The following is a 453,228-nucleotide window of genomic DNA, read 5'->3' on the forward strand; positions in this document are numbered from 1 at the left end:
TCTCGACGCCGCCGCGTGCCGCGGGGTCGCGGAGCTTCGCCGCGGCGACGTCCTCGCGGACGGCGCGCACGGCGGCGACGAGGGTGCGGCGGAGGGAACGGGCGATTCCGGGCACAGCGGACCTTTCGAGACCGGACGGGATCAGTCGCGGAACTCCTCGAAGAGCGCCGTCGACAGGTACCGCTCGCCGAACGACGGGATGATCACGACGATGTTCTTGCCCTCCGCCTCGGGGCGCGCCGCGACCTGGAGGGCTGCCCAGATGGCCGCGCCCGAGGAGATGCCGACGAGGATGCCCTCGCTCGTGGCGACCTTCTTGGCCGTCGCGATCGCGTCGTCGAAGGTGACGTCCTGGACCTCGTCGATGACGCCCTGGTCGAGGATCGGCGGGATGAAGTTCGGGCCGATGCCCTGGATCTTGTGCGGCCCGGGCTTGCCCTCGGTCAGCAGCGGGGAGTCCTTCGGCTCGACCGCGACGACCTTGGCGGCGGGCACACGCTCCTTGAGGACCTGGCCGACGCCCGTGATCGTGCCGCCCGTGCCGATGCCGGCGACGAAGTAGTCGACGGCGCCGTCGGTGTCGCGCAGGATCTCCTCGGCGGTGGTCTTGCGGTGGATCTCGACGTTGGCCTGGTTGGCGAACTGCTTCGCGAGCACGGCGCCGGGGGTCTCGGCGGCGATGCGCTCGGCCTCGCCGACGGCGCCCTTCATGCCGAGCGAGGGATCGGTGAGAACGAGCTCGGCGCCGTAGGCGCGCAGCAGCATCCGACGCTCGATCGACATCGACGACGGCATCGTCAGGACGACCTTGTAGCCGCGGGCGGCGCCCACCATGGCGAGGGCGATGCCGGTGTTGCCGCTCGTGCCCTCGACGATCGTGCCGCCGGGCTTCAGCTCGCCGGACGCCTCCGCGGCGTCGACGATGGCGATGCCCAGACGGTCTTTGACCGAGGAGGCGGGGTTGTAGAACTCGAGCTTGGCGAGGATGGTCCCCGGCAGTCCCTCGGACACCCGGTTCAGCCGGACGAGGGGGGTGTTGCCGAACGCGCTCGTGATGTCGGAGTGGATGCCGGTCATGGGATGCCTTCCGTGCGGGTGGGGTCGTCAGGTGCGGCTCAGGTGACCGCGATGCGCCCCAGCCTACGGTCCCGGCGACCCGTGAAGCCCTCTGTGACGCTGCGGTGCGCGGTATCCTGTGACTTCCCATGTCGACTTCACGGACTTCCGACGCGCCCGCCGACAGCGTCCTCGCCCCCCTCGTGCGTCACGCCGCAGAGCGGCTCGCCTCGGCCGGCGTCCCTTCCGCTGCCGTCGACGCCGAGCTCCTGGCCTCCCACGTCCTCGGGGTGAGCCGGGGCGAGCTCGCTGCGGCGATGATGCGCGGCGATCGGATGCCGGAGGCCGCCGCGACCCGCTTCGCTGAACTCGTCGCGCGCCGCGCCGCACGCGAGCCCCTTCAGCACCTGACCGGAACGGCCCCGTTCCGGCACCTCGAACTCCGCGTCGGTCCCGGGGTCTTCGTGCCGCGTCCCGAGACCGAGATGGTCGCCCAGCTGGCGATCGACGCGCTGCGCGCGGCCCCGGGACCCGGACCGATCGCCGTCGACCTCGGTACCGGCAGCGGAGCGCTGGCGCTCTCGCTGGCCACCGAGGTGCCGCACGCGCAGGTGCACGCGGCCGAGAACTCCGTCGATGCGTTCATCTGGGCGAAGGAGAACTTCGCCGTGCATGCGCCGCACGCCCGGCTCGCCTTCATCGACCTCGCCGATGCGTTCCCCGAGCTGGACGGCACCGTCTCCGTCGTGGTCTCGAACCCGCCCTACGTGCCCGACGACGCCGTCCCGCGCGACCCCGAGGTGCGCTTCTGGGATCCCCCGGCGGCGCTGTACGGCGGTCCCGACGGGCTCGACGTCGTGCGCGTGCTCTCCGGGGTCGCGCTGCGGCTGCTGCATCCCGGCGGCACGCTGGTGATCGAACACGGCGAATGGCAGGGGCCCGGCATCCGCGACCTGTTGACGGCCGACGGATGGCGCGGCGCCGCCACGCACCGTGACCTCACCACCCGCGACCGCGCGACGACCGCCCTGCGGCCCTGAACCCGGGTGACGTCCTGCGCCGGTTCGCAGGCGGTCCCGAGCCCCCTCCTCGTAGAATGCTGCGGATATGTCTCCCGTCCTCGACTGCCGTGACGCCGGTCAGCTGCTTCCCGCTCTGCGCCAGGCGCGCCAGGCCATCGGCCGCGGCGAACTCATCGTGATGCCGACCGACACCGTCTACGGCGTGGCCGCCGACGCCTTCAACGCGTCGGCCGTCGCCCGCCTGCTCGCCGCCAAGGGGCGCGGTCGCCAGTCCCCGCCGCCGGTGCTCGTCTCCGGACCCGACACGATGCGCGCCCTCGTCGCCGAGGTGCCCGAACCCGTCGAGCGTCTCGTGGAGCGGTTCTGGCCGGGCGGACTCACGATCGTGCTGCCCGCGCAGCCCTCGCTGCAGTGGGATCTCGGCGAGACGCGCGGCACGGTCGCGGTGCGCATGCCGGACGACGCCTTCGCCCTCGAGCTGCTGCAGGAGACCGGTCCGCTGGCGGTGTCGAGCGCGAACCTCACGGGCAAGCCCGCCGCCCTCGAGATCGAGTCCGCGATCGAGATGCTCCGCGACAGCATCTCGGTCTACCTCGACGGGGGGCTCGTCGACACCGGCGTCGCCTCCACCATCATCGACGCGACGGGGCTCGTCGGGCGTGACCAGCGACCCGTGGCGGTGCTCCGCGACGGCGCCGTGTCGCGCGCCGACCTGCGCGAGGTGCTCGGCGACCTGCTCGAGCCGGACCCTGTCTCACCCGACGAATCCGACGCCGCGTGAGGGACTACCTGCTCGCGTTCGTGATCACCGGCGCTCTGACCTTCGCCTTCTCATGGGTCGTCTGGCGCCTGGCCATGAAGTTCGGGCTCCACCCGGCGATCCGCGAGCGGGACGTGCACAAGACCCCCACGCCGCGGCTCGGGGGAGTGGCGATGTTCATCGGCATGCTCGGGTTCTTCGTGCTGTCCTCGCAGCTCCCCGCCTTCGCCATCGTCTGGCAGGAGCCGTCCATGGTGTGGTCGCTCCTGGGCGCCGCAGCCCTCATGGTCCTGGTCGGCGTGGCCGACGACCTGTGGGACCTCGACTGGATGATCAAGCTCGGCGCCCAGTTCGTCGCCGCCTGGATCGTCGTGTCGCCCGGCGGCATCCAGATCTTCTATCTGCCCGTCGGGCAGCAGGTCGTCGTCTCCAGCTGGGTCAGCATCAGCCTGTCGATCCTGCTGATCGTGATTGTCATGAACGCCGTCAACTTCATCGACGGGCTCGACGGCCTGGTGGCGGGGGTGTGCCTCATCGCCAATGCGGTGTTCTTCGCCTACTCGGCGATGCTCGTGCGCGACTTCGACAACAGCGAGCAGAGCAACACCGGGGTGTTCATCGCCATCGTGCTGCTCGGGATGTGCGCCGGATTCCTGCCGTTCAACTGGAATCCGGCGCGCATGTTCATGGGGGATGCCGGTGCCCTCCTCCTCGGCCTGATGATGGCGTCCTCGGCGATCGTCGTCACCGGGAACCTGCCCCCGAACCTGCTCAGCGACAACGACCTCTTCGGCCGGTCGCAGCTGCTCGGTGCGTTCATCCCGGTGATCCTCCCCGTCGTCATCGTGCTGCTGCCGCTCGTCGACTTCGGACTCGCGGTCGTGCGCCGCATGGCGCAGGGGAAGTCGCCGTTCTCTCCTGACCGCAAGCACCTCCACCACCGGATGCTCGACATGGGGCACACCGACCGCAACGCGGTCTTCGTGTTCTACGCGTGGACCGCCGTCGTCTCGCTGTCGGTCCTCCTCATGTACATCGGCACCACGAAGGGCTGGCCGGGCCGCTACTGGCCGGGCGTCGCCTTCCTCGTCATCGGATGCATCGCCTGCGTCCTCGTCACCTTGCCCCCCGCGCGCCGCACCCGACCGGTGGCGCCTGAACAGAAGGCCCTCTCGTGAGCTCCCTGTCCTCCACCTCCATGCTGCGCACCGCCCTCGTGTGGTCCGGAATCGTCACCGCCGTCCTGCTCGTCGCCGGGGGAGCGGTCGGACTGCTCGTGGCCGGGACGTCCGGGCTGTGGAGCGCCCTCGTCGCCGTCCTCATGGCGGCGGTGTTCCTCGCCTTCACGATCGTGTCGATCCTCATCGCCAACCGGTTCTACGGCGATCCGCTCTTCGTGCCGATCTTCTTCGGGTCGGTCATGGGTGGGTGGATCCTCAAGTTCGTGGTGTTCCTCGTCGTGCTGTTCGTCCTGCGCGATCAGCCCTGGCTGACGCCCCTGGTCTTCCTCATCTCCCTCGTCGTCAGCATCGTCGCCTCGCTCGTCGTCGACGTCGTCGTGATGCTCCGGATGCGCACCTCCGCCGTCAGCGACACGACGCTGCCCACCGCGGCCGAGGTGGAGGCCGGTGAACGCCGGCCCGGGGACTCGGCGGCGCCTCGGGACTGATAGGCTGTTCTCCGAGCCCGCCTGATCCCGACGGGAACGTCTGCGGAGTCAGCTCACCGACCATCGTCGCCCGATCCTTAGATCGACGCCCCGAAGCTGGAGCCAGCGCTGTTTACTCAAGCTGCGACCCTGATCGCTACTGCCGCCCAAGATGCCCCTGAGTTCCACGGGCCGTCCATCTCGGAGTTCTTCCCCGACGCGGTGATCCAGATCGGCGGACTCGTCATCCACCGGATCCACCTGATCCAGATGCTCTCGACGGTCGCCATCGTCCTCATCTTCTGGCTCGGTACCCGTCGCATGACGGTCGTCCCCGGTCGCTTCCAGAGCGTCGTGGAGATGGGCCTGGACTTCGTCCGCGTCAACATCGCCGAGGACCTTCTGGGCAAGAAGGACGGCCGCCGCTTCCTGCCGATCCTCACCACGATCTTCTTCATGGTGCTGTTCATGAACATCACGGGTGTCATCCCGTTCCTGAACATCGCGGGCTCCTCGATCGTCGCCGTCCCGCTGCTGCTGGCCCTCGTCGCGTACGTGACCTTCATCTACGCCGGCATCAAGGCGAGCCCCGGCAACTTCTTCCGGAACTCGCTCATGCCTCCCGGGCTGCCGTGGTTCCTCTACATCCTGATCATCCCGCTCGAGTTCCTCTCGACCTTCATCATCCGACCCGTCACGCTGACGCTGCGTCTGCTGATGAACATGATCGTCGGGCACCTCATGCTGGTCCTGTTCTTCGCAGCGACCCAGTTCTTCCTCCTCGATATCGGCGGCTGGTTCTCCGCCCTCGCTGCAGGCACGCTCGCGTTCGGGTTCGCCTTCACGCTGTTCGAGATCTTCGTCGCCTTCCTCCAGGCCTACGTCTTCGCCATCCTCACCGCGGTCTACATCCAGCTCGCGGTGGCAGAAGAGCACTAAGCGGTCCGGCGCACGCCGAACCATCCAACCGAAAGGAAACACCTCCGTGGACGCAACTACGGTTCTCGCCGCCCTCGAGGGCAACGTCGCGACGATGGGCTACGGCCTCGCCGCCATCGGTCCCGCCATCGGCGTGGGCATCGTCGTGGGCAAGACGATCGAGGGCGTGGCCCGTCAGCCCGAGCTGGCCGGTCGTCTCCAGGTCCTGATGTTCATCGGTATCGCCTTCACCGAGGCGCTCGCCTTCATCGGCATCGCGACCTACTTCATCTTCGTCTGATCCCCGAACAGATTCCTAAGGAGACAGGATGCTGAACGCTCTTGTCGCGTACGCCGCAGAAGAGGGCGAGGCGCACAACCCGCTCATCCCCGCGTGGTACGACATCATCTGGTCGGGCGTCTGCTTCGTCGTGATCCTGTTCGTCTTCTGGCGGGTCGCCCTGCCGAAGATGCAGGCTCTGCTCGACCAGCGCGCTGCCGCCATCGAAGGCAACATCGCAAAGGCCGACGAGGCGCAGCGCAAGGCGGAAGCCGCCCTCGAGCAGTACACGGCGCAGCTCGCCGAGGCTCGCAAGGAGGCCGGTGAGATCCGTGAGGCCGCCCGCGAGGACGGCAAGAAGATCGTCACCGAGGCCAAGGACACCGCTGCCACCGAGGCCGCGCGTCTGACCGCCGCGGCGCACTCCCAGATCGAGGCCGAGCGCCAGAGCGCGCTCGTCTCGCTCCGCAGCGAGGTGGGCACACTCGCCCTCGACCTCGCCGGCGGTGTGATCGGCGAGACCCTGTCGGACGACGCCAGGGCCCAGGCCGTGGTCGACCGCTTCCTCGCCGACCTCGAGGCATCCGAGAAGGCGGCCAAGTAATGGGCAGCGCGACCACTCAGGCCCTCGCGGCGACGACGTCGGCCCTGCAGGCCGCGCCGGGCGTCGACCTCGACGTCGCCCGCGAGCTGTTCGCCGCGGTCCGCGTCCTGGCCGGCTCGTCGCAGCTGAGCGGCGCGCTCTCCGATGCGTCGGCGCCTGCGGAGGGGCGGCAGAAGGTCGTCGCGAGCGTGTTCGGCACGTTCGCGCCGGCCACGGTCGCCGTCCTCGACGCCGCCGTGCGCGAGCGGTGGTCTTCGGCCGCCGATCTGCTCACCGGCATCGAGGAGGCGGGCATCCGTGCCGCCGCCATCGCAGCGCCGCAGGCCGACATCGAGGCCGAGCTGTTCTCGGTGGCCCGGACGATCGCGGCCAACCCCGAGCTCGAACTCGCGCTCGGCAGCCGCCTGGGTGAGGCATCCGCCAAGGGCGCCCTCATCGAGAAGCTGCTCGCCGGTCGGGCCGCCGAGCCGACGGTCATCATCGTGGCCTCGCTCGCGCAGCTCCCGCGGGAGCGGCGCTTCCGCTCGATGCTCAGCTGGGCGCTCCGCGTCGTCGCCGACCAGCGCGGACGGGCGGTGGCGACGGTGTTCGCGGCCGCCGAGCTCACGCCGGCGCAGACCGAGCGGCTCCAGCGGACGCTCGCTGCGCGCTACGACACCGAGGTCTCGCTCAACGTCGTCATCGACCCGGACGTCGTCGGCGGCATCCGGATCGAGATCGGCGACGACGTGATCGACGCCACCGTCTCGTCCCGACTGGGCGACCTCCGCCAGCGTCTGGCGGGCTGACTCTTCCCGCTCCACCGAGGAGCGGACCCGGCAGGCCAGGTGCCCGCCACAAGACCTCACTAAGAAGGAAGACCATGGCAGAACTGTCCATCAGCCCCGACGTCATCCGTGACGCGCTGAAAGACTTCGTCGCCGCCTACGAGCCCACCGGGGCAGCGGCGACCGAGGTCGGCACCGTCGTCGACGCCGCGGACGGCATCGCCCACGTCGAGGGTCTGCCCGGCGTGATGGCGAACGAGCTCGTCCGCTTCGAGAACGGTGTCGAGGGCCTCGCGCAGAACCTCGACGAGCACGAGATCGGTGTCGTCGTCCTCGGCGACTTCGCCGGCATCGAAGCCGGTCAGAAGGTCACCCGCACGGGCGAGGTCCTCTCGGTCGGTGTGGGCGAGGGCTACCTCGGCCGTGTCGTCGACCCGCTCGGCAACCCGATCGACGGTCTCGGCGAGATCGCGACCACCGGCCGCCGCGCGCTCGAGCTCCAGGCTCCCGGCGTCATGCAGCGCAAGTCGGTGCACGAGCCGATGCAGACCGGCATCAAGGCCATCGACGCGATGATCCCCGTCGGCCGCGGTCAGCGTCAGCTGATCATCGGTGACCGCCAGACCGGCAAGACGGCCATCGCGATCGACACGATCATCAACCAGCGGGCCAACTGGGAGTCGGGCGACGTCACCAAGCAGGTCCGCTGCATCTACGTCGCGATCGGCCAGAAGGGCTCGACCATCGCTTCGGTGAAGGGCGCGCTCGAGGACGCCGGTGCCATGGAGTACACGACGATCGTCGCGGCCCCGGCATCCGACCCCGCCGGCTTCAAGTACCTCGCTCCGTACACGGGCTCGGCCATCGGCCAGCACTGGATGTACGAGGGCAAGCACGTCCTCATCATCTTCGACGACCTGTCGAAGCAGGCCGAGGCCTACCGTGCCGTGTCGCTGCTGCTGCGCCGCCCGCCGGGCCGCGAGGCGTACCCCGGCGACGTGTTCTACCTGCACTCGCGTCTGCTGGAGCGTTGCGCGAAGCTCTCCGACGACCTCGGCGCCGGCTCGATGACCGGCCTGCCGATCATCGAGACCAAGGCCAACGACGTCTCGGCGTACATCCCGACCAACGTGATCTCGATCACGGACGGCCAGATCTTCCTGCAGTCCGACCTGTTCAACGCCAACCAGCGTCCCGCGGTCGACGTGGGCATCTCGGTCTCGCGCGTCGGCGGTGACGCTCAGGTCAAGTCGATCAAGAAGGTCTCGGGAACGCTCAAGCTCGAGCTCGCCCAGTACCGCTCGCTCGAGGCGTTCGCGATGTTCGCCTCCGACCTCGACGCCGCCTCGCGTCGTCAGCTCGCCCGCGGTGCGCGTCTGACCGAGCTGCTGAAGCAGCCGCAGTACTCGCCGTACCCGGTCGAGGAGCAGGTCGTCTCGATCTGGGCCGGCACCAACGGCAAGCTCGACACCATCGAGGTGGAGGACGTCCTCCGCTTCGAGCGCGAGCTGCTCGACCACCTGAAGCGGAACACGTCGATCCTCGACACGCTGCGCGAGACGAACGTCCTCGGTGACGACACCGTCGCGGAGCTCGAGAAGGCGGTCGACGCCTTCGTCCTCGAGTTCCAGGGCGGCAAGGGTCAGGCACTCGGCGCGCCGGGTCACGAGGCGGTCGCCGCTGCGGAGGTCGACGACGTGAACCAGGAGAAGATCGTCAAGGGCCGCCGCGGCTGACGCCGACGGGAGACTCATAACCAATGGGCGCACAACTCAGGGTCTACAAGCAGAAGATCTCTTCTGCTCAGACGACCAAGAAGATCACGAAGGCGATGGAACTCATCGCGGCTTCGCGCATCCAGAAGGCGATGGCGCGCGTGCGCGCGTCCAACCCCTTCGCGCGGGCCGTGACGCGTGCCGTCTCCGCCGTGTCGACGCACTCGAACGTCCAGCACCCGCTGACCACCGAGCGGGAGCAGATCCGTCGGTCGGCCGTCGTCGTCTTCGGCTCCGACCGCGGACTCGCCGGCGCGTTCAACTCGCAGGTCATCCGGGAGGCGCTGCAGCTCGGTGAGCTGCTGCGCAGCCAGAACGTCGAGCCGGTCTACTACCTCGTGGGCCGCAAGCCGGTCGGGTTCTTCCAGTTCCGTCGCATCGCGACGGCGGGGGAGTGGATCGGCGACACCGACACCCCGGCCTTCTCGACGGCGGAGGATATCTCCGCCGCGCTGATCGCCGCGTACGAGCAAGGCGGCGAAGAGGGCGGCGTGGATGAGATCAACCTCGTCTACAACCGTTTCGTCAGCATGATGACGCAGACGCCGGAGACGGTCCGTCTGCTGCCGCTCGAGGTCGTCGAGGCGGATGATGCGGCGTCCAGCCAGGTCTACCCGCTCTACGAGTTCGAACCGGATGCCGAGACGGTCCTCGACGCGCTGCTGCCGGTGTACGTGCAGAGCCGCGTGTTCAACGCGCTCCTGCAGTCGTCCGCCGCCAAGCAGGCCGCCACGCAGAAGGCGATGAAGTCCGCCAGCGACAACGCCGACAAGCTCATCACCGACTACACCCGCCTGCGCAACAACGCGCGTCAGGCGGAGATCACGCAGCAGATCGCCGAGATCGTCGGCGGCGCCGACGCGCTGGCGTCGGGCAAATAGACCACACGAAAGAAGAGAAGCCATGAGCCTCACCGCTGAGAAGACGGAGACCCCCGTCGTCGGCCGCGTCGCGCGCGTCACCGGCCCGGTCGTCGACATCGAGTTCCCGCACGACTCGATCCCCGAGGTCTACAACGCCCTCAAGACCACCATCACCATCGGCGACGAGTCGACCGAGATCACGCTCGAGGTCGCGCAGCACCTCGGCGACGACCTCGTCCGCGCCATCTCGCTGAAGCCGACCGACGGCATGGTCCGCGGCCAGGAGGTGCGCGACACCGGCGGTCCCATCACGGTCCCCGTCGGCGACGTCACCAAGGGCAAGGTGTTCAACGTCACCGGTGATGTCCTCAACGCCGCTCCGGGCGAGACCATCGAGGTCACCGAGCGCTGGGGCATCCACCGTCAGGCGCCGAACTTCGACCAGCTCGAGTCCAAGACCGAGATGTTCGAGACCGGCATCAAGAGCATCGACCTCCTGACCCCCTACGTGCAGGGTGGGAAGATCGGCCTCTTCGGTGGTGCTGGTGTCGGAAAGACCGTCCTCATCCAGGAGATGATCCAGCGCGTGGCGCAGGACCACGGTGGTGTGTCGGTGTTCGCCGGTGTCGGTGAGCGCACCCGTGAGGGCAACGACCTCATCGGCGAGATGGAGGAGGCGGGCGTCTTCGACAAGACGGCCCTCGTCTTCGGCCAGATGGACGAGCCGCCGGGGACGCGCCTGCGCGTCGCGCTGTCGGCCCTGACGATGGCGGAGTACTTCCGCGACGTCCAGAAGCAGGACGTCCTCCTGTTCATCGACAACATCTTCCGCTTCACGCAGGCCGGTTCCGAGGTGTCCACGCTGCTGGGCCGCATGCCCTCCGCCGTGGGTTACCAGCCGAACCTCGCCGACGAGATGGGTGTGCTCCAGGAGCGCATCACGTCGACCCGCGGTCACTCGATCACCTCGCTGCAGGCGATCTACGTCCCCGCCGACGACTACACCGACCCGGCTCCGGCGACCACCTTCGCGCACCTCGACGCGACCACCGAGCTCTCGCGTGAGATCGCTTCGAAGGGTCTGTACCCCGCGATCGACCCGCTGACCTCGACGAGCCGCATCCTCGACCCGCGCTACATCGGCGAGGACCACTACCGTGTGGCCACCGCCGTGAAGCAGATCCTGCAGAAGAACAAGGAACTGCAGGAGATCATCGCGATCCTCGGTGTCGACGAGCTCTCCGAAGAGGACAAGATCGTCGTGTCGCGTGCACGCCGCATCCAGCAGTTCCTCTCGCAGAACACCTACATGGCGAAGAAGTTCACCGGTGTCGAAGGCTCCACGGTCCCGATCAAGGAGACCATCGAGTCGTTCGACGCGATCGTCAAGGGCGACTTCGACCACGTGGCCGAGCAGGCCTTCTTCAACGTCGGCGGCATCTCCGACGTCGAAGAGAAGTGGGCGCAGATCCAGAAGGAGAACGGCTGACATGGCGCTGACCGTCACCCTCGTCTCCGCTGAGGCGGAGGTCTGGCACGGCGAGGCGAGCCTCGTCGTGGCCAAGACGGTCGAGGGCGAGATCGGCTTCATGTCCGGTCACGAGCCCGTGCTCGCCATCCTCGCGGAGGGCGAAGTCCGGATCACGCAGTCGAACGGCGAGAAGATCGTCGCGACGGCGGAGGACGGCTTCCTCTCGATGGAGAACGACGAGCTCACCATCGTGGCCGGGAACGCAGCTCTGCAGTCCTGACACCCCTTTCACGCAGCGCCGCCCGGTTCGCCGGGCGGCGCTGCGCTTTTCCCGGAGGTCTCTCCATGCTGATCCTGCTCCCGCCGTCCGAGACGAAACGCGCCGGCGGTGACGGACCGTCGTGGCGCCCCGACGCGCTCGCCTACCCCCAGCTGTCCTCCGCGCGCGAGCAGGTGATGGACGCGCTCGTCGCGCTCAGTGGGGACGAAGACGCCGCGGCGCGCGTGCTCAAGCTGTCGACGCGTCAGCGGGGCGAGGTCGCGCTGAACGCAGCTCTTCGGGATTCGCCCACCATGCCGGCCCTCGACCGGTACACCGGCGTGCTCTTCGACGCACTCGACGCGGCCTCACTCGACGCTCCCGCGCGGGCGTGGGTGGGAGCGCACGTCGCGATCCACTCCGCCCCGTTCGGTCTGGTGGGGGCACTGGACCCGATCCCGGCGTATCGGCTGGGTGCCGGCATCCGTGTCCCGGGACTGCCGACGATGCGGGCCCTGTGGGCGGATGCCGTCGGTGCCGCGATCGCGGCATCGGCACCGTCGTTCGTCCTCGACCTGCGTTCGGAGGCGTACGAGGCGCTCGGCCCGGTCCCGAGCGGGATCCCGCAGGCGTACGTGCGTGTCGTGTCGGAGGGTCCGGACGGCGCCGTCCGCGCCCTCAACCACTTCAACAAGCACGCGAAGGGTGAGCTCGTCCGGCGGCTCTCGGCGTCCCGGCCGGAGGTCGCCGGGCAGGACGCCCTCGTGCGATGGGCGCAGGACGAAGGGATCGTCCTGCGCCCATCGGCGGCCGGCGAGCTCGAGCTCGTCGCCCTGCCCGCTACGAGATGAAGCGGAAGGTGACCGGGTAGCGGTAGCTGCCGCCGGCGTTCACCCGCACCGCGCCGAGGATCGAGAAGATGATGTTCGCGACCCACACGGCGAACGGGAGCAGGCCGCCGATGAAGCCGAGGAACGGGATGAAGGCCAGGATGCCGGCCACGATGTAGGCGACGATCATGGCGATCGTGAAGGTGATCTGCCAGTTCAGCGCCTCTTTGCCCTCGACATTCGTGCGGGGACCGCGGTCCTTGAACACGAGCCAGATGATGAGCGCCGGCAGGAAGCCGACGATGCCGCCGAGGTGGGCGAACATCGCCCACTGCTTGTCCTGGTCGGGGGTGAGCGGCGCGCCCGGCTGCGGCTGCCCGTAGCCCGGCTGCGGGTAGCCCGGCTGCCCGTACGGCTGCTGCTGCGCGTACGGCTGCTGCGGCGGCGGTGCATACCCACCGGGGTTCTGTCCCGGCGGCGGGGTCGGCGCGCCTGAGGGAGGCGGGGACGCGGGGCCGTCCTGCGGCGGCGTGTTCGGGTCTGTCATCGGTATGCCCTTCTGTCGGCGTCGCCGCGTGGCGCGGCTTCCAGCGCGCGTGCGCTGCCACACACGAAAGGTAGTGCTGCGAACTGGTCCGTGGCAACGCCCCGCACCGCGTGATGACGGGGAAGGTCGTCCACTAGAGTGTGAGGACGCTGCACCGATCAGGAAGAAGGGTGGGAGCGTGCCCGAAGCCGTCACCTCGTCCCGCGTCGTCCCCTCCGGCGCAGGCCCCATCGAGGTGCGCTGGGCCGGGGTCACCCATCAGGGCCGCCGTCGTGAGAACAATCAGGACGCCGTGCTGTCGGCCTTCCCGCTCTTCGTGGTCGCGGACGGCATGGGCGGCCACATCGGCGGCGAGATCGCCAGCTCCCGCACCGTCGAGCGCCTGTCCGCTGCGGTCGATCGTGGAACAGTCTCGCCGGAGGCCATCGAGGACGCGCTCGAGCGCGCGGTCGACGACATCGCGTCGCACGCGGAGACCACCGACGACGGCACCGGCACGACGGTGACGGGCGTCTACCTCGATCTGACCGGTGACGAGCCGACCTGGGTGACGCTCAACATCGGCGATTCCCGGGTGTACCTCCTCCGGGACGGGGCGCTCGCGCAGGTGACCACCGACCACTCCGTCGTCCAGGAGCTCATCGCCGCCGGCAGGCTCAGCCCCGAGGAGGCGGAGAACCACCCGTACGGCAATGTCATCACCCGCGCCGTGGGGCCGAGCGACGGCGTCGTCCCCGACTACGTCCGTCTCGAGGTGGTCGATCGAGACCGGTTCGTGGTGTGCAGCGACGGACTCACCAAGGAGCTCACCGACTACGGCATCCTCCATTTCCTCCTGCAGAACGAGGACCCGGCGGCCGCGGTCGACGCGATGCTCGAGGCGGCACTGGAGAACGGCGGGCGCGACAACGTCTCGATCATCGTCGTGAGCGCGCGCCACGTCCCCGCCGACGAGGACACTGCGACCGTCGAGATCTCCTCCCCGGTCACTCCCTGAGCCCCGTCGTCCCCAGGACGCCCCGGCACGCCCGAGCGCACCGGTGATGACGCGGATCCTGGATCCGTGTCCACCTTCGCCCCCGACGACCCGCTGTCCCTCCCTCGCCGCGCCGATCCCGCACCGCGGCCGCCACTGCCGCTGCTGACGGCGGTGGTCCCGGTCATCGGCGCCGGCGTGCTGTGGGCGGTGACCGGTTCCGCCTACGCCCTCCTGTTCGCTGCGCTCGGCCCTCTCATCGCGATCGCCTCGGTCGCCGACGCGGCCCGCACGTCGAAACGCGCCGCGAAGAGGGATGCCGCGACGCGCCGCCGTGAGCTGACCCTCGCCGACGCCGAGCTCGCGACACGCCACGATCACGAGCGCTCGCAGCGCTGGGCCACCCATCCCGACATCGCGCACTACCTCGAGCGCCCGGAGTCCATCTGGCGCATCGTGCCGGAGCGCGAGACCGCGCTGGTCGTCGGCTCCGGCACGGACTCCAGCACCGTCCGCACCACCGGCGGCGACGGGGATGACGCCGCCGAAGAACTCCGCCGACGCGCGTCGCGGGTCGACGGGGTGCCCGTCCTCGTCCCGCTCACCACCGGTGTGGCGGTCCTCGGTCCTCCCGCGGGGGCGGCGGCGGTGGCCCGCGCGCTCGCCCTGCAGGTGCTGCTGTGTCTCCCGCCCGGGCGCGTGCGCCTGGGCGACGACGCACCCGCGTGGGCGGATACCGCGCCTCACCGTGCCGCCGCCGTCGGACCGCTTCTGCAGGTGCTGGAGGAAGGTGGTCTCGTCGGCGGGGATGTCGACATCCCGATCGTCGTCGTTCCCGAGGGGGCGCCTCCGCCGCCGCGGTGCGGTGCGGTCCTGCGCCTCACAGATCCCACGCACGCCCGACTCGATCTCGATGGTCGGTCCCGCGACGTGACCGTGGACGTCCTCTCCGCCGCGCAGGCGCTGCACCTCACAGGAGTCCTGGCCCTGCGCGAGACGCTGCGGGATGCGCCGCCCGCCCGCGGTCGCGCGCTGCCCGCGGCATTCGGCAGCGCCGGAGGAGCGGCCGTTCCCGTCGACCTCGTCGCCGACGGTCCGCACGCCGTCGTCGTCGGGATGACGGGGGCGGGCAAGAGCGAGCTGCTCACGTCCTGGGTCGTGTCGCTCTGCGCCGCACACACACCGGCGCAGCTCGGACTGCTGCTGGTCGACTTCAAGGGCGGCCGCACCTTCGACCACCTGGAGCCGCTCCCGCACGTCACCGGCGTCTTGACGGACCTCGACGAGGCCACCGCCCTGCGCGCCATCGAGAGCCTCCGGGCGGAGGTCCGTTTCCGGGAGCGCACGCTCGCTTCCGTGGGCGCGCGCGACCTCGACGAGGCGGGGGAGAAGCTGGGGCGGCTCGTCATCGTCGTCGACGAATACGCGGCGCTCGTGGCGGCCCATCCGGTCCTGCATGACCTTTTCGGCGACCTCGCCGCGCGCGGCCGCGCCCTCGGCATCCATCTGGTGCTCGCCGCGCAGCGTGCGAACGGCGTCTTCCGCGACGCCGTGCTCGCGAACGCTCCGCTGCGGATCGCGCTGCGCGTCGCGGATGCGACGGACTCCCGCGCCGTCCTGGGCGTCGACGACGCCGCCCGGCTCTCCGGGCGGGCGGACGCCCGCGGCACGGCGCTCGTCCGGCGTTCCGGCGACACCGCGCCCCGACCCGTCCGCGTCGCTCTGTGCGATGCCACGGTGATCGCGGAGACGGCGGCGCGCCAGGGCGGTGCGCCTGCACGACGCCCGTGGGTGCCCGCGCTCGCGGAGCGGATCCCGCTCGACGCGGTGCGGCAGAGCGGCGTCATCGTGCTCGGGACGGCCGACGAGCCCGATCAGCAGCGTCAGCGCAGCATCGTCTGGACGGAGTCGGCGCTCGCCGTCGTGGGCGGCCCCGCGAGCGGACGGACGGGAGCGCTGCGTGTCATCGCCGCACAGACGTCTCCCGTGGTGGTTCCGGGGGACCCGGAGGGTGCCTGGGACGCACTGACCTCACTCGAACGGGTCCCCGCCGGCACGACGGTACTCATCGACGACCTGGACATGGTGCTCGCCGCCCTCCCCGGCGAATACGGCGCCGTCGCGGCGGAGGCGCTCGAACACTTCATTCGCGGGGTGCGCTCGCGCGACATCCGGATCGCCCTCACGACCCAGCGCGTCGGCGGCGGTGTCGGCAGGCTGCTCGAGCTCGTGCCGCGACGCCTCATCCTCGGCACGGGCTCCCGAGCCGAGCACGTGGCCGCGGGAGGCGAATCGAGCGACTTCCTCTCCGAACTCCCGCCCGGCCGCGGCCGCATCGGGCGCACTCTTGTGCAGCTCGCCGATGCCGGCGACATCGCGCTCGTGGGCGACGGTGACACGCCAGCGGCCTGGCAACCGGGGCGTCGTCCCGCCGCGGTCGTCGTCCCGGCCGGGGCGCGCATGCGCCGACTGACGGCGGAGTGGGAAGGGTGGGGGATCTCCGTCTGCCCGGTCGGTACGGACGCAATGCTGACCCGCGGCGGGGTGGTGATCGGACCGCCCGACGCCTGGCTCGCGCAGTGGCGGCTGCTCACCGCGGCGCGCGCCGACGCCGACCTGGTCATCGACGCGGCGTGCGCGGCCGAGTACCGCGCCCTCGTCGGCTCCCGAGACCTGCCGCCTTTCGCCGTCTCGGGCGTCGGTCGCGCGTGGCTCCACGTTCCCGACCGCCCGGTACGCCGCGTCCTGCTCCAAGGAGCATGACGAAGTGCAGTCCGCTCAGACGGTGGGGCGGATGACTCCGACGTCCCGGCCTCCGCCGGTCACCGTCAGCGGCAGATCGGCGAGCGTGCGGGCGACGTCCGCCGCCTGCAATGCGCCGGCGCGGACCAGAAGCGTGAGCGCGGTGACGGCGCCGGCGCGCGTGCTGCCGTCGAGCATCTTCAGCACGACGGTCGTGCCGTTCGGCGCGATCATCGCCATGACGCCCTCCGCGCCGTGCTTGGCGAACACGCCCAGCCGTTCGGTCACGACCGAGTCGGGCTGACCGGGGCCCTGGATCACCCACGGGTTCTCGCGGACCGCGCGGACGAGCGCGCCCGCGCTCCGGTGCAGCGCGAACGGCGACTTCTCGGACGACGCGCCGATGCGGTGGAGTGCCCGGGCCAGCGCAGCGAGCGTCATCGCGTGCACCGGCGCGCCGCAGCCGTCGATCGCCGTCGTCGTGATCTTCGTCCCGCTCAGGCGTTCGATCACTTCGCGCGTGTGTACCTGCAGCGGATGCTGCGGGTCGAGGTAGGTGGCGGTGTCCCAGCCGTTCGTCTGGCACGCCAGCAGCATCGCCGCGTGCTTGCCGGAACAGTTCATGCGCACTCGCTGCGGGCCGATGAGCTCCCGAGTCATCTCGTCGCGCGTCGCAGGATCGCCGGGCCACGACGGCGGGCACTGCAGTGCATCCTCGGCGAGGCCGGCGGCGCTGAGGATGTCGGTCACGAGGGCCACGTGACGATCGGTGCCGGAGTGGCTGGCCGTGGCGACGGCGAGGTGCGCTCCTTCGAGAGCCGCTCCCGCCGAGACGCTCGCGAGGGCCTGCATCGGCTTGAGCGTCGAGCGGGGGAGGATCGGCGCGTCGACGGCACCCAGCGATGAGACGACGCCGCCGTCCGGGTCGAGCACGATCGCCGACCCGGCGTGACGGGACTCGATGAAGCCGCTGCGTTCGACGACGGCGAGTTCGACAGCATCCGTCACAGCGAAGGTCTCAGGCACACTTCCAGCCTACCCAGCGCCCTCCCGCACCCGCGGCGGTGGCGCGTGCGAGACTGGCGACGTGCACGACGAACACCACTACCGTGTGACCACCCGTTGGACAGGCGATCGGGGCACCGGCACGAGCGGGTACCGCGACTACGACCGCGCCGTCACCGTCGAGGTCGAGGGCAAGCCCGACCTGCTCGCATCGGCTGACAAGCCGTTCCGCGGCGACCCCACCCGGTGGAACCCCGAAGATCTCCTGCTCGCGGCCCTGTCGGAATGCCACCTGTTGTCCTACCTGCACGCCTGCGTGACGTCGGGCGTCGTGGTCACCTCCTACGAGGACGACGCCACGGGCACGATGGTTCTCGACGGCAGGGGCGGTGGAGCGTTCCGCGAGGTCACGCTCCATCCCCGCGTGATGGTCGCGGACGCCGCCATGGTCGCCGCCGCCGAGGCGGCGCACCGCCAAGCCAACGAGTGGTGCTTCATCGCCAACTCGGTCAACTTCCCCGTGCACCACGAGGCGGTCGTGACCGTCAGCGACGCTCGTGCGGGAGGACCTGCTTGAGCCGCTCGACGGGATTCTGCGCGGGCACCTCGTTGTAGGCGCCCGCGAGCTCCTGGCCGGAGAGGGCGTGGATCGCGGCCATGATGTCGTCGGTCGCCTGACGGCGTGCGCGCCCGGATGACGCCGGGCCGTGGTGCGAGAGATCGATGGCTTCGCCGTAGCGGATCGTCACACGCGGCGTCATCCGCGGCCACTTGGCGCCCACCGGCATCGCGTCGTTGGTTCCCACGATCCCCACCGGAACCACTTTCGCGCCCGTCTCGAGGGCCAGGAAAGCGACACCCGTGCGGCCCTTGTAGAGGCGCCCGTCGAGCGAGCGGGTGCCCTCGGGATAGAGCGCGATCGCCTTGCCGGACTGGAGGATGCGGCGCTGCTGATCGAGCGCATCGAGGGCCGCCTGGCCCGCACCGCGCTGGACCGGGGTGGCGCCGAGGGCGCGGAAGAAGCGGTTGCTGAACCAGCCCTTGACCCCCGACCCGTCGAAGTAGCTCGACTTCGCGAGGAAGTAGACCGGGCGCGGCGCGAACAGCGGAAGGACGAACGAATCGATGAAGCTCAGGTGATTGCTCGCCAGGATGATGGGACCCGACCGCGGGATGTTGGCGACACCCTCGATGCGGGGTCGATAGATCAGCCGCGCCAGCGGCCCGAAGCCCCAGCGCACGAGGTAGTAGAGGGCCCCGGCGCGCGCGAGCTCGTCGTCGGATGACCCGGCGGAGTTCTCGGGGGGAATCGGCGCTTCGGTCACCAGATGAGGGTACTGCCAAACCCATGCGGGCCCGGACATGCCCGAGGGGGGCGCGGAGGCGAGCCGGATGGCCGACTCACACCCCGGACAAAAGAAGGTGAGGGAGGATGGAGGCAATCCCTGTTTCTCTGTGAGGTCTTCTCCGTGCGTCTTCGTCCCTTCGCCGCCCTGTCCGCCGTCGCCGTGGCCGCGCTCCTGCTGGCCGGGTGCGGGTCCGCCGACAACGCCGCCCCCTCCCCGTCCGGCTCGCCTGCCGCCGACCTCTGCAGCGCTGCGGCGCAGCCCGGCGAGGCATCCGATTCCGTCAAGGTCGACGGCGAGGCCGGTTCGCCCTCGACGGCGACGTTCTCCACGCCGCTGGAGCCCACGGAACTCCAGGTCACGGTGCTCGATGAGGGTGACGGTCCCGCGGTGAAGGCGGGGGAGTTCGTCTCCTACGCCATGACCGCCTACAACGCGAAGGACGGCAAGGAGCTCGCCACCATCGGCTACGAGCCCGGCCAGTTCCTGCCGTCGCAGCTGTCGCCCGACACCGTCCTCGGTCAGGTCTTCGGATGCGGACACGTCGGCAAGCGGGTCGTCGCCACCTTCCCGGCCAGCGACACCGCCCAGGCAGAGGTGTACGTGCTCGACCTCCTCGACACGGTCCCGACCGCGGCGTGGGGCGAGCCGCAGGCTGCACCCGCCGGCTTCCCGACGGTGACCCTCGCCGACGACGGCGCGCCGACGATCGCCATCCCGGAGGGTGAGGAGCCCCCCACCGAGACAGAGGTCGCCACCATCAAGAAGGGCGACGGGTACACGGTCCAGAAGGGCGACTACGCCCTCATCCAGTACACCGGCGTCCGTTGGTCCAATGGCGAGACCTTCGACTCCACGTGGGAGAACGGGTCGCCGATCGCCTACCCGACCACCAACTACGTCGAAGGCTTCCAGAAGGCCCTCGAGGGTCAGACCGTCGGGTCGCAGGTGCTGGTCGTGATCCCGCCCGCCGAGGGCTACGGCGAGGGGGAGATCAACGAGGCCGATCTGAAGGGCGAGACGATCGTGTTCGTCGTCGACATCCTCGGTGCTCAGGCCCCGGCCGCAGGAGCCCCCGCCGAGTGACGGCTCCCCGATCGGCCCTGCGCCCGCGGGTAGGGTGAAGCGCATGCGACGCATCCTGATCCTCGGTTCGACGGGCTCGATCGGGACGCAGGCGCTCGATGTCATCCGGGCGAACCGCGACCGCTTCGAGGTCGTCGGGCTCGCCGCCGGGCGGGATTCCGAGGGCCTGCGCGCTCAGGCGCGGGAGTTCGGGGTCGCCGACACCGCGCTCGGAGCGGACGACGCCGAGCAGCTTGTGCGGGGTGTGGACGCGGACGTCGTCCTCAACGGGATCACCGGGTCGGTCGGGCTCGGACCGACACTCGCGGCCTTGGAGTCGGGGCGGGTCCTCGCGCTCGCCAACAAGGAGTCCCTCATCGTCGGCGGGGAGCTCGTCACGCGCCTCGCGGCGCCGGGGCAGATCGTTCCCGTCGACTCGGAGCACTCCGCGATCGCGCAATGCCTCCGCTCGGGCGATGCCGGCGAGGTGCGACGTCTCGTTCTGACGGCGAGCGGTGGTCCGTTCCGCGGCCGCAGCCGCGAACAGCTGGAGGACGTCACGCCGCGCGAGGCGCTCGCTCACCCCACCTGGGACATGGGGCGGGTCGTCACCACGAACTCCGCGACCTTGGTCAACAAGGGGCTCGAGGTCATTGAGGCGCATCTGCTCTTCGACGTGCCCTACGACCGCATCGACGTCACCGTCCACCCGCAGTCGATCGTCCACTCCATGGTCGAGTTCGTCGACGGGTCGACCATCGCCCAGGCGTCTCCGCCCGACATGCGACTGCCGATCTCGCTCGCGCTCGACCATCCGCGACGTGTCGCCGGCGTCGGTACGCCACTGGATTGGACGACGGCGTCCACCTGGAGCTTCGAGCCGCTCGACGCCGACGCGTTCCCGAGCGTCTCGCTCGCGAAGCAGGTCGGGGTCGCCGGCTCCACCTACCCCGCCGTCTTCAACGCCGCGAACGAACAGGCGGTCGAGGCGTTCCACGACGGTGCACTGCCCTTCCTGGGCATCGTCGACACCGTCGCACGTGTCGTCGACGCGCACGAGCCTCCGTCCGAGCTGACGAGGCAGACCCTCGTCGAGGCGGAGCGCTGGGCGCGCGCGACCGCCGACCGCCTCATCGCCGCCGGCTGATCCGGCTCAGGCGGGGACGGGCCACCCCGCGCGTCGCAGCGCAGCCCTGGCGGCCGCGGCGGCGTCGAACGGCGTGCGGACACCGCGGATCTCGCGGTAGTGCTGATGGCCCGGTCCCGCCCACAGGATGGCATCCCCCTCGCCGACGAGCGAGACAGCCGTCGCGATCGCCTCCTCGGGCGGAGTGACGTCGTGTATGACCGCGTCCGGGCGCGCCGCGCGCGCTCCGTCGATGAGGGCTCGCCGGATGTCGGCCGGGTCCTCGGACCGGGGGTGCTGATCGGTCACGACGAGGATGTCGCTCCCGAGCGCGGCGACCGCGCCCATGTCGGCGCGTTTGGTGGTGTCCCGGTCGCCGTTGGCGCCGCACACCATGACGACCCGCCCCGGGGTCACGCGGCGGACGGCGTCGAGGGTCTTCGCGAAAGCATCGGGGGAGTGACCGAAGTCGAGATAGAGCGCCGGTCCGCCGTCGCCGGAGAGGCGCTGGATGCGTCCGGGGAGGTGCGCCTCGATCCGCCGGCCATCGATCAGCGCGGTGAGCCCCGCCCACTCCCAGCCGGCCTCGAGCAGCATGACGATCGCGAGGGCCGCGTTCGAGGCCATGTGGGGACCGATGACGGGCACCGTCGTGGTGAGTGAGCCCGCGGGACCCGACAGTGTGAAGGTCGTCCCGTCGGGTGCCTCGTCGACGAGGTCGACGCGCCAGTCGGCATCCACCGTCGGGTCCTCGGCGATGGCGGGGGTCAGGACCGTTGTCACCGGGATCTCGGCTCGCTCGGCGATCGCCACCCCGGCCGGCTGGTCCACGCACACGACCGCGCGCCGCGCACGTTCCGGCGCGAACAGCGCCGCCTTCGCCGCGAGGTACTCCGCCATGTCGGCGTAGTCGTCGAGGTGGTCGTGCGACAGATTCGTGAATCCCGCGACGTCGAACACGAGTCCGTCGACGCGGTGACGGGTGAGCGCCTGCGCGCTCACCTCGACGAGGATCGCATCGACGTCGCGCTCGCGCATGAGGGCGATCAGCGCGTGCATCTCGGAGGCTTCCGGGGTCGTCAGGCGCGACGGGATCACCTCGCCCGCGATATGACGTTCGGCCGTCGAGGACAGCCCCGTCGTGACACCGAGCCCGTGCAGCATGCCCTCCATGAGGTGGGTCACGCTCGTCTTGCCGTTCGTCCCGGTGACGGCCAGCAGCGGCGGGAGGTCGGCATCCGCTCCGGTCCCGTACACGAAGGCGGAGAGCCCGCCCAGGCGCGCCCGAGGGTCGTCCACCACCAGGACCGGCACGCCGAGCGCGGGGACCAGTGCGGCGCCGTCGGCATCCGTCACGATGGCGACGGCGCCCTTGGCGACCGCGTCCGGGGCGAACTCCGCGCCGTGGCGGTGCACGCCGCGGACGGCGACGAACAGCTCGCCCTCGCGCAGGTCCGCGGTCGCCAGGGTCGCACCGCGCACGGACACACCCGCGAGGTCGTCCGCCGTCGTCGCTCCGAGGTGATCGGCGACGGCCTGCAGCGGCACGGCGTGAGGGTGCGAGGGCCGGAGGACGGGGGGCGGTGCGGCGGGGTTCTGCATGGTCCCCCCATCATCGCATCCGGCCTCCGGCCGTCCGGGGTCAGACGCGTCTGCGGTTGAGCAGAGCGACGACGAGCGCCGCGGCGCCGAGGACCAAAGCGCCGCCGCCGAGCCACGTCGCGACCGGGGCGCTCTCCGCGGCGGCGACAGCGGGTGCGGCCTCGGCCTCGGCCGCGCCGTGGTCGTCGCCGTGCTCCGACGCGGCGGCGTCCGAGGCTGCGGCGACCGCGACGATCGGCGCTGGGGACTCCAGGTCGTCCGGGTCCTGACCGTCCTCGGCGATCTGGGTCCACGCCGTCTCACCCGTCTCGCAGACCTGGGTGACGGGGAAGGCGATGTCGGTGCCGCCGACGTCGGAGGAGAACAGGGCGTCGAAGGATGCCGACGCCGCCAGACCGTCCTCGACAGGCGTCACGGCGGTGTAGGTGACCTGCGTCGGGGTGCCGTCGTCGCCGAGGACGCGGTCGATGGTCCACACGCCGTCGACGACAGGGGTGACGTTCGCCACACCCTCGGGGACGTCGAAGACGAGTGCGGTCGTGGGGGAGCCGTCGCATCCGTGGCTGAAGGAGAAGTCCAGCCGCGAGGTGGCGCCGGCGGCGGCACCGTCGGCGTGGACGTGCACATGGGCGGATGCCGCCAGAGGCGCGGCGAGGACGAGCGCACCGCCGAGGGCGACACCGGCGATGGTCAGCGCCGAGCGGCGCGCGGAACGAGTGGTCATGAGTCGAGATCTTCCGAGAGGTGTGCGGAGCGCTCCCGTGGGCGCGGCCCCGCGAGGAATGGTGAGCAGCGTGCCGCCGCGAGGCGGCCGGCTCAGCGAGGAGGTCCTCGGCGGAAGAGGTCGGTGAGGGCCAGACGGGGGCGGACGCCCCGCGGCGCTCCGTCGGGGATCGCGACGGGGCGCCGCTCGATCGCCGGGAGCTGAGGAGCGCGGATCGCCCACAGAGAGCGGATGCCTCGGGCCAGGACGCGCAGCATCCGCTCGCCGTGGCAGACGGCCACGGCGGTGACGACGGCGGCGAGGGTGTGCCCGGCGATCATCGCGCCGTCGAGTGGCATCGCGGCACCGGAGCCGTCGGCGAGCGTGAACGCGCCGTGATGATGACCGGCGGCGAGGGTCGGATGGACGTCGCCGACGAGGGCGAAGGCGGCGTGCAGAAGAGCCTGCGCCGTCGCGACGGCGATCCCCGTGCGGGCCGCGGACGGACGCGAACCGACGATCGCCAGGGCGATGGGCCAGGCCAGGAGCGTCACGGTCGCCACGAGCCAGGGTGCGGGGGCGGTGCCACCGCCGAGGCTGTGTGCCGCTGCCGCCGTGAGCGTCGCGATCGCCGCCGCGCCGCCCGCGCGCACGACACGCACGCGTCGCGAGTCGGCGGGACGGGGCATCACCCTCCCAGCCTAGATCCGCGACACCATGACGACGACGGACGAGGTCATCGCCGCCTCATAGCGTCCGGGGGTAGCGTGTCCGCTCGTGACCGTACTCGCATTCATCATCGGTGTCGTGGTGCTCGTGGTCGGCCTCGCCGTGTCGATCGCGCTCCACGAGGTGGGACACCTCGCTCCCGCGAAGGCGTTCGGGGTCCGCGTCGGCCAGTACATGATCGGATTCGGGCCGACGGTGTTCTCGCGTCGGATCGGGGAGACCGAGTACGGGTTCAAGCTGCTGCCGCTCGGCGGCTACATCTCGATGGCGGGCATGTATCCGCCCTCGAAGGCGACGACCGGCGAGGGGGAGGGGGCGCGCCCGCGACGCCGGCGCCTGTTCGAGACGCTCATCCAGGATGCCCGCACCGCGAACGCGGAGACCCTGAAGGGCGATGGCGCGGGCCGCGCGTTCTATCAGCTGCCGGTCTACAAACGCGTCATCATCATGCTCGGTGGACCGGCGATGAACCTCGTGCTCGCCATCATCCTGTTCGCGGTCATGTTCTCGGGCATCGGCGTGCAGACGGCCACGACGACCGTCGCCGCCGTCAACGAGTGCGTCCTCCCGGCCGGAAGCGCACAGGCGACGTGCGCGGCGGACGATCCCGTGTCGCCGGCGGCGGCCGCCGGCATCCGTCCGGGCGATGTCCTCGTGTCCGTCGACGGCACACTCGTCGAGAGCTTCGCCGAGGCGTCGGCGATCATCCAGGAGTCCCCGGAGAAGACCATCCCCGTCGTCGTCGAGCGCGACGGCGCGCGGCAGACGCTCGAGGTCACGCCCGTGCTCGCGACACGCGAGATCGCGGCGGAGGACGGCACCACGAGGACCGCCGAGGTCGGTTTCGTCGGGATGTCGGCGACCGTCGCGTTCGTCCCGCAGCCGATCTGGGACGGTCCGCAGGCGGCCATGGAACAGACCGGCCAGGTCGTCGGCATCATCTGGCAGCTGCCCGCGCGGGTGTATCAGACGGCGGTGGACACGATCACCGGCGCCGGCCGCGATCCGAACGGGCCGCTCTCGGTGGTGGGCGCGGGTCGCCTGGCGGGCGAGGTCGCCGCCACCGAGACGCCCATCCTCAACCGGGTCTCGGGCATGCTCGCTCTGCTGGGTTCGCTCAACATCGCCCTGTTCGTGTTCAATCTCGTGCCGCTGCTGCCGCTGGACGGCGGCCACGTCGTGGTCGCGCTGTGGGACGGGCTGAAGCGCGTCTGGGCACGGATGACCGGGCGGAGGGCTCCCGGCCCGGTGGACGCCACGAAGCTCGTGCCCATCACCTACATCGTGGTGATCGGCCTCATCATCATGGGTGGGACCCTCATCCTCGCCGACATCGTCAACCCGGTGCAGCTGCTGGGCTGACGCTCCGGATCACGCCTGGACGGGGCTCAGTGCGTGCGTCACCAGTCGCTCGAGGGTCGTGAGACCGTCGCGCGAGAGGATGGACTCGAGGTGCCCCTGCACCGACGCGTACGCCGGCCCTCGCAGCGCGTAGACGTCGCCGGTCTCGGGGTCCGCGGACACCTCGGTCGCCCCCACGACGGTCGTGCCGGGAGCGACCCGCGCGGTGAAGGTGTTGTAGAAGCCGATGGATGCCGGCGCGCCGAACACGTCGACGGTCTTCTGCAGCCCCTGGTGCGGGCTCGCCAGCGGCGCGAGGTCCATGCCCAGGCGGTGGGCGAGGACCTGATGGCTGAGGCACACCGCGAGCAGCGGAGCCCGGGCATCGAGGCGGGCCGTCGCGATCTCGCGGACACGGGCGATGCGGGCGCTGTCGGCGTCCCGCGGGTCGCCCGGTCCCGGGCCCGACACGACGAGGTCGGCCGCGGCGACGGCCGCGTCCGAGGCATCCGACCAGTGCGCGATCGTCACGTCGAACCCGAGATGCCGCAGTTGGTGGGCGAGCATCGTCGTGAAACGGTCCTCGGCATCCACGACCAGGGCGCGGCGGCCGGCGAGCGGACCGTGCCCGGGCCCGCCCTGCGGGTTCAGCCAGAACGCCGCCAGGCGGGCGTTGCGTGAGGCGAGGAGCTCGGCGATCGCGGGGTCGTCGGCGAGCGGCCGCGCGACGGGCGCGGGAGCATCCTCGTCGATCGTGCGTGCCACGACGTCGCGGGGGATCGCGCCGATGGCGCCCAGCACGCCGGCCGCTTTGCCATGGGTCTCGCCCACCTCGCCGTACGGGTCGGAGTGGCGTACGAGGGTCGCACCGACCGGTACCCGCAGGCGTCCGTCGACGACGTAAGCCGTGCGGATGAGGATCGGGGCGTCGAGGTCGTGCCCGCCGTCGGTGCGCGGGGTGAAGAGCGCGGCCACGCCGGAGTAGTAGCCGCGCGGGCTCTGCTCGTGGCGCGCGATGACGGTGCAGGCGTTCTGCATGGGCGAGCCGGTGACGGTCGGAGCGAACATGGTCTCGCGAAGGATGTCGCGGGGATCCATCGTGCTCGTGCCGCGCAGCATGTACTCCGTGTGCGTCAGCCGCGACATCTCCTTGAGGTGCGGGCCCGTGATGCGGCCGCCGTCGCTGCAGACGGCCGACATCATCTTCAGCTCCTCGTCGACGACCATGAAGAGCTCCTCGGTCTCCTTCGTCGAGGAGAGGAACTCGGTCAGGGTCTCGGCCGTCGCCCCGCCTGCGGGGTGCCGGAACGTCCCCGAGATCGGGTTCATCGTCACGACGCCGCCCTGAGCGCTCACGTGGGCTTCGGGGCTCGCACCGACGGCGAGGTGCTCGGGGGTCGAGACGAGGAAGGTCCAGTAGGCGCCGCGCTCGTGCTCCAGCAGGGCGCGGAACCACGTGAGCCCCGCGGTGAGCGGGTCGCCGCCGACCTGCGCGACGTAATCCCGGCGGATGACGAAGTTCGCGCCCTCACCTCGTCCGATCTCGTCGGCGATGACCCGGCGCACGATGTCGGCGTACGCCTCGTCGTCGATGTCGAATCCCGCGTCCTCGAGGGTGACGGGGGCCGTCGGCAGCTGAGCGAGGGCGTCCGCGAGGGGAAGGGCGTGCCGTTCGCCGACGACGAGGCAGCGCAGCGGTGCGCCGTCGTCGTGGCACGCGAATCCGCGCTCGACGACCTGACGGAACGGGACGAGCGCCAGGACCTCGTGCGGAGAACCCGTCGCGTCGGTGAGAGGGATGTCGGCGAGCAGCTCGACGTCGACGACGTCGCCGGTGAGCACTTCGACGGTCTCGCCGTCGCGGGCGAGGAGTGCGAAGGGCGTGCCGCTCGCGGCGAGGTCGGCGAGGATGATCGGGGTGGTGCCGGTCATGGGGGATCTTCCGTTCGGGGCGGTCGCCGGAAACGAGAAACGACCGCCGGGCTGTCAGCTCAGGCGGTCGTCGGGATGCACGCGGCGTCCGCCTCAGGCGGAGCGCCACCACGTGCGGTTCGCGAACATGGGGCCGAACCTACCACAGGCGACCCTCGCGGCATCCTCTCGGCCAGGTGCCGTGCCCGACGCTTCCCCGCGGCTTAGGCTGGAGCCGTGCCAGCTGTCAACATCGGGATGCCCCGCGTGCCGGAGGTCCTCGCCCCTCGCCGCAAGAGCCGTCAGATCAAGGTCGGGAAGGTCCTCGTCGGTGGGGACGCTCCCGTCAGCGTCCAGTCGATGACGACCACCCCCACGACGAACATCAACGCGACGCTGCAGCAGATCGCGGAGCTCACCGCCTCGGGCTGCGAGATCGTCCGCGTCGCGGTGCCGTCGCAGGATGACGCCGACGTTCTGCACATCATCGCGGCGAAGAGCCAGATCCCGGTGATCGCCGACATCCACTTCCAGCCGAAGTACGTCTTCCAGGCGATCGACGCGGGCTGTGCGGCAGTGCGCGTGAACCCCGGCAACATCCGCAAGTTCGACGACCAGGTCGGGGCGATCGCGAAGGCCGCCCAGGCCGCCGGGGTGTCGCTGCGCATCGGTGTCAACGCAGGGTCGCTCGACAAGCGCCTGCTGGAGAAGTACGGGAAGGCCACACCCGAGGCGCTCGTCGAGAGCGCCGTCTGGGAGGCCTCGCTCTTCGAGGAGCACGACTTCCACGACTTCAAGATCTCGGTCAAGCACAACGACCCCGTCGTCATGGTGAAGGCCTACCGGCTGCTCGCCGAGCGCGGCGACTGGCCCCTTCACCTCGGCGTCACCGAGGCCGGACCCGCCTTCCAGGGGACGATCAAGAGCGCGACGGCCTTCGGCATCCTGCTGGGTGAAGGCATCGGCGACACGATCCGCGTCTCGCTCTCGGCGCCCCCGGCCGAAGAGGTCAAGGTCGGGCACCAGATCCTCCAGTCCCTGAACCTGCGCGAGCGCAAGCTCGAGATCGTCTCCTGCCCCTCGTGCGGGCGTGCGCAGGTCGACGTCTACACGCTCGCCGACAACGTCACCGAGGGTCTCAAGGACATGACGGTGCCGCTGCGCGTGGCCGTGATGGGCTGCGTCGTGAACGGTCCGGGCGAGGCTCGCGAGGCCGATCTCGGCGTCGCATCGGGCAACGGCAAGGGGCAGATCTTCGTCAAGGGCGAGGTCATCAAGACCGTTCCCGAAGAGGACATCGTGGCCACTCTCATCGAGGAGGCGAACCGCCTCGCTCATGAGATGGGACCCGACGCGCCCCTCGGGACGGCGCAGGTCGTCACCTCCTGACGACCCGGTCGCCCGAGCGTCACTGCAGGCAGAACTCGTTGCCCTCGGGGTCCTGCATCTGCACGTAGTGCTCAGGCCAGGGACCCCAGGTCTGCTCGACCTCCCGGACGACGGTCGCGCCCAGAGCGATGAGCCGGTCGCGTTCGGTCGCGATGTCCGGGGTCCCGTCGGTGCGCCGTGGGGCGGTGACGTCGAGGTGGATCCGGTTCCTGCCCTCCTTCGCTCGATCCGCATGATGGAAGAAGAGCCGCGGGCCGAGTCCGCCGGGATCCTCGGCGACGGCGCGCTTCGCGAGATCCGCGTCGGTCAGCCCCGACGCGAGCAGTTCGCTCCGCAGCGGCTCGTCCCATTCCGCATACGGGTAGCCGAGGACGTCCGACCAGAATCGCGCGAGTGCAGGCGGGTCATCCGCGTAGAAGGTGATGTTGCCGAGCGCCGCCACGGGACCTCCAGGTGTGCGATGGGGCGGGATGCCGGCCACGGTACTCCTGAACGCGGTGAGCGACGAGCGTCGTATGCCCACAGCGGGATGGGCGTCATCGAATCCACGGACGGCGTGAACGTCCTCCACGTCAGCCGAGCGGATCTCGGCTTCGATGTCGACGTCGCCGAGCGCGTGCTCGCGCTCGGCGGTTCCCGACCCCGGGATACGCTGCCGGTCAGCTCCAGAGGGAGTGGTAGGCGTTGATCGCCGGCTGCCCGCCGAGGTGCGCGTACAGAACGGTCGAGTCCTTCGGGATGTCGCCGCCCTTCACGAGATCGATGAGGCCGGCGAGCGACTTGCCCTCGTAGACGGGGTCGGTGATCATCGCCTCGAGCTGCGCGCCGAGCGCCATCGCCGGCATCGTCGAGTCGACGGGGATGCCGTAGAGGTCGCCGGCCCATCCTTCGAGCACCTGGATCTCGTCGTCGCGCAGGTCGCGTCCGAGCTCGATGAGCTCCGCCGTGTTGCGCGCGATGCGGGCCACCTGATCGCGCGTCTTCTGCAGGGTGGCGGAGGCGTCGATGCCGAGGACCCGACGCCTCACTCCGGTCAGCTCCTCGAGAGCGGCGAAACCAGCGATCATGCCCGCGTGGGTGGATCCCGTCACTGTGCAGACGATGATCGTGTCGAAGAACACGCCCAGCTGCTTCTCCTGCTCGGCCACCTCGAACGCCCAGTTCGCGAAGCCCAGGCCGCCGAGGCGGTGCTCGGAGGCTCCCGCAGGGATCGGATAGGGGGTGCCACCGGCATCCTCCACCTCCTGCAGCGCCTGCTTCCAGGAGTCGCGGATGCCGATGTCGAACCCCGCGTCGTCGAGCCGCGAGTCCGCGCCCATCATCCGGGACAGCAGGATGTTGCCGACCTTGTCGTTGACGGGCTCGTCCCAGGGCACCCACTTCTCCTGCACGAGGCGGGCCTTCAGGCCCAGGTGTGCGGCGACGGCGGCGACCTGACGGGTGTGGTTGGACTGGTACCCACCGATCGACACGAGCGTGTCCGCGCCGCTGGCGAGGACGTCCGGAACGATGTATTCGAGCTTGCGGGTCTTGTTGCCGCCGAAGGCGAGTCCGCTCGAGACATCCTCTCGCTTGGCCCAGATCTCGGCTCCGCCGAGGTGCTGGGTCAGGCGCTTCAAGTGCTGCAGCGGGCTCGGCCCGAAGGTCAGCGGATGCCGGGGGAACTGGTCGAGGATCACGGGGTCTCCTGGGGGGTGGTGTCGGTCAGCAGATCGAGCCAGAGGCCTTCGGCGACGGCCGCCGCGGCGTGGGCGTCACGCGCGGCGCAGTGGCGGATGAGCTCGGCGTGGCGGGCCGCGGAGGTCTCCGCATCGCTCGAGGCGAAGCGCAGGCGCTCGGCGCGCTCGAGCACCGGGCCGTAGAGCGCGAGGACCGTGCGGACGGCGTCGTTGTCGGCACGCTCCACGGCGACGGCGTGGAACTCGTGGTCGGCCTCGAGCGCCGCAGTGGTGTCGCCGGCATCATGTGCGGCGATGAAGGCGTCGTTCGCGAGCCGCATCCGTTCGATGTCCTCGTCGGTGAGGCGGTGGGTCGCTTCCACGACCGCGATGCGGTGCATCGATGCGACGACGGCCGCAGCGTCGCGGACCTTGCGGTCGTCGACGGGGGCGACGACCGTCGATCGCCCAGGGAGCGCGAGCACGAGCCCCGAGCGTGCCAGGTCGAGAAGCGCTTCCCGGACGGGTGTCCGCGAGACGCCGAGCCACGTCGCGAGTTCGGCGTCTCGGAGCTGCTCGCCGGGCGCGAGGGTCCCGTCGACGATCGCGTCGCACAGCCGAGCGCGGACCTCGTCGCGCAGCAGACCGCGCGGCGGGAGAGAGGTGGAGGGAACCGGCATGCAATATATTGCACACTCTCGCGTCGCCCGACGCAAATCGACGCACTCAGGCGACCGTGAACTCGACCCGTCCGCCGATGACATCGGCAGCGACCAGCCGCACCTTCAGGGCCTCTCCCGGCTCCGCGTCCACCTCGGCGAGCGTCGTTTCCAGCGGCGGCGACGAGAGCGCGACGCGAGCCCCGTTCTCCCGGCGGCGCAGGACCACCGCGTCGAAGACCTCGCCTTCCCGTCCCGAGAGGACGGCCGCGGCGACGTGGTCGATGGCGGCCGCGTCCACCTGCGCGGCGATGCGCGACGAACGCTCCATCACCTCCGGCAGCTCTGCGAGCGACTGCCGGACCTCGTCCGGGACCTCCAGGCCGTTCGCCAGCGCGTGGCACACCAGGAGCGACCAGCGGTCGACCAGGCGCCGCAACGGAGCCGTCGTATGCGCGTAAGGTGCGGCGATCGCCGCCTGCGTGGTCAGGTCGGGCAGCTCGCCGTCGAAGACGGTGTAACCCGCACCCCGGAAGAGTCCCGCCGCCTGTTCGCGGATGGCGCGCCCGACCGGCGTGCGGGGCAGGTCGCGCAGGTAATCTCCGTAAGCGACCTCGGCGGGCCACGGCACGCCGAGCGCCACCGTCTGCGCCCGGAACGCCTCGACGTCGTCATCGGATGCCGGTGGCATCGTCCGCAGGATGCCCACCCTTCCGCCGAGCATGAGTTCGGCGGCGGCCATGCCGGTGAGGAGGGAGACCTGTGCGTTCGCGTCCTCGAGCGGCACGCCGGGGTCCGCGTCGAGGTCGTAGCCGTTCGGCGTCGGGACGACGCGGATCTCCGGCAGGTTCAGACTGGCGCCGCCGCGTTCGCTCTCGCGGCGGGCGCGCTCGTCCCCGAACCACACGAGGTGCGCGATGGTCTCGGGGGCGTCGCCGCGATCGAGCGAGGCCTGTGCGTCGACGTACGACCACTGGGCGCGCGATCGGATCACCGCCCGGGTCAGCGTCGTCGTGACGGGGCGGGCACCGGCATCCAGCTCGAAGCGCCAGACGAACGCGCGACGATCACGGTCGGGCAGGAGAGAGGCGGCGTCCTCGCTGAGCACGGCGGGGTGCAGCGGGATGCGGCCGTCGGGCGCGTACACGGTCTGCCCGCGCCGCCGGGCTTCGGCATCGACCGCACCGCCGAACGGGACGAAGGCAGGCACGTCGGCGATCGCGTAGTGGAGGACGCCGCCGTCCGCGGTCCGCTCGAGGTGCACGGCCTGATCGAGGTCGGTCGATCCCTCGGGGTCGATCGTCAGGAACGGGATGTCGCGCAGGTCCACGAGCTCGGACGATGGGGCGACCATCACCTCGCGTGCCGACTGCTCCGCCTCCCCCTCCACGGTCGGGGGGAAGCCGGCGGGAAGATCGAACCGCTCGCGCAGTGCCGCCAGAGCCGCTCGCACGTCGGATTGAGGGGCGGAGATGAGACGAGCGCGGCGTGAGGGCACGCGGTCAGTGTAGGCCGGGCGGTCAGGCGGCTCCTCGGATCCCTCCAGCACTTCCATAGAGCAGACGCATACCGTCATCGGCATGGGCAAACTCTCGCGACTGATCGGCATGGCCGCCAAGGCTCTCGACTCGTCCTCCTCATCGCAGTCCTCCTCGGGACGAGCCGACGGTGCGGGGGACTGGCGGGGCATGGTCCGCTCCGCTGCCGACGCCCTGACGGGGGACCGGCGGGCTGCGCCGGATGCCCGGGGAGTCGCGCCGACCTCGTCGGGGTCACCGGTGGGTCTGACCCCGCCGGCCGCGGGATCCTCGACATCCGCGGAGAACGGGCGACTGTCGGCGGCAGACCGTCAGGCGGTCGCGCGGTACGACTACCTCCTGCAGACCGCCGATCCGCATCAGGTCGAGGAGATCCATCGCGAGGCGTTCGCCCGACTGACCCCTGACCAGCGCGCGCACGTGCAGTCGAGGATGACGTCCGAGCTGCCCGCCCACGAGCAGCCCCGCTCGTCGTCGCCCGCGGACCTCGCCCGCGCGGCGGCGCGCGGTGAGGCGGCGCGACCCGGCCTGCTCAAGGGGCTTCTGGCCCGTGCGGGATCCAGTCGCGGCGCGGGTCGCCTGGCCGGGGGCGCGGTGATCGGCGCCGGTACAGGCATCCTCGGAGCGGTGGCCGCCGGCGCCATCGTCACCTCGGTGGCAGGGCCGCTGCTGGCGCAGGCCGCCGGCATGGGGGTCGACTTCGACGCGCTCGCCGAGGGTGTCGACCTCGACGGCCTCGCGGGGGACGCGCTCTCGGGTGTGGGCGAGCAGGTCTCCGGATTCGGCGAGCAGGTGTCGGGCCTCGGCGACGGTCTGAGCGGCTTCGGGCTGCCGGGACTCGACGACTTCCTGGGTCGCTGAATGCTCGCGGGCGGGGGCGTCCTGCCCTAGCACCGACATCGTGCGTGCCTGCGACTGGTCGGAGCTGACCGACTTCCGCGAACTGCAGGTCGTCATCGTGCCGGGAGCGGCGGGGATGTGGGAAGAGGTGAACGACCGGCTCGGCGGCACCGTCTGGGCGATCGACGGTGCCGACGCCGCCGAGATCGAGGAGGACAACCGGTCGCGCCTCCTCGTCCGCGGGAACGACGGCCTCGTTCTGGTCGAGGGCCGTTTCAGCGATCCCGAGCGACCCGTCGACATGGATGACCTCCGCGCGGTGGCGCAGGAGCTCCTCGCCCTCAGCTGACCTCGCCGCCGGCCGCGCTGACGTCGCGCTCCGCATCGAGCGACACCCGGATGGCGACCTCGAGGGCGTCGATGAGGACACCGAGCGGCAGCGAGGGTGCGTCGGCGGGCCCGTGCCCTGCCGCCCAGGGCATGTGGATGAAACCCGTCCTGACCGGTGTGCCGTCGGTGGCGTGCAGGGCGGCGTACATCACCGCGTTGCAGACGAACGTGCCCGCCGTGTGCGAGACCGTCGACGGGATGCCGCGGTCCGTGAGGGCGGCACTGATCGCCTTGACGGGGAGGGTGCCGAAGTACGCGACCGGCCCGCCGTCGACGACGGGTGCGTCCTGCGGACGGTGACCCGCGTTGTCGGGGATGCGAGCATCGGCCAGGTTCACGGCGACGCGCTCGGGAGTGACCGCCGCCCGTCCACCGGCGAGCCCGGTGGCGATCACGACGTCGGGTCGGTGCTCCTGCAGGAGTGCGGCCAGCCGTGCCGTCGCGCCGTCAAAGGTGACGGGCAAGATGTCGGTGACGAGCCGTTCCGGGCCGGCCCACCGCGCGGCGACCCCCCGGACCGCCTCCCCGGAGGGATTCACCGCGTCACCGGCGAACGGGTCGAAGCCGGTCAGCAGGACGGTGCGCATCCGTCCAGGCTAAGCGCCTCACCGCCACGGCGGGAGAGCGCGCGCACCTAGACTTGACGCTCGTGGTCACCCGTCTCTCGACATACTTCCTCCGCACGCTCCGCGAAGACCCGGCCGACGCCGAGGTCACCAGCCACCGTCTGCTGGTGCGCGCCGGCTACATCCGCCGCGCCGCCCCGGGCATCTTCACCTGGCTGCCGCTGGGCCTTCGCGTCAAGGCGAAGCTCGAGCAGATCATCCGCGAGGAGATGGCGACCGCCGGGGCATTCGAGGTCCACTTCCCCGCCCTCCTTCCGCGCGACCCCTACGAGCAGTCCGGACGGTGGACGTCCTACGGAGACGGCATCTTCCGGCTGCAGGACCGCAAGGGCGCCGACTACCTCCTCGCCCCGACGCACGAGGAGATGTTCACGCTGCTCGTGAAGGATCTGTACTCGTCGTACAAGGACCTGCCGCTGACGATCTTCCAGATCCAGGACAAGTACCGGGATGAGGCGCGGCCCCGCGCGGGCCTGCTCCGCGGCCGTGAATTCACGATGAAGGACGCCTATTCGTTCGACTACACGGACGCAGGGCAGGATGCGTCGTATCAGTCGCAGCGGGATGCGTACGAGCGGATCTTCACCCGGCTCGGTCTCGAGTACGTGATCGTCGCCGCCGACAACGGGCTGATGGGGGGCGCGCGCAGCGAGGAGTTCCTCCACCCCATCGCGGTCGGCGAGGACACCTTCGTCCGTTCGGGCGGTGGGTACGCCGCCAACGTCGAAGCCTTCACGACCGTCGTGCCCGACGCCCTGCCGATCCCCGACGGGGCGCCGGTCGTCTTCGACTCGCCCAACACTCCGACGATCGAGACGCTCGTCGCTCACGCGAACGCCCACCTCGACGCGCCGGTCCCCGGTGTCGCCGGTCCCGCGACCGACGGCGCCCAGGCGTGGACGGCGGCCCACACCCTGAAGAACGTCGTCCTCGCGCTCACGCACCTCGACGGCACCCGCGAGCTGGTGGTCGTCGGCATCCCGGGAGACCGCGACGTCGAGGACAAGCGCGCCGAGGTCGCCTTCGCCCCCGCCGCCGTCGAGGCCGCGACCGAGGCCGATTTCGCGAAGCACCCCGGTCTCGTGAAGGGGTACATCGGCCCCTGGTCGGCGAGCGGGCCGGTCCTCGGCGAAGAGTCCGCCACCGGCATCCGCTACCTCGTGGACCCCCGCGTCGTCACGGGCACGGCATGGGTCACGGGTGCGAACGAGCACGAGAAGCACGCGCACTCTGTCGTCATGGGCCGTGACTTCGCGGCCGACGGTGTCATCGACGTCTCCGATGTGCGCGCCGGGGACCCCGCGCCCGACGGTTCGGGCCCGGTCGAGCTGGCACGCGGTATGGAGATCGGGCACGTGTTCCAGCTGGGGCGGTTCTTCGCCGAGACGCTCGGGCTCAAGGTGCTCGACGAGAACGGCAAGCTCGTCACGGTGACCATGGGCTCGTACGGCATCGGTGTCACCCGCATCCTCGCGATCCTGGCGGAGCTGAACAACGACGACCGCGGGCTCATCTGGCCGGAGTCGATCGCGCCGTTCGACGTGCACGTCGTCGCGACCGGTCGCGATGCGGCGGCGTTCGAGCTCGCCGAGACGCTCGCCGCCGACCTCGAGTCCGCGGGCCGCGACGTGCTCCTCGACGATCGGCCGAAGGTCTCCCCGGGCGTGAAGTTCGGCGACGCCGAGCTCGTCGGTGTCCCGTGGATCCTCATCGTGGGACGCGGTGCCGCCGAGGGGCAGGTCGAGCTGTGGGACCGCCGCTCGGGCGAGCGCACGACGCTGGCCGCCGCCGAGGCGGTCGCGGCGCTCACCGCCTGAGCTGCGGCATCCGTCGTCATCCGTTCACCCGACGGAAGCCGGATCGTGACAGCCTGGGGAGATGTCGCCGAGTTCCGCATCCTCCCTCGACGGTGACGTCACCGACGCCGTCCGCGCCCTCCTGACGGAAGCCGGTGTGACCGACGACGCCGATCTCGTCGCCCGCATCCTCGTCACGGGGCTGGGGATGGGGGTCGACGACACCGACAGACTCGACCTGAAGATCGCGTCGGCCGCGCTCGCGGAGATGCGCTCCGCGTTCGCGCTGTTCGCGCCCTACCGGGCGAACCCGAAGGTGACCATCTTCGGCTCCGCGCGAACGCGCCCGAACGATCCGCTGTACCGGGCCGCCGCCGACATCGCCGGTGCGCTGGCGCAGCGCGGGTGGATGGTGGTGACGGGCGCCGGTCCCGGCATCATGCAGGCCGCTGCGGAAGGGGCAGGACCGGACCACTCCCTGGGGGTCTCGATCCGGCTGCCGTTCGAGGAGAAGCCGAACGCGGTGATCGCCGAGGCGGACCGCGTCGTCGCCATGAAGTACTTCTTCACGCGCAAGCTCATGCTCGTGAAGGAGTCCCGCGGCTTCGTCTGCGTCCCGGGAGGCTTCGGCACGCTCGACGAGCTGTTCGAACTGCTCACGCTGCAGCAGACGGGCAAGGCCGAGCCGACGCCGATCGTGCTGCTGGACGCTCCCGGGGGGACGTTCTGGCAGGGATTGGAGAGGTTCGCGGCGGACCACCTGATCCCCTCGGGGGTGATCTCGCCGGATGATCTCGACCGGGTGCTCGTGACCGACTCCGTGGCGGAGGCCGAGGCCGAGATCACCGGCTTCTGGCGCAACTACGACTCGCTGCGCTGGATCGGTTCCCGTCTCGTGCTGCGACTGTGCGCGGAGCCGACGGATGCCGAGGTCGACGACCTGAGTCGGCGGTTCTCCCACCTGCTGACCGGCGGACGCATCCAACGCACCGCACCCCTGCGCCGGGAGCGACAGGACGGCGACCGGCTGGAGCTGCCGCGGCTGCTGCTCGACTTCGACCGTCACCGCATCGGCGAGTTGCACCACCTCATCCGCGCCGTCAACGAGCTGCCCTCGGCGCCGCCCGCGAGCCCACCGATCGAACCGCACGCCGTACCCTGAGGTCATGATCCGGCTGCAGCGTCGCGTCGCCCTCGCGGCGCTGCTCGCGGCGGGATTCGCGCTTCCGGCCGGCTGCGCATCGGCACCCGTTCCCACCTCGACGCCGAGCCCTGCCGTCCGGGTCTGGTTGCATCAGGAGCGCTCCGACGAGGCGGCCCGCAGAGCACAGATCCGGATCGCGAACGACTCGCCGGACGAGCTGGATGTGCGGAGCGTCCGTCTCGTCGACGACCGCCTCGGCGACGCGGTGGAGACGGAGGGGTGGGCGCTCGGTCCTGGCGAGTCGATCGACCTGCCCGTGATGCTCCCCGAGGTCGCGTGCGAGGACGAGTCGCCCGACCGGGCGTGGGAGGTCACCCTGGAAGACGGCCAGCTGCTGCGAGGCGCGCTCGAGGACGCTCTCGGGTTCCTCGACCGGCTCCGCGCCCGGGAGTGCCTGGCTGCCGAGGTCGCCCGAGCGGTGAGGGTGTCGTGGGGTGAGGTGCGGGTGTCGGCGTCCGATGATGCCGTGCTGCCGCTGCGGATCGAGACGATCGACGCCTCGGCCGACGTGGCCGTCGTCGCAGTCCGGTCCACGAACCTTCTCCAGTTCGGCCCTGGCGTGGCGATCTACCCGGTCGGGGGTCGCACAGGGACGTTCGAGGTCCCCCTCGTCCCGCAGCGATGCGATCCGCACGTCGTGCAGGAGGACAAGCGCGGGACCGTCTTCGGTGTCGACGTCGAGGTGCACGGAGAGGCGGGGCGGATCGAGGTGGCGGCGGGGGAGCGCAACAGGGCGCGGATCCTCAGCTGGGTCGGCGAGATCTGCCGGTTCGGCGGGAGGTGACCGTCAGAGCTTCGCGTAGCGGGTGCGCAGGAAGCTGAAGACGGCGTAGACGACGAGGCCGAGCCCGACGAGGAAGACGAGCGCGGGCCCGATCATCTGCTCCAGCAGGGCCTCGATGGCGGCGTCGAAGCCGCCGGCGGCCGCCGAGTCCTGCTTGACCGCCGCGACGATGAGGAGGATGCCGACGATGAGCACCGACATCCCCTTCCCGATGTAGCCGAGGACCCCCGACACGGTGACGGCGGTGCCCATCGGGCCGCTCGGAATGCGGACCTGCTTGTCGAAGGACCGGCGGACGCCGATCGAGGCGAAGACGAGCGCTCCGATCACGAGGCCGACTCCGGCCGCGGCCACGACGAAGACGCCTCCGGGCGTGTCCAGCAGGCCGCGCGTGATCTCCTGAGCGGTGCGGTCGCCGTCAGGGCGGGCGCCGAGCGCGACCGTGATCGCGATGGCGCCGAGGGCCAGATAGACGAGCGACTGGCCGGCTGCCGAGCCGCGCCGTCCCCAGGCCGAGGCATCCCTGCCCTTGGTGAGGAATGCCCGCAGAGCCTGGAACAGTCCCAGGGCGGTCAGGAGGAGACCGAGGATCCACACGAGCAGCAAGCCGAGAGGAGCCTCGAGCAGGGACTTGAAGACGCCCGCCTGATCGGACTCGCCGCGTCCACCGAAGGAGATGACGATGACGACGACCCCGAAGACGAGGTGGACGACGCCGTTGGCGGCGTAGCCCCCGCGGGCCAGCGCCCGGGCGACGGGGGAGCGGCGCACACTGCGTGCGGCCTCCTCCACGGCATCGGTCATCCGTCGATCTTCTCAGGTCGCACGCGGTCCCATCGGGTAACGTTGGTGGGATGCCGCGACGCACCGGGAGACCGGGCGTGATCGCGGCGCCGTGTTGAGCAACTGAAAAGGGAGGCACCTGTGGACATCGACCTGGGGCTGCTGCGGACTGTCGAGCGCGAGCGGGAGATCCCGTTCGACGAACTGGTCCGGATCATCGAGCAGGCCATCCTGACCGCTTACGCGAAGCACACCTCTCCCGACGGTGAACTCCCCGACGGCGCGCGCGCCCGCCTCGACCGCAAGACCGGTCACGTCGCGGTGTACATCCCGCTGCGCGACGAGGAGGGCGCGGTCATCGGCGAGGAGGAGTCCACGCCCGACGACTTCGGCCGGATCGCCGCCTTCGCCGCCAAGCAGGTCATCAGCCAGCGACTGCGCGACATCGCCGACGACGCCGTGCTCGGCGAGTTCAAGGGCAAGGAGGGCGACATCGTCGCCGGTGTGGTCCAGCAGGGTCCGAACCCCCGCATGGTGCACGTCGACCTCGGCACGATCGAGGCGATCCTTCCCCCCGAGGAGCAGGTCCCCGGCGAGGACTACGCACACGGCTCACGCCTGCGTGTCTACGTGACCTCGGTGTCGAAGGGTCTGAAGGGACCGCAGATCACCGTCTCGCGTACGCACCCCGGCCTCGTCCGCAAGCTCTTCGCCCTCGAGGTCCCCGAGATCGCCTCGGGCGTCGTCGAGATCGTCTCGCTCGCGCGGGAAGCCGGCCATCGCACCAAGATCGCGGTCAAGGCGAACGATCCGGCCGTCAACGCGAAGGGCGCCTGCATCGGCGAGCTCGGTCGCCGCGTGCGCGCGGTCACGGAGGAGCTGGGCGGCGAGAAGATCGACATCGTCGACTACGACGAGACGCTGCCCAAGTTCGTCGCCAACGCCCTCTCGCCGGCCAAGGTGACCTCGAGCTTCGTGCTCGATCAGGCCACGAAGGCCGTGCGCGCGCTCGTCCCCGACTATCAGCTGTCGCTGGCGATCGGGAAGGAAGGGCAGAACGCCCGGCTCGCGGCGAAATTGACCGGCGCGAAGATCGACATCCAGCCCGACAGCATTCTCGACGAGTCCTGACGCGGTAGGATGGAACCTGTTCGAACGTGCGTGGGATGCCGCGCGCGTGCCCCCCGGTCCTCGTTGCTTCGCATCGTGGCCCGGGACGGTGCCCTCGTCATCGACGAGAAGGCCGTCCTGCCGGGAAGGGGCGCGTGGGTGCATGACACGGACAGGTGCGTGAGCACCGCCCTCACACGACGCGCATTCGGACGCGCACTACGGGCATCCACTCCACTGGACACAGCGGAACTGGATGCGCGGACCACCAGAGAATCCCTCCAGCGAAACGGCTGAACGGCTATGGACACAAAGTGAACGGCTCGAAATGAGACCCGTCCGCGAATGACGGTCCGCCCTGTCCGGGGCGGGCCCCAGACAGGAGAATTGTGGCAAAACCACGCGTGCACGAGATCGCTTCCGAGCTCGGCGTCGACAGTAAAGTCGCCCTCGCGAAGCTGAAGGAGCTCGGCGAATTCGTCAAGAGCCCCTCATCCACCATCGAGCCCCCTGTGGCTCGCAAGCTCCGCGCCGCCCTCGAGGCGGAAGGCGTGAAGGCACCTGCCGCCGCGCCCGCGAAGCCCGCGGCGAAGGCCCCGACATCCGGCGTGACCCCCGGTCCCCGCCCGTCGGCGCCCAAGCCCGCCCCGGCCCCCGAGCCCGCCGCGCCGGCGGCGCCCGCTCCGTCGGCCGCCGAGAAGCCCGCACCGTCGGCCCCCGAGGGCGGCGCGCCGAAGCCCGGCGCCCCCGCTCCCGCCAAGCCCGCCCCGCAGGCGCCCCGTCCCGGTGGTGCCCCGCGCCCCGGTAACAACCCCTTCGCCAGCTCGCAGGGCATGGGTCAGCGTCCCGCCGGCCCCCGTCCCGGCAACAACCCCTTCGCGTCGTCGCAGGGCATGGGCCAGCGTCCGACCCCGGGCAACATCCCGCGTCCGCAGGCGCCGCGTCCCGGCGCCCCCCGTCCCGGCGCGCCGCGTCCCGGTGGCGCCGGTCGTCCCGGTGGCGGCGGTCGTCCCGGCGCGCCCTTCCAGCAGCGTCCGGGCGGTCCCGGTCGTCCCGGTGGCGGCGGCTTCGGCGCTCCGCGTCCGGGAGCCCCGGCTGGTGGTTTCGCCGGTCGTCCCGGTGGCGGCGGTGGCCGTGGCCGTGGGCCCGGTGGTGGTACCGCCGGTGCCTTCGGTAAGGGCGGCGGCAAGTCGAAGCAGCGCAAGTCGCGTCGGGCGAAGCGGCAGGAATTCGAGATGCGGTCGGCGCCGGTCGTCGGCGGCGTCAACGTCCAGAAGGGCAACGGCGAGGTCATCCGGCTCCGCCGCGGCGCATCCATCGCGGACTTCGCCGACAAGCTCGAGGCCCTGCGCGGGTACACCGTCCAGCCCGGCACCCTGGTGACGATCCTCTTCAACCTCGGCGAGATGGCCACGGCCACCGAGTCGCTGGACGAGGCGACGTTCGAGATCCTCGGCGAGGAGCTCGGCTACAAGATCCAGATGGTCTCGCCCGAGGACGAGGACAAGGAGCTCCTCGAGGGCTTCGGTCTCGACCTCGAGGCCGAGCTGGAGGCGGAGAACGAGGACGACCTCGAGATCCGTCCTCCCGTGGTCACCGTCATGGGCCACGTCGACCACGGTAAGACCCGACTGCTCGACGCCATCCGTCAGACCAACGTGGTCGCGGGCGAGGCCGGCGGCATCACGCAGCACATCGGTGCGTACCAGGTCTGGACCGAGCACGAGGGCATCGAGCGCGCCATCACCTTCATCGACACTCCCGGTCACGAGGCGTTCACCGCCATGCGTGCCCGTGGTGCGCAGGTGACCGACCTCGCGATCCTCGTGGTCGCGGCCGACGACGGCATCATGCCGCAGACGGTCGAGGCGCTGAACCACGCTCAGGCGGCGAACGTGCCGATCGTGGTCGCGGTCAACAAGGTCGACAAGCCCGACGCCAACCCGGCGAAGGTCCGTCAGCAGCTCACCGAGTACGGCCTGGTCGCCGAGGAGTACGGCGGCGACGTCATGTTCGTCGACGTCTCGGCGCGTCAGAACATCGGCATCCAGGATCTCCTCGACGCCGTGCTGCTCACCGCCGACGCGGGTCTGGACCTCACGGCCAACCCGAACAAGGCGGCGCGCGGTGTCGCGATCGAAGCGAAGCTCGACAAGGGCCGCGGTTCGGTCGCCACGGTGCTGATCCAGTCGGGAACGCTCCGTGTCGGTGACGCGATCGTCGCGGGCACTGCCTACGGACGCGTCCGCGCCATGATCGACGAGAACGGCGATGCGGTCGAGGAGGCCTACCCGTCGCGTCCGGTCCAGGTGCAGGGTCTGAACTCCGTGCCCCGCGCCGGTGACGTCTTCATCGTCACCGAAGAGGACCGCATGGCCCGCCAGATCGCCGAGAAGCGTGAAGCGGTCGAGCGCAACGCCCAGCTGGCCAAGGCCCGCAAGCGCATCTCGCTCGAGGACTTCACCCGCGCTCTCGAAGAGGGCAAGGTCGAGTCGCTCAACCTCATCATCAAGGGTGACGTCTCGGGTGCCGTCGAGGCCCTCGAGGAGTCGCTGCTCAAGATCGAGGTCGACGACAGCGTCCAGCTGCGCATCATCCACCGCGGTGTCGGTGCGATCACCGAGTCGGACATCAACCTGGCGACAATCGACAACGCGATCGTCATCGGCTTCAACGTCCGCCCCGACACGAAGGCCCGCGAGCGTGCCTCCCGCGAGGGCGTGGACGTCCGGTTCTACTCGGTCATCTACAACGCAATCGACGACGTCGAGCAGTCGCTCAAGGGCATGCTCAAGCCGGAGTTCGAAGAGGTGCAGTCGGGTGTCGCCGAGATCCGCGAGGTGTTCCGCTCCTCGAAGTTCGGCAACATCGCCGGTGTCATCGTCCGCTCGGGCACGATCACGCGCAACGCCAAGGCGCGGGTCATCCGCGACGGCGTCGTGATCGCCGACGGCCTGGCCATCGAGTCGCTGCGCCGCTTCAAGGATGACGTCACCGAGGTCCGCACGGACTTCGAAGCCGGTATTGGCCTCGGCAAGTACAACGACATCCAGATCGGCGACGAGATCGAGACGACCGAGATGGTGGAGAAGCCGCGCGGCTGATCCTCAGGTCGCTACGGACTCGGATGTCCGTCCTCGGCAAGAGCGGGGCCCCTACCCCGATTGCCTCGGACGGACATCCGAGTCCTCCGCAGTTTCCGGCCAGCCGTATCGCGGGCCGGGTAGAGAAGGAGAAGGATTATGGCCGGGGAACGGCAGGCACGGTTGGCGGACCGCATCCGCGTGCTCATCGCGGAGCGACTCGAGAAGGGGCTGCGCGACCCGCGGCTCGGATTCGTCACGATCACCGACGTGCGCGTCACGGGTGACCTGCAGCACGCGTCGGTGTTCTACACGGTCTACGGCGACGACGAGGCCCGCGAGGGCACGGCTGCGGCGCTGAAGGCCGCGACGGGGATGCTGCGCAGCGAGGTCGGGCGTCAGCTCGGCACGCGCCTGACCCCGTCGCTGGAGTTCATCCTCGACGGGCTGCCCGAGAACGCGGGCCACATCGAGGACCTGCTGCGCGAGGCGCGTGAGCGCGACGCAGCGGTGGCCGCCACCGCGGCCGGTGGCAGCTACGCCGGCGAGGCGGACCCGTACGTGAAGCCGCGCGAAAGCGACGACGAGGACTGACGGGGCCGATCAGCGGGGAAGGTGCAGCGCGCCGCCCGTGACCTCGACGAGTCCGTCGGCGATCAACGAGTCGATGGCACGGTCCCGCTGCACGGGATCGGGCCACTCCGGGGCCACCTCGTCCGCAGGGACGGGGTGGCCTTCGGCATCCCGCAGCACCTTCATGACCGCGCCGCGCGCCTGGCGGTCGCTGCCCTCGTACCGCGCCTGCTTGCGTCTGCCGTCCCCGGTGTCGGGGTATCCGGCCGCACGCCAGGCGCACAGGTCCGTGAGCGGGCATGCTTCGCACCGGGGCGACCGCGCCGTGCAGACCACCGCGCCGAGTTCCATCGCGGCGGCGTTGACGATCGCCGCCTGCGCGTCGTCCTCGGGCAGGATCGCCGTCATCGCGGCCAGATCGGCTCTCGCCGGCGGCCCCGGCTGCGACCGGCCGTCGACGGCGCGGGCCAGGACGCGACGCGTGTTGGTGTCGACGACGGGATGCCGGTCCGCGTACGCGAAGACCGCCACCGCGCGTGCGGTGTAGTCGCCGATCCCGGTGAGGGCCAGGAGCGCGTCGACGTCGCGGGGCACCACCCCGTCGTGGCGATCCCGGATCTCGGTCGCGGCGCGGTGCAGCCAGAGCGCACGGCGGGGGTAGCCGAGATTCGCCCACAGGCGCACCGCCTCCGCCGGGGGAGAGGCTGCGAGATCGGCGGGTGTCGGCCATCGTGCGAGCCACTCCTCGAGCCGCGGGATGACCCGCGCCACCGGCGTCTGCTGCAGCATGAACTCGCTGACGAGGGTGCCCCAGGCGCCGAATCCCTCTCGGCGCCACGGCAGATCACGCGCGTTCTCGCGGTACCACGCGATCAGCGGCGAGGCGAGGTCGGGCACCGCTCCAGCCTAGGCTGGAAGCCATGCAGCAGAGCCAGGGGAGCGGCGGGATCCTCCTTGTCGACAAGCCGGCCGGCGTCACGAGCCATGACGTCGTCGCCCGCGCCCGCCGCGCGCTGAACACCCGCAAGATCGGCCACGCCGGCACGCTCGACCCCATGGCGACCGGTCTGCTCGTCCTCGGCGTCGGCCACGCGACCCGGCTCCTCACGTACGTCGTCGGGCTCGACAAGACCTACGAGGCCACGATCCGCCTCGGGGTGAGCACGGACTCCGACGATGCCGACGGTGTCGAGACCGCACGGACGGATGCGGCAGGCGTGACCGACGAGGCGATCCACCGCGGCATCCGGTCGCTCACCGGGCCGATCTCGCAGGTGCCGAGCACCGTCTCCGCCATCAAGGTCGGAGGGCGGCGGGCCTACGATCTCGCTCGCGCGGGCGAGCAGGTCGAGCTGAAGGCGCGGGACGTCGTCATCAGCCGGTTCGACGTACTCGGCATCCGACGGGAGGAACGAATCGTCGACGTCGACGTCATCGTGGACTGCTCGAGCGGCACCTACATCCGTGCCCTCGCCCGTGACCTCGGCGCCGACCTCGGCGTGGGCGGGCACCTCACGGCGCTCCGCCGCACCCGGATCGGCCCGTTCGGCGTCGCCGATGCCGTCACCGAGCTGACCGTCGAGGCGCCGCTGCAGGATGCCGCGGGTGTCGCGGCATCCCTCCTCGGCTCGTTCCCGGTCACGGCGGACGAGGCGAGAGACCTCCGCCACGGCAAGCGCCTCCTCGGGGCATCCGATCGGTTGCAGACCGAGACGCCCGCTGCGATCGCCCCCGACGGCACGCTCATCGGGATCGTCGGTCGGCGCGGCGACGACGTGAAGAGCCTGATGAACATGCCCGAGGAGCAGCCGTGATCGCCTGGTTCACCGTCGTCCAGATCGTGGTCGCGTGCGCGGCGGGGCTGCTGTGCACGGTGCTGGGCCTCGCGGGGCGCCGTCCGAGCGACCTCTCGGTCGGCACGCAAGCCCTCGTGCTGCTGCTGCTGATCGTGCAGGTCGTCATCGCGATCATCGCCCCGCTCGCGGGAAACCCGCCGACGGGCGACCTGCTCGAGTTCTGGGTGTACCTCGTCTCGGCCGTCCTCATCCCGCCGGCCGCCGTTGCGTGGGCGCTCATCGAGCGCGGTCGCTGGAGCACGGTCGTCATGGGTGTGGCCGCGTTCGCGATCGCGATCATGATCTGGCGGATGAACGTCATCTGGACGGTGCAGGTCGCCTGACCCGGGCCGACCCGTCGCCGCGGCGGTCGTAGGATTGAGGTGCCATGCCTGAGACCGCGCCGACCTCGACCGCTCCGTCGGCTGCACCCCGACGCCGGATGACGGGTGTCGGACGCGTCCTCGTGGTCGTCTACGCCATCATGGCGCTCGGGGCGACGGGACGCTCGTTCGTCCAGATCGTGCGCGAGTTCGACGAAGCCCCCCTCGCGTATTCGCTGTCCGCGCTCGCGGCCCTCGTCTACATCCTCGCCACCCTCGCCCTGATCTTCAGCGCGTCGGAGCGCTGGTACCGCGTCGCCTGGGCGGCGATCGTCTTCGAGCTCGTCGGCGTCCTCGTCGTCGGAACGCTCTCGCTCACGCATCCCGAGCTGTTCGACCACCCGACGGTGTGGTCGGGATACGGCATCGGGTACGTCCTGATCCCTCTCGTGCTGCCGTTCCTGGGCCTGTGGTGGCTCATCGCGCACCGACGCGCCCGCCCTGCGGGGGACGCCGCGTGATCGTCTTCCGCGATCCCGCCGAGGTGCCCGCCGACTTCGGGCCGAGTGTCGTCGCCATCGGCAAGTTCGACGGCGTGCACTCCGGTCACCGCGCCGTGATCGACCGTGCGCGCGTCGCGGCGATGGATGCCGCCGCGCGGGTGGTCGCGGTCACGTTCGACCGCAACCCGCTCGCCCTGCTGCGACCGGATCGCTGCCCGGAGCCCCTCGTGAGCGTCGAGCAGAAGATCGCCCTCCTCGCCGACTCCGGCGTCGACGCGGTGCTGGTCCTCAGGTTCGACGAGGGACTCGCCGGTCTCGCGCCCGAGGAGTTCGCGCAGCGGATCCTCGTCGATGCGCTGCGCTCCGTGTGCGTCATGGTCGGCGTCGACTTCCGGTTCGGGCGAGGGGGAGCGGGCGATCCCGCCTTCCTGACGTCCTTCGGCGCGGCGCACGGGTTCACCGTCGACGTCGTCGGTGACGTCCAGGGCGGGGGTCGCCGGGTCTCGTCCACCTGGGTGCGCGAGATGCTCGCGGCAGGCCAGGTCGAGGATGCGGCGCGGCTGCTCGGGCGCCCGCACGCCGTCCGTGCCGAGGTCGTCCACGGACTGCAGCGCGGGCGGGAGCTCGGCTACCCGACGGCGAATCTCGCCCAGACGGCCGAGGGGTTCATCCCCGCGGACGGTGTCTACGCCGGCTGGCTGATCGACGAGGGGACGGATGCCGGGCGCGTCCGCCCCGCGACGCGGTACCCCGCGGCGATCTCGGTCGGGACGAACCCCACGTTCGACGACGTGCCGCAGCGCCAGGTCGAGGCCTACGTCCTCGACGAGACCGGCCTCGACCTCTACGGGCACACCGTGCAGGTGCAGTTCACCGCGCGCATCCGCGGGATGGTCCGCTTCGAGGGCATCGAGGCCCTCATCGAGCGGATGGATGCCGACGTGGCAGAGGTCCGGGCCGCGTTGCAGCCCGGTACCTGAGAGACGGGAACGGGGTCAGTACGACGAGGAGTCGACGGCCCCGGTGGCCTGGTCGCCCGCGTCGATGCGGCGGGCTTCGCCGAGGATGACGGCGCTGCCGCTCGTGCCCAGCCGCGTCGCGCCGGCTTCGAGCATCGCGATCGCGTCGGCGTAGCTGCGGACACCGCCCGACGCCTTCACCTCGACATCCGCACCCACGGTGCGACGCATGAGCTCGACGTGCGGCACGGTCGCGCCGCCGCCGGCGAAGCCGGTCGACGTCTTGACGAAGTGCGCGCCGCCGGCCTCGGTGAGGCGGCTGCCGCGCTCGATCTGCTCCTCGTCGAGGAGAGCGGTCTCGAGGATGACCTTGGTGACCCGGCCTCCGGACGCCTCGACGACCGCACGGATGTCGTCGACCACGACGTCGTCGAAGCCCGAACGCAGTGCGCCGATGTTCACGACCATGTCGACCTCGCTCGCGCCGTCGGCGATCGCCTGACGGGTCTCGGCCACCTTGGCCGTCGTCGAGGTCGTGCCGTGCGGGAAGCCGATGACCGTGCCGACGGCCACGCCGGTGCCGGCGAGGCGCGCCACGGCGTGGGGGATGTCGCTGGGGCGCACGCACACGCTGAAGACGCGCCATTCGGCGGCGATGTCGAGCTCGGCGTCCACGTCTGCGCGGGTGAGCTCCGGCTTCAGGATCGCGTGGTCGATGGTGGCGGCGAGTTCGCGTTCGGTGGGCATGTCACCAGCGTACGCGGCGACGTGCACGACACCGGCGAGCCCGGTCGACGGGCGACGGCGGTGACGCGCTAGAATGAGGGGGAAGGGCCCGTCCCGTCGCCGCCGCTCGCAGAAGCGAGTACCCGCAGCCGTGACGACCCGGGGACCACATTCGTGTCGCGACCGACCTCGCGGCCTCGCAGACCGTCGTCTCGTACGACGCTCGCCGGCATCTGCCGGTGTCACGCTCAGGAGGAGCATGCCGACCACGGCAGCCACCGCCCCCAAGACCGCCGCTCGGCGTCGTCGGGGATCATCGTCGCGCCGAGACGACGAGGCACCCCTCATCCCGATCCTCGCCCGGAAGGTGCGCGAGGTCGAGGCCAAGGCCCAGCGGGGCAAGCTCGGGCCGACCAACCGCGTCAAGTTCCAGGTGATCGCCTTCCTCGTGCGCGAGGAGCGCGCGCGGGTGAAGGCGGCGGCCGACATCGCCGACGGCGCTCGCGCCGAGCTTCTGAAGCGTCTGGACGGCGTGGCGACGATCCTCGCGAAGACCGCCGCCCGCGACACCTCGCTCATCCAGCTGCTCGAAGTCGACCAGGCGGCCTCGCCGGTCGCGCGTCGCATGCGTCGTGACTGGCTCCTCGAGTCCGGGGCGGAGCTGCCCGAGGACGAGCTCATCATCACCGACGCGAAGCCCGTTCAGGCTCCGGTCGTCCCCGAGGCGATCGCGGACCGTCAGGTCGTGCCGCCGCAGGTCCAGGCCCGCAAGGAGGCCAACCCGTTCCTCGCCCCGGACGTCGCACTGCGCGCGCCGGTCGCGACGCCGCGACGCCGGCTCGACGGGTGGGAGCTGATGGGACCCCTCTACAAGGCGTTCGAGACCGGCGCCGGCGGCGGGTCCGCCACGATGGAGCTGCCCGCCGTCCCCGAGTTCGACCGCATCTCGCCCAAGGGTCTCGACGTGATGCCGCATCAGTCGCGGTTCCTCGAAGCCGTCCGCACCGGCCACCGCAGCTTCCTGCTGGCCGATGAGCCGGGCCTCGGCAAGACGGCGCAGTCGGTGCTCGCGGCATCCGTCGCCGACGCGTACCCGCTGCTGGTCGTCGTCCCGAACGTCGTGAAGATGAACTGGGCGCGCGAGGTCGAGCGGTGGACGCCCCAGCGCCGCGCCACCGTCATCCAAGGCGACGGCGAGACGATGGACGCCTTCGCGGACATCTTCATCGTCAACTACGAGATCCTCGACCGCCATCTGTCGTGGCTCAGCTCGATCGGCCTGAAGGGCATGGTCGTCGATGAGGCGCACTTCATCAAGAACCTCACGTCGCAGCGTTCGCGGAACGTGCTCGCCCTCGCCTCGCGGATCCGCGAGCAGGTGAGCGACCCCCTGCTGCTCGCCCTGACGGGCACGCCGCTCATCAACGACGTCGAGGACTTCGACGCCATCTGGCGGTTCCTCGGCTGGACGAACGGCGAGAAGCCAGGCCCCGAGCTGATGGCTCGCCTCGACGAGACCGGTCTGACGCCCGCCGACAAGGCGTTCTACCCCGAGGCCCGCTCCGCGGTCATCTCGATGGGCATCGTGCGACGCAAGAAGAAGGACGTCGCCGCCGACCTCCCGGACAAGCTCGTGGCCGACCTCCCCGTCGAGCTGGACGACGAGTTCGGCCGCTCGATCCGCGCCGCCGAACGCGAGCTGGGCGAGCGCCTCGCCGCGAAGTACCGCCGCATCATCGAGGCTCGCGGCGACCGCGTCATCCGCGGTGACGTCGACGAGGACATCGTGCGCCTCGTCGCGCACGGGGAGCTCGAAGAGGCCAAGGCCGCCGGCTCGGGCTCTGAGAACGTCTTCACGATGGTGCGTCGCATCGGTCAGGCCAAGTCCCACCTGGCCGCCGATTACGCGGTGCAGCTGCAGCGCTCTGTCGGCAAGGTCGTCTTCTTCGCCAAGCACATCGATGTGATGGATGCCGCGGAGGCGCACTTCGCGTCGGCGGGGCTCCGCACGGTCTCGATCCGCGGCGACCAGACCACGCCGGTCCGTCAGCAGGCGATCGACGCGTTCAACGGCGACCCGGACGTCGCCATCGCGGTGTGCTCGCTCACGGCGGCCGGCGTCGGCCTGAACCTCCAGGCCGCATCCAACGTCGTGCTCGCCGAGCTCAGCTGGACGGCCGCCGAGCAGACGCAGGCGATCGACCGCGTGCACCGCATCGGGCAGGACGAGCCGGTGACGGCCTGGCGCATCATCGCGGCGCACACGATCGACACGAAGATCGCCGAGCTCATCGACAGCAAGCAGGGACTCGCACAGCGCGCCCTCGACGGCGACGCGGTCGACCCGACCTCGAGCGACTCCGTGCAGATGTCGGCGCTCATGCACCTGCTCCGGCAGGCGCTCGGCGCCGCCTGAGTCCGCTCGGCTGGCAGGTGATGCCGTCGCGGCGATAGTGTCGTCGAGGCAGCGTCGCCCCCAGCATCAACCCGAGATCACCTAAGGACCATCATGAAGATCGGTATCCTCACGAGCGGCGGCGACTGCCCAGGCCTGAACGCCGTCATCCGGGGCATCGTGCTGAAGGGCACGACGACCTACGACATCGAGTTCGTGGGCATCCGCGACGGCTGGCGCGGTGTGGTCGACGGTGACTTCTTCCCCCTCACCCGTCACGAGGTGAAGGGTCTGTCCAAGGTCGGCGGAACGATCCTCGGCACGAGCCGGACGAACCCCTACGAGGGTCCCCGCGGCGGCGCCGAGAACATCTCCAAGACGATGTACGGCCACCGCCTCGACGGCATCGTCGCGATCGGCGGCGAGGGCACCCTGGCTGCCGCCGACCGACTGCACAAGGACGGCATCAACGTCCTGGGTGTGCCCAAGACGATCGACAACGACCTGCACGCCACCGACTACTCGTTCGGTTTCGACACCGCCGTGAACATCGCGACCGAGGCGATGGACCGGCTGCGGACCACCGGCGACTCCCACCAGCGCTGCATGGTCGCCGAAGTGATGGGGCGCCACGTCGGCTGGATCGCGCTGCACTCGGGTATCGCGGCGGGTGCACACGTCATCTGCATCCCCGAGCACCCGATGTCCATCGACGAGATCGCCGAGCAGGTGCAGAAGGCGCACGACCGCGGGCGCGCGCCGCTCGTGGTCGTCTCCGAGGGCTTCACCCTCACGGGGATGGAGGAGGCCTACAGCGACAAGGGCCTCGACGCCTTCAACCGTCCCCGTCTCGGCGGCATCAGTGAGATCCTCGCCCCCGAGATCGAGCGGATCACGGGTATCGAGACGCGGGCGACCGTCCTCGGCCACATCCAGCGCGGCGGATCGCCCTCGGGCTTCGACCGCGTGCTCGCCACGCGGCTGGGCCTCCACGCCGCAGACGCGGTCGTCGACGGTGCCTGGGGTCAGATGGTCGCCATGCAGGGCACCGAGATCGTGCGGGTGCCCTTCGCGGAGGCGCTCGGATCGCTGCACACCGTGCCGGCGCACCGCTACGAAGAAGCCGCCGCGCTGTTCGGTTGAGTACGGCCGGCGTGACGAGCCCGCCGGCGCGGCTGGCGCCCGCTCTGCTGGGAGCGGTGTCGGTCGGCGTCCTCACGGCCGTCCAAGCGCGCATCAACGGCCAGCTCGGCGTGCGTCTTGAGCATGCGATGGCCGCCGCGGTCATCTCCTTCGGGAGCGGCCTGTTGCTGATCGCGCTCGTCTCCGTGCTGACCCCCGCGGGGCGCCGCGGTGCGGCCCTGCTGACCCGCGGCATCCGTGAGCGCAGCATTCCGTGGTGGATGCTGGTGGGCGGCGCCGCGGGAGCGCTGACGGTCGGCACGCAGGCCGTCGCCGTCGGGATCGTGGGGGTGTCCCTCTTCACCGTCGGCATCGTCGCGGGGCAGACGGTGGGTGGTCTGATCCTCGACCGCGTCGGCTACGGGCCCGGCGGGGTGGTCGCGGTCACCGTCCCACGCCTGGTCGGCGGTGCGCTCGCGCTGGCCGCGGTGGGAGTCGTCCTGATCTCGGGGGACGGCCTCGCCGGTGTCCCCGTGTGGATGGTCGTGCTCCCCGTGGTCGTCGGTGCCGGACTCGCGTGGCAGCAGGCGACCAACGGCCGCCTGCGCGCCCGCGTCGGGACCCCCGTCACGGCGACGCTGGTGAACTTCACTCTGGGCACGGCGATCCTGGCGGTCCTGGCCGTCATCGTGACGATCGTCGAGGGCCCGCCGGCGCCGTTGCCGACCGAGCCGTGGCTGTACCTCGGCGGCGCGCTGGGCGTCACCTACATCATGCTGTCGGCCGCGCTCGTGGCACGCACGGGCGTGCTCCTGTTCGGGCTGGCGGCGGTGTCCGGCCAGCTCCTCGCGTCGCTCGCCCTCGACGTCCTGTGGCCCGCTCCGGCCGGTCCCGGCGTGGTGATCGAGGCCGTCACCGTCGTCATCGGCTTGACGTCGGTGTTCGTCGCGGCGTTCTGGCGCGTGCGCCGCTGACGCGGGTCAGCCCGTCGGTGCGGGCGACGGCGCCTCCGGCGTCGGAGTGTCGGCCGGTTCGGGCTCGGTGACGGTGTCGTCGGTGGGCGCCGGACTCGGTTCCGCGGGGTCGGTACCGCCGCCGTCGTCGTCGGTGACCCCCTCGTCGGAGCCGTCTGTCGTGCCGGTGTCCTCGGCGGGGTCGGTGGTCGCGTCGTCGGGCGTCACCTCGTCGACGGGGGGCTCGCTGGTCTCCTCGGGTGTCGGCGTCGTGTCCTGCTCCTCGGTCGTGCCGCTGTCGCTGACCGTGTCGACCTCTTCGGCGGTGTCCTCCTCGTCGACCGGAGCGGTCGGGCTCACGCCCGGCGTCGGGTCGGTCACAGGAGGCGGATCCGCCGGAGTGTTCTCGTCGCCGCCGGCGGTGAGGGCCAGGATGCCGCCCGCCCCGGCGACGAGCGCCGCCGCGGCAGCCGCGGTGACCCAGATCGTCGCGCGGCGACGTGGGCGTCGGCGGTTCCGCCGTGCGGTCGGCTCCGCTTCCGCGGGTGCCGTCCGTGACGGCACGGAGTCCGCCTCCGGTGTCGGCACGTCTGCCGGCCGGGCGCCGGAAGAGGCCGCCAGCACGCTGGTGGGGGCCGTACCCGGCGCGGACGGAGGCGGCGCGGCATCGCCCGCCGCGGTTCCGGCGGGCAGGAGGGCCTCGGTCGCGGCATCCGCCGCCGTGCCGTCACGTGTGTCCGCCGAGTCGTCGCGGACGACGCCGTCGGCCATCGCCGCGCCGATGGCTCCGGCCGCGGCCACTCCGGCGGGAAGGGCCTCGGTGGGTGCATCGGACGTCGTCGTGGCGAGCGAACGCGCTCTGATCGCGACGTCGAGGGCGGTGGGCCGCTCGGCCGGGTCGACGCGCGTCATGGCGCGCAGGAGTTCCTGCCACGCCGGGTCGAGTCCCGCGGGGATCTCCGGCGGGGCTTCGAGGCGCGCGAGCGCGGTCGCGACGCCTGCCGCGTCCGGGAAGGCCCGTGACCCCGTGAGGGATTCGATGAGGACCAGGCCGAGTGCGTAGACGTCGGCGGGCGGTGCCGGATCCACGCCCCGCACCTGCTCGGGAGCGAGGTAGGCGGCGGTGCCGATCACTTCGCCGGGATTCGTCACCCGGGCCGTGTCGACGAGGTAGGCGATGCCGAAATCGGCGAGTTTGGCGCGGAACTCGTGATCGGGCAGATGAGAGGGTGCGAGGAGGACGTTCGACGGCTTCACGTCACGGTGCACGACACCGGCCCCGTGGGCGACGTGGAGGGCTTCGCCGAGGTCGGCCGCCATGATCGCCGCCGCGGGCGGTGTCAGCGGGGATCGGGCGATGCGCGTCGTGAGGGTCGGCCCCTCGACGAGCTCCATCACGAGGTAGGGCGGGTCGGCGTCGAGCTGAGCGTCGTAGAGGGTCACCAGCGACGGGTGGTTGAGCGCAGCCAGCACACTGACCTCGCCGCGCGCGCGACTGTCGGCGGCGACCCCGTCGGCGCCCGAGCGCACGATCTTGATCGCGACCTCGCGACCGAGGACGACGTCCTCGCCGCGGAAGACGTCCGCCATCCCGCCGCGTCCCAGGGTCTCGCCGAGGCGGTAGCGGCCACCCAGCAGGTCGTCGGTGGCGTCGGTGGTGTCGGGCATGTGCATCCTCCGACCGCGGCGACTCTCACCGCGCTCGTGGCCACGGTAGATGCGACAGGCCGCGGCGACACCAGGGTTGACGGTGTCGTCGCGGCCTGCAAGCGGGCGGTCGCCGCTGACGTCAGTCGTTCTTCGGTGTGAACGAGAGGGACAGCGAGTTCATGCAGTAGCGGTCGCCGGTGGGGGTGCCGAAACCGTCAGGGAAGACGTGCCCCAGGTGCGAGCCGCAGTTCGCGCAGCGCACCTCCGTGCGCACCATTCCGTGACTGCGATCCTCGATCAGCTCGACGGCCTCCGGGCGCACCGACTCGTAGAAGCTCGGCCAGCCGCAGTGCGAATCGAACTTGGTCCCGCTCTGGAACAGCTCGGCGCCGCACGCCGCACAGGTGTAGAGGCCGGCACGGTCCTCGTCGAGGAGTTCGCCCGTCCATGCGCGCTCCGTTCCCGCCTGCCGCAGCACGGTGTACTGCTCGGGGGTCAGCTCCTCCCGCCACTGCTCGTCGGTCTTCTCCACGCGATAGCTCATGTGTTGTTCCTTCCCTCGACATATTCAACCGGACGAACCGCCCCGATGTTCCGCGATGACCGATGATGCTCGTCGTAGCGTGGGGGAGTGCCCCTCTCCGATCGCGACCGCGCCGTCCTCGACTTCGAGGCGCGCTGGCCGGGGCACTCCGGGGCGAAGGAGGAGGCGCTGCGTGCGGGCCTCTCTCTGACCCCTGCGCGCTACTACCAGCTGCTCGGGCGGATCCTGGAGTCGGCGGACGCCGTCGCCTACGACCCGGTGCTCGTGCATCGGCTGCGGCGCCTTCAGGCCGCACAGGAGCGGGAGCGCCGCTCGCGCGCCAGGATCCTCCCGGCGTCGGCCCGATAGCATTCTCGGGTGCCGTCTCCGACCTCCCCTGCCGAGCCAGAGCAGCCCACCTCCGCGGAAGCACCCGCATCGGCGGTGCGGGCTGCCGCGAAGGATCGCTTCGACGACGTGCCGCATCACCCCGCTCGGGTCGGGGCGCATCGGGCGGAGAACCCCCGCCTGCGCGTGGGCGTCATCGTGCTGTGGTCGGTGGTCGCGACCGTCGCCATCGTCGCGGTGGGTGTGCTCAGCACGATGTTCGCGACCGGTCGTCTCGATTTCGCTCCCCGCTCGGAGTCCACCGCCACATCGCAGGTGGTCGCTCCGCAGGTCGACACGTCGTATCAGGTCCTGATCCTCAACGCGACGCCGGATGCCGCTCTGGGACAGGCCGTGCGCGACGATGTCATCGCCGCAGGCTGGGCCGAGGCGGATGTCGAGGAGAGCAACGCCAGCTCGGACGACTTCCCGACCACCACCGTGTACTACGGCACCGCGGCGGACGAGGCCGCCGCCCGTGGACTGGCCGACGCGATCGGCGGCGCGGAGGTGTCGCTCGACGACACCTACCAGGTGGTCGCACCGCCCGAGACGGCGAGCGCGGAGGGCGAGACGCGCTCTCAGCTCGTGGTGGTCGTCGGGCTCGACTTCGGCTCGGAGTGATCCCTTCCGCGGCGGCTCGACCGCCGCGTGTTTCGCCGTCGTAAACACTTCGGTTCGGGGGTGTCAACAAAGCCCGGAACCGCCGGATCCGCCGTCGAGGCGTGGCTAGCATTTCGATGTCCCACAGCTTCAGGAGATTCGCATGACCCAGGGAACCGTCAAGTGGTTCAACGCCGAGAAGGGCTTCGGCTTCATCACCCTCGGTGACGGACAGGACGTCTTCGTCCACTACTCGAACATCGAGATGTCGGGATTCCGTGTCCTCGAAGAGGGTCAGTCGGTCGAGTTCACCGTCGGGACCGGTCAGAAGGGCCCGCAGGCCGAGTCGGTCCGCGTCGTCGCCTGACTCCCCGCATCCCTCCATCTCGGGCGCCGCGATCCGAGGCGCCGACACGCGAAGAGACGTCCCGCAGTGGGCGTCTCTTCGCGGTTGTGGACGGTCGATGAGCGCTGATGTGGCGTCCCGTCGGGAACCTCGGACCCCCTTCCGGCGCAGACGTCGTCCCGCACGCCGCGACACATCCGGTGCGGCTTGCACTCCCTAGGGTCGAGTGCCAGAATGATTTAGCACTCACTCATCATGAGTGCCAGAACTATCCCGCTCCCAGTCCCTGGGGGCACGGTACTGAACCTCACGTCCGGGAGGGACGACACACTTATGGCAAAGATCATCGCTTTCGACGAGGAGGCCCGTCGCGGCCTCGAGCGCGGCCTCAACACCCTGGCCGACGCCGTCAAGGTGACGCTCGGCCCCCGCGGCCGCAACGTCGTGCTCGAGAAGAAGTGGGGCGCCCCCACGATCACGAACGACGGCGTGTCGATCGCCAAGGAGATCGAGCTCGACGACCCGTACGAGAAGATCGGCGCGGAGCTCGTCAAGGAGGTCGCGAAGAAGACCGACGACGTCGCCGGTGACGGTACGACGACGGCCACCGTCCTCGCCCAGGCGCTGGTGCGCGAGGGTCTGCGCAACGTCGCAGCCGGTGCCGACCCGATCTCGCTCAAGAAGGGCATCGAGAAGGCCGTCAAGGCTCTCTCCGACGAGCTGCTCGCCGGCGCGAAGGAGATCGAGACGAAGGACCAGATCGCGGCGACGGCGTCCATCTCTGCTGCCGACCCCGAGATCGGCGCCCTGATCGCCGAGGCCATCGACAAGGTGGGCAAGGAAGGCGTCGTCACGGTCGAGGAGTCCAACACCTTCGGCACCGAGCTCGAGCTCACCGAGGGCATGCGCTTCGACAAGGGCTACATCAACCCCTACTTCGTCACCGACGCCGAGCGTCAGGAAGCGGTCTTCGAGGACCCCTACATCCTGATCGCGAACCAGAAGATCTCGAACATCAAGGACCTTCTGCCCGTCGTCGACAAGGTGATCCAGGACGGCAAGGAGCTCCTGATCATCGCCGAGGACGTCGAGGGTGAGGCTCTCGCGACCCTCGTGCTCAACAAGATCCGCGGCATCTTCAAGTCGGCTGCCGTCAAGGCCCCCGGCTTCGGCGACCGTCGCAAGGCCCAGCTGCAGGACATCGCGATCCTCACCGGCGGCCAGGTCATCACCGAGGAGGTCGGTCTCAAGCTCGAGAACGCCACCCTCGACCTGCTCGGCCGTGCGCGCAAGGTCATCATCACCAAGGACGAGACCACCATCGTCGAGGGTGCCGGTGACGCGTCGCAGATCGAGGGTCGCGTGACCCAGATCCGTCGCGAGATCGAGAACACGGACAGCGACTACGACCGCGAGAAGCTGCAGGAGCGTCTCGCCAAGCTCGCCGGTGGCGTCGCCGTCATCAAGGCGGGCGCGGCCACCGAGGTCGAGCTCAAGGAGCGCAAGCACCGCATCGAGGACGCCGTTCGCAACGCGAAGGCGGCCGTCGAGGAGGGCATCGTCCCCGGTGGTGGCGTCGCGCTGATCCAGGCGGGCGAGAAGGCCTTCGCGAACCTCGAGCTGGTCGGTGACGAGGCGACCGGTGCGAACATCGTCAAGGTCGCGATCCAGGCTCCGCTGAAGCAGATCGCGCTGAACGCCGGTCTCGAGCCCGGTGTCGTCTCGAACAAGGTCGCCGAGCTCCCCGCCGGTCAGGGCCTCAACGCCGCCACGGGCGAGTACGTCGACATGTTCGCCGCGGGCATCATCGACCCGGCCAAGGTCACGCGCTCGGCGCTGCAGAACGCTGCATCGATCGCCGGTCTGTTCCTGACCACGGAGGCCGTCGTCGCCGACAAGCCCGAGAAGGTCGCGGCGCCGGCAGGCGACCCGACCGGTGGCATGGACTTCTGATCCACCGCTGAATCGCGAGCGAAGGGCCCCTCCTCCGGGAGGGGCCCTTCGTCGTTCCCGGCACGGTCAGCGGAACATCCCCGCGGCGGCCATCTCGGTCTGGGCATACTGCTGACCGACGGCGCCGAGAGCCGTGCTGATGTCGGCGAGGGCGGCGTCGAGTTCACGCTGCGCGGCCCGCCAGCGTTCGACCACGGACTGGAAGGCCACGGACGCACTGCCGGTCCACGATCCCTGCAGCTGGGTCAGATGCCCGAGCATCGCGGTGGTCTCGGACTGGACCCGGTCGCCGGTGGCCCGGATGGTGCTGGTGGCGGCGAGGACGGCGTCGCTGTCGACGGTGAAGGTGGACATCGCGGTTCCTTTCGATCGGATGCCGCAACGCTAGGAGCGCACCGACCGACACCCGTCTCTGTGCACGACACAGGGGAGGAGGCGGGCGGGACGGGGCCTGGGGAGGAGACCTCAGGCGTCGGGAAGCGAGGTGCGCGGCAGCGGCTGCGTGGACAGGTCGAGCGCGGCGCCGGCGGTGGCCCGATCGACCGCGAGAGGCAGCCACACGGTGAAGGTCGCGCCGCCACCGGGGGTGTCGGTGACCTCGATGGTGCCCTGCAGCGTCGCGACGATGGACGCGACGATCGACAGGCCGAGACCCGAGCCGCCCGTCTCGCGGGTCCGAGAGGAGTCGGCTCGCCAGAAGCGCTGGAAGATCTTGGCGCGGATCTGCTCCGGGATCCCCTCGCCGTGATCGGCCACCGAGATCCAGCCGCGCGACGACTCGAGGTCGGCGCCCACGGCGAGCTCGATCGGCGACCCCTCCGGGGTGTAGCGGCGTGCGTTGCCGAGCAGGTTCGCCACGACCTGACGGATGCGGTTCTCATCGCCGAGCACGATCGGGGCGGCGGTCTGCGGCGTGGGCACGACGATGGGCGAGGTCACCAGGGCGGGGGGCGGGGCATCCGCTCTGCCGCGACGGCGGAGCAGACGTCCGGCGCCGGCGATGGGCCCCGGGCGCCGCTTGGGTGCCTCGGGGTCCGGCTCGGCGAGCATCGCCAGGGGGATGACCGAGCTGGCTGTGTGCCCCGTGAAGGTCACCTCGCGGTCCGGGGCGGCGGCGCGCGCGTCCAGAGCGGCATCGCGGGCGATGGGACGGAGGTCGACCGGGACGACGGCGATGTCGCGCTGCTCGTCGAGGCGCGCGAGCGCAAGGAGGTCCTCGACCAGCGCGCCCATCCGGATCGCCTCCTTCTCGATGCGCTCCATCGCCTGCGTCGTCTGCTCGGGGTCCTGGATCGCCCCCATCCGATAGAGCTCCGCATAGCCGCGGACCGTCACGAGAGGGGTGCGGAGTTCATGGCTGGCATCGCCGATGAACCGCCGCATCCGTTCCACCGTCGAGTCGCGCTCGCCGAGGGCCTCGTCGATGCGGTCGAGCATGACGTTGATGGCGGTCTTCAGGCGCCCCACTTCGGTGCCGGGGGCGATGTCGCTCATTCGCTGACTGAAGTCGCCCTTCGCGATCGTCATGGCCGTGGACTCGACCTGGCCGAGCCCGCGGAACGCGAGGGTCACGAGGCCCCGGGTGAGAACGGCGCTGCACAGGATCGTGAAGAGGGCGAGCGCCGTGTAGATGCCGATGTAGTTGGCGACGGTGCGGTTGACGTCATTGAGAGGGAGGGCGACCAGCTGCGTGTAGTAGTCGCGCGAGCCCGGGATCGGGAGGGTGTCGACGCTCGCGCGGTAGCGCACGGTGCCGTCGGCCGAGGAGAGATCGAAGGGGGCCGTCCCGTTGAGCACGGTCTGGTCGAGGGAGAACGTCTCGGGGAACTGCGGCGGGGACAGCGAGGAATCCCCGCCGGCGACGGCGAGCAGCCGCCCGTCGCCCTTGCCGCTGTAGACCGCGACGGCGAAGTCCGTCGGTGCCGCAGCGATCGGGGTGAAGCTCGCCTCGCCGTCCTCGATCGTGACGTTCATGAGGTTGCTCGCGATGTCGGTCGTCACCGTCTGCGTGAGGGACTGGTCGACGGCGTTCAGCTGCGCGTTGCGCAGGAAGATCATGGTGCCGACACCCGCGCCGATCATGCCGAAGGCGAGCACGCTGACGGTGACACCCGTGACCTTCGCACGCAGGCTGAGGCCTCGCCACCAGCGGGTGACGCGGTCCTGCTTCTCGGTCGGGCCCAGGGGGCGCCTCCGTTCAGGCGGTGCGGTCGGCCTTCAGCATGTACCCGAAGCCGCGCTTGGTCTGGATGAGCGGCTCGGACGAGTGCGGGTCGATCTTGCGGCGCAGGTACGAGATGTAGCTCTCCACGATGCCGGCGTCGCCGTTGAAGTCGTACTCCCACACATGGTCGAGGATCTGCGCCTTGCTGAGCACCCGGTTGGGGTTGAGCATCAGGTAGCGCAGGAGCTTGAATTCGGTGGGGGACAGGTCGATGGAGACGTCGCCGACCTGGACGTCATGGGTGTCCTGGTCCATCGTGATCTCGCCGGCCTTGATGATGGAGTCCTCGTCGGCCTGCATCGTTCGGCGCAGGATGGCCTGGATGCGGGCGACGATCTCGTCGAGGCTGAAGGGCTTGGTGACGTAGTCGTCGCCGCCGGAGTTGAGGCCCTCGATCTTGTCCTCCGTCGCGTCCTTCGCGGTGAGGAAGAGGATGGGGGCGGTGTATCCCGCGCCGCGGAGGCGCTTGGTGACGCTGAACCCGTTCATGTCGGGCAGCATGACGTCGAGGATGATGAGGTCGGGTTCTTCCTCGAGGACGGCCGAGATGGTCTGGGCGCCGTTCGCGACGGCGCGGACCTGGTATCCGGCGAACCGAAGACTCGTGACCAGCAGGTCCCGGATGTTCGGCTCGTCGTCGACGACGAGGATTCGCGCAGCGGTCATGTGCCCATACTGGCACCGGAATCCATCGGTTTGCTGGACATTCCCGCGTCGGGTCGCCTCGGGGTACGATCCCCGTCCGGGGTGGGACAGGATGGGACGGTGACTGTTCCGCAGCCCCGACCTCCGCATCCCCTTCCCGCCGACGCGACCGGGAACGGTCTCGCGTTCCACCGTCTGGTCTTCGCGCGCGAGCGCCGCGGGTGGTGGGTGCCGCTCGTGACGGGCATCCTCGGTGTCGTCTTCTTCCTCGTCGGATCACTGCTGATCGGCCTGCTCTTCGGCATCCTGGTGTTCGCTGCGGATCCGACAGCCGGCGCCGACGCGATGCTGCGCCGGCTGACCGTCATGGACGTCACGGACCCGATCGGGCTCGCGGTGATCCTGCTCTCGCTCGCGATCCTCTGGCCGTCGTACCTGTTCGCGTCGTGGATCGTCGCGGGCAAACGCATCGGCCACATCTCGTCCGTCGCGGGACGGCTGCGGTGGCGGTGGATGCTGCTGTGCGCCGGGGCCGCGGTCGTCGTCTACATCGTCGTCTCGGCGCTCACCTTCCTCATCCCCGTCGAGGAGGGGTCGAGCGGCGACCTCGTCGCACCCCAGGACAACGCGTCGTTCGTCGCATCGCTGCTGGTCGTCCTCCTGCTCGTGCCCTTCCAGGCGACCGCGGAGGAATACGTCTTCCGCGGCTACCTCATGCAGACGGTCGGTCGCTGGCTGCGGCATCCGGCCTGGGCGATCCTGCTGCCCGTCCCGCTGTTCGTCCTCGGCCACGTGTACGACGTGCTGGGGCAGACGAGCGTGGCGGCGTTCGCGATCGCGGCGGGCTGGCTCACCTGGCGCACGGGCGGTCTGGAGGCCGCGATCGCGCTGCACGTCATCAACAACATCGTCGCGTTCGGGTTCTCGGTGTTCGGACTCAGCGACGCCAATGCCACCGACACGACGGTGATGGGGCTGGTCTCGTCCGTCGTGATGATCGCCATCTACGTCGGGGTCGTCGAGTGGCTGTGGCGGCGTGGCGACGGTCGACGCACGCTGCGTCTGACACCGGCGCCCGAGCCCGTCTCCGCGCCGCCCGTCTACGGCTATGCCCCCTACGGGCAGCCCGCGTACGGCTCTGCACCCTCCGGGCAGCCGGTCTACGGCCAGCCGCCCGTCTACGGCCAGCCGCCGGTGTACGGGCGGCCTCCCGTCTACGGGCAGCCGCCGGTCGCGCCGGCGCCCGATCCGGCCGCCGCCGAGCCGTACTCCGGGCCGCCTCTCCAGCCGCACCAGGCTCCGCGGTGGGGCGAGTACGCACCGGCACCCGACCACTCGCGGGCGCCGGAGACCCCGACCGCCGACCCGAGCCCGGCACCGGACGGCTCCGGCTCGTCGGGTGACGGCGGGGCGTCCGGGGCGTCGTCCTCGTCGGACTGAGGCTCCGGACCTGCGCGTCGCTCAGGCGGCGCGCAGGTCGTCGGCGTCGAGGATCGTGTAGCTGTAGCCCTGCTCGGCGAGGAACCGCTGGCGGTTCTGCGCAAAGTCCTGGTCGACGGTGTCGCGGGCGATGAGCGTATAGAAGCTCGCCTTGTGCCCGTTGGACTTCGGCCGCAGCAGACGGCCGAGGCGCTGCGCCTCCTCCTGGCGTGACCCGAAGGAGCCCGACACCTGGATCGCGACGGACGCGTCCGGCAGGTCGATCGAGAAGTTGGCGACCTTCGAGACGACGAGCACCGGGATGCGGGCATGCCGGAACGCGTCGAACAGCTCCTCGCGCTCGTCGACCGGGGTCGAACCCGTGATCTTCGGCGCACCGAGCTCCTCGGAGAGCACGTCGATCTGGTCGAGGTACTGCCCGATCACGAGGATCTGCTCGCCCTCGTGCTTGGCGACGAGGTCGCGGACGACGTCGATCTTGGCGTGCGCCGTCGCCGCGAGCCGGTAGCGCTCGTCGTCGGCGGAAGCGGCGTATTCGAGCCGGTCGGATGCCGGCAGGTCGATGCGCACCTCGTAGCAGACCGCGGGGGAGATGAAGCCCTGCGCCTCGATCTCCTTCCACGGTGCGTCGAACCGCTTGGGGCCGATGAGGCTGAACACGTCGCCCTCACGCCCGTCCTCGCGCACGAGCGTCGCGGTGAGGCCGAGCCGGCGCCGCGCCTGCAGATCGGCGGTGAGTTTGAAGATGGGCGCGGGGAGCAGATGCACCTCGTCGTAGACGATCAGCCCCCAGTCGAGCGCGTCGAGCAGCGCGAGGTGCGCGTACTCGCCTTTCCGCTTCGCCGTGAGGATCTGGTAGGTCGCGATAGTGACCGGCTTGACCTCCTTGGACTGACCGGAGTACTCGCCGATCTCCTCGGGGGTCAGGGACGTGCGCTTGAGCAGCTCGTCGCGCCACTGGCGTGCGCTGACGGTGTTGGTCACGAGGATGAGGGTCGTCGTCTTCGTGTCGGCCATCGCCGCCGCGCCGACGAGCGTCTTGCCCGCGCCGCAGGGGAGCACGACGACTCCCGATCCGCCCTCGCTGAAGATGTCGACGGCCTTGCGCTGGTAGGGGCGCAGCGTCCAGCCGTCCTCGTGGAGCTCGATCTCGTGCGGGGTGCCGGGCGTGAACCCGGCGTGGTCCTCGGCGGGCCAGCCGATCTTCAGCAGCTCCTGCTTGATCTGGCCGCGCGCCCACGCGTCGATGACGTAGGTGTCGGGGGTCGGGTGCGCGATGAGAAGCGGCTGGATGCGGCGGTTCCGCGCGATCTCGGCGAGCACCGCCTTGTCGGTCGAGCGCAGGATGAGTGTGCCTTCGTCGTCGCGCTCGATGACCAGTCGGCCGTAGCGGCCGACGGTCTCGCGGATGTCGATGGACACCGACGGCGGTACGGGGAACTTCGCCCAGCGCTCCAGGGTCGCCAGCATGTCCTCGGCGTCATGCCCGGCGGCACGCGCGTTCCACAACCCGAGCCGCGTCACGCGGTAGGTGTGGATGTGTTCGGGGGCGCGCTCGAGCTCGGCGAAGATCGCGAGCTCGTGGCGCGCGTTCTCCGCGTCGGGGTGCGCCACTTCGAGCAGCACAGTGCGGTCGCTCTGGACGATGAGGGGGCCGTCAGCCATAACCGGCAAGTCTACCGGCCGCGCCGATCAGACCGGGCGGACGCTGACGATGCTCGACAGCGGCAGGGTGCGTTCGACGTCAGCGGCGCGGTCGCGGCCGCGCAGACGGCCTCCGCCCAGCCCCGCCGCTTCGAGGGTGACGTCGCGCGAGGAGCCGTCGGGCATGCGCACGGTGATCTCGATCGTCGCCCGGGTGCGGACGGCCTGATCGAGCTCGCGTTCGAGCCAGGCGGCATCCGCGTCCTCCGACAGGCTCGCCCTCAGCTTCTCGATGAGGGTGCGGTAGCGCTCGGACGCTGGGGGTTCCGGCGCGGCACGGTCGCCGGTCTCGTGCCGATCGGGGGTGCGGGGCACGCCGTCGGCGTCCACCGCGAGCACGGAGTATCGGGCGTCGGCGAGCATCCGGAAGGTCGTCTCGGGGCTGATGCGGGTCACGAGGTCGTCGCCGTCGGATACGAGCCCGAGCGGGCGAAGGGCCTGGTCGACGCCTATCGCCTCGAGCAGGTCGGCGTCGCCGGACACGCGCGTCCATCCCTGCCAGTCCGGCCCGACGCGCAGCCGACCGTGCCGCGCAGCGGCCCGCTCGATCTCGTAGGCCAGCGGCTGCGGGACGCCGGTGAGCGACAGGGTGTTCAGGAACTCGGTGAGGGATGCCGCGGTCTCCCCGGCGGCGAAGGCGGCGCCGATCGTCTCTGCCGCGAACCGGTAGGTCGCCGCCTGCGCACGCGACTCCCGACGCGCGATGGTGCGCAGGCGCTGATCGAGCTGTGGCTCCAGCGGACCGGGGGCGATCGCGGTGAGGTCGTTCTGCAGATACACCTTGTCGACCTCGTGGGGCAGGAGCGAACGCAGGGTGCCGGTGTCGGCATCCGCCCCGCGTGCGAGCCCTGCGGCCCACCCGGGCGGTGTGCCGTCGGGGGCGGTCATCGCCCACTGCGTGATTAGAGCGGCCAGTCGTGTCACCCGATCGGGCCAGGCCGGATCGTACGGGTGGGCGCCGGGCCATTCGGCGGCTGGGCGCCAGCCGCCCTCGAGCGTGCGCAGCGCGCGGGGGAGCCGCTCCCGCAGGCGGTGAGCGACCTCGAGCCACCGCTCGAGGGTGCGCGTCCCGAGCCACCGCATCCCGGCGTCGGAGACCGCCCACGTCCGCTCCGATCCCGACAGCAGTCCCGCCTGCGCGGCGATCGCGACGAGCGTGTCGGCGTCCTCCGGGGTCTGTGCCGCGCCGGTCTCGACGAGGCGCCGACGGTCGCCCGCGCTGAGCGCACCGGAACCGATGCGCCCGAGCGGTGTCCGGGCGGTGGCGTGGAGGATGTCGGCGAGGGATGCGACGGCGTCGAATGCCCGCTCGGCGCTCGCGGCATCCGACTCGGCTCTGCCGGCGAACACCGCGGGTGCCGCCACCGGCGTCGCGGCGGCCAACCCGGTTGCGACCGCGTCATACGGGCGGCCGTCGGCGTCGGCGAGGGCGCGAGCGACGAGGCCGCCCCGGACGGAGGGCGTGACCGCGGTGCCCTCCGTGATTGCGGCGCGGAGAGCGGTGGCCTCGAGATCGGACAGATCCGCGAGGGCACGGTTCAGCTGTGCGGGGTCCAGCAGTGCGTCAGCGGCATCGAAGAAGTCGGTCCACGATATGCCGGGCGAGATGTGCCGGGCGTCGAAGAGAGCGCCGAGGGCATCCGGGTCGAGCGTCGCGAGGCGGGTCGCGAGGGCACGAGCGTCGGAGGCGGTCACGTCAGCGGCCCTTGTTCGCCCGTCCCCGTCGCACGAAGGTCATGATCAGCAGCGCCAGGAGGAGCGCGAAGGCCACCGGCGGGGCGACGTACACGATCAGCGTCACGACGGGCCACATCCCCGTTGCGAAGTCGGCCTGCTCCAGGCCGCCCGGACCGGACGCGATGATGATCGAGAAGAAGCAGATGACCGAGAGCACCAGCAGACCCAGGGACATGAACGCCAGGATGCGGTCGATGCGACGGACGGGAAGGTCGCCGGCCGAGGGCGGAGTGGTCATCCGATCAGAGTAGCGGCTCGCCGGGGTGCCGTAGTCTGGTGGCTGGGGCTGAGACGGTCCCACTTTTCCATGCCCGCGTGCGGGCTCGAGCAGCGAGGTTTCGACACATGCCCACCGGCAAGGTCAGGTTCTACGACGAGGCCAAGGGATTCGGCTTCATCACCGGCGACGACGGTCAGGACGTCTTCCTGCACGCGACGGCGCTCCCCGCGGGGACCACGACGATGAAGCCCGGCACGCGCCTGGAGTTCGGCGTCGCCGACGGCCGCCGCGGCCTGCAGGCGCTCGCCGTCCGCGTGCTCGACGCCCCCGTCAGCCTCAGCAAGCGCAACCGTCCGAAGGCCGACGACATGGCCGTGATCGTCGAGGACCTCGTGAAGCTCCTCGACGGCATCGGCGGGGATCTGCGCCACGGCCGTTACCCGAGCACGTCGCACGGCAAGAAGGTCGCGGCGATCCTGCGCAAGGTTGCCGATGACCTCGACGCCTGAGCACCCCGACCAGCCTGAGCAGCCGGAGGTCGCCGAGCAGTCGGAGGTCGCCGAGCAGCCCGAAGTCGCCGAGCAGCCGGACGTCGCCGAGCAGCCGGACGTCGCCGAGCAGCCGGAGATCGCCGAGCAGCCCGAGGCCGATCCGGCTCCGGAGGCCGAGGAGCCGGTGACGGGAGAGCCCGTCGTCGTCGACCCGCGCCTGTTCGACGCGCACGACCTGGCACGGGCGGCGCTGCTCGAGGTGACTCCGGAGTCGACGATCGGCGAGGCCGCCGGCTACGTCGTCGAGGACGGCGGTGTCGTCTCGTTGCGGTTCGCGAACCGCATGGACGGCTACCCCGGGTGGTTCTGGACGGTCAGCGTGGCTGTCGTCGAGGGCGCCGACCCGACGGTCCTCGAGGTGGAGCTCCTTCCCGGCGACGGCGCGCTGCTGGCGCCCGAGTGGCTGCCGTGGGCGGAACGTCTGGCCGAGTACCAGGCGGCTCAGGCTGCGGCCGGCGAGGACGACGACTCCGACGAGGACGACGCGTCCGACGAGGACGAGGATGATGTCGAGGACGGCGACGACATCGATGACGCGGCCGACTTCGACAGCGACGGATCCCCGATCCTGCACGCGGGAGACGTCGATGGTGTGGACATCGACGAACTCGACGACACCGCAGCTGCAGACGACGACGATGAGTCGGACGACGATGACGAACAGTCCGACGATGAGGATGACGAAGAGTCCGATGTTGAGGACGACGAGTCCGATGTTGAGGACGACGAGTCCGACGACGACGAGGATTCGCGGGAGTCGCTGCGCGAGTACTGACGCGCAGCATCCGCTCTCACACGGACGCGCCCCCGGGGATCTCTCCTCGGGGGCGCGTTCGTCTGCGGAGGTCAGTCGGCGAGGTGCTCGACGGTGTAGTCGATGGCCCCGATGAGCGTGCGGACGTCCGACGGCTCGATCGAGACGAAAGTCGCCACACGCAGCTGGTTGCGACCGAGCTTGCGATACGGCTCCGTGTCGACGATGCCGTTGGCGCGCAGGCTCTTCGCGATCGCAGCCGCGTCGATGGACTCGTCGAAGTCGATCGTGACGACGACGGGGGAGCGGTCCGCAGGGTTCTGGACGAACGGGGTCGCGAAGGATGCGGCATCCGCCCAGGCGTAGAGCGCACCGGACGACTCCGCCGTGCGGGCGCCCGCCCACGCGAGACCGCCGTTCCCGTTGATCCACTGCAGCTGCGTGTCCAGGAGCTGCAGGGTCGCGATCGCGGGGGTGTTGAGGGTCTGCTGCAGGCGCGAGTTGTCGAGCGCGTTCTTGAGGCTCAGGAACTCGGGGATGTAGCGACCGGATGCCGAGACCCGCTCGATCCGCTCGATGGCCGCCGGCGACACCGCGGCGTACCAGAGGCCGCCGTCGGAACCGAGGTTCTTCTGCGGGGCGAAGTAGTAGACGTCCGTCTCGGTCACGTCGAAGTCGATGCCGCCGGCAGCGCTCGTCGCGTCGACGACGGTCAGCGCACCGGCGTCGCCGTGGACGCGGGAGATCGCCGTCGCGACACCGGTCGAGGTCTCGTTGTGCGGCCAGGCGTAGACGTCGACACCCTCGACCGCCTCCGGTGCGACGCTCGTGCCGGGCTCCGCCTTGCGGACATCCGGTGCCTCGAGCCACGGCGCGCCGGCGGCGGCGGCGAACTTGCCGCCGAACTCGCCGAAGACGAGGTTCTGCGCGCGCTTCTCGATGAGCCCGAACGCCGCGGCGTCCCAGAACGCGGTCGAGCCGCCGTTGCCGAGGATGATCTCGTAGCCGTCGGGAAGGCGGAGGAGTTCGGCGAGACCGGAGCGCGTGCGGCCGACGAGATCCTTGACGGGAGCCTGGCGGTGGGAGGTGCCGAAGAGGGTCGCGCCCTGCGTGACGAGCGCCTCGAGCTGCTCGGCACGGACCTTGGACGGACCGCAGCCGAAGCGGCCGTCGACGGGCAGGAACTCGGGGGGCAGGGTCACAGTCGCCATGCCGAGAAGTCTAGGGCGCCCGCCTCGGCCGCCCCGGCCCCGTGACGCCGCGTGACCCGATGCCGGATAGGCTGGGAACGCACTGTCTCCCGCGCGAAAAGGCCTCTGATGACCGACCTCATCGACACCACCGAGATGTATCTGCGCACGATCCTCGAACTCGAGGAGGAGGGCATCACGCCCCTCCGCGCCCGCATCTCGGAGCGCCTCGGGCACTCGGGCCCGACGGTGTCGCAGACGATCGGCCGGATGGAGCGCGACGGTCTCGTCGTGGTCTCGGAGGACCGCAAACTCGAGCTCACCGACCCGGGCCGTCAGAAGGCCGTCGACGTGATGCGCAAGCACCGTCTCGCCGAGCGACTGCTCTCGGACGTCATCGGTCTCGACTGGGCGTACGTCCACGAGGAGGCCTGCCGCTGGGAGCACGTCATGAGCGAGCTCGTCGAGCGCCGACTGATCGAGCTGCTCGACCATCCGACCGAGTCGCCCTACGGCAACCCGATCCCGGGACTCGACCAGCTGGGCGACGTTCCCGCGAACACGTTCGACAGCGGGGTCGTGGGTCTGGTCCGCCGGCTGACGGATGCCGGTGGCCCCCTCACGGGCAGCGTCCGTCGTCTCGCCGAGCCGATCCAGGTCGACCCCGAGCTGCTCGCGCAGCTGCGCGACGCGGGCGTCGTGCCCGGCCGATCGGGCTCGTTCCGCTTCAACGAGGGCTACGTGCTCGTCGAGATGGACGGTGCCGACGACGCCCTCGAGCTGCCCGTCGAGGTCGCCTCGCACATCTTCCTCGTCGACGTCCGCGAGCTCTGAGCCGGTCCGCCGATTACCGGGTTCAGAGCCCGGAGCGTGACTTATTCGTTACCTTCGGGTAGCCTCGGAGGGTCCATCGGCGAGAAGCCCGCCACGGACCGCTTCGCGAGTTGCCTCTCCGGCTCGTCATTCGCGAAGTGCCCCGTACATCTGTGCCCGACACTGAGTGCCGACGAGCCAGCATCCTGCCAGCAGGGATGCGGAGGCGCCGGAGGACAGCTTGGCTGAAGAGTTCCACCCGTCGAACGAGATTTCTGAGGCGTCGACGGCCCCCCGTAAAGGTCGTCTGAGCCGCCGGGTCGCTGCGAAAGCGCCCGCGACCCGTTCGACCGCCGCTCGTCCGCATCCCGTCCGCAGCTTCGTCACCGTCGCCGCCGTCGCGGGAATGGTCGCGACGGTCGCCATCCCCGCCTTCGCAGCGGCCGACCGCGGCGATGTCGCCGAGGCGCGGACGCTGCAGCAGGTCTCCGCCGACGATGCGCAGTCGCTCGTCGTCGCCTCGGAGGGCAGCCCCGAGACCCTCGAGCGCGGCGGGTACTCCGCCACGACGCCCGAAGAGATCGCGGCGGCGAAGGCGAAGAAGGCGGCGGAGGAGGCGGCGAAGGCCGCGCTCGCCGCCCGCCTCGCCGCGGCTTCCAGCGCGTCGAGCTCGAGCTCGCGGTCGTCGAGCTTCTCGTCCGCCGTACCGCTCGTCGCGCCGGGCTCGGGCACCGTCCGTCGCCCGCTCGCGCACTTCAACAACTTCGGCCGTCCGTACGCGGGCCACAAGGGCACCGACTACATGGTCGGCCGCGGCGAGCCGATCTACGCAGTCGCCGACGGCACCGTGGTGGCCTCGTCCGAGTCCGGACCGGGCTGGGGTGTGTACGTGAAGATCGCCCACAACATCGGTGGGACGAGCGTCACGTCGCTCTACGCGCACATGGACTGGGGCACGCGACGCGTCTCGGTGGGCGACAGGGTCTCGGCCGGGCAGCTGATCGGTCAGGTCGGTGACACCGGCCGTGCCAACGGCACCCACCTGCACCTCGAGATCCGCGTCAACAACGGCTACACCAACGCCGAGTCGTGGCTGCAGGCCAACGCCGGCTGACGACACACGGCATCCGTTCGTCTGCTGTTCGCCCTCGGGCATCCCCGGGTGTATTACCCTGACCCCGACGCTCGTTCGAGCCGAGGGGAGCCGCATGGACATCCAACCCCGCATTCGCAACCGGAATGCGCTAGGTCGGCATGTGCTGCGGCATCGTGTGCACGATTGCCACGACGTCGGTCGTGCGATGAAGGCGCTGTCATCATGACAGCGCCTTTTTTCGTGCCCGCATCCCTCTCGACCCGTGCCGCGTCGACACAACGGAAGGCCGCTGAAGCCGTCACGGCAGTTCGAGAGGACACCCACATGCGCACTCTGGTGCTGAACGCAGGTTACGAACCCCTGGCCGTCGTCTCCTTCAAACGAGCACTCGTGCTCGTCATGACGGAGAAGGCCACCATCATCGAGCGCGTCGAGGAGGACCCCGTCTGGGGCACCCGTGACGTCTACGACCGTCCGGCCGTCATCGTGCTGACGCGGTACGTGCGCATCCCCGCCGGGCGACGCGTGCCCGTCACGCGCCGAGGTGTCCTTCGCCGCGACGGCAACCGGTGCGCGTACTGCGGGAAGAGCGCGACGACGATCGATCACGTTCTCCCCCGATCGCGCGGGGGAGCGGACTCGTGGGAGAACCTCGTCGCGGCATGCCTCCGGTGCAACAACGTGAAGGGCGACCGGACACCTCAGGAGATGCACTGGGAGCTGCGGTGGATCCCGTCCGCCCCACGCGGCGCCGGATGGCGCGTGCGGGGGACCGAGCGCACCGATCCGGCGTGGGAGCCGTACCTGGCGCTCGCCGCGTAGGCGGTTCGGTCGGAATACTCGTGGACGGCTCGCGTTGGGCCGTGTATACCCCTAGGGGGTATAAGCGAGGGGAGCGACATGCACGCGGAGCACGACATGCACGCCGGGCACGACATGCACGCGGGTCACGATGTCCATTCCGGGCATCAGGGCCATGACATGCACGGCGGACACGGTGACCACGTCGGGCAGTTCCGGCGGCTGTTCTGGATCAACCTCCTGATCGCGGTCCCGGTGGTGGCCGCATCCCCGATGTTCGCGATGATCCTCGGCTACGAGGTGACGGGGTGGATGAGGTGGGTCGCCCCGGTGCTCGGAACCGTCATGTTCGTGTGGGGCGGGCGTCCGTTCCTGACCGGCGCTGTCGCGGAGCTGCGACGCCGCTCGCCGGGGATGATGCTCCTCATCGCCCTCGCGATCACCGTCGCGTTCCTCGCATCGTGGGGGGCGAGCCTCGGCATCCTGCATCACGAGCTCGAGTTCTGGTGGGAGCTCGCGCTGCTCATCGTCATCATGCTGCTCGGACACTGGATCGAGATGCGCTCGATCGCGCAGACCAGCTCGGCCCTCGACTCGCTCGCCGCGCTCCTGCCCGACGAGGCGGAGCGCGTCGAGGGCGATGTGGTCGTCACCGTCGCCCCGAGTGAGCTGCGGGTCGGCGACGTCGTCGTCGTGCGCCCCGGCGGCAGCGTCCCCGCGGACGGCCGCGTCGTGGACGGACGCGCCGAGATGGACGAGTCGATGATCACGGGCGAGTCCCGCCCCGTCGCGCGCGGAGAGGGCGCCGCCGTCACCGCCGGCACCGTCGCGACCGACTCCGGACTGCGCGTCGAGGTCACGGCGACCGGGGACGACACGGCGCTCGCCGGCATCCGTCGCCTCGTCAGTGACGCGCAGAACTCGTCGTCGCGGGCGCAGCGCATCGCCGATCGCGCCGCGGCGCTGCTGTTCTGGTTCGCGCTCGGTGCGGCCGTCGTGACGGCGCTCGTCTGGAGTCTCATCGGGATGCCGGACGAGGCCGTCGTGCGGACGATCACCGTCCTCGTCATCGCCTGCCCGCACGCGCTGGGCCTGGCGATCCCGCTCGTCGTGTCGATCGCGACCGAGCGCGCGGCCCGGGGAGGCGTGCTCGTGACCGACCGGTTGGCCCTCGAGGCGATGCGGACGGTCGACACGGTGCTGTTCGACAAGACCGGGACCCTCACGAAGGGCGAGCCGGTCGTCGCGAAGGTCGCGGCATCCGCTCACCTCGGTGAGGCCGAGGTGCTCGCCCTCGCCGCGGCGGCGGAGGCGGACAGCGAGCACCCGCTGGCGCGCGCGATCGTGCGCGCCGCGGGGGAGCGTGGGCTGGGCGTGCCGGCGGCGACGGGCTTCTCGTCGTCGCCCGCGGTAGGGGTGACGGCATCCGTCGAGGGCGCGTCGGTGCGGGTCGGCGGTCCGCGCCTGCTCGAGGAGATCGGCGCGGGCGAGGTGGATGCCGCCGAGGCATGGCGGGCGGATGGGGCGATCATCCTGCACGTCGTGCGCGACGGCGAGGTCGTGGGCGGGTTGAAGCTCGCGGACGAGGTGCGGCCCGAGTCGCGTGCGGCCGTCGACGCGCTGCATCGCATGGGCGTGCAGGTGGTCATGATCACGGGCGACGCCGAGGCGGTCGCGCGGTCGGTGGGTGACGAGCTCGGGATCGATCGGGTGTTCGCGCAGGTGCGTCCCGAGGACAAGTCCGACGCGGTCGCCGCCCTCCAGGCGGAGGGGCGGAAGGTCGCGATGGTCGGCGACGGTGTCAACGACGCACCTGCGCTGGCGCGCGCCGACGTCGGGATCGCGATCGGCGCGGGGACCGATGTCGCGATCGCCTCGGCGGGTGTCGTGCTGGCGGGGTCGGATCCTCGCAGCGTGGTGTCGGTGATCGCGCTGTCGCGCCGGTCGTATCGCAAGATGCAGCAGAACCTGTGGTGGGCGGCGGGGTACAACCTGCTGTCGGTGCCCCTCGCGGCGGGTGTCCTCGCGCCGATCGGGTTCGTGCTGCCGATGTCGGTGGGCGCGATCCTCATGTCGCTGTCGACGGTGGTCGTCGCGCTCAACGCGCAGCTGCTGCGACGGATGGACCTGCGGCCGGAGGTCAGCGTCCGCGAGGTGTGAGGCGGGGGTGGTGTGAGCGGGAGGCGATGTCGGGGGTCGTGCGTATCTTCGAACTCGACCGCTTGAGTCACTCGAACAAAGCTTCTACCATGTCGAGGTGAGATCCATCGTGCGCACCACCGCCACTGCCCAAGAGGTGCAGCGGCTGCGTGCGCAGATGGCCCAGATCCAGGGGCGCAAGCTCGATGCGCCGCCTCTTCCCACCCATCCTGCCCTGGCCGAGCTGCTGCCGGGCGGCGGACTGCGCCCCGGTTCGTCGTATGCGATCGGCGGCTCGATGTCGCTGCTGTTCGGCCTGCTGGCGCAGCCGTCGCAGACCGGCAGCTGGTGCGGGGTGGTCGGGATGCCGGGGTTCGGCGCCGAGGCGGCGGAGAAGGCGGGGGTCGATCTGTCCCACCTCGTGCTGATCCCCGAGCCGGGGCCGCGCTGGCTCGCGGTGACCGCGACGATCGCCGACGTGCTGCCGGTCGTCGCGGTGCGACCCCCGGGCAGGGCGAAGGATGCCGAGATCTCGCGACTCGCGGCGCGCATGCGCGAGCGGGGGGTCGTGCTGCTCGTGCAGGGTCCGTGGCCGCAGACCGAGGCGATGATCGACGTGACGGATGCGCGGTGGTCGGGCCTCGGCGACGGGTACGGCGTGCTCGAGGGACGCGAGCTGACCGTGACGGTGACGAGCCGGCGCTTTCCGGTGCCGCGGTCGTCGCGGATGCTGCTGCCCGCTCCGGACGGTGCGATCGCGGTGCGTGAGCAGCCCGTCGCCCCCGTGGTCGACCTGCCGATGCGGGCGGTGAGCTGATGGATCCCGCGCTCGTCGACACCGGCACCGAGCCGGTCCGCAGTCTCGTCGTGTGGGTGCCGGATTGGCCGGTCGTCGCGCTCGCTCGCGAGGGGCTCGCGGACTCCGCGCAGCCGATCGCCGTCTTCGCGAAAGGGACCGTCGCGGCGACGTCCCCCGCCGCGCGCGGCGACGGGGTGCGGCGGGGGATGCGGCGCCGCGACGCGCAGGCGCGGTGCCCGCAGCTGCAGGTCGTCGACGCCGACGACGCACGCGATCACCGCACCTTCGCCCCCCTCATCGCCCGGCTCGAGGAGATCGCCCCGGGCGTGCAGTTGCGCGAGCCGGGGCTGTGCGCGCTGCGGGTGAAGGGCCCCGCCCGGTTCTACGGCGGCGAGGCGGGAGCGGCGACCGCACTGACCGGCGCGCTCGCCGAGCTCGGTGTGCTCGATGTGCGCGCGGGGGTGGGCGACGGCCCGTTCACGGCGGAGCAGGCGGCGCGGGCGACCGGCGCCGATGCTCCGCTGCGGATCGTGCCGCCGGGTGCGGCGGCTGCGTTCCTGTCGCCGCTGCCGGTGACGGCGCTCGAGGACGAGGCGGTCGCGAGCCTGTTCGCGCGTCTCGGCATCCACACCCTGGGGCAGCTCGCCGCGCTGCCGCCGCAGCGGCTCGTCGAGCGGCTCGGTCCCCGCGGGGCACGGCTGCACGCGCTCGCGTCGGGGCTCGATTCGCAGCCCGTGCAGCCGCGCACGCCGCCGCCCGAGCTCGAGCGCGAGGTCAGCTTCGAGCCGCCGCTCGAGATCGCCGACCAGGTCGCGTTCGGCATCCGGCTCGCGGCGGAGCAGTTCATCTCGGGACTCGGCGCCGTCGACCTCGTCTGCACCGAGCTGCGTGTCGCGCTGACGGGCGACCGCGGCGACCACAGCGAGCGGGTGTGGCTGCATCCGGGGGCGTTCGATGCGGCGGCCGTCGTCGACCGCGTGCGCTGGCAGCTCGCCGAGCGCGGGCTCAAGAGCGCCGTCGCCAAGGTGCGGATCGCGCCTGAGAAGGTGGACGCGGCATCCCATCACGTGAAGGGGCTGTTCGGATCGGGGCCTGAGGAGCGTGTGCACTCGGCGCTCTCGCGGGTGCAGGCGATGCTCGGGCACACCGGGGTGGTCACCCCGCAGGTCGGCGGCGGGCGCTGGCTCGCCGAGCGGCAGGTGCTCGTGCCGTGGGGCGACCGTGCTGTCATCGCCGAGCGGGCGCGGCCGTGGCCGGGGAGCCTTCCCGATCCGCTGCCGGCGACCGTGTTCCCCGAGCCCGTGCCCGTCGCCGTCATCGACCGCGACGACGACATGGTCGCCGTCGACGGTCGCGGCGAGCTGACGGCCGAGCCGGTCGCGCTGATCCTCCCCGGCGCGCCGGATGCGTCGGGGGCGCGCAAGCCTCGGCATCCGCGTCGCATCGCGTCGTGGGCGGGGCCGTGGCCCGTCATGGAGCGGGGGTGGGATGCCGCACGCGCCCGTCGCGCGCACCGGTTCCAGGTCGTCGACGAGGCGCAGACGGCCTGGCTGCTCGTGTGCGAAGAGGGTGTCTGGCACGCCGAGGGCAGGTACGACTGATGGGCTGGGGCAACAACCCGTCGGTCTCGTGGTCGGAGATGGAGCGGATCCTCAGCGATCGGCGCCGTCCCGAGGGTGCGCCGGCGGGCACCGACGGCGGCGACAGTCCGGCGTGGTCGCACAAGCGAGGCAAGTACCGCACGCCTGAGATCGAGCGACCGCGCGACGTCGTGCCGTACGCCGAGCTGCACGCGCACTCGTCGTTCTCGTTCCTCGACGGGGCGTCCTCACCCGAGGACCTCGTCGAGGAGGCGGAGCGCCTCGGCCTGCACGCCCTCGCGATCACCGACCACGACGGGTTCTACGGCATCGTCCGGTTCGCCGAGGCGGCCGAGCACCTGCAGCTGCAGACCGTCTTCGGCGCCGAGCTGTCGCTCGGGCTGCCCGGTCCGCAGAACGGCGAGCCCGACCCGCATGGCCGGCATCTGCTCGTGCTCGCGCGCGGCGAGGAGGGCTACCACCGGCTCGCCGCCGCCATCACGCACGCGCAGCTGTCGGGCGGTGAGAAGGGACGCCCGGTCTACGATCTGCGCGACCTCGCCGACCGGGCGGGCGGGCACTGGCAGGTGCTGACCGGATGCCGCAAGGGCGCCGTCCGGCAGGCGCTCGCCGCCGACGGGCCGGCCGCCGCGGCATACGAGCTCGACCGGCTCGTCGACCTGTTCGGGGCGGACCGGGTCGACGTCGAGCTCATCGACCAGGGGGCGCCGACCGACTCGCGCGACAACGACGTGCTCGCCGCGCTCGCCGCCGAGCGCGGGCTCCCGGTGGTCGCGACGAACAACGTGCACTACGCCGTGCCCGAGAAGGTGCACCTCGCCGCGGCGGTCGCGGCGGTGCGCGCGAACCGCGGGCTCGACGAGCTCGACGGCTGGCTGCCCTCGCACGCGAGCGCGCACCTGCGCTCGGGCGCTGAGATGGCACGGCGGTTCCGGCGGTATCCGGGGGCGGTCGAGCGGACGGTCGAGCTCGCCGACGAGCTCGCGTTCCCGCTGCGCCGCGCGAAGCCCGCGCTGCCGAAGATGCAGGTGCCCGAGGGGCACACGCCGATGACGTGGCTGCGGCACCTCGTGTGGGAGGCGGTGCCCCGCAAGTACCCGGATGCCACCGAGGCGAACCGTGCGCGCATCGAGAAAGAGCTGGGCGTCATCGAGCAGAAGGACTTCCCGGGGTACTTCCTCATCGTGCACGGCATCGTGCAGGAGGCACGGCGCCGCGGCATCCTCTGCCAGGGGCGGGGATCCGCCGCGAACAGTGCCGTCTGCTACCTGCTCGACATCACCGCGATCGACTCGATCTTCTACGACCTGCCGTTCGAGCGGTTCCTGTCGGCGCTGCGCGACGAGGAGCCCGACATCGACGTCGACTTCGACTCGGACCGGCGCGAGGAGATCATCCAGTGGGTCTACGAGACCTACGGACGCGAGCGGGCGGCGCAGGTCGCGAACGTCATCCAGTACCGGCCGAAGAACGCGGTCCGCGACATGGCGAAGGCGCTGGGGCACTCGCCGGGGCAGCAGGATGCCTGGTCGAAGCAGGTCGAGCGCTGGGGAGCGGTGCTCGACACCCCGCCCGATCACGACATCCCGGAGCGGGTGGTCGAATACGCGGGGGAGCTGTTGAAGGCGCCGCGGCACCTCGGCATCCACTCCGGCGGCATGGTGCTGACGGACCGCCCGGTCGGCGAGGTCGTGCCGATCGAGCACGCCCGGATGGAGAACCGCACCGTCATCCAGTGGGACAAGGACGACGCGGCGTGGATGGGGCTCGTGAAGTTCGACCTGCTGGGGCTCGGGATGCTCGCCGCCCTGCAGTACTGCTTCGACATGATCCAGGCGGCGACGGGGGAGACCTGGTCGCTCGACACGATGCCCAAGGAAGAGGCCGCGGTCTACGACATGCTGTGCCGTGCCGACTCGATCGGGGTGTTCCAGGTCGAGTCGCGTGCGCAGATGGGACTGCTGCCCCGCCTCCAGCCGCGGAAGTTCTACGACCTCGTGGTCGAGATCGCGCTCATCCGTCCAGGGCCGATCCAGGGCGGCGCGGTGCACCCGTTCGTGCGGCGCAAGCTCGGCGACGAGCCGATCACCTACGCGCACCCGAAGCTCAAGCCGGTGCTGGAGCGGACGCTCGGCATCCCGGTGTTCCAGGAGCAGCTCATGCAGATGGGCATGGCCGTCGGCGATCTGTCGGGGGAGGATGCCGACCTGCTGCGCCGCGCGATGGGCTCGAAGCGCGGGATCGAGCGGATCGACTCGCTGAAGAAGAAGCTGTACGAGGGGATGGCGCGCAACGGCCTGACCGGCAAGGCCGCCGACGACATCTACGTCAAGATCCAGGCGTTCGCGAACTTCGGCTTCGCCGAGAGCCACTCGCTGTCGTTCGGGCTGCTCGTGTACGCGTCGTCGTGGCTGAAGCTGCACTACCCGGCGGCGTTCCTCGCCGCGCTGCTGCGTGCGCAGCCGATGGGTTTCTACTCGCCCGCGACCCTGACCGCCGACGCGCGTCGGCACGGGGTGGAGGTGCGCCGCCCTGACCTGCACGCCTCGGGGGTGGATGCCGGGCTCGAGCCGGTGGGTGCGGGCGACACGCACTTCCGCGCCCCGACCGGCCGGGACGCGTGCACCGACCGCATCCAGCCGCCCGTGCCCGAGTTCGACCGGTCGCTGCCGGACGAGTCGGCGGCGCACCGACGGGACGGGAACGTCGCGGTGCGGCTGGGGCTCGCGTCGATCACGGGGATCGGCGTGCCGTTGGCGACGAGAATCGTGACGGAGCGCGAGGCATCCGGTCCGTACCGGGATCTGCGCGACCTCGTGCGGCGGACGGGCGCGACGGCGGCGCAGCTCGAAGCACTTGCGACGGCGGGCGCGTTCGAGAGCCTCGGGATCACGCGACGCGAGGGCATCTGGTTGGCGGGGGATGCCGCGCAGGACCGCCAGGAGTTCCTCGAGGGCTCGCTGGTGTCGGTGCAGCCGCCGCTGTTCCCCGATCAGTCGAGCTACGACGTGCTCGCCGCGGACCTGTGGGCGACGGGGGTGTCGGCCGACGACCACCCGCTGACGCACTACCGCTCGCAGCTCGACGCGCGCGGGGTGATCACCTCACGCGGGATGCGCGAGCACGAGGTCGGGCGGCGCATCGAGGTCGCGGGTCTGGTGACGCACCGGCAGCGGCCGGCGACGGCATCCGGGATCACGTTCCTGAACCTCGAGGACGAGCACGGCGTCATGAACGTCATCTGCTCGGTCGGGGTGTGGAACAGGTACCGCCGCATCCTGCGCGACAGTCCCGCCCTCATCGCGCGCGGCATGCTCGAGCGCTCGCCCGAGGGGGTGACGAACCTCGTCGCCGACGGGTTCGAGGACCTGCGGGTCGGGGTGCAGCACCGGTCGCGCGACTTCCGGTGAGCGGCGCAGCTAGCGGGACAGGAGCTCCGCGTGGATCCTCTGCGCCACCGCTTCGCGGAGGGGGCGCACCGCATCGACGTCCCACGCTTCGGGGTTCGGGAACGACCACTCCAGGACCTCGCCCCGCGGGGCGGAGGGCAGCGCCAGCCCGGGCTTCATGAGCACGACGATGTCGGCCTCGTCGAGGTCGGCGGACGCGACCGCCCGCGGCACGCGTGCCGAGATGTCCACGCCCAGCTCGGCGAGCGAGGCCGCGACCGCGTCGTTCACCTCGCTCGCGGGGGAGAGTCCTGCCGACGTCGCGGTGAACCGGTCGCCCGCGAGCTCCTCGAGAAGGGCGGCGCCCAGCTGCGAACGGCCGGCGTTGTGCTGGCAGATGAACAGGACGGTGGGGGCTGTGGTGCTCATGCTGTCTTTCGGGTCGGGTCAGCTCGCGGCGAGCCGGGGGGCGAGTTCGGTGATGCGACGTTCGAGCTCGTCGTAGGCGTGGTCGAACGCGTCGTCCGTCCCCACTCGCACCGGGTCGGGGATGGACCAGTGCAGGTCGCCCGCGACGTCGAGTTCCTCGTGGGCGTTGTCGCACACGGTGACGACGAAGTCCGTCTTGGCGAGAACCGCATCGAGGGATCGGGGCTCCGCGTCCTGCAGGGGGAGGGCGTGCCGCGCGGCGACCGCCGCGGCCCCGGGAGCGATCTGATCGGCCGGGTGTGTCCCGCCGGATGCGGCGGGGATGCTGCTGCGCTCGGCCCACAGCGCGGCGGCGAGCTGGGATCGCGCGGAGTTGGCGGTGCACACGAACACCACCCGACTCGCCCGCGCCGTGCGCCCCGGGGTCAGCCCGGTGAGCGCGGTCGGGGTGAGGCGGACGTAGTTGCGTCGGCGGTCGCCTTCGGAGCGGGATCGCGTCACCATGCCGAGGGATTCCAGCACCTGCAGGTGGTGGGCGACCAGATTGGAGGGCAGCCCGAGCGCGACGCCGATCTCGGTCGGGGAGAGGTCGCTCAGCGTGAGCAGGTCGACGATCCGCAGGCGCGACGCATCCCCGAGGGCGGCATGGCGTGCGGCTCGCTCGGTCAGCTCTCGATTTTGCTCAGCGGTCATTGACTCAATCTTGACTGAACTACCGTGATCGGGTCAAGATGAACTCGCCATGAACGTCACCTCAGCCGTCTCCTCCCGCCCGCACCTGCTTCGTCGGGTCCTCGCGGAGTTCGTCGGCACCGCACTCCTCGTGACCGTCGTCGTCGGTTCGGGGATCGCGGCGCAGCGCCTGTCGCCCGGCGACGTCGGCCTGCAACTCCTCGAGAACAGCCTGACCACCGCGCTCGGGTTGGCCGTGCTCATTCTGATGCTCGGCCCCGTGTCGGGAGCGCATTTCAACCCGGTCGTCACACTGGCGGACTGGTTCCTGGGCCGCCGCGCGGGCACCGGGCTGCCGCTCGGTGCGGCCGGCTCGTACATCGCTGCGCAGATCGTCGGCGGCATCAGCGGGACCCTCCTCGCCGGTGTCATGTTCGACGTGGCGCCCGCCTTCTCTCAGAACGACCGGGCGACGGATGGGCACCTCGTGGGCGAGGTGGTCGCCACGGCTGGGCTCGTGCTGCTCATTTTCGCGCTGGCGCGAAGCTCGACAGCTCCTGTGACCGCCGCGGCGGTCGGCGCCTACATCGGCGCGGCGTACTGGTTCACCAGCTCGACCTCGTTCGCCAACCCGGCCGTGACGATCGCCCGCATGTTCACCGACACCTTCGCCGGCATCGCGCCAGGCGCTGTGCCGCCCTTCGTCCTGGCGCAGGCGCTCGGCGCTGCTCTCGGCATCGCGCTGCTGCTGGCGCTGTACCCGACCGCGCGCCGCACAGCCGGCGACGCCGTCGTCCCCACCCAGCCCGACACCACCCCTTGAGAGGCAGCCATGCACCTTGTCGCCATCGGCGGAAGCGACGCCGGCATCTCCACCGCCCTTCGCGCGCGCGAGCTCGACCCGTCGGTCGAGGTGACCGTCGTCGTGGCCGACGCCTATCCGAACTTCTCGATCTGCGGCATCCCGTACTACTTCTCGCGCGAGGTGCAGCCGTGGCAGTCCCTTGCGCACCGCACCCACGCCGATCTCGAGGCGACCGGCATGAACCTGCGGCTCGACACCCGTGCCACCGCGATCGACGTCGACGGTCGCCGGCTCACGGTGCGCGACGCGTCGGGCGCGGAGTCGACGATTCCCTACGACGCCCTCATGGTGGGTACCGGCGCGTCCCCGTCGACGGCCGGCATTGCCGGAGCCGATGAGCTCGGTCCTGACGACGGGCTGCACCTGCTGCATTCCATGGGGGACACGTTCGCTCTCGAGCGCTACCTCGACGAGCACGAGCCCCAGTCGGCGATCATCGTCGGCGCGGGCTACGTCGGACTCGAGATGGCCGAGGCGCTCACCGTCCGCGGGCTCCGTGTCACTCAGCTGCAGCGCGGACCCGAGGTCCTGTCGACGCTCGACCCCGAGCTCGGCGCGCTCGTGCGCGACGAGCTCACGCGTCACGGCGTCGAGGTACACACCGACACCCGCGTCGAGGCCGTGCGCCGGGAGGACGGCCGCCTGGCGGTGAGTGGCTCCCGTCGGGGCGCGCCCGTGATGCACTCCGCGGACCTCGTCCTCGTGGTCGTGGGGGTCCGTCCCAACACCGACCTGCTGACGGATGCGGGCGCCGCCACCGGTGCGGGCGGCGCGGTCGTCGTCGACGAGCGGATGCGGACCGGTCTGCCGAACGTCTGGGCGGCCGGCGACGGAGTCGTGACGCACCACCGGCTCCTCGGCGTGACCTACCTTCCGCTCGGAACCACCTCGCACAAGCAGGGACGCGTCGCGGGCGAGAACGCGATCGGCGGCGATGCGCAGTTCGCGGGGAGCCTCGGGACCCAGGTCGTCAAGGTCTTCGATCTCGTGGCGGCACGGACGGGACTGCGGGACGTCGAGGCGTCCGCCGCCGGGTATCAGCCGCTCAGTCACACCGCCGTGGCGGACGATCACAAGCGCTACTACCCGGGGGCCACGCCCATCAGCATCCGCATCACCGGCGATGATCGGGACGGCCGCCTGCTGGGCGCGCAGCTGGTGGGGACGCGGGGCGCCGAGATCTCGAAGCGCGTCGACACCTACGCGACCGCGCTGCACCACGGCATGGGTATTGCGGCGATGAGTGAGCTGGATCTGTCCTACACGCCGCCGCTGGGGTCGCCGTGGGACGCCGTGCAGATGGCGACCCAGGCCTGGGAGAAGCAGGCCCGCGAGGCGCTCGCCGTCTGACGGGCGCCCCGCGGTGCTGCGTCAGTGCGTCGCCGCGCGCCGCCGCTGCGCCGCGTCGACCGCGACGTCGATCACGACGAACGCGGCGAGCGTCCAGCCGACGAGGGGCAGCGCGAGGCCGAGGAGCACCCCGCCGACGACGACGGCCGCGACACCCCACCAGGGCGCGCCGTCGAGGACACCGCGGCGGGGCGGCATCCCGACCCTCGCGGTCTTCGTCGGGCGGCGCCTCACCCACATCGCGTAGCCGAGCACGACCATGCCGGCGATGCCGACGGCGAGCAGCAGCATGACGATCTGGTTGGCGAGGCCGAACATCGTGCCCATGTGGATCGAGACGCCCCACGACGCCAGCTTCGCCGGCAGGGAGAAGTCGGCGAAGTCGACCCGGTCGACCGGCTGGAGCGTCGCACCGTCGATCGCCACGGCGTCGAGGTGCCCGGGGAAGCCGCGGTCGATCTCCTGCACCTTCCAGGCCTGGTCCGCCGCCGCCGGCGGCGTGATCTGCACGAGTCCGGTGTCGATGTTCACCTGCTGCGCCGCCGCGAGCACGTCGTCGAACAGCGCCGAGTCCACCGCAAGAGCAGCGGATGCCGCGCCGTGACCCGCGTGCTCGTCCTGCGCGGTCTCGGCACCGAGGCTGGTCGACACCGCGGGCGTCCCCCAGTCGAGTGCCGCGCGCAGGTCGGTCACGTTCTGCCCGCCGTAGGTCGACCAGGTGATGCCCGTCGCCGAGAGGAACACCGCACCGAGCGCGACCCAGATCCCGACTGAGGTGTGCCAGCTGAACAGGCGGCGGTACCCGGTGAGCTTCCGCGACGGCCGCACGAAGTCCTTCTTCGCCCGGGCCTTCCGGATGCGCATCACCCAGAGGATGACGCCCGCCACGACGACGATCCCGAGCCACGACGCCGCGAGCTCGCTGTACAGACGACCCGGCTCGCCGAGTCCGAGGTTGCGGTGGAACGTGCTGATCGCGGTGCGCAACGGGAGCGATCCGCTCGTGCCGTAGACGGTCTCGTCGCCGCGGATCTCGCCCGTGCCCGGGTCGACGAACACGGCGCGCGACTCGCTCGCGCCGAGCCCGTCCTGCGCGAACATCACCCGGGTCGTGTCGCCCGGTTCCGGGGCGGGACGGACGGCCGACAGCGTCGCCGCGTCGCCGACGTGCGCCTCGGCGATCTCGACCTGCTCGCCGAGCGTGAGCTGCGTGTCGGTCACCGGTGCGTGCAGCTGGCGCCCGTAGACGGCCTGCTCGATCGTCGGCGCGATCGCATAGAGCGCGCCGCTGAGGGCGGCGACGAGGATGAACGGACCGACGAGGATGCCGGCGTAGAAGTGCAGGCGTACGAGCAGCGCGCCGAACCAGCCGGGGCGGGACGCGGGTCGGGGAGGGGAGGGCGGAGGGGCGGGAAGGGTGGCGGTCATGATCGCTTTCAGGACGAAGAAGGATGCCGAGGCGGCAGGAGGGCGCGCCGAGGGACGGCGCGGCGCGCCGCAGCATCCGTCGTCGAGAGCGTGGAGGCGGCGCGTGTCAGATCGTCCGCGCGCGCGGGGGTCCGCGTCGGGCGGGGACCCGGAGCAGGACCGAGCGCAGCACCGGCGCGACGCGGGGCGCTGCGGGAACGGCGGGCCGGTCGACGGCGCCGAGGACGAGGACGGCCGCGAGGATGCGGCGGCGCGCCCAGCGGGCGATGTCAGCGGCGACGTCGAGCAGGCGCCGGGAGGCGTGCTCGCCGCGGTGCAGCACGGCGACGGTGACGAGGGCGGCGACGCCGTGCATGGCCCACATGAGCGGAGTGGCGGGCATGGTCGCGGTGCTGGCCGCGGCATCCGTCATCGGCAGCAGGTGATGCGCGTGCGCCGCGCCCGACGGGGTCACGGCGCCGAGGACGAACAGGGTGTGGAACAGCACCTGGCTCGCCGCGACCGCGAGGGCGAGTCGGATGAGCGACAGCCGGCGCCCGGCGAGGGCGGTGCAGACGGCGATCGAGAGGACGAGCGGAACCGTGATGCCGAGCCATCCCGGCATCTGCCCGCCGGCCGCGACGTGCGAGAGGAGCGCCGCCCAGGTGGCCACGGATGCCGCGACTCCGCCGCGCGCGACGCGGGAGAGACGGGACGGGCGCACGGGTCCATCATCGCAGGAGTGTTCCCGTCGGGATTGCAACCCCTGGGATCACCTCGGTCAGCGCACGTAGCGTGAGGGGACGCTCAACGGTCGGAGGCCACCATGTCGAACCAGGCACAACGGAACGCAGCGATGCAGCGCAAGCAGATGGGCTCGGGTGCGTTCATCGCGATCTTCATCAGCCTCGTGTTCCTCGTCGTGGCGGCGGGCTTCGCGATCCTCGGGGTGCTGTTCATCACCAACCCGATGCCGGTGATCGTGCTGGGCGTGCTGATGCTGATCGGAGCCGTCGTCCTGCTCGCCACGAGCGGTGCCTGCATCGTCGCAAGTGTGCAGGCGATCGCGCGTCCCGCGAAGGCGAAGGCGCGCGTCGACCGCATGGCGTGACGCCGCGCGCCCGAACGCACGAGAGCCCCGAACCGACCGGTCCGGGGCTCTCGGGAAATCTGGGGGTCAGACGGCCTGCGCGAGGGCGAAGCCGACCGAGCCGTCCTCTTCGAGACGGGCGTCGAGGATGCGGTCGTCGAGCGTAACGCTGGCGGCCTGGTCGACGAACACTCGCGCGCCGTCGCTCTCGACGATCGTGTCGCCCTCGACGGGCGCGGGTGCGAGGGTGAGGGCGTACCCGTTCTGCGGGTCTGCGGCCTCGGCGATACGGAGTCCCCCGGTCTCGGTGGGGATCTGCGAGGCGAGGCTCTTGACGGCGGTGCTGGCGTTCTCGGTGAGAGTGAGCATGATGCTCCCTTCCGTGGATTGCGTGCGTGAGCGGGCCACGATTCCGAGAATCGGGCAGTGACGCAACCGCTGACACACCTTGCCGCGGCACTCACACGGTTTACGGAGGTTCGCCGGGATCATCCGCTCGGCGTACGCGGATCATCACGCGGGCCGATTCCGCGCCGCGGCGCAGCGGCTTGGCTGGAGTCATGTCCCACAACACCGCATCCGCGTCGTCCCGTCGACTTCGTCTCGCCGCTGCCGCCGGCCTCGTCGCCCCCCTTCTCGCCCTCACCCTCGCCGCGTGCAACCCGATGGATGTGCTCGAGAAGGTGCACTCCGAGGAGTTCGGCAGTCGCGCCGACGCCGATAAGGGCTGGGTCGGTGTCGCCATGCCCGCGTGGATCCCGGCGGATGCCACCAAGATCAAGAACACCGCGACGAACAACGAGACCAACTCCGTCATCGCCGTCGAGGGCGGCAGCGCTCCGGAGGGATGCGAGAAGAAGGAGCGCCTGGCGCTGCCGTTTGATGACCGCTACGGCGAGCTCGGCGAGCCGCTTCCGACGACCGTGTTCGCGTGCGAGCCGTACGAGGTCGTGCAGACAGAGACCGGCTGGCTCGGCTGGTTCAACGCGCGCGAGGAGAACCAGACCCCCGACGACCTCCGGTGAGGGCGGATGCCGCTAGCTCGACCGGCGGCGCAGGTTGAACCACACGGCGCGGACGGTCTCGTCGCCCTCGTTGCTAATGAGGTGATTCCGCTGCGCGACGTAGTGCACGGCGTCGCCCGGGCCGACCTGATGCTTCTCGTCGTCGAGGGCCACGGTCAGCGTGCCGTCGACGACGAGGCCGAACTCGTACCCCCGGTGGTGGGAGGGCTGCCGGTTGTGGGTGTCGCCCGGCTCGTAGGTGTCGACGTACATCTCCACGCCGAGTTCGAGATTGTCGACCGCGAGCCGTCGCGTGGCGCCACCCGCCGTCTCCCACTCGGTCTGCTGGTCGAGGGGCACGACCGGGCTCTCGGTGGTCATACCGACGACGAACAGCGACGCCAGGGGTACCTCGAGCGCTTCGGCGAGCGCGTGCAGTGTCGTCAACGACGGCGCGGTCTGGCCGCGCTCGACCGTGCTGATCATCGACACGCTCAGCTCCGTCATCGCGGCGAGCTCGACGATCGTGAGCTGCCGCTCTCGTCGCAGGCTGCGTACCCGCGATCCGATCACCGCGAGGGTGGATTCGAGATCGCGCGTGGTGGGGGCGAGAGCGAGCTGATCCGTCATGCGACCACGGCGCTGCGCGCCGCCCACGCCGCGGTGAGCTCGGCGGCATCCATCACGACACCCAGGTGGAGCGAAATGATGTCCATCGCGGCCTTCTCCATCTCCTCGTCGAGCCCGGCGGACGCGTCGGGCAGCGCGATCACACGATAGTCGAGGTTCTGTGCGTCGAACGCGGTGTTCAGGACGCAGCAGTGCGAGAGCACGCCGTTGAGGACGATGGTCCGCACGCCCATCTGCCGCAGCAGGAAGTCGAGGTCGGTGGGGTAGAACGCCGAGAAGCGCTTCTTCGTCGTGACGAGCTCGTCGCCGGGCTCGATGCGCGTCGAGAAGCGGGCCCACCGGGAGCCTTCGATCGCGTGCTCGGCGACGTTCACGGGCGGGTTGTCGCGCTCGGCGACGATGGCGCGCCAGGCCGAGGGGATGCCCTCGTCCACACCGGAGGGCCGCATGCTCGATCGCACGTGGATGATCGGGATGCCGAGAGCGCGCGCCTCGTCGTGGAAGGCGTCGACGGCGTCGATGATCGCTCGGCCGCGCGGTGAGGGGGCGGGTGTCATCGGGTCGTCCGCCAGGTGCCCCTCGTGCATGTCGATCGAGACGACCGCCGTCCGGCGCGGATCCAGGTACTCCTGGAAGAACGGGTTCTCGGGGAAGTCCTTGCGCTGGCCGCGGACGTAGTAGGTCGTCATTGTGCTCCGATCTCGATGGGGCGGTCCTCCGATGATGCCACCGCGGGGCAGGCCAATTTCACTCCAGGTGGAATCCGTTACAACCGGATCCGCTGTTTGTTACACCGGCGACACATTGCGCTCCTACCTTGGCCGTCAATCCCACCCCTCCGACGATCGGATCGCCATGAGTCGCCCGTACTCCCCGCGTCGCACCACCCTCACCCTGCTCGCCGCCGGCTCCGCTCTGGCCTTGGCCGGCTGCTCCGCTCCCGAAGGCGCACCCGTCGCCGACGGCACGACCTCCGCGTCCAGCGGCGACGAGCTCGTCGTCTCGGTGTGGGGCGGTCTCTACGAAGAGACCATCACGACCGCCATCGCCGACGAGTTCACCGAGAAGACCGGTGCGAAGCTCGTCTTCGACACGGGCAGCTCGACCGACCGTGTCAACAAGGTGATCAGTCAGGGGTCCGGTTCGGGCGTCGACGTCATGATCAACAACGGCGAACTGACCTCGACCGCCGAGACGGCGGGAGTCCTCGCACCCCTCGCCGCCGACGCCGTGCCCGCCCTCGCCGACGTCGCCGACTGGGCGGTGCAGGGCGACTACGGCGTGGCCTTCGGGGCGTACGCCATGGGCATCGCCTACGTGAACGGCGCGGTCGACACTCCGCCGACGTCGTGGGCGGACCTCTGGTCGGACGAGTACGCCGGCAAGATCGCCGTCCCCGGCGCCGCGCACGGACACATGCCGCAGTTCGCGACGATCGCCGCCGAACTGAACGGCGGCGGCATGGATGACCTCGACCCCGGCATCGAGGCGCTCGCGCAGCTCGAGCCGGCGACGACCTCGATGTTCTACACGGATTGGGCACCGCTGGCCGCATCCGGAGAGGTCTCGGTCGCCGTCGAGTACTCGATGTACGCGAACCTCATGAATTCGACCGGCGACTACGACGTGACCTTCGTCTACCCGGAAGAGGGTGCCATCGGATCGCTCTCGGTCATGTCGATGGTCGACGGCGGTGACGCGGAGCTCGCCTCCGCGTTCATCGAGCTCATGCTCGAGCCCGAGAACCAGGCGGAGCTGTCGGAAGCGCTGTTCCACACCCCGGCGAACACCGCCGTCGAGGTGCCCGAGTCGGTCGCCGACACAGTCCCCGCCCAGGACGAACTCGGCGAAGAGGTCCGCTTCTTCGATGACGCCGCGCTCGCCGAGCTCCGCCCCGGACTCACGCAGCTGATCACCACCCGGGTGGTGCCGGAGTGGTGACCCTCGCTCCCGCGCCCGCACAGGACTCGCCGGCGGTCGTCGCCGCCGGCGAGCCGGTGCACCGCGGCCGGCGTCGCACCGGTGCCGGCCACCGGCGGATCGGCGCTTCCGGCGCGGGGATCCTCGTCTTCTGTGCGGCCGTGCTGGTGCTGCTGGGGGTCCCCGTCGGTTCGCTCGTCCTCAGCAGCCTCGAGGCCGAGCCGGCGATGGCGCTCTTCGGACACGACGGTGTCTTCGCGAACTACGCGTACCTGCTCGGCGAGCCGACGAACCAGGAGATGCTGTGGCGGACCGCCCGCGTGTCGCTGACGTCGACGCTCGTCTCCGTCGTCGCGGGCTACCTCATCGCCTTCGCGCTGCGGGGCATGGGTCGCCGTGCGCAGCAGTGGTGGACGGTCGTGCTCCTCGCGTCCATGCTCACCGGCCCACTCGTCACGGTGATCGGCTGGATGGGGCTCTTCGCCGCCGGCGGCATCGGGTACCAGATCGTCAACGCGATCCCCGCTCTGTTCGGCGGCGAGCCCCAGCGTCTCCTCCAGACCGAGTTCGCGATGACCGTCGGAACCATCCACTTCGTGCTGCCGTTCGTCGTCCTCACGATCGCGCCGGCGATGTCGCGGGTGTCCCGCTCCCTCGAGCAGGTGAGCCTGACGCTCGGTGCCGGCTGGTGGCGGGGCTTCCGCACCGTGACCTGGCCGATGACCCGCAATGCGACGTTCGGCGCATCCCTGCTCGCCTTCACCCTGAGCATCGGATCGTTCGTCGCGGCCCAGTTCCTCGGCGGTGACCGCGTGCTGGTGGCGGCAACCGCCATCCGTCAGATGATCGCGACGATGACGCACCACCTGGCGTCGGCACTCGGTGTGATCGTGGTGCTGGCGTGCGTCGTCGCGCTCATCGTCTACGTGCGCCTGACGGCCCGAGCGACGCGTACGAGCTCGTACCGCGAGTCGGGCACCGGCCCCGCGGTCCTCCTGCCGCGCGGCGTCTCGTGGGCCGTGCTCGCTGTCGCAGGCCTGTTCCTCAACGCTCCGCTGCTGCTGACGGCCGTCCAGTCGGTGAATGCGACGAGCGCGTTCCCGGCCCCGTTCCGCGGCTTCACCCTCTACTGGTATGCGCAGTTCTTCGCGTACGAGCCGTTCCGGCAAGGCATCGTCAACAGCCTGATCGTCGCGATCGCAGCCTGTGCGCTGGCCCTGGCGCTGAGCCTCGCTGCCGGTCTCGCGGTCACGCGCGGTCCCCGGTGGTGCCGCTCGGCGATCGCGGCGGGAATCATGTCGCTGCCGAACATGGTGCCGCACATCGTGATCGGACTCGCACTGCTCCAGTTCGTCTCGGCGCTCGACGTGCCGATGGGGATGCCGGTGCTCATCGTCGCGCACACGCTGGTCGTCGCGCCCTACATCCTCCGTACCCTGCAGCCCATCGTCGACACGGTCGATCCGCGCTTCGAAGAGGCAGCGGCCACGCTCGGCAGCCGGAGCACCCGCACGTTCGCACGGATCCTCGTGCCGCAGCTGCGTGCCGGTTTGGTCAGCGCGGGCCTCGTCGGACTGACGCTCTCGTTCATCAACCTGCCGGTGTCGCTGTTCCTCGGCACCGCCCACACCCGCACGCTTCCCCTCGTCGTGTCGGAGTACATGACGTCGCAGCTCGACCCGATCGTCGCCTGCTACGCCGTGCTGCAGACGATCGTGGCCGTGCTCCTCCTGTCCCTGGGTCAGCGCTACCTGTCGCTGCGCCTCCTCTCCTGATCGGACCCGTGCCATGACTGCCTTCTCCCTCGAAGACGCCTGCATCGCCTACAGCGGCAACCAGGTCGTCCACGACATCACCCTCAGCCTGGGCGAGGGTCGCCTGCTCGCCCTCCTCGGCCCGTCGGGCTGCGGCAAGAGCACGCTGCTGCGCGCGGTCGCGGGGCTCCTGCCGCTCAGTTCCGGTCGCATCGTGTTCGGCGACCGCGACGTCACGCGGACGGCGCCCCGTCACCGGAACGTTGGACTGGTGTTCCAGGACCACCTGCTGTTCCCGCACCTCACCCTGCTCGAGAACGTCGCCTACGGGCTCCGGTCGCGTCGAGCCCCGGGAGCCACGGCTCGTGCCCTCGAGATGCTCGACCTCGTCGGCCTCGCGCACCGCAAGGACGACCACCCGTCGGATCTGTCCGGCGGCCAGTCGCAGCGCGTCGCACTCGCGCGGGCGCTCGCCGTCGACCCGGCGGTCCTGCTGCTCGACGAGCCGTTCTCGGCGTTGGACGTCGACCTGCGCGCCGCGATGCGCGAGGAGGTCCGACGAATCGTGACCGAGGCGGGGGCGACGACCATCATGGTGACGCACGACCGTGAAGAGGCGATGGACATCGCCGACGAGGTCGCGCTGCTCTCCGACGGGCGGCTCGTCGAGCACGGCACCGTGCGCGACCTCTACGAGTCGCCCGCGAGTCCCTACACGGCGTCCTTCTTCTCCCGCTCGAACCTGCTGCCCGCGGTGGCGACGGCGACCGGCGAGGCGTCGATCCTGGGCTGGCGCACCCCCGTGCGGGGTTCGGCGGCAGGTGCGGGACCGGCGACAGTCGCCGTCCGGCCCGAGGCGTTCGCGGTGGGGGCGGTGGCCAGCGGCATCCCGGCCGTCCTGGAATCGGTGAAGTGGATGGGGGACCGCGTCGCTACGCGGTGGCGCGCCGTCGACGAGTCGGACCTGACGCTGCGGGTCAGCCTGACGTCGGAGCCGTCGGTCGAAGTGGGACAGGTGGCGGGGCTGTCGTTCGCCGAGAAGGATGCCGTCCGCGTCGCATGAGCGTCACGGCACCACGTCTCGTCCGCCCGCTCATCCTGGGGACCTACGTCCCGGCCCTCCTGTTCGATCTCGGCATCGGCGCCGTCCTGCCGGTGATCGTCACACGCTCGCTCGACCTCGGGACGACCCTGGTGGTCGCCGGACTCATCACGGCGCTGCTCGGCTTCGGCAAGCTCGTCGCCAACATCCCGGCCGGGTGGCTCGCCGCACGGATCGGTGACCGCCGCGCGATGCTCGTCGCGACGGTCATCGCGCTCGCCGCGCTCACTGTGGCGTGGCTTGTGGAATCGGTGGTGGTCTTCGCCGTCGCGATCGGTGTGACCGGTGCCGCGTGGGCGGTGTTCAACCTCGCCCGGCACTCCTTCCTCACCGACGTGGTCCCGTTCGAGCGGCGGGCGCGCGCGCTGTCGACACTGGCCGGCGTGCACCGGATCGGCCTCTTCCTCGGGCCTGTCGTCGGTGCGGTCGTCGTCGCGATATTCGACGCGAGCGCGAGCTTCGCGGTCGCGATCGCCGCGGCGGCTGCGGCCTACCTCTTCGTCCAATTCACCCCGGATCCCGATGTCGCGCCGACGCCGAGCTCGACGCCGGCGCCGCGGGTTGTGCCCGGTGGCCGCGCTCGAGTGTTCGCGACGCTCGGCACCTCGGTCCTTCTCATCGGCGCGGTGCGCGGCATCCGGACGACTGTCCTTCCGGTGTGGGCGGCTCAGCTGGGCTTCGACGCGACGACCACGAGCGTGATCTTCGCCGTGTCGAACCTGCTCGACATGCTCCTCTTCTATCCGTCCGGCATGATCATGGACCGGCTGGGTCGACTGTGGGTCGCCGTACCGTCGATGCTGGTCATGGCGGCGGCGTTCGGCCTGCTGCCGCTGACATCCGACTTCTTGTCCTTTGCAGCTGTCGCCGCGCTGCTGGGCGTCGGGAACGGGCTCGGCTCGGGCATCGTCATGACGCTCGGGTCGGATGTCGCGCCTCCCGGCCCGGCGCGGGCCCGGCACCTCGGGCTGTGGCGCGTGTTCCAGGACGTCGGCGACACCGGCGGCCCGGCGCTCATCTCCGCCGGTGTCGCGGTCGGGATGCTGTCGGCGAGCGTCTGGATCGGCGCCGGCATCAGCGTCATCGCCGCCACGATGCTCTGGCGCTGGGTGCCGGACTACGTGCCGGTCGCTGCCCGCCCGCACGATCACGGGTCGCGTCGCGGATCTCGCCGGCGCCGGAGTCGGCGAGCGGCCCGTCGTCCACCCGTGGCGTGACGGACCTCGTCGCCTCCCGGTGAGACACTGGAGCCTCGATCTCTCGGGAGGCAACCATGGCTCGAATGAGGATGCGGGCAGCCGGCGCGTGCACCGGCGCGCTCGCCGTCGCAGCGCTGCTGCTCGCGGGCTGCGCACCCGAGCCCGTGGCGTCGCCGACGGCATCCGTCTCGTCGCCGGCACCGACCGCGTCGGCTCCGTCCCCGACGGTCTCAGCTCCGGCCTCCCCGTCGCCGAGCGCGACCCCGACACCGACGCCGGACGGTCCGCCGGCGACGCGTCCCGTCGAGCCGCCGACCGGCACCGACCCGGATGCCGCGGGTATGTCCGGGGCGCAGGCCGGGCAGCTGTGCGCCGCCGAGCAGCGGAACGGGCTGGGCGCCGGTGACACGCAGGTCGGCCAGCCGACGGCGTACGAGCGGACCGTCGCACCGACCTGGTACGTGACGATCCTCGCCGAGAACGAGTTCGGCCAGTACTACCAGGAGTGCGTGCTGGGCGGCTCCGCCGACGCCCCGGACTGGTCGGTCGTGCAGCAGACGCCGAAGGACGAGCTGACGAAGGCGCATATAGAGCACATGCGCACCGAGAACGAGGGGTTCGACGAGGATCACTGATCCCCGGCTACGGTGAGGCATGGCCATCACCGTTTTTCCGCCGCGCGACTTCGCCCTCGAGGGGCAGCGCTGCCGCGTGCACGTGTACGACGTCGTCACGGGCACAGATCGCATCGTGTTCGAAACCGACGACATCCTGCTCGAGGCGCCGAACTGGGCGCCGGAGGGTCTGCTGCTGAACGGCGCAGGGAAGCTCTGGTCGCTGGAAGCGGATGCCGAGGCGGGTGACATCAGCGAAGTGCCGCTCACCGGCATCCCGCCCATCAACAACGACCACGTGCTGGTGCGGGGGACGGGCGACATCCTGCTGTCGGCGAACGACGGGCAGATCTACCGGGCGCCGCGGACCGGGGGAGAGGGTGTGCGGATCACGAATCCGGACGACCCGTTCATGCACTTCTTGCACGGGGTGAGCCCGGATGCCGCGTGGATCGCGTACACGGCGCTGTCGATCGACGACGGTCGGGTGCTGTCGGCCGACCTGCGCACGGCGCGGATCGACGGGTCGGAGGACGAGCCGCTGACCACGGACGAGGTCGCCGACGGCAGCGAGTGGGCGCCCGACGGGTCGTGGATCTACGTGAACACCGAGCGGTTCTCCGAGACGCCGGGGCACGCGCAGGTCGCGCGGATGCGCCGTGACCGTTCGCAGGTCGAGCAGCTGACGTTCGACGACCGCGTGAACTGGTTCCCGCATCCGTCGCCGACCGGGCGGGATGCCGTGTACATCAGCTTCCCGCCGGGGACGCAGGGCCACCCGGCTGATCTCGAGGTCGAGCTGCGGCTGGTGCGGAACGGGCACTGGGGTCATCCCGAGACCATCGCGACAGTGTTCGGTGGGCAGGGCACGATCAACGTGAACAGCTGGACCTCGGACGGTTCGCGGTTCGCGTACGTCGACTATCCCGTGGGGTGACGCGTCCGGCAACCGTGCTGTTTTCGTTACTCGCGACGGTTCGGCCGGATGAAAGGCTGACGGTGTCGAGAGTTTCGGGGGATGGAATGGCAGTGGTGAGTGCGCGCCTGCGTGCGGGGGTCGTCGGAGTGCTGGTGCTGGGCGGCCTGCTGACGGGATGTACCGCGACCGCCGCGCCGACGGCGTCGCCGTCCGCGACGACGGAGGTGTCGCCGGCGCCGACGGAGGTGTCGCCGGCGCCGAGCCCGGCAGTCTCACCCGAGTCGTCGCCGTCACCGACTCCGGATCCGACGGGGGATGCGGCGGCTATGAGCGAGTCCGAGGCGGCTGACGTGTGCAAGCAGTGGCACCTCTCCGAGCCCATCGGGGAGACGACCGTGCAGACGGGGGAGCCGATGGCGCTCGAGCGGTACGACCGACCCGAGTGGTACGTCTACATCCCGGCCGAGAACGAGTTCGGCCCGCTGTACCAGCAGTGCGTGGTCGGCGGGACGGCGGCGGAGCCGACGTTCCTGATGGTCAGCGAGACGTCGACCGATGACTTCGACCAGGTGATCGAGGATATGCGGTCGGCCGATCTCGAGGGCTACTGAATCGAGCGTTCTTGATAGGCAAGTGACTACTTGCCTATGCTTGTGGCATGGCCGACGTCTACAAGGCTCTCGCCGACGAGACGCGTCGGATGATCCTCGACGAGCTCGCTGAGCGTGACGAGCAGACGCTGTTCGAGCTGTGCGTGCGTCTGGCGGAGCGCGGTGTGACGCCGACCCGCCAGGCGGTGTCGCAGCACCTCGCCGTCCTCGAAGAGGCGGGGCTCGTGCACAGCGAGCGTCGCGGCAAGTTCAAGTTCCACACCATCGACACCCGGCCGCTCGCGCAGATCGCGGAACGCTGGCCCCGTCCGTCAGGAGAATCATGAAGATCCAGACCGTCAGCGTGTTCGTCGACGATCAGCAGCGCGCGCTCGAGTTCTACACCGAGAAGCTCGGCTTCACGGTCGCCGCCGACGTCCCGATGGGGGAGTTCCGTTGGCTGACCGTCGTCGACCCGGCCGCGCCCGACGGCACGCAGCTGTCGCTCGAGCCGAAGGGGCACCCCGCGGTCATGCCGTTCACCGACGCGCTGCTCGAGGACGGCATCCCGTTCTTCGTCCTCGGCGTCAACGACGTGCCGGCCGAGTACGACCGGCTGCGGGGGCTCGGTGTCGAGTTCACGCAGGCGCCGATCGATCACGGACCGGTGACGACCGCGGTGTTCAGCGACACGGTCGGGAACCTGCTGCAGCTCGCGGCGTTCAAGGGCTGAGGTCACTCGGCCGGCGGAGCGCCGGTGTCGATCTCGAGGTACTGCGGCTGCAGCGGGATGACGTCGCCCGGGTGGATGACCGGGGGCTCGGCGGCCCACTCGCCTATCAGTGAGGTCAGGTAGTACAGGTCGAAGCAGAAGCGGTCGCGGATGCTGCGCCAGTTGTCGTTCGCCGCGACGGTGTAGTCGATGAGGGTGCCGTCGGCGTCGGAGCGGCTCGTGCCCTTGGCGCCGTAGGCGACGCCGGTGTCGAGCGGCGCGCCCGTGACGTTCGCGCGGGAGACGGGGGAGTTGTACTCGATCGGCTCCCAATTGATGGATGCGACGATCGGATGACCACTTCCGTCGGCCGGGCAGGCCGGGAAGAGGTAGCCCGACGCGCGGCGGGCATCGGCGAGTGATCCCTTCTGCAGCGCGATGTGCTCGCCCGCGATGAGGGTTGTCGCGTTCGGGTCGTAGATCTCGTAGAGCTCCTCGAGGTCGAGGCAGAACCGGTTCGCGACGCCCTGCAGGGTGTCGTTCGCCGCGAGGACGTAGATCGTGGCGAGTCCGTCGTCGTCGCGCTCGTACACCGCGCCGTCGGCGCCAGTGCGGTGGCCGGTGTCGGCCCGTTCCGGTGAGGCGGCACAGGTCTCTCGGACCTTCTCCTGCTCGGCTCTCGCTTCGTTCGACACCCCGGCGACCGCCTCCGCGTCAGCCGGCGCGGCGGGCGATTCCTCGACTGGTTCCGACGTATCGACCGTGCAGCCCGCGAGAGCGGTGGCCAGGATCGCGAAGAGGGCGACGGTCGCCCGAGCGGATGCCGGGCGCCGACGTGTCGTGTTCTGCGCGGCGCTCATCCCCGCACGCTATCGGCCGGCGGGGCGATCCTCAAACGTTTCGAAGAACGCGATCCGCGAAGCGCTTGCCGATGAGGCGGTGAGCCTCGGGGCTCGGGTGCAGGCGGTCGGGGAGCGGGTGGGTGGCGGCATCCGCTTCGCCGTAGAGGGCGAGGCCGTCGACGAGGTGCAGGTGCGGGTCGTCGCGGTGCGCGTGGACGTCGGCGAGGGCGTCGCGGATGACGCGGAGCGTGAGGCGTCCGCCGGCGGTGTCGCCAGGGGTTCCGGCCGCGCCGAAGAGCAGGGTGCCGCTGGCGAACGACTCCGGCTCGATGGCGCCGGGGCCGGGGGTGTCTTCGTGGATGCCGCACCAGATCGGCGTGATGAGGTGCAGGGGCGTGTCGGGGTGGCCGTCGCGGATCGTGTCGAGGAAGCCGTGCACCGCCGGCACGAACGCGCGCAGCCGCATGGCGTCAGCGTTGACGACGTTGATGCCGAGCGCGACGCTGATGACGTCGGCGGAGGTGTCGCGGATGACGCGGGCCATGAACGGGTCGACCTGTGCGCTGCCGCCGACGCCGAGGTTGCGCAGGTCGAGTTCGGCGTGCCGGGCGGCGAGCGAGACCCAGGTGGAGCTCGGCTGCGTCGCGTTCGAGCCCTGGCTGATCGAGCTGCCGTGGTGCACCCAGCGCGGGCGCTCGGTCGTATCGGGGGAGGCTGGTGCGTTGGCGCGCAGCGCGAGGAGCTCGATCGTCTCGTTGTGCGGCAGCCAGAGCTCGACGAGCTTGTCGCGCGGCTCGAGTCCGTCGACGGTGATGCGCTGGGTGGGTCCTTCGACGAGCTGACGGATACCGGTGGCCGGGTCGGTGTCGAGGGTGTCGCCGCCGTCGAGTTCGACGCTGTCGTGCAGAGCGCCGTCGATGCGGACGTCGACGCGTCCGCGCGGGCGGGAGAGTCCGCGCAGGGTGGCGCGCGTCGCGTGAAGGTCGAGTTCGAGACGGGATGCCGCGGTGCGCACCGCGATGCGCGCGCCGGCGGGCTGCGCCTCGACGCCGAGGAGTTGCGGCTCGGGGTACTGGGTGCGGACCCAGGTGGGCAGACGGTGCAGGCGCAGGCCGCGGTCGGTGGGTTCGAGCTCGGCGAGTCCGCGGACGATCGTGGTGTCGAGGGTGATGTCGATCATGCGGGGTCTTTCGGAGTCCAGGTGCGGAGGGCGCGGTCGAGGGCGTCGAGGGCGCGGTTCCAGGAGGTGTCGGTGGTCTCGTCGCGGTGGACGAACGACGAGGCGGATTCGAGGGCGAGGTAGCCGGCGATGGTGGCGCTCGCGAAGCGGACCGCGTGGACGGTCTCGCCTTCGGGCAGGGTGTAGTCGCCGAGCGATCCGACGACGAGCGCCGAGATGCGGGATGCCGCCGGCTCGGTGATCTCGTTGCGGTCGACCGGCTGCGAGATCATCGCCCAGCGCGCCGGGTGGGCGAAGGCGTAGGCGCGCTGCGCGTCCGCGAGGTCGCGGAGGGTGGGGGCGCCGCCGATCGCGTCGGCGAGCTCGTGGAAGACCGCGGCCTGGACGGCGCTGCGGAGCGCGGCGAGGTCGCGGACGTGCGCGTAGAGACTGGCGGTCTGCACGCCGACGCGTCGGGCGAGCGCCGACATCGAGAGCGCGCCCGGTCCGTCGGCGTCGACGAGGTCGAGCGCCGCTCGGGTGAGGGCATCGGGGGAGAGGTTCGCGCGGGGCACGAGGAGTTAACCTACACCCTTTAGGTTGGGGGTCGTTTGTCGCCGGGGGTGGGTACTCGATCTATTGGGGCCTTGACGCTTGTCGCCTCACGGTCGCGCGTCAGGTGCGCTACGTTCAGCGCATGACTTCGACGGGCGATAAGGACGAACTCAAGCCCTTTCGAGCGCGAGAAGTCGGGGCTCATTGCGATAGGTATGGCGTTTGGCGTGATCTGCATGGTCGCGAGTGCAGTGGGCATCTACGGTGACGCGTCAGGAGACTGGGGCGTGATGACGGGCGGCGAGGGACGAGACATCCGTATGCCGATGTGGATGCGGTTCTCGATGTCGATAGGTGTCGCTCTCTTGTTCGCGGCCGGGTCCGTTTCGTACGCGATCCTCTTCGTGCGGGGGCCGGAGACGCCGCCGGTGGTTCAGAAGGACCAGGGTGGAACAGAACAGCCCGATCTCGCGGAGGGGTGATCGCGAGCGTGGACGCACCTTCTAAGTACCCGACTGCGATGGTCGATGGCTTCGAGCTTGGAATGTTCGTGTCCTACGACGACTGCGGGGACGCGTGGGTCGTAGCTCCGGACGGTCGTATCGCTGGCCTGGTGTGGGAGTCGGGTGACGCTACCTATTTCAGGACGATCCGTGAGCCAGACGAGGAGCGTTGGGGCACGTACGCGGTGTCACAGCCGCTGCCGATGACGACGGACGCGGAGGCCGCGGGGTACCTTCGGGCGATCCTGCCGCAGCTGCGCTCTCAGTGGGCGCACAGCTAACCGGACGTCACCTGGTTTCAGCTGCGAGTTACGCACAGGTGGAAAGCGACGGCCGATTCTTTGGCAGCGGGTGAGGCCGGCGACGGCGCGACGCCGTGAGGGGTGAGGCCGTCGAGGGTGACCTGCCATAGGTCGGCCCGTCCGCCGTGCGTCCAATTGGTGTCTTGGCGAACCGGGGTGTATGTGTTCATCCCCGTCGCGTTCGCCTAAATCGTGAACGGCTTCGTGCAGTTGCGACGCGAGGCCGGCTGGGGCAAGAGCGAGGGTGAGCAGCCTCCGACGGACTGACGCGTCAGGACTGTCCGGGCTTCCAGGGGAACGGGTTGAAGATCAAGTTCTCCTGCAGGGTGAAGTCGCCTTGGCGCATGCCGCTGTAGACGCCGTCGTACCAGTCCTCGGGCGACGTGCCCTCGTAGTTGTTCGGGAAGGCTTCTGACACGTAGGCGTCGTGGATGATGTCGAGGTAGCCGATCGCCGCATCCTCGTCACCGCGGTCGAACGCCGCCCGCGCAGCGTCGACGTTGGCGTACTCGAAATAGCTCCAGATGCGGTTGGCGGTCGTGACCTCGGCCCAGTTGGGCCCGTCCTCGGGGCGGTCGTAGTAGCCGGGGTCGACGGGGAAGGAGTACCCGGCGGGGAGCGGGAAGGGGAACGCCGTCGCCGCGTCGCGGTAGTACTCGAGGATGCCGTCGAGATCGCGGTGCAGCATGTGGTGCGGGTTGGCCTGCATGTAGGTCTCGGCGTATTCGGCGGGGGAGGCCGGAATGGAGGGGAGGCCCTCCCAGGCGGGGGCGTTGGGGCCGGCGACCCCGGCCGACTCAGCCGCTGTTGAGGTCGGGGCAGGCTTCTCGCTTGTGGCGACGATCTCCATCGCCGAGCATGCCGTGAGCGACCCGATCGCGAGGAGCGCTGTCGCGGCGAGGGCGAGGAACGTCGAGGCACGGCGCATGGGGGCAGTCTGGCAGACGGGGCGGTGGGGTGCATCGCCCGATGAGGTGAAGGCGGGCGGACCCCGTTTGGCAAGGCGACGGATGGCATCGGCGTCCTGAGAGAATGGCGCGCGAAGGACCGTCAGCTGGGCAGTGCGTCCAGCACCGTCCGGTGATCCCACGTCGCGTGCAGGACGTGCGCAAGTTCAGGGTCCGGGCTCGACGTGCATTCCGGTAGCGCATTCTCGTCTCGCGCCTCGACACGGACCGCCCGCCCTCCGAGCCCGAAGGGCGGGATATCGTTCGCGAGGATGCCGTCGATGGCGAGGCTGGCGTAGCCCGGCTCCCACCACGTGTCGTAGGCATGCCTTAGATCTTCTTGCCGCACCGCCACCCAGACGCCGAAGGTGACGGAGTACCCGTCGGTCAGCTGCACGGTGAGGAGCGCGCGCAGGAAGCATCCGACGTGTTGAACCATGAGGAACGTGGACCGCATCGGGTCGCCGTCAACCAATCCCCACGTGTCGTCGGCGTGCTCCGAGCCGGGGCGCGCGAGTACCGGGTCGGGAAGGCGGAAGCGGATGTTCCGGTCGTGCTCATCGAGTTCATGACCGCAGTGGGCGCACACGTGCTCGATCATCAGGCCTGCAACCGGAGGTTCATGGCAGGAGGCTAGCGCGACTCCAGGCTTCCGTCGCAGGTTTCGAACACGTACGCAGGGTCATCCGGCGTGACGAGATCCCGGTCCCGCAGAACGACGGATGCCGGTGTCTCAGGGTCGGCGCAAACCTCATCCCACGGTCGGGGGAGGTTGTCGGTGTACTCGATGACGAGGACCTGATCGCCGTAGACCTCGGTGTAGGCGAAGCATTCCTCGTAGGCCGCGCACTCCTCGACGACGGCGAAGTCGAAGCCGGCGCGCGAGCGGAGGAATGACGCATCCTCCGCGGCGTTCTTTTGTCCGGCTGCGAGTCCGACGTCGTGCGCGGTGTCGACGAGCAAGGTCGCGAGGTCGAGCGCGTGGTCGCGGCTGAGGACACCGTCGGTGCGGGTGTAGGTGTCGAGGTTGTCGAATTCGACGGCGTCGAACCCGTCGGACGCGCAGTCGCGGATCCACGGCCCGACGATCTTCGCGATCTCGTCCGCCTTGCGGGTGTCGAGGATGACCTCGTCCGGCCAGTCCGGATCGATCACGGGCTGACCGTCGTCATCGCGCAGGAGGAGGTCGTCTGGCCAGGTATCGAGCTCGCCCGGCTGTGTCTGGAAGCCGTTGACGTAACAGACGGAGTAAATGCTGTCGTCGGATGCCGCGGCCCGATCGCGGATCACGATGTCGACGCCATCGGGCGGGTCATAGGCGCCGCCGAGTTGGTAGTCGAATTGCGCTCCGGCGGGCGGAAGATGGGGCCCTGCGGGTGGGTCGTGAGGTGGCGGCGCCTGATCGGTGCAGCCGGTGAGCAGCAACGCGGCCGCGGCGAGCAGGGGGAGTGCGCGCCGGACGGTCATGTCGCGAACCTACCGGACGCCGGGGGATCGGTAGACTCGATGGGCCAGCCTCTGTAGCTCAATGGAAGAGCAGTTCCGTCCTAAGGAAACGGTTGGGGGTTCGAGTCCCTCCAGGGGCACAGTCTCTTTTTGCCTCTGACCAGGTTTTTCTTCTGAGGTCAGACCACACAAAAGTCGTTTTTGCCCGCTTTTTGCCCGCATTCTGAAACTTCGGGTCACCGAAAACGGCCGTCTGCAACGGCCTGCGCGGGGCGGCTGAGAACGCCAAAATCGAGCGTTGGGGGCGAAATCTGCCTCGTCGAAAAACTGAGCAATCTGATCTCGGCGGTCACTGAGGTCGCGCGTAGCGAGTCTGCGGTCCTGACGGCAGCGCCACCAACGGCATCTGGTCGTTAAGTCGCGTCGCGACGGCATCCAGATCGTCGTCGAAGAGGTCGGCGTAGGTGTCGAGTGTCATCGCTGCAGACGCGTGCCCGAGCATGCGCTGCACGGCCTTCGCGTTCGCGCCCGAGCTGATCGCCAGCGATGCGGCGGTGTGACGGAGGTCGTGAGGAGTGAGTCGAGGGATCGATGGATCGAACTCCTGCGCACGCCGGACCGCGTTCGCGAACCATCCCTTGCTGCCCGAGTTGCGCATGTGAGTGACCCCGTCGCCGAACAGCAGACCTTCGGGCCCCTTGCCGGCGCACGCCTGCTCGATCATCGGCGCAAGACGCTCGGGGTACGGAACGGAGCGCTTCTCGTGCGTCTTCGGCGTGCCTACATGGATCACGTACGCGATCATCACCGCGTTCTCCTCGATGAGGAAGCGCCGACGGAGACGGTTCACGCTGCGCACCCGGAGCCCCGTGGCTTCGCCCCAGCGGAGGCCCGTGTACGCCAGCGTCAGGACCAGCGTCGGATACGCCGAGCACGCCGCCAGCGTCGCCACCTGGTCGTGCGAGAGGTAGACGCGGCGCTTGCCCGGCCCGTGCCGGGGAAGATCGCGCACGTAGCGGGCGGGATTGCTCGCGAGGCGACGGTCGTCGCTGGCGACGTCGAGGATGCCGGCGAGGACTCCGAGTGCTCGAAGAACGACCGTGCGCGACTTCTGCGTCGCGAGGTCGGACACCCAGTCCTGAACTTCAGAGCGCCGGATCGAGGAGATCTCTCGGTCGGCCCAGACCGGAGCGACGTGGTTCTTCCACGCGCGCTCGAGCGTCATGTAGTACGAAGGCTTCGACATCGGCGGCTGCTTCGGTCGCAGCCAGCTGTCGGCGAACATCCGGACGGGAACCCGTGACGACGACGGGTCGATGTACTCGCCCTTCGACTTCGACACCGTGACCATCGAGAGGTACAGCTTCGCCTCACGCATCGTCGTGAAGCCGCGTTTCTCCGCCTCGGTGCGATCCGGCTTGCGATAGCGGACGCGGTAGCGGCGGCCCTTCGCCGATTCGTATGGGGTGATGCTGCCCATCTCGACCTCCGATCGATGCCGGGTTGAGGGTCAGTACCGGCCCAGTGTCGGACAATGGCGGGATACCGTCAACGCGGCCGATTACACATGTGGATAGTTGACGGAGAACGTCGTCAACTGGCGTTGGGGCCCGGGGGCGCCTCCCTCCGACGCCGAGAGTGTAGCGATCGTTCGCGCCTCCGTTCTCGCCGCTCACTCCTTGCAGACTCCTCGCTGGCGCGCTCCGCTTAGCAGCCGTTCGCCCTCGAGCACTTCGCCGCGCCCGATCGCTGGTGCGGCTTATGTCGGAGCGACGGCAGCCGTGCTCGACTTACTGGCGTGCGCCTGCGGCCTTTGTCCGCCTTCGACCACACCGCGTGCGTTCTTCCCGGCGTCGCGGCAGAGCCACGTCGGTGGGGTCCATTAGCTTGGGTCCTGTCCTCCTGGCCGGAGGCGACAGGAGGAACATGAGCATCACATTCGGCGTGGGAGCGGGGTCGGTTCTGCAGTCGACGCTGCTCGCTGATGATCGCGCCATCCGGGTTGGCGCGATCCACCGACTCGACTTCCACGAGGCCGTCGTGCTAACCCATGACAAGTGGAAGTTCGATGCGGGCGGGATTCCTCAGCACTCCTTCCTGCTCGCAACCGCGCGAGACGCAGACCGACCCGGTGACGACGACGAGGTCTTGCTCCTCAGGGTCGAGGGCACCGCACCGCTCTCGCTCGAGTCCGATCTGCTCGCGGTCCGTGAGGAGTCGCTCCGTGATGCGCTTAGCCGAGCTGAGGACCCGTCGCCCAGCGTAGTTCTTGACCGCCACATGGACCCATTCACGCTGAACCGCGCGTCGTTCACCGGTCTGAAGTGTCGTGTGCTCGGCACCTTCTACGAGGACATCGTCGGCGGAACGACGCAGCTCGTGTTCGGCGCCGACGTCGACAATTTCTACGCGACGAGCACGTACCGAGTGCTGAAACCGACTGGTGCCGGCTTATCAGCCATCGCGAGCTACCTGAAGCCCGATTCGGCGCCCGGCGACCATGTGCGCCTTGGTGTCGTTCGCTATTCCGCCACCCGCCGGCGCGCTGTCGCCGCGAACCAGGCCGACGCAGCGGTCAACGTGCGCATCCAAGACTTCATCGGGCACAAGACGGCCCTTCTCGGAATGACCCGCTCGGGCAAATCGAACACCGCGAAGATCATCATCGCCAAGACATTCGTCGCGTCGGAGCAGCGTCGCAGGGACGGGAGGTCTCCGATCGGTCAGTTGATCTTCGACCCGCAGGGCGAGTACGCGAACGCTAACGTGCAGGACGAGTCGGCAATCGCCGGACTTGGCGCAGAGCATGTGCGCATCTACAAGTTCGGCGCAGACGGTGGGCAGGCGCACGTCAAGCCGCTGGCGATCAACTTCTTCGACCCGAAGCAGATTGGCACCGCACAGGGTCTGATTGCGGCCACGCTTTCGCAGCAGAGCGCGTCGGGTTACGTGCAGGACTTCATCGCCACCGACTTCACCGGAGGCTCTGACTCGCAGGACTACGGCGCCAAGAACCACGCCAGTCGGGGGAGACTCGGGCTCTACGCGACGCTCCTGCGCGCTGGATTCAAGGCGCCGAACGGGTTCCAGGTCAACGTGAGCATGAAGCGCGAATTCGCCGATCAGGTGGCAAGCGCGATCAATACGATCCCGTTCCCCCCAGCGCAAAACGGATACGTGAGGATCCCCGGCGATCAGGTCGTGAACGCCGTCCTAAAGATCGCCGAACTTCGCGAGTCCGACGACGCGAACGCGAAGGACTTCGGCCGTGAGACTCCCTGGACGAGCACCGAAGGGATGGCGACCGGCAAGTCGTCGTCGGGTTCGGGAAAAGTCCGCGGCTATCTGAACCTCATCCCGATGCGCGTGTTCCACGATCCCGCGGTGACCGACGACGTCGCCGAGGGCATCTACCAGGAGCTTCTCGAGGGTCGCATCGTTATCGTCGACCTTCACATCGGCAGCGAGAAGGTAATTCAGACGATGTCCGAGACGATCACGGAGCATCTCCTCGAGCGGCATACCGGCGTCTTCACAAACGGCGAGGAGCCCGGGCACATCCAGGTGATGCTCGAAGAGGCACACAACCTCTTCGCGTCCGATCGCTACAAGAACGACGCCGACGTGTGGGTGCGTCTCGCGAAGGAGGCAGCGAAGCTGAAGATTGGCATGCTGTACGCGACCCAAGAGGTGACCGGCGTCGCCCATCAGGTTAAGGCGAACACTGCCAACTGGGTCGTCGCGCACCTCAACAACCGCCAGGAGCTCAACGAGCTGGGCAAGTTCTACGACTTCGGCTCCTACGCTGACGCGATCCTCGCGTCTGAAGACCGCGGATTCGTGCGACTGAAGACGCTGTCGTCGCCGTTCATCGTGCCCGTCCAGATCGAGCGCTACGCGAAGGCACTGATCGACGAGGCCAAGGCCGTGGCGGCGGGGAGCTAGGGGTGCCGTACGTCACCGCAGCAGGCGACAGCTTCGAGCGCGCCGGCCGTCTCAGTCACAGTGCAGCGGCCGTCCAAGCGATGGCGGATCATGCCGAGTTCTTCGTGCCGGCGGACGCGCTGGCCGACGCTACGTGGGTCCGCGACGTCGTGGTGCCGAAGTCGTCGCTATCTGGCGCGGATGCATCGTCATCGCTCGACTGGGCCATTGCAATCGATGGCTCACACCTAACGCAGCAGGTGCGCGACGGGATGCCGTCCGTCCTTTACGGGTTCGCGCAGGCTGCCGCCGCGCTCGTCGACCTGGCCGTAATGACCGAGCAGTCAGCAGCGCGCTTCGTGGACCCCATCGAAATGGAACGGGCCGTCTCCACGGCGCTCGTCACCCTCGACCTTCCCGTTGCCGGCGCCTATTCCCGCGAAGGCATCGACATCAAGACGTCGTGGCGCGAACTGACGAACCGGATCTTCCGCGAGAAGTATGTGGAAGTCGACGGCTTCAAGCACAGTCTACTTGAGCTGCTCTTCCGCCTGCACGGCGTCCCGGGCGGCGCAGCCGACTCGGTCCCGGTGAACTGCCCCGACTGCTCCATCAGAGACCTCGCCGTCGAGTACGACGGGATGAAATGCCCCGCTTGCACCCTGGACCTCTACCCGACCGACACCCTCCGCATCCACGAGGGGGTCCAGGAGGACAAGTCGAACGAGGAGTCGCTCGGGCGTCTGCGATCGGTGATCGAGCTCCTGGTGCTCGTCGGACTCACGACCCTCATGTGGGAACGGTCGCGTCGGTTCCTCCTCCCGCGGACGCTTTTCATTCAGGACGGCCCGCTCGCGATGTACGGCGAGCCGGCAAAGCTACGTGCGCAGGCCGAGCGGTACTTCCGGGCGATGGCGAACTCAACCCCCGGCGAGGCGCCGTACATCTGCGGCATCGAGAAGTCAGGTGCGTTTGTCGACTACGGGCGCGCGCTCGCACGTCACGACCTCGTCCAGCCCGGAGAAGTCGTCATCTGCGGGAGGCAGATCCTGGAGAAGCTGGTAAGCACCAACGATCCGATCGCCTACGGTAAGGAGACCTACTGGGGTCGGAAGTTCATCTACCGCAGCCTTGACAGCCGAGTCGTCGTGATCACCGTCCCGCCCCTCAGCGGCAGCGCGTACGATGCCCGCGGCGGACAGCCGGGCCCCGACGGGTACCCGACGCTCCCGGCGATCCTGGATGTCATAGATCGCACTGGCTCCTCGATGTACCAAGATGGCATCATCCCAGTCGCCGCCGCGCACGGACGGGCGGCCTTCCCGATCGGCGTCGGCACGGACGTGCTCCGGCTCGTCGCGCGCGAAAAGCTTGGGCTTGCCCGCTAAGTGAGAAGGAGGGGCATCGTGCTCCAGCCATCGCCGACGCGGACGCGCCAGCACGCAGCCTCCCGTACAGCGCCGACCCGCTATCTGTCGCCGTTGCGATACCCGGGCGCTAAGTCCAAGCTGACGCCACTCATCGGCGAGATGATCCGAGACGCGCGCGACCGCCGTGCTCTCCACGGGCACGTCACGCTTGTGGAGCCGTTCGCGGGTGGTGCGTCGACGACATTGAGATTGCTCACAGACGGCGTGGTCGATCGCGCGATCATCGGCGATGCGGACCCAATGCTCTCGGCATTCTGGCATGAGGCCGCGAGCGCGCCCGAGCGACTCGTCGAGCGCATGTCCGACGAGTTCGATCGCTACCTCGCGATCGGTGGCGATGTGGCCGTCGCGCGCTGGGATTACTGGCGCGCATGGCAACCGGAGCTGGGGGTTTCGCCCGACGAGACTCGCGCCACGCTCGCCGTGAAGTGCCTCTTCCTTAACCGCACCACCTTCTCGGGCATTCTCCATGGCAGCGCCGGCCCGATCGGCGGCCGCGCGCAAACGAGCGACTACACCATCGGCTGCCGCTACCCCGTCGATGGCCTAGCCGAGCGCATCCGCTGGATCGGGCATCTCGCCGACACTGGCCGCCTGATCCTCGTCCACTCCGGCACCTGGCGCGAGACACTCGACCTCGGCGTCGAGTTCGTAGACGATCCGCAGGAACTCGTCGCGTACCTCGACCCTCCCTACATCGAGAAGTCGGACCGCCTTTACGCGACCGGGTTCGAGGGCTCTGGGCGCGCCCCGGACGTCTGGCGCGGGATCGGGCCGCATCAAGCACTCGCCGGCTACCTCCTGACCACAGCCCCGTTTCGCTGGATTCTCTCCTACGACTTCCATCCGGAGCTTCTGGCCAACGGACTGCTATACGGACGGCGACGCACGATTCCGACTCTCGACGCACGTGCCGCGGGAGCAGGAGCGTGGCGGATCAAGAACTATACAGTGGCTTTGCAGCATTCGGCATCGACGCAATCGAGTCGGCGGGACGTCAAGGAACTCATCTTGACAACGCTGTAGCGATATCCCCAGTTATGGCGCGGCCGAATACTGCGGCGTCGATAGGTTGGATGACGGGCTGCCAAGTCGGAAGAGGAGCAATGGCGCGGATTCACGAGCTGCTAGGACAACTTCGCGCGTCGAACCCGTCACTCGCAGCTGAGATCGAGCGCGAGGTCGACGTACTGTCGGGGCGGCGCGCCTTCGGGCTCAACTTCGAGCGGCATACTCCAGAAGCCGTCGAACTGCCGGGCCGGAAGGTTCGCGTCGGCGACAAGGTTCGGGTCCAGCCGCCACGCGGGGAGCTTTCCAGGGCCGCGCACCGAGCGCTCTACCGAGTTGTGTCGATCGAGCGGCGCGGCGGTAGCCGAGAAGCCATGATCGCGCCGATCTCGGAGAATTCCGGGGACCCAGAGGCTGGCGACACCAGTAGATCCACTGATGTCGACGACCTCGTCGTGGTCGCTGAGTTCCGCGACCCGATCTACCCCGGTCTTGTGTCGACCGGCAAGGTTGAGCGCGGCGGAGACAAGCCCTTCCACACCGTCATCAACGCCGAGAACTTTCACGCGCTTCAGACCCTTCTGTTCACGCATCGCGGCAAAGTCGACGCCATCTACATCGACCCTCCATACAACACCGGCGCGCGCGACTGGAAGTACAACAACGACTACGTCGAAGGCGACGACCTCTATCGCCACTCAAAGTGGCTTGCATTCATGGAACGGCGTCTACTCATGGCGAAGGAACTCCTGAACCCGGACAATTCGGTCCTCATCGTCACCATCGACGAGAAGGAATACCTCCGACTCGGGCTGCTACTAGAGCAGACGTTCCCGGAGGGGAAGATGCAGATGGTTAGCTCCCTCATCAACCCGACTGGTGCAATCAGAACGAATGAGTTCACGCGCACCAACGAGTTCATCTACTTCGTCTCATTCGGTGCTGCCGAACTCGCGGCGGACACGACGGACATCGGTGAGGGCGAGGAAGTTCGCTGGAACCAGCTCCGCCGCTTCGAGCTGTCGTCGGCCCGCCGCGGGCCGCAGCCCCGACCTGACCAGTTTTACCCGATCTATGTGGATGTCCAGACGGGTCGGATTGCTGAGATCGGTGACTCGATCCCCGTGCATGTTGAGCGAGACTCGGTGCCTGACAGGCCCGGCTGTGTGACGCTGTGGCCGTTGAAGCCCGACGGCACGGAGATGATCTGGGGGCTGACGCCAACCTCGCTTCGATTGCGGCTGGCACAAGGGTTTGTCCGGGTCACCCGCGGGAAGGGTGCAGACGACCAATTCTCTGTCTCCTATCTCACCAGCGGAAAGGTTGGCTCTGTCGCCGACGGGAGCATCCGAATCGTCGGTCGTCGGCCGGACGGCTCGGCAATCGTCGAACGCGTCGATGGAGTCAAGAAGGTGATGCCGACGACCCAGTGGGTTCGTGAATCCCATAGCGCCCAGGCGTACGGGACCAAGCTGCTCTCCCAAGTCATTCCGAATCGCCGGTTCCCGTTCCCAAAATCGCTGTACGCGGTGGAGGACGTACTCAGATACTTCGTTGGCAGCAGACCAAGCGCGACGGTTGTCGACTTCTTCTCCGGATCAGGCACAACAGCTCACGCGGTTATGCGCCTCAACAAGCAGGACGGCGGTCGACGTCGATCCATCTCGGTCACTAACAACGAAGTCAGCGCCGATGAGCAGGCGAAGCTCCGCAAGCAGAACCTCCGCCCCGGCGACCCCGACTGGGAGCAGTGGGGCATCTGCGACTACATCACAAAGCCGCGCATTCGGGCCGCTATTACCGGCCAGACACCGGACGGCAAGCCGATCAAGGGCGACTACAAATTCACCGACGTGTTCCCCATGGCCGACGGCTTCGACGAGAACGTCGAGTTCTTCACCCTCACCTACGAAGCGCCGATGCGCGTGCAGTCAAACCGAGAGTTCGCGCGGATCGCACCATTCCTGTGGTTGCGCGCTGGCTCGCAAGGACGTCGGATCGAGTCTCTCGAGACTGGCTGGGACGTCGCCGACGCCTATGGTGTCCTCGCGGATCTCGACCAGACCGACGCTTTCCTGACTGCGCTTGCCAACACTCCGTCGGTAGCGATCGCGTACATCGTCACAGACGAGGACCGGCTGTTCGAGGCCATATCGCGCGAGCTCCCGTCCGGCGTTGAGCCGGTGCGGCTGTACCAGTCGTATCTCAGCAACTTCGAGATCGACGCGATGCGGAGTGTGCGATGAAGTTCACGCTCAAGGACTACCAGCGCGATGCCGTCATCCAGGTTCTCGACAACCTCGACCGTGCGCGCACCAAGTACCACGCGGATCATCCCAAAGAGACATCGTTCACGCTCACGGCGACGACCGGCGCCGGCAAGACCGTCATGGCGGCCGCGGCCATCGAGGCGCTGTTCTACGGGAATGACGAGTTCGAGTTCGCCCCCGACCCCGGTGCCGTGGTGATCTGGTTTTCGGACGACCCCAATCTCAACGACCAGACCCGCATCCGACTCATGCAGGCGTCGGAGAAGCTGACGCACGATCGCCTCGTCACCGTCGAGTACCCGTTCTCAGTGCAGCAGCTTGACCCCGGCAAGGTCTACTTCCTCAACACCCAGAAACTCACCGCGACGTCACGCCTTACGATGAAGGCCGCCCGCTTGCGGGCGACCGAACAGACTGGTGCCGAGACCCTGATCTCACCCGATGGCCTTGCGTGGACCATCTGGGAAACACTCGCCAACACGATCGACGACGACGGCCTCACTGTGTACCTCGTGATCGACGAGGCGCACCGCGGCTTCAACACGAAGGCGACGAAGGACAAGCCGACGATCGTCAAGGGTCTAGTCGACGGCACCGAGACCGGCGTGCCGATCCCGGTCGTCTGGGGCATTTCAGCCACGATCAAGCACTTTGCCGACGCGATGGGCGACGCGGCGCTCAGCGCCGACCGCGAGGCGCTACCCGCGGTGACGGTCGACCCCGCTCGAGTTCAGGCATCCGGCCTCATCAAGGACAAGATTGTCCTCGACATCCCGGCCGAGTCCGGCAACCTCGAGACGGCGTTGGCGACTCACGCTGCGCAGAAGCTCAAGGACTCGGCGCGACGCTGGGGCAAGTACCTCGAGGCGCAAGCGACGCTTCCCGGCGAGAAGCAGACCGAGTTCGTCGTGCCACTCCTCGTGATGCAGATTCCGAACGTCGAGGACGCCGACATGGTTGGCCTGTGGCTCGACACTATCGCTGGCGAGATCGGGGATCTTCGTTCCCTTCACGTTAGGCACGTGCTCGGCGATCACAGAACGCATTCTTTCGGCTCGTGGGAGATCGATTGGATCGAGCCGCAGCGAGTCCACGAGACGACCGAAGTGCGCGTGCTCGTGGCCAAGGACGCGATCTCGACTGGGTGGGACTGCCCCCGCGCCGAGGTCCTTCTGTCGTTCCGGCCCGCGACGGATCACACGCACATCACGCAGCTGCTCGGACGGATGGTACGCACTCCGCTCGCGCGCCGTATCCCCGGCGACGATCGGCTCAACGCTGTGAACTGCATCCTGCCGCACTTCGACCGGACCACAGCCGGGAACGTTGCGCGGTTCCTCACCGGTCTGATCGAGGAGATGCCGGGCGGGCCGGCGATCGAGATCCTCCTCGATGGGCGCGAACTGGGGAAGAACCCCAACGTGCCCGACTCGGTGTGGGAATGCTTCGACGACCTCCCTTCGCTCGTGGTTCCGCAGCGTGGCGCGCGGCCTGTCAAGCAGCTCATGAGTTTGGCGCAGGCGTTGTCGGCCGACGGGCTGAAGCCGCGTGCGATCAAGTCGGTCGAGCGCCAAATGCACTCTGCTCTTGAAGCCCTCGCAGACCGCTACGACGGGCAGCTCCGCACCGCAGAGATCGAGGTGCGGACGGTGCGTGGCATGTCGATCGCGGGCCAGTTCGGTGGCAACAAGCTGAGCTATGCCGACTTCGCGATCAGGGCCGACGACCGCGCGATCCGCGTCGCCTTCGAGGATGCGAAACGGGCGTTCGGGGCCGACATCGCCCAGTCCTACGTCGACCACTTGGCCGGCGATGACGACCCGGACGCAGACGACGACGGCCTGCGGGCTGCCTACGTGAAGGCTGCAGCCCTCGCTACGGTTCCGGCCGTGCGCGACAAGGTTGATATCGCCGCAAAGGATCTTGTCGACGAGTGGTTCGCCGACCATCGTGTCGCCCTGCTCGGGCTGTCCGACGAGCGCCGCGAAGCCTACGACGAGATCCGCGCCCAAGCTGTCGAGCCGCAACTCCAGCCACTTCATCGGCCGAGGAACCGGATGGCCGACTTCAAGGAACTCGAGGGCGAGCAGGTCAAGGTCGCGCAGCTGATCGACAAGCACCTCATGTCTGACCAGACGGGCTGGTACCCGCTCACCAAGCTGAACGACTGGGAGAAGATCGTGGTGCAGCGCGAGGTGTCACGCCTCGACTGCCGCGGCTGGTACCGGAACCCGTCCGTCTCCTCAGCCGACTCCCTCGGGATCACGTACCGCGATGCCGCCGGCAACTGGCGGGCGATGCATCCGGACTTCATCGTGTTCAACGAGATCGGTGGCGAGGTGCGGCCCTCGATCGTGGATCCGCACGGCACCCACCTGGATGACGCTCTCGTCAAACTCCGGGGGCTCGCGCTCTATGCCGCCGAGTACGCGGATGTCTACCACCGGATCGACTCGATCGCGAATCGGCCGGGGGGTGAACTGCGGGTTCTCGACATGAAGGACGACGTCGTTCGGAACGCCGTTCTCCACTCAGGCCAGACGCCGGCCGAGCTGTTCGCCGGTCCACTCGGGAAGAAGTACGCGTGACCACCACACTCATGTTTACGCCGGCGCAGCAGGACGCGATTAGTGAACTCGGCCAGCCACTTCAACTCATTGCGTGCGCAGGCTCGGGCAAAACCGAGGTGCTCGCTCAGCGCATCGCGAACATCCTGGCCCAACCCGAAGTCAGGCCGGCAAACGTCATCGCCTTCACCTTCACCGAGAAGGCCGCCGCCGAGCTGAAGGAGCGCATCCACCGGACGGTGACCGCAGCGATCCCCGACATCGTCGGCCTCGCCGAGATGTACGTCGGCACGATGCACGGGTATTGCCTCGACATGCTGCAGACATACATCCCCGAAACCTTCAAGTACTCGGTGCTCACCGACATCACGCAGCAGCTCTTCATCGACCGCGAGAGCAACCGGTCAGGGCTGACGAGCTGCACCAAGACGGTCGGCGGCAGCGTTCAAACCCTCCGCCGGTACACCGACACCCGCTACTACAAGGCTGCGCTGTCGGTCCTCCAGGAGGACGCGGTGAAATTCTCGCGCGTCCCAGAAGCCGTCACCGCCGCCCTCGGGATGTATCGCGATCTACTCCACCAGCGCAGTTACTTCGACTACACCTCGATGATGGTCGACGCCGTGGACTTCCTCGAGCGATCGCAGAGTGCTGGCACGCTAGGGACCGCCGAGCAGGCGCTACGCGACCACGTCGCGAACGACGTCAAGTACGTCATCGTCGACGAGTACCAGGACGTCAACCCGATCCAGGAGCGCCTGGTACAACATCTCGTGCACTTCGGCGCGAACTTGTGCGTGGTCGGCGACGACGACCAGACGATCTATCAGTGGCGCGGCTCCGAGGTAGCGAACATCATCACGTTCGCCGGACGCTACGCTGGCGTGCGCACGATCGAGCTCGCCGACAACTTCCGCTCGTCTGAGGGCATCGTCAAGCTCGGGCGCTCCGTCGCCGAGCGTCTCGATTCGGCCGAGCGACTAACCAAGAAGATGCTCTACGCATCTCATCAGAAGTGGGAGCGCGGCGACATGCTCGCACTCCAGTTCGAGGACTCGCGCGAGGAGGCCGAGTGGATCGCCGACCGCATCGCCGAACTCCAGGGGATGCCGTTCGTCGACCGTCCCGGCGGGGAACCGCGCGGCCTGTCCTGGTCCGACTGTGCGGTCTTGTTCCGTTCGGTCAGAGACGCCGACGAGCTCGTCGCCGAGCTCAAGCGCCGCGAGATCCCGTTTATCATCAAGGGGCTGGCGCGGCTGTTTGACGCACCCGAGATCGTGGCGTGCGCCGGGCTCTTTCGCTACATGATGGGCGAGATCTCCCGTCCCGAGCTGCGCCAGCTGTGGGACGCCGCACGCCTTGTACCAGCCTCCGAGAACTGGACTTCTGCCGTCCGCGTGCTCGACGTCGGCGCCGACTTCACGGCCAGCGAGCGCTGGGGTGTCTACAACATCCAGCGCCTCTTCCTCCGCTTCCTCGAAGCGCTCGACCTCCGCGAAGACACCATCCCCGGCGGCGCGCGCCGCCGCGAACTCGTCATGTTCCAGCTCGGGAAGTTCTCACAGGTCATCTCTGACTTCGAGACCATCCATTTCTCCTCGAGGCCGCAGTCCAAGTACCAGGCATTCGTCGGCTTCCTCACCTTCCAGGCGCCGGGGGTCTACGAGGAATCTGACGAGGACGCCGGCTACGTGGCTCCCGACGCGGTAGTGATCTCGACAGTTCACCGCTCAAAGGGGTTGCAGTGGCCCGCGGTCTTTGTGCCGTACATGCGCGCGAATCGGTTCCCGATGAAGGCGCCAGGAGGTACGCAGACGATTCCGCACATCGTGCCGCTTGAAGCCGTGCCCAACGGCGACCGCTATAAAACGAACCGCTCCGACGAGACCCGACTCTTCTACGTCGCCATCACGCGCGCCCAGAAGTACCTCTACGTGACCTACGCCCCGGACATGTCGAACAAGCTCTACAAGAAGCCCTCCGACTTCTACCTTCATTGCACGGCGTCGGTTTGGATGTCCACGACTGACGAAGGGCTCCCTGACGTCGCCCGGCTCGAGCCGACGCCCAAACACGAGACTCCGAACATCGCGATTTCGTTCTCCGAACTGAAATACCTGATCGAGTGTCCATACCAGTTCAAGCTCCGCTTCATGTACGGCTTCAACCCGCCGATCCATGAGGCGCTCGGCTACGGCAAGGGGCTTCATGACGTCCTGGCCGAGATGCACAAGCGAGCACTTGCCGGCGACGTGCCTACCAAGGCAGACATCGATTCCCTCGTCGACCGACACCTCCACACGCCTTACGCGTACCCCGCGCTACGCGACCAGCTTCGGGCATCGGCGGTGAAGGCCATTGACCGCTACTTCGACCGTCACGGCGACGATCTCACGCGGACCATTCACTCCGAGAAGGTGATTGAAGTTGAGATCTCACCGGGTGTCACCGTCAACGGCCGCATAGACCTCATCAAGTCGCTAGAGACCGGCGAAACGGCAATCGTCGACTTCAAGTCGACGGAGGACTCGCAGGCGCAGGCAGTGACCAAGGATCAGCTTTCGATCTACGCGCTGGGCTACCAGCAACTCACCGGAGACAACGCTGACCGCATCCAAATCCTCAACCTTGATGACCACGGTAAGAGCACCAACGACCCGGTCAATGCTGCGCTCGTGTCCGCGATCAAGGCAAAGGTGGATGCTGTCGCGGTCGACATTCGAGCGAACCAGTTTGGTTGCGGGCACGACCACTCGAGCGAGTCCGCGTACGACGACCTCGTCTGGTTGACGAAGGGCGGTTCGAGCTGACCCGAGCCATCGGCCTCGACCCGAAACGTCTGGCGTTTTGTCGACGCTGACCGGGTCGACTACCTCTAGACAGCCAAGCGCAAGGCGGACGTCCAACCATGCTGATTCCGCCGTCCTCCGAAGCAGCCCGAATGCCACCATCGCGCACCCGCGATGAGGTGATTATTGCGGCGATGGAGCGATCACGCCAAGACCCCAGGTCGACTCTCAAGTTCCGCTCCTCGAAAGCGGCAGTCCCAGCACGACGGATTGACTTGAACGAGCATTGCGACGGAGCAACCATTGGAGCGATGCACGCAGGCACCCACGGTGGACGGCGCCGTTTGAAGCCGCTTTGCTACAGCTACCTGCAACGCAGAAAAATCCCTGGATAACCGCGAAAACCTAGCCTACTCTGGCGCCATGCGCGGGGGCCTGGAGCGATGGAAGAGAGGCGTCGAGTCCCGCGGGGTCCGGCAAGCTATCTCCTACGCGCTCGAAGGCACGTGCGACGCCCACATGCCCTACCCGACGGGCGCCGAAGCGCTCGAGGCGTATGGCGCAGCATCCGATTCAACCGTCTCTCGGTTCGTCGTCGACAACGGCGTCATCACGACCGACCAACTCACGGCCGGCGGCCTTCGCGTCTGGCTCACCGGGCGCGACCCGGTCACGGGGGAGGAGCGCGGCCACCAGCGGCTGAGCCCCGACGCTGACCTGCTGCTCGACGGCACGCTCAACCACCCGAAGTCGTACAGCATCGCCGCACTGTTGCATCCCGAACTCGCAGCCGAGTTCGAGGCCCTCCAAGACCGGTTGCGGGACCGCATCCTGCTCATGTGGCAGACGGAGCTCAATGCACGCCGCGGGCACGGCGGACTCATTCGCGAGGCGATCACGCGCATCGAAGTCGTCGAGCTCCAACACCGTCGCTCACGAGCGCTCGACCCGCACATCCACCGTCACCTGTGGCTCAGCATCAAGGCGCTCGGTGCGGACGGCAAGTGGTCAAACCTCGATTCCCGTGTCGCGATGAAGATGCACACGGTGGTCAACGCCGAGGGCGAACTCGCCGCCCGCACAGATCCGGCCTGGATCGCCGCGCTCGCCCGGCATGGATACACGCTCGACCTCAATGGCGAGATCGCCGAACTCGCCATTGCCGTCCGACCCGTCTCGCGCCGGTCGGCGCAAATCGAAGCCAACCGCGCGCGCCTGATCGCGGAGTGGTCGGCGACGCATGGAGGATCTGCGCCGAGCGTGGAGGTGCTGCAGCAGATCGATCGGCGCGCGCGGGCGGTGTCGCGTCCGAACAAGCCGGCCGATCTCGATGAGGCGTCGTGGGAGGCGCGCGTCCGCGACGAGATCGCAGCGATCGATCCCAGTCTGATCACCCCCCGCGCACCCCTTTCGATTGCTGCGATAGACCTGAATGCTGTCGACCTGGATCTACTCGCTGCACAGGCAGTTGTCGACGCAAACGAACGGTCCACATCCTGCGGCGGGAGGTTCAGCATCTTCGACATCCGCGCGTGAGCAATACGCGCGCTCTCGCGAACGGGCGTCGTTGCGGAGCGCGATCGGCTCGACGGCGTGATCGCCGACATCACTGAGCGTGCCACGGGCGCCGTCTACGGGCTCGTTGCGGACGATCCGCCGGCGCACGTGAAGGCGTTCATGGCGACCGAGACTGTACGCGCCGAGGTGCGTCTCGCTGGCCGCTTGAACGTGCTCGCCCGACCGGGGCGCTCCCTGCTGCCGGGGGAGTTGCACCAGCTTGCACCGAACGAGGATCTGTCGGCACTGGATGCGTCGCAACGCGTTTCCGCGTGCGCCATCGCCGGCACGGACGGGCTCGTCACGGTGACCGGCCCCGCCGGCGCGGGTAAGACGACGATGCTGCGCGCTGCGTTCACGGCGCTCGCGTCGCAACAGCGGCGGATGCTTGTTGTTGCTCCCACACGGAAAGCGGCATCTGTGGCGTCTCGCGAGGTCGGGGCAGCGGCATCCAGTATTCATGCCTTGCTTTCGGACCATGGCTACCGATGGGGCACCGACAAGGCCGGCGCAGAGGTGTGGACCAGGCTTCGAGTGGGAGAAGTCGATCTCAGCACTGGCGCCGTATACGGCGGACCAACCCAGTACGTGTTGCGTTCTCGCGATCGGATCGTCGTCGACGAAGCCGGCATGGTCGACCTGCAGACGGCAAACGTCCTCGTGGAGCTCGCGATCGAGCAGGGTGTCGGGCTGGCGTTCGTGGGTGACACGCATCAGGCGTTGCCGGTCGGACACGCGGGTGCGATGGGTTCCGCCATCCGGCACGCGAACGCTGCGGTGGAGCTCGACACGGTGCACCGGTTCCGCGATCCCGACTACGCGGCGCTCACACTGCGGCTCCGGGATGCGGGTGATCGCGAGCGTGCGCTAGTGGGTTGCTGGCGAGCTTGCCGAACGCGGTCACGTCGATCGGGTCGATCATCACGACGCGGCGCGTGGGCGAATGATCGACGTGTACTTCGAGTTGCACGCGCGCGGCAAGCGGGTGACGTTGGTTTCCGGTACCAACGCTGAGGCGGATGCGATTAACGACGCGATCCAGCAGCGGCGAGTCGATCGGGGCGAGCTTGACGTTCGCGTCGTCGCGTGGGGGATCGGGCAGCAGCGCATCCTCGTCGGCGACACCGTCCAGACTCGTCGCAACGACCGGCTCACGGGAGTCGAGAATCGCGCGCAGTGGGTGGTGCGCGGCATCCGCGACGAGTACCTGTCTCTGGTTTCCGTGAGCGACAGCGGCCAGGTGGCGCGTGTGTCCACCGAGTACGCGCGCGAGCACCTGCAGCTCGCCTACGCGTCCACCGTGCACGGCGTGCAGGGCGACACCGCCGATGCATCAGTTGTCGGGCCGGATGTCGATGCCGCGGGACTCTACGTAGGCCTCACGCGCGGGCGGTTGTACAACGTCGGGATCGTCGTAGCGCGGACGGATGCCGCGGCGCGCGAGTGCCTCGCCGAGTCGATGCAGCGCGGGACCCCGGAGTTGACGATGCAGGATGCTGTGCGCGCGGCCCAGGCCGAGGTGCGGCGTGCGGCGAAGAACCGGGAGTCGGCGATGGCTACGGGGCCGGTGGTCGGGGCACCGAGTGCGGGGCGCGGGATCGGGGTTTGAGCCCGCCTATTGCGATGGCGGACCGGGTATCGCGCGCTTATCACCGTCGGTCTACGTGGCTGGAATCGACGGGGAGCCCGCTTCACCAATGATCAGCTTGGTGAATCCGTCCAACAGAGCCTCCTTCGCTTTGGGGCTGGTCGCGAACTCCTTTACGGCGGGAAACTGCCAGAGTGCGGCGCCCGCTGCGCCGAGTACGCCACAGACCAGTCCAGCCTGAGCGATGGGTTGCCAGCTGAATTGGGGAGTGAACTGAATATTGGACATCCTGTAGCTCTCATTCCTAGGTAGACACCGCCGACGATCGGCAGCTCCTGGTCGAAGCTACCACACTTATGCTCAGATGATTATAAGTGGAGCAATTTCGCTCGATCGTCAAGAATCAGGTTATGATCTACTCATGTCGGATCTTCGCGTGACGGTCGTTCCTGTGGCACTGAGGGCGGATGAGGACGAGCAAGCGAAGACGCCGCTTTCGCTTTCCTTCTTCAAGCTGGACTCTAGGTGGCTGACTGAAGCTGTCTCCGCTGCGCCGAACGTCATTGCCGCCGCAAGTCGACTTCTCAGGGAGGCAGTGCCGGACGAGCTCGTAGCCGGCGGGCGCCAAGCATCCGACACATTTCGTCTCGAGAATGCGGGCGTTGACTACTCCTCCGGATCTCCGAACTTGCTATTGACGGCGGCGTTGCCGATCGCGGCCACCGAGCTACGAAACCAGTGTTGGACGGAGCTGATTCCGTGGGGCGCGGCCGTCGGGGATGGCGGCCAGTTGCCGCCGCTCGACCCAGTGAGGAGCGCAGTTGCGATGTACTGGCGGGAGCAACTCACAAAGACGACGGCAGCTCTCGACTTCTTGCCCAAGTACTTTCCCGCGTCGCAGGTGCGCGCAGTGTATGAGTCCTTGTGGGGAGGTAGCCAATCGGAGAGCAACTTTCAGCGTTGGTTGACGACAGCGCGAGATGCGGGCGGCGCTGCCATCTGCGAGGAGATAGCTGACACATCGGTTCGGGAGGAAGCTCAGGCGGCTTTCGCGAGAAACCTGACTACCGCCGGCATGGCTACAGGTATGACGACGGCGAGCGCGGTCGCGGGCGCGTGGGATCCAAAGTTCGTTGGCACCAGTGGCAAAGTCTCGGCCCTGGCCGGACTGGCGGTCATTCCTGCTGCGGTTGTCGCGGGCGCACTCGTCGGATCTTTCGTCAGCTGGCAACGTTCCAGGGTCACGGGGAGGCCGCCAACCTGGTACCGCCGCACGGTCACAACTAGATCTGAACTAAAGGCTTTGTATGCCGTCCGTCCTGCGGTGCCCCTGCCGTCTAGCAACTTCGTAAGTTAAGCCCTGTCGCGACGCGCCCGCTCACGTGGTTCAGACGCCCAGAAGCCAGGTGGCGTTCAGTCGTTACCGGGGCCAATTCATGTCCATGTCGCGGTTCCGTGCCAATCGCCCTCCGGTTCTCTAAGAGCGCACGCTTCCAGGTGGCGTAGCAGATGCTACTCGATACGCTCGGGCTGGCGTTCGTGCGGGACGCGCATCAGACTATGCGTGGTGGGGATGCGGCTGCGATGCGTTCTGCGTCCCCAGGCGAACGCCGCGGTCGAGCTCGACACACGGCGCGCCGATATCGCGATCCCGACTTCGCCACGCACTAATCATGCCAAGAGTGCCCGTATGCGCTGCAGCGCCGCCGCCGCGACCTCGCTAGCTCGGGCAGCCCCCGGATCCTTGTGTTTCATCAGCCAGCAGGCTTGGCCGTAGTAGACGACCAACGCTTGGATTTCGCTCGACTCAGCAATGGCCCAGTCACGAAGCGCACGAATCTCGGTCGACCAAGGACCGTTGCGCGAGAAGGAATCGGCATCCGCCCACGCCGAGCAATCCACCTCTGCCCAACAGTGCTCTATCGGGCTCTTGGGATGAGCGATGAGTGAAAGTTCTAGTGCAGCAGCGTCGAGTGATGACGGCAGGACTCCGCAATCAGCGAAATCAATCACTACGACGCGACCATCGTCGTCCACCAGGACGTTCTCGCCATGGAAGTCACCGTGGCAAAGCTTCCGAGATATTTCTATCTGAACGTCATCGAGGGCGGTTAGCTCCGATCGGAAGGTCGGCAACTCGACGAAAACTTCGTCGTCTAACAGATCTCGACGATAATCGCCGATCGTCGTCGTAATCCGATCCACCTCGGCAGTCCACCCGCTGAGGGCCGAACGAACTGCTGCAATACTGACCGGCGGAGGCGAAGCTTCCATTCTCGAGAACAACGACGAGCTGGATGGCGACGCGAGTGACGAGGCAACTGCCGCCATGCCGCGTAGGCCGCTATCTAGGGTTCGGATCTGAGGAGCGAAGCAGCCTACGGTTAGACGATTGGCAACGTAGCGGTTATAGAGCGCAACCTCGTGCCTGATGCGTTCCTGCGAGTCCAGCTTTAGGACGACGACGGCATCCGGGTTGCTGTCCTGCATAAATCGCACCAATCCGACCCGCGCCTTCGACAGCCCACTCATAGGTGTGACCTCTGCGGAGGTGCTTCCTATCGAGCGTCCATACACTTGCACAGCCCGGACGAACATCTCGTCCAGGGAATCCCCAGCGTCGAACACCGTGCAGAGAGCGAGGTCTGCCAACCCTTCCCGAATTCGCCGGAAGTATGCCTCTATCTTGGCAGGGTCGCCCTTGACGACAACCTGTGTCAACGGAAACGCTGGCACACCCATCACATCCGCGACTCCGCCACTCGCCGTGCGACTGCTCGTGTTGTCGACACTCGCGTGCGCTGACAGGAAGACGACAGGTGTGCCTGGAGAATGCAGGTGCAGCGCCTCGTAGGCGGCAATGCCGTGTTGCTCGCTTGCATCCAGGGACGACTCATCGGACCTGATCTGGATATCGCAGATTGCAAGGTCGAAGAATTGCGTTTCGATCGCCCGAAGCGCTTCGGCGAGGCTGCCAACTACCGTCACGGCGACTTCCCCAAAGACATGTTGTAGCGACTCAATAGTCTGTCGAACGCTCCGATCCTCGTCCTCGATCAGCAGCACTCTCATGCTTGGGCAGCCTCCCGTTGCGGCCAACGAATCTCGCACGATGTGCCCCGGGGCTCCCGGGGCACCAATCGAATAGTGCCGCTAAGCGAATCCATTGCCTGCCCTGCGATCGCTAGCCCGAGACCGAAGTGCTCATCCTTCGATTTCGTCGTGGTTCCGGGGTCGAATGCATTAGGAAAGTCGGCAGGAAGCCCCGCACCCTCATCGAGGACCACTATCCAGGCATCCGCTTCGGATCCCCCGCAATTTACGATGATGGGGGCGAGACCAGCCTCGGACGCCTCAATCGCGTTTCTGATGGCGTTATCGATCGCCAGGCGCACAAGGACGGGGTCCCCCTTTACAACCACAGGATCTTGCCTCATCGCAACGACAGCCTTTGCTCGGTAGCCGCGCTCTTCAATGTGATCGGATAACATCGTCGAGAGGTCAAACTCGACTATCGTAGGCGACTTCGAGGCGTCGCTAAGTATAGCAATCGCATCGAGAAACTCATTTAAGCGATTGGCGGCTCTGAATGTGGCACTCGTCTCGTATAACTGCCCCATCTCCCTGCGAGCAGCCAGGATGACGTCCGTCACCAGTGGGCGTGCTTCGTGGATCAGAGTTCGGGTGATTTTCTGCGTCACTACTGCGCGGACATCATCAAGATCCGAACTCGCCGTCTCTGAAGTCCAAATGGCGGTCGCCGGTACTGGCATTCCCGATCGTCGAAGTTGATCTATCGAGTTGTCCAGCGCTCGTCGGACCCATGAATCCCGCTCCGTTGCTCGAAGCTGGACCATTCGACTCAGATTGCCCGGGTCCGACGTGAGACCGAGCTGTCGCGCCGCCTCGAGTCGTTCGGTGGACGTACCCGTTGCAAGCACGTGCCACAGCGCTTCCGATGTCATTCGGCTTCCTGGGACCCGTAGAACGCCGCACGTTTTTCAAACGCCTCGACGCCCCCCTCCATTATCCTTTCAATTGCCTCCACAATCGTTTGATCATCCAGCCCGCCGGCCTCTGCTACAAAGCCGTTCTCGCCGTCGGAGGCCATGACGATGACGTTGTCTGCGTTGCCGATCACCGGAATGTTCGCGTTGTGGGATGCGAAGATGTACTGGACCTCGGGTTGCCGTCGGAGGAGCGCGGCGACAAGCGTCTCGGCAATGAAGGCGTTATCAAGATGATCTTCCGGTTGATCGAGTAGTAGAGGATCTCCCGTATGCCCCAGCAGCAAGGGAAGTACCACGGTGCAGCGTTGCCCCAGCGACAGTCGGTCCGTTGACTTGTAATCCTTGCCATCCAGCAAAAGAAGATCTACTTCATCCGGCACGTTGACGGATATCAAGTCAGGGGTACTTGCCCTCAGCGCGCTGAGGACTACCGCCGCGCGCTCCGTCGCTAGATTAACGACTCGCGCAAGAGCAGCAGCATCTTGGTTCTCCACCCAACGGACTAGTTCGTGGGGTGCAACCGCGTCGGCAATAAGCGGTGCGAGCGCATTGTAATGAAGTCCACTTCCGCGGAGCGCGCCGATGATCGCAGCACTATATTCCTCCGTGCCGGCGGACTTCGATATCTCAACTCGAACGATCGGGCCGACTTGCTCGTTCAGCCTCGCAACGATCGCTTGCCGTTCATCGAAGATGGCTTGCTTGGCGTTCTCGAGCTGATTGAGCGCTTCGTCCCTCTGGGCGACAATGGTTGCGAGATGCTCCTGGCGCTTCGCTAGGCGGGAGTTTGTCGCTGCAAGTTGACCCAGTCTCTCCTCAAGATCTGCAACGGTCCTGGCTGCCTGACTCGCGCCAGCCTGCAGCAATTCGAGTGATTGACGAAGTTCCCGACTCTTCTGATCTACTCTCACCCGAAGGCGATCATTGGTGACCTTCTGATCTCGTATCGCGTGTTCCCAAGCTTGAGCTGCGGTCGATGCAGATGTTAGGGCCTCGGCGACCCGGCGCCGGTGAGCACGAACTGACTCGAACACATCCTTCCCTGCCCCGTCGGGCCATGATGCGTCCTCGCTCAGATCACTAAGAGCGCGCTGAATCTGCGACTTGGTGCCAGCGGCTTCCCGCTCTTGCTGAGCAATCAGCTCGCTCCGTACTCCAATCACTTGTGCGCTTGCTTGCAGCCTTGTTAGCTCTTGTTGGTCAGCGTCGGAGGCCTGAGAGTTCGCCAATAGCTCCAGTTGCTGCTCCCTTGCGGATTCGAGCTCGCTCCTCAAGGGGACAGCAGACGCCGTGGTGTCTTTCAGGCTCTCGATCTCGCGGAGAAGATCTACGATGGCTTGGGTGGAGCTCGCCACGGATGCCGTGAGCGACTCAACCAACGAAGTCGAACTTTGCCGGCCATCCCTGAACCGATCAATTAGATGAAGGCGCCCCGATTTCTGCGCGCCGACCGCCTCGATCTCGTTCTGCCCGAGAACTGTACAAGACACTCCCACCATTGCGAAGGAGGGAGAGTCCATCGAGCCGCTTCGATGAGCCTGGAATACGGAGTCGCCGTCGCGCACCGTCACGGTGACAGCCCCACCGCCGAGAATTGCCTGCGCTTGCTGCTTTCCGCGATCGGCAGCTGATTTTGTGAACGCGCTAGCGCCCAGCGCGTACCGGACCAGCTCGATGATCGAAGTCTTCCCTGTTCCACGGGCTCCGACGATCACGTTCAAGCCAGGAGTGAAATGTATGTCGATGCCGGCCAAGAAACCTTCGGCGTCCACCTGCAGTCGCTCGATATACGGCATGGTTGGTCGCTCATTTCCTTGTCGCCAGTACACCGCCATGCTAGCGTCGCAGCGCTCTCCTCCTGGCGCGCAGTCGCATACTAGCCTCGACACATCAACGTTCGCGGTGGCAACCCGGACTTTGTCTTATCGGCAACCTTCCCAAGCCGGGACTCCCCAAGGGTCCGAGACGCAAACCGCGCACACACCCGCGCGCAGATCGGGAGGGCCCTACGTTTGCCGCTTTTCCTCCTACTGCAACGTCATCGCCAAGGTCCTCGACGCGGGCGATGGCCATATCGCAGAGGTTGCGCGGCGCGCGAGCCTGCCCTATACGACCCCTTACTCTCCTTAACTGCCGGTCCCAACAGCGTGAGGGGCCTTCGCGACAAGGAGGATCGGAATGTTCAAAACGTGTTCGAGTCCCTCCAGGGGCACCACATCATCGAGGCGGCCGGACCGGGTCAAGCCGTCAGAGCCTGATCGGCGAGGACTGGTCACTCCGCGAACCGTCCCGTCAATAGTTTCGCTGACACTGGACTCGAGTGTGACACTCACCCCATGCGCACCATCGTCATCACCGGAGCCAGCGACGGGATCGGGGCCACGGCATCCCGTCAGCTCGTTGCTCGGGGGCACCGTGTCGTCCTCGTCGGCCGCTCGCCGAAGAAGACGCGGGCCGTCGCGGCTGAGCTCGGCACGCCGTACCACCTCGCGGACTTCTCCGACCTGGCGCAGGTGCGCCGGCTCGCGGAAGAGCTGCTGGAGGCGTACTCGCGGATCGACGTGCTCGCCAACAACGCGGGCGGCGTCTTCGGGAAGCGGCAGCTGACCGGTGACGGGTTCGAGCAGACATTCCAGGTGAATCACCTCGGCCCGTTCCTGCTCACGAACCTGCTGCGCGAGCGGCTGGTCGAGAGCGAGGCATCCGTCATTCAGACCGCCAGCGCGGCGGCCCGACTGTTCTCGCGCTTCGACGTCACCGACCTCAACGCCGCGCGCCGCTACTCGGGGTGGCGGGCGTACGGCAACGCGAAGCTCGCGAACATCCTGTTCACGCGCGAGCTGCAGCGGCGGTGGGGGAGCGACGGCGTCTCGGCGGTCGCGTTCCACCCCGGCGTGGTCGCGACGAACTTCGCGGGAAACACGGGCGGAGCGCTGCGCTGGATGTACCACAGCCCCCTCGCGCGCCGTCTGCTGACGACGACGGAGGAGGGCGGCAAGCGCCTCGTGTTCCTCGCCGACGGGACGCCGCGCGAGGACTGGCTGCCCGGCGCCTACTACGAGAACGACCGCGTCACGAAGACACACCGGCTCGCGACCGATCCGCGCCTCGCGCAGGAGTTGTGGGAGCGCAGCGCGGAGATGGTGGCCCTCGGCTGAGGTTGCGGGCGTCGAGAGCATCGCGCCGCGCGACCCGTTAGCCAAGCAGGCCGGAGTAGAGACCGGTCGCTGCCGGTCCGGCGACGCCGATGATGCCGAGGGCAACCGCGGCGCTCCACAGCATCCGCACGCGTTTCGCGGTCACGACCTCACGCTGTAGGGCTGCGAAGGCGGCTGAGTCGGTCGTGGCCGCCACTTCGCGGGTCCACGTCTCGCGGGCTCGCACCACGTCGTTCAGGGTCGATAGCTGACCAGCATCGACGCGCGGCTTCCGCAATTTCAGCCAACGGAGGAGGTCGCTCGCCTCGAGCACGGTCACGTCCTCCTGCTGTTCTCGGACGCTCACCTGCCTCGCGCCGACGATGACAACAACAGCCGCTACGGGAACGGGTGTTCCTGTCGCAGCGGTCAGGAGCTTCGCGGTCCGGCGAGCCTCGTACCGCGCGTTCCGAAGATGGTCCGTCGGCTGGCCATTCACGAACAGTCGGCGGCGTCCGACCCCGACTCGAGCGCCCTCGTGGTGCTTCGTGTTGATGGTGAAGGCGCCGGCGGCCCCGACGACGACATGGTCGATGTCACTGCCCTGCGTACCCACCGGGACGGAGTGAACGACCGTCCAACCGTCGCCCAATGACGCGAGCCGTCGCGCGACCTCCAACTCACCCAACGCACCGAGGTACCAGGAGCGGGATGCGTCGGACAACGGAGAGCGGCCGAGCAGTCGAGCAAGCCACGAGCGTGGTCGGGCGTCCGCTTGTGTGCGAAGGCACTCCGCGATCACCGCAGCGCCAGCAACGGTGCCGAACTCAGTCGGCGGAACGGGGGTGCCGCGAACGGCACCCATCGAGGAAGCTTCCGAGGTCATCGAGCTGAGTCTAGGGATCAGTCCAGCCGGCTACCCGGTCCTACTCCGACGCCCAGCCCGCGACGATGCGGGTGCACTCCGCTCGCGTCTCGCCGAGGTCGGCGAGGTCCCGTTCGAAATCGGCGACCTGTGGGTCGAGCTGGTCGTCCGGCGTCCGATGCCTGGCCAAGAGATCGAGATTGGCCCGCGCAGTGTGGTTCGTGCCCTCGAGCGCCGCCCTCAGAGCCTCCACCGCGACGCGGAGATCCGCCTCGACGTGCGGATTGCCGATGTCGGCCAGCAGTCGGACCTCCTCGAGAAGGGATGCCGCGATCCGGCCGACGTCGAGTGCCGACGCGACGGCTGCGACCGTCGCCTCTCGGACCGCCCGCTCCCGGTCGGGGCCCCGCTCCATCGCGAGAGCCGCACCGAAAGCCGCGGACAGGACGCCGTCCTCCTCGGCGGCCTCCATCGCCAGACCCCGCTTATCGCTGAGTCGCTGCTCAGCCTGTCGAGCCTCAAGATCGTCGGCGGTGTAGGCCGCCACCATTCCGAGCAACCCCGCGGCGATACCCGTCATTACGCCGCAGGCGGCCCCTCCGCCCGGCGCACCTTTTGCCTGGGCGAGACGGTCCACCCATTCGGCGAGCGGCGTCTCTGCAGGGTCGATGTCATCGCTGGCCATGCGACGACGCTACCCTCAGCGACTCCCGGTGATGAAGCGGGCGAGCCGACGGCTGGCGAGGATACGTCCGCGGTCGCCCGCTGCAACCCTTCGAGGAGAAGAGACACCGTGCTTTACCGTGACTCCATGACCCGCCCCCTGCCCTTCGACGTCGCGCCGTGGAGCATCGGTCTCAGCGGCGTCGACGTCGACCGTCTGTCGCACCGCGAGTCCGTCTTCGCCCTCTCGAACGGGCACATCGGCTGGCGCGGGCTGCTGGACGAGGGGGAGCCCCACGGCGTTCCGGGCAGCTACCTCAACGGCGTCTTCGAGGAGCACCCGATGCCTTACGCCGAGGACGGCTACGGCTACCCCGAGTCCGGGCAGAGCGTCATCAACGTGCCCAACGGCCAGGTCATCCGCCTCACCGTCGACGACGAACCCCTCGACATCCGCGAAGGCACCCTCCACGACCACGAGCATCACCTCGACTTCCGAGCCGGCACCCTGGAACGCACGCTCACCTGGACCTCGCCCGCCGGCAGCACCGTCCGCATCCACTCGACCCGCCTCGTCTCGCTCGCCCACCGCTCCGTCGCCGCCGTCCGGTACGAGGTCGAAGCCGTCGACGGCCCGGTCACGATCACCATCCAGTCCGAGCTCGTCGCGAACGAACCCCTGCCCGAGCCGCACCCCGACCCGCGCGTGCAGGACATCCTCGAGACCCCGCTGCGCAGCGCGGGCAGCTTCGTCTTCGGCAGCGCCGCGACCCTCGTCCACGAGACCCGCAACAGCGGGATCGGCGTCGCCGTCAGCACGGACCACCTCGTGTCGGGCGCGAACGCCGAGGTGCGCACCGCGGCATCCGACGATCTCGCCCGCACCACCATCCGCGCCCGCCTCGCATCCGGCGAACGGCTCGAGGTCGTCAAGATCGTCGGGCACGCGTGGGCGACCGGACTCTCGGCGCCCGCCCTGCGGGACCGCGCCGAAGCCGCCGTCGCCGACGCGATGCGGGACGGCTGGAGCGGCCTCGCCGCCGCGCAGCGCGAACGCCTCAACGACTTCTGGACCTGCGCCGACGTCCGCGTCGACGGGCAGCCCCGCCTGCAGCAGGCGGTGCGGTTCGCGCTGTTCTCGGTGTTCCAGGCGGCAGCGCGCGCTGAGCAGCGCTCCGTCCCCGGTAAGGGACTGACCGGCGCCGGCTACGCGGGCCACACGTTCTGGGACTTCGAGGCCTACGTCCTGCCCGTCCTCACCGCGACCGCACCGGATGCCGCGCGCGAAGCCCTCCGCTGGCGCCACGCCACCCTCGACCACGCCCGCGACCGCGCGCGCCAGCTGCACCTGCAGGGTGCGGCGTTCGCGTGGCGCACCATCGACGGACGCGAGTCGTCGGGATACTGGCCCGCCAGCACCGCCGCGTTCCACATCAACGCCGACATCGCCGCCGCCGTCGTCCACTACGTCCGCGCGACCGGCGACGTCGACTTCGAACGCGACGCCGGCCTCGAGATCCTCGTCGAGACCGCCCGCCTCTGGCAGTCCCTCGGCCGCACCGACGCCGACGGACGCTTCCACATCGACGGCGTCACCGGCCCCGACGAGTACACCGCCCTCTACGACGACAACGTCTTCACCAACCTGATGGCCCGGGCGAACCTCGAAGCCGCCGCGGATGCCGCGCGTCGGCATCCGGATCTCGCCCGTGATCTCGGGGTCGACGACGGCGAGATCGGCGGGTGGGTGCGCACCGCCCGCGCGATGCACGTGCCGTACGACGAGGAACGCGGCGTGCACCCGCAGGCCGCGCGGTTCACCGAGCTGGAGCGGTGGGACTTCGAGGCCGACACCCCCGGCGACGAGCTGCTGCAGGAGCGCTACCCGTACGTGCAGCTCTACCGCAAGCAGGTGCTCAAGCAGGCGGACCTCGTGCTCGCACTGTTCTTCTGCACCGACGCGTTCACGGCGGACGAGAAGGCGCGGGCGTTCCGCTACTACGAGGCGCTGACCGTGCGCGACTCGTCGCTGTCGGCGGCGATCCAGGCGGTGGTCGCCGCCGAGGTCGGGCACCTCGGGCTCGCGGCCGACTACCTCGCCGAAGCCGCGACGATCGACCTCGACGACCTGCACGGCAACGCCGAGGACGGCCTGCACATCGCGTCGCTCGGCGGCATCTGGACCGCGCTCGTCGCCGGCTTCGGCGGCATGCGCGACACGGCCGACGGACTGCGGTTCGCCCCTCGGCTGCCGGAGCAGCTGACGGGCCTCGCGTTCGGCATCCGCTGGCGCGGCCGAACCCTGCGTCTCGAGATCGCGGTGGATGCCACGACCTATCGCATCAATGCCGGCGCGCCGCTGACGATCCGGCACTTCGGCGAGCCGGTGGAACTGACGTCCCGCGCGGACGTGACGTTGCCGACACCGCCGCTGCCGGACCCGGGGGAGCGCCCCACCCAGCCGAAGGGCCGCGAGCCGCGGCCGTTCGCCGAGGCGCTCGCGGAGTAATGCGTGGCGCGGCGCGATCTCGCTCGGCCGCTGTCGCCCCGGCATCCGAAACCGATGTCGGAGGCCCTCACCACAATGGGAGTATGACCACCTGGCACGGCACGATCGGCACGCGGGAGCGACTCGCGCCCCTCGCCGACATCGCGCACGAGGCGGTCATGGCCGAGAAGCTCCTCACTCAGGCGCAGATCGTGCAGCTGCAGGTCCTCGCCCGCGCGGGCGAGCTCGCCGAGAAGCAGGCCGCCGATTCACCCGCGCGTGTGCAGGCGCACGACATGGCGCTGCGTGCGATCGCCGCCGAGCTCGGCGGGCTCATGCGGCTCACCGACCGCACCGTGCAGCGCCGCATCACCCAGGCGCGCACGATCGTCGAGGATTACGCCGCCTCTCTTGCGGCCTGGCGCGCCGGGATCATCACCCGCGGACACGTCGACCTCATCGTCGAGGCGGGCGCCGACCTGCCCGCCGACATCCGCCTGCCCTTCGAAGCCGTCGCGATCCAGCGCTGCCGCCGCGACACCCCCAACCGCGTCCGCGCCGAGATCGAGATGCTCGCGTTGCGCATGCACCCGCGCACCTTCACCGAACGCCACCAGGATGCCGCGGCCCGCCGCGCCGTCCGCCTGACCCCCGGCCGCGACGGCATGAGCGACCTCGTCGCGACTCTCCCCACTGTCATCGCCGAAGGCATCCACGACCGGCTCACCCGTCAGGCCCGCGCCATCATCGACACGCGGACCGAACGCTCGAGCGACGTCGTCGACACCGACGGCCGCACCACGGACCAGGTCCGCGCCGACGTCTTCGCCGACCTCCTGCTCGCCGGCACCCCGGCCCTCGATGACACCCGTGACACCACCGCCGGCCCGCTGGGTGCGATCCGTGCCCACGTGCAGGTGGTCATCCCCGCGCTCGCGCTCTCCGGCGCCGAGGTGCCCTGCGACCTCGTCGGTCGCACCCCGATCGACGCGGCCACCGCGCGGCGCCTCGCCGGTGAGACTCCCTCGTGGGAACGCCTCGTCACCGACCCCGTCACCCACACGGTGCTCGCCGTCGACACCTACCGGGTGCCGCATCCGCTGCGCCGGCACCTGCGCGCCCGCGACCAGCACTGCCGATTCCCCGGATGCCGCGTCCCCGCCATCCGCTCCGAGATCGACCACACGCACGACCACGCCCTCGGCGGGCGCACCGAGAGGTCGAACCTCGCCCACCTGTGCCAACGGCACCATTCGATGAAGCAGTTCACCGCCTGGAGGGTCCGACAACTCGGGGGTGGCGTCCTCGAATGGACCTCACCCCTCGGCAGGATTTACCGCGAAGACGCACCCACCCCGGCCGTCGCCTTCACCCCTGCCAAGCGGACCCCGCACACCCACGATCCGGCACCGTTCTGAGAGCCGCCGTTCCGACTCACGCGAAGGCGCGCCGCGCAACCGCGGGATCGAGCAGGACGGCAAGGCTCCGCGCGGCGTGAACCGTCCCCACACGTTCACGCCGCACGGCATCCGTCGATGTGTCGCGCGGGGCGATCCATCCCCCAGAAGTCACACCGCACGGCATCCATCGTCATTGTCGGGCGATGCCAGCGTAGGGATGCCGCGCAACCGGTCGCGATGGGGACTCCTCCCCATTGCGCGGGCGTGGTCGACCCGACTCAGGGCAGGATGCTGTCCACGTACCCGCCGTCGACGCGCAGCGCGCCACCCGTGGTCGCCGACGCCAGCGGCGACGCGAGGTACACGACCATGTTCGCGATCTCCTCGGGCTCGATCAGACGCCCGATCAGCGACTGCGGACGCGCCGTGCGCATGAACTCGCGCTGCGCCGCCTCCCAGTCGAGCGACCGGTCGACCATCTCGTACACGAAGTCCTCGACGCCCTCGGTGTGCGTCGGGCCGGCGATCACCGAGTTCACCGTCACGCCCGTCCCCGCCGCCGCCTTCGCGAAGCCGCGCGAGACCGCGAGGAGCGCGCTCTTCGACGCGCCGTAGTGGATCATCTCCTCCGGGATGACGACCGCCGAGTCGCTCGCGATGTTCAGCACGCGACCCCAGCCGCGATCCGTCATCCCGGGCAGCACCAGCCGGGTCAGCCGCGCCGCGCTCAGCACGTTCACCTCGAAGAACCGCCGCCACTCGTCATCGCTGATCTCGAGCGCCGGCGTCGAACCGAAGACACCGAGGTTGTTGACGAGGATGTCGACACCACCGGCGGCATCCACCAGCGCTTGCGCACCCTCGGCGGTCGTCACGTCCGCGGCGGCGCCCCGCACCGGAAGCCCGCTCAGCGACGCGACCGCCTTCGACACCCGCTCTTCGCTGCGCCCGTTGATCACGACGTCCGCGCCCGCTTCGGCGAGACGCCGCGCGATCGCGAGCCCGATGCCCTGCGTCGAGCCGGTCACCACCGCGGTCTTGCCGCTCAGGTCCAGCATCAGTCCGTCAGCCATGCGTCGTCCTCTCTCGTACCTCCTTCGATGCTCGCAGACCCACACGGCCCTGGCGCCGTTCGGCGATGGCACGCTGGAAGGGTGACGTCCGCACCGCCCTACCTGACCCGCATCCGCGGACGCGTGCTCACCGCCCTCGCGGGCGACCCGACCGGAATGGCGCCCTACGTCCGCGCCCTCGCCGACGGCGACGACGCCGGACACTTCGCCGAGAACGGCCCCGCCTGGACGGTTCACGCCGGCATGGGAACCCTCGTCGCCGGCATCCGTGCCCTGCTCCTGCAGGCCCTCCACCCGGGCGCCCTCGCCGGCGTCCACGACTGGTCGCGCTACCGCGACGACCCGATCGGCCGCCTCACCGGCACCGTCCGCTGGGTGATCACCCTCACCTACGGCTCGACGGAACAAGCGGATGCCGAGACGGCCCGCGTCGGCCGCTTCCACCGCCGCGTGCAGGGCGAGTACGTCGCCGGCGACGGTTCCGCCCGCACCTACACCGCCGAGCAGACCGACCTCGTGCGCTGGGTGCACCTCGCTTTCACCGATGCGTTCCTGCGCAGCCACCAGGCGTACGGCGGGCCGATCCCCGGCGGCGCCGACGCGTACGTCGCCGATTGGGCGACCGCCGGCCGGCTCATGCGCGTCACCGACCCGCCGCTCACCGACGCCGCACTCCGCGAAGAGATCGACGGGTTCCTCGACCGCGGCGAGCTCCGCCGCGACGAGCGCGTCGACGACGTCGTCCGGTTCCTCAAGAAGCCGCCCTTCACCGGGATGATGGGCGTCGCCTACCGCGTCCTGTTCGCCGCCGCGGTCGCGACCTTCCCGCCGCGCATCCGGCGGATGCTGGGCCTCCGCCGCTCGTGGCTCCCGGTGAAGACGGCGACCCGGATCGTCCTGCGCGTCACCGAGCGCGCGCTGGGGTCGGGACCCCGCGCGCAGGACATGGCGCGCCTGCGGTTGCATCGGCTGGGGCTCTGACGCCCCGACCCTGGAGGCCGCGCGCCCCGTCCGATAGCGTGCCGTCCATCGACGAAGGGGATGCCGCAATGCCGCAGTACGCCGTCCTGATCTACACCGACGACTCCGCGCACGCGCTCGACGCGACCGACGAGCAGCTCGCCGAACCCAACGGCCACGGCGACGAGCTCGCCGCGTCCGGAGCGATGCGAGCCGCCTTCGCCTTCACGCCGCGCGCGCTCGCCCGATCCGTCCGCGTCGGCGGAGTGAGCGACGGGCCGTTCGTCGACGCACCCCAGGTCGTCGCAGGCGTCTACGTCATCGAGGCGCCCGACGAGGACGCCGCCCTCGCGATCGCGTCGACGAACCCCGCCATCCGCGGCGACTCCGGCGTCGAGGTCAGACTCATCCACAGCGGCACCTGACGCCGACGCGGCGCGACCCTCCCCAGGGTCGCGCCGCGCGACATCCGTCAGCTCTGGATGAACGCCAGGATGTCGGGGTTCAGCACATCGGCGTGCGTCGTCAGCATGCCGTGCGGGTACCCCTCGTAGATCTTCAGCGTCGAGTTCTGCAGCATCTCGGCCTGCTGCAGCGCCGCCGCCTTGTACGGCACCACCTGGTCGTCGTCGCCCTGGATGACGAACACCGGCACCGTGATGGCAGCCAGATCCTCGCGCTGATCCGTCTCGCTGAACGCCTTGATGCCCTCGTAGTGGGCCAGCGCGCTGCCCGTCATGCCCTGACGCCACCAGTTGTCGATCACCGGCTGCGACGGCGTGACGCCCTCGCGGTTGAACCCGTAGAAGGGCCCGGATGCCACGGCCTCGAAGAACTCGGCCCGGTTCGCCGCGAGCGCCTCACGGAACCCGTCGAACACCGAGATGGGCGTGCCCTCGCTGTTCCAGTCGGTCTGCAGCATGAGCGGCGGCACCGCGGCGACCAGCACCGCCTTCGCGACGCGACCCTGCGGCTCGCCGTACTTCGCGACGTACCGCGCGACCTGGCCGCCTCCGGTCGAGTGACCGATGTGGATCGCATTGCGCAGATCGAGGTGCTCGACGACCGCGCTCACGTCGCTCGCGTAGTGGTCCATGTCGTGTCCCGTCCCGATCTGCGACGAGCGCCCGTGACCCCGGCGGTCGCTCGCGACGACGCGGAACCCCTTGCCGAGGAAGTACAGCATCTGCGCGTCCCAGTCGTCGGACGACAACGGCCATCCGTGGTGGAAGACGATGGGCTGGGCGTCCTTGTCGCCCCAGTCCTTGAAGTAGATCTCGGCGCCGTCGTCGGTGGTGATGAAGGGCATGGACTTTGTCTCCTCTATTTGTGGGTGGGTGGTCTCAGCCGAGGTCGGCGATCGCGTCGGTGATGACGGCCACGACCTCGTCGGGGTGGGAACGCATCACGAGGTGCGGGGCGTCGAGCTCGACCACCGACCGCAGACCGGCGCGTGAGTACCCGAAGCGCTCGACGTCGGGGTTGATCGTGCGGTCGGCCGACGACACGACACCCCAGGCCGGCTTCGTCTTCCACGCCGCCACAGGCGCGGGCTCGCCGAACGCGAGCGCCGCGAGCGGGCGCTGCGACACCGCGAGCACCTCGGCGACCTCGCGGTCGACGCCCGCGGCGAAGATCTCGGGGAACGCGTCGACGTTCACCGAGACGTCCGTGCCGGGCTCGCCGCCCTCGACGGGGAAGGGCGTGTAGATGAGGTTGGCTGCAAGGTCCGAATCGGGGAAGCCACCCTGCAGCTGGCCGAGGCTCTCACCCTCGTCGAGCGCGTAGCCCGAGAGGTAGACGAGGCCGACGACGTTCTCCGCGACACCGGCGACCGTGATGACCGCCCCGCCGTAACTGTGCCCGACGAGCAGGACCGGGCCGTCGATCTCCTCGACGACCGAGCGAATGTAGGCCGCGTCGCCGAGCAGGCTGCGGTTCGGGACGGCGGGCACGCGGACGGTGAAGCCGCGGTCGAGCAAGAGGCGAGTGACGGGGGCGAAGCTCGCGGAATCCGCGAACGCCCCGTGCACGAGGACGACGGTGGGAGAGGTCATGACGATGCATCCTTCCTGGGCTGGGGGTGGATGCCGCTCACGCTAGAACCGGGCGATGCGAGCTGTCGTGGCCCTCCGAGTACACGTCAGAGCGCCGACCCCCGGTGCTTCGCGAGCCGGCTCCCCGAGGTCGGCGTCGATACGCCCGGTGCCGGAAGGGTGATGGTGCCGTCGACGAGCTTCTGCCGCAGCTCGACGAGCGCGCGCTCGCCGAGGCTCCCCGGGATGCCGTAGCAGATCACGGTGTAGAGACCGGGGTGCGCCTCGAGGATCTGCCACTTCATGTCGACCCACCCGTGGTCGGGGAAGTAGTTCGGCGCCGTACCCGAGGTGAGGGGGAGCGCCTCGTGCTGCTCCCACATCGCCGCGAAGTCGGCATCCTCCAGGAGCAGTCCGATGATCTCCTGCCACCGCCGGTCGGAGGGGTTGCCGTAGTACCGCACCCGCGACACCGTCGTGCGGGCGCCGTCCTGCCAGGACGCGAGCTCGCGCAGCTCCGGCGGCGCCTCGAACTGCATGAGGGCCAGGTTGTTGCCGACCTCGACGTAGCCCGGCGCGACCGCGCGGATGAGGTCGTTGACGACCACGATGTCCTGATTGCGGTCGATGATGTACGCCGCCGTGTGCTCCCAGTGCGTGATCATCTCGACGAGGTCCGGCGGCGGTTCCTCTCCCTGGTGCACCTCGTACGGCGCCTCGGAATCGGGAAGGGCGAGCCGCAGCAGGTAGGCCGTGCCGGCACGGTCGAGGTGCAGCGCGCGGGCCAGCGAGTTGCACACCTGCAGCGACATCTGGTGTCCGCTGCCCTGCTCGAGCCGCCGGTAGTACTCGACGCTGATCCCGGCGAGCCGCGCGACCTCCTCGCGTCGCAGGCCACGCACACGGCGATGGGGCTCCGAGGGGATGCCGACGGCATCCGGCGTCAATGCGGCACGTCGCGCACGGAGGAAGCTCGCGAGCGCGCTCTTCTCCGAGCCCGGTCGATCAGTCGTCACACCCACATCCTGCATCAGACGTGTTTCCGGGAGGGGCGCGTCAGCGGTGCCGTGCGACACCTTTCAGAATGCGGTCGACGGCGTTCTTCGCGCCGTGCACGGCGACGCCGACGAGGTCGAGATCGACGCCGGCGGCCGCCGCGACGACCTCCCGATTGGCGGCGTCGTGTCCGGTCGCGAACATGCCCCGGTCGTAGACCGCGACCCGCATTCCCCGATCCACCGCCCGGGCACGCACGGCCTCGAGGGTCTCGCCGTCGCCCTCGTACACCATGACCGGTTGCGCCAGCAGAGGCAGGTATCGGGTGCCGTCGGCATCCTCGTACTCTTCGCCCTTCATCTCGTCTGCCGTGACGCCGCTCGCGAGGAACGCGGCGACATTGAGCGCCTGCCAGGGTGCGAGGTCGCTACGGAGTACGAGGGCGATACGGGTGGGGAAGCGAATCGGGTCGTCCATGGCTCCATCGTCGAATCCGCCGACCGTCCCGTCTTGTACGTTTCTCACATGGCTCCCGGCACCGCGCAGCGCGTCTGGAAGCCTGCCGTCCCCGGCGTCAACGAAGTCCTCCACGCGCGCATGACCACCCACGTCTACCCGGCGCACGTCCACGGCGACTGGGCGCTGATGGTCGTCGACCGCGGCGCCGTCTCGTACGACCTCGGCGGCCGTCACCGCATCGCGGACGGGACATCGGCGACCCTCCTCCCACCGGGCATCGCCCACGACGGACGTGCCGCGCCCGGCAGCGGCGGCTTCGTGAAACGCGTCGCCTACCTCGATCACACCTGGCTCCACGACGCACGGGCGGGCGGTGTCGTCGACCGACCCGCGCGTCCCGCATTGCGCCGGCTCGCGCTCGCCGCACATGACGCCCTGGCTCAGCCGGGGGAGGAGCTCGCCGCCGAAGGAGCAATCCTCGCGCTCGCCGGGGTCATGGCGGGGGAGCGAGTCGGCGTGCGCGACGCCGGCGTCGCCTCATCCCTGCGCGACCTGCTCGAGGCGCACCTGACCGAACCGCTCACACTCGCTGCCGCGGGACGCGAACTCGGCGCCCACCCGAACCACCTGTCGCGCGCATTCGCGGCGGAGTTCGGCATCCCACCGCACCGCTACCTGACGTCGCGACGAGTGGATGCCGCCCGCCGATACCTCGTCGCGGGTGCGCCGATCGCTTCGGCCGCCGTCGCCGCCGGCTTCCACGACCAGGCACACCTCACGCGGCACTTCCGACGCGTGCTCGGTCAGACGCCCGGTGCGTTCGTCCGATCGCGGCTGGGCTGAGCGCTCCGGTCAGACCAGCTTCTCGAACACCATCGTCGCCTGGATGCGGTCGCCGCCGCCGAAGCCCGTGCTTGTCGACGATGACGTCGAGATCGTGTGCAGACGATAGCCGAGCGCTGCCTGGTTGTTGATCGCGGCTTCGAGCTCGATGAGGTTGTTCGAGCCGCTGCCCCACATCTTCTCCTTGAGCACGACCTGCAGCACCACGTAGCTCATGCCCGCCGGCGCCTGACGCGGCTGCGCGCCGGCAGCGGCGTCGGTCTGCGCCTGCGCGATGAAGCCACCGAGACCACCCTGCGGGGGAGCGGCCGGCTGCGTCTGCTCGGTCCATGCCCTCCCGTCCCACCAGCGCATCGTGCCGGAACCGTCGTCGTACCACCCTGCTGCCGTGTCGCTCATGTCGTCACCGTAGTGGTGCGCAGAGCCCGCGGTGAAGAGTCAGGCGGAGCCAGGCGCGCCGATGAGCCACGCCATGAGGGCGATCGTCGTGATCAGCCCGGTGACAGCCGCGACCGCGCCGAGCGATCCGCCGGTCAGCGCGAGCGGCTTCGACTGGCCGCGCGTGAGGGCGAACACCCCGAGCGCGAACGCGGAGAGCCCAAGCAGCAGGCCGACCCACGGGACGAGCCCGGTGAGGAATGCGAGGATGCCCACGATCAGCGTCGTGATCGCGAGACCGTTCCTCGGTGTCGCCTGCGGCTGCGTCATTGTGTCTCCTTCTCGTCCAGTTCGACGGTGGTCAGCAGCTCGAGCTGTCGGCGCAGCGTCCCGACGATGTCGATCGCGTCGGGGTCGTGCATCCACTGCACCTGCAGGCCGTCCCACAGGGCCAGCGTAGACACCGCCGCGAACTCGGCGTCGACGCCCGGGCGCAGCAGTCCGGCATCCGCCATCTCGCGGAACGCCGACGCGAACTCCGCACGCACGCGCGCGTACCGCAGGAAGAAGTACTCGTTGCTCGGATGCTCGGGCGTCGTCGACTCGGCGGCCAGCAGGGTGTAGAGCTCGACGATGCCCGGGATCCTCTCGTTCGCGCGGGCGAGCCGAAGGAACGCGGCGGGGATGTCGGCGGGACCCGCCGCGGCATCGGGAGCGGCGTCGCCGAGGCTCCGGGTGTCGCGGTCCTCGAGAACCCGCTGCAGCAGCACGCTCTTGTTCGCGAAGTGATGCAGGATCGTCGACGCGTCGATCCCGACCCGGTCCGCGATCTCCTTCAGCGAACCCGCGCGGTAGCCGCGGGTCGCGAACACCTCGCCGGCCGCGTCGAGGATCTCGCGCTGCCGCGCCGCGGTCTTCGCATACGGGCCGCGCTTGCTGGACGTCATGGCCACAGCCTACCGATCAAAACCCAACGCCCATGGGAATTTGCGATACCGTGAGCGCACACGACTCACGGGAGAGCACATGACGACGTCGGCATCCGTCCGCTGGATCAGCACCACGCAAGACGAGCCCTGGCGGGAGCTCGCGGCGCGGTCCCTGGGAGACGTGCGCGGAATGCCCTCCGTGTTCCTGCAGATCGACAACCCGCAGCAGACGATGGAGGGCTTCGGCGCCTCGTTCAACGAGCTCGGCTGGACCTCCCTCGCCTATCTCACCGACGAGGACCGGGATGCCGTGATGCGTGAGCTGTTCGCGCCCGGCACCGGCCTCAATCTCACGCGCTGCCGCATGCCCGTCGGCGCGAACGACTTCTCCACCGACTGGTACAGCTACGACGAGACGCCGCGCGACCTCGCCCTCGAGCACTTCTCGATCGAGCACGACCACGCCACGCTCGTTCCGTTCATCCAGGCGGCGCAGGCTCATCAGCCGGACCTCGCGCTCTGGGCGTCGCCGTGGAGCCCGCCGACCTGGATGAAGGCGAACGGCCACTACGCCGGTGCGAAGGGCAGCCCGATCGCCGCGGGAGTGGACAACGGCATCCGCGACGATCAGCTCGGCGCCGAGGGCACCGACATGATGCGCCTCGACGACGAGCACCTGGCCGCCTACGCCGCCTACTTCGGGCGGTTCGTCGACGCGTACGCCGAGCTCGGCATCCCGATCACGATGGTCATGCCGCAGAACGAGTTCAACTCCGCGCAGATCTTCCCGAGCTGCACGTGGACCCCCGAGGGCCTCGCCGCGTTCGTCCGTCACCTCGGACCCGAGATGGCCCGCCGCGGCGTCGACGTCTTCCTCGGCACCCTCGAGCGCGCCGACGACGGACTCGTCGAGCGGGTGCTCGCCGACGCGGATGCCGCCCGCTGGATCACCGGCGTCGGCGCCCAGTGGGCAGGCAAGGGCGCGGTTCCCTACCTGCACCGCCACCACCCGGAGCTCACGATCTACCAGACCGAGCAGGAGTGCGGCGACGGCCGCAACGACTGGCGCCTCGCGCGGCATGCGTGGTTCCTCATGAAGCACTTCCTCCTCCACGGCGCGACGGCCTACATGTACTGGAACATGTCGCTCCTGCGCGGCGGTGTGAGCCGGTGGGGATGGGCGCAGAACTCGCTCGTCGTCGTCGATCCCGAGACGCGCTCGTACGAGTTCACGCACGAGCACCACGTGCTGAAGCACGTGTCGCATTTCGTCGCGCCCGGTGCGCGCCGCATCCCGACCCTCAGCTACACGGGCCACGAGAACCAGCTGGTGTTCCGGAACCCCGACGGCAGCCTCGTCATCGTCGTGCAGAACGACCTCGCCGAGGAGATGCCGATGTCTTTCCTGATCGACGGTCGGGCGCTCGAGGTGACCCTGCCCGCCGACTCCCTCAACACCCTCGTCGTCGACGCCTGATCTCGGGCGAGACGGACCGATGCCAGGATGGTCCGGTGGCCGAAGCCGTGAACGTCCTGCAGAACCATCCCGGTGACGTCGAGTACCCCGTCCAGTCCCGTCGCCGTTACGCGCGCATGCTCGAAGCGCGGCGCAAGGCCGACCCGGCCGAGATGCGCCGTCGCGCGCTGCCCGTGACGCTCATCGCCGCGCCGTTCGGCATCGCGGCGTTCGTCCTGTCGCTCGTCTGGGACGTCAGCGACATCGGGCTCAACTTCTTCGCGTTGTTCATCGGCGTGTGCCTCGGCCTTCTGATCGCGTCGATCGTCCTCGCCGTGAGGGATGCCGACGCACCCCGCCGTGCGCAGCTCGCCTACGTCGCGGCATCCGGTCGCCCCTCACTCACCGGACGCCAGCAGCAGATCCTCGCTCTCGACGTCGCGAGCGACTTCGCCGTCCGCGGCTGGAACGCCTCCCTCGCCTTCACGCCGACCTTCGCCGAGCTTCCGCAGGATCTGCGTGCCAGGCACCGGGACGGCGAGGACGGCACCCCGTGGTTCGCGCTGCCGATGACCCCGCTCAAGCAGCTGCGCGGCGCCCTCGACGAGCAGTTCAAGATCGTGACCAAGGCCGACGCCGAACTCCTCGTCGCCGACACCCTGGTCATGGGTCTCAACTCGCAGCGGTTCGTCGAGGTCGCCCACGGCGACAACGCCGAGCACATGATGTCGCGCGTCGCCGCGCTCACCGACCTGCCCGTCTTCGACATCCAGGACCTGCTGCGCGGTACCGAAGAGCGCCCGGCCCGGCTGCTGCTCGCCGCCGACATCGAACGGGGGATCGGCGGCATCCGATACGCCTACGTGGCCGGCTACCTCACCGCCGACGAGACGTGGGCGCTCCTCGAGCCGCTTGCGGAGAAGGCGTTCAGCACCTACCGCAGCTGGGACGAGTACTGGCGCGAGGTGAGCATCGCGACGGCGTTCCGCACCGACTCACTGCAGGCCGTGCAGAATCAGCGCGACGCGCTCGCCGAGCTGCGCACGTCGCGGTGGCCGGCGGCATCCGTCGCCTGGCCGGCCCCGTAAGCGAGGTCTTCGCGCTCAGCGCTCGACCGGGCGACCCTCCGCGATCCACGAGCCCGTGCCGCCCTCGACGTTCGTCGTCTCGAGACCGTGGTGCTCGAGGAAGGCCGCCGCCCGCGCGCTGCGCCCGCCCGCCTGGCAGATGAGGTGCAGGTCGTCGAGCTCGCGCAGTTCGTCGACGTGGTCGGGCACCGTGGCGAGCGGGATGTTGCGCGCCCCCGGCACGTGACCCGCCGCGAACTCGTCGGGTTCGCGCACGTCGATGATGTTCGCGGGGGAGGCCTCGGCCAGCTGCGCCGTCGTGATGGAGTGCATACCTCGATGCTCGCAGATCAGAGCGGATGCCGGGCCGATAGTCTTCGCTCATGATCCCGATCGAGAACCTCCTCGCCTTCGGCCTGGCGTCGATCGTGATCATCGTCATCCCGGGGCCCGGCGTCCTGTTCGTCGTCGGGCGATCGATCGCACTCGGCCGCCGCGCCGGCATCCTCAGCGTGCTCGGCAACTCCCTCGGGAACATCCCCGCGATCCTCCTCGTCGCCTTCGGCGTCGGGGCGATCGTCGCCTCGTCTGTCGTCGCCTTCACCGCGATCAAGATCGTCGGCGCGATCTACCTCGTCTACCTCGGCGTGCAGGCGATCCGCCATCGGCGTCACCGCGTAGAGCAGGGGCGGCCGACCGCGGCATCCACCGTCACACTGCTGCGCCAGGGGTTCGTCGTCGGCCTGACGAACCCGAAGACGATCGCGTTCTTCGTCGCCGTCCTGCCGCAGTTCGTCGCGCGCGACGCAGGCCCGGTCTGGCTGCAGCTGCTGCTCCTGGGCCTGATCTTCCAGGTGCTCGCCGTCGTCTGCGACAGCACCTGGGCGATCGCGGCCGGCACGGCGCGGACGTGGTTCGGTCGCTCGCCGCGGCGGCTCTCGGCGCTGTCGGGCACCGGCGGCATCCTCATGATCGGTCTCGGCGGCGCGCTCGCGTTCACGGGCGCGAAGAGCTGACGCGGGAATGTTCCGGCGCCCCGATGCGCTGAACCCCGCATGACGAACACCACGAAGCCTGCACAGTCGTCCGGCACGTTCCGCATCGGCGGAGACCTCGAGGTCAACCGCCTCGGCTACGGCACGATGCAGCTCACCGGTCCCGGCATCTGGGGGCCGCCGAAGGACCACGATGAGGCGATCCGCGTCCTCCGCCGCAGCGTCGAGCTCGGCGTCAACTTCTTCGACACCGCCGAGTCCTACGGCCCGTACGTCGCGGAGGAGCTCCTCAAGGAGGCGCTGCACCCGTACGCCGACGACGTCGTCATCGCGACGAAGTCCGGCCTCACCCGCACCGGCCCGAACGTGTGGCCGCCGCTCGGCCGCCCCGAGTTCCTGCGCCAGGGCGCCGAGATGAGCCTGCGCCGCCTCGGCCTCGAGCGCATCGACCTGTTCCAGCTGCACCGCATCGACCCGAAGGTCCCGCTCGAGGACCAGGTGGGCGAGCTGAAGGCGCTGCAGGACGAGGGCAAGATCCGCTACATCGGCCTGTCCGAGGTCTCCATCGACGAGGTGAAGGAAGCGCAGAAGATCGCTGAGATCGTCACGGTCCAGAACCTCTACAACCTGCAGCACCGCGACGCCGAGGCGCTCCTCGACTGGTCGGAGGAACAGGGCATCGGCTTCATCCCCTGGTTCCCGCTCGCGACCGGCGGACTCACCGGTCCCGACTCGCCGCTCACCGACATCGCCGAGCGCAAGAACGCGACGCCCGCGCAGGTCGCGCTGGCCTGGCTGTTGAAGCGCTCGCCGGTCATGCTGCCGATCCCCGGCACGTCGAGCGTCGCGCACCTCGAGGACAACCTGCAGGGTGCCGTCATCGAGCTCAGCGACGAGGAGTTCACGGAGCTGTCCAAGCTCGGCAGCTGACCCCCTCGCGTCACCCGCCCGCCTCTGCAAGGGTGGGCGGGTGACGCATACCAGTGGCCAGCCCATCGTCCGGATGTGGACGGGCGTCGTCCGTGCCGAGGACGAGGACCGATACGTCCAGTACGTCGAACGCACCGGCATGGACGCGTACCGCGCGACACCGGGGAACCTCGGCGCGTGGCTGTTGACGCGGGATCTCGGCGACGGCCGGACCGAGATCACCACCCTCTCGCGCTGGGAGAACCTCGCCGTCATCGCGGCGTTCGCCGGTGACGACATCGAGAAGGCCGTGTTCTATCCCGAGGACGACGAGTTCCTCCTCGAGCGCGACGAGCGGGTGCGGCACTACCGGCAGACGTGACCCTGGGCGGGCGGCATCCGTCTCAGTGGGGCAGGGTAGAGGCGTGGCCGTCGTCTCCGAGCTCTATCGCTATCCCGTCAAGGGGTTCACGCCCGAACCCCGCGCCGAACTCCACGTGCAGGCCGACGGCCGCATCGCCGGTGACCGTGTGCTCGCCTTCCGCTTCGCAGATGCGACCGAGCCCGAGGATGCCGGTGGCCTCGAGTCGTGGCCGAAGAGCAGAGGGCTGTCGCTCATGGACTTCCCCTCGATCGCCCGCGTGCGCGCGGACTTCGATGCGGAGACCGGCCGGCTGCGTCTGAGTGAGGACGGGCGGCTCCTGGCGGAGGCGGGGCTCGACGAGACGGGGCGACACGAACTCTCGGCGGCTGTCACGGGATACGTCGAACGGTCCCCGGACGGGCGGCTGCTGCAGCGCCCGGGCGTACTGCCCCTGCACCTCGTGGGCGACGGCCGCACCGCGCGGTTCCAGGATCGCGCTCGCGGTTACGTGTCGGTGCACGGCGCGGCCACCGTTGCGGACGTGGATGCGGCGACGCCCGCGCCCGTCGACAGTCGCCGCTTCCGTTCGAACATCGTCGTCTCGGGGATCGCGCCCTGGGCCGAGCTCGAATGGTCCGGTCGCGTCCGCATCGGCGAGGTCCGGTTCGACGTGCAGCGTCCCATCGGACGGTGCGCCGCGATCACCGCGAACCCCGACGACGGACGGCGGGATGCCCGTCTGCTGCGGATCCTGACGACCGAGTTCGGCCAGGACGAGGCGACCCTGGGGGTCCTCCTGCTACCCGCGGGCGGCGGCGGGGTCGTGCGTGTCGGCGACGAGGTTGTCGTCGAGGCGGGCTGACCGCTCGAACGAGACCGTGGCGGCCAGCGTGGCCACGGCGGCTGCACGGTCGTTCTCCCGCGCAGCGAGGTCGAGCGTCCGGGTCTCGACCGCGGCCTGTTGCGCGCGCAGATCCGTGCTGATGTCCGCGAGTCGATCGGCGAGGAAGGCCGCGAGGCCGTCGTGGAGCTCTTCGAGTGTCGTGTCGTGGATCTCGAGGCGACGGTCGGCCACCGTCAAGGTGACCGACCCGTAGCCGGCGTCCGCGAGCAGCCGCACGGTGTCGTCGCCCACGATCTCGTCGATCTCGGCCTTGTTCGGCCGCCGGTCGAACACCGCATGGACGGTGTACCGCTCGGGTGCGGCCGCTGTCAGCAGTCCGGCGGGAAGAGACCCGACGAGGACCGAGCTGAGGCCGAGGACGTCGGCGGTGCCGCGTCCCGATTGCGTGTGTGTGCTCATCTTCGGACGTTACGCCCCTCAGATGTGCGTCTCACAGGTTGGACCGGCGGGCGCGCGATAGAGCGACCGTGACGGTCAGCAGCACCCGCCCGCGTCGCCGCAGCCGCAGACGGCCGCGCCGGTGTGACATGCGCCGTGCGCCGGCGTCGGGGCCGGTACGTCGAGCGTGGGGTTCTGGTCGAAGAACCCGTGGGGCACGAGCGAGAAGCCGGTGCTGTCCACGGGCATGATCGGCCAGTCCTCGGTGCGCGGGAAGTGGGTGAGACCGAACGTGTGCCACACCACGATGTCCTGGCCGTCGATGTCGGCGTCGCGCTCGATCCACCGGTCGATCGTGCCGTGGCCGTCGTTCTGGTTCACGAGCTCACCTGAGGGGAACCGCTCGGTGGGGGAGTACCGCGTCACCCACAGGTCATGGGTCGTGAAGGCGGCCCGCCGTGCGATGGAGGACTCCGGGTCGGCGAGCAGGCTCGGCTGGCCCTCCGACCGCAACGTGTAGCCGACCGGCTTGCCGACGATGTTCGTGACCTCGGGGTTCACGATGTGCCACACCCGGCCACGCTTGCCGTCGGCATCCCTCACGCCCTCGCGCTCGGTCCGCAGGCGCGTAGTCGAAAGCGTGAAGCCGTTGCCGTAGGGGTTCTCGGCCGAGATCGGCACCCGCTTCGCCTCGAGCTCGTCGACCGCGTTGCGCACCCCGTCGAGGGTGACGTCGAGGCGAGCCGAGAACAGGTGCTGGTGGTACGGAGCACCGATGCCGGGGGCGATCTGCGACGCCCACGGATAGTCGCTCCCGTCGGGCTGCACGCCCGGGTATGCCGAGGCGAAGACCACGCCCGTCGCCTTGCATTCCAGCTCGATGCGCCCGTCGAGGTAGAAGTGCCAGTAGAAGCCGTAGTCGTAGTTGCCGACGGTGATGAAGAACGAGACCACGAGCCGTCGGTTCCGGCGCACGTCGGTCGAGTGGTAGTACTCGTCGGTGTGCTTCCAGAGGATCGAGGCGTCCTCCTCGTGCATGCAGATCGCGTTCCGGATCGTCTGCGGACGTCCGTCGGTCGCCGCGATCGTCGCGTCGAAGTAGCGGATCTCGCCGAGGCAGTCGCATCCGAGCGCGAGCGAGTTCGCCGACTTGCCGAGGGAGTACTCGCCCGCGTCGAAGTAGTTCTGCCAGAACCGCACCGGGCTCGGGTCGCCGTAGGGGACGACCATCTCGGCCACCGACGCGCGGTACAGGATCGATCGGTGACGGTCGCCGTCCGTGAACCCCACCTCGTGCAGGGTCAGCCCTTCCACCTGGTTGAAGCCGATGCGGAAACGCCACTTCTCCCACTCGACGACGTCCCCGTCGACCGTGAAGCTCGGACCCTCCGGTTGCGTGATGACGATCGGCTTCTGCGTCGTCCGCGCCGGCGGCAGCTCGTCGGCACGGTGGAAGTTGTACGGCTCGCGCGGAACGTCGAAGAGCCGGTCGTCGATGAGGCGGATCACCTCGCCCGTGATGAGATCGACATAGGCGACCACCCCGTCGACGGGGTGCGCCCAGGCGTTGTCGTCAGCGTCGAGCTGCAGGAAGGACAAGCAGCGGACGATGCGGCGACCGTCCTCGTCGGCCAGGCCGAACCGCCCGGCCGAGAGCGCCGAGATGCGCACGAGCGACACGTCGTCGATCCCGCGCTTCGCCATCGCCGCCGTCCACCCCTCGTGCGCGCGCAGCAGCTCCTCGATCCGATCGAACTCCTCGAGCACGATCGGCGGCTGCCCCTCTGTGACGACGTCGACGACGCGCTGCGAGACGAGCACCCGGGCATCCACGTCCGTCGTCACCTCGGTGACCGTCCCGTCTCGCCGGTCGAGGAGGACGTTGCCGACGAGCCGCCCACGTGCGGACCCGCCGAGCACGGCGGACTTCTCGGGCTCGATGAGGTTGACCAGCATGAACGCCGTCGCCTCCTCGTCGAAACCCGCTTCGAGGACGAGCGAACGGTTCGTCTCGATCTCGGCGCTCGAGAGTCGGGTGAGGGGATGCGTCATGGTCGTGCTCCTGCAGCGGTTCAGCGTCAGCGCCCGGCGAACCAGGTCGTCTTCAGTGCGGTGTAGTTGTCGAAAGCGTGGAGGGAGAGGTCGCGTCCGAAGCCGGACTGCTTCATCCCGCCGAAGGGAGTCGCGACGTCGAGGGCGTCGACGGTGTTCACCGACACCGTGCCGACCCGCAGCGCCCGGGAGACGCGCAGCGCTCGGTGGATGCTGTCGGTGAAGACGGATGCCGCGAGCCCGTACTCGCTGTCGTTCGCCAACCGGATCGCCTCGGCTTCGTCGTCGAATGGCGTGATGGCCAGGACCGGGCCGAAGACCTCCTCGCGCCACAGCGTCGCATCCGTCGGGACGTCGGCGAACACCGTCGGCTCGAGGAAGAATCCGCCGTTCTTCTCGACGGCCCCGCCGCCGGCGACCAGACGTGCCACCGGTCGGGCAGCGTCGACGTAGCCGCGGACGCGCTCGAGCTGCGCAGCGCTCACGAGCGGCCCCATGCCGGCATCCGGGTCGAGCGGATCTCCCACCGTCAGGGCACGCGCACGTGCGGCGACCCGCTCGGTCAGCTCGGCCGCGATCGAGCGTTCGACGAGCAGGCGCGAATTCGCCGAGCACACCTGGCCGCTGCAGGCGAAGATCCCCGCGACGGCGAAGTCGGCGACCGCGTCGAGGTCGGCGGCATCCGCGAAGACGATGTTCGCGCTCTTCCCGCCGCACTCCAGCCACACCGCCTTGCCGTTGGACCGGCTCGAGTACTCCAGGAACTTCTTGCCGATCGCCGTCGAGCCCGTGAACGCGATGACGTCCACGTCCTCGTGCAGGCCGAGCGCCTGACCCGCCTCGTGGCCGAACCCGGGGACGACGTTGAGCACCCCGTCCGGCAGGCCCGCCGCCGCGGCGAGCTCCGCGAGGCGCAGCGCGGACAGCGGCGTGTCCTCGGCAGGCTTCAGGACCACGCTGTTCCCGGCGGCCAGTGCCGGGGCGATCTTCCAGATCGCGGTCTCGAGGGGGTAGTTCCACGGCACGACCGCGCCCACCACTCCGACGGGCTCGCGTGTGACGACCGCGAGATCGCCCCCCGCCGTCGGCGCGACCTCGCCGTAGATCTTGTCGATCGCCTCGGCGTACCACTGCAGGATCGCGGCGCTGCCGGGGGCATCGATCGCCGAGGTGTCGGCGATGCGCTTGCCCCCGTCGAGGGTGTCGAGCAACGCCAGCTCGTCGGCGGCCTCGCGGATCGCAGTCGCGACCGCCAGCAGCACGCGCTTGCGCTCGCCGGGCGCGGCCTGCGACCAGACGCCGGACTCGAACGAGGCACGTGCGGCGGCGACGGCTCGGTCGATCTCCGGTCCGCGGCCACGGGCGACCTCAGCGAGCACCTCTCCCGTGGCCGGGTTCACCGTCTCGAACGTGGCGCCGTCGGCGGCGTCGGTGAACGCGCCGTCGATCCACGCCCGAGTCCGCGGAGTGATCGTCGCAGCCAGACGCGTCCAATCAGCGTGTGTGCGCATTAGTCTCCTGTTCGGGGTGGGTGAGCGCGTCGACGATCGTCTGCGCCATGAGTGTCGCACCGTCCAGGGCCGCGCGGTCGCCCGCCGGGGTGACGGTCGCGTCGGCGAAGGCCGCCTGATGGTTGACGGCGGGCGCCGAATCGATGCCGAGGTACGGGTGGATGGCTCGGATGCGCCGCGACACGTTTCCCATGTCGGTGGACGCGGTGTTCATGCCGCCCGGGCGCCGCTCGGCGGCATCCATGTCCCGTCCCAGCGTCGCCGCCCGCGCGGCGAACGCGTGTGCCAACGGCTCGTCGTTGCGGAACTCCGAGTAGCGCGGACTCGTCTCACGGATCTGCAGCGCGCACCCCGTCGCGAGCGCCCCGGCTTCGAAGCAGGCGCTCACGCGGCGGAACGCCTCCTCGAGTTCCTCGAGCGACGACGCACGGACGTACCAGTTGCCGAGCGCGGAGCCGGGGATGGCATTCGGTGCGGTCCCGGCCTCGCGCACGATGCCGTGGACCCGCACGCCGGGCGGAAGCTGCTGACGCAGCAGGCCGATCGCCACCTGCGCGACGGTGAACGCGTCGGCGGCGTTGATCCCGAGCGTCGGGTAGGCCGACGCGTGCGATTCGCGGCCGGTGTAGACGACGTCGAAGTGGGCGACGGCGAGCGGCCGTGCCCACAGCGCGTCGGCGGGGCCGGGGTGGATCATCATGGCGAGGTCGACGTCGTCGAAGACACCGGCATCCAGCAGATGGATCTTCCCGCCCCCGCCCTCTTCGGCGGGTGTCCCGATGACCTGGACGGTCGCGTCGAGCTCGTCGGCGAGCGGCGTGAGAGCGGCCGCCGCCCCGACCGCCGCCGCCGCGATGATGTTGTGCCCGCAGGCATGGCCGAGACCCGCGAGCGCGTCGTACTCCGCCACGAGGGCGACCGTCTGCGAGCCGGTTCCCGCGCGAGCGACGAACGCGGTGTCGAGTCCGCCCACCCCGGTCTCGACCTGCATGCCGAAGGAGGCGAGCGTCCTCGTCAGCAATCCCACGGATCGACGCTCGTGCCACGCGGTCTCAGGATCCGCGTGCAGGGCGTGGCTGACGCCGAGGATCACATCGTGGCGCGCAGCGACGGTCTCTGCGACGCGTGCCGCGAGAGCGTCATTCATCGCCGGGAACGCCGTACGACGGAGCGGATGCCGGGGCGACGGCCCGCGTCAGATAGTCGGCCTTCTGGGGCGACCACAGCTCCCACAGACGCCGGAGCTCGACGATCGGCTGGTCGTGGTCGTCGACGCGCAGGTCGGTCGTGCGCCACGACGCTCCCTCGACCACGGCGAGACCCGCTGACCGGAGCGGTCCCGCCTCGCCTCCGGCGGCCACCGCGGCCTCCAGCGCGGCGAGCAGGCGATCCTCCAGCGGACCGGATGCCGCGGCGAACCCCGCGACCATCGCGTCGAGCACGTCGGCGCCGGCGAGGAGGTTGCCGGCCCCGACGCATCCGTCGCCGACCGACGCGCCGTGGATGCCGAGGGCCTGCGCCCCCGAGTGGACCGACACCCGGCCGGCCGCGTCGACGGCGGTGACCTGCCGGTAGTCGGCGTAGGCGTCCGCGGCGAGGGCGGCCGCGATCGCGGCATCCGGCGCAGCGCCCGTGGCCAGTGCGTCGAGCGTCGCCGGTCCGAGCGCGGGATTCGTGACGTTCTGCGAGGCGACCGCACCCACGCCGGGGCGCAGATGTGCGCACCGGGAGGCGACGGCGGGGCTCGAGGAGGAGATGACGATACCGAACGCGCCATCGAGATGCGCGACGAGGGAGAGCGTCACAGCGTCACCTCCGTGTCGTCCGCGGGGTCGCTGATGACCGCGGTCGCGTCGATCTCGACGAGCCACTCCGGTCGGGCGAGAGCGTCGACGACGAGACCCGTCGACACCGGATGGACGCCCTTCAACCAGCGCCCCATCGTGCGGTACACCGGCTCGCGGTACCGGATGTCGGTGAGATAGACGACGACCTTCACGATGTCCTCGAGTCGGGATCCCGCCTCGCGCAGCAGCATGTCGATGTTCGCCATCGCCTTCTCGGCCTGAGCTTCGACGTCGCCGACGCCGACGCTCTCCCGAGTCTCGAGGTCCTGCCCGATCTGGCCGCGGAGGTAGACGACGCCGCCGGCGACGACCGCCTGGCACAGGTCGTTGTCGAGCGACTGCTCCGGATACGTGACCTTCGTGTTGAAGGGGCGGATGCGGGTGTGCGCGGTCATCGGACTGTCTCCTTCTCACGTGCGGAGGATGCCGACTCGGTGGTCGGGCGGTATGCGGCGTACATCCGTTGGATGCCGATGTGGTCGGCGACATGCTTCGCGTCGTGCCACACACCCCAGATGAAGCTCGAACCGCGACGCGACTGCCACGGCAGGCCGAGGAAGTAGATCCCGGCCTCCGCCGAGACACCGCGCCGGTGGGCGGGGCGGCCTGTGGCGTCGAGAGCGCCCGCCGGGAGCCAGCTGTAGTCCGATGTGAATCCGGTTGCCCAGATCACGCTGTTCACTCCGGCCGCGACGAGGTCGAGCTCACGGAGCGGCGCGGTCACGCAGGCCGGTTCCGGACCGAACTCGCGCGCTTCCGGCTCCTCGGGAAGGTCCAGGCCGTGGCGCTCGACGTACGCGTCCGCCTCGTCGAGCAGGTCGAGGTAGTTCGCATCGCCGGCCGCAATGTTGCGCGCCAGGTCGTCACCGAACTCCACCACCCCGTTCCGGTATCCGTTCGCCCGGCCGACGAGCGTGACCCCCTCCGCAGCGAGCCGACGGAAGTCCACCGTGTGACCCCCATCCGCGCCGCTCACGGCGATCGTGACGTGTTCGGCGCCGCGCGGGGGAGTCGCGGCATCCCACTTGTCGAGCACGCCCAGCCACCACACGAAGTCGCGACCGCGGTAGCTGCGCGGCGGCCGGTCGTGCGGACCGACCGCCAGGTGCACATCCCGGCCCGATCGCTGCAGCTCGGCGGCGATCTGCACGCCCGAGCTGCCGGCCCCGACGACGAGGACGCCGCCCGCAGGCAGCTGCGCGGGGTTGCGGTACTGCGACGAGTGCAGCTGGACGATGTCGTCTTCCGCGGGGATGAGCGAGGGGATGACGGGGGTCTGGAACGCTCCGGTGGCCGCCACCACGTAGTCGGCTCGGTAGACACCGTCCGTCGTGTCGACCTCGAAGCCCCGCGCGCCGTCGAGTCGGTGGACGCGCCGAACCTCGACGCCGCACCGCACCGGCGCGCCGAACCGCTCGGCGTAGTCGGTCATGTACCGCGCGACCTGCTCCTTCGTCGCGAAGCCGTCGGGGTCGACATCGTCGAAGGCCATGCCGGGGAACCGGTCGTGCCAGGCCGGACCGTTCGCGACCAGCGAGTCCCAGCGCTCAGACCGCCAGCGCTCCGCGATGCGTCCGCGCTCGAAGACGAGGTGACGGATGCCGGCGCGCGACAGGTGCTCGCTCATCGCGACGCCGGCCTGACCTGCGCCGACGACGATCACCTCCACGTCGCGCGGAACGGGGGCGGTGGTCGACTGGGGGGTTGACGCCATGGTGCGGATGCTTTCGATCGGGGGTGAAGTCCTCCCCGAGTCTCGGAAAGCCATCGGCGTGCGCGCAAATACCGGATCACGCGCTTTTGCATCTAAAATGCAGATGCAGACTCCATAGCAATATCTCTGAAACACATCGGAAATGTGAGCCCATGCGACCCACCTCCCGCCCGGACATCTCGCTCGCCCAGTTGCGCTACTTCGTCGCGGCGGCCGAGCACGGCAGCATGACCTGGGCCGCGGAAGAACTCTTCGTCGCTCAGTCGGCCATCTCGACGTCGATCGCCAACCTCGAGAAGGCTCTCGGAACCCAACTGCTCATCCGCCGCCGCGCGAAGGGCTTGCAGCTCACCGCGCAGGGGATCGACCTCCTGCAGCGCAGTCGCGGGATCCTCGCGGCGGTCGACGACGCCGTGCACGCCCTGCGTCCCGAGAACACCTCGGGTCGCGTGAGCGTCGGCTGCTTCCGTACCCTCGCGCCGTTCTACCTGCCCGACATCGTGAGTGCTCTCGAAGACAGCCATCCCGAGCTGCAGCTCGACGTCACCGAGCTGCTCGCCGACGGCGTCAACGACGCGCTGCACGACCAGTCGATCGAGGTGGCGCTGAGCTACGACCTCGGCCTCGACGGGGATATCGACCGGGAGGTCCTCGCCTCCGTCCCGCTCTACGCCGCCGTCGGCGCGGAGCACCCGCTCGCTTCGCGCGACCGAGTCCGGCTCGCCGACCTGGTCGACGAGCCGATGGTCCTGCTCGATCTCCCGGTCAGTCGCGACTACTTCTTGCAGGCATTCACCGACAACGGCCTGCGACCCTCGGTCCGTTACCGGTTCGCCAACTTCGAGGGGGTGCGTGCGATGGTCGCCAGCGGACACGGGTTCACCCTGCTGAATCAGCAGCCGAAGCTCGGCTACACGTACTCCGGCGGCGAGCTTCATCGGCTGGCGATCGTCGAACCGACCACGCCGCTGGACATCGTCCTGGCGCGGCGGGCGTCATCGACCCGGCTCACGCGCAAGGCCGAACTGTTCGCGGCGGAGGCCCGGAGCGCCGTCGCGCGCGTCCTGGGTGCGGAGACTCAATCCGCCTCGTAGACGACCTGCCCGCCGACGACCGTCCGGAGCACGCGCGCGGAGCCGAGTCCTGTCACGTCCCTCACATCTCGATCGATCCAGACGAGGTCTGCGAGCATCCCCTCGCGGAGCGCTCCCGTGGTCTGTTCGAGTCGGTTGATCCATGCCGCCTGCGACAGGTAGGCGTCGAGCGCGGTCGACGGGGGCAACGCCTGCTCAGCGAGCAGCGGGACGGTGAGCACGTCGGTGCCGATCGCATGCGGGTCCTCCGGGACGCCCGTCCGGGTCACCGCCGTGCGCACCGACCACAGCGGGTTCGGGTCCGTCACCGGCCAGTCGCTCCCGCCGACGATGCGGCCGCCGGCTGCCGCGATGGAGGCGAAGGGGAAGTGCCTGCGAGCGCGCTCGGGACCGAGCAGGGGGAGCTTCCGCGTCACGATCTCCTCATCGGTCCGCGCCCACAGCGCCGTCACGTTCGCCGACACGTCCAAGGCCGCGAACCTCGGGACGTCGGCGTCGTCCACGACGTCGAGGTGAGCGATGTGATGGCGGTTCGGTGTGGCGCCCCGGTGCGCGTGGATCGCCTCGACGGCGTCGAGACAGCTCCGGACGGCGCCGTCGCCCACCGCGTGATAGTGGATCTGAAAGCCCGCGGCATCGAGAGCCACGCTCAGGGCGTCGAGGTCCCCCTGCGCGATGAAGGTCACGCCTCGATCGTCGCCAAGGCCGTCGAAGGGCTCGAGCATGGCGGCCGTCCGGTTCTCGACCATCCCGTCCACCATCACCTTCACCGTGCCACCGTCGATGCGGCCCACCGCCGCCAGCCGGTCGCGGATCGCGAGGAGGTCGTCGATCTGGCCGAGGCCGCGCGCCCTGTCCCACCAGAGAGCGGCGACCACCCGCGCCGTCAGCCGCCCGTCTGCAGCCGTGCGCTCGTAGGCGGGCAGGGCGTCCGGTCCGATGTCGGATGCGCCGACCGCGGCGTCCTGCCAGGCGGTGACACCCATCGAATGCAGTCGACCCTGTGCCGCGAGGAGCGCGGCGACCAGGGTGTCCGCATCGGGTTCCGGCAGCAGGTCGACGATGAGTCCGACGGCGGCTTCGACGAGCATTCCGGTCGGATGTCCGGTCTCGTCACGGAAGATGCGCCCGCCCGCGGGATCCACGGTCGCGGCGTCGATGCCCGCGGCGCGGAGCGCCGCGCTGTTGACCCAGACGCCGTGCGCGTCGTGGCTGTAGAGGACGACGGGTCGATCCGCAACGACCTCATCGAGATCGGATGCCGAGGGGAAGCCGCCCGGGAAGACGTCGCCGAACCACCCTCCGCCGCGCAGCACCGCGGCATCCGGATGCGCGTCGGCGAACTCGGCCACGATCCGTAGGTATCCCTCCCGTGAATGCGCCGGCGTGAGATCGACGCCGATGAGTTGCAGCCCCGCGAGAACGGGATGCACGTGCGCGTCCTGAAAGCCGGGAAGCAGCGTGCCGCCCCGAAGATCGACGACCTGATCGGCGGCGGGCGCAGGTGCGGCAGCGGGGAGGACGGCGGCGATCCGGTCGTCGTCGACGAGGAGGTGGCCGGGCTCACTCCGACCGTCGCCGAGGTAGAGCAGGCCGTTGGTGTAGAGCGTCGTGGACATGCTGTCCTCTCGATCGGGGGAGGCCCTCACTGTCCGGGGTCCGCGTTTCGCATTTGTAACGCCGATATTGCCGGCTAGTTGCATCACATTTTTTGATGTACCGTCACGATCTCCGCTATTTGCAGACCTCCCGCCGCGGTGCCGATCCTGGACGAACCCGCCCGACACCTGTTCCTGGAAGGACACGCATGTTCCGCTCCACCCGCTTCCCCCGTACGGCCGCCGCGGTCGGGATCGCCGCCGCATCCGCCTTCGCATTCACCGCCTGCGCCTCCACCGGCGCGACCGCCGGCTCGGCCGCCGGCACCGACACCGTCGGCATGGGCATCCAGCCCTGGCTCGGTTACGGTCCCTGGTACATCGCCGACGAGAAGGGCTACTTCGCTGACGAGTCCGTCGACGTGACCATCACCAACTTCATGAACGACGCCGACATGAGCGCCGCCTTCGCGTCGGACCGGATCCAGGTCGCCAACGTGGCGAGCCACACCGCCCTGCAGCTCAAAGAGCAGGGGCTCGACATCTCGATCGTCCTGCTGCTGGACGCGTCGCTCACCGCCGACGCCATCCTGACCGACGGCAGCATCACCGATGTCGCCGACCTCAAGGGCAAGAACGTCGCCTTCGAGGAGGGCTCGGTCAGCAACCTCCTGCTCGGGTACGCGCTGGAGGAGGCGGGGCTCAGCCTCGACGACATCACGCCGGTCCCGATGGACCCCTCCGAAGCTGCGACCGCCCTCATCGGTGGCAGCGTCCCCGTCGCCGTCACGTATGAGCCCTACATCTCGGAGGCCAGCCAGGCCGGCGATTTCGAGAAGATCTTCACCGCCGCCGAGAAGACCGGACTGATCAGCGACGTGCTGATCGTCGACAACGGCTACCTGGAGGAGAACCCCGAGGCCGTCCAGAAGGTCGTGAACGCCTGGGGCCCGGCCGTCGACTTCTACAACTCCGACACCGATGAGGCTCGCTCCATCATCGCGGAGAACGTCGGCAGCGATGTCGACGCGCTCGCCACCGCGTTCGACGGTGTCGAGTTCTACTCGCTCGCCGACAACAAGGAGCGCTTCGGCGGCGACTACGCGGAGTCGGTCCTGCCCGCCGTCGAAGAGGTCGCCACGAAGATCGGCCTGCTCGAGGGCGGTGCGGACCTCGCCGCGCTCATCGACACGGAGTTCGTCGAGAACGCCCCGTGACCCTCACCTCGACCCCGGAGGTCACTCCTATGACCATCACCCCTCCGACGGCTCCCGTCGCGCGCCGGTCGCGCGCGGCGGGCTCCGCCCGGCCCGTGGTCGGCGCGCCGCTGACGCGTCGGCAGTACCTCATCACCGCGGTCACCGGCTTCGTGGCCCTGGTCGCCGTGTGGACCGCGATCACGGTGTCGGAACTGGTCAACCCGCTGTTCCTGCCCTCGCCGATCGCCGTCGTGCAGAAGCTCGGAGAGCAGGCGGCGAACGGCGAGCTCTGGTCCGACATCGGCGTGAGCACGTACCGGGTGATGGTGGGCTTCCTCGCCAGCACCGTCCTCGCGATCCCGCTCGGCCTTCTGTGCGGCGCGCTGGTGCGCGTCGAGGCAGCGGTCGAACCCATCGTCGACTTCATTCGCTACATGCCGGTGGTCGCCTTCGTGCCGCTCACGATCCTGTGGGTCGGAACCGATGACGCGCAGAAGTTCCTCATCATCTTCCTCGGCACGTTCTTCCAGCAGGTGCTGCTGTTCGCGGACGCCGTCCGCCGCGTCCCGGTGTCCTACCGCAACCTGGGGGCGACGCTCGGCCTCAGCCGCGGCCAGATCCTGCTGCGCATCGTGCTGCCGTCCGCTCTGCCGCGCATCTGGGATGCCCTGCGCATCAGCCTCGGGTGGGCGTGGACCTGGCTGGTGGTGGCCGAACTCGTCGCCGCCACATCCGGAATGGGCTACCGCATCACGCAGGCGCAGCGCTTCCTCGAGACCGACCTCATCATCGGCTACGTCATCGTGCTCGGCCTGCTCGGCCTCGTGTTCGACCAGATCATGCGCGCGCTCGGCCGCCGCTTCTTCCGCTACATGAAGGGACGCTCCTGATGTCCGCGACCGCCGTCCTCACACCCAAGGTCCGCATCGACGCCGTCGACAAGCGTTTCGGTGACGTCCACGCCCTCAGTGAGGTCTCGCTGACCCTCGGCGATCAGGAGTTCGTCTCAGTCGTGGGTGCCTCCGGCTGCGGCAAGAGCACGCTCCTGTCGATCATCGCCGGGCTCGAGTCGCCGACAGCCGGCGAGGCATCCATCCAGGGCACCCCCATCCAGGGGCCCGGGCGCGACCGCGGCGTCGTCTTCCAGTCCGCGACGCTCCTGCCCTGGCTGAGCGCCATCGACAACGTCGTCTTCGCCCTGCGCGGCGAGCCCGGCATGACGCGCCGTCAGCGCGTGGACCGTGCACGGGACGTTCTCGCTCAGGTCGGACTGTCGGGCTTCGAGGACTCCTATCCCGCACAGCTCTCGGGCGGCATGCAGCAGCGCGTCGCGCTGGCGCGCTCCCTCGCGTACGGTCCCGAGGTCCTCCTCATGGACGAGCCGTTCGGTGCCCTCGACGCGCTCACTCGTCGCACCATGCAGGAGCTGCTGACGACCGTCTGGGAACGCAACCGGATGACGGTCATGCTCATCACGCACGACATCGAGGAAGCCGTCTTCCTCTCCGACCGCGTCGTCGCGATGACCCCCCGGCCGGGCAAGGTCCGTGCCGAGTTCACGATCGACCTGCCGCGTCCGCGCGACCCCGAGATCATCGGCAGCCCCGAGTTCCACCGGTACTACAGCGACATCCTCGGCCTCATCCACCATGGCTGATGCCTTCGACTACGTCGTGGTCGGAGGCGGGACGGCGGGGTGCATCGTCGCCGCCCGGCTGAGCGAAGACCCCGACGTGTCGGTGTGCCTGATCGAAGCGGGTCCGAGCGACGAGTACGAGGAGCGCGCGGGTTCCATCCGCCGCTGGGCGGAGATGCTGGAGGGGGAGTACGACCGGGACTACCGCAGCGTTCCGCAGGAACGCGGCAACTCCGGCATCCGTCAGGCCAGACTCCGCATCCTCGGGGGATGCTCCACCGCGAACACGATGATCACCTGGCGACCCCTGCGCGGCGACCTCGAAGAGTGGGCGGCGCTCGGCGTCGAGGGGTGGGACTACGACACGGTCTCGCGCGCGTTCGACCGCGTCGTCGGACCGATCGGTCCTGTTGCCGTCCAGGATCGCAACCCGTACATCGCGGACGCGGTCGAGGCAGCGGCATCCGCTCTCGGGCTCACGCGGCGGGAATCGTGGAACGACACCGAGTTCACCGAGGGCGCCGGGTTCTTCGAGATCGGGTACGACCCGGCGACCAACCTGCGCTCATCCACCTCCCGCGCCTACCTGCACGGTGTCGAGCGCCCGAACCTCACGCTCATGCTCGAGACCACGGTCGACGCCGTCGTTCTCGACGACGGGCGCGCCGTCGGCGTCCGGGTGGAGGACGGGATCGTCTCGGCGAGGCGAGAGGTCATCGTCAGCTGCGGCGCGATCGATTCGCCCGCGCTCCTCATGCGCTCGGGGATCGGGCCCTCGCAGGTGCTCGCCGAGGCGGGCGTCGCCGTCGCGGTCGATCTCCCCGGTGTCGGTGAGAACCTGCAGGACCATGCGGAGGGTCTGATCGTGTGGGAGGCGACGGGGGAGCGCAGCGACGTGTGCGCAACGGGGTGGGACGCCGGCTACGTCTTCCGCGTCGATGCCGACAGCATTGTTCCGGATGTCTCGACACACATCCCGCTCGAATCGTGGACGGTCCACGCCGAGAATCACGGTGCGGTGATTCCGGAGAACAACGTGTCGTTCGCGCCGAACGTCGCGAAGCCGCGCAGTCGCGGCCGGGTGTGGATCACGTCCGCCGACGCCGACGCCGCTCCTCAGATCGACTACCGCGCGTTCACCGACCCTGAGGGGCGGGACGAACGGATGCTGGTCGCCGGCGTCCGTCGGGCACGCCAGGTCGCGCTGCAGGAACCGTTCGCCTCGCACGTGGTCCGCGAGGTGTTCCCCGGCCCGGGCGTCCAGACCGACGAGGATCTGTCAGCCGTCCTTCGCGCCACGCACCAGACGGTGTACCACGTCTCGTGCACCTGCCGGATGGGGGCCGACGACGACGCATTCGCCGTCGTGGACAGTGAGCTCAAGGTGCGGGGCGTGCAGGGTCTGCGCGTCGTGGATGCATCCGTGTTCCCGACCGTCACCGCCCTGAATCCGGTGGGGACGGTGATGGCCGTCGCGGAGCGCGCCGTCGACCTCGTCCGCGCCGATGCGGCGTCCTGACGTCGTGGGACCGATCCCATAGACTCATCGTCGGCTCCCTCCATGGACACCGACACCCCGAACCCCGCTGAACCGCGCCGCGACGTCCAGGGCCTGCGCGCCCTCGCCGTCCTCGCGGTCATCGGCGCACACGCCGCCGGGTGGCCGGCGGGCGGCGTCCTCGGCGTCGACGTGTTCTTCGTGATCTCCGGCTTCCTCATCACCGGGATGCTGCTGCGCGAGGCGGGGGAGACGGGCCGGATCTCGCTGCGCGGGTTCTACGCCCGTCGCGCTCGCCGGCTTCTGCCCGCGGCGCTCGTGGTGCTCATCACCGTCGCGACCGCCGCGTGGTTCCTGTTCAACCGCACGCGTGGCGAGCAGGCGCTGTGGGATGCCGCCTGGGCCGCCCTCCTCACATCCAACTGGCGTTTCGCTGCGCTGGGCACGGACTACTTCGCCGACACCGGCGCGGTCTCACCGCTGCAGCACTTCTGGTCGCTCTCCGTCGAGGAGCAGTTCTACCTCGTGTGGCCCGTCCTGCTGATCGGGCTGCTCGCCCTCCTGGGGCGAGGTCGACTCCGCGCCGTGGCGGCCACGCTTGCCGTCACCGTCGTCGCCGGATCCTTCGGGTGGGCTCTGATCCAGTCCGACACGCAGGCGACCGTCGCCTACTTCTCCACGCTGACGCGCGCGTGGGAGCTGGGAGTCGGTGCGGTCGTCGCCGCGTGCGCGCCGCTCCTGCGCAGGCTCCCGCGCGCCCTCGGCGGCGCGCTCCAGTGGGTCGGTCTCGGCACCGTCGTCGCCTCCCTGCTGCTCATCGACCCCGCGGGAGGCGGGTTCCCGGCGCCATGGGCGGCCGCACCCGTCGCCGCGACCGCGCTGGTGCTCGCCGGCGGCGTCGCGGGCGACCCCCGGCATCGCCACCTCCTGCCGCTGTCCAACCCGATCGCCGTCTTCCTCGGCGACGCCTCGTACTCGCTGTACCTCTGGCACTTCCCGGTCGTGGTCTTCGCCGAGGCGCTGCTCCCGACTTCCGAGATCCGCCTCTGGATCGTCCTCAGCGCCTCCCTCGTCCTCGGGCTCGCGTCCTACCTCATCGTCGAGCAGCCCCTCCGGTACGCGCCGTTCCTCGGTGGGATGCCGCGGGGCGCCGCGGTCCCCGGGCCGGCCCGCGCGCCGATCGAACCGCCGCGAGCGGCGACACCGGCGCCCGCGGCGACACCGGCACCCGCCGCGACGCACCGGCCGGCTGGATGGACACCCGGGACGCGGTACTACCCCGGGCAGACCCGACCGAGCGCGCCGGCGCCGGAGCCCTCCAGGGCGATCGCGGCGCCCGCGCCGTCGACGCCCACGGCTGCTGTTGTGCCCACGCCTTCAGTGTCGACGCCCCTGGCGGCGGCAGCAGCCCCGGCCGAATCCGCGGGGCTCGCAGCCTGGCGCGAGCGCTTCGGCGGCCAGGTCTTCCTCGCCACCGCCGGGCTCGTCATCATCGCCCTCGCCGGCGCCCTGTGGGTCACCGCGTCGGGTCACGGCCCGCGGATCACCCTGCCTGAGACGGCGCCCGCGCCGTCCGCTCCCACCGTCGTCGGCGACCCCGGTGTCGACCTGCAGGCCGAGCTCGCCGCCGCCGTCACCGCCGACGCCTGGCCGGCGCTCGACCCGTCGCTCGATCGGGTCATGAGCGCCTCGTCCGGCGCGAACCCCGCGCATGCGTGCTTCGATCCCGGCGCGACGCCCGACCCGGCCTCGTGTTCGTGGGGGAGCGGTGACGCGCCCCTGCACATCTGGGTCGTCGGCGACTCGACGGCCATGGCGTACGCGCCCGCCTTCCGAACGATGGCGGACGACAGCGCCGGCGGCATCCGCGTCACCGCGATGGGGATGTACGGATGCCGCTTCACCGACGTCCTGGTCGAGAACGACGACCCGCAGGTCATGGCGAGCTGTCAGGAGCGCAAGGCCGCCGTGCGGTCGATGATCCTGGTCGACCGCCCCGACCTGGTCGTCATGTCGAACGCGTTCACCCTCGGCCACACGGTCGCCGGTCAAGACCTGTCGGCTGACGCGCTGATCGCCGCGCAGAGACGCGAGGCCGCGACCTACGAGATGGGTGATCGGATGCTGTTCCTCGCCCCGCCGCCGCAGGGCGTCAGTCTGACCGCCTGCTACACGCCGTCCTCTTCGCCCCGGGCGTGCGACAGCGCCGTCGACGGCACCTGGCGCACGATGGAGGCGATCTCGGAGTCGTCGGCGAAGACGGACGGCGGCCACGCGCTGTCGTCCCTGCCGTTCACCTGTGCCGACGAGGTCTGCCCGCCCTTCGCGGGGACGATCCCCACGAAGTACGACCAGACGCACCTGACGGTCGAGTACGCACAGCACATCGCCCCCGCGCTGCGGCAGGCGCTCGATGGGATGGGGCTGCTCGAGGCGCCGCGATAGACTCGGGCGCATGGGAACGATATTCGCAGCGCCGACGACGGCGTTCGTCTTCTCGGTCCGCAACCGCCGCGCCTGACGGCGCGTCGCTGGTTCCGTGTGATCGCGCCGTCTTCCGGGATGTCCTCGCACCCCGGCAGCGCGTCCTTCCCCGTACCCGCTCACCGGGGTGCTCCGATCCTTCTTTTGGAGCGCTCATGCGTACCCGTTCCGTCCACGGCGGCCGCCACGAACTCGGCCAGAATTTCCTCATCCACCAACCCACGATCGACCGGGTCGCTGCGCTCGTCGCGGCGACCGACGGCGCGATTCTCGAGATCGGCGCGGGTGGCGGCGCACTGACCTCCGCGCTCGCCGGACTCGGTCGCGACCTCTGCGCGATCGACATCGACGAGCGCCGCATCGCCGAGCTCCGCCGGGCGCACCCGGGGGTGCGTGTCGCGCACGCCGACGCCCTGCGGCATCCGCTCGATGCGGCGGTGATCGCGGGCAATGTCCCGTTCCACCTCACGACGCCGATCCTGCGGCGACTGCTCCAGCGCCCCGTCTGGCGCGACGCCGTCCTGCTCACCCAGTGGGAGGTCGCGCGCAAACGCGCCGGCGTCGGCGGCGGCACCCTGCTCACCGCACAGGCGGCGCCGTGGTTCGAGTTCGCGCTGCACGGCCGGGTTCCCGCGCGCGCGTTCCGGCCGATGCCGAGCGTCGACGGCGGCATCCTCTCCATCACCCGGCGTGGTTCACCGCTCGTCCCGCTCGCGGAGCGCCGCGCCTATGAACGGTTCGTCGGCGACGTCTTCACCTCGCGCGGACGGGGGATGGCCGCGATCCTCTCGACGGCGAGGCGGATGCCGCGGCCCGCAGCGCGGCGCGTGCTCGACCGAGTCGGGATCGAGCACGACTCCCTTCCACGCGATCTCAGCGCTCGCCAGTGGTCGGGTCTGTGGCACGCGAAGGACTTCTGACAGGCTCCGTTGCATCCGCACGACGAGGTCATCTCCGTCCTCGCGACCGTCGACGAGGTCCGCCGACAGATCGCCGAGGAACGATCGCGCAGGGTTAGCCTTGGTCACCATGACCATTCAGCACACCGTCGTGTTCGCCCTCCACCACGCGGAGGACTCCTCGGAAGAGAAGACGTTCCTGACGGACGCCCAGCGGTCGCTCACGGCGATCCCCGGGGTGCAGCAATTCCGTGTCAACCGTCAGATCAGCGACAAGAGCGACCTGCGCTGGCAGTTCACCATGCTCTTCGACGACCAGGACGCGTACGACGCGTACACCGCGCATCCCGACCACGTCGCCTTCGTCGAGAGCCGCTGGCAGCACGAGGTGCGTGCCTTCCAGGAGTACGACTTCGTCGCCGGCGACTGATCCGGCTCAGCGCTCCGCGCGCACCTCGGCCAGCGACGGGTAGTCGGTGTAGCCGACGGCCCCGCCCGTGTAGAAGTACTCCGGCCGCGGCTCGTTGAGCTCGGCCCGCTGCTCCCACCGAAGGGCCAGGTCGGGGTTCGCGATCGCGGGACGGCCCACCGCCACGGCGTCGGCCCAGCCTTCGAGCACGAGCTCTTCGGCCTCCTCACGCGTCGTGATCGTGCCGAAGCCGGAGTTCACGATCGACGGTGCGGCCGCCTCGTGCCGGATCCGCTGGACGATCGTGCTCTTCGGGTCGGCGTGCAGGAGGTCGACGAACGCGAGACCGAGCGGGGCGAGACCCTGGGCGAGCGCGGTGTAGGTCGCGAGGGCGTCCGCGTCGTCCGATTCGAGCACACCCGGGATCTGGTGCTGCGGTGAGAGACGGATGCCGGTGCGCCCCGCCCCGACCGCGTCGGCGACCGCGCGGGTCACCTCGACGGCGAAACGTGCGCGGTTCTCCGGGGACCCGCCGTAGACGTCGTCGCGGACGTTCGACTCGGGGGAGAGGAACTGGTGCACGAGGTAGCTGTTCGCCCCGTGGACCTCGACGCCATCGAAGCCCGCGGCGATCGCGTTGCGCGCCGCCTGCACGAACTGCTCGACGACGCCGGAGACCTCCGCCGTGCTCAGCGCGTGGGGGACGGGCAGGGCGACCTTGCCGTCACGAGTGCGCCCCTCACCGGGAGAGGCGATCGCGCTCGGGCCGACGACGCGGTCGACCCCCGAGATCGCAGGGTGCGAGACGCGGCCGCCGTGCATGAGCTGCATGACGATCGTGCCGCCCTCGGCGTGCACCGCGTCGGCGACGCGGCGCCAGCCCTCGATCTGCTCGGGCGTCTCGATGCCGGGCTGCCCGAGGTACGACATCCCCTCGCGCACCGGCCAGGTGCCCTCCGAGACGATGAGACCCATGCCGGCGCGCTGCCGGTAGTACTCGACCATGTCGTTCGTCGGCACGCCGTCGTCGCCCGCCCGTGTGCGGGTCAGCGGCGCCATGACGACGCGATTGGAGAGGTCCAGATCACCGAAGACGGCGGATTCGTACAGGCTCATGCTGAGGGGGAACGACACCGGCCGACCGTCGTATTCCACGACGCCCGATACGATCGCCCCCATGCCGCCTTCCTTCCGTCCTGTCCGCGTGTGCCTCCTCGGTGGAGGACGTGACGACGACCACGTCGTCCCCCTGCTCACCGACGCCCTCGTGGGTGCGGGGCGCGTCCGAGTGCTCCTCGTCATCGAGGCGGATGACCACGAGTCGGTTCCGCGGTGGCGACGTCTCGCGCAGCTCGCCGGTGCCGACGCCGAGGTGGTCAGCCTCGTCGAGGGTGATCGGTTTGAGACCGAGGACGTGCAGGACATCGACGCACTCGTCGTCGGCGGCGGGTTGACCCCCGCCTACGCACGCGCCTTCGCCGATGTCGCACCGCTCGTGCGCGAGCGCGTGGCGGGCGGGATGCCGTACATCGGCTTCTCCGCAGGGTCGGCGATCGCGGCATCCTCCGCTCTGGTCGGCGGGTGGCGGCTCGACGGCGTGCCCGTGGCGAGCGAGGACGCCGCCGAGGAGGAGGACGAGCTCCTCGTCGTCCCCGGACTGGGTCTCGTGCCCTTCGCCGTCGACGTCCACGCCGCGCAGTGGGGCACCGTCACCCGGCTGACCGCCGCCGTGGCCGCCGGGCTCGTCCCGTCCGGTTACGGCGTCGACGAGCACACCGCGCTCGTCGTCACCGACCCTGGCAGCACGCCGACAGTCGCCGGACTCGGCGCCGCCTGGCACGTCGCACCCGGCGGGCGGTCGGCCCTCGTCACTCGGCTGACCGCCCGCGGGTGAGACGGGCTCACTCGGTCGGCGCGTTCTCCTCGACCGGCGCGTCGACGAGATCGTCGTGCGCCTGCTCGAACTGCGATCGGTACAGGCGGTAGTACGCGCCCTGCGCTGCGATGAGCTCCTCGTGCGTGCCCTTCTCGACGATGTCGCCGTGCTCCATCACGAGGATGAGGTCGGCGTCGCGGATCGTCGAGAGGCGGTGCGCGATGACGAACGAGGTGCGCCCCTCGCGGAGCGCGGCCATCGCGTGCTGCAGCAGCAGCTCGGTGCGGGTGTCCACCGATGAGGTCGCCTCATCGAGGATCAGCACGGCCGGCTGGGCGACGAACGCGCGGGCGATCGTGATCAGCTGCTTCTCGCCCGCCGAGACGTTCGAGGCGTCCTCGTCGAGCATGGTGTCGTAGCCGTCGGGAAGCGACCGGACGAACCTGTCGACGCGCGTCGCCACTGCGGCATCCACGATCTCGTCGTCCGTCGCCGACTCGCGGCCGTAGCGGATGTTCTCGCGGATCGATCCGGCGAACAGCCACGGATCCTGCAGCACCATGCCGGTGCGGGAGCGGACGTCGTCGCGGGAGAGCTGGGCGATGTCCTGCCCGTCGAGGAGGATCCGGCCGCCGTCGAGCTCGTAGAACCGCATGAGCAGGTTCACGAGCGTCGTCTTTCCTGCACCCGTCGGCCCCACGATCGCGACCGTCTGACCCGGCTCCACCCGGAAGGAGAGGTCCGTGATGAGCGGGTGCTCCGGGGTGTAGGAGAACTTCACGTGCTCGAACTCGATGACACCGCGGCCGTCGCCCCGGGCGGGGGCGTCGGCGGCATCCGGATCCTGCTCGTCGGCGTCGAGCAGCTCGAACACCCGCTCAGCCGAGGCGGTGCCCGACTGCACGACCGCCGCCATGCCACCGAGCTCCGACAGCGGCTGAGTGAACTGCTGCGAGTACTGGATGAACGCCTGCACGTCGCCGAGCCGCAGCTGGCCGCTCGCGACCTGCAGACCGCCGAGGACCGCGATGCCGACGTACGTGAGGCTGCCGATGAACGTCATGCCGGGCATGATCATGCCCGACAGGAACTGCGCCTTGAACGCGGCCTGGAACAGCTCCTCGTTCTCCTCCTGGAACTTGGCCTGCGCGTCGGCCTCGCGACCGAACACCCGCACGAGCGAGTGGCCGGAGAACGACTCCTCGACGCGGGCGTTGAGGCGACCGACCTTGCGCCACTGCACCCCGAACGCCTTCTGCGACTTCGGTCCGATGATGCCGAAGATGACCGCCATGAGGCGGAGCGCGACGAGCGCGACGATAGCGAGCTGCCACGAGATCGAGAACATCATCACGAGCACACCCACGACCGTGAGGATCGCGGTCAACGCGCCCGAGAGCGACTGCTGCATCGTCTGGGTGATGTTGTCGATGTCGTTCGTGACGCGGGAGATCAGTTCACCGCGCTGCACCCGGTCGAAGTGCGACAGCGGCAGCCGGTTGAGCTTCGCCTCGACCTGCTCGCGCAGCCGCCACATCGTGCGGACCATGATCACGTTGATGACGTAGCCCTGCATCCAGGTCAGGACCGCCGAGACGACGTAGATCACGAGAACCCACGTGATGACGACCTTCAGTGCGTCGAAGTCGACACCGGCGCCCGGGGCGTAGTTCTGCATCGCCCCCACGATGTTGGCGAAGTCGTCCTGGCCCTGAGAGCGCAGCGCGGCGACGGCCTCCTCCTGCGAGAGGCCCGCCAGCGCGGGGTTCTGCCCGAGGAAGTTCGACAGGAAGCCTTCGAAGACGATGTTGGTCGCCTCGCCCAGCACCTTCGGGGCGATCACCGCGAGCACGACGCCGATCGCGCCGGCGACCGTGACGAGTCCGAACCACCACTTGAACGGGGAGAGCAGACCGATCATGCGGAAGAAGCTCGGACCGAACTGCGACGCCTTGCCCGGGGCGACGGAGTCCCAGCTGCCGCTGTTGAGGCGTGCCTGTTCGGCGAGCTCCGCCTCGGCGCGCTCCTCCTCGGTCATCTCCTTCTCGGGCGCGCTCATGCGTCCACCCCCAGCTGCGATTCGACGATCTCGCGGTACGTCGCGTTCGAGGCGAGCAGTTCGTCATGCGTGCCGACGCCGACCATCCGACCGCCGTCGAGCACGACGATGCGGTCGGCATCCGTGATGGTCGACACGCGCTGCGCGACGACGATCTTGGTCACCTGCGGCAATTCGCGCCACAGCGCCTGCCTGAGCTTCGCGTCCGTCGACAGGTCGAGAGCCGAGAACGAGTCGTCGAAGACGAGGATGTCGGGCTGATGCACGATCGCGCGCGCGATCGACAGACGCTGACGCTGCCCGCCGGAGACATTCGTGCCGCCCTGCGCGATGCGAGCGCCGAGACGGTCATCCATCTCCTCGACGAAGTCACGCCCCTGCGCGATCTCGAGGGCGTGCCAGAGCTCGTCATCGGTCGCGTCCTCGCGCCCGAACCGCAGGTTCGAGGCGACGGTCCCCGTGAACAGGAAGGCCTTCTGCGGCACGAGACCGATGCCCTTCCACAGCTCGTCGAGGTCGGCGTCACGCACATCGACACCGGCGACCCGCACCGACCCGCTCGTGACGTCGAACAACCGCGGGAGGAGAGACACGAGCGTGGTCTTGCCGGCGCCGGTGGAACCGACGATCGCGACCGTCTCACCGCGTGCGGCGGAGAAGCTCACGCCCGCGAGGACCGGCTCATCGGCTCCGGGGTACGTGAAGGTGACGTCGTCGAACTCGACGGTGCCGGGCGTCGGGAACTGCGAGACCGGCTGCGCCGGCTTGACGAGGCCGCCCTCGACGGCGAGGACCTCGCCGATGCGGTCGGCCGACACCGCGGCGCGGGGGATCATGATCGTGATGAACGTCGCCATGAGCACGCCCATCAGGATCTGACCGATGTACTGCATGAAGGCGAACAGGGTGCCGATCTGCACGGACCCCTCGTTCACCTCGATGCCGCCGAACCAGATGACCCCCACGACGGTGACGTTCAGGATCAGCATGGCGAGCGGGAACATCAGGACGAACAGCGAGCCGACCTTGCGGCCGACGATCATGATGTCGGTGTTCGCGCCGCGGAAGCGCTCCTCCTCGATGCGCTCGCGCACGAAGGCCCGGACCACGCGCACACCGGTCAGCTGCTCGCGCATGATGCGGTTCACCGCGTCGAGCTTCTTCTGGTAGCTGCGGAACAGCGGCACCATACGGCTGATGATGAGCATGCCGACGACCAGCAGCGTCGGCACCGAGACGCCGATCAGCCAGCTGAGGCCGACGTCCTGCTGCAGCGCCATGATGATGCCGCCGATCGCCAGCAGCGGTGCGGTCACGAGCATCGTCGCGCCCATCATCGCGAGCATCTGCACCTGCTGCACGTCGTTGGTGTTGCGGGTGATGAGCGAGCCGGCCCCGAACTGCGTCACCTCGCGCTCCGAGAAGCCGCTCACCCGCTGGAAGACGTCGCGACGGAGGTCGCGCCCGACGGCCATCGCGGCCCGGGCGGCGAAGAAGGTGGCGATGATCGAGGCGACGATCTGCCCCAGAGCGATGGTCAGCATCAGGACACCGTGCGACCAGATGTAGCCGATGTCGCCGCGGGTGACGCCGTTGTCGATGATGTCGGCGTTCAGGCGGGGAAGGTACAGCGCGGCCATCGCGGACGCGAACTGGAAGACCAGCACGCCCACCACCAGCCAGCGATAAGTGCGCAGGTAGCGCACCAGAAGGGTTCCGAGCATACGAATCAGAGTGCCACCGGCCGCCGACATCCGCGTCCCCCTACGGGCGGATGTCCGCTGTCGGCGTAGCGGTCGTCAGCCCGCGTGCTCGAGCAGCTCGGTGACGTGCGCGACGATCTCACGCGGCCGGAACGGCTTGGCCACGACTTCGTCGACGCCCGCCCGCAGCGCCTCCTCGCGGTCCGAGGTGTGCACGCGTGCGGTGAGCATGATGATGTGCGGCTGCGGGATGTCGGCGGCGCGGATCTCCCGAGAGGCCTGGATGCCGTCGGTGCCGGGCATCATCCAGTCCATCAGGACGACCCGGGGGCGGTCGGCGACGACCCGCTCGACCGCTTCGCGGCCGTTGCCCGCGCGCCCGGCGACGATCCCGGCTCGCTCGAGACTGGAGACAAGGAGCATAGCGATGTCGTCGTCGTCGTCAACCACGAGCACGGATATGTCCACCCCCGTACTCTGACACGATCACGGGTCGTGGAAGAACCCGGGTCGCGGCGGGGGGATCGCCGGAGCTTTTCTGGTAAAAGGGGGCCGATGTGAGTAGGAAAACTCTGTGGACACCGATGCAGTCGGGGGATCTGTTCCTGCGGCTGCAATTGCCGTTCCTCGCGGGCACGCTCTTCGTCGTCGTGGCAGCGGGTCTCGCGGTGCCGAGCCTGTGGACGTCGCCGCTGCTGCTCGCCGGCGCGGGTGCGGCGGTCGCGGCATCCGTCGCCTTCGTCCCGTCGCGGCGGGGCTGGCTGCTGACGCCGTGGGGCATCGTCGTCCCGCTCGTCGACGTCGTTTCGGTGGCGCTGGTCCGCGCCGAACTGTTCGGCTACATCCCGACCGTCGGTGTGCTCTGCCTCATGCCGTTCGCGTGGATCGCACTGCGGTACCGCTGGCCGGCGCTGTCCTTCGTCCTCCTCGGCGGGATCCTCATCTCCGCCCTTCCGCTGGCCATGCGGCTCGAGTCGCTCTCGACGCCGCTGATGGTCCTCAACCTGGTGACGCTGCCCGTCCTCACGACGGGCATCTCGGTCGGCATCCATCTCGCGGCGGGCAGCTTCCGCCGGAGCCGGCGAGAAGTGCAGGACACCGCCGAGTCGCTCGCGTCGACGCTCGCGCAGTCGAGGGACGACGAACTCGTGCTGCGCACCGTGCTCGACACCGTCAACGGTGCCGTCGCCTTCTACAACGCCGACGGTCGTCTGGTGCTCGCCAACCGTGCTGCGCAGAAGCTCGCCGAATCGGTCGGGTTCCGTTTCGACGATCCGCCCTACGCGGGGCCGAACGTGTGTCGGGGCGACCGGACGACACCCGTCCCGTGGGAGCAGCAGCTCGTGCCGCGCGCCCTCCGTGGCGAGGTCATCCACAATCATCTCGAGTGGTGCGGTCCGGAAAGCAACCAGACGGCGATCCTCTCGTCGTCCCGCCAGGTGCACCGGCCCGACGGAGCGCTGCTCGGCACCGTGATCGCGGCCTACGACGTCACCGACCTCGCTGACGCCGTCGAGGCGCGCGAGGAGTTCCTGACGACCGTGTCGCACGAGCTGCGGACACCGCTGACTTCTGTCGTGGGGTACACCGAGCACGTCGTCGACACGCTCGGACCGGATGCCGAGAAGCTCGGCGTTGCGCAGGCGCTGAGCGCGATCGCACGCAACGGTGAGGTCCTGCTCGAGCGGGTCTCGCAGCTGCTCACCGCGGGCAACAAGCGGATGGTGCTCGCGCCCGCGCCGGTCGATGTCGTCGCGCTGGTCGAGGAGACCGTGGCCGTCGTGACGCCCTTCGCCAGTCAAGCGGGTGTGTCCCTGTCCGTCGAACGCGAGGGCGACGGCGTCGTCGCCGACGTGGACGCGCGCCGCATCGAGCAGGCGATCGAGAACATCCTGACCAACGCCGTCAAGTTCACTCCGCGCGGCGGCTCGGTCACGGTGCGTGTCGGCGGCGAGGGCGAGCGGGCGCTGATATCGATCTCCGACACCGGTATCGGGATGAGCGCGGAGGACAAGCAGCGCGTGTTCGACCGCTTCTACCGCGCGAGCTCGGTGCGCAAGAACGCCGTCCAGGGCATCGGGGTGGGGCTGTCCATCGTGAAGTCCATCGTCGACGCGCACGGCGGCGAGGTCACGATCGAGAGCGAACCGGGCGAGGGGACGACGATCGGCCTGTCGCTCCCGCGCACGAGGGAGACGACGCCGCCGGCGGAGGAGTTCGCCCTGTCGGCATGAGGAGAGTGGATGCCGGTGCGCGCGTCGCTAGGATGACGCCGTGACAGCCTCCGGAGACGAGCCGCGGGACAGCCGGTCCTCGCGGAACACCCGGTGGCTGCGCGAAGCGACCGACCGGGTGCCGACCGCCTGGATCCCCGGCGTCCTCACCGCGGTGTTCCTCGGTGCGGCGGCCGCGTTCGGCGGCCTCGAGGCCGTCGCCGCCCCGCCCCTCGCGACGCTGCAGCCGGGCGACGAGCACCGCAACGACATGCTGTCGATCACGGTGGAGCGGGCGGTGCTGATCGACACCCTGCCCGACGCGGGGGCCTACGCCGACCCGGAGAAGGGACAGCGTGTGGTCGCTGCCGTCGTCCGCGCGGAGAACGTGTGGGACACCGCCCTGCCCGGAGGGACGTCGACGTCGACGCCGACGGGGCTGGCGGGCTCGCTCATCGCCGCCAACCTGGACGGACGGGCGCCGGATGCGGTCGCGCGACTCGACGACGCGACGACGTCGGTCTGGCTTCAGCCCGTTGTTCCCGCCGAGCTCGTCGTCGCCTGGGTCATCGACGAGGACGAGCTGTCGGCGGACGACGCACTCGAACTCGAGATCCGGGACTTCACGCTCCGGGAGGGCGCCTTGATCCTGGAGGGGCGCTGGTGGGACACCCCCATCGTCGTCGCGACGATGGACGTTCCACTGACGGATGTCGGCGCCGGGGCCCACCAGCCGCCCGCGGAGGAGTCGGAGTGAAACGTGCGGGAGTCTGGGGCGTCGGCATCCTCCTGCTCGTCGCCGCGTGGTTCGTCACCCAGGTGACCCCGGGGCAAGAGCTCACCGAGTCCTCCTTCATCCAGACCGTGGCCGTCGGGGATCACGCCGTCGGTCGCGAGATGATCGTCACCGTCACCGACGTCGGGGCAGCGGACGCACTGTCGGATGCGAACGGGTGGTCTGCGGAAGGCAACTGGGTCTTCGTCGACGCGGACGTCGAGTCGCGATCGACCGAGATCTCCGTGCGTCTCGGGTTGGCCGTGCTGGTCATCGACGGCGTGACCTACCGCGCGAGTGAGCGACCGGAGGCGTCGTTGTTGGGCCGGCAGCTCGAAGTCGGTGTTCCGACGAGCGGCAGCCTGGCGTTCGAACTGCCGGCGGACCTCCGTCGCGGTGACGCCGTCATCCGGCTCACGGTCGACGATCAGGACTGGCGGCTGGACTCCGTCGTCGAGCTCCCCGTCGAGCTGGGGCAGCTGCCCCGGGACGACGACCACGAACTGGCGGCATTGTCGGGGGGTGGCGTGTGAGCGGCTGGTGGCGACGCAATCGGGGCGCACTTCTCGCTCTCGGCATCCTCGTCCCCGTCACGGTCGGAGTCTTCTGCGGCTGGGAGTGGTGGAAGACCGCGAGCGGGCAGCCGACGTTCGCCGTCACTGCGCAGCAGGGGGAGTCCGTCGACCTCGGCGGAGTCACCTTCGGGCCCGCGCGAGTGACGGAGACCACCATCGCTGACACGGAGATCCCGGCGGGCACGAAGATCCTCGCCGTCAGGGTCCCGGTCGACCGGCACGGGGGCGTGACGGGGTGCCAGGTCTACGCGCTCCGCGAGCTCGACGGGAGGGAGCGGGTCTTCGAAGCCGACACGGCACTCGTGCCGTGGGACTACAACCGGTACACGCTGTGTCCGATGGATCCCGAGGCCGAGCTATTCCCGGCGGGCCCGTTCAGCATCGACGTCCCGTTCATCGTCCCCGACGACGTCGACGGACCGCTCGGCGTCGAGCTCCTGATCGTGGACGAGCTGCCGCGCTACGCGCGACTCGTCGTCGTGCCCTGACGCGACGACGGGGGCCCCGATGAGAGCACCCACGGTGGCGTCGTACGTGCTCGCGATCAGCACCGTGCGGAACGGTTCGATGATGAGCGGCGCGACCAGGAGGAAGATCGCCCCCCATGATCGCCAGAACTCGACAGGGCTCTGCGGTCCGACCAGGCGCGTCACCGCGAAGTCGATGTAGTCCTGGCCGAGCAGCAGCAGGACGTACGCGAGGACGTACCCGCCGATCAGGATCGGCCCACCGCGCCACATCAGGACGAGTGCGCGCCAGACGGGCTGGAACCTCGCACCGACGCTCGCGCCGATGTCGCCCAGTCTGCGGCGCAGCCGCTGCGGGACGGTGCCGTAGCGCTGCCGCGCCCGTTCCACGAGGCGTCCGCGCCACTGCAGCCCTTGAGGAGCCACGGCCTGGCCGTAGATGACCCCCGCGACGGTCAGCCAGGCGAGGGGCACGCCGATGAGCCCCGCGGCGGCGGCGACGACGGTGGCCACGGCATCCCACGCCCATCCGAGCGGCGCGAACCAGGCGCCGACGGTCTCGCGGAGATCGCCGATCCAGGCGATCGCACGACGCGACTGCACCCAGGCCGAGACCTGCCCCAAGGCATCGCCGATGAAGTAGGCCGCCAGGAACACCCACAGGCCCTCGAGGTAGGTCGCCGCGAGGGAGCTCCAGCGAGGGAGGCGGTCACGCCAGCGGTTCCACGCCCAGCGGCCGGCGAACGCGAGGACGACCACGAGGATCGTCCACGGCTCCCACGAGAGCTTGTCCACGGCGCCGGAGGTGTCGATGTCGACGCCCGTGGCGGCGGCCGTCGCGTCGCGGCCGATCTTGACCTGCAGTGCGGTGTCCAGGTAGCTGGCGACATCCTCGATCAGGAACCCCAGGGCCGCGTAGACGGCGATGAACGGCAGGATCGACGACAGCATCGCGTCGCGGAAGGCCATGCGCCGCGCCCGCGGTTCCGTCGGCGGAGGGGCGATCGCCCCCAGCCGCACCATGCCGTCCCGAAGGACGAGGAACATGCCGACGTAGCCCAGGAGTTTCGCCAGGATGGCGATCGGGATCAGCAGGATGCCGCCGAGGGCCGTGTATCCGCCGACGAAGCCCGCGACCTCGAGGCCGATGTAGCGGCCCAGGGTTCCCGCGAGGTACCAGGCGAGCAGGGCCGGCCAGTGGCGCACGAGCAGCCGCCACGCCAGGCCGAGCATCGTTCGCACGGTCTCACCGTAGTGGCACCGGCACGACGACGCCCGCCCGACCGCGGGGATCGGGCGGGCGTCAGCGGATGCCGCGACTCAGCCGGCGCCGCCGTCCGAGTCGCCGGTTCCCCGCCGTCCCCGGCGCTCGCGCTTCGCGGCGGCCGCTGCGAGCTCGGCACGGATCGTGTCGGTGCGGACGTCGGTCGGGCGGTCACCGGCATCCCACATCCGGTCCACGGCCGCCTGCGGGTGGCCCTCCTCAGCGGCGAGCGACGCCTCGAGCGCGCGCTCGTAGCGGCTCTGGCGCCGCTTGAGCCACAGACCCGCGACGAGCAGCACGGCGAGCACCGAGTAGGCGACCGCGGCGAAGGGGTGCAGCACGAGGTCACCGAGGTCGCCCTGGCTCAGCTGCAGCGCCTTGCGCAGCTGCTGCTCGCCCATGGGGCCCAGGATGAGGCCCACGATCAGCGGCGCGATCGGGAAGCCGAACCGGCGCATGAAATACCCGAGCGCTCCCACGATCAGGAGGATCGCGATGTCGAGCGTCGAGAAGCTGACCGCGTACGCTCCGAGCACCGCGAAGGTGATGATGCCCGCGTACAGGTACGGTCGCGGGATCTGCAGCAGCTTCACCCAGATGCCCGCCAGCGGCAGGTTCAGGATGATGAGCAGCACGTTGCCGATGTAGAGGCTCGCGATGAGCGCCCACACCAGGTCGCCCTGGTTCTGGAACAGCTGCGGACCGGGCTGGATGCCGTACGACTGGAACGCCGTGATGATGATCGCGGCGGTCGCCGTCGTGGGCAGGCCCAGCGTCAGCAGCGGCACGAGCACGCCGGCCGCCGCCGCGTTGTTCGCGGCCTCGGGACCGGCGACGCCCTCGATCGCGCCGCGACCGAACTGGCTCTTGTTCTTCGAGAGGCTCTTCTCGCTCGCGTACGAGAGGAAGGTCGCGACGTCCGCGCCACCGGCGGGGATCGTCCCCACCGGGAAGCCGATGAACGTGCCGCGCAGCCACGGCTTCCACGAGCGCCTCCAGTCGTCACGTGTCATCCAGTTGCGCCAGCCGCGGGTCACCGGGATCACCGGGATCGGTCCGTGCCGCAGCCGCGCGGCGACGTAGAACGCTTCGCCGATCGCGAAGAGGCCGACGGCGACGAGCACCACGCTGATGCCGTCCGACAGGGCCAGGATGCCGAGGGTGTACCGCGCCTGCCCGGTCGTCACCTCGGTGCCGATGAGTCCGATGAGCAGGCCGATGCCGAGCGACGCGAGACCCCGCGCGGGGGAGGACCCGAGCAGGGCGCCGACGGTGATGAAGGCGACCACGATCAGGGCCACGAAGTCCGCCGGAGCGAGGTTGACCGCGAAGCGGGCGATGATCGGGGCGAACAGCGTCAGCAGGGCCGTCGCGATCGTTCCGGCGACGAACGAGCCGATCGCCGCGGTCGCGAGTGCCGCGGCGCCCCGGCCGAGCTTGGCCATCTTGTTGCCTTCGATGGCGGTGATGACCGACGCCGATTCGCCGGGGGTGTTGAGCAGGATGCTGGTCGTCGACCCGCCGTACATGCCGCCGTAGTAGATGCCGGCGAACGTGATGATCGCCGCCGTCGGAGAGAGGGAGTAGGTCAGCGGCAGCAGCAGCGCGACGGTCATCGCCGGGCCGATGCCCGGGAGCACACCGACGGCGGTGCCGACGATCACGCCGATGAAGGCGAAGAGGAGGTACTCGGGCTGCAGCGCTGTCGCGAAGCCCGCCATGAGGGAGTTCAGAGCGTCCATGATCTCTTCCGATCAGCCGAACAGGGGACCGGGGCCGTACCACCAGTCGAAGGCCATGCCGCGGGGCAGCGACAGGCCGAGGCCCTCGCCGAACAGCAGCTGGGTGCCGATACCCAGGACGAGCCCGGCGAGGAAGGCGACCCACGGCCGCTTGGCGCCGAGGGTCCAGGCGGCGCCGCCGAAGAGGAGCGCCGCGACCATCCACCAGCCCAGGATCTCGAGGAGGACGATGACGCCGACGACGAGCCCCACGAGCTTGAGGATCGTCCACCAGTCCGTCTTCGCATCCGGGTCGATGTCCTCGCCGTCCTCAGGGGTGGCGACCCTCCCGCGCATCGCGGCGACGACCAGGAACGCACCCGAGGCGAGGAGGATCGCCGAGACCAGGAACGGGAACACCTGGGGGCCGATCACCCCGCCGGCCGGCACACGGATGGAGAATGCGCCGACCAGGGCGAAGACCCCCAAGGCGACGATCACGGCGGCGAAGATCAGGTTGCCGATGCGGTCCGCCCCCCAGCCGGGGCGCGCGGTCTCCTGCGCGCCCCGGTCCAGAGTGCTCTCGCTCATGACACGAGACCGATGTTCTTCAGCGTCCCCGTGACTTCGGTGATGTTGTCGTCGACGAAGGTCGTGAACTCGTCGCCGGTGAGGAAGGCGTCTGTCCAGCCGTTGGTCTCGAGCGCCTCCTGCCAGGCGGCCGACTCGTGCATCTCGGTGACGAGGTTCACCAGGCCCTCGGCATCCGCGTCGCTGATCCCGCCCGGGGCGAGCAGGCCGCGCCAGTTCGTGTAGGTGATGTCGAAGCCCTCGTCGATCATCGTCGGCGTCTCCGGCAGCAGCTGCGCCGGCTCCTCGCTCGAGACGGCGAGGGCGCGGAGGTCGCCGGACTCGACGTACTCCGCGAACTCGCCGACACCCGAGATGCCGGCGGCGGCGTTGTTGCCGAGCAGGAGCGAGACCGCCTCGCCACCACCGGCGTTCGGGATGTAGTTGAGCTTCTCGGTGATGCCGGCGCCGTCGAGGCCTGCCTCTTCGAGCAGGAGCCCAGCGAGGATGTGGTCCGCGCCGCCCGCGGAGCCGCCCGTGATGGTGACGGACTGCCCGTCCGCGACCACGGCGTCGACGAGATCCTGCAGGGTCTGGTACTCGCTGTCGGCCGGGACGACCACCACGAGCGGCTCCTCGGTGAGGCGAGCGATCGGGGTCGTGTCCTCCATCCGGTTCTCCGCGGCGTTCGTCTCCACGGCGCCGACCATCACGAGGCCCGTCACCATGAGCGTGTAGGGATCCTTCTCGTTGGCGAGGCTCGCGAGACCGACCGTGCCGCCCGCGCCGCCGATGTTGGTGACGGCGGCCGTCCCGACGAGGTCCTCGTCGGTGAGCACGGCGGAGACGGCGCGACCGGTCTGGTCCCAGCCGCCGCCCGGGTCGGCGGGGACGATGATGCTGACGTCGTCGACCTGGGCCGCAGCCGCCTCGGATTCCGTGCCGCCGCCGCCCACGGCGGCGCCGCGGGGGTTGCAGCCCGAGAGGGCGAGGGCGGCGACACCGCCGAGGGCGACGATCGCGAGGGACTTGCGCATGGGGGACTCCTCTTCGAGTTCCGCCGAGGCATCCTCGCCTCGACGTCCGTTCGGACAGACGCTAGAGACCGCGCCGAGGGCTGTCGCGCTTGCGCAACTAAGAGCGAGTTCGGAAAGTATTGGTCCCGCTCGCGGTGGGCATGCCCGGGCGCCGCGGGGGAGAATGAGCGCGTGCCCCGAGCGATGTCGCTGAGATGGCAGCTGCTGCTGCTGCAAGCCTTCATCGTCTGCGTTGTCATCGTGATCGCCGGGGTCGTCGCGATCTCCCTGCAGGAGCGCTCCATCCGAGAGTCCTACCGGGAGCGGATGGTGGGGGTCGCCCTCTCCATCAGCCGGTTGCCCTCCATCGCCGAGGCGTTCGACGACCCCGACCCGAGCGCGACGATCCAACCGATCGCCGAGGTCATCCGCGAGGCATCCGATCTCACCTACGTCGTCGTGACGGATGCCGCCGGCATCCGCTATTCGCATCCCAACGAGGACCGCATCGGCGAGGCGGTCTCGACCGACCCGTCCGCTCCGCTGTCGGGTCAGGTGTGGTCGGGCACCGAGACCGGCACGCTCGGCGAGTCGTACCGGGTGAAGGTCCCGCTGTACGTGGGCGGAGGCGTCTCGGGCGAAATCATCGGATCGGTGTCGGTCGGGGTGCTCGAGTCCGAGCTCGCCGCCGACGTGCAGTCGCGCCTGCCCTGGCTGCTGCTCGCCCTCGGCGGCTCGGCCGTCGTCGGCGTGTTCGGGGCGGCCGGTGTGGCAGCCCTCATCCGTCGCCGCATCCTGGGGCTGGAGCCGGGGCAGATCGCCGAGCTCGTGGGCGAGCGCGAGACGATGCTCCACCGCCTGTCGGAGGGCGTCGTGCGGGTCGACCGCGACGGCGTCGTCGTGAGTGCCAACGACGCGGCGGTCCGGCTGCTGGGCGCGGGACCGCTCGTCGGCGAACGCGCCGCAATCGTGCTCGAAGGGCCGATCCACGAGGTCCTCGTCAACGGGGAGCGCGAGGGGCGCCTCGTGCTCGCGGGGGAGCGGCCGCTGATCGCGCGTGCGACCGGTCTCCACGACGACGACGGCAGGCCCGTCGGCGGCACGCTGCTGCTGCGCGATCACACCGAGCTGCACCAGGCGGTCCGCGAGATGGACGGTCAGCAGTCCCTCACCGACGGCCTGCGCGCGCAGGCGCACGAGTTCGCGAACTCGATGCACGTGGTGTCGGGGCTCCTCGAACTCGGCGCCTGGGACGACGCGCGCGACTTCATCGCGCGGATGCAGCCGGGCGGTTCGCTCGACATCGGTGCCGCCGGCGAGCAGCTCGGTTCCGAGCTCGCCGCACTTCTGTCGGCGAAACTCGCGCGATCGCGGGAGCTCGGCATCACGTTCTCGATCGATGCCGAGGGTGCCGTTCCCGCCGCCGTCGCGGGCGATCTCGTCACCGTCGTCGGCAACCTCGTCGACAACGCGTTCGACGCCTGCCGTGCGGGCGACACCCTGGCGCTCGCCGTCCGCGCCGATGCCGACGGAGTCGTCATCGTCGTCGAGGACAGCGGGCCCGGCGTCGACCCGGCTCTCGCCGACCGCGTGTTCGATGAGGGTGTCAGCACGAAGGATCCGAGCGCCCGCACCCGGGGTGTGGGGCTCGCACTCGTGCGTCGCATCGCCCGCCGACACTCGGGCGACGTCGTCCTCAGCCGCTCCGAACTCGGTGGCGCCTGCTTCCGCGTCGTGCTGCCCGTCGCCGCGAGGGTGTCGTGAGCCTCCGCGTGCTGGTCGTCGACGACGCTCCTGCCGTCGCGCACCTCCACAGTCGATTCGTCGCCGCCCACCCGGAGTGCGAGCTCATCGGCACCGCGGCATCCGGTCCCGATGCCGTCGCGGCGATCCGCTCGCTCCAACCCGACCTGGTGCTCCTCGACGTCCACCTGCCGGGCTTCTCGGGCATCGAGGTGCTGCGTGCCGTCCGAGCGGATGCCGCCGTCCGCCAGCCCGAGGTCGTCGCCGTGACCGCTGCCCGCGACGTCGAGACAGTCCGCGACGCGCGGCTCATGGGCGTGCGCCACTACATCGTGAAGCCGTTCACCGCGCACGACCTGCACCAGCGGATCGACGACGTCATCGCCGAACGGGGGGCCGCGGCATCCGGTGGCACCCTCGATCAGACGCGGATCGACGCGGTCATGCGTCCGTCCGCGCGCAGGTCGCTGCCGAAGGGACTCACCCGCGAGACGCTCGACCTGGTGCACGACGCGCTGCGGCGCCTCGGCGGGGGGACGGCGGCCGACCTCGCAGCCGAGCTCGGCCTGTCACGTGTGAGCTGCCGGCGTTACCTCGAGCACCTCGCCGATGAGGGGGCTGCCCGCCGCACGATGGACTACGCGACGGCGGGTCGGCCGAGCACGCGGTACGTCGTGTAGGCGATCAGCGCGCCGCCGCGTACTCCTCGATCACCACTCCGGAATCGAACGCGCGCGCACGGCCCAGGTCGAACGACCGTGGCGTGTAGGCCGATCCGCCGAAGAGCGGGAGGCCGGAGCCGAACGTCACGGGGTTGCGCTTGAGTATCAGGCGGTCGATCTCGGGGAGCAATGACCCCGCGAGCTGACCACCGCCGCACAGCCAGAGGTCCGCGCCCGGCTCGGTCTTCAGCTCGCGCACCGTGCGCAGCGGTTCATCGGTGACGTCGAGTTCGGCGGAGAGTCCGTGCGGCCGGTGAGTCGCGACGACCTGCCGCAGATGCGGGTAGGGGCTCGGCACCCCGATCTCCAGAGCCGGAGCCAGTGTGTTGCGCCCCATGATCACGGTATCGAATCGTCCCGCGGCGAGTGGGATGCCGAGGGTCTCGGCGACGTGCACGGGAAGGGTCTCCGGGAACTCATCGAGCAGGGTGCGCATGTGATCCCCCTCGACCGGGAATGCATCCGTCTCGCCGTCAGGTCCGGCGATGAAGCCGTCCAGGCTGACGGCGACGTAATAGACGAGTTCACGCATCACAGCTCCATTCACGACTTTTGTCGTGGTTAATGTACGACATGTGTCGTGATCGCGCTACAGTCGCCCCATGGCCCGCAACGACGAACGACGCGCCGCGCTCGCGGACGCCGGGATCCGCGTCCTCGCCGTCGAGGGGGCACGCGGGCTCACCCATCGCGCCGTCGATTCCGCCGCAGGCACCCCGCGCGGCACGGCGTCGAACTACTTCGCGACGCGAACCGATCTCATCGCGGCCCTCGTGGAGCGGATCGGACAGCGCCTCGCGCCCGACCTCACCGCCTTGGCGCCTCTGCGTGATCGGGAACCCAGCCGCGAGGTGTTCGGTGACTACATCCGTGACATCGTCCGCCGCCTGATGGCCGACCCGCACGTCGCCCTCGCCCTGTTCGAACTGCGTCTGGAGGCCGCGCGTCGTCCCGAGGTCGCGGGCGCACTCGCCGAGTGGCGTCGTCAGGGCTTCGAGAACGACGTCGCCTTCAATCGCGCAGCGCGCCTGCCCGGGGATGCCCTCGAGATCGCCCTGTTCCACTACGCGCTCGACGGTCTGGTCTTCGACCGGCTGACCCAGCCGCTGGACGACGGTCTCGGCGTGGACCACGCTGTCGACGTCCTCGTGTCGCGGTTGCTGCCGTGACCGGCAGCGGCGGGACCACCTTCACCGAGGTGACCCGCGTCGCGTGCGACCCCGCGACGCTGTTCGACCTCTCGCTGTCGATCGACGCGCACCTGGACTCGATGCGTCGATCGGGCGAGCGCGCCGTGGCCGGCGTCACCAGCGGCACGATCGGGCTGGGGGAGACGGTCACCTGGCGCGCGCGTCACTTCGGGGTGATGTGGACCATGACCTCGAAGATCACCGCCCTCGACCGCCCGCGGCGATTCGTCGACGAGCAGGTGCGAGGGCCGTTCCGCGCCTTCCGCCACGAGCATCGCTTCGAGAGGGACGGCGATCTCACCCTGATGACCGACACGGTGACGCTGCGCTCGCCCCTGCTCGGACGGATCGTCGAACCGCTCCTGCTGAAGCCCTACCTGCGGCGGCTCATTCGCTCCCGCAACGAGGTCCTGGTCGAGAAGGTCACCGCCAATCGGGGCGTCGACGGCCGGTGAGGCGGCGACTCTTCCCGTCCACCGGGGATTTCCGTGCGCGGCGCGATAGCGTGGGAGCGCGTCCGTCCCCCGCGAGAGGAACCCATGAGCACTGGCAGTGAACCGGCACGTGCGTTTGCGCACGTCAGCGGGGGGTCGGCACGGTTCACGACGCTCGACGGCGTCGATCAGGTGCTCGACGCCGTCGACGCGGACGGCGTCCGGCGGCTCATCGTCGATCGGGTGAGAGCGGATGCCGCGGCCACCGGCATCCCCGTCGAGCTGCACACCAGTGGCGACCGCGGTGAGCACCTCCTCATCATCGATCCGTCCGGCGACATCGACGTCGAGGTCGACGACCGCACGGTCACGCGCGCGGAGCTGAGACAGCAGGCGTGGTGGACCACCGACCCGGCCCCCGCCGACGAGGAGGATGCGGGAGCAGAGGACGAGCAGTACGACGCCGTCGTCGAGCCGGCCGGTGACCCCGACCTCGTCGACGAGGTCCCCGCGTTCTTCCCCGCGTCTCCGACGCCCGTAAGCCAGACCGACGAACGCGCGCCCGTCTTCGACAGCGGCGACGACGACGACCTCGACGACGATGAGGCTCCCGCCGAGTGGGCGCCCGCCCGGGTGACCGAGATCCCCGCGGCCGCCTCTGCGACGGGAACCGATCCCGTCGACGTCGCCCGCGAGTCCTTCGATGCCGAGGCTGACGCGGCACCCGAGCCGGAGCCGGCACCTGAGCCCGACGAGATACCCGAGCCCGGCGAGACGCCCGAGCCCGACGAGACGCCCGAGCCGGATTCCCAGCCCGAGCTCGAGTCCCCGGCGGAATCCGAGCCCGCCACCGCGGATGCGGCCCCGTCGCCGGAGACGCCGTTCGAGGCATCCGCCGCGGACGGCGCTCGCCCGTCGTTCATCGAGCCGCCCACGAACCACCCCGCACAGGTGACCGGCTGGCGGTCCTTCTTCGTGCGGCTCGGCATCAAGATCCCTCCCTCCAGAGCCGAGCTCGAGCGCGCGGAGCGCGAGAGGACGGTCTCCCGCCAGTGGGCCGGATGCCGCGCCATCGCCGTCGCCAACGGCAAGGGCGGCGTCGGCAAGACGATGACGACGGCCGTCCTGTCGGCGGTGTTCGCCCGCCACGGCGGAGGCAACGTCCTCGCCTGGGACAACAACGACACCCGTGGCACCCTCGGGTGGCGCACCGAGCAGGGCGACTACGACACGACGATCCGCGACCTGCTCCCCGAAGCAACGCGGCTGCTCGAGGCGACGGCATCCGTCTCCGACATCGCACGATTCGTCCACCACCAGTCCGTCGATCGCTACGACGTGCTGCGGTCGAACCCCGAGCTGCTGGCCGCCGACCAGCGCATCACGACCGCCGACTTCGATCTGCTCGCACAGGTCGCGGCGCGGTACTACCGCATGGTCATCTTCGACTCCGGCAATGACGAGTCCGCCGACCGCTGGCTGCGCATGATCGACTCCGCGCACCAGCTGGTCGTCCCGACGCTGGCTGCCCCTGAGTCGGCGGAGTCGGCGGCGCTCCTTCTCGACGCGCTGCGCAGGCGGGATGAGCACTCCCGACGTCTCGCCGACGGTGCCGTCGTCGTGGTCGGTCAATCCGAACGCGCCGGCATCGGTGCCGCGCAGCGCATCGCTGCCGGGTTCGAGGGGCACGTGCGCGCCGTCGAGATCATCCCCTTCGACGATGCCCTCAAGGCGGGGCGGATCCGCTACGACGCCCTGCAGTCCCGCACGAAGGACGCCTGGATGCGCGCCGCCGCCGCCGTCGCGGACGGGCTGTAAGTCAGCGAGCGGGCCCGCGGAAGCTCTCGATCGGACGCTCGTCCCACGTCGTGAACGGATCGTCGCCCACCTCGGCCATGAGCGCGGGACGCGCGGCAGCCGCGGACTCCGCGGATTCCCACAGCGCGATCCCGACGAGGCGGCCGCCCTCGTCGTCGACCACACCCGTCCACTCGAGCCCGGGCTGCTCACGGGCGACCCGGCTGTAACGGCGCATCGAGTCGATCACCGCGTCGCGGTGTTCCGGCTTGGGTGAATGGACGGAGATCACGGCGAACGTCATGCCCGGCAGTCAATCACCCGTCGGCGGGGCGGACCACCCGTGTCGGCCGCCGCTGCAGGTCGCCGCCGCAGTTCGGGCAGGCGTGTCCGGGGAATCCATCGCGGCATCCGGCGCACCACGTGCACTCGTACGAGCAGATGTACGCCTCACCCCTCGGCGGCAGATCGCACGCACAGGATTCGCAGGTCGGGCGCATCTCCAGCATCCTCCGACGATAGGACGGGCGACGAGCTCGTCGCGGGCCGGCACCTGCCGCCCAGCGGCGTAATCCTGCCGATTCCGTTGCGCCCGACGTGGGGGAGGATGGGCAGATGACCGGCGAGACGGACGACACGCGGCTGATCGAGATCGCCGCGCGGCTGAGCGTGGCTCCCGCCGGTGATTTCGTCGCGTTGCGCACCGCCGCCGCGGCGGAGGCTTCCGACAAGGTTCTCGCGGCGGCGATCAAGAAGCTCCGGAAGCCCGTCCTCGCCGCCTGGGTCGTCAACCTGCTCGCGTCCGATGACGCCGACGCGCTCACCCCGGCCGCCGACCTCGCCGACGAGTTCCGGGAGGCAGTGGATGCCGGTGACGCCCGCGCTCTCACCGATCTCACCCGCCGTCGTCGCAGCATCCTCCGCGACCTCGTCGACCGCGCCGTGAAGCGTGCGGGCGAGCGCGGTGTGGAGGTGGGCGGCGCCGTCCGCATCGCGGTCGAGCAGACTCTCGACGCCGCGCTGCGGGACCCGGATGCCGCGGCCGCCGTCTCGAGTGGGCGGCTGCTGCGCCCCATCGAGGCCACGGGAATGGACGCGCCCGACCTCACCGACGCGGTCTCGGGCCCGTTCGAGGTCGGAACAGCCCGGCCGGAGCCGAGCGATGAGCTCGCCGAGCGCCGCGCCGCTCGTGATGCCGCTCGCGCGGCAGCCGTGGCTCGTCGCCACGCCGAGAGCGCCGAGCGCGACCTCGCCCGTGTCGAGGAGGACTGGCGGAGGGCGCAGGAGCGCACAGCGTCGCTCGAGGATCGTCTCGCCGAACTCGATCGCGAGCGGGCTCGGCTCGAGGACGACATCGCGCGGGCCCGCGACGCTCACACCGACCTCACGGAGCAACGCCGACGCGCGCGCGAGGCGGCGAAGAAGGCGAGATCCGCTGCGGAGCGGGTGCGGGAGTGATCAGCCGCGGGCGCGGTGCTGATCGAGCGCGGTCGTCGCCGTGGACCAGACCAGGGTCTGAGCGACCTCCTCGGCACGGTCGTACCGCGGACCGCTGAGGACCACGAACACCGCTCCGACGACGTCGATGAAACCCGCCACCTCGCCCGCGATCCGGACCTCGTAGCGGTCTTCCGCGATCAGGTCCCATTGGATGCGCGATGCGCGCGGCGGGGCGTCGGCGGGCCGACGAGTCGGCGATGCACGCAGCGTCTCCGAATCCACGTACATGTTCCGCACCTCATCCCGCTCGCCCAGTCGACAAAGATCCCAGGTGACCACCATGGACCGGGGACAGGGGCGGGCAGAGGGGATTGACGACGCGCGACCCGCGCGCTACGCGATCGCCGGCGACCGCTCGGCCGCTTCTCGGACAGCGGATGTGACGGTGTCGAGCAACGGGGAGGCGAGGTTCCACCGCTGCCAGAACAGCGGAACCTCGATCGTGTCATCGGCGAGGACGACGAGGGTCCCATCAGCCACGCCGGCCTCGAACTGGCCCGGGAGCAGCATTCCCCACCCGAGCCCGATCGTGATCGCGTGCGCGAACTCGGCCGACGCACTGATGATGTGCCGGGGCGCGTCGCGTCGTGCGCCGTGCCGGCGCGCGAACGCGTCCTGCAGCGTGTCGTGGCGGTCGAAGTCCACTCTGGGCGCCGTCTCGAGCGCAGTGCGGCCGAGGCCGTCGGGGAACCAGCGATCGGCGAAGTCGCGCGTCGCCACGGCGGTGTAGCGCATCCGGCCGAGCGGTGAGGCGACGCATCCGGCGACGGGTTCGCGCTGCGAGGTGACCGCCGCCATCACCGTCCCCGCCGCGAGAAGCTGCGCCGTCCGTTCCTGGTCCTCGCGGTGGAGCTCGAATGTGACGGCGTGCTCCGCGGTGACCGCCGTCAGCGCCGGAAGGAACCACGTGATCAACGAATCGGCATTGACGGCGAGCGGCACGAGCGGCGTCCCGGTCTCGTCGCCGAGGGCAGCGCGGGCATCGTGCTCCAGGAGGTCCAGCTGGCGGGCGAGCCGCACCAGCGGTTCGCCCGCCTCGGTGGCCGTCACCGGCTTGGTCCGTCGTAGCACCACACGCCCGACGCGCTGCTCGATCACACGGATCCGCTGACTCACCGCGCTGGGGGTGATGCCGAGTCGAGCCGCCGCACGGTCGAGGGTGCCTGCGTCGACGGCGGCGGCCAGCGTGCGCAGGTGCTCGAGCGGGATGTCCATGCCCGCGAGCCTAATGAAGCTTTACTTCACATCGTGCAGAATCCTTCGCTGTACTGCATGCACCATCCACACCTACCGTGAGAGCTGTGACCCCCGAACTCGTCGCTCTGCTCTCCGGCCTCGGCCTCTGCCTCGGTCTCATCGTCTCCATCGGCGCCCAGAACGCGATCGTGCTGCGGCAGGGGCTGCGGCGCGAGCACGTGGGGATCGTCGTCCTGGTCTGCGTCGTCAGCGACGCGATCCTGCAGACCCTGGGCGTCGCCGGCGTCGCGACCCTCGTCACCGCGCACCCCTGGCTCGAGACCCTCGCCCGATGGGCGGGCGCGGCGTTCATCGTCGGATTCGCCATCGTGAGCGCGCGTCGCGCATGGCGCGGCGGCGGAAGCCTCGAAGCCGCGGAGCCGGAGGCCCCGACGGATGCCGCGGCTCCGGGTGCGGTCCTCGTGCGCCCTCGGGCGGCGACCCGCACGGCGACACTCCTCACGATCCTCGCCGTGACCTGGCTCAACCCTCACGCCATCGTCGAGACCACTGTCGTGCTCGGGTCCGTGGCGGCCACCCACGGCGATGCGCGGTGGTACTTCCTCGCAGGCGGCATCGCGGGGAGCACGCTCTGGTTCGTGCTCTTCGGCTATGGAGCGCGCTACCTCGCGCCGCTCCTGCGGACCGCACGTGCATGGCGGATCCTCGACGGCGGCATCGCCGTCGTCATGCTGGTGATCGCCGTGAGCCTCATCCTCGGCTGAGGGGGCTCGCCGCGGTCAGTGCGCGGCGTCGTACGCGTCGAGCACCTGGGCCGGGACGCGTCCGCGCTCGGACACCTGGTAGCCGTTCTTGGCCGCCCACTCGCGGATGGGCGCGTAGTCGCGCTGGCCGGCCCGCTTCTGCTGGCGACCGCCGCCATTCGACGAGGTCGTCGTGCGGGCGGTCGTCGCGCGCGACGAGACACGGCGCGCTGCGTCGATGTAGGGAGCGAGCACGTCGCGCAGGGCGGTGGCATTGTCGTGGGTGAGGTCGATCTCGTAGGCGGTGCCGTCGAGCGAGAAGAGGACGGTCTCCCCGTCGCCGACCTCGAGGACGGTGCCGTCCAGGTCGTCGACGAGCTGATGCACGATTTTGCGAGCCATGCGCTCACCCTAGTGGCGCGGGTGCCCGCTACGGCAGAAGGCCGGCACGGCGCGCCTTGGCGACCGCGGCGTGCCGGGTCGAGGCATCCAGCTTCGCCATCGCCGCCTGCAGGTACGACTTGACCGTCCCCTCGCGCAGCGACAGCGACGCGGCGATCTCGGCGTTCGTGGCGCCGAGGGCGCAGCAGGCCAGCACGTCGAGCTCGCGAGGGGAGAGCGTCACATCGAGTGCCGCCTCGGCGGGTGCGGGCCGCGACATCCCGGCCAGACGTCGCTCGACCGCCGCGATCCGCTGCCGGAGATCCGGATCGGTGACGGATGCCGCGATGCTCCGCAGCTCGGCGTAGCTCTCCCGCAGGTTCTCCTGGGCGGAGGCGGGGAGAGCGGGCTCGGCAGGCTGGAGGGCAGCGACGCGCCGGTCGACCTCTTCACGGACCCGCAGCTCGGTGGCGAGCATGTCGGCGGCGCGGAAGGCGGGTCGGCTGACGAGATCGCCGACGGGGCCGGGCGTCCACGATCCGCAGTAGACGATGCCGCGGGGACGCCCGGTGACGACCACCGGAACGGCCAGGAGGGTGGAGATGCCCTCTCCGAGGATGGCGCGGTCGTAATCGTGGGTGATCGTCCGCGCCGTCCGATAGTCGAGCGCGAGACGCGGACGCTTCTCGATCATGGCGGCCCCGCCCAGCCCTCGGCCCGCTTCGACGACGAGCCCTTCGATGCTGCGCGTGCGCGCCCCCGAGATCGCCGTCACGTGGACGGCGCCGCCGCGTTCGAGACCGCCGAAGACGACGGGGAAGCGCGTCTGACGGGCCAGATCGGACACGGCTCGGGAGACGAGCCGCGTGTCCGCGTCGCTCTCGACCGACGATCCCACGCGTACCTACTTCCGGGGGTGACGGCACCTCTGCCGCCTTCGTACGGTCGAACCTACCACGCGGCTGATTCTCAGGAACGGCCCGTGCGAGCACCGTCGCTCACCCCATGAGGCAAGGAGGCCACATGTCGTCCCAGTCACCCCACAGAGGCGTGGAGGGGAGTGCCATCGACTACGTCGCGGTCGAACGATCGCCGCGGTTCGTCGAGCTGAAGAAGAAGCACCGCAGCGTGGTCTTCCCGCTGGCCGTGCTGTTCCTCCTCTGGTACTTCGTCTACGTCCTGCTCTCGTCGTTCGCCCCGGACTTCATGGCGCAGGAGGTGTTCGGCCACATCACCATCGGCCTGCTCCTGGGTCTCGGTCAGTTCGTCACCACCTTCGCGATCACGATGGGCTACGTCGCGTTCGCGAACCGCCGGCTCGACCCGATCTCCTCCGAGATCCGCGCCGACCTCGAGAGGCAGGAAGCCCGATGAGCCCGATCCTCCTCGCCGCGGCACCCGCCGGAGCGGCCGAGAACAACCCCGTCCTCAACATCTCGATCTTCGGCGCGTTCGTCGCGGTGACCCTGTTCATCGTCATCCGCGCGAGCCGCAACAACAAGACGGCCGCCGACTACTACGCGGCCGGCCGCTCCTTCACCGGCCCCCAGAACGGATTCGCCATCGCCGGCGACTACCTGTCGGCGGCATCCTTCCTGGGCATCGTCGGCGCCATCGCCATCAACGGGTACGACGGATTCCTCTACTCGATCGGCTTCCTCGTCGCGTGGCTCGTCGCCCTGCTCCTGGTCGCCGAACTCATGCGCAACACCGGCAAGTTCACGATGGCCGACGTGCTGTCGTTCCGGCTGAAGCAGCGCCCGGTGCGGCTCGCCGCCGCCATCACGACGCTCGCCGTGTGCTTCTTCTACCTCCTCGCCCAGATGGCAGGCGCCGGCGGGCTCGTCTCGCTGCTGCTGGGGATCACCGAGCAGATCGGTCAGTCGATCGTCGTCGCCGTCGTCGGCGTGCTGATGATCGTCTACGTCCTCATCGGTGGCATGAAGGGCACGACGTGGGTGCAGATCGTCAAGGCGTTCCTCCTCATCGGCGGCGCCATCGTGATGACGATCTGGGTCCTCGCGATCAACGGGTTCAGCCTCGACACGCTCCTCGAGGCGGCCGTGCAGAAGTCGACGACCGATCCGCAGGACGCGATCCTCGGTCCCGGCCTGCAGTACGGGGCCAATCCGTGGGACTTCATCTCCCTCGCGATCGCGCTCGTGCTCGGCACTGCGGGTCTGCCTCACGTCCTGATGCGCTTCTACACCGTCCCGACGGCCAAGGAGGCGCGTCGTTCGGTGGTCTGGGCGATCTGGCTGATCGGACTCTTCTACCTGCTGACGCTGGTCCTCGGCTACGGGGCCGGCGCCATCGTCGGATCCGAGACGATCAAGGCGGCACCCGGTGGCGTCAACTCGGCGGCACCGCTGCTCGCGGCGGCGCTCGGCGGGCCGGTCCTGCTCGGCTTCATCTCGGCTGTCGCATTCGCCACGATCCTCGCCGTCGTCGCAGGACTCACGATCACCGCGGCCGCGTCCTTCGCGCACGACATCTACGCGAACGTCGTGAAGAAGGGGAACGTCCCGCCGGACGGCGAGGTGAAGGTGGCCCGTCGCACGGTGATCGTGATCGGCGTGCTGGCGATCCTCGGCGGGATCGGGGTGCAGGGACAGAACGTCGCGTTCCTCGTGGCGTTGGCCTTCGCCGTCGCGGCTTCGGCGAACCTGCCGACGATCCTGTACTCCCTGTTCTGGCGCAAGTTCACGACGCGCGGCGCCGTGTGGAGCATGTACGGCGGCCTCGCGACCGCCATCGTGCTCATCGTCCTGTCGCCGGTGTTCTGGGGCACCGAGACGAGTGTGTTCAAGAACGTCGGGACGGCGATCTGGCCGCTCAACAACCCGGGCATCATCTCGATCCCGGTGGGCTTCCTGCTCGGCTGGCTCGGGTCCGTCACTTCCCGCAAGGCGGAGGACGCGACGAAGGCGGCGGAGATGGAGGTCCGCTCGCTCACCGGCTACGGCGCCGAGAAGGCGGTCGACCACTAAGCGCGCACGCTGCGGCGAGGCGGGCAGGGACGGCCTACACGTCCCTGCCCGCCTCCGTCATGTGCGGCCCGTCGAACTGGCGACCCGCTCCTCGAGGTCGAGGAGGAACCGCTTGTGCTCGGGCCGGCCGCCGTATTCGCCGAGCGACCCGTCGCTGCGGATCACCCGGTGGGCAGGCAGCACGATCGACCAGGGCGTACGGGCGCACGCGGTCCCCACCGCGCGATGCGCCCGCGCCGACCCCGCGGCCACGGCGATCTCGGCGTACGAGGCCGTCTCGCCGTACGGGACCTCGACGATGGCCTCGAGGGCCCGTCGGGTGAACCCGCCGGTCAGGCGCCAATCGAGCGGCACCGTGAACGCCCGTCGAGTGCCGGCGAAGTACTCGTCGAGCTCTTCCGCCGCCCTCGAGGACGGACCGTCGTCGGGGGTCGGCACGGCGTGCAGCAGCATGCTGAGCCGAGAGACCTCCGCGTAGGCCGGGCCGTCGAGGACCGACAACGCGACCAGGCCCGCCTCGGTCGTCACCAGGAGGGCCTCGCCGATCGGTGTCCGGTGCACCGAGTAGGTTGCGATCGTCATGACCACATCATGGCTGTCGGGTCCGGGTGTCGAGAGCGGGGGAGGGTGCGGGCGGGGACAGGCGGCATCCCGACGCGGTTGTGGAGGAAAGTCCGCCCGCGCGGCGACCGATCCGCGAAACTCGGCCGTCGATCCCGCTTTCCCAGCCTGACGCGCCTAGTGTTTTCGGTGTGTGGCGAGCAGAGAGCGGTGCTGTGCGCGGCGAGAGTGCCGAGCAGATGCCCGCGGTGACCCCGGCGGACGTGACCCTGTCCGACCCCGAGGTGCTCGTCATGCACGCCGCGGTCCCGGAGCGCAAGCGACTGCGCGAGGAGGCCGCCCAGCTGGGTGGTCCCTCGACGCTGCTGCACTACCGTGACGACGGTGATGCCGGCATCGACATCACCAAGGCGCATCCCGGCAGCCTCCCGCAGTTCATCACGGGGCGCCCGACACTGCTGTCGAACATGTTCCGCGACGAGGTGGCCCTCCGGACGGCGCGTCTGGCCGCTGAGCGCATCACGTCCAAGGACGTCGAACTGCGCACCGCGCGCGGACTCGACACGGTGCACCTCGCGATCGGCATGGCCTCCTGGCGGATCGGCGGCGTGAGCTGCACCGCTCCCGTGCTGCTGCGTCCGCTGACGATCCGCCGGCACCACACCGATTTCGACCTGAGACTGCACGGCCCCTTCCATGTCAACCGCGAGCTGGTCACGGCCGCGCGCATCCACTTCGGCGTCGACCTGGACGGCGAGGCGCTCGCCGCGCTCGCCTACGACGGCGGGGTGTTCCAGCCCCAGCCCGTCATCGACCGACTGCGTGCCCTGACCGCGCACGTGCCCACCTTCACCGTGCAGCCGCGTCTGGTGGTCTCGACGTTCGCCGACGTCGCCTCCGACATGGAGCGGGATGCCGTCGACCTCGACCACCCCGTCCTCAACGCGCTCGCGGGCCACCCGGCAGATCGCGAGCGTCTCTCGTTCGTCCGTCCCCAGCCCGACGCGGTCAGCCCCGACGATCGCACGCCCGCCTCGGATCGGCTGATCCTCGACGCGGATGCGGAGCAGGAGGCGGTTCTCGCCCGCATCACCGAGGGACAGTCGCTCGCCGTCCACACCCTTCCCGGAACCGGCGGGACCCAGACCGTCATCAACGCGGTCGGCGAGCTGGTCCGCTCAGGCAAGCGCGTGCTGGTCGTCAGCGCCCGTCGGTCGACCCTCGACGGCGTGCGTCACCGTCTCGCCGGGATCGGCCTGCCCGGCCTCGCCGTCTCGCCCACCCGGTTGCACCGCGACCTCATCCGCGCGATCGCGCGCAACGAGAAGGCGGAGCAGCCCAAGGTCGCCGAAGTGGACGACGCGCTCGTGCGCCTGCGCACCGTGCTGCGCGACTATCGCGCCGCGCTCACGCAGCGCCACGCCTCGGTGGGTGTCTCGCCGCTCGAGGCACTGCGCGAGCTGACGCGCATCGCCGAGCACGACCCGCAGCCCACCGCGACCACGCGCTTCGACCTCGCGACCGTGCAGCGTCTCGCGACGCGACGCGTCGAGGCGGCAGAGGCCCTCGCGGCATCCGCTCGACTCGGAGAGTTCCGGATCGGGCCCGACGACTCGCCCTGGTACGGGGTGGCGTTCTCGACGACGGACGAGGCGCGGGCCGCGCACGCCCTCGCCGGTCGCCTGCACCGCGCCGAGGTCCCCGCCCTCCTCGAGCGCGGCTACGAACTCATCGGTCAGACGCGGATGCGGCCGTTCACGACGATCGCCGAGATGGGCTCGTACGTGCAGCTGCTGCAGGGCATCCGCGCGTCGCTCGACCGCTTCAGCCCCACCGTGTTCGAGCGCCCCCTCACGGATCTGATCGCCGCGCACTCGTCGCGTCGTGACTCCGCCCAGATGACGACGGCGAACCGCCGCCGCCTGCGTCGGCTGTCGAAGGAGTACGTGCGGCCCGGCATGCACGTCACCGACATGCACGAAGCGCTGCTGCGGGTGCAGAACCAGCGCACGCAGTGGCAGCAGCTCGTCGACGCGGGGGTCGTGCCCGAGATCCCGATCGGCCTCGACGACGTCGCGGCCGCCTGGCAGCGGGCGAACGCCGACCTCGCCGACCTCGACCGGGCACTCGGGCGCTCGGAAGGGTTGGCCGGCCTGCCGATCCCGGAGCTGCTCCGCACGCTCGCCGGGCTCGCCGCGGCATCCGACGTCTTCGACAACCTCGTCGAGCGGGCGGCACTGCGCAGCGAGCTCGCCCAGCTGGGTCTCGAGCCGCTCCTCATGGAGCTGTCGACGCGGCACGTGCCGGAGTCCGAGGTCGCCGCCGAGTTCGAGTACGCCTGGTGGCGCTCCGCGCTCGAAGCCATGCTGCGGTCGGACCGGGCTCTGCTCGGCGCGAACACGACCGTCCTCGATCGGCTCGAGCGCGACTTCCGCCTCGTCGACGAAGCACACGCCTCGTCATCCGGGCCGCTGCTGGCCTCCGAGCTGGCCAAGCGGTGGCGGATCGCCATCGTCGACGAGCCGCGCGAGGCCGCCTCGCTGAAGGCCGCGCTGCGCGGCGGGACGGCATCGGCATCGGAACTGGTCGCCTCCGCGCCCACCCTCATGCGCGTCCTGGCACCCGTGTGGCTCGCCTCTCCGTACGAGGTGCCGCACGTTCCGGACCACCCCGAGTTCGACGTCGTCATCATCGCCGACGCCGCAGCTCTGTGCCTCGCCGAAGCGACCCCCGCGCTGCGCCGTGCGCGCCAGGTCGTCGTTTTCGGTGACCCGGTGACGCAGCGGCCGACCCCCTTCCGGCTGTGGTCGGGACGCGGCGACGACCTCGACACCCCGGAGGTGCCGTTCGACGAGACGAGCGTGTTCGAGCGGCTCCGTGAGCTGATCCCGGTGGAGACCCTCACCCGCAGCTACCGCGCCGGCGGGGAGGACCTCGCCGAGCTCGTCAACGACGCGTTCTACGGCGGTGCGATCAGCTCACTGCCCTGGGCGGGTTCCTACCTCGGCCGCGGCAGCCTCAGCGTCGACTACGTCGAGGGCGGCACCGGAGCGCCGGACCCAGACACGGGCGCCGTCGAGAGTCCGGACGCCGAGGTCGCCCGCGTCGTGACCCTCGTCGTCGAGCACGCGATCAACCGTCCTGCCGAGTCGCTCATGGTGGTGACGGCCTCTGCGCGGCACGCGGAGCGCGTCCGCGCCGCCGTCGCCAGCGCCTTCGCGGGGCGGTCGGACGTCGCCGACTTCGTCGGGCGAGAGACCGCCGAGCCCTTCGCGGTGCTCGGCCTCGAGGAATCCGTCGCTGAGAGCCGTGACCGTGTCATCTTCTCGCTGGGGTTCGGCCTGACCAAGCACGGCCGTGTCCTCAGCGATTTCGGCGACCTGTCGACCCCCGACGGCGAACGACTGCTGACGGTCGGCATGACGCGCGCACGCCGTTCGATGGTGATCGTCTCGTCGATCCGTCCCTCGGCCTTCGACGAAGGACGTCTCACGTTCGGCGCCGCCACCCTCATGGCGATCCTCGGTCGGATCGCCGCCCGCGGGCGAGATGCACGACTCGAGGACCTGGCGGATCCGCTCACCCTGACGCTCGCCCAGCACCTGCGGAGCTTGGGCGTCTCGGTCGATGTGCACTATCGCGGCGGACAGTTGCCGCTCGTGGCGCAGTTCAAGGGCAAGGCCGTCGTCGCCGACATCGATCCTGAGACGACCCACGACAGCCTGCGCGAGACCCTCCGGCGGCGCCCTCAGCTGCTGCGCCGCCTGGGATGGCACTACGTGCGAGTCCACGCGTTCGACGTGTACAACGACCCGGCCGCTGTCGCCCTTCGCATCGCGGGGGTCATCGGGGTCCAGCCTGAGACGCCCTCGGCGCCCGGATCCACCCAGCCGATCGATGTCGACTGATCGCCAGCGCGTCGAACGGGTCCCGGGGTCGCGTCGCGCCAAGCTGACGCCTGCGCCGGGGACGGACCCGAGCCCCGAGACGAAGAACGGGCCGGACGCGGGTGAACCCCCGGCATCCGGCCCGAACGATGCGCGCATGCGGGACGATGTCCCGCCGCACTACTGACGCGTCAGATCGACGGCGACGGCGGTTCGCTCACCCGCGTGGGTGCTCCCGTTCCGCGCTGCTGCTCGAGCAGGTCGCGGATCTGGACGAGCAGCTCGGCCTCGGTCGGGAGCTTCGCCTCTTCCTCGACCACGCCGGCCTTGGCGGCCTGACGCTCCTTCCACTTGTTCATCGGGACGACGAACACCAGGTAGACGACGATCGCCACGGCGAAGAAGCTGATGATGGCGGTGAGCAGGCCACCGAGCGGGAAGACGACCGGATCGCCGTGAAGACCGGTGAAGCTGGGCCCCACCTTGTCGGAGTTCGGGTCCGGCTTGTAGAAGAGCTCGATCAGCGGGTTGATGATGCTGTTGACGATGGCCGTCACGAGAGCAGTGAACGCCGTGCCTATGACGACAGCGACCGCCAACTCGATGACGTTGCCGCGCATGATGAAGTCTTTGAAGCCCTGGATCATGGCTGTCCTCCCTCCGCCGGCACGGAGCCGGGCTACGAACCCGCGGGAGCGGGCGAAGCGGATGCTTCGGATTTCTTCGATGATGTCGAAGAACCCGAGCCCTCGCCAGAGGACGCGGGGGAGCTGGTGCTGCGCGAATCGGTGCGGTAGAAGCCCGAGCCGTTGAAGGTGACGCCGATCGAGCCGTACTGCTTGCGGACGAGCCCGCCGCACTCGGGGCATTCGGTGAGGGCGGCGTCGGAGAACGACTGGACGGCGTCGAAGCGGTGTCCGCACGCGGTGCAGGCATAGGCGTAGGTGGGCATGAGACCTCGGTGGTTCAGCGGAGGGGGAGACGGACGGTGCGGGTGGGGGTGACGACGCCCGAGACGGGCTGGTCGTGGAGCTCGCGGGGGACCTCGTCGACCAGCTCGGAGTCGAAGATGACGGCATAGACCGGCGGGCACTTCTCCATCGACCCGATGGTCTTGTCGAAGTAGCCGCGACCCCAGCCCAGCCGCATCCCGCTCCGGTCGACGGCGGCAGCGGGGATGACGAGCAGGTCGACGTCGTTGACGGCGACGGGGCTGAGCAGTTCGCCCACGGGTTCGGGCAGACCGAACATCCCCTCGGCGATGTCGCCCTCGCGCTCGGCGACGGCCCAGTCGAGCAGGCCGTCCGCCCGGGTCACGGGCAGGAGGACGCGGATGCCGCGGCCCACGGCAGCGGCGATGAACTCGCGCGTGCCGGGCTCCGTGGTGGTCGAGAGGAAGCAGGACATCGACCGGACGCCGTGTTCGGCGACCAGAGCGTCGAGCTGCGCCCGGATGCCTGCGGCGGCCTCATCGAGAGCGCCGGCCGAGCGCTGCTGTCGGCGTTCGCGGAGTTCGGCGCGCAGGGCACGCTTCTCGGTGTCCACGGGGCCGGTCATGGTCCGATTCTAAAGGGACACGCCCACCGTCCCGCCGTGTCGTAGACAGGACACGAGTGATCTGTATGGTGAGGGTCATGTCTTCCGAGCGCATCAAAGCCGTCATCCCTGCCGCGGGCCTGGGCACCCGCTTCCTGCCCGCCACGAAAGCCATGCCGAAGGAGATGCTGCCGGTCGTCGACAAGCCCGCGATCCAGTACGTGGTCGAAGAGGCCGTCTCCGCCGGGATCGACGATGTGCTCATCATCCTCGGGCGCAACAAGAACAACATCTCGAATCACTTCGACTCCGTCCCCGAGCTCGAGTCCAACCTCTCCAAGAAGGGCGACCACGAGAAGCTCAAGCGGGTGCAGGACTCGTCGGTCATGGCCGACATCCACTTCGTCCGTCAGGGCGAGCCGAAGGGCCTCGGTCACGCGGTGCTGCGTGCCCGCTCGCACGTCGGCGACAGCACCTTCGCCGTGCTGCTCGGCGACGACCTCATCGATGCGCGCGACGTGCTCCTCGAGAAGATGCTCGAGCAGAACAAGAAGACCGGCCTGACCGTCATCGCGCTCATGGAGGTCTCGCCCGACCAGATCCACATGTACGGCGCGGCCGCCGTCGAGGAGACCGGGGAGCCCGACGTCGTCAAGGTCACGGGCCTGGTCGAGAAGCCGAAGAAGGAGGACGCACCCTCCAACTACGCCATCATCGGTCGCTACGTCCTGACGCCCGGCGTCTTCGAAGTGCTCGAGCGCACCGAGCCGGGCAAGGGTGGCGAGATTCAGCTGACCGACGCGCTCGAGGAGCTCGCCTCGACTGAGGGCGTCCTCGGCGTCGTCTTCCGCGGTCGCCGGTACGACACGGGTGACCGCGCCGACTACATCAAGGCGATCGTGCAGCTCGCGGTCGATCGCGAGGACCTGGGCGCCGAGCTCCGGCCCTGGATCAAGGACTTCGCATCGGGTCTGTGAACCCGACGCGTCACTGATGGGCATGGACGGCCCGGTCGTGCGCGCGCACGGCCCGATATCGATCCGGCTCGTGCGCCCGCGTGACGCGAAGACCCTGCAGACCGAACTGGTGCAGAACCGGTCGTGGCTCAGGCAGTGGGAGGCCACGAGCCCGGACGGCCCGATCTCCCTCGACATGCGCAGCGGGGTGCGCCGGTTGCTGCAGCAGTACCGCGACGGCACCGGTGTGCCTTTCGTCATGGAGTACGACGGCGAGATCGCCGGCCAGCTGAACGTCTGGGGCATCGCCCGCGGGTCGCTGTCTTCGGCGACGATCGGGTATTGGGTGAGCGAGCGCTTCGCCGGGAAGGGAATCACGCCGACCTCGGTTGCGCTCGCAACGGACGTCTGCTTCGAGGACCTGCGTCTGCATCGGATGGAGATCTGCATCAGGCCCGAGAACACGAAGAGCCTTCGGGTCGTGCAGAAGCTGGGCTTCCGCTACGAGGGGCTGCGGCGCCGCTACATCCATATCGACGGCGACTGGCGGGACCACTACGCGTTCGCGCTCGTGCGCGAGGAGGTCCGCGAGGGGGTCCTGAACCGGTGGTTGGCCGGGCGGGCGCCGCAGGACGCGGCATCCATCCCTCCCTCCGACCATTAACCCTCAACCAGAAGTTCAGACACGCCCAGCGGATGCCGGGTCGTGGCGCTCCGGCGACATACGGTGAGCGGCATGGGTGAGCAGGTGATGGGTGGCGGGGTGATCGTCCTCGTCGCTGTCCTCTTGTGGCTGGTGTACCTCCTGCCGTCGTGGCACGGCCGTCATCAGTATCAGGCGGCTGAGCGCAACGCCGTGCGCCTGAACCAGGCCCTCCGGGTGCTCGCCGAGACGAGCGAGACACCCGGCGAGGTCCGTCTCGAGCTGAACGCCCGCACCGCCCTCGCGCAGCAGCGCCTGGCCCGTCGCGTCCAGGCCGAGCAGGAGAGCGTCGGCCTCGAAGCCGCGCGCGCCGAGCTCGCCGCGGCCAAGGCGCAGGCCGCCCTCGACCGTGAGCTCGCCAAGGCCGAGCGGCGTCGCGCGATCGCCGACGCGGGAGCTGCCCGCGAGAAGGCGCGAGCGGATGCCGCGATCGCTCGGGAGCGTGCCGTCGCGGAGGCCGCCGCCGCCCGTGCCCTGCCCGCCGCCCGTCGTGCCCGCGCCCGTCGGCGGGTGCGACTGACCGCCTCAATCGCGGGCGCTGCGGCTGTCGTCGTCGCCGGTGTCGGCGGCTACCTCGGCGCGATCGGCGCCGGCTGGACCGTGCTCGCCGTCGCTGTCACGACGGTCGTCGCGAGCCTCCTCGTCCTCGTCCGCATGAACACCGTCGCGCGACGAGCGGCATCCCGCGTGGTACCCGCTGCCGTCGTGCGCGAGGCGGGATCCGTGCAGGACGTCGCTCTCGAGTCGGATCGCGCGGAATGGACCCCCCGCACGCTGCCGCGTCCGCTCACGGCATCCGCCGGCTCACGCGCGGCCGCCGTGCTCGACGCATCCGAGGCGCGCGAAGCGCTGCGTCACGCGGCCGTCGAAGAGGCCCTGCGCGAGCGCGCGGCGCAGGCCGCGCCGCCGTCCATCGACACCGCCCGCCGTACCCGTGCGGCAGAGGTCGCCTACGCCGGACCCGCCGACGATGAGCGCATCGAGGCACATGTGCGGGAGCTGCTCGCACGCCGCGCATCGGGGCAGTGAGAGCCCGCCTCGCGTTCGAGCGGCCGTGTCGGTCGTGGTAATGTTGAGGCTTCCGGGCCTGTGGCGCAGTTGGTAGCGCGCTTCGTTCGCAATGAAGAGGTCAGGGGTTCGAATCCCCTCAGGTCCACCACGAAAGGCCCCCGTTCGCGGGGGTCTTTTCTTCTGTCAGAGCCCACCCTTCTCGTTGACGACGGTGTCGACGAGGTCGGGGGTGAAGGCGTCCACAACCGATTCGCCGTAGCCGACTTCCTGGTCGTCACCGCGCACCGTGCAGTCGCCGTACAGCGGACCGTTCTCGTTCTCGCCCTCCATCACGACCCACCACGCACCGCCCCGGGTGAGGAACGCGTACGTCTCGCCGGTCAGGGTGGAGTCGACGTCTGCGCGGTCGTGCGCGGCCACGCATTCGGTGATGGCATCGGCGCTGCTCATCGTCGGTGCGGCGTATGCGTCGTCGGCGACGGCGCCCGCGTCGGGCGCCGGGCTCGCTGCGGGTGTCGGCGACGCGGTGACCGTTTCGGTGACAGTGACCGTCGTGGTGGGCGCGGGTCGCGCTTGCGGCGTGCAGCCGGCGAGCACGAGCGAGGCTGCGCAGGCAGCAGACAGGGCGATGGCGGTGTTCTTCATTTCTCCCCCTCGAGCGACGGACGTGATGCGTCGTCGATGCCACTATCGCCGACGCATCCGCCCTGCGGTGGTCACGACGCGCGGGCTGCCAGCGCGGGAAGAATGATGTCGTCGACGAGCTCGGTGATCTGCGCTGCGGTCAGAGCGCGGCGCCGCAGCACGACGCTGCCGAAGGCCGCGGTCGGGATGACCGAGGCGATCAGGCGGACCTTCGTCTCCCTGGGCACCCTGCCCCGATCGCGCCAGCGCTCCACCACGGCGATGAGCGTCTCGGTCGGGGGAGCGCCGATCTTCTCGTAGGCAGCGTCGTACAGCTCCCGGTCGCGGCCCATCTCGCTCAGGACGCTCGCGAGCACCGATCCGGCCCGGTCACCCGAGTCGCTGTAGTGCATCGCCGAGGCGAGGAGATCCTCCCGGAGGTCGCCGGTGTCGGGGAGCGAGGGTGAGACCTGCGTGGCCAGCACCGCAGCGACGACCAGTTCGGCCTTCGTGGCCCACCGCCGGTAGATGGCCGACTTGCCGCAGTGCGCACGCGCTGCGACTGCGGCGATCGTCGTGCCGGCGTAGCCCTCCTCGATCAGGAGGTCTTGCGTGGCCGTGAGGATGCTGCGGTCGACGTCCGGGTCGCGTGGGCGTCCCGCGGCGACGGCAGCGGAGGGAGTCGGCATCCGGTCATTGTATCCACCGGTTCCCAGCGGTACCGTATCCTTATCGGTACTGATCGGAACCGATATCCACCGCCTCGCGATCGGAGACGTCATGGCCACTCTTTCCGCGCCGAAGCCCAACACGCGGTTGCGCCCGCGCACCGCCCTGCTGCTCGCGGCGGCGATGATCGTCGCCGTTCTGCTCAATGCGGGTGCGGCAGCCGTCGCGATCTCGCTGGGGGCGCCCGCCGACTTCGGCCCCCTCTCGGTTCCGGCGCAAGCGCTGTTCAGCGTCATCGGCATCACCGTGGGATGGATCGGCTGGCGACTCGTCCGCGCGCGGGCGAAGAACCCGCGGCGCGTCCTCGCCGTGCTCGTCCCCGCGGTCCTCGTCGCGTCCTTCGTGCCGGACGTGTTGCTGCTCGCCTTCCCGGTGATCCCCGGGTCGAACCCGCCGGCCATCCTGGGGCTCATGGTCATGCACGTGATCGTCGCCGCCTGCGCGGTGGCTGCGTACGTCGCGGCCGACCGGACCGCCGCCCCGTAGCCTCAGGGAGCGTCGAGGAACGCGCTCACCCGTCGATGCGTGTCGGCGAGTCTCACCATCTGCGCCTCGAGATCGTCTCGCACCTCGGCGAGTTGTCGGCGGACCGCATCATGGGTCTCGGCCGGGACGTCCCCGATGCAGGTGAGGACCGACGCGACGACGTCGCGCGGGAAGCCCATGTCGAAGAGCAGATGGATGGCGCTCGCCCGCACGACGGCCGCGGGGTCGTACTCGCGGTAGCCGTTGTCGGCGCGGTGGGAGGTGAGCAGTCCGTGCTGCTCGTAGTACCGCAGTGAACGAGGGCTCACGCCGCTCCGGCGACTGAGTTCGCCGATACGGATCGTCTCGCTTGACCTTGACACGGTGTCAAAGTTTAGCGTGAGACGCATGACGCAGAGAGATCGATCCGTGACCGCGCACCGCGACACTCTCGCCGTGGGGGATCGCGAGCGCACCTTCACCGTCGTCGGGGAGCCGCGCGCGGCATCCGGGCGAGCCCTCGTCCTCGTCTTCCACGGGTCGCGGCAGACGGGGGAGACGCACCGCCGGATGACGGGTGGCGCCCTCGACCGGCTCGCCGCCGACGGCCGAGCGGTCGTCGCGTACCTCGATGGCCATCGCGGCAACTGGAACGACGCCCGACGCGGCAGCCGGTTCCCGGCACGGCAGCAGGACGTCGACGACGTCGGTTTCGCCCACGCGGTCGTCCAACGCCTGCACCGCACGCACGCCATCGATCCGGCGCGCGTCGTGCTCACGGGGTTCTCGAACGGGGGCCAGCTGGTCCTCCGCCTGCTGCACGACGTCCCCGAGCTCGCAGCCGGCGCCGTCGTCGTCGCGACGACGATGCCCGTGCGTGAAGACTTCCTGGCCGGGTTCTCCGAGACTGCGGCCGTCTCGGCGCCTGTCACGATCGTCGCCGGGACGGCGGACCCGATCGCCCCCTACCGCGGCGGGCGGATGGCGTGGTGGGCGCGAACGCTGTTCCGCGTCGACGGTCATTCGCTGTCCGCTCCCGCCACGGCCCAGTACTTCGCGGCCCGCGCGGGTGTCACGACCGAGCCGCGAGTGGTCCCCATCCCGCCCGCACGCGCGGGTCAGCGCACGCGCACCACGCGGACCGACTACGGCGACGGCGACGCGCCCATGGTGTCGCTCGTCACCGTCGAGGGTGGCGGTCACACGGTTCCGGCGGCGAAGCCCGGTCCGGCGATCGTCGGAGCGACCGGACAGGACCTCACCATCGACACGCTCGTCGAGGAGATGCTCGACCGGATCTAGTCCGGCAGGCGCACCGCCGCGCGCGCGGCGTCGAGCTCGGCGCCGCGACGGTCCGGGGTCCAGTCGAGCTCGGCGCCGGCGATGTCCGCGGCCGCCGACAGGACGTCCTCACCCGGATCGCCGCGCCGCCCGATGCCGGTGCGGTTCAGCAGGATGTCGGTGAGGTGCTGCACCGCTTCGTGCCGGGCCGCGAACGCGACGCCGGCGAGCAGCTCCCCGTCGTCGGTCGCCGGCCGTGACAGCACGCGTGATTCGGCGGCGATGGTGCGGAAGGCGCCGGCATCCGACCCGTACAGCCGGTCGATGAGATCCGAGGTGCCGGTGTCGGCGAGGTCCGCGCCATCGAGGGGGACGTCCGCGGTGCGGCTGCGTGCCGCTGTCCGTCCGATCGCCCGGGCGAGCGCCGGCACCGTCTTCTCGGCGAACGCCCGCGCCGTCGTGTACTTGCCGCCCGTCGCCGTCACGATGCCGGGTACGCCGTCCTTCGCGTGGTCGACCAGCTCCGAGGCGCGGGACGCGTGATAGGTGTCGGTGCCGCTCGTCTCGGTCAGCGGCCGCAGTCCGCCGTAGGCGGCGACGACGTCGGAGAACGCCAGCTCGACGGGCAGGCGGCCCGCCGCGTTGATCTCGTCGAGGAAGCGCTCGATCGACTCCCGCGTCAACCGCCACTGCGAGACCTCGCCCTGATACGGCGTCTCGGTCGGGCCGATGAGCGTCCGTCCGCGCCACGGCGCGAAACTGAAGTGGCTGCCGGAGGAGACGGTCAGCACCATCGTCTCGGTGATCGGCCTCGTGAGGAGGTAGATGCCCTCCGAGCGCACCGCGGGGCGCGGGCCCGCGGCATCCCGCAGCAGTCCCTCCGCCGCCAGCACGTCGTGAGCCCAGGGGCCGCTCGCGTTCACCGTGATCCGCGCCCTGATCTCGTGCTGCGTCCCCGTCACGAGGTCCGTGACCCGCGCGCCGCGGACACGACCGGATGCCGCGACCAGCCCGTCGGCCCGGGCGTAGTTCGCGACCTGCGCGCCGTGCGCCACGGCGGACCGGACGAAGGCGAACGTCAGCCGTTCGGGGGAGAGCATCATCGCGTCGTGGAACAGGATGCCGTGTTCGAGGTGTCCGAGCCCGCGTCGGCGCAGCTCGTCGCGGCTGAGGCTGCGATGACGGGGGATGCGATGACTCTCCGGCACCCGATTGCGGTCGAACGACAGCAGGTCGTACGCCGTCAGGCCGAGGTGCTCGATCGGTCCCGGATCGGGGAGCACCATCGCGATGGGCGAGACGAGTCCCGGGGCGATGCGAGAGAGGATGCGCCGCTCGGCGAGGGACTCGCGGACAAGGCCCACCTCGAGGTTCTTCAGGTACCGCAGCCCGCCGTGGATGAGCTTTCCCGTGGCGGCGGAGGTCGCCGCACCGAAGTCCTCCTGCTCGACGAGTGCGACCGACATGCCGCGGCTCGCCGCCTCGTAGGCCATCGCCGCCCCCGTGATCCCACCTCCGACGATCAGGACGTCGACGGTCTCGCCGCCGCTCGGGAGGCTGCGCCGGACGGTGGTGGTCATCGCGTGATCACCGAGCGGATGCCGCCGAGCAGCCGCTCCCGCTCGCTGGGGATGTCGAGCATCCCGAGCCGCAGGACCCGCGCAGCGGTCGCCCATCGGTCGAGTCGCGCGGTGCTCACACCCGTCACGGACAGGTACTCCGACAGGTACATCCGCCCCATCGCGCCGCGCGCCGCCCCGTAGACGAGCAGTTGAGCGCGCGTGGCGCCCGGGAAGAGTTCGGCCTCGGTGAACAGGAGCCGCGTCATGGCGACGTCGGCCGCCGGGTCGCCGCACGCCGTGGACTGCCAGTCGATCGTCGCGATGCCGCCGCCGTGGCGGAAGACGTTCATCGGGTGGAAGTCCAGGTGCAGCGGACTGTCCCCACCTGGGAGGGAGGCGAGGTGATCGAGCAGCGCGCTGCGCTCGCGCGCGGACAAAGCCCCGAACGGGGCGGTGCCCACGAGTTCCGCCGCGACGTCGCGGACGTCGGGGAAGCGGTCGGTCGTGACGCGGTGGATGCGGACGTGCTCTCGGGCGAGCGATCGGGCGACCCGTCGCATCCGCAGCGGATTCTTCTCGGCGACGGTGGTGAGCGCGACGCCGTCGATGCGGTCGAACGCGACCGCGCGGCGACCGTCGGCATCCGCTCTGCCGTGGCATCGGATGGGGGTGAGCCCGAGTTCGAATGCGGCGGTGGCGTCCTCGACCTCGCGGTCGATCGCGTCGTCCGGCCACTCGTCGTGGTACACCTTCAGAATCCGGTCGGGGGTGTAGGAGTGCACGTCGGCCGAGCGCCCGTGCGCGACGAGTCCGCCCACGCCGCTCACGCCGACACCGGCTTCGTCGCGCCGTAGCCGAGCCGGGTCGCGTGTGCGATCACGGCCCGCTGCTGCGCCTCGTCCAGCGGACGCGGAACACCCGCGGCTGCGGCGCGCAGATACAGGTCGGCGAGCCACTCGACCAGCAGGGCGTTCCCAATCGCGCCGGTGAGATCGGGTCCCAGGGCGACGGCGCCGTGGTTCGCCATGAGTGCGGCGAGCCGGCCGTCGAGGGCTGCGCCGACGGCCGCGGCGAGCTCGGGCGTCCCGAAGGCGTGGAACGGGGCGACGCGCAGCGCGCCGCCGAGCGTGAGCTGCTGGTAGTGGATCACCGGCAGCTCGTCGAGCACGAGGGACAGCGCGGTCGCGTTCGGCGCGTGGGTGTGGACGACGGCGGACACGCGCTCGGGGGACGCGGAACGCAGGACGCCGAGATGGAGAGCGAGCTCGGACGTAGGTGTGAGGGATCCCTCGATCACCGCGCCGTCGAGATCCACGACCGTGACGTCGTCGACGGTCGCGTCCGCCAGCACCGCACCGGTGGCCGTGACGGCGACGACGTCGCCGCGCCGGGCACTGACGTTGCCGGCGGTTCCGATGAGCAGACCGTGCTCGGCGAGGGTGCGGGATGCCGCGGCCACGGACGCACGGAGATCGTGATGGTGCGACGTCGTCGTCATGCTGCTAACGTTGCCGCCATCCCTAATCAAAGTCAAGTTTGATTCGCATGGACACCCCTGACGACACCGATGCCGGCACGGCCCAGGACTGGGCGTCGATCGCGCTGCGCCGCACACCCACGCAGCAGCGCTCGCGAGAGAAGCTGACGCGCGCGATCGTCGCCGCCGAGAACCTCGTCCTCCGCGAGGGCGTCGACGTGATCACCCTGCCCCGCGTCGCTTCGGAGGCCGGCGTCAGCGTGGGCGCCCTGTACCAGTACCTGCCCGACCGGCAGGCGATCCTCGGTGCCATCGTCGCGCGCTACCACGAGCGCCTCGAACGTCTTCTCGACGAGGCGATCGACCGCATGCGGGACGATCCGCGGACGGCGGACCCCGTCGGGCGGGTGCTGCGCGCCGTGGCAGACGTGTACCTCGACGAGAGCTCGGCCCGCTCGCTCGGCACCGTGGCGATCTCGGCCGAGGCGGACGCCGCGCGGCGCCGACACAAGCGGGCGATGGCCGACCGCGTCCACAGCCTGCTGCGCCTGGCGGGGGTCCTGGACGGTGTCGAGCCCGAGCGCGGCGCCGCTGTCGCACGGGTCGCGTTCGCCTCGGCGGACGCCGTGCTGCACGAGGCGTTCGCCGCGTCCGAGGCGGAGCGGGTGCTCCTGCTCGCGGAGCTCGAGCGTGCGCTGCGCGCGTCGCTCGGCGCCTGACCGGATCAGGCGGCGGTGCGCCGCCAGGCCGGGACCGCGGCGACGAGAAGCAACGCCGGCAGGAGAAACGCGAGGCCTGATCCGGTCACGTCGGTGAGCACACCGACGCCGACGGCGCCGAGGACCGCGCCGGCGTAGTTGAAGAGGTTGACGCGGGCGATCACCTCGTCGCTGCGGGCCGGGTCGATCGCACCGGCGAGACCGAACGCGATCGGCACGAGGGCTCCGACGGCGAGACCGCTCACGGCGAAGGCCGCGATCGACACGACCGGGGAGGGCACCGCCGCGACGACGATCGCCCCGACGACGCCGAGCAGGAGGCCGGCCGCGAGCAGCCGGCCGCGGCCGAGGCGGCGGACCACGGCATCCGTCGCCAGTCGCGCCGCGAGCACGCCCCCCTGGTAGGCCGCGAGACCCACCGGCGCGAGGGCCCCTGCCGCCCCGATGGCGAGGAGGTGCACGGAACTCCACGAGCTGACAGCCGAGTCGACGGTGTAGGCGGCGAGGATCACGAGACCGACGACGGTGATCGCGCGTCCGTCGAGCCGGGGGCGGCGCGGGCCGCTCCACTCGGCGCTGCGCGCGGCCCGCTGGCGGCTGAGCAGCCGGGAGAACGCGACGACGAAGACGACCTGCAGGACCGCCGCTGCGACGAGCGCCGCGAACGCGGGCGCGCCAGCGGTGAGGATCCCGGCCATTCCGAGCGCCCCGACGATGGAGCCGGTCGTGAGGGTCGCGAAGAACCGTCCGAGCAGTGGCGTCCCGCGCCCCCGCTGGACGAGCACCCCCTGCATGTTCGACGAGGCGTCGATCAGGCCCAGCCCGAGTCCGTAGAGCAGGACGGATGCCGCGAGGGCGGCGGTCCCGGGGGAGAACGCCGTCGCGACGAGGCCCGCTGCCTGCAGCGACAGGCCGACGATGACCCCGTGGCGGCTGCTGGCGCGCCGCGCGATCACGTCGGCGGCCAACGAGCCGAGGGCGGCGGTGACGCACACGCCCAGCAGGATCACCGCGATGCCGGTCGCATCCAGTCCGGTGCGCTCCTGGAATGCCGGCAGCGCGGTCACGATGACCGCGTAGCCGAGGCCCTGCAGCCCGTACACCCCCGCAACGGCGAGGACGCCGCCGGTCGTCGCCCGCGCGATGGTGCCGGTCACCCTCACACCGCCGCGGGGTGGCGTGTGCGAACTGCCGCGAAAGCGTCGGCGGCGATCTCGACGGTGCGGTCGACATCCGCCTCGGTGACCGCCGCGTTCAGGAAGTGGTTGTGGTGCGAGGTGAGGTAGGCGCCGCGCCTCACGCATTCGGCGATCCAGTCCTGATGCAGCATGAGCGAATCCTCCGGATCGGTCACGCGCAGATAGAACAGCGCGGGCGCGCCCGAGGGCACGAGGGTGAAGCCCGCATCGGATGCGGCCTCGGTCAGCCCGTCCGTGAGACGTCGCCCGAGCCGGTCGAACAGCGCGGGGGCATCGAGGTCACGCAGCTTCCGCTGCGTTGCGATCCCCGCCGCGAACGGAACGGCGCTCATCCAGTAGCTGCCCGTGTAGGTGATCGAGCTCACCGCCTCCTTCAGCGAGTCCTTGCCCAGGAGCGCCGACACGTTGTACCCGTTGGCGAGCGCCTTGCAGAAGCAGATGAGGTCGGCCTCGAACCCGAAGTAGTGGTCGCTGCCGGCGAGATCGAGCCGGAAGCCCGCGCGCACGTCGTCGATGATGAGCACGACGCCGTGCTCGTCGCAGAGCTTCCGCACCGCCTGCCAGTAGCCCTCCGCCGGCAGCGCGTTGTCGACGAAGTTGCCGTGCATGTAAGGCGTGGAGATGAGGGCCGCGACTTCTCCGCGGTTCTCGGCGAGCAGGCGCCGGAGCGCGTCGAGGTCGTTCCACGGGACGTACAGGTTGTTCGCGACGTCCTCCTCGAGGACGCCGGGGTAGTCGAGCTTCTGCGTCCACGGGGCGACGCCGTGATAGAACCCCTTCACGAAGACGACCTTCTTGCGCAGTGTCGCAGCGCGGGCGGTCATGATCGCGAGCGTCGTCGTGTCGCCGCCGTTCTTGGCGAACATCGCCCAGTCGGCGCTGGCGACCTGATCGACGAGCAGTTCGGCGAAGTCGATCATCACCGTCGAGGGGAGCGAGACGACGTCCTCCTTCTTCGCCTGCTCCCGAGCCGCGGCGGCCACGTCGGGGTCGTCGTACCCGAGGACGTTGGGTCCGTAGGCACACATCCAGTCGATGAACTCGTTGCCGTCGAGATCCCAGAACCGGGTGCCCTCGGCGCGGACCGCGAACTTCGGGAACCCTTCGTGGGGGAGGTGCAGTCCCTCGGTGGGACCGAGGTGGCCGGGGATGCCGCCCGGGATCACCCGCTGGGCGCGGCGGAAGGCAGCGAGGCTCTTGTCGAAGGTGTACACGGAGGCGCTCACTTTCCGAGGTAGTGGCCGACGCGGTCGAGGATGCGGCTCGTGTTGTCGACGAGGGGGATGTAGCCGCGGATGGCGATGCGCCCGTCGCCCACGCACGCGAGCGCGCTCTCGCGACCCGCGAGGACGTCACCGGCGGTCTGCAGATCCGCGAACCGGAAGACGGCCCGCGGCGCGGTATCCGTCACCGGAATGCGCGAGAGCCGGTGGTCCCGCACGCGCAGCCGGTGTCGCAGCGCGTCGCCGACGGCGATGTCGAGGTCGCCGTCGGTCATCTGTGCGGCGCTGAAGCGGCCCGACCGGTCGCGGTTCGCGACGACCGTGATCGCCCCGACCGCGACCTCGAGCAGCATCGTGCGGTGCGTCTCGGTGAAGGCGGGATCCGCGAGGTCGGCGTCGGACGGCCGCAGGTACCGGCCGAGCAGATCGCTGAGCGGGGTGAACACCCGGACGAGGAAGCGGAGCCCCGCGGGACCTGCGAGCGGGAGCGGCGAGCCGCGGCCGTCGAGGACCGCGTTCAGATGGGCGGGGGAGCGGAACACCAGGGTGGCCGCCGTCGCGCCGGCGGGGTCGCCGTCGGCGAGGCGGACACCGTCCCGCGCGAACACGAGGCGGAGGGTGTCGCCACCGACGACACGGACGCTGAGCAGCACGGGCCGTGGCAGGTCCGCGAGCAGACGCGACGCCTCCGGAGCGACGTCCGCGAGCCGCGGCAGCGCGCCGAGGACGGCGTGCAGGTTGACCGCGGCAAGGACGCGGTCGTCGATCTCAGTCAGCACGGGTTGTCCCTTCGGTCGGTGCCCCGAGCGGGGCGGATGCGGCGGCGAGGGCGGCGGCGGCGAACGCCGCCGTGCGGCGCACGGCATCCGTGTTCCCGTCGGCGAGCCACGTCGTGGTGATGCCGTCGACGACCACCACGAGGTGGCGTGCGAGGTCGGCGACGGGCTGCGTCCACCGGCTGTGCGTGATCTCCGCCGCGTAGACGAGGACCTGCTCGGCGGCGCGGAGGTACGTCTGCCACTGCGCGCGCATCTGGCCGGCGGGATCGCGGCGACGCGCGACGAGGGCGAGCTCCAGGAGGGCGATCTCGTGGTCGGGGTCGCTCTCGAGCAGATCGATGTAGCCCTCGAGACCCGACCGCAGGGCGGCGGTCATCGATGTCGGGTCGATGGCCCGCGATTCGGCCGCGAAGCGTTCCTGCTCGATGACGGTGTCGATCACCGCGGACATCATCGCGTCCTGTGTGCCGAAGATGTACGTGAACGCGCCGAGCGGCATGCCCGCCTCGGCCGTGATCGCGCGGGTCGTCGCCGCCGCGACGCCGCGCCGGGCGATGACGCGGATGGCCGCGGCGATCAGCTCGTCCCGACGCTCTTCGGGTGGCATCCGCCGCATCAGGCGCTCCCCACGGCGCGGGCCGCGACCCAGAGGCGCAGCCGGCGGGGGGAGACCCGCGCGACCCAGCCCTGCAGGCGGTTGGCCGCGCCCACCGTGCGGACCGGGGACGGGTTCGAGGAGTCGAGTACGGCGAACGCCTCGTCGAGCACCTCGTCGACCGACTTCGTCGCACCGACCTTGAAGGTCTCGGAGCCGGCGGCTGCGAAGAACTCCGTCTCGGTGGGGCCGGGACACAGCGCCAGGACGGTGAGGCCCGTCCCGCGGGTCTCCTGCCAGATCGCCTCGGTGAGGGAGGTGACGTACGCCTTGGTCGCGGCGTAGACGGCGAGACCGGGGAGCGGCTGGTGTCCCGCGTTGCTCGAGAGGTTGACGAGCACTCCGCGCGACGAGATCAGCTGCGGGAGGAGCGCGCGGGTCAGCAGGGTGAGCGCCGCGACGTTGACCTGCACCTCGGCGGCGACCCGTGCGGCGTCTTCGTCGATGAAGGCGGATGCGGTGCCGAACCCGGCGCTGTTGACGAGGCCCGCGGCGTGGATGCCGCGCTCGGTGAGTTCGGCGGCGATGGTCGCGGGTGCCGCCGGATCGGCGAGATCCGCGGCGAGGACGGTCGCCTCGACGCGGTGGAGCCCCCGCAGTTCGTCGGCCAGCGACTCGAGGCGCTCCGCGCGGCGCGCGACGAGCACGACGTCTCTGCCTCGCGCCGCGAACCGGCGGGCGAACCCGGCGCCGATGCCCGAACTCGCTCCGGTGATGACGATCGCTCCCGGCATGGGGCCTCCTCTGTCGAGACGCGGAAGTTGTACATATGTACAAGTCCGGTGGTGACTCAGTATGGCCGCACCCGCGCGCGACGTAAAGGGGCGGATGCCGGTGAGTCCCGGCATCCGCCCCTGTGTCGGTCCCTCAGACCGCCGCCGGCTCGCGCCTTCCGGCCGAGAGCCGCTCGGCCGCGTAGGCCTCGGCCGCGTCGAGCGGGGTGACGCCGCGCGCGGCGGCGTCGTCGAACAGGCGCCGCAGGGTGTCGCCGATGCCGTCGATGCGCGTCGCGATCTCGTCACGGTGGCCGGGAGTGCGCGCCTCGACGTCGAGGTAGATGACGCCGCCTGCGTTCGCGACGAAGTCGGGGGCGTAGAGGATGCCGCGGTCCGCCAGGCGCGCGGCACCCGCGCGCTCGGCGAGCGGGTTGTTCGCCGGTCCGCAGACCGCCCTCGCGGCCAGCGCGTCGATGACGTCGTCGTCGAGCACGCCGCCGATACCCGCGGGCACGAACACGTCCGCAGGGACGAGGTGCTCGGTGCCGGGTTCGACCCAGGTCGCGCCGAGCTCGGCGGCCAGCGACATCTTGGCGGGGTTCACATCCGTGACGGTGAGCAGTGCGCCCTCGCCCGACAGGCGGACGGCGAGGCGGCTGCCGACCTGCCCGAGCCCGGAGATCGTGATGCGGCGTCCGGCCACATCACCCGAACCGGCGATCCGCTCGAGGGTCGCACGAAGCGCGGCGTACACGCCGCGGCTCGTCGGGCCGGCGGGTTCGCCCGAGCCGCCCACCGAGTCGGGCAGACCGACCACGTGGGTCGTGCGCTCGCTGACGACCAGCATGTCGTCGGTCGTCGAGCCGACGTCCTCCGCCGTCCGGTACTGACCGCCGAATGACTCCACCGCGTCGCCGAGATCGAGGAACGCCGCACGCCGACGGTCGGCGTCGAGGGTGTCGGCCTCGCCGAGGGCGATGACCGACTTCCCGCCACCGGCATCCAGTCCCGCCGTCGCGTTCTTGAGCGTCATCGCCGCCGACAGGCGCAGGGCGTCGCCCATCGCGTCCGACCAGCGCGGGTAGCGCCACAGACGGGCGCCGCCGAGGGCGGGTCCGAGCGTCGAGGAGTGGAGAGCGACGGTGATCACGAGTCCGCTGCGCCGGCCCGTCATCACCTCCACACGTTCATGGGCGAAATCGGGCAGGGGCAGGGTGTGCGACATTGCATTCCTTCTCGGCGGGCCTTGTGGGCACTGCGGTGCGGATGCCGCCGATCTGCGGCATCCGTCATCATTCTGCCTCGCATATCGCTCGCCGCCTAGGCTGTGCACCATGCAGACCGAGCGGTACTCCCACGGCCATCACGAGAGCGTGCTGCGGGCGCACACCTGGCGGACGGCGGAGAACTCGGTCGGGTACCTGCTGCCGCATCTGCGTCCCGGCGCCTCGCTCCTCGACGTCGGGTCGGGGCCCGGCACCATCACCGTCGACCTCGCGCGTCGCCTCGCGCCCGGACGCGTCGTCGGACTCGACGCGTCCGCCGACGTCGTCGCGCAGGCGCAGGCCCACGCCGCCGCCGGGGGCGTCACGAACGTCACCTTCCAGACCGCGGACGCGTACCGCCTCGACGCGGCGGACGGCTCCTTCGACGTCGTGCACACGCATCAGCTCCTGCAGCACCTCGCCCGCCCCGTCGACGCCCTGCGCGAGTTCCGTCGCGTGGCAGGGCCCGACGGACTCGTCGCCGCGCGCGAGGTCGACTACGCCGGCATCATCATCCACCCGCACATCCCCGCACTCGACGAGTGGCTGGACCTCCTGCTGCGGATGGGACGTAACAACGGCGGAGAGCCGTCGGCCGGGCGACGCCTGAAGGCGTGGGCTCGGGCCGCCGGCTTCGCCGACGTGACCGTCAGCGCGTCGACGTGGCTGTTCGAGACCGATGAGCAGCGAGCGTGGTGGGGCGGGTCGTGGGCCGACCGTGTGCTGCACTCCTCGTACGCCGACCACGCGCTCGAGCAGGGCCTCGCGGACCGTACCGACCTGGAGCGCATCTCGGCGGGATGGCGTGAGTGGGCGGCGTCCGAGGACGGCTGGCTGCTCATGCCCCACGGTGAGATCCTCGCGAAAGGCTGACCGATGACCGAGCACCTGAGCACCCGCAGTCGCCTCGTCCACGACGCCCTTCGCGCCGCCGGCATCCCCGGCGAGATCGTCGTCCTCCCGGACGCCGCCTCCACCGCGGTGCTGGCCGCCGCCGCCCTCGGGGTCGAGGTCGGGGCGATCGCCAACAGCCTCGTCTTCCAGTGCGACGGCGCCCCGCTGCTCGTGATGACCAGCGGTGCCCATCGGGTCGACACCGCCGCCCTCGCCGGGCGCATCGGGCGCGGGAGGATCAGCCGGGCCACACCCGAGCAGGTCCGCGAGGCGACGGGTCAGGCCATCGGAGGGGTCGCCCCCGCCGGACACCCGGCGCCGCTCGAGACCCTCGTCGACGAGGACCTCGCCCGGTATCCGCAGATCTGGGCGGCGGGCGGCACCCCCCACACCGTCTTCCCGATGACGTTCGACGAGCTCGTCCGCCTCACCGGCGGCCGGGTCGTCTCCGTGGTCTGACGAACCGCGTCGTGCTCAGGTGTGGATGAGCTCGCGCCAGTTCAGCGGCACGCGTCCCCGAGGGCCGGGGGAGGGCTGGTCGGCGGGGTGGCTCGTGGGCGGCGCCAGCTCCGGGCCCTCGAACATCGCCTCGTCGACGTAGTCCCAGTACCAGTCCTCGCCCGGTTCGAAGCTCTGGATGAGCCGGTGCCCCGTCTCGCGATAGTGCGCCGTCGCGTGCTGTCCGGGTGACGTGTCGCAGCATCCGATGTGACCGCACGACGCGCAGCGTCGCAGGTGCACCCAGAACCCGGACTGTTCGTCGCACTCGTGGCAGCCGCTGCCCGAGGGGGCGACGTTCGTGTCGATGTCGGAGCTCATCCGGTTCCTTCCGGTCAGTAGGCGAGCGCGCGGTGGACGGAGGCGACGGCGCTGGAACCCTCGCCGACCGCGGCGGCGACACGCTTCATCGACCCGCGGCGGACGTCGCCCGCTGCGAACACCCGCGGTGCGGACGTCTCGAACGGGAAGGGTTCGCGGCCGAGGTTTCGCCATTGCGCGATCGACTGCACCGCGACATCCGTCCCCGTGCGGATGAAGCCGTCCGTGTCGCGGTCGAGAGTGGGCACCCAGGAGGTCGCCGGGTCCGCCCCGATGAAGCAGAACAGGCCGCGCGCGTCCACCGCGCCGGCCGTGTCGATGGTCACCGATCCGAGGGTGCCGTCGCCGTCGAGCCCCGTCACCTGGGATGCGGTGTGCAGCCGCACCCGCGGATCCTCGGCGAGCCGGTCGGCGAGGTAGCTCGACATCCGCGCGCGCAGGTCGGTGCCGCGGACGACGAGGTGCACGGGGGAGCCGTGCGCGGCGAGGTAGAGGGCGGCTTGCCCGGCCGAGTTCGCTCCGCCGACGACGACGACGGGCTTGCCCTGCACCTGCCGGAGCTCGAGCGGCGTCGCCGCGTAGTAGATGCCCGAGCGCTCGAAGTCCTCCCAGTGGTCGAGCGCGAGGCGGCGGTAGGCGGCGCCGGAGGTGACGATCACGCTCCGCGTGCGGATGACGCGACCGTCGGCGAGGGCCACGTCGAGGAGGTCTGCGCCGACCTGGTCGAGCGCGACGGCCTCGCACGGCGCGTACACGCGCACACCGAACTTCAGCGCCTGCAGCACGGCCTGCCCGATGAGGTCGCCGCCGCTGACACCGAAGGGGAACCCCAGGAAGTTCTCGATGCGGGACGTGGATGCGGCTTGCCCGCCCGGCGCGACGGCGTCGAGCAGCACCGTGCTGAGGCCCTCGGACGCACCGTAGATCGCGGCGGCGAGTCCGGCGGGCCCGCCCCCCACGACGACGAGATCGACCACTTCGTCGGACTCGGCCTGGTAGCTGAGTCCGAGCCGCTCGGCGACGAGCCCGGGGGTGGCGCGGGGGATCGGCTCGCCCTGGATGTACGCGACCGGCAGATCCTCGGGCGACATGTCGTGACCGTCGAGCGTCGCCAGTTCGTCCGGGGCGACGGCGACCGCCTTGTGCACGAGATCGAGGCGTTCGGCGAAGCGACGCAACGAGAGGAAGTCGTTCGAGGTGGTCGTTCCGACGAACTTCAGCGTCAGCGCCGCGGGTCCCTTGCGAAGCGACTCGCGGCGGGCCCACAGCGCGTGCAGGATGAGGTCGCAGAGCTCGTCGTCCTCGCTCATGATCTCGCGCAGCGCGGCGCGGGAGAGGCGGTGCACACGACCCGCCGTCGTCACGCGCGCCGAGAGGAAGGCGGGCTGCCCGTTCAGGATGCCGAGCTCGCCCGCGAACCTGCCCGGTCCGACCGTCGTGATGACCGCCTCGCCGACCCACCGGAGGGCGTCACGGACGATCTCGACCTCGCCGGTCTCGACGAAGATCAGGTCGTACCCGGCTTCGCCGGTCCGGAAGACGTAGTCCCCGACCTCGACGTCCTGCGGCACGGCGGCGGCCGTCAGCCGGCGCCAGTGCGCGTCCGACAGGTCGGGCGACATCATGGCGTCCATCGCGAGGGGAGCGGTCTCGTCGATCATGTCGATCAACCTACCGACCCGCCGGCGCGACGGGCGCGTCGGCGTCCCACTGGAGCGCGCGGATCAGCGTCTGTGCGTCGTACGGGCCCGTGTGCCGGCGGCCGTTGACGAAGAACGTCGGCACGGAACGGATGTTCATCGCCTCGGCGTCGAACATGTCGTCGCGCACGCGACCGGCGACGTCCGGCGAGGTGAGGTCGCGCTCGAACCTCGGGACGTCGAGCCCCAGCTTCTCGGCGAGCCGCACGATGTCGGAGGGCAGCTGGTTGTCCTGGTCTGCGAACAGCCCGCGCTCGAACTCGAAGAACTTGCCCTGCTTCGCGGCGGCCTCCGAGGCCTCGGCGCCCGCGAGGGCGTTGGGGTGCTGTTCGGTGAGCGGCGCGTGCCGCCAGACGTAGCGCAGGTTCGGTCCGAGCTCGGCCATCACCTCCTGGATCGAGCCGGACGCCTTGAGGCAGAATCCGCACTGGAAGTCGCCGTACTCGACAATCTCGTAGGGGGCGTCCAGCGAGCCGAAGATGTGATCGCGACGGGGGTCGACGGGCCGCACGAGCGTCTGTCCGACCTCCTCCTCGGGGTGACGCGCGTCCGCGACGCGGAAGACGAGCGCCCCGAGTGCGAAGGCGAGGACGGATGCCGCGAGCACCCCCACCCGCGCTTCGTTCTGCGCGTCGGGGTCTTCGATCGCGAGGTCGATGATGAACAGCGAGATGGTGAAGCCGATGCCGGCGAGGGCGGCGCCGCCGGCGATGCGGTCGAGCGAGAGACCCGGGCCGAAGTCGCCGACGCGCAGCGCCTTGAGCGCCGCCGTCGACCCCCAGATGCCGGCGAACTTGCCGACGACGAGGCCGACCACGATGCCCCAGGTGAGCGGCGACACCGCGGCCGCCGCCAGGATCTGGGGACTCAGGGTGACGCCCGCGTTCGCGAGGGCGAACAGCGGCAGGATCACGTAGGCGACGTACGGGGCGTATGCCGTCTGCAGTCGCTCGTTGATCGAGATCGACTCGCGCAGGCTGTTCGCCGCCGCACGGGCGTACTCGGTGCTGGGGGACTGGCGGAACGTCCGGGCGAGCTCGAGGGCGTGCTCCACGTCGCGGCGGTCGGGGCGGTAGACCGGCACGAGGAGCGCGATCGCGACACCGGCGAGGGTCGGATGGACCCCGGAGGCGAGGAAGGCGAGCCACACGACGATCGCGAGGGTGGCGTAGATCGGCCCACGCCCGCCGCGCAGGTAGCGGACGAAGTAGATGCCGACGAGACCGACCGCGGCGATGAGCAGCGGCATCGGGGTGAATGTGTCGGTGTAGACGAGGGCGATGATGCTGAGTGCCCCGATGTCGTCGACGACCGCGAGAGCGAGGAGGAACACGCGCAGACGTCCGGACCCCCGCGGCCCGATCAGCGCGAGGGCGCCCACGAGGAAGGCCGTGTCGGTCGAGATGACGACGCCCCAGGCATCCGCGTTCCCGGTGGGACCGGCGATGAGGACGAACAGCAGCGCCGGCAGGGCGAGACCCGCCACCGCGGCGACGACCGGGACGACAGCGCGCGACCAGCTGGTCAGCTCGCCGATCGCGAACTCGCGCCGGACCTCGAGGCCGACGGTGAAGAAGAAGATCGCCATGAGGGCGTCGTTCACCAGGGCGTGCAGAGTGAAATCGAGCCGGATGTCACCGAGTCCGATGGACAGGTGCGTCTCCCAGAACCCGTGATAGGTGCCCGAGGACACGTTCGCCCACACGATGGCGGCGGCCGTCGCGATGAGCAGCAGCAGGGCGCCCGTCCGGGTGCGTCCCATCCTGCCGATGTGGTCCGCGATCGAGGCGAATCTCCGCGCCATGCGTCCTCCGGGGGATCGAGTCGGAAGTCAGTCTCCACCCGAACCGGGGGATCTGTCAGCCGGTGCGCGTGACGATCTCGTGACACACGACGGCAGCCGCCGCCGACCACGCCTGCGGACGGCACGCCGCCGGGTACGGGGCCGGCACGGCGACGTCGCTCGCGGCGTCGCCGGCGTGCAGCTCCGGCATGCGGTACCCGAACGCCTCGGCGGCGGCGAGCATTCCGTCGACGAGCACGGCGGCGTGCCGGTGCAGTCCGGCCTCCGCCATGCCGCGCGCGACGATGGCCGTGTCGTGCGCCCACACACTCCCGCCGTGATAGCTGAGCGGCCAGTAGCCACCGGCATCCGTCGACATGGTCCGCAGGCCGAAACCGGACGACATCGACGGTCCGACGAGCAGATCGGCGACGGCGCGTTCCTCTTCCGGGTCGAGGATGCCGGTGCCCAGCAGGTGTCCGGCGTTCGAGGTCAGCGTGTCCACCGGACGGCCGTCGCGATCCAGCGCGATCGCGGGGTAGCGGCCCTCGGGCGTCTCGACCCAGAAGCGATCGCGGAACCGTGTGCGCAGCTCCGCCGCCCAGGCGCGCAGCCGCTCAGCCCCGTCCTCCTCGAGCGCGTCGAGCAGGTCGGCGGCCTTCACGGCTGCCTCGTACGCATAGCCCTGCACCTCGGACAGGGCGATGGGACCGGCGGCCAGCGACCCGTCGCGCCACTGGATCGAGTCGCCGGAATCCTTCCAGCCCTGATTCGAGAGCCCGTGCCCGGTCTCGTCGACGTAGTCGAGGAAACCGTCCGCGTTGGCCGCGGCGACCATCCAGTCGAGGGCGTCGTGCATCGTCGGGAGGAGGTCTCGGACCTCGGCCTCCGGCATCCCGGCTTCGTGGGCCTCAGCCAGAAGGGTCACCCACAGCGGGGTCGCGTCGACCGTGCCGTAGTACAGGGGCGGCAGCGAGATACCCTCGCCGGGCATCGTCAGAGTGCCCGCGCGCAGCTCGTGCGCGATCTTGCCCGGCTGCTCGGCCGTCTCGGGGTCCGCCGCACTTCCCTGCAGTCGACCGAGGACGCGCAGAGTGGATGCCGCCATGCCCGGGTCCACGGGGAGGAACAGCCGCGCCGCCCACAGCGAGTCGCGCCCGAAGAGCGTGAAGAACCAGGGTGCGCCGGCGGCGAAGAACTCGTCGGGATTCCCGGGGAGCGTGAGGCGCAGCGCATCGAGGTCGCCGAGCGCCTGCGCCAGCCAGCGGTGCAGCCGCGGGTCCGCGCCCGGAGTCTCGGGCACGAGCCACTCGATGTCGCGCGCGGTACCGCGGACGACGAGCGACGGATCCTCGAGGTCGACGTGCCACGACACCGTCATCCGGGCCCGCGGCGGGCACTCCAGCCGCCAGGTGAGGACGATGTCGTCCTCGGCTGCGGCGACGTCGGCGCCGGGCGCCGACAGCTGCATCGATGCGTCGCCGGCGGTGAGCGAGGCGACGTCCCCCGCCAACGTCCGCTCGACCGCGGCCAGCGGGGCGGCTCCCGACTTCACGTCCTGCATCGAGGTCGCATCAGGGGTCACGGCCACCTCGAGGATGAGCGGGACCTGCTCGTCGAGGTGCGACACGAGGGTGAACTCCTCGGTGACGCGTCCGTCGCCGACGATCCGTCGGCGCGTCAGCCGGATCTTCGGGTCGGGTGTCCGGTCGTCCAGGCGGCGGAGCAACGCCTCGAACCGCACGTCGGATGCCGAGTCCGCCGACCTCGAGATCCATTCCGGCGCGTGGGCCGCGGCATCCGCCCCGTATCGGACACGCGTCGCGCGGACGAAGCGGGTGTCGCCGTGGAAGACCCCGTCGATCGCGCCCGCGCCGATCTCACCGTCGGGCCGCGACCACACCTGCGTGGGGGCGCGGAGGGCGACGACGGCGTCGGACAGGAAAGGCTGGAGGCCTGCGGTCATCCCTTGACTGCTCCTTCGGAGGTGTTCATGATGCGTTTCTGGAAGAGGAAGAAGACGACGGCGACGGGGATCGTCATGAGCGCCGCGGCCGCGAGCTTCAGCGGATACTGCGTGCCCTGACTCAACTGTCCCGATGACAGGCTGGCGACACCGCGAGTGAGAGTGAACAGGCCCGGGTCCTGAACCGACACGATGAAATGCGTCAGCTCGTTCCATGATCCCTGGAACGACAGGATCACGATGGTGATGAGCGCGGGGCGGGCCATCGGCAGGACGACCGACCAGTACACGCGGAACGTCCCGGCGCCGTCGATGCGCGCCTGCTCCTCGACCGAGGGCGGGATGGACTCGAAGAAGTTCTTCATGATGAAGACGCCCGCCGCATCGACGAGCAGCGGCAGGATCATGCCCGCGTACGAGTCGTACATGCCGAGCTGGTTCAGGACGAGGAAGCGCGGGATGAGGAGCACGACCGCCGGCACCGCCATGACCGCGACCACCAGCGCGAAGATGACGCTGCGGCCGCGGAAGGTCAGGCGAGCGAGCGCGTAGCCGGCGAGTGAGACGAAGAACACGCGCCCGAGGGTCACGAGGATCGTGACGACCGCCGAGTTGGCGAACCAGAGGGGGAAGTCGCTGTTGAGGAACAGCCGCTCGTACGCCGCCGTCGTGAAGGTCTGCGGGATGAGCGAGATCGGATTGGATGCCGCCTCCTGCTCGCTCTTGAACGAGGTCGCCACCTGCACGAGGAACGGATAGATGTACACGAGCGCGAGCGCCGCGAGGACCGCGTAGAGCATCACCTGACCGGGCACCGAGCGCGGGGTGGGACGCCGGCGTCGCGACGGGGCGGCGTCGATCGGGGCGTCGGTGAGCGTCTTCGTACGGGCGAGGGTCCGGCTGTCGGTCACGACCGTGCTCCCTTCGGGGTGTACGCACGGATGCGTCGCTTCGAGACGGGTCGCTCCCGCAGGATCCACCGCTGGAACAGCGTGAAGGCGATGATGATGAGGAAGAGGATGAACGCGATCGCCGCGCCGATGCCCCAGTCCTGGTTGCTGAAGGCCGACGTGTACGACAGATAGGCGGGCGTGATCGTCGTCTTGCCCGGTTGGCCCTTCGTGCCCGTGTAGATCTGATCGAAGACCTGCCAGCAGCCGATGAGACCGAGCGTGATGACGGTGAACAGGGTGGGCCGCAGCTGGGGCAGGGTGATGCGCCAGAAGCGCTGCCACGCGTTCGCGCCGTCCATCATGCCCGCCTCGGTCAGCTCGAAGCCGACGTTCTGGAGGGCGGCGATGAACAGCAGCATGAACGTGCCGCTCGTGGTGAAGACGGCCATGAGGATGAAGGCGCTCATGGCGACGGACGGGCCGGCGATCCAGTCCCAGCCCGACAGACCGAGGAACCCGGGCTGCGAGATCGCCGCGGGTGCGGCATCCACCCCGAACAGTCCGAGGAACAGGTGCACGATGCCGCGGGGGTCGTTGAACCAGTTGGGACCCTCGCCGCCGGTGACGGCGGCGATCAGGGCGTTGACGGGGCCGGCCGCGCTGAAGAGGAAGATCCACAGCACCGTGATCGCGACCGAGCTCGTGACGGACGGGAAGTAGAAGGCGGTGCGGAAGAAGCCGCGCGCCCGCATCATGCGCCGGCTGACCAGGACCGCGAGGAAGAGCGAGAGCGCGGTCTGCAACGGCACGACGAGGAACACGTACCACGCGTTGTTGCGCAGTGCCGTGCCGAAGTCGCGGCTGCGCAGTCCCTGACCCGAGGTCAGTTCGGCGTAGTTGTCGAGACCCACGAAGTTGACGTTCGGGGAGAGGGGGCTGCCCCGGCCGCCCCAATCCGAGACGCTCACCCAGAGCGCCATGAGGACGGGGAGGAAGAGGAACACCCCGAGGATGACGACGACGGGGGAGACGAAGAGCCACCCGGCGACCCCCTCGCCGCGACGCAGACCGCGGGAGCGGTGGTCACGGCGAGGAGGCTTCTCGGGTGCCCGTTCGGTGGCGACGGGCGTCGACATGTCAGCCGACGATCGCCTCGAGGTTGCCCTGGACCGACTGCAGGATCGTCGCCGGGTCCCCGTCCTTCAGCGTCGCGAGCTGCGCGTTGAAGTCGGTGAACACATCCGAGACGCCGTCGTTGGTCGGGACGCCCTGAGCGTAGTCCGCACCGGCGAGGAAGGCGGCGAGGTCCGGGTTGTCGGCGGTCCACTGGTCGGCAGCGGACTGCACCGACGGCATGGGGCCGAACGCCTTCGAGAAGGCGAGCTGCTGCTCCGCGCTGGTGAGGTACTCGACCAGGTCGAGTGCGGCCTGCTGGTTGGGGCTGTCGGCGGCCATACCCCAGCAGTTCGTGAACTGAAGGGTGCCCTTGCCGGCGGGGCCGGCGGGGAGCTCGACCACGAGCGGGTCGACGTCGGGGTAGTCGCCGAGCGCGCCGGTGATCCAGTTGCCCTCGATCGTCATGGCGCCCAGCTGCTTGCCGAACGCCTCACCGCCCCAGCCGGCACCCACGTCGGCGGCGTACGCGAACGTGCCGTCGGCGAGGTGCTCCTTGACGTAGGTCAGCGCGTCGATGTTCTCCTGGCTGTCGGCGACGGCGGAGGTGCCGTCCTCCGACACCAGGCGACCGCCCGCCTCCGCCATGAAGGCGCCCACGCGCTGGTACTCGCCGCTGAAGACGAGGCCCGTCGTGTCGCCCGAGGTGAGCTTCTGCGCCGCGGCGGCGAGCGAATCCCAGTCGGTGGGGATGTCGGCATCCGTCAGACCGGCCTGGTCCCACAGGTTCTTGTTGATGATGAGCTGCAGCGTCGAGAAGTCCTTCGGAGCGCAGTAGAACTGATCGTCGTAGGTGAAGTTCTGCACGAGCGACGGGTAGAAGTCGTCCTTGTTCTCGAGCATGTCGCCGTAGGCGATGACGGAGCCGTTGTCGGCGTAGCCCGCGAGGAGCTCGGTGGCGAGGTAGAACAGGTCGGGCGGGTTGCCGCCGGCGAAGCCCTGCGAGAGCTGCTGCGTGAGGTCGGTGGCCGCCACGACCTCGGCGTCGACGCCGGATTCCTCCGACCACGCGGCGACGGCGTCCTTGACCGCCGTCGTCTCGGCGTCGCCGGACGAGCCGATCATGATCGTGAGCGCGTCGTCCGACGAGGTGAGCTCGCCGCCGCCTTCTCCGGCGCCACCCGAGGCGGCGGGTCCGTCGTCGAAGCCCGAGCCGCCGCATCCGGCGAGAGCGAGTGTCGCCACGATCCCGATGCCTCCGAGGGCCATCCATCTGCTGTGTCGCATGTCCGTATCTCCTTCGATCCCGGTGCCGTTCGATCGTTCCGGCCGTGCTGATCTCGGTCGACTTTGAACGATCAAATTGTGGAATGATGCCCAACGTAAGAGGCTGGGTCCGTCACTGTCAAGGGGGGGTGCGCCGGTGAGTGAGAAGTCGATCACGATCGAGGACGTCGCCGCCCTGGCGGGTGTGTCGCGGCAGACGGTGAGCAACGTGCTCAACACTCCGACGATCGTCAGGACCGCCACCCGCGAACGGGTGCAGGACGCCATCTCCCGGCTCGGCTACTCGCCGCACGCCTCCGCGCGGCGGTTGCGCACCCGCCGCAGCGCGACCATCGGCATCCACCTCGATCCCTATGCGGGCGGGATCTCGGGGGTCGTGCTCGACCGCTTCGTGCACGCGCTCACCGAGCGCGCCGGCGACCGGGGCCTGCGGGTGCTCGTGTACGCGGCATCCGATCAGGACGAGGAGATCCGGCGGATGTCCGAGCTCGTCGACGCCGGCGACGTCGAGGCCGTCGTCGTCACCGGCACCCGGTACGGCGACCGCCGACTGACCTGGCTCACCGAGCGCGGCGTGCCGTTCGTGTCGTTCGGCCGCCCGTGGGACGTCGCCGCGCCCGAGGACAGTGCGCATCTCTGGGTCGACGTCGACGGTGCCTCGGGTACCCGCGCGGCGACGCAGCACGCGCTCACCGTCGGCCCGCGCGTCGCGTTCCTCGGCTGGCCCGCCGGCTCGCCGACCGGCGATGACCGCGAGCGGGGGTGGCGGGAGGCGATGACGGATGCCGGTGCCCGCCCCGACCTGCGTCTGTCCGCCGAGGAGCAGGTCGCCGAGGCCCGCGCGCAGGTCACCACGCTGCTGGCGTCTACCGCGGTCGACGCGATCGTGTGCGCGAGCGACACCCTCGCCGTCGGGGCGCACGTCGCCGCGGTCGCGGCGCAGCGGTCGGACGTCCTCATCATCGGCTTCGACAACACCCCTGCGGTCGAGGCCCTCGGCCTCTCGAGCGTCGAACAGCTCCCCGAACTCGTCGCCGCCGGCACCCTCGACCTGCTCATGGGCGGCGGGAGCCGCATCGAGCGCCGTGCCGCGGGGGAGAGCGAGGGTCACGTGCTCGTGCAGCCGCGCCTCGTTCTGCGCTGACCGTCGGCGCGATCGGAATGCCGGCCGCCGCGTGCGGCGGTGCAGTCGGATGCTGCGGCGCTGGTGCGGGCGCGCCTGCCGCGACCGCGGCTCGATGGCCGGAGAAGAGCCCGCAACCGCCTCGAGGCTGAATCGACGGAGGAGGTACGGCGCGGCGGTCCCGCATCCGGCGCGGTCAGCGGCGTCCGATGCGGCGGGAGAGCTCGGCGGCGGCGTCCGCCGCGAGCGCGGCGAGCCGCTCCGGGTCGGGGGCGGCGTCCTCGGGCCAGGTGACGGCGATGGCCGCAGCGGGCCAGTCGGCGTGGTCCCGGACGGCGACGCCGACCGAGCGGAAGCCGAGTGTGACCTCCCCGTCCTCGCTCGCGTGGCCGGCGGCTCGGGTCTGCCGCAGCAGCTCGCGCAGCTCAGCGGGCCGCCCGGGGCCGTGTCCGGTGCGCTGGGTGGAGAGGGATGCGGCGTCCGGGAACAGCGCACGGACCTGCTCGCGGGGCAGGGCGGCGAGCATCGCGCGGCCCGTCGCGGTGAGGTGCGCGGGTAGGCGCACACCGACGTCCGTGATGAGCGCGGGCCGACGGGGCGCGCGCTCCTCGACGATGTACAGCACGTCGCGGCCCGTCATGACGGCCAGGTGCGCGCTCTCGCCCGCCCGGTCGGCGAGCTGCGCGACGATCGGGCGGCCGAGCCGGGCGAGGGGCTCCTGCCGGGCGTACCCGCCTGCGAGTTCGAACGCCGCCGTGCCCAGACCCCAGCGGCGGTCGCCCTCGAGATGCACGACGAAGCCGTGGGATTCCATCGCCGCGAGCAGGTGGTAGACGCTCGAGCGCGGCAGGTCGAGTTGGCTCGCGATGGTCTGTGCCGCGACGGGTCCTCGCTGATGGGCGAGGAACGTGAGGATGCGAAGCGTCTGATCCGCCGCCGGGACCTTCGGCCGATCGGCCACCGGGGCCCGCGCCTTGTCTGGGATCACAGACAGAGGATGTCATGACGGACTGCGCGCCACCACCCGTGGGCGCTGGAATCGGACCATGCCCGCCTCCGCCGTCCTCACCACCGTCACCCTCGGCGATGCCCCGCTCACCCCCGCCGAGGTCGTCAGCGTCGCTCGCCACGACGCACGCGTCGCCCTCTCGGACGCCGCGCTCGCCCGCACCGCGGAGACCCGCGCCCTCATCGAGCGCCTCGCAGACGACCCGCACCCGCATTACGGCATCTCGACCGGTTTCGGCGCTCTCGCGACGACGTTCATCGCCCACGACCGGCGCCGGCAGCTGCAGGCGAGCCTCATCCGCTCGCATGCCGCCGGAACCGGACCGGAGGTCGAGCGCGAGGTCGTCCGCGCGCTTCAGCTGCTTCGCCTGCAGACCCTCGCAACCGGACGCACCGGGGTCCGCCCGGTCGTCGTCCTGACGTACGCGGCGATGCTCAACGCCGGCATCACCCCGATCGTGCACGAGTACGGCTCGCTCGGCTGCTCGGGCGATCTCGCCCCGCTCTCGCACATCGCCCTGGCCGCGCTCGGCGAGGGGCCGGTCCGCGCGGCGGACGGCACGAGACTCGACGCCGCCGAGGCGCTGGCGGCCGCCGGCATCCGCCCCCTCGTCCTCGAGGAGAAGGAGGGGCTCGCCCTCATCAACGGCACCGACGGCATGCTCGGGATGCTGTCGCTCGCCCTCGCCGACCTCGACACCCTCCTGGCGACAGCCGACCTCGCCGCCGCTCTGTCGGTCGAGAGTCAGTTGGGGACGGATGCCGTCTTCGCGGCCGACCTCATGGCGCTCCGCCCGCAGTCGGGTCAGGCGGTCTCGGCGGCGAATCTCCGCCACGCGCTCGCCGATTCACCGATCGTCGCGAGCCACCGGGACCCCGCCGTCTGCACCCGCGTGCAGGACGCCTATTCGCTGCGCTGCTCGCCGCAAGTGCATGGGGCCGCGCGCGACACCCTGGACCACGCCCGCACCGTGGCGGAGCGCGAGCTCGCCGCCGCCGTCGACAACCCGGTCGTCACGCCCGACGGACGCGTCGAGTCGAACGGCAACTTCCACGGCGCGCCCGTCGCGTACGTCCTCGACTTCCTCGCGATCGCCGTCGCCGACGTCGCCTCGATCTCGGAGCGCCGCACCGATCGGGCGCTCGACCGCTCCCGCAGCAACGGGCTGCCGCCGTTCCTCGCCGACGAGGTCGGTGTCGACAGCGGCCTGATGATCGCCCAGTACGCCGCGGCGGGGATCGTCTCGGAGCTCAAGCGGCTCGCGGTGCCGGCATCCGTCGACTCCATCCCCTCGTCGGCGATGCAGGAGGATCACGTCTCGATGGGGTGGGCGGCTGGCCGTAAGCTGCGCCGCGCGATCGACGGACTCGCGCGCGTGCTCGCCATCGAGGTCGTGACCGGATGCCGCGCCCTTGACCTGCGCGCGCCGTTGCAGCCCGCGCCCGTCACCGGCGCCGTGCGCGAGCTCGTCCGCACGGTCGTCGAGGGGCCGGGGCCCGACCGCTTCGTCGCCCCCGACCTCGAGGCCGCCACGAAGCTCGTCGTCTCGGGCGACATCGCCCGCACCGCGTTCGCAACGATCGAAGGAGATCACGCATGACCGACACGACCACGCGCACCGTCCGCGCGGCGCGCGGTGCCACGAAGACAGCGAAGAGCTGGGACGCCGAGGCCGCCAAACGGATGCTGATGAACAATCTCGACCCCGAGGTGGCCGAGCACCCCGAGGACCTCGTCGTCTACGGGGGGACAGGCAAGGCCGCCCGCTCGTGGGAGGCATACGACGCGATCGTCCGCACCCTCGACGAGCTCGAGCCCGATGAGACGCTGCTCGTCCAGTCCGGCAAGCCGGTGGGCGTCTTCCGCACCCACGAGTGGGCGCCGCGGGTGCTCATCGCGAACTCGAATCTCGTCGGCGACTGGGCGACGTGGCCGGAGTTCCGCCGCCTCGAGCACCTCGGCCTCACGATGTACGGCCAGATGACGGCGGGGTCGTGGATCTACATCGGCACGCAGGGCATCCTGCAGGGCACCTACGAGACGTTCGCGGCCGTCGCCCGCTCGCTCGGCCGTGACTCGCTCGCCGGCACCCTCACCCTCACCGGCGGCGCGGGCGGCATGGGCGGCGCGCAGCCGCTCGCGGTCACGATGAACGGGGGAGCGGTCCTCGTCGTCGATGTGGACGAGTCGCGCTTGCGCCGCCGCGTCCTGCACGGCTACCTCGACGAGCAGACCGCCGACCTCGACGCGGCCGTCGAGCGGGCACTCGCGGCGAAGGCGGCCGGCGAGGCGCGTTCGATCGGCGTGGTCGGGAACGCGGCCGAGGTGTTCCCCGAGCTTCTGCGCCGCCGCATCCCGATCGATGTCGTCACCGACCAGACGAGCGCGCACGATCCGCTCGCCTACCTGCCGTCGGGCGTCGCCTTCGAGGAATGGAAGGCCGAGGCGTCCGCCGACCCCGACGGCTTCACCGAGCGTTCCCGCGCGTCTATGGCCCGCCACGTGGAGGCGATGGTCGGCTTCCAGGACGCCGGGGCCGCGGTCTTCGACTACGGCAACTCGATCCGCCGCGAAGCCGAGCTGGGCGGGTACACCCGCGCGTTCGCCTTCCCCGGATTCGTCCCCGCGTACATCCGACCGCTCTTCGCGGAGGGCAAGGGCCCGTTCCGCTGGGTCGCTCTCTCGGGGGATCCCGACGACATCGCCAAGACCGACCGCGCCGTCGCCGAGCTCTTCCCCGAGGACGCGGCGCTCCACCGCTGGCTCGAGAAGGCGGGCGAGAAGGTGCATTTCGAGGGGCTCCCCGCGCGCATCTGCTGGCTGGGCTACCAGGAACGCCACCTCGCCGGGCTGAAGTTCAACGAGATGGTCGCGTCGGGCGAACTGTCGGGGCCGATCGTCATCGGGCGCGACCACCTCGACGCGGGATCCGTCGCGAGCCCCTACCGCGAGACCGAGGCGATGGCCGACGGCTCCGACGCGATCGCCGACTGGCCGCTGCTGAACGCCCTCCTGAACACCGCGTCGGGCGCCGCGTGGGTGTCGCTCCACCACGGCGGCGGTGTCGGCATCGGTCGCTCGATCCACGCCGGTCAGGTCACGGTCGCCGACGGCTCCGCCCTCGCCGCCGAGAAGCTCGCCCGGGTCCTCGTCAACGACCCCGGCACCGGTGTCATGCGCCACGTCGACGCCGGCTACGACCGCGCGAAGGAGGTCGCCCGCGAGCGCGGCCTGACCGTCCCGATGCTGGACGCGTGATGGCGACCCTGTTCACCGGCATCGCCGAGCTGACGACGAACGCGGATGCCGCGGCCCCCACCGCGACCATCGAGGACGCCGCGCTGCTCATCGACGCGGGCCGCGTCGCGTGGGTGGGTGCGGCCGCTGACGCCGAGACAGCAGCGGCAGCCCGAGACAGCGGTCTGTCGTCGACGTCTCGGGCTTCGGCTGCTGTCTCGCGGTCGGAGGTCGAGGTCGTCGACCTCGGCGGGCGGGCGGTGATCCCGGGGTTCGTGGACAGTCACACGCATCTCGTGTTCGCCGGCGATCGTGCTGACGAGTTCGAGGCGCGGATGACCGGTGTGCCGTATGCCGCGGGCGGCATCCGGCGCACCGTCGCGGCGACGAGAGCAGCCACCGACGACGAGCTCCGCGCCCGCCTGGCCGCGCTCGTGGCCGAACTGCACGCGCAGGGGACGACGACGTTCGAGGTCAAGACGGGGTACGACCTGACGACCCCCGGCGAGGAGCGTCTCGCTCGCCTGGCCGCGGAGGTGACCGACGAGGTCACGTACCTCGGCGCGCATGTCGTTCCCGAGGGGACCGACCGCGCGTCGTACGTCGATCTCGTGTGCGACCGCATGCTCGACGCCGTCCGACCGCACGTGCGCTGGGTGGACGTGTTCTGCGAGCGGGGCGCCTTCACCGAGGCGGAGAGCGAGCGCATCCTCCGTGCCGGGGCGGAGGCCGGCCTCGGCGTCCGCGTGCACGGCAACCAGCTCGGCGAGGGCCCGGGTGTGCAGCTCGCGGTCCGAATGGGCGCGGCATCCGTCGACCACTGCACCCATCTGACGGATGCCGACATCGCGGCGCTGGCTGCATCGGACACGGTCGCGACGCTGCTTCCGGGCGTCGAGTTCTCGACGCGCCAGCCGTACCCCGACGCGCGTCGGCTGATCGACGCGGGTGTCACGGTGGCCCTCGCGAGCGACTGCAATCCCGGCTCGTCCTTCACGAGCTCGATGCCGCTCATGATCGCGCTGGCGGTCCGTGAGATGGGGATGACGGTCGGTGAAGCCGTGTGGGCGGCGACCGCCGGTGGAGCTCGCGCGTTGAGCCGCGACGACGTCGGCCACCTGGGACCGGGAGCGCGCGCCGACCTGGTCGTGCTCGATGCGCCGAGCCGGCGCCACCTGCCCTACCGGCCGGGTGTCCCGCTCGTGCACCGCGTGTACCGCGGCGGCGAGGTGCTCAGCCCTCGCTGACGTCCCGCGGGGTGTCCAGGTTCCAGCGTGCCGGCGGGGTCGCGGTCGCGACGTCCCAGTCGTCGGTGTCCCAGACGAACGTCGCGACAGCGCAGGTCGGCATCGCACCGATGCCCCCGTCGGACAGCCGCTCGGCCAGCACCGTCGTCCCGGGATCGTGGGCGACGACCACGACGTCCGACACACCGCTCGAGGCTGCGGCCGCGAGGAGCTTCGCGCCCGGTGCGCCGTACAGCGCCTCATCCGTCTCGACGGAGACACCGAGGGCGTCGGCGAACGCCTGCGCCGTCGTCCGTGCGCGCACGGCGGTGGACGACAGGATGCGGGCGGGCCGCACACCCGTCGCGGCGAGGCGGCGCGCCATCACGGGGGCGTCCCGGCGGCCGCGGTCGTTGAGCGGACGTTCGTGGTCGTCGTGACCGGTGCCCCAGTCGCTCTTGGCGTGGCGGACGAGGATGAGGGTGATCATGCGAGGGCCCTTCCGGCGAGCAGTTCCAGGACGCAGAGCGCCGCGAGACGGACGGTGCGGCCATCCGCCGCATCCGCCGTCGCGTCGACTTCGACGATGTCCGCACTCACGACCCGTCGGTCCCCGGTCGCCGCACGGACGAGGGCCCGCAGCTCCCACGCCTCGAGCCCGCCGGGGACGGATGCCGGGCACCCCGGCGCGACCGAGCGGTCGCAGACATCCACGTCGATGTCGAGGTGCACGTCGCCCGCCGCGCCCGCGATCGACAGCGCCTGGATCATGACGTCCTCGGCGCCACGGCGGCGCACCTCGTCGAGGGTGATGACCGTGATGCCGAGGTCGGCGGCCCGCTGAGCATAGGCGACCGAGTTGGCGAAGTCCGCGATGCCGATCTGCACGATGCGCCGCGGGTCGAGACCGTCCTCAGCGAGCCGGCGGACGGGGGAGCCGTTGGACACCCCGTCGCGCAGATCGAAATGCGCGTCGAGGGTGATGAGACCCGCGACATCCGCACCCTGCGCGGTCGCATAGGTCACGGAGTTGTCGCCGCCGAGCGCGATCACAAGGTCGGACTGGTCCCGGAGGGCGCGGACGCGTTCACGCACCCGAGCCTCGCCCTCGGGGCCGTCGGGATCGTCGACGTCGCCGGCATCCGCGATCCGCAGCGCGGCGGCCAGGTCGATGGGGGGAGGACCGAGCAGGGTCGGGCTGTACCGGCGCAGCGCCTCGCGCACGGCGGCCGGCGTCGCATGAGCGCCCGTCGGCGAGAGCGATGTGCGGAAGGCGGGCAGGCCGAGGAGCACGGCATCCGCTCGTCCCTCCGGCGACGGCCAGTCGCCGGCACGGGGCCAGAGAGGATCGACGGAGAGCGCCATGTCAGGGCAGCAGCAGGTGGGCGACGGTGAAGATCGCGAGGCCCGCCAAGGCGCCGACGATCGTGCCGTTGAGGCGGATGTACTGCAGGTCGCGACCGACCTGCAGCTCGATCTTCTGACTCGTCTCGTCGGCGTCCCAGCGCTCGACGGTGTCGGTGATGATCGAAGCGATGTCGTGGCGGTAGCGGTCGACGAGGAAGACGGCGGCATCCGCGATGCGCTTGTCGACGCGTTCCTGCAGGGCGGTGTCGGTCGCGAGTCGGTCGCCGAGGTCCCCGAGCGCGGCGGTCACGCGGCGTCGGAGCGGGCTGTCCTGGTCGGCGAGGGAGCGCAGCAGGCCCGCCTTCGCGGTGTTCCACGCGTCCGCGGCGAGGGCGCGTACGCGCGGGCTGTCGAAGACGGCGCTCTTCGCCCCCTCGAGGCGGCCGATCGTCTCGGGGTCGTGCTGCAGATTGTCGGCCAGCCGCTCGAGGTACTGATCGAGCGCCTTCCGCGCCGGGTGCGCCGGGTCGCGCTGCACGGCCGCGACGAACTTCGTCGCCTCGTGATAGACGGTGTCGTCGACGAGTCGCATCGCGACCGACGGCACCCAGGACGGGAGGCGACGCGAGACGAGTCCGTCGAACGCCTCGCGGTTCGCGTCCAGCCAGCGGGCGATGCTGTCGACACCCAGGTCGACGGCACCGCGGTGAGCGTCGGCGTCCACCACCCGCGACAGCCACGTTCCGAGCGAGGGACCCCACGACGGCGACAGCAGGTGCTCGTGGGCGAGGTCGCTGATGAGGTCCTGCACCTCGTCGTCGCTGAGGGCGGTGAGGATGCCGGTGGCCATCGTCGACGCCTCGGCCGCGACGGTCTCGGCGTGGGCGGGGTCCTGCAGCCAGGTGCCCGCGGTGCGGGCGATGTGCGTGGATTCGAGCTTCTGGCGGACGACGCCGCCTTCGAGGAAGTTCGTCTCGACGAACTCTCCGAGGGTGCGCCCGATCTCGTCCTTGCGCCGCGGGATGATCGCGGTGTGCGGGATCTTTATCCCGAGCGGATGCCGGAACAGCGCCGTCACCGCGAACCAGTCGGCGAGTGCGCCGACCATGCCGCCCTCGGCCGCCGCACGCACATATCCCCACCCCGAGACGTCCTTCTCGAGGATGAATGCGATGACGAAGACGATCGCCATGAACAGCAGCGCGCCGAGCGCGACCGCCTTCATGGTGCGGAGCCCGCGATACCGCTGCTGATCAGCGGTGCTCAGCGAGCCGTACGGGATGCGGGCCATTCGGCCATCCTGCCACGGCGGCCCTCAGGCGCCGGGGCGACTCACGGCTCGACCGGGCCCAGCCACGCGTTCGCGAGGGCGCTGTGCACCGACTCCGGGTCCGACGGGTGGAACAGGCCGGCGAGCACGTCGCGGTAGAGCCTGCTGAGCTCGTTCCGGGTGAAGAAGGAGGACCCGCCGGCGACGAGCATGGCCTCGTCGACGACCTGCTTCGCCGTCACCGCGGCGCGGTGCTTGATCGCCGACAGCTTCGGGAACCAAATCGCACCGTGGTCGGCGACGGTGTCGACGTCGGCGGCGAGCGATTCGACCTGCACCGGCAGGGCGTCATAGGCGAGGGCCATGTCGGCGACGCGCCACCGGATGTCGGGGTCCTGGCTGTAGCTGCGGCCCGTCTTCTTCGACGTGCGCGAGCGGGCCGTCTCGACGGCCAGGTCCAGCGCGCGGCGGGCGATGCCGGTGTAGACCGAGGCGAGCAGGATCTCGAACGCGCTGAAGATGCCGAACACGAGCGGGTCGGGGCTCGGCCCGACGGGCAGCCGGCGCACGATGCGGTCCGCCGGGGCGATCGCCCCATGCAGCTCCGTCGTGCGGGACTGGGTGCCCCGCATCCCCAGCGTGTTCCAGTCGTCCCGTGTGACGACGGCGTCGCTGCGGGGAATGAATGCGAAGACGAGGCGCGGGTCGGTCGGGTCGGAGGAGTCGAGGCCGTGGAGCCCCAGATGCGTCCACACCGGCGCGAGCGAGGTGAAGATCTTGGTCCCTGTGAAGGCGTACGAGCCGTCGGGCTGAGGCGCGGCATCCGTGTCGCTTCCGAACAGGACGAGGTCGTTGCCGGCTTCGCTGATGCCGAAGGCGAACACCTCGCCCCGGGCGGCGCCCTCCTGCAGGAAGTGCAGAGCGTCGTCGCCGCGGTCCGCCATCACCTTCGCGACACCGGTCCACACCAGGTGCATGTTGATCGCGAGCGCGGTCGCCGGCGCCGCCCCCGCGAGCCGCTGCTGCAGGATGGATGCCTCGCGCAGCCCGAGGCCGGCGCCGCCGAGCTCGGTGGGCACGAGGATCGCGAGGTAACCGGCCGCGCGGAGCTCGGCCAGGTCCTCGTCGGGGAAGACGTTCTCGGCATCGACGGCCGCCGCGCGCGAGCGGATGCGCTCGAGCAGATCGTCGGGCAGGTGCACCGTGGGATCGAACGTCATGCGTCGAGGCCCCATCCGCGGATCGCGTCGAGAAGCGCCGCCGCGGCGGCATCCGGATCGTCGCGGTGCGGCGAGTGCCCGGTGCCCGGGACGACGCTCATCGTCACGGCGGAGTTCTGCAGGACCTCGTCGGCGAGGGCGCCCGTGAAGATCGAGTAGACGGCCGGATCTCCGCCGATGACGTGGGTCGGGACGGTGAGACGGGATGCCGCCTGCCGCACGTCCCATGTCGTGTTCTGGTCGCTCGTCTGTTCGACGGCCCACCGGCTCGCCTGTGCGGCGGCGACCGCCTTGAGCTCGATGTCCAGCTCGAGCCACTCCGGGTGCGCCGCGCGCACGGCGGCGACGGAGGTGTCGGCGAAGGCCTGCTCCTGGCTCACGCGAACGACGTCGCGATCGGCGTCGGCGAGGTGGATCGCGGGGTCGACGAGGACGAGGTGCCGGGTCCACGCGGGGGTGTCGGCTGCTGCGACCGTGGAGGCGGCACCGCCGAGCGAGTGGCCGAGGACGAGGTCCCACGGCTCGTCACCCACCGGCACGGTGTGGACGAGGTCGGTCGCGAAGGCGGCGATCGAGTAGTCCAGTCCACGAGGCGCCGTCCCGTGTCCTCGGAGATCGACGGCCTCCGCGCGCCAGCCGGCGTCGGCGAGTTCGACCCCGTAGCGCCACATGAGCGCGCCATTCGACCCCAGTCCGTGGACGAGCAGGGCGCGCCGTGGCGCGCGGACATCGCCCCAGCCGAGGCGGGGGAGCGTGACGGGTGACGGCATGCTCCCAGCCTAGGACGGACCCCGCCCGGCCGAGCCGGGCCAGGATGGGGTGATGATCTCCACCGACTTGGCACGCGAGCTGCGCGCGAGTGGCCTGATCTGGCGCCCCCGTTCCGGCGATCGGTTCCAGCTCGACGAGCCGGAGTTCGAGGCCGATGTCTACACGGTCAGCGAGATGACCGTCGAGGCGCGCAGCTATCCGACCGGCGACCTGCTCGCCTTCAACGGCACGACGGAATGGGCGCTCGACTCCGTCGCCCTCGAGGATGCGCTGTGGCTGCCGTCCGAGGCGCAGCTGCGCGAGCTGCTGCGCGGCACCTTCCGCGCACTTCGTCGCCTGCCCGACACGCACGAGGTGGAGATCGAGGTGGATGCCGCGCCCCACCGCTTCCGGCATCCCGAACCCGCCGACGCCTACGGCATGGCGGTGCTGTTCCTGCTCGGACGGACGCGCTGATCCCGCTCAGGTGATGAGGGGGACCGGTTCGGTGTCGGGGATGGGACTCGCGTCGCGGCCGCGGAGGTCGGGGAAGCCCCGCACGAACACCGCGGCGACGAGAGCCCCGGCGAAGGCGAACGCCGACGCGGCGAGGAACGCGCCGACCGAGCCCATGCCGTCGATGAGGAACCCGGCGACGGCGGACCCCGCGGCGGCACCGATGAGCTGGCCGGTGCCGATCCAGCCGTAGGCCTCGGCCGTCTCGCTGAAGCGGACGCTCGCGCTCGTGATCGCGAACATCACGGCGAGTGCCGGTGCGATGCCGAGACCGGCGACGAAGAGCGAGGCTCCCATCCACCAGGCGTTGAGGCTGACGATGACGAGGGTGACGCCGACGGCGACGATCGTCAGGCGCCGCGCCATCGCCCAGCGGCCGATCGGGATGTGCCCGAAACCGAGGCCGCCCGCGAGGCTTCCGACCGCGAAGACGGCGAGGACCAGACCTGCTTCGAGGCCACCGTGGCCGAACGTCGCGACGACGCCCGCCTCGACCGCCGCGCACGCCCCGACGAGCAGGAAGCCCGTGACGGTCGACAGCAGCACGACGGGCTTGCCCAGGACCCGCCCGAAGCCGCGACGACTGCGGGGGATGCGGACGCGTCCCACCTCGGGGGAGGCGATGAACCACGCGCACCCGCCGATGAGGATGACGACGATCAGCAGGAGCGCCGGCACAGTGCCCACCTGGGTGGCGACGAGGGTGATGACGACGGGCGCGAAGATCCAGATGATTTCCTGCAGGCTCGCGTCCAGCGAGAACAGAGGGGTGAGCTGACGGGACGTGACGATCTTCGGGTAGATCGTGCGGACGGCCGGCTGCACGGGCGGGTTCGCGATGCCGGCGATGAAGCCGAACACGATGAACCCCGGCATCCCGAACGGATTGAGCGCGAGGGCGAAGACGGCGGCGGCGCAGACGGCGGCGGTCAGGGTGAGGACGCGGCGCATGCCCCAGATCCCCATCCACCGGCTCGTCACCGGTCCCGAGATCGCCTGACCGATCGACACCGCCGCGAGCACGATGCCGGCGGCGCCGTAGGAGCCCGTCGACTGCTCGACGTGGAGGAGGACGGCGAGGCTCGTCATCCCGCTCGGGAAGCGTGCCGTCAACTGTGCCGCGATGATGCGCGCGACACCCGGGACGCGCAGGAGCTCCGAGTATCCCGCCACTGCTCCATCGTACCGGCCGGCACCGTCGCCCGACGGGCCCGCCCGGGGCGGGCGACACGCCGCGACACGCCCGACACGCCGACCAGTGTCGGAATCGGATGTCGGTGGCCCGCTCTAGCGTGCGACCTGTGGACAACCGTCCGAGCCCTAGCGGATTTCGGCCGGAATCCTGGCCTTTTCGATCCCGTTCCGGATGTACCGGATTGGGGATGAAACGGTGGACAACTTGTGTTGTACCTGTGGAGGACGGCGGAAAAACTACACTGATGTAACTACTACCCCTTGTGGTGCTTCCCGGTGTCGGTACCCATATGTAGTATTGAGCTCCCGGCGGGCTCCCAGCCTTCCGGCCAATGGATTCACCCCCTGATTTCACACGACGAGGACCCCGCGCGACGGGATCCGGAGGACGAGAGAGGTTCGACGAATGGCGATCACTGTGTACACGAAGCCGTCCTGCGTGCAGTGCAATGCGACGTACCGCGCGCTGGACTCCAAGGGCATCGACTACGAGGTCCTCGACCTCTCCGAAGACCCGGCCGCGCTCGAGCACGTCAAGTCGCTCGGCTACCTGCAGGCCCCCGTCGTCGTGACCGACGAGGACCACTGGTCGGGCTTCCGTCCCGACAAGATCGACGAGCTCGCCGCCCGCCTGGTCTGACCGATGAGCGCGGCCGTCATGACGAACGTGCCGCTGCTCGTCTACTTCTCGAGCGTGTCGGGCAACACGGCGCGTTTCATCGAGAAGCTCGGGATGCCGGCTCGCCGCATCCCACTCCACTCCTCCGACCCCGTGCTCCACGTCGATGAGCCGTACGTCCTGGTCACCCCCACCTACGGGGGCGGCCAGGGCCGAGGAGAGGAGAAGGGCGCGGTCCCCAAGCAGGTCATCCGCTTCCTCAACGACGAGGGCAACCGGAGCCTGCTCCGCGGAGTCATCTCCGCAGGCAACAGCAATTTCGGCGAGGCGTTCTGCCTGGCCGGAGACATCATCAGCCGCAAGTGTCAGGTGCCGCACTTGTACCGGCTGGAAGTATTCGGCACGCCCGAGGACGTCGACCGCGTGAGCGGCGGATTGGAAGACTGGTGGAAGCTGCAGTGACCGATATGGCCTTCAAGACGGAGGCGCGCTTCGAGGGCATGGACTACCACGCCCTGAACGCGATGCTGAACCTCTACGGTGCGGACGGGAAGATCCAGTTCGACGCCGACAAGCGAGCGGCGCGGGAGTACTTCCTGCAGCACGTGAACCAGAACACCGTCTTCTTCCACTCGCTGAAGGAGAAGCTCGACTACCTGGTCGAGAAGGAGTACTACGAGGGCGCCGTCATCGACGCGTACCCCTTCGAGTTCATCCAATGGCTGAACGACCACGCCTACGCGCAGAAGTTCCGCTTCGACACGTTCCTCGGCGCGTTCAAGTACTACACGAGCTACACGCTCAAGACCTTCGACGGCAAGCGCTACCTCGAGCGCTTCGAGGACCGCGTCGTCATGACCGCCCTCGCCCTCGCCGCAGGCGACCAGGAGCTCGCCACCAAGCTCGTCGACGAGATCCTCTCGGGTCGGTTCCAGCCCGCGACGCCCACCTTCCTCAACGCCGGCAAGGCGCAGCGCGGCGAGCTCGTCTCCTGCTTCCTCCTGCGCATCGAGGACAACATGGAGTCGATCGCCCGCGGCATCAACTCCGCGCTGCAGCTGTCCAAGCGCGGCGGCGGCGTCGCCCTGCTGCTCTCGAACATCCGCGAGGCAGGCGCCCCGATCAAGCAGATCGAGAACCAGTCCTCGGGCATTATCCCCGTCATGAAGCTGCTCGAAGACAGCTTCAGCTACGCCAACCAGCTCGGGGCGCGCCAGGGCGCCGGTGCCGTGTACCTCTCGGCCCACCACCCCGACATCATGAAGTTCCTCGACACCAAGCGCGAGAACGCGGACGAGAAGATCCGCATCAAGACGCTGTCGCTGGGTGTCGTCGTCCCCGACATCACGTTCGAGCTCGCCAAGAACGACGAGGACATGTACCTCTTCTCGCCCTACGACGTGGAGCGGGTCTACGGCGTGCCCTTCGGTGACATCTCGGTCACCGAGAAGTACCGCGAGATGGTCGACGATGCGCGCATCAAGAAGACGAAGATCAAGGCGCGCGAGTTCTTCCAGACCCTCGCCGAGATCCAGTTCGAGTCGGGCTACCCGTACATCATGTTCGAGGACACGGTGAACAAGGCCAACCCGATCAAGGGCCGGATCAACATGTCCAACCTCTGCTCCGAGATTCTGCAGGTCAACACGCCGACGACGTTCAACGAGGACCTCTCGTACGACCAGATCGGCAAGGACATCTCCTGCAACCTCGGCTCGATGAACATCGCCCTCGCGATGGACGGCCGTGACCTCGCCGGGACGGTGGAGACCAGCATCCGCGCCCTCAGCGCCGTCAGCGACCAGAGCCACATCCGCTCGGTCCGTTCCATCGAGGACGGCAACGACAAGTCGCACGCCATCGGCCTCGGCCAGATGAACCTGCACGGCTACCTCGCCCGCGAGCACGTCCGCTACGGCTCGGAGGAGGGTGTCGACTTCACGAACATCTACTTCTACACGGTGCTGTTCCACGCGCTGCAGGCCTCGAACAAGATCGCCATCGAGCGCGGTCAGGTCTTCGACGGCTTCTGGGACTCGAAGTACGCGACCGGCGAGTTCTTCGACAAGTACACCGAGCAGGAGTGGAAGCCGGCGACGGCGCGTGTCGAGGAGCTCTTCGAGGGCATCCGCATCCCGACGCAGGAGGACTGGCTCGCGCTGAAGGCATCGATCCAGGAGCACGGCATCTACAACCAGAACCTGCAGGCGGTCCCGCCGACCGGTTCGATCTCGTACATCAACAACTCGACGAGCTCGATCCACCCGATCGCGTCGAAGATCGAGATCCGCAAGGAAGGCAAGATCGGCCGCGTCTACTACCCGGCGCCGTTCATGACGAACGACAACCTTGAGTACTACGAAGACGCGTACGAGATCGGCTACGAGAAGGTCATCGACACCTACGCCGCCGCGACCCAGCACGTCGACCAGGGTCTGTCGCTGACGCTGTTCTTCAAGGACACCGCCACCACGCGTGACATCAACAAGGCCCAGATCTACGCCTGGCGCAAGGGCATCAAGACCATCTACTACATCCGCCTCCGTCAGATGGCGCTCGAGGGCACCGACATGACCGAGTGCGTCTCCTGCATGCTCTGACCGGCCGAGACTCGATAGAGGAAGAAGACATGACCCCCGAACCCCTGAAGCTCCTCGGCTCGGTCCAGGCGATCAACTGGAACCGCATCCAGGACGACAAGGACCTCGAGGTGTGGAACCGCCTCGTGAACAACTTCTGGCTTCCCGAGAAGGTGCCGCTGTCCAACGACATCCAGTCGTGGGCGACGCTCACCCCCGAGGAGCAGCAGACCACGATGCGTGTGTTCACCGGCCTGACGCTGCTCGACACCATCCAGGGCACCGTCGGCGCCGTCTCGCTCATCCCCGACGCGATCACCCCGCACGAAGAGGCCGTCTACACGAACATCGCGTTCATGGAGTCGGTGCACGCGAAGAGCTACTCGTCGATCTTCTCGACGCTCGCCTCGACGCCCGAGATCGACGACGCGTTCCGCTGGTCGGTGGAGAACGAGAACCTTCAGAAGAAGGCCCGCATCGTCATGGACTACTACCGTGGCGACGAGCCGCTCAAGCGCAAGGTCGCCTCGACTCTGCTCGAGTCGTTCCTCTTCTACTCGGGGTTCTACCTGCCGCTGTACTGGTCGTCGAAGGCGAAGCTGACGAACACGGCCGACATCATCCGCCTCATCATCCGTGACGAGGCCGTGCACGGGTACTACATCGGCTACAAGTTCCAGCGCGGACTCGAGACGCTCGGCCAGGCCGAGCGCGACGAGCTGAAGGACTACACGTTCTCGCTGCTCTACGAGCTCTACGACAACGAGGTGCAGTACACGCAGGACCTCTACGACGGCATCGGCCAGACCGAGGACGTCAAGAAGTTCCTGCACTACAACGCCAACAAGGCCCTGATGAACCTCGGCTACGAGGCGATGTTCCCCGCGACGGTCACCAACGTGAACCCCGCGATCCTGTCGGCCCTGTCGCCCAACGCCGACGAGAACCACGACTTCTTCAGTGGGTCGGGCTCCTCGTACGTCATCGGCAAGGCGGTCGCGACCGAGGACGACGACTGGGACTTCTGAGTAGGCCGTCGGATCTCCCCACAGCAGTCAGCCCCCGGCTGGCATCTACGGATGCCGACCGGGGGCTGTCGTCATAGGTGCTGACCTCGGACAGCACATCCGCTCCTGTGCCCAGAAGGGAACCAGGTCGGGTCAGGCGTCTCGGAGCCTGGCGGAGCAGAACGCCCCGGCACCTGTGAAGAGGGCGTCGGGGCGTTCCAGTGAATCCTGCGGTGATGGCGACCTGGTCGGTTCACACGTCCTTGTCTTCGTGGCCGCGGGTGCCGCCCTTCGCGATTCCCCGGCTGATGATGTACGCGGCAGTGACGACGGCGACGTACTGCCACGCATGGTCAGCGCCGAATCCTTGGCCGTCCTCACCGTTGTCGGTCACGGCGGCGGCGATGAGGATGGCGACGGAAATGACGATCCAGGCGTAGAACTCCGTCGCCTTGAATGCGGACTTCGTCTCCGTGATGATCTTGCGGGCGGTGTTCGACGTATGGCGGGCAGCGCCCTGATTGTTGTTGGACATGCTGATTTCTCCTTGAATGGGAACGGACCGGGGTCCGCCCTCGGGGCGGTAGCGCGGAACACATCGGAAGGTCTGACGTGTCAGATTGCGGCGATACCACCTGTTCCGGAACCTAGACGGGTGGGGGAGGGCAGCCAGGGGGATTGTGGTCGACGGCGAAACGCGCAGGCGTGCACTGCGCGTGGGCTCCGATCCGTCGTGCTCTTCATCGGACTCGCCCGAAGCGACGACCACGCCGACGGCTAAGGTGGGCCGATGAGGCTGCAGTCGGCCCGGGCCCTGTGGGACATGGTGGACGGTCCGATGCCACGCGGTCTCCTCGGAGTCGGCAGCGGTGATCTCGTTCTCAACGGCGACCGCAGCCTCCTCTTCCTCGGGGGCTATTCGACGAGCTTCCGCAACCGGCTGTACGTCGCAGAGTCCGTGAGCGGAAGCTCACTCGTGGACACCGATTGGGCGGTCCAGACCGATCGCAGAGGTCGGGCTCGGGCGATCGTGGCGGACCCGCCCCGGACGGCGTGGGACGGCGGCGGGATGCACACACCGTCCTACCTCCCGGCATCCGGCGCTTTCCCCGCCCGCATCTACTACGCGGCCCGCAGCGGCAGAAGCCATGTCGGGCCCACCAGTCGATACTCGATCGGCGTCCTCGAAATGGTCGAGGGTCGATGGCAGCGCAGCGGGGAGCCTCTCGTGGCGGGGGATGACGAGAGGCCGAGCGCTCTCGAGCCGCGTGTCGTCCGGGAGTCCGGTCGGCACGTGATGTGGTACCTCGCCACTCCGCATGAAGTCGCCGCCGGGGAGCTGCCGGACTACGAACTGCGCTGCACGACGAGCCTCGACGGGATCACCGGCTGGAGCGAGCCGCGGACGTTCGCCACGTCACGCGAAGGATTCTTTGACGTCGCCCTCGCCCGCATCCCCGAAGGGTGGGTGATCGTGCTCGCCCGCGGTACGAACCTGCATCGCACGTCCCCGTATCCGGCGCAGGGGCTCTGGACGATGACCGCCGCGTCGGCGTCGCCGGATCGCGCCGCGTGGAGCGCGCCTCGACGTATCCTCGACACCGACGATCCGGACACCCCGGCCTGGATGAGCGCGGGGGTGTGCGATCCGGCAGTCCACATCGACACCAACGGAGGCATGACGGTCTTCGTGACGGGGACACGCCGCTACCGGTCCTGGTGGGCTCTCGCCCTCGATCGCCTTCGCCACGGCCGTACGCCCCCGGTGCCCGCGCCGTTTCATCTCGCGACAGGCGTGTTGACCTTCCGAGACTGAGACGCGCTGCGAGAACGCGAGAGGTCCCCGCCCATGAGGGCGGGGACCTCTCCGACCGACGTCAGTCGTCCTGTTCGTCGGACTCCTGCTCGTCCTTCGTGATGTCGTCGTCGCCGATGTCGCCTTCGGCTTGACTCGGCTTGTCTGCAATGGGATCGCTCATGATGTCCCTTTCCTGATCAGTTGTCGCTGACGTTGCTGCGCGCTTCCTGCGCGCGGTCCGTGACCGTCCCTGCCGCGCTGGATCCTTCATCCTTCACGGTCTCGACCGCTTCCTGCGCGCGGTCCTTGACCGCCGCGGCGGCCTCCTGGGCCGGTTCCTTCAGGTGGCTCGCGGCATCCTTCGCCACTTCACCGAGCTCGTCGACGAGAGGCTGCGCCTGCTCCTTCGCCGTTTCGGCGAGCTCCTTCTCCTTCGCAGAAGCGGGGATCAGCGAGGCAGCGAGGAGACCAGCGCCGAAGGCGATCAGGCCCACCGCGAGCGGGTTGCCCTCTGCCTTCGCCTTGACGTCGTGCGCGACGTCGTGAGCCGATCCGGCGAGATCGTGGGCGGATGAGCCGGCGCCCTCGGCCGCGCCCATGACCCTGTCGCGGACGGAGCCGACGGCACCCTTGATCTTGCTCGTCTGGCGGTCGACGATCTTGGACGGGTTGACCTTGTCGGCCAGCGCGTCCACGTCGGATCCGAGTTCGGCGCGGGTCCGCTCGATGTCGGCGCGGATGGCGTCAGGTGAATCGCTCATCGGTTCTCCTCGTTTCTCTTGAATGTCTCAGGGATCTCCTGCAGGGTCTCGACGGTCTGCGGCGCTCCCTGCACTTCCTTCAGTTGCTTGCGGCCGACCACGTACAGGACAGCCGCGACGATCGCCCACAGGACCGCGACGATCACGCCCGACCAGCCCCAGCCGACGAGGGTCGCGAGAGCGGCCCACAAGGCGAGGGACAGGAAGAGGACGACCATGGATGCCGCGTACCCGGCGCCGCCGAGCAGACCCGCGCCCTTCGCGGACGTCGTGGCGGATTCCTTCAGTTCGGCCTTCGCGAGCGTGATCTCCTGCCGCATGAGCGTCGACAGGTCGCGCGTCACCTCACCGAGCAGGTCGCCGAGAGAGGTCGTAGCGGCCTTGCGCTCAGAAGGTGTCGCGTCGCTCATCCGAGATCCTCCCGTCTGCGCCACCGAGGGTTCCCGCCGACTCGTCGTAGAGAGGCGTCTCGGACGACGGCAGTACACCGGAGGTGTCGCCCGCGATGGGGTCGAGGCTCGACGGCTCCGCTGCCGCGACCGGTGTGGTCGGAGCGGACACCGGCACCGGCGGGGCGGCCCGAGGCGGCGTCAGTGCCGAGCTGGATGACGCCGTACCCGCGTCATCATGCGATGCCAACGCGCGGACGAGCCGGCCAGCGACGACACCCACGACCGCCGCGCCCGCGATGAAGACGAGGGGGCGTCGCCGTGCGAACCTCTTGACCTCATCCAACACCGAGGCGGGGTCCCGGTCGCCCAGCCAGGCTGCCGCGCCGGTGAGACGATCGGACAGCTGCTGCACGAGGTCCGTGGCGATGCCGCCGCCGTCTGCGTTGCGAGCCATGGATCCGAGCTCCTCGCCCGCGGCTCGGAGTCCACCCGCGATGCGTTCCTGCTGCTGTGCCGCCTGGTCTGAGACCTCCGACCGGCTCTGCGCGTAAAGGTCCTTCAGCTGCGTCTTCGCCTCGGTGGCGACGGATGCGGCCTCGTCCTTCGCGGTGTGTGCGACGTCCTTGGCTGCGTCGGCTGCGGTGCCCGTGACGGCGGACGCCTCTTCCTTCACGGTCTCTGACTTCGCCGACTGAGCGTCGGCTCCGCCGGTGCCCGCGGGTCCATTTCCGACTGACATAGTTGCTCCCTTACTTCGAGGACTCGTGTCCTGGGAGCGCTACTGTGCGAGCGTTTCGGGCGGCCCGTACCGGGGTTGCGCACTGCCCTGCGAGGCGGTAAACGCGGGAGCCGAGGTGAGGTGTCCCGCATCAACCGAGCGGGGTCAGAGGTCGATGCCGTCGTATCGGGCGAAAGCCTCCAGGCTCGTGCGCACCGCGTCGAGCTCGGATCCCGCGGAATAGTCCTGTTCGAGCAGCATGTACGCGAAGTTCGGGAGCTGCGAAGCCGCGTCGATGATGTCCTGGATGGGGAGCACACCCGTGCCGACTTCGGCGAACTCCTCCGCCTTCTCGAGTTCCAGGAACATCGGCATGTCGATGGATGCGTCGGGTGCGACGCTGCCGTCGTACATGTTCAGTGGGCGGGGAGAGTCTGCGGGGAAGTCCTTCTGGTGGCTCATGACGAACCGGTCCGGGTAGGTCCGGAAGAGCTCGATGGGGTCGGCGCCGCCGCGATACGCCCAGTAGGTGTCGAGCTCGAATTTCACGAGGTCGGGGTCGGTGTAGTCCATCAGAAGCTCGTACACGGTGCGGTCACCGAAGCGCTGAAACTCCATGTAGTGGTTGTGGTAGAAGAACGTCATGTCGCGTTCGGCGGCGTTGCGGCCGACCTCGTTGAAGAAGTCCGCGCGGCGCTTGACGTACTCGACGTCGCCGTACGGGTAGAACTCGATGTCGCATCCGATGCGGCGATTTCCGATCTTCTCCTGGAACTCGAGGATCGCCGGCAGGCGGTCGAGGTCGAGAGGGTTGATCTGGCAACCGATGATCTCGATCCCGCGCTCCCGCATGAGTTGCGCGAGGAATTCCGCCGGGATGCCGAAGCCGATTCCGTCCTCGGTGAGGGCGCGGTGGTTTGCTCCTTCGAGGCGGGTCAGTCCCATGTCGGCGAGGGCGTTCAATGTGCCCTCGGGGTCGGCGGCGAGGGAGTTCCGCACCGAATACAGCTGGATACCGATCTGAATGGACATGTCCGTGTCTCCTGTGATGTGGGCGTTTCAAGGGGTCTGTCGGCGCCAACGCGCGATGACACTGTCGAGGTAGTCGTCGAACGCCGCGACGAGGTCGAGTCGGCGGTCCAGCAGCCATTGGAGCTGCAGGCCGTCCATCATCGCGCTCAGCCGCTGCGCCTCGACGCGCGCTGCCGCCGGATCGATCGACGCGATCTCGCCGATGTCGGCAGCCCGGAGGATTTCCTCCTGCAGTCGGTCGGCGATGTGGGAGTAGCGGGCCACGAAGTAGTCGTGGGCCGGATGGTCGGGCGCGGTCGCTTCGGACCCGAGCGTCAGGAAGAACTCCACCCAGGTGGGGTTGTCACGGCTGTAGGCCATGCGGGTGCGCAGCTCCTCGACGTAGGCAAGCCCGTGATTCTCGCCCACGGTGACCTGTTGCGCGTCCCAGTGGTCGAGCACGGCTGTGAGGAGGCCGTCCTTGCTGCCGAAGTGGTTGACGATCTGGGATGCGGGCGCGCCGATGGTGTCCGCGATCATGCGCAGCGAGCCGCCACGGAATCCGTGTTCGCCGAACACGAGGATGGCGTTCTCGATCAGCGCCCTCCGCGTCTCGATGCCGGTGCGATACGGTCCGCGCGCGCCGGTCATGTCGACTCGATGTCGCGGAGGATCGCGGCGGCTGCGCGCACGGCGCTCGTCATCCCGATGAGCGTGGAGTTGCAGGCGAGCGCCGTGGCGATGACGCCGTTGCCGGCGACGAACAGGTTGTCGAAGCCCCAGACCCGGCCGTCGAGGTCGCACACGCTCGTGCCGTCGTCCGCGGGCCCCATCCGGACAGTCCCGGTGTAGTGCAACGAGCCGCCGGCGCCCAACGCCGCCGACTCGGTCGCCGGGTCGAAGGCTCCCATACGGGAGGCAGCCACCGCTTGGTCCGCACGCGCCGCGTCCAGGCCGGCACGGTCGGTGTCGGTGTAGTCGAAGTGAACGGTGATGCGCGGCATCCCCGTCGCATCCACCTCGGTCTCCGAGAACTCGAGTCGGTTCTCGCGCTGGATCTCGGTGCGGATGTAGTACTCGATGCCGACCGCGTAGCCGGTCGGGGTCAGATCGTCGTCGACGAGCGTCTTGGTCATGACGTGCACCTGGAAGGGCTGAGACTCGTCGCTCTGCGGCACCCAAAGGCAGTCGGATGCCCACTCGAGGTCGGTCGGCGGCACCAGCTCATCCACGGAGATCCCGAGACGATCGGGGTCTGCGATGACCTGCCCGGTGAGGAAGTAGTGCTCGTTCAGGTAGCGGCCCAGAGCGTCGGGTCGGATGCCGGATGCGAACAGCAGCTGGGGTGTGCGGATCGCGTCGGCGCAGACGACGATCCGCCTCGCGCGCACCTCGAAGGTCTCATCACTGTCGATGTCGCGGCATACCGCGCCCGTCGCGCGGCCGTCCTCGTGCAGCAGCGAGGTGCTCAGACTGTTCGCGATGAAGGTGAACGACGGGTCTGTGGCGGGCTTTGCCAGAGGCGCGAAGATGACGGACGGGCTCGTCCGCTCCTTTCGCCCGTCGTCGCGCAGGTTGACGGCCATCGGCATGTTCTGCACTTCGCGTCCCGGCGCTTGGCGGGCGTCGAAGTGGGCGCTGAGTTCGCGTGCGACGGCCTCGCCGGCCGGAGTCAGCGGGAACGGCTCCCGGTTCACGCGAAGCAGATCGGACGCGCGGTCGATGTCCCGCTGCCACTCGGCGTCGCTCAGCGCGGGATCGAGCTCCGAGCCCCAGGGCGTCGGGGTCGCCGCGGTCCAGTGGATGCCCATGCCGCCCGCGTTCCACGCGACGGAGGCGCTCGGCATCTCAGCCGCCTCTTCGCCGAGCGAGGTGAGGTGGTACATCCCGGGGGAGACGTCGCGCATGCTGCCGCCGACTCCCTGGCTGGGCTTCACGCCGGTGTAGAAGGCCTGCACGCCCGAGGACACTTTGCGGTTGTAGCGCGCCCACACCTCCGGATCCTCGACGTCATGAAGGTGCTGACCCGGGGTGTCGCCGACACTGGGACCGCCGGCGACCATCGCGATGCGGATCTGCGGGTCGGCGTCGCGGAGCAGTCGCGCCACGGCGGCTCCCATCATCCCGCTTCCGACGATGAGCACGTCGTGAGTGTCGTCGATGGTCATCCGCAGTGCTCCTCGGTGGTCGATATGCGCGTGGCTTTCGTCTTGACGTGGCCTGAGCGTATACATAATCTGTACGCCTGTAAAGAATTCGCCGCCACACACGAGGGAGACGGCATGCGCATCAGCGTCAGCGAATGGGTGCTCGGGGACCGGCCGACTGCCCTCCGGCGGGCCGTAGCGGCGGGTTTCGACGCGATCGAGCTCGATGCGATCCCAGGCGCGGACACCGTCGCCCTGCGGGAGGAACTCGCGTCTGCGGGTCTGTCGGTGCCATCGATGTGCTGGGCCTGGAACAGCGACGCGGAGCTCGGTTCCCCCGATCGGGCGTCCCGCGCTCGTGCGCAGAGCTATCTGCGCGGCGCGCTCGAGCAGGCTCACGAGCTCGGCGCGGATCAGATCGTGGTCCTGCCGGCGTGTCGCAACACGCCGTGGCAGGACGAGCCGCGGATCCGCGGTTTCGAGCGGGCAGCGTCAGCGATCGCGGAGGTGCTGCCGGACACACCCGCGGGCGTCGGGATCGCCCTGGAGGGGCTCCGACGCGTCGAGAGCTTCCTCATGAACACTCTCGATCACTCCGCCCTGATGCGATCGATGATCGGGATGGACGACCGTGTCGGGCTCCTCGCGGACTGGTACCACCTCGTCGCCGAAGAGGTCGACCCCGTCGAGGCCATGACCCGGCACGCCGACGCGATCAGCCTCGTGCATCTCGCGGCGACCGAGCGCGGTCCGCTCCTGGCCGAATCGGTCGGTGCGTCCGATCTCACGGTGCAGCTGCGCACCATGCCCGCGGTCGCGTCGTACACGATCGAGTACAACGTCGGCGACGACGATGCGGCGCTTGCGGCGAGTCTCGCGTTCGCGCGCAGCGTGTGACCGACTACGTACGGGCGGCGCGGGCGCTCCAGCCGGAGCTGGTCGCGCTGCGGCGGCGCATGCACCGCGAGCCCGAGGTCGGCCTCGCCCTGCCCGTGACGCAACGTCTCATCCTGGACGCCCTCGAGGGGCTGGACCTCGAGATCACCACCGGTGAGGCACTTTCCTCGGTGGTCGCGGTCCTCCGCGGATCAGAGCCCGGCCCGACGGTGCTCCTGCGGGCGGACATGGACGCCCTGCCACTGCCCGAGGAATCCGAGGTCCACTTCGCTTCGACGAACGGCGCCATGCACGCGTGCGGTCACGATCTGCACACCGCCGCCCTGATCGGCGCCGTGCATCTGCTTGCGGAGGCGCGAGGGGGCCTCGCGGGCGACGTCGTCTTCCTCTTCCAACCCGGGGAGGAAGGAGACGACGGCGCAGCCCTGATGATCGCGGAAGGCGCTCTGACTGCTTCGGGTTCACATCCCGTGGCCGCCTACGCCGCGCACGTGATCCCCGGCCCCGCGGGACGCTTCCGCACCCGGCGAGGCCCTCTCATGGCCGGGGTCGCCGACCTCCACATCTCGATGCACGGAGCCGGAGGGCACGGCTCGCGCCCGTACGATGCGATCGATCCCGTCGCGGCCGTCGCGGAACTGGTCACCGCGCTGCACGTCATGGTGACCCGCAGGTTCTCGATGCTCGATCCGGTCGTCCTCACGGTCACGCAGCTCACCGGGAGTTCGGCGATCAATGTGATCCCCGATACCGCCTCGCTCGGCGCCACCGTGCGCGTGCTGTCGCCCGGGTCGGATGAGCGGATGCGCCGGGAGGTCCAGCGCGTGGCCGACGGCGTCGCGGCGGCACACGGGTGCCGCGCCGAGGTCGCGTTCTCCGCGGACTACCCCGTCCTCGTCAACGATGACGCCGAGGCGGAGTTCGTCCATACGATCCTCGCCGAGACGTTCGGTGCGGATCGTTCCGACCTCGGGGGAGAGGCGCTGATGGCGTCGGAGGACTTCTCGCGGGTGCTCCAAGCCGTTCCCGGCGCGTTCGTGCTGCTGTCGGCCTCACCCGCAGACGCTGACCCGGCCGAATGGAACCATTCGCCGCGGGTCCGCTTCGACGATGCCGTGGTGGGCGACCTGGCGGCCGCTCTGGCGACACTCGCTGCCCGTCGTCTCGATCGGTGACTACGGGTCGAGGCGTCCTTGCTCTGCCAGCGAGAGCGCCAGATCGAAGTCGGTGCGGTCCCGGGTCGAGGAGAGGCTTCGTCCGGTGATGTCCTCGATGAGCTGGATGCGGTGACGGAGCGTGTTCGGGTGCACGTACAGTTCGTTCGCGGCGGCGCTGAGCCGTCCGCCCGTGCGCAGGAACACCTCGAGAGTGTGGAGGAGCTGACCTCCACGCTCGTCGTCGTAGTCCCGCAGCGGGCGCAGCAGCGCCGCCCCGGTCTCGCGGATGAGCTCTGACGCCTCCGAGTACATGATCGTCGAGGGGCTGTTGAGGTCCTCGGCCCCGACGACGGCGCCGGAGCCCGCGCGTCGGGCGAGTGACAGGGCGTGCTCGGCCTGCATGAGCGAGAGTCGCAGCCGGTCGGCCGGGCCAGCTGAGCCGCGGCCCGTAGATGAGCCCCGCGGGAGTCCGGAGACCACACGGTCCGCGACCGCGGCGCCGGCGACGCACACGAGCACCGCATCGTCGAAGCGCGCAGCCGCGGCATCCGAGCCCGCCTCACGACGGACGGCCACGAGGACCGCATCGGGATCGCGGTGCCGCACGGCGAGTACAGCGAGGTCGTCCGCTCCTGTCACTCCCAGAGAGCGCAGCCGGGCGAGAATCGTGACCGCGTCGTGGTCCTCGCTGCGCACCCACGTGAAGAGTTCGCGCGTGTAGCCGTCCACGGTCCGTCGGACCGACCGGATGCGTTCGACCTCGAGGGCGATGAACGGAACACCCACGGACAGCACCGCCTGCTGTTCGACGCTGAACGACGCGGGGTCGGTCGCGCTGTAGAGCTCGGCATCGATGACGCCCTCGCTGAGAAGCGGGATCGGGAACATCGCCTCGGTCGTGGTCACCCCCGACACCTCCCGGTCCGCGACGAGACCGATCGTGGTGCCGAGACCGCTCGACAACGAGGCGAGCATCGACGCCAGGCTGCGGTCCTCGCGCAGCGCCGCCACGAACGTCCGGTAGTAGTCGAGATGCCGTCGCAACGGGCGCTCCCAGGTGCGTCGCTCCGCCTGGACGAAAGTCTTGATGACGCTGATGAAGGGCACCTCGATCGGCACGAGGAAGAACGTCAGCCCGAGACGTTCGCACGCCTCGACCAACTGGGTCGGAAGCTCGTTCACCGTGTTCGTGAGACCGAAGCCGAGGGCGATGACGCGTGCGGCTACCAGGTCGCGCACGTAGACGTCGGCGGACACAGCGGGCCACCACTGCCCCGAGGTGAGGGCGACCTCCCCTCCCGACATGAACTCGGATGCGGGGTACCGATCGATGGCGTGCACCCACTCGATCGGGGCGTCGAGGTCGCCCGCCACAGCGAGCGTCAGGGAGAGGCTCGGGTCAGCGAGCAGCTCTCCCACATTCATGCGGCCATTCTCGATCCTTGTGCCCTCGCCGACTCGGCGACGAGCGGGTGGGAAACACCCGCTGAGGCCCGTCGAAACGCCGTCGAAACATTGCGGCTTCTTTCGTCGCCGACGTCGGAGAAGTCTCCAACGCGACAGTCGGAGACAGGCGTTTCCTCCAATTCCGGAGGTTCCGACGCATCAACAGGATAGGCGTACACGTCCTGGATGTTCCTTTGCTCCACCCACTTCTCAGTGACACCCGAACCGAGAAAGGCTCACCATGTCCCGAAACCGCACCGCGGTCGCAGCGACGGTCGCATCCGTCGCCGCCGTCCTCGCGCTCACCGCGTGTTCCCCGTCCAGTCCCTCACCCTCCGCCGAAGCCGGATCCGGTCTGAGCGGCGAGGTCACCTTCGCCGGCTACGGCGGCGCAGGTGGCGACGCCATCACCGCCGCGTGGCTCGACCCCTTCTCGGAGGAGACCGGAGTCGACGCGATCCTCGATCCGTCGATGGACAACTCGAAGCTGCTGCAGATGATCGAAAGCGGAAACGTGACCTGGGACGTCGCCGAGGCTGGTCTGGACTTCGGGCTCACCGAGGCGAACGACGGGCTCGCCGACATCGACTGCGACATCGTCGAATGCGATGCGTTCGACGGTCAGTGGCCGGTCACCGCCAAGGGCGTCCCGATGTTCGTCTACTCGACGGTCGTGACCTACAACACCGACGCCTTCGGCGACGCAGGCCCCCAGAACTGGGCGGATTGGCTCGACGGTGACGCGTTCCCCGGGAAGCGTGCCATCAACGCGGGCGAAGGCTTCTTCGGTCTCGCCGAGGCCATCCTCCTGGCGGACGGCGTCAGCCGCGACGACCTCTACCCGCTCGACATCGACCGGGTGTTCGCCGCCCTGGCGCCGATCAAGGACGACCTCATCTTCATCACCAGCGGTGCGGAGTGCATCGACCTGGTGACGTCGGGCGAGGCGACCGTGGGAGCGTGCTACAACGCCCGCGTCACCGCAGCCGAGGCCGAGGGTTCTCCGATCGCGATGTCATGGGACGGGCAGATCCAGTCGGCCGACTACGTCACCATCCCGGCCGACAGCCCAAATCTGGACAACGCCATGGCTCTCGTCGCCTACATCACCTCGACCGAGCACTCCGGTGACCTCGTGAACTACCTCACCTACGGTCCCGGCAACCCCCACGCCACGATCCCGGACGACAAGCTCGCCGACGTCCCGACCTCGAACGAGGGCACGGGTGACGCGGCTCCGATCGTCCCCGACTTCGAGTGGTGGAACGCGAACCGCGCGGACGTCCTCGAGGCAGTGTCCGCATGGGTGGCATCCTGATCCATCACGGAGGGGGTCGACGCTGGTGGATCAGCGTCGGCCTCCTCGGCTTCCTCTTCGTCGTCCTCGCGCTGATACTCCCGCTTGCGATCGTCGTGCAGCGGGCTTTCGACGCCGGATTCGGCAACTTCGCCGACGCGCTCGCCTCGGCATCCTTCCTCCGCTCCATCGGCAACACCGCGACCCTCGCGGCCACAGTCACCCTCAGCTCCGCGGTCATCGGCTACCCCTACGCCTACGCGATGGCCCGCTCTGGACCCGTCCTGTCCCGCGTCCTGATGGTGGCTCTCATGCTGTCGTTCTGGACGAGCCTGCTCGTGCGCAGCTACGCGTGGCAGGTGCTGCTCAACGACACCGGGCTCATCAACACTTTCCTGCAGACGGTCGGTGTCATCCAGGAGCCGATCCAGCTCATCCGCACACCTCTGGCCACCCTCATCGGCATGACCCACATCCTCGTTCCCTTCTCCGTGCTCGCGATCTACGCCCAGCTGCGCGGGATCTCGCCGGACCTCGCGGTCGCGGCCCACGGGTTGGGCGCGACGCGCGCACGGGCGTTCTGGAGCGTGACCTTCCCGTTGTCGCTCCCCGGTCTCGCCGCCGGGAGCCTCCTCGTCTTCGTCCTCACGCTCGGGTACTACATCACTCCGCAGCTTCTGGGCGGCGCGGGGAACCAGGTCATCGGCCAGTCGATCGTCGAGCAGACCAACACCCTGCTCAACACAGGCGTGGGGTCGGCGATGGCCGTTCTGCTGCTGGCCGCCGTCATCGTCATCCTGGCCGTCGCGTCTCGATTCCTCGGGCTCGGGCGCGTGCTGGGTATCGCCACGGAGAGGACCTCGGTATGAGAGTCGGCATCACCGTCCGCATCGTCGGCGTCATCATCGCGGTCGTTCTGATCCTCCCGACGATCGTGATCTGCGCGACCGCCTTCACCAGCGGGACCCAGGTCACCTTCCCGCCGGACGGCGTCTCGTTGCGCTGGATCGAGGACGTCCTGGGCGATCGGCGGTGGATGAGAGCGTTCGGCAACTCCTTCGCCGTGGGGCTGCTCGCCGCGGTCTTCGCCATGGTCGGCGGCGGCGCCCTCGCGCTGGGAGCCGCGCGCACCCGGGGCCCGATCGCCTCCGTCTTCACGGCGGTCTCGGTTCTTCCGATGATCCTCCCGCTCGTGGTGGGAGCCATCGGCTTCTACCTGGTCTACGTGCGACTCGGGCTCACCGGCAACGTCCTCGGGCTGGCGCTCGCACACGGCGTGCTCGGCCTGCCGTACGTGTTCGTCAACGTCCTCGCCCTCCTGCGGACGCTCGACCCTCGGATCGAGGAGGCGGCACGCGTACACGGAGCGGGACAGTTCACGACCCTCGTCACCATCACGCTGCCTCTCATCGCACCCGCGACCATGGTGGGCGGGCTGCTGTCCTTCATCTCCTCGTGGGACGAGGTCGTCGTCGCGACGTTCCTCAGCGACGCGCGGTTCCAGACCCTCCCGGTGCTGATGTACAGCCAACTCCGCTCGGGTGTCGAGCCCTCCGTATCCGCGGTGGCGGTCATCGTCACCGTCGTCACCTTCGCGATCGCGCTGATCGTGTTCGCCATCGGGCCGATCAGCGCCCGCTTGTCCGCCCGTGCCCTGAAGAGACCGAGGAGCTCCCGATGAGTCCCACCGCACCGCCGCGCGCGCCCGGCGCCGCATTGAGCGTCCGTTCCATCACCAAGAGATACGGCGGCACCCCCGCGGTCGACGACGTGAGCCTCGAGGTCGCCGCCGGCGAGTTCGTGACTCTCCTCGGCGCCTCAGGCTCCGGCAAGACGACGCTGTTGCGGATCATCGCCGGTTTCGACGATGCCGACGGGGGGTCGCTCCTGCTCGACGGACGCGAGTTGCGCTCGGTTCCCGTGCACAAGCGCGACATCGGCATGGTGTTCCAGAACTACGCTCTCTTCCCGCATCTGAGCGTGGAACAGAATGTCGCCTACCCCCTCCGCATGCGCCGGCTCTCGCGGGCCGAACGTCAGCGCCGCGTCGCGGAGGCGCTCGAGGCGGTGCGCCTCCCGACCTTCGGCAGACGTCGTATCACTCAGCTGTCCGGTGGTCAGCAGCAGCGCGTCGCACTCGCCCGCGCGATCGTCAGCCGGCCGCGGCTCCTCCTCATGGACGAACCCCTCGGCGCGCTGGACCGGAACCTGCGCGACGCACTGCAGCTCGAGATCAGTCGACTCAGCCGAGAACTCGGGCTGACCGTCATCAACGTCACGCACGATCAGGAGGAGGCCCTCACCATGAGCGATCGCATCGCCTTGCTCGATCACGGCCGCCTCGTTCAGTTCGCCACGCCCGACGAGCTCTACCACCGGCCGGCTGACGACACCGCAGCGGCCTTCGTCGGCGAGTCGAACCTGTTCCGAGGAGCCGTGCGGGGTGACGGCACGCTCGAGCTCGCCGAAGGCATCGTGTTCTCCCCGCCGACGCTCGTCGATGGCTCGCCCGTCGGTGACGCGGCTGTGGCGGTGATGGTGCGACCGTCGCTGGTCGACATCGCCGAGCCCGGACGGGCGCCCGAAGCGCACTCGCGTGTGGACGGCGTCGTGCGCGGCGTCGTGTACGCCGGTGACTCGCGAAAGGTCATCGTCGTCACCCGATCGGGAGCCGAGTTGATCTCCCGCGAGGATGCCGCACGTCCCACCCGGGTCGCAGTGGATCAGCACGTGACCCTGCACTGGGATCCGCGCGCATCGGTCGTGACCCGTGTCAGCCCCGACTCCCACTCCCACGCAGAAAGCACCGCATCGTGACCAGTGCCATCGACTCCACCAAAGAGGTATCGGACGGCCGATTCCATCACCTGATGGGACCCGAGCCGCTGCCGGCATTCCATGACGAGCTGCCCGATGTGTGGGGACGTCGTTGGGGTGCGGCCGACGAGGTCGGCAGGCTTCGCTCCGTCCTGATGCGTCGGCCCAGCGCGGGTCTCGCCGCGGTGCGCGCTGAGGCGTACGAGCCGGACATGGGCGCGTTCGTCGATCCGGATCGCCGCTGGTACTGGACCGGCGAGGACCTGCCCGACCTCGACCTCGTCCACGCTCAGTACGACGGATTCCTGGACGCGCTGCGCGCGGAGTCGATCGACGTCGTCTTCGCCCCCGATCTCGACCCGAGCTTCACGAAGGCGGTCTACACGCGCGATCCCCTCATCACTGTGCCGGGCGGCGCGGTGATCGGGCGGCTCGCGCCCCGGATGCGGCGGGGGGAGGAGCAGTCGATCGCCGCAACCGTGGCGGGAGCGGGCATGCCGATCCTCGGCATGATCACGGGTTCGGGGCTCGTCGAAGGAGGCAGCTTCGTCAAGGTGCGACCCGATCTCGCCTTCTTCGGGACTTCGGTGCGGTGCAATCCGGAGGGAGGGCGTCAGCTGACGCGCATCCTGGAACCGCTCGGCATCCGTGTAGAGCAGGTGAGCCTGCCCGGATACCTCATCCACCTCGACATGTGCTCGGTCATGCTCGACGACGACCTCGCCCTCATCAACCCGCGTCTGGCCCCCTACGACTACATGGCGGCGCTCTGGTCCCTCGGTATCGAGACCGTGAACGTCCACCCTGATGAGGAATGGTCGACGAACCTCTTGGTCACCGACCGCCGACGCGTCATCCTCCCCGCCCATCTGCCGCGCACGGCCGAGATGCTCGCCGATCGGCACGGCGTCGAGGTGATCCCGATCGAGTTCCGCGAGATGCTCAAGAACGGCGGGGGACTGCACTGCTCCACGATGGAGCTCGTCCGGGAGTGGGACCGATGACGCAGAGCGGCTTCCTGGACGACTTCCGACAGATGTCCGCCTTCGGAGCAACCCCGGGCGGGGGCGTGGAGCGGCAGGCCGCCAGCGCGGCCGACGGCGAGACGCGCGGATGGTTCTCCGCGTGGCTCGCCGGCAACGGCTTCCGGGTCGAGACCGACGCCATCGGCAACATCTTCGGCCTGATGGAGGTCGTGCCCGGCGCGCCTTACGTCCTCGTGGGCTCCCATCTCGACAGTCAGCCGCTCGCCGGACGCTTCGACGGCGCCTACGGCGTGCTGGCTGCGGCGCACGCTGCGCGGACCGCGGTCGGCTCCGTGTCGCAACCGCGGTTCAACGTCGCCGTCGTCGACTGGTTCAACGAGGAGGGCAGCCGCTTCAAGCCGAGCATGATGGGGAGCGCGGTCTTCACCGGCCTCCTCGGCGTAGCCGACGCTCTGGCCACGACGGACCCGGCAGGCACGACAGTCGCGCAGGCACTCGATGACATCGGCGGTCGCGGTGCGTTCGCGGGGCTCGACGTCGCCGCCTACCTCGAGATCCACGTCGAACAGGGTCGTGAGCTCGAAGAGACGGGCACGACGATCGGTGTCGTCGCGACGACCTGGACGGCCCACAAACTCGAGATCGTCGTGAGCGGGGAACAGTCCCACACCGGTGCAGCGCCCATGGCCGATCGCAAGGACGCTCTGTACGGGGCCGCTGAGTTGATCGTCGCCGTCCGACGTCTCGTCGACGAATTCGAGCCCGAGCAGCTTCACACGGCGGTGAGCGAGATGTACCTCGACCCGAACTCCCCGGTCGCGATCGCTCGTGAGGTCCGCATGCTCGTGGATGTCCGGTCGCCCGCCACCCACATCCTCGACACCGCGATCGAGACGTTGAAAACGCGTATCGATGAGATCAGGCGCCTCGCGCGCGTCGACATCGAGATCGTCCGGGTCACCGAGTGGTCCAGCGGCCCGTTCCTCGAGGAGGGCATCGTCCTCGCCGCGGAGGAGGCGGAACGGCGGGGGCATCCGCATCGCCGTTCCGCCACCGTGGCCGGCCACGATGCGACGAACATGAAGGAGGTCGTGCCCACGATCCTCCTGTTCGTCCCGAGCGTCGACGGCATCTCCCACAACGAGCGTGAGTTCACGTCGGACGACGACATGCTCGCCGGCCTCGAGGTGCTCACCTCGGTGCTGACCCGCGTCGTCGCCGGTGAGCTCGAGGCGGCCTCGTCGTCGGCGGTGGCGCTCTCATCCGGGGTGGAGCTCGGATGACCGGTGGCAGAACCGGCGGGGATGTCGCGGTCGAGACTCTCCGTGCACTCGGCGTCGACCGCGTGGTCGGCATCCCCGGCCAGCACGCGCTCGGCCTGTTCGACGCGCTCCGTCGCGCACCGATCGAGCTGCTGCCGGCGCGCGTCGAGAACAACGCGGGCTTCATGGCCGACGGCCTCGCTCGCTGCAGCGCCACGGTCGCCCCTCTCCTCCTCTCGACGGGACCCGGTGCTCTCACCGCGCTCCCCGCCCTGATGGAGGCTGCGGGCTCATCCGTGCCGGTGCTCGCCATCTCGGCGCAGATCCCCGTCGACGGTCTGGGAGGATCGCGGCGCGGTCACCTCCACGAACTCGAGGACCAGTCGGCGGCATTCGCTCAAGTGGTCAAGGGCAGCTGGACCGTGCGTACCTCCGCACAGATCCCCTCCGCGCTCATCGAGGCGTGGGAGCTCGCTCTCTCGGTGCCGCAGGGTCCGGTCCTGGTGGAGATCCCGCAGGACATCCTGCTCGCGCCCGTCGGGAACGACGTCCCGCCCGTCGTCGACGCTCGGGTGCGTCCGAGGTCCCCGCGCGTACGTGACGAGCTGATCGCTGAGGCCGCCCGGATGCTGGACGTCGCTGAACGACCCGTGATCCTCGCGGGCGGCGGCGCCGTTCGAGCGGGAGCATCAGACGCCCTGCTCCGGGTCGCCGAGGCCATCGACGCGCCCGTCTTCTCGACCTTCAGCGGACGGGACGCGGTGCCGACCACGCATCCTCTCGCTGCGGGGACGTGGATCGAGGATATCGCCACAACCGAGTACCTCGAAGGGGCGGACGTCCTGCTGGTCGTCGGCAGCGGGCTCGGGGAGCTGTCGAGCAACTACTTCACGCTCCGCCCGCAGGGACGGGTCATTCAGCTCGACGCGGATCTCGGCGTGCTCGGGTCGAACCACTCCGGCCTCGGCCTCCACGGTGACGCGCGCGATGCGCTCGAGCGCCTCTCCGACGCCCTCGGTTCGGGGAGCGATCCGAGGCGGCGGACCGACCGCGTCGAGGAGATCGCCGCGCTGGCCGACGTGGTCCGCGCACGCCTCGACAGCCAAGGGCTGGAACTCGAACGCGGGATCCTCGCGTCGATCCGTGAAGGGCTTCCCGACGACGGAGACAGCTTCTGGGACATGACGATGATCGCCTACTGGGCGTGGTCGGCCTGGGACAGTCGCGACGGGACGTTCGCAACGGCGCAGGGCGCGGGCGGCCTCGGGTACGCCTTCCCCGCAGCGATAGGCGCGGCGTTCGCGGATCCCTCCCGCGCGGTGCTGGCCGTGACCGGAGACGGAGGCGCCATGTACGGCATCGCCGAGATCGCCACGTGCGTCCAGTTGGGTCTGGACCTCACGTGGCTCATCGTCGCCGATGGCGGCTACGGCATCCTGGCCGAATACATGACGGGCGCGTTCGGTGCGGCGACCGCGACCGATCTCACGATGCCCGATTTCGTCGCCCTCGCGCAGTCCTTCGGCGCGCATGCCGTTGCCACGACGCCCACGACTCTGGCCGCTGATCTCCGTACCGCGTGGGAGACCCCCGGCCCGTCGGTGATCGTGCTGCCGCAGACGATCGGGCTCTTCGCGCCGACGCACACGGAGCGTTCCGCGTGAGCGTGGTGGTCATCACGGAAGTCGGCGACCTGGATCCGCGGCCGGGGATTGTCCTGCTCGAGGATGCCGGGTTCGAGGTCGTGGTGCTGTGGGACGGTCTGGACGCTCCACTGCCGCCCGGCGCGGATCGGGCGACAGCGGCGATCGTGGGGTTCGCGGCTTTCGGGCAGGTGCAGCTCGATCTGTTCCCATCGCTGCGGCTCGTCTGCACGACGTCCACCGGCGTCGACATGGTCGACATCGCGGCTGCGGACGCACGAGGTGTCGAGGTGGTGGGGCTCGGGGGTGTCTCCTCGCAGGAGGTCGCCCTCCACGCCTTCGCGCTCATCCTGGCCGCGCTCCGCGAGTTGCCCGCGGGTCGGCGAGTGGTGTCGGGCGGCGGATGGACGGCAGATCTGGACGTCGTCCCGCGCGCCGCGAACGACCTCGTGCTCGGCCTCATCGGCTACGGGCGGATCGGACGCGAGCTGGCGCGCCTTGCACGGCCGCTCTTCGCCCGGATCGTCGCGGCCGATCCTGCCGTCATGGAGTCCTCCGACGGTGTCGAGCTGACGGGCATGGACGACGTCCTGAGAGAGTCCGACGTCGTCTCCCTCCACCTCCCGGCGACCCCGTCGACACGAGGCATCATCGACGCCGATGCTCTCGCCCGGATGCGTCCTGGCGCGCTGCTGGTCAACGTCTCGCGTGGCGAACTCGTCGACAGCACGGCCGCGCGCGCCGCACTCGACCGGGGCGACCTCTCCGGCTATGTCGCCGACGTCCTGGACGCCGAACCGCCCGCCGGCGACCATCCCCTTCGCACGCATCCGCGCGCCATCGTCACGCCTCACATGGGCTTCCTCTCGACGGCGTCCCTCGAGCGGTACGAACTCGACCCTGCGAGGACCGTCATCGAGCGGCTCGCCCACGCGCCCTCGGACCGAGCGGACTCCGTCCGATCACCCTCGTCCTGACCGTTCTCGCCGGCGGTGCCGCTTGCTGACGCGTCAGATGCGCGCGGACGCGCCGGGCTGCAGATCGCTCCCGCGGCGTGTCGGGTCGGATCCGTTGCATCCGCGAACATGCCCACGAATGAGCCGTCGACGGTGCCCTCATCCCACGGCGCGGCTCAGCCCGCGCGGCCGCACTCCGACACCGCGAGCAGGTCGAGCCCGGGGCGCCCGTCGACGGTGGACTCCGTCACATCCACGGACACGTTCGTCTCGGCGCGACTGAGCCGAACGGTCGCGATGTCGAGGTCGACGCCGGCGGGTTCGAGGGCCCACCCGTCGCCGAGGGCGACAGGAAGCTCGGTGACGGTGGTCGCGGCATCCGTCCCCTCGGGGAGGCTGACCGCGCCGTGCACCGTCGCGAAGTCGCCGGCCGCCCGTCCGCGCGGGCTCACCTCCGAGTCGCACGTCTGCGCGCGGGCTCCGCCGTCGGGGAGGAACTCGGCGCCGTCGGGAAGGGCGGCGACGATCTCCGCGACGGCATCCTCGACCTGGGCGCGCACCTCGACGTAGGACGGGCCGGAGCTCGCGGAGCAGGCGGTGAGGCCGGTGAGGAAGGTCACGAGCAGCATCGTCGCTGCGCCGGACCGGGCGCGCATCAGCCGCCGCTTCCGCGGGCCAAGGAGGCCAGAAGCAGGCGTACATCCTTCAGGACGGTTCCGTTGGTGCGTCCGTCGCCGCTGAACAGCCGATTGTGGAGGTCGAGCCCCTGCATGAGCATCGCGCCGACCGAGCCCGTCGCCTGCTCCTCGGTGTATCCCGGGTCGACGATCACCACCCCGGGGATCTCCTCGGGACCGACCCCGTAGCCGATGTCGCCGACCTGGAAGCCGGCGTAGTAGCGGTTGACATCCTCCGCCGCCTGCGCCGCGTAATACGCAGTGCCGGCCACCGGCTGGTAGCCGTCCGTGGCACCGACCCCGCCCGCGAGGAACCGCACGTCGAAGCGGGCGCCGTGCACCTCCGCTGCGCTGCCGACCTGCGAGCCCGCGGAGTGCTCGTAGCTGAGCGTCGGAAGACCCGGGAAAGCGACGTCGATTCCCTTCACGATGCGAGCGTAGTCCGCACCGGCGGCCGTCGCGATCGTGTTGTTCTGCGGTCCCGCCACCACATCGAGCGAGATCTGAGGCATCGGGGCGGCGAGCACCGTGAATGCGACGATGGGCGAGCTGGGATCGGCGTTGGCCGCTTGCCAGTCGGCGAAGGAGGTGACCGGGTCGTCCACCATGAAGCTGCGCACCGACGCGTTCGTGCCCGGCACGACGAGCAGGATGCCGGCGGCCGTCGACGGATCTCCGGCCATCTCGATCATCGCGCCGCGCTCGGGAGCGTACAGGTAGAGGTGCACGTCGCCGGCGACGACCCTCGTGAGGTAGCGGCGCTCGAGCAGGAGGTCACCGAGTTGCGCGGCGTCGTCCTCGTCGTCGCCGCGGGTCAGGCGCTGGAGTCGTTCGTCGACACGCGCCAGTCGGGTGCGCGCCGCGTACCGGTTCGCCCGCACGCGGTCGACGGCGTCGATGCCGTCGAGCGAACCGACGAGGAGGGGCGCGGTGCGGATGAGATCTGCGCGGTGCGCGACATCCATCCCCGTCCACCACGCCGCGGCCTCGCCGGCCGACGTCCGCGTCAGCAGGGTCGCGATCAGCCCGGGGGTCCGTTCGAGCAGATCGGCGATGCCCGCGCGATCGAGAGAGGCGAGCTCGGCGAGGGCCGCGGGGACGCTGGGCACGGCGGTATGGACGTGGTGATCCGGTACCGTCGTGGCAGCGGACGCCTCCGACACGGGAGCCACCGGAGCCACCAGGGCGAACGCCATCACCGCAGCGGCCAACGCTGCGGTGGGATGGGCGTTCGCGCGCATCATAGCGCTGATTGTATTGGCTCCCGGGGCCGGTCCCCGCCACGCAAATCACGGGCCGGCTGTCCCTTGACTCATAGACTGCTCGCGTGGCAGATACCCCGACCGAGGATGCACCGCGTTTCAGCCCGGTGATCGCACTGCTCGCCGTCTCCGCCGCGTGGGAGTCGCAGCTCGCCGCGGAGCTCCGCGACCTCGGCATCTCGACGCGGAAATTCGGTCTGCTCGGTCATATCGGCGCCGAACCCGGGATCTCCTTCTCAGAACTCGCGCGCCGGTCCCGGATCACCGTCCAGTCGGCCCATGCGGCGGTGCATGCCCTCGTCGACGACGGCCTGGTGGCCGACGCGACCGCACAGGCCGGGGCCGCCAGCGACCTCAGCGTCACCCCGCGGGGGGCGAAGGTCCTGCAGGACGCGCAGGAGCGGCTCGCCGCGCTCGACCGCGCCCTCGCGCAGGCGCACCCCAAGGTCGCCGAGTCCTTGGACGGCATCCGAGCCGGCGTGGTCGAATGACGCGGCATCGCAACCGGTCGCGGCGCGATCCGCTGCGCTCTGTCGCGCGATCGGCGCTGGCGGCCGTCCTGGTCGCCGCCGGCGCCGGTCACCTCACGACCCTCCGTCGCGGCTTCCGCGTCGCTGTGCCCGACTGGGCGCCCCGTCTGCTGCGCACCGACAAGGACACCATCGTCGTCGTGTCGGGCGTGGTCGAGCTGATGCTCGGGGCGGGGCTCGTCCTCCTGCCGCGCGAGCGGCGTCGTGTCGGGGTCGCGGTCGCTGCGCTGTTCGTGGCCGTCTTCCCCGGCAACGTGCACCATTGGCGCACCGGCCGTGATGTCCCGGGGCTCGACTCGGACGCCAAGCGTTTCGCTCGGCTCTTCCTGCAGCCGGTCCTCGTCGCGTGGGCACTGTGGTCGACGCGCCGCTGATCGATCACAGCTATCGCGCAGGCTCGGCGGCGTCCTTCAGGTAGCCTGAAGGGGTGTTCCGCGCCCCTGCCACCCTGTATCGCGTCCTCGCCATCGGCGAGGTGATCTCCTGGACCCTTCTGATCGCCGGACTCATCGTCCGCGCCGTCGGCGGGCCGGCCGTCGCCGTCACCATCGGCGGCGGCATCCACGGCTTCGTCTTCCTCTCGTACGGGGCGACCGCCATCCTCGTCGCCCTGAACAACCGTTGGCGTCCGGGGGTCGCCCTGCTCGCCGTCGCCTCGGCGATCGTGCCGTACGCGACCCTCCCGATGGAGGTCTGGCTGCGCCGCACCGGGCGCCTCGACGGGCAGTGGCGGCTCGACGAGACCGACGACCCCCGCGACCGCCGCCCGATCGACCGGCTGCTGCGGTGGTTCCTCCGCCACGCGGGCATCCTCGTCGCCCTCATCGTGGTCGCCGTCGTGGCGTTGTACGTCGCCCTGCTGATCCTCGGACCGCCGGGCGGCCGGTGAACGCTCGTCAGCGACGCGTCGACACCGTCACGGTGAACTTCGCGTCGCGCGCCACCTGCCGCGTCGGTCCCACGATCCGCTCGAGCTCGCCCCGGTAGCGCAGTCCGGAGTTCCAGACGCACCACAGTTCCCCGCCGGATCGCAGGACGCGAGCCGCGTCGGCGAACATCCGCGGCGCGAGCCGATCGGTCACTGCCGCGCCGCTGTGGAAGGGCGGGTTCAGTGCGATGAAGGATGCCGAGGCCTCCGCGCGTGCCTGAAGCAGGTCGTCCCTCACCACCTCGACCCGATCGGCCACACCGTTCGCCTCGGCCGTCGCCCGGGCCGACGCGACGGCGGCAGCCGACTGATCGGACGCGTAGACGCGTCGCTCCGGGTGAGCGAGGGCGAGATGGGCGGCGACCGCGCCCGTCCCGCAGGCGAAGTCGATGAGCGGGTCGGCGGTGTCGCCGCCGGGGTCACGGGGGAGGTGGGCGAGCAGGAGGCGGGTGCCGATGTCGAGCCGCGCACCCGCGAACGCGCCGCCGAAGGCGCGCAGGGCGAGACCGTCGGCCTCCCCGTCAGCCGGCACGGGATCGTGGCCGTCCTGCGGAGACCGTGCGACCAGCACGCGGGATTTCTGGCGCGCCAGCGTGACGTCGAGCTGCACGAAGGAACGCGCCAGCACGTCGTTCATCGCGCGCGTCATGTGCTTCAGCCGTGCTCCGGCGTAGACGACGACGTCCGGGCGGGCGTGCGCTGCGATGAGCGCGGCGACGTCGTCGAGGGCGTCGAGCGAGCGGGGGAGGCGCAGCAGCACGACGCGGGCGCCCGAGACGACCTCGGCGGCCAGGGGGAGCGAGGTCACCCGCGCGGCGAGCCCGAGCGCGGCGGCGTTCCGCGCAAGCGCGCGCTCGGCGACGAGGGCGTCCTGATGGACACGGATGCCGGTGCCGCCGTCCCATGCCGCCCCCAGCGCGAGCGCGCCGTAGGCGTCGCCGATGACCGCGATCTCACCGGGCGCCGCGGCGGCCCGCGCTGCGGCCGATTCGTCGAGGATCAGCCGATCCGCGGCATCCGCCGCCACGAGCCCGGTCGCCTCGACGTCCGGAGAGCGGGACAGCCGCGCGAACGGGAAGGGCGCGAGGGAGGTCACGATTCGAGGGTATAGCCGGGCCGCGGCATCCCCCGTCGGGGGATACTCGGACGATGAAGACTCTCGCACGCTGGGTACTCGCCGGCGCCATGGTGTTCGCCGGCCTCAGCCACCTGTTCTGGGCGCGCACGGAGTTCCAGGCGCAGGTCCCCGACGTCGTCACCGAGGTGCTGCCGATCGACAAGGACGGCGTCGTGGTCGCCTCGGGCGCCGTCGAGATGATGCTCGGCGCTGCGCTGGTCGCGCTGCCGAAGGAGCGGCGCCGGGTCGGAGTCATCCTGGCGACCTTCTTCATCGCGATCTTCCCCGGCAACGTCGCGCAGGCGCTCGGCCGGCGCGACGGCTTCCGCCTCGACAGCGACAAGGCCCGCTGGGCGCGGCTGCTCTTCCAGCCGGTCCTCGTCGCGTGGGCGCTGTGGTCCACGCGGGATCAGGGGTCCACGCGGGATCAGGGGTCGACGCGGGATCAGGGGTCGACGCGGGATCAGGGGTCGACGCGGCACTGACGAGATGAGGGTGGCCCCGGTCAGATGGACCGGGGCCACCCTCATCTCCGTCGCACCGTCAGGTGCGGATACCCCCGGTGCGCAGTCGCGACAGCGCGTCGACCGTGGCGGCGAGGATCAGGACGCCACCGGTGACGAGCAGGTTGAAGCCGGCATCCATCTGCAGCAGACCCAGCCCGTTGATGATGATGGCGATGACGAGCGCGCCGATCGCGGCGTGGATGAGACGCCCGCGACCGCCGAAGAGGCTCACGCCACCCACGACAGCCGCCGCGACGCCCGAGAGGACGATGTCGCGCCCCACCGCGCCGTCGACCGAGCCGACACGCGTCTGGTTGAAGAGCAAGGAGACCACCGACAGGCCCGAGGCGATGACGAAGCACCACCACTTCACCCAGCGGACCTTGATACCCGCGCGCCGTGCCGCCTCGGCGTTGCCGCCGATCGCGTAGACGTATCGGCCGAACTTGGTGCGGTCGAGCACGAACGTCCCGATGAAGAGGATCGTGAGGACGACCGGGACGATGGTCGGCACGCCCTCGATCGGGATGATCGACTGCGAGCGGTTGAGGTTGAGGACGAACACCGCCGCGCCGCCGAGGATCGCCAGCACCGCGAGCTTCGCCCACACGAGCGCGATCGGACGGTTGGGAACGCCCGCCCGGGTGCGGCGTCGGCGGTCCCAGAACGACAGTCCGCCCGAGACCAGCAGCATCACGGCGAGCATGACCCAGCCTCCCCAGACCGGGAGTCGTCCGTTCTGCAGGGCCAGCAGCTCGGGTGCCTCGATGGGGTACAGACCGCCCGCGCCGATGATGAGCAGAGCGAGGCCCTGGTACCCGAGGAACAGGCCGAGGGTGACGACGAACGACGGGATGCCGATCCGCGCCACGAGGAAGCCGATCAAGGCTCCCGTCGCCAGGCCGATGAGCAGGCCGAGAGCGAGTGCGAGCGGCCACGGGACGTCGAGCTTGACGTTGAGGACGACGAAGGATGCGATGCCCACGCCGCCGGTGACACCCGCCGACAGGTCGATCTCGCCGAGGAGCAGCACGAACACCAGCGCCATGCCGAGGACGACGAGGGATGCCGCCTGGCTCATGAGGTTCGCGAAGTTCACGGGAGTGAAGAAGAAGCGGCTCAGGATGCTGAAGAGGATGACGAGGAGGATGAGACCGCCGACGGCCGGCAGCGCCCCCATCTCGCCGCCGCGCACACGCTGCAGCCAGGCATTGATCTGATCGCCGACGCCGCCCTCGACGCCGCTGCCGATGAGGTCGCTGACGACGGGGTCGGGTGCCGCCGCGGTCCGGGTGCTGGTGCTCATGCGTCGCCTCCGACGGGGATCGTGGATGTCCCGACGAGCTGCACGCCCGGCGGGACCTTGGTTCCGGTGATGTAGCCGACGATGTCGTCGCGGGTGGTCTCGGTGGTCGCGACCTGGGCGACCATCTGGCCGAGGTAGAGGACGGCGATGTCGTCGGCGACCGCGAACACGTCGGCCAGGTTGTGGCTGATGAGCACGACGGCCACACCCTGATCGGCGAGCCGTCGGACGAGGTTGAGGACCTGCTCCGTCTGCGCGACGCCGAGGGCTGCGGTGGGCTCGTCGAGGATGACCACACGCGCCTTCTTCAGCACCGCGCGGGCGATCGCGACCGTCTGCCGCTGGCCGCCGGACAGGCTCGAGACCTTCTGGCGGACGCTCTTGACGGTCCGCACGGACAGCGACCGCAGCGTGTCGGACGCCTCCTTCTCCATGCGCCCCTCGTCGAAGGTGCCGCCGATCACCTCCTCGCGGCCGAGGAACATGTTCTGGACGATGTCGAGGTTGTCGCACAGGGCGAGGTCCTGGTAGACGACTTCGATCCCCAGGGCACCCGCTTCGCGGGGGGTCCGGAGCGACTGCTCCTGACCGTCGACGAGGATCTCGCCGGTGTCGTAGGGCTGCACGCCGGCGAGGCCCTTGATCAGAGTGGACTTTCCGGCGCCGTTGTCGCCGACGAGGGCGGTGACCATTCCCGGTCGGACCGTGAGGTCGACGCCCTTGAGGACGCTGACCGGGCCGAAGGACTTCGTGACGCGCCGGAGTTCGATGATGGGTTCGCTCATGCGGGTTCTCCTGAGAGGTCGAGGTGTCGCGCACCCTCGTCAGATCACTCGACGCCGTACTCGGCGCACTTGTCGGCGAGGCTGACGCCGGCGATCTCGCCGGAGCAGACGTCCGAGGCCGAGGCGTCGCCGGCGGCGACGACATCCTTGACCTCGTCGGGCCCGACGAGCTGCGGCGTCACCGCGATGTACGGCGTGCCGTCCTCGAGCTTCTGGTCCGCGCTCGGCGTCGATCCCTGGAGGAGGTCGGTCGCGACCTTGATCGCGGCCTCGGCCTCATCCTTGACCGGCTTGTAGACCGTGGCGGTCTGCCACCCGGTGAGGATGTTGCGCAGGCCCTCGACGTTCGCGTCCTGGCCCGAGACGGCGACACCCGTGAGGTCGCGGTCCTGGAGCACCTTGATGACGCCGTCCGCGTTGGTGTCGTTTGCGGCCCAGACGCCGTCGACCTTGCCGCCGTTGGCGGTGAGCGCCTGCTCGAAGTTGGTCTGCGTCTTCGCGCCGTCCCAGACTCCCGGGGGCTCCGCGACCGGCTTGATGCCGGCTGCTTCCATGACCTCGACGGCGCCCTTCTTGAACATCGCCGCGTTGCCGTCGGTCGGGTCGCCGCCCATGTAGTAGACGGCCGCGGTCGCCGGGTCCTTGCCCGCGGCCTCGAGGCCGTCGAGGACCGTCTGCCCTTCGAGCTTGCCCACCTCGACGTTGTCGAAGGAGACGTAGTAGTCGGCGCCCTGGAACGGACGGTCGTAGGCGATGACGGGGATGCCCTGGGACTTCGCCTTGGTGGCCACACCCACAGCGGCGCCGTTGTAGTCGACGAGCAACATCACGCCGCAGCCCTGGGTGAGCTGCTGGTCGCCGATGGTCGCGTACTTCGAGGTGTCGCCCTGCGCGTTCTGGATGTCGACGTCGAAGCCGGCGGCCTTGAGGCCCTCATCCAGGTACTTGCGGTCGAAGTTCTCCCAGCGGGGCGAGGACGCCGCGTCGGGGAGGATGACGCACGCGCGGCCGGCTTCGGCCGGTTCGGCGCCGCCGCTCGAGCCCGCGGGTGCCGGGGTGTTCGAGGTGGAACAGCCGGCGAGCAGGAGTGCAACGGCCCCCAGGGCTGCTGCGACGGACAGGGACTTCTTCATCGTTCGCCTTTCGACAGTGAAATCAAACGAGCGCGACATCGCGCTTGACGATGATCTTGATGCGTTCACGAAATGAAGTCAAGATGTGAACATAACGCTTTCGTCACCGCTGACGACCCGATGCGCGGCGACCCACAGCGTCCTCCAGCGCGGGTGCGACTCGCTAGAGGGCGCCGGAGCCCAGCCGCGACCGCCGGGTGACGGCGTCGAGCGCGACGGCGAAGACGAGGACCGCTCCGGTGACCATGAACTGCACGGCCGAGCTCAGGTTCACGAGGGTGAGGCCGGAGGAGATCGCCTGGATCACCACGACGCCCAGCAGCGCCGCGAAGGCCGACCCTCGACCTCCGAAGAGGGACGCGCCACCGATGATGGCCGCCGCGATCGCGTTGAGGTTCGTGTCGGCGGCACCGGTGCTCTGGTTCGCCGCCGCCAGGCGAGCGGCCGCCAGCAGCCCGCCGGTGGCCGCCAATGCCGAGCACAGGACGAAGACCGAGATCACGACGCGGTCGACACGGATGCCGGCCCGCCGCGCCGCCTCGATCGAGCCGCCCGCTGCGAACACCGACCGCCCCCAGCGGGTGCGGGTCAGGGCCAGATGGGCCGTCACGACGAGCACGACGAAGAGCACGAACATGACACCGACGCCGCGCGAGAGACCCAGGTACCAGCACGCGCCGACGAGCCCGGTCAGAAGCAGCACGCCGCGGATGACGATGGTGAGGGTGCGCTCGCTCTCGAGCTCGGCTGCCGCTCGCCGTCGCGCGCGGCGGAGCAGCGTCGCGGTGTAGGCGACCGCGGTGCCCACGGCGAGCGCGTACGCCAGCCAGTGCGGCAGGTACATCTGCTGCGCGAACTGCACGATCCACGAATCGAACGGGAGGTTGATCGACCCGGCGTCGCCGAGGACCCACAACTGGACCCCGAGGAGGCCGAGCAGCCCCGCGAGCGTCACGACGAAGCTCGGCAACCCGAGCTTCGTCCGGAGGACGCCGTAACAGACTCCTACGACGCAGCCGGCGGCGATCGCGGCCGCCACCGCGAGCGGGAGCGGCCACTGCAGCTGCACGGCTCCGACGGCGAGGATCGCGGCGGCGACACCCGACATCGAGCCCACGGACAGGTCGATCTCGCCGATGAGGAGGACCAGGACGATGCCGAGCGAGATGGTGCCGATCGCCGCGCACTGCATGAGCAAGTCGCTCAGGTGCCGACTGGTGAGGAAGACGGGGTTCAGCGTCTGGAAGACGATCGCGATCACGACCAGGGCGATGACCACCGGCATCCGACCCAGTTCGCCTGACCGCAGGCGCGCGAGCGCAAGGGCGACGACGCCGGCGTCGCGGGTCATCGATCGCCCTCCGCGCGCCGTCGGGCCTCGGCGAGAGGGATGACGGGGGCGCGTGGTTCGAGGGGTTCGGGATGCGGGCGCGCAGCGTCCAGGGCACCGGTGATCGCCGCGATCAGAACCTCGCTGGTGGCCTCCTCGGCGTCGAATTCCCCGTTGTTGCGCCCGAGGCGCAGGACGACGATGCGGTCGGCGACGGCGAGCACGTCGGTCAGATTGTGGCTGATGAGCACCACACCGTGCCCGCGGTCCCGCAGTCGCTCGATGAGGTTGAGCACCTCGGCGGTCTGCGCGACGCCGAGCGCCGCGGTGGGCTCGTCGAGGATGACGATCCGCGGCTCGCCGATGAGCGAGCGCGCGATCGCCACCGTCTGACGCTGACCCCCCGAGAGCGTCGAGACCGGCACCCGCACGGAGGGGATCTTCGCGGCGAGTTCGCGCAGCAGCATCCAGGTCCGCTCCTCCATCGCGACCTCGTCGAGCCGCCCCCGTTCGAGGAGCTCCCGGCCGAGCCAGAGGTTGGCGACGACGTCGAGGTTCTCGCACAGCGCGAGATCCTGGAAGACCGTGGCGATGCCGAGGTCCTGGGCGTCGGCGGGGCTGGACAGCTGCACCGTCTCGCCGTCCAGCTCGATCGTGCCCGAATCGGCGGGGTGGACTCCGGCCAGCACCTTCACGAGCGTGGACTTGCCCGCGCCGTTGTCGCCGACGAGGGCGACCACCTCGCCCTCGCGGACGCGGAAGTCGACGCCGTTCAACGCGCGGACGGCACCGAACCGCTTGTCGATGCCGCGCATCGTGAGGACGTGGTCGCCGGTCCGGCGCGAGGAGACGGTCACGGGTGGCTCACTCCAATCCCGCTGCGGCGCACGCCTGGGCGTAGGCCGGGGTGCAGATGTCCTGCAGGGTCCAGAACCCGTCCGCGACGACGGTGGTGGCGATGTCGTCGACGGTGACGGCGACGGGCGTGAGGAGCGTCGCGGGGATGCCGTCGACCGTCGTGTCGCCCGTCGGCCTGTCCCCGGCCGCGAGCTGCATTGCCACGTCGGCCGCGATCGTCGCCTCGGTGCGCAGGGCCTTGTAGACGGTCATGTACTGATCGCCCGAGACGATGCGCTGGAGCGCGGTCAGTTCGGCGTCCTGCCCGGTGACGAGGGGGAACGGCGAGACGTCGGCCGCGCGGAGGGCGGCGATCGCACCGCTCGCGGTGCCGTCGTTCGCGGCGTACACGGCGACGATCTCGTCGCCGTACTGCGCGATCTGGCCGGCGACCCAGGCTTGCGCCTTGTCGGGGCTCCAGTCCGGGGTGTCGTACTCGGCGAGGATGCGCAGACCGGCGTCGGCGATGACCCGGCGGGCGCCCTCGCGGAACTGCGCCGCGTTGCTGTCCGTCGGCGAACCGTGGACCATGAGGATGCCGCCGTCCGTCCGGCCCTCGCGCTCGAGCCCCGCGACGAGCGCCTCTGCCTGCAGCTCGCCGACCCGCTCGTTGTCGAACGACACGTAGTACGCGGGCGTCCCACCGCCGACGATCATCCGGTCGTACGAGATCACGGGGACGCCCTCGGCGGTCGCTGCGGCCAGGATCGACGCCGCGGCGCGTCCGTCGACGGGGTCGAGCACGAGCACCGCCGCGCCCGCCGCGAGGGCGGACTCCGCCTGCTGCTGCTGGCGTGCGGCATCCTGATCCGCGTTCGTGTACAGCACCTGGGCGTCGCCGAGTTCTGCGATGCGCTCCTCGAAGACCGGCCGGTCGAAGGTCTCGTACCTGGCGGTCTTCTTGTCGGGGAGGAGGAGGCCGATCGTCGTGCGGCCGGGGGAGTTGTCCGGCAGCGCGCAGCCCGAGAGTGCGGCGGCCGTTGCCCCCACCACGACGAGGGCGGCGAGCAGCCGTCTCATGCGGTGAACGCGACCAGGTCTGCGTCCACCGCGACGTGATCGAGAGCGAGCGCGATGGCTCCGCGGGTCTCGGCCCATTCCGCGAAGTCCGACGCCACGATCTCGGGGACGCCTCCGCCGAGGACGGAGCGCTCGAGGGCGTGACGCAGGGGCGCGAGGAGGATCTCGCCGGCGCGCGCGAGCTCACCGCCGACGACGATGCGTTCGGGGTCGATGAGGTTGCACAGGCTCGCCGCGGCGATGCCGATGTGGCGCCCGGCATCCGCGATCGTCCGCTGGGCCGCCGCGACGCCGTCACCCGCTGCCGTCACGAGGTCGCGCAGGCGGTGGATGCCGTCGGCCTCGGTGAATCCCGCGAGCAGCGCGGGGCCGGCGGCGACGGTCTCGAGGCAGCCGCGATTGCCGCAGCGGCAGCGGCCGCCGTTCTCATCGATCGTCATGTGGCCGATCTGACCGGTGCGGCCGCTCACACCGCGGAAGAGGTCGCCGTCGACGAGCAGGCCCGCGCTGATCGAGTGGCCGACGGTGATGTAGACCGAGGAGGAGGCGCCGCGGGCGGCGCCCTCGCGTGCCTCGGCGAGGGCACCGAGGTTGGCTTCGCTGTCGACGTGGACGGGGCGGCCGATGCGGGCCGACAGGCTGCGCGCGATGTCGACGCCGTCCCACCCGGGAAGGAGCCCCGGAGTCGAGATGACGGAGGTCCGCGGGTCGACCGGCGCCGGGAGCGCGAGTCCGACGGCGAGGAGGTCGGAGAGCGACCCGCCCAGGCCCTCCACCATGTCGCCGAGCAGCAGACTCAGGCGGTCGAGTTCGGCGTCGTGACGATGATCGGGCGCGAGCGGCAGCGAGGTCTCGGCGACCACCGACCGCGTGGCGTCGGCGATCGCGACGTGCAGCTTGCGAGTCGAGAAATGCGCGCCCGCGACCAGGCCCACCTGGCGGGCCAGGGAGACGAGGGTGGCGCGACGGCCGCTGCGCGAGGTGAACGAGGTGTGCAGCACCCCCGTCGCGGTGAGCTCCTTGACGATGTTGGACACCGTCGCGGGGGAGAGGCCGGTTGCTCCCGCCAGCTCGATCTGCGTCAGACGCCCATGACGCTTGAGCGAATCGAGCAGACGTGCACGATTCGCTTCTCGCAGCGAGGACTGCGAGCCGGGCGGTGTTGACCGGCGAGCCACGGGGACACCCTACCGCGCGAGGGCTGTCCCGGGCCCGCGATGTCAGACGGCGTCGACGAGCCGGACGCGCACGATGTTCGTGGTCTCGTCCAGCTCGGCGACCTTCGGATGATCCTTCACGAAGTCCGAGAACGAACGGTGACCGAGCGCCTTCTCGCTGAAGGACGGGTCCATCCGCTTCAACAGGTTCTTCACGGCCGACAGGTGCACCCACTCCTCGTCCGTGCGCTCGTGCTCCAGCCGGAGTGCCCGCGACAGGAGCTGCTCGACGGGGTCGACGGTCTTGCGGCGGCGTCGAGCCGCGGTCGGAGCCGCCTCGGGAGCGGGCTCGGGTTCGGGCACGGCCACCCCGGGGAGCGCGTCGTAGGCGTCGAACTGGTCGCAGGCGGCGGCCAGGGACTTGGCCGTCGATCCCGCGACGCCGACCGCGACGACGTAGCGCCCGAGGCGCTTGCACCTCTGCGCCAGCGGGACGTAATCGCTGTCGCCGGCGACGATGACGACGTGGGTGAGGTCCTCGAGGCGGAAGAGGTCTTCGACGGTGTCCACGGCGAGGCGGATGTCGGCGCCGTTCTTCGCGTACGCCGCCGCGGGGAACAGCTGCACGAGGTCGACGGCTCGGGCGACGAGCTGCTGCCGGTACAGCGAGTTGACGGGGGAGGACCAGTCCGCGTACGCCCGGGTCAGGACGAGCGTCCCGAACGAGGCGGCGTAGTCCATGATGGCGCCCACGTCGATCATCGCCGTCGACAGGCGGTCGGCGATCTCCTTCTCGTCGGGATCCGCGGCGATCCGCTGTCGATCCCGTGAGTAGCTGTTCCGACCGTGCACCCGGTCGTACCAACTCATGACGATGTTGTCGAAATCGAGGTAGACCGCGACACGCGGGGTGGAGGAGTCCGGCATCCCCCCAGTCTTACAGTTCGCGGCGCGAAGGTGTCCCGGGAACCGTGTCGCTGAGACCGAGAACGAAGGCGAGGATGTCCCGTGCCGGCGCCGAGCGTGCCGGACCGCGGCCGAGGGACCAGCCCGCGTCCTCCGCCACGAGGGTGGCGCCCGACACGGCGGCGCGGCGCTCGAAGGGCATGCGCGTCACGGCATACAGGGCGACCGCGCCGCTGGTCGTGGCGGGCAGGTTAACGGATCGATCGCCCGCGAGGACGAGCAGTGCGCGCGTCGCATCGACGAGGGATCGGATGCGGCGGCGCCGACCGGCGCGGATGCGCGCCGCCGCGTCGGCCAGCGGCAGCGCCCCGTCGAGGCCCGCATCGGCGAGGAACCGAGCCTCGTCGTCAGGCGAGGTGATCAGCGGGGCCGCTGAGAGGACGGCATCCGCCATCGCCTCGCGCCAGTCGCCCGTCACGGCGGACTCGTCGACGCGTTCGCGGTTGCTGAGCGGCAGATGACGCGAGAGGTCGGACATGCGGTCAGCTTAAATCGGGAATCGGCGCTCGCGTCGATGTGACAGACGCGTCTGTCACACGTGGAAGCCGTGAATCCGTGAGACATAGGGTGGGTCGAGGGGGTTCGTGTGCATAATGGCGCTGAATCCATGTGACCGTGAACATCCAGCGAGGGGCCCGATGAGCGACGATGCCGCCGGCCGGAGAGCGAGTATCCGGGACGTCGCGCGCCTCGCCGAGGTCTCGCACCAGACGGTCTCCCGCGTCTTGAACGACCATCCGAGCATCCGGCCCGAGACGCGCGACCGCGTGCTCGCGGCCATGAGAGAGCTCTCCTACAGCCCGAACCGAGCGGCGCGTGCCCTCGTGACGAGTCGGTCGCGGACGATCGGCATCCTCGCCGCCTCGGCGACGCAGTACGGACCCGCCTCCTCCATCGCCGCGATCGAGGCAGCCGCTCAGGCCCGCGGCTACTGGGTCTCCACGGCGAACATCGATCCCGGCGATCCGCAGTCGATCCCGGACGGCATCTCGCACCTGATGGCGCAGTCCGTCGAAGGCCTCGTCGTGATCGCCCCGCAGGTGCGGGTCATCCGCGCCATCGCCGCGCACGCCGTGGACGTCCCCTTCGTGACGCTGCAGTCCACCGACCAGGCCGCCGGGCATTCCGTCGCGGTCGACCAGATCACCGGCGCGCGCCTGGCCACGCGTCACCTGATCGAGCTCGGGCACCGTTCCATCTACCACCTCGCCGGTCCGCAGGACTGGATGGAGGCCGAGGCGCGCATGACGGGCTTCCTCGAGGAGATCAACGCGTGGGATCTCGCCACGACGGCGCCGATCCTGGGGGACTGGACGGCGGATTTCGGCTACTACGCGGGGCGGGAGCTCCTGCGCTACCGCGACTTCACCGCGATCTTCTCCTCCAACGATCAGATGGCGCTCGGGCTGCTCCACGCCGTACGCGACGAGGGCCTCGACTGTCCGCGTGACGTCAGCATCGTTGGGTTCGACGACATCCCCGAGGCGGGACACTTCTGGCCGCCGTTGACGACCGTTCGCCAGGACTTCGCCGAACTCGGACGTCGATGCGTCGAGGTCCTGCTCGACGACGCTGCATCCTCTCCCTCCGCAGCCCTCGCGCCGGAGCTCGTCGTGCGCTCGTCGACGGCGCCCGCGGGCCGGCTCTGACCCTCGCGGCGCGTCGTGTTTGACATCTCTGCGGCTGTGGGTGCATCATCTCCGATGTGAACGGTCACATGGCCGTCACCCGAGAGGGGTGACGGCGGCCGCGCAAGACGAAGGAGTCGGGCAATGACGTCGAAGGACGAGCGGTACGTGAGCGGGGTGAAGACCGAGGTCGCCGTCGCCCGCACCCGCGAGCGCGTGGCTTCGCTCCTGGTCGACCTCTCCCGCCGCGGCCTCTCTGCGGCGACGCTCTGCGAACGCGTTCCCGGCGCCGACCTGTTCGTCACCCGTCCGACGGACGTCGAGGACGATTCGACCCCCGAGAAGATGATGGTGCTGTCGCTGACCGGTCGGCCGGTCGCCGGAACGCCCGGAGAGAGCGGCATCCGTCCTGCCGATGTCGAGCTCTACGCGGCGGTTCTGCGCGAGCTCGACGGGGCGACGGCCCTCGTCCACCTCGAGACCGGTCACGCGGCGGCGTGGGCGGCGCGCGGGCGGGAGATCCCCTGCCTCACGGCGCAGGCCGCTCGCGAGTTCGGCGGAACCGTGCCCGTCCTCTCCGGTCCGCGGGTCGATCCGGTGGCGCTCATCGAGGCGCTGCGCGGCGGCGCCGCATCCGTCCTCGTGACGGGCCTGGGCGCCTTCTGCGTGGCCGCATCATCCCGCGAGGCGGTCCGGATCGCGCACGTTCTGGAGGGGATCGCTCGAACCGCCACCCTCGCCGCCGTCGCCGGCGACACCGAACCCCTCTCGGCGGAGTCGATCGCGGACCTCTCCGGTCGCGCGCGACTGCTCCGGGAACCGATCACCGACGGCCGCCGGTAGCCCGATACCGGGCGCGGCCACCCCACATAGACCCTCACGGGTCGAATGCACCACACCGGACACCACGACACCGAAGTCCACGGGAAAGGAAACACAGTGAAACTCAAGAGGATCATCTTCGTCGGCATCGCAGCCGGCGCCCTCGCGCTCACGGCGTGCGCCGGAGGCGGCAACACCGCCGGTGGCGGCGGCAACGAGGGCGGTGGCGACGGCGGCCTCATCGGCGTCGCCATGCCCACCAAGAGCTCCGAGCGCTGGATCCAGGACGGCGACGCCGTCAAGAAGGCCCTCGAGGACCAGGGCTACCAGGTCGACCTCCAGTACGCCGAGGACGACATCCCCACCCAGGTCTCGCAGATCGAGAACATGATCACCAAGGGCGCGGAGGCGCTCATCGTCGCATCGATCGACGGCACGACGCTCACCGAGGCCCTGCAGAACGCGGCGGATGCCGACATCCCGGTCATCGCCTACGACCGCCTCATCAAGGGCACCGAGAACGTCGACTACTACGCGACGTTCGACAACGAGCTCGTCGGCAACCAGCAGGCGTGGACGGTCCTGAACGGCCTCGGCCTGACCGACCTCGAGGGCAACCCCGTCGACGGCGCGCCCGAGGGCCCGTTCAACATCGAGCTGTTCGCCGGCTCGCTGGACGACAACAACGCGTTCTTCTTCTTCAACGGAGCGATGGACGTCCTGAAGCCGTACATCGAGGACGGAACGCTCGTCGTGAAGTCGGGTCAGACGAGCATCGAGCAGGCAGCGACGCTCCGCTGGGACGGCGAGACCGCTCAGAGCCGCATGGAGGACATCCTGACGGCGAACTACAGCGACGGCACCCAGGTCGACGCGGTCCTCTCGCCTTACGACGGCATCTCCCGCGGCATCATCTCGGCTCTCGCCGACGCGGGCTACTCCGTCGGGGACGAGTGGCCGATCATCTCCGGTCAGGACGCCGAGGTCGACTCGGTCAAGGCCATCCTGAGCGGTGAGCAGTACGCGACCATCTTCAAGGACACCCGCGAGCTCGCCAAGGTCGCCGCGGACATGGCCGTCGCCGTGCTGAACGACGAGGAGCCCGAGACCAACGACACCACCACGTACGACAACGACGTCAAGGTCGTCCCGTCGTACCTGCTGGCGCCGGTCCCGGTCGTCAAGGACAACGTGCAGTCGGCTCTGGTCGACACCGGCTACTGGACGGCGGAGGAACTGGGTCTCTGACCCCGCTCCACCACTGACCATCCGCGTCGGCGGCGGGGTTCGCCTCGCCGCCGACGCACCCCCATCCATCCCTCACGGAAGTCGGAGATCGTGACCGAGACCATCCTCGAGATGCGCGGCATCACCAAGACGTTCCCGGGCGTGAAGGCGCTGTCGAACGTCAACTTCGCCGTCGAGCGCGGAGAGATCCACGCCATCTGCGGCGAGAACGGCGCGGGCAAGTCGACGCTCATGAAGGTGCTGTCGGGTGTCTACCCGCACGGCACCTATGACGGCGAGATCCACTACGCCGGTGACGTCGTCGAGTTCAAGAGCCTGCGCGACAGCGAAGCGCGCGGCATCGTCATCATCCACCAGGAGCTCGCCCTCAGCCCCTACCTGTCGATCGCCGAGAACATCTTCCTCAACAACGAGCGCACGGGCCCCGGCGGCCTGATCGACTGGAACAAGACCAACTTCGAAGCCGCCGAGCTCCTCAAGCGCGTCGGACTGCGGGAGAACCCGACCGCGAAGGTCAATCAGCTCGGTGTCGGCAAGCAGCAGCTCGTCGAGATCGCCAAGGCGCTGTCGAAGGAGGTCAAGCTCCTCATCCTCGACGAGCCGACCGCCGCGCTCAACGACGAGGACTCCGACCACCTGCTCGACCTGATCCTCAGCCTCCGCGAGGAGGGGATCACGTCGATCATCATCAGCCACAAGCTGAACGAGATCAAGAAGGTCGCCGACGCCGTCACGGTCATCCGCGACGGGAAGACGATCGAGACGATCGCGAAGACCGACGTCACCGAGGACCGCATCATCAAGGACATGGTGGGTCGCGACCTCGAGCACCGGTACCCCGACCACGAACCGCAGATCGGCGACGAGCTGCTGCGGGTCGAGAACTGGACCGCGCACCACCCGCAGGACCCGACGCGCGTCGTCGTCGACGACGTGTCGATCACCGTCCGTGCGGGCGAGATCGTCGGCATCGCGGGCCTCATGGGCGCCGGTCGCACCGAGTTCGCGATGAGCCTGTTCGGGCACAGCTACGGCACCCGCATCTCGGGCAGGGTCTTCATGCGCGGCAAGGAGATCCGCACCCGCACCGTGTCCGAGGCCATCGCCAACGGCTTGGCCTACGCGACCGAGGACCGCAAGACGTACGGCTTGAACCTCATCGAGGACATCAAGCGCAACATCTCGATGGCATCGCTCAAGAAGCTCGAGAAGGCCGGCCTGGTCGACGACAACGAGGAGTTCGCCGTCGCCAACCAGTACCGCAAGAGCATGAACATCAAGGCGCCGACCGTGCTCGCCAAGACGGGCAAGCTCTCCGGCGGCAATCAGCAGAAGGTCGTGCTGTCGAAGTGGATCTACTCCGATCCCGAGGTGCTGATCCTCGACGAGCCGACGCGAGGCATCGACGTCGGAGCGAAGTACGAGATCTACACGATCATCAACAAGCTCGCCGCCGCCGGGAAGGGCGTCATCGTCATCTCGTCGGAGCTCCCCGAACTGCTCGGCATCTCCGACCGCGTGTACGCGCTGTCGGAGGGCCGCATCACCGGTGAGGTGCCCATCAGCGAGGCCACCCCCGAACACGTCCTCAAGCTCATGACCATGGAGAAGCCCCGCTGACGGGGCAGGAGACACACATGTCGAACACCACCACACCCCCGGAGACCGCCGCCGGCGGCGGCATCAACCCCGCCGACAACCGCGTCACCCGCTGGCTGACGACGGTCCTGTCCGACCTCGGCCGCAACGGCATCTTCATCGCCCTCATCGCGGTCGTCGTCCTGTTCGCGATCCTCACCGACGGCATCCTGCTGCGTCCGCAGAACCTGTCGAACCTCGTCGTCCAGAACGGCTACATCCTCGTGCTGGCCATCGGCATGGTGATGATCATCATCGCGGGTCACATCGACCTGTCCGTCGGCTCGGTCGCCGCCTTCATCGGTGCGGTCTCGGGTGTCCTGGCGGTCCACTGGGGACTGCCCTGGGGCCTCGCGATCGTCCTCTCGCTCTTGATCGGCGCCCTCGTGGGCGCGTGGCAGGGCTTCTGGGTCGCCTACGTCGGCATCCCCGCGTTCATCGTGACCCTCGCGGGCATGCTCATCTTCCGCGGCCTCGCCCTCGTGGTCCTCGGCAACCAGAACATCGGCTCGTTCCCGACCGAGTACCGCTCGCTCGGCAACGGCTTCCTCGCGGGCCTGTTCGGCGAGTCCGACCCCGACCTGTTCACCCTCGTGATCGGAGCCGTGGCCATCGTCGCCCTCGCGGTGCAGCAGGTGCGCACGCGCCTCGGGCGGCAGAAGTACGACCAGGACGTCGACCCCCTTCTCTGGTTCATCGCCAAGCTCGCGCTGGTCGCGGTCGTGATCGGATGGTTCACCCTCGCACTGGCGTCCTACAAGGGCATCCCGGTCACCCTGATCGTGCTGGCCGTGCTCGTGCTCGTGTACGGGATCGTCATGAACCGCACGGTCTTCGGTCGCCACATCTACGCGATCGGCGGCAACCGGCACGCGGCGGAGCTGTCCGGCATCAAGACGCGCCGAGTGGACTTCTGGCTCTTCGTCAACATGGGCGTCCTCGCCGCTCTCGCGGGCCTCATCTTCACCGCGCGTCTGAACCTCGCCGGGCCCAAGGCGGGTGAGGGCTTCGAACTCGAGGCGATCTCGGCGGCCTTCATCGGCGGGGCCGCCGTCCAGGGCGGTGTCGGCACGATCGGCGGCGCCATCATCGGTGGTCTGATCATCGGTGTCCTGAACAACGGCATGTCCATCATGGGCATCGGCATCGACTGGCAGCAGGCCGTGAAGGGCCTCGTGCTGCTGTTCGCGGTCGCCTTCGACGTCTACAACAAGCGTCGGGCAGGTCACTGAGATGGCGAAGCAGATGTCCTCGGGAGGCGACCTCGACCGTCCCGGCCCCACGACAGCGCGGATCACGATGTGGATCTGCGGCGGCGCCGTGGGTCTCTACATGGTCGTGAGCGGCCTCATCGGTGCCCTGACCACCGGCTGAATCAGCCCGCTCGCCGGCCGACCGCATCCCCTCCTCCTCCCGTGGAAGAGGGGATGCGGTCGTTCATCGCCCGCTCATAGACTCGGGCCCATGCCCTATCTGGTCTCGCTCGTCGTCCTGGCCGGGATGATCTTCGCGCTCGTCGACATCATCACGCGGGACCAGAGTCTCGTGAAGCACATGCCCAAGACGGTCTGGATCTTCGTCGTCATCCTGCTGCCGTTCCTCGGCACCGTGCTGTGGTTCGCGATCGGCCGGGAGTACCCCCGCCGCGAGGTCAGTCGTCCGCCGCAGTTCGCCCCGTGGGCGACCGAGCCGCCGGCCGCTCCGGTGCGACCCCGGGACGCGCGTTCGACGGAGCAGCAGCTCGCCGACCTCGAACGCGAGATCGAGGAGGAGCGGCTGCGGGCCGAACTCGCCCGCCGCCGACGGGACATCGGCGACCCGGCCTGAGACCGCCGCTCAGCCGCGCGGGTACACGACGCCGATCTGCCGACGGATCTCGTCGAGCGTGCCCATGATCGCGACGCTCTCGTCGATCGGCAGGATGTCGCCGTCGGTGCGGCCCTGCGAGATGAGCTGTTCGGCGTGGAGGGCTTGGAACTGCATCCCGCGCCCCTCGATCTCGGTGCGGAACTCCTCGACGACCACTCCCTCGCGGTCGAACACGCGGAAGGTCGTGGGCGCGTAGAACACGCCGTCGATCTCGATGCGCCCCGCCGTTCCGACGATCTGCGCGGCGTTGGCGCCCGCGGCACGTGAGGACGTCAGCAAGGACGAGACGCCGCCGCCCGCGTGCACCATGGCGATCGCGACGTCGGTGTCGGCTCCCGTGCTCCCCAGCTGCGCCGTCGCGCGGATCTCGGCGGGCGCTCCGAGGACGTCCCACGCGAAGGAGATCGGATAGATCCCGAGGTCCAGGAGCGCGCCACCGCCGAGTGAGAGGTCGTTGAGCCGGTGCGTCGGGTCGTCGGTGATGTTCTGCGTGTGATCGGCGCTGACCACGCGGACCTCGCCGATGACACCGTCCGCCAGGATCTCGCGGAGGCGCACCATGTGCGGAAGGTAGCGCGTCCACATCGCTTCCATCGCCAGGAGGCCGTGGTCGGCGGCGAGGTCGCGGATCGCGACGGCCTGGTCGGCGTCGAGGGTGAGCGGCTTCTCGATGAGCACGTGCTTGCCGTGCTCGAGCGCGAGGGCGGCACCGGCGAGGTGATGACTGTGCGGTGTCGCGACGTAGACGATGTCGACCTCAGGGTCGGCGACGAGGTCCTCGTACGAGCCGTGGGCTCGGGGGATCGCGTATCTCTCCGCGAACTCCCGGGCGGATTCGAGCCGGCGCGACCCGACCGCCGTCACCGTACGGCCGGCGGTCTTCAGGTCGGAGGTGAAGGCGTGCGCGATGCCGCCGGTGGCCAGGATTCCCCAGCGAAGAGAGGTCATGTCCCGAGCCTATCGGCGTGGGCGGCGGGCCCGATCTAGAGTCGGATCGTGACCCGAACCGACGCCGCCGCCGTGGGGCGGTTCCGCGAGCTGCTGCGGATAGCGACGGTGTCGATGCCGACCGACGACCCTGCAGCCGACGACACCGCGTTCGTCGCCTTCCGCGACGCCATCGCCCGGCTCTACCCCTCCCTCCACGGCGTGCTCGAGCGCGACATCGTGGGCGGGTACTCGCTCCTCTACCGCTGGCGCGGGACGGATGCCGCGGCTCCGCTCGTGCTCATGGCCCACATCGACGTCGTGCCCGTCGTGGCAGAGGAGTGGACGCGCCCCCCGTTCGCCGCCGAGACGGTCGGGGCCGGCGAGGAGGCCGAGATTCACGCCCGCGGCGCGGTCGACGACAAGGGCTCGCTCGTCGCGATCCTCGAGGCGGTCGACGCCCTCGTCGCCGAGGGGTTCACGCCGCGACACGATGTCTACCTCGCCTTCGGCCACAACGAGGAGATCGCCGGCGACGGCGCGCAGGCGATCGTCGCGGTGCTGGGCGAGCGCGGCGTGCACCCGTCGCTCGTGCTCGATGAGGGCGGAGCGGTCGTGGAGGGCGCGATCCCCGGGGTGCAGGTTCCCACCGCGGTCATCGGTGTCGCCGAGCGCGGCGTCATGACGGTGCGCCTCACGGCCCGGGAACTCGGCGGGCACGCGTCGACACCGCCTCGCGATCCCGCGACCGCGCGACTCGCGCGTGCCGTCCTGAGACTCCACCGGCGCCCCTTCCCGACCCGGCTGGTGCCGCCCGTTCGCGCGATGTTCGAGACCGTCGCCCCGCACACCTCAGGACCCCTCCGCCCCGTGTTCGCGAGCATCGGCGTCACCGGGAGACTTCTCGCGAAGGTCTTCCCACGTCTCGGCCCCGAGCTCAACGCCCTCGTGCGGACGACCGCGGTGGTGACCGAGCTCTCCGGCGCCGCGGGGGTGAACGTGCTCGCGACCTCCGCCCGCGCCAGCGTCAACGTGCGCCTCCTGCCGGGGGACACCGCGGCGTCGGCCGCCGCCCGCATCCGTCGCGTCATCGGCGACCGTCACATCCAGGTCGAGGTCGAGTCGGCGTCGGAGCCCTCGCCGGTGTCGCCGTGGTCGGGCTCCGCGTGGGACCGCCTCGCCGCCGCGACGGCGTCCGCGCTCGGCGGAGACGTCCTCCCGACGCCCTACATCCAGCTGGGGGCGAGTGACAGCAGGTGGTTCACGTCGATCAGCGATCACGTGTATCGGTTCACACCGTTCCATCTGACGCGCGCCGAGCGGGAGGCCCTCCACTCGCACGACGAGCGCATCCGGGTCGGGTCGTGGCTGCGCGGGATCGGGTTCTACCGCGATCTCCTGCGGGCGAGCTGACCTCAGCCGCGCTCCGCGAGCGCCTTGGAGATGCGCTGCAGCGAGACGGGCTCCGCGGTGCCGAGGCGCTGGGCGAACAGACTGATCCGGAACTCCTCGAGCAGCCAGCGCGCGTGCGCGAGGTGCGCAGGAGCGCCGGACGGAAGGGGGAGCGTGCCGCCGGCATCCGCGTACAGGGCGGCGGCCCGTTCGTATTCGGTCATCCGCTGACGATCGCGACCCGGGTTGTCGGCCAGGGTGTCGACCCGCTCCTTCGCCCCCTGCAGGTATCGGGGCAGGTGGGCGAGGCGGTCGGTGCCGGTGCGGGAGAGGAAGCCCGGGTGGATGAGCGCCGCAAGCTGACCCTTCACGTCGCCGAGGGCCGCGAGCAGCGTCATCGAGTTCTGGTTCTTGACCGCGCGTTCGACGTCGCGCTGCAGGGTGAGGATGCGGGCTGCCAGCGACACCGTCTGGAACAGCTCGTCGACGATACGGCGCGAGAAGGCGTCGCGTGCGGCCTCGAACCCGGCCACCGTGCGGATGACCGTCTCGCCCATGACGGCGTCGGCCACGGCGACCCGGGCATCCTCGATCAGGGCCTTCGCCGAGGGGTAGGGCGACGCCGCGAGCGCCAGCTTCTCAGGCGAGGTCAGGTGATCCATGACGTAGGCCGTGGGGGAGGGGACGGCGAGCAGCAGCAGACGGCGGACGCCCGCCCGCGTGAGCTCGGCCGCCCGTTCGGCGGCCGCCTCGATGCGCAGCGACACCGCATCCTTCGTGTCCACGAGGGCGGGGTAGCCCCGTACGACACCGCCCGCCACCTTCGTGTCCACGACGGCGGGCAGGTCGCCGACGTCCCACGTCGTGATGCCCGTGCGCTCGATCGGCGCGCTCGCGGCCGCAACGGCTGCCGACGGGGATGCCGACGGTGCGGGCCCCTTCGTCGGGGTGAGCGACCGGGCCACCGACTCCCGGGCTCGGCCGGCGAGGCGGTCCTGGAGCGCGCGCAGGTCGCGGGACGACGCCACCGTGCGACCGCGCTGGTCGACGGCGCGGAACGAGACCGTGAGGTGCGCGGGAACCCGGTCGAGGTCGAAGTCGCGCTCGGTGACCGGCTGATGGGCGACCCGCTGGATGCGCGCGGCCAATGCCGCCCGCAGCGACGAGGCCGGGAGGCCGTCGGTGTCCTCGGGGCCCGAGCCGCGCAGCTCGTCGCCGAGGGTCGCCGCCCAGTCCGCAGCGGGGACGACGTGTCGGCGTATCGCCTTGGGGAGCGCCTTGATGAGCGCCGTGACGAGCTCGTCGCGCATGCCGGGGACCTGCCAGTCGAATCCGTCCGGCCGCAGCTGCGCGAGCAGGGCGAGCGGCACGACGATGCTCACGCCGTCGTCGGGGGCTCCGGGTTCGAAGCGATACGCGACGGAGAGCACCTGATCGCCCTGTCGCCAGCGGGCGGGGAAGTCGCGCTCGTCGGTGCGTGCGGCCTCGCCGAGGAGGTCCGCCTCCGTCATGTCGAGGAGCTTCGGGGTGCGCGGCTGGGTTTCGCGCCACCATGCTTCGAAGGAACGCACGTCGAACACGTCGTGCGGGACCCGCGTGTCGTAGAAGGCGTACACGGCCTCGTCGCCGACGAGGATGTCGCGGCGCCGCTCCCGCTCCTCGATGCGCTCGAGTTGCCGGCGGAGCTCCCCGTTGCGACGCTCGAACGCGGTCAGGCGCTTGTCGAGGTGCTGACTGTTCCACTCGCCCTCGACGAGCGCGTGACGCAGGAACAGCTCCCGCGCCAGATCGCGGTCGCGGCGGGCGAGCTGCACCCGGCGGCGGGGGATGAGCTCGACGCCGAAGAGCGTCACCTTCTCCGCCGCGACGGCGGCGCCGGCATCCTTCGACCAGTGCGGATCGCTGAGGCTGCGGTGCGCGAGGTCGCCCGCGAGGTCCTCGGCCCAGGCGGGGTCGATCGCCGCAACGGTGCGACCGAACAGGCGCGAGGTCTCGACGAGCTCGGCGGCCATGACGGCGTCGGGGGAGGCCTTGCGCAGTCCCGAGCCGGGGAAGACCGCGAACGAGGCGCCCCGCGCGCCGCGGTACTGCGGCAGGGGCTTGCGAGCGTTCTTCTTGGCGGGATCGGTCGTGACCGAGCGCGTGTCGAGGATGCCGATGTGGGAGAGGAGCCCCGACAGGATCGCGCGGTGCAGCGCGTCGGGGTCGGCGGCGCCCGCGGGTTGCCGCGGGGTGTCCTTCGGCGACCCGGAACGCGACAGCGTGCTCAGCTGCCGGTGCACGTCGAACCACTCCCGGACGCGGACGTAGTTGAGGTGTTCGCTGCGGCACAGGCGCCGGAACGCGCTGGAGCCGAGCTCGCGCTGCTGCTCGCGCAGGTGGTTCCAGAGATTCAGCAGCGTGAGGAAGTCGCTCGTCGGATCGACGAACCGCGCGTGCAGCCGGTCGGCCTCCTCCCGCCGCTCCTCGGGGCGCTCCCGTACGTCCTGGATCGACAGGCCGGCGACGATCGCGAGGACGTCCCGTGAGACCCCGAGCTTCTCGGCCTCGAGCAGCATCCGTGCGAAGCGCGGGTCGATCGGCAGGCGTGCGATGCGGCGGCCGAGTCCGGTGAGCCGGAGGGCCCCCGTGCGGCCGGCGACGGCGCGCAACTCGGTCAGGAGCTCGACTGCCGCCTTCACCCCGCGACTGTCGGGCTTCGTGAGGAACGGGAACTCGGTGACGTCGCCGAATCCGAGCGAGAGCATCTGCAGGATGACGGAGGCGAGCGACGTGCGCAGGATCTCGGGCTCGGTGAACTCGGGACGAGCCGCGAAGTCGTCCTCACCGTAGAGACGGATCGCGATGCCCGCCGAGGTGCGCCCGGCGCGGCCGGAGCGCTGCTGCGCCGACGCCTGCGAGATCGCCTCGATCGGCAGGCGCTGGATCTTCGAGCGCACGCTGTAGCGCGAGATGCGCGCCGTGCCGGTGTCGACGACGTAGCGGATGCCGGGGACCGTCAGACTCGTCTCGGCGACGTTCGTGGCGAGGATGACGCGGCGCCTCACGCCCGCGACCGAGGACGGCTCGAAGACGCGGTGCTGCTCGGCGGACGAGAGCCGGCCGAACAGGGGCAGCACCTCGGTGGGGCGGGCGTCCTTCGCGTACAGGCCGCGGACGGCATCCATCGCGTCGCGGATCTCGGCCTCGCCGGGAAGGAAGACGAGCACGTCGCCGTCGGGCTCGCGGTCGAGTTCTCGGAGTGCGGCGAGGAGCCCGTCGACGTCGTCCTCGGACTCGGTGTCGTGCGGGCGGTAGCGGATCTCGACGGGGTAGGTGCGGCCCGAGACCTCGATGATCGGCGCAGGCACGCGCTCGCTGTCCGCGCCCGGCGCCGCGAAGTGCGCCGCGAAGCTCTCGGGATCGATCGTCGCCGAGGTGATGATCACCTTCAGGTCGGGACGCTCGGGCAGGATGCGGGCGAGGTAGCCCAGCAGGAAGTCCACGTTGAGCGACCGCTCGTGGGCCTCGTCGACGATGATGGTGTCGTAGCGGCGCAGCAGCCGGTCGCGGTGGATCTCGTTGAGGAGGATGCCGTCGGTCATCAGCGTGACCTGCGTGGCCTCGGTCACCTCGTCGGTGAAGCGGACCTTGTAGCCGATCGCGCCGCCGAGCGGCACCTGCACCTCGTGGGCGAGGCGCTCGGCGATGGAGCGGGCGGCGATGCGCCGCGGCTGGGTGTGCGCGATGCCGGTGCGGCCCAGTTCGAGGCACATCTTGGGCAGCTGTGTCGTCTTGCCCGAACCGGTGGCACCGGCGACGATGACGACCTGATGCTCCGCGATGGCGCGCGCGATCTCGTCCCGTGCGGCGCTGACGGGCAGCTCCGGGGGATACGAGATGACGGGGACGGGTGCGGACACAGCCTTCGATGCTATCGCGCGGCCGGATGCCGGCGGTCGCCGCCCGCCCGTCCGCGGACCGGCGGTCAGCGGTCGGCGGTCTGCGGGGCGTCGAGGAGGGGCAGGTCCGCAGCCGTCACGAGGCGCGAGAGCACGGCGTGCTCGACCAGCCGCGCGCGGCGATTGGTGGCGAGCTTGCCGGCGCCGCCGCGGAGGCCCTGGACGCCTTCGCGGTCGAACTTGTCGCACACGTTGTCGAGCTTGCGGTTGAAGGTCGTGAGCGGCCACCCCAGGCGCTCCGCCGCCTTCGCGGACGAGGGGATCTGACTGGATCCCATCATCCCGCCGCGCAGGATCGGTTCGCACAGTGCGATCAGCAGCAGGCGCTGGCTCGCCGTCATCGGGACCGCGCCGATCGTCGTGCCCCCGTCGGTGCTGTCGCCCTCGAGGGCCGAGATCCTGCCGGTGAACCGGGCGGAGCCGTTGCGGATCGTGAACTCGTACGTGTAGGCGCCCGCGGTGAACATGACGACGAGCTCGGGGAAGACCAGAGGCACCCGTGTCCCGGGACCGAGCATCGCCTGGTACGCACCGTCGGCGGTGGCGAGGGCGACCGAGATCGATCGTCCCGTGTTGGTCAGCCACCACATCCCCTGCGAGGACTCGATCTCGAGGAGCCGCCGGTGCAGGTAGGGGTTCGTGTCGATCACGAGGTCCGCATCGCGACCGATCGAGAACGTCTCGCCCGGCGTGGGATGGAACCAATCCCCGCAGAATTCGATGCCGAGCTCGGCGGCCTCCGTCTCGGCCGTCATCTCGATGTCCTCCGTCATCCGATTCCCCCCTGAACGATCACGACGATGCCCCACACGGCGGCGGCGACGATCGCCGTCCCTGCGAGGGCGACAAGCAGCAGGATGCCTCCGTGGGTCCGCCTCGGCGGCGCGGACGGCGTGAGCGGCGGCGCCGCGATGTCCGTCCGCACGATGGCGGGGCCCGTTTCGACGCGACGGGGCCCATAGACGGACTGGGACACGAGCGTGCCCGGCGCCGAGGCCGTCCGCGGGGTGTCCGCCCGCCCGTGCGCGATGGCGGTGCCCCCGGTGGTGGGCCGGGGCACGAGCGGCCTCGCCGTCGCGCGGGTCGGGTCGTCCGTGCGCCGATCGGCGATCAGCGTCTCGTCCTCGGAACCGGCCGTCGGGTCGGGAGCGGAGCCGGTGCGGCGGGCCACGATGCGCGTCGCCTCCTCGCGATCCGCACGCAGCTCGCGGCGTGTGCGGGGCGCGTGACGGCTCTGGTCGTCCAGCGGGTCAGTCATGGCGTCTCCGTCGCGACGGCACGGTCTCCACCTCGATCGTGCCGGTCGCGGGCTCGCTCGTGACGAGCCCGCCCGTCGTGTCCTCGAGACGGGGGTGGATGCCGCCGCCCACCACGTCGACGACGATCGCCGTCACGTTGTCACGTCCGCCGTGAGCCAGGGCCTGGGCGACGAGCGCACCGGTCGTCTGCGCCGGCGATGCACCGCTCAGGAGTCCCGCCCGGATGGCCTCGTCCGTGATCTCCCCGGACAGGCCGTCGGAGCAGACGAGGAGGCGCTCGCCGGTGACCACCGGCAGCAGCCAGAAGTCGGCCGGACTGCGCTCGCCGCCGACGGCGCGCGTGATGACGTTGCGCCCTTCGAACGAGGACATGTCCTCGCGTGCGAGGCGCCCGGCATCCACCATCTCCTGCGCGATGGAGTGATCGATCGTCAGCTGTTCCAGCCGCTCCGCGATCAGGCGGTAGACGCGGGAATCGCCGATGTTGACGACGAGCCACCGCTGCTCGCCGTCGTGCTGCACCGCGACGATGCCGGTGAGGGTCGAGCCGGCGCCGCGGGTCGTGCCGCGCGCAATGACCCCGACGGCGCGATGGGCGGCGTGAACCGCCTCGGCGACCTCCTCCGGCGCGACGTCGCTGCGTCCCACGAACCCACGGAATGCGTCGACCACGGCCGCGGCCGCACGGTCGCCGGCCTCATGACCGCCCATGCCGTCGGCCACGATGAAGACCGGGTAGCTCGCGAGGTGTGCGTCCTCGTTCACCCGACGTCGCAGGCCGGTGTCGGTGAGTGCGCCGCTGATGACGTCGACGTGCGGCGACCGATCAGAAGTCATCTCGCCCCCGTGTCGAGGAACAGCTCCGCGTCGCCGAGGAGGAACCGGCCCGCGAGGGCGACCGCCGTGCCCACCGCGATCTCGCTGTCGCCGTCGCCGACGATCACGCCGTTCGTCGACGAGAGGTCGGTGATGCTCCACCCTCCGGCGTCGCGGCGGAGCAGTGCGTGGGTCTTCGAGATCGTCTTCGTGGGGTCGTCGACCGCGACGGCATGGGCACCGGGGGCCTCGGCCGGCGGACTCGGGTTCCGCCCGAGGACGACGAGATCGCCGGCGAGCGCGACCGTCTGCCCGTTCGGAAGGCGCAGCGACGCGGCCGGGCGTCGGTGCGCGGCGATGACCGTCTGCTCCTCGACCTCGGTGCCGGTCGGCCAGGACGCGGCGGGGGCCGCGGGCGGCGCGGCGGGCGTGGCGGGTGCGAGCGACGGCGGCGACCAGGCCGGGGCGGGGGAGGCTGCCGGGGAGGGGGCCGAGGCGGGTGGGGCGAACGCGGCCGTGTCCGCCGGGGCCGATGCCGCCGAGCGCGCGGGCCGCGGGTCGTCGGCGAACGGTGTCGGCGGCAGGCCGGGGCGTGACAGCCCCCGCCAGCGCGCCGATCCCCAGCCGATGACGGAGGCCCAGACGGGGAGGAGTGCGACCCCGAGCAGGACGAACCCGGCGCCACGCTCGAAACCGCGGTTCAACGGTCCCATCATCCGGAGGAGGAGGACGACGGCGGCCGCGAGGAAGACGAGGAGGAGGAGGATCGGGACGAGCGTCGCGCCCAGGAGTGCGCCCGCGGCGTCGCCGCCGGAGCCGCCGAAGGCGGCGTTCTGCGCGGACGCCACGAACAACGCGTTGGTGACCGAGGCCAGGACGGCGGTGAGGAGGCCGCCGCCGATCAGCACGACCGCCCACCACCCCTTCATCCCGGCCACCTCGAACAGGATCCAGAGGTTGAGGACCGGAACCCACGCGCGGGAGGCGGGGCGGTCGACCTTGCGGAAGACCGCGCCGAGCGCCAGAGCCGTCCACACGTAGAGGCCGGCGGCCAGGATCAGCTGCACGACGGCGAACACGAGCGCGGCGACGGCGACGCCGGCCGCGGCCCCGGCCGCCTCTGCGACCTCCGCCGCGACAGGGACCTCCGTGATCACGCTCTGCATCTGTGCTCGTCCTCCGTCATCGATTCCGTCGATCCCGCACCGCACACCCTATCGGCGCCCCGCGCGTCGGCGCGGCACCAGGGAGCGCAGCGACAGCCGCGCCCGCAGCCGCGCCCACCAGCCCTTCTCCGCGGCGAAGCGCGCGCGCTCGGCGGCCACGATCCGCCAGAACTCGTCGTTCTCGGCCGCGCTCGGTGGAGCGACGTCGAAGGCGGACCGGTCCGCCCAGGTCGCCAGACGCACACCGGCCGCGTCCTCAGCGCCGCCGGCGAACAGGCGCGCCAGCTCCCGACGCGTCAGGTGCGCGGGCGCCGTGTAGCCGTGGTCGACCGCCGTGTCGACGTACTCCTCCCACCCGCCGGTGAACCGCGCCGCGACGTCGCCGCGCCGTCGGCCACGGCGGCGGAGGGCCTTGACGGTCAGGATCGTCACGAGGGGGCCGACGAGCACGACGAGCGCGAGGAGCGAGACGCCGCCGATCCGCAGCGCGGTCCACAGCGCCGTCAGATCGGCCTCCTGCGGGGTGGACTCGGGTTCGCTGCGCTCGCCGTCGGCGGGCGAGGCGTCGGCGGGGAGCACGGGCTCGGCCTCGTCCCGGCGCACCTGTGTCGGGTTCTCGGGGTCGCGGCGCTGCTCGAGATCAGGGGAGGGGAAGCTCTCGTGTTGGGGGGTCACGTCGGCGGGGACCCATCGCCCGGCCGCATCCGCCACCTCGACCCAGGCCGCGAGATCGCCGCCGCGGCAGACACCGTCCTCGCACACGGGCAGTCCCTCGGGGGAGGCGAGTCGGGTTCCGACCACGACGCGGGCGTCGAACCCGAGCTGGTCGGCGATGAGCATGGCCGCGACGGCGAACTGCTCGTCGTCGCCGACGGCGGCCACGAGGTCGGCGTCGGAGCCGTCCGGCGAGCTCGACTCACGCTCGATCAGCTGCGTGAAGAGCGCGCCGATGCGATCGGTGGAGTGGCCGGCGCGGGATGGCTGGAATCCCGCCTCCCCGAGGTCTCGCAACCAGGCCGGCGCATCGCCGCCCGGAAGGAGCAGCGCGTGGCTGAGATACCCCCGGCTCCGAAGTCGGTCGAGAAGCGTGTCGAGCGCCGCGCCGCCGGTTCCCGCGTTCTGCGTGTCCATCCACTCGGTCAGCGAGGCGGGCACGACCTCGGCGGGCAGGGCGGGGCCGCTGCGTGACGGGGTGAGGGATGCCACCGGCTCGGCCTCCGCCGGAACCGACGCCACCAGGCGGTACGCGTCCCCGTCGGCGGGGGCCGGATCAGCGATGTCGATCGCGGCGCCCGTCGCGGCGTTGAGGAAGAAGCCGTCCGCGAGCTCGGCCGCCCGGGAGCCCTCGAACGACACGGCGCGCAGGTCGCCGACCGTGGGCACCCAGATTCCCGTGCCCGCCTGGATGCGGACGGACACCGCGACCTCGCCGGGCGCGTCGGCATCGAGTCGGGACGGGACGCGGGTGAAGGCCGTCGCCGGATCGGTGAGACCGGCGTCCGGGGCGACCGCGCGCACCGTGCGTCCGTCGTAGAAGGGAAGCGTGGCGACGCGCACCCGGTCGACGCCCTGCGCGGGCGAGACCGTGAACAGCGCCTCGTCGTACCGGTCGTCGTCGAAGGACGCCCGGTACGACGCGAGCGGGCTCGGCGCACGCTCGAGTTCGAGCACCGGCTCGACGACGCTGCGCGCCACCTCGCGCGGCCGGTCCGCCAGCGCCCATGGCCCCCACAGCGCGGCGACAGCGGTGGCGGCGATCACCATCCCCGTCGCGGTCGTCACACGTGCGGTGAGGCCACGGCGACGACCGCGCGGACCTCGCGCCACCCCCGAGGCCGCGGCCGCGGTGGCCAGTGCCCGCCGGCGATCGTGGTCGGACCGCCACACCACCGCGACGAGGGCGGCCAGGACGGCGCCGACTCCGACGAGGGTCTCGGGCTGGACGGCGAGGGTGCCCAGGCGCAGCGGAGCGGACAGGGCGCGCGCGCCGAAGGCGACTCCGAAGGCGGTGGGGAGGAGGGCGACGAGGACCGCCGGCATCCACCATCTCCTGGCTCGCCAGGTGATCGACAGTGCGGCGACGGTGCAGCCGACGAAGACGAGGAGGGCAGGAGCGAGGGTCGCCTGGTACGAACCCAGCGGGAGTTCGAGGGTGAGCAGGTCCTTCCAGCCGGTCACGGGGGCTGTCGCGACGTCCACCAGCGCGCGCAGGGCGGCGTCGGGGGAGGCGAGCGAGCCCGTGGCGGCGACCGGGACACCGATGGCGACGTAGACGGCGAGGGTGGCGAGGGCGACCCACCACGCCGACCAGCGCCACCGCGTGCCGAGGGCGGCGACGAGGTGACCGGCCGCGATCCCGGCGGTGAGCACGATGATCAGCGCAGTGCTGCGGTAGATCGGCCACGTGGCGACGGCGCCGACGGCGAGGACGAGATCGAGCACGAGCGCCTGGCCGAGCAGGAAGCCCGCACCCGACGGTGCCTGTGGGGGCCGACGAGCCGTCCGCCGAGCGCTCTGCTGCTCGATCGCGGCGCTCACGACTGGGCGCCCTTCGCGAGGAGGTGGCGGAGGTCCTCGAGCAGTCCGATGGAGACGACCGCCATGCTCCCGAGCCGCCGGATGCCCGGCTCCGCCGTCGGTGCGCAGACCAGGGCGACGACGGCCACCTCCGTCCCGAAGGCGAGCGCGGCGCTCTGCAGCTGCGACGGCGTGAGGGAGGATCCGCAGACGAGGAAGGCGATCGAGGCATCCGCGTGGCGCGCAGCCGAGAGGGACGCGACCTCGCGGAGGGGGCTCGGATTCACACCGCGGTCGATCCCGGCGAGGTCGTCGAGCAGGGTCCGTGTCGAGATCGTCGTGAGCGTGCGGAAGGTCCGCATCCGGCCGCGGGCGAACTCCGGGATCTCGGCACCGGCGACGACGTCGACGTCGCGTCCGTCGCGGATGCCGCGCACCCCGATGGACGCAGCGGCGCTGACCGCGAGCTCGAACTCGTCGTCGTCGGCGAACTCGTCCTGTCCGCGCGCCAGCACCAGGATCATGCGGGAGCGGCGGGTCTCCTCGTATTGGCGCACCATCATCGCGCCGGTCTTGGCGGTCGACTTCCAGTGCACCTGACGGGGGGAGTCGCCCGGGACATAGGGGCGGAGCGCGTGGAACGAGAAGTCGGCGTCGACGATCGTCCGGGACGGGCTGCCCTCGAGATCGCGGATGAGGCCGCTGGCGGTGCTCCGCAGCGGCGTCGTCACGGGGTGCACGTACAGCGTGTGGGTCTCCTGCCACGTCGCCTCGCGGGTGAGGATGCCGAGAGGATCTCCTCGGACCGTGCGGGCGGGACCGACGGTCACGATGCCGCGCCGCCGTGCGGGGATGGCGACCGTCTCGGCGATCTCGTGCCGTGGCCGCAGGAGCGGGACGTGGACGTCCACGAGGCCGTCGCCCACCGGGAGGTCGACCCGTCCGGGCAGCGCCGTACGGCGTCCGATGTTCGTGACGACGAGTCGCCCCTCGACGGTGGTCCCCGCGACGACACGGTCGTGCGCGAGGCGCAGTGCGACCTCGTACGCGCGGGCGCCGAACAGGAACGGGACCGACAGCAGGAGCAGGATCCCCGCCGCCGCGCCCGCGACGGCGAACTCGAGGAGGCCGAAGGTCACGCCCCCCACGAGGCCGACTGCCGCGACCGCGACGACGACCCAGCCCGCGGGCGACACCGTGTCGGCCACGGAGCGCACGATGCCGGTGACCGCTCCCCGCAGCCGGCGCCATCCCTGCAGACCGCGGACGGCGAGCACCGTGGTGCTCCGCTCGGCCACGAAGCCCGTGCGGATGTGCCCGGTCGCCGCCGACGTCCGGGTGAGGCGCGACTCCGTGGAAGAGCTCACACGTTCTCTCGCTGACCGCGCTCCGCGGTGCGCTCCTGCTGCGTGGGGGGCACGACGTCGAGCAGGACCTGACCGACGACCGCCTCCGCCGTGACGCCGTCGAACTCCGCCTCGGGATCGAGGATCAGTCGGTGTGCCAGCACAGGGACGGCCAGCGCCTTCACGTCGTCAGGGGTCACATAGGTACGCCGGTGCGCGAGCGCCCAGGTGCGGGCGGCCTTCGTCAACGCGAGCGCTCCGCGCACGCTGACACCCAGGCGCACCTCCCGTGCCAGGCGGGTCGCCTCGACGATGCGGGCGATGTAGTCGAGCACGAGCGGGCCCAGGTGAGCGCCGCGCGCGATGTCGGCCATGCTCACGACCCCCTGCGGGGTGATGACGGGGCCGACCTCGCGCGGGCCGTCGCCGGAGCCGTCGAGGATGCGGATCGTGGCCGCACGGTCGGGGTAGCCGAGCGACGTCTTCATCAGGAAGCGGTCCAGCTGAGCCTCGGGCAGGCGGTAGGTGCCGGCCTGCTCGACCGGATTCTGGGTGGCCACGACCAGGAAGGGGACACCCACGCCGCGCGTGATGCCGTCGACGGTGACGTGACCCTCCTCCATGACCTCCAGGAGAGCGGACTGGGTCTTCGGCGACGCGCGGTTGATCTCGTCCGCCAGCACGACGTTCGCGAAGATCGGACCCTGATGGAACTCGAACTCACCGCGCCGCTGGTCGTAGACGGTGATGCCGGTGACGTCGCCCGGCAGGAGATCGGGCGTGAACTGGATGCGGGAGCTCGTCCCCTGGACCGAACGGCCCATCGCACGAGCGAGCGAGGTCTTGCCGGTGCCGGGGTAGTCCTCCAGGAGCAGGTGCCCCTCGGAGACCATCGCCGTGAACGCGAGCTCGATGACGTGCCGCTTGCCGAGCACCACCTGTTCGACGTTGTCCACGAGCTTGGTGAAGGTGTCGGCGAACCAGGCGCCCTGCTCCGGGGTGATCGTCATCGTGGTCCTCTCGGATCGCTCGGCGGGGAGGGTCATGGTCCCTCCGCGCCGGGCGGCGTGGTCTCGGTCGGGTCCGGATCATCTGTGGGGTCCGGACCCGGGGCGGGGGGAGGCTCGGTCGGCGGCGGGATCTGCTCGCAGTCGACGCCGACGGTCACCGGATCGAGTTCGCGGAGCGCGCCGGTCCATCCGATCGTGTACTCCACTCGCTGCACTCCGGATGCACCCTCGGTGACATCCTTGCGGACGGATGCCACATCGGCGCCGATCCCACTCGGGAACCAGTCGGGAGCCGCCTCGTCGGAGCGGCACGACGGCAGGTCGTTCGTCGAGACGAACACGGGCCAGTCGGCGCTCCCGCGGGCGGGGACGATCGGGGTCGGATCGGAGCACTCGACCTCGATGCCCACGAAGGTGTCGCACCACTGGGCGCTCCACTGATCGTCCGGCTCGTTGACACGGGGGGCGAAGGCGTCGACCACCTGGCCGTTCCGGAGGTATCGCAGCCGCGCGTCGTCGAAGGGCGGTCGTCCCGGATCGCTGTGCGCGCTCGCCGCGTAGGTGAACCCGGATCCCTGGTCCCCGGTCGGTGCGGCGGACACGGTGTACGTGAGTTGAGCCGGCGCGCTGACGCTCCCCGTGGGACGGGCGGTGATCTCGCCGGCCGTGACGCCGAAGCCGTCTCGTCCCTGATAGGTGCTCGTGACGCAGACGTAGACGGTCTTCGAGCGGAAGGCCTCGGCGGCGAACGTCCGGCGGGACTCGCGGGTGTCGGGCGTGCACTGCGCCGCGGACTGCTCGCTGTACCCGAACAGCGGCTCGGTGCCTTCGCTCTCCGCCGTGACCTGTACCGAGACGGTCATGGAGTCGGAGGTCGTCGACTGCGACAGCGACACGTTCGGCGCACCCACGCCGTGGGCCTGCAGCTCGAGCGAGCGCCCCTCGCTCGAGCCGCCTGCGACCCGCGGCAGCTCGAACTCCGTGAGCGGTGTCGCCGTGAGGCTCTTCGCATCGTTGGCGCCGACGAGATAGCCGGTGAAGACAGCCACGCCGTTCCGCACCGATTGCGTCGCGCTGCCCGCGACCCCTCCGGCGAGGCGGACGCTGCCGGTCGTGTCGTCGAGACCGGTCACCGTGACTGTGGCACGTCCGCCGTCGCGCCCGTTCGGCACCGGCTCGAAGCTCGCGCCCGTCGGTCGGGAGGGTGGCCGGTAGGCCCACGCCTCGGTGCGGGCGGTGCCACGGGAGGCGCCGACCCCGTTCACCGCACGCGCCTCGTACACGCGCTGCTCGCCGACGGGGGCGGAGATCGGTTCGCATCTGCCCGACGCGGGGCACGAGGCGACCTCGCGCCCGTTCAGCGTGATGCGGTAGCCCTCGACAGCGGGGTAGGAGGCGGTGTCCGATGTGACCCGGAGCGACACCGAGTCATCCGTGTAGGCCGTCCACTCCAGCCGCGTCGGGTCGGCGGGCAGCCCTCGCAGGTCGAGGATCACCGAGCCGTTGCGGTCGCCACTGGACTGGCGGCCCTGGGCGTCCTCGACGACGAACGTCCCCGCGCAGCGCGCGGCACCCTCGGCATCCGACCGCCAACTGGCGCGCACCGCGCGATCGCCCGCCGGCGCGAAGCTGACCCCCGCACAGGTGCCCGAGCTCGCAGCGGCTACGACCCGGAGCGGGGTGCCGGGCAGTGGGTTGACCTCGCCGTCGGCGCCGATCACCTCGATCGTGCAGGAGGAGCTGCCGTCGGATTGCGAGCAGGTCTGCACCGCCGACCCTCCGCGCGGGAGGGCGGACGGCGACGGCCCGACGGTGAGGACGAGCCCCGCGGGACTCGCATCGGGGTGGCTCGGGAGGGAGATCCTCACCTGCTCCTCGCGGCCGGGACGCGCCTCGTCGAGAGCCGTCACCGCGACGAGGGCACCGTCCGCGGCAACCTCGAACTGGTCACCGGAGTAGTCGACGTCGAAGACGAGTGCGTCCTCGTCGGCGACACCGGCCCAGCGCACCATCCGCGTCAGGTCGTAGGTCTGCGTCTGCCCGGGACGGACGCCGAGCGAGGCGCTGCGCAACGACGGCTGCGGGATCTCCGCCTCGACCTCGACGGGGAGCGTCAGGTAGGTCGGCTGCTGCTGCCCGGCGACCCGTGCGGCGACGATGCAGGAGTCCGACCACGGGGCGCCGCGCCCGGCGGTGTAGCGCACCACAGTGCCCGACACGACGCGGCATGACGCATCGGCGCGGGCACCGCCGGCCTTGGCGCCGTCGCGGTCCACGACCAGGACGGCGTCGTCCGGCAGGGCGACGAGATCCGCGACGTCCGCATCGACGCTCTCACCCTCGCGCACGCGGAGCGGGTCGAGGCCCGCGCGGAGGGCGACGCGCACGTCGTCGGTGCCCGGGACGCGCAGGAACCCGTAGGTCGTCACGTCGGTGCCGTCGTAGGCCGTCCCGCTCACGGCGAAGGGGATGAGCCGCGTGCGCTCGGGGAGCGGACCCGAGATCCGCCAGCCCGACACGCGGAGGTCGCTCGGGTCGCCCCACAGGCGCAGGCTCAGGCCGGCCGGATCGCCTGCGGTCCACGACACGCGGCCGCTGAGGACGTCCACTCCGCCCGTGAACCCGTCCCGGTCCTCGATCGAGAGCACCGTGTCGGCGATGACGGGATGATCGGGGACGGGATCGCGCACGACCTTCACCACGAGGAGCCCGATCGCGGTGTCGCCGTCCGCGTTGGAGACCTCGTACGTGTAGGAGAAGGTCCCGAGCGCGGTGCCGGCGACGACGGTGACCGCGCCGTCGTCGGCCACGGTGATGCGGTCGGCCAGTGCCGCGTATTCGGGACCGTCCTCCGGAGCGTTCGGTGTGACGCCGGTGAGTTCGAGGGGGCTGTCGAACGGATCGACGTCGTTGTCGGTGGGCCGCACCACGACCGTGCTGTCCATGCCCGCCTGCACCTGGACGTAGTCGCTGAAGGTGACGGGGCTCGGGTCGCTCTGTCGGGCGATCACCCCGACGCGCACCTCGGCGGTGCCCGTGCGACCCCGGGCATCCTTCACCCGGTATTCGAACCGCACTTGGCCGGTCGCACCCTCGCGGCTCGTGTAGACGATCGACTGACCGTCCGCGGAGATCGTCGCCGACCCGTCGGCGGGCTGGGTGGTGATGGCGTCGAGGGAGACGTCGTCGCCGTCGGGATCGACGCCGTATCTGTCGAAGCCGATCGTGACCGACTGGCCCGCGACCACGCGACCGACGAGCGCGCGGGGGACCGGATCGCGGTTCTCGTCGCCCCCGGTGACGGTGACCGTGACGCGGGCGGTGTCGACGATGTCGGGGAATCCGAGCCGGTAGACCGTGTACGTCAGGGCGTACGTGCCCGCCTCGCGCGGCGCCAGATACCGCAGCATCCGCCCCGAGGCGAAGGCGAGACCGCCGCCGGTCTCGTTCACGATCGACGACGGGTCGATCGCGATGAGGGCGCCCGCGGGTGCGTGGTCGTTGTCGAGGACGGGGATGTCGACCTGCGTCCCGCCGCGTACGGTGACCGTGTCGTCGACGGCGATCGGCCGCTCCGCCGATCCGGTCGGCAGCAGGATGACGGTGACCTCGCCCTCCGCGAGGGGTGCCGAGCCCTCGCGGCCGTCGGTGAGCCGGTAGCGCACGACACCGAGACGGCCCGGTTCGCCGTCGTCGGTGGTCCCGCTGACACGGAGGAGGCTCTGCCCGACGAGGTCGACGGCGAGAGAGGCCGTCGGATCGCTGTCGGGTCGGATGTCCTTGAGCAGCAGGACGACACCGGCCGGGTTCGAGGCCGCCGAGGCGACGTCGATCGTCGTGTCCTCACCCGGGCGCACGAAGGCGGTCAGAGGGGGTGTGGTCACGACCGCGTCGGCGGGATCGCGGACCGTGATGCGGGCGATGGCGGATGCCTCACCGACCCCGTCGCGCACGGAGTACTGCACGACGTACGAGCCGGCCTCCCGGGCGTCGAAGGTCATGCGCAGCGTCGCGGGGTTCGGCGTGACCGTCGTCCGCTCCGTGTCGAGGGCGACGAGGGAGCCGATGGTGAGTGCGCCGGCCGCGCCGGTGACGTGAGGGGCCAGGTCGATGTCGAGCGGCTCGCCGACGACCCCTGTCGCCGCGAAGGACTCGGCGTGGAGATCGGGTGAGGGGGTGACCCGTACCGTGACCGCCTGGGCCGCTGTCGCGCCGCGCGCGTCGGAGACGACGACCGAGACCGGGATGCTCGCAGCCTCCGTCGCGTTCGGATCCGGGTGCCGGTACGTGAACTCGCCCTCCGGCGAGGTGGTCGCGGTGCCGACCGAGGGCGCCCCGTCGATCCCGGCGAGGTACACGGGGTCGCCGTCGGGGTCGACCCAGCCGCGCAGCAGGTCGGCCGAGACGGTGCCGCCGGGGGCGACGGACAGCGCGGGCCACGTGGCGAGGCATCCATCGACTCCGCACCAGACCGGCGCCGCGTTGTCCTCCTCGGGCACGACGCGCAGGGTCACGGTCGCGTACTCGGAGAGTCGTCCGCCGGTGGACGTGCCGTCGGTGATGCGATAGCGGAAGGTCGTCGTCCCAGTCGCCTCCGGGGCGACGCTGAAGGAGATCTGCTGCTCCGCGCTCGTGACCGAGGCGGTGCCGAACGCGCTGTCGACGCCCTCGATCCCGCCGACGTCGATGCTCAGGACGTCCTCGTTGGGGTCGTGGTCGTTCAGGAGCACGGGGAGGAGGGCGACCGATCCCGCCCGCACACCGAAGTCGTCGTCGACGGCGACGGGTGGCTTCGGGTCGAGGACGCGCTCGACCGGATCGTCGTTCTGCGGCGCGGCCTCGCTCGTGTCCTCGACCCGCCACTGCTGCGACGACGGGATGAGCGCACCGTCGGGGACGCGCCACACCCAGCCCGACGCACGATCGTTCAGCGCCATCCGCGAGCCGTTGCCGATGAACACGGGATCGACCGCGTCGCCGATGTCGGCGCCCGCATAGTCCAACGACGTCGTCTCGGACGGCCGGCTGCTCGACCAGAGCGTGCCCGCTCCCGCACCGTCGCCGAGCCACGCTGCGTGGACGGTTCCGCCCGACGCCACGGGGACGGCGGGCGTCCCGAGACCGGGGGAGTCGAGGACCCGCTCTGCATCTCCCGCATCGAGCGGGATCCGCGTGATGCCGCCGGGGTCGGCGATCACGACGCCGGTCCCGCCCGTCGCGGCCCGCTGGAGGACGGCACCGCTGACCGGTTCCGACGCGACGACGTCGTCCCGATCCTCGACGGCGACGTCGCCGGTCGCGACGTCGTAGAGCACCCAGCGGCCGCCGACGGCGCTCAGCTGCGCGTCGACGGGTGAGATGGGCGTCGGGTCCTGGGCGAGGATGCGGCCGGTCGCCGCGTCGGCGCGCACGATGACGCTCTCAGCCGCCGAATAGGCGTACGCGACACCGTCGGCGTCGACCGCGACGGCGGATGCCGCGAAGCTCGGAGCCTGTTCGCCGGGCTCCCGTTCGACCTCGGCATACGGGTCGATCGGCGATGCCGCCCCGTCGCCGGACAGTGTCGCACCGAAGACCCCGCCGCCTTCGGTGCGGTAGACGATCGCGTCGCCGGCGGAGACGATCTCGATGGTGCCGGCCGGAGTCGGCGACGAGGCGTCCTCGTCGTCCCCGGTGAGGTCGGCGGGCTGGGCGAGGTCGACGTCGGAGAAGGTCGACCCGCCCTCGCTGAACACGAACAGACGGTCGGCGGTCTGGGCGACCTGTGTCGCATTGACCACCTGCTTGACCGTGTCGACCTCGCGGAGATCGAGGTTCACGCGGGCGTAGCCGCTGCCGGCTCCGGTCTGAAGCGCCCAGACGGTCGGGTCCTCGACGGGCGTCTGCTGCGCGTCGTAGCCCGGCCAGACGACGGCGAGCGTCCCGACCACCGCGACGATCGCGGCGACGGCACCGGCGCCGATCCAGGTCGAACGGCGGACGGGAGGGCGGTCGTCGGGCGGGCGCGCCATTCAGCCGGCTCCGCCGAGGAGGAAGAACGTCGTCGCGGCGCCCGCACCGGCGAGCACGACGCCGCCGACGACCATCGCGATCACGGTGCCCCGCCGCATCCGCTCGGCCGGCTCGGCACCCGCCAGCACCGTGCCCTCGTCGGGCCGCCGCGGCGGCGTCCGACGCCGGCGTTCCGGGCGCGCCGTGGCGCGGGTGACGGAGGAGCGGACGGGCCCGCGCGGGCGGTCGTCGCCGAAGTCCACGTGGGCTCCCGCCGAGGCCCACTCGTCGACGGCCACCTCCAGCGGGGTGTGCGGCAGTCCCATGCGGTGCTGGACGAGCTGCAGGTCGTGCGCGAGAGCGGCGGCTGAGGGGTGGCGCGCGGCAGGGTCGCGGCTGAGCGCGCGCGCCAGCACGGCGTCGAGTTCCGGCGGCACGTCCGCGCGACCGACGGGGGTGTAGACCGCCTTCCGGATGCGCGCCTTCAACTGGTCGCGCGTGTTCTGTCCGCGTCCGGGACGCTCGAACGGGCTGCGTCCCGCCAGCAGGGAGTAGACCGTGGCGCCCAGGCTCCACACCTCGGCCGCGATGGACCCCGAGACCCGCTCGTCGACGATCTCGGGCGCCGACCACGGCACCGACATGGCGAAGACCTCCTCGGCCTCGGGCCTGCCGTCGACGGCGGCGGCGATGCCGAAGTCGGACAGCACGGGCGACCCGAATGCCGTCACCAGGATGTTCGAGGGTTTGATGTCCCGGTGGAGCAGACCGGCGCGATGCGCGGTCTCGAGCGCTGAGCCGATCTTGACTCCGAGCTGCAGGACCTCGGACACCGGGATCTCCTCGCGACGGTACCGGTGGGTCAGCGAGGTCGGGCAGTACTCCATGACGAGGTACGGTCTGCCGTCGGCCGAGACGGACGCCTCGTGGATCGTGAGGATCGAGGGGTGCGCGCTCAGACGCGCCATGACGTCGGCCTCAGCGTTGAACATCCGCAGCACGTTCTCATCGACGACGTCCTCCAGCAGGACCTTCACCGCGACGGGCCGTCGCGGCAGGTTCTGCTCGAACAGGAAGACGTCCGCGAATCCGCCGGCGCCCAACGGTCGGACGTAGGTGAAGCCCGAGATCCCGGGCGGTGTCGAGGGGAGTCTGCTGGACACGCGGCCCGTCATCCCGCCGTCAGCGGCCCGGCGGTGTCGAACACGGCGGTCACACCGTCACCCAGGTCGAGTTCGGTTCCGAGGGGCACGCGTGAGGCCGCACCGCCGCGCAGGAGCGCCGCTGCGCCGGTCGGCGGACGCACGATCGTGCCGTTCGTCGAGTCGAGGTCTCGCACCACCAGGGTGTCGCCGTCGAGGACGGCCTCGAGGTGCGTCCCCGAGATCTCCTTGCGCGGCGACGGTACCGGCTCGATGCGGGCCCCCGGGTGGCGCGCGGGCCGCGGGCTGCGGCCGAGGACGACGGGGCGGTCGAGCGGCACCGTGCGGCCACCGGGCAGGCGCAGGGCGTAGCCCGTCGGGGCGGATCCGCGCCGCGAGGCGTACAGCGTCCGGTCGTCGGGTGCCTCCGTCGCTGCGGCGTCCTCGCGGAGGAAATCGGGGAGCTCGAGCTCCTCGTCGTCCCCGAACGGACGCGCGAACAGACTGCGGTCGACCGAGATGGTCTGCAGGACGTCGATCTCCTCGCCGCGGACCGGGGCGGGCGCGGGAGGCGACACGGGCGGCGTCACCGTCGGGATCGCGACGGTCACGGGCGCCGCGGTCCCCGGGGGCGCATCGCCCTCGGCGGCCGGCGTGACGTCCGCCGAGGGCTCGCGCCCGGCGGGGAAGGGACGTCCCCACGACAGTTCGTCGGCGCGCGTCACGCCGAGCCCGAGGGGCAGGAGGTCGCCGCCGGCGGGTTCTGCTCCGAGGGCCAGACGGATGCCGACGGCGCCCGCCAGCGCCGTCTCGATCCACGTCCGCGCATCGGCGCCGGAGACCCGCGTGCGGTCGGAGGTCTCGACGACCGCACGGCCGCGCACGGCGACGCGCACGGCATCGGATCCGTCGTCGGGGAATTCGGCCACGGCGAAGTCGGGGAGGTCATGGATCCCGCCGGCGACGAGGACGCTCAGCACGTCCTCGAGCACGGCGGTCTCGGCCGCGGCGGCGTTCCACAACCGGGCGATCACGCCCTCACCCACGCCGGAGCCGAGCAGGATCGCGAAGCGGTCGCCGGCGATGGCGTACCCGGCCTCGGCGGCGAGCGTCGGGGTGGGATAGCGGAACACGCCCCCAGCCTACTGACGGGTCGTCCTCAGACCCATCCCGTCAGCCAGTTGTGCAGCCAGTAGAACTCCCACGGCACCCGGATCGCCGACCAGAGCGGGTACCAGAACGCGGAGACGGCGAGGATCACTCCGAGGATCACGAGTACCGTGCGGCGCCCGGCCGCTCGACGGTGGGGGTCGGCGTGCCGTGAGCCCGCGATCGCCCGCAGCGCGAACGTCAGCGCGAGGATCAGGAAGGGGAGGATCAGCACGGTGTAGAACTGGAAGATCGTCCGGCTCGGGTAGAACAGCCACGGCACGTAGGTTGCGGCGACGCCCGCGAGGACGACGGCGGCGCGCCAGTCCCGCGTGCGCACCCCGTAGACGGCGAGCCACAGCACGGCGAGGACACCGAGCCACCAGAGCAGCGGGTTCGGCATGGAGTAGAGGATCTCGATGCAGCCGCGCGCGCTCGCGCAGCCGCCCACGCCGTCGGCCGTGCTGTTCGCGTACATCGACGTCGGCCGCAGCAGGAGCGGCCATTGCCAGGCGGGGCTCGCGTAGGGGTGGGACGAGGTGATCTCCGCCGTCGCCGTGTAGATCGTCTGGTGGTAGTGCCACAGGTTCTGCAGGGGCAGCGGCACCCATGACCAGAATCCGCGCGCGGGGTCCGCATCGACGGAGTGTCGCTCGTAGCCGCCGTCGGTGGTGAGCCACGTGGTCCAGGCGGCGATGTAGACAAGGACCGCCACCGGCACGAGGAGCACGAAGGATGCGACGCCCTGGCGCACGGCATCCGCCGGCCAGAAGTGGATGCCGAGGCGTCGCCGCGCGAGCGCGTCGCTCACCACCGTGTAGAGCCCGAGGGCGGCGAGCACCCAGGCGCCCGACCACTTCACCCCGCACGCCGCCCCGCCGGCGATCCCCGCGGCCACCAGCCACGGGCGTCCCCAGAGCACCGGTCCCCACCAGGCGGCGCGACCGGCCGCATCCCGTCTGAGCATCGCCTCGGCCAGACGGTCGAGATGACGACGGCGGTCGATGAGGAAGAACCAGACCGACAGGAGCACGAAGAACGTGAGGAGGACGTCGAGGATCGCCACCCGGCTCATCACGATGGCGAGACCGTCGATCGCCATCAGACCTGCGGCGACCGAGCTGAAGAGCACCGATCGGGTCAGCTGCCACGCGATCAGATAGAGGACGAGGACCGCCAGCGTCCCCGCCAGGGCGACGGCGACGCGCCATCCGAACGAGGAGGTCGGGCCGAACAGGGCCATTCCCGCCCCGATGAGGAGCTTGCCGAGGGGTGGATGCACGACGAAGCTCGGCGCGTCGGTGTAGATGTCCGTCTCGCCGTCGGTGAACCGGCCGTCGGCATCCTCGGGCCAGGTGGACGCGTAGCCCAGGTTCCACTGACTCCAGGCATCCTTCACGTAGTACGTCTCGTCGAAGACGATGGCGTGGGGGTGCCCGAGGTTCCAGAACCGCAGGATGCCGGCGAGCAGTGTGATCGCCAGCGGCGCGATCCAGGCGAGACGGCGACCGAGCACCGCGTCGACGGCGAGGCGCCGCCGCGCGGTGTCGAGACGGGCGCTCAGGGGCTGCCGCGCGGGAACCGCGGGCAGCAGCGGTTCCGCGGTCGAGCTCACGGCGACCAGCCTATGCTGGGGCGGTGCTGATCCTCGCCGCGACCCCGATCGGAAATCTGGGTGACGCGACCGGGCGGCTGCGCACCGCACTCGAGCAGGCGACCGTCGTCGCCGCCGAGGACACCCGCACCACGCAGCGGCTGCTGCAAGCACTCGGGATCGACAATCGGCCGCGTCTGATCGCCCTGCACGACCACAACGAGAAGCAGCGCGCCGCGGAGCTCGTCGCGCTCGCCGCGAGCGAGGACGTGCTGCTGCTCAGCGACGCGGGGATGCCGACGGTCAGCGACCCCGGCTACGCGGTCGTCGCCGCCGCCGTGGAGCAGGGCGTCGACGTCACGGCGCTGCCCGGTCCGAGCGCGGTCATCACGGCGCTGGCCCTGGCGGGGCTGCCGACCGACCGGTTCACCTTCGAGGGATTCGCGCCGCGCAAAGCGGGGGAGCGCCGGGCGGTGTTCGGCGCGCTCGCGTCCGAGGCGCGCACGATGGTCTTCTTCGAGGCGCCGTCTCGCCTGGCCGACACCCTCACGGCGATGGAACAGGCTTTCGGGTCCGGGCGTCGCGCGGCGGTCTGCCGCGAGCTGACGAAGCTCCACGAGGAGGTCGTGCGCGCTCCGCTGGGGGAGCTCGCGGAGTGGGCTCGGCAGGGCGTGCGCGGCGAGATCGTCGTCGTCGTCGAGGGCGCGAGCGTCCGAGCGGTGAGCGAGGATGACGCGCTCGCGCAGGTGCAGGCGCTCGTCGCGTCGGGGATGCGGTTGAAGGATGCCGCCGGCGAGGTCTCGCGGGAGACCGGACTCCCCTCGCGAGACCTCTACCGTGCCGCGGTCGCGGCGAAGAAGCCGCTCAGCCCTTGACGGAGCCCGCGGTCAGACCTCCCACGATGTAGCGCTGCAGCGACAGGAACAGCGCCAGCACCGGCACCGAGGCGAGGATCGCCCCCGCGGCGAAGAGCCCCCAGTTGCTCGCGAGCTGGTTCGACACCCACTGGAACATCCCGACCGCGAGCGTCCAGTTGTCCTCCGAGACGAGCACGATCTTGGCGATGATGTAGTCGCCGAAGGCCGCGATGAACGCGAGCAGCCCGACGACGGCGAGGATCGGCGTCACGAGCGGCATGATGAGGCGCCAGAAGATCTGCGCGTGGGTCGCGCCGTCGATCTTCGCCGACTCGTCGATCTCCATCGGGATCGTGTTGAAGAACCCGTACATGAGGAAGGTGTTCACCCCGAGCGCACCGCCGAGGTAGACGCAGATGAGCGCGATCTTGGAGTTCAGCCCGAGCGCCGGGAACACCTCGCCGAGGGTGAGCAGCATGAGGAAGATCGCGACGAAGGCGAGCGCCTGCGGGAACATCTGCACGATGAGCAGCGCCGTGAGGCTCACGCGTCGACCCGCGAAACGGAACCGCGAGAACGCGTAGGCGGCCGCCGCCCCCATGAGGACGGCTCCCGCGGCCGATGCGCCGCCGACCAGCAGGGTGTTGCCGTACCAGGCCCAGTAGCTCGTGCCGCCGAGGGCGGTGTAGTTGCCGATGTCGACGACGGAGAAGAGGGCATTCGCCGCCGACAGGGTCCCGTTCGGATTGAACGACGCCGACAACACGTAGACGAGCGGGAACATCGCGTAGAAGAGGATGCCGGCGGCGACGAGGTACTTCCAGCCGACCTCCAGCACCCAGCGCTTGCGCTGCGCGGGGCGCAGCGTCGCCGGACGAGCGGGGCGGGCGGATCCGGTCGTGATCGTCGCGGTGTTCGCGGCGGCGGGGGAGGGAGCGGACATCACTGGTACTCCTCGAGCTTCTTGGTCTGACGGAAGGCGATCGCCGACACGACGCCGACGACGAGGAACACGAGGATCGACAGGGCGCTCGCGAGGCCGTAGTCGGCCGCGCCGCCGGAGACACCCGAGATGTCGTAGATCGCGGAGATGAGGATGTCGGTGTACCCGAGCGCGTACGGCGCGCCGGGGATCGCCGGCCCGCCGTTGTTGAACATGTAGATGATCGTGAAGTTGTTGAAGCTGAACGCGAAGGACGAGATCAGCAGCGGCGCCGTCGAGACGAGCACGAGCGGCAGGATGATCGCGCGCAGCTGACGGAACCGGCCCGCCCCGTCGATCGAGGCCGCTTCCAGCGCATCCTGCGGAAGTGCCTGCAGGGCGCCCGTGCAGACGAGGAAGTAGTACGGGTAGGTCAGCCAGACGTTCACGAAGAGGACGGCCCCTCGGGCGAGCCACGGGTCGCCGAGCCAGTCGATGTTCGCGCCGCCGAAGAAGAACTCGTTGATGACACCGAACTCCGCGTTGAACATGCCGCGGAACAGCAGTGCCGACATGAAGGCCGGGAACGCGTAGGGGAGGATGAACAGCGTCCGCAGGACCTTGCGTCCCCGCACGCGGGGATCGTTGAAGATCAGGGCGAATACGAGACCTATCGCGAAGGGGATGAGGACCGAGAGGACGGCCCACGCGAAGGTCCAGCCCGTCACGAGACCGAGGGGTTCGAGGATCGCCGGGTTCGTGAACAGTTCGACGAAGTTCGCGAAGCCGACGTTGACGACCCAGCCGGTCGGGAGGGCGGTTCCGTCGTCGGCGACGAAGTTGCCGGTGGGGGTCGCGTGGTAGACGAGGCCCGTCGCGCTGTCGGTGATGGTCTGCGTCTCGGCATCCCACGTCATCGTCGACAGGTAGACCGCGCCGCTCGACCCGTCGCGCGTGCGGATCGATCCCTCGTTGGGGTCGTCGGACACCGGCACGCGCAGGTCGATGACCGCCTGCTGCGTCGCCTGGTCGCCGATGATCTGGTTGCGCGGGACGACGTTCCAGCCCGGCACCTGGGTGGCAGCGCCGGATGCCGGGGCGGGGCCGACGGCGCTCAGCGGCTCGTCGGCGGATCCCGCCAGGACCTGGCCGTCCTCGACGACGGCGAAGCCGAGCTCGCCGCCGCGCTCGACGACGGTGAGAGGAAGGGTCGGAGCGCCTTCGACACGGCGCTCGCCCTGCGCGAGCGAGGCGGCGACGGCCTGCTCCTGCGAGCCGATGTGGCCCGCGCCGTAGTTCGTGAAGGCGATGTAGCCGGTGTACAGGAAGATGAAGACCTGGAAGACCAGGAGGAACGACAGTCCCGGGAGCAGGTACTTCAGGGGCAGCGCGCGCTTCGTGAAGTACACGACGTCGGCGGCGAGCAGCAGCGCGACGGCGACGCCGAAGACGATCCAGGACTCCGCCTGGAATGCGGCGACGATGCCGAGCAGTCCGACCGCGTTCACGAGGCCCATGAGGACCAGCTTGACCAGGAACCCCCAGCCGGGCCCGGACCAGCGTCTGGCGTGCGACTCGGCCGGCGCGGGCGCCTCTTCCGGCAGGGTGGGGCTCTGCAGAGCCGTCATGTCGTCTCCCTCTCGAGGAAAATGGTGCCCGGGGGCGGGGGCGATGCGCCCCGCCCCCGGACGACTGTCAGCCGATCGTCGCCTCGAGGTCGGAGACCATCTTGGTCCACGTCCCCGCCGGGTCGGCGCCCTTGATGATCTGCACCTGGGCGGCGTTCCAGAGGTCCCAGACCGAGCCCATCTGCGGGATGTTCGGCATCGGCACACCGTTCTGCGACGACGCGACGAAGCCGGCGATCACGGGGTCGGAGGAGACCTCCTCCGCGAGCTCGGACCACGCCGGGATGCGCGGGTCGGCCTCGTACAGAGCCTTCTGCGCGTCGTAGGTGGCGAGGTACTTCGTCAGGAACTCCTGCGCGACGAGCGCGTTCTTGCTCTCCGAGGAGATGTAGAAGCCCTGCACGCCCACGAACGGCGAAGCCGTCTCGCCGCCGGCGGACGGGATCGGGTTGACCTTGATGTTCGCGCCCTGCGCCGTGAGCGTCTCGACGGCCCAGGGGCCCTGGATCGTGTACGCGGCCTTGCCGGAGGCGAAGAGCTCGTTGTTGGTGTCGTAGTCGATCGTGGTCGAGATCTCGCCCGAGCCCTTCTCGCCGTGCTCGCCGAGCCAGGTCGCGAACGCAGTGCCGGCGTCGCCGCCCATGCCGACCTCGCTCGTGTACGAGCCGGAGTCGTCCTGGACGAAGACCGGCGCACCGAAGGACGTCTGCAGGCCGTACATCGTGTAGGCGTCACCGGTCTGGCCCGCCGTGTTGATGACGAACGGCCGCTCCGCGCCGGACTCGGTGCCCGCGGCGATCATGTCGTCGAACGTCGCCGGTGCGTCCTCGCCGACGAGATCCGTGTTCTGGATGAGCGCGATCGTCTCGAGCGAGTACGGCAGCGCGTAGGTCTGACCGTCGTAGGTGAACGCGTCGGTGGCCACCTTCTCGAAGTCGGATGCCGACTCGCCCAGGTCGACCGTCGAGACGACACCGGCCTGGACGAGGCTGCCGAGCCAGTCGTGCGCGCCGATCGTGATGTCCGGGCCCTCGCCGGTGGGCACCTGGTTGGTGAAGTCGTTGCGGATGTCCTCGAAGTTCTTCTGGACGAGCTCGATCTTCGCGCCGGTCTCGTCCTCGAACGTCTTCGCGGCCGCCTCGATCGCCGGCTTGCGGTTCTCGTCGGTCCAGACGGTGAGGGTGACGCCGCTGGCATCGATCGGAGCCTCGGACTCCGCCGGGGCGGGGGTCGTGCCGGTGCCGCTCGCGCAGCCGGCGAGCAGGAGGGAGCCCGCCGCCAGTGCGGCGAGGCCGATACCCATCTTGCGCATGGATCTTCCTTCCGGATGTGGTCGGTCGGGCGGCCTCTGGCGAGGTCGCGCCGTCACGACCGGGGTGTGATCGTCGTGGCCGGGTGGCCACGACGGCTTCTCTCTCAGTGCGGTCGACGGTGTCCCGTCGTGGGGCGATCGGTCATCGATCGCCCCGTGGAGCTGTGTGCGCCACGCGGACGACGGCGACGTCGCCCCCGGGGAGCACCAGCGTGTCCCGGACATCGGCCTGCGTGAGCAGATCCGTGCCGGAGGTCGTGAGCGACACCTCGTCGGTGCCGTGGTTGATCGCCACGAGGTAGTCCGCCGCGTCACCGCGCCGGAGGATCGTCTCGACGCCGTCGGGCGTCGGCGGCAGGTCGATGCCGGCGTCCGCGTAGACCTCGCGCATGATCGCGCGCAGGCCCTCGGCATCCGGTCGCGTGCTGATGTACCAGCCGACACCTTCGCCGTGCACGTTCCGCGTGACGGCGGGCCGCCCCTCGGCGGGACCGTCGCTGTACACGGCGCGCACATCGGCGCCCGTCACCACGAGGTCCTCCTGCCAGACGTCGGCGGCGAAGCGCTCGTCGCCGAGTGCGATCCCCGCAACGTCCCCCTGGCGCAAGGGCAGGTGCTCCTCGACGCGGACTCCGAGCGCGTCCTGCAGCGGCGCGCCGTACCCACCGGGGTGGACGGCGTCGTTCTCGTCGACGACCGCCGAGAAGAAGGACACGACGAGCGTGCCGCCGCGCGCGACGTAGGCCGTGAGGTTCGCGGCATCCGCTGCGGACAGCAGGTACTGCGACGGGACCACGACGAGGCGGTAGGGCGAGAGGTCGTGGCCGGGGAGGGCGAAGTCGACCGTGATGTCGTCGCGCCAGAGTCGCTCGTAGAAGGCGCGGATGCGCTCGTCGTGGCTGACGTCCTCGGAGGGGCGCCACTCGAGGTCCTGCGCCCAGAAGGACTCGAAGTCCCACAGGACCGCGACCTCGGCCTCGACGCGTGATCCCTGCACCTCGGAGAGCCGGCCGAGCTTCGCGCCGAGGTCGACGACCTCGCGGAAGACGCGCGATGCGGTGCCCGCGTGGGGGAGCATCGCGGAGTGGAACTTCTCCGCGCCCGACCGTCCCGCCCGCCACTGGAAGAAGAGGATGCCGTCGGCCCCGCGTCCGAAGTGGCTGAGGGAGTTGCGCGCCATCTCGCCGGGGCGCTTCGCGACGTTCCGCGGCTGCCAGTTGACGGCCGAGGTCGAGTGCTCCATGAGGATCCAGGGCTTCCCGCCCCCGACCGACCGCGAGAGGTCCGCGGCGATCGCGAGTCCGATCTCGCCCTCCTCGTCGGCCGCCCACAGGTAGTGGTCGTCCGAGACCACGTCGACCTCGTCGGCCCAGGCCCAGAGGTCGACGCCGTGGTGCTGGTTCGCCATGAAGTTCGTCGTGATGGGCTGGGACGCGTGCGCGCGGATCGCGGCCTTCTCGATGCGGAAGCACTCGCGGAGCATGGCGTCGGTGAACCGCGCCCAGTCGAGCTTCTGCGCCGGGTTGATCGTCGAGGGGGCCGCGGCGGGGGCCCCGACGTGGTCCCACTCCTCGTAGTGCTGTCCCCAGAAAGCCGTTCCCCAGGCGGCGTTGAGGCCCGCGATCGAGCCGTACTTCTCCTCGAGCCAGCGCCTCCAGGCGCGGACCGCGTGAGGCGAGAAGTCCTCGCCCACGGGGACGCCGTACTCGTTGTGGATGTGCCACAGGACGACGGCGGGGTGGTCGCCGTACCGCTCGGCGAGGGCGCTGGCGATGCGGGCGATCGCGGCGCGGTACTCGGGCGCCGAGTGCGACACCATGCCGCGAGCGCCGAAGCCCATCGATACGCCGTCCTTGGTCACGGCGCGGGCGTCGGGATACTGCGCGAAGAACCAGGCCGGGGGAGAGGCCGTGGGCGTGCCGAGGTCGACGGCGATGCCGTTCGCGTGGAGCAGGGCGATGACGTCGTCGAGCCAGCCGAAGTCGAACTCGCCCTCACGGACCTCGAGGAGGCCCCACGAGAAGATCCCGATGCTGACGAGGTTCACCCCCGCCTCGCGCATCAGACGCACGTCCTCGTCCCAGACCTCGCGCGGCCACTGCTCCGGGTTGTAGTCACCGCCGTAGGCGATGCCCTCCAGTCGCGGCCAAGCGGGGCTCGTCATGCTGCGGTGCCATCCTCATCGATCGGGCGGTGTCGCGGTGCCGCGCCCTGGAGAGGGCTGGGACCGGTAACAGGTTCGATCGGAGTCTATTGCGGATGCCGTGCGTCACCCGGCTCCTGTTATCGAACTGTGACCGGTCCCAGACCGCGTCGGGGCCTGTGCCGAGTCGGGTATAGAGTCAGCGCGTGGTCCTCCCCTCCGAGCGCAGACGTCCCACCATCCGGGACGTCGCAGAGGTCGCCGGCGTCTCCCATGGCACCGTCTCGCGCGTGATCAACGGCGGTCGGTGGGTGTCGGAAGCCTCCCGCGTCGCCGTCGAGGCGGCGATCCAGGCGACCGGCTACACCGTCAGCCACGCCGCGCGTGCGCTGGCGACCGGCCGGGCGAACTCGGTCGCGTTCCTCCTCACCGAGCCGCAGCACCTGCTGTTCGCCGATCCCACGTTCGCGCTCCTGCTGCGCGGGGCGACCGAGGCGCTCGCGGCTCGCGACACGACGCTGGTCCTCCTCATCGCCGAGCACCCCTCGCAGTACGCGAACATCGAGCGCTACGTCCGGGCCGGTCACGTCGACGGCGTCCTGCTCATCTCGTCCCACGAGTCCAATCCGCTGCTGGCCGCCCTCACCGGTGCAGGGGTGCCCACCGTGTGCACCGGCGTCCCGCTCGGCGACCGCGCGCACGTGCCTACGGTCTCCGTCGACGAGGAGGGCTCCGCGCGGGAGATGACCCGACATCTGCTCGACCGCGGCTACCAGCGCATCGCGATCATCACCGGTCCCGACGACACCCCGGGCGGGAGGTACCGCCTCATCGGGTTCCGCGACGAGATGGGCGACCGCTTCGACCCCGCGCTCGTCGAGCAGGACGTCTACTCCAGCGAGGCGGGCGAGGCGGCGATGACCCGCCTGCTCCAGCGGGCGCCCGACATCGACGCCGTGTTCGCGGCATCCGACATCATGGCGGTCGGAGCGATCGCCGCGCTCCGCCGCGCGGGTCGTCGCGTCCCCGAGGACGTCGCGGTGGCGGGATTCGACGACTCCGGCCTCGCCGCGACGACCGATCCGCCCCTCACGACCATGCGACAGCCGTGGTCGGAGATCTCGCGACGGATGGTGGAGGTCCTGCTCGAGGTCATCGACGGCGGCCCGGGAGAGTCGATCGTGCTCCCCACGACACTCGTCCCGCGCGCGAGCGCCTGAGCCGTCATGAACGGCGTCGCCCGCGCCGTCGCCCGTAGAATCTCCTGGTGACTTCCGGCGGCTCCTTCTACATCACCACCCCCATCTACTACCCGAGCGATCTGCCCCACATCGGGCACGGGTACACCTCGGTGGCGGTGGACACGCTCGCGCGCTGGCACCGGCAGGCAGGCGATGACACCTGGATGCTGACCGGCACCGACGAGCACGGGCAGAAGATGCTCCGCGCCGCGACCGCGAACGGCGTCACCCCGCAGGAGTGGGTCGACAAGCTCGTCGAGGAGAGCTGGTTCCCGCTGCTCACGACGCTCGACGTCGCCAACGACGACTTCATCCGCACGACGCAGCCCCGCCACGAGGAGCGCGTCAAGAAGTTCGTCCAGGCGCTCTACGACAGCGGCTACATCTACGCCGGTGAGTACGAGGCGCTGTACTGCGTGGGCTGTGAGGAGTTCAAGCCCGAGGCCGAGATCGTCGACGGCACCGGTCCGTTCGAAGGACTGAAGGTCTGCGCCATCCACTCCAAGCCCCTCGAACTGCTGCAGGAGAAGAACTACTTCTTCAAGCTCAGCGAGTTCCAGGATCGGCTGCTCGAGCTCTACAAGACCCAGCCCGACTTCGTGCGCCCGGACTCGGCGCGCAACGAGGTCGTCTCGTTCGTGCGATCCGGCCTCAAAGACCTGTCGATCTCGCGTTCCGCGTTCGACTGGGGCATCCGCGTGCCGTGGGACGAGTCGCACGTCATCTACGTCTGGGTGGACGCGCTGCTGAACTACGCGACCGCGGTCGGCTACGGCGACGACCCGGCGGAGTTCGAGCGGCGCTGGCCTGCTTACCACGTCGTCGGCAAGGACATCCTCCGCTTCCACGCCGTCATCTGGCCCGCGATGCTCATGGCTGCCGGTCTCGAGGTGCCGAAGGGGATCTTCGCCCACGGCTGGCTGCTCGTCGGCGGCGAGAAGATGTCCAAGTCGAAGCTCACCGGCATCGCGCCGACCGAGATCACGGATGTCTTCGGCTCCGATGCCTACCGGTTCTACTTCCTCTCGGCGATCGCGTTCGGACAGGACGGGTCGTTCTCGTGGGAGGACCTGTCGGCGCGTTACCAGGCCGAGCTCGCGAACGGTTTCGGCAACCTCGCGTCGCGCACCATCGCCATGATCGGACGCTACTTCGACGGTGTCGTCCCCACCCCGGGCGACGCCACGGACCTCGACCTCCGCGTGCAGTCGACGGTGGCGGATGCCGCGGCCGCGGCCGACGCTGCGATGACCGCGTTCCGCCCCGATGAGGCGATCGCCGCGATCTGGAGGATCGTCGACGAGCTCAACGGCTACATCACCGAGAACGAGCCGTGGGCGCTGGCGAAGGACGACGCGAACCGCGGTCGCCTCTCGACGGTGCTGTACACGGCGGCGGAGGGTCTGCGCGCGCTGGCCGTGCTGCTCTCGCCCGTCATGCCGAAGTCCACCGCGACGCTGTGGGACGCCCTCGGCGCTCCGGGCGAGCTCACGGCGCAGCCGCTGCGTGACGCGGGCGCCTGGGGTCAGCTGCCGGCCGGCACCCGCGTGGGGGCGCTCGCGCCACTGTTCCCGCGTGTCGAGCAGACGGCATGACGACCGATCCCAGCACCTACGTCCGTCAGCGGGAGCAGTCGGCCCGCGACGTCCGCTGGCCGGAAGCGCCCGATCCGCTCCCCGTCGCCGTCTACGACAACCACGCTCACCTCGAGATCGAGGACGGCGACGAGCCGCAGGGCCTCGACGACCAGCTCGCTCGCGCGGCCGAGGTCGGTGTGGTCGGCGTGGTGCAGGCCGGCGGCGACATCGAGTCGTCCCGGTGGTCGGCGTGGGCCGCGGCATCCCATCCGGCGGTGCTCGCCGCCGTCGCCATCCATCCGAACGAGGCCCCCGCCTACCACGCCGCCGGTCGGCTGGACGAGGCGATCTCGGTCATCGACGAGCTGGCGGCGCAGCCGCGGGTGCGCGCGGTGGGGGAGACCGGGCTCGACTTCTTCCGCACCGAGGACGAGGGCATCCCGGCTCAGATGCTGAGCTTCGAGGCGCACATCGACATCGCCAAGCGTCACGGGATCGCGATGCAGATCCACGATCGTGACGCGCATGCGGCGGTCCTCGAGACCCTGGACCGCGTCCGAGCCCCGGAGCGGACCGTCTTCCACTGCTTCTCGGGCGATGCCGACATGGCGCGGTACTGCGCCGACCGAGGCTACTGGCTGAGCTTCGCCGGGAACGTGACCTTCAAGAACGCCCAGAACCTGCGGGACGCCCTCGCCGTGACCCCGCGCGAGCGGATCCTCGTGGAGACGGACGCGCCCTTCCTCACACCGACTCCGCACCGGGGGCGCCCCAACGCCCCGTACCTCGTGCCGGTCACCGTGCGGTTCATGGCTGATGAGCTCGGCATCCCCCTCGAGGAACTCTGCGCACAGCTCGCGCAGAACACCCTCGAGGTCTACGGCGCCTTCACGGACTGAGCGAGCGCGGCCGGCACCGGCGGACGCGTCGTCGACCCCGGTACGAGCTCCCACGGCAGGTCCACGACCCGCGGGCCGTCGTCGAGGAGCGCGGCCGGGAGCGTGTCGAACATCGCCTCCGCCGCGAGGTCCGGCCGGATGCAGACGTGCGTCACGCCCAGGCGGCGGTTGACGGCGCAGTCGGTGGAGCAGAGGGCGACGAGCTGGACGTCGCGGGGGATGACGAGCCGCATCTCCTCGAGCTGCAGATAGACGTCCGGCCCGTCCTCCGCGCCGGCGAAGATCGCGTCCGCGCCGTCGGCGAGGACATCGGTGATGAGGCGGGGGAGGGTGCGCCGCGAGGCGTCGACCGCGCGCACGAGAGGCTCGCGGCCGCGCACGGAGCTCCAGATCTCGTACGCGGCCCGCCCGATCTCGTCGCGGGGAGCGCCGCCGTCCTCCGTCAGGAACGCGATCCGTCGAGCGCCCGCGCGTGCGAGCTCGTCGAGTCCCGCGCGGACCGCGGCGTCGTAGCCGGTGCGGATGCTGAGACCCCGGGAGCCGTCGACGAACTGATCGTCCGCGACGATCGGGATGCCGCGGGCGATGGCGGCGAGCAGCAGCTCGCGGTTGCCGCGGGCGTCGGGGACGTAGAGGGCGTCGAGGGTCGTGCCCGCGAGGAGGTCGGGGTTCGAGTCCGGCAGCACCGTGACGGTGAACCCGTGCGCCGCGGAGGCGCGGACGAGGGAGGTCAGCTTGCGCACGCGCCGGAGTTCCCCCCGCCGATCGCCGTCGGGATCGTCGCCCATGACGAAGCCGACCGTCATGGTGCGACCGCTGCGCAGCGCCGTCGCATGCCGATTGGGGACGTACCCGAGTTCCGCGGCGATCGCTTTGATGCGTTCGCGCGTCTCGGGACGCATGCTGCCGCGATCGTTGAGCGCCTGACTGATGGCCGCCGTCGACACGCCGGCGGCGCGCGCGATGTCCTTCAGAGTGACGCTCGGAGTCACGGCTGCTCGCCCTCGTCCGGTGAACCGCCGTGGCGCGGCTCGGGCAGCACGGTGCGTATCGCCTCGGCCCACTCCGGCCCCGATCCCGACGAGGCCAGCGTGTGGCCGCGAGCGATCAGCTGGTGCAGCAGGACTCCGGAGAAGTGCCGCAACGCGGTCTCGACCTCGGCCGAGTCGCCGCGCCGTCGTGCGCGGGTGAGTTCCTCATCGAGCACGGTGTGCACGAAGCCCCGGAGGTCGACGACCGACGGAGACACCTCGTGCACACGTCGCGCCGCAGCGTGCCGCTTCGCGGCGGCCTCGACGATCTCGCGCGCCTGCCCGACGGTCTCGGCCTCGTCGACAGGGGCGTGCAGTCGGATGGTCTCGAGGTCGAGCAGTTCGACGCCGGGGAGCAGGGCCACCTCAGGGTCGACGTTGCGGGGCAGGCCGAGGTCGATGACGACCTGGGCGCGAGCGCTGCCCGCACGGGCGGTCGCGTGCGAGAACGCGTCGAGGGCGAAGGTGTCGGTCGTGGCCGTGCAGGTCACCACGACGTCGGCGGCAGCGGCCTCGGCGGCGTAGTCCGCCACACTCACGTGCACGAGGTGCTCGCGGTTCGCGAACTTCTGGCGGCCCGAGCGGGAGTGCACGCGGATGTCGGCGGCCCCCACAGCCCGCAGCGCCGCCAGGGCAGCGGCCGCGTAACGGCCCGTTCCGACGAGGAGCACACGGGACGTTGCCCAATCGACGCGGGGGCTGACGAGATCGACGGCGAGGCGTACGAGGGAGCGGCCGGACTCGCCGAGCCGCGTCGTGTTCTTCACGGCGCGCGAGGTCTCCGTCGCGCGCTGGAACAGGTGCTCGAGGGGCGCCGTGGTCAGTCCCCGTCCGCGCGCGGCCTCGAGGGCGCGACGGACCTGCCCCGCGATCTCGTCCTCGCCGACGGCCACGGAGTCCAGGCCCGACGCGACGGTGAACAGGTGATGGGCGACCTGGTTGCCGTGGGCGAAGTCGACGTTCTCGCGCAGCGACCGGTAGTCCATGTCGGCGGCGCCGGCGATCTCCTCCATGGCGGCATCCATGGCGGGGACGGGGGAGGCGAGGTCGGGCTCCTCGGCGAGGTCGAAGTACGCCTCGAAGCGGTTGCAGGTCGCCAGGACCACCGCGCCCCGGATCGAATCGTGGACCGCGGACAGACGCTCGGCCAGGTCGTCGCCGACCGTCGACAGCCGCTCGAGGGAATCGAACGGCGTGGAGCGCTGATGCGCGGTCAGGCAGACGAGCACGGTGCGGAGAACCCCCTTGGATCGCGACTAGTATATCGATTAACCGATTCGAGGAGCTCATCATTCCCGGCATCAGCCACCCCCTCATCGCCGCGCGCACCCGCGAGTCCCGTCTTGTCCGCGCGTTGCTGGGCGACCGCCCCCGGACGACGCCGGTCTGGTTCATGCGGCAGGCGGGCCGGTCCCTGCCCGAGTACCGCGCGCTCCGCTCGCAGGGCTCGATGATCGACGCCTGCCTCGACCCGGCCCTCGCGAGCGAGATCACGATGCAGCCGGTGCGCCGGCACGGCGTCGACGCCGCCATCTTCTTCAGCGACATCATCGTGCCGCTGGCTCTCATCGGCATCGACGTGGAGATCGTCGCCGGTCGCGGCCCCGTCTTCTCGCAACCGCTGCGCACCCCCGCCGACATCGCCCGGGCCGTCGCGATCGACCCGGCGCTCGTCGTCGAGCGTGGCGGTGTCATCGCGGATGCCGTCGGTCGCACGACGGCGATGCTCGCCGAGCTGTCCGAGGAGCGCGGTGAGCCGCTGCCCCTCATCGGCTTCGCCGGCGCGCCCTTCACGCTCGCGGCCTACCTCGTCGAGGGGGGTCCCTCGAAGGATCACCTCGCCGCGCGGCGCCTCATCCACGAGGACGCCGCCGCGTGGGAGGACCTGACGATGTGGCTCGCCGAGGTCACCGGGCGCTTCCTCGCTCTGCAGATCGAGGCCGGTGCCAGCGCGGGGCAACTGTTCGACTCGTGGGCGGGCGGACTGCACCCGGACGACTACCGCGCGTCGGTGCTCCCGGCATCCGTCGCCGCGCTGCAGCATGCCCGCTCGCTGCCGCTGCCAGAGGGAGTCGATCGTCTGCCGCTCGTGCACTTCGGCGTCGGGACGGGTGAGATCCTCGCCGACATGGCGACGCCCGACATCGACGCGCTCGGCGTCGACTACCGCGTGCCCCTCGACGAGGCGCGCCGCCGCATCGATCGCGATCTGACGATCCAGGGCAACCTCGACCCGGCGCTGCTGTTCGCCCCCGAGCCGGTGCGGACCGCGGGTGTGCACCGCGTGCTGGAGTCGGGACTCGCTGCCCGTGCGCATGTCTTCAACCTCGGGCACGGTGTGCCCATGGAAGCGGACCCCGACGCGATCTCGGCGGTGGTCCGGACGGTCCACGACTGGCGCGCACCGTGACCGGTTCCCCTGCCGTGCACGACGTCGTCATCGTCGGAGGCGGCGTCGCCGCGCTGACCGCGGCGTGGGAGCTGGCCGGCGCCGGGCGGGACGTGGTCGTGCTCGAGGCGGGGGATGCCGTCGGAGGGATGCTGCGCCGCGGCACCGTCGCCGGGGTCGCCGTGGACCTCGGGGCCGAGTCCTTCGCCACCCGCACGACCGGGGTCGCCGACCTCGTGGCCGACGCGCGCCTCGCCGTGCAGCTCGTCGAGCCCCGCCCCGGCGGGGCGCACGTCGCGTTCCGCCGGCGGATGGGACGCGTCGGACGGGCGCCGCTCCCGCGGCGGGCCCTCATCGGGATGCCGGCGGATGCCGCCGCGGCCGATGTCGTCCGTGTGCTCGGCCGCGCCGGTGCGCGCCGGGCGGCGCGGGAACGCGATCTCCCCGTCGATCCGGCGGTCTTCGAGGGTGTCGAGCCGAGCCTCGCGGAGCTCGCGACGGCACGGTTCGGCGCCGCCGTCACGGCTCGCCTCGTCGAGCCCCTGTGCGCGAGCGTGTACTCGCAGCGCGCCGATGCGGTGACCCTCTCGGCTCTTCATCCGGCCCTGTGGGGGCGTTTCCAGGAGCTCGGCTCGCTGACGGCGGCCGTCGACGCCCTCGCGACGCACGCGCGTGCCGGCTCCGCCGTCCGCGGCGTGGAGGGGGGGCTCTGGCGTCTGGCGGCGGAACTGGAGATGGCAGCGCTGCGCGCCGGCGCCGTCATCCGCACCGGAGCGACCGTCCGCGAGATCCGCACGACGAGCGCCGGCGCGGACGTCGTCCTCGACGGCGAGACGCTCGTCGCCCGCGAGGTCGTGGTCGCGACGGGACCTGCATCCGCGTCGCGTCTGCTCGGCGTCGCGGCGCCCGTGGCCGCACCCGTGCGTCTCGTCGTCGCCGAGATCGCCTCGGCGGCGTTCGACCGCCACCCGGTCGGGTCCGGCGTCATCGCCGCCCCGGACGTGCCCTCGGCCGCCAAAGCGCTCACCCACGTCGACGCCAAGTGGGAGTGGGCCGCCGCGGCGCTGCCGGCGGGTGCGCACGCCATCCGGCTGTCCGCACGGGACGCCGCCGCCGGCGGCCTCGAGACGCCCGCCGAGATCGCCGCCGCCGTCCGCACGCTGACCGGTGTCGGTGTCAACCCCGCTGACGTCCGGGAGATCGCGCCGGTGTCATGGTCGGACGCCGTCGTCACCCCCGAGGTGAAGGTCGCCGCTGCGGCCGCGGCCGCGACCCGCGGCATCCGGCTCCTCGGTGCGGTCGCCTCGGGGACCGGTCTCGCCTCCGTCATCCCTCACGCTCGCGCCGTCGCGGCGGAACTGCTGTCCCACCCCACCCCCTCCGAAGGAGTACGTCATGTCCGCTGACGATCTGTCAGCCCCCGGCCTCGGCTACACGCTCTTCTCGATCCTGGCCGGCCCCCGCCCGCGCGTCGCCGCATCGAGCGCCGACCTCGACGCACTGCGCACGGCCGTCGACGCGCTGCCCGCCTCCGAGGTGACCCTCCGCGGGTTCTACGACGTCACCGGGATGCGAGCCGAGGCGGACGTGATGGTGTGGCTCCACGGAGAGGACCCGGCAGCTCTCCAGAAGGCGCTGCGCGGCCTCCGCCGCACCCCCGTGCTCGCGGCCTTCACGAACGTGTGGAGCGCGATGGGCGTGCACCGCGAGGCCGAGTTCAACAAGCGTCACGTCCCCGGGTACCTGCGCGGCGAGCACGCCCGCGGGTGGCTCTGCCTCTACCCCTTCGTCCGCAGCTACGAGTGGTACCTGCTGCCCGAGGAGGAGCGCTCCCGCATGCTCGCCGAGCACGGCCGCAAGGGCGCCGCCTTCCGCGACGTCGTCGCCAACACCGTCTCGACGTTCGGCCTCAGCGATTACGAGTGGCTCCTCCCGCTCGAGAGCGACGACCCGATCAGCCTCGTCGACATGATGCGTGAGCTGCGTGCCACCGACGCGCGTCGTCACGTGCGCGAGGAGGTTCCGTTCTACACGGGACGGCGCGTGGAGATCGACGAGCTGGCGGAGGTGCTGTCGTGAGCGCCCAGAACATCGGGTCCCAGGGCGCGGGGTTCCGCCCGAAGCCACCCCGCGCATCGGGGGTGGTCGTGGCCGACGGCTGCGTCATCCCGAACGCGACGGAGGGGACCTGCGCGGGAGAGCCGCACGCCACCACGCCGGTGGCCTACGACGGCATCCTCCTGCTCGGATTCGGCGGCCCCGAGGGACAAGACGACGTCATCCCGTTCCTGCGCAACGTCACCGCCGGCCGCGGCATCCCCGACGAGCGTCTCGAGGAGGTCGCCCACCACTACCGCCACTTCGGCGGGGTGTCTCCCATCAACGAGCACAACCGCGAGCTCAAAGCCGCCTTGGACGCCGAGCTCGCCTCGCGCGGACTCGACCTGCCGGTCTACTGGGGCAATCGCAACTGGATGCCGTACGTCACCGACGCGATCGACTCCGCCGTCGCCGACGGCCGGCGCACGCTCCTCGCGATCGCCACGAGCGCGTACAGCTCGTACTCGTCGTGCCGCCAGTACCGCGAGGATCTCGCGGACGCCGTCGAGGCCACCGGCCACCAGACGGACGTGCAGATCGACAAGGTCCGCCAGTTCTTCGACCACCCCGGGTTCGTCGCGCCGTTCGTCGACGGCATCCGTGCGGCGATCGCCGAACTCGCCGAGCGCGGTGTCACCGACCTCGCGAACGACGTCGAGATCCTGTTCTCGACGCACTCGATCCCGACCTCCGACGCCGACCGCTCCGGCCCGCCGGAGCGAGGCTTCGGACCCGGCGGGGCGTACGTCGCCCAGCACCTCGCGGTCGGTGAGGAGATCATCTCGCGGCTCGCTTTCCCGGGCGCCTGGCAGCTGGTCTTCCAGAGCCGCTCCGGCCCGCCGCAGGTGCCCTGGCTCGAGCCCGACATCAACGACGCGATGCAGGAGCTGCCGGGTCGGGGACGCAAGGCCGTCCTCATCGTGCCGCTCGGGTTCGTGAGCGACCACATGGAGGTCATGTGGGACCTCGACACCGAGGCGATGGAGACCGCGGAGGAGCTGGGGCTCATCGCCGTCCGCACCGCGACCCCCAGCACGCACCCGGACTACGTCGCGGGTCTGGTCGACCTCGTCGAGGAGCGCCTGAACGGCACCCCCGCCGCCGAGCGCCCCGCCGTCACCGACCTCGGCCCCTGGTACGACGTGTGCCGCCCCGGATGCTGCGAGAACAAGCGTCTCGGCTTCCAGCCGGCACTCTCGGGGGTGGCACCGTGACCTCGGCGCTCCGCTTGGGCACCCGGGCGAGCCTGCTGGCGACGACCCAGTCGCAGCACGTGGCGGATGCTGTGGCGGCGGCATCCGGTCGGAGCGTGGAACTCGTGCCGATCACGAGCGAGGGCGACGTCCTCACCGGCCCGCTCGCGCAGATGGGCGGCACGGGCGTGTTCGCGACGGCGCTGCGGGATGCCCTCCTACGCGGCGAGTGCGACTTCCTCGTGCACTCGATGAAGGACCTGCCGACCGCGCCGTACCCCGGCATCGTCGTCGGCGCCGTCCCGGAGCGGGCCTCGCAGCGCGACGTCCTGCACTCACGCGACGGGCTCGCCCTCGACGCGCTGCCCGCGGGATCCCGCGTCGGCACCGGCTCACCGCGCCGCGTCGCCCAAGTGCGGGCGCGCCGCCCCGACCTGGTGGTCGAGGGCATCCGCGGCAACGTGGACAGCCGGCTGCGGAAGGTCGCCGAGGGGCAGTACGACGCCATCATCCTCGCCGAGGCGGGCCTCCGGCGCATCGGCCGCGACGCCGCCATCACCGAGGTGCTCGACTGGCCGACCTCGGCCGCGCAGGGCGCGCTCGCCGTCGAGGTCCGTGACGGCGACACCGCCGTCGCCGAGGCGGTCGCGCTCATCGAGGACGCCCGGACCGCCCACGCCGCGCATCTGGAGCGCGCCGTGCTGCGACGCCTCGAGGCCGGGTGCGCCGCACCGGTCGCCATCGACGCCGTCCACCACGGCGACGTGGTGACCCTGGTCGCGCACGTCTACGCCGAGGACGGTACGCGGTCGGTCACGGCCGAGCGTCGCCTCGACCCGCACGTCGACCTCGACGCCGCCGCCGCCGACGTCGTCGCCGAACTCCTCGAGGGCGGTGCCGCCGACCTCGCCGATCTGGCGGGCACCTCCCGATGACCGGGGGAGGCCTGCGCGGCGCCCACGTCCTCGTGCCGCGCGGCGGTGGGTGGGGCGACCGGGTCGCCGCCGACCTGCGCGCCCGTGGTGCCCAGCCGGTCGTCGCTCCCCTCATCTCCTCGGCCCCGCCCCGCGACACCGCGGCGCGTGATCGGGCGTTCGCGGCCCTGTCGGACGGAACCTACGCCTGGCTGTTCGTCACGAGCGCGGCGAGCGTCGATCAGCTGCGACAGCACGGGGTCCGCATCCCGGAGACGACCCGGATCGCCGCCGTGGGTCGCGCCACGGCGCGCGCCGTCGCCGAGGCCGGTTGGGAGGTGGACTTCGTGCCCGCCGGACCGTCGTCGGCCGCGGCGCTCGCTGCGCAGTGGTGCGCGGACCGGACGCCCGCGTCGACCGGCCGTTCCCTCGTCGTGCGCAGCGACCTCGCCCAAGCGGTCGTCAGTGACGAGCTCGAGGTGCGCGGCTTCGCCGTCGACGTCTGCATCGCCTACCGGACCGTCGGCGTGGACCTCGAGCCCGAGGTCGCGGGCGGTCTCCGCTCCGGCGCGATCGACGTCGTGCTGCTGACCTCGCTCAGTGTGGGCCGGGAGCTGCGCCGCCAGGTGGGGCGCTTGCCGGCATCCACACTCGTCGCCTCCATCGGACCGGGGACGACGCGCGATGCGGCCGTTCTCGGATTCACCGTCGCCCACACCGCACAGACCCAGAGCATCGACGCGTTGATCGCCGAGCTCGACGCCCATCTCCCCGTCAAGGAGTCGTCATGACCTCGTTCCCCACCCGTCGCCTGCGCCGTCTGCGCGGCACGCCGGCTCTGCGCCGCCTCGCGGCCGAACACCACCTGGTGCCCTCGCAGCTCGTGCTCCCGGTCTTCGTCAAGGAGGGCATCACCGAGGCCCAGCCGATCGCCAGCATGCCCGGGGTCTCGCAGCATCCGCTCGACGCGATCGCCGACGTCGTCGATGAGGCCGCGGCCGCGGGGATCGGCGGGATCATGCTGTTCGGCGTCCCCGCCGTGCGCGACGCGGTCGGCAGCGGCGCTACGGACCCGGAGGGCATCCTCAACCGCGCGATCGCCGTCGCGGCGCGCGCCGCGGCCGGGCGGCTGACGGTGCAGGCCGACCTGTGCCTCGACGAGTTCACCGACCACGGCCACTGCGGTCTGCTGGCCGCCGACGGCTCGGTCGACAACGACGCGACGCTCGAGGTGTACGCCGAGATGGGTGTCGCGCAGGCTCGCGCCGGCGCCGACGTGCTCGGCCTGTCGGGGATGATGGACGGCCAGGTCGCCGCGGTCCGCGCGGGACTGGATGCCGCAGGGTTCGCGCACGTGGCGATCCTCGCCTACTCCGCGAAGTACGCCTCCGCGTTCTACGGCCCGTTCCGCGACGCCGTCGAGTCGACCCTCCAGGGCGACCGTCGGACCTACCAGATGGACCCCGCCAACGCCCGCGAGGGCGTGGAGGAGGCACTCGTCGACATCGCCGAGGGCGCCGACGTCGTCATGGTCAAGCCCGCCATGCCGTACCTCGACGTGCTCACCCGTGTCTCGGACCGCTCGAGCGTGCCCGTGTGGGCCTATCAGGTCTCGGGGGAGTACGCGATGATCGAGCACGCCGCCGCCGCCGGCCTCATCGACCGCGAGCGCGCGATCGGCGAGAGCCTCGTCGGCATCCGCCGTGCCGGTGCCGACGTCATCCTCACCTACTGGGCCGTCGAGGTCGCGCACTGGCTGCGCGCCGGGAAGGAACCCGCATGAGCCGCAACCAGGAGCTGTTCGACCGCGCCCGCGGAGTCATCCCCGGCGGCGTCGACTCGCCCGTCCGCGCCTACGGTTCCGTCGGCGGCACGCCGCGGTTCATGGTGTCGGCGCAGGGCGCCTACGTGACCGATGCCGACGGCCGCGACTACGTCGACCTCGTCGCCAGCTGGGGCCCCGCCCTCCTGGGCCACTCGCACCCGGCCGTGATCGAGGCTGTCGTGCAGGCGGCGCAGCGCGGGCTCTCGTTCGGCGCGCCCACATCCGCCGAGACCGAGCTGGCCGAGGAGATCCGCGCGCGCGTCCCCGCCGCCGAGAAGATCCGTCTCGTCTCCACCGGCACCGAGGCGACCATGACGGCGATCCGTCTCGCGCGTGCCGCGACCGGTCGCGACCTGCTCGTCAAGTTCGCCGGGCACTACCACGGTCACTCCGACGGGCTCCTCGCGCAGGCCGGTTCGGGTCTCGCGACCCTCGCGCTGCCGGGGTCGGCGGGGGTCCCCGCACCGATCGCCGCACAGACCCTCGTCATCGGCTACAACGACCGGGCCGCGGTCGAGGAGGTCTTCCGCGCGCACGAAGGACGGATCGCCGCCATCATCACCGAGGCCGCGGGCGCCAACATGGGCGTCGTGCCCCCGGCACCCGGCTTCACGGCCTTCCTGTCCGAGATCGCGCACCGGAACGGCGCCCTCCTCATCAGCGACGAGGTGCTCACGGGCTTCCGCTCGTCGCGCTCGGGCTACGCGGGTGTGCTCGAGGCCGCGGGGGAGCATGTCGTCCCCGACCTCATCGCCTTCGGCAAGGTCATCGGCGGGGGTCTCCCCGTCGCCGCCGTCGCCGGGCGCGCCGACATCATGGACCTCCTCGCGCCGACCGGTCCCGTCTACCAGGCGGGCACGCTGTCGGGGAACCCCGTCGCCGTCGCAGCGGGTCTTGCAACCCTGACACACGCCGACGACGCGGTCTACCGCACGCTCGATTCCGTCGCGCGCATCGTCGCGGACGCGGCATCCGCCGCTCTGACGGATGCCGGTGTCCCGCACGTCGTGCAGTGGGCGGGAACCCTCTTCAGCATCTTCTTCGGCGAGTCCGTCGTGAACGGCGTGCCCGATTACGCGACCGCGACCTCCCAGGATGCGGATGCGTACGGGCGGTTCTTCCACGCGATGCTCGAGGGCGGCGTCTCGATGCCGCCGTCCGCGTTCGAGGCGTGGTTCGTCACGGCCGCGCACGACGCCGCCGCCATCGGCCGCATCGTCGACGCCCTGCCCGCGGCGGCGCGGGCGGCCGCCGGCTGAGGAGGCGTGCGGCTAGGGTGAGCCGCATGCCTCGTCGCGTCGTGCTCGCCGTGGCCGCAGCCGTCCTGGTGCTCGGACTCCCCGGGTGCGCGACGGCGGCAGCGGCCACGCCCGACGAGATCGCGGAGCGCGTCTCGCACCTCGGTGTCGACCCCGTCCTCGTGGTGACCACCACGATCGACGGGTACGACCTGGCCCCGCAGTCCGTGAACGAGACGGACGAGGGCGGGATGACCGCGACGTGGTCGAAACCGGGCACCGGCGACATGATCACCGTGCGCACCGGGCCGGGGGAGATGGACGCCGCGGCGTGCGCCGCCCAGCAGATGTGGGGCGGTGGTGACGCCACGTGCGTGCAGGACGGCGGAACCTGGCGACGGTCCGCGGGACGGATCGAGGAGTACGCCGTCGTCGAGCCCGGTCGGACGGTGCTGATCGTCGGCGGCGACGGCTATGGCGCCCCGTCCGCGGATCTGAGAGAGGCGGCCGCGGGCCTTCGTGCGCCGACCGTCGCGGAGACCGATCGGATGTTCGCCGAGCTGCAGCGGCGGGCCGACCGCGGAGGTCCCGTGGAACGCGGCGACCTGCCCGACGGCTGGGACGGGGCACCCATCGACCCGGGTGGCGAGGGCGGCTGAGCCGCACGGATCGGTCAGGACGTGCGTGACCGACCGATGAGAGCGAGGAGACTCTCGAGGCCCGTCCCCGTCCCCGGCCAGTGGCGCTCGATGGCGTCCCGGCCCGCATGCCGCAGCGCGAAGCGCAGGGCGATCACCACGACGACGGCATCATCCGCGTATCCGAACACGGGGATGACGTCGGGGACGAGATCGATCGGCGAGAGCAGGTAGACGAGGAGCCCTGCGAGCCACCAGCGGGCGCCGCGAGGCACCGCGCGGTCAGCGACGAGCCGGCGGATCAGGCGGATCACGTCCGGGACGAGTCGCACCGCCTCGCGCCACTCGATCGCTCCGCCGGCACGCCGCACCTGCAGGGCGAGGACCACGAGCAGCGCGACCCACAGCAGGACGAGGCCGCCGGCGACGCTCACCGCGATCGCCCAGCCATCCGTCATCCGCCCATCATCCCCTGATCGGCGGGGCGAACCCCGGCAACTAGGCTGGAACCCATGCCCGTCACCCTCCTCGGAGCCGCCGAGATCCGCGCGCTCGCCGCCGACCTCGACGTCACGCCGACCAAGAAGCTCGGGCAGAACTTCGTCGTCGACGCGAACACCGTGCGCAAGATCGTGCACGCCGCGCGGGTCACCTCCGCCGACCGGGTGGTCGAGGTCGGACCGGGCCTCGGCTCGCTGACCCTCGCGATCCTCGAGACCGGGGCGCCCGTCACCGCGGTCGAGATCGACCACCGCCTGGCCGAGCGTCTGCCGGCCACCGCCGCCGCACACGGCGTCCCGGATGGCGCCCTCACCGTCGTCGCGCAGGACGCGCTGCGTGTGAGCGAACTCCCCGGCGAACCCGATGTCCTCGTGGCGAACCTGCCCTACAACGTCAGCGTGCCGGTGCTCCTCCACTTCATGGAGCACTTCCCGTCGATCCAGCGCGGCGTCGTCATGGTCCAGGCCGAGGTGGGGGAGCGGCTCGCCGCGCCTCCGGGGTCGAAGGTCTACGGGGCGCCGAGCGTCAAGGCGGCCTGGTACGGGCCGTGGCGACTGGCCGGGACCGTCTCGCGCCAGGTCTTCTGGCCGGTGCCGAACGTCGACAGCGTTCTCGTCGGGTTCGAGCGTGACACCGATCCTCGCGGCACCGAGGAAGAGCGCCTGCGCACCTTCGCCATCGTCGACGCGGCGTTCCAGCAGCGTCGCAAGATGCTCCGCCAGGCGCTCTCGGGGGTGCTGGGCGGCTCGTCCGCATCGGCGACCGAGGTGCTCGAGCGCGCCGGCGTCGCACCGACCGCCCGCGGCGAGGACCTGACGATCGAGGACTACGTCCGCATCGCGCGCGCCTGAGCCGGCGGCATCCGTCGATCCCTCCGGAGCCGATGCGTCAGCACAGAGTTTCCGGTGACTTCGTGCGTCGTTCACCGCGCGTTCCCGAAACATGCCGGTAACATTCCAGGGCAAGGCGGAGGCACCCGAGTCCCCGCACCGACGGAAGAAGTGACCATGCGCCGCGCCGAGCATCCGGCCGCCGAACGGATCCTGCTCCACCTCAGCGACACGCATCTGCGCGGTCCTGGCCCCCGGCTGTTCGACAGCGTCGACGGCGAGGCCTCGCTCACCGCGGCGCTCGCCGCCATCGAGTCCAGCGGCATCGCTCCGGACGCCGTCGTCTTCACGGGCGACCTCGTCGACCTCGGCGAGGCGGCCGCCTACGACGCGATCCGCGCGCTCGTGGAGCCCTTCGCCGAGCGGCTCGGCGCGCGTCTGCTCTGGGTCATGGGCAACCACGACGACCGCGGTGCGTTCCGAGCGCGTCTGCTCGACCAGACCCCCGCCGACCCGACGGCGCCGTACGACCGCGTGGACGAGCTCGACGGTCTGCGCATCGTGACGCTCGACACGAGCGTGCCGGGGCACCACCACGGCGAGCTCTCCGACGCGCAGCTGCGCTGGCTCGCGGATGTGCTCGCCACCCCAGCGCCGCTCGGCACCGTGCTGGCCATGCACCATCCGCCTGTACCCAGCGTCCTGCCGCTGGCGTCGAGCGTCGAGCTGCGCGACCAGCGACGTCTCGCCGACGTCGTCCGCGGGACGGACGTTCGCGCGATCATCGCGGGACACCTTCACTACTCGACCTTCGCGACCTTCGCGGGCATCCCCGTCTCGGTCGCGTCGTCGACGTGCTACGCGCAGGACCTCACGGTGCCCGTCGGCGGCACGCGGCCGCAGGACGGCGCACAGGCGTACAACATGGTGCACGTCTACGACGACACCGTCGTCCACTCGGTGGTCCCGCTCGACGTCTCGACGCCGCTGGAGTACATCGACCCCGATGAGGCTCAGCGCCGCCTTCGCGTGGCGGGAGTGACCGGTTCGGTCACGCGTGCAGCTCGACCGGGCGTACCGGCGCTGCGCTGAGCGCCGGGTCCTCCCACGGCGCGCGGACCGGGAAGAGCCGCTCGAGCAGTCCCGTGACCGCGCGTACGCGCACCGGTTCGGGGACCTCGTGGTCCCCGCCGTCGTTCAGGCAGAACATGTCGACGTCGCTGCGCTCGGCGAGCTTCTCCATGCGGCGCAGCGACGCGGCCTGCGTCGTCTGGAAGTACCGCACGCGCGGCGCCGTCGAGGCGATCGCACGACCGGTGAACTGTGCGTAGTAGTGGTAGAGGCAGTTGGTCACCGACACGTCGGTGGCGGAGCGGAAACGGGATGCCGCGGTGCGCCGGATCTCCTCGGGGAACTCGCGCTCGAGTTCGAACATCACCGAGCGGCGCAGGGGAGCGGCGCAGTGCTCGAGGTCGCGGACGATCGTGCGTCCGAAGCGCTCGCGCAGCAGCTCGCGGTTCAGGCGCAGGGCGTTGTCGTGGCCGCTGCGGGCGACGCGGCGCGGGCCTGTCCCGATGCGGACGTCGCACTCGACGAACGACGAGACGCCGGCGGGCGAGAAGAACAGATCCGGTGAGAGCGGACGCCCGAAGAACATGTCGTCGTTCGAATAGAGGAAGTGCTCCGACAACCCCTCGATGCGGTGGAGCTGGGCCTCGACGGCGTGGGAGTTGTGCGTCGGGAGGACGGACGGGTCCTCGAAGAACTCCTCGCTGCGCACGATCGTGACCTTCGGGTGGTCGAGCAGCCACGCGGGGGCGGGGGAGTCGGTCGCGATGAAGATGCGGCGCACCCATGGGGCGTACATGTGGACGCTCCGCAGCGCGTAGCGCAGCTCGTCGACATGGCGGTAGCGGGCGGGACCGTCGTCGCCGTCGCCGACGACGTACTCGGACAGCTGCGCGGCCCGCTGGCGCTGGAACTCGGAGGACGAGCCGTCGACCCAGGAGAAGACCATGTCGATCTCGTGGGTGACCTCGCCCGGGTGCGGGTCGAACATCCCGTTCACGGTCTGCCAGGTGCGGCCGTAGCGCTCCACGGTGGCCGGCTCGACGTCCTCCGCGGCGAAGGTGCGTCGCGTGAGGTCGTTCGCGTGCGGCGCCTCGACCAGCTCCTCGCCGAACCGCCAGAACTCGACGCGCACGCCGCAACCGGCTCCGTAGCGGAGCTCGCCGGCCACGCGGGGCCGGAAGACGCGCACGGACGACGGGCCGGAGGCGCGCAGGCGCAGTTCGCCGAAAGGCACCGGCGTGCCGCCTTTCGCCTTCGCGTAGATCGGTTCGGTGAGGGCCCGACCAGACAGAGCCGTGAGGGCACGCGACCGGTGGGCGAGGTCGACGACGAGCCCGGGGACCGAGCGCGAGTGACGGATGAGGAGATGGGGGATCCCGGCATCGGCGAGCGTGTCGGCGATCAGCAGCAGATCGGCGATGCGGGCCTGCTCGGGGGTGGTGTCGTCATGGCGCAGGTGCAGCATGCCTCCGATGAGGACGATGTCCTCGCGCTCGAGAAGAGCGGTCCAGGAACCACCCTCGGACGGCAGTGCGGTCAGTCGCGCCATATGTTCTCCCTCGATGTGTCTGTCCCGTCGGGCAAGACTAGGTCTCCGTCGTTTCGCCGACGTTTCGGGTGCCTGCGATCGATAGCCTGGGGTGATGACCGATTACGCGGACCGTTTCCCCTCGTCGCGCAATGGCGACACCCACCGCCCCTATCAGGCGGCGTCCTCCCGCTACGATGCGGGGGCTTTCCGCCAGGTCGGTTCGAGCGGCCTGTATCTGCCGGCGATCTCGTTGGGACTCTGGTGGAACTTCGGGGACAACATCCCCTTCGACAACCAGCGTACCCTGCTGCGTCACGCCTTCGACCGTGGTGTCACGCACTTCGATCTGGCCAACAACTACGGCCCGCCCTTCGGGTCGGCCGAGACCAACTTCGGCCGCATGATGCGCGAGGACTTCGCGCCCTATCGCGATGAGATCCTCATCTCGTCGAAGGCGGGGTACGACATGTGGCCCGGTCCGTACGGCAACAACGGGTCGCGGAAGTACCTCATCGCGAGCGCCGAGCAGTCACTCAAGAGGATGAGCGTCGACTACGTCGACATCTTCTACTCGCACCGCGCGGACCCCGTGACGCCCATCGAGGAGACCATCGGCGCCCTCGACACGCTCGTCCGGCAGGGCAAGGCGCTCTACGTCGGCATCTCGTCGTACAGCGCGGAGCGCACCGAGGAGGCGGTCGCCGTCGCGCGGGACCTCGGGACCCCGCTCGTCATCCACCAGCCCTCGTACTCCATCCTGAACCGCTGGGTCGAGGACGGGCTGACCGAATCGCTCCGCACGGCGGGGATGGGAGCGATCGCCTTCACGCCGCTCGCGCAGGGCCTGCTCACCGACAAGTACCTCGGCGACGGTACGGCCGACCGGGCGCAGAGCCGCTTCTCGTTGCCCGACGGTCAGCTGAACAAGAAGGCGCTCGACACGCTGCGGGGCCTCGACGACATCGCGCAGCAGCGCGGCCAGACCCTTGCGCAGATGGCGATCCAGTGGGTCCTCCGCGACGAGGTCGTGACCTCTGCGCTCATCGGGGCCTCGCGGCCGGAGCAGCTGGACCAGAATCTCGCCGCCACCGAGGGTGCACCGTTCGACGACGACGAACTCGCCCGCATCGACGCGCTCTCGGGCGCGATCGACGTCGACCTCTGGGCCGACTCGGCGAACGCGTGAGCCTGAGCATCGACCCCGCTCGGCGCGTGCACGTGCGCGCGCCGGGCAAGCTCAACCTCTTCTTCGACGTGGGCGCCGTCGGCGACGACGGCTATCACGAGGTCGCCTCGGTCTATCAGGCGGTCTCGCTGTACGAGGACCTCTGGGCCTCGCACGACGAGGGGTTCCATCTCGCGGTCACGGGCGATGTCGACGTCTCGGGCGTTCCGCTCGACGAGCGCAACCTCGCCCTTCGTGCCGCCCGCCTGGTGACCGACGCGGTCGGGTGGGAGGGCGGCATCCGTCTGCAGATCCACAAGGGCGTACCGGTGGCCGGCGGTATGGGCGGGGGATCCGCGGATGCCGCGGCCGCCCTCGTCGCCGTGAACGAGCTGATCGAGGCCGGGCTCTCCACGTCCGAGCTGCACGAGCTCGGCGCGGGCCTCGGTGCGGACGTCCCGTTCGCGCTGCTCGGCGGCACCGCCGTCGGCACCGGTCGCGGCGACGAGCTCGCCCCGGCGCTCGGTCGGGGCCGATTCTCGTGGGTGCTGGTCACCGACGGCGACGGACTCTCGACGCCCGAGGTCTACGGCACGCTCGACCGCCTCCGCGACGTCGCCGACATCGGGCCCGGTCGCCTGATGCCCGAGGTCGACCCGGCGGTGCTGCGTGCCCTGCGGTCGGGGGATGCCGCGGCCCTGGCGGCCGTCATCCGCAACGACCTGCAGCTCGCCGCCGTGCACCTGCGCCCGGCACTGGCCGAGGTGCTGGACGCGGGCATGGCCGCCGGCGCCCTCGGCGGACTGGTCTCGGGTTCGGGCCCGACGGTCGCGTTCCTCGCGTCCGACGACGACCACGCGCGAGAGATCGCGTCGCAGTTGTCGGATGCTGGTCGCACCGCCCACACGGTCAGCGGACCGGTCGCCGGCACACGGATCGTCTGACGCACGTCGGCGGCTCCCCCTAGCCTGGAGGGCATGACCTCACTCGGCGACGCCTTCCACTCCGCTCCGCTCGACGAGACCCTGCGTGCCGCGATCGAGGCCGACGGCCTCCGCATCGACCGCGTCGGCGACGAGGACCGTGCCGCCTCGGACCGGTGGACGGATGCCGTCGCCCGCGGCTTCCTCGACGGGGAGCGCAACGACGTGCAGCGCGGGGAGTCCTTCGTCCGCAGCCGGTACCGCCGGAAGATCGGCGTCTACGACCCCGCTGCCGTGCAGCCGGACGAACCCGTCACCACCTTCGCGTCGTGGATCGCCGACCTCACGCTCCCGGGCGCGGCCACGATCCCGATGTGCGCGATCAGCGCGGTCACCGTCGCGCCCACGCACCGTCGGCGGCGGCTGCTCTCGCGTGTGATGGCAGGGGAGCTGCGCACGGCGGTGGCGCAGGGCGCCCCGATCGCGGGTCTGACCGTCAGCGAATCGGGCATCTACGGGCGGTTCGGATTCGCGCCCGCGGCCGCAGCCGCGTCGTGGGAGATCCAGACCCGGCGAGCGGGGTGGATCGGTCCGATCGCTCCGGGCCGGCTCGACTACGTGACGCGCGAACAGGCGCGGGAAGCCGCGACCGCACTGCACGAGCGCACCCGCCTGACGTCTCCGGGTGAGATCGCGATGCCCGGCGGTCACTGGGACCGCACCTACGGCACACGTCCCGACGCCGAGAAGGCCGACCGGCTGCGTGCGGTCCAGTACCGCTCGCCGGAGGGCGAGGTCGAGGGTGTCGCCCTGTACTCGGTCAGCGAGAACGACGACGACTGGGCCGCGTCGATCGCGACCGTCCATCAGCTCCTCGCGGTGACGGATGCCGCGTACGCGGGCCTCTGGCGCTTCCTCCTGTCGCTCGATCTCATCGGCACCGTGCGAGCGAGCGAACTGTCGGTCGACGAGCCGCTCTGGTGGATGATCGCCGATCAGCGTGCCGCCCGCATCCGGATCGCCGACCACCAGTACCTGCGGATCCTCGACGTGCCCACGGTGCTCGCAGCGCGCGGGTACGACGTCGACGACGTGGTGGCTCTGGAGGTCGCCGATCCGCTCGGGATCGCCGAGGGCAGGTTCGTCCTGTCGGCCGGTGAGGAGCCGGGCGTCGACGTGGTCGACGAGGCGCCGCTCGGCGTCCCGCTCGCGAAGCTCGGTGTCGCCGAGCTGTCGGCGATCCTGCTCGGCGGCGTCTCGCCCGTGACGCTCGCTCGCGCGGGACGCATCGAGACGGACGATCCGCACCGCCTCGCCCGCGTGTTCGCCTCGACGACGACACCGCGCCTGAGCTTCTGGTACTGAGCGGGCACCCTCCCCGCGCCGCGTAGCCTGGAGGGGATGGCACATCTTCTCGGGGCCGAGGCCCTGCACCTGGAGTACCCGACCAAGGTCGTCTTCGACGGCGTCTCGCTCGGTGTCGACGAGGGCGACCGCATCGGCATCGTCGGCCGCAACGGCGACGGCAAGTCGAGCCTCATGGCGATGCTCGCCGGGCGCCGCGAGCCGGACTCGGGGCGCGTGACGGTTCGCGGTGGCGTCACCATCGGGGTGCTGGAGCAGACGGACGTCCTGCCGGACGACCTGACCGTCGGTCGCGCCGTCGTCGGCGACGGACCCGCGCACGAGTGGGCCGGCGACCCCCGGGTCCGCGACGTGATCGCCGGGTTGCTGTCCGACCTGGATTGGGATGCCGCCATCGGCACGCTCTCGGGTGGTCAGCGCCGTCGCGTCGCCCTCGCGCAACTGCTCGCGGGGGACTGGGACGTGCTCGCGCTCGACGAGCCCACCAACCACCTCGACGTGGAGGGCATCGCGTGGCTGGCCGAGCATCTCAAGCGACGCTGGTCGGCGACCTCGGGTGCGCTCATGGTCGTGACGCACGACCGGTGGTTCCTCGACGAGGTCTGCACGAAGACGTGGGAGGTGCACGACCGCATCGTCGAGCCTTTCGAGGGCGGCTACGCCGCGTACATCCTGCAGCGCGTCGAACGCGACCGGCAGGCCGCGGCCATCGAGGCCCGCCGGCAGAACCTCGCCCGCAAGGAGCTCGCCTGGCTGCGCCGCGGTGCACCGGCCCGCACGAGCAAGCCGAAGTTCCGGATCGACGCCGCCAACGAGCTCATCGCCGACGTCCCCGAGATCCGCGATCGGGTCTCCCTCCAGTCGCTCGCCGTCGCCCGCCTCGGCAAGGACGTCGTCGACCTGCTCGACGCGGGGGTGTCCTACGACGGCCGCGAGATCATCCGGGGCGTCGAGTGGCGCATCGCCCCGGGTGAGCGCACCGGCATCCTCGGCGTCAACGGCGCCGGGAAGTCCACCCTCCTGGGACTCGTCTCCGGCGTCGTGCAGCCCACCGCGGGGCGCGTGAAGCACGGCAAGACCGTGAAGGTGGCGACCCTGACGCAGCGCATGGACGAGCTCGACCCCCACCTCGACGAACCCGTGCGCGTGGTCGTCTCGCGCCTGCGGACCACCTACACCTTCGGCGCGGGTTCGAAAGCGCAGGAGCTCACGCCCGGGCAGCTGCTCGAGCGCATGGGCTTCTCGTCGGCCCAGCTGTCCACGCCCGTGAAGGACCTCTCCGGCGGGCAGAAGCGCCGCCTCCAGCTCCTCCTGATCCTCCTCGACCAGCCGAACGTCCTCATCCTCGACGAGCCCACGAACGACCTCGACACCGACATGCTCGCCGCGATCGAGGATCTCCTCGACTCGTGGGCGGGCACCCTCATCGTCGTCTCCCACGACCGCTACTTCATGGAGCGGGTCACAGACCAGCAGTACGCCGTCATGGGCGGCACGCTGCGCCACCTGCCCGGCGGGATCGAGGAGTACCTGCGCCTGCGGGCCGCCCAGCCGCAGGCGACAGGGGCGGCGACCACCGGTGGCCAGAAGGCGGATGCGGCAGCGCCGACGGCATCCGCTCTCACCGGAGCCGAGCGACGCGCGGCCGAGAAGGAGCTCACGAGCCTCGAGCGGCGCATCGAGAAGCTCAGCGCCCAGATCGGAGCCGCCCGCACCGCCCTCGCCGACCACGATCAGGCCGACTACGTCGGGCTCGGGGAGGAGATGCAGCGCATCGGTGCCATGGAGGCGGAGGTCGCCGAGGCCGAGGAGCGGTGGTTCGAACTCGGCGAGCAGCTCGCGTGATCAGTCGGAGGGCGCTTCGCGCAGACGCAGCCCGGTCGTGAACTCGCGGGCGTGCCCCGTCAACGGGTCGATGAACCGCAGTTCGCGCGCCAGCAGCTGAAGCGGTCGCTCCGGGTCGTCCGGGGCCTCGTCGAGGAGGTCCGGATAGAACCGGTCGCCGAGGATGCCGAGTCCGATGCCGGCGAGGTGAGTGCGGAGCTGGTGCATGCGACCGGTCCGCGGGAGGAGCCGGAGGTGCGCCCGTTCGGCGGTGACCCGGATCGCCTCGACGCGCGTCTCGGCGTTCGGCTCCCGGTCCTCGTGGACGATCGCGCGGAGGCTGCCGCGCGAGCTCGTCAGGTGCGAGCGCACGGCCAGGGGGAGATGCGGCATCCCGTCGGCGGGCACTGCGGTGACCGCCTCGTAGACCTTCTCGACCGCCCGGTCGGCGAACAGCGTCTGGTACGCGCCGCGGGTCGCGGGTCGCACGGAGAACATCACGAGCCCCGCCGTCGCGCGGTCCAGACGGTGGATGGGGGTGAGGTCGGGGTTCTCGAACCGTTGACGCAGCCGGACGAGGGCGGAGTTGTACAGGAATCCGCCGCCGGGGGTGGTCGGCAGGAAGTGCGGCTTGTCGACTACGAGGAGGTCGTCGTCGAGGTGGCGCACCGTCACCTCGTAGGGGATCCGGGGCTCGTCGGGCGGCTCCCGGTAGTACCAGATGAAGTCCTCCGCCCCGAGCGGCGTCTCACGGGTCAGTCGGGTGCCGTCGATCGCGACGACCTCACCGCGGTCGAACCGGGCGAGGAGGATGTCGGGGTCGATGTGCGCGAACCGTCCCGTCACGTAGTCGGCGATCGTCGCCCACGGTCCTGTGCGCGGCACCCGAAGCCGTGTGGGACCGACCCCGTCTCGGACGGGCAGCGGAGCGCGCATCGCCATCGCGGGTCAGACGTCGAAGCCGAGGCTGAGCTTGCGCAGCAGAGCGGCGAGACGGTCGCGGTCGGCCCGGGATATCTGGCCGAGCAGCTCCGCCTCCGCGTCGACGAGGCGGGTGATCGCGGCGTCGACGCGATTGCGACCCTCCTCCGTGAGGGTCACGAGCACTCCGCGGCCGTCACCGGGGTCGGCTGCGCGGACGACCAGTCGGCGATCGACGAGCCGGTCGATGCGGTTGGTCATGGTGCCGCTGGAGACGAGCGTCTGCTGCAGGAGCTGCTTCGGGCTCAGCGTGTACGGCTCGCCCGCGCGCCGCAGCGCGGACAGGACGTCCCACTCCCACGGCTCGAGGTCGCTCCGGTGGAACGCCTCACGGCGGGCACGATCGAGGTGGCGCGACAGCCGATCCACACGCGAGAGCACCTCGAGCGGGGAGAAGTCCAGATCGGGCCGCTGCGCGATCCAGGCGCTCACGATCCGGTCGACCTCGTCGTGTTCGGGAGCCATCCCCTCATCATCGCAGAGCGGCTGCGGCGCCCCGTCGTCCTCGCCCGCCCCCGCTCGCATGGCAGACTTGACGGGCGGCCGCCGGGACCCCGGAGCGCCGCGGTCCGCCGTGGTGTAATGGCAGCACGACAGCCTTTGGAGCTGTGAGGTCTAGGTTCGAGTCCTGGCGGCGGAGCATGACCGAGAACGCGCTCGACTCCCGCCTCGCCGTCGTCATCCTGGCCGCCGGCCAGGGCACGCGGATGAAGTCCTCGCTCCCGAAGGTGCTGCACCGCATCGGCGGGCGTCCCCTCGTCGGACATGTCCTCGACACCGCGCGCGACCTCGCTCCCGCTCACGTCGTGGTCGTCGTGCGGCACGAACGCGAGCAGGTGGCCGCCGCCGTCCTGGGCGTGGCGCCCGAGGTCGTCGTCGTCGACCAGGACGAGATCCCCGGCACCGGCCGCGCCGTCGAGGTCGCCCTCGACGCCCTCGAGGGGTTCGACGGCGATCTGCTCGTCCTCAGCGGCGACTGCCCGCTCGCCGACGCCGACACCCTCGGCGCCTTCGTCTCGGAGCACCGCACGGCGCAGGCGGACGCGACCCTCATGACGGCGGTCATCGACGACCCGACCGGCTACGGTCGCATCATCCGCGAGAGCGACGGCAGTGTCGCCCGCATCGTCGAGCAGAAGGATGCCTCGGCCGAGGAGGCCGCCGTCACCGAGGTCAATGCCGGCATGTACGTGTTCGCGGCCACCGCCCTCCGCGAACACCTCCCGCAGGTGGGCACCGCGAACGCGCAGAACGAGAAGTACCTCACCGACACCGTCGCGCTGCTGCGTCGCGCCGGGCGACGGGTCGCGGCATCCGTCGCCGAGGACGCCACCGTCACCTACGGCGTCAACGACCGCGTGCAGCTGTCCGAGGTGGGGCGCCTCCTCAACGCCCGCACGGTGCGCCGGTGGCAGCTGGAAGGCGTCACGGTGCTGGACCCGGCGACGACGTGGATCGACGTGACGGCGACCCTGGCTCCCGACGTGACCGTGCTTCCCAACACGCACATCCTCCGGTCGACCAGCGTCGCCGAGGGGGCGACGATCGGTCCCGACACGAGCCTCGTGGACTGCGAGGTCGGCCGGGGCGCCACCGTGACCCGCACCGACGCGACCCTCGCGGTCATCGGCGCGGAGGCCACCGTCGGCCCGTTCGCCTACGTCCGTCCGGGCACGGAGCTGGGCGAGCGCGGGAAGATCGGCACGTTCGTCGAGACGAAGAACTCGACCATCGGCGAGGGCAGCAAGGTCCCGCACCTGTCCTACGTCGGTGACACGACCATCGGACGCAACGTCAACCTCGGCGCGGGGGCGATCACCGCCAACTACGACGACCTCACGAAGCACCGCACCGAGATCGCCGACGAGGTGCACGCCGGCTCGCACAACGTGTTCGTCGCGCCCGTTAGGATCGGTGAGGGCGCGAAGACGGGTGCGGGAGCCGTGATCCGCAAGGATGTTCCGGCCGGCGCCCTCGCCCTCAGCATCGCCCCCCAGCGGAACATCGCCGGGTGGGTCGAGAACAATCGACCGGGAACGGGAGCGGCAGAAGCCGCCGCTCGCGCCCGGTCCGCACAGGAAGCTGGCGATGGGTCGCAAGAAGCAGCACACGGTTGACCTCGACACCGAGCGCGGCATCGCGCCGGGCCTGGTGGCCAAGACCAAGAAGCGGCTCGTCGTCGCGTCCGGTCGCTCGCACGAAGAACTCTCGGCCGAGGTCGCCACGGCCCTCGGCACGCAGCTGGTGCCGACCGAGCACCGCACGTTCGCCTCGGGGGAGATCCTCACCCGCTTCGAGGTGTCGATCCGCGGCTGCGACTTCTTCCTCATCCAGAGCTTCGGGCCGCCCGTCAACGAATGGCTGATGGAGACCCTCATCATGCTGGATGCCGCCAAGCGCGCATCCGCGAAGCGCATCACCGTCGTGGCGCCGTACTTCCCCTACTCCCGACAGGACAAGAAGGGCCGCGGTCGTGAGCCGATCAGCGCCCGCCTGGTCGCCGATCTGTTCAAGACCGCCGGGGCGGACCGCGTCATGAGCGTCGACCTCCACGCCGCGCAGATCCAGGGCTTCTTCGACGGTCCCGTCGACCACCTCTTCGCCAAGCCGGTCCTGCTCGAGCACTTCGAGAACACGCTCTCGGCGGAGGATCGCGCGAAGCTCACGGTGGTCTCGCCCGATACGGGTCGCGTCCGTGTCGCCGACACCTGGTCCGACAGCCTCGGGGCACCGCTCGCGATCATCCACAAGCGCCGCGACCCGAATGTCGCCAATCAGGTCACGGTCAACGAGATCGTCGGTCAGGTCGACGGTCGCGTCTGCCTGCTCGTCGACGACATGATCGACACCGGCGGCACGATCGTGAAGGCGGCCCAGGCCCTCAAGGCCAACGGCGCCGAGCGGGTCATCGTCGCCGCGACGCACGCGATCTTCAGCGACCCCGCCGTCGAGCGTCTCCAGGACCCCTCGATCGACGAGGTCGTCGTCACCGACACCGTGCCGCTCCCCCCTGAGAAGCGGTTCCCCGCCCTCACGATCCTGCCGATCGCTCCGCTGCTGGCACGGGCGATCCGCGAGGTCTTCGAGGACGGGTCGGTCACCAGCATGTTCGACGGCGCCGCCTGAGGCCCCGCGTCCCGATCCGGTTCGCAGGAGATCCATAGACTTCTGCAAGCACCGCCCTGTCGGCGACCGCTTTCCTGGAGTCATCGCCCCGCGCCCTCGACCGGGCGGGCACGACAGAAGGAGGAGCTCTCATGATCCGCACCACCGCCGTACCCCGACCGATCCGCGTCGGCGCCGCCGCCGCCTCCGTCGCAGGGCTCGCCCTGCTCGCCGGGTGCGCCGGCCAGACGACGACCGGCGGCGGCGCGTCGTCGCAGCCGTCGGCGGATGCCGGCAGCGGTTCGTCCTCGGGGACCTACGAGGACGGCACGTACACCGCCGAGGGCTCGTATCAGACCCCCGAGACCGTCGAGACGATCAGCGTCACGCTGACGCTCGAATCGAACGTCGTCACGGCCGTCGAGGTGACCGGCGATCCGCAGGCGCGGGAGAGCGAGCAGTACCAGAGCGAGTTCATCGGCGGCATCCAGGACGAGGTCGTCGGCAAGAACCTCGACGACCTGTCCGTCGATCGGGTGGGCGGATCGTCCCTGACCAGCGGCGGGTTCAACGCAGCGGTCGCCGAGATCCGGACCGAAGCCGCGTCATGATCGCGGCCGGCCCGCTCGTCCACACCTGGACGTTCGAGGCGATCGGCACCGTCTGGCGGATCGAGACCGCCGACCCCCTGGACGATGGCGTCCGTGACGAGATCACGGACGCCATCGCCGCGTTCGATCGCGACTGGTCGCGGTTCCGCTCGGACTCCCTGGTCGCAGGGCTGGCGGAGCGCGGAGGCGAGGTCGCCGCACCCGCCGACACCACCGCGATGCTGGATCTCTACGACGCCCTCGACACCGCGACCGGTGGGGCGGTGAACCCGCTCGTCGGAGAGAGCATCGCCCGCCGCGGGTACGACGCGGCGTACTCGCTGACCGATCGGGGCGCCCTGGCCGCTCCGCGGGAGTGGCGCGGCCTCCTGAGCTGGTCGGACGGCATCCTGCGTCTGACCGCACCCGCGCTCATCGACGTCGGCGCCCTCGGCAAGGGGCGGCTCGCCGATGTCGTCCTCGCTCGCGTGCCCGGCGCGGCGGTGGTGGATGCCGGCGGTGACGTCGCGATCCGGGGCGTCACTCAGCGGGTCGCCCTCGAGCACCCGTACGACGCGTCCCGTGCCATCGGTGTCTGGACGGTGACGGATGCCGCGCTCTGCGCGTCCGCCGTCAACCGGCGCGCGTGGGGTGACGGTCTCCACCACGTGCTCGACGCGCGCACGGGCGAGCCGGTGCGCGCCTACGCGGCGACGTGGGCGGTGGCATCCGACGCCATGACGGCGGATGCTGTCGCGACGGCCTTGTTCTTCGACGGCGGCCCGCAGCTGGCCGCAGAATGGGGAGTCGCCTGGGTGCGCATGCGCACCGACGGCTCCGTCGAATGGTCCCCCCGATGCGAAGCGGAGTTGTTCTCGTGATCACGTCCCTCAGTGCCGCATGGAGCCGTGCCTTCGGCGTCCTCGGCCGGCTGTCCATGTACCGTCTCGTGCTCCTCGCGCTCGCGGCGCTGGCCTTGATCACCCTCGCCCTTTCGCTCGGCGGCGGGGTCTCGGTCACCCCCGTGGAGTTCCTCGCCACGCTCGCCGTCCTGGTCGTCGCCATCGCCCTCGTCGACGCGGTCGCCCAGCGGATCGTCCGGCGCCCCTGGCGCATCGAGTCCGCGCTCATCACCGCACTGATCCTCGTGTTCCTGCTGCGGCCGACGCTGGAGCCGCTCCCGTTGATCGGCGTCGCCGTCGCGGGGGCGCTCGCCTCGGCGTCCAAGTACGTCCTCGCGTGGCAGGGACGGCACATCTTCAACCCCGCCGCCGTGGGGGCGACGGCCCTCACGATCCTCAGCATCTGGGCGCCGGACCTCGGCGCGGCGGCGTGGTGGGTCGGCACTCCGATCCTGGCGCTGCCCGTGCTTCTTCTCGGACTCGTCGTGCTGGTGCGCACCGAGAAGGTCCGCGTCGTGGGGCTCTTCCTCCTCGTCGCGATCGCGGTCGCGCTCGTGCGCACCATCGTGCAGGCGCAGTCGGCAGGGTTCGCTCTCGACCCCGGCATGACGTTCTCGGCGGTCGTGCTGTCGTCGCCGTTCCTGTTCCTCGGCGCCTTCATGCTGTCCGAGCCGCTCACGCTCCCGCCGCGCCGCTGGCAGCAGTTCGTCGTGGCCGCGGTCGTCGGCGTGTTGGCGGGTTGGCCGATCTCCCTCGGCGAGATCACGCTCGGCCAGGAGCGCGCCCTGCTGGTCGGCAACCTCGTCGCCTTCGTGTTCGCGATGCGCACCGCTGTGCGCCTGACGATCGTCGAGCGCACGCCCCTCACTCCGAGCGTCCGCGAGTACAGCTTCCGAGCGGAACGCCCGGTGCGATTCGCCCCCGGGCAGTACCTCGAGCTCGAGGTGCCCCACGCGCACCCCGACTCCCGGGGGACGCGCCGCGAGTTCAGCATCCTCTCCTCTCCGGCCGAGCTGCCGCTGGTCAAGATCGCCATGCGCGAGGGATCGCAGTCGAGTTACAAGAAGGCGCTCGCCACGGTAGAACCCGGCGACGAGTTGGCCATCACGGGGATCTGGGGCGACTTCGTCCTGCCGCGCCGTGCCGACGCCCCGGTGCTGATGGTCGCCGCGGGGATCGGTGTGACGCCGTTCGTCTCGCACCTGCGCCACCTCCGGCTGACGCAGGACCGCCGGGACGTCGTCTTCGTGTACGTCGCGTCGGGCAGTGAGGAGCTCGCGTTCCGCGACGATCTCGAGGCCGCCGGCATCCCCGTCATCGTCGTCACCCGAGACGAGCCCGAGGACCTCCCCGCAGGCTGGGTCTGGGCCGGCGGTGCGCGCCTCGACGCCGACGGGCTGCTGCGCCTCGTGCCGGACATCGCCCGCCGTCACGCCTACGTCTCCGGGCCGCCCGCGCTGATCTCGACCCTCACTCCCGCCCTCGAGAGGGCGAAGTCCCTCACGACGGACGCGTTCAGCGGCTACTGAGCGGGGGAGTCCGGCCGGGCGGGCATCCGGACCTCGAAGGTCGTCGAACCCCGCTCGGACGCCACCGAGATGCGCCCGCCGTGACCCTCCACGATCGCCTTCACGATCGACAGGCCGAGTCCCGTTCCGCCGGTCTGCCGGGCGCGGGACGAATCCGCACGGCTGAAGCGCTCGAACAGCTCGTGGACGACGGAGGGGTCGATGCCGGGTCCGTCGTCGTGGACGCGCAGGACCGCGTCGCCGCCCTCGGTCGTCACTGTCGCCGTGACGCGCGTACCGGCGGGGGTGTGCACACGGGCGTTCGTGAGCAGGTTCGCGGCGACCTGATGCAGTCGGCCGGCGTCGCCGGCGACGATGACGGGCTCGTCGGGGACCTCGAGCACCCAGTCGTGGTCCGTTCCCGCGACACGCGCATCCGAGACGGCCTCCACGGCGAGGCGGGTGAGGTCCACGGCGCTGTAGACGAGCTCGGTGCCTTCGTCCAGGCGTGCCAGCAGGAGCAGGTCCTCCACGAGCGCCGTCATCCGCAGGGACTGCGCCTGGATCCGTTCGAGCGACTCGCGAGTCGTCTCGGCGACTGCTCCGGCGGTTGCGCCGCCGCCGGCCTCGGCCTGACGGATGCCGCGCAGCGAGAGCTCCGAGTAGCCGCGGATGGACGCCAGGGGCGTGCGCAGCTCATGGCTCGCGTCGGCGACGAATGCGCGCATCCGCTCCTCGTTGCGCTGTCGCGCGGCCAGGGAGGTCTCGACGTGGTCGAGCAGGGTGTTGAGCGCGTGCCCGACCTGGCCGACCTCGGTGTGGGTGTCGGTGTCCTCTTCGGGGACTCGCTCGCTGATCGTGACGGCGCCCTCCGCGAGGGGCTGCGCAGCGACCCGTGAGGCCGTCGACGCGACGGAGCGCAGCGGTGCGAGGGCGCTGCGGATGAGGAGCGCGATGACGGCGGCGAGGACGAGGAGGCCGCCCGTGGTCAGGAGGGCGACGGTGGTGACGATGCGCGCACTCACACTCGTGACCTCGGAGGTCGGGAGGCCGATGATGCTCGAGTAAGGACCGATGCGCAGTCGGTAGTCGCCGAGCCCGGCGATCGTCGCGTCCGCCCAGCTGTTGCCGTCCGGCGCGCTGACCTGGATCTTGCGGGTGTCGAGCGTGCGCACATCGCCGTCGCCGTCGACGTAGGCCGCCGTGGGACCGGCGAGGTTGTTGACGACGAGCAGTGTGCCCCGCTCCTGACGACTCGCACCCAGGATCTGGTCCGCGCGGTGGTTGTAGTCGAGCGCGATTGTGTCCTGCACCCGCGTGACCTTCGCGTCGAGGTTCTCCCGGAGGATGGACTCGAGCACCGTCCCCGTGCCGAGGCCGACGGTGATGAGGATGACGGACACGAACGAGACGACCGCCGTGATCAGCCGCGCCTGCAGGCTCCAGCGGTGCCGTCGACGACGGGGGGTCGTGCTCACTGGCTCGCTTTGATCATGTAGCCCACACCGCGGACCGTGTGGATGAGCGGCTCCTTGCCGGCGTCGATCTTCTTGCGCAGGTAGGAGATGTACAGCTCCACGACGCTCGATCGGCCGCCGAAGTCGTAGTTCCAGACGCGGTCCAGGATCTGCGCCTTGGACAGCACGCGGCGCTGGTTGCGCATGAGGTAGCGCAGCAGCTCGAACTCCGTGGCGGTGAGCTCGATCTCGTCGTCGCCCCGGAAGACCTCGTGCGAGTCCTCGTTGAGCGTGAGGTCGCCCACCCGCAGGATCGGGTCGGCGGCACCGGCGGATGCCCCGGCGCGGCGCATGAGCCCGCGCAGACGTGCGACGACCTCCTCCAGGCTGAACGGCTTCGTGACGTAGTCGTCGCCGCCCGCGGTGAGCCCGGCGACCCGGTCGCTCACGGAATCCTTCGCGGTGAGGAAGAGCACCGGGACATCGTCGCCCCCCTGGCGCAGACGCTGCAGCACCGCCATCCCGTCGAGGTCCGGCATCATGATGTCCAGGACCATCGCGTCGGGGGCGAACTCTCGCGCGGCCGTGAGCGCATCGAAGCCCGACGCGGCGGTCCGCACCTCCCAGCCCTCCATGCGCAACGCCATCGAGAGCAGGTCGGTCAGCATCTGCTCGTCATCGACGACGAGGACGCGCAGGGGGGAGCCGTCGGGGCGCTGGAGGAGGGGGGCTGGCATGGTCATGATTCCATTCTCATGACCTTCCTATGACCGCGCTATGTCCCCGCTTCGGTCATGCTCGGTATTCCTGCTGCCGCCGTGGATGCGGGGGAGAGAGCAAGAACGCCAGCAGCAGCATGAGGCACATCCCGACGATCGAGCCCAGCGTGTTGGCGATCACGTCGCGGACATCGGCGACCCGGCTGTCGAGCAGGAGCGCCTGCAGGGTCTCGATGGCCGCACTGGCGAGCGCCCCGAGGATCGGCGCCGTCCACCACCCGCGCACCCCGAACCAGAGCACGGCGATCACGCCGAGGGGGACGAACATCGCGACGTTCGCACCGAACTCGACGCGGTCGAAGGTGATCCAGGCGGTGGACTGCCGCTGCGCGAACCACTCGAGCAGCCGGTTGAGACCGGACGCGATGTCGGACCCGTACGGCGCCGCGCGCAGCGTCATCCAGCCGACCATCCACGCGTAGAGCGCGGTCAGGATCGCCAGGACGATGCGCGCGGCGGCACGGTGGACGCGCAGCGCGGTGTCGCTGCGGCTCAGTGGGTGTCCTCCGCCTCGACCTCGCTGCGGTCGCCCGACCACAGGGTGTGGAAGGTGCCGTCCTTGTCGATGCGCTTGTAGGTGTGGGCGCCGAAGAAGTCGCGCTGCCCCTGGATGAGGGCGGCGGGCAGGCGCTCGGCGCGCAGGCCGTCGTAGTAGGCCAGCGAGGAGCTGAAGGCGGGCGAGGGGATTCCGGCGGCGGAGGAGATCCGCACGACCTCGCGCCATGCATCCTGCGTACGGCCGAGCGCCTCCACGAAGTACGGGGCGGTGAGGAGGACGGGGAGGTCCGCTTCGGCGTCGTACGCGTCGGCGATGCGGTTGAGGAACTGGGCGCGGATGATGCAGCCGCCGCGCCAGATCTTGCTCACGGCGCCGAGGTCGATGTTCCAGTCGTACTGGGCGGCGCCGGCGCGGATCTCGTCGAAGCCCTGGCTGTACGCCACGATCTTGGAGGCGTAGAGGGCGAGACGGACCTGCTCGATGAACGCGTCTGCGTCATCGACGGTGAAGTCCTCGGGGGAGGGGCCAGGGAGGCCGCCCGCGACATCGCGCTGCTCGCGGTGGCTGGAGAGCGACCGGGCGAAGGTGGCCTCGGCGATGCCGGAGACGGGCACGCCCAGGTCGAGCGCGGTCTGCACCGTCCACGCGCCGGTGCCCTTGGCGCCGGCCTGGTCGACGATCACGTCGACGAGGGGCCGGCCGGTGGCGGCGTCCGTCTGGCGGAGCACCTCGGCGGTGATCTCGATGAGGTAGGACTCCAGCTCGCCCTTGTTCCACTCGGCGAAGATGTCCGCGATCTCCGCGGGGGACTTTCCGGTGCCGCGGCGGATGAGGTCGTAGGCCTCGGCGATGAGCTGCATGTCGGCGTACTCGATGCCGTTGTGCACCATCTTGACGAAGTGTCCGGCACCGTCGTGCCCGATGTGCGTGACACACGGCTCGCCCTCGGCGACCGCGGCGATGGACTTCAGGATCGGGCCGAGGGTGACCCACGCCTCGTCGGGTCCGCCGGGCATGAGCGACGGGCCGTTCAGCGCGCCCTCCTCGCCGCCGGAGACGCCCATGCCGACGAAGTTGTACCCGGCCTCCGAGACGGCCTTCTCGCGGCGGATCGTGTCGGTGAACAGGCTGTTGCCGCCGTCGATGATGATGTCGCCCGGCTCGAACACGCGCATCAGCTCGTCGATGACCGCGTCGGTCGGCTTGCCGGCCTTGACCATGATGATCGCGGTGCGCGGCTTCTGCAGCGAGGCGGCGAACTCCTCGTACGTGAAGGCGGGGACGAACTCGGCCTCGGGGTGCGCCTCGATCAGCTCGTCGGTCTTCGACCGGGAGCGGTTGAACACGGCGACCGTGTTGCTCTCGCGCGAGGCGAGGTTGCGGGCCAGGTTCGACCCCATGACCGCGAGACCGACCACACCGATGTTCGCCGGGCCCTCCGAAGCGTTCGTCGACGCCGCCTCGGGGTGGGTGGGACGTTCGACCTCTTCGGGCTGCGGCGCCCCCTCGTGCTGCTGCGTCGCCTCGTGCGGAGCCTGATCCTGATCCGTCGAGGGGCCGGTGGGAGAGGGGGTCGACGACATACGGGGCTCCAGGTCTACGTGAGGTGTGAGCGGGATTGGGGTGGGTGATGGGACCCTCCGGTCACTGTAATCGCTGGACCGGGAGGGGCGATCGCGTGTGACGCGTCAGTCCTTGTAGGCGCGGCCCATCGAGTAGAAGGCACCCACGAGGCACACGGCGGTCGCGGCACTCAGAGCTCCGACGAACCAGAGCAGTGCGTGCGACATCCATCCGTAGTCCATGGGTCCTCCGTGTCTCGGGGGTGAGGGGCTGAGATTCCATCGTATCCGTCGCGCTGATAGACTCGTTCCGAACTTCGGCGAGGGATGCAGCGCATCCGTGATCGACGCGGTGAAGCAGGCTTCGCGGCTTTCCTCACGCGCATGCGTTCGAGTCGAACCACAGACCACGTCTGGGCCGTATCGGCCCCGACTCTTGACGAGGCCGCACCGGCCCCGCACGACTGGGCCGTGATGGCCCGCAAGGAGAACACTCATGTCGACTGAGACCGACACCAAGGTCGTCGCCGAGCTGCGGGAGCAGTTCGGCAAGGGCTTCGCCCGCCGTCTGCGCGCCGCCGGCAAGATCCCCGCCGTCATCTACGGTCACGGCACCGATCCCGTGCACGTCGCGCTTCCCGGTCACCAGGTCTCGCTGCTCATCCGCCGCGCCAACGCGCTGCTCGAGCTCGAGATCGCCGGCAAGCAGCAGCTGACGCTGGTCAAGGACGTCCAGAAGGACCCCGTGCACCAGATCATCGAGCACATCGACCTCCTCGTCGTGAAGAAGGGCGAGAAGATCCAGGTCGACGTCCCCGTCTCCGTCGTGGGCGAGCCGTTCCCCGGCACGATCGCCAACCTCGAGAACACCACGGTGTCGCTCGAGGTCGAGGCGACCCACATCCCGCAGAACATCGAGGTCTCGGTCGAGGGCCTCGAAGACGGCACGCACATCACGGCCGGCGAGCTGACGCTGCCCCGTGGCGCCACGCTCGTGACCGAGGCCGACACCCTCGTCATCGGTGTCGCACTGCCGCCGGCTCCCGTCGAGGACGAGGCGGAGGAGTCCGAGGAGGGCGCCGAGCCCGAGGCCGAGGGCGGCGAGGCACCTGCTGCCGAGGAATCCGCCGAGTAAGTCGGACACGATCGAAGCCCGTCGCCGCTGTCGCTGCGACGGGCTTCGTCGTCAGAAGGGACGGTCATGGCCGACACCTGGTTGATCGTGGGCCTCGGGAACCCCGGTCCGCGCTACGAACCGACGCGACACAACGTCGGGCAGATGGTCATCGACGAGCTCGCCCGGCGCCGCTCGGAGACACTGCGCTCCCACAAGGCCAACGCGCGCGTGGCCGAGACCTGGCTGCGCCCGGGCGGCCCGAAGCTGGTGCTCGCCAAGCCGAATTCGTTCATGAACGTGTCGGGCGGCCCGGTGTCGGCCTTGGCGCAGTTCTACGGCATCCCGGCGGAGCGCATCGTCATCGTGCACGACGAGCTCGACATCCCGTTCGACTCCCTGAAGCTGAAGGTGGGCGGCGGCCACGGCGGTCACAACGGCGTCCGCGACGTCGCGAAAGCGCTCGGCTCGCCGAACTTCCCGCGCGTGCGCGTGGGCATCGGCCGCCCGCCGGGACGACAGGATCCCGCGGATTGGGTGCTCGACCCCTTCGGCGCGGCGGAGCGTGCGAACCTGCCGATCGCGATCGCCGATGCGGCGGATGCCGTGGAGCAGCTCGTCGAGGAGGGGCTCCTGGCCGCGCAGCAGCGCCATCACGCGCCGCGTACCTGACGCCCGCCCGCGCCGACCGGCGCCGGTGTCCGGCGCGCCGCGTAGACTTCCCCGGTGACAATTCCCGGGATCGTGCGCGCCCTCGAACAGGCTGACAGCTTCCGGGAGGCCCTCGACGGCGCCGGCTCGGACGTCGACTTCTCGGCGGTGACCGGCCTAGACGCCCCGTTGCTCGCCGGGCTCCTCGAACGACGCGCCGCGTCGGGACGGCCTCCCGTGCTGCTCCTCGTCGCGCCCACCGGACGGCGTGCCGAGAGCATCGGCGCAGCGCTGCAGTGCCTGCTCCCCGACGCGGTCGTGCGGCATCTGCCGGCGTGGGAGACCCTGCCGCATGAACGCCTCAGCCCCAGCGCCGAAACCGTCGGGCGCCGGTTGAGCGTGCTCCGCGAGGCAGCCGACTGGGACGGTCGCACGCCTCTCGTGGTCACGTCATCCGTCCGCGGCGCCCTGCAGCCGATCGCGGCGGGACTGACGGATGCCGGTGTGGTCCGCCTCGAACTCGGGACCCGCGGCCAGGAGCTCGACGACGTCGTGCGCCGGCTCGTGGACCTCGCCTACCACCGCGTGGACATGGTCTCTCGGCGCGGGGAGTTCGCGGTGCGCGGCGGCATCCTCGACGTCTTCCCGCCGGTCGCGGACCACCCCTACCGCGTGGACTTCTTCGGCGACGAGGTCGACCAGATCCGGGCCTTCTCCGTCGCCGATCAGCGGTCGCTCCCCGGAGATGTCCGTGACGTGACCCTCCTTCCGAGCCGCGAGCTGCTGCTGACCGAGGCGGTCCGCGAGCGCGCCGCCGCGCTGCGGGATCGGATGCCGGGACTCGGCACGATGCTCGAGAAGATGAGCCAGGGAATCCCGGTCGAGGGCATGGAGTCTCTCCTGCCCGCCGTGGCGGACGCCGTCCTTCCGCTCGTCGACTACCTCCCCGAGGGCGCCGCCGTCGCCGTCGTCGACCCCGAGCGCGCCGTCACCCGCGCGATGACCCTCGCCGAGACCAACCGTGAGTTCCTCGAGGCCGCGTGGAGCGCGGCGACCGCGGGAGCCGAGAGCCCCGTCGACCTCGGTGCGGGCGACTTCCTCACCCTCCCCGAACTGCGCGAAGCCGCCTCATCCCGTCGAGGCGTCTGGTGGACGCTGAGCACGTTCGACTCCGGCGCCGCGGACGCGGCGGACGAGGGGCTCATCGACAGTACCGGTGCCGCCGTGCGGCTGCCCGCCGCCGCCGTCCCGTCCTTCCAGGGCAACGTCGACGGCGCCACCGCGCACATCGCCGGGCTGCTGGGCGACGGCTGGCGGGTGGTGGTCGCGGCATCCGGCTCGGGTCTCGTCGAGCGCTCGCGCGATGTCCTCGCCGAACGCGGGCTGGCCGCACGCTCTGCCGACGCCCTCAGCCAGCCCCCTGAGACGGGGATCGCGGTGGCGACGGTCGCGACCCTCGAGGCGGGGTTCCTCTTCGCCGACGCGAAGCTCGCCGTCTTCACCGAGAGCGACTTCTACGGTCGGACCATCGGCGCGGACTCGCGTGTCGTCAAGAAGCTCGCGTCGCGCCGTCGCAACGTCGTGGACCCCCTGCAGCTCAAGCCCGGCGACCACGTCGTCCACTCCACCCACGGCATCGGTCGGTTCGTGGAGCTCGTCCAGCGGGAGGTGTCCTCGGGCGGTCGCAACGCGGTCAAGAGCAAGCGCGAGTACCTGGTCCTCGAATACGCCCCCTCCAAACGCGGACACCCCGGTGACAAGCTGTTCGTGCCGACCGACCAGCTCGACCTGCTCTCGCGCTACGTCGGCGGCGAGGCGCCGCAGCTGTCGAAGATGGGCGGGTCGGACTGGGCCGCCGCCAAGGGCAAGGCGCGCCGGGCCGTCCGCGACATCGCGGTCGAGCTCGTCAAGCTGTACTCGGCGCGGATGGCCTCGAAGGGGTATGCGTTCGGGCCGGACACGCCGTGGCAGCGCGAGCTCGAAGAGGCGTTCCCGTTCGCGGAGACCCCCGACCAGCTGCAGACGATCGACGAGATCAAAGCCGACATGGAGAAGCCGATTCCGATGGATCGACTGCTCTCGGGCGACGTGGGCTTCGGCAAGACCGAGGTCGCCGTCCGCGCTGCCTTCAAGGCGATCCAGGAGGGCAAGCAGGTCGCGATGCTCGTGCCCACCACGCTCCTGTCCAAGCAGCACCTCGAGACGTTCACGGAGCGGTTCGCGGGCTTCCCCGTCAAGGTGCGGCCTCTGTCGCGGTTCCAGACCGCCAAGGAGGCGAAGGACACCATCGCCGGACTCGCCGACGGCACGGTGGACATGGTGATCGGCACCCACCGCATCCTCACCGAGAAGGTCGTGTTCAAGGACCTCGGTCTCATGATCATCGACGAGGAGCAGCGATTCGGCGTGGAGCACAAGGACGCGCTGAAGAAGCTCAAGACCAACGTCGACATCCTGGCCATGAGCGCGACCCCCATTCCGCGGACGCTCGAGATGGCGGTCACGGGGATCCGTGAGATGTCGACGCTCGCGACGCCGCCTGAGGAGCGGCATCCGATCCTCACCTACGTCGGACCGCGCAGCGACAAGCAGATCGCCGCGGCCATCCGTCGTGAGCTGCTGCGCGAGGGGCAGGTCTTCTTCGTCCACAACCGGGTCTCGTCGATCCAGCGGGTCGCGGCGCAGCTCGCCGAGCTCGTCCCCGAAGCGCGCATCGTCGTCGCCCACGGGCAGATGGGCGAGCACGCCCTCGAGCAGGTCGTCGACGACTTCTGGGAGCGGCGGGCGGACGTCCTCGTCTCCACGACCATCATCGAGACGGGCCTCGACATCGCCAACGCGAACACGATCATCATCGACCGCGCGGACAAGTACGGTCTGTCTCAGCTGCACCAGTTGCGCGGTCGCGTCGGACGCGCCCGCGAGCGCGCCTACGCGTACTTCCTCTACGACGAGAACAAGCCCCTCAGCGAGACCGCGGCCGACCGTCTGGAGACGATCGCCGTCAACAACGATCTCGGGTCCGGCATGCAGGTCGCCCTCAAGGACCTCGAGATCCGCGGCGCGGGCAACCTCCTCGGCGCCGAGCAGGCGGGTCACATCGCCGGCGTCGGGTTCGACCTGTACCTCCGCATGATCGGCGAGGCGGTCGCGACCTTCCGCGGCGAGGACACCGAGGGTCCCACAGAGCTCCGCCTGGAGCTCCCGGTGCAGGCCCGCATCCCCGAGTCGTACATCGACAGCGAGCGGCTGCGCCTCGAGGCCTACCAGAAGCTCTCGGCCGCGGCATCCGTCACCGCGGCGGACGATGCCATCGACCTCGTCCTGGAGGAGCTCACCGACCGCTACGGCGCGCCCCCGGCCGAGGTCGACGGGCTCATCTCCATCGCACGGCTGCGGCGCCGCGCGGCGCAGTCGGGGCTGTCGGACGTCGTCGCGATGGGACCGAACCTCCGGATCGCCCCCGCGCACATCCCGGACTCCATCCGCGTGCGCCTGCAGCGTCTGCACCCCAAGGCGAAGGTCGTCTCCGGTGGCGAGGCGATGGTCGTCCCGCTGCCGGCCGCCGGCGGCGAAGCGCTCGCCGATGCGGACCTCATCGCGTGGACGGCGCAGCTCCTCGACCAGATCTTCCCGCTGCCGGTGCCGGTGACCCAGGACGCCTGAGCCGCACGGCAACGCCCCGGCGCTGCGACGCCGGGGCGGGACGCGTGTCAGCGGATGCCAGGGCTCAGCCCGTGTTCTGCAGTCCGGCTGCGACGCCCGAGACCGACAGCAGGAGGAGGCGCTGGAGGTCCGGATCGACCTGCCCGCCCGCCTGCGTCTCCCGGAGGCCGCGCAACGCGCGCAGTTGCAGCAGCGACAGCGCGTCGACGTAGGGGCTCCGCATCTTGACGGCGCGACCGAGCACCGGACGGTTCGAGAGCAGCTCGGTGCCGCCCGTGAGCGTCACCACCCATTGGCGGGTGAGGGCCATCTCCTCCCGGACGAGCGCGGCGAGATCGTCGCGGTCGCCGAGCTCGAGGTAGTGGCGTGCGATCCGGTCGTCGGTCTTGGCGAGACTCATGGCGACGTTGTCGATGAGAGTGCGGAACAGCGGCCACTCCTCGTAGGCACGGCGCAGGGTCGCTTCGTCCCCGACCGCCTCGAGCGCCGTGCCGAGCCCGAACCATCCGGCGAGGTTGATCCGTGCCTGCGTCCACGCGAACACCCACGGGATCGCCCGGAGGTCGGCGAGGGACTCGACCGACAGTCCGCGACGGGCGGGGCGCGAACCGAGCGCCAGGAGACCGATCTCCTCCATCGGCGTGACCTGGGCGAACCACGGTGCGAAACCGGGCGCCTTCACGAGGGAGAAGAACCGCTCGCGCGAGGCCGCGTCCATGGTCGCCGCGACCGAGGCGTACCGCTCGGCGGCGCTCCGGTTGCGGTCCTCGATGGAGGGAGCCGAGGCGAGCAGGGTCGCCGCGGCGACCTGGTCGATGTGCCGCATCGCGATGGCCGGGTCGCCGTAGCGGGCGAAGATGACCTCCCCCTGCTCGGTCAGCTTGAACCGGCCGTCGACGGAGTGGGGCGGCTGCGCCAGGATCGCGGAGTTGGCGGGTCCGCCGCCGCGCCCGAGCGCACCACCGCGACCGTGGAAGAGGGTCAGCTCGATCCCTTGCTCCACCGCCCACGCCGAGATCTTCGCCTGCGCCTCGTACAGGGCGAGGTTCGCCGCGACCGGGCCGACGTCCTTCGACGAGTCGGAGTAGCCCAGCATGACTTCCAGACGTCGGCCGGTCGCCTCGAGCCGCGACGCGAACGCCGGGTGGTCGACGATCTGCGCCAGGATGCCGGGGGCGGCCTGCAGATCGGCGAACGTCTCGAACAGCGGGATCACGTCGAGGACCGGGGGAGTGCCGTCGGGGCCGACCGCGTACCGCGCCAGGGTGTGGACGGCGGCGAGGTCGTCCGCGGACTGGGTGAAGGAGACGATGTAGCGGCCGGCGGCGCGCGGGCCGTAGCGGTCCTGCAGGAAGGCGATGGTGCGGAAGACTTCGAGCACCTCGTCCGTCAGCTCCGATCGCGATCCGCCCGCCTCGAGCTCGGCCAGCACCTTCGCGTGCACGGCCGAGTGCTGGCGCACCTCGAGTTCGGTGAGGTGGAAACCGAAGGTCTCGACCTGCCAGATGAGGTGCTGCAGGTGTCCGTACGCCTGACGGGGAGCGCGCGCCGCGACGAGGGAGTCCTGCAGGACGCGCAGGTCGGCGAGCAGGTGCTCGGGATCGCGATAGGCCAGGTCGGCGTTGCGGGTGCGCGTCGCGGCGATCTTGCGGGCGAGCAGCAGCATGATGCGCCGGTAGGGCTCGTTGGGGGAGCGCTTCGCGATCTCCGCTGCCGCCTCCTCGTCGGCATCCTTCAGCCGCTGCCAGAGGGACAAGAGTTCAGCGGTCGGCGGCGTCGACTCGGCGTCGAGGGTCAGCGTGCGCCCGACGCGGCCGGCGGTGCGCTCGAGACCGAGAAGGACGTGCTCGCTCGCGATCGCGGCGGCCTTTCGCGTGGTCTTCGCCGTCACGAACGGGTTGCCGTCGCGGTCGCCTCCCACCCAGGAGCCGATGCGCATGAACGGCCGCACGAGGGGCGCCCGGGACCCGGCATCCTCGCCCTGCAGGACGTCGTCGATGCGGCGGTAGACGTGGGGGATCGACGTGTAGAGGGTCTCGTCGAAGATCGCCATGACGGCGCGCACCTCGTCGGTGGGCGAGGGCTTCTCGGCGCGCAGCGGAGCGGTGCGCCACAGGGTGTCGACCTCCTCGAGCATGCGACGCTCGGCGCGACGTCGGTCGGGGCTCTCGGTCTCGGCGGCGTCGCGCTCGCGCAGGAGGTCGGCCAGGCGACGGATGCTGTTCGACACCGCACGGCGCCGCGCCTCAGTGGGGTGCGCCGTGAAGACGGGGTGGAAGCGCAGCCCCTGCAGACGGTCGAGCGCCGCCTCCCCTCCGATCTCGTCGGAGAGCCGACGGTACGCCGAGACGATCGAATCGCCGGCATCACTCGCGTCGCCGCGACCGCTGCGCTCGCGCAGCACCCGCACCCGCTGGTGTTCCTCGGCGAGGTTCACGAGGTGGAAGTAGCAGGTGAAGGCGCGGGCGACTTCCTCGGCGCGCTCGAGGGTGAACGCGTCCGCGATGGATGCTGCCCGCGCGAACGCCTCGGGCGTCGGGTCGGTGTAGGCCTGGATGGTCGCGACGCGGAGCCGTTCGACGTCCTCGAACAGGCCGGGCGAGCCGCTCTCGCGCAGCACGCGCCCGAGCAGCGCGCCGAGCGTGCGCACGTCGGCGCGCATCCGCTCGGGGATCTCCTGCTCGGCTTCATAGCGGCCGACGAGGTCGATGGCTTCGGTGGGGGTCGGTTCGTGCACCGTTTCACGTTAGCGAGGATTGCGAGCGACATTCTCCGCGTGACGGCGGATGCCGGCACTCGCCACCCTCACACGGCGATGACGCCCTGTGCGATGAGGACGACGGCGACCACGGCGCCGATCGTCGCCAGGGCGAACAGCGCCGCCTCGTGGGGTGTGAACACCCGCGCCCGCTGCTGGCGACGACCGATCACGAACAGGATCGTGCCGGGAACGATGATGACCAGGCACAGCAGCAGATAGGTCGCCCCCGCCGCCCACAGCAGGTACAGCGTGTAGAGCGTCGCGAGCACCGCGACGATCCCATCGCCGAGACGACCCCGGCGGCCGTCCTGCACGGCGAGCTTGAGTGCATACGCGGCGGAGAGGAAGAAGGGGATGAGCGCCAGCGCGCTCGTGAGCTCGAGGGCGGCGTCGAAGGCATTCTGCGCGAACAGGACGACCACGAGCATCGCCTGCGCGAGCAGCGACGACATGGTGAGTGCGCCGGTGGGGGTGTCCTTCGCGTTGGTGCGCCGCAGGAAGCGCGGCAGATCGCCCGCGCGGGCGGCGGACAGCAGCACCTCGGCGGCCATGAGGGTCCACGCCAGGTAGGCGCCGAGCACCGCGACCACGAGAGCGACTCCGATGAAGGCCGCACCCCATCCGCCGACCGCGGCCTCGAGCACGCCGCCCATCGAGGGCTGACGCAGCCCTGCGATCTCCTCCCGCGGGATCACGCCGTAGGAGACCACCGTGACCGAGGCGAACACGGCGAGCACGCTGAGGAAGCCGAGCACGGTGGCGCGTCCGACATCCGACCGGCGCCGCGCGTGCCGGGAGTTCACCGTCGCACCCTCGATGCCGATGAACACGAAGACCGTCACGAGCATCGTCGTCCGGATCTGCTCGCCGAGACCGGTCGCGGCGTCGCCCGACCAGTTCGCGGCGAACACCGCTGGATCGAAGACCGTCAGGCAGAGGACGACGAACACGACGATGGGCACCGTCTTCGCGATGGTGACGATGCGGTTGAGTGCCGCCGCCTCGCGCACGCCTCGGCGGATCAGGACGTAGAACAGCCAGATCCCGACCGACGAGATCACCACCGCGATCGGGGTGTTCCCTTCGCCGAGGGCGGGGAAGACCGCGCCGAGGGTGCCCGTGATGAAGACCCAGTAGAAGACGTTGCCCACGCAGGCGCTCGCCCAATAGCCGAAGGCGGCGAAGTAGCCGACGTAGTTTCCGAACCCCTCTTTCGCGTAGCTGAAGATGCCGGCGTCGAGGTCGGGGCGTCGCACCGCGAGACGCTGGAAGACGAGGGCGAGCATCAGCATCCCGCCGCCCGCGATCGCCCACGCGATGAGCGTGCCCGCGACGCCGGTCGACTCCGCGAAGGTCGCCGGGAGCGAGAAGACGCCGGCGCCGATCATGGATCCGACGACGAACGTGCTGAGGGTCAGCAGGGAGACGTGGGTCGCGCTCGCGGGCGCGGCGGGACCCTGTGCGGAGGTGGCGGGGGTCACCGTCCCACCCTATGCGCGCCGCCCGGACCGGACCGCCCGGTGTGCGGAACCGGAGCACCCGGCATCCCTCGTATCGTGTCCCTCATGACGGACCATGCCCGCGAATCCCACCGCGACCCCTTGCGGGAGGCCGTGGAGACCATGCACGCCGTGCGCGACCGCTGCGTGTGGACGCAGCAGATCGACCACGCCGACCTCGTGCCCTACCTGCAGGAGGAGGCGGCCGAACTCGTCGACGCCGTCGAGGCGGGCACCCGCGCGGACCTCAAGGAGGAGCTGGGCGACCTGCTGTGGCAGGTGCTCTTCCACGCCGAGATCGCCTCGCGTGACCAGACGGATCCCTTCGACATCGACGACGTCGCCGCGGCGCTCGCCGAGAAGATGGTGCGCCGGCATCCGCATGTGTTCGGCGACGCGGTCGCGACCACGCCCGAGGACGTGCTCGTCCACTGGAACGCCGCCAAGGCGGCCGAGAAGCGCACCCGCACGAGCGTCCTCGACGGGGTGTCGATGCACATGCCGTCGCTCGCTCTCGCGCAGAAGATGCTCGGCAAGGCCCGGCAGGTGGGAGTGGCGCCCGAGCCGCCGTCGACGCCCCCCGCCGACGAAGCCGGGCTCGGCGACGCGATGCTCGCACTCGTCGTCCGGGCGCGCGAGGAGGGGTGGGATGCCGAACGCGCCCTCCGACAGCGGTTGCGCACCCTCGCCGGGGAGGTGCGTCAGGCGGAGTCCCGCTGATCGCGCGCGCCGGATCGGGGAGCGGTGTTCTGAGAGACTAGGACGGTGCCCTCCGTGAATCCGCCGCGCGGCATGCGCGACTTCCTCCCCGCAGACAAAGCCCGCCGCGAGCGGGTGCTCGCGATCATCCGCGACCGTTACCGTGCGCACGGGTTCGACGAGATCGAGACCCCCGTCGTCGAGGATTACGAGCGGCTCCACGCGGGGATCGGCGGCGACAACGAGAAGCTCGCCTTCAACGTCCTGCGTCGCGGGCTCGACGCCGATGCCATCCGCGAGGCGGCGGAGGACCCCGCCGCGTTGTCGGACCTGGGTCTGCGGTACGACCTCACCGTTCCGCTCGCCCGCTTCTACGCCACCAACCGAGCGCAGCTGCCCGCGGTGTTCCGGGCCGTTCAGATCGCCCCGGTGTGGCGGGCGGAACGGCCCCAGAAGGGGCGTTACCGGCAGTTCGTCCAGTGCGACATCGACATCATCGGCGACGAGACCGCCCGCGCCGAGGTGGAGCTGCTCACCGCGAGCCTCGACGTGCTGGACGCGCTCGGCCTCGAGGGCGGCACGATCCGCATCAACGACCGTCGCGCCCTCGATGAGATGCTCGCCGCGTTCGGTTTCACCGCCGGTGACCGAGCCGGGGTCCTCATCACGATCGACAAGCTCGACAAGGTGGGACCGGCGGGCGTCGTCGCGGAGCTCCGCGACCGTGGCGCCGACCAGGGTGCGGTGGACGCCTTGGAGGCGTTCCTGAACCGTCCGCAGACGCGCGAGTACCTCCCGTTCGGTGAGGCGCAGATCCGCAAGGCGGTTCCCGCAGCCGTGTCCGATGAGGTCGTCGCCCGCCTCGTCGGCATCGGCGAGGCGGTCGCCGCCGCCCGGGGCACCGCAGAGGTACCGCTGCACTTCGATCCCTTCCTCGTGCGCGGCATGGGCTACTACACCGGCACCATCTACGAGCTCGCTCACCCGTCGGTCTCCTACTCGCTGGGTGGCGGTGGGCGCTACGACGGCATGATCGGGCGGTTCCTCGGTCAGGATGTCCCGGCGGTGGGGTTCTCGATCGGCTTCGAGCGGATCGTCGACCTGATCGGCGCCGGGGAGGATGCGGCATCCACAGCGGTCGTCCTCATCGCCGATCGCGACGTCGCGCTCGCGGAGTTGGCGGCGCACAAGGCCTTCTTCGTCGGGCAGGGTTACCGCGTGCGCCTCGAGCAGCGGACGAAGAACCTCAAGGCGCTGCTGGAGCGGTCGGCGGCAGACGGCTACACCTCGTTCGGCACCGTGTCGACGGGCCTGTCGTCCGCCGCGGTCGAGCTGCGCCCGCTCGGCTGACATCGGAGGGCACGACTGCTAGCGTTCGGCGCATGACGCTGCATGTCCGTACGGTGCTGCCCGAGAACGGCCCCGCGACCGCGATCGAGTTGACCGACGAGCAGGTCGAGGCCCTCGGCGGGGGCAAGCGGGCCGCGGTCCGCGTGACGATCGCCGGGCGCACGGCTCGCCTGCGTCTCGGCGTCATGGGCGGGCGCAACCTCGTCGGCATGTCGAAGGCCGCGCGCGCCGAGCTCGGGGTCGAGATCGGCGACGAGGTCGACGCCACGATCGAGCTCGACACCGATGACCGCGAGGTGGAGGTGCCGGAGGAGCTCCTCACGGCCCTCGACGGCGAGCCGCAGGTGCGCGCCGCTTTCGACGCCCTCGCGCCGTCGCGTCGCAAGGAGATCGTGCGTTCCGTCGTCGACGCGAAGAAGGCGGAGACCCGCGAGAAGCGCATCGCCGCCGCGGTGGACTCCCTCCGGGCACCGGCCACGACCTGATCTCGGGCGTCACCCCCGCGTCGCCCGGTGTTCACCGGGTCGCGGTGGAATGCGCTCGTGCCACCCTCGTTCCGCATCCTCCTGCCTGTCGCCGCCTCCGCCGTCGGGGTCGCGGGCGCCCTCGGTCTCGGCATCCGCGTCGGCCTCGCGCGCCAGGCGGCGATCGCCCGGCGCCGGATCGGCAAGCCGTTGGGGGAGACGGCCCCGTCGGCGGACCGCGTGTGGCGAGCCGGTCTCGGCGGCGCGCCCCTCGACCTCCTGATGCTCGGCGACTCCATCGCCGCCGGTCTCGGGGCCCAGCATCGCAAGGAGACCCTCGGCGGACGCCTCGCGAAGGGTCTGGCCGGAGAACTCGACCGTCCGATGCGCCTGCGCACAGGGGCGGTCATCGGGGCGGAATCGGCCGACCTCGCCGGCCAGCTGGACGCGCTGCCGTCCGACTACCGTGCCGACGTCGCCGTGATCATCGTCGGCGGCAACGACGTGACGCATCGGGTGCCCGTGCCCGTCGCCGCCGGGCACCTGGCGGAGGCGATCCGCCGCTTGCGCGCCGACGGCACCGCCGTCGTCGTCGGCACGTGCCCGGACCTCGGCGCACTCCGCGCCGTGCCGCAGCCGTTGCGGAGCATCGGTTCCCGGGTGTCTCAGCAGCTGGCCACGGCTCAGGCCGACCGCGCCCGCGCCGAGGGCGCGGGGGTCGTCTCCCTGCGGCGAGCCGTCGGGCCCTTCTTCCGCATCGATCCCGACGGCATGTTCAGCCTCGACCGCTTCCACCCGAGCGCTCTCGGCTACCGGCGGACCGCCGAGGCGCTCCTCCCGGTCGTCCGGGACGCGGTCACGGCCGGCGCCGGCGCCGGAGCACCCGGTACGCGAGGCCCAGCACCAGGACGCCGAGGCCGACCGGCACCGACGGCCACGGCAGGGTGACGACGAGCACGACGCATCCGATCCCGCCGACGATCTGCAGGAACCGCGGGTAGCGCCGCGCCTCGCCCCGCTGGCGGAAGGCGGCGAGGTTGGCGACCGCGTAGTAGATCAGGACCCCGAAGGACGAGAACCCGATCGCCCCGCGGATGTCGCCGAGCGCGACGATCGCGACGACGACGGCGACGACGGCGATCTCGGCGTTACGAGGGACCTGCCAGCGTGCGTCGACGGCGGCGAGGGCGCGGGGCAGATCCCCCTCCCGAGCCATCGCGAAGGTCGTCCGGCCGACGCCGGCGATCAGAGCCAGGAGTGCACCGAGGGATGCCGCGGCCGCTCCGATCCGGACGATCGGGGTGGCGGCACCCCAGCCGGCGGCCTGGACGGTGGCCACCAGCGGGGCCGACGCGGCGGCGAGCCCGTCGGGACCGAGGGCATGAAGGGCGACCACGCCGATGACGGCGTAGACGACCAGGGCGCCGCAGAAGGCGAGGACGATCGCGCGGGGGATCGTGCGGGCGGGATCGCGCACCTCCTCGCCGAGGGTGGCGATGCGCGCGTAGCCCGCGAAGGCGAAGAACAGCAGTCCGGCCGACTGCAGGACGCCGAGCGGACCAGAGGCGAAGGCCCCCTCCCCCCAGAACGGCATCGGCGCGCTCGGAGCCGACGAGCCGGCCACCACCACGACCGCCAGAACGACCAGGACGACGGCCACCAGAACGCGTGCCACCTGAGCGGTCCGGGTGATGCCGAACAGGTTCACGGCCCCGAGTGCCATCGCGGCGACCGCGGCGACCGGACGTTCCCATCCGGGCGGGGCGACGTACGCGGCGAAGGTCAGTGCCATGGCGGCGCAGCTGGCGGTCTTGCCGATCACGAAGCCCCACCCGGCGAGGAAACCCCACCACGGCCCGAGCTCGGCACGTCCGTAGGCGTAGACGCCTCCCGACGTCGGATGCACGGCGGCGAGCTGCGCCGTCGAGGTCGCGTTCCCGAAGGCGATGACGGCAGCGAGGGTCAGACCGACGAGAAGGCCGGAACCGGCGGCCTGCGCGGCCGGGGCGAAGGCCGCGAAGACACCGGCGCCGATCATCGCCCCGAGTCCGATGACGACGGCATCGCCCAGCCCGAGTCGTCGCGACAGGCCGGGGGAGGACACGGCGAGAGCGTAGCGGACCCACGCGAATGGAGATGCTAGTTATAGTTTCGCTATAATTAACGCATGCTCATCCGTGTCGATCCTCAGAGCGCCGTTCCGCTGTTCACGCAGATCGCGGCGGCGGTGCGCGGCGAGATCACGTCCGGCCGTCTGGCGGCGGGGGAGCGGCTTCCCGCGGCGCGCGACGTCGCGGGCGCGCTCGAGGTCAACCTCCACACCGTGCTGCACGCCTACCAGGATCTCCGCGACGAGGGTCTCGTCGACCTGCGGCGCGGGCGAGGGGCGGTCGTCACTCCGGCAGGTGCGGCCCTCGGCGGGCTGCGCGCCGAGATCGCCGCGTTGGTCGACAAATCCCGCGCACTGGGCGTCTCGCCCGACACCCTGTCCGCTCTCGTCAAGGAGGCCGCTCGTGACCACTGACATCCACACCCTCGCCCGCCGACGGTTCACCCTCGTCGCTGTCCTGCTGCCTGCGCTGGTGACCGTCGTCGCGCTTGTCGCGCAGGTGCTGCTTCTGTCTCTGGTGCCGGGCGTCGTCGCGACGCACTGGGGGTGGGCCGGCACGCCGGACGGGTTCGCGCCCTCCTGGACCGTGCCGTTGATGACGGCGCTCCTCGGCCTGGGGCTCCCCGCCCTCCTCTTCGCTGCCGCCATCGGGGGGCTCCGCCGCGGCGACCACGGCGCCTCCTACCGTCTGCTCGGCGCGGTCGCGTTCGGCCTCGCCGTGCTCATCGCCGCGCTGGGAGTCGCGACCCTCGGCATCCAGGTCGGACGGACCGACCCCGGGGTTCCCCTCCCCGTGCTGCTCCTGCCGGGCACCCTCCTCGCGGCCGCCGCGGCCGGTCTGGTCGGATGGGCGGTGCAACCCCGCCTGCCGTGGCGTCCCACCCCGACGGCGACCGCCGCCCCCGTCCCCGTCCGCGCGGGGGAGCGCGTGGTCTGGATGCAGGGGGTCACCCTCGCGCGTGCCGGTGCCGTCGTGCTCGGGATCGCGTTCGTGATCGGATGCCTCGCCGTGCTGCCGGTGCTGTTCTTCGGCGACCCCGTCGCAGCGATCATCTCCGGCCTCGTCGTCGTGGTCCTGTTCGTCGTCGTCGCCACGACCCTGCGCTTCCACGTCCGCGTCGACGCGGAAGGCCTCACGGTCGTCTCCGCCGCGGGGTGGCCGCGCGTCCACATCCCGACCGAGGACGTCCTCTCGGCCGAGGTGGTCGAGGTCTCGCCCTTCGGTGAGTTCGGCGGGTGGGGCGTCCGCTGGTCCGGCGGCGGACGGCAGGGCGTCGTGCTGAGGGCGGGGGAAGGGATCCTCGTGCGCCGGCGCGACGGAGGCACCCTCACCGTCACCGTCGACGATGCCGCCGCCGCGGCGGGGCTGCTGACCACGTATGCCGCGTTGACGTCGGGGCGCCGGGGCGATTGAGTGGCGACATGGTGCATCCTCATCCGTACGATCCGGTCCCCGCTCGCTGGAACGACGTCGACGACTACCTGACGACGACACTCGTCGCCCACGACGACGCGCTCGCCGCCTCGGTCGCCTCGCTGGCCGAGGAGGGGCTGCCCGAGATCGAGGTCGCGCCGCTGTCCGGCAAGCTGCTGCACCTGCTGGCGCGGATCAGCGGTGCACGCCGCGTGCTCGAGATCGGGACCCTCGGCGCCTACTCCACCATCTGGCTCGCCCGTGCGCTTCCTGCCGGTGGCCGGGTGGTCTCGATCGAGGCCGAACCCCACAACGCCGCCGTCGCGCGGCGCAACCTCGAACGCGCCGGCGTCGCTGACAGGGTGGAGGTGCGGGAGGGGCGCGGCGAGGACGTCCTGCCGACCCTCGAGGGCGACGAGCCTTTCGACCTCGTCTTCATCGACGCCGACAAGGAGTCCAACGCCCTGTACCTCGACTGGGCGGCGAGGCTCGGCCGACCGGGCACCGTCGTCGTCGTCGACAACGTCGTCCGGTCCGGCCATGTGGTGGAGACGGATGCCGGGGCGCAGGTCGACGGCGTGCGCGCCGGCCTCGCGATGCTCCGGGACGATCCGCGGTTCGAGGCGACGGCGCTGCAGACGCTCGACCGGAAGGGGTGGGACGGCATCGCGATCGCGCTCGTCGTGTGACGGCCGGTCCTGTGCGGCATCCCGCGCGTCACTAGACTCGTCTGCGGACCGACGACGCTCCCGTTCCATCCTCCACAAGCAAGGAGACACCCCCGTGGCATTGATCGAGGCAGTAGGCGCACGCGAGATCCTGGACTCGCGCGGCAACCCGACCGTCGAGGTGGAGGTTCTGCTCGACGACGGCATCGTCCAGCGCGCAGCCGTCCCCTCCGGAGCATCGACCGGCGCCTTCGAGGCGTACGAGCTCCGTGACGGCGACAAGAGCCGGTACGGCGGCAAGGGCGTCCTCAAGGCCGTGAACGCCGTCATCGACGAGCTCGGCCCCGCCATCGAGGGCATCGACGCCAGCGAGCAGCGCGTCATCGACGAGATCCTCATCGCCACCGACGGCACCGAGAACAAGTCGCGCACCGGCGCGAACGCCATTCTCGGCGTCTCGCTGGCCGTCGCGAAGGCGGCCGCCGACAGCGCCGACCTGCCGCTTTACCGCTACCTCGGCGGACCCAACGCCCGCGTGCTGCCCGTGCCGCTGTTCAACGTCATCAACGGTGGCGAGCACGCCGACAACGGCATCGACATGCAGGAGTTCTTCCTCGCTCCGATCGGTGCGGAGAGCTTCTCGGAGTCGCTCCGCTGGGGTGCAGAGGTCTACCAGGTCCTGAAGAAGGAGCTGCAGGCCGCCGGCTACGCGACGGGCCTCGGTGACGAGGGCGGCTTCGCCCCGGATCTCCCCAGCAACCGCGAGGGGCTCGACTTCCTCGTCAAGGCGATCGAGAAGGCCGGTTTCACGCCCGGGTCGCAGATCGCCCTGGGCCTCGATGTGGCCGCGACGGAGTTCTTCAACGACGGCGTCTACCGCCTCGAGAACAAGGACTGGACCGCCGAGCAGCTCACCGACTACTACGCCGACCTCGTCGACTCGTTCCCGATCGTCACGATCGAGGACGCGCTGGCCGAGGACGACTGGGAGAACTGGACCGCGCTCACCGAGCGTCTCGGCAAGAAGGTCCAGCTGGTCGGCGACGACCTCTTCGTCACCAACCCGAAGCGACTCGCGGACGGCATCACGCGTGGCGCGGCGAACTCCCTCCTCGTCAAGGTCAACCAGATCGGCACGCTCAGCGAGACGCTCGACGCCATCGACGTCGCCCACCGCGCCGGCTACACCACGATGCTCTCGCACCGTTCGGGCGAGACCGAGGACACGACGATCGCGGACCTCGCGGTGGCGGTCAACTCGGGTCAGATCAAGTCGGGCGCGCCCGCTCGGAGCGAGCGGGTCGCGAAGTACAATCAGCTTCTGCGCATCGAGGAAGACCTGGGCGAGGCTGCGGAGTTCATCGGCGCCGCCGCGTTCCCGCGCTTCAGCGCCTGACGGGCGAGCGCACCGCACACTGACCGACGAGAAGGGGGAGCCGTGGACAGACCATCGGCTCCCCCTTCCCGTGCGCCCCGGAGCTCGCGTGAGCAGTCACCGACTGAGCGCGGGGGTCGTCGGGTCGACGTCCGCGACTGGGTCGGCGGCATCCGGATGTCCGGGTTCATGGGGATCATGCTCGGACTCGTCGTGCTCGCCGCCTTCGTCCTCGTGCCCACGATCGGCACCTATGTCGACCAGCGGCAGCAGATCGCCGCGCTCACGCACGACGTCGAGGCCACGAAGGACGAGATCACCGAGCTGACGACCGAGCGCGAGCGGTGGCGTGACGAGGCCTACATCGTCGCCCAGGCCCGCGAGCGGCTCTACTACCGTCGGCCGGGCGAGGTGGTCTACCTCGTCGCCGACGACCTCCCCACCGACCTCATCGAGCCCTCGCAGCGACCCGTCAGCGACGACGTCCAGGAGACCCAGCGCGACTGGATGACGCAGTTCCTGCGCTCGGTGACCGAAGCCGGTCTCGCTGAGACGGTCGCCCCGGACTGACGCCCACCTCCCGGACCCGGGGCCGGGTACCCTTGACCGGTGCCTCATCCGACCCTCTCGCCCGCCACCGCCGCCGATCACGACACCATGCGTGAGCAGCTCGGACGGCCCATGCGCGGCGTGATCGGCATCGCCGCGCGGTGCGTCTGCGGCAACCCGACGGTCGTCGCCACCGAGCCGCGGCTGCCGGACGGCACCCCCTTCCCGACGTTCTACTACCTGACCCACCCGGGCGCGACCGCCGCCATGTCCGCGCTCGAGGCGACGCAGGTCATGCGGGAGCTGAGCGACGACCTCGCCGCGGACGAGGAGCTCGCTGCGGCCTACGCACGCGCCCACGCCGCGTACCTCTCGGACCGCGAGGTCCACGGCACCGTGCCCGAGATCGCGGGTGTGTCCGCCGGCGGGATGCCGACCCGCGTGAAGTGCCTCCACGCTCTCGCGGCGCACTCCCTCGCCGCCGGCCCCGGCGTGAACCCCATCGGCGATCGCGCTCTCGCGCGCGGGTCGTGGTCGCCCGAGCGCTGCACCTGTGCGACACCGAGGGTGGCCGGATGACGCGGGTCCGCACCGCCGTTGCCGCTGCGCTCGTGGCCGTCGCCGCGCTGCTCACCGCCGCCGCGCCGGGCCCGACCACCACTCCGCCGCCCGTCGACCCGGTGCGCAACATGGAGTACTGGCTGAAGGAGTACGGCGTCGCCGACGCGTGGAAGACCACGAAGGGCGCCGGCACGACCATCGCCGTCATCGACACCGGCATCGGCAAGGGGCCGAAGGAACTCGATGGGGCCGTGACGGGCGGCGCGGACTTCTCGGGCGTCGGCAAGGCGGACGGACGCACCCCCGTCGGGGACAGCGATCGCAACCACGGCAGCTGGGTCGCCTCCCTGGCGGCCGGGCGCGGTACCGCAGCGGACAAGGGGATGATCGGTGTCGCCCCCGAGGCGGACCTGCTCTCGCTCTCCATCGGGTTCGGTGACTCGGCCAGTGTCCCCTTCGTCGACCAGGTCGCCGAGGCGATCCGGTGGGCGGTCGACCACGGCGCGGACGTCATCAACCTCTCCTTCACGACCAACACCCTCGATTGGGACAGGTCGTGGGACGACGCGTTCCTTTACGCCTTCGACCACGACGTCGTGATCGTCGTCGCCGCCGGCAACCGCGAGAGCGGCACCGAGGAGGTCGGCGCTCCCGCGACCATCCCCGGGGTCTTGACGGTGGGCGGCGTGGACCGGGAGGGGCGGGCGAGTCGCACCGCGTCGACGCAGGGGATCGTCATCGGCATCTCCGCGCCGAGCGAGGAACTGCTGGGTGTCTCCGCCAACGGCGACCTCGTCATCTGGGACGGCACGAGCGGTGCGGCGCCGATCGTCGCCGGAGTCGCCGCGCTCGTGCGGTCGGCTCATCCGGACCTGGACGCCGCGAACGTCATCAAGCGGATCATCGCCACCGCGACACCGAGCGATCGCGCCGAGAAGGTCCCGGACCCGCTGTACGGCTACGGGCTGATCAACGCCGCGCGAGCGGTCTCGGCGCCCGTGGCGAAGGTCTCCGCGAACCCGATGGGGGACCTGCGCGAGTGGATCCGGCTCTACCGCCGCGCCGAGTCGACCCCCCAGGCCAGCCCCACGCCGACGCCGTACACGGTCGCGCCGCTGCCCGAGGCGGAGCCGCCCAGCGACGCGGTCTCGCCGCTGCTGCCCAGCAGCGATACGCTGCGCTACGGCACCGTGCCGCTCGTCGTGGTCAGCCTGGGGACTATACTGGTCGTGCTCGGGGTCACCGCTGCTGCCCGGCGCATCCGATCGGCGCGCACCCCGCGACCGCCGAGCCGTTGAATCAAGGAGTTCTTCCGACTGTGACTACCACTGTGCCCAAGATCCTGGTCGTCGGAGGCGGCTACGCAGGTTTCTACACCGCGTGGAAGCTCGAAAAGCACCTCCGCAAGGGTGAGGCCGAGGTCACGATCGTCGACCCGCTTCCGTACATGACGTACCAGCCCTTCCTCCCCGAGGTGGCAGCGGGCGGCATCGAGGCGCGCCACGTCGTCGTCGGTCTGCGTCGCCACCTGAAGCGCACGCGCATCGTCATCGCCAAGGTCACCGGCATCGACCACGCGACCAAGACCGCGACGATCACGCCCGAGCTCGGCGAGCCGTGGCAGGAGCAGTACGACCAGATCGTCGTGACCGCCGGCGCGGTCTCGCGCACCTTCCCGATCCCCGGCATCGCCGAGAACGCGATCGGACTGAAGACCATCGAAGAGGCCGTCGCGATCCGCGACCGCATCCTCACCAACTTCGACCGCGCCGCCAACCTGCCCCCCGGGCCGGAGCGCGATCGTCTGCTGACCGTCGTCGTCGTCGGCGGTGGCTTCGCCGGCATCGAGGTGTTCGCCGAGACGCGCGCCTTCGCGAGCGCGCTGCTGAAGGACTACCCGACGATCTCGTTCGACGAGACGCACTTCCACCTGATCGAGGCGATGGGGCGCATCATGCCCGAGGTGTCGCTGAAGACGAGCGAGTGGGTCCTGAAGGACCTCGCCAAGCGCGGCGCCAACGTCCACCTCGACACCCAGGTGAAGGGTGCCGTCGACGGCAACGTCGAGCTCTCGACCGGTCAGGTCATCCCGACCGATCTGATCATCTGGACCGCCGGTGTCATGGCCAACCCCACCGTCGTCCGCGGCAGCGACCTGCCCGTCGAGGAGCGCGGGCGTCTCCGCACCCGCGCGGACCTGCGAGTGGGCACCCCGGAGGAATTCGTGGAGGGTGCATGGGCAGCCGGTGACGTGTCCGCCGTGCCGGATCTCTCCGGTGGCGGTGTCGGCGGCTTCTGCGTCCCGAACGCCCAGCACGCGGTTCGTCAGGGCAAGTTGCTCGCGAAGAACATCGTGGCCGTCCTCCGGGGCGAGGAGCCCAAGGACTACTTCCACAAGAACCTCGGCGCGGTCGCCGGGCTCGGCCTCTACAACGGCGTTTTCCAGTCCGGCAAGATCGCGGTCAAGGGCTTCTTCGCCTGGATCGCCCATCGCGGCTACCACGGGCTCGCCATGCCGACCTTCGAGCGCAAGTTCCGCGTCGTCGGCGACTGGTGGCAGAACTTCTGGCTCGGCCGGGACAACGTGTCCATGGAGACGCTGCAGAACCCTCGCTACGTCTTCGAGGAGTTCGCCGCGCGTCCGCGCCCGGCCGCTCCCGAGACCCCTGCGATCGACCCGAAGACGGTCGCCGCGGAGAAGGCCGGCAAGGTCGCCGCAAGCTGACCACGCGTCCGTGAGACCCCCGTTCCGGCTTCCGCCGGGGCGGGGGTCTTCTGGTGTTCCGGGATACCCTGACGGAGGCCCCCGTAGCCCAATGGCAGAGGCAGGCGACTTAAAATCGCTTCAGTCTGGGTTCGAGTCCCAGCGGGGGCACGGCCTTCCGGTCAGCGCGGCAGGATGCTGGGCGGGTCCGCATCCCGCCATCGTTCGATGGTCTGCGCCGTCCAGTACACGGCGAACGCGCCCAGGGCGACAGCTTCGCCGATCAGCACGCCCACCGTGTCCGGGTTCGCGATCGCCGCGCCGACCGTCGTGACGAGGGCCGCCGCGATCACGACGGACACCGCGAGGTAGACGCGGCGATACCCCGCCGCAGGGGGATCCTCGCCGAAGGACGTCACCCAGGGGATCGCCGCGAACATCGCGAAGAAGCAGACCGTCGCGACCAGGTGGAGGTTGATCCCACCGGGAAACGGGAACACAGCCGCAGGACCCGGGGCGAATGCGAGGATCGCGAGAGCGATGACGACCGCGGACGCGGTGCCCCCGACGATCGCCACCCGTCGCCAGGCCAGGTCCCCGCGTGCCGCGAGGACGATGCCCAGGGCGACGAGGATCGTCACCATCGTCAGGTACACGCCGACCCCGTTCCGGACGGTCGGCAGGACCTCCGACGGGACGGACGGCTCACCGCGGTAGCCGGTGGGGACGATGGCGATCAACGGGGCGAACACGGCGGCGATGTCGAGGAGCATGGACTCCGTGTCGCGGCCCGAGAGGACCAGCAGGGCGACGCCGGCAGCGGTCAGCGCGCCGACGAAGACGCCGCCCGCGGGGGAGTAGTAGTAGTCGCTGATGGACGGGAGGGGCCGCCCGCCGCTGCGTATCAGCTCGATGAGAACGGATGCCGCCACGGCCACCACGATGCCCACGAGGGCGAGTCGCAGGTACCGGTGTGTGCGCAGACCCGTCACACCTGCGACCCTACAAGCCAGGCCCCGTGTGCAACGCCTGAGAAGTGCGGCCGGGGATCCGCATCCATCGGGCCCGCCTCGTTAGGATGATCAGGCTATCGATCGGAGACTCATGGAAATCCTCATCGCGGTCCTCGTCGTCGTCGCCCTCCTTGTCATCGTCGGCGTCTACCTCTGGGCCACCTACAACTCGCTCGTCGCCCTGAACGTGCGCGTCGATGAGGCGTGGAGCGACATCACCGTGCAGCTCAAGCGCCGCGCGGACCTGCTGCCCAATCTGATCGAGACGGTCAAGGGATACGCGGCGCACGAGAAGGCGGTCTTCGAGAACGTCACGCAGGCGCGCGCCGAGACTTTGACCGCGACCACTCCGGCCGATGCGGGTGTCGCCGAGGGGCACATGCAGCAGGCGCTGAAGTCGCTGTTCGCGGTCGCCGAGGCCTACCCGCAGCTCCAGGCGAGCCAGAACTTCCTCCAGTTGCAGCAGGCCGTCGTCGACACCGAGGACAAGATCCAGGCCTCGCGACGGTTCTACAACGGCGGCGTCCGCGAGCTCAACACCAAGATCAAGGTCTTCCCGAACAACCTCTTCGCGCGTCGGCTCGGATTCGGCGAGCGGGAGTTCTTCGAGGTGGTCGACGGCGCGGCGATCGCCGAGCCGCCGCGGATCCAGTTCTGATCCGCCGCGCCCGCAGAGGCGCACGTCCTAGGATGGCCCAGTGAGCGGCACCGACGACAAGCACCGGAACGGGTTCCTCGAGGCGCTGCGCTCACGCACGGTCTCCACCGAGGTGTCGGGGACGGTGCCGCGCGGACTGAAGGTCGCCACCGCCTACGCGTGGCGGTTCCTCGTGCTCGCCGCGGCGATCGCGGTGCTCGTGTGGATCGTCATCCAGCTGCGGCTGCTGATCATCCCCCTCCTCGCGGCCATCCTCCTCACGGCGCTCGTGTGGCCGCTGTTCTCGCTCCTGCTGCGACGACTGCCGCGATGGCTCGCCCTGATCCTCACCCTGCTGTTGACGATCGCCGTCGTGGTCGGGCTCCTCTGGGTCGCCATCTGGCAGATCACGCGGGATGCCGCATCCGTCCGCGACCGCACCATCCAGGGCATCGCGCAGTTCCGCGACTACCTCATCGAGGGCCCGCTGCATCTGACGGGCGGGCAGATCGACGACGCCGTGCGGCAGGCTTTCGAGATCCTTCAGGAGCAGGCCCAGCTGCTGTGGTCGGGGGCCCTCGCCATCGGGTCCACCCTCGGCCACGTCGCCACCGGCATCCTGCTGACGCTCTTCATCCTCATCTGCACCCTCGCGGACGGCGGCGGGATCTGGCGGTGGACGGTACGGCTGTTCCCGACGCGCGCCCGCGCCGCGGTCGACGGGGCCGGCCGGGCGGGATGGCGCACGGTCATCAACTACGCGCGGACCCAGCTCCTGGTCGCGACGATCGACGCCATCGGCATCGGTGTCGGTGCGGCGCTGCTCGGTGTGCCGCTCGCGGCCCCGATCGGCGTACTCGTCTTCCTGGGCGCCTTCGTGCCGTTCGTCGGCGCCGTGCTGACCGGGGCACTCGCCGTGTTCCTCGCGCTCGTCTACAACGGGCCGTGGATCGCACTCTGGATGCTCGTGATCGTTCTGGGCGTGCAGCAGTTGGAGGGCCATGTCCTGCAGCCGCTGCTCATGGGGTCGGCGGTCAAGGTGCACCCGCTCGCGGTCGTGCTCGCCGTCGCCGGAGGGGCGATGATCGCCGGGATCGCGGGCGCGGTGTTCGCCGTCCCGCTGGCCGCATTCGTCAATGTCGTCTGGCTCTACCTCTCGCGGCGAGGGTGGGAGCAGCCGGTGGACCCCGGACCCGACGACCTCATCTGGAGCACCGTGCCGCGACGCAGGAGGATGACCGCGTGACCGAACAGGCGAAGATCGCCGCCCCGACCCTGGCCGAGTTCGAGGCCGCCGCGACCGAGCTGGCCGGCGTCGTCTCGCGCACGCCCGTCGAGGATTCGGAGTTCCTCTCGAGCGTCCTCGGCGCCCCTGTGCACCTGAAGCTCGAGAATCTGCAGCGCACCGGATCCTTCAAGATCCGCGGGGCCACCTACCGTCTCTCGCGCCTGACCGCGGAGGAGCGGTCCCGCGGCGTCGTCGCCGCCTCGGCGGGCAACCACGCCCAGGGTGTCGCACTCGGTGCGCAGACCCTCGGCATCCCGGCCACGATCTTCATGCCGCTCGGTGTCCCCGTCCCCAAGCTCCTGGCCACACGCGGCTACGGAGCGGACGTCATCCTCGAGGGCGCGACGGTCGAAACACCCCTGCGACTGGCCCAGGAGTTCGCGGAGCGGACCGGGGCGGTGTTCATCCCGCCCTACGACAACCACGACATCATCCTGGGGCAGGGCACCCTCGGGCTCGAACTCATGGACGAGATCCCCGGCCTCGAGACGATCGTCGTCGGGATCGGTGGCGGGGGACTGGCCGCGGGCGTCGCCGCGGCGACGAAGGCCCGCGCGGCGGCGGAGGGACGGACCATCCGGGTCATCGGCGTGCAGGCGGAGAACTCGGCGGGATACCCCGGTTCGCTGCTCGCAGGGCGCCCGATCGACGCCGAGCACACCTCGCCGACGATCGCGGACGGCATCGCCGTCAAGCGTCCCGGGACGATCCCCTTCGACATCATCCGCGACCTCATCGACGAGGTCGTCACCGTGAGCGACGACGACATCGCTCGCGCGATCCTCGTCCTCATCGAACGTGCGAAGCAGGTCGTCGAGCCCGCCGGCGCGGTCGGGGTGGCAGCGATCCTCACCGGCAAGGTGACCGCGTCGGGTCCGACGGCGGCGATCCTCTCCGGCGGCAACATCGACCCGCTGCTCCTGCAGCGCGTCGTCGCGCACGGATTGGCGGCATCCGGTCGGTACATGACTCTGCAGATCCCGCTGCCCGACCGTCCCGGTCAGCTGGCCCGCGTGTCCGAGCTCCTGTCGGTGGTGGGGGCGAACGTCATCGAGGTCCTGCACACCCGCCACGGTCAGGGACTGCAGATCAGCGAGGTCATCCTGCAGCTGAGCGTCGAGACGCGCGGTGAGGAGCACCGGACGCAGGTGCTCGCGATCCTGCAGGACGCCGGCTACGCGCCGACGGTCGTCCCCAACTGAGTCCGCTCGCCGGCCGGTCGCCTCACCGACCCGTGAGGCTCACTGACCGGAGTAGGTCTCGACCTTGACGATCTCGACGGCGATCTCGCGACCGTTCGGAGCGGTGTAGCTCGTCTTCTCGCCCTCGCGCAGACCCATGATGGCCTCGCCGAGGGGGGAGGCCTCGCTGTAGACGTCGAGCTCGCTGTTCGCACCGATCTCGCGGTTGCCCAGGAGGAACACCTCTTCGCCGCCGGCGACGACCGCGGTGACGACGGTGCCGGACTGCACGGTGCCGTCGGACTCCGGCGCGACGCCGACCTTGGCGTCCTTCAGGAGCTGCTGCAGGGTGCGGATGCGGGCCTCCTGCTTGCCCTGCTCGTCCTTGGCCGCGTGGTAGCCGCCGTTCTCCTTGAGGTCTCCCTCTTCGCGGGCGGCCTCGATGCGCTTGGCGATCTCCTCACGGCCGGTCGTCGAGAGCTCTTCGAGCTCGGCGGCGAGGCGGTCGTAGGCCTCCTGGGTCAGGAACGTCTCGGACACGTGATCTCCCGGTGCGGTCGATGGGTAAGCCAAACGCCCCGGCAAGTCCACCGGGGCGCGAGAACCTTCAGCTTAGATGATCCAGCAGGAGCGGACAAAACCCGTCGTCGCAGGCGCCGTCGTGGGGATCTGCGCGGTGACGATGCGGGAATGGTCGTCGGATGCCGGCACCTCGACGATCTTCCACCCCACGATCCCGTGCTCAGCGTCCTGCGCTTCGAGCGAGCAGGCCACCCGTGTCCCCGGGTTCACCGTCACCTGCACGCGCACCTCGACGGTGTGCTCGTCGGGGAGGGTGAAGCCCGTCGTGTCGGCGTCGACCGAGTTGAGCGCGTTCGACACCGTGGTCCACCCCAGCAGTCCCGTGGCGGCGACCGCCACGGCACCGATCGCGACCCACGTCCAGCGGCGCGACGCCGCGGATCGCGTCCGGCCGTACCGATCCGCGAGCTTGCGGTCGACGTCGGTCAGGGTCATGCGGCATCCGTTCTAGGCTGGAATCCCAGGCTATTCGCTCTGGCTGAGGAATGAGGTCACATGCCGGATCTGCGATGGCTCGCCGTCTCGCCGAGCCCCACCCCGACGACGCCGCCCCCCGAGGCCGTCACCCCCGGGGTCGCCGGCTTCATCGCGATCGCGGTCGTGGCGATCGTCATCGTGCTCCTCGCGATTGACATGCTGCGCCGCATCCGTCGCGCACAGTACCGCTCGGACGTCAACGAGATGCTCGACGCGGAGGAGGCGGCTGCGCGCGGTGAGCGCGCGGAGGATGAGGGCGGGGACGCCCCTGACGGGCTCAGCCCGGGAGGCCCAGCGAAGGGCTGAGCGGATCGATCGAGATCAGCAGGCACGCACTCCAGTGGCACAGGAAGGCGAGCACCGTGCAGACGTGGAAGATCTCGTGGAATCCGAAATGCCCCGGCCAGGGGTTGGGGCGCTTCAACGCGTAGACGATCGCGCCGCCGGTGTACAGCAGTCCGCCGACGATGACGAGCACCATCATCGCGACGCTGGCCCGCAGCAGGTCGCCGAGGTACATGACGGCGGCCCAGCCGAGCAGCAGGTAGAGCGCCACGTAGAGCCACCGCGGCGCGTGGATCCAGAAGACGCGGAACAGGATGCCGAGGAGGGCACCCGACCAGACCAGGATCAGCAGCAGCGTGCCCTGGCCGGGCGCGAGGGCGAGTGTCGCGATGGGGGTGTACGTGCCCGCGATGAGCAGCAGGATGTTCGCGTGGTCGATGCGCTTGAGGACGACCTTGGTGCGGGGGCTCCAGTCGAACCGGTGGTACAGCGCGGAATTGCCGAACAGCAGCAGCGACGTGGCCATGAAGACCGCGGCCGCCCATTTCCCGGGGGTCCCCTGGGCCAGCACGATCAACACCACGCCGGCGGCGATCGCCACGGGGAACGTCCCGGCGTGGATCCAGCCGCGCCAGGTCGGCCGGACCTCGACCTGACTGCCGACCGCGCCGGCCTCGAGAAGCGGGAGCTGAGGCATCTCGGGGCCGTCGTGGGAGTCGTGTCGGGTCACGCTGTGAGCCTACGCGGGCTGTCATGCGTGACGCTGAATACGCGCCCGGCTCACCGCCGGCGTCCTGCCGGAGTAGCGTAGCGGTGTGACCCGCGCCTCCTCGACTCAAGGACGGGGGCTGCTGTACCGCCTGTACAGCTCCCGGCTGCGGCGCGAGATCGAGGCCGGCACCGTGCCTCATCACGTCGCGATGATGATCGACGGCAACCGCAGGTGGGCGCGGCAGCTCGGGTACACCACGGTGTCCCACGGGCACCGTGCCGGCGCGGCGAAGATGCACGAGTTCCTGCGGTGGTGCGACGAGCTGGGCATCCAGGTCGTCTCGCTCTACCTGCTCTCCACCGACAACCTCGTGAAGCGGGACTCGCAGGAGTTGACCGATCTGATCGAGATCATCGCCGACCTCGCCGACACCCTCTCGCAGGAGCCGGGGTGGCGGGTCAAGCACGTCGGTCGGGCCGAGATCCTGCCGCCCGAGCTCGCCGCGAGCCTGCGGACGGCCGAGGAGCGCACCCGCGAGAACACGGGCCTGCATGTCAACCTCGCCGTCGGGTACGGCGGGCGTGGCGAGATCGTCGACGCGGTCCGCAGCATCATCTCGAAGCATCAGGGCAAGGGCGGCTCGCTGGAGGAGCTCGCCGAGAGCCTCACGCCCGAGCAGATCGGCGAACACCTCTACACCGGCGGACAGCCCGATCCCGATCTCGTCATCCGCACGTCGGGCGAGCAGCGACTGAGCGACTTCCTGCTCTGGCAGTCCGCGCACAGCGAGTTCTACTTCGTCGAAGCCCTCGGGCCGGACCTCCGCGAGGTCGACTTCCTCCGCGCGATCCGCGACTTCGGTGACCGGGACCGGCGCTTCGGCGGCTGAGGTCCTCGCCCGGGTCCATGGGACAATCCATCGGTGAGTGATCTGGAGTCGTATCTGGCCGGTTTCGACGTGGACACCGGCTACCTCAACTGGGCATCGTTCGGTCCGCTGTCGGTCGCTGTCCGGGAGGAGGCGCGGGCGGACGAGGAGCTCTCGGCCACCGGGAGGCCCTCGGGGATCGAGCTCGTCGCCGGCCACGTCGACGAGGCACGCGCGCTGGTGGCGGGCGCGCTGGACGCGGCGGTCGACGACGTCACCCTGGTGCCGTCGACGACGGATGCCCTGTTTCACGCGCTGTTCGGCCTGGCGGGGACGGTCCTCCTGTCGCCGCATGAGTATCCGTCGATCCCCGTCGCCGCGCGCCGGGCGGCCGATGCCCGCGGCCAGCTGACGGTCCGGGAACTCGACGCCGGGATCACCCGCCTGACGCCCGAGGTCGTGCAGGACACGCTCACCGACGATGTGACCGCGGTGGCCGTGAGTCTCGTGGACTACCGGACGGGGTACCTCGTGGATCTGCCCGCCCTGCGGGAGGTCGTGGGCGATCGCCTGCTCATCGTCGACGCGATCCAGGGATTCGGCGTCGTCGACGTCGATTGGGCGGCAGCCGATGTCGTCGCCGGTCACGGCTACAAGTGGCTGCGCGCGGGCCGGGGCACCGGCTTCGCCCGGTTCTCCCCGCGCGCCCGTGAGCGCATCGCGCCCGTGCTCGCCGGAGTCGCGGGGACCGAGGCCGAGCTCGGCGACCTCGACGTGGGGCCGCCGAAGGCCGGCGCAGCCGCCTATGCCGTCTCGCGACCGGATCCGCAGGCGGCGGGCCGGCTGCGTGCGGCCCTGCGGGAGATGACGGATGCCGGCATCCCCTCGATCGCCGCCCTCGTCGCCGAGAACGCGCGTCGCGTCATGGCCATCGCGGACGCCCACGGCATCCCGGTCCTGACCGATCGTGACCGGCATGCGGGGATCGTCACGCTGGCACCGGACACCGGGCGAGCAGGGCTCATCGCCGCCGAGCTGACGAACGCGGGGGTGACGGCGACGGTGCGCGGCGGGGTGATCCGGATCTCACCGCACGCGGGAACCCCGGACGCCGCGTTCGAGCTCCTGGACGCCGCATTCGCCGCCGCCCGCGTCGGTCCGATCCTCTCGACGCCGACGCCGGCGCCCCTCCTGCCCGGCTGACACGGAGAGTTCACGCATCCGACACATCCGGCGGCGTGTCGTGGCGCCGCGGTGTCGCCGGCGACGCCTACGTTCATCCCAACGGGCAAAGCGCCTGTTCGAGTCGGCCTCTCACGACTCGTGACCCCAGGTCGACTCGTGACTGCCGGGTGGGTTCCACCCGGGGCGGGAGTGGGTTGTGGCCACACGAGCACCTGAGACGCAGCAGCACCAGCACGAGTCCGCGGGAGCGACTCCGGACCAGGATCTCCGCACGTACGTGCTGGACACCTCGGTCCTGTTGAGCGATCCGCGCGCACTGTTCCGCTTCGCCGAGCACTCGGTCGTGCTGCCGGTCGTCGTCGTCACGGAACTCGAGCGGAAACGGCACGATCCGGAGATCGGCTACTTCGCCCGCCAGGCCCTGCGTCACCTCGACGAGCTGCGGGTGGAGCACGGACGACTCGACTTCCCCGTGCCCGTCGGCGCCGACGGCACGCTGCGTGTCGAACTCACCAACACCGACCCGACCGTCCTCCCGGCCGGCATGCGGCTGGGGGACAACGACACCCGCATCCTGTCGGTCGCGATGCACCTGAGCCAGGAGGGCCAGTCCGTCACGGTCGTGTCCAAGGATCTTCCGATGCGTGTGAAGGCCGCCTCGCTGGGCCTGCACGCCGAGGAGTACCTGGCTGAGCAGGCCGTGGACTCGGGCTGGACCGGCATCGCGTCGATCGACCTTTCCGGCGACGAGGTCAGCGACCTCTACGACAGCGAGGTCGGCGTGAGCGAGGACGTGCGCGGCCTGCCGGTGAACACGGGCCTCGTGATCCACTCCGAGCGCGGCTCGGCCCTCGGGAGGGTCACCGGCGACGGCTCGTACCGTCTCGTCCGCGGGGACCGGGACGTCTTCGGACTCCACGGTCGCTCCGCCGAGCAGCGCATCGCCATCGACCTCCTGCTCGACCCGGAGGTCGGCATCGTCTCACTGGGCGGGCGGGCCGGCACCGGGAAGTCGGCGCTCGCCCTCTGCGCGGGCCTCGAGTCCGTGCTCGAGAAGCAGCAGCAGAAGAAGATCATCGTCTTCCGCCCGCTGTTCGCCGTCGGTGGTCAGGAGCTCGGCTACCTGCCGGGCGACCAGCAGGAGAAGATGAACCCCTGGGGGCAGGCGGTGTTCGACACGCTCGGGTCCGTCGTCACCGGCAACGTCCTCGAGGAGGTCGTCGCACGGGGGATGCTGGAGGTCATGCCGCTGACGCACATCCGTGGTCGTTCCCTCCATGACGCGTTCGTGATCGTGGACGAAGCCCAGTCGCTCGAGCGGAACGTCCTGCTGACCGTCCTCAGCCGCATCGGTCAGAACTCGCGCGTCGTGCTCACCCACGACGTCGGTCAGCGCGACAATCTCCGCGTCGGCCGTCACGACGGGATCGCCTCGGTCATCGAGACGCTCAAGGGACACGACCTGTTCGGACACGTGACCCTCGTGCGCTCCGAGCGGTCCGCGATCGCCGCGCTCGTGACCGACCTCCTGGAGGCGGGCGAGCTGAGCTGATCCGGCAGTGGAAGGACGACGCCCCCGACCGAGCGGTCGGGGGCGTCGCCGCGTCAGGGACTCACTCCCAGCGGTAGCCCTCGCCACGGACCGTCACGATACGGTCGGAGCCGAGCTTCGCGCGGAGGTAGCGCACATAGACGTCGACGACGTTGGAACCCGGATCGAAGTCGAGACCCCAGACCCGGCTGAGCAGCGCCTCACGGGTGAGCACGTCGCCGGAGTGGCGGAGGAACTGCTCGGCGAGGGCGAACTCCCGCGAGGAGAGCTCCACGTCGCGGCCGTCGACGGTGGCGCGGCGAGCCAGGATGTCGAGCGTGACTCCGCCGCGGGTGAGCGAGGTCGGTGCGCTCGCGGCGCTGTCACGCAGGCGCGAGCGCACGCGCGCCATCAGCTCGGCGACCGCGAACGGTTTGGGGACGTAATCGCTCGCTCCGGCATCCAGCCCTTCGATCGTGTCGCTCGTTCCGCTGCGTGCCGTCAGCATGATGACGGGGGTCGTGTGGCCGGCCCCGCGCAGTTCGCGGAGCACGTCGAAGCCGTCCATCGTCGGCAGGCCGACGTCGAGCACGATGAGGTCGATGTCACCCGCGAGCGCGATCTCGAGCGCGTCCGGGCCGTCGTCGGCGCCGACGGCCTCGTAGCCCTCGGCGTGCACGGCGCGCGAGACGAGCGAGACGATGTGCGGTTCGTCGTCGACGATGAGGATGCGGGTCATTCAGTGGCCTCTCGCTGCAGGAGGACGTCGCCGGCACGGATGGGGGACGGCAGCGCCCCCCGGGTGCCGATCGGGATCTCCAGGGTGAACGTAGCACCGCCGCCGGGGGTGTCCGCGACGGCGCAGTGGCCGCCGTGGGCCTTCGCGATGGCGTCGACGATCGCGAGTCCCAGGCCGGACCCGCCGATGCGGCGCTTGCCCGCGCCGCGGTCGAAGCGGCGGAAAATGCGGTGCCGCACCGCCGGGGGGATGCCGGGGCCGTGATCACGGACCCAGAGCTGCGCACCGCCGGCGTGGACCGCGCTGCCGATCTCGATCGCCGTTCCGGCGGGCGTGTACTTGGTCGCGTTGTCCGCGAGTTGCAGCCATGCCTGCAGCAGGCGGTCGCCATCCGCGCGGATGACGCCGTCGGCGCTCTGCTCCACTCGCCAGGTGTGGTCGCCGATGACGCCGACCATCTCGAAGACGCGCTGCGTGAGGGCGGCGAGATCGACGTCGCCGCGGGAGAGCTGCCCGCCCTCGACCGCGGCCAGCACGTCGATGTCGCCGATGAGGCGCGTCATGCGGTCCAGCTCGGCGATCCCGAGGGAGCGGATCGACTCGACGTCGTCGGGGTCGGCGGCATCCATCATCTCGAGGTGACCGCGGACGATCGTGATGGGGGTCTTCAACTCGTGGCGCACGTCGTCGAGAAGGCGGCGCTGCGTCTCGAACGCTCCCTCGACGGTGTCGCCGGCCGGCAGCGAGGCGACGCTGCGGCGCTCGAGGATCGCCCACCCCACGACACCGACGCCGGCGAGCGCGGGGACGGCGGCCGCGGCCCAGACGAGCGCGGTCCAGCCGGCCGTCTCGGGCGCGGTCAGCACGGCGACGGCGAACGCCGCCGCACCCACGCCGACGAGGCCCGCCGCAGCGACCGCGAGAAGGATCCCGAGGCCCGGCGTGCCCCGTCGCGGTGGTGCGGCGGCGCTGTTCACGCTCCGATTATCAACCCGGGTGGGTCATCGAGAGGAGGTCGAGCTTCTCATCGAGCTGCTGCTCGGTGAGTTCGCCCCGCTCGACGTACCCGAGGTCGATCACAGCGTCGCGCACCGTGATCCCCTTGGCGACCGAGTGCTTGGCGATCTTGGCGGCCGCCTCGTACCCGATGAGCTTGTTCAGAGGGGTGACGATCGAGGGCGACATGCCGGCGTAGGCGGCCGCACGCTCCTCGTCGGCTTCGAGGCCGGCGACGGTCTTGTCGGCAAGGACCCGCATCGCGTTGGACAGCAGCCGGATCGACTCGAGGAGTGCCGTGCCCATGACGGGGATCGCGACGTTGAGCTCGAAGGAACCGGATGCCCCGGCCCACGCGACCGTCGCGTCGTTGCCGATCACCCGCGCGGCGACCATGAGAGTCGCCTCCGGGACGACCGGGTTGACCTTGCCGGGCATGATCGACGACCCCGGCTGCAGGTCGGGGATGTGCAGTTCGCCGAGACCCGTGTTCGGCCCCGAGCCCATCCACCGGATGTCGTTGTTGATCTTCGTGAGCGATACCGCGATCGTGCGCAGCGCACCCGACGTCTCGACGAGGCCGTCGCGGTTCGCCTGCGCCTCGAAGTGGTCCTTCGCCTCGGTGATGGGCAGCTCGGTCTCGGCCGCAAGGAGCGCGATGACCTTCTGCGGGAACCCGAGGGGGGTGTTGATGCCGGTGCCGACGGCCGTCCCGCCGAGGGGCACCTCGCCGACGCGGGGGAGCACCGACTGCACGCGCTCGATGCCCAGACGCATCTGACGCGCGTAACCGCCGAACTCCTGGCCGAGGGTCACCGGGGTGGCGTCCATGAGGTGGGTGCGGCCGCTCTTGACGACGCTCTTCCAGGTATCGGCCTTCTCCTCCAGCGCCACCGCGAGGTGGTCGAGCGCCGGGATGAGGTCGTCGATCAGCGCCTGCGTGACGGCGATGTGGACGGAGGTGGGGAACACGTCGTTCGAGGACTGCGATGCGTTCACGTGGTCGTTGGGATGCACCGGCGACCCCAGCCTGCGGGTCGCGAGGGTCGCGAGGACCTCGTTCATGTTCATGTTCGAGGACGTGCCCGAGCCGGTCTGATAGGTGTCGACCGGGAAGTGCTCGTCGTACGCCCCGGTCACGACCTCGTCGGCGGCCCAGGCGATCGCGTCCGCGATCGCGCCGTCGAGCGTCCCGAGCTCCTTGTTGGCGAGGGCGGCTGCCTTCTTGATGCGCGCCAGCGCCGCGATCTGGGTCGACTCGAGGCCGGAGCCCGAGATCGGGAAGTTCTCGACGGCGCGCTGGGTCTGTGCGGCGTAGAGGGCGTCCTTCGGTACGCGCACCTCGCCCATCGTGTCGTGCTCGATGCGGTACTCGGTCGGCTCAGTCATGGTCGTTCACGTCCTCGTTTCAGGTGACTGTCGTGGGGGAAGGGGTGCTCAGGCGACGTCGCCGACGACCACGTCGGGGACGGCCGTGCCGTCGGCGAGGCGGTAATTCGCGCCGACGATCGCGACGCGACCCTCGGCGACCGCCTCGCTGATGAGCTCGGACGCGCGGAGGATGCCCGCGACGGTGTCGCGGAGATGCTCGCGACCGACTTCCTCGGCATCCACCGTCTCGGCGGTCGTCCCGTCCTTCGCCTTCAGGACGCGACGTACGGCCGGGACGATCGGTGCGACCTGGCGCCAGATGTTCGCGGGGAGAGCGGGCGCGTCGACACCGGTCGAGTCGATGGCCGCGCGGACGGCACCGCATTCGTCATGGCCGAGCACGACGATGAGCGGGACGTTGAGCACCGCGACGGCGTACTCGAGGCTGCCGATGACCGAGTCGGAGACGACCTGGCCGGCGTTGCGGATCACGAACAGGTCGCCGAGGCCCTCGTCGAAGATGATCTCCGCGGCCAGTCGCGAGTCCGAGCACCCGAAGAGGGCGGCACTCGGGCGCTGCGCGTGCGCGAGCTCGTGACGGCGTTCCGCGTCCTGGCGAGGATGCCGCGGCTCACCGGCGACGAATCTCCGGTTCCCTTCCAACATCGCCGTCCAGACGTCTGCGGGGGTCGTCGTGCTCAACGGAGCTCCTCTCTCAGAGTGCGGATCTGGTCGCCCAGGCTCTCGGCGACGGTCTCGGCGGCGCCGCGGTCGGTCGATGCGGCCAGGCCGATGACGACGGTGTCGGTGCCTGCCGTGGTGGCCAGGGCGTAGTCGATGGTGTCGACCGCGCTGGGGAGGTCGTAGACGTCCCACTCGATGCCGTCGATCGTCGTCGTCGCGGTGGGGGCGTAGCCGCCGAGCTGCCGGGCGACCCAGCCCTCGGGGGGAGCGAAGGCCTGCGTCACCTCGACGTACCCGGTGGCGGGGGCGTACACGATGCGCCATTCGCCGCCCTCGACCTCCGCCGAGTTCACTCGCCAGGCGTCCGGGGCGCCGGGCACGACCACACCGTGGCCCGCCGTGCGCTCGGCTGCGGCGGCGGCCGCCGGGACGTCGGCCTCCGGGGTCTCGGCAGGGGTCCCGCGGGGGACACCCAGGTAGACCACGGCCATGATCCCGACGCAGACGATGAGGGCCGCGATCAGGTTCCGGAAGGTCTTGCTGGACCGGTAGCGCTCGGATGCCGCGGCCTTGCGTGCGGCGGTCTCCTCCGGGGTCTCGGGCCTGCCGAGCTCCGCGACGATGCGGGGCCGGGCCATCAGGAGGCGGTCCCGCCGTCGGGGCGCGCCTCGTCGAGGCGCCGCTTGGCGCCGAGCAGCCATTCCTCGCACCGGGCCGCGAGCGCCTCGCCGCGGGTCCACAGGGCGAGGGACTCCTCGAGGGTCGGCGAGCCCTGCTCGAGCTGGGCGACCACGTGCACGAGTTCGTCGCGGGCCTGCTCGAAGGAGAGGGTCGACACATCCCCCGCGTCGGTCGTCATGGCTCCCATCCTAGATCGCGGCCGGCGGGCCGTCCGCCGCGGACTCCGCCACCTCGCCGGTCGAGCGCGCGGCGAACGAGCCGCGTCCGACCGTGACGACGACGTCCGTGCCGCGGGGTGCCTGCTCGGCGTCGCGGACGATCGCGCCCCCGGGGAGATGGGCGATCGCGTAGCCGCGGTCGAGAGTCGCGCCGGGGGAGAGGGCGCGCAGCGACGCGCGCAGCTCTGCCGTCGTGCGGGCCGCGGCATCCCATCGTCGTCTCATGACGTCACGAGCACGGGAGGACAGCGCGACGACCTCCTGGACGCGGCCGGTCAGCATCGACTCGGGGTCGCGCAGCACCGGACGCGAGCGCAGCTGGGCCAGCGCAGCGATGTCATGCGAGACGCGTTGCGTGAGCCGCGAGCGGGCGCGGCTGCGCAGCTGCTGCACCAGGGCGCGCTGCTCGGACACGTCGGGGACGACCCGCTTGGCGGCATCCGTCGGCGTCGAGGCCCGCAGATCGGCCACCTCGTCGAGGAGCGGGTGATCGTTCTCGTGACCGATCGCCGAGACGATCGGAGTGGATGCCGCGGCCACCGCCCGCACGAGGCGCTCGTCGCTGAACCCCAGCAGCGACTGCGGGTCGCCGCCGCCGCGGGCGATGATGATCACGTCGACCTCGGGATCCGCGTCGAGGGTCCGCAGAGCGGCGAGCGTCTCCGGGACGCAGCGGTCGCCCTGAACGGCCGCGTAGACGGTGCGGAAGGCGACGTGGGGCCAGCGGAGCTCGGCGTTGCGGTGGACGTCCTTCTCGGCGTCGCTGCGCTCACCCGTGATGAGCCCGATCACGTGGGGGAGGAAGGGAAGGGGCTTCTTGCGGGCCGGGTCGAACAGGCCCTCGGCACGCAGCGCAGTGCGCAGCCGCTCCAGGCGCTCGAGCTGGTCGCCGAGGCCCGTATGACGCATCGCCGAGACTGTGAAGCTGAAATCGCCCGTCTTGGTGAAGTAGTCCGCTTTCACGCACGCGATCACCCGGTCGCCGACCTTGAGGTCGTCCGGGGTGCGCTGCAGGGTGGACGACCACATCCGGAAGGAGAGCATTCCGTCACCGCCGGCATCCTTCAAGCGCCCGAACACGTGACCGCCGCGGAGGTTCCACGCCGTGATCTCGCCCTCGACCCAGACAGAGCCCCACTTCTGCACGAAGTCGCGGATCGTCTCGTTCAGGCGGGAGACCGACGTCGGCGCGTCAGGCGAAGAGTCCCGCGGGTGCACCGCGTCCGGGGGAGCTGCGGCGCCCGGCTCGGTCTGGAAAGTCGTCACGGACACCCATCTTGCTGCACACGTCCCCCACACAGTCGGGGGTTCGTACAATCGAGGGGTGACTTCTCCCGCCGTTTCGCTGCCGATGCCCCGTATCCCGGGAGCCCGCGGGCGGCTCGTCGACCTCCCCGTCCAGGGCTCCAAGCGTGTCCTGCTCGCTGCGCCCCGCGGCTACTGCGCCGGCGTCGACCGTGCCGTCATCGCCGTCGAGAAGGCGCTGGAGCGCTACGGCGCTCCGGTGTACGTGCGCAAGCAGATCGTGCACAACATCCACGTCGTCACGGAGCTGGAGTCCCAGGGCGCCATCTTCGTCGATGAGGTCGACGAGGTCCCCGAGGGCGCCCACGTCGTCTTCAGTGCGCACGGCGTCTCTCCGGCGGTGGTCAACGCCGCCGCCGACCGCGGACTGCAGGCCATCGACGCCACATGCCCGCTCGTCACCAAGGTGCACCGCGAGGCCGTGCGTTTCGCCCGCGACGATTTCGAGATCCTCCTCATCGGGCACGACGGTCACGAGGAGGTCGAGGGCACGGCCGGTGAGGCCCCCGATCACGTCACCGTCGTCAACTCGCCCGACGAGGCGGACACGGTCGTCGTGAAGGATCCCGACAAGGTCGTCTGGCTCTCGCAGACGACGCTCTCCGTCGACGAGACGATGGACACCGTGCGCCGCCTGCGTGAGCGGTTCCCGAACCTGCAGGACCCGCCCTCGGACGACATCTGCTACGCGACGCAGAACCGTCAGGTCGCGATCAAGAAGGTCGCGAAGGATGCCGACCTCGTCATCGTGGTGGGATCCGCCAACTCCTCCAACAGCGTCCGACTCGTCGAGGTCGCCCTCGAGTACGGCGCGAAGGCGGCGTACCGCGTCGACTACGCCCACGAGATCAAGCAGGAGTGGCTCGACGGCGTCGAGACGGTCGGCGTCACCTCCGGTGCGTCGGTGCCCGAGGTGCTCGTGTCGGAGGTGCTCGAAGACCTGGCCGGTGCGGGTTACCGCGACGTCGCCGAGGTGAAGACGGCTGAGGAGGACCTCATGTTCTCGCTCCCGAAGGAACTGCGCCAGGACCTGTCCGGTCGCCGGGACGACCGTGCTCTCGGGGGACGGAACCGCTCGTGAGCGACGACCCCCGGCCGCGACCGCAGTACGGGGAGTACGCGACGCCCGAGCAGCAGCGCGCGGCGATCCATCACCCGGAGCCGTCACCCGCGGCATCCGTCGATCCGCCTCACCCGCCCACCGCTCCCGCGACGACCGTGGCCGCCCGGCCCACCCGGATGGCCGACCGCATCATCACGGTCGCCCTGCTGGCCTACGGGTTGGTCACCGTCGTCGGCGCGATCCCGCAGCTGGTGGACTTCCGCTCCTTCGCCGACACGTGGATGGAGGTCGCCGGCGTGGACGGCGAGTTCACGAACACGGCGCAGGGCGCACTGTGGGGCGGCATCGGCGCGGCCGTCTTCGCCGTCGGCTGGCTGGTCACCGCCGCCTGGGCGTGGTGGTCGTTGGCGCGCGGACGGGTCAGCTGGTGGATCCCGCTCGTGGGTGCGATCGCGACCTTCGTGATCGTGAGCGTCTGCCTCGTGATCCCGATCTTCGGAGATCCCGGGCTCGTCCGCGGCCTCGCCATCGGCTCGTAGCACCTGGTACTTTTACGGCTGCTGCGGGTGTTCCCTCGCGTGCATCATCTCGGGAGGGGAATCGTGACCGGCACACTCCGGAGGATCGCCTCCGCCACCGTCGCTCTGACGGCCATCGTCGGCCTGCTGCTCGCGGGGGGCCCCGCCACGGCCGCCACCTCACCGACACCGTCGGCCACGACGGCGAATCCTGCGACCGCGCCTGCGCTGACCGCAGGGACCGTGCGTGTCACCGGGACCGCGGCCGTGGGCGCGAAGCTCACCGCCTCCGTCGCCGGTTTCGGCCCCGCTCCGGTGTCGGTCGCCTACCAGTGGCTGCGCGGGGGGACGGCCCTCGCCGGTGCCACGGCGGCGTCGTACACGCCGGTCGCCGCCGACGGCGGTGCGACCCTCTCGGTCCGCGTCACGGTCACCAAGACGGGATATGCGCCGCTCGTCCGCACGAGTGCGGGTGTCGTCGTCGGGCGGGTCATGTCCCCGCCGTCCTCCGTCACGATCACGGGCACGGGTACGGTCGGGGCGACTCTCACGGCGGTCCCGGGCACGTGGGTCCCTGCGGGGGTCAGCCTGACGTATCAGTGGTTGCGCGGCGGAGCCCCGATCACCGGAGCGACGGCGCGGACGTACCGCCTGGTCGCGGCCGACGCCGGGACCAGCGTCTCGGTGAGGATCGCGGGCACGAAAGCCGGATACACGACCGCCGTCCGCACCTCCTCCGGCGTCGGCGTGCTCGCCACCTTCACGGCGACGCCCACACCGACCATCAGCGGGACGGCAGCGGCAGGCAAGGTCCTGACGGTGAACCCAGGAGCGTGGCGGCCGACCCCGGACCAGGTGCGTGTCCAGTGGCGGGTGGACGGGACAGCTGTCGACGGCGCGACCGGGACGAGCTGGGAGGTGCCGACCTGGGCGGCGGGACGATCGATCAGCGTCGCGGTGACCGGCGTCAAGAAGAGTTACCGGAGCGTGGCGACGACGTCAGCGGGCAAGAGGGTGGCCTGGTCGCTCGGATCGGTGATGACTCCCGGCACGACCCTGCGCCCCGGGGTGCAGCTGGCCTCACCCGACGGCCGGTATACGTTCGGGCTGCGTGGTGACGGCAACGTCGCGCTCACGCGCGACTACACGCTCCTCCGCACCGCTCGGACGACCGGGACGCTCGACGCCAGCCTGCTCTTCTCCGGCGATGGCGAGCTCCTCCTGCTCGATGAGCGCGGCGTCTCGGTGTGGTCGTCGCAGACGGCCGGACTCGAGGTGCGAGCCGCGACGCTCGGCAACGACGGCATCCTGCGGCTGCTGGACGCTGAAGGTGACAGTGTGTGGACGAGCGCTGCGATGTCGGCTGATCCCGGTGCCACCGCCGCGGGGCCGTCGGTGCCGGGGCGGTACGGATGGGCGTACCCGTTGCGGCCGAATGGCAGATTCACGACGTACTCGGGCCACAGCGGTGACGACATCGCCGCCCCGACCGGGACTCCCGTCTATGCGATGCGCGGCGGGACCGTCTCGGTCCGAGAGGTGTGGATCAGGACCGGGTGCCCGTCGTGGGCTCCCAACAACACCAAGCAGAAAGAGGTCGTCGTGACCTCGACGGTGGACGGGATGCGACTGGAGCAGGTGTACGCCCACCTCAGCGCGTTCTCGGTGAAGACCGGGCAGGTCGTCGCGGCGGGCCAGCGCGTCGGCTCGGTCGGCTCCACGGGGTGCTCCACCGGGCCCCACCTCCACACCGCCTTCACGGTCGACGGAGTCCGGTACGCCCTCTACCCGCGCGATGTCCTCGGCACCGCGTCCTACTGACTCCTCACACGACGAAGCCCCGGTCCGCGCGGACCGGGGCTTCGTCGTATGGAGCCGTAGGCTCAGACGCCGAGCGACTTGCCGGCGGAACCGAGCTGCTGCGTCGCGGCGACGACGCGCTCGGCCATCGCGGATTCGGCGACCTTGCCCCAGGCGCGCGGGTCGTACTGCTTCTTGTTGCCGACCTCGCCGTCGAGCTTCAGCACACCCTCGTAGTTCGAGAGCATGTAGCCGGCCACCGAACGGGTGAAGGCGTACTGGGTGTCGGTGTCGATGTTCATCTTGACCACGCCGTTGCTGACCGCGAGCGCGATCTCCTCGTCCGTGGAGCCGCTGCCCCCGTGGAACACGAGGTCCAGGGGCTTCGGGCCGGTGCCGAAGCGAGCCGCGATGCCCTCCTGGATCTCGCCGAGGAGCTCGGGACGCAGCTTGACGCCGCCCGGCTTGTACACACCGTGGACGTTGCCGAAGGTCAGGGCGGAGATGTAACGACCGTTCTCGCCGAGACCCAGCGCCTCGACGGCCTTGGTGACGTCGGCGACGGTCGTGTACAGCGCGTCGTTCGACCCCTCGTGCGCGACGCCGTCCTCCTCGCCGCCGACCACGCCGACCTCGATCTCGAGGATGGCGCTGATGTTCTTCATCCGGGGGAGGAGCTCCTGGGCGATCTCGATGTTCTCGTCGAGGGGCACGGCGGAACCGTCCCACATGTGCGACTGGAAGATCGGGTTGCGGCCGGCCTTGACCTCGGCCTCGGACGCTTCGATGAGGGGGAGGACGAAGCCGGGAAGCGCGTCCTTCGGGCAGTGGTCGGTGTGGAGCGCGACCGTGATCGGGTAGTTCTTCGCGACCTCGGTGACGTATTTCGCGAAGGCGAGGGCGCCGGTGGCGCGGCCCTTGACGGTGTGGCCCGCGAAGTAGTCCGCGCCGCCTGTGGTGACCTGGAGGATGCCGTCGGATCCGGCCTCGGTCAGGCCCTGGAGGACCGCGTTGATGGTCTGCGAACTCGACACGTTGATCGCGGGGTAGGCGAAGCCGCCTGCCTTCGCGCGATCCAGCATGTCGGCGTACTGGTCAGGGGTGGCGACGGGCATGTGAGCTCCTCGGGAAGGGGTGTGGATTCAGCCCAACTCTATCGAAGCCGTCGCGTCGGCCTTGCGGGTACACGAGCTCGAGCTCGACGCGCGAACAGACTCTTCGCGCACGGAAAGATTCGGCATTCCTTCCGACTGGGTGCGGCGGAATCCGCGGGTGTCCGCATCGAGCGGATCTAGGCTGAGCCCATGGTGAGTCTGACTGCCGACATGAGTCCGCTGCATCCCGATCGCAACCTCGCTCTGGAGCTCGTCCGTGCGACGGAAGCGGCGGCGATCCGTTCCGTCCCCTTCATCGGGCGCGGCAAGAAGGAACTCGCCGACGGGGCGGCCGTCGACGCGATGCGGGCGTTCCTCACCACGGTCAACTTCGACGGCGTGATCGTGATCGGCGAGGGCGAGAAGGACAACGCCCCCATGCTCTTCAACGGCGAGCGCGTGGGAACCGGACGCGGACCTCAGTGCGACATCGCCGTCGATCCGATCGACGGCACGACCCTCACCGCCGAAGGCCGCAACAACGCGCTCTCCGTCATCGCCGTCGCGGACCGAGGCGCCATGCTTGACGCCTCATCGGTCTTCTACATGGACAAGATCGTGACCGGCCCGGCGGGTGTCGGTGTCGTCGACATCCGGTTGCCGATCGCAGAGAACATCCGCCGCCTGGCGAAGGCGCTCGACAAGCCCGTCGACGAACTCGTCGTCTCGGTCCTCAACCGACCGCGTCACGCGAAGCTCATCGAGGAGATCCGCGATGCGGGCGCCGGGACCCGCCTGATGAGCGACGGCGACGTCGCCGGCGGCATCAACGCTGCCCGCCACAACGCCCGCACCGACATGTGCGTGGGTGTCGGCGGCAGCCCCGAGGGCATCGTCACCGCGTGTGCGATCAAGGCGCTCGGTGGTCACATCCAGGGCCGGCTGTGGCCCCGCGACGACGACGAGAAGCAGCGGGGGATCGACGCGGGGCTCTCCCTCGACGACCACGTCTACGAGGCGGATGATCTGGTGCGGGGCAACAACACGCTCTTCGTCGCGACAGGTGTCACCAATGGTGAACTCGTCGCCGGTGTGCGTCGCGTCGGGGATTTCGTCTACACCGAGAGCGTCGTCCTGCGCGGTGCATTGGGGACCCTCCGGCGGATCTCCTCGGAGCACCTGACCTCCAAGTGGCTCTGACCGGATCGCACGCAGCGGGCCTTACCGGACACGCGCGCTGAGCGTCAACCCAGGATGCGGGCCGGCCCCTCTGGCACAATGGTCGGTGGTGTCAGCTGTCCCCGGCACTCGCCACCGCCCCCAGGAGTCCACATGTCGACCGCATCCAGTGACCCGCGCACCGGCCAGCTCTCGCTCACGGGTCACCTCCCCGTCACGCCGACGGGCCAGATCCCGATCGTGGGTCAGGCGAACGGTGGTGTGCGCCCCGTGACGGCGCCGGTCGCCGTGGTCGATGACCCGGCCCGGCGTCCGGACGTCCTGTTGCGGCGTCGGATGCCCCCTGGGCACGAGGTGAATGCGTGGTGGCTGATCGGCGCCTTCCTCGCGGTGTCGGTGGGGGTCGTGGGCCTCATGACGTTCTTCCCGTCCTGACGCGTCACTGTTCCGCGAGGCGCCCTCGCAGGTCACCCAGGTCGGCGGGGAGCCGGGCCTCTTCGAGGAGCTCGGGAGCCGTCAGGCGGCGGGTCGTCGCATCGATCGTCGCCGGTGAGGGGAGCGCCTCGAGCTGCGTGTCGTCGATCCCGGGGAACCGCCTCGCGCTGACCAGCACGCGGGTCTCGAGAGACCCGGCGAAGCGGTTGTAGCTGTCGACGGTGCGTTCGATCGCGCGTCGCAAGTCGTCGGCGTGGCCCGCGAGCGATCCGAGCCGGTGGTACAGCTCGTTGCCGAGGTCGAAGAGCCGACGGGCCTCGGTCGACACGTCCTGCTGCGTCCACGTATAGGCGACGGTCTTGAGGACGGCCCACAGATTGACGGGGGAGGCCAGGGCGACGCGTCGGCCGAACGCGTACTCGAGGAGGGTCGGATCCTCCGCCAGCGCCGCTGCGAGCAGCGACTCGCTGGGGATGAAGCAGACCACGAACTCGGGGCTCGACGGCATCCCGGCCCAGTAGCGCTTCTTCGCCAGGGCGTCGATGTGACCGCGCACGGCGGCGACGTGCCGGGCGAGGAGCCTCCCTCGGCGGGCGGCCTCCTCGCCGACGGCGGTGACGGGGATGGCGCTCGCTTCGAGATAGGCGTCGAACGGCACCTTCGCATCGATCGCGAGCGCCTTGTCGCCCGGGAGCCGGACGATCATGTCGGGGCGGCCCGCCCCGGCATCGGTGGAGATCGAGGTCTGCGTGTCGAAGTCGACGTACCGCGTGAGTCCCGCCGACTCGACGATCCGGCGCAGCTGCGTCTCGCCCCACACGCCTCGCGCGCCGTTCGAACGCAGGGCGCCCGCCAGCGACTCGGTCGTCGCCCGCAGCGCCTCGTCGGACTCCTGCGCGCGCCGCAGCTGCTCGGCGAGCGACCCGTACTGCTCCTGCCGATCGCGCTCGAGGTGATCGACCTTCTGCTGCATGGTCGCGAGGGTCTCCTGCACGGGGGCGAGGGCGCGCAGAACGGTCTGCTCGCGACGTTCCCGTTCGTCGCGCGCCGCCTGCTCGGCGTGGATGCGCGCGGTGACGTCGCGGTGGAGGGCGCGCTGCTGGTCGAGCTGAGCCTGCAGGGCGTCTCGTGCCGCCTCCGCCGCGGATGCCTGGGCGTGCAGCGCACCGCGTCGTCCGACTTCGCGGGCCGAGACGACCGCACCCGCCGCGAGGGCGCCGACGGCGAGACAGATCACGGCGAGAAGGACGGAGAAGACGGCATCCATGTGTGTCATGGTGCCCGAGGGCTCCGACATCGGGCCCGCGCCGCGCGGACCGTGTCGCCTCAGGCGGCTGTGGCGGGGGCGGGTGCCGGGATCTGGGGGATGCGGACCCCGAGCAGCATCGCGAGCTCGACGAGGTCGCCCGCGCCGGCGCGCGCGGCAGCGTCGATGACGATCTGCGCGCACGCGAGCGCGTCCGCGGTCGCGTCGTGATGGGCGAAATCGAGGTGCCCTGCCGCTGCCGCGACGAACGGGAGCCGGTACGACGGCAGGTCGTAGGTCTTGCGCGCGACGTGCAGGCTGCAGAGGTAGCGGGCCTCGGGAGCGAGGTGCCCCGTCACCTCGCACGCGCTGCGCAGGACACGCATGTCGAAGCCGGCGTTGTGTGCGACGAGGATGTCCTCGCCGATGAAGTCGAGCAGGCGGGGCAGCTGTTCTGGCCAGGTCGCCGCCGTCGCGACGTCGCTCTCACGGATGCCGTGGATGCCGACGTTGATCTCGAAGAAGCGGTCGTGCCCCTCCGGGGGGCGGATCAGCCACCCCTCCGACGCGACCACCCTGCCGCCACGGACGCGGGCGAGTCCCACGGCGCAGGCGGAGGCGTTGGAAGGATTCGCCGTCTCGAAGTCGATCGCGGTGAAGTCCAGGGGCATGCCTTCACCCTCGCCGCCGGTGGGGCGGGCGGGGCGGAGGCGCGCCGCCGGTCGCGCGGACCCGTTCCGGCGCGCAGCCGCGCGACCGCCGCGTAGAGTGGATGCCCGTGGCTCTCACCATCGGAATCGTCGGACTGCCCAACGTCGGCAAGTCCACCCTCTTCAACGCCCTCACCAAGAACGACGTGCTCGCGGCGAACTACCCGTTCGCGACGATCGAGCCGAACGTCGGCGTGGTGAACCTGCCGGACCCGCGCCTCGACGCCCTCGCGGAGATCTTCTCGTCGGAGCGCATCCTGCCCGCCACCGTGTCGTTCGTCGACATCGCCGGCATCGTCCGCGGCGCCAGCGAGGGCGAGGGCCTCGGCAACAAGTTCCTCGCGAACATCCGCGAGGCCGATGCGATCGCGCAGGTCGTCCGCGGGTTCGCCGACGACGACGTCGTCCACGTCGACGGTGCGGTCGACCCGAAGAGCGACATGGAGACCATCAACGCGGAGCTCCAGCTCGCCGACCTCGAGACCCTCGAGAAGGCGATCGTGCGCTACGAGAAGGAGGTGCGCGGCAAGAAGCTCGACCCCTCGGTGCTCGAGACGGCCAAGGCCGCGCAGGAGGCGCTGCAGCGCGGCGAGCTCCTCTCGGCATCCGGAATCGACCTCTCGCCGATCCGCGAACTCGGGCTCCTCAGCGCCAAGCCGTTCATCTTCGTCTTCAACGTCGATGAGGCCGTCCTGACGGACCCCGCCCGCAAGGCGGAGCTCGCGGCCCTCGTCGCGCCCGCGCAGGCCGTCTTCCTCGACGCGAAGATCGAGTCCGAGCTCGCCGAACTCGACCCGGAGGATGCCGCGGAGCTGCTCGCCTCGACGGGACAGGACGAGTCCGGTCTCGACCAGCTCGCCCGCGTCGGCTTCGATACCCTCGGTCTGCAGACCTACCTCACCGCCGGTCCCAAGGAGGCCCGGGCCTGGACGATCGGCAAGGGCTGGAAGGCGCCGCAGGCCGCGGGCGTGATCCACACCGATTTCGAGAAGGGCTTCATCAAGGCCGAGGTGATCTCGTTCGAGGATCTCGTGGCGACCGGCTCGGTGCAGGAGGCGCGCGCCAGGGGCAAGGCGCGTCTCGAGGGCAAGGACTACGTCATGCAGGACGGCGACGTCGTCGAGTTCCGCTTCAACAACTGAAGGACCCTTCCATGACACAGATCCAGCGCCAGGTGTTCGACGCCGAGGCTCGTGCCATCCCGTTCATCGACGAGGGTGACGGCCCCGTCCTCGTCCTCCTCCCCGCGCAGGGCCTCGACGTCGCCTACCTCGGCGGACTCGCGAGCATCCTCGAGGAGGAGGGATTCCGCATCGTGCGGATCGGATCGCGGCGTCCGGGCCCGGCTCCCGTCTCGATGCATGAGCTCGCCCAGGACGTCGTGGACGTGCTCGACCACCTCGGCATCGGTGCGTCGTGGATCGGCGGTCATGCCTTCGGCGGCGCCGTGGCGCGCACCGTCGCCCTGGATCACCCCGGCCGGGTCAGCGGCGTGCTGCTGCTCGGTGTCGAGGCGACGCGGGCGCTGCACGACGATGCGGCCAGAGCCCTCCAGACGGTGTTCGCCACGCCCGTCGACGCTCCCGACGACGGCGCTGTGCGCACTCTCGTGGGCCCGGGTGTGGACCTCGCCCTCGCGTGGGATGTGTTCGCGCGCTCGCGCGACCTGGTGGTCGAGGACCTGCAGAGCGCGGCCCTCGCATCGACGCCCGCAGCCGAGTGGGCGACGCTGGCGGCGTCGCTGCCGATTCTGATCATCCAGGGTGCCGAGGACGCGATCACTCCTCCGGCCAACGGCGACGACCTCCAGGCGACCGCGGCGGACCGCACGAGTGTCGTCCGCCTTCCCGGCGCCGGACACCTCTTCCCGATGACGCACCCCGGGGAGACGGCTTTCCAGATCGAGGATTACCTCGGCTGGGACTGATCAGCGACCGCGCCTGAGCGTCTCGCTCGGCTGCTCGCCGAACTGCTCGCGGTAGTGCTTCGCGAAGCGCGGCAGGTGCGCGAAGCCCCACCGTCGCGCGATCTCGGCGACGGTCGCCCCCGACGGCCCCGCCTCGGCGAGTTCCGCATGCACGGCGCTCAGACGTGTCGTCCTCACGTACGCGGCCGGTGTGGTGTCGAGCACACGGGCGAACGCCGACTGCAGTCCACGGACGCTCAGCCGCGCCGCGCGGGCGATGTCGCCGACGCTGAGCGGCTCACCCAGGCGTTCCTCGATGAACACCGTCGCCCGGCGGACGGCATCCGACCCGGCTCGCGCGTCCGTCCGCTCCGCGTCGGACCGGATGTCGAAGGCGTGCACCGTCGCCGCGAAGACGGCGTCGACCGCGGCTTGGCGGATGAGGGGATTGTGCAGCAGCTCGCTGTCGCCGAGCACCCGCGTCACGTGGTCGATCGTCAGGTCCCAGTGCCGTTGCAGGTCGGGGGAGAGGGCACTCGTCGCGCCGAAGTGCAGGACGGATTCGTCGAACCCGGTGAAGGCGCCGACGGCCGACAGGTCGAGGCTGACGAGGTCGGCCGTGAGGTTCTCCGACCAGGATTCCGTTGTGCCCGGCCGGAGAAGGAACGGACGACTCGCGTCCACTTCCTCTCCATTGGTGACGGCCCGGAGGACGCCGTCCCGCCGGCGCGCGATGCCGATCGCGCCGGAGACGCCAGACTCGAAATGCAGCCCGGGCGAGATCGTGAAGGACGTCAGGAGCAGGCGATCATCGCCCACGGTGCGCTGCCGGAGTCGGAACGGCGTGCCGGTCTCGTGGATCACGACGTCGGATGCCAGCTGCGCGAGAGCGGCCCGGGCGCCTGCGGCGTCGGTCGCGATGACCGTCTGATCCCGGACGCCCTCGCGGAGGTCAGCGCCCATGCGGCATCCGTCCGCCCGAGGGGCGGAACATCAGCCGATCCGCTCCGACGAGCCGACACCGGCGGCCGCGCCGCCCTGCGGCTCCGGCACGAGATACAGTCCCGACGGCGAGTTGGCGACGTAGCTCAGCGCGTCGAGCCAGGCCGGGTTGAGAGTCGGCTGTCGGCTCCCGAAGTACTGGAAATTGAGGTCGGCGCCGGCGTGCAGCCAGACCACCTGGCGGCCGTCTCCCAGACTCTGATCGTTGCGCCACATGAAGGTGAACGACTCGCCGCGGCGCAGCTTGGTCGTGATGACCACCTGCAGGTGGGCGAGCACCCGATCCTCGAAATCCACACGGATGCGGTCGTTGTAAATGAACTTTCCCACGGGACTCCTTCTGCGGCGGTCTATCCATTATGCGCATTAGTATCCATTTCACGCACATTCATCGATCCGCTCCGCGTCGTCGTGCGCCACGTAAAATGGCAGGCGGGCACCGGTGTGAGGAGACCCATGACCGTGATCGAGGAGCACTTTCGATCCGCAGATCTCGGCGAGGCCGAGGAGTACATCCGTCGCAGCTACGGCAATGTCCAGCTCGACGCCGACGACCTCGTGTTCGAGGAGTCCAGCACGGGCGATGAGCGGTTCGGGCTGCGTCGCCTGAATGTCGAAGGCGGCTACAGCGCCTCGTGCGACCTCGAAGCCGTCATCGTCGTGCAGAGCGACGATGGATACGAGTGGGAGGTCGGGGGTGTCCGCGGCACCGCGCAGTCGCCGGTGCTCTTCCAGCCGGGAACGCTCGACTGCCGGCTCCAGGACGCCCGCGTGCAAGTCGTCGCGCTGCCGGTCGACGTCCTGACCGATGTGGCCCGGACGGTCTACAACGACGACACCCTGACGCTGTCCTTCGACGGCGCGTCGGCGCTGTCACCGGCTCTGTCCATGGCATGGCGGTCGACCACGGCGATGGCGTTCGACGCAGAGCCGTTGTTCGGCAACGACCTCGTGCGGGCATCGGTCTTCCGCTCGCTCGCGGTCTCCACCTTGGAGACCTTCGCCGCGGTCGATGAGACGCGCGCACGCCGAGAGACGGTGGAGCAGCAGCAGACCGCCTACCGCCGGGCGGTCGCCTTTCTGGAGGATCACGCTTCCCTGCCCATCACCATCGACGATGCCGCGGCAGCGGCCGGTGTCGGCGCTGCCGCGTTGGCCCGCGCGTTCCGGACGCATTCCCTCGCGGGGCGCACACCCGAAGAGCACCTGAGCGCGGTCCGACTGGATGCTGCGCACGCCGACCTCGTCCGTGCTCCGCTGGGCGGCTCGGTGACGGTCGCCGAGATCGCGGCACGATGGGGGTTCGCCGAAGCTGCCTTCGTCCGCCTCCACCGGCGGGCCTACGGCGTCCCTCCCGGCGAGCTGCTCGGGCTCTGAGCCGCCGCCTCAGTCCTCGTCGGCTTCGGGCTGGCCGGGTCCGGGTCCGGGTCGCGCGACGGCCCCGTCCGCGATGTCGATCCGGGTGACACCGTCACGCTCGCTCACCCGCACGTCGTACTCGGCGCTGGGCGCGCCACGGTCCTCGGGCCGTTCCACTCCCTCAGGCTGCTCCGTCATGGTCGGTCCTTTCGTCGCGTCGTCCGGGGAACCCTAACGCTCCCGGTCCGGCGGAAGGCCCACCTTGCGTCGACGTCGACCCACCGCTAGACGGCGGCTCCGACCTCGTACACAGCGGATCGCGGCAGACTCGAGGGATGCGTGTCCTCTCGTCCGTCCCCGCTGCGCTCCGCGCCGCTCTCGCCGGCGTCCTTCTGGCGCTGGCCGCCGTCCTCACCGTCGCCAACCCGGCCGCGGCGCACGATGAGCTCGTGGGCAGTTCACCGGCCGTGGGCGCCGACCTCGCCGAGGCGCCGGCGGAGATCACCCTCACCTATTCGGCGGCCATCATGACCGAGGGCGCGACGGTCGCTGTGTTCGACGCTTCGGGGCGCGACTGGGCAGAGGGCGCGCCAGCCATCGACACGAACACGCTCACCCTTCCTGTCGCCGGCCTGCCGGCAGCCGGATACGTCGTCGAGTGGCGTGTCGTCTCCAGCGACGGTCATCCCATCAGCGGGACCATCCCGTTCACGGTCGGCGGCGGCGCCCCCATCACCTCCGACGACGTCGCCGGCGCGGCCACGCCCGAGGACGAGGGAGCCGTGGTCCCGGTCGTCGTCGGAGCCGTGATCGCGGTCGCCGTCATCGGGATCACGCTGTGGATCGTGCTCTCGCGTCGCCGGTCGGGCGCAGCGGAGCGCTGAGACGACGGATGCCGCGCGCCCGCGTGTGTGCGGGTGCGCGGCATCCGGTCGGTCAGACGGTCTGGGCGGCGTGGCGTCCCTCCGCGATCTCCTCGACGAGCTTCGCGTCGAAGGCGGGCAGGTCGTCGGGCGTGCGGCTCGAGACGAGGCCGGCGTCGACCACGACCTCCTCGTCCTGCCAGGTCGCGCCCGCATTGACGAGGTCGGTCCGCAGACTGGGGTAGCTCGTGAGCGTGCGGCCGCCGAGGACGTCGGCTTCGACGAGGAGCCACGCCGCATGACAGATCGCGCCTACCGGCTTGTGCTGCGCGAAGAAGTCGCGCGCGAAGCGGACGGCTGCCTCGTCGAGGCGCAGGTCGTCGGCGTTCACGACTCCGCCGGGGAGCACGAGGGCGTCGAACTCCGCCGCCTCCGCGTCGGCCGTCGTCATGTCGACGGGCTGTTCGTGGCCGTTCTTGCCGGTGATGGTTCCGGACTCGGGCGAGATGAGGACCGCGGTCGCACCGGCATCCGTCACCGCCTGCCACGGCGAGGTCAGCTCGCTGTCTTCGAATCCGTCGGTCGCGACGAACGCGACACGCTTACCGCTGAGGGTTCCGTTCGAGGTGCTCATGTCCGGCACGCTACGCCGCGACCGGGACCCGTCGCGGGCCCTTGACCGCGGCCCTGAGCGGGTTTATGCGGCGTAGGCTGATCGTCATGGCGACTTCGAACCTGCCGACCCCGATCCTGCAGCCCGTCCCGACGACGCCGGATGCCGCAGACGAGAAGCCGACGCTGCAGATCATCGACCAGAGCGCGTCGTGCTGCGGCGGCGGCGCCTGCAGCATCGACTGACGGCTCCCGCCCAGCGGCCTCGGCTTCGCCGGCGGCTTCCTCCGCTCGCGCCCGCGCAACGCGCCGATCGCACGGCGGCGTGCCGGCGGTCAGTGCGCGGCGGCAGGGAGGTCGGCGTCGTCCTGATCAGCCGGCTTGCGGACGAACAGGGCGAGCGCGACTGCTGCCGTGGCGACGATCGCGCCCACGAGGAATGCCGCGTGGATGCCGTCGGCCTTGGCGATGACCTCGTCGCTGCCGCCGGCGATGGCACCGGCCGTGACCACGGTCATGATCGCGACGAACACGGCGGTGCCGGCGGCGCCCGCGACCTGCTGCAGCGTGCCCACCGTCGCCGAACCGTAGGGGTAGAAGCGGCGGGGGAGCGAGCCGAGTGCGGATGTCATGAGCGGGGTGAAGGTGAGTCCCAGCCCGAGGCTCAGCGTGAGGTGCACCGCGATGACGAAGGCGACACCGGTGTCCGGACCGAAGAACGTCATGCCCCACAGAGCTGCGGCAGCCAGCACCATCCCCGGGATCACGAGGGGGGTCGGCCCGAAGCGGTCGAAGGCATTGCCGACGAACGGCGCCATCGCGCCCATGAGGATGCCGCCCGGGAGCAGCACGAGGCCCACCCCGAGCACGTCCAGGCCGAGGACCTGCTGGAGGTAGATGGGCAGCAGGATGATCGATCCGAACAGCGCCATGAACACGATGACGACGAGCACGATCGCGAGTGAGAATGCCGGCGTCTGGAACGTCCGGAGATCGAGGAGGGCGCTGTCGGTCTTCTGCAGGTGGAGCTGGCGCAGGACGAAGAGGACGAGGGATGCGGCGCCGACGGCGAGGGGGATCCAGACGGGCACAGGGGTGTGACCGGATGCCGACTCCCCGATCGCGCTGAAGCCGTAGATGAGTCCTCCGAAGCCGACTGCCGAGAGCGGGACCGAGAGCAGATCGAAACGTGCGTCGGGTCGCGTCGTGGTGACGTTCTTGACCCACACCGCTCCGAGTCCCAGGGCGATGAGGGCGATGGGCAGCATGACCCAGAAGATCGCGTGCCAGGTCAGCGTCGACAGGATCACGCCGGAGACCGTCGGGCCGATCGCGGGGGCGACCGCGATGACGACGGAGATGAGGCCCATCATCCGTCCGCGGTGCGACGGCGGAACGATGTTGAGGACCGTCGTGAACAGGAGCGGCAGCATGATCGCGGTGCCGCTGGCCTGCACGATGCGTCCCACCAGGAGGAAGCCGAAGCCGGGGGCGAGGGCGGCGATGAGTGTGCCGGCGGCGAACAGGCTCATCGCCGCGAAGAAGACGGCGCGCAGCGGGAAGCGCTCGAGCACGAAGCCGGTCAACGGGATGACGACGGCCATCGTCAGCAGGAAGCCGGTGGTCAGCCACTGACCCGAAGCGACGGTGATGTCCAGGTCCGCAACGATGTCGGTGAGGGCGACCGACATGGTCGTCTCGTTCAATATGACGACGAATGCGGCGACGACGAGCAGCGCGATGACCGGACCGGTTCTCGCGGTTCGCGAATCGGCCGGGACGACGGGAGTGGAAGCGGTGTCCGAAAGGGGCACGGGAATCCTTCGAGTGGGGCGGGAGGCGGCGGAGGTGCCGAGCCCGAGACGAGCCGTTCAGCTTAACGGATGCTGTGAGCGCGGCATTCCCGCGACGGCGCCCCGATCCTCGCGCGGGGTTATGGTGACGGGATGAGCATGGGCGGACCCGGCGGCGGACGGGGCGGGTTCCGGGCCGTCGACGAGGAGGCCCAGCGGCGCCGCAACGCCTCGGCGCCTCGGGTCCCCGACCTCGGTCGGCGCGTCGTGGCGCTGTTCCGTCCGTACCGTCGACGGCTGGTGGTGACGGCCGTCCTCGTCATCCTGGGGGCGGCGGTGGGCGTGATCCCGCCGCTGATCGTCCAGCGGATCTTCGACGACGCGCTCTTCCCCGTCGACGGCTCCGCGCCCCGGATCGGGCTGCTCGGCATCCTCGTCCTGACGATGATCGCCCTGTTCGTCCTCGGGGCCGGGCTCGGCATCGCGCAGACCTGGTTCACCTCGACTGTGGGCAACCGCGTCACGGGCGACCTCCGGGTGCGGATGTTCGAACACCTGCAGGCGATGGACCTCGGTTTCTTCACCCGGACGAAGACCGGGGTCATCCAGTCGCGGCTGCAGAACGACGTCGGCGGCGTCTCGGGAGTGCTGACCAACACGGTCACGAGCATCCTCGGCAACACGGTGACGGTCATCTCCGCGCTCGTCGCGATGGTCCTGATCGACTGGCGCCTCACGCTCATCGCGGTCGTCATGATGCCGGTCCTCGTCCTCGTGCAGCGCCGAGTCGGACAGGTGCGCGCGCGCATCGCGGGGCAGACGCAGGAGTCACTGTCGGAGCTCAGCGCCATCACCCAGGAGACCCTGAGCGTCTCCGGAATCCTCCTGTCGAAGTCCTTCAACCGCCAGCGCGCCGAATCCGCCCGCTACGCCGCCGAGAACCGCACCCAGATCGGTCTTCAGGTGCGGCAGGCGATGAGCGGGCAGGGCTTCTTCGCCGTCGTGCAGATCATCATGTCGTCGGTCCCGGCCATCATCTACCTCGTCGCCGGCCTGTTCATCAGCGGCGGGGGTCCGGCGATCACGGCGGGCGCCGTCGTCGCGTTCACCACGGTGCAGGCGCGCCTGTTGATGCCGCTGATGGGCCTCATGCGGGTCGCGTTGGACGTCCAGACCTCGCAGGCGCTGTTCGCGCGCATCTTCGAGTACCTCGACCTGCGCCCCGCCATCACCGACCGCGCGGACGCGATCGAGGTCGCAGCCGCGCCCGGCCCGCTCGGACGCATCGAGTTCCGCGACGTGTCCTTCCGCTATCCGGATGCCGGTCCGCAGAGCCCTGCGACGCTCGACGGCGTGTCCTTCGTCGCCGAGCCCGGCCAGCATGTCGCGTTCGTCGGCCCGTCGGGGGCCGGCAAGACCACGATCCTCTACCTGGCTCCCCGGCTCTACGAACCCGAGGCGGGGACCGTGCTGTTCGCCGGCGCGGACGTGCGGAGCCTCACCCACGCCTCGATCATCGACCGCATCGGGATCGTGTCGCAGGAGACCTATCTCTTCCACGCATCGATCCGTGACAACCTGCGCTACGCCCGGCCGGAGGCGACGGATGCCGAGATCGAAGCCGCCTGCATCGCCGCCAACATCCACCACGTCATCTCGGGCTTCGAGGCCGGCTACGACACGGTCGTCGGCGAACGTGGCTATCGGCTCTCCGGCGGGGAGAAGCAGCGCATCGCGATCGCGCGCGTGCTCCTGAAGGACCCGCCCGTCCTGCTGCTGGACGAGGCGACCTCGGCGCTCGACACCGTGTCGGAGCGCGTGGTGCAGGAGGCGATCGACGAGGCCGCCCGCGGGCGCACGACGCTGTCCATCGCGCACCGACTCTCGACGGTGGTCGGCGCCGACGTCATCCATGTCGTCAGCGGCGGACGCATCGTCGAATCCGGCACGCACGCCGAGCTCCTCGCCCGCGACGGGCTGTACGCCGAGCTCGCTGCCCAGCAGATCGCCGCGAGCCGGATCGAGGGCGCCGTCTAGGAGGCCGCGGCGCTCACCAGGCGAGGGCGGCGGCGCGAAGTGCTGCGGAGTCGGCGTCGAGGTCGAGTCCCTCCCGCGCCGCGCGGTCGGACAGGTCGCGGGTGAACGCTCCGAGGAGCCGGCGGTACTCGTCGTCGGGGTGGTGCTCGGCGACCCGCACCAGGGCGGGCACGTCCATACCGAGGATGAGCCGGACGCGTGACTGCGCCGCGGCGGAGTAGCCGCCCGCGTCGAGGACCGCGAGCCCGCCCCGCATCCCGTCCAGATAGTCCTGGAGCACGGGGACGGCGTGCCGGCGCTGCGTGATGGAGGTGCCGTCTGCGCGCTCGCGCCACTGCACGACGACGTCCGGGACGACATCGATGGCGCGCGCCGCGGTGTACAGCTGCTGCGCCACCACCTGGTCCTCGTACGCCCGCTCCTCGGTGAAGCGCAGGCCCTCGCGGCGCCACAGGTCGGTGCGGCTGACCTTCGACCAGGCGACGATGTTGCCCGAGACGTCGGGGTGCTCGGCGAGCGTCGTGCCCTGCCGCGCGGGAGCGGTCGAGGCAGCGACCCACGGTTGGACGACGCCGGGGGCGTAGTGACCGGCGGCATCCGCTCGCAGCCGGACGTACGCGCCGACGGCGACGTCGCTGCCGGAGTCCTCGAGGCTCCCCACGAGCGTCTCCAGGCCGCGCGGCGTCATGACGTCGTCGGCGTCGAAGAACCCGACGAACGGGGTCGCCACGAGCTCGAGCGCCTCGTTGCGGGACGCGCCGAGGCCGCGCGCGACCTCGTGACGGAGCAGCCGGAAGCGAGGATCGGCGGCGGCGACCTCGGCGAAGACCTCCGCCGTGCGATCCCGCGAGGCGTCGTCGACCAGGATCACGCGGAAGTCGTCGCGGGTCTGGGCGCGGAGGGAGGTCAGTGCTTCGTCGACGTAGGCGCCCACATCGCGTCCGGGCACGATGACGGTGACGGTCGAGGAGGTCATCACCGCGATCGTACCGCCGCGACGGATGCCGCGACCGCGTCGGCGATCGGTGCGGGGTCACCGCTGAAGTGATGGCCGAAACTGAACCGCACCGAGGTCTGGGCGACCTCCGGCGCGACGCCCAGGGCGACGAGGACGTGCGACGGCTCGTCGCTGCCCGCGGCGCAGGCCGATCCGCTCGAGGAGACCACACCCCGCCGCTCGAGTTCCAGCAGGATCGCCTCGCCGCTCACTCCCGCGAAGGTGAAGCTCGCCGTCCCCGGCAGGCGTCGCGTGGGGTGGCCCGTCAACGATGCCTCGGGGACCAGCTCGCACACGCGGCGGACGAAGACGTCCCGCAGTGCGGTGGCGCGCGCCGCCGCATCCGTTCGTTCCCGCTCGGCGAGCTCGAGCGCGACGGCGAAGCCGACGGCGCCCGCGACGTTCTGCGTGCCGCTTCGGCGGTCGCGTTCCTGCCCTCCGCCGTGGAGCAGGGGCTCGAGCGGCACGCGGCCGCGGATGGCGAGCACGCCGATCCCCTGCGGGGCGCCGATCTTGTGGCCCGCGAGCGACAGCGCGTCGGCGCCGGTCCCGGCGAGCGGCAGCCATCCCGCCGCCTGGACCGCGTCGAGGTGGAACGGGATGCGGCGGGGCGCCGTGACGGCGGTGAGGGCCGCGGCATCCTGCACCGTCCCGATCTCGTTGTTGGCGTAACCGACCGAGACGAGCACGGTGTCGTCCCGCAGGGCGTCCGTCAGTGCCGTGGGGGAGAGGAGACCGTCCCCGTCGACCGCGACGTGCGTGACGGCCACGCCGTGCACGCGCTGCAGGTACTCGGCCGACGAGAGGACCGACTCGTGCTCGATCGCGGTGGTCACGACGTGGCCCGGGCGTCCGCGACGCAGGAGCGCAGCCACAGCGATGCCCTTGATGGCCAGGTTGTTCGCCTCCGTCGCCCCGGAGGTGAAGATCACGTCGCCGGGGCGCATCCCGAGCACGCCGGCGACGCGGCGGCGGGCGTCCTCGAGGGCCTGTGCGACATCCTCACCGATCGTGTGATGGCTCGACGGGTTGCCGAAGCGGTCGCCGAGGAAGGGCGACATCGCCTCCCGCGCCTCCGCGCGCACGGGACCGGACGCGGCGTGGTCGAGGTAGAGCACGTCAGGCCTCGTCGATGCGGACGTCGAGCCCCAGGTCGAGCGCGCGCGCCGAGTGGGTGAGGGCACCGACGGAGATGACGTCGACGCCGGTCTCGGCGATGGCGCGGACGGTCTCGAGCGAGACAGCGCCGGATGCCTCCACGGTCGCGCGCCCGGCGACCTGTCCGACCCCGGTGCGCAGGTCCTCCAGGGAGAAGTTGTCGAGCATGATCGTGCCGATCCCCGCGGCGAGGACGGCCTCGATCTGGTCGAGGCGGTCGACCTCGACCTCGATGTGCGTCGTGTGCGGGAGTCGTGCCTTGGCCTCGCGGAGGGCCTCGGTGACCGACAGCCCCGAACGGAGCAGGACCGCGAGGTGGTTGTCCTTGGCCATGACGGCGTCTGAGAGCGAGTATCGGTGGTTCGCGCCGCCGCCGCTGCGGACGGCGTGACGCTCGAAGGCGCGGAGCCCCGGTGTGGTCTTGCGCGTGTCGGTGATCCGCACCCCGGTGCCGGCGACCGCATCGACGTACTGCGCGGTCAGCGTCGCGACCCCCGACATCCGCTGAGCGAAGTTCAGCCCGATGCGCTCGCCCGTCAGGACGGCCCGCGCCGGGCCGGAGACCGTCGCGAGCACGTCGCCGGGCGCGAAGCGGGTGCCGTCGGACGCATGGACGAGCGCCTCGACCCTCGGATCGGTCAGGGTGAAGGCGGCGGCGAAGACCTCGCCGCCGCTGAGCACACCGCTCTCGCGAGCGACGAGCTCCGCCGTCGCGGTGGCGGATGCCGGGATCAGCGCCTCGCTCGTGAGGTCGCCCCACGGGGCGTCCTCGGCCAGGGCGGCGCGGACGGTGTTCTCGATGACGACGGCGGAGAGCATCATGCGGCCCCTTCCAGGTCGGTGCGGACGCCACCGTGGGCGGCCGCGGCGGGGTCGTCGGTGCGCAGGTGCGATCCGACGGAGCCGGTGCGCGCGCTCGCCGAGGCGACGACGAGTTGGGCGACCTGGAGCAGGCCCGCGTCCTCGTGCTCGCGGACGCTCACGGGAGCGGGCATCTCCGCCTGCCACGCGGCGAGGGTGCGGCCCGCGTGCCTCAGCCCGGCGCCGTCGCGGGCGACACCGGCATCCGCCCACATGAGCTCCTGCAGCGCACGGCGGGAGAACGGCGGATGCGGGATGCCGACGGCCACCGTGTCGGCGTCCGGCGGCGTCGATGCGCCGGCGGCCACGGGCCAGGCTCGGACGGCATCGGCCGCTGCCGCGGCACCGGCGCGCGCGCCGAACACGGCGCCCTCCAGCAGGGAGTTGGAAGCCAGGCGGTTCGCTCCGTGGACGCCCGTGCGGGCGACCTCACCGACGGCGTAGAGCCCTGGGACGTCGGTCCGTCCGTCGAGGTCCGTCACGACTCCACCCATGAGGTAGTGCGCGGCCGGGGTGACGGGGATCGGCTCGCGCGCCCAGTCCAGACCGCGGTCGCGGACGGCCGCGTCGATCGTCGGGAACCGGGCCGCGAGGAACGCTGCCCGCTGATCCGGGTCGGGGCTGTGGACGGCGGTCGCGTCGAGCAGGACGGGGCGCCCGCCCTGGCGTGCCATGGCGCCCGCGATCGCGCGCGCCACGACGTCCCGCGGGGCCAGCTCGCCGTCGGGGTGAGCCTCGAGCGCGAAGCGCCGTCCGCGCTCGTCGCGCAGGACGGCGCCCTCGCCGCGCACGGCCTCGGAGACGAGGAAGGCATCGCCGACGGCCAGCACCGTCGGGTGGAACTGGACGAACTCGAGGTCGCGGACGGCGGCGCCGGCGCGTGCGGCCAGCGCGATACCGTCACCCGTCGCGACGGCCGGGTTGGTGGAGTGCGCGAACAGCTCGCCCGCACCACCGGTGGCGAGGATCACGGCGTCCGCCGCGATGCGCTCGCCACCGTGCAGCTCGACGCCGACCACACGGCCTCCACGGCGGACGAGGTCGGTGACGAAGGCGTGCTCCTGCAGCCGTACGCCGCTCGAGCGCAGGCGCGCGATGAGCGCGCGCTCGATCTCGGCCCCGGTCGCGTCACCGCCCGCGTGGAGGATGCGAGCGAAGGAGTGCGCACCTTCCAGACCGCCCCGCAGAGCGCCGTGCTCGTCGCGGTCGAAGGCGACGCCGGCCGCGATGAGGTCGCGGATCCGGTCGGGGCCTTCCTCGACCAGGACCGTCACGGCCGCGGGATCGGCCAGGCCCGCCCCCGCGACGAGGGTGTCGCGGGCGTGGTCGTCGGTGCGGTCAGCAGGGGAGAGGGCTCCCGCGATGCCGCCCTGTGCGTAGCGGGTGTTCGCCTCGGCGACCGTCGCCTTCGTCACGAGCGTGACGTCGCACCCCGCCCCGTCGGCGTGCAGGGCCGCGGTGAGGCCCGCGATCCCCGAGCCGACGACGACGACCGCGGTGGTCACGGCTTGGCCGCCAGCATCCGCTCGAGGGCGACACGCGCCGGCTCCGCGACGTCCGCCGTCACCTGGATGCGGTTGCGCACCTCACCCGCGACGAGACCCTCGAGCACCCATGCGAGGTATCCGGGGTGGATGCGGTACATCGTCGAACAGGGGCACACCACCGGGTCGAGGCAGAAGATCCGGTGCTCCGGGAACTGCGCCGCCAGGCGCTGGACGAGGTTGATCTCCGTGCCGATCGCGAAGGTCGTCGGCTCGGTCGCGGCGGCGATCGCCTTGCGGATGTAGTCGGTCGACCCCGCCTCGTCGGCCGCGTCGACGACGTCCATCGGGCATTCCGGGTGGACGATCACCCGCACCCCGGGGTGCTCGGCGCGCGCCTGGGCGATCTGGCCGACCGTGAAGCGCCGGTGCACCGAGCAGAACCCGTGCCACAGGATGACGCGGGCGTCGTGGAGCTCGGCCTCGGTCGAGCCGCCGAGCGGCTTGCGCGGGTTCCACATGGGCATCCGCTCCAGGGGGACCCCCATCGCCTTCGCGGTGTTGCGGCCCAGGTGCTGGTCGGGGAAGAACAGCACGCGGCGCCCGCGGGCGAACGCCCACTCCAGCACCGTGCGCGCGTTCGACGAGGTGCAGACGATGCCGCCGTGGCGGCCGACGAAGCCCTTGATGGCGGCGGAGGAGTTCATGTAGGTGACCGGGATGACGGGGAGCAGCCCCTCGGCATCCGGAATGTCCATGTCGCCGTAGACCTCGGCGAGCTGCTCCCAGCACTCCTCGACCTGATCGATGTCGGCCATGTCGGCCATGGAGCATCCGGCGGCGAGGTTGGGGAGGATGACGGCCTGCTCGGGACGCGAGAGCAGGTCGGCGGTCTCGGCCATGAAGTGGACGCCGCAGAAGACGATGGCTTCGGCCTCGGGGTGCTCGAGCGCCGCGTTCGCGAGCTGGAAGGAGTCGCCGACGTAGTCCGCGTGGGTGACGACCTCCTCGCGCTGGTAGAAGTGCCCGAGGACGACGACGCGGTCGCCCAGGGTCGCCTTCGCCGCGACGATGCGGGCGGCGAGCTCTTCCTCGGCCGCCTCCCGGTACTCGGCGGGCAGTTGGCCCTGGCGCGGGGCGCCCGTCGGGATCACGTCGCCCATCGACGATCCGGGTCCGTATCCCGGGCGGGTGTCGAAGGTCCACGGGCCGGCGGCCAGATCCGTGTTGCACGTCTCGGTGGTGAGGTCGCCGGCGACGATCGCCTGGATCTCATGGTCGACGCTGGGGTCGAGCGGGCGGGGCTGGAGGGTGACGGGGGTGGCGCTCATGACGGGTCGGGTCCTTCACTGCGGGAGCGGGCCGCGATCGGCCAGCTCGACGTCCTGGTTGTAGCGGTAGAGCCGCGCCGGGCGGTGGCTGCCCGTGCGGAAGTCGTCTGTCGGAATGAGGGTGCCGGACCCCTCGACCTGACGCCGGAAGTTGGCGGGATCCAGGCGGCGCCCCAGGATGGCCTCGTTGACCTCGCGGAGCTCGGCGAGCGTGAAGCGGTCGGGGAGGAAGCCGTGCGCGATGCGGCTGTAGCCGACCTTGTTGCGCAGTCGCCAGAGGGCGTAGTCGACGATGTGGTTGTGGTCGAAGGCGAGGGTCGGCAGCGCCGTCGCATCGAACCACGCGACGTTGTGCTGCTCGGTCGCCTGCGCGACGTCCTCGCGGACGAGGGCCCAGTACACGATCGACACGACCCGTCCGGGCGAGCGGCCGACGTCCCCGAAGGCGTACAGCTGCTCGAGATAGCTGGGCGCGAGTCCGGTCGTCTCCGCGAGGGTGCGCGATGCGGTGGCTTCCAGGTTCTCGACGGGATCGACCCATCCCCCGGGGAGGGCCCACTGGCCTTCGTGCGGATCGCGCGTCCGGCGGACGAGGGGGAGCTCGATGCGCGCGTCGTCGGCCTCGCGCCGCAACCGGAAGATGACGGTCGAGACGGCGACGCCGATGGGGGGAGGGGAGGATGTTCGTGTCATGGTGACCTTAACTGCCGGAACGATCTTATAGTCGAACTGACCAGAACCGCAACACGAACCGATTTCCCAGCAGCCGCGGCCTACGCTGATCCAGAGGAACCGCCGGCTCTCCCGGGCGGACTCGTCAAGGGAGGCCCGTCGTGCTCGTCGTCGACATCATCGTCGTGCTCGTGCTCATCGCCGCGCTGTTCGGCGGCCTTCTGCGCGGGCTCGTGGCCACCGCCGGCACCCTCATCGGTATCGTCCTGGGAGCGGTCCTGGCCGTCTGGCTCACCCCCGTCATCGCGCCCGCCTTCACCGGGTGGGAGTACCGCAGCCTCGTGCTCGCGATCATCGCGCTCGCCATCGTCATCCTGCTCGCCGCGCTGGGGACAGCGGTGGGCAGGCGACTGCGCCGGGGTGTCGACAGGGCCCGCCTCGCACCGCTCGACCGCATCCTCGGGGGAGTGGTGAACACCGCCGCCGCGGCCGTGGTCCTCCTGCTCACGAGCGGCGCGATCGTCGGATCCGGGATGCCGGTGGTCGCCCCCGCGGTCGCGTCCTCACGCGTCCTCGGCGCGATCGATGCGCTCACGCCGCCGGGGGTCGACTCCGCGCTCGCCGAGTTCCGCGGCTTCATCGTCTCGGAGGGGATCCCGCGCGTCGGCGAGCTGCTGGCCCCCGAGGTGGAGCCCACAGCACCCCCGGTCTCGCTCGACGATCCGCAGCTGGAGCGGGCCGCGGCATCCGTCGCCCGCATCAGCGGCAACGCGTACGCGTGCGGGGCGTCGCTCACGGGTTCGGGCTTCGTCGTGGCCGAGGACCTCGTCGTCACGAACGCCCACGTCGTCGCCGGCGTGGACGCCCCACTGGTGGAGCTGCCCGGAAGGGATGCCGAGGAGGGGCGGATCGTCTACTTCGACCCGATCGACGACCTCGCCGTCATCAGCGTCGACGGGCTGGATGCCGCGCCGCTGACGATCGTGGACCCGGTCGCGGCCGGCACCCCGGTCGCGGTGCAGGGCTATCCGCTGGGCGGACCCTTCACGAGCAGTGCCGCCTACGTGCTGTCGGTCGGCAGCGCGGTCGTCTCCGACATCTACGAGGACGCCTCGCAGCCCCGCGAGATCTACGCGCTGGAGGCGGACGTGCGTCCGGGCAACTCCGGCGGTCCGCTCCTCACGGAGGACGGCGAGGTGACCGGCGTGGTGTTCGCCCGCGGCCAGGACGACGCGTCCCGCGGCTACGCGATGACGACCGACGAGCTGCGTCCGGCGCTGGAGGCCTCGCCCGACGACGAGACCGTCTCGTCAGGGGCGTGCGCCACCGACTGACCGGGTCGTATCGGCGCGACGGGCCCCGGTGATAGGCTCGCGCTCACAACCGCACACCGGACCATCGCGTCTGCTCGGGAGAAGCCCTCGCGGCTGCCGAAGGAGCAATCCCTCCCCGGAATCTCTCAGGCCCCCGTACCGAGCCGACATGGTCACTCTGAAAAGCGGCACCCGTGTGGTGCCCGCCGACGGGGCAAGCGGGCATGGCCCGCGAAATCTCTCAGGCCGATGACAGAGGGGGAGGAACTCACCCGCATCCCGCTGCGCCGTCAGGAGTTCCGTTGACCCCCTTCCTCTCTCCCTCCGCTCGATCGACGCGATGTCCATGAGCATCGGCGTGTTCGACCTCTTCACCGTGGGTATCGGTCCATCGAGTTCCCACACGGTGGGGCCGATGCGCGCCGCCGCCGACTTCGTCTCCCGCATCGACACGCGACGCGCCGCGCGCGTACGGGTCGACCTCTACGGATCGCTGGCGGCGACCGGACGCGGCCACGGCACACTGACGGCCGTCCTCCTCGGACTCGAGGGGTGTCAGCCGGAGGAGGTCCTCCCTGCCGAGGTCGAGGAGCGGACCGTCGCGATCTCGTCGGAGCGCCGCGTGCGGCTGGGTGGTGACGGTGACGTGCCGCTGTGCGAGGACGACATCGTCCTCCACCCCCTGACCGTCCTGCCCGCGCACACCAACGGGCTCCGGCTGCAGGCGTGGGATGCTGACGACGTCCTGCTGGACGATGCCGTCTACTACTCGATCGGCGGCGGCTTCATCGTCCGCGACGGCGAGGGCCGCGCTGAGACCGCCTCGGACCCGGTGCCCTTCCCCTTCGAGACGGCCGCCGAGCTCCTCGCGCATTGCGAGCGCGAGGGCCTGTCGATCGCGGAGGTGCAGCAGCGCAACGAGCGGGTCTCGCGCGCCGACGACGACATCGCCGCCGGCATCCTCCACCTCGCCGACGTGATGGCGGCCAGCGTCGCGTCCGGCGCCGCGCGCGAGGGGATGCTGCCGGGCAGTCTGCGGGTCGCACGCCGCGCGCCGGCGTGGCACGAGCGTCTGCTGCGCGACGACCCGGCGGGAAACGACCCGGCGCTCTGGCAGGAGTGGGTGAACTTCGTCGCCCTCGCCGTCAACGAGGAGAACGCGTCGGGTGGGCGGATCGTGACGGCACCCACGAACGGCGCAGCCGGCATCATCCCTGCTGTGCTCCACTACGCGATCCACTACGCGGCGCCGACGCGCCCCCGTGACGAGGTCGTGGTGCCGTTCCTGCTGACCGCCGCGGCCATCGGCGTCCTCTACAAGGCGCGCGCGTCGATCTCGGGTGCCGAGGTCGGGTGCCAGGGCGAGGTGGGCTCGGCCTCCTCGATGGCCGCCGCCGGACTCGCTCAGGTCCTCGGCGGAACCCCGCGGCAGGTCGAGAATGCGGCCGAGATCGCGATGGAGCACAACCTCGGTCTCACGTGCGATCCGATCGGCGGGCTCGTGCAGATCCCGTGCATCGAACGTAACGCGATCGCCGCGGCGAAGGCGATCAACGCCGCCAAGATGGCGCTGTGGGGAGACGGCACCCACCGCGTCTCGCTCGACGAGGTCATCGCCACCATGCGCGAGACGGGGCGCGACATGAGCAGCAAGTACAAGGAGACGGCGCTCGGCGGCCTTGCGGTCAGCGTCGTGGAATGTTGAGCGGAGACGGCATGACCGACACCACGACCGACGCGCGGCGATCGCCGCTGCACGAGCTGCACGAGCGGCTCGGGGCATCCTTCACCGACTTCGGCGGCTGGCTGATGCCGGTCCGCTACACCTCCGATCTGGCCGAGCACCACGCGGTTCGCCGGGCGGCCGGGATCTTCGACATCTCGCACATGGCCGAGTTCCGCATCGAGGGGACGGATGCCGGGGGGTTCCTCGACCGTGCCCTCGCCGGCCGCATCTCGTCGATGAAGGTCGGCAAGGCGAAGTACTCGCTCGTCCTCGCCGCCGACGGCGGCATCGTCGACGACGTGATCGTCTACCGGATCACCGACGAGGAGTTCCTCGTCATCTCCAACGCCGGCAACCGCGATGAGGTCGCGGTTGCCCTCGGGGCGCTGGACGCACGTGACGCGCGGATCGAGGACATCACCGACCGGATGTCGCTCATCGCCGTGCAGGGTCCGGCGGCGCGCGGCATCCTCGAGTCCACTGCCGGCATCGAGGACGTCGAGCCCGCCCTCGCCGACATGACCTACTACTCCTGGGCGGCCGGATCGTTCCAGGGGCACAGCCTCTTCGTCGCCCGCACCGGTTACACCGGTGAGGACGGCTTCGAGCTGATGATCCCGACCGAGGTCGCCGCGGGCCTCTGGGAGGCCGTCACCGATGCGGGTGCCGACCGCGGACTCGTCCCCGCCGGACTCGCCGCGCGCGACACGCTGCGTCTGGAAGCCGGGATGCCGCTCTACGGCCACGAGCTCTCGCGCGACATCGTGCCGTCGCAGGCGGGGCTCGGCCGCGTCGTGGCCCTCGACAAGGCGGACTTCGTCGGCAAGGGCGGCCTCGCGGCGCGTGACGTTGCCGACGCTCCCGTCCTGGTCGGACTCGTCGCGGACGGCCGTCGCGCGGGGCGCGCCGGCTACGCGGTGCTCGCCGGCGACGACACCGTCGGCGAGATCACCTCGGGAGCGCTCAGCCCGACCCTCGGCCATCCCGTCGCGATGGCACTCGTCCACCCCTCGGCATCCGCTGAGGGCACTGCCCTGACCATCGACGTCCGGGGGACCCGCATCCCCGCGACCGTCACCGCCCTGCCCTTCTACCGGAGACAGAAATGACCGATCTGACCGCCCTGTCCTACACCGCCGAGCACGAGTGGATCGCCTTCGACGGCGACGTCGCGACCGTCGGCATCACCGACTACGCCGCCGAGAAGCTCGGCGACGTCGTCTTCGTCGAGTTGCCCGCCGTCGGCACGACCGTCACCGCGGGGGAGACCTGCGGTGAGATCGAATCGACCAAGTCGGTCGGCGAGCTCTATGCCCCGCTGACCGGTGAGGTCGTCGAGGTGAACGACGCCGTCGTGGACGACCCCTCGTCGGTCAACGCCGGCGCCTTCGATGCGTGGCTCGTGAGGATCAAGACCGACGGCTCGCCCGCCGGCGACCTCCTCGACCGCGACGCCTACGTCGCGCTGACGGGCGGCGACGCGTGAGTTCGGCTTTCCGCGACCGTCACATCGGGACCGACTCGGCCGCGCAGGCCGAGATGCTGCGGGTCCTCGGGCGGGAGTCCGTCGAGGCGCTCGTCAACACCGCCGTCCCGGACGCGATCCACGTCGCCGAGCGCGCGAGCATCATTCCGCCCGCGGCGACCGAGGCGGAGGCACTGGCTGAGCTCCGCGACCTCGCGGCCCAGAACCGCTCGGCGCGCGCGATGATCGGCCTGGGCTACTACGACACCCTCACGCCGTCGGTCATCCAGCGGAACGTGCTGGAGAACCCTTCCTGGTACACGGCCTACACGCCGTATCAGCCCGAGATCTCGCAGGGCCGGCTCGAGGCGCTCATCAACTTCCAGACGATGGTGACCGACCTGACCGGACTGGCGACGGCGAACGCGTCGATGCTCGACGAATCGACCGCGGTCGTCGAGGGGATGCTGGTGGCCCGCCGCGCCTCGAAGTCGGCGTCGAACGTGTTCCTCGTCGACGCGGACGCACTCCCGCAGACGAAGGCGCTCCTGCATCACCGGGCCGCGGCCGTCGGGGTCGAGATCCGCGAGACCTCCTACGACGACGATGTCCCGGAGGCGTTCGGCGCGTTCGTCCAGTACCCCGGCGCGACCGGGCGCGTCTGGGACCCGACCGCGGTGATCGCCGCCGTCCAGGCGCAGAAGGGACTCGTCGTCGTCGCGGCGGACCTGCTCGCCCTCACCCTGCTCCGCTCGCCGGGCTCGATGGGCGCCGATGTCGCCGTCGGGACCACGCAGCGTTTCGGCGTGCCGATGGGCTTCGGCGGTCCGCACGCCGGGTACATGGCGGTGCGGGCCGGCCTCGAGCGCCAGCTCCCGGGGCGCCTGGTGGGCGTCTCGATGGACGCGTCCGGCGCGCCGGCCTACCGCCTGTCGCTGCAGACGCGCGAGCAGCACATCCGTCGCGAGAAGGCGACCTCCAACATCTGCACGGCGCAGGTGCTCCTCGCCGTCATGGCGTCGATGTACGCGGTCTACCACGGTCCCGACGGGCTGAAGCGGATCGCCGAGGAGACGACCGCCAAGGCGTCCCTCCTGCACGACTGGCTCGTCGAGGCCGGTGCCGACGTCATGCACGAGGCGTTCTTCGACACGCTGGTCGTGCGCACGCCCGGCCGCGCCGAGGACGTGATCGCCGATGCCCGCCGCCGTGGGTACCAGCTGTGGTTCCGCGACGCGGACTCCGTCGGTCTGTCGGTCGACGAGACGACGACCGTGGCCGACCTCCAGGCCGTGGCATCCGTCTTCGGCGTCGATTCGTCGAAGGTGTTCGTACCGCTGCGCGATCGACACGCGCACCTGCCCGAGGCCGTCCACCGCACGGACGAGTACCTGACGCACCCGGTCTTCAACACGCACCGCTCCGAGACGGCCATGATGCGCTACCTCAAGCAGCTCGCGGACCGTGACTACGCGCTCGATCGCGGGATGATCCCGCTCGGGTCCTGCACGATGAAGCTCAACGCGGCGACCGAGATGGCGGCGGTGTCGTGGCCGGAGTTCGCCCGGGTCCACCCGTTCGCCCCGGCGGACGACGTCGCCGGCTACCTCGTGATGATCGACCAGCTCGAGGCGTGGCTCGCCGAGGTCACCGGGTACGACGCGGTTTCGCTGCAGCCGAACGCGGGGTCGCAGGGTGAACTGGCGGGCCTCCTCGCGATCCGCGGGTACCACCACTCGCGCGGCGACGTGCACCGCGACGTCTGCCTCATCCCGTCGTCGGCGCACGGGACGAATGCGGCATCCGCGGTCCTCGCCGGCATGCGGGTGGTCGTCGTGGCGTGCGACGAGGCGGGCAACGTCGATCTCGACGACCTCCGGGCCAAGGTCGCGGCGCACGCCGAGAACCTCGCGGCGCTCATGATCACCTACCCGTCGACGCACGGCGTCTACGAGCACGACGTCATGGACATCACCGGCGCCGTGCGCGAGGCCGGCGGCCAGGTCTACGTCGACGGGGCGAACCTGAACGCCCTGCTCGGCTTCGCCCGCTTCGGCGATCTCGGCGGCGACGTGTCGCACCTCAACCTGCACAAGACGTTCGCCATCCCGCACGGCGGCGGTGGCCCCGGTGTCGGTCCGGTGGCGGCGAAGGCGCATCTCGCGCCGTTCCTGCCGTCGCACCCGATGGCGCAGCGCGCCGAGCACGCCGGCGGTCACGTCTTCGACGGCGGTCCGGTCTCGGCGGCGCCCTACGGCTCGGCGTCGATCCTGCCGATCTCGTGGGCGTACGTGCGGATGATGGGGGCCGAGGGCCTGCGTCAGGCGACGGCGGCGGCGGTGCTGGCGGCGAACTACGTCGCCCGGCGGCTCGAAGGTCACTACCCGGTGCTGTACGCGGGGGAGGGTGGACTCGTCGCGCACGAGTGCATCCTCGACCTCCGCCCACTCAAGGAGGCCACCGGCATCACGGTCGACGACGTCGCGAAGCGGCTCATCGACTACGGCTTCCACGCGCCGACGATGTCGTTCCCGGTCGCGGGCACGCTCATGGTCGAGCCCACGGAGTCCGAGGACCTCGCGGAGCTGGACCGGTTCGTCGAGGCGATGATCGCGATCCGCGCCGAGGCCGACGCGGTCGCGGCAGGGGAGTGGCCCGCGAACGACAACCCGCTCGTGAACGCGCCGCACTCGGCGGCATCCGTCATCACGAGCGAGTGGGCCCACCCCTACCCCCGTGAGATCGCGGTGTACCCCGTGCCCGGCATCGTCCGCACGAAGTACTGGCCGCCCGTGCGCCGCATCGACAACGCCTACGGCGACCGCAACCTGGTGTGCGCCTGCCCGCCGATCGAGGCCTTCGCCTGACGGGGGCTGTGGCCCGCTTCGCGAGACTGCACGTGGCCGCCGAGACCGCGGGGTGAAACCCCGGTCTCGGCGCGCGCGTGCAGTCTCGCGGCGCGGCGGAGCGCGACGGCCGCTGGGCACGCGCCGGCCCGCCGAGCCTTTCCGCGAGACTGCACGCGGCGGACGAGACCGCGGGTTCAGACCCCGGTCTCGGCGCGGGAGTGCAGTCTCGCGGCGGGACGGCGCGGAGCGAGCGCGATCCGGGCGGTCGCGAGGCGGTAGGGGTCGGGGAGTGCGACCCGAGGCACGCCCGCGCCGCGGAGGATCCCGTCCAGAGCGTCGGGGTCGACCAGGTCGGACCAGCCCCAGTGCACGACAGAGCCGATGCCTCGCGACCGGAGTCGGTGATCCCGTTCCCGGCGGCCGCGCAGCAAGGACGCGGGGTCGCCGTACCGCCCGTCGTACTTGAGGTCGCCGTCAGCCTCTCCCGCGATCCCCGATCCCGGCCACCAGAAGTCGGTGCGGTCGGTCGCGACCGGCCCGCTCCACTCGGTCTGGAGTTCGGGTTCCTCGTAGCCGAGCAGCTCGATGATCGCTCGGCTCGCGGACTCGAGCGTGGACTCCGCCTCCGCCCTGGCACGATGCAGAGGCCACCGGGCGATGCGGCGTCCGCGCGAACTCGGTCTCTGCTCGTTCCGTGCGACGAGCGACTCCACGGATGCTGCGGAATCCAGGCGGAGCGCGGCGTCGGCTGCGATGAGCCCCACCACCACGTGCCTCGCTCGCGCGAGATCGACGGCACAGTCCGAGGGTGCGACGGCGGCGAACCCGCCGAGGTCGACGACGTCCCGCGTGCCCGTCGTGGTGTGTATGCGCAGGCCGGCGTGCAGGCGCGAGGTGCGGGTCGGGTCGCCCAGGGCATGGACGACACCGGGGTCGTCGAGGACCGGCATCCCCCAGACGGCCGCAGCAGACTCGTGACTGAGGACGAGTCCGGGGTGAGTGAGGATCGTGGCGTGGACGCGGGCCAGGTAGCGATCCCACGCAGGGAGCTGCCGCCACGACGCGGAAGGCGAATAGACCCCGCGCACCACGGACACGAGCTCGCCGCGTGCCGCCGCACGTGCGGCGTGCGGCACGTCCCGCGCCCGCAGAAGCGGCACGGGGCAGGCGACGGGGGCACGGCGCAGGCCGGGCGAGGAGTCAGCGATCGCGGGCATGGCTCCGAGGGTCCCCGCCCAGCGCCGCCCCGAGCGCATCGCGCGACTCTGATGTGGACGCCGTCACCCCCGCCAGCGCGGGGGAGGAACCCGTGCCCATCCCCGATCCGCCCCGCGAGACTGCACCGCGGTTACGAGACCTCATCGCGCAGCCGCTCCCTCGGCGCGGACGTGCAGTCTCGCGAGACGGAGCCGCGCGCCCGCGCGCGTCAGCCTGCAGGAGGGGCGAACACGCCGGGCCACCAGAGCGCTGCGAGCGGGTAGCCCACGAACGCGATGATGTCGATCAGGACGTGCGCCACCACGAGGGGCATGACACGACCCCAGCGCGAGTAGACCCAGCCGAACACGACGCCCATCGCCATGTTGCCCACGAGCGGGCCGAAGCCCTGGTACGCGTGGTAGCAACCGCGCAGGGCCGCGGTCGACAGGATGATCGTCCACGTGTTCCATCCGAGCTGCCGCAGCCGGTCGAAGAGGTAGCCGACCATGATGACCTCCTCGAGCAGGCCGGCGCGCAGCGCGGCCAGCAGCAGAAGCGGCACCGTCCACCACGACGAGTCGAGCGGCGAGGCATCCACTTGGACGGTGATGCCCAACTCGCGTCCGACGGCGTAGAGGAGGAGACCCGGCACACCGATGACGAGGACGAGCAGCGCGCCTCCGCCCACATTCCGGCCGAACCGCTCAAAGGTGAGCCCGATCTTGGCGAAGCCCGACCGGGCGGGCTCCCAGAGCAGATAGATCGCGAGGGCGACCGGCGCGAACCCGAACACCGCATTCAAGAACTGGCCGATGACGTCCCACACCTCCGACGGTGCGGCGCCCGGGTTCAGCGACGTCTGCTGATCGGCGAGCGGCGCGCGCGTCAGCGCCTCGATCAGCGACAGCACGGAGTAGACCGCCGACCGCCCCAGCGACAGGGCGAGGACGATCCCGATCTCCCACCACAGGCGCGCTCGGCGACGCGGGGCGGGATCGACGGTGAGAGCGGTCGGGGTGGCCATCCGGTCAGGATGCCACGGCATCGTATGAGTGGGATGCCGACGGCGTCACCGATCAGACTGCTTCATCGTCGGCTTGCCAAGTAAAGGCTGTGTAACGGTCTTGTGAGGGATTTGTCGCATTGCGCTCAACGTGCTTAGTGTGCTTGTCATCACGCCTGGGTCGCGAAGCCTCGACCCGGGCTTTCATTAGGTCTCATGGAGGACACTTTGAAGCGCAACAAGATCGGCGTCGCAGGGCTCGCCCTGCTCGGCGCCACCAGCCTGGTTCTCGCCGGCTGCGCCAGCTCCGGCGGCGGCACGGGCACCGAGACCGAGGGCACCGGCGGTTCGACCGACGCGGTCATCACGACCAACGGCTCCGAGCCCCAGAACCCGCTCATCCCCACGAACACCAACGAGACCGGTGGCGGCAAGATCGTCGACTCGATCTTCGCCGGCCTCATCTCCTACGAGGCCGATGGCTCGGTCGTCAATGACGCCGCCGAAGAGATCACCACGGACTCGCCCACGCAGCTCACGGTCAAGATCCGGGACGGCCTGACGTTCACCAACGGAGAGGCGGTCACGGCCGACAGCTTCATCAACGCGTGGAACTACGGTGCCCTCGCATCGAACGCGCAGAACGCCTCCTACTTCTTCGAAGACATCGAGGGGTTCAGCTACGAAGAGGACTCCGAGCTGACCGGCCTCAAGAAGGTCGACGACCTGACGTTCACCATCACGCTGAACAAGCCGGCCTCCGACTTCGCGCAGCGTCTCGGCTACTCGGCCTTCTACCCGCTCCCCGAAGCCGCCTTCGACGACATGGAGGCCTTCGGCGAGAACCCGATCGGCAACGGCCCGTACAAGCTGGCCGAGGAGGGCGCGTGGCAGCACGACGTCCGCATCGACCTGGTTCCCAACGAGGACTACGACGGCCCCCGTGCTGCGAAGAACGGTGGCCTGGACATCGTCTTCTACGCGACGCAGGATGCCGCGTACCAGGACCTGCAGGCCGGCAACCTCGACGTGCTCGACGCCATCCCGGACAGCGCGCTCGAGACCTACGAGTCCGACCTGGAAGGCCGTGCGGTCAACCAGCCCGCGGCGATCTTCCAGTCGCTGACGATCCCGGAGTGGCTCGACGGCTTCCAGACCGACGAAGAGGGCAAGCTGCGTCGCGCCGCGATCTCGCACGCGATCAACCGCGACCAGATCACCGAGGTCATCTTCAAGGGCACGCGTACCCCGGCGAAGGACTTCACGTCGCCCGTCATCGACGGCTGGAGCGACTCGGTCCCCGGCAACGAGGTCCTGGAGTACGACCCCGAGCTCGCCAAGGAGCTGTGGGACCAGGCCAACGCCATCCAGCCCTACAGCGGCGAGGACTTCACGATCGCCTACAACGCCGACGGTGGTCACCAGACCTGGGTCGACGCGGTCGCGAACTCGATCTCGGGTGCGCTCGGCATCACCGCGGTGGGCCAGCCCTTCCCGGACTTCGCGAGCTACCTCGACGCCCGTGACAACGAGAAGGTCGGTGCGTTCCGCGCCGGTTGGCAGGCCGACTACCCCGGTCTGTACAACTTCCTCGGCCCGCTCTACGCGACCGGCGCCGGATCGAACGACGGCAAGTACTCGGACGAGGCGTTCGACGACCTGCTGGCCGAGGGCATCAGCGAGACGGATGAGGCCGCGCGCAACGCGACCCTCCTCGAGGCGCAGTCGGTCCTGTTCGAGGACCTCCCGGCCCTTCCGCTCTGGTACTCCAACGTGAACGGTGGCTGGGCCGACGGCGTGCAGAACGTCGAGTTCGGCTGGAACTCGGTGCCGCTCTACTACGAGATCACCAAGTAACCCGTACACAGCATCACCTCGCACGAGGCGGTGACGGTCACCCGTCACCGCCTCGTGGCGTGACCCGCCTGTCTCACCGTTCTCACAGGGGACGGGCAGAGGATGGATGAACAGGGGCGCCGCAGAGCGGGGCCCTTCTTCGTGCGTCAGCACTGATACGTCTTTTCCCTGAAAGGGGGCCGAGGGTGGCCTATTACATCCTCCGACGGATCCTTCAGGTCATTCCGGTCTTCATCGGCGCGACCCTGTTGATCTACTACATGGTCTTCGGACTCCCGGGCGACCCGATCGCCGCGCTGTTCGGCGACAAGCAGCCGCCGCAGGCGGTCATCGACGCGATCCGTGACCAGTACAAGTTGAACGAGCCGTTCATCGTCCAGTACGCGAACTACCTCGGGGGCGTCCTCCGCCTCGACTTCGGCAACACCTTCTCCGGTCAGAGCGTCAACGACGTCCTCGCGCGGACCATCCCGGTCACCATGCGCCTGGCCATCATGTCCGTCGCGATCGCCTTCGTGCTCGCCCTGGTCATCGGTGCGCTGTCTGCGGTGTGGAAGGGCTCGATCTTCGACAACGGCGCCCTCGTGACGGCGCTGATCTTCATCGCCATCCCGATCTTCGTCCTCTGCTTCCTCGCGCAGTACTTCCTGGGCGTGCAGCTCGGCTGGTTCAAGCCGACCGTCGGCGGTCAGAACGACTGGGGCGACCTGTGGCTGCCCGCGATCGTCCTCGGTCTCAGCATCTACGCGTCGAGCATGCGTCTCACGCGAGCGTCCATGATCGAGTCGCTCGGGCAGGATTGGGTCCGCACCGCCTACTCGAAGGGCCTGCCGCGTCGCCGGGTCATCCCCGTCCATGTGCTCCGCAACTCGATGATCCCCATGGTGACCGACACGGCGACCCAGTTCGGTGTCCTCATGGTCGGCGCCACCGTGACGGAGGGCATCTTCAACGTCCCCGGCGTCGGCAACACCCTCTTCAACGCGATCATCCGCCACGAGACCCCGACGGTCGTCTCCTTCGTCACGATCTTCGTCGTCATCTACGTGCTGGTGAACCTGGCCGTCGACCTTCTCTACGGCCTGCTCGACCCGAGGATCCGCTATGTCAAGTAACTCCACGCACTATGTGGCGCCGACCCGCACCGAGACGGTGGTGGTCGACCAGCTGCGCCTGTCCGAGAAGAAAAGCAACCTCTGGCTGGATGCCTGGCGCGACCTGCGTCGTCGTCCGACGTTCTGGATCTCGATCGTCTTCTCGCTGCTGATCATCGTCATGGCGGTCGCGCCGAACCTCTTCACCTCGGTTGCCCCGTCGGGCGGTGCGTGCGACCTCGCGAAGAGCAACGGCGGGCCGGAGGCGGGGCATCCGCTCGGCTTCACCTACCTCGGCTGCGACATCTGGTCGCGTGTCGTCCATGGCACCGGCGTGTCGATGTCGGTGGGTGTCCTGGCCACCGTGATCTCAACGGTCATCGGCCTGATCATGGGGACGCTGGCCGGCTTCTACGGCGGTTTCCTCGATTCGCTGCTGTCGCGCGTCGGCGACGTCTTCTTCACGATCCCCTACATCGTCGCTGCCGTCGTCGTGATGTCGGTCCTGGCGGAGTACAAGAACGTGTTCGTCCTCGCCCTCGCGATCGGTGGTTTCTCGTGGGCGAGCACGGCCCGTATCGCCCGGGCCGAGGTGCTGCGGGTGAAGCAGTCGGATTACGTGACGGCGTCGATCTCCATCGGTCTGTCGCGCTTCCGCACACTGCTCAGCCACGTCATCCCCAATGCGATGGCTCCCGTGATCGTCGTCACGACCCTCGGTCTCGGCACCGCGATCGTCGCGGAGGCGACCCTGTCCTTCCTGGGCGTCGGCCTCGGTGGCGTGTCGTGGGGTGCGGACATCAGCCAGGCGCAGTCCTCGATCCGCACCGCACCGTTCGCCCTCCTGTGGCCGTCGCTCGCCCTGACGATCTCGGTGCTCGCGTTCATCACCCTCGGTGAGCTTCTGCGCGACGCCGTCGACCCGAAGTCGAGGGCCCAGCGATGACCGACACCACTGGGATCCCGTCGAGCCGCGCCTCGCTGCGCGGCAGCAACAAGGAGAGCGCCGTGTCGCAACCCCTTCTGCAGATCCGCGACTTGAAGGTCGCCTTCTCCACCGGGAAGAAGGAGCGAGAGGTCCTCCACGGCGTCGACCTCGACGTCTTCCCGGGGGAGACCGTCGCGATCGTCGGCGAGTCCGGTTCGGGCAAGTCGACGACCGCCGCGGCTGTCATCGACCTGCTGCCGGGCACCGGGAAGGTCACCGCCGGGTCGATCATGCTCGACGGGGTCGACCTGACGACGGCGAGCCGCCGCGACATGGAGTCGATCCGCGGTCGCGACATCGGCTACGTTCCGCAGGACCCGATGTCGAATCTCAACCCCGTCTGGTCGATCGGCTTCCAGGTCGAGGAGGCCGTTCGGGCGAACGGTCTGGCGTCCAGCCGCAAGCAGGTGCGACAGCGCGCGATCGAGGTGCTGAAGCAGGCCGGTCTCGCCGATGCCGAGCGACGTATGCACCAGTTCCCGCACCAGTTCTCTGGCGGGATGCGGCAGCGCGCCCTCATCGGCATCGGTCTCGCCGCCGACCCGAAGCTCCTCATCGCTGACGAGCCCACCAGCGCGCTCGACGTGACGGTGCAGCGGGTCATCCTCGACCACCTCGCCTCGCTGACGCGCGAGAAGGGGACTTCCGTCCTCTTCATCACGCACGACCTCGGTCTCGCCGCAGAGCGCGCGGACCGGATCGTCGTGATGAATCAGGGCGAGATCGTCGAGGCGGGTCCGAGCCGGGTCATCCTCGAGAATCCGCAGCACCCCTATACCCAGCGACTGGTCGCCGCGGCTCCGAGCCTCGCTTCGCAGCGCATCCAGGCCGTCGCCGAGCGGCGCGGCGTGGAGCACCTCGACGCGGTCGCCGACACCCAGCCGGTCGTGGAGGTGCGCGACCTCGTCAAGGAGTACAAGATCCGTTCCGGCGGGTTCCGCAGCGAGCCCTTCCGTGCGGTGGACGGTGTGTCGTTCCAGATCCCCCGGGGCAAGACGCTCGCGCTCGTGGGTGAGTCCGGGTCGGGCAAGTCGACCGTGGCGAAGATGGTCCTCCAGCTCGAGCAGCCCACGAGCGGTGCCGTGATCGTCGACGGCGCCGACACGTCGGGCATGAGCCGCAAGGAGATCTTCGCACTGCGGAGCCGCATGCAGCCGGTCTTCCAGGACCCCTACGGGTCGCTCGATCCACTGCGCAGCATCGGCGCGCTGATCGCGGAGCCGCTGCGCGTGCACGGTGTGGGCGACGAGAAGTCCCGGCGTGATCGGGTGTTCGAGCTGCTCGAGCAGGTGTCGCTCCCGCGGGAGGTCGCCTGGCGATACCCGAACGAGCTGTCGGGTGGCCAGCGGCAGCGCATCGCGATCGCGCGGGCGCTCGCGCTCAAGCCCTCGATCGTCGTCCTCGACGAGGCGGTCTCCGCGCTCGACGTGCTCGTGCAGGACCAGATCCTGCGCCTGCTCGCCGAACTGCAGTCCGAGCTCGACCTGACCTACCTCTTCATCACTCACGACCTCGCCGTCGTCCGTGTCGCGGCCGACCTGGTCTGCGTCATGGAGCAGGGGCGCGTCGTGGAGCAGGGCACGGTGGACGAGATCTTCGCGTCGCCGACGCAGGAGTACACCCAGCGTCTTCTCGACGCCATCCCCGGTGCGGACATCCCGCTCGGAGGGCGTGCATGACGACGCCTTCGGGTGGCGGAGGGGGCGGGCAGGATGCCCGCTTCCTCCGCCCTCGAGTGTTCCGCGCGTCCTCGACGATGGTCTCCTTCTGGGTCGTCGTGGCGATGCTCGCCTTCTTCATCGGCGACGCGGCGGTCCGGGGCAGCTGGGTGTTCCTGGCGAAGTGGACGGCGCCGATGCTCCTCATCGGGTGGGGTGCGTGGCTGCTCTTCTGGCGGTCGCAGGTCCGGGCGGATCGTGACGGTGCGGTGATCGTCAACGCGCTGCGCATCCACGAGCTGCCCTGGTCCTCGGTCGAGGAGGTCGTCCAGTCCGCGCAGCTGCGTGTCGTGCTCGTCGGAGGGCGCCGCATCGACTGCTGGGGCGGGCCCTTCCCTGCACGTCGGAGGATGACCCGGACGCCGGAGGCGGCCACGGATGCGGCCCTCATCATGGAGGCGCTGCGGGAGGCGGCCACGCCGTCCGAGCGGGTGGCGACATCGCGCTGGGACGTTCCCGCGCTGCTGGTCGGCGCCGTGCTCGTGGTCCTCACGATCGCCTCTGTGACACTTGTGCATCCGTGAAGTAAAGATCGTGAAACGAACTGTTCACCGTTTGGTCGGATCGATGGGCATGTTTGTTAGCGTTGTGCGGACGGGGCAGCGAAGCCCCGATTGGCAAGGCGTCCTCGACGCCGGAACGGCCGGAGAGGACACCCGAGACGCGTGACGCTGTATCTGATCAGGAGAATCCTGAATTACGCGATCCTCACCCTCGTAGCGACCTCGATGGCCTACGTGCTCGCGAGCATCGGACTGGTCCCCGAACGCCGGTTCCTTCAGCGGAACCCTCCGGTGCCGCAGTCGACCATCGACGGGATCCTGGACCGTTGGGGGGTCAATCCCGAGGACCCGCTGCTGCTCCGGCTCTTCCGCTGGCTCGGCAACCTCTTCACGCAGGGATCCCTCGGTCTGACCACCGGTAATCAGCCGGTCGTCGAGCAGATCTTCACGCGTGCGGGAGTCAGTCTGCAGCTGCTCCTGGTGGGCTCGATCATCGGAGCGATCCTCGGCGTGGTCCTCGGCGTGTGGGGCGCCGTGCGCCAGTACCGGACGAGCGACCGCATCGTCACTGCAGCGTCCTACCTGCTCTTCGCGACGCCGACGGTCGTCATGGCCATCCTGCTCATGATCCTCGCCACCTATTTCAACCAGGCGGCGGGATCGCAGATCATCCGGTTCACGGGTCAGTACTCGCCGGGCATCCCGAACGAGTTCTGGCCGCAGCTGGGGGATCGGCTCTCACACCTCCTGCTGCCCACCCTGGTCCTCATCCTCGGCGCCGCCGCATCGTACAGCCGGTACCAGCGCAGCGCGATGCTCGACGTGCTCGGTGCCGACTACATCCGGACCGCGCGGTCGAAGGGCCGCACGCGCGGGTCGGCTCTGGTCCGGCACGGTGTGCGCGTCGCCCTCATCCCGATGTCGACGTTCTTCGCCTACAGCTTCGGCACCCTCGTCGCGGGGGCGACGATGCTCGAGATCATGTTCGGCTGGCACGGGATGGGCGAGCTGACGATCCAGGCGGTGCAGCAGGACGACGTCAACGCGGTGGCCGGCTCGACGATGTTCGTCGCCGTCCTCATCCTCTGCTCGTCGACGCTCTCCGAAATCTTGTACGCCGCCCTCGACCCGCGCGTGCGGAGGTAATCATGGTCATCCCTCTCGAACAATCGGCCGAGGTCGCCGAGCTCTCGGTCTCCGCCGACCAGAAGCCTCGCAAGCCGCTCACCCGTTCACGCCTGATCTGGCAGCGGCTGCGCTCGTCGAAGCAGTTCTGGATCGGCTCCACGGTGCTCGTGGCGATCATCCTGTGGGCGGTGATCGGGCCGCTCGTCTGGCCGATCTCGCACACGACGCGCGACTACTTCTCCCTCAACCAGGGGCCGAGCCCGGCGCACCCGTTCGGCACCGACACCCTCGGCTACGACCTGTTCGCTCAGACGATGGCCGGTCTGCGCATCTCGCTGATCGTCGGATTCGTCGCCGGTCCGCTCGCGACGCTCATCGCCGGTTTCGTCGGCGCCATCGCCGGCTACGTCGGCGGCTGGAGCGACAAGGTCATCGCCTGGTTCATCGACCTGCTGCTCGTGCTGCCCGCCTTCTTCATCCTGGTGCTGCTGTTCCCCTTCTTCCGGGAGTCCGGCTGGATCGTCATGACCTTCTTCCTCGCCCTGTTCGGCTGGATGATCATGGCGCAGGTGATCCGTTCGCAGACACGGTCGCTGCGCGAGCGTGAGTTCGTGAAGGCCGCGCGGTACATGGGCTTCGGCACGTGGTCCGTCGTCACCCGCCACGTCGTCCCGAACGTCGCCTCGCTGCTCATCATCGACGCGACGCTGGGTGTGGGCGCGATGATCCTTGCCGAGACGAGTCTCAGCTTCTTCGGGTTCGGTGTGCAGGCGCCCGAGGTGTCCCTCGGCACGCTGATCGCCGCCGGCAACACGGCGGCCGCGACCCGCCCCTGGCTGTTCGTCTTCCCCGCCGGCACGCTCGTCGTTCTGCTGTTGAGCCTGAGTCTCGTCGGCGACGCTCTGCGCGACGCCATCGATCCCACGTCTGGAGCCAACCGTGGTTGACGAATTGCTGCGTTCGGTCGAGGACTCCGCTCGCGACAAGCGACGCCCGATCCTCGAGGTCCGGAATCTGTCGGTGACCTTCCCCCAGCGCGACGGGTCGCCCGTGCGCGCCGTGCGCGATGTGAGCTACACGATCCACGAGGGCGAGTTCCTCGGCATCGTGGGGGAGTCCGGGTCCGGAAAGTCGGTGTCCTCCCTGGCCGTCATGGGTCTCCTGCCCGACACGGCGCAGGTCGAGGGCGAGATCCTGTTCCAGGGACAGAACCTCCTCACCCTCGACGACCGGCGACTCTCCGGCATCCGCGGCCGTGAACTGGCGATCATCTTCCAGGATCCGCTGTCCGCGCTGACCCCCGTCTACACCGTGGGCGACCAGATCGCCGAGGCGCTGCGCCTGCACGACTCCGCCCTCAGCAAGCAGGCGGCCGCGGCGCGCGCCGTCGAACTGCTGAAGGTCGTCGGCATCCCCGATGCCCCACGTCGAGCCAAGGCGTTCCCGCACGAGTTCTCCGGCGGCATGCGTCAGCGGGCGATGATCGCCATCGCGATCGCCAACAACCCGCGCCTGATCATCGCGGACGAGCCGACGACCGCCCTCGACGTCACGATCCAGGCGCAGATCCTGGAAGTCCTCGAGGAGGCGAAGCGCATCACGGGCGCAGCCGTGTCGCTCATCACCCACGACCTCGGTGTCGTGGCCGGTCATGCCGACAACGTCGGCGTGATGTACGCCGGCAAGATGGTCGAGTACGGCAGCGTCGAAACCATCTTCCGCGAGCCGGTCATGCCGTACACGGTCGGTCTGCTCCGGTCCGTGCCGAACATCCGCACCGCGGGGACCGAGCGACTCGTTCCGCTCGAGGGGCGTCCGCCGTCCCTCGCATCGCTTCCGAAGGGCTGTCCCTTCGCGGCGCGTTGCCCCGCCGCGATCGCGGTGTGCCATGAGGTCGAGCCCGAACTCGTCCCCGCCGGGCGTGCGGTCGGTCAGTTGGCCGCCTGCCACCGCTCCGATGAGCTGGCGGAGGGGACGCTGCGGCGCTCCGAGATCTTCCCCCGTCCCGAGCCCTTGCCGGCCGAGGTCGTGGCGGAGACCACAGAGGCGCCCATCGTCGAGGTACGCGACCTGAAGCGGCACTTCCCGCTCTACCGCGGCGGCGTGTTCCGTCGCCGGGTGGGCGACGTCAAGGCCGTCGACGGCGTCTCCTTCGACCTGCGGGAGGGTCGCGTACTCGCCCTGGTCGGGGAGTCCGGATGCGGCAAGACGACCACCATCCTCGAGATGATGGAGCTCACCGCCCCGCAGGGCGGTCGGATCACCTTCGACGGGAAGGACGTCGCGTCGCTGACCCGCAAGGGTCGACGCGACCTGCGACGCGACATCCAGATCGTCTTCCAGGATCCCGCCGCCGCCGTGGACCCGCGCCTTCCGATCGGCGAGGTCATCGCGGAGCCGCTCCTCGTGCACGACGTCCCCAAGGCTCAGCGCGACGAACGGGTCGTGGAGCTCCTCGAACTCGTGGGACTCGACCCCGCCATGGCCGACCGCTATCCGCACGAGTTCTCGGGCGGTCAGCGGCAGCGGATCGGCATCGCGCGAGCACTCGCGACGAACCCGAAGGTGCTCGTCCTCGATGAGCCCGTCTCGGCCCTCGACGTGTCGATCCAGGCAGGTGTCATCAACCTGCTGCAGGACCTGCGCGACCGCCTGGGGCTGTCGATGGTCTTCGTCGCACACGACCTGGCGGTGGTCCGTCAGCTGGCCGACGACGTGTCGGTCATGTACCTGGGTCGGATCGTCGAGTCCGGCCCGATCGCCGAGGTCTTCAGCAACCCCCGGCATCCGTACACCCAGGCGCTCATGTCGGCGGCTCCCATCCCGGACCCGCACATCGAGCGCACCCGGGAGCGCGTGCTGCTGGACGGCGACCTGCCGAGCCCGGCCGTCGAGATCCAGGGATGCCGCTTCCGCACCCGGTGCCCGCTGTTCCGACTCCTCCCCGAAGAGGACCAGCGGCTCTGCCTGGGGGAGTACCCCGAGCTGGCGCGGCACGGCCGCGTCGAGGTCTCCTGCCACCACGTCGACAAGAACGTCCTCGTCGTCACCTGACCCCTGAACTCCGTCCTTTCCGGCGGACCCAAGAAGAAAGTAGATGCACATGATCCGTAAGACAGCACTTGCGGGTCTTGCTGTGCTCAGCGCGGGAGCTCTCATGCTCACCGCCTGTGCTGGCGGGACCACGTCGTCGCCGTCGCCGTCCTCCTCGGCGTCGCCCGAATCGCTCCCCCTGGTCGGTTACGAGGAGGTGTCCTACGGCGACCTCACCGACGGCGGCAACCTCAACCTGTCCGTCACCAGCAGCCCGACCGATGAGGGCAGCTGGAACCCGAATCACGCCCTGGCGGCCAACGTCGACGTGCAGAAGCTCCTCGAGCCGACGCTCTCCTCGATGTGGGTCATCGCCGAGGACGGCAGCTGGACGGCGAACCCCGACTACGCGACCTCGATCGAACTCACGAGCGAGGAACCGCAGGTCGTCACCGTCAAGCTGAACGAGAGCGCCGTCTGGCCCGACGGCAGCCCGATCACGGCCGAGGACTACGCCGCGACCTACGCGGCTGCCGGCGGCGCGGAGGAGGGCTACGAGGTCGTCCCGTCGTCGGTCTTCGACGCGATCGACTCCGTCGACGTCGTGAGCGACTTCGAGTACACGGTCTCCTTCACGGGTGCGTACGCCGACTGGCCGAGCCTGTTCAGCACCCCGGTCCTCCCCGCTGACATCGCGAACGACAAGGAGGCCTTCAACAGCGGCTTCGCCTCCGAGGCCGTTCCCTCCGCGGGTCCCTACGTCGTCGACGAGATCGACAACAGCGCGAAGATCTTCAAGCTGGTTCCGAACCCGAACTGGTGGGGCGCCAACGCTCCGAAGCTCGACAGCATCACCTTCAAGGTGATCGCGCAGGAGACGCTCCCGCAGGCGTACGCCAACGACGAGATCGACTCGATCGAGATCCAGACTCCCGACGCCCTCGAGACCGCCAGCGGCAAGGAAGGCGCCGTCGTCGGTCGCTCGGGTGGCGTCACCTGGTCGCACCTGACCTTCAACGCGACCGCCGCGCCGTTCGACGACGTCAACGTCCGCAAGGCCGTCGGCATGGCGATCGACCGCGAGCTGATCGCCCGCGTCGCCAACGAGCCGCTGGGCGCCCCGGCTACCACGCTCGGCGACTGGATCTTCATGCCCGGTCAGGCCGGCTACAGCGACGTCTTCGGTGAGGTCATCGGCAGCGACACCGACGCGGCGGAGAGCCTGCTCGAGGAGGCCGGCTGGACCAAGGGCGACGACGGCTGGACGAAGGACGGCGAGACCCTCACCTTCGCGATCACCGTCCCCGCAGGCACGCAGTCGAACATCAACCGCGCGCTCGGTGTCCAGGACTCCCTGGCTCGCATCGGTGTCGAGGTCACGCTCAACGAGGTCCCGAGCGAGAACTACTTCACCAACATCGACGCCGGTGACTTCCAGGCGGTGACGTTCGGTTGGCAGGGCACCCTGTTCCCGATCTCGTCCGCTGAGACGATCTACACCCCCGCCGACTCCCCGCAGAACTACTCGGGCGTCACGGACGACCGTCTCGCCGGCCTCTGGGAGCAGGCGAACGCCGAGCTCGACGAGGACGCGCGTCTGGGCATCGCCAAGGAGATCAACGAAGTGATCGCCGACTTCCTGCCGAGCGTTCCGATCTACCCCTACCCGGAGGTCGTCGCGACCGACGAGGGCCTCGCGAACTACGGCACCGCCACGTTCAAGAACACGGACTGGACCCTGGTCGGCTACACCGAGTGATCCGAGCATCGCTCACCTGCATCACCTGAACACCGGCGGGGCGGGGACCGAAAGGTCCTCGCCCCGTCGGCGTGTCACGGGCTGCGGTAAAGTGGACTGCCGGCATCCCGGCAACACCCTCTCTGCAAGGAACTCCCTTCATGGCGCACGCCCTCCGTCCTGACCTCCGCAACGTCGCGATCGTCGCGCACGTCGACCACGGCAAGACGACGCTCGTCGACGCCATGCTGCGCCAGACCGGCTCGTTCGGTGAGCACGCGCATGTCGAAGAGCGCGCGATGGACTCGAACGACCTCGAGCGCGAGAAGGGCATCACGATCCTCGCCAAGAACACGGCGATCACCTACAACGGCGTCCACACCGATCAGCCGATCACGATCAACGTGATCGACACCCCGGGTCACGCGGACTTCGGCGGCGAGGTCGAGCGCGGCCTGTCGATGGTGGACGGCGTCGTCCTGCTGGTGGATGCCTCCGAGGGCCCGCTCCCGCAGACGCGCTTCGTCCTGCGCAAGGCGCTCGAGGCCAAGCTCCCCGTCATCCTGCTCGTGAACAAGACCGACCGTCCCGACGCCCGGATCGCGGAGGTCGAGGAGGAGGCGCACGACCTGCTGCTGGGCCTCGCGTCCGACCTGCAGGACGATGTCCCCGACCTCGACGTCGACGCACTGCTCGACGTTCCGGTCGTCTACGCCTCCGGTCGCGCCGGCGCCGCCTCGCGCACGCGCCCCGACAACGGCTCGCTGCCCGACAACGACGACCTCGAGCCGCTGTTCGAGGCGATCCTCGAGCACGTCCCCGCGCCGTCGTACGACGACGAGGCCCCGCTGCAGGCCTGGGTCACGAACCTCGACTCGTCGCCGTTCCTCGGGCGTCTCGCGCTCCTGCGTGTGTTCAACGGCACGCTCAAGAAGGGCCAGACGGTCGCGTGGGTGCGCTCCGACGGCTCGACGAGCAACGCCCGCATCACCGAGCTGCTCATGACGCGCGCGCTCGAGCGCTATCCCGCCGAGTCGGCCGGTCCCGGCGACATCGTCGCGATCGCCGGCTTCGAGAACATCACGATCGGCGAGACCATCGCCGACCCCGAGGACATCCGTCCCCTTCCCGCCATCACGGTGGACGACCCCGCCATCTCGATGACGATCGGCACGAACACCTCGCCGCTCATGGGCAAGGTCAAGGGGCACAAGCTCACGGCCCGGATGGTGAAGGACCGCCTCGACCGCGAGCTCATCGGCAACGTGTCCCTGAAGGTCGTCGACATCGGCCAGCCGGACGCGTGGGAGGTCCAGGGTCGCGGCGAGCTCGCCCTTGCGATCCTCGTCGAGAACATGCGCCGCGAGGGCTTCGAGCTCACCGTCGGCAAGCCGCAGGTCGTCACGCGTCGTGACGAGAACGGCAAGCTCACCGAGCCGTTCGAGCACCTCACGATCGACGCCCCCGAGGAGCACCTCGGCGCGATCACGCAGCTCATGGCCGGCCGCAAGGGCCGCATGGAGACGATGACGAACCACGGCACCGGCTGGGTGCGCATGGAGTTCATCGTCCCCTCGCGCGGTCTCATCGGCTTCCGCAGCGAGTTCCTCACCATCACGCGCGGCACGGGCATCGCCAACGCGATCTCGCACGGCTACGACGAGTGGGCGGGTGCGATCTCGACCCGTCAGAACGGCTCGATCGTCGCCGACCGCGCCGGTGTCGTCACTCCCTTCGCGATGATCGCGCTGCAGGAGCGTATGAGCTTCTTCGTGCAGCCGACCGAGGAGGTCTACGAGGGCATGGTCATCGGCGAGAACTCGCGCGCCGACGACATGGACGTCAACATCACGAAGGAGAAGAAGCTCACGAACATGCGTTCGTCGACGTCGGACTCCTTCGAGTCGATGACGCCGCCGCGTGTGCTCACGCTCGAGGAGAGCCTCGAGTTCGCCCGCGACGACGAATGCGTCGAGGTGACCCCTGAGAAGGTGCGCATCCGCAAGGTCGTGCTCGACGCGACCGAGCGCGGCCGCGCCGCCTCGCGGCTGAAGCGCCAGGACGCCGGCTCCTGACGCGGTGACGGGGGAGGAGCAGCCTCCGACGCGGCGGGCGTGGCGCGACTCCCTCGGAGTCGCGCTGGCGACGAGCGCGTACGGGGTCTCTTTCGGCGCCCTCGCCGTGGCCTCCGGGCTCGATGTGTGGCAGACCTGCGTCCTCAGCCTGTTCATGTTCACGGGCGGATCGCAGTTCGCCTTCGTCGGTGTGATCGGCGGCGGAGGACTCCCGGGCGCGGCGATCGCGTCGGCGGGACTTCTCGGCATGCGCAACGTGGCCTACGGGCTGCGGATGTCGCCGGTCGTCGGGTCGGGCTTCTGGCGGCGGGCCGCGGCATCCCACTTCACCATCGACGAGTCCACGGCGGTGGCCCTTGCGCAGACGGATGCCGGTGCGCGCCGCATCGGCTTCTGGGTGACCGGCATCGGCATCTACCTCGGCTGGAACCTCACCACCCTCGCCGGCGCCTTGCTGGGTGACGTGCTCGGGGACGTCCGCGCCTACGGATTGGATGCCGCGGCCGCGGGAGCGTTCCTCGCTCTGCTGTGGCCGCGTCTGCGCCGTCGTCAGGCGATCGCGGTGGGCGTCGCGGCGGCGGTCGTCGCGGCGATCTCGACGCCGCTTCTCATGCCGGGCCTCCCGGTCCTCGTCGCCGCGGTCGTCGCGCTCGTCGTCGGGTGGGCGAACTGGCTGGGTGCGCGTGAGACCACCTCGGAGGTCGCGTCGTGACGCTGTGGCATTCCATCCTTCTCGCCTCGATCGTCTGCGTCGCGCTGAAGACCGTGGGCTATCTGGTGCCGCCGGCGTGGTTCGATGCGCCGCGACCGTCGCGCACGATCGACCTCCTCACGGTCGCCCTGCTCGCGGCGCTCGTCGTCGTCCAGACCCTGGGTGCAGGTCAGGCCGTCGTCGTCGACGCCCGTCTGCCTGCCGTCCTGGTCGCGGCCGGGCTGCTGGTCATCCGCGCACCCTTCCTCGTGGTGGTGGTCGCGGCCGCCGCGACCGCGGCTCTGCTGCGACTGTGGGGCTGGGCGGCATGAGCGGCCCGGAAGCGCGCGCCTAGACTGTGCAGGTGAACGCACTGCTCGCCCGGATCGCCACGTGGGTCCTCGCCGCCGTCATCGGCGTGGTCTACGGGGTGGCCGGCACGATCGGCCAGGCGGTCGTCTGGGGAGTGGTGCCGGTCGGCCTGCTCATCGCGGCCACGGGGTTCACCGCGCTCCTGATCGCGGTGCGCGCCCTGACGGGGGAGCGCGCGTCGGCCCTCGCCTGCGGCCTCGGTGCGATGGTCGCGACCCTGCTGTTCGCCAACGAGGGACCCGGCGGCTCCGTCGTCGTGCCCGCCCCGCCGGAGGGTGCGGCGATCACGCCCGGCCTGATCTGGACCTTCCTCGTGCCGCTGGTCGCCGCGCTGGTCGTGGCGTGGCCGTCGGCATCCCGCCTCCGATCCACGAACTAGACTCGAACCCGTGACGTATGTGATCGCCCTCCCGTGCGTGGATGTCAAAGACCGAGCCTGTATCGACGAGTGCCCCGTCGACTGCATCTACGAAGGCGAGCGGTCGCTCTACATCCACCCGGACGAGTGCGTCGACTGCGGCGCCTGCGAGCCGGTCTGCCCGGTCGAGGCCATCTACTACGAGGACGACCTCCCGGCGGAGTGGCAGGACTACTACACCGCGAACGTGGAGTTCTTCGAGGACATCGGCTCGCCCGGTGGTGCCGCGAAGGTCGGGGTCATCGCGAAGGACCACCCCGTCATCGCGGGGCTTCCGCCGCAGGCGCACTGACCTCCCATGAGCGTCCGCGACCTCGCCGACTACCCATGGGACGCCGTCGCCCCGTACGCGCAGCGCGCGAGGCAGCATCCTGACGGCATCGTCGACCTCTCCATCGGCTCACCGGTGGACCCCACCCCCGACGTGGTCGCCGACGCACTCCGGCGGGCGACCGACGCGCATGCCTACCCGCAGACGGTCGGCACCCCGGCGCTGCGCGAGGCGATCGCCGCCTGGTACGCGCGCCGACGCGGCGTCCCCGGGCTCACGTCCGCTCACGTGATCCCGACGGTCGGTTCGAAGGAGCTCGTGGCGCTGCTGCCGCTGCTGCTCGCGCTCGGGCCCGGCGACACCGTCGTCCATCCCCGGGCGGCCTACCCGTCCTACGAGGTGGGTGCGCGTCTGGTCGGCGCCGACGCGCTCGCGTCCGACGACCCCGACGAATGGCCCGCGGGGACCCGCCTGGTCTGGCTCAACTCGCCCGGCAACCCCGACGGTCGTGTGCTGGGCGTCGACGACCTGCGCCGCGCCGTCCACCGTGCGCGCGAACTGGGAGCGGTGCTCGCCTCGGACGAGTGCTACGCCGAGCTCGGGTGGGACGGTCCGTGGGCGGATGCCGCTGTGCCGAGCGTCCTCGACCCGCGGGTGACAGACGGGCACCTGACGGGCCTGCTGTCGGTCTACTCGCTCAGCAAGCAGTCCAACCTCGCCGGGTACCGCGCCGCGTTCCTCGCCGGCGACGCCGACCTGGTGGCGGGACTCGTGACCGCGCGGAAGCACCTGGGCCTGATGGTGCCGGGTCCCGTGCAGGACGCCATGGTCGCGGCGCTGGCCGACGACGCCCATGTCGAGCACCAGCGGGCGCTGTACCGGGCGCGTCGCGACGTCCTCAAGCCGGCCGTCGAGGCGGCGGGCTTCCGGATCGATCACAGCGAAGGCGGGCTCTACCTGTGGGCCACCGCGGGGGAGGATGCGTGGGAGTCGATCGCGCGGCTCGCCGAGCTCGGCATCCTCGCGGGTCCGGGACACTTCTACGGCTCGCACTACCCGCAGCACGTGCGGTTCTCGCTGACGGCGACCGACGAGCGCATCGCCGCGGCGGCCCGGCGGCTGACCGCATCCTCGTAGCATCTTCGTAGGTTTCCTCTCACGGATGCCGCGATCCGTTGGGCGCGTCAGGAGAGGTGCCATCTCCCCGTTAGGCTGTGAAGACCGCTCCCGACGACCGCAAGGAGGCTTCGTGACCAACGCGGACACCCCTCAGAAGGCCACCGTGACCATTGGTGACACGACCGCGGAGCTTCCGCTCGTCGCCGGGAGCGAAGGGGTGCCGAGCGTCGACTTCTCCTCGTTCACGAAGCAGACCGGGTACACCTCGCTCGACTACGGCTTCGTGAACACGGCGTCGACGAAGTCCGCCATCACCTACATCGACGGCGATCAGGGCATCCTGCGCTACCGCGGGTACCCGATCGAGCAGCTCGCCCAGCACAGCACCTACCTCGAAGTGGCATGGCTCCTGCTGTACGGCGAGCTCCCCACCGCAGACGAGCTGGCGGGCTGGGACGAGAAGATCCGTCGGCACACCCTCCTCCACGAGGACCTCAAGCACTTCTTCTCGGCCCTGCCGCACACCGCGCACCCCATGTCGGTGCTCTCGGCTGCGACGGCCGCGCTCTCGACGTACTACGAGGGTCAGAGCGACCCTCACAACCCCGAGCACGTCGAGCTCAACACGATCCGGATGCTGGCGAAGCTCCCCGTGATCGCGGCGTACGCGCACAAGAAGAGCATCGGACACGCGTTCCTCTACCCGGACAACTCGCTCAGCTTCGTCGACAACTTCCTGAAGCTGAACTTCGGCAACAACGCCGAGCCCTACGAGATCAACCCGGTCATGTCCCGCGCGCTCGAGCGGCTGCTCATCCTCCACGAGGACCACGAGCAGAACGCCTCGACCTCGACCGTCCGCCTCGTCGGATCGACGGGCGCCAATCAGTTCTCGTCGATCTCGGCGGGCATCAACGCTCTCTACGGCCCTCTTCACGGCGGCGCGAACGAGGCCGTCCTCGACATGCTCGCGCGCATCCGCGACTCGGGTGAGAGCGTCCAGCGCTTCGTCGAGCGGGTGAAGAACAAGGAGGACGGTGTCAAGCTCATGGGCTTCGGACACCGCGTCTACAAGAACTACGACCCGCGGGCGAAGCTCGTGAAGGAGTCCGCCGACGAGGTGCTCCGCGAGCTCGGGGTCGAGGATCCGCTCCTCGCCCTCGCCAACGAGCTCGAGGAGATCGCGCTCAACGACGACTACTTCAAGGAGCGTCGCCTCTACCCGAACGTCGACTTCTACACCGGCGTCATCTACAAGGCGATGGGCTTCCCGACGCGGATGTTCACGCCGCTGTTCGCGATCGGCCGCCTCCCCGGGTGGCTCGCGCACTGGCGCGAGATGCAGAACGACCCGCAGACCAAGATCGGTCGCCCGCAGCAGCTGTACACGGGGGCGACGGAGCGGGACTACCCCGTTTCCCGCTGACGCCCGGGCGGCATGCCGCTATGGTGTGCCCATGGGATGGATGCCGGAAGTGGCGATGTCGTCCGACGACGGCGAGTACGTCGATGACGGCGTGGTGGTCGTCCCGCCGGGGATCGACGACGGTGGTTTCATGGGGACCGGCATGGACGGCATGGCGTCGGGGTTCTCCGCCGTCTTCGGGCTGATCCTCGTCCTCGGGATCGGCGCCGCGATCTTCGGACTCGTCATCCGGGCGCGGAAGTACCGCATCCTGCAGGACGCCGGCATCGATCCGCTGACGGTGGACGCGCAGATCGCGGCACGGGTCCTCCGCAGCGACGTGCTCGCCCCGGCGGAACCCGTCGCCGCCGCACCGGCTGCGCAGCCGTCGATCGAGCAGCGACTCGTCGAGCTCGATGACCTCCGCGCCCGCGGCATCATCAGCGACGAGGAGCATCGCGAGGCGCGCGCCGCCGTCCTAGGGGGCTGATCCGCTCAGGCGTGCAGATCGGCGTTGAGGGTGACGCCCACACCCTCGCGCCGGACGGCTTCGACGGCGCCGGTCAGAGAGTTGCGACGGAAGAGGATGCCGCTGCGCCCCGACAGCTCGGCGGCCTTCGCCGTCGGGACCGTGCCGTCGGCCCGCGGGGTCTCGCCGGAGAGGATCACCTTCGTGCCGGCCGTGATGTACAGGCCCGCTTCGACGATGCAGTCGTCTCCGAGGGAGATGCCGATGCCGGCATTGGCGCCGAGGAGGGTGCGCGCTCCGATGGAGACCCGGTGACTGCCGCCGCCGGACAGCGTGCCCATGATCGATGCGCCGCCGCCGATGTCGCTGCCGTCGCCGACGACGACACCCTGGGAGATGCGCCCCTCGACCATCGAGGCGCCGAGGGTTCCGGCGTTGAAGTTCACGAACCCCTCGTGCATGACGGTGGTCCCGGGGGCGAGGTGCGCACCGAGGCGTACGCGAGAGGCGTCGGCGATGCGCACGCCGGTGGGCACGACGTAATCCGTGAGCCGCGGGAACTTGTCGATGCCGGCGACCTGGATGCCGGCGCGCTGGAGCGCGGGCCGCAGGCGGGTCAGGTCATCGGGGTGTACCGGGCCGGCATTCGTCCACGCGACGTTCGGCAGGTGGCCGAAGATCCCGGTGAGATCGAGCTCGTTCGGTGCGACGAGACGGTGGGAGAGGGCGTGCAGTCGCAGGTAGGCGTCGGATGTCCCGGCGGGCGGGGCGTCGAGGTCGATCTCCACGACCACGACTCCCACCGCGACGGCGCGGCGGTCATCGGCACCGGCGTAGGCGTCGAGCGCTGACGTGTCCACGTCGGCGGGTGCGCGGCCGAAAGCCGGCGCGGGGTACCAGGTGTCGAGGACGGTGCCGTCCTCGCTCGTCGTCGCCAGACCGATACCCCAGACCCACCGCGCGTCACTCATGATTCCAGGCTATCGGGCCGTCGTTAGACTCGACGTCATGCCCCGGCTCGACCTCCGCTCCTCCGCCGTCGACCTGACCCGGACCATCTGCGACATCCCGAGCGTGTCAGACGACGAGACCGTCCTCGCCGACGCGATCTTCGAGGCCGTCTCGGAGCTCCCGCACCTCGAAGTCCACCGCGACGGCGACACGATCGTCGCGCGGACGCAGCTCGGGCGCGCGCGACGCGTCGCGATCGCAGGGCACATCGACACCGTCCCGATCAACGGCAACGTCCCCACGCGCGACGTGGACGTGGACGGTGAGGCGTTCCTCTGGGGGCGCGGCACGGTCGACATGAAGGCCGGGGTGGCCGTCCAGCTGAAACTCGCGGCGGAGCTCACCGACCCTCGGGTGGACATCACGTGGATGTGGTACGACCACGAGGAGGTCGCCGCCGAGTTCAACGGGCTGACCCGGCTCGCGGCATCCCGTCCCGATCTCTTCGCGGCGGATTTCGCGATACTGGGTGAGCCGTCGAACGGTCAGGTCGAGGGAGGCTGCAACGGCACCCTCCGTGCAATCGTCCGCACCGCGGGCGTGCGTGCGCACAGTGCCCGGGCGTGGGTCGGCGAGAATGCGATCCACAAAGCCGCTCCGATCCTCTCCCGCCTCGCCGAGTACCGGCCGCGCGAGATCGAGGTCGACGGACTGCTCTACCGCGAGGGACTCAACGCCGTCGCCATCCGCGGCGGCATCGCCGGCAATGTCATCCCCGACGCCTGCGAGGTCGAGGTCAACTACCGCTTCGCTCCGAGCAGGGACGCCGCAGCCGCAGAGGCGCACGTGCGCGACGTCCTCGCAGGCTTCGAGGTCGAGATCGTCGACCTGTCCGAGGGAGCCCGGCCGGGGCTCGACGCGCCTCTCGCTCAGGACTTCGTGGCGGCGGTGGGCGCGGTCCCGAAACCGAAGTACGGCTGGACCGACGTCGCGCGCTTCTCGGCGATGGGTGTGCCCGCGGTCAACTACGGTCCCGGTGATCCGCACCTCGCCCACCACGACGAGGAGCGCGTGCCTCTCGCTCAGATCGAGGACGTCGAGCGGGGCCTGCGGGCATGGTTGAGCGGCGACTGAGGTCCGCAGCCTCCGTCGCCGGCACCGTCGCCGCCGTCTACCTCTCGGCCCGCCTCGTCACCACCCTGTTCTTCTGGGCCGCCGCCACCCTGTCGGGTCCCACGTCGCGTTTCGGAGCGGACGCGACCATCCCGTCGCTGGCCATGGGATGGGACGCCCAGTGGTACTGGGTCATCGCGGATCGCGGCTATCCGTCGGTCCTGCCGGTGACGGACACCGGGCAGGTGACGGAGAACGCGTGGGCCTTCCTGCCGCTCTACCCGTGGCTCGCGCGTGCCCTCGGGACCGTCCTCGGGGGCTACCCGGCGGGAGCGGTCGTGCTGGCGCTGGTCGCCGGCTACGCGGCATCCGTGGTCCTGTTCCTGATGCTGCGCGAACGGATCGGCGAGACGGCAGCGCTGTGGGCGGTCGTCCTGTTCGCCAACGGCCCCCTCGCGGCGCTGTTCCAGATGGGCTACGCCGAGTCCCTCGGCCTGCTCTGGCTCCTCCTCGCCCTGTGGGCCCTCATGCGGCGGCGCTTCGGCTGGCTCTATCCGCTCATCGTGCTGATGGGGTTCACCCGGCCGGGCGTCCTCGCCTTCGCGCTGCTCCTCGGCCTCTACGGGATCCATCGATGGATGCGTCGGCGGGTCGACCCGCTGCCGGCACGGCAGATCGTGCACATCGTCGCAACGGGTGCACTGGCGACGATCGTGGGCTTCGCGTGGCAGGTGATCGCCGGCGTGGCGACGGGTGACCCGTCTGCGTACCTGGAGACCGAACTGGCGTGGCGGCGCAGTTGGGTCGGGTCGGAGGAGCAGTTCGTCCCGTTCTCGGGATTCCTGACGGCCGCCTCGGTCTGGTTCGGGATCTGGGGTCTGCCGCCCATGCTCGGCCCGGTCGCCCTCGTCATCCTGGTCATCGGGGTCGCCGTCGTCCTGGCGCGCGCCCCGCAGGTGCGCCGTCTGGGCCCGGAGGTCCGGCTGTGGGGCGCGAGCTACCTGGTCTACCTGCTCGCGGTCTTCTTCCCGCAGTCGAGCACCTTCCGGCTGCTGCTTCCCCTCACCCCGGTGGCGGCGGCCGTCGCCGTGCCGCCGTCGCGGTGGTGGCGGATCGGGGTGCTGGTGCTGTGCCTGGGCGGGCAGTGGCTGTGGATCCACGAGATGCTCGCCTTGGGCGACACGTTCTTCCGGATCCCGTGACGATAAGCGTCCGCTGAGAGGCGCGCGCGCCGAAGGCGATCACCCCATTGGGTAGACTAATGGGGAAGGCCGAAGACGAAAGGGAGCCCCACAATGGCAGCCATGAAGCCGCGCACCGGAGACGGACCTATGGAGGCCGTCAAGGAAGGCCGCCTCATCATCGTGCGTGTTCCGCTCGAGGGGGGCGGTCGACTCGTCGTCTCGGTGAACGACGACGAGGCGAAGGAACTGCACAGCGTCCTCAGCGGGGTCGTCGGCGCCGCCTGACCCTGACTCGATGCGAAAGGCCGGTCTCCACGGGGACCGGCCTTTCGGCGTCCTCGGACGCGGTGCGAGAGCTCAGGAGCCGTCGGCGACGGTGGTCAGCTGCAGCAGACCCTCGCCGACGATCGACAGGGCTCCGATCACGGCGGGTGAGGCCTGCGTCTCCTGGATCAGCGATCGGTAGGCGGTCTCGAGGGGGCCACGGCGGACAGGGTCGGCGACGGCGCCGCCGGCGAGGACTCGGGGGACGAGGACCGTGCCCCCGGCTCGGACCAGGCGCAGTCCGTGCTCGACGTACTCGATGACGCCGTCGGGGTCGGCGTCGATGAGGACGATGTCGTAGGAGGCCTCGTTCATGCGGGGAAGGACGTCGGCGGCGCGCCCCGTGATGAAACGCACGCGTGCGGCCGGGACACGGGCATCGGTGAAGGCCTTGCGTGCCACGGCGAGGTGCTCGGGCTCTTTGTCGATGGTGGTGAGGGTGGCCCGCGGTGAGCCGTGCAGCAGCCACAGACCCGAGACACCGCCGCCCGTGCCGATCTCGACGATGTTGAGGGCGCGGCTCGCGCCGGCGATGACCGCGCACTGCGCCCCCACCTCGGGGCTGACCGGGCCTGCGCCGATCTCGAGAGCGTGAGCGCGCGCCCGAGCGATGGCATCGGGCTCGACCGTCGACTCGGCGGCGAATCTGCGTACGGCCTCGTGATCTCCCATGTGGTGAACCTCCGTGGCCCAGCCTAAGCGGGGGCGGATGCCGTGACCCTCAGGCGCACGGGTAACCTGGGAAGCATGTCGAACGGGCTCGATCTGGAGAAGATCCTCCTCATCGCGCTCATCGCCGCACTCCTGCTCGGACCCGAGCGGCTGCCGGGTTATGCCGCCTCGCTCGCGCGGCTGACCCGCCGCGTCCGCGACTGGCTCGACGGCGCCCGCACGCGGGTGAAGGAGGAGATGGGCGACGACTTCGACGAGATCGAATGGCGCAAGCTCGACCCGCGCCAATACGATCCCCGGCGCATCATCCGCGAAGCCCTCATCGACGACGCGCCCGTCAAACCTGTGGCCGCGGGTGCCGCCGCCATGGCCGCCGCCGCGGTCGCCTCCCCGCCGGCAAGCGACCCGGTGAGGTCCGCGGATGCCGAGACGGGCATCGTCCCGTTCGATTCCGAAGCGACCTGACGCGCGGCATCCGCCGCCGGTGATCCTCAGGCGGGGGAGACCGGCAGGGCGCGCCCAGCCAGTGATGGTCGTGTCGTCGTCAGCGCGTCGGCGACAGCCGAGATCGCGCGAGCGGCGGGGTCGCCGGGGTCGGAGAGCACGACGGGCGCACCGGTGTCACCGCCCCGACGCAGGGCCGGACTCAGCGGAACGGACCCGAGGAGGGGAACCGAGTCGCCCGCGGCGGAGAGCGCGGAGGCGACCGCTTCGCCGCCGCCGGCACCGAACACGTCCACGACCGTCCCGTCGGGGAGTGCGAACGCCGCCATGTTCTCGATGACCCCGATGATGCGTTGACCCGTCTGGCGGGCGACGATCCCGCTGCGGACCGCGACGTCGGCCGCCGCCGCCTGAGGCGTCGTCACGACGAGCACCTCCGCGTGGGGCAGGAGCTGACCGACGGAGATCGCGACGTCACCGGTGCCCGGCGGCATGTCGATGAGCAGGACGTCCAGGTCGCCGAAATGGACGTCGGTGAGGAACTGCTGCACGGTGCGGTGCAGCATCGGACCGCGCCACGCCACCGCGGGGGAGGCGCCCTCGGCGAGGAACATGCCGATCGAGATCGTCTTCACCCCGTGCGCGACGGGCGGCAGCATCAGGTCGTCCAGGCGCGTGGGCTGCGGCGGGCGGCCGTCCTCGCCGGCCAGACCGAGCAGACCCGGGATCGAGAAGCCGTGCACGTCCGCGTCGATGAGTCCCACGGCGAGCCCGCGCGCCGCCAGGGCGACCGCGAGGTTGGCGGTCACCGTGGACTTGCCGACGCCTCCCTTGCCGCTCGTGACGGCGATGACCCGTGTCAGCGCGTCGGGGGTGAACGGCATGCTCCGCACGCCGCGGATCCGTTCCACGAGCGCCGCTCGCTCGGAAGGTGTCATGACCCCCACGTCCACGCGGACGTCCTCCACGCCGGTGACGGATGCCGCGGCTTCGCGGACCTCGCGTTCGATGCGATCCGCGGCGGGGCATCCGACGATCGTCAGCGCGATCCCGACGCGCGCCGTGCCGTCGCCCACGGCGATGTCCCGGACCATGTCGAGCTCGCCGATCGGACGTCGCAGCTCGGGGTCGACGACCGCGGACACGGCCCGGCGGATGTCATCCACCGTCGAGGGCGTGCTCACGACGATCGCGGGCCGTCGCCCGGCTGCTCGCGCTCGTCCAGCCGCTCGAGGAGTGCCTTGAGCTCCTGTCGGAGCACGTCGCGACTGATCATCTCGTCCTGCATGTCCGTGAGGGCCATCCGCAGGGCCACGACCTCGCGGGCCAGGTACTCGGTGTCGGCGAGGTTGCGCTCGGCGCGCTGGCGATCCTGTTCGATCTGCACGCGGTCGCGATCGTCCTGTCGGTTCTGCGCGAGGAGGATGAGGGGCGCGGCGTAGGAGGCCTGCAGCGAGAGCATCAGCGTGAGGGCGGTGAAGCCGAGTGCGGCGTCGTCGAACCGCAGCCCCTCCGGCGCCGCGGTGTTCCACACGATCCAGGCGACGCAGAACAGCGTGAGGATCAACAGGAACGCCGGAGTGCCCATCGCTCGCGCGATCCATTCGGTGAAGCGCCCGAACCGGTCGCGCGAGGGCTGCGCCGGTCGGCTGAGGACGCGGCTGCGTCGACCCCGCGGCGCCTCGAACCCCGACTTGGGAGCGCGTGCCATCATCGCCGCACCTGCGGCGTCTCGCGCGGGGTGTCCTGCGAACGCCAGTCATCCGGCAGCAGGTAGTCGATGACGTCGTCGACCGTGACGGCACCCACGAGGTGGCGGGCCTGATCGACGACGGGCAGCGAGACGAGGTTGTAGCTCGCGAGGAGGCGCGCGACCTCTGCGGCGCTGGCCGAGACGGTGATCGGCTCGACGGTGTCGTCGATGATGGCACCCAGTCGCTCGTGGGGCGGGTAGCGCAGCATCCGCTGGAAGTGGACCACGCCCAGCAGACGCCCCGTCGGCGTCTCATACGGCGGCAGCGTCACGAAGACGGCGGCGGCGAGCGCCGGGTGCAGCTCGTGGCGACGGATGAGGGCGAGAGCCTCGGCGACGGTCGCATCGGCGGAGAGCACGATGGGCTCGCTCGTCATGAGGCCGCCGGCGGTGTCGGGCCCGTGCTCGAGGAGGGCGCGGACGTCCTCCGCCTCCTCGGGCTCCATGAGGTCGAGCAGCTGGCCGGCGCGGGCGTCGGAGAGCTGGCCGAGGACGTCGGCGGCGTCGTCGGGTTCCATGGCGTCGAGGATGTCGGCGGCGCGCTCGTCTCCGAGGGCCTCGAGGATGTGCACCTGCTCGTCCTCGGGCATCTCCTCGAGCGCGTCGGCGAGGCGGTCGTCCGGCAGCTCCTCCGCGACTTCGAGCAGGCGCTCCTCGGGGAGGTCGAGGAGTGTGTTGGCGAGGTCGGCGGGCTTGAGTTCGGAGTACGACGCGACCAGGAGCTCGGCGGACTGCGTCTGCCCCGCCACCTGATCGTCGCGTACGTCGTTCCACTGCGCGAAGGTCGTCGGTCCCTTCGCGAACGGCGATGCGCTGGTCTTCGGGCGGCGCAGGAACAACTGTCCGACCTGCCAGTCGCCCAGTCGATCGCGTTCGATGGCGACGTCCTCGATCACGGCCGAACCCGACCCGTCGGTGAGGTGGACGTTGCGGCCGATCAGCTCGGTCATGACACGGACCTCGCCGCCCCGCTGCTCGAAGCGGCGGACGTTGATGAGTCCTGTCGTGATGACCTGACCGGTGGCGATCGAGGTCACCCGTCCGATGGAGAGGAACACGTTGCGTCGGCCGGGGATCTCGACGACGAGACCGACGACTCTCGGAGGGTCGTCCTTGCGGTAGATCACGACCACATCGCGGACCTTACCCAGACGGTCGCCCGCGGGGTCGAAGACGGCGCACCCGGTCAGGCGCGCGACGAAGACCCGTTGCGTACTCACCAGACCAGCGTAGTCGGCGGATCCCTCGCCCTCACTGCGCCCACGCAAAGGCGGGCATGGGAGACTGAGCGCATGAGCATGATGGGCGGGGCCCCGAAGGAGCACGGCGCGACGGTCGCCGAATACACGTCGTACGAGGCGGCGCAGAAGTCGGTGTCGACCCTCATCGGCTCCGATGTGCCGGCACAGGACATCGCGATCGTCGGTCGGGGCCTGCGCTCGGTCGAGCGCGTCACGGGCAGGCTCGGCTACGCGACCGCAGCGCGGTCGGGCGCGATCAACGGCGTCCTGCTGGGCCTCCTGTTCGCCGCCATCTTCGTGCTCGGCAGCCCGGGCGCCGCTCTGCAGCTGTTCGTCGGCGTGATGCTCGTCGGTATCGCCCTGGGCATGCTCATGAGCATCATCAGCTACTCGATCCTCCGCCGTCGCCGGGACTTCACCTCTGTCACCCAGGTGATCGCCGACCACTACGACGTGACCGTGCTGCCGCGGAGCTTCGGCCGTGCCAAGGAACTCCTCGGGGCGGGCGCCGCGCCCACCGCGCCGCAGGCACCGCGAGAGGACCTGTCCGCTCCGCCCCGCTATGGCGAGCGCGTGGACCCCGCCGCCCCCGCCCCCGCATCCGGGGAGCGCGTCGATCCCGCGCCCGCCCCGGTCCAGGGCGAGCGCGTCGACCCCGTTGCCCCGCCGCGCTACGGCGAACGCGTCGACCCGGCGCCTGCGCCGCCCGTGATGCCGCCGCAGGACGGCGACGCACCCGCGCAGCCGCCGGCCCCCGACGCTCCGCGATGATCCCCGTCGCCCTGCCGACCGGCAGGGCCGAGGTGACCGCGGCGGTCGACGTCGCCGACGATCCGATCGCCGTCGTGGCCCTCGCCCACGGCGCCGGAGCCGGGCACGAGCACCCCTTCCTCGCGGGCGCGGCGCGGGCGTGGGCCGCGGCCGGCTTCACGACGGTGCGCTTCGACTTTCCGTACCGGCAGGCGGGACGACGGATGCCGGGCCCCGCCGCACACGCCGTCGAGACGTGGGCCGCGGTTCAGGATTTCAGCCGCCGGCTGGCCCCCGGCATCCCGTTCGTCGCGGCGGGCAAGTCCTACGGCGGGCGGATGGCGTCGATGGCCGCCGCCGAAGGGCGCATCGCGCCCGGCGCCCTTCTGTATCTCGGCTACCCGCTCCACCCGCCGGGCAAGCCCGAGAACGCCCGCACCGCGCACCTGCCGGCCGTGCCCGCGCCGCAGCTGTTCCTCTCCGGTACCCAGGATCCGTTCCTGCAGCCCCTGGCCGACCTGGAGGTGGCCGTCGCGTCCTGCCGGGACGCGGAGATCCTGTGGTTCGAGGGTGCCCGGCACTCCTTCGAGGTCGCGGGGCGGGCCCTCCCCGCTGAGCAGGTCGGGGCGGCGACCGCGTCGGCTGCGCTGCCGTGGCTTCGCGAGCGGCTTCAGCGCCCCGCCGCGTAGCCCTGCACACCGCGGGGATTCGCTGCCGCCCAGAGGATGCCGGTGGCACGGTCCGCGCCCACCGCCGACAGCCTGCCGAGCGCCCAGTCGCCGGCGCGGCTGACGGTGTGTCCGAGGGCGGAGAGACCCCGGAGGACCTCTTCGCCGAGACGGTCCTCGGCGACGACGCCGGTCGGATCCCAGGTTCGAGGCCAGAACGAATCGACCATCGCCGTCGTGTGGAGGGTGGGGGCGTCGATCGCCTGCTGCGCGGTGTAGCCGCCCACGAACATCCGCAGCAGCATGGGGAGCTGCCACTGATCCTGCTGGTCGCCGCCGGGCGTCCCCAGGGCGATCCGGGTGTCGCCGTCGTGCACGAGAGTCGGCGACAGCGTCGTACGGGGCCGCGCACCGGGTCGGAGCGCCGCGGGCGAGTGCTCGTCCAGCCAGCACATCTGCAGGCGGGTTCCGAGGCAGAAGCCCAGTGAGGGGATGGTCGGGGACGACTGCAGCCACCCGCCCGACGGCGTGACGGACACGACGTTGCCCCACCGATCGGCGACGTCGATGTGGCACGTGTCGCCTCGCGTCGAGCCGGACCGGTCGACGGTCGGCTCGCCGGTGCCCGCGGCCGCGGCGACGTCGCGACGGAGCGGCGGTGTCCAGGGGTCGGTGTCCGCACGTCGCGCGGGGCGCCACTGCGACGAGGCCCGCGCGCCCAGGTCGGCGCGCCGATCGGCGGCGACCTCGTCGGTGAGGAGGGCACCGGCATCCGCTCCGTCGCCGAAGGACGCGTCGCGATCGGCGAGGACGAGCTTGAGCGTCTCGACGAGGGTGTGGGCTCCCGCCGTGGTCGAGGGGTCGAGCAGGTCGTCGGGAAGGGGCACCATGATCCGCAGCGCGGCGAGGAGCGCGGGACCCTGCGACCAGGCATCCGCTTTGAACACCCTGCGCCCGCGGAAGGCGACCGACAGCGGCTGCTCGTACCGGGCAGGTGCCTCGACGAGGTCCTCGCGGGTGAGGACGGCGGCGTGATCGGTGCCGCTCGAATGACGGTGCGGATCTGCGAGGACCTCGCAGGCGTCACCGAGGAGCTCGCGCCACTCCGAGCGGGCCGCGTCGATGGCGGCGACACGGTCGCCCCTGTCCGCGCCGGCCGCCGCGAGACGGCGCAGCACCGCGGCATAGGCGGGGTTGCGGTGCAAGGTTCCCGCGTCCGCGGGGGAGCCGTCGGGCATCCACAGCTCGGCGGAGGCGGGCCAGTGATCCCGGAACAGGTCCGCGACCCGTCCGATCGTCGCCGACGCCGCAGGAAGCAGCGGATGCCCCGCCTCGGCGTAGTCGATCGCGAACGACAGCACGTCGGCGACCGACCAGGTGCCGTGGTCGCGGAGGAGGAGCAGCCACGCGTCGACCGCGGCCGGGATCGCCGCGGCGAGTCCGCCGGCACCCGGGACGAGGTCGAGGCCCTCGCGTCGGAAATGCGCGATGGTCGCGCCGGCGGGCGCTGCACCCTGGCCCATGAGGACGGTGGGGGTCGGGGCGTCCGCCGGTTGGAAGAGCCCGACCAGGTCGCCGCCGGGCCCGTTCAGGTGCGGCTCCACGATGTGCAGCACGAACCCGCCGGCGCAGGCGGCGTCGAAGGCGTTGCCGCCGCGTTCGAGCACCGCCATCGCCACGGCCGTCGCCGTGGCGTGCGTCGACGCGGCCATGCCGAAGGTCCCGGTCAGCTGCGGGCGCGTCGTGAACGCCGACGGCGCTGTGTATCCGGCGGTCGTCATCGAGCGGATCTCAGGCGCGGCCGCGTGCGATCCAGGCCTCGACCTCGTCCGCGGTCCGAGGGATGTCGGCCGACAGGTTCACCGGGCCGTCGGCGGTCATGAGGATGTCGTCCTCGATGCGCACCCCGATGCCGCGGAACTCCTCGGGCACGGTGAGATCGTCGATCTGGAAGTACAGCCCGGGCTCGATCGTGAAGACCATCCCCGCCTCGAGCTCGCCGTCGTAGTACATCTCGCGGCGGGCCTGTGCGCAGTCGTGCACGTCGATGCCGAGGTGGTGGCTCGTGCCGTGGACCATGTAGCGGCGGTGCTGGCCGCCGCGGTCGGCGTCGAGCGCCTCCTCCGCGCTCACGGGCAGGAGACCCCATTCGGCCGTGCGGGCCGCGATGACGGCCATGGCCGCCTCGTGGATGGTGCGGAACTTCACGCCCGGTCGCGCGGCGGCGAAGGCCGCGTCGGCGGCCTCGACGACGGCGTCGTAGATGCGTCGCTGCACCGCGGAGAAGGTCCCCGACACGGGAAGCGTTCGCGTGATGTCAGCTGTGTAGAGGCTGTCGACCTCGACGCCCGCGTCGATGAGGACGAGATCACCGGGCACGACGGCGCCGTCGTTGCGGGTCCAGTGCAGGTAACAGGCGTGGGGACCCGAGGCGGCGATGGTGTCGTAGCCCTCGCCGTTGCCGTCGGTGCGCGCGCGCAGATGGAAGACCCCCTCGATCGCCCGCTCGCCTCGCCGTGTGTCGACGATGCGCGGGAGCTCGGCGATGATGTCGTCGAAGCCGCGGCCGGTGGCCTCGACCGCGAGACGCATCTGGGCGATCTCGTACGGATCCTTCACGAGACGCATCTCCGACACGAACCGCGTGAGTTCGTCGTCGACGTCGACCGAGCGGTCCTCAGCCGTGCTCTCGAAGGCATCGATGTGGGCCGTCGGGATGCCGAGATCCGCTGCGACGGCGTCGAGTGCGGGCCGCGGGCCGATCCAGAACTCGCCGATCGTCGCGTCGGCGTAGAACTCCGTCGTCGTCCGGTCGGCACGCTCACGGAGGTAGAGCGTCACGTCGTGTCCGTCACCCGTCGGCTCGAACACGAGGAGCGAGTCGGGCACGGCGTCGGCGCCCCACCCGGTCAGGTGCGAGAAGGCGGAGTGGGCGCGGAACGGGTAGTCGGTGTCGTTCGAGCGCTGCTTGTACGAGCCCGCCGGGATGACCAGCCGCGCGCCGGGGAACGCGGCGGAGACCCGTGCGCGCCGCGCTGCGGTGTAGGCGGCCTCGGGCCGCTGCGCAGGCAGCGACGCAGGGCGCTGCGCCCAGCCTGTCGAGATCGAATCCAGGAACCCGGCGGGGAAGGGCTGCTTGCGGTTGGTGGTCGCCGCAGCCGCGGTCTCGGTGGTCTCCGGTGCGATGGTGTCGCGATCGTCGGTGGTCATCGTCCCAGTCTCGCACCGACTGTGCGGGACGTCAGCCCGCCCGCTCCAACTGCACGATCACCGGACGGTGGTCGCCGCCCGAGCCGTCGAGCGAGGTGACGACCACGGAACCGCTGGCGCGCCACGCATCCGTCGTCATCACGTGGTCGATCGGCGTCCCGAGCAGAGCAGGCCAGGCGGTGTCCCAGGTGCCGACGGCTCCGTTGCCGGTGGCCGAGGCGGCGTCGTGGCAGCGGCCCATCGTGCCGCCGCCGGTCCCCAGACGGCTCATGTGGTCGACGGTCGCGTTGAAGTCGCCCGCCATGATGACGTCGTCGCTCGCGCACTGGTCCGCGATCCAGCGGAGGTCGCTGCGCCACTGGTCCATGTCGCCCTGGCGCGGGGCGACGGCGTGGACGGCTACGACGATCGGCCCGTCCCCGTTCACGGGCATCGCGACGACGCTCGGGACGACCGAGGTGTTCGTCGTCCCCGACGCATCCGATTCGACGACCGCGTAGTCGCCGAGGTCGGGGGAGATGAGCAGCGTCGTGTAGGTGGCGTCCCAGCCCTGGTAGTTCTCCTCGTGCACCCACATCGGGTTGCCGCGGTCGCGCATCGCGATCGCGATCGCCTCACCCGTGTCGTCATTGGTCTCGGGGAGTGCCACGATGTCGACGTCCATCGCGATCGCCGTCGTGACGACGGCGTCGACGTCGGTGGCGGGACCGGCGGTGTTCCACGTCATGACGCGGATGCTGTCCGCGGTCTTCTCGGGGAGTCCGGTCGTGCCGACACCGCGGACCACCAGGATGCCGACGTTCGCCCCCGCGGCCAAAACGCCGATCATCGCGAGCCCGGCGCCGAAGCCGCGCGAGCGCCGCCCCAGGCAGATCAGCAGCCCGACGAGCGCGAGGACCGCGAAGGCGAGCGCGACCACCGGGCGCAACGACACCAACTGCGCGATCGGGAAGGTCTGTTCGAGACGGAAGAACTGCGGCCAGGTCAGCACGGCGGCGACGATGGCGGTGGCGATCGTGAAGAGGATCCCCGTCAGTCGCAGCACACCACGACATTAGGCGGGCAGGCTGGGGAGTTTCTGCGCGCGGTACGCTCGAGATCATGTCCGCCGGGTCCGTCGCTCCCTCGGGCCCGCTCGCGCCCGGCGACCTGCACCTGCACTCGGATCACTCCGACGGGACCGAGCCCCCCGCCGCCGTCATGGCGGCGGCCCACCGGCACGGCATCCGCACCGCGGCGCTCACTGATCACGACACGACGTCGGGGTGGGCCGAGGCGGCCGATGCCGCCGTCTCGCTCGGCATGTCCTTCCTGCCGGGGATGGAGCTCTCGGCGCGCCATGAATGGCGGAGCGTGCACGTGCTCGCCTACCTCATCGATCCCGACGACGCGGGTCTGCGGGCACTGACCGACCGCATCCGGGAATCCCGGCTGACCCGAGCCCGGACGATGGCCGACCGGATCGGCCGCGATTACGCCCTCACGTGGGAGGACATCGAGGCGCAGACGGCCGAGGGGGCGACGGTGGGGAGGCCGCACATCGCCGACGCCCTGGTGGCCCGCGGTCACGTCCGCGACCGCGGCGAGGCGTTCAGCGGCATCCTGTCACCGCGCAGCGACTACTACGTCGCGCTGTACGCACCCGACCCGGTCACGGCCGTCGCGGCCGTCGCGGGCGCCGGCGGCGTGCCCGTGATCGCGCACCCGGCCGGTCGGGCGGGGCTGCTGCCCGACCGCCTCGTTCGCGGCATGCTCGATGCGGGCCTCGCCGGGTTCGAACTCGGGCACCGTGAGAACACGGAGCCCGCCCTCGGGACGCTCCGCAGACTCGTCGCGGAGCACGATCTCATCGCGACGGGCTCGAGCGACTATCACGGTCGCGGCAAGCCCAACGTCCCCGGGGAGAACACCACGCCCGAGGCCGCGATCGCGCGGATCGTCGCCCTCGGGACGGGGAGCTCGCTCGTCGCGCCGTAGCGCGACGACAGGTGATCAGGCGCCGGCGACGGGCGCCCCGGCGCCGGATCCGCCGCGACGACGGCGGCGCCGGCGTGCGGGAGCGGGCTTGCCGTCGTGGTGCTCCTTGCCGGCTCCGTCGTGCGTGCCGGCCCCGTCGGCGGTGCGGTCCTGCGTGTCACCCGAACCCGCGGACGAGTCGGATGCCGCGGCATCCGCCCCCTCGGCGAACGTCGAGCCGACCTTCGCCTCGCCGCCACCGGAGCGCCGCCGGCGACGACGGCGCGTGCCGGCCTCGCCGGACTGGTCGGCCGCCGCGTCAGCGGCCCGCTCCGGTGCGGCCGATGAGCGTGCGGGGGCCGACTTGGGCGCCGTGGCGATGCGTCCCTTCGTGCCCGCCGGGATGTCGAGGTCCGTGTAGAGGTGCGGGCTCGACGAGTAGGTCTCGACGGGCTCGGGCTGACCGAAGTCCAGCGCACGGTTGATGAGGGCCCACTTGTGCAGATCGTCCCAGTCGACGAACGTCACGGCGATACCGGTCTTCCCGGCACGGCCGGTGCGGCCGGCGCGGTGCAGGTAGGTCTGCTCGTCGTCGGGGATCGTGTGGTTGATCACGTGCGTGACGTCGTCGACGTCGATTCCGCGGGCGGCGACGTCGGTGGCGATGAGGACATCGCGCTTGCCGGCCTTGAACGCGGCCATGGAGCGCTCGCGCGCCTCCTGGCTCATGTCGCCGTGCACGGCGCCGGCGCTGAAGCCGCGGTCATTCAACTCGTCGACGAGACGCTGCGCGGCCCGCTTGGTACGGGTGAAGATGACCGTCTTGCCGCGACCCTCGGCCTGCAGGATGCGGGAGATGACCTCGTCCTTGTCGAGCGAGTGCGCGCGGTAGACGAGGTGCTTGATGTTCGCCTGCGTGAGGCCCTCGTCGGGGTCGCTCGCGCGGATGTGGATGGGGTTCGACATGAACCGGCGGGCGAGGGCCACGATGGGGCCGGGCATGGTCGCCGAGTAGAGCATCGTGTGCCGGACCGGCGCGACCTTCTGGAAGATCTTCTCGATGTCGGGGAGGAACCCGAGGTCGAGCATCTTGTCGGCCTCGTCGAGGACGACCTCGGTCGCGTTCGACAGGTCGAGCAGCCGCTGGTTGTTCAGGTCGATGAGGCGGCCGGGGGTGCCGACGACGATCTGCGCGCCGGCCTTCAACTGGTCGATCTGACCCTCGTAGGCCTTGCCGCCGTAGATGGCCACGACACTCGTCGCGCGGCCCGAGGTCAGCATGTCCATGTCTTCGTAGACCTGGACCGCGAGCTCACGGGTCGGAACGACGATGAGGGCCTTCACGCCCGGCTCGGGGTTCAGGCCCAGACGCTGGACGACGGGGATCCCGAAGCCGAACGTCTTGCCGGTGCCCGTCTTGGCCTGGCCGATGATGTCCTGACCCGGCAGGCCGAGGGGGATCGTCTGCTCCTGGATCGGGAAGGTGTCGACGATGCCCTTGTCGGCGAGGGTGTCGACGATGTCCTGGTCGACTCCGAGGTCTGCGAACGTGGTCATGACTGCTTCCGTGCCTGTCTGGCGGTGAGACGCCGCCGTGATGAGGGTCCACGCCCTTCACTCAGCCCCAGGCGCGGGGTCCCGATCCGACGCCGGGACGCATCCACCCTACCGGAGGGGTGCGCCCGGCCCCGTAGGCTGGTGCCGTGGTGAGGTGGTTCTGGCAGCGGCGGCCCCCCGGTCGCATCCTGCGGCTGCGCTCGCGCGACGAGGCGAGCGACGTCCGTCGTGTGGACTTCGAGCAGCTCGCGCCCGACGTCGCCACCTACCTGGGGCAGGCGGCCTACCTGCAGCTGGGGTACGTCGAGACGCTCAGCTCCGTCATCGAGCGCAGCCCGGAGCTCGCTCACAAGGAATCCCTCTCGCGGGCCGCAGGGGCGGCGCTGTCCAAGCACCAGGCGCTCGTCGCTCTCATCCGCGATCGCGGCGAGGATCCCCTCGAACTCATGCTGCCGTTCCGCGAGCCGCTCGACGCGTTCCGCCGGGCCACTCACGGCGCGCGAGCTCTCGAGACGATGCTGTCGGTCCACCTGACGGCGGGCCTGCTCGACGACTTCTACCTGTCGCTGTCCGGCAGCTACGGCGAGACGGGACGCCGCGCGGCGGCGATCCTCCGAGCGGATGCCGACCGGTCGCCGCTCGTGGGCATCATCACCGACGCCATCTCCGCCGACGATGAACTGCGTTCGCTGTTGAGCCTGTGGGGGAGGCGCCTCGTCGGAGACACCCTCCTCGTCGCCCGGGCCGCACTGCGACCGGGTACCTCCGAACGACCGGGCGCCCTCGACCGGGACGACGAGAAGCAGGTGGAGCCCGTGTTCACCCAGCTGCTGGGGGCGCACTCGCGCCGCATGACGAGCATCGGCCTCGACGCCTGACCGGGGCCGCCTGCGGGGAACTCAGGCGATGCCGAGCTCGCGGCGGGTGCGCGCGTCGCGCGAAGCGCGCGAGCGCGAGACGAGGGTGAGCGCCGCGGCGGTCAGCACGATGGGGAGGAGGATGCTGGCGAGCCAGATCCATCCCGCATCGGGACCGAGGCCCGCCCAGGTCAGCGCGGTCCAGGTAGCGGTGCCGAAGGACGCACCCAGCAGAGGGCCGACTGCGACACCCCGCAGCGCGCGCTGCGGGAGCGCGAAGTGCACGGCCGTCCCCCCGATCGCCCCGAAGACCAGCGCCAGGACGATCAGCATGTCAGGCGACGAAGCCGACGCGGCGCGACTGGTCGGTGCCGACCTCGACGAATGCGATGCCGGCGGTGGGGATGACGTAGGTGGCGCCCTTGGAGTCGGTGAGGGTCACGTAGGTCGCGCCGCTGTCGAGAGCGGCGGTGACGGTCTGCTTCACGGCGTCGGCCGTCTCGTTCGAGTCGAAGCCGAGCTCGCGCGAGTTCGCGATGCCGATGCGGATCTCCACGGTGGTGCCTGCCTTTCCCGGCCCGGGTCTCCGGGCGCGTCTCGAGCCTACGACACCGGCTCGGGGCGGGACGCGCGCAGCCGCTCGCTGTCGGCGAACGTGCCGACGTGCGACGCGCGGTCCGCTGCGCGACGGGTGTCGGCGGTGCCGATTACCGTGGATCGCATGCCCGCACCGCCGTTCGTCCTCGATGCGGCGCAGCAGGCGGTGGTGCAGCTCGATCCGATGACGTCGGGTGTCGTGATCGGTGCGCCGGGGGCAGGCAAGACGGCGACCCTCGTCGCCCGTGTCGTCGCCCTCATCGACGACGGGATGCGTCCGGACGAGATCATCGTGCTCACGCCGACACGGTCGGCGGCGACCGCGCTGCGCGATCGACTCGCCGTCGGCGTCGGCGTCGCGACGAGTGGGCCGCTCGCCCGGTCCGTGCCGGCGTTCGCCTACCAGGTGGTGCGGTCGCACGCTGTCCACGCGGGGGAGGAGCCGCCGCAGCTGCTCACCGGGCCCGATGAGGACCGCATCATCGCGGACCTGCTGATGGGAGACGCGGAGGACGAGGCCACGGGCCCGTCGCGATGGCCCGATTGGCTTCCGGCAGACATCCGGGGCACGTCCGGGCTGCGTGCCGAGATCCGCGCCTTCCTCGCGGAGATGACGACGCTCGGCATCGAGCCCGACGAACTCGCGGCGCGTGCCGCGGCCACGGATCGCCCGGTGTGGGCCTCGCTCGCGTCTTTCGCACGCGAGTACCGCGCCGTCCGCGCGCGGATGCGCGGCGCGCACCGGGACGCGGCGGGACTCGTTCGTGAGGCGGTCGGACTGCTGCGCGACGCGCCGGTGGGCTCGCCGGC

431 protein-coding genes, 4 tRNA genes, 1 pseudogene and 2 riboswitches (2 of these 438 only partly in view) are annotated in these 453,228 nt (G+C 70.3%); of the genes and pseudogenes, 241 read left to right on the forward strand and 195 right to left on the reverse strand.

What is annotated here, in order from left to right:
- On the reverse strand, positions 1–115 hold the start of the coding sequence (gene epsC, locus M3190_RS05325) for a serine O-acetyltransferase EpsC (protein ID WP_251579247.1). 491 nt of this gene lie to the left of the window's left edge; only the first 115 of its 606 coding nucleotides appear in the window; the start codon lies at positions 113–115; the stop codon falls past the left edge of the window.
- Positions 116–141: 26 nt separating this feature from the next.
- Complete coding sequence (cysK, locus tag M3190_RS05330) at positions 142–1,077, reverse strand: cysteine synthase A (protein WP_251579256.1); 936 nt, start codon at positions 1,075–1,077, stop codon at positions 142–144.
- Between the two features lie 128 nt (positions 1,078–1,205).
- Between cysK and prmC the strand changes: the two genes are divergently transcribed.
- From prmC to M3190_RS05395, 13 genes are all read left to right on the forward strand, one after another.
- The gene (gene prmC, locus M3190_RS05335) at positions 1,206–2,096 is read left to right on the forward strand and encodes a peptide chain release factor N(5)-glutamine methyltransferase (RefSeq protein WP_251579264.1); all 891 of its coding nucleotides are present in this window, start codon (positions 1,206–1,208) and stop codon (positions 2,094–2,096) included.
- 67 nt (positions 2,097–2,163) lie between these two features.
- On the forward strand, positions 2,164–2,859 hold the full coding sequence (locus M3190_RS05340; protein ID WP_251579266.1) for an L-threonylcarbamoyladenylate synthase: 696 nt from the start codon (positions 2,164–2,166) through the stop codon (positions 2,857–2,859).
- A complete protein-coding gene (locus tag M3190_RS05345; protein ID WP_251579268.1) occupies positions 2,856–4,016 on the forward strand; it encodes an MraY family glycosyltransferase in 1,161 nt (386 codons plus the stop codon). The genes M3190_RS05340 and M3190_RS05345 overlap by 4 nt, the downstream gene beginning before the upstream one ends.
- Complete coding sequence (locus M3190_RS05350; protein WP_251579270.1) at positions 4,013–4,507, forward strand: hypothetical protein; 495 nt, start codon at positions 4,013–4,015, stop codon at positions 4,505–4,507. Before M3190_RS05345 ends, M3190_RS05350 begins: the two co-directional genes overlap by 4 nt.
- Before the next feature lie 201 nt (positions 4,508–4,708).
- The gene (gene atpB / locus M3190_RS05355; RefSeq protein ID WP_251579272.1) at positions 4,709–5,425 is read left to right on the forward strand and encodes a F0F1 ATP synthase subunit A; all 717 of its coding nucleotides are present in this window, start codon (positions 4,709–4,711) and stop codon (positions 5,423–5,425) included.
- Positions 5,426–5,471: 46 nt separating this feature from the next.
- Positions 5,472–5,705, forward strand: coding sequence for an ATP synthase F0 subunit C (atpE, locus tag M3190_RS05360; RefSeq protein ID WP_064001481.1), 234 nt, complete (start codon positions 5,472–5,474; stop codon positions 5,703–5,705).
- Positions 5,706–5,733: 28 nt separating this feature from the next.
- Positions 5,734–6,288: a F0F1 ATP synthase subunit B gene (locus tag M3190_RS05365; RefSeq protein ID WP_251579273.1), complete on the forward strand. Its 555-nt coding sequence runs from the start codon at positions 5,734–5,736 to the stop codon at positions 6,286–6,288.
- Positions 6,288–7,076 (forward strand): F0F1 ATP synthase subunit delta, encoded by a 789-nt coding sequence (locus tag M3190_RS05370; protein WP_251579274.1) that lies wholly within the window; start codon positions 6,288–6,290, stop codon positions 7,074–7,076. Before M3190_RS05365 ends, M3190_RS05370 begins: the two co-directional genes overlap by 1 nt.
- A 74-nt stretch (positions 7,077–7,150) precedes the next feature.
- On the forward strand, positions 7,151–8,791 hold the full coding sequence (atpA, locus tag M3190_RS05375) for a F0F1 ATP synthase subunit alpha (protein ID WP_251579276.1): 1,641 nt from the start codon (positions 7,151–7,153) through the stop codon (positions 8,789–8,791).
- A gap of 23 nt (positions 8,792–8,814) precedes the next feature.
- Entirely contained in the window at positions 8,815–9,711 is an 897-nt protein-coding gene (locus M3190_RS05380) for a F0F1 ATP synthase subunit gamma (protein WP_251579279.1), read from the forward strand.
- 22 nt (positions 9,712–9,733) lie between these two features.
- A complete protein-coding gene (gene atpD / locus M3190_RS05385) occupies positions 9,734–11,182 on the forward strand; it encodes a F0F1 ATP synthase subunit beta (RefSeq protein ID WP_251579281.1) in 1,449 nt (482 codons plus the stop codon).
- Between the two features lies 1 nt (position 11,183).
- Positions 11,184–11,444, forward strand: a complete 261-nt coding sequence (locus M3190_RS05390; protein ID WP_064001487.1) for a F0F1 ATP synthase subunit epsilon — start codon at positions 11,184–11,186, stop codon at positions 11,442–11,444.
- A gap of 65 nt (positions 11,445–11,509) precedes the next feature.
- Positions 11,510–12,274 carry a YaaA family protein gene (locus tag M3190_RS05395; protein WP_251579283.1) on the forward strand — a complete coding sequence of 255 codons (765 nt, stop codon included), beginning with the start codon at positions 11,510–11,512 and terminating at the stop codon, positions 12,272–12,274.
- Here the strand turns inward: M3190_RS05395 and M3190_RS05400 are convergent.
- A complete protein-coding gene (locus tag M3190_RS05400) occupies positions 12,264–12,800 on the reverse strand; it encodes a DUF4870 domain-containing protein (RefSeq protein WP_251579285.1) in 537 nt (178 codons plus the stop codon). The two genes, M3190_RS05395 and M3190_RS05400, sit on opposite strands and share 11 nt — an antisense overlap.
- A gap of 178 nt (positions 12,801–12,978) precedes the next feature.
- On the opposite strand from M3190_RS05400, the gene M3190_RS05405 reads away from it, so the two are divergent.
- Complete coding sequence (locus M3190_RS05405) at positions 12,979–13,797, forward strand: PP2C family protein-serine/threonine phosphatase (RefSeq protein ID WP_251579287.1); 819 nt, start codon at positions 12,979–12,981, stop codon at positions 13,795–13,797.
- Positions 13,798–13,863: 66 nt separating this feature from the next.
- Positions 13,864–16,539: an FtsK/SpoIIIE domain-containing protein gene (locus M3190_RS15490; protein WP_251579289.1), complete on the forward strand. Its 2,676-nt coding sequence runs from the start codon at positions 13,864–13,866 to the stop codon at positions 16,537–16,539.
- A gap of 15 nt (positions 16,540–16,554) precedes the next feature.
- On the opposite strand, the gene M3190_RS05415 is transcribed toward M3190_RS15490, so the two are convergent.
- On the reverse strand, positions 16,555–17,544 hold the full coding sequence (locus M3190_RS05415; RefSeq protein ID WP_251579291.1) for an asparaginase: 990 nt from the start codon (positions 17,542–17,544) through the stop codon (positions 16,555–16,557).
- A 61-nt stretch (positions 17,545–17,605) separates the two neighbouring features.
- Here M3190_RS05415 and M3190_RS05420 point away from each other — a divergent pair, with 61 nt between their 5' ends.
- On the forward strand, positions 17,606–18,100 hold the full coding sequence (locus M3190_RS05420; protein ID WP_251579293.1) for an OsmC family protein: 495 nt from the start codon (positions 17,606–17,608) through the stop codon (positions 18,098–18,100).
- Here M3190_RS05420 and M3190_RS05425 read toward each other — a convergent pair.
- On the reverse strand, positions 18,069–18,848 hold the full coding sequence (locus M3190_RS05425; RefSeq protein ID WP_251579295.1) for a lysophospholipid acyltransferase family protein: 780 nt from the start codon (positions 18,846–18,848) through the stop codon (positions 18,069–18,071). The genes M3190_RS05420 and M3190_RS05425 overlap by 32 nt on opposite strands.
- Positions 18,849–18,992: 144 nt before the next feature.
- Here M3190_RS05425 and M3190_RS05430 point away from each other — a divergent pair, with 144 nt between their 5' ends.
- Both M3190_RS05430 and dxr read left to right on the forward strand, forming a co-directional pair.
- Positions 18,993–19,955: an FKBP-type peptidyl-prolyl cis-trans isomerase gene (locus M3190_RS05430; RefSeq protein WP_251579297.1), complete on the forward strand. Its 963-nt coding sequence runs from the start codon at positions 18,993–18,995 to the stop codon at positions 19,953–19,955.
- Positions 19,956–19,998: 43 nt separating this feature from the next.
- The gene (gene dxr, locus M3190_RS05435; protein WP_251579299.1) at positions 19,999–21,081 is read left to right on the forward strand and encodes a 1-deoxy-D-xylulose-5-phosphate reductoisomerase; all 1,083 of its coding nucleotides are present in this window, start codon (positions 19,999–20,001) and stop codon (positions 21,079–21,081) included.
- Positions 21,082–21,087: 6 nt separating this feature from the next.
- On the opposite strand, the gene M3190_RS05440 is transcribed toward dxr, so the two are convergent.
- The 3 genes from M3190_RS05440 to M3190_RS05450 form a co-directional block, all read right to left on the reverse strand.
- Entirely contained in the window at positions 21,088–22,662 is a 1,575-nt protein-coding gene (locus M3190_RS05440) for a Mur ligase family protein (protein WP_251579301.1), read from the reverse strand.
- Positions 22,663–22,702: 40 nt separating this feature from the next.
- Positions 22,703–23,386: a DUF1775 domain-containing protein gene (locus M3190_RS05445; protein WP_251579303.1), complete on the reverse strand. Its 684-nt coding sequence runs from the start codon at positions 23,384–23,386 to the stop codon at positions 22,703–22,705.
- A 92-nt stretch (positions 23,387–23,478) separates the two neighbouring features.
- Positions 23,479–24,054, reverse strand: a complete 576-nt coding sequence (locus M3190_RS05450) for a hypothetical protein (protein ID WP_251580408.1) — start codon at positions 24,052–24,054, stop codon at positions 23,479–23,481.
- Positions 24,055–24,142: 88 nt separating this feature from the next.
- On the opposite strand from M3190_RS05450, the gene M3190_RS05455 reads away from it, so the two are divergent.
- A complete protein-coding gene (locus M3190_RS05455) occupies positions 24,143–25,456 on the forward strand; it encodes a M50 family metallopeptidase (protein ID WP_251579305.1) in 1,314 nt (437 codons plus the stop codon).
- A 9-nt stretch (positions 25,457–25,465) separates the two neighbouring features.
- On the opposite strand, the gene M3190_RS05460 is transcribed toward M3190_RS05455, so the two are convergent.
- Complete coding sequence (locus M3190_RS05460; protein ID WP_251579307.1) at positions 25,466–27,367, reverse strand: chorismate-binding protein; 1,902 nt, start codon at positions 27,365–27,367, stop codon at positions 25,466–25,468.
- Between the two features lie 216 nt (positions 27,368–27,583).
- Here M3190_RS05460 and ispG point away from each other — a divergent pair, with 216 nt between their 5' ends.
- Positions 27,584–28,735 (forward strand): flavodoxin-dependent (E)-4-hydroxy-3-methylbut-2-enyl-diphosphate synthase, encoded by a 1,152-nt coding sequence (ispG, locus tag M3190_RS05465; RefSeq protein WP_251579309.1) that lies wholly within the window; start codon positions 27,584–27,586, stop codon positions 28,733–28,735.
- A 19-nt stretch (positions 28,736–28,754) separates the two neighbouring features.
- On the opposite strand, the gene M3190_RS05470 is transcribed toward ispG, so the two are convergent.
- From M3190_RS05470 to M3190_RS05485, 4 genes are all read right to left on the reverse strand, one after another.
- On the reverse strand, positions 28,755–29,216 hold the full coding sequence (locus M3190_RS05470; RefSeq protein WP_251579311.1) for a VOC family protein: 462 nt from the start codon (positions 29,214–29,216) through the stop codon (positions 28,755–28,757).
- 178 nt (positions 29,217–29,394) lie between these two features.
- Positions 29,395–30,414 (reverse strand): 1-aminocyclopropane-1-carboxylate deaminase, encoded by a 1,020-nt coding sequence (locus tag M3190_RS05475; RefSeq protein WP_251579313.1) that lies wholly within the window; start codon positions 30,412–30,414, stop codon positions 29,395–29,397.
- Positions 30,411–31,073 carry a GntR family transcriptional regulator gene (locus M3190_RS05480; protein WP_251579315.1) on the reverse strand — a complete coding sequence of 221 codons (663 nt, stop codon included), beginning with the start codon at positions 31,071–31,073 and terminating at the stop codon, positions 30,411–30,413. Before M3190_RS05480 ends, M3190_RS05475 begins: the two co-directional genes overlap by 4 nt.
- A gap of 46 nt (positions 31,074–31,119) precedes the next feature.
- A complete protein-coding gene (locus M3190_RS05485) occupies positions 31,120–32,550 on the reverse strand; it encodes an RNB domain-containing ribonuclease (protein WP_251579317.1) in 1,431 nt (476 codons plus the stop codon).
- Between the two features lie 82 nt (positions 32,551–32,632).
- Between M3190_RS05485 and M3190_RS05490 the strand changes: the two genes are divergently transcribed.
- Together M3190_RS05490 and M3190_RS05495 are read left to right on the forward strand one after the other, a co-directional pair.
- Complete coding sequence (locus M3190_RS05490; RefSeq protein WP_251579319.1) at positions 32,633–33,451, forward strand: DUF3106 domain-containing protein; 819 nt, start codon at positions 32,633–32,635, stop codon at positions 33,449–33,451.
- A 40-nt stretch (positions 33,452–33,491) separates the two neighbouring features.
- The gene (locus M3190_RS05495; RefSeq protein WP_251579321.1) at positions 33,492–33,779 is read left to right on the forward strand and encodes a hypothetical protein; all 288 of its coding nucleotides are present in this window, start codon (positions 33,492–33,494) and stop codon (positions 33,777–33,779) included.
- Here M3190_RS05495 and pcp read toward each other — a convergent pair.
- On the reverse strand, positions 33,772–34,407 hold the full coding sequence (gene pcp / locus M3190_RS05500; RefSeq protein ID WP_251579323.1) for a pyroglutamyl-peptidase I: 636 nt from the start codon (positions 34,405–34,407) through the stop codon (positions 33,772–33,774). The genes M3190_RS05495 and pcp overlap by 8 nt on opposite strands.
- 62 nt (positions 34,408–34,469) lie before the next feature.
- Here pcp and M3190_RS05505 point away from each other — a divergent pair, with 62 nt between their 5' ends.
- From M3190_RS05505 to M3190_RS05515, 3 genes are all read left to right on the forward strand, one after another.
- Positions 34,470–36,263: a proline--tRNA ligase gene (locus M3190_RS05505; RefSeq protein WP_251579325.1), complete on the forward strand. Its 1,794-nt coding sequence runs from the start codon at positions 34,470–34,472 to the stop codon at positions 36,261–36,263.
- Positions 36,264–36,324: 61 nt separating this feature from the next.
- Complete coding sequence (locus M3190_RS05510) at positions 36,325–37,404, forward strand: TIGR00730 family Rossman fold protein (protein ID WP_251579327.1); 1,080 nt, start codon at positions 36,325–36,327, stop codon at positions 37,402–37,404.
- Positions 37,405–37,408: 4 nt separating this feature from the next.
- The gene (locus M3190_RS05515) at positions 37,409–38,230 is read left to right on the forward strand and encodes a hypothetical protein (RefSeq protein ID WP_251579329.1); all 822 of its coding nucleotides are present in this window, start codon (positions 37,409–37,411) and stop codon (positions 38,228–38,230) included.
- 3 nt (positions 38,231–38,233) lie between these two features.
- Here the strand turns inward: M3190_RS05515 and M3190_RS05520 are convergent, their stop codons facing one another.
- Positions 38,234–39,034, reverse strand: a complete 801-nt coding sequence (locus tag M3190_RS05520) for a DUF1206 domain-containing protein (RefSeq protein ID WP_251579331.1) — start codon at positions 39,032–39,034, stop codon at positions 38,234–38,236.
- Between the two features lie 120 nt (positions 39,035–39,154).
- On the opposite strand from M3190_RS05520, the gene nusA reads away from it, so the two are divergent.
- The 4 genes from nusA (at position 39,155) to rbfA (ending at position 43,800) form a co-directional block, all read left to right on the forward strand.
- On the forward strand, positions 39,155–40,144 hold the full coding sequence (gene nusA / locus M3190_RS05525) for a transcription termination factor NusA (RefSeq protein WP_251579333.1): 990 nt from the start codon (positions 39,155–39,157) through the stop codon (positions 40,142–40,144).
- 9 nt (positions 40,145–40,153) lie between these two features.
- Positions 40,154–40,420 (forward strand): YlxR family protein, encoded by a 267-nt coding sequence (locus tag M3190_RS05530; RefSeq protein WP_251579335.1) that lies wholly within the window; start codon positions 40,154–40,156, stop codon positions 40,418–40,420.
- 92 nt (positions 40,421–40,512) lie between these two features.
- A complete protein-coding gene (infB, locus tag M3190_RS05535; RefSeq protein ID WP_251579337.1) occupies positions 40,513–43,227 on the forward strand; it encodes a translation initiation factor IF-2 in 2,715 nt (904 codons plus the stop codon).
- Positions 43,228–43,365: 138 nt separating this feature from the next.
- Positions 43,366–43,800, forward strand: coding sequence for a 30S ribosome-binding factor RbfA (gene rbfA / locus M3190_RS05540; RefSeq protein ID WP_251579339.1), 435 nt, complete (start codon positions 43,366–43,368; stop codon positions 43,798–43,800).
- Between the two features lie 9 nt (positions 43,801–43,809).
- Here rbfA and M3190_RS05545 read toward each other — a convergent pair whose 3' ends face one another.
- A complete protein-coding gene (locus tag M3190_RS05545; protein WP_251579341.1) occupies positions 43,810–44,676 on the reverse strand; it encodes an A/G-specific adenine glycosylase in 867 nt (288 codons plus the stop codon).
- A gap of 23 nt (positions 44,677–44,699) precedes the next feature.
- Here M3190_RS05545 and truB point away from each other — a divergent pair, with 23 nt between their 5' ends.
- The 4 genes from truB to M3190_RS05565 are packed head-to-tail and all read left to right on the forward strand — an operon-like array spanning position 44,700 to position 47,420.
- Positions 44,700–45,593, forward strand: a complete 894-nt coding sequence (gene truB / locus M3190_RS05550; RefSeq protein ID WP_251579344.1) for a tRNA pseudouridine(55) synthase TruB — start codon at positions 44,700–44,702, stop codon at positions 45,591–45,593.
- Positions 45,590–45,958 (forward strand): hypothetical protein, encoded by a 369-nt coding sequence (locus tag M3190_RS05555; protein ID WP_251579346.1) that lies wholly within the window; start codon positions 45,590–45,592, stop codon positions 45,956–45,958. Before truB ends, M3190_RS05555 begins: the two co-directional genes overlap by 4 nt.
- A gap of 44 nt (positions 45,959–46,002) precedes the next feature.
- A complete protein-coding gene (locus tag M3190_RS05560; RefSeq protein WP_251579348.1) occupies positions 46,003–46,458 on the forward strand; it encodes a hypothetical protein in 456 nt (151 codons plus the stop codon).
- Positions 46,455–47,420 (forward strand): bifunctional riboflavin kinase/FAD synthetase, encoded by a 966-nt coding sequence (locus M3190_RS05565; RefSeq protein ID WP_251579350.1) that lies wholly within the window; start codon positions 46,455–46,457, stop codon positions 47,418–47,420. The genes M3190_RS05560 and M3190_RS05565 overlap by 4 nt, the downstream gene beginning before the upstream one ends.
- A 15-nt stretch (positions 47,421–47,435) precedes the next feature.
- Here M3190_RS05565 and deoC read toward each other — a convergent pair whose 3' ends face one another.
- Complete coding sequence (deoC, locus tag M3190_RS05570) at positions 47,436–48,146, reverse strand: deoxyribose-phosphate aldolase (protein WP_251579352.1); 711 nt, start codon at positions 48,144–48,146, stop codon at positions 47,436–47,438.
- 238 nt (positions 48,147–48,384) lie between these two features.
- Between deoC and M3190_RS05575 the strand changes: the two genes are divergently transcribed.
- From M3190_RS05575 to M3190_RS05585, 3 genes are all read left to right on the forward strand, one after another.
- Positions 48,385–50,541 (forward strand): DEAD/DEAH box helicase, encoded by a 2,157-nt coding sequence (locus M3190_RS05575; protein WP_251579354.1) that lies wholly within the window; start codon positions 48,385–48,387, stop codon positions 50,539–50,541.
- Positions 50,542–50,634: 93 nt separating this feature from the next.
- On the forward strand, positions 50,635–51,663 hold the full coding sequence (locus tag M3190_RS05580; RefSeq protein WP_251579357.1) for an ATP-dependent 6-phosphofructokinase: 1,029 nt from the start codon (positions 50,635–50,637) through the stop codon (positions 51,661–51,663).
- An 11-nt stretch (positions 51,664–51,674) separates the two neighbouring features.
- Positions 51,675–52,616: a DMT family transporter gene (locus M3190_RS05585; protein ID WP_251579359.1), complete on the forward strand. Its 942-nt coding sequence runs from the start codon at positions 51,675–51,677 to the stop codon at positions 52,614–52,616.
- 6 nt (positions 52,617–52,622) lie between these two features.
- On the opposite strand, the gene M3190_RS05590 is transcribed toward M3190_RS05585, so the two are convergent.
- Both M3190_RS05590 and msrB read right to left on the reverse strand, forming a co-directional pair.
- Positions 52,623–54,263, reverse strand: coding sequence for a serine/threonine-protein kinase (locus M3190_RS05590; RefSeq protein ID WP_251579366.1), 1,641 nt, complete (start codon positions 54,261–54,263; stop codon positions 52,623–52,625).
- Positions 54,264–54,384: 121 nt separating this feature from the next.
- Complete coding sequence (gene msrB, locus M3190_RS05595) at positions 54,385–54,789, reverse strand: peptide-methionine (R)-S-oxide reductase MsrB (RefSeq protein ID WP_251579374.1); 405 nt, start codon at positions 54,787–54,789, stop codon at positions 54,385–54,387.
- 87 nt (positions 54,790–54,876) lie between these two features.
- Here msrB and M3190_RS05600 point away from each other — a divergent pair, with 87 nt between their 5' ends.
- From M3190_RS05600 to groL, 4 genes are all read left to right on the forward strand, one after another.
- Positions 54,877–55,137 carry a DUF3263 domain-containing protein gene (locus M3190_RS05600; RefSeq protein ID WP_251579376.1) on the forward strand — a complete coding sequence of 87 codons (261 nt, stop codon included), beginning with the start codon at positions 54,877–54,879 and terminating at the stop codon, positions 55,135–55,137.
- A gap of 9 nt (positions 55,138–55,146) precedes the next feature.
- Positions 55,147–55,779: a LytR C-terminal domain-containing protein gene (locus M3190_RS15495; protein WP_251579379.1), complete on the forward strand. Its 633-nt coding sequence runs from the start codon at positions 55,147–55,149 to the stop codon at positions 55,777–55,779.
- Between the two features lie 142 nt (positions 55,780–55,921).
- Positions 55,922–56,125, forward strand: a complete 204-nt coding sequence (locus tag M3190_RS05610) for a cold-shock protein (RefSeq protein WP_251579381.1) — start codon at positions 55,922–55,924, stop codon at positions 56,123–56,125.
- A gap of 312 nt (positions 56,126–56,437) precedes the next feature.
- On the forward strand, positions 56,438–58,057 hold the full coding sequence (gene groL / locus M3190_RS05615) for a chaperonin GroEL (protein ID WP_251579383.1): 1,620 nt from the start codon (positions 56,438–56,440) through the stop codon (positions 58,055–58,057).
- Positions 58,058–58,123: 66 nt separating this feature from the next.
- Here groL and M3190_RS05620 read toward each other — a convergent pair whose 3' ends face one another.
- From M3190_RS05620 to M3190_RS05630, 3 genes are all read right to left on the reverse strand, one after another.
- On the reverse strand, positions 58,124–58,411 hold the full coding sequence (locus M3190_RS05620) for a WXG100 family type VII secretion target (protein ID WP_064001530.1): 288 nt from the start codon (positions 58,409–58,411) through the stop codon (positions 58,124–58,126).
- Between the two features lie 111 nt (positions 58,412–58,522).
- Positions 58,523–60,115, reverse strand: a complete 1,593-nt coding sequence (locus M3190_RS05625) for a sensor histidine kinase (protein ID WP_439958016.1) — start codon at positions 60,113–60,115, stop codon at positions 58,523–58,525.
- Positions 60,116–60,254: 139 nt separating this feature from the next.
- Positions 60,255–60,947, reverse strand: coding sequence for a response regulator transcription factor (locus M3190_RS05630; protein ID WP_036311868.1), 693 nt, complete (start codon positions 60,945–60,947; stop codon positions 60,255–60,257).
- A gap of 99 nt (positions 60,948–61,046) precedes the next feature.
- On the opposite strand from M3190_RS05630, the gene M3190_RS05635 reads away from it, so the two are divergent.
- A complete protein-coding gene (locus M3190_RS05635) occupies positions 61,047–62,366 on the forward strand; it encodes a CPBP family intramembrane glutamic endopeptidase (RefSeq protein ID WP_251579392.1) in 1,320 nt (439 codons plus the stop codon).
- Positions 62,367–62,387: 21 nt separating this feature from the next.
- Here the strand turns inward: M3190_RS05635 and M3190_RS05640 are convergent, their stop codons facing one another.
- The 3 genes from M3190_RS05640 to M3190_RS05650 are packed head-to-tail and all read right to left on the reverse strand — an operon-like array spanning position 62,388 to position 66,045.
- A complete protein-coding gene (locus M3190_RS05640; RefSeq protein WP_251579394.1) occupies positions 62,388–64,031 on the reverse strand; it encodes a DNA repair helicase XPB in 1,644 nt (547 codons plus the stop codon).
- 27 nt (positions 64,032–64,058) lie between these two features.
- Entirely contained in the window at positions 64,059–65,765 is a 1,707-nt protein-coding gene (locus M3190_RS15500) for a helicase-associated domain-containing protein (RefSeq protein ID WP_251579396.1), read from the reverse strand.
- Position 65,766: 1 nt separating this feature from the next.
- Positions 65,767–66,045 (reverse strand): multidrug ABC transporter ATPase, encoded by a 279-nt coding sequence (locus tag M3190_RS05650; protein ID WP_251579398.1) that lies wholly within the window; start codon positions 66,043–66,045, stop codon positions 65,767–65,769.
- 107 nt (positions 66,046–66,152) lie between these two features.
- Between M3190_RS05650 and M3190_RS05655 the strand changes: the two genes are divergently transcribed.
- Both M3190_RS05655 and M3190_RS05660 read left to right on the forward strand, forming a co-directional pair.
- Positions 66,153–66,536, forward strand: coding sequence for a cold-shock protein (locus tag M3190_RS05655; protein WP_251579400.1), 384 nt, complete (start codon positions 66,153–66,155; stop codon positions 66,534–66,536).
- Positions 66,520–67,353 carry a DUF3027 domain-containing protein gene (locus tag M3190_RS05660; RefSeq protein WP_308222238.1) on the forward strand — a complete coding sequence of 278 codons (834 nt, stop codon included), beginning with the start codon at positions 66,520–66,522 and terminating at the stop codon, positions 67,351–67,353. Before M3190_RS05655 ends, M3190_RS05660 begins: the two co-directional genes overlap by 17 nt.
- A gap of 71 nt (positions 67,354–67,424) precedes the next feature.
- On the opposite strand, the gene serC is transcribed toward M3190_RS05660, so the two are convergent.
- Entirely contained in the window at positions 67,425–68,543 is a 1,119-nt protein-coding gene (gene serC / locus M3190_RS05665; protein ID WP_251579401.1) for a phosphoserine transaminase, read from the reverse strand.
- Positions 68,544–68,651: 108 nt separating this feature from the next.
- Here serC and M3190_RS05670 point away from each other — a divergent pair, with 108 nt between their 5' ends.
- The 7 genes from M3190_RS05670 (at position 68,652) to M3190_RS05700 (ending at position 79,181) form a co-directional block, all read left to right on the forward strand.
- Positions 68,652–69,356: a metal-dependent transcriptional regulator gene (locus tag M3190_RS05670; RefSeq protein ID WP_251579403.1), complete on the forward strand. Its 705-nt coding sequence runs from the start codon at positions 68,652–68,654 to the stop codon at positions 69,354–69,356.
- Positions 69,357–69,576: 220 nt separating this feature from the next.
- Complete coding sequence (locus tag M3190_RS05675; RefSeq protein ID WP_251579405.1) at positions 69,577–70,449, forward strand: M23 family metallopeptidase; 873 nt, start codon at positions 69,577–69,579, stop codon at positions 70,447–70,449.
- Positions 70,450–70,755: 306 nt separating this feature from the next.
- A complete protein-coding gene (locus tag M3190_RS05680; RefSeq protein ID WP_251579408.1) occupies positions 70,756–71,253 on the forward strand; it encodes an HNH endonuclease in 498 nt (165 codons plus the stop codon).
- 78 nt (positions 71,254–71,331) lie between these two features.
- On the forward strand, positions 71,332–73,392 hold the full coding sequence (locus M3190_RS05685; RefSeq protein WP_439958008.1) for a heavy metal translocating P-type ATPase: 2,061 nt from the start codon (positions 71,332–71,334) through the stop codon (positions 73,390–73,392).
- A 109-nt stretch (positions 73,393–73,501) separates the two neighbouring features.
- Complete coding sequence (locus M3190_RS05690; protein ID WP_251580412.1) at positions 73,502–74,188, forward strand: hypothetical protein; 687 nt, start codon at positions 73,502–73,504, stop codon at positions 74,186–74,188.
- Positions 74,188–75,771: a DNA polymerase Y family protein gene (locus M3190_RS05695; protein WP_251579410.1), complete on the forward strand. Its 1,584-nt coding sequence runs from the start codon at positions 74,188–74,190 to the stop codon at positions 75,769–75,771. The genes M3190_RS05690 and M3190_RS05695 overlap by 1 nt, the downstream gene beginning before the upstream one ends.
- Positions 75,771–79,181, forward strand: a complete 3,411-nt coding sequence (locus tag M3190_RS05700) for an error-prone DNA polymerase (RefSeq protein WP_251579412.1) — start codon at positions 75,771–75,773, stop codon at positions 79,179–79,181. The genes M3190_RS05695 and M3190_RS05700 overlap by 1 nt, the downstream gene beginning before the upstream one ends.
- 9 nt (positions 79,182–79,190) lie before the next feature.
- Here the strand turns inward: M3190_RS05700 and M3190_RS05705 are convergent, their stop codons facing one another.
- Both M3190_RS05705 and M3190_RS05710 read right to left on the reverse strand, forming a co-directional pair.
- Entirely contained in the window at positions 79,191–79,589 is a 399-nt protein-coding gene (locus M3190_RS05705) for an arsenate-mycothiol transferase ArsC (RefSeq protein ID WP_251579414.1), read from the reverse strand.
- 18 nt (positions 79,590–79,607) lie between these two features.
- Positions 79,608–80,282 carry an arsenate reductase/protein-tyrosine-phosphatase family protein gene (locus M3190_RS05710; RefSeq protein ID WP_251579416.1) on the reverse strand — a complete coding sequence of 225 codons (675 nt, stop codon included), beginning with the start codon at positions 80,280–80,282 and terminating at the stop codon, positions 79,608–79,610.
- 49 nt (positions 80,283–80,331) lie between these two features.
- Between M3190_RS05710 and M3190_RS05715 the strand changes: the two genes are divergently transcribed.
- Complete coding sequence (locus tag M3190_RS05715) at positions 80,332–81,084, forward strand: aquaporin (protein ID WP_251579418.1); 753 nt, start codon at positions 80,332–80,334, stop codon at positions 81,082–81,084.
- A 9-nt stretch (positions 81,085–81,093) separates the two neighbouring features.
- The gene (locus M3190_RS05720; protein WP_251579420.1) at positions 81,094–82,476 is read left to right on the forward strand and encodes an FAD-dependent oxidoreductase; all 1,383 of its coding nucleotides are present in this window, start codon (positions 81,094–81,096) and stop codon (positions 82,474–82,476) included.
- Between the two features lie 21 nt (positions 82,477–82,497).
- Here the strand turns inward: M3190_RS05720 and M3190_RS05725 are convergent, their stop codons facing one another.
- Both M3190_RS05725 and M3190_RS05730 read right to left on the reverse strand, forming a co-directional pair.
- A complete protein-coding gene (locus M3190_RS05725; protein WP_251579422.1) occupies positions 82,498–83,904 on the reverse strand; it encodes a PepSY-associated TM helix domain-containing protein in 1,407 nt (468 codons plus the stop codon).
- Between the two features lie 106 nt (positions 83,905–84,010).
- Positions 84,011–84,607, reverse strand: coding sequence for a hypothetical protein (locus tag M3190_RS05730; RefSeq protein WP_251579424.1), 597 nt, complete (start codon positions 84,605–84,607; stop codon positions 84,011–84,013).
- A 102-nt stretch (positions 84,608–84,709) separates the two neighbouring features.
- Here M3190_RS05730 and M3190_RS05735 point away from each other — a divergent pair, with 102 nt between their 5' ends.
- Positions 84,710–84,994: a hypothetical protein gene (locus M3190_RS05735; protein WP_064001545.1), complete on the forward strand. Its 285-nt coding sequence runs from the start codon at positions 84,710–84,712 to the stop codon at positions 84,992–84,994.
- A 66-nt stretch (positions 84,995–85,060) separates the two neighbouring features.
- Here M3190_RS05735 and M3190_RS05740 read toward each other — a convergent pair whose 3' ends face one another.
- Complete coding sequence (locus M3190_RS05740) at positions 85,061–85,342, reverse strand: HesB/IscA family protein (protein ID WP_251579426.1); 282 nt, start codon at positions 85,340–85,342, stop codon at positions 85,061–85,063.
- 191 nt (positions 85,343–85,533) lie between these two features.
- On the opposite strand from M3190_RS05740, the gene M3190_RS05745 reads away from it, so the two are divergent.
- The gene (locus M3190_RS05745) at positions 85,534–85,998 is read left to right on the forward strand and encodes a hypothetical protein (protein ID WP_251579428.1); all 465 of its coding nucleotides are present in this window, start codon (positions 85,534–85,536) and stop codon (positions 85,996–85,998) included.
- A 12-nt stretch (positions 85,999–86,010) separates the two neighbouring features.
- Here M3190_RS05745 and M3190_RS05750 read toward each other — a convergent pair whose 3' ends face one another.
- The gene (locus tag M3190_RS05750) at positions 86,011–86,607 is read right to left on the reverse strand and encodes a helix-turn-helix domain-containing protein (protein WP_251579430.1); all 597 of its coding nucleotides are present in this window, start codon (positions 86,605–86,607) and stop codon (positions 86,011–86,013) included.
- Entirely contained in the window at positions 86,604–87,296 is a 693-nt protein-coding gene (locus M3190_RS05755; RefSeq protein ID WP_251579432.1) for a cysteine hydrolase family protein, read from the reverse strand. Before M3190_RS05755 ends, M3190_RS05750 begins: the two co-directional genes overlap by 4 nt.
- 166 nt (positions 87,297–87,462) lie before the next feature.
- Here M3190_RS05755 and M3190_RS05760 point away from each other — a divergent pair, with 166 nt between their 5' ends.
- The 10 genes from M3190_RS05760 to M3190_RS05805 all read left to right on the forward strand — a co-directional run bounded on the left by M3190_RS05760 (position 87,463) and on the right by M3190_RS05805 (position 95,438).
- On the forward strand, positions 87,463–88,548 hold the full coding sequence (locus M3190_RS05760) for an extracellular solute-binding protein (protein WP_251579434.1): 1,086 nt from the start codon (positions 87,463–87,465) through the stop codon (positions 88,546–88,548).
- A complete protein-coding gene (locus M3190_RS05765; protein ID WP_251579436.1) occupies positions 88,545–90,302 on the forward strand; it encodes an ABC transporter permease in 1,758 nt (585 codons plus the stop codon). Before M3190_RS05760 ends, M3190_RS05765 begins: the two co-directional genes overlap by 4 nt.
- A gap of 13 nt (positions 90,303–90,315) precedes the next feature.
- Positions 90,316–91,344 carry an ABC transporter ATP-binding protein gene (locus tag M3190_RS05770; protein WP_251579438.1) on the forward strand — a complete coding sequence of 343 codons (1,029 nt, stop codon included), beginning with the start codon at positions 90,316–90,318 and terminating at the stop codon, positions 91,342–91,344.
- Positions 91,341–92,600 carry an MFS transporter gene (locus M3190_RS05775; protein WP_251579440.1) on the forward strand — a complete coding sequence of 420 codons (1,260 nt, stop codon included), beginning with the start codon at positions 91,341–91,343 and terminating at the stop codon, positions 92,598–92,600. Before M3190_RS05770 ends, M3190_RS05775 begins: the two co-directional genes overlap by 4 nt.
- A gap of 56 nt (positions 92,601–92,656) precedes the next feature.
- Positions 92,657–93,217 carry a hypothetical protein gene (locus M3190_RS05780; RefSeq protein WP_251579442.1) on the forward strand — a complete coding sequence of 187 codons (561 nt, stop codon included), beginning with the start codon at positions 92,657–92,659 and terminating at the stop codon, positions 93,215–93,217.
- Between the two features lie 19 nt (positions 93,218–93,236).
- The gene (locus tag M3190_RS05785; protein ID WP_251579444.1) at positions 93,237–94,133 is read left to right on the forward strand and encodes a TolB family protein; all 897 of its coding nucleotides are present in this window, start codon (positions 93,237–93,239) and stop codon (positions 94,131–94,133) included.
- Positions 94,134–94,290: 157 nt separating this feature from the next.
- Positions 94,291–94,464, forward strand: a complete 174-nt coding sequence (locus tag M3190_RS05790) for a hypothetical protein (protein ID WP_251579446.1) — start codon at positions 94,291–94,293, stop codon at positions 94,462–94,464.
- Positions 94,442–94,726 (forward strand): hypothetical protein, encoded by a 285-nt coding sequence (locus M3190_RS05795; RefSeq protein ID WP_251579448.1) that lies wholly within the window; start codon positions 94,442–94,444, stop codon positions 94,724–94,726. The genes M3190_RS05790 and M3190_RS05795 overlap by 23 nt, the downstream gene beginning before the upstream one ends.
- 47 nt (positions 94,727–94,773) lie before the next feature.
- Positions 94,774–95,052 carry an ArsR/SmtB family transcription factor gene (locus tag M3190_RS05800; RefSeq protein WP_251579450.1) on the forward strand — a complete coding sequence of 93 codons (279 nt, stop codon included), beginning with the start codon at positions 94,774–94,776 and terminating at the stop codon, positions 95,050–95,052.
- Positions 95,049–95,438, forward strand: a complete 390-nt coding sequence (locus M3190_RS05805) for a VOC family protein (RefSeq protein ID WP_251579452.1) — start codon at positions 95,049–95,051, stop codon at positions 95,436–95,438. The genes M3190_RS05800 and M3190_RS05805 overlap by 4 nt, the downstream gene beginning before the upstream one ends.
- A 2-nt stretch (positions 95,439–95,440) precedes the next feature.
- On the opposite strand, the gene M3190_RS05810 is transcribed toward M3190_RS05805, so the two are convergent.
- From M3190_RS05810 to M3190_RS05835, 6 genes are all read right to left on the reverse strand, one after another.
- The gene (locus tag M3190_RS05810; protein ID WP_251579454.1) at positions 95,441–96,277 is read right to left on the reverse strand and encodes a hypothetical protein; all 837 of its coding nucleotides are present in this window, start codon (positions 96,275–96,277) and stop codon (positions 95,441–95,443) included.
- 31 nt (positions 96,278–96,308) lie between these two features.
- On the reverse strand, positions 96,309–97,439 hold the full coding sequence (locus M3190_RS05815; RefSeq protein ID WP_251579455.1) for a GDSL-type esterase/lipase family protein: 1,131 nt from the start codon (positions 97,437–97,439) through the stop codon (positions 96,309–96,311).
- Complete coding sequence (locus tag M3190_RS05820; protein ID WP_251579457.1) at positions 97,436–97,993, reverse strand: TetR/AcrR family transcriptional regulator; 558 nt, start codon at positions 97,991–97,993, stop codon at positions 97,436–97,438. Before M3190_RS05820 ends, M3190_RS05815 begins: the two co-directional genes overlap by 4 nt.
- Positions 97,994–99,049: 1,056 nt before the next feature.
- Entirely contained in the window at positions 99,050–99,706 is a 657-nt protein-coding gene (locus M3190_RS05825) for a hypothetical protein (RefSeq protein ID WP_251579458.1), read from the reverse strand.
- Between the two features lie 122 nt (positions 99,707–99,828).
- The gene (locus M3190_RS05830; RefSeq protein ID WP_251579460.1) at positions 99,829–100,326 is read right to left on the reverse strand and encodes a DUF2199 domain-containing protein; all 498 of its coding nucleotides are present in this window, start codon (positions 100,324–100,326) and stop codon (positions 99,829–99,831) included.
- 32 nt (positions 100,327–100,358) lie between these two features.
- Positions 100,359–101,192 carry an endo alpha-1,4 polygalactosaminidase gene (locus M3190_RS05835; RefSeq protein WP_251579462.1) on the reverse strand — a complete coding sequence of 278 codons (834 nt, stop codon included), beginning with the start codon at positions 101,190–101,192 and terminating at the stop codon, positions 100,359–100,361.
- 47 nt (positions 101,193–101,239) lie between these two features.
- On the opposite strand from M3190_RS05835, the gene M3190_RS05840 reads away from it, so the two are divergent.
- Positions 101,240–101,311 (forward strand) — tRNA-Arg (locus M3190_RS05840).
- A 209-nt stretch (positions 101,312–101,520) separates the two neighbouring features.
- Here the strand turns inward: M3190_RS05840 and M3190_RS05845 are convergent.
- The gene (locus tag M3190_RS05845) at positions 101,521–102,651 is read right to left on the reverse strand and encodes a tyrosine-type recombinase/integrase (protein WP_251579464.1); all 1,131 of its coding nucleotides are present in this window, start codon (positions 102,649–102,651) and stop codon (positions 101,521–101,523) included.
- Positions 102,652–103,097: 446 nt separating this feature from the next.
- Between M3190_RS05845 and M3190_RS05850 the strand changes: the two genes are divergently transcribed.
- The 10 genes from M3190_RS05850 to M3190_RS05895 all read left to right on the forward strand — a co-directional run bounded on the left by M3190_RS05850 (position 103,098) and on the right by M3190_RS05895 (position 119,661).
- The gene (locus M3190_RS05850) at positions 103,098–105,116 is read left to right on the forward strand and encodes a helicase HerA domain-containing protein (RefSeq protein ID WP_251579473.1); all 2,019 of its coding nucleotides are present in this window, start codon (positions 103,098–103,100) and stop codon (positions 105,114–105,116) included.
- A gap of 2 nt (positions 105,117–105,118) precedes the next feature.
- Positions 105,119–106,483, forward strand: a complete 1,365-nt coding sequence (locus tag M3190_RS05855; RefSeq protein ID WP_251579475.1) for a hypothetical protein — start codon at positions 105,119–105,121, stop codon at positions 106,481–106,483.
- An 18-nt stretch (positions 106,484–106,501) separates the two neighbouring features.
- A complete protein-coding gene (locus M3190_RS05860; RefSeq protein ID WP_251579477.1) occupies positions 106,502–107,551 on the forward strand; it encodes a DNA adenine methylase in 1,050 nt (349 codons plus the stop codon).
- A gap of 80 nt (positions 107,552–107,631) precedes the next feature.
- On the forward strand, positions 107,632–109,779 hold the full coding sequence (locus M3190_RS05865) for a site-specific DNA-methyltransferase (RefSeq protein ID WP_251579479.1): 2,148 nt from the start codon (positions 107,632–107,634) through the stop codon (positions 109,777–109,779).
- Entirely contained in the window at positions 109,776–112,391 is a 2,616-nt protein-coding gene (locus M3190_RS05870; protein WP_251579481.1) for a DEAD/DEAH box helicase, read from the forward strand. Before M3190_RS05865 ends, M3190_RS05870 begins: the two co-directional genes overlap by 4 nt.
- On the forward strand, positions 112,388–115,180 hold the full coding sequence (locus M3190_RS05875; protein WP_251579483.1) for an ATP-dependent helicase: 2,793 nt from the start codon (positions 112,388–112,390) through the stop codon (positions 115,178–115,180). Before M3190_RS05870 ends, M3190_RS05875 begins: the two co-directional genes overlap by 4 nt.
- A 498-nt stretch (positions 115,181–115,678) precedes the next feature.
- A complete protein-coding gene (locus M3190_RS05880; protein ID WP_251579485.1) occupies positions 115,679–116,695 on the forward strand; it encodes a relaxase domain-containing protein in 1,017 nt (338 codons plus the stop codon).
- Between the two features lie 57 nt (positions 116,696–116,752).
- Complete coding sequence (locus tag M3190_RS05885; protein ID WP_251579487.1) at positions 116,753–117,730, forward strand: AAA family ATPase; 978 nt, start codon at positions 116,753–116,755, stop codon at positions 117,728–117,730.
- Positions 117,669–118,325, forward strand: coding sequence for a hypothetical protein (locus tag M3190_RS05890; RefSeq protein WP_251579489.1), 657 nt, complete (start codon positions 117,669–117,671; stop codon positions 118,323–118,325). Before M3190_RS05885 ends, M3190_RS05890 begins: the two co-directional genes overlap by 62 nt.
- Positions 118,326–118,725: 400 nt before the next feature.
- Positions 118,726–119,661: a hypothetical protein gene (locus M3190_RS05895; RefSeq protein ID WP_251579491.1), complete on the forward strand. Its 936-nt coding sequence runs from the start codon at positions 118,726–118,728 to the stop codon at positions 119,659–119,661.
- A gap of 314 nt (positions 119,662–119,975) precedes the next feature.
- Here the strand turns inward: M3190_RS05895 and M3190_RS05900 are convergent, their stop codons facing one another.
- The 3 genes from M3190_RS05900 to M3190_RS05910 form a co-directional block, all read right to left on the reverse strand.
- Positions 119,976–121,370, reverse strand: coding sequence for a phosphotransferase (locus M3190_RS05900; protein ID WP_251579493.1), 1,395 nt, complete (start codon positions 121,368–121,370; stop codon positions 119,976–119,978).
- 2 nt (positions 121,371–121,372) lie between these two features.
- Positions 121,373–121,957, reverse strand: coding sequence for a sensor histidine kinase (locus tag M3190_RS15505; protein ID WP_251579495.1), 585 nt, complete (start codon positions 121,955–121,957; stop codon positions 121,373–121,375).
- A 308-nt stretch (positions 121,958–122,265) separates the two neighbouring features.
- Entirely contained in the window at positions 122,266–124,110 is a 1,845-nt protein-coding gene (locus M3190_RS05910; RefSeq protein ID WP_251579497.1) for an AAA family ATPase, read from the reverse strand.
- A gap of 540 nt (positions 124,111–124,650) precedes the next feature.
- Between M3190_RS05910 and M3190_RS05915 the strand changes: the two genes are divergently transcribed.
- The gene (locus M3190_RS05915) at positions 124,651–125,472 is read left to right on the forward strand and encodes an SDR family NAD(P)-dependent oxidoreductase (RefSeq protein ID WP_251579504.1); all 822 of its coding nucleotides are present in this window, start codon (positions 124,651–124,653) and stop codon (positions 125,470–125,472) included.
- Positions 125,473–125,509: 37 nt separating this feature from the next.
- Here M3190_RS05915 and M3190_RS05920 read toward each other — a convergent pair whose 3' ends face one another.
- The gene (locus M3190_RS05920; protein ID WP_251579506.1) at positions 125,510–126,337 is read right to left on the reverse strand and encodes a nuclease-related domain-containing protein; all 828 of its coding nucleotides are present in this window, start codon (positions 126,335–126,337) and stop codon (positions 125,510–125,512) included.
- Positions 126,338–126,377: 40 nt separating this feature from the next.
- Entirely contained in the window at positions 126,378–127,001 is a 624-nt protein-coding gene (locus M3190_RS05925; protein ID WP_251579508.1) for a cyclodeaminase/cyclohydrolase family protein, read from the reverse strand.
- A gap of 126 nt (positions 127,002–127,127) precedes the next feature.
- Between M3190_RS05925 and M3190_RS05930 the strand changes: the two genes are divergently transcribed.
- Positions 127,128–129,488: a glycoside hydrolase family 65 protein gene (locus tag M3190_RS05930; RefSeq protein ID WP_251579510.1), complete on the forward strand. Its 2,361-nt coding sequence runs from the start codon at positions 127,128–127,130 to the stop codon at positions 129,486–129,488.
- Positions 129,489–129,571: 83 nt separating this feature from the next.
- The gene (locus M3190_RS05935) at positions 129,572–130,885 is read left to right on the forward strand and encodes an HNH endonuclease (RefSeq protein WP_251579512.1); all 1,314 of its coding nucleotides are present in this window, start codon (positions 129,572–129,574) and stop codon (positions 130,883–130,885) included.
- 260 nt (positions 130,886–131,145) lie between these two features.
- Here the strand turns inward: M3190_RS05935 and M3190_RS05940 are convergent, their stop codons facing one another.
- The gene (locus tag M3190_RS05940; protein WP_439958017.1) at positions 131,146–131,928 is read right to left on the reverse strand and encodes an SDR family NAD(P)-dependent oxidoreductase; all 783 of its coding nucleotides are present in this window, start codon (positions 131,926–131,928) and stop codon (positions 131,146–131,148) included.
- Positions 131,929–131,967: 39 nt separating this feature from the next.
- Between M3190_RS05940 and M3190_RS05945 the strand changes: the two genes are divergently transcribed.
- A complete protein-coding gene (locus M3190_RS05945; protein WP_439958009.1) occupies positions 131,968–132,921 on the forward strand; it encodes an oxygenase MpaB family protein in 954 nt (317 codons plus the stop codon).
- A gap of 68 nt (positions 132,922–132,989) precedes the next feature.
- Positions 132,990–133,325 (forward strand): YciI family protein, encoded by a 336-nt coding sequence (locus tag M3190_RS05950; RefSeq protein ID WP_251579523.1) that lies wholly within the window; start codon positions 132,990–132,992, stop codon positions 133,323–133,325.
- A 47-nt stretch (positions 133,326–133,372) separates the two neighbouring features.
- On the opposite strand, the gene M3190_RS05955 is transcribed toward M3190_RS05950, so the two are convergent.
- The 4 genes from M3190_RS05955 to M3190_RS05970 all read right to left on the reverse strand — a co-directional run bounded on the left by M3190_RS05955 (position 133,373) and on the right by M3190_RS05970 (position 136,409).
- The gene (locus tag M3190_RS05955; RefSeq protein ID WP_251579525.1) at positions 133,373–134,209 is read right to left on the reverse strand and encodes an alpha/beta fold hydrolase; all 837 of its coding nucleotides are present in this window, start codon (positions 134,207–134,209) and stop codon (positions 133,373–133,375) included.
- A 34-nt stretch (positions 134,210–134,243) separates the two neighbouring features.
- Positions 134,244–134,957: an alpha/beta hydrolase gene (locus tag M3190_RS05960; protein ID WP_251579527.1), complete on the reverse strand. Its 714-nt coding sequence runs from the start codon at positions 134,955–134,957 to the stop codon at positions 134,244–134,246.
- Positions 134,958–135,043: 86 nt separating this feature from the next.
- On the reverse strand, positions 135,044–135,952 hold the full coding sequence (locus tag M3190_RS05965) for a helix-turn-helix transcriptional regulator (protein WP_251579529.1): 909 nt from the start codon (positions 135,950–135,952) through the stop codon (positions 135,044–135,046).
- Positions 135,953–135,992: 40 nt separating this feature from the next.
- Positions 135,993–136,409, reverse strand: a complete 417-nt coding sequence (locus M3190_RS05970) for a DUF2000 domain-containing protein (protein WP_251579531.1) — start codon at positions 136,407–136,409, stop codon at positions 135,993–135,995.
- 48 nt (positions 136,410–136,457) lie between these two features.
- On the opposite strand from M3190_RS05970, the gene M3190_RS05975 reads away from it, so the two are divergent.
- Positions 136,458–137,234, forward strand: coding sequence for a helix-turn-helix transcriptional regulator (locus tag M3190_RS05975; protein WP_251579532.1), 777 nt, complete (start codon positions 136,458–136,460; stop codon positions 137,232–137,234).
- A 9-nt stretch (positions 137,235–137,243) separates the two neighbouring features.
- Here M3190_RS05975 and M3190_RS05980 read toward each other — a convergent pair whose 3' ends face one another.
- From M3190_RS05980 to M3190_RS05990, 3 genes are read right to left on the reverse strand one after another with little or no spacing between them, the layout of a single operon-like run.
- Positions 137,244–137,633 carry a DUF2510 domain-containing protein gene (locus tag M3190_RS05980; protein WP_251579534.1) on the reverse strand — a complete coding sequence of 130 codons (390 nt, stop codon included), beginning with the start codon at positions 137,631–137,633 and terminating at the stop codon, positions 137,244–137,246.
- Positions 137,634–137,672: 39 nt separating this feature from the next.
- Entirely contained in the window at positions 137,673–137,942 is a 270-nt protein-coding gene (locus tag M3190_RS05985) for a hypothetical protein (RefSeq protein WP_251579536.1), read from the reverse strand.
- Positions 137,939–138,559, reverse strand: coding sequence for a TetR/AcrR family transcriptional regulator (locus tag M3190_RS05990; protein ID WP_251579538.1), 621 nt, complete (start codon positions 138,557–138,559; stop codon positions 137,939–137,941). Before M3190_RS05990 ends, M3190_RS05985 begins: the two co-directional genes overlap by 4 nt.
- Positions 138,560–138,638: 79 nt before the next feature.
- Here M3190_RS05990 and M3190_RS05995 point away from each other — a divergent pair, with 79 nt between their 5' ends.
- Both M3190_RS05995 and M3190_RS06000 read left to right on the forward strand, forming a co-directional pair.
- Positions 138,639–140,018: a glycoside hydrolase family 30 protein gene (locus M3190_RS05995; protein ID WP_251579540.1), complete on the forward strand. Its 1,380-nt coding sequence runs from the start codon at positions 138,639–138,641 to the stop codon at positions 140,016–140,018.
- A 35-nt stretch (positions 140,019–140,053) separates the two neighbouring features.
- The gene (locus M3190_RS06000; protein ID WP_251579542.1) at positions 140,054–141,085 is read left to right on the forward strand and encodes a DUF1266 domain-containing protein; all 1,032 of its coding nucleotides are present in this window, start codon (positions 140,054–140,056) and stop codon (positions 141,083–141,085) included.
- Positions 141,086–141,100: 15 nt separating this feature from the next.
- Here the strand turns inward: M3190_RS06000 and M3190_RS06005 are convergent, their stop codons facing one another.
- Complete coding sequence (locus M3190_RS06005) at positions 141,101–141,397, reverse strand: rhodanese-like domain-containing protein (RefSeq protein WP_064001585.1); 297 nt, start codon at positions 141,395–141,397, stop codon at positions 141,101–141,103.
- A gap of 50 nt (positions 141,398–141,447) precedes the next feature.
- Here M3190_RS06005 and M3190_RS06010 point away from each other — a divergent pair, with 50 nt between their 5' ends.
- Genes M3190_RS06010 through M3190_RS15510 form a run of 4 tightly spaced genes read left to right on the forward strand, consistent with a single transcriptional unit; the run spans position 141,448 to position 144,194 of the window.
- Complete coding sequence (locus M3190_RS06010) at positions 141,448–142,080, forward strand: LysE family translocator (RefSeq protein ID WP_251579544.1); 633 nt, start codon at positions 141,448–141,450, stop codon at positions 142,078–142,080.
- A gap of 39 nt (positions 142,081–142,119) precedes the next feature.
- The gene (locus M3190_RS06015; protein ID WP_251579546.1) at positions 142,120–142,989 is read left to right on the forward strand and encodes an aldo/keto reductase; all 870 of its coding nucleotides are present in this window, start codon (positions 142,120–142,122) and stop codon (positions 142,987–142,989) included.
- Between the two features lie 40 nt (positions 142,990–143,029).
- The gene (locus tag M3190_RS06020; protein WP_251579548.1) at positions 143,030–143,350 is read left to right on the forward strand and encodes a hypothetical protein; all 321 of its coding nucleotides are present in this window, start codon (positions 143,030–143,032) and stop codon (positions 143,348–143,350) included.
- A gap of 43 nt (positions 143,351–143,393) precedes the next feature.
- A complete protein-coding gene (locus M3190_RS15510) occupies positions 143,394–144,194 on the forward strand; it encodes an MOSC domain-containing protein (RefSeq protein ID WP_251579556.1) in 801 nt (266 codons plus the stop codon).
- On the opposite strand, the gene M3190_RS06030 is transcribed toward M3190_RS15510, so the two are convergent.
- The 7 genes from M3190_RS06030 to M3190_RS06060 all read right to left on the reverse strand — a co-directional run bounded on the left by M3190_RS06030 (position 144,132) and on the right by M3190_RS06060 (position 151,738).
- Positions 144,132–144,635 (reverse strand): hypothetical protein, encoded by a 504-nt coding sequence (locus tag M3190_RS06030; protein WP_251579558.1) that lies wholly within the window; start codon positions 144,633–144,635, stop codon positions 144,132–144,134. The genes M3190_RS15510 and M3190_RS06030 overlap by 63 nt on opposite strands.
- Positions 144,636–144,710: 75 nt before the next feature.
- Complete coding sequence (locus M3190_RS06035) at positions 144,711–146,666, reverse strand: primary-amine oxidase (protein ID WP_251579561.1); 1,956 nt, start codon at positions 146,664–146,666, stop codon at positions 144,711–144,713.
- A 26-nt stretch (positions 146,667–146,692) separates the two neighbouring features.
- Positions 146,693–148,177, reverse strand: coding sequence for an aldehyde dehydrogenase family protein (locus M3190_RS06040; protein WP_251579568.1), 1,485 nt, complete (start codon positions 148,175–148,177; stop codon positions 146,693–146,695).
- Positions 148,161–149,324 (reverse strand): amidohydrolase, encoded by a 1,164-nt coding sequence (locus M3190_RS06045; RefSeq protein WP_251579570.1) that lies wholly within the window; start codon positions 149,322–149,324, stop codon positions 148,161–148,163. Before M3190_RS06045 ends, M3190_RS06040 begins: the two co-directional genes overlap by 17 nt.
- Positions 149,317–149,982, reverse strand: a complete 666-nt coding sequence (locus tag M3190_RS06050) for a DUF1028 domain-containing protein (RefSeq protein WP_251579572.1) — start codon at positions 149,980–149,982, stop codon at positions 149,317–149,319. The genes M3190_RS06045 and M3190_RS06050 overlap by 8 nt, the downstream gene beginning before the upstream one ends.
- Positions 149,979–150,419 carry a RidA family protein gene (locus tag M3190_RS06055; RefSeq protein WP_251579575.1) on the reverse strand — a complete coding sequence of 147 codons (441 nt, stop codon included), beginning with the start codon at positions 150,417–150,419 and terminating at the stop codon, positions 149,979–149,981. Before M3190_RS06055 ends, M3190_RS06050 begins: the two co-directional genes overlap by 4 nt.
- Positions 150,416–151,738 (reverse strand): flavin-containing monooxygenase, encoded by a 1,323-nt coding sequence (locus M3190_RS06060; RefSeq protein WP_251579577.1) that lies wholly within the window; start codon positions 151,736–151,738, stop codon positions 150,416–150,418. The genes M3190_RS06055 and M3190_RS06060 overlap by 4 nt, the downstream gene beginning before the upstream one ends.
- Positions 151,739–151,890: 152 nt before the next feature.
- Between M3190_RS06060 and M3190_RS06065 the strand changes: the two genes are divergently transcribed.
- Positions 151,891–152,832 carry a LysR family transcriptional regulator gene (locus M3190_RS06065; protein ID WP_251579579.1) on the forward strand — a complete coding sequence of 314 codons (942 nt, stop codon included), beginning with the start codon at positions 151,891–151,893 and terminating at the stop codon, positions 152,830–152,832.
- Here M3190_RS06065 and M3190_RS06070 read toward each other — a convergent pair.
- The gene (locus M3190_RS06070) at positions 152,817–154,451 is read right to left on the reverse strand and encodes an amidohydrolase (RefSeq protein ID WP_251579581.1); all 1,635 of its coding nucleotides are present in this window, start codon (positions 154,449–154,451) and stop codon (positions 152,817–152,819) included. The two genes, M3190_RS06065 and M3190_RS06070, sit on opposite strands and share 16 nt — an antisense overlap.
- A 188-nt stretch (positions 154,452–154,639) precedes the next feature.
- Here M3190_RS06070 and M3190_RS06075 point away from each other — a divergent pair, with 188 nt between their 5' ends.
- The 7 genes and pseudogenes from M3190_RS06075 to M3190_RS06105 all read left to right on the forward strand — a co-directional run bounded on the left by M3190_RS06075 (position 154,640) and on the right by M3190_RS06105 (position 162,576).
- Positions 154,640–155,647 (forward strand): ABC transporter substrate-binding protein, encoded by a 1,008-nt coding sequence (locus M3190_RS06075; protein WP_251579583.1) that lies wholly within the window; start codon positions 154,640–154,642, stop codon positions 155,645–155,647.
- A 29-nt stretch (positions 155,648–155,676) separates the two neighbouring features.
- Positions 155,677–156,519 carry an ABC transporter permease gene (locus tag M3190_RS06080; RefSeq protein ID WP_251579586.1) on the forward strand — a complete coding sequence of 281 codons (843 nt, stop codon included), beginning with the start codon at positions 155,677–155,679 and terminating at the stop codon, positions 156,517–156,519.
- Entirely contained in the window at positions 156,519–157,286 is a 768-nt protein-coding gene (locus tag M3190_RS06085) for an ABC transporter ATP-binding protein (RefSeq protein ID WP_251579588.1), read from the forward strand. Before M3190_RS06080 ends, M3190_RS06085 begins: the two co-directional genes overlap by 1 nt.
- Positions 157,279–158,784, forward strand: coding sequence for a GMC family oxidoreductase (locus tag M3190_RS06090; protein ID WP_251579590.1), 1,506 nt, complete (start codon positions 157,279–157,281; stop codon positions 158,782–158,784). The genes M3190_RS06085 and M3190_RS06090 overlap by 8 nt, the downstream gene beginning before the upstream one ends.
- A gap of 42 nt (positions 158,785–158,826) precedes the next feature.
- Entirely contained in the window at positions 158,827–161,208 is a 2,382-nt protein-coding gene (locus M3190_RS06095) for an acyltransferase (protein WP_251579592.1), read from the forward strand.
- A 194-nt stretch (positions 161,209–161,402) separates the two neighbouring features.
- A pseudogene (gene erm / locus M3190_RS06100) lies at positions 161,403–162,265 on the forward strand (23S ribosomal RNA methyltransferase Erm).
- An 11-nt stretch (positions 162,266–162,276) separates the two neighbouring features.
- Positions 162,277–162,576, forward strand: coding sequence for a Dabb family protein (locus M3190_RS06105; RefSeq protein ID WP_251579596.1), 300 nt, complete (start codon positions 162,277–162,279; stop codon positions 162,574–162,576).
- A gap of 6 nt (positions 162,577–162,582) precedes the next feature.
- Here the strand turns inward: M3190_RS06105 and M3190_RS06110 are convergent, their stop codons facing one another.
- Positions 162,583–163,671 (reverse strand): alkene reductase, encoded by a 1,089-nt coding sequence (locus M3190_RS06110; RefSeq protein WP_251580413.1) that lies wholly within the window; start codon positions 163,669–163,671, stop codon positions 162,583–162,585.
- Positions 163,672–163,732: 61 nt separating this feature from the next.
- On the opposite strand from M3190_RS06110, the gene M3190_RS06115 reads away from it, so the two are divergent.
- On the forward strand, positions 163,733–164,449 hold the full coding sequence (locus tag M3190_RS06115; protein ID WP_251579606.1) for a Type 1 glutamine amidotransferase-like domain-containing protein: 717 nt from the start codon (positions 163,733–163,735) through the stop codon (positions 164,447–164,449).
- Between the two features lie 7 nt (positions 164,450–164,456).
- Here M3190_RS06115 and M3190_RS06120 read toward each other — a convergent pair whose 3' ends face one another.
- From M3190_RS06120 to M3190_RS06130, 3 genes are all read right to left on the reverse strand, one after another.
- Positions 164,457–166,490, reverse strand: a complete 2,034-nt coding sequence (locus tag M3190_RS06120; protein WP_251579608.1) for an ABC transporter ATP-binding protein — start codon at positions 166,488–166,490, stop codon at positions 164,457–164,459.
- Positions 166,487–168,214, reverse strand: coding sequence for an ABC transporter ATP-binding protein (locus M3190_RS06125; protein ID WP_251579610.1), 1,728 nt, complete (start codon positions 168,212–168,214; stop codon positions 166,487–166,489). Before M3190_RS06125 ends, M3190_RS06120 begins: the two co-directional genes overlap by 4 nt.
- A gap of 75 nt (positions 168,215–168,289) precedes the next feature.
- Complete coding sequence (locus M3190_RS06130) at positions 168,290–168,661, reverse strand: response regulator transcription factor (RefSeq protein ID WP_308222239.1); 372 nt, start codon at positions 168,659–168,661, stop codon at positions 168,290–168,292.
- Between the two features lie 89 nt (positions 168,662–168,750).
- Here M3190_RS06130 and M3190_RS06135 point away from each other — a divergent pair, with 89 nt between their 5' ends.
- The 3 genes from M3190_RS06135 to M3190_RS06145 are packed head-to-tail and all read left to right on the forward strand — an operon-like array spanning position 168,751 to position 171,714.
- Positions 168,751–170,427, forward strand: a complete 1,677-nt coding sequence (locus M3190_RS06135; protein WP_251579616.1) for a sensor histidine kinase — start codon at positions 168,751–168,753, stop codon at positions 170,425–170,427.
- A 40-nt stretch (positions 170,428–170,467) separates the two neighbouring features.
- The gene (locus M3190_RS06140; protein WP_251579618.1) at positions 170,468–171,163 is read left to right on the forward strand and encodes a hypothetical protein; all 696 of its coding nucleotides are present in this window, start codon (positions 170,468–170,470) and stop codon (positions 171,161–171,163) included.
- Positions 171,160–171,714, forward strand: a complete 555-nt coding sequence (locus M3190_RS06145; RefSeq protein WP_251579621.1) for a hypothetical protein — start codon at positions 171,160–171,162, stop codon at positions 171,712–171,714. The genes M3190_RS06140 and M3190_RS06145 overlap by 4 nt, the downstream gene beginning before the upstream one ends.
- A 398-nt stretch (positions 171,715–172,112) precedes the next feature.
- Here M3190_RS06145 and M3190_RS06150 read toward each other — a convergent pair whose 3' ends face one another.
- The 4 genes from M3190_RS06150 to M3190_RS06165 all read right to left on the reverse strand — a co-directional run bounded on the left by M3190_RS06150 (position 172,113) and on the right by M3190_RS06165 (position 176,815).
- A complete protein-coding gene (locus M3190_RS06150; protein WP_251580414.1) occupies positions 172,113–173,456 on the reverse strand; it encodes a hypothetical protein in 1,344 nt (447 codons plus the stop codon).
- A gap of 87 nt (positions 173,457–173,543) precedes the next feature.
- Entirely contained in the window at positions 173,544–175,229 is a 1,686-nt protein-coding gene (locus tag M3190_RS06155; protein WP_251579634.1) for a tripartite tricarboxylate transporter permease, read from the reverse strand.
- A 12-nt stretch (positions 175,230–175,241) separates the two neighbouring features.
- Entirely contained in the window at positions 175,242–175,799 is a 558-nt protein-coding gene (locus M3190_RS06160) for a tripartite tricarboxylate transporter TctB family protein (protein ID WP_251579637.1), read from the reverse strand.
- On the reverse strand, positions 175,796–176,815 hold the full coding sequence (locus M3190_RS06165; protein ID WP_251579639.1) for a Bug family tripartite tricarboxylate transporter substrate binding protein: 1,020 nt from the start codon (positions 176,813–176,815) through the stop codon (positions 175,796–175,798). The genes M3190_RS06160 and M3190_RS06165 overlap by 4 nt, the downstream gene beginning before the upstream one ends.
- A gap of 171 nt (positions 176,816–176,986) precedes the next feature.
- Between M3190_RS06165 and M3190_RS06170 the strand changes: the two genes are divergently transcribed.
- Both M3190_RS06170 and M3190_RS06175 read left to right on the forward strand, forming a co-directional pair.
- Entirely contained in the window at positions 176,987–178,558 is a 1,572-nt protein-coding gene (locus M3190_RS06170) for an ATP-binding protein (protein WP_251579641.1), read from the forward strand.
- Positions 178,555–179,217, forward strand: coding sequence for a response regulator (locus tag M3190_RS06175; RefSeq protein ID WP_251579643.1), 663 nt, complete (start codon positions 178,555–178,557; stop codon positions 179,215–179,217). Before M3190_RS06170 ends, M3190_RS06175 begins: the two co-directional genes overlap by 4 nt.
- Before the next feature lie 4 nt (positions 179,218–179,221).
- Here M3190_RS06175 and M3190_RS06180 read toward each other — a convergent pair whose 3' ends face one another.
- Positions 179,222–179,791: a dihydrofolate reductase family protein gene (locus tag M3190_RS06180; protein WP_251579646.1), complete on the reverse strand. Its 570-nt coding sequence runs from the start codon at positions 179,789–179,791 to the stop codon at positions 179,222–179,224.
- A gap of 70 nt (positions 179,792–179,861) precedes the next feature.
- On the opposite strand from M3190_RS06180, the gene M3190_RS06185 reads away from it, so the two are divergent.
- From M3190_RS06185 to M3190_RS06195, 3 genes are all read left to right on the forward strand, one after another.
- Entirely contained in the window at positions 179,862–180,428 is a 567-nt protein-coding gene (locus M3190_RS06185; RefSeq protein WP_251579649.1) for a TetR/AcrR family transcriptional regulator, read from the forward strand.
- A complete protein-coding gene (locus M3190_RS06190; RefSeq protein WP_251579651.1) occupies positions 180,425–180,904 on the forward strand; it encodes an SRPBCC family protein in 480 nt (159 codons plus the stop codon). Before M3190_RS06185 ends, M3190_RS06190 begins: the two co-directional genes overlap by 4 nt.
- 84 nt (positions 180,905–180,988) lie before the next feature.
- Entirely contained in the window at positions 180,989–182,701 is a 1,713-nt protein-coding gene (locus tag M3190_RS06195; protein WP_251579653.1) for an AAA family ATPase, read from the forward strand.
- 1 nt (position 182,702) lies between these two features.
- On the opposite strand, the gene M3190_RS06200 is transcribed toward M3190_RS06195, so the two are convergent.
- Both M3190_RS06200 and M3190_RS06205 read right to left on the reverse strand, forming a co-directional pair.
- On the reverse strand, positions 182,703–182,984 hold the full coding sequence (locus M3190_RS06200; RefSeq protein ID WP_251579654.1) for an antibiotic biosynthesis monooxygenase: 282 nt from the start codon (positions 182,982–182,984) through the stop codon (positions 182,703–182,705).
- A 13-nt stretch (positions 182,985–182,997) separates the two neighbouring features.
- The gene (locus M3190_RS06205) at positions 182,998–183,189 is read right to left on the reverse strand and encodes a DUF1272 domain-containing protein (RefSeq protein WP_308222240.1); all 192 of its coding nucleotides are present in this window, start codon (positions 183,187–183,189) and stop codon (positions 182,998–183,000) included.
- 106 nt (positions 183,190–183,295) lie between these two features.
- Between M3190_RS06205 and M3190_RS06210 the strand changes: the two genes are divergently transcribed.
- The gene (locus M3190_RS06210) at positions 183,296–184,138 is read left to right on the forward strand and encodes a hypothetical protein (protein WP_251579656.1); all 843 of its coding nucleotides are present in this window, start codon (positions 183,296–183,298) and stop codon (positions 184,136–184,138) included.
- Here M3190_RS06210 and M3190_RS06215 read toward each other — a convergent pair whose 3' ends face one another.
- Both M3190_RS06215 and M3190_RS06220 read right to left on the reverse strand, forming a co-directional pair.
- Positions 184,139–184,408: a hypothetical protein gene (locus M3190_RS06215; RefSeq protein ID WP_251579658.1), complete on the reverse strand. Its 270-nt coding sequence runs from the start codon at positions 184,406–184,408 to the stop codon at positions 184,139–184,141.
- A 105-nt stretch (positions 184,409–184,513) separates the two neighbouring features.
- Complete coding sequence (locus M3190_RS06220; protein WP_251579660.1) at positions 184,514–185,395, reverse strand: LysR family transcriptional regulator ArgP; 882 nt, start codon at positions 185,393–185,395, stop codon at positions 184,514–184,516.
- Positions 185,396–185,481: 86 nt separating this feature from the next.
- On the opposite strand from M3190_RS06220, the gene M3190_RS06225 reads away from it, so the two are divergent.
- On the forward strand, positions 185,482–186,141 hold the full coding sequence (locus M3190_RS06225; RefSeq protein WP_439958010.1) for a LysE/ArgO family amino acid transporter: 660 nt from the start codon (positions 185,482–185,484) through the stop codon (positions 186,139–186,141).
- A gap of 15 nt (positions 186,142–186,156) precedes the next feature.
- Here the strand turns inward: M3190_RS06225 and M3190_RS06230 are convergent, their stop codons facing one another.
- Positions 186,157–186,522, reverse strand: a complete 366-nt coding sequence (locus M3190_RS06230; RefSeq protein ID WP_251579665.1) for a histone-like nucleoid-structuring protein Lsr2 — start codon at positions 186,520–186,522, stop codon at positions 186,157–186,159.
- Between the two features lie 28 nt (positions 186,523–186,550).
- A complete protein-coding gene (locus M3190_RS06235) occupies positions 186,551–187,399 on the reverse strand; it encodes a helix-turn-helix transcriptional regulator (protein WP_251579667.1) in 849 nt (282 codons plus the stop codon).
- 125 nt (positions 187,400–187,524) lie between these two features.
- Between M3190_RS06235 and M3190_RS06240 the strand changes: the two genes are divergently transcribed.
- Together M3190_RS06240 and M3190_RS06245 are read left to right on the forward strand one after the other, a co-directional pair.
- Positions 187,525–187,875 (forward strand): DUF485 domain-containing protein, encoded by a 351-nt coding sequence (locus M3190_RS06240; RefSeq protein ID WP_251579669.1) that lies wholly within the window; start codon positions 187,525–187,527, stop codon positions 187,873–187,875.
- Positions 187,872–189,491 (forward strand): solute symporter family protein, encoded by a 1,620-nt coding sequence (locus tag M3190_RS06245; RefSeq protein WP_251579671.1) that lies wholly within the window; start codon positions 187,872–187,874, stop codon positions 189,489–189,491. Before M3190_RS06240 ends, M3190_RS06245 begins: the two co-directional genes overlap by 4 nt.
- Positions 189,492–189,548: 57 nt before the next feature.
- On the opposite strand, the gene M3190_RS06250 is transcribed toward M3190_RS06245, so the two are convergent.
- Positions 189,549–190,073, reverse strand: coding sequence for a methylated-DNA--[protein]-cysteine S-methyltransferase (locus M3190_RS06250; RefSeq protein ID WP_251579673.1), 525 nt, complete (start codon positions 190,071–190,073; stop codon positions 189,549–189,551).
- Positions 190,074–190,267: 194 nt separating this feature from the next.
- On the opposite strand from M3190_RS06250, the gene M3190_RS06255 reads away from it, so the two are divergent.
- Together M3190_RS06255 and M3190_RS06260 are read left to right on the forward strand one after the other, a co-directional pair.
- Positions 190,268–193,960 carry a DEAD/DEAH box helicase gene (locus M3190_RS06255; RefSeq protein ID WP_251579675.1) on the forward strand — a complete coding sequence of 1,231 codons (3,693 nt, stop codon included), beginning with the start codon at positions 190,268–190,270 and terminating at the stop codon, positions 193,958–193,960.
- A complete protein-coding gene (locus M3190_RS06260) occupies positions 193,950–194,126 on the forward strand; it encodes a hypothetical protein (RefSeq protein WP_251579677.1) in 177 nt (58 codons plus the stop codon). Before M3190_RS06255 ends, M3190_RS06260 begins: the two co-directional genes overlap by 11 nt.
- A 4-nt stretch (positions 194,127–194,130) precedes the next feature.
- Here the strand turns inward: M3190_RS06260 and mscL are convergent, their stop codons facing one another.
- The 3 genes from mscL to M3190_RS06275 are packed head-to-tail and all read right to left on the reverse strand — an operon-like array spanning position 194,131 to position 195,496.
- Positions 194,131–194,586 carry a large conductance mechanosensitive channel protein MscL gene (gene mscL / locus M3190_RS06265; protein ID WP_251579685.1) on the reverse strand — a complete coding sequence of 152 codons (456 nt, stop codon included), beginning with the start codon at positions 194,584–194,586 and terminating at the stop codon, positions 194,131–194,133.
- A gap of 32 nt (positions 194,587–194,618) precedes the next feature.
- Entirely contained in the window at positions 194,619–194,891 is a 273-nt protein-coding gene (locus M3190_RS06270; RefSeq protein WP_251579687.1) for an FmdB family zinc ribbon protein, read from the reverse strand.
- A 14-nt stretch (positions 194,892–194,905) separates the two neighbouring features.
- Positions 194,906–195,496, reverse strand: a complete 591-nt coding sequence (locus M3190_RS06275) for a 5-formyltetrahydrofolate cyclo-ligase (protein ID WP_251579696.1) — start codon at positions 195,494–195,496, stop codon at positions 194,906–194,908.
- Positions 195,497–195,573: 77 nt separating this feature from the next.
- On the opposite strand from M3190_RS06275, the gene galU reads away from it, so the two are divergent.
- The 4 genes from galU to M3190_RS06295 all read left to right on the forward strand — a co-directional run bounded on the left by galU (position 195,574) and on the right by M3190_RS06295 (position 198,293).
- Positions 195,574–196,452, forward strand: coding sequence for a UTP--glucose-1-phosphate uridylyltransferase GalU (galU, locus tag M3190_RS06280; RefSeq protein WP_251579703.1), 879 nt, complete (start codon positions 195,574–195,576; stop codon positions 196,450–196,452).
- A 22-nt stretch (positions 196,453–196,474) separates the two neighbouring features.
- Positions 196,475–197,095 (forward strand): GNAT family N-acetyltransferase, encoded by a 621-nt coding sequence (locus tag M3190_RS06285; RefSeq protein ID WP_251580416.1) that lies wholly within the window; start codon positions 196,475–196,477, stop codon positions 197,093–197,095.
- Between the two features lie 72 nt (positions 197,096–197,167).
- On the forward strand, positions 197,168–198,163 hold the full coding sequence (locus M3190_RS06290; protein ID WP_251579705.1) for a large exoprotein: 996 nt from the start codon (positions 197,168–197,170) through the stop codon (positions 198,161–198,163).
- Positions 198,164–198,217: 54 nt separating this feature from the next.
- Positions 198,218–198,293 (forward strand) — tRNA-Ala (locus tag M3190_RS06295).
- A gap of 35 nt (positions 198,294–198,328) precedes the next feature.
- On the opposite strand, the gene M3190_RS06300 is transcribed toward M3190_RS06295, so the two are convergent.
- Complete coding sequence (locus M3190_RS06300; RefSeq protein ID WP_251579708.1) at positions 198,329–198,790, reverse strand: hypothetical protein; 462 nt, start codon at positions 198,788–198,790, stop codon at positions 198,329–198,331.
- A gap of 71 nt (positions 198,791–198,861) precedes the next feature.
- Positions 198,862–199,458, reverse strand: a complete 597-nt coding sequence (locus M3190_RS06305; RefSeq protein WP_251579709.1) for a TetR/AcrR family transcriptional regulator — start codon at positions 199,456–199,458, stop codon at positions 198,862–198,864.
- 91 nt (positions 199,459–199,549) lie between these two features.
- On the opposite strand from M3190_RS06305, the gene M3190_RS06310 reads away from it, so the two are divergent.
- Positions 199,550–199,984: a DUF6069 family protein gene (locus M3190_RS06310; RefSeq protein ID WP_251579711.1), complete on the forward strand. Its 435-nt coding sequence runs from the start codon at positions 199,550–199,552 to the stop codon at positions 199,982–199,984.
- A 2-nt stretch (positions 199,985–199,986) separates the two neighbouring features.
- Here M3190_RS06310 and M3190_RS06315 read toward each other — a convergent pair whose 3' ends face one another.
- Entirely contained in the window at positions 199,987–200,292 is a 306-nt protein-coding gene (locus M3190_RS06315) for a MerR family transcriptional regulator (protein ID WP_251579713.1), read from the reverse strand.
- A 79-nt stretch (positions 200,293–200,371) separates the two neighbouring features.
- On the opposite strand from M3190_RS06315, the gene M3190_RS06320 reads away from it, so the two are divergent.
- On the forward strand, positions 200,372–201,265 hold the full coding sequence (locus M3190_RS06320; RefSeq protein ID WP_251579715.1) for an alpha/beta hydrolase family esterase: 894 nt from the start codon (positions 200,372–200,374) through the stop codon (positions 201,263–201,265).
- On the opposite strand, the gene M3190_RS06325 is transcribed toward M3190_RS06320, so the two are convergent.
- From M3190_RS06325 to M3190_RS06335, 3 genes are read right to left on the reverse strand one after another with little or no spacing between them, the layout of a single operon-like run.
- On the reverse strand, positions 201,262–202,824 hold the full coding sequence (locus tag M3190_RS06325) for a glycerol-3-phosphate dehydrogenase/oxidase (protein ID WP_251579717.1): 1,563 nt from the start codon (positions 202,822–202,824) through the stop codon (positions 201,262–201,264). The genes M3190_RS06320 and M3190_RS06325 overlap by 4 nt on opposite strands.
- Entirely contained in the window at positions 202,821–203,633 is an 813-nt protein-coding gene (locus M3190_RS06330) for an aminoglycoside phosphotransferase family protein (RefSeq protein ID WP_251579719.1), read from the reverse strand. Before M3190_RS06330 ends, M3190_RS06325 begins: the two co-directional genes overlap by 4 nt.
- Positions 203,630–204,304: a class II aldolase/adducin family protein gene (locus M3190_RS06335; RefSeq protein WP_251579721.1), complete on the reverse strand. Its 675-nt coding sequence runs from the start codon at positions 204,302–204,304 to the stop codon at positions 203,630–203,632. The genes M3190_RS06330 and M3190_RS06335 overlap by 4 nt, the downstream gene beginning before the upstream one ends.
- Positions 204,305–204,351: 47 nt before the next feature.
- On the opposite strand from M3190_RS06335, the gene M3190_RS06340 reads away from it, so the two are divergent.
- Positions 204,352–205,002, forward strand: a complete 651-nt coding sequence (locus tag M3190_RS06340) for a TetR/AcrR family transcriptional regulator (protein ID WP_251579723.1) — start codon at positions 204,352–204,354, stop codon at positions 205,000–205,002.
- A 5-nt stretch (positions 205,003–205,007) separates the two neighbouring features.
- On the opposite strand, the gene M3190_RS06345 is transcribed toward M3190_RS06340, so the two are convergent.
- The 6 genes from M3190_RS06345 to M3190_RS06370 all read right to left on the reverse strand — a co-directional run bounded on the left by M3190_RS06345 (position 205,008) and on the right by M3190_RS06370 (position 210,799).
- Entirely contained in the window at positions 205,008–206,159 is a 1,152-nt protein-coding gene (locus M3190_RS06345) for an MFS transporter (protein ID WP_251579725.1), read from the reverse strand.
- A gap of 2 nt (positions 206,160–206,161) precedes the next feature.
- Positions 206,162–207,427: an aminotransferase class III-fold pyridoxal phosphate-dependent enzyme gene (locus tag M3190_RS06350; protein WP_251579728.1), complete on the reverse strand. Its 1,266-nt coding sequence runs from the start codon at positions 207,425–207,427 to the stop codon at positions 206,162–206,164.
- Positions 207,424–208,203: a hypothetical protein gene (locus tag M3190_RS06355; protein WP_251579730.1), complete on the reverse strand. Its 780-nt coding sequence runs from the start codon at positions 208,201–208,203 to the stop codon at positions 207,424–207,426. Before M3190_RS06355 ends, M3190_RS06350 begins: the two co-directional genes overlap by 4 nt.
- On the reverse strand, positions 208,193–208,810 hold the full coding sequence (locus M3190_RS06360) for a TetR/AcrR family transcriptional regulator (RefSeq protein ID WP_251579732.1): 618 nt from the start codon (positions 208,808–208,810) through the stop codon (positions 208,193–208,195). Before M3190_RS06360 ends, M3190_RS06355 begins: the two co-directional genes overlap by 11 nt.
- An 8-nt stretch (positions 208,811–208,818) precedes the next feature.
- Positions 208,819–209,592 carry an SDR family NAD(P)-dependent oxidoreductase gene (locus tag M3190_RS06365; RefSeq protein ID WP_251579740.1) on the reverse strand — a complete coding sequence of 258 codons (774 nt, stop codon included), beginning with the start codon at positions 209,590–209,592 and terminating at the stop codon, positions 208,819–208,821.
- A gap of 133 nt (positions 209,593–209,725) precedes the next feature.
- Positions 209,726–210,799, reverse strand: coding sequence for a Glu/Leu/Phe/Val dehydrogenase family protein (locus M3190_RS06370; protein WP_251579742.1), 1,074 nt, complete (start codon positions 210,797–210,799; stop codon positions 209,726–209,728).
- A 109-nt stretch (positions 210,800–210,908) separates the two neighbouring features.
- On the opposite strand from M3190_RS06370, the gene M3190_RS06375 reads away from it, so the two are divergent.
- Together M3190_RS06375 and M3190_RS06380 are read left to right on the forward strand one after the other, a co-directional pair.
- Entirely contained in the window at positions 210,909–211,712 is an 804-nt protein-coding gene (locus M3190_RS06375; protein WP_251579744.1) for a methyltransferase domain-containing protein, read from the forward strand.
- 3 nt (positions 211,713–211,715) lie between these two features.
- Positions 211,716–212,192 (forward strand): YbaK/EbsC family protein, encoded by a 477-nt coding sequence (locus M3190_RS06380; RefSeq protein ID WP_251579746.1) that lies wholly within the window; start codon positions 211,716–211,718, stop codon positions 212,190–212,192.
- Positions 212,193–212,207: 15 nt separating this feature from the next.
- Here M3190_RS06380 and M3190_RS06385 read toward each other — a convergent pair whose 3' ends face one another.
- Genes M3190_RS06385 through M3190_RS06415 form a run of 7 tightly spaced genes read right to left on the reverse strand, consistent with a single transcriptional unit; the run spans position 212,208 to position 221,276 of the window.
- Complete coding sequence (locus tag M3190_RS06385; protein WP_251579748.1) at positions 212,208–212,552, reverse strand: UBP-type zinc finger domain-containing protein; 345 nt, start codon at positions 212,550–212,552, stop codon at positions 212,208–212,210.
- Positions 212,553–212,566: 14 nt separating this feature from the next.
- Positions 212,567–214,213: an FAD-dependent oxidoreductase gene (locus M3190_RS06390; protein ID WP_251579757.1), complete on the reverse strand. Its 1,647-nt coding sequence runs from the start codon at positions 214,211–214,213 to the stop codon at positions 212,567–212,569.
- Between the two features lie 10 nt (positions 214,214–214,223).
- Positions 214,224–216,056, reverse strand: a complete 1,833-nt coding sequence (gene nhaA, locus M3190_RS06395; RefSeq protein WP_251579759.1) for a Na+/H+ antiporter NhaA — start codon at positions 216,054–216,056, stop codon at positions 214,224–214,226.
- A gap of 55 nt (positions 216,057–216,111) precedes the next feature.
- The gene (locus M3190_RS06400) at positions 216,112–218,001 is read right to left on the reverse strand and encodes a glycogen debranching N-terminal domain-containing protein (protein WP_251579761.1); all 1,890 of its coding nucleotides are present in this window, start codon (positions 217,999–218,001) and stop codon (positions 216,112–216,114) included.
- Complete coding sequence (locus M3190_RS06405; protein ID WP_251579763.1) at positions 217,998–218,912, reverse strand: carbohydrate ABC transporter permease; 915 nt, start codon at positions 218,910–218,912, stop codon at positions 217,998–218,000. The genes M3190_RS06400 and M3190_RS06405 overlap by 4 nt, the downstream gene beginning before the upstream one ends.
- Positions 218,909–220,030 carry a carbohydrate ABC transporter permease gene (locus M3190_RS06410; protein ID WP_251579765.1) on the reverse strand — a complete coding sequence of 374 codons (1,122 nt, stop codon included), beginning with the start codon at positions 220,028–220,030 and terminating at the stop codon, positions 218,909–218,911. Before M3190_RS06410 ends, M3190_RS06405 begins: the two co-directional genes overlap by 4 nt.
- A gap of 1 nt (position 220,031) precedes the next feature.
- On the reverse strand, positions 220,032–221,276 hold the full coding sequence (locus M3190_RS06415; protein ID WP_439958018.1) for a sugar ABC transporter substrate-binding protein: 1,245 nt from the start codon (positions 221,274–221,276) through the stop codon (positions 220,032–220,034).
- A gap of 154 nt (positions 221,277–221,430) precedes the next feature.
- On the opposite strand from M3190_RS06415, the gene M3190_RS06420 reads away from it, so the two are divergent.
- Positions 221,431–222,438, forward strand: a complete 1,008-nt coding sequence (locus tag M3190_RS06420) for a LacI family DNA-binding transcriptional regulator (RefSeq protein WP_251579769.1) — start codon at positions 221,431–221,433, stop codon at positions 222,436–222,438.
- Positions 222,439–222,613: 175 nt separating this feature from the next.
- On the opposite strand, the gene M3190_RS06425 is transcribed toward M3190_RS06420, so the two are convergent.
- Positions 222,614–223,405 carry an IclR family transcriptional regulator gene (locus tag M3190_RS06425; RefSeq protein ID WP_251579771.1) on the reverse strand — a complete coding sequence of 264 codons (792 nt, stop codon included), beginning with the start codon at positions 223,403–223,405 and terminating at the stop codon, positions 222,614–222,616.
- A 58-nt stretch (positions 223,406–223,463) separates the two neighbouring features.
- Here M3190_RS06425 and hutH point away from each other — a divergent pair, with 58 nt between their 5' ends.
- The 3 genes from hutH to hutI are packed head-to-tail and all read left to right on the forward strand — an operon-like array spanning position 223,464 to position 227,910.
- Positions 223,464–225,026 carry a histidine ammonia-lyase gene (gene hutH / locus M3190_RS06430; RefSeq protein WP_251579773.1) on the forward strand — a complete coding sequence of 521 codons (1,563 nt, stop codon included), beginning with the start codon at positions 223,464–223,466 and terminating at the stop codon, positions 225,024–225,026.
- Positions 225,023–226,684 (forward strand): urocanate hydratase, encoded by a 1,662-nt coding sequence (gene hutU, locus M3190_RS06435; RefSeq protein WP_251579775.1) that lies wholly within the window; start codon positions 225,023–225,025, stop codon positions 226,682–226,684. Before hutH ends, hutU begins: the two co-directional genes overlap by 4 nt.
- On the forward strand, positions 226,684–227,910 hold the full coding sequence (gene hutI, locus M3190_RS06440; RefSeq protein WP_251580417.1) for an imidazolonepropionase: 1,227 nt from the start codon (positions 226,684–226,686) through the stop codon (positions 227,908–227,910). The genes hutU and hutI overlap by 1 nt, the downstream gene beginning before the upstream one ends.
- Here hutI and M3190_RS06445 read toward each other — a convergent pair.
- The 5 genes from M3190_RS06445 to M3190_RS06465 are packed head-to-tail and all read right to left on the reverse strand — an operon-like array spanning position 227,897 to position 232,496.
- Complete coding sequence (locus M3190_RS06445) at positions 227,897–228,379, reverse strand: SixA phosphatase family protein (RefSeq protein ID WP_251579777.1); 483 nt, start codon at positions 228,377–228,379, stop codon at positions 227,897–227,899. The two genes, hutI and M3190_RS06445, sit on opposite strands and share 14 nt — an antisense overlap.
- Positions 228,376–229,254, reverse strand: a complete 879-nt coding sequence (locus M3190_RS06450) for an agmatinase family protein (RefSeq protein WP_251579779.1) — start codon at positions 229,252–229,254, stop codon at positions 228,376–228,378. Before M3190_RS06450 ends, M3190_RS06445 begins: the two co-directional genes overlap by 4 nt.
- Position 229,255: 1 nt before the next feature.
- Complete coding sequence (locus M3190_RS06455) at positions 229,256–230,527, reverse strand: DUF445 domain-containing protein (protein WP_251579780.1); 1,272 nt, start codon at positions 230,525–230,527, stop codon at positions 229,256–229,258.
- 41 nt (positions 230,528–230,568) lie between these two features.
- Positions 230,569–231,741 carry an acyl-CoA dehydrogenase family protein gene (locus M3190_RS06460; RefSeq protein WP_439958011.1) on the reverse strand — a complete coding sequence of 391 codons (1,173 nt, stop codon included), beginning with the start codon at positions 231,739–231,741 and terminating at the stop codon, positions 230,569–230,571.
- A complete protein-coding gene (locus M3190_RS06465) occupies positions 231,723–232,496 on the reverse strand; it encodes an alpha/beta fold hydrolase (RefSeq protein WP_251579785.1) in 774 nt (257 codons plus the stop codon). The genes M3190_RS06460 and M3190_RS06465 overlap by 19 nt, the downstream gene beginning before the upstream one ends.
- 52 nt (positions 232,497–232,548) lie before the next feature.
- On the opposite strand from M3190_RS06465, the gene M3190_RS06470 reads away from it, so the two are divergent.
- Entirely contained in the window at positions 232,549–232,953 is a 405-nt protein-coding gene (locus M3190_RS06470) for a pilus assembly protein CpaE (protein WP_251579788.1), read from the forward strand.
- 6 nt (positions 232,954–232,959) lie between these two features.
- On the opposite strand, the gene M3190_RS06475 is transcribed toward M3190_RS06470, so the two are convergent.
- The gene (locus tag M3190_RS06475; RefSeq protein ID WP_251579790.1) at positions 232,960–234,165 is read right to left on the reverse strand and encodes an MFS transporter; all 1,206 of its coding nucleotides are present in this window, start codon (positions 234,163–234,165) and stop codon (positions 232,960–232,962) included.
- A gap of 427 nt (positions 234,166–234,592) precedes the next feature.
- Between M3190_RS06475 and nrdH the strand changes: the two genes are divergently transcribed.
- From nrdH to nrdF, 4 genes are read left to right on the forward strand one after another with little or no spacing between them, the layout of a single operon-like run.
- Positions 234,593–234,826: a glutaredoxin-like protein NrdH gene (nrdH, locus tag M3190_RS06480; RefSeq protein WP_251579792.1), complete on the forward strand. Its 234-nt coding sequence runs from the start codon at positions 234,593–234,595 to the stop codon at positions 234,824–234,826.
- A 3-nt stretch (positions 234,827–234,829) separates the two neighbouring features.
- Positions 234,830–235,267, forward strand: coding sequence for a class Ib ribonucleoside-diphosphate reductase assembly flavoprotein NrdI (gene nrdI, locus M3190_RS06485; protein WP_251579802.1), 438 nt, complete (start codon positions 234,830–234,832; stop codon positions 235,265–235,267).
- A 5-nt stretch (positions 235,268–235,272) separates the two neighbouring features.
- Positions 235,273–237,405, forward strand: a complete 2,133-nt coding sequence (gene nrdE, locus M3190_RS06490; protein WP_251580418.1) for a class 1b ribonucleoside-diphosphate reductase subunit alpha — start codon at positions 235,273–235,275, stop codon at positions 237,403–237,405.
- Between the two features lie 29 nt (positions 237,406–237,434).
- Positions 237,435–238,412 carry a class 1b ribonucleoside-diphosphate reductase subunit beta gene (gene nrdF, locus M3190_RS06495; protein WP_064001665.1) on the forward strand — a complete coding sequence of 326 codons (978 nt, stop codon included), beginning with the start codon at positions 237,435–237,437 and terminating at the stop codon, positions 238,410–238,412.
- A 232-nt stretch (positions 238,413–238,644) separates the two neighbouring features.
- Here nrdF and M3190_RS06500 read toward each other — a convergent pair whose 3' ends face one another.
- Entirely contained in the window at positions 238,645–238,926 is a 282-nt protein-coding gene (locus tag M3190_RS06500) for a hypothetical protein (RefSeq protein ID WP_251579805.1), read from the reverse strand.
- Between the two features lie 255 nt (positions 238,927–239,181).
- On the opposite strand from M3190_RS06500, the gene M3190_RS06505 reads away from it, so the two are divergent.
- Positions 239,182–240,207 carry a hypothetical protein gene (locus M3190_RS06505; RefSeq protein ID WP_251579807.1) on the forward strand — a complete coding sequence of 342 codons (1,026 nt, stop codon included), beginning with the start codon at positions 239,182–239,184 and terminating at the stop codon, positions 240,205–240,207.
- Between the two features lie 179 nt (positions 240,208–240,386).
- Here the strand turns inward: M3190_RS06505 and M3190_RS06510 are convergent, their stop codons facing one another.
- The 6 genes from M3190_RS06510 to M3190_RS06535 form a co-directional block, all read right to left on the reverse strand.
- Positions 240,387–240,950: a DUF3618 domain-containing protein gene (locus tag M3190_RS06510; RefSeq protein WP_251579809.1), complete on the reverse strand. Its 564-nt coding sequence runs from the start codon at positions 240,948–240,950 to the stop codon at positions 240,387–240,389.
- A complete protein-coding gene (locus tag M3190_RS06515; RefSeq protein WP_251579811.1) occupies positions 240,947–241,360 on the reverse strand; it encodes a phage holin family protein in 414 nt (137 codons plus the stop codon). Before M3190_RS06515 ends, M3190_RS06510 begins: the two co-directional genes overlap by 4 nt.
- Positions 241,338–242,081, reverse strand: a complete 744-nt coding sequence (locus M3190_RS06520) for a hypothetical protein (RefSeq protein WP_251579813.1) — start codon at positions 242,079–242,081, stop codon at positions 241,338–241,340. Before M3190_RS06520 ends, M3190_RS06515 begins: the two co-directional genes overlap by 23 nt.
- Positions 242,082–242,225: 144 nt before the next feature.
- The gene (locus M3190_RS06525; RefSeq protein ID WP_251579815.1) at positions 242,226–243,092 is read right to left on the reverse strand and encodes a sugar phosphate isomerase/epimerase family protein; all 867 of its coding nucleotides are present in this window, start codon (positions 243,090–243,092) and stop codon (positions 242,226–242,228) included.
- A gap of 27 nt (positions 243,093–243,119) precedes the next feature.
- On the reverse strand, positions 243,120–243,722 hold the full coding sequence (locus M3190_RS06530) for a TetR/AcrR family transcriptional regulator (protein ID WP_251579817.1): 603 nt from the start codon (positions 243,720–243,722) through the stop codon (positions 243,120–243,122).
- Positions 243,719–245,239 (reverse strand): GMC oxidoreductase, encoded by a 1,521-nt coding sequence (locus tag M3190_RS06535; RefSeq protein ID WP_251579818.1) that lies wholly within the window; start codon positions 245,237–245,239, stop codon positions 243,719–243,721. Before M3190_RS06535 ends, M3190_RS06530 begins: the two co-directional genes overlap by 4 nt.
- A 114-nt stretch (positions 245,240–245,353) precedes the next feature.
- On the opposite strand from M3190_RS06535, the gene M3190_RS06540 reads away from it, so the two are divergent.
- Together M3190_RS06540 and M3190_RS06545 are read left to right on the forward strand one after the other, a co-directional pair.
- On the forward strand, positions 245,354–246,115 hold the full coding sequence (locus tag M3190_RS06540; protein WP_251579820.1) for a sugar phosphate isomerase/epimerase family protein: 762 nt from the start codon (positions 245,354–245,356) through the stop codon (positions 246,113–246,115).
- Entirely contained in the window at positions 246,112–247,290 is a 1,179-nt protein-coding gene (locus M3190_RS06545) for a M20 metallopeptidase family protein (RefSeq protein ID WP_308222241.1), read from the forward strand. The genes M3190_RS06540 and M3190_RS06545 overlap by 4 nt, the downstream gene beginning before the upstream one ends.
- Here the strand turns inward: M3190_RS06545 and M3190_RS06550 are convergent, their stop codons facing one another.
- Positions 247,291–248,697, reverse strand: coding sequence for a PucR family transcriptional regulator (locus tag M3190_RS06550; RefSeq protein ID WP_251579822.1), 1,407 nt, complete (start codon positions 248,695–248,697; stop codon positions 247,291–247,293).
- A gap of 262 nt (positions 248,698–248,959) precedes the next feature.
- Here M3190_RS06550 and M3190_RS06555 point away from each other — a divergent pair, with 262 nt between their 5' ends.
- Genes M3190_RS06555 through M3190_RS06590 form a run of 8 tightly spaced genes read left to right on the forward strand, consistent with a single transcriptional unit; the run spans position 248,960 to position 257,700 of the window.
- Positions 248,960–250,036, forward strand: coding sequence for an extracellular solute-binding protein (locus M3190_RS06555; RefSeq protein ID WP_251579824.1), 1,077 nt, complete (start codon positions 248,960–248,962; stop codon positions 250,034–250,036).
- Positions 250,021–250,884, forward strand: a complete 864-nt coding sequence (locus M3190_RS06560; RefSeq protein ID WP_251579826.1) for an ABC transporter permease — start codon at positions 250,021–250,023, stop codon at positions 250,882–250,884. The genes M3190_RS06555 and M3190_RS06560 overlap by 16 nt, the downstream gene beginning before the upstream one ends.
- Complete coding sequence (locus M3190_RS06565) at positions 250,881–251,696, forward strand: ABC transporter permease (protein ID WP_251579829.1); 816 nt, start codon at positions 250,881–250,883, stop codon at positions 251,694–251,696. The genes M3190_RS06560 and M3190_RS06565 overlap by 4 nt, the downstream gene beginning before the upstream one ends.
- The gene (locus M3190_RS06570; protein WP_251579831.1) at positions 251,693–252,832 is read left to right on the forward strand and encodes an ABC transporter ATP-binding protein; all 1,140 of its coding nucleotides are present in this window, start codon (positions 251,693–251,695) and stop codon (positions 252,830–252,832) included. The genes M3190_RS06565 and M3190_RS06570 overlap by 4 nt, the downstream gene beginning before the upstream one ends.
- On the forward strand, positions 252,829–253,836 hold the full coding sequence (locus M3190_RS06575) for a dimethylarginine dimethylaminohydrolase family protein (RefSeq protein WP_251579839.1): 1,008 nt from the start codon (positions 252,829–252,831) through the stop codon (positions 253,834–253,836). The genes M3190_RS06570 and M3190_RS06575 overlap by 4 nt, the downstream gene beginning before the upstream one ends.
- Complete coding sequence (locus tag M3190_RS06580) at positions 253,833–255,101, forward strand: M20 family metallo-hydrolase (RefSeq protein WP_251579841.1); 1,269 nt, start codon at positions 253,833–253,835, stop codon at positions 255,099–255,101. The genes M3190_RS06575 and M3190_RS06580 overlap by 4 nt, the downstream gene beginning before the upstream one ends.
- Entirely contained in the window at positions 255,098–256,744 is a 1,647-nt protein-coding gene (locus M3190_RS06585) for a thiamine pyrophosphate-binding protein (RefSeq protein WP_251579843.1), read from the forward strand. The genes M3190_RS06580 and M3190_RS06585 overlap by 4 nt, the downstream gene beginning before the upstream one ends.
- The gene (locus M3190_RS06590) at positions 256,741–257,700 is read left to right on the forward strand and encodes an NAD(P)-dependent oxidoreductase (protein ID WP_251579845.1); all 960 of its coding nucleotides are present in this window, start codon (positions 256,741–256,743) and stop codon (positions 257,698–257,700) included. Before M3190_RS06585 ends, M3190_RS06590 begins: the two co-directional genes overlap by 4 nt.
- A 155-nt stretch (positions 257,701–257,855) precedes the next feature.
- Here the strand turns inward: M3190_RS06590 and M3190_RS06595 are convergent, their stop codons facing one another.
- Together M3190_RS06595 and M3190_RS06600 are read right to left on the reverse strand one after the other, a co-directional pair.
- Complete coding sequence (locus M3190_RS06595) at positions 257,856–258,335, reverse strand: hypothetical protein (protein WP_251579847.1); 480 nt, start codon at positions 258,333–258,335, stop codon at positions 257,856–257,858.
- Positions 258,335–259,600 (reverse strand): hypothetical protein, encoded by a 1,266-nt coding sequence (locus tag M3190_RS06600; protein ID WP_251579849.1) that lies wholly within the window; start codon positions 259,598–259,600, stop codon positions 258,335–258,337. The genes M3190_RS06595 and M3190_RS06600 overlap by 1 nt, the downstream gene beginning before the upstream one ends.
- A gap of 83 nt (positions 259,601–259,683) precedes the next feature.
- Between M3190_RS06600 and M3190_RS06605 the strand changes: the two genes are divergently transcribed.
- From M3190_RS06605 to M3190_RS06615, 3 genes are read left to right on the forward strand one after another with little or no spacing between them, the layout of a single operon-like run.
- Positions 259,684–260,109 (forward strand): MarR family winged helix-turn-helix transcriptional regulator, encoded by a 426-nt coding sequence (locus tag M3190_RS06605; RefSeq protein WP_251579858.1) that lies wholly within the window; start codon positions 259,684–259,686, stop codon positions 260,107–260,109.
- Entirely contained in the window at positions 260,106–260,522 is a 417-nt protein-coding gene (locus M3190_RS06610; protein ID WP_251579861.1) for a DoxX family protein, read from the forward strand. Before M3190_RS06605 ends, M3190_RS06610 begins: the two co-directional genes overlap by 4 nt.
- A 53-nt stretch (positions 260,523–260,575) precedes the next feature.
- Complete coding sequence (locus M3190_RS06615) at positions 260,576–261,037, forward strand: DUF3817 domain-containing protein (protein ID WP_251579863.1); 462 nt, start codon at positions 260,576–260,578, stop codon at positions 261,035–261,037.
- A gap of 7 nt (positions 261,038–261,044) precedes the next feature.
- On the opposite strand, the gene M3190_RS06620 is transcribed toward M3190_RS06615, so the two are convergent.
- On the reverse strand, positions 261,045–262,172 hold the full coding sequence (locus M3190_RS06620) for a class I SAM-dependent methyltransferase (protein WP_251579865.1): 1,128 nt from the start codon (positions 262,170–262,172) through the stop codon (positions 261,045–261,047).
- 53 nt (positions 262,173–262,225) lie between these two features.
- Here M3190_RS06620 and M3190_RS06625 point away from each other — a divergent pair, with 53 nt between their 5' ends.
- Positions 262,226–262,678 (forward strand): DoxX family protein, encoded by a 453-nt coding sequence (locus M3190_RS06625; RefSeq protein WP_251579867.1) that lies wholly within the window; start codon positions 262,226–262,228, stop codon positions 262,676–262,678.
- Between the two features lie 58 nt (positions 262,679–262,736).
- Here the strand turns inward: M3190_RS06625 and M3190_RS06630 are convergent, their stop codons facing one another.
- The 9 genes from M3190_RS06630 to M3190_RS06670 form a co-directional block, all read right to left on the reverse strand.
- Positions 262,737–264,005 carry a sugar ABC transporter permease gene (locus M3190_RS06630; protein ID WP_251579869.1) on the reverse strand — a complete coding sequence of 423 codons (1,269 nt, stop codon included), beginning with the start codon at positions 264,003–264,005 and terminating at the stop codon, positions 262,737–262,739.
- Positions 264,002–264,790, reverse strand: a complete 789-nt coding sequence (locus tag M3190_RS06635) for an ATP-binding cassette domain-containing protein (RefSeq protein ID WP_217530515.1) — start codon at positions 264,788–264,790, stop codon at positions 264,002–264,004. The genes M3190_RS06630 and M3190_RS06635 overlap by 4 nt, the downstream gene beginning before the upstream one ends.
- Before the next feature lie 44 nt (positions 264,791–264,834).
- Entirely contained in the window at positions 264,835–265,923 is a 1,089-nt protein-coding gene (locus tag M3190_RS06640; RefSeq protein WP_251579872.1) for a sugar ABC transporter substrate-binding protein, read from the reverse strand.
- A 163-nt stretch (positions 265,924–266,086) separates the two neighbouring features.
- On the reverse strand, positions 266,087–267,274 hold the full coding sequence (locus tag M3190_RS06645) for a sugar ABC transporter permease (RefSeq protein ID WP_251579873.1): 1,188 nt from the start codon (positions 267,272–267,274) through the stop codon (positions 266,087–266,089).
- A complete protein-coding gene (locus M3190_RS06650) occupies positions 267,271–268,110 on the reverse strand; it encodes an ATP-binding cassette domain-containing protein (RefSeq protein ID WP_251579882.1) in 840 nt (279 codons plus the stop codon). The genes M3190_RS06645 and M3190_RS06650 overlap by 4 nt, the downstream gene beginning before the upstream one ends.
- 7 nt (positions 268,111–268,117) lie before the next feature.
- A complete protein-coding gene (locus M3190_RS06655; RefSeq protein ID WP_251579884.1) occupies positions 268,118–269,170 on the reverse strand; it encodes a substrate-binding domain-containing protein in 1,053 nt (350 codons plus the stop codon).
- Positions 269,167–270,348, reverse strand: coding sequence for an ROK family transcriptional regulator (locus M3190_RS06660; RefSeq protein ID WP_251579886.1), 1,182 nt, complete (start codon positions 270,346–270,348; stop codon positions 269,167–269,169). The genes M3190_RS06655 and M3190_RS06660 overlap by 4 nt, the downstream gene beginning before the upstream one ends.
- A 42-nt stretch (positions 270,349–270,390) precedes the next feature.
- Positions 270,391–271,254: an NYN domain-containing protein gene (locus M3190_RS06665; RefSeq protein WP_251579888.1), complete on the reverse strand. Its 864-nt coding sequence runs from the start codon at positions 271,252–271,254 to the stop codon at positions 270,391–270,393.
- 10 nt (positions 271,255–271,264) lie between these two features.
- Positions 271,265–271,771, reverse strand: coding sequence for a hypothetical protein (locus M3190_RS06670; protein ID WP_251579889.1), 507 nt, complete (start codon positions 271,769–271,771; stop codon positions 271,265–271,267).
- A 160-nt stretch (positions 271,772–271,931) separates the two neighbouring features.
- Between M3190_RS06670 and M3190_RS06675 the strand changes: the two genes are divergently transcribed.
- The 7 genes from M3190_RS06675 (at position 271,932) to M3190_RS06705 (ending at position 278,456) form a co-directional block, all read left to right on the forward strand.
- Complete coding sequence (locus tag M3190_RS06675) at positions 271,932–272,942, forward strand: LacI family DNA-binding transcriptional regulator (RefSeq protein ID WP_251579891.1); 1,011 nt, start codon at positions 271,932–271,934, stop codon at positions 272,940–272,942.
- 123 nt (positions 272,943–273,065) lie between these two features.
- Positions 273,066–273,764 carry a class II aldolase/adducin family protein gene (locus M3190_RS06680; protein ID WP_251579893.1) on the forward strand — a complete coding sequence of 233 codons (699 nt, stop codon included), beginning with the start codon at positions 273,066–273,068 and terminating at the stop codon, positions 273,762–273,764.
- A gap of 96 nt (positions 273,765–273,860) precedes the next feature.
- Entirely contained in the window at positions 273,861–274,991 is a 1,131-nt protein-coding gene (chvE, locus tag M3190_RS06685; RefSeq protein ID WP_251579895.1) for a multiple monosaccharide ABC transporter substrate-binding protein, read from the forward strand.
- Between the two features lie 90 nt (positions 274,992–275,081).
- A complete protein-coding gene (gene mmsA / locus M3190_RS06690; protein ID WP_251579897.1) occupies positions 275,082–276,611 on the forward strand; it encodes a multiple monosaccharide ABC transporter ATP-binding protein in 1,530 nt (509 codons plus the stop codon).
- 17 nt (positions 276,612–276,628) lie between these two features.
- Entirely contained in the window at positions 276,629–277,861 is a 1,233-nt protein-coding gene (gene mmsB / locus M3190_RS06695) for a multiple monosaccharide ABC transporter permease (RefSeq protein ID WP_251579899.1), read from the forward strand.
- Between the two features lies 1 nt (position 277,862).
- The gene (locus tag M3190_RS06700) at positions 277,863–278,003 is read left to right on the forward strand and encodes a hypothetical protein (protein ID WP_251579901.1); all 141 of its coding nucleotides are present in this window, start codon (positions 277,863–277,865) and stop codon (positions 278,001–278,003) included.
- 90 nt (positions 278,004–278,093) lie between these two features.
- Complete coding sequence (locus M3190_RS06705; protein WP_251579903.1) at positions 278,094–278,456, forward strand: PLD nuclease N-terminal domain-containing protein; 363 nt, start codon at positions 278,094–278,096, stop codon at positions 278,454–278,456.
- Positions 278,457–278,465: 9 nt separating this feature from the next.
- On the opposite strand, the gene M3190_RS06710 is transcribed toward M3190_RS06705, so the two are convergent.
- Complete coding sequence (locus tag M3190_RS06710) at positions 278,466–279,446, reverse strand: Gfo/Idh/MocA family protein (RefSeq protein ID WP_251579905.1); 981 nt, start codon at positions 279,444–279,446, stop codon at positions 278,466–278,468.
- 48 nt (positions 279,447–279,494) lie between these two features.
- On the opposite strand from M3190_RS06710, the gene M3190_RS06715 reads away from it, so the two are divergent.
- Positions 279,495–280,838 (forward strand): M20/M25/M40 family metallo-hydrolase, encoded by a 1,344-nt coding sequence (locus tag M3190_RS06715; protein WP_251579907.1) that lies wholly within the window; start codon positions 279,495–279,497, stop codon positions 280,836–280,838.
- Positions 280,839–280,840: 2 nt separating this feature from the next.
- On the opposite strand, the gene hrpA is transcribed toward M3190_RS06715, so the two are convergent.
- The 12 genes from hrpA to M3190_RS06775 all read right to left on the reverse strand — a co-directional run bounded on the left by hrpA (position 280,841) and on the right by M3190_RS06775 (position 302,769).
- A complete protein-coding gene (gene hrpA / locus M3190_RS06720; protein WP_251579914.1) occupies positions 280,841–284,719 on the reverse strand; it encodes an ATP-dependent RNA helicase HrpA in 3,879 nt (1,292 codons plus the stop codon).
- A 65-nt stretch (positions 284,720–284,784) separates the two neighbouring features.
- Positions 284,785–285,513: a hypothetical protein gene (locus M3190_RS06725; protein WP_251580420.1), complete on the reverse strand. Its 729-nt coding sequence runs from the start codon at positions 285,511–285,513 to the stop codon at positions 284,785–284,787.
- A 14-nt stretch (positions 285,514–285,527) separates the two neighbouring features.
- The gene (locus M3190_RS06730) at positions 285,528–286,016 is read right to left on the reverse strand and encodes a hypothetical protein (protein WP_251579916.1); all 489 of its coding nucleotides are present in this window, start codon (positions 286,014–286,016) and stop codon (positions 285,528–285,530) included.
- Complete coding sequence (locus tag M3190_RS06735) at positions 286,009–286,854, reverse strand: PP2C family protein-serine/threonine phosphatase (protein WP_251579918.1); 846 nt, start codon at positions 286,852–286,854, stop codon at positions 286,009–286,011. Before M3190_RS06735 ends, M3190_RS06730 begins: the two co-directional genes overlap by 8 nt.
- Positions 286,851–287,999: an FHA domain-containing protein gene (locus M3190_RS06740; protein ID WP_251579920.1), complete on the reverse strand. Its 1,149-nt coding sequence runs from the start codon at positions 287,997–287,999 to the stop codon at positions 286,851–286,853. Before M3190_RS06740 ends, M3190_RS06735 begins: the two co-directional genes overlap by 4 nt.
- A 48-nt stretch (positions 288,000–288,047) precedes the next feature.
- Positions 288,048–290,537, reverse strand: coding sequence for a transglutaminase domain-containing protein (locus M3190_RS15515; RefSeq protein ID WP_251579922.1), 2,490 nt, complete (start codon positions 290,535–290,537; stop codon positions 288,048–288,050).
- Positions 290,534–291,883 (reverse strand): DUF58 domain-containing protein, encoded by a 1,350-nt coding sequence (locus tag M3190_RS15520; protein ID WP_251579924.1) that lies wholly within the window; start codon positions 291,881–291,883, stop codon positions 290,534–290,536. The genes M3190_RS15515 and M3190_RS15520 overlap by 4 nt, the downstream gene beginning before the upstream one ends.
- Positions 291,880–292,872, reverse strand: a complete 993-nt coding sequence (locus tag M3190_RS06755) for an AAA family ATPase (protein WP_251579926.1) — start codon at positions 292,870–292,872, stop codon at positions 291,880–291,882. Before M3190_RS06755 ends, M3190_RS15520 begins: the two co-directional genes overlap by 4 nt.
- A 32-nt stretch (positions 292,873–292,904) precedes the next feature.
- Positions 292,905–298,883 (reverse strand): Ig-like domain-containing protein, encoded by a 5,979-nt coding sequence (locus M3190_RS06760; RefSeq protein ID WP_251579934.1) that lies wholly within the window; start codon positions 298,881–298,883, stop codon positions 292,905–292,907.
- Complete coding sequence (locus M3190_RS06765) at positions 298,884–300,038, reverse strand: serine/threonine-protein kinase (RefSeq protein ID WP_285875919.1); 1,155 nt, start codon at positions 300,036–300,038, stop codon at positions 298,884–298,886. It abuts the gene before it with no gap.
- On the reverse strand, positions 300,035–301,138 hold the full coding sequence (locus tag M3190_RS06770; RefSeq protein ID WP_251579943.1) for an FHA domain-containing protein: 1,104 nt from the start codon (positions 301,136–301,138) through the stop codon (positions 300,035–300,037). The genes M3190_RS06765 and M3190_RS06770 overlap by 4 nt, the downstream gene beginning before the upstream one ends.
- A 26-nt stretch (positions 301,139–301,164) precedes the next feature.
- Entirely contained in the window at positions 301,165–302,769 is a 1,605-nt protein-coding gene (locus M3190_RS06775) for a dolichyl-phosphate-mannose--protein mannosyltransferase (protein ID WP_251579951.1), read from the reverse strand.
- Positions 302,770–302,792: 23 nt separating this feature from the next.
- On the opposite strand from M3190_RS06775, the gene rsmI reads away from it, so the two are divergent.
- Positions 302,793–303,623 carry a 16S rRNA (cytidine(1402)-2'-O)-methyltransferase gene (gene rsmI / locus M3190_RS06780; protein ID WP_251579953.1) on the forward strand — a complete coding sequence of 277 codons (831 nt, stop codon included), beginning with the start codon at positions 302,793–302,795 and terminating at the stop codon, positions 303,621–303,623.
- Here the strand turns inward: rsmI and M3190_RS06785 are convergent.
- From M3190_RS06785 to M3190_RS06800, 4 genes are all read right to left on the reverse strand, one after another.
- Positions 303,613–304,548 (reverse strand): sugar ABC transporter permease, encoded by a 936-nt coding sequence (locus M3190_RS06785; protein WP_251579955.1) that lies wholly within the window; start codon positions 304,546–304,548, stop codon positions 303,613–303,615. The genes rsmI and M3190_RS06785 overlap by 11 nt on opposite strands.
- The gene (locus M3190_RS06790; protein WP_251579957.1) at positions 304,548–306,155 is read right to left on the reverse strand and encodes an ABC transporter permease subunit; all 1,608 of its coding nucleotides are present in this window, start codon (positions 306,153–306,155) and stop codon (positions 304,548–304,550) included. The genes M3190_RS06785 and M3190_RS06790 overlap by 1 nt, the downstream gene beginning before the upstream one ends.
- A gap of 67 nt (positions 306,156–306,222) precedes the next feature.
- Positions 306,223–307,467 (reverse strand): sugar ABC transporter substrate-binding protein, encoded by a 1,245-nt coding sequence (locus M3190_RS06795; protein ID WP_251579959.1) that lies wholly within the window; start codon positions 307,465–307,467, stop codon positions 306,223–306,225.
- 142 nt (positions 307,468–307,609) lie between these two features.
- A complete protein-coding gene (locus M3190_RS06800; protein ID WP_251579962.1) occupies positions 307,610–309,631 on the reverse strand; it encodes a beta-galactosidase in 2,022 nt (673 codons plus the stop codon).
- 185 nt (positions 309,632–309,816) lie between these two features.
- Here M3190_RS06800 and M3190_RS06805 point away from each other — a divergent pair, with 185 nt between their 5' ends.
- The 3 genes from M3190_RS06805 to M3190_RS06815 are packed head-to-tail and all read left to right on the forward strand — an operon-like array spanning position 309,817 to position 313,327.
- Entirely contained in the window at positions 309,817–310,830 is a 1,014-nt protein-coding gene (locus tag M3190_RS06805; RefSeq protein ID WP_251579965.1) for a LacI family DNA-binding transcriptional regulator, read from the forward strand.
- A gap of 47 nt (positions 310,831–310,877) precedes the next feature.
- A complete protein-coding gene (gene metG, locus M3190_RS06810) occupies positions 310,878–312,446 on the forward strand; it encodes a methionine--tRNA ligase (RefSeq protein ID WP_251579973.1) in 1,569 nt (522 codons plus the stop codon).
- Positions 312,443–313,327, forward strand: coding sequence for a TatD family hydrolase (locus tag M3190_RS06815; RefSeq protein WP_251579975.1), 885 nt, complete (start codon positions 312,443–312,445; stop codon positions 313,325–313,327). Before metG ends, M3190_RS06815 begins: the two co-directional genes overlap by 4 nt.
- Here M3190_RS06815 and M3190_RS06820 read toward each other — a convergent pair.
- Both M3190_RS06820 and M3190_RS06825 read right to left on the reverse strand, forming a co-directional pair.
- Positions 313,306–314,319 (reverse strand): LacI family DNA-binding transcriptional regulator, encoded by a 1,014-nt coding sequence (locus M3190_RS06820; protein ID WP_251579977.1) that lies wholly within the window; start codon positions 314,317–314,319, stop codon positions 313,306–313,308. The genes M3190_RS06815 and M3190_RS06820 overlap by 22 nt on opposite strands.
- Entirely contained in the window at positions 314,316–315,587 is a 1,272-nt protein-coding gene (locus M3190_RS06825; RefSeq protein WP_251579979.1) for a glutamyl-tRNA reductase, read from the reverse strand. Before M3190_RS06825 ends, M3190_RS06820 begins: the two co-directional genes overlap by 4 nt.
- Before the next feature lie 59 nt (positions 315,588–315,646).
- On the opposite strand from M3190_RS06825, the gene hemE reads away from it, so the two are divergent.
- From hemE to M3190_RS06870, 9 genes are read left to right on the forward strand one after another with little or no spacing between them, the layout of a single operon-like run.
- The gene (gene hemE, locus M3190_RS06830; RefSeq protein WP_308222246.1) at positions 315,647–316,768 is read left to right on the forward strand and encodes a uroporphyrinogen decarboxylase; all 1,122 of its coding nucleotides are present in this window, start codon (positions 315,647–315,649) and stop codon (positions 316,766–316,768) included.
- Positions 316,765–318,153: a protoporphyrinogen/coproporphyrinogen oxidase gene (locus tag M3190_RS06835; RefSeq protein ID WP_251579983.1), complete on the forward strand. Its 1,389-nt coding sequence runs from the start codon at positions 316,765–316,767 to the stop codon at positions 318,151–318,153. Before hemE ends, M3190_RS06835 begins: the two co-directional genes overlap by 4 nt.
- Entirely contained in the window at positions 318,143–318,826 is a 684-nt protein-coding gene (gene hemQ / locus M3190_RS06840) for a hydrogen peroxide-dependent heme synthase (protein ID WP_251579985.1), read from the forward strand. The genes M3190_RS06835 and hemQ overlap by 11 nt, the downstream gene beginning before the upstream one ends.
- Positions 318,823–320,061: a ferrochelatase gene (locus M3190_RS06845; protein WP_251579987.1), complete on the forward strand. Its 1,239-nt coding sequence runs from the start codon at positions 318,823–318,825 to the stop codon at positions 320,059–320,061. The genes hemQ and M3190_RS06845 overlap by 4 nt, the downstream gene beginning before the upstream one ends.
- On the forward strand, positions 320,058–320,975 hold the full coding sequence (hemC, locus tag M3190_RS06850; RefSeq protein WP_251580001.1) for a hydroxymethylbilane synthase: 918 nt from the start codon (positions 320,058–320,060) through the stop codon (positions 320,973–320,975). Before M3190_RS06845 ends, hemC begins: the two co-directional genes overlap by 4 nt.
- A complete protein-coding gene (locus M3190_RS06855; protein ID WP_251580003.1) occupies positions 320,972–321,745 on the forward strand; it encodes a uroporphyrinogen-III synthase in 774 nt (257 codons plus the stop codon). Before hemC ends, M3190_RS06855 begins: the two co-directional genes overlap by 4 nt.
- Positions 321,742–322,737 (forward strand): porphobilinogen synthase, encoded by a 996-nt coding sequence (gene hemB, locus M3190_RS06860; RefSeq protein WP_251580005.1) that lies wholly within the window; start codon positions 321,742–321,744, stop codon positions 322,735–322,737. Before M3190_RS06855 ends, hemB begins: the two co-directional genes overlap by 4 nt.
- Positions 322,734–324,038 (forward strand): glutamate-1-semialdehyde 2,1-aminomutase, encoded by a 1,305-nt coding sequence (gene hemL, locus M3190_RS06865; RefSeq protein ID WP_251580007.1) that lies wholly within the window; start codon positions 322,734–322,736, stop codon positions 324,036–324,038. The genes hemB and hemL overlap by 4 nt, the downstream gene beginning before the upstream one ends.
- A gap of 26 nt (positions 324,039–324,064) precedes the next feature.
- Entirely contained in the window at positions 324,065–324,676 is a 612-nt protein-coding gene (locus M3190_RS06870; protein ID WP_251580009.1) for a hypothetical protein, read from the forward strand.
- A 14-nt stretch (positions 324,677–324,690) separates the two neighbouring features.
- Here M3190_RS06870 and M3190_RS06875 read toward each other — a convergent pair whose 3' ends face one another.
- Complete coding sequence (locus M3190_RS06875) at positions 324,691–325,113, reverse strand: YkvA family protein (protein WP_251580011.1); 423 nt, start codon at positions 325,111–325,113, stop codon at positions 324,691–324,693.
- 54 nt (positions 325,114–325,167) lie between these two features.
- Between M3190_RS06875 and rsmA the strand changes: the two genes are divergently transcribed.
- Both rsmA and M3190_RS06885 read left to right on the forward strand, forming a co-directional pair.
- Positions 325,168–326,007, forward strand: coding sequence for a 16S rRNA (adenine(1518)-N(6)/adenine(1519)-N(6))-dimethyltransferase RsmA (rsmA, locus tag M3190_RS06880; RefSeq protein ID WP_251580020.1), 840 nt, complete (start codon positions 325,168–325,170; stop codon positions 326,005–326,007).
- A gap of 156 nt (positions 326,008–326,163) precedes the next feature.
- On the forward strand, positions 326,164–327,078 hold the full coding sequence (locus tag M3190_RS06885; protein WP_251580022.1) for a phosphodiesterase: 915 nt from the start codon (positions 326,164–326,166) through the stop codon (positions 327,076–327,078).
- Here M3190_RS06885 and M3190_RS06890 read toward each other — a convergent pair.
- On the reverse strand, positions 327,038–328,606 hold the full coding sequence (locus M3190_RS06890) for a stealth conserved region 3 domain-containing protein (protein ID WP_251580023.1): 1,569 nt from the start codon (positions 328,604–328,606) through the stop codon (positions 327,038–327,040). The two genes, M3190_RS06885 and M3190_RS06890, sit on opposite strands and share 41 nt — an antisense overlap.
- A 94-nt stretch (positions 328,607–328,700) precedes the next feature.
- Between M3190_RS06890 and M3190_RS06895 the strand changes: the two genes are divergently transcribed.
- The 4 genes from M3190_RS06895 to M3190_RS06910 are packed head-to-tail and all read left to right on the forward strand — an operon-like array spanning position 328,701 to position 333,886.
- Complete coding sequence (locus tag M3190_RS06895; protein ID WP_251580031.1) at positions 328,701–329,774, forward strand: aldo/keto reductase; 1,074 nt, start codon at positions 328,701–328,703, stop codon at positions 329,772–329,774.
- Positions 329,771–330,697 (forward strand): 4-(cytidine 5'-diphospho)-2-C-methyl-D-erythritol kinase, encoded by a 927-nt coding sequence (locus M3190_RS06900; RefSeq protein WP_251580033.1) that lies wholly within the window; start codon positions 329,771–329,773, stop codon positions 330,695–330,697. Before M3190_RS06895 ends, M3190_RS06900 begins: the two co-directional genes overlap by 4 nt.
- A gap of 33 nt (positions 330,698–330,730) precedes the next feature.
- Positions 330,731–332,041, forward strand: a complete 1,311-nt coding sequence (locus M3190_RS06905) for a GNAT family N-acetyltransferase (protein WP_251580035.1) — start codon at positions 330,731–330,733, stop codon at positions 332,039–332,041.
- 36 nt (positions 332,042–332,077) lie between these two features.
- Positions 332,078–333,886 carry an ABC-F family ATP-binding cassette domain-containing protein gene (locus M3190_RS06910; protein WP_251580037.1) on the forward strand — a complete coding sequence of 603 codons (1,809 nt, stop codon included), beginning with the start codon at positions 332,078–332,080 and terminating at the stop codon, positions 333,884–333,886.
- Here the strand turns inward: M3190_RS06910 and M3190_RS06915 are convergent, their stop codons facing one another.
- Positions 333,887–334,807, reverse strand: a complete 921-nt coding sequence (locus tag M3190_RS06915; protein WP_251580045.1) for a pseudouridine synthase — start codon at positions 334,805–334,807, stop codon at positions 333,887–333,889. It lies immediately after the preceding gene.
- 6 nt (positions 334,808–334,813) lie between these two features.
- Positions 334,814–335,311: a MarR family winged helix-turn-helix transcriptional regulator gene (locus tag M3190_RS06920; protein ID WP_251580052.1), complete on the reverse strand. Its 498-nt coding sequence runs from the start codon at positions 335,309–335,311 to the stop codon at positions 334,814–334,816.
- Positions 335,312–335,414: 103 nt separating this feature from the next.
- Between M3190_RS06920 and M3190_RS06925 the strand changes: the two genes are divergently transcribed.
- From M3190_RS06925 to M3190_RS06950, 6 genes are all read left to right on the forward strand, one after another.
- A tRNA-Gln gene (locus tag M3190_RS06925) sits at positions 335,415–335,486 on the forward strand.
- Position 335,487: 1 nt separating this feature from the next.
- Entirely contained in the window at positions 335,488–336,963 is a 1,476-nt protein-coding gene (gene glmU / locus M3190_RS06930; RefSeq protein ID WP_251580060.1) for a bifunctional UDP-N-acetylglucosamine diphosphorylase/glucosamine-1-phosphate N-acetyltransferase GlmU, read from the forward strand.
- Positions 336,935–337,972, forward strand: coding sequence for a ribose-phosphate diphosphokinase (locus tag M3190_RS06935; protein WP_251580069.1), 1,038 nt, complete (start codon positions 336,935–336,937; stop codon positions 337,970–337,972). Before glmU ends, M3190_RS06935 begins: the two co-directional genes overlap by 29 nt.
- A 131-nt stretch (positions 337,973–338,103) precedes the next feature.
- A complete protein-coding gene (locus tag M3190_RS06940) occupies positions 338,104–338,562 on the forward strand; it encodes an FMN-binding protein (protein WP_251580071.1) in 459 nt (152 codons plus the stop codon).
- Positions 338,559–339,422, forward strand: coding sequence for an FAD:protein FMN transferase (locus tag M3190_RS06945; protein ID WP_251580073.1), 864 nt, complete (start codon positions 338,559–338,561; stop codon positions 339,420–339,422). Before M3190_RS06940 ends, M3190_RS06945 begins: the two co-directional genes overlap by 4 nt.
- Complete coding sequence (locus tag M3190_RS06950) at positions 339,419–340,972, forward strand: FAD-dependent oxidoreductase (RefSeq protein ID WP_251580074.1); 1,554 nt, start codon at positions 339,419–339,421, stop codon at positions 340,970–340,972. Before M3190_RS06945 ends, M3190_RS06950 begins: the two co-directional genes overlap by 4 nt.
- Here the strand turns inward: M3190_RS06950 and M3190_RS06955 are convergent.
- Genes M3190_RS06955 through gndA form a run of 4 tightly spaced genes read right to left on the reverse strand, consistent with a single transcriptional unit; the run spans position 340,966 to position 345,269 of the window.
- Positions 340,966–342,429 (reverse strand): sensor histidine kinase, encoded by a 1,464-nt coding sequence (locus tag M3190_RS06955; protein WP_251580076.1) that lies wholly within the window; start codon positions 342,427–342,429, stop codon positions 340,966–340,968. The two genes, M3190_RS06950 and M3190_RS06955, sit on opposite strands and share 7 nt — an antisense overlap.
- Entirely contained in the window at positions 342,426–343,151 is a 726-nt protein-coding gene (locus M3190_RS06960) for a response regulator transcription factor (RefSeq protein WP_251580078.1), read from the reverse strand. Before M3190_RS06960 ends, M3190_RS06955 begins: the two co-directional genes overlap by 4 nt.
- A gap of 49 nt (positions 343,152–343,200) precedes the next feature.
- Positions 343,201–343,725: a VanZ family protein gene (locus M3190_RS06965; protein WP_251580080.1), complete on the reverse strand. Its 525-nt coding sequence runs from the start codon at positions 343,723–343,725 to the stop codon at positions 343,201–343,203.
- Positions 343,680–345,269: an NADP-dependent phosphogluconate dehydrogenase gene (gene gndA / locus M3190_RS06970; RefSeq protein WP_251580082.1), complete on the reverse strand. Its 1,590-nt coding sequence runs from the start codon at positions 345,267–345,269 to the stop codon at positions 343,680–343,682. Before gndA ends, M3190_RS06965 begins: the two co-directional genes overlap by 46 nt.
- Before the next feature lie 475 nt (positions 345,270–345,744).
- Between gndA and M3190_RS06975 the strand changes: the two genes are divergently transcribed.
- The 3 genes from M3190_RS06975 (at position 345,745) to mfd (ending at position 350,679) form a co-directional block, all read left to right on the forward strand.
- Positions 345,745–346,383 (forward strand): 50S ribosomal protein L25/general stress protein Ctc, encoded by a 639-nt coding sequence (locus tag M3190_RS06975; protein ID WP_251580084.1) that lies wholly within the window; start codon positions 345,745–345,747, stop codon positions 346,381–346,383.
- 66 nt (positions 346,384–346,449) lie between these two features.
- On the forward strand, positions 346,450–347,034 hold the full coding sequence (gene pth, locus M3190_RS06980; RefSeq protein WP_251580095.1) for an aminoacyl-tRNA hydrolase: 585 nt from the start codon (positions 346,450–346,452) through the stop codon (positions 347,032–347,034).
- A gap of 54 nt (positions 347,035–347,088) precedes the next feature.
- Positions 347,089–350,679, forward strand: a complete 3,591-nt coding sequence (gene mfd, locus M3190_RS06985) for a transcription-repair coupling factor (protein ID WP_251580097.1) — start codon at positions 347,089–347,091, stop codon at positions 350,677–350,679.
- A 64-nt stretch (positions 350,680–350,743) separates the two neighbouring features.
- On the opposite strand, the gene M3190_RS06990 is transcribed toward mfd, so the two are convergent.
- Complete coding sequence (locus M3190_RS06990; protein ID WP_251580099.1) at positions 350,744–353,416, reverse strand: phosphoenolpyruvate carboxylase; 2,673 nt, start codon at positions 353,414–353,416, stop codon at positions 350,744–350,746.
- Between the two features lie 68 nt (positions 353,417–353,484).
- Positions 353,485–354,921 carry a basic amino acid/polyamine antiporter gene (locus tag M3190_RS06995; RefSeq protein ID WP_308222242.1) on the reverse strand — a complete coding sequence of 479 codons (1,437 nt, stop codon included), beginning with the start codon at positions 354,919–354,921 and terminating at the stop codon, positions 353,485–353,487.
- 84 nt (positions 354,922–355,005) lie between these two features.
- Between M3190_RS06995 and M3190_RS07000 the strand changes: the two genes are divergently transcribed.
- The 4 genes from M3190_RS07000 (at position 355,006) to M3190_RS07015 (ending at position 358,400) form a co-directional block, all read left to right on the forward strand.
- Positions 355,006–355,659 (forward strand): MazG family protein, encoded by a 654-nt coding sequence (locus tag M3190_RS07000; RefSeq protein ID WP_251580101.1) that lies wholly within the window; start codon positions 355,006–355,008, stop codon positions 355,657–355,659.
- Between the two features lie 72 nt (positions 355,660–355,731).
- A complete protein-coding gene (gene hisS / locus M3190_RS07005) occupies positions 355,732–356,988 on the forward strand; it encodes a histidine--tRNA ligase (protein WP_251580422.1) in 1,257 nt (418 codons plus the stop codon).
- Between the two features lie 32 nt (positions 356,989–357,020).
- Positions 357,021–357,473: a YdeI/OmpD-associated family protein gene (locus M3190_RS07010; RefSeq protein ID WP_251580103.1), complete on the forward strand. Its 453-nt coding sequence runs from the start codon at positions 357,021–357,023 to the stop codon at positions 357,471–357,473.
- 57 nt (positions 357,474–357,530) lie between these two features.
- Positions 357,531–358,400: an SGNH/GDSL hydrolase family protein gene (locus M3190_RS07015; RefSeq protein ID WP_251580105.1), complete on the forward strand. Its 870-nt coding sequence runs from the start codon at positions 357,531–357,533 to the stop codon at positions 358,398–358,400.
- Here the strand turns inward: M3190_RS07015 and M3190_RS07020 are convergent.
- Positions 358,309–359,556 (reverse strand): APC family permease, encoded by a 1,248-nt coding sequence (locus tag M3190_RS07020; RefSeq protein ID WP_251580107.1) that lies wholly within the window; start codon positions 359,554–359,556, stop codon positions 358,309–358,311. The two genes, M3190_RS07015 and M3190_RS07020, sit on opposite strands and share 92 nt — an antisense overlap.
- A gap of 63 nt (positions 359,557–359,619) precedes the next feature.
- Between M3190_RS07020 and M3190_RS07025 the strand changes: the two genes are divergently transcribed.
- From M3190_RS07025 to M3190_RS07065, 9 genes are all read left to right on the forward strand, one after another.
- Positions 359,620–359,976, forward strand: a complete 357-nt coding sequence (locus M3190_RS07025; protein ID WP_251580115.1) for a GntR family transcriptional regulator — start codon at positions 359,620–359,622, stop codon at positions 359,974–359,976.
- Entirely contained in the window at positions 359,966–360,976 is a 1,011-nt protein-coding gene (locus M3190_RS07030) for a DUF1648 domain-containing protein (protein WP_251580117.1), read from the forward strand. The genes M3190_RS07025 and M3190_RS07030 overlap by 11 nt, the downstream gene beginning before the upstream one ends.
- 8 nt (positions 360,977–360,984) lie before the next feature.
- Complete coding sequence (locus M3190_RS07035; RefSeq protein WP_251580118.1) at positions 360,985–361,665, forward strand: O-methyltransferase; 681 nt, start codon at positions 360,985–360,987, stop codon at positions 361,663–361,665.
- A 94-nt stretch (positions 361,666–361,759) separates the two neighbouring features.
- On the forward strand, positions 361,760–363,040 hold the full coding sequence (gene eno, locus M3190_RS07040; protein ID WP_251580120.1) for a phosphopyruvate hydratase: 1,281 nt from the start codon (positions 361,760–361,762) through the stop codon (positions 363,038–363,040).
- Positions 363,041–363,082: 42 nt separating this feature from the next.
- The gene (locus M3190_RS07045) at positions 363,083–363,589 is read left to right on the forward strand and encodes an FtsB family cell division protein (RefSeq protein ID WP_251580123.1); all 507 of its coding nucleotides are present in this window, start codon (positions 363,083–363,085) and stop codon (positions 363,587–363,589) included.
- Positions 363,590–363,676: 87 nt separating this feature from the next.
- Positions 363,677–364,147, forward strand: coding sequence for a DUF501 domain-containing protein (locus M3190_RS07050; RefSeq protein WP_251580423.1), 471 nt, complete (start codon positions 363,677–363,679; stop codon positions 364,145–364,147).
- Positions 364,144–365,427, forward strand: coding sequence for a S8 family serine peptidase (locus M3190_RS07055; RefSeq protein WP_251580125.1), 1,284 nt, complete (start codon positions 364,144–364,146; stop codon positions 365,425–365,427). Before M3190_RS07050 ends, M3190_RS07055 begins: the two co-directional genes overlap by 4 nt.
- Before the next feature lie 32 nt (positions 365,428–365,459).
- Entirely contained in the window at positions 365,460–366,854 is a 1,395-nt protein-coding gene (locus M3190_RS07060; protein ID WP_251580127.1) for an NAD(P)/FAD-dependent oxidoreductase, read from the forward strand.
- Between the two features lie 77 nt (positions 366,855–366,931).
- Positions 366,932–367,004: transfer RNA gene (locus M3190_RS07065), tRNA-Leu, on the forward strand.
- Between the two features lie 11 nt (positions 367,005–367,015).
- Here M3190_RS07065 and M3190_RS07070 read toward each other — a convergent pair.
- A complete protein-coding gene (locus M3190_RS07070) occupies positions 367,016–367,825 on the reverse strand; it encodes a hypothetical protein (protein WP_251580129.1) in 810 nt (269 codons plus the stop codon).
- A gap of 112 nt (positions 367,826–367,937) precedes the next feature.
- Here M3190_RS07070 and M3190_RS07075 point away from each other — a divergent pair, with 112 nt between their 5' ends.
- From M3190_RS07075 to ilvA, 3 genes are read left to right on the forward strand one after another with little or no spacing between them, the layout of a single operon-like run.
- Positions 367,938–368,504 carry a LemA family protein gene (locus M3190_RS07075; RefSeq protein ID WP_251580131.1) on the forward strand — a complete coding sequence of 189 codons (567 nt, stop codon included), beginning with the start codon at positions 367,938–367,940 and terminating at the stop codon, positions 368,502–368,504.
- 40 nt (positions 368,505–368,544) lie between these two features.
- A complete protein-coding gene (locus M3190_RS07080; protein WP_251580133.1) occupies positions 368,545–369,729 on the forward strand; it encodes an AI-2E family transporter in 1,185 nt (394 codons plus the stop codon).
- The gene (gene ilvA / locus M3190_RS07085; RefSeq protein ID WP_251580135.1) at positions 369,726–370,973 is read left to right on the forward strand and encodes a threonine ammonia-lyase; all 1,248 of its coding nucleotides are present in this window, start codon (positions 369,726–369,728) and stop codon (positions 370,971–370,973) included. Before M3190_RS07080 ends, ilvA begins: the two co-directional genes overlap by 4 nt.
- A 39-nt stretch (positions 370,974–371,012) precedes the next feature.
- Here ilvA and greA read toward each other — a convergent pair whose 3' ends face one another.
- Positions 371,013–371,492, reverse strand: a complete 480-nt coding sequence (greA, locus tag M3190_RS07090) for a transcription elongation factor GreA (RefSeq protein WP_251580137.1) — start codon at positions 371,490–371,492, stop codon at positions 371,013–371,015.
- Between the two features lie 72 nt (positions 371,493–371,564).
- Positions 371,565–371,969, reverse strand: a complete 405-nt coding sequence (locus M3190_RS07095; protein ID WP_251580140.1) for a DUF4307 domain-containing protein — start codon at positions 371,967–371,969, stop codon at positions 371,565–371,567.
- Positions 371,970–372,029: 60 nt separating this feature from the next.
- Here M3190_RS07095 and M3190_RS07100 point away from each other — a divergent pair, with 60 nt between their 5' ends.
- On the forward strand, positions 372,030–372,317 hold the full coding sequence (locus tag M3190_RS07100; protein ID WP_251580142.1) for a hypothetical protein: 288 nt from the start codon (positions 372,030–372,032) through the stop codon (positions 372,315–372,317).
- Here the strand turns inward: M3190_RS07100 and trhA are convergent.
- Positions 372,289–372,993 (reverse strand): PAQR family membrane homeostasis protein TrhA, encoded by a 705-nt coding sequence (trhA, locus tag M3190_RS07105; RefSeq protein ID WP_251580424.1) that lies wholly within the window; start codon positions 372,991–372,993, stop codon positions 372,289–372,291. The genes M3190_RS07100 and trhA overlap by 29 nt on opposite strands.
- A gap of 118 nt (positions 372,994–373,111) precedes the next feature.
- Here trhA and M3190_RS07110 point away from each other — a divergent pair, with 118 nt between their 5' ends.
- The 3 genes from M3190_RS07110 (at position 373,112) to M3190_RS07120 (ending at position 376,613) form a co-directional block, all read left to right on the forward strand.
- Entirely contained in the window at positions 373,112–373,897 is a 786-nt protein-coding gene (locus tag M3190_RS07110; protein WP_251580144.1) for an isoprenyl transferase, read from the forward strand.
- Between the two features lie 33 nt (positions 373,898–373,930).
- Complete coding sequence (locus M3190_RS07115) at positions 373,931–375,079, forward strand: aminotransferase class V-fold PLP-dependent enzyme (RefSeq protein ID WP_251580146.1); 1,149 nt, start codon at positions 373,931–373,933, stop codon at positions 375,077–375,079.
- A gap of 178 nt (positions 375,080–375,257) precedes the next feature.
- Positions 375,258–376,613, forward strand: a complete 1,356-nt coding sequence (locus M3190_RS07120; protein WP_439958012.1) for a PhoH family protein — start codon at positions 375,258–375,260, stop codon at positions 376,611–376,613.
- Positions 376,614–376,674: 61 nt separating this feature from the next.
- Here M3190_RS07120 and M3190_RS07125 read toward each other — a convergent pair whose 3' ends face one another.
- Genes M3190_RS07125 through xseA form a run of 7 tightly spaced genes read right to left on the reverse strand, consistent with a single transcriptional unit; the run spans position 376,675 to position 382,547 of the window.
- Positions 376,675–377,331 carry a response regulator transcription factor gene (locus M3190_RS07125; protein ID WP_251580148.1) on the reverse strand — a complete coding sequence of 219 codons (657 nt, stop codon included), beginning with the start codon at positions 377,329–377,331 and terminating at the stop codon, positions 376,675–376,677.
- Positions 377,328–378,308: a sensor histidine kinase gene (locus M3190_RS07130; RefSeq protein ID WP_251580150.1), complete on the reverse strand. Its 981-nt coding sequence runs from the start codon at positions 378,306–378,308 to the stop codon at positions 377,328–377,330. Before M3190_RS07130 ends, M3190_RS07125 begins: the two co-directional genes overlap by 4 nt.
- A 10-nt stretch (positions 378,309–378,318) precedes the next feature.
- Positions 378,319–379,716, reverse strand: a complete 1,398-nt coding sequence (locus M3190_RS07135) for a class II fumarate hydratase (RefSeq protein ID WP_251580152.1) — start codon at positions 379,714–379,716, stop codon at positions 378,319–378,321.
- Positions 379,717–379,764: 48 nt separating this feature from the next.
- A complete protein-coding gene (locus M3190_RS07140; RefSeq protein WP_251580426.1) occupies positions 379,765–380,364 on the reverse strand; it encodes a carbonic anhydrase in 600 nt (199 codons plus the stop codon).
- A 32-nt stretch (positions 380,365–380,396) separates the two neighbouring features.
- Positions 380,397–381,020, reverse strand: coding sequence for a DUF4245 family protein (locus tag M3190_RS07145; protein ID WP_251580154.1), 624 nt, complete (start codon positions 381,018–381,020; stop codon positions 380,397–380,399).
- Positions 381,020–381,241: an exodeoxyribonuclease VII small subunit gene (locus tag M3190_RS07150; RefSeq protein WP_251580156.1), complete on the reverse strand. Its 222-nt coding sequence runs from the start codon at positions 381,239–381,241 to the stop codon at positions 381,020–381,022. The genes M3190_RS07145 and M3190_RS07150 overlap by 1 nt, the downstream gene beginning before the upstream one ends.
- A gap of 10 nt (positions 381,242–381,251) precedes the next feature.
- Positions 381,252–382,547, reverse strand: coding sequence for an exodeoxyribonuclease VII large subunit (gene xseA, locus M3190_RS07155; RefSeq protein ID WP_251580163.1), 1,296 nt, complete (start codon positions 382,545–382,547; stop codon positions 381,252–381,254).
- 85 nt (positions 382,548–382,632) lie between these two features.
- On the opposite strand from xseA, the gene M3190_RS07160 reads away from it, so the two are divergent.
- The 3 genes from M3190_RS07160 (at position 382,633) to M3190_RS15375 (ending at position 385,988) form a co-directional block, all read left to right on the forward strand.
- Positions 382,633–383,667, forward strand: a complete 1,035-nt coding sequence (locus M3190_RS07160; protein WP_251580427.1) for a 4-hydroxy-3-methylbut-2-enyl diphosphate reductase — start codon at positions 382,633–382,635, stop codon at positions 383,665–383,667.
- Positions 383,664–384,188, forward strand: a complete 525-nt coding sequence (locus M3190_RS07165) for a DUF6264 family protein (protein WP_251580165.1) — start codon at positions 383,664–383,666, stop codon at positions 384,186–384,188. Before M3190_RS07160 ends, M3190_RS07165 begins: the two co-directional genes overlap by 4 nt.
- A 63-nt stretch (positions 384,189–384,251) precedes the next feature.
- Positions 384,252–385,988, forward strand: coding sequence for a peptidoglycan DD-metalloendopeptidase family protein (locus M3190_RS15375; protein ID WP_308222243.1), 1,737 nt, complete (start codon positions 384,252–384,254; stop codon positions 385,986–385,988).
- A 62-nt stretch (positions 385,989–386,050) separates the two neighbouring features.
- On the opposite strand, the gene fbaA is transcribed toward M3190_RS15375, so the two are convergent.
- Positions 386,051–387,082 carry a class II fructose-bisphosphate aldolase gene (fbaA, locus tag M3190_RS07175; RefSeq protein ID WP_251580167.1) on the reverse strand — a complete coding sequence of 344 codons (1,032 nt, stop codon included), beginning with the start codon at positions 387,080–387,082 and terminating at the stop codon, positions 386,051–386,053.
- A 189-nt stretch (positions 387,083–387,271) separates the two neighbouring features.
- On the opposite strand from fbaA, the gene glpX reads away from it, so the two are divergent.
- Positions 387,272–388,261 carry a class II fructose-bisphosphatase gene (gene glpX / locus M3190_RS07180; protein ID WP_251580175.1) on the forward strand — a complete coding sequence of 330 codons (990 nt, stop codon included), beginning with the start codon at positions 387,272–387,274 and terminating at the stop codon, positions 388,259–388,261.
- Between the two features lie 132 nt (positions 388,262–388,393).
- Complete coding sequence (locus M3190_RS07185) at positions 388,394–388,675, forward strand: hypothetical protein (protein WP_251580177.1); 282 nt, start codon at positions 388,394–388,396, stop codon at positions 388,673–388,675.
- 4 nt (positions 388,676–388,679) lie between these two features.
- Here the strand turns inward: M3190_RS07185 and rmuC are convergent, their stop codons facing one another.
- Positions 388,680–389,942, reverse strand: a complete 1,263-nt coding sequence (rmuC, locus tag M3190_RS07190; protein ID WP_251580179.1) for a DNA recombination protein RmuC — start codon at positions 389,940–389,942, stop codon at positions 388,680–388,682.
- A gap of 59 nt (positions 389,943–390,001) precedes the next feature.
- Positions 390,002–390,592 carry a 3'-5' exonuclease gene (locus M3190_RS07195; RefSeq protein ID WP_251580181.1) on the reverse strand — a complete coding sequence of 197 codons (591 nt, stop codon included), beginning with the start codon at positions 390,590–390,592 and terminating at the stop codon, positions 390,002–390,004.
- Positions 390,593–390,699: 107 nt separating this feature from the next.
- Between M3190_RS07195 and ychF the strand changes: the two genes are divergently transcribed.
- Together ychF and M3190_RS07205 are read left to right on the forward strand one after the other, a co-directional pair.
- Positions 390,700–391,773, forward strand: a complete 1,074-nt coding sequence (ychF, locus tag M3190_RS07200) for a redox-regulated ATPase YchF (protein WP_251580191.1) — start codon at positions 390,700–390,702, stop codon at positions 391,771–391,773.
- Between the two features lie 11 nt (positions 391,774–391,784).
- Complete coding sequence (locus M3190_RS07205) at positions 391,785–392,558, forward strand: alpha/beta fold hydrolase (protein WP_251580193.1); 774 nt, start codon at positions 391,785–391,787, stop codon at positions 392,556–392,558.
- On the opposite strand, the gene M3190_RS07210 is transcribed toward M3190_RS07205, so the two are convergent.
- Both M3190_RS07210 and M3190_RS07215 read right to left on the reverse strand, forming a co-directional pair.
- Positions 392,559–393,500, reverse strand: a complete 942-nt coding sequence (locus M3190_RS07210) for a helix-turn-helix transcriptional regulator (protein WP_251580195.1) — start codon at positions 393,498–393,500, stop codon at positions 392,559–392,561. It abuts the gene before it with no gap.
- A gap of 30 nt (positions 393,501–393,530) precedes the next feature.
- Positions 393,531–393,869 (reverse strand): DUF7882 family protein, encoded by a 339-nt coding sequence (locus tag M3190_RS07215; protein ID WP_251580197.1) that lies wholly within the window; start codon positions 393,867–393,869, stop codon positions 393,531–393,533.
- A gap of 126 nt (positions 393,870–393,995) precedes the next feature.
- On the opposite strand from M3190_RS07215, the gene M3190_RS07220 reads away from it, so the two are divergent.
- Positions 393,996–394,916: a helix-turn-helix domain-containing protein gene (locus M3190_RS07220; protein ID WP_251580199.1), complete on the forward strand. Its 921-nt coding sequence runs from the start codon at positions 393,996–393,998 to the stop codon at positions 394,914–394,916.
- Positions 394,917–394,925: 9 nt separating this feature from the next.
- Here M3190_RS07220 and M3190_RS07225 read toward each other — a convergent pair whose 3' ends face one another.
- A complete protein-coding gene (locus tag M3190_RS07225) occupies positions 394,926–395,096 on the reverse strand; it encodes a hypothetical protein (protein WP_251580201.1) in 171 nt (56 codons plus the stop codon).
- 137 nt (positions 395,097–395,233) lie between these two features.
- On the opposite strand from M3190_RS07225, the gene M3190_RS07230 reads away from it, so the two are divergent.
- On the forward strand, positions 395,234–395,782 hold the full coding sequence (locus tag M3190_RS07230; protein ID WP_251580203.1) for a copper resistance CopC family protein: 549 nt from the start codon (positions 395,234–395,236) through the stop codon (positions 395,780–395,782).
- Between the two features lie 52 nt (positions 395,783–395,834).
- Here the strand turns inward: M3190_RS07230 and M3190_RS07235 are convergent, their stop codons facing one another.
- Positions 395,835–396,395 (reverse strand): type 1 glutamine amidotransferase domain-containing protein, encoded by a 561-nt coding sequence (locus M3190_RS07235; protein ID WP_251580205.1) that lies wholly within the window; start codon positions 396,393–396,395, stop codon positions 395,835–395,837.
- An 86-nt stretch (positions 396,396–396,481) separates the two neighbouring features.
- Between M3190_RS07235 and M3190_RS07240 the strand changes: the two genes are divergently transcribed.
- Complete coding sequence (locus M3190_RS07240; protein ID WP_251580207.1) at positions 396,482–396,619, forward strand: hypothetical protein; 138 nt, start codon at positions 396,482–396,484, stop codon at positions 396,617–396,619.
- 89 nt (positions 396,620–396,708) lie between these two features.
- On the opposite strand, the gene M3190_RS07245 is transcribed toward M3190_RS07240, so the two are convergent.
- A complete protein-coding gene (locus M3190_RS07245) occupies positions 396,709–398,187 on the reverse strand; it encodes an MDR family MFS transporter (RefSeq protein WP_251580209.1) in 1,479 nt (492 codons plus the stop codon).
- 138 nt (positions 398,188–398,325) lie between these two features.
- Between M3190_RS07245 and M3190_RS07250 the strand changes: the two genes are divergently transcribed.
- Positions 398,326–400,203 carry an ABC transporter ATP-binding protein gene (locus tag M3190_RS07250; RefSeq protein ID WP_439958019.1) on the forward strand — a complete coding sequence of 626 codons (1,878 nt, stop codon included), beginning with the start codon at positions 398,326–398,328 and terminating at the stop codon, positions 400,201–400,203.
- A gap of 13 nt (positions 400,204–400,216) precedes the next feature.
- On the opposite strand, the gene M3190_RS07255 is transcribed toward M3190_RS07250, so the two are convergent.
- From M3190_RS07255 to M3190_RS07280, 6 genes are read right to left on the reverse strand one after another with little or no spacing between them, the layout of a single operon-like run.
- The gene (locus tag M3190_RS07255) at positions 400,217–401,179 is read right to left on the reverse strand and encodes a glycosyltransferase family 2 protein (protein ID WP_251580214.1); all 963 of its coding nucleotides are present in this window, start codon (positions 401,177–401,179) and stop codon (positions 400,217–400,219) included.
- Positions 401,179–402,318, reverse strand: a complete 1,140-nt coding sequence (locus M3190_RS07260) for a cysteine desulfurase family protein (protein ID WP_251580216.1) — start codon at positions 402,316–402,318, stop codon at positions 401,179–401,181. Before M3190_RS07260 ends, M3190_RS07255 begins: the two co-directional genes overlap by 1 nt.
- Before the next feature lies 1 nt (position 402,319).
- Positions 402,320–403,177: a carboxylating nicotinate-nucleotide diphosphorylase gene (gene nadC, locus M3190_RS07265; RefSeq protein ID WP_251580428.1), complete on the reverse strand. Its 858-nt coding sequence runs from the start codon at positions 403,175–403,177 to the stop codon at positions 402,320–402,322.
- Positions 403,177–404,724 (reverse strand): L-aspartate oxidase, encoded by a 1,548-nt coding sequence (gene nadB / locus M3190_RS07270; protein ID WP_251580218.1) that lies wholly within the window; start codon positions 404,722–404,724, stop codon positions 403,177–403,179. The genes nadC and nadB overlap by 1 nt, the downstream gene beginning before the upstream one ends.
- Positions 404,721–406,034: a quinolinate synthase NadA gene (nadA, locus tag M3190_RS07275; protein WP_251580220.1), complete on the reverse strand. Its 1,314-nt coding sequence runs from the start codon at positions 406,032–406,034 to the stop codon at positions 404,721–404,723. The genes nadB and nadA overlap by 4 nt, the downstream gene beginning before the upstream one ends.
- A 15-nt stretch (positions 406,035–406,049) precedes the next feature.
- Entirely contained in the window at positions 406,050–406,727 is a 678-nt protein-coding gene (locus M3190_RS07280) for an NUDIX hydrolase (RefSeq protein WP_251580222.1), read from the reverse strand.
- A gap of 140 nt (positions 406,728–406,867) precedes the next feature.
- Between M3190_RS07280 and M3190_RS07285 the strand changes: the two genes are divergently transcribed.
- The 5 genes from M3190_RS07285 (at position 406,868) to gcvP (ending at position 414,077) form a co-directional block, all read left to right on the forward strand.
- Positions 406,868–408,040 carry a MarP family serine protease gene (locus M3190_RS07285; RefSeq protein ID WP_251580231.1) on the forward strand — a complete coding sequence of 391 codons (1,173 nt, stop codon included), beginning with the start codon at positions 406,868–406,870 and terminating at the stop codon, positions 408,038–408,040.
- 65 nt (positions 408,041–408,105) lie between these two features.
- Positions 408,106–408,191: riboswitch (glycine riboswitch) on the forward strand.
- Position 408,192: 1 nt separating this feature from the next.
- A riboswitch (glycine riboswitch) is annotated at positions 408,193–408,285 on the forward strand.
- Positions 408,286–408,365: 80 nt separating this feature from the next.
- Positions 408,366–409,724 (forward strand): L-serine ammonia-lyase, encoded by a 1,359-nt coding sequence (locus M3190_RS07290; RefSeq protein WP_251580239.1) that lies wholly within the window; start codon positions 408,366–408,368, stop codon positions 409,722–409,724.
- Between the two features lie 11 nt (positions 409,725–409,735).
- Positions 409,736–410,854, forward strand: a complete 1,119-nt coding sequence (gene gcvT / locus M3190_RS07295; protein ID WP_251580241.1) for a glycine cleavage system aminomethyltransferase GcvT — start codon at positions 409,736–409,738, stop codon at positions 410,852–410,854.
- Entirely contained in the window at positions 410,851–411,231 is a 381-nt protein-coding gene (gene gcvH, locus M3190_RS07300) for a glycine cleavage system protein GcvH (protein ID WP_251580243.1), read from the forward strand. Before gcvT ends, gcvH begins: the two co-directional genes overlap by 4 nt.
- Positions 411,232–411,284: 53 nt before the next feature.
- The gene (gene gcvP, locus M3190_RS07305) at positions 411,285–414,077 is read left to right on the forward strand and encodes an aminomethyl-transferring glycine dehydrogenase (protein ID WP_251580429.1); all 2,793 of its coding nucleotides are present in this window, start codon (positions 411,285–411,287) and stop codon (positions 414,075–414,077) included.
- A gap of 176 nt (positions 414,078–414,253) precedes the next feature.
- Here gcvP and M3190_RS07310 read toward each other — a convergent pair whose 3' ends face one another.
- Together M3190_RS07310 and M3190_RS07315 are read right to left on the reverse strand one after the other, a co-directional pair.
- The gene (locus M3190_RS07310; protein ID WP_251580245.1) at positions 414,254–415,276 is read right to left on the reverse strand and encodes a hypothetical protein; all 1,023 of its coding nucleotides are present in this window, start codon (positions 415,274–415,276) and stop codon (positions 414,254–414,256) included.
- A 209-nt stretch (positions 415,277–415,485) separates the two neighbouring features.
- Positions 415,486–416,283, reverse strand: coding sequence for a CPBP family intramembrane glutamic endopeptidase (locus M3190_RS07315; protein WP_251580247.1), 798 nt, complete (start codon positions 416,281–416,283; stop codon positions 415,486–415,488).
- Positions 416,284–416,478: 195 nt separating this feature from the next.
- Here M3190_RS07315 and M3190_RS07320 point away from each other — a divergent pair, with 195 nt between their 5' ends.
- The 17 genes from M3190_RS07320 to M3190_RS07400 all read left to right on the forward strand — a co-directional run bounded on the left by M3190_RS07320 (position 416,479) and on the right by M3190_RS07400 (position 435,162).
- A complete protein-coding gene (locus tag M3190_RS07320) occupies positions 416,479–418,119 on the forward strand; it encodes a peptide ABC transporter substrate-binding protein (RefSeq protein ID WP_251580249.1) in 1,641 nt (546 codons plus the stop codon).
- Positions 418,120–418,304: 185 nt separating this feature from the next.
- The gene (locus M3190_RS07325; protein ID WP_251580251.1) at positions 418,305–419,234 is read left to right on the forward strand and encodes an ABC transporter permease; all 930 of its coding nucleotides are present in this window, start codon (positions 418,305–418,307) and stop codon (positions 419,232–419,234) included.
- Positions 419,224–420,159: an ABC transporter permease gene (locus M3190_RS07330; RefSeq protein WP_251580253.1), complete on the forward strand. Its 936-nt coding sequence runs from the start codon at positions 419,224–419,226 to the stop codon at positions 420,157–420,159. Before M3190_RS07325 ends, M3190_RS07330 begins: the two co-directional genes overlap by 11 nt.
- Positions 420,156–421,880, forward strand: a complete 1,725-nt coding sequence (locus M3190_RS07335) for an ABC transporter ATP-binding protein (RefSeq protein WP_251580255.1) — start codon at positions 420,156–420,158, stop codon at positions 421,878–421,880. Before M3190_RS07330 ends, M3190_RS07335 begins: the two co-directional genes overlap by 4 nt.
- Positions 421,877–422,443 (forward strand): hypothetical protein, encoded by a 567-nt coding sequence (locus M3190_RS07340; protein WP_251580257.1) that lies wholly within the window; start codon positions 421,877–421,879, stop codon positions 422,441–422,443. The genes M3190_RS07335 and M3190_RS07340 overlap by 4 nt, the downstream gene beginning before the upstream one ends.
- A 141-nt stretch (positions 422,444–422,584) precedes the next feature.
- Positions 422,585–423,568 (forward strand): ABC transporter permease, encoded by a 984-nt coding sequence (locus M3190_RS07345; RefSeq protein ID WP_251580259.1) that lies wholly within the window; start codon positions 422,585–422,587, stop codon positions 423,566–423,568.
- A 2-nt stretch (positions 423,569–423,570) separates the two neighbouring features.
- Positions 423,571–424,497 carry an ABC transporter permease gene (locus M3190_RS07350; protein ID WP_251580261.1) on the forward strand — a complete coding sequence of 309 codons (927 nt, stop codon included), beginning with the start codon at positions 423,571–423,573 and terminating at the stop codon, positions 424,495–424,497.
- Complete coding sequence (locus M3190_RS07355) at positions 424,490–426,604, forward strand: dipeptide ABC transporter ATP-binding protein (protein WP_251580262.1); 2,115 nt, start codon at positions 424,490–424,492, stop codon at positions 426,602–426,604. Before M3190_RS07350 ends, M3190_RS07355 begins: the two co-directional genes overlap by 8 nt.
- Before the next feature lie 49 nt (positions 426,605–426,653).
- Complete coding sequence (locus M3190_RS07360) at positions 426,654–428,342, forward strand: ABC transporter family substrate-binding protein (protein ID WP_251580264.1); 1,689 nt, start codon at positions 426,654–426,656, stop codon at positions 428,340–428,342.
- Positions 428,343–428,482: 140 nt separating this feature from the next.
- A complete protein-coding gene (gene typA, locus M3190_RS07365; protein ID WP_251580272.1) occupies positions 428,483–430,396 on the forward strand; it encodes a translational GTPase TypA in 1,914 nt (637 codons plus the stop codon).
- A 4-nt stretch (positions 430,397–430,400) separates the two neighbouring features.
- Positions 430,401–431,108 (forward strand): AzlC family ABC transporter permease, encoded by a 708-nt coding sequence (locus M3190_RS07370; protein WP_251580274.1) that lies wholly within the window; start codon positions 430,401–430,403, stop codon positions 431,106–431,108.
- Positions 431,105–431,419 (forward strand): AzlD domain-containing protein, encoded by a 315-nt coding sequence (locus M3190_RS07375; RefSeq protein ID WP_251580276.1) that lies wholly within the window; start codon positions 431,105–431,107, stop codon positions 431,417–431,419. The genes M3190_RS07370 and M3190_RS07375 overlap by 4 nt, the downstream gene beginning before the upstream one ends.
- Positions 431,420–431,451: 32 nt before the next feature.
- On the forward strand, positions 431,452–431,838 hold the full coding sequence (locus M3190_RS07380; protein WP_251580278.1) for a DUF6113 family protein: 387 nt from the start codon (positions 431,452–431,454) through the stop codon (positions 431,836–431,838).
- 10 nt (positions 431,839–431,848) lie between these two features.
- On the forward strand, positions 431,849–432,169 hold the full coding sequence (fdxA, locus tag M3190_RS07385) for a ferredoxin (RefSeq protein ID WP_064001806.1): 321 nt from the start codon (positions 431,849–431,851) through the stop codon (positions 432,167–432,169).
- 6 nt (positions 432,170–432,175) lie between these two features.
- Entirely contained in the window at positions 432,176–433,285 is a 1,110-nt protein-coding gene (dapC, locus tag M3190_RS07390) for a succinyldiaminopimelate transaminase (protein WP_251580280.1), read from the forward strand.
- A 112-nt stretch (positions 433,286–433,397) separates the two neighbouring features.
- Complete coding sequence (locus tag M3190_RS07395; RefSeq protein WP_251580288.1) at positions 433,398–434,693, forward strand: citrate synthase; 1,296 nt, start codon at positions 433,398–433,400, stop codon at positions 434,691–434,693.
- Between the two features lie 31 nt (positions 434,694–434,724).
- Positions 434,725–435,162: an SHOCT domain-containing protein gene (locus tag M3190_RS07400; protein ID WP_251580290.1), complete on the forward strand. Its 438-nt coding sequence runs from the start codon at positions 434,725–434,727 to the stop codon at positions 435,160–435,162.
- Positions 435,163–435,167: 5 nt separating this feature from the next.
- On the opposite strand, the gene dapD is transcribed toward M3190_RS07400, so the two are convergent.
- A complete protein-coding gene (dapD, locus tag M3190_RS07405; RefSeq protein WP_251580292.1) occupies positions 435,168–436,112 on the reverse strand; it encodes a 2,3,4,5-tetrahydropyridine-2,6-dicarboxylate N-succinyltransferase in 945 nt (314 codons plus the stop codon).
- Between the two features lie 37 nt (positions 436,113–436,149).
- Between dapD and dapE the strand changes: the two genes are divergently transcribed.
- From dapE to M3190_RS07420, 3 genes are all read left to right on the forward strand, one after another.
- Positions 436,150–437,226, forward strand: coding sequence for a succinyl-diaminopimelate desuccinylase (gene dapE, locus M3190_RS07410; RefSeq protein ID WP_251580294.1), 1,077 nt, complete (start codon positions 436,150–436,152; stop codon positions 437,224–437,226).
- Positions 437,208–438,407, forward strand: coding sequence for a hypothetical protein (locus M3190_RS07415; RefSeq protein ID WP_251580297.1), 1,200 nt, complete (start codon positions 437,208–437,210; stop codon positions 438,405–438,407). The genes dapE and M3190_RS07415 overlap by 19 nt, the downstream gene beginning before the upstream one ends.
- A gap of 93 nt (positions 438,408–438,500) precedes the next feature.
- Positions 438,501–438,674 (forward strand): DUF3117 domain-containing protein, encoded by a 174-nt coding sequence (locus M3190_RS07420; protein WP_064506455.1) that lies wholly within the window; start codon positions 438,501–438,503, stop codon positions 438,672–438,674.
- A 72-nt stretch (positions 438,675–438,746) separates the two neighbouring features.
- Here the strand turns inward: M3190_RS07420 and M3190_RS07425 are convergent, their stop codons facing one another.
- Entirely contained in the window at positions 438,747–439,385 is a 639-nt protein-coding gene (locus M3190_RS07425; RefSeq protein ID WP_251580299.1) for an O-methyltransferase, read from the reverse strand.
- Between the two features lie 75 nt (positions 439,386–439,460).
- Between M3190_RS07425 and M3190_RS07430 the strand changes: the two genes are divergently transcribed.
- Positions 439,461–439,850 carry a Sec-independent protein translocase TatB gene (locus M3190_RS07430; protein ID WP_251580301.1) on the forward strand — a complete coding sequence of 130 codons (390 nt, stop codon included), beginning with the start codon at positions 439,461–439,463 and terminating at the stop codon, positions 439,848–439,850.
- A 26-nt stretch (positions 439,851–439,876) separates the two neighbouring features.
- On the opposite strand, the gene M3190_RS07435 is transcribed toward M3190_RS07430, so the two are convergent.
- Genes M3190_RS07435 through M3190_RS07445 form a run of 3 tightly spaced genes read right to left on the reverse strand, consistent with a single transcriptional unit; the run spans position 439,877 to position 442,802 of the window.
- Positions 439,877–441,013, reverse strand: a complete 1,137-nt coding sequence (locus M3190_RS07435) for an Mrp/NBP35 family ATP-binding protein (protein WP_251580303.1) — start codon at positions 441,011–441,013, stop codon at positions 439,877–439,879.
- Positions 441,010–441,540, reverse strand: coding sequence for a DUF1003 domain-containing protein (locus M3190_RS07440; RefSeq protein ID WP_251580305.1), 531 nt, complete (start codon positions 441,538–441,540; stop codon positions 441,010–441,012). Before M3190_RS07440 ends, M3190_RS07435 begins: the two co-directional genes overlap by 4 nt.
- Complete coding sequence (locus M3190_RS07445) at positions 441,540–442,802, reverse strand: magnesium transporter MgtE N-terminal domain-containing protein (RefSeq protein ID WP_251580313.1); 1,263 nt, start codon at positions 442,800–442,802, stop codon at positions 441,540–441,542. The genes M3190_RS07440 and M3190_RS07445 overlap by 1 nt, the downstream gene beginning before the upstream one ends.
- A 72-nt stretch (positions 442,803–442,874) precedes the next feature.
- Here M3190_RS07445 and M3190_RS07450 point away from each other — a divergent pair, with 72 nt between their 5' ends.
- The gene (locus tag M3190_RS07450; RefSeq protein WP_251580315.1) at positions 442,875–443,594 is read left to right on the forward strand and encodes a general stress protein; all 720 of its coding nucleotides are present in this window, start codon (positions 442,875–442,877) and stop codon (positions 443,592–443,594) included.
- Entirely contained in the window at positions 443,591–444,262 is a 672-nt protein-coding gene (locus M3190_RS07455) for an alpha/beta hydrolase family protein (RefSeq protein WP_251580317.1), read from the forward strand. Before M3190_RS07450 ends, M3190_RS07455 begins: the two co-directional genes overlap by 4 nt.
- On the opposite strand, the gene M3190_RS07460 is transcribed toward M3190_RS07455, so the two are convergent.
- The 3 genes from M3190_RS07460 to M3190_RS07470 are packed head-to-tail and all read right to left on the reverse strand — an operon-like array spanning position 444,244 to position 448,496.
- Positions 444,244–446,022, reverse strand: a complete 1,779-nt coding sequence (locus M3190_RS07460; protein WP_251580319.1) for a gamma-glutamyltransferase family protein — start codon at positions 446,020–446,022, stop codon at positions 444,244–444,246. The two genes, M3190_RS07455 and M3190_RS07460, sit on opposite strands and share 19 nt — an antisense overlap.
- A gap of 10 nt (positions 446,023–446,032) precedes the next feature.
- Positions 446,033–447,451 carry an aminopeptidase P family protein gene (locus tag M3190_RS07465; protein WP_251580321.1) on the reverse strand — a complete coding sequence of 473 codons (1,419 nt, stop codon included), beginning with the start codon at positions 447,449–447,451 and terminating at the stop codon, positions 446,033–446,035.
- A 31-nt stretch (positions 447,452–447,482) separates the two neighbouring features.
- A complete protein-coding gene (locus M3190_RS07470; RefSeq protein WP_251580323.1) occupies positions 447,483–448,496 on the reverse strand; it encodes an endonuclease/exonuclease/phosphatase family protein in 1,014 nt (337 codons plus the stop codon).
- Positions 448,497–448,552: 56 nt separating this feature from the next.
- Here M3190_RS07470 and M3190_RS07475 point away from each other — a divergent pair, with 56 nt between their 5' ends.
- The gene (locus tag M3190_RS07475) at positions 448,553–449,428 is read left to right on the forward strand and encodes a PHP domain-containing protein (protein ID WP_251580325.1); all 876 of its coding nucleotides are present in this window, start codon (positions 448,553–448,555) and stop codon (positions 449,426–449,428) included.
- Positions 449,429–449,443: 15 nt separating this feature from the next.
- Here the strand turns inward: M3190_RS07475 and M3190_RS07480 are convergent, their stop codons facing one another.
- A complete protein-coding gene (locus tag M3190_RS07480; RefSeq protein WP_251580327.1) occupies positions 449,444–450,964 on the reverse strand; it encodes a DEAD/DEAH box helicase in 1,521 nt (506 codons plus the stop codon).
- 146 nt (positions 450,965–451,110) lie between these two features.
- On the opposite strand from M3190_RS07480, the gene M3190_RS07485 reads away from it, so the two are divergent.
- The gene (locus M3190_RS07485) at positions 451,111–451,842 is read left to right on the forward strand and encodes a ferritin-like fold-containing protein (protein WP_251580329.1); all 732 of its coding nucleotides are present in this window, start codon (positions 451,111–451,113) and stop codon (positions 451,840–451,842) included.
- A 21-nt stretch (positions 451,843–451,863) separates the two neighbouring features.
- On the opposite strand, the gene M3190_RS07490 is transcribed toward M3190_RS07485, so the two are convergent.
- Together M3190_RS07490 and M3190_RS07495 are read right to left on the reverse strand one after the other, a co-directional pair.
- Positions 451,864–452,154: a hypothetical protein gene (locus M3190_RS07490; protein ID WP_251580331.1), complete on the reverse strand. Its 291-nt coding sequence runs from the start codon at positions 452,152–452,154 to the stop codon at positions 451,864–451,866.
- Position 452,155: 1 nt separating this feature from the next.
- On the reverse strand, positions 452,156–452,377 hold the full coding sequence (locus M3190_RS07495; RefSeq protein ID WP_064001825.1) for a DUF3107 domain-containing protein: 222 nt from the start codon (positions 452,375–452,377) through the stop codon (positions 452,156–452,158).
- A gap of 165 nt (positions 452,378–452,542) precedes the next feature.
- Here M3190_RS07495 and M3190_RS15380 point away from each other — a divergent pair, with 165 nt between their 5' ends.
- On the forward strand, positions 452,543–453,228 hold the 5' portion of the coding sequence (locus M3190_RS15380) for an ATP-dependent helicase (protein ID WP_285875932.1). Its footprint extends 2,392 nt past the window's final position; only the first 686 of its 3,078 coding nucleotides appear in the window; the start codon lies at positions 452,543–452,545; its stop codon lies off the right edge, out of view.

The organism is Microbacterium oleivorans, from assembly GCF_023715745.1.
Lineage (GTDB): Bacteria > Actinomycetota > Actinomycetes > Actinomycetales > Microbacteriaceae > Microbacterium > Microbacterium oleivorans_D.

Excerpts from the sequence above, each read along its gene's own strand:
- M3190_RS06150 (WP_251580414.1), bottom strand. The coding sequence starts at position 173,456 with ATGCTCGGCCTGGCGTGGCGGCTGCTCGTGCGCCACTGGCCGGCCCTG.
- fbaA (WP_251580167.1), bottom strand. The coding sequence starts at position 387,082 with ATGCCCGTCGCCACCCCTGACCAGTACGCCGACATGCTGGATCGCGCG.
- M3190_RS07135 (WP_251580152.1), bottom strand. The coding sequence starts at position 379,716 with ATGACTGAGCCGACCGAGTACCGCATCGAGCACGACACGATGGGCGAG.
- M3190_RS06275 (WP_251579696.1), bottom strand. The coding sequence starts at position 195,496 with ATGACCGGCCCCGTGGACACCGAGAAGCGTGCCCTGCGCGCCGAACTC.
- M3190_RS05800 (WP_251579450.1), top strand. The coding sequence starts at position 94,774 with ATGGCCGACGTCTACAAGGCTCTCGCCGACGAGACGCGTCGGATGATC.
- M3190_RS06815 (WP_251579975.1), top strand. The coding sequence starts at position 312,443 with ATGACGACCGATCCCAGCACCTACGTCCGTCAGCGGGAGCAGTCGGCC.
- M3190_RS07000 (WP_251580101.1), top strand. The coding sequence starts at position 355,006 with ATGACGGACCATGCCCGCGAATCCCACCGCGACCCCTTGCGGGAGGCC.
- M3190_RS06705 (WP_251579903.1), top strand. The coding sequence starts at position 278,094 with ATGCCCTATCTGGTCTCGCTCGTCGTCCTGGCCGGGATGATCTTCGCG.
- M3190_RS05850 (WP_251579473.1), top strand. The coding sequence starts at position 103,098 with ATGAGCATCACATTCGGCGTGGGAGCGGGGTCGGTTCTGCAGTCGACG.
- M3190_RS05640 (WP_251579394.1), bottom strand. The coding sequence starts at position 64,031 with ATGGCTGACGGCCCCCTCATCGTCCAGAGCGACCGCACTGTGCTGCTC.
- M3190_RS05575 (WP_251579354.1), top strand. The coding sequence starts at position 48,385 with ATGCCGACCACGGCAGCCACCGCCCCCAAGACCGCCGCTCGGCGTCGT.
- M3190_RS05985 (WP_251579536.1), bottom strand. The coding sequence starts at position 137,942 with ATGACGCAGCCGCAGGCGACACCGAGGAACGGTCTCGCGATCACGACG.
- M3190_RS06465 (WP_251579785.1), bottom strand. The coding sequence starts at position 232,496 with ATGCCGTCACCCGTCACGCTCCCCCGCCTCGGCTGGGGCGATGTCCGC.
- M3190_RS05530 (WP_251579335.1), top strand. The coding sequence starts at position 40,154 with ATGGAACCTGTTCGAACGTGCGTGGGATGCCGCGCGCGTGCCCCCCGG.
- M3190_RS06760 (WP_251579934.1), bottom strand. The coding sequence starts at position 298,883 with ATGGCGCGCCCGCCCGACGACCGCCCTCCCGTCCGCCGTTCGACCTGG.
- M3190_RS06945 (WP_251580073.1), top strand. The coding sequence starts at position 338,559 with ATGATCGCGGCCGGCCCGCTCGTCCACACCTGGACGTTCGAGGCGATC.
- M3190_RS05915 (WP_251579504.1), top strand. The coding sequence starts at position 124,651 with ATGCGCACCATCGTCATCACCGGAGCCAGCGACGGGATCGGGGCCACG.
- M3190_RS06710 (WP_251579905.1), bottom strand. The coding sequence starts at position 279,446 with ATGACCTCTCTTCGCTGGGGAATCCTGGCCACCGGCGGCATCGCGCAC.
- M3190_RS05835 (WP_251579462.1), bottom strand. The coding sequence starts at position 101,192 with ATGACCGTCCGGCGCGCACTCCCCCTGCTCGCCGCGGCCGCGTTGCTG.
- M3190_RS06550 (WP_251579822.1), bottom strand. The coding sequence starts at position 248,697 with ATGAATGTGGGAGAGCTGCTCGCTGACCCGAGCCTCTCCCTGACGCTC.
- M3190_RS07240 (WP_251580207.1), top strand. The coding sequence starts at position 396,482 with ATGGCGACTTCGAACCTGCCGACCCCGATCCTGCAGCCCGTCCCGACG.
- hisS (WP_251580422.1), top strand. The coding sequence starts at position 355,732 with ATGCGCGACTTCCTCCCCGCAGACAAAGCCCGCCGCGAGCGGGTGCTC.
- M3190_RS05450 (WP_251580408.1), bottom strand. The coding sequence starts at position 24,054 with ATGCCCCGTCCCGCCGACTCGCGACGCGTGCGTGTCGTGCGCGCGGGC.
- M3190_RS05750 (WP_251579430.1), bottom strand. The coding sequence starts at position 86,607 with ATGACGGATCAGCTCGCTCTCGCCCCCACCACGCGCGATCTCGAATCC.
- glmU (WP_251580060.1), top strand. The coding sequence starts at position 335,488 with ATGACCGAGAACGCGCTCGACTCCCGCCTCGCCGTCGTCATCCTGGCC.
- hemL (WP_251580007.1), top strand. The coding sequence starts at position 322,734 with ATGAGCCGCAACCAGGAGCTGTTCGACCGCGCCCGCGGAGTCATCCCC.
- M3190_RS06700 (WP_251579901.1), top strand. The coding sequence starts at position 277,863 with ATGGCGAAGCAGATGTCCTCGGGAGGCGACCTCGACCGTCCCGGCCCC.
- M3190_RS06670 (WP_251579889.1), bottom strand. The coding sequence starts at position 271,771 with ATGTCCGACCTCTCGCGTCATCTGCCGCTCAGCAACCGCGAACGCGTC.
- M3190_RS07205 (WP_251580193.1), top strand. The coding sequence starts at position 391,785 with ATGACACAGATCCAGCGCCAGGTGTTCGACGCCGAGGCTCGTGCCATC.
- M3190_RS06055 (WP_251579575.1), bottom strand. The coding sequence starts at position 150,419 with ATGACCGCGCACACCCGCATCCGCCCCTTCAACACGAAGGTCACGTAT.
- M3190_RS05795 (WP_251579448.1), top strand. The coding sequence starts at position 94,442 with ATGAGCGAGTCCGAGGCGGCTGACGTGTGCAAGCAGTGGCACCTCTCC.
- nhaA (WP_251579759.1), bottom strand. The coding sequence starts at position 216,056 with ATGGCGCGGAGATTCGCCTCGATCGCGGACCACATCGGCAGGATGGGA.
- M3190_RS07210 (WP_251580195.1), bottom strand. The coding sequence starts at position 393,500 with ATGGGCGCTGACCTCCGCGAGGGCGTCCGGGATCAGACGGTCATCGCG.
- M3190_RS05400 (WP_251579285.1), bottom strand. The coding sequence starts at position 12,800 with ATGACAGACCCGAACACGCCGCCGCAGGACGGCCCCGCGTCCCCGCCT.
- cysK (WP_251579256.1), bottom strand. The coding sequence starts at position 1,077 with ATGACCGGCATCCACTCCGACATCACGAGCGCGTTCGGCAACACCCCC.
- M3190_RS05825 (WP_251579458.1), bottom strand. The coding sequence starts at position 99,706 with ATGCGCCGTGCCTCGACGTTCCTCGCCCTCGCCGCGACAGCGCTCCTC.
- M3190_RS07195 (WP_251580181.1), bottom strand. The coding sequence starts at position 390,592 with ATGCCCCTGGACTTCACCGCGATCGACTTCGAGACGGCGAATCCTTCC.
- M3190_RS07230 (WP_251580203.1), top strand. The coding sequence starts at position 395,234 with ATGCGTGTCCTCTCGTCCGTCCCCGCTGCGCTCCGCGCCGCTCTCGCC.
- M3190_RS06535 (WP_251579818.1), bottom strand. The coding sequence starts at position 245,239 with ATGACCATCGACGACACTCACGACGTGCTCATCGTCGGAAGCGGGATG.
- M3190_RS06365 (WP_251579740.1), bottom strand. The coding sequence starts at position 209,592 with ATGCCGGGAGCGATCGTCATCACCGGAGCGAGTTCGGGCATCGGCGCC.
- M3190_RS07290 (WP_251580239.1), top strand. The coding sequence starts at position 408,366 with ATGAGCATCGGCGTGTTCGACCTCTTCACCGTGGGTATCGGTCCATCG.
- M3190_RS05370 (WP_251579274.1), top strand. The coding sequence starts at position 6,288 with ATGGGCAGCGCGACCACTCAGGCCCTCGCGGCGACGACGTCGGCCCTG.
- M3190_RS06320 (WP_251579715.1), top strand. The coding sequence starts at position 200,372 with ATGACGCAGAGAGATCGATCCGTGACCGCGCACCGCGACACTCTCGCC.
- M3190_RS06740 (WP_251579920.1), bottom strand. The coding sequence starts at position 287,999 with ATGCAGAGCGTGATCACGGAGGTCCCTGTCGCGGCGGAGGTCGCAGAG.
- M3190_RS06935 (WP_251580069.1), top strand. The coding sequence starts at position 336,935 with ATGGGTCGCAAGAAGCAGCACACGGTTGACCTCGACACCGAGCGCGGC.
- M3190_RS05660 (WP_308222238.1), top strand. The coding sequence starts at position 66,520 with ATGACCTCGACGCCTGAGCACCCCGACCAGCCTGAGCAGCCGGAGGTC.
- M3190_RS05930 (WP_251579510.1), top strand. The coding sequence starts at position 127,128 with ATGACCCGCCCCCTGCCCTTCGACGTCGCGCCGTGGAGCATCGGTCTC.
- M3190_RS05955 (WP_251579525.1), bottom strand. The coding sequence starts at position 134,209 with ATGCCCTTCATCACCACCGACGACGGCGCCGAGATCTACTTCAAGGAC.
- M3190_RS05365 (WP_251579273.1), top strand. The coding sequence starts at position 5,734 with ATGCTGAACGCTCTTGTCGCGTACGCCGCAGAAGAGGGCGAGGCGCAC.
- dapD (WP_251580292.1), bottom strand. The coding sequence starts at position 436,112 with ATGAGTGACGCGCGGTGGGTCTGGGGTATCGGTCTGGCGACGACGAGC.
- M3190_RS07280 (WP_251580222.1), bottom strand. The coding sequence starts at position 406,727 with ATGACACGAACATCCTCCCCTCCCCCCATCGGCGTCGCCGTCTCGACC.
- M3190_RS06035 (WP_251579561.1), bottom strand. The coding sequence starts at position 146,666 with ATGACGCATCCCCTCACCCGACTCTCGAGCGCCGAGATCGAGACGAAC.
- M3190_RS06115 (WP_251579606.1), top strand. The coding sequence starts at position 163,733 with ATGCCGCCTTCCTTCCGTCCTGTCCGCGTGTGCCTCCTCGGTGGAGGA.
- M3190_RS06290 (WP_251579705.1), top strand. The coding sequence starts at position 197,168 with ATGGGTGAGCAGGTGATGGGTGGCGGGGTGATCGTCCTCGTCGCTGTC.
- M3190_RS05745 (WP_251579428.1), top strand. The coding sequence starts at position 85,534 with ATGTCCCACAACACCGCATCCGCGTCGTCCCGTCGACTTCGTCTCGCC.
- M3190_RS05830 (WP_251579460.1), bottom strand. The coding sequence starts at position 100,326 with ATGATCGAGCACGTGTGCGCCCACTGCGGTCATGAACTCGATGAGCAC.
- M3190_RS05625 (WP_439958016.1), bottom strand. The coding sequence starts at position 60,115 with ATGATCTTCCTGCGCAACGCGCAGCTGAACGCCGTCGACCAGTCCCTC.
- M3190_RS06335 (WP_251579721.1), bottom strand. The coding sequence starts at position 204,304 with ATGACGACGACGTCGCACCATCACGATCTCCGTGCGTCCGTGGCCGCG.
- nrdF (WP_064001665.1), top strand. The coding sequence starts at position 237,435 with ATGACCCCCGAACCCCTGAAGCTCCTCGGCTCGGTCCAGGCGATCAAC.
- M3190_RS06015 (WP_251579546.1), top strand. The coding sequence starts at position 142,120 with ATGACGAACACCACGAAGCCTGCACAGTCGTCCGGCACGTTCCGCATC.
- typA (WP_251580272.1), top strand. The coding sequence starts at position 428,483 with ATGGCGCACGCCCTCCGTCCTGACCTCCGCAACGTCGCGATCGTCGCG.
- nrdE (WP_251580418.1), top strand. The coding sequence starts at position 235,273 with ATGGCCTTCAAGACGGAGGCGCGCTTCGAGGGCATGGACTACCACGCC.
- M3190_RS07460 (WP_251580319.1), bottom strand. The coding sequence starts at position 446,022 with ATGACGACCGCCGGATACACAGCGCCGTCGGCGTTCACGACGCGCCCG.
- M3190_RS07125 (WP_251580148.1), bottom strand. The coding sequence starts at position 377,331 with ATGACCCGCATCCTCATCGTCGACGACGAACCGCACATCGTCTCGCTC.
- M3190_RS05815 (WP_251579455.1), bottom strand. The coding sequence starts at position 97,439 with ATGATCGACATCACCCTCGACACCACGATCGTCCGCGGACTCGCCGAG.
- M3190_RS06305 (WP_251579709.1), bottom strand. The coding sequence starts at position 199,458 with ATGCCGACTCCCTCCGCTGCCGTCGCCGCGGGACGCCCACGCGACCCG.
- M3190_RS05960 (WP_251579527.1), bottom strand. The coding sequence starts at position 134,957 with ATGACCTCTCCCACCGTCGTCCTCGTGCACGGGGCGTTCGCGGATTCC.
- M3190_RS07220 (WP_251580199.1), top strand. The coding sequence starts at position 393,996 with ATGACCGTGATCGAGGAGCACTTTCGATCCGCAGATCTCGGCGAGGCC.
- nadC (WP_251580428.1), bottom strand. The coding sequence starts at position 403,177 with ATGCTCTCCGCCGTCGTCATCGAGAACACCGTCCGCGCCGCCCTGGCC.
- M3190_RS07340 (WP_251580257.1), top strand. The coding sequence starts at position 421,877 with ATGACGACGCCTTCGGGTGGCGGAGGGGGCGGGCAGGATGCCCGCTTC.
- M3190_RS06060 (WP_251579577.1), bottom strand. The coding sequence starts at position 151,738 with ATGGCGTCAACCCCCCAGTCGACCACCGCCCCCGTTCCGCGCGACGTG.
- M3190_RS06680 (WP_251579893.1), top strand. The coding sequence starts at position 273,066 with ATGACGTCGAAGGACGAGCGGTACGTGAGCGGGGTGAAGACCGAGGTC.
- M3190_RS07475 (WP_251580325.1), top strand. The coding sequence starts at position 448,553 with ATGTCCGCCGGGTCCGTCGCTCCCTCGGGCCCGCTCGCGCCCGGCGAC.
- M3190_RS05620 (WP_064001530.1), bottom strand. The coding sequence starts at position 58,411 with ATGTCCACCTTCACCGTCGACAGCGACGCCGTCCTCGCCGCCACCAGC.
- M3190_RS06240 (WP_251579669.1), top strand. The coding sequence starts at position 187,525 with ATGTCGTCCCAGTCACCCCACAGAGGCGTGGAGGGGAGTGCCATCGAC.
- M3190_RS06260 (WP_251579677.1), top strand. The coding sequence starts at position 193,950 with ATGTCGACTGATCGCCAGCGCGTCGAACGGGTCCCGGGGTCGCGTCGC.
- M3190_RS06470 (WP_251579788.1), top strand. The coding sequence starts at position 232,549 with ATGATCTCCACCGACTTGGCACGCGAGCTGCGCGCGAGTGGCCTGATC.
- M3190_RS06565 (WP_251579829.1), top strand. The coding sequence starts at position 250,881 with ATGAGAGTCGGCATCACCGTCCGCATCGTCGGCGTCATCATCGCGGTC.
- M3190_RS07420 (WP_064506455.1), top strand. The coding sequence starts at position 438,501 with ATGGCAGCCATGAAGCCGCGCACCGGAGACGGACCTATGGAGGCCGTC.
- M3190_RS05975 (WP_251579532.1), top strand. The coding sequence starts at position 136,458 with ATGGCTCCCGGCACCGCGCAGCGCGTCTGGAAGCCTGCCGTCCCCGGC.
- M3190_RS06785 (WP_251579955.1), bottom strand. The coding sequence starts at position 304,548 with ATGTCCGCTCCCTCCCCCGCCGCCGCGAACACCGCGACGATCACGACC.
- M3190_RS05790 (WP_251579446.1), top strand. The coding sequence starts at position 94,291 with ATGTACCGCGACCGCCGCGCCGACGGCGTCGCCGTCCGCGACGACGGA.
- M3190_RS06030 (WP_251579558.1), bottom strand. The coding sequence starts at position 144,635 with ATGAGCACACACACGCAATCGGGACGCGGCACCGCCGACGTCCTCGGC.
- M3190_RS06635 (WP_217530515.1), bottom strand. The coding sequence starts at position 264,790 with ATGAGCGAACCCATCATCGAACTCCGGCGCGTCACGAAGTCCTTCGGC.
- M3190_RS06200 (WP_251579654.1), bottom strand. The coding sequence starts at position 182,984 with ATGACGTTCGCCGTGATCTCCGTCCATTCACCCAAGCCGGAACACCGC.
- M3190_RS06460 (WP_439958011.1), bottom strand. The coding sequence starts at position 231,741 with ATGGGGCCTCGACGCATGACGTTCGATCCCACGGTGCACCTGCCCGAC.
- M3190_RS06585 (WP_251579843.1), top strand. The coding sequence starts at position 255,098 with ATGACCGGTGGCAGAACCGGCGGGGATGTCGCGGTCGAGACTCTCCGT.
- M3190_RS06285 (WP_251580416.1), top strand. The coding sequence starts at position 196,475 with ATGGACGGCCCGGTCGTGCGCGCGCACGGCCCGATATCGATCCGGCTC.
- M3190_RS05980 (WP_251579534.1), bottom strand. The coding sequence starts at position 137,633 with ATGAGCGACACGGCAGCAGGGTGGTACGACGACGGTTCCGGCACGATG.
- M3190_RS07330 (WP_251580253.1), top strand. The coding sequence starts at position 419,224 with ATGTCAAGTAACTCCACGCACTATGTGGCGCCGACCCGCACCGAGACG.
- M3190_RS05630 (WP_036311868.1), bottom strand. The coding sequence starts at position 60,947 with ATGACCGCTGCGCGAATCCTCGTCGTCGACGACGAGCCGAACATCCGG.
- gcvH (WP_251580243.1), top strand. The coding sequence starts at position 410,851 with ATGACCGATCTGACCGCCCTGTCCTACACCGCCGAGCACGAGTGGATC.
- M3190_RS07465 (WP_251580321.1), bottom strand. The coding sequence starts at position 447,451 with ATGACCACCGACGATCGCGACACCATCGCACCGGAGACCACCGAGACC.
- M3190_RS06080 (WP_251579586.1), top strand. The coding sequence starts at position 155,677 with ATGACCATCACCCCTCCGACGGCTCCCGTCGCGCGCCGGTCGCGCGCG.
- M3190_RS05725 (WP_251579422.1), bottom strand. The coding sequence starts at position 83,904 with ATGACCGCCACCCTTCCCGCCCCTCCGCCCTCCCCTCCCCGACCCGCG.
- M3190_RS05780 (WP_251579442.1), top strand. The coding sequence starts at position 92,657 with ATGGCTCGAATGAGGATGCGGGCAGCCGGCGCGTGCACCGGCGCGCTC.
- dapE (WP_251580294.1), top strand. The coding sequence starts at position 436,150 with ATGCCCCGGCTCGACCTCCGCTCCTCCGCCGTCGACCTGACCCGGACC.
- groL (WP_251579383.1), top strand. The coding sequence starts at position 56,438 with ATGGCAAAGATCATCGCTTTCGACGAGGAGGCCCGTCGCGGCCTCGAG.
- M3190_RS06155 (WP_251579634.1), bottom strand. The coding sequence starts at position 175,229 with ATGGACGCTCTGAACTCCCTCATGGCGGGCTTCGCGACAGCGCTGCAG.
- M3190_RS05880 (WP_251579485.1), top strand. The coding sequence starts at position 115,679 with ATGCCCTACCCGACGGGCGCCGAAGCGCTCGAGGCGTATGGCGCAGCA.
- M3190_RS05910 (WP_251579497.1), bottom strand. The coding sequence starts at position 124,110 with ATGCCGTATATCGAGCGACTGCAGGTGGACGCCGAAGGTTTCTTGGCC.
- M3190_RS06915 (WP_251580045.1), bottom strand. The coding sequence starts at position 334,807 with ATGGCGATGCGCGCTCCGCTGCCCGTCCGAGACGGGGTCGGTCCCACA.
- M3190_RS05995 (WP_251579540.1), top strand. The coding sequence starts at position 138,639 with ATGACGACGTCGGCATCCGTCCGCTGGATCAGCACCACGCAAGACGAG.
- deoC (WP_251579352.1), bottom strand. The coding sequence starts at position 48,146 with ATGCCCACCGAACGCGAACTCGCCGCCACCATCGACCACGCGATCCTG.
- M3190_RS06795 (WP_251579959.1), bottom strand. The coding sequence starts at position 307,467 with ATGCGCAAGATGGGTATCGGCCTCGCCGCACTGGCGGCGGGCTCCCTC.
- M3190_RS06515 (WP_251579811.1), bottom strand. The coding sequence starts at position 241,360 with ATGAGCGACGCGACACCTTCTGAGCGCAAGGCCGCTACGACCTCTCTC.
- M3190_RS07055 (WP_251580125.1), top strand. The coding sequence starts at position 364,144 with ATGACGCGGGTCCGCACCGCCGTTGCCGCTGCGCTCGTGGCCGTCGCC.
- M3190_RS05865 (WP_251579479.1), top strand. The coding sequence starts at position 107,632 with ATGGCGCGGATTCACGAGCTGCTAGGACAACTTCGCGCGTCGAACCCG.
- M3190_RS06595 (WP_251579847.1), bottom strand. The coding sequence starts at position 258,335 with ATGCGCGCCCGGTCCGGCGCAGCGACGATGCTGCTCGTGACCTTCCTC.
- galU (WP_251579703.1), top strand. The coding sequence starts at position 195,574 with ATGTCTTCCGAGCGCATCAAAGCCGTCATCCCTGCCGCGGGCCTGGGC.
- M3190_RS07050 (WP_251580423.1), top strand. The coding sequence starts at position 363,677 with ATGCGTGAGCAGCTCGGACGGCCCATGCGCGGCGTGATCGGCATCGCC.
- M3190_RS05395 (WP_251579283.1), top strand. The coding sequence starts at position 11,510 with ATGCTGATCCTGCTCCCGCCGTCCGAGACGAAACGCGCCGGCGGTGAC.
- M3190_RS05510 (WP_251579327.1), top strand. The coding sequence starts at position 36,325 with ATGTCGCCGAGTTCCGCATCCTCCCTCGACGGTGACGTCACCGACGCC.
- M3190_RS06340 (WP_251579723.1), top strand. The coding sequence starts at position 204,352 with ATGGACACCCCTGACGACACCGATGCCGGCACGGCCCAGGACTGGGCG.
- hutU (WP_251579775.1), top strand. The coding sequence starts at position 225,023 with ATGACCGACACGACCACGCGCACCGTCCGCGCGGCGCGCGGTGCCACG.
- M3190_RS05655 (WP_251579400.1), top strand. The coding sequence starts at position 66,153 with ATGCCCACCGGCAAGGTCAGGTTCTACGACGAGGCCAAGGGATTCGGC.
- M3190_RS06120 (WP_251579608.1), bottom strand. The coding sequence starts at position 166,490 with ATGAGCGCGCCCGAGAAGGAGATGACCGAGGAGGAGCGCGCCGAGGCG.
- M3190_RS06530 (WP_251579817.1), bottom strand. The coding sequence starts at position 243,722 with ATGACCGGCGCGCGCGGACCGTATCGCACCGGCATCGAGACGCGGAGG.
- M3190_RS05990 (WP_251579538.1), bottom strand. The coding sequence starts at position 138,559 with ATGACGTCCAGCAAGCGCGGCCCGTATGCGAAGACCGCGGCGCGGCAG.
- M3190_RS05720 (WP_251579420.1), top strand. The coding sequence starts at position 81,094 with ATGCACCTTGTCGCCATCGGCGGAAGCGACGCCGGCATCTCCACCGCC.
- M3190_RS06380 (WP_251579746.1), top strand. The coding sequence starts at position 211,716 with ATGACCGAGCACCTGAGCACCCGCAGTCGCCTCGTCCACGACGCCCTT.
- M3190_RS06010 (WP_251579544.1), top strand. The coding sequence starts at position 141,448 with ATGATCCCGATCGAGAACCTCCTCGCCTTCGGCCTGGCGTCGATCGTG.
- M3190_RS06400 (WP_251579761.1), bottom strand. The coding sequence starts at position 218,001 with ATGACCGCAGGCCTCCAGCCTTTCCTGTCCGACGCCGTCGTCGCCCTC.
- M3190_RS05445 (WP_251579303.1), bottom strand. The coding sequence starts at position 23,386 with ATGACCACTCGTTCCGCGCGCCGCTCGGCGCTGACCATCGCCGGTGTC.
- M3190_RS05775 (WP_251579440.1), top strand. The coding sequence starts at position 91,341 with ATGAGCGTCACGGCACCACGTCTCGTCCGCCCGCTCATCCTGGGGACC.
- nrdH (WP_251579792.1), top strand. The coding sequence starts at position 234,593 with ATGGCGATCACTGTGTACACGAAGCCGTCCTGCGTGCAGTGCAATGCG.
- M3190_RS06245 (WP_251579671.1), top strand. The coding sequence starts at position 187,872 with ATGAGCCCGATCCTCCTCGCCGCGGCACCCGCCGGAGCGGCCGAGAAC.
- nadA (WP_251580220.1), bottom strand. The coding sequence starts at position 406,034 with ATGAGCGCCACCCCCGTCACCCTCCAGCCCCGCCCGCTCGACCCCAGC.
- M3190_RS06510 (WP_251579809.1), bottom strand. The coding sequence starts at position 240,950 with ATGAGCGATTCACCTGACGCCATCCGCGCCGACATCGAGCGGACCCGC.
- M3190_RS06725 (WP_251580420.1), bottom strand. The coding sequence starts at position 285,513 with ATGACGGCCGAGACGGAGGCCGCCGAGCTCGGCATCGAATTCTGCGGG.
- M3190_RS05390 (WP_064001487.1), top strand. The coding sequence starts at position 11,184 with ATGGCGCTGACCGTCACCCTCGTCTCCGCTGAGGCGGAGGTCTGGCAC.
- M3190_RS05935 (WP_251579512.1), top strand. The coding sequence starts at position 129,572 with ATGACCACCTGGCACGGCACGATCGGCACGCGGGAGCGACTCGCGCCC.
- M3190_RS06095 (WP_251579592.1), top strand. The coding sequence starts at position 158,827 with ATGGACACCGACACCCCGAACCCCGCTGAACCGCGCCGCGACGTCCAG.
- M3190_RS05580 (WP_251579357.1), top strand. The coding sequence starts at position 50,635 with ATGAAGATCGGTATCCTCACGAGCGGCGGCGACTGCCCAGGCCTGAAC.
- M3190_RS06220 (WP_251579660.1), bottom strand. The coding sequence starts at position 185,395 with ATGGACATCCCGCTCGAGCACCTGCGCACGCTGGCCGCCGCCGTCGAC.
- M3190_RS07450 (WP_251580315.1), top strand. The coding sequence starts at position 442,875 with ATGAGCATGATGGGCGGGGCCCCGAAGGAGCACGGCGCGACGGTCGCC.
- rsmA (WP_251580020.1), top strand. The coding sequence starts at position 325,168 with ATGCCCGTCACCCTCCTCGGAGCCGCCGAGATCCGCGCGCTCGCCGCC.
- M3190_RS05715 (WP_251579418.1), top strand. The coding sequence starts at position 80,332 with ATGAACGTCACCTCAGCCGTCTCCTCCCGCCCGCACCTGCTTCGTCGG.
- hemQ (WP_251579985.1), top strand. The coding sequence starts at position 318,143 with ATGTCCGCTGACGATCTGTCAGCCCCCGGCCTCGGCTACACGCTCTTC.
- M3190_RS05805 (WP_251579452.1), top strand. The coding sequence starts at position 95,049 with ATGAAGATCCAGACCGTCAGCGTGTTCGTCGACGATCAGCAGCGCGCG.
- M3190_RS07235 (WP_251580205.1), bottom strand. The coding sequence starts at position 396,395 with ATGAGCACCTCGAACGGAACCCTCAGCGGTAAGCGTGTCGCGTTCGTC.
- M3190_RS05925 (WP_251579508.1), bottom strand. The coding sequence starts at position 127,001 with ATGGCCAGCGATGACATCGACCCTGCAGAGACGCCGCTCGCCGAATGG.
- M3190_RS06905 (WP_251580035.1), top strand. The coding sequence starts at position 330,731 with ATGACCTCACTCGGCGACGCCTTCCACTCCGCTCCGCTCGACGAGACC.
- M3190_RS06800 (WP_251579962.1), bottom strand. The coding sequence starts at position 309,631 with ATGACGAGCCCCGCTTGGCCGCGACTGGAGGGCATCGCCTACGGCGGT.
- atpD (WP_251579281.1), top strand. The coding sequence starts at position 9,734 with ATGAGCCTCACCGCTGAGAAGACGGAGACCCCCGTCGTCGGCCGCGTC.
- M3190_RS07490 (WP_251580331.1), bottom strand. The coding sequence starts at position 452,154 with ATGCTGATCGTCCTGGCGCTGGTCTTCGGGGCGATCGGGGGGACGGCC.
- M3190_RS06525 (WP_251579815.1), bottom strand. The coding sequence starts at position 243,092 with ATGTCCATTCAGATCGGTATCCAGCTGTATTCGGTGCGGAACTCCCTC.
- M3190_RS07440 (WP_251580305.1), bottom strand. The coding sequence starts at position 441,540 with ATGGCACGCGCTCCCAAGTCGGGGTTCGAGGCGCCGCGGGGTCGACGC.
- msrB (WP_251579374.1), bottom strand. The coding sequence starts at position 54,789 with ATGAGCTATCGCGTGGAGAAGACCGACGAGCAGTGGCGGGAGGAGCTG.
- M3190_RS06870 (WP_251580009.1), top strand. The coding sequence starts at position 324,065 with ATGCCTCGTCGCGTCGTGCTCGCCGTGGCCGCAGCCGTCCTGGTGCTC.
- M3190_RS07425 (WP_251580299.1), bottom strand. The coding sequence starts at position 439,385 with ATGGGAGATCACGAGGCCGTACGCAGATTCGCCGCCGAGTCGACGGTC.
- M3190_RS06455 (WP_251579780.1), bottom strand. The coding sequence starts at position 230,527 with ATGGCCCGCATCCCGTACGGCTCGCTGAGCACCGCTGATCAGCAGCGG.
- M3190_RS05735 (WP_064001545.1), top strand. The coding sequence starts at position 84,710 with ATGTCGAACCAGGCACAACGGAACGCAGCGATGCAGCGCAAGCAGATG.
- M3190_RS06450 (WP_251579779.1), bottom strand. The coding sequence starts at position 229,254 with ATGGCGCTCTCCGTCGATCCTCTCTGGCCCCGTGCCGGCGACTGGCCG.
- dapC (WP_251580280.1), top strand. The coding sequence starts at position 432,176 with ATGAGCGTCCGCGACCTCGCCGACTACCCATGGGACGCCGTCGCCCCG.
- M3190_RS05740 (WP_251579426.1), bottom strand. The coding sequence starts at position 85,342 with ATGCTCACTCTCACCGAGAACGCCAGCACCGCCGTCAAGAGCCTCGCC.
- M3190_RS05490 (WP_251579319.1), top strand. The coding sequence starts at position 32,633 with ATGGGCAAACTCTCGCGACTGATCGGCATGGCCGCCAAGGCTCTCGAC.
- M3190_RS06075 (WP_251579583.1), top strand. The coding sequence starts at position 154,640 with ATGTTCCGCTCCACCCGCTTCCCCCGTACGGCCGCCGCGGTCGGGATC.
- M3190_RS05700 (WP_251579412.1), top strand. The coding sequence starts at position 75,771 with ATGGGCTGGGGCAACAACCCGTCGGTCTCGTGGTCGGAGATGGAGCGG.
- glpX (WP_251580175.1), top strand. The coding sequence starts at position 387,272 with ATGGTGAGTCTGACTGCCGACATGAGTCCGCTGCATCCCGATCGCAAC.
- gcvP (WP_251580429.1), top strand. The coding sequence starts at position 411,285 with ATGCTGCGGGTCCTCGGGCGGGAGTCCGTCGAGGCGCTCGTCAACACC.
- gcvT (WP_251580241.1), top strand. The coding sequence starts at position 409,736 with ATGACCGACACCACGACCGACGCGCGGCGATCGCCGCTGCACGAGCTG.
- M3190_RS06755 (WP_251579926.1), bottom strand. The coding sequence starts at position 292,872 with ATGACGATCACCCCGGAGCAGGGCGCCTGGTTCGCCGACACCTTCACC.
- M3190_RS06180 (WP_251579646.1), bottom strand. The coding sequence starts at position 179,791 with ATGCGTGAACTCGTCTATTACGTCGCCGTCAGCCTGGACGGCTTCATC.
- M3190_RS07095 (WP_251580140.1), bottom strand. The coding sequence starts at position 371,969 with ATGACCCTGACCGACGTCGACCGCAAGCTCGCGGATCGGTACGGCCGG.
- M3190_RS06890 (WP_251580023.1), bottom strand. The coding sequence starts at position 328,606 with ATGGCGCGACTGACCGCACTGCCGTCCGAGGGTGGTTCCTGGACCGCT.
- M3190_RS06195 (WP_251579653.1), top strand. The coding sequence starts at position 180,989 with ATGAGCACTGGCAGTGAACCGGCACGTGCGTTTGCGCACGTCAGCGGG.
- M3190_RS06570 (WP_251579831.1), top strand. The coding sequence starts at position 251,693 with ATGAGTCCCACCGCACCGCCGCGCGCGCCCGGCGCCGCATTGAGCGTC.
- pcp (WP_251579323.1), bottom strand. The coding sequence starts at position 34,407 with ATGCGCACCGTCCTGCTGACCGGCTTCGACCCGTTCGCCGGTGACGCG.
- M3190_RS05785 (WP_251579444.1), top strand. The coding sequence starts at position 93,237 with ATGGCCATCACCGTTTTTCCGCCGCGCGACTTCGCCCTCGAGGGGCAG.
- M3190_RS07075 (WP_251580131.1), top strand. The coding sequence starts at position 367,938 with ATGGAAATCCTCATCGCGGTCCTCGTCGTCGTCGCCCTCCTTGTCATC.
- M3190_RS06540 (WP_251579820.1), top strand. The coding sequence starts at position 245,354 with ATGCGCATCAGCGTCAGCGAATGGGTGCTCGGGGACCGGCCGACTGCC.
- M3190_RS06920 (WP_251580052.1), bottom strand. The coding sequence starts at position 335,311 with ATGGCTCCCGAACACGACGAGGTCGACCGGATCGTGAGCGCCTGGATC.
- M3190_RS06215 (WP_251579658.1), bottom strand. The coding sequence starts at position 184,408 with ATGTACGTGGATTCGGAGACGCTGCGTGCATCGCCGACTCGTCGGCCC.
- M3190_RS06070 (WP_251579581.1), bottom strand. The coding sequence starts at position 154,451 with ATGTCCACGACGCTCTACACCAACGGCCTGCTCTACCTCGGCGACGGT.
- M3190_RS07250 (WP_439958019.1), top strand. The coding sequence starts at position 398,326 with ATGGGCGGACCCGGCGGCGGACGGGGCGGGTTCCGGGCCGTCGACGAG.
- M3190_RS06390 (WP_251579757.1), bottom strand. The coding sequence starts at position 214,213 with ATGATCGACGAGACCGCTCCCCTCGCGATGGACGCCATGATGTCGCCC.
- M3190_RS06730 (WP_251579916.1), bottom strand. The coding sequence starts at position 286,016 with ATGACTGACCCGCTGGACGACCAGAGCCGTCACGCGCCCCGCACACGC.
- M3190_RS06325 (WP_251579717.1), bottom strand. The coding sequence starts at position 202,824 with ATGACCACCACCGTCCGGCGCAGCCTCCCGAGCGGCGGCGAGACCGTC.
- M3190_RS05870 (WP_251579481.1), top strand. The coding sequence starts at position 109,776 with ATGAAGTTCACGCTCAAGGACTACCAGCGCGATGCCGTCATCCAGGTT.
- M3190_RS06370 (WP_251579742.1), bottom strand. The coding sequence starts at position 210,799 with ATGTCGCACACCCTGCCCCTGCCCGATTTCGCCCATGAACGTGTGGAG.
- M3190_RS07100 (WP_251580142.1), top strand. The coding sequence starts at position 372,030 with ATGCCGGATCTGCGATGGCTCGCCGTCTCGCCGAGCCCCACCCCGACG.
- M3190_RS07310 (WP_251580245.1), bottom strand. The coding sequence starts at position 415,276 with ATGCCCGCGATCGCTGACTCCTCGCCCGGCCTGCGCCGTGCCCCCGTC.
- M3190_RS05650 (WP_251579398.1), bottom strand. The coding sequence starts at position 66,045 with ATGACCACTCCGCCCTCGGCCGGCGACCTTCCCGTCCGTCGCATCGAC.
- M3190_RS06875 (WP_251580011.1), bottom strand. The coding sequence starts at position 325,113 with ATGACGGATGGCTGGGCGATCGCGGTGAGCGTCGCCGGCGGCCTCGTC.
- M3190_RS06735 (WP_251579918.1), bottom strand. The coding sequence starts at position 286,854 with ATGACTTCTGATCGGTCGCCGCACGTCGACGTCATCAGCGGCGCACTC.
- M3190_RS06250 (WP_251579673.1), bottom strand. The coding sequence starts at position 190,073 with ATGACGATCGCAACCTACTCGGTGCACCGGACACCGATCGGCGAGGCC.
- M3190_RS05770 (WP_251579438.1), top strand. The coding sequence starts at position 90,316 with ATGACTGCCTTCTCCCTCGAAGACGCCTGCATCGCCTACAGCGGCAAC.
- M3190_RS05560 (WP_251579348.1), top strand. The coding sequence starts at position 46,003 with ATGCCTGAGACCGCGCCGACCTCGACCGCTCCGTCGGCTGCACCCCGA.
- M3190_RS06885 (WP_251580022.1), top strand. The coding sequence starts at position 326,164 with ATGCGCCGCGCCGAGCATCCGGCCGCCGAACGGATCCTGCTCCACCTC.
- M3190_RS05340 (WP_251579266.1), top strand. The coding sequence starts at position 2,164 with ATGTCTCCCGTCCTCGACTGCCGTGACGCCGGTCAGCTGCTTCCCGCT.
- M3190_RS05680 (WP_251579408.1), top strand. The coding sequence starts at position 70,756 with ATGCGCACTCTGGTGCTGAACGCAGGTTACGAACCCCTGGCCGTCGTC.
- M3190_RS07480 (WP_251580327.1), bottom strand. The coding sequence starts at position 450,964 with ATGACCACGTTCGCAGACCTCGGAGTCGACCAGGACATCGTCGACACC.
- prmC (WP_251579264.1), top strand. The coding sequence starts at position 1,206 with ATGTCGACTTCACGGACTTCCGACGCGCCCGCCGACAGCGTCCTCGCC.
- M3190_RS06910 (WP_251580037.1), top strand. The coding sequence starts at position 332,078 with ATGGCACATCTTCTCGGGGCCGAGGCCCTGCACCTGGAGTACCCGACC.
- M3190_RS06960 (WP_251580078.1), bottom strand. The coding sequence starts at position 343,151 with ATGACCATGCCAGCCCCCCTCCTCCAGCGCCCCGACGGCTCCCCCCTG.
- trhA (WP_251580424.1), bottom strand. The coding sequence starts at position 372,993 with ATGCCTCAGCTCCCGCTTCTCGAGGCCGGCGCGGTCGGCAGTCAGGTC.
- M3190_RS06005 (WP_064001585.1), bottom strand. The coding sequence starts at position 141,397 with ATGCACTCCATCACGACGGCGCAGCTGGCCGAGGCCTCCCCCGCGAAC.
- M3190_RS07025 (WP_251580115.1), top strand. The coding sequence starts at position 359,620 with ATGCTCATCCGTGTCGATCCTCAGAGCGCCGTTCCGCTGTTCACGCAG.
- truB (WP_251579344.1), top strand. The coding sequence starts at position 44,700 with ATGCAGCAGAGCCAGGGGAGCGGCGGGATCCTCCTTGTCGACAAGCCG.
- M3190_RS07145 (WP_251580154.1), bottom strand. The coding sequence starts at position 381,020 with ATGGCCCGGCCCCGCATCGTCGCGGAGCTCGGCAGGCCCGAGACCCCG.
- M3190_RS07185 (WP_251580177.1), top strand. The coding sequence starts at position 388,394 with ATGTCGACCGCATCCAGTGACCCGCGCACCGGCCAGCTCTCGCTCACG.
- M3190_RS05515 (WP_251579329.1), top strand. The coding sequence starts at position 37,409 with ATGATCCGGCTGCAGCGTCGCGTCGCCCTCGCGGCGCTGCTCGCGGCG.
- M3190_RS05440 (WP_251579301.1), bottom strand. The coding sequence starts at position 22,662 with ATGCAGAACCCCGCCGCACCGCCCCCCGTCCTCCGGCCCTCGCACCCT.
- M3190_RS05945 (WP_439958009.1), top strand. The coding sequence starts at position 131,968 with ATGCTCGCAGACCCACACGGCCCTGGCGCCGTTCGGCGATGGCACGCT.
- M3190_RS07350 (WP_251580261.1), top strand. The coding sequence starts at position 423,571 with ATGGTCATCCCTCTCGAACAATCGGCCGAGGTCGCCGAGCTCTCGGTC.
- mmsB (WP_251579899.1), top strand. The coding sequence starts at position 276,629 with ATGTCGAACACCACCACACCCCCGGAGACCGCCGCCGGCGGCGGCATC.
- M3190_RS05705 (WP_251579414.1), bottom strand. The coding sequence starts at position 79,589 with ATGAGCACCACAGCCCCCACCGTCCTGTTCATCTGCCAGCACAACGCC.
- M3190_RS06580 (WP_251579841.1), top strand. The coding sequence starts at position 253,833 with ATGACGCAGAGCGGCTTCCTGGACGACTTCCGACAGATGTCCGCCTTC.
- M3190_RS06600 (WP_251579849.1), bottom strand. The coding sequence starts at position 259,600 with ATGATGCGCGCGAACGCCCATCCCACCGCAGCGTTGGCCGCTGCGGTG.
- gndA (WP_251580082.1), bottom strand. The coding sequence starts at position 345,269 with ATGTCGTCGACCCCCTCTCCCACCGGCCCCTCGACGGATCAGGATCAG.
- M3190_RS07315 (WP_251580247.1), bottom strand. The coding sequence starts at position 416,283 with ATGGCCACCCCGACCGCTCTCACCGTCGATCCCGCCCCGCGTCGCCGA.
- M3190_RS06040 (WP_251579568.1), bottom strand. The coding sequence starts at position 148,177 with ATGCGCACACACGCTGATTGGACGCGTCTGGCTGCGACGATCACTCCG.
- M3190_RS07455 (WP_251580317.1), top strand. The coding sequence starts at position 443,591 with ATGATCCCCGTCGCCCTGCCGACCGGCAGGGCCGAGGTGACCGCGGCG.
- M3190_RS06085 (WP_251579588.1), top strand. The coding sequence starts at position 156,519 with ATGTCCGCGACCGCCGTCCTCACACCCAAGGTCCGCATCGACGCCGTC.
- M3190_RS06790 (WP_251579957.1), bottom strand. The coding sequence starts at position 306,155 with ATGACGGCTCTGCAGAGCCCCACCCTGCCGGAAGAGGCGCCCGCGCCG.
- M3190_RS06610 (WP_251579861.1), top strand. The coding sequence starts at position 260,106 with ATGACGCGGCATCGCAACCGGTCGCGGCGCGATCCGCTGCGCTCTGTC.
- M3190_RS07140 (WP_251580426.1), bottom strand. The coding sequence starts at position 380,364 with ATGTTGGAAGGGAACCGGAGATTCGTCGCCGGTGAGCCGCGGCATCCT.
- M3190_RS05920 (WP_251579506.1), bottom strand. The coding sequence starts at position 126,337 with ATGACCTCGGAAGCTTCCTCGATGGGTGCCGTTCGCGGCACCCCCGTT.
- M3190_RS05695 (WP_251579410.1), top strand. The coding sequence starts at position 74,188 with ATGGATCCCGCGCTCGTCGACACCGGCACCGAGCCGGTCCGCAGTCTC.
- M3190_RS05460 (WP_251579307.1), bottom strand. The coding sequence starts at position 27,367 with ATGACCGGCACCACCCCGATCATCCTCGCCGACCTCGCCGCGAGCGGC.
- M3190_RS06765 (WP_285875919.1), bottom strand. The coding sequence starts at position 300,038 with ATGACGGGCCGCGTGTCCAGCAGACTCCCCTCGACACCGCCCGGGATC.
- M3190_RS05590 (WP_251579366.1), bottom strand. The coding sequence starts at position 54,263 with ATGCCCGACACCACCGACGCCACCGACGACCTGCTGGGTGGCCGCTAC.
- hutH (WP_251579773.1), top strand. The coding sequence starts at position 223,464 with ATGCCCGCCTCCGCCGTCCTCACCACCGTCACCCTCGGCGATGCCCCG.
- M3190_RS06415 (WP_439958018.1), bottom strand. The coding sequence starts at position 221,276 with ATGGCCCTCGGAGGCATCGGGATCGTGGCGACACTCGCTCTCGCCGGA.
- M3190_RS05755 (WP_251579432.1), bottom strand. The coding sequence starts at position 87,296 with ATGACGACCTACTACGTCCGCGGCCAGCGCAAGGACTTCCCCGAGAAC.
- M3190_RS06500 (WP_251579805.1), bottom strand. The coding sequence starts at position 238,926 with ATGTCCAACAACAATCAGGGCGCTGCCCGCCATACGTCGAACACCGCC.
- M3190_RS06045 (WP_251579570.1), bottom strand. The coding sequence starts at position 149,324 with ATGAATGACGCTCTCGCGGCACGCGTCGCAGAGACCGTCGCTGCGCGC.
- rmuC (WP_251580179.1), bottom strand. The coding sequence starts at position 389,942 with ATGGATGCCGTCTTCTCCGTCCTTCTCGCCGTGATCTGTCTCGCCGTC.
- M3190_RS06675 (WP_251579891.1), top strand. The coding sequence starts at position 271,932 with ATGAGCGACGATGCCGCCGGCCGGAGAGCGAGTATCCGGGACGTCGCG.
- M3190_RS06665 (WP_251579888.1), bottom strand. The coding sequence starts at position 271,254 with ATGCCGGACTCCTCCACCCCGCGTGTCGCGGTCTACCTCGATTTCGAC.
- M3190_RS06560 (WP_251579826.1), top strand. The coding sequence starts at position 250,021 with ATGGGTGGCATCCTGATCCATCACGGAGGGGGTCGACGCTGGTGGATC.
- M3190_RS07225 (WP_251580201.1), bottom strand. The coding sequence starts at position 395,096 with ATGACGGAGCAGCCTGAGGGAGTGGAACGGCCCGAGGACCGTGGCGCG.
- M3190_RS07360 (WP_251580264.1), top strand. The coding sequence starts at position 426,654 with ATGATCCGTAAGACAGCACTTGCGGGTCTTGCTGTGCTCAGCGCGGGA.
- mscL (WP_251579685.1), bottom strand. The coding sequence starts at position 194,586 with ATGATCCAGGGCTTCAAAGACTTCATCATGCGCGGCAACGTCATCGAG.
- pth (WP_251580095.1), top strand. The coding sequence starts at position 346,450 with ATGGCCGACACCTGGTTGATCGTGGGCCTCGGGAACCCCGGTCCGCGC.
- M3190_RS06655 (WP_251579884.1), bottom strand. The coding sequence starts at position 269,170 with ATGAGACGGCTGCTCGCCGCCCTCGTCGTGGTGGGGGCAACGGCCGCC.
- M3190_RS06625 (WP_251579867.1), top strand. The coding sequence starts at position 262,226 with ATGAAGACTCTCGCACGCTGGGTACTCGCCGGCGCCATGGTGTTCGCC.
- M3190_RS07035 (WP_251580118.1), top strand. The coding sequence starts at position 360,985 with ATGGTGCATCCTCATCCGTACGATCCGGTCCCCGCTCGCTGGAACGAC.
- rbfA (WP_251579339.1), top strand. The coding sequence starts at position 43,366 with ATGGCCGGGGAACGGCAGGCACGGTTGGCGGACCGCATCCGCGTGCTC.
- M3190_RS05895 (WP_251579491.1), top strand. The coding sequence starts at position 118,726 with ATGTCGGATCTTCGCGTGACGGTCGTTCCTGTGGCACTGAGGGCGGAT.
- M3190_RS06855 (WP_251580003.1), top strand. The coding sequence starts at position 320,972 with ATGACCGGGGGAGGCCTGCGCGGCGCCCACGTCCTCGTGCCGCGCGGC.
- nrdI (WP_251579802.1), top strand. The coding sequence starts at position 234,830 with ATGAGCGCGGCCGTCATGACGAACGTGCCGCTGCTCGTCTACTTCTCG.
- M3190_RS05520 (WP_251579331.1), bottom strand. The coding sequence starts at position 39,034 with ATGACCGATGCCGTGGAGGAGGCCGCACGCAGTGTGCGCCGCTCCCCC.
- M3190_RS05380 (WP_251579279.1), top strand. The coding sequence starts at position 8,815 with ATGGGCGCACAACTCAGGGTCTACAAGCAGAAGATCTCTTCTGCTCAG.
- M3190_RS06410 (WP_251579765.1), bottom strand. The coding sequence starts at position 220,030 with ATGTCGACGCCCGTCGCCACCGAACGGGCACCCGAGAAGCCTCCTCGC.
- M3190_RS06505 (WP_251579807.1), top strand. The coding sequence starts at position 239,182 with ATGAGGCTGCAGTCGGCCCGGGCCCTGTGGGACATGGTGGACGGTCCG.
- M3190_RS05950 (WP_251579523.1), top strand. The coding sequence starts at position 132,990 with ATGCCGCAGTACGCCGTCCTGATCTACACCGACGACTCCGCGCACGCG.
- M3190_RS06645 (WP_251579873.1), bottom strand. The coding sequence starts at position 267,274 with ATGACCCGCGACGCCGGCGTCGTCGCCCTTGCGCTCGCGCGCCTGCGG.
- hutI (WP_251580417.1), top strand. The coding sequence starts at position 226,684 with ATGGCGACCCTGTTCACCGGCATCGCCGAGCTGACGACGAACGCGGAT.
- M3190_RS05845 (WP_251579464.1), bottom strand. The coding sequence starts at position 102,651 with ATGGGCAGCATCACCCCATACGAATCGGCGAAGGGCCGCCGCTACCGC.
- M3190_RS06640 (WP_251579872.1), bottom strand. The coding sequence starts at position 265,923 with ATGAAGAAGTCCCTGTCCGTCGCAGCAGCCCTGGGGGCCGTTGCACTC.
- M3190_RS05760 (WP_251579434.1), top strand. The coding sequence starts at position 87,463 with ATGAGTCGCCCGTACTCCCCGCGTCGCACCACCCTCACCCTGCTCGCC.
- M3190_RS05670 (WP_251579403.1), top strand. The coding sequence starts at position 68,652 with ATGACCGACCTCATCGACACCACCGAGATGTATCTGCGCACGATCCTC.
- M3190_RS06895 (WP_251580031.1), top strand. The coding sequence starts at position 328,701 with ATGACCGATTACGCGGACCGTTTCCCCTCGTCGCGCAATGGCGACACC.
- M3190_RS07335 (WP_251580255.1), top strand. The coding sequence starts at position 420,156 with ATGACCGACACCACTGGGATCCCGTCGAGCCGCGCCTCGCTGCGCGGC.
- M3190_RS06310 (WP_251579711.1), top strand. The coding sequence starts at position 199,550 with ATGGCCACTCTTTCCGCGCCGAAGCCCAACACGCGGTTGCGCCCGCGC.
- M3190_RS06385 (WP_251579748.1), bottom strand. The coding sequence starts at position 212,552 with ATGAGCTCCGACATCGACACGAACGTCGCCCCCTCGGGCAGCGGCTGC.
- M3190_RS06300 (WP_251579708.1), bottom strand. The coding sequence starts at position 198,790 with ATGAAGAACACCGCCATCGCCCTGTCTGCTGCCTGCGCAGCCTCGCTC.
- M3190_RS05970 (WP_251579531.1), bottom strand. The coding sequence starts at position 136,409 with ATGGACGACCCGATTCGCTTCCCCACCCGTATCGCCCTCGTACTCCGT.
- M3190_RS05610 (WP_251579381.1), top strand. The coding sequence starts at position 55,922 with ATGACCCAGGGAACCGTCAAGTGGTTCAACGCCGAGAAGGGCTTCGGC.
- M3190_RS06205 (WP_308222240.1), bottom strand. The coding sequence starts at position 183,189 with ATGCTGGAGATGCGCCCGACCTGCGAATCCTGTGCGTGCGATCTGCCG.
- M3190_RS05480 (WP_251579315.1), bottom strand. The coding sequence starts at position 31,073 with ATGCCGGTTCCCTCCACCTCTCTCCCGCCGCGCGGTCTGCTGCGCGAC.
- M3190_RS06975 (WP_251580084.1), top strand. The coding sequence starts at position 345,745 with ATGTCGACTGAGACCGACACCAAGGTCGTCGCCGAGCTGCGGGAGCAG.
- M3190_RS07320 (WP_251580249.1), top strand. The coding sequence starts at position 416,479 with ATGGAGGACACTTTGAAGCGCAACAAGATCGGCGTCGCAGGGCTCGCC.
- M3190_RS07010 (WP_251580103.1), top strand. The coding sequence starts at position 357,021 with ATGACGCTGCATGTCCGTACGGTGCTGCCCGAGAACGGCCCCGCGACC.
- M3190_RS06125 (WP_251579610.1), bottom strand. The coding sequence starts at position 168,214 with ATGCTCGGAACCCTTCTGGTGCGCTACCTGCGCACTTATCGCTGGCTG.
- M3190_RS06110 (WP_251580413.1), bottom strand. The coding sequence starts at position 163,671 with ATGAGCCTGTACGAATCCGCCGTCTTCGGTGATCTGGACCTCTCCAAT.
- M3190_RS06165 (WP_251579639.1), bottom strand. The coding sequence starts at position 176,815 with ATGCGCAAGTCCCTCGCGATCGTCGCCCTCGGCGGTGTCGCCGCCCTC.
- serC (WP_251579401.1), bottom strand. The coding sequence starts at position 68,543 with ATGGCGACTGTGACCCTGCCCCCCGAGTTCCTGCCCGTCGACGGCCGC.
- M3190_RS05810 (WP_251579454.1), bottom strand. The coding sequence starts at position 96,277 with ATGAGCGCCGCGCAGAACACGACACGTCGGCGCCCGGCATCCGCTCGG.
- M3190_RS07160 (WP_251580427.1), top strand. The coding sequence starts at position 382,633 with ATGCCCCGTATCCCGGGAGCCCGCGGGCGGCTCGTCGACCTCCCCGTC.
- M3190_RS06230 (WP_251579665.1), bottom strand. The coding sequence starts at position 186,522 with ATGGCTCGCAAAATCGTGCATCAGCTCGTCGACGACCTGGACGGCACC.
- M3190_RS06375 (WP_251579744.1), top strand. The coding sequence starts at position 210,909 with ATGCAGACCGAGCGGTACTCCCACGGCCATCACGAGAGCGTGCTGCGG.
- M3190_RS06520 (WP_251579813.1), bottom strand. The coding sequence starts at position 242,081 with ATGTCAGTCGGAAATGGACCCGCGGGCACCGGCGGAGCCGACGCTCAG.
- M3190_RS06090 (WP_251579590.1), top strand. The coding sequence starts at position 157,279 with ATGGCTGATGCCTTCGACTACGTCGTGGTCGGAGGCGGGACGGCGGGG.
- M3190_RS06630 (WP_251579869.1), bottom strand. The coding sequence starts at position 264,005 with ATGAGCACCAGCACCCGGACCGCGGCGGCACCCGACCCCGTCGTCAGC.
- M3190_RS07430 (WP_251580301.1), top strand. The coding sequence starts at position 439,461 with ATGTCGAACGGGCTCGATCTGGAGAAGATCCTCCTCATCGCGCTCATC.
- M3190_RS06555 (WP_251579824.1), top strand. The coding sequence starts at position 248,960 with ATGTCCCGAAACCGCACCGCGGTCGCAGCGACGGTCGCATCCGTCGCC.
- dxr (WP_251579299.1), top strand. The coding sequence starts at position 19,999 with ATGCGACGCATCCTGATCCTCGGTTCGACGGGCTCGATCGGGACGCAG.
- M3190_RS06160 (WP_251579637.1), bottom strand. The coding sequence starts at position 175,799 with ATGAGCGAGAGCACTCTGGACCGGGGCGCGCAGGAGACCGCGCGCCCC.
- M3190_RS07255 (WP_251580214.1), bottom strand. The coding sequence starts at position 401,179 with ATGACCTCCTCGACCGTCACCGTCATCGTGCCCGGACGCGATGTGGGC.
- M3190_RS06360 (WP_251579732.1), bottom strand. The coding sequence starts at position 208,810 with ATGCCACCCGAAGAGCGTCGGGACGAGCTGATCGCCGCGGCCATCCGC.
- M3190_RS06270 (WP_251579687.1), bottom strand. The coding sequence starts at position 194,891 with ATGCCCACCTACGCCTATGCCTGCACCGCGTGCGGACACCGCTTCGAC.
- M3190_RS05685 (WP_439958008.1), top strand. The coding sequence starts at position 71,332 with ATGCACGCGGAGCACGACATGCACGCCGGGCACGACATGCACGCGGGT.
- M3190_RS06105 (WP_251579596.1), top strand. The coding sequence starts at position 162,277 with ATGACCATTCAGCACACCGTCGTGTTCGCCCTCCACCACGCGGAGGAC.
- M3190_RS06940 (WP_251580071.1), top strand. The coding sequence starts at position 338,104 with ATGATCCGCACCACCGCCGTACCCCGACCGATCCGCGTCGGCGCCGCC.
- hemB (WP_251580005.1), top strand. The coding sequence starts at position 321,742 with ATGACCTCGTTCCCCACCCGTCGCCTGCGCCGTCTGCGCGGCACGCCG.
- M3190_RS07150 (WP_251580156.1), bottom strand. The coding sequence starts at position 381,241 with ATGACGACCGACGCGGGGGATGTGTCGACCCTCTCCTTCGAGCAGGCC.
- M3190_RS06065 (WP_251579579.1), top strand. The coding sequence starts at position 151,891 with ATGCGACCCACCTCCCGCCCGGACATCTCGCTCGCCCAGTTGCGCTAC.
- M3190_RS06445 (WP_251579777.1), bottom strand. The coding sequence starts at position 228,379 with ATGATCACCCTCATCCTCGTCCGCCACGCCAAGAGCGACTGGGGCACC.
- M3190_RS06185 (WP_251579649.1), top strand. The coding sequence starts at position 179,862 with ATGGCCCGCAACGACGAACGACGCGCCGCGCTCGCGGACGCCGGGATC.
- M3190_RS05710 (WP_251579416.1), bottom strand. The coding sequence starts at position 80,282 with ATGACCGCTGAGCAAAATCGAGAGCTGACCGAGCGAGCCGCACGCCAT.
- M3190_RS07415 (WP_251580297.1), top strand. The coding sequence starts at position 437,208 with ATGGTTGAGCGGCGACTGAGGTCCGCAGCCTCCGTCGCCGGCACCGTC.
- M3190_RS07400 (WP_251580290.1), top strand. The coding sequence starts at position 434,725 with ATGGGATGGATGCCGGAAGTGGCGATGTCGTCCGACGACGGCGAGTAC.
- M3190_RS06210 (WP_251579656.1), top strand. The coding sequence starts at position 183,296 with ATGACCGGCGAGACGGACGACACGCGGCTGATCGAGATCGCCGCGCGG.
- atpA (WP_251579276.1), top strand. The coding sequence starts at position 7,151 with ATGGCAGAACTGTCCATCAGCCCCGACGTCATCCGTGACGCGCTGAAA.